General features: G+C 72.3%; 387 protein-coding genes and 2 pseudogenes (1 of these 389 running past the window's edge). 234 read left to right on the forward strand and 155 right to left on the reverse strand.

Annotation, left to right across the window (positions count from 1 at the left end; translation table 11 throughout):
- A protein-coding gene (locus tag C2L58_RS19720) for a TetR/AcrR family transcriptional regulator (RefSeq protein ID WP_103339053.1) crosses the window boundary here: on the reverse strand, positions 1 to 543 show its 5' portion. Its footprint begins 102 nt before the window's first position; only the first 543 of its 645 coding nucleotides appear in the window; it begins with the start codon at positions 541 to 543; its stop codon lies beyond the left edge, outside the window.
- Between the two features lie 113 nt (positions 544 to 656).
- Between C2L58_RS19720 and C2L58_RS19725 the strand changes: the two genes are divergently transcribed.
- From C2L58_RS19725 to C2L58_RS19755, 7 genes are all read left to right on the forward strand, one after another.
- The gene (locus tag C2L58_RS19725; protein ID WP_103339054.1) at positions 657 to 1,505 is read left to right on the forward strand and encodes a shikimate dehydrogenase; all 849 of its coding nucleotides are present in this window, start codon (positions 657 to 659) and stop codon (positions 1,503 to 1,505) included.
- On the forward strand, positions 1,495 to 3,294 hold the full coding sequence (locus tag C2L58_RS19730; protein WP_103339055.1) for a sugar phosphate isomerase/epimerase and 4-hydroxyphenylpyruvate domain-containing protein: 1,800 nt from the start codon (positions 1,495 to 1,497) through the stop codon (positions 3,292 to 3,294). The genes C2L58_RS19725 and C2L58_RS19730 overlap by 11 nt, the downstream gene beginning before the upstream one ends.
- Before the next feature lie 302 nt (positions 3,295 to 3,596).
- Complete coding sequence (locus tag C2L58_RS19735; RefSeq protein WP_103339056.1) at positions 3,597 to 4,898, forward strand: sugar ABC transporter substrate-binding protein; 1,302 nt, start codon at positions 3,597 to 3,599, stop codon at positions 4,896 to 4,898.
- Positions 4,895 to 5,881: a carbohydrate ABC transporter permease gene (locus C2L58_RS19740; RefSeq protein WP_103339057.1), complete on the forward strand. Its 987-nt coding sequence runs from the start codon at positions 4,895 to 4,897 to the stop codon at positions 5,879 to 5,881. Before C2L58_RS19735 ends, C2L58_RS19740 begins: the two co-directional genes overlap by 4 nt.
- The gene (locus C2L58_RS19745; RefSeq protein WP_103339058.1) at positions 5,878 to 6,708 is read left to right on the forward strand and encodes a carbohydrate ABC transporter permease; all 831 of its coding nucleotides are present in this window, start codon (positions 5,878 to 5,880) and stop codon (positions 6,706 to 6,708) included. The genes C2L58_RS19740 and C2L58_RS19745 overlap by 4 nt, the downstream gene beginning before the upstream one ends.
- A gap of 5 nt (positions 6,709 to 6,713) precedes the next feature.
- Entirely contained in the window at positions 6,714 to 8,189 is a 1,476-nt protein-coding gene (locus tag C2L58_RS19750; protein WP_103339059.1) for a glycoside hydrolase family 3 protein, read from the forward strand.
- 113 nt (positions 8,190 to 8,302) lie between these two features.
- A complete protein-coding gene (locus C2L58_RS19755; RefSeq protein WP_103339060.1) occupies positions 8,303 to 9,061 on the forward strand; it encodes a hypothetical protein in 759 nt (252 codons plus the stop codon).
- Between the two features lie 82 nt (positions 9,062 to 9,143).
- Here C2L58_RS19755 and C2L58_RS19760 read toward each other — a convergent pair whose 3' ends face one another.
- The 4 genes from C2L58_RS19760 to C2L58_RS19775 all read right to left on the reverse strand — a co-directional run bounded on the left by C2L58_RS19760 (position 9,144) and on the right by C2L58_RS19775 (position 13,428).
- Entirely contained in the window at positions 9,144 to 10,211 is a 1,068-nt protein-coding gene (locus C2L58_RS19760; protein ID WP_103339061.1) for a DUF2235 domain-containing protein, read from the reverse strand.
- A gap of 64 nt (positions 10,212 to 10,275) precedes the next feature.
- The gene (locus tag C2L58_RS19765) at positions 10,276 to 10,626 is read right to left on the reverse strand and encodes an MmcQ/YjbR family DNA-binding protein (RefSeq protein ID WP_103339425.1); all 351 of its coding nucleotides are present in this window, start codon (positions 10,624 to 10,626) and stop codon (positions 10,276 to 10,278) included.
- Positions 10,627 to 10,689: 63 nt separating this feature from the next.
- On the reverse strand, positions 10,690 to 12,120 hold the full coding sequence (locus tag C2L58_RS19770) for a DUF1996 domain-containing protein (RefSeq protein ID WP_103339062.1): 1,431 nt from the start codon (positions 12,118 to 12,120) through the stop codon (positions 10,690 to 10,692).
- 528 nt (positions 12,121 to 12,648) lie between these two features.
- Positions 12,649 to 13,428: a glucose 1-dehydrogenase gene (locus C2L58_RS19775; RefSeq protein WP_103339063.1), complete on the reverse strand. Its 780-nt coding sequence runs from the start codon at positions 13,426 to 13,428 to the stop codon at positions 12,649 to 12,651.
- Between the two features lie 101 nt (positions 13,429 to 13,529).
- On the opposite strand from C2L58_RS19775, the gene C2L58_RS19780 reads away from it, so the two are divergent.
- Positions 13,530 to 14,174 carry a TetR/AcrR family transcriptional regulator gene (locus C2L58_RS19780; RefSeq protein ID WP_103339064.1) on the forward strand — a complete coding sequence of 215 codons (645 nt, stop codon included), beginning with the start codon at positions 13,530 to 13,532 and terminating at the stop codon, positions 14,172 to 14,174.
- A gap of 37 nt (positions 14,175 to 14,211) precedes the next feature.
- Here C2L58_RS19780 and C2L58_RS19785 read toward each other — a convergent pair whose 3' ends face one another.
- On the reverse strand, positions 14,212 to 14,829 hold the full coding sequence (locus tag C2L58_RS19785; RefSeq protein WP_103339065.1) for a sigma-70 family RNA polymerase sigma factor: 618 nt from the start codon (positions 14,827 to 14,829) through the stop codon (positions 14,212 to 14,214).
- A gap of 241 nt (positions 14,830 to 15,070) precedes the next feature.
- Between C2L58_RS19785 and C2L58_RS19790 the strand changes: the two genes are divergently transcribed.
- From C2L58_RS19790 to C2L58_RS19805, 4 genes are all read left to right on the forward strand, one after another.
- Complete coding sequence (locus tag C2L58_RS19790) at positions 15,071 to 15,478, forward strand: pyridoxamine 5'-phosphate oxidase family protein (protein ID WP_103339066.1); 408 nt, start codon at positions 15,071 to 15,073, stop codon at positions 15,476 to 15,478.
- A gap of 167 nt (positions 15,479 to 15,645) precedes the next feature.
- Positions 15,646 to 17,157 (forward strand): GAF domain-containing sensor histidine kinase, encoded by a 1,512-nt coding sequence (locus C2L58_RS19795; RefSeq protein WP_103339426.1) that lies wholly within the window; start codon positions 15,646 to 15,648, stop codon positions 17,155 to 17,157.
- Entirely contained in the window at positions 17,154 to 17,813 is a 660-nt protein-coding gene (locus C2L58_RS19800) for a response regulator (RefSeq protein WP_103339067.1), read from the forward strand. Before C2L58_RS19795 ends, C2L58_RS19800 begins: the two co-directional genes overlap by 4 nt.
- A gap of 109 nt (positions 17,814 to 17,922) precedes the next feature.
- Positions 17,923 to 18,357 carry a hypothetical protein gene (locus C2L58_RS19805; protein WP_103339068.1) on the forward strand — a complete coding sequence of 145 codons (435 nt, stop codon included), beginning with the start codon at positions 17,923 to 17,925 and terminating at the stop codon, positions 18,355 to 18,357.
- 140 nt (positions 18,358 to 18,497) lie between these two features.
- Here C2L58_RS19805 and C2L58_RS19810 read toward each other — a convergent pair whose 3' ends face one another.
- On the reverse strand, positions 18,498 to 18,950 hold the full coding sequence (locus C2L58_RS19810) for a DUF1772 domain-containing protein (RefSeq protein WP_103339069.1): 453 nt from the start codon (positions 18,948 to 18,950) through the stop codon (positions 18,498 to 18,500).
- 59 nt (positions 18,951 to 19,009) lie between these two features.
- On the opposite strand from C2L58_RS19810, the gene C2L58_RS19815 reads away from it, so the two are divergent.
- Complete coding sequence (locus tag C2L58_RS19815; protein WP_199191337.1) at positions 19,010 to 19,696, forward strand: TetR/AcrR family transcriptional regulator; 687 nt, start codon at positions 19,010 to 19,012, stop codon at positions 19,694 to 19,696.
- A gap of 7 nt (positions 19,697 to 19,703) precedes the next feature.
- Here C2L58_RS19815 and C2L58_RS19820 read toward each other — a convergent pair whose 3' ends face one another.
- Positions 19,704 to 20,909: an NAD(P)/FAD-dependent oxidoreductase gene (locus C2L58_RS19820; protein WP_199191338.1), complete on the reverse strand. Its 1,206-nt coding sequence runs from the start codon at positions 20,907 to 20,909 to the stop codon at positions 19,704 to 19,706.
- Positions 20,909 to 21,529 carry a GTP cyclohydrolase I FolE gene (gene folE / locus C2L58_RS19825; protein WP_103339072.1) on the reverse strand — a complete coding sequence of 207 codons (621 nt, stop codon included), beginning with the start codon at positions 21,527 to 21,529 and terminating at the stop codon, positions 20,909 to 20,911. The genes C2L58_RS19820 and folE overlap by 1 nt, the downstream gene beginning before the upstream one ends.
- An 88-nt stretch (positions 21,530 to 21,617) precedes the next feature.
- Here folE and C2L58_RS19830 point away from each other — a divergent pair, with 88 nt between their 5' ends.
- A complete protein-coding gene (locus tag C2L58_RS19830) occupies positions 21,618 to 22,268 on the forward strand; it encodes a helix-turn-helix transcriptional regulator (RefSeq protein ID WP_103339073.1) in 651 nt (216 codons plus the stop codon).
- A gap of 60 nt (positions 22,269 to 22,328) precedes the next feature.
- Here the strand turns inward: C2L58_RS19830 and C2L58_RS19835 are convergent, their stop codons facing one another.
- Positions 22,329 to 23,453 carry a CU044_5270 family protein gene (locus C2L58_RS19835; protein WP_199191339.1) on the reverse strand — a complete coding sequence of 375 codons (1,125 nt, stop codon included), beginning with the start codon at positions 23,451 to 23,453 and terminating at the stop codon, positions 22,329 to 22,331.
- Positions 23,450 to 24,019 carry an RNA polymerase sigma factor gene (locus C2L58_RS19840; RefSeq protein WP_103339074.1) on the reverse strand — a complete coding sequence of 190 codons (570 nt, stop codon included), beginning with the start codon at positions 24,017 to 24,019 and terminating at the stop codon, positions 23,450 to 23,452. The genes C2L58_RS19835 and C2L58_RS19840 overlap by 4 nt, the downstream gene beginning before the upstream one ends.
- A 105-nt stretch (positions 24,020 to 24,124) precedes the next feature.
- Between C2L58_RS19840 and C2L58_RS19845 the strand changes: the two genes are divergently transcribed.
- The 3 genes from C2L58_RS19845 to C2L58_RS19855 all read left to right on the forward strand — a co-directional run bounded on the left by C2L58_RS19845 (position 24,125) and on the right by C2L58_RS19855 (position 30,434).
- Positions 24,125 to 24,997, forward strand: coding sequence for a hypothetical protein (locus C2L58_RS19845; RefSeq protein WP_103339075.1), 873 nt, complete (start codon positions 24,125 to 24,127; stop codon positions 24,995 to 24,997).
- A gap of 83 nt (positions 24,998 to 25,080) precedes the next feature.
- On the forward strand, positions 25,081 to 26,124 hold the full coding sequence (locus C2L58_RS19850) for a LacI family DNA-binding transcriptional regulator (RefSeq protein ID WP_103339076.1): 1,044 nt from the start codon (positions 25,081 to 25,083) through the stop codon (positions 26,122 to 26,124).
- A 206-nt stretch (positions 26,125 to 26,330) separates the two neighbouring features.
- Positions 26,331 to 30,434: a beta-galactosidase gene (locus C2L58_RS19855; RefSeq protein WP_103339077.1), complete on the forward strand. Its 4,104-nt coding sequence runs from the start codon at positions 26,331 to 26,333 to the stop codon at positions 30,432 to 30,434.
- On the opposite strand, the gene C2L58_RS19860 is transcribed toward C2L58_RS19855, so the two are convergent.
- Both C2L58_RS19860 and C2L58_RS19865 read right to left on the reverse strand, forming a co-directional pair.
- Positions 30,415 to 31,119, reverse strand: coding sequence for a DUF6008 family protein (locus C2L58_RS19860; RefSeq protein WP_103339078.1), 705 nt, complete (start codon positions 31,117 to 31,119; stop codon positions 30,415 to 30,417). The genes C2L58_RS19855 and C2L58_RS19860 overlap by 20 nt on opposite strands.
- Before the next feature lie 111 nt (positions 31,120 to 31,230).
- The gene (locus tag C2L58_RS19865; protein ID WP_199191340.1) at positions 31,231 to 31,848 is read right to left on the reverse strand and encodes a LysE/ArgO family amino acid transporter; all 618 of its coding nucleotides are present in this window, start codon (positions 31,846 to 31,848) and stop codon (positions 31,231 to 31,233) included.
- Positions 31,849 to 32,066: 218 nt separating this feature from the next.
- On the opposite strand from C2L58_RS19865, the gene C2L58_RS19870 reads away from it, so the two are divergent.
- Entirely contained in the window at positions 32,067 to 32,861 is a 795-nt protein-coding gene (locus C2L58_RS19870; RefSeq protein WP_103339080.1) for an SDR family NAD(P)-dependent oxidoreductase, read from the forward strand.
- 31 nt (positions 32,862 to 32,892) lie between these two features.
- On the opposite strand, the gene C2L58_RS19875 is transcribed toward C2L58_RS19870, so the two are convergent.
- On the reverse strand, positions 32,893 to 34,371 hold the full coding sequence (locus C2L58_RS19875; RefSeq protein WP_103339081.1) for a cellulose binding domain-containing protein: 1,479 nt from the start codon (positions 34,369 to 34,371) through the stop codon (positions 32,893 to 32,895).
- A 173-nt stretch (positions 34,372 to 34,544) separates the two neighbouring features.
- Here C2L58_RS19875 and C2L58_RS49270 point away from each other — a divergent pair, with 173 nt between their 5' ends.
- From C2L58_RS49270 to mmsB, 15 genes are all read left to right on the forward strand, one after another.
- Positions 34,545 to 34,697, forward strand: a complete 153-nt coding sequence (locus tag C2L58_RS49270; RefSeq protein WP_158264142.1) for a hypothetical protein — start codon at positions 34,545 to 34,547, stop codon at positions 34,695 to 34,697.
- Between the two features lie 304 nt (positions 34,698 to 35,001).
- Positions 35,002 to 35,967: a D-alanyl-D-alanine carboxypeptidase family protein gene (locus tag C2L58_RS19880; RefSeq protein ID WP_233225805.1), complete on the forward strand. Its 966-nt coding sequence runs from the start codon at positions 35,002 to 35,004 to the stop codon at positions 35,965 to 35,967.
- The gene (locus tag C2L58_RS19885; RefSeq protein ID WP_103339083.1) at positions 35,964 to 36,935 is read left to right on the forward strand and encodes an endonuclease/exonuclease/phosphatase family protein; all 972 of its coding nucleotides are present in this window, start codon (positions 35,964 to 35,966) and stop codon (positions 36,933 to 36,935) included. Before C2L58_RS19880 ends, C2L58_RS19885 begins: the two co-directional genes overlap by 4 nt.
- A gap of 289 nt (positions 36,936 to 37,224) precedes the next feature.
- Positions 37,225 to 38,268: a LacI family DNA-binding transcriptional regulator gene (locus C2L58_RS19890; protein WP_103339084.1), complete on the forward strand. Its 1,044-nt coding sequence runs from the start codon at positions 37,225 to 37,227 to the stop codon at positions 38,266 to 38,268.
- 118 nt (positions 38,269 to 38,386) lie between these two features.
- The gene (locus C2L58_RS19895; protein ID WP_103339085.1) at positions 38,387 to 39,370 is read left to right on the forward strand and encodes an ABC transporter substrate-binding protein; all 984 of its coding nucleotides are present in this window, start codon (positions 38,387 to 38,389) and stop codon (positions 39,368 to 39,370) included.
- 104 nt (positions 39,371 to 39,474) lie between these two features.
- Complete coding sequence (locus C2L58_RS19900; RefSeq protein WP_199191358.1) at positions 39,475 to 40,977, forward strand: sugar ABC transporter ATP-binding protein; 1,503 nt, start codon at positions 39,475 to 39,477, stop codon at positions 40,975 to 40,977.
- Between the two features lie 5 nt (positions 40,978 to 40,982).
- Entirely contained in the window at positions 40,983 to 42,029 is a 1,047-nt protein-coding gene (locus C2L58_RS19905) for an ABC transporter permease (RefSeq protein ID WP_103339087.1), read from the forward strand.
- Positions 42,026 to 43,009, forward strand: coding sequence for a galactofuranose ABC transporter, permease protein YjfF (yjfF, locus tag C2L58_RS19910; protein ID WP_103339088.1), 984 nt, complete (start codon positions 42,026 to 42,028; stop codon positions 43,007 to 43,009). Before C2L58_RS19905 ends, yjfF begins: the two co-directional genes overlap by 4 nt.
- 55 nt (positions 43,010 to 43,064) lie before the next feature.
- Positions 43,065 to 46,889 (forward strand): LamG-like jellyroll fold domain-containing protein, encoded by a 3,825-nt coding sequence (locus C2L58_RS19915; protein WP_103339089.1) that lies wholly within the window; start codon positions 43,065 to 43,067, stop codon positions 46,887 to 46,889.
- Between the two features lie 70 nt (positions 46,890 to 46,959).
- Positions 46,960 to 48,600, forward strand: coding sequence for a ribulokinase (gene araB, locus C2L58_RS19920; protein WP_103339090.1), 1,641 nt, complete (start codon positions 46,960 to 46,962; stop codon positions 48,598 to 48,600).
- Positions 48,600 to 49,277, forward strand: a complete 678-nt coding sequence (locus C2L58_RS19925; RefSeq protein WP_103339091.1) for an L-ribulose-5-phosphate 4-epimerase — start codon at positions 48,600 to 48,602, stop codon at positions 49,275 to 49,277. Before araB ends, C2L58_RS19925 begins: the two co-directional genes overlap by 1 nt.
- A gap of 17 nt (positions 49,278 to 49,294) precedes the next feature.
- The gene (gene araA, locus C2L58_RS19930; RefSeq protein WP_103339092.1) at positions 49,295 to 50,794 is read left to right on the forward strand and encodes an L-arabinose isomerase; all 1,500 of its coding nucleotides are present in this window, start codon (positions 49,295 to 49,297) and stop codon (positions 50,792 to 50,794) included.
- A 32-nt stretch (positions 50,795 to 50,826) separates the two neighbouring features.
- Entirely contained in the window at positions 50,827 to 51,930 is a 1,104-nt protein-coding gene (gene chvE / locus C2L58_RS19935) for a multiple monosaccharide ABC transporter substrate-binding protein (RefSeq protein WP_103339093.1), read from the forward strand.
- Positions 51,927 to 53,447: a multiple monosaccharide ABC transporter ATP-binding protein gene (gene mmsA, locus C2L58_RS19940; protein ID WP_103339094.1), complete on the forward strand. Its 1,521-nt coding sequence runs from the start codon at positions 51,927 to 51,929 to the stop codon at positions 53,445 to 53,447. The genes chvE and mmsA overlap by 4 nt, the downstream gene beginning before the upstream one ends.
- Positions 53,444 to 54,664 carry a multiple monosaccharide ABC transporter permease gene (mmsB, locus tag C2L58_RS19945; RefSeq protein WP_103339095.1) on the forward strand — a complete coding sequence of 407 codons (1,221 nt, stop codon included), beginning with the start codon at positions 53,444 to 53,446 and terminating at the stop codon, positions 54,662 to 54,664. Before mmsA ends, mmsB begins: the two co-directional genes overlap by 4 nt.
- 132 nt (positions 54,665 to 54,796) lie before the next feature.
- On the opposite strand, the gene C2L58_RS19950 is transcribed toward mmsB, so the two are convergent.
- On the reverse strand, positions 54,797 to 56,242 hold the full coding sequence (locus C2L58_RS19950; protein ID WP_103339096.1) for a DUF1996 domain-containing protein: 1,446 nt from the start codon (positions 56,240 to 56,242) through the stop codon (positions 54,797 to 54,799).
- Between the two features lie 249 nt (positions 56,243 to 56,491).
- Here C2L58_RS19950 and C2L58_RS19955 point away from each other — a divergent pair, with 249 nt between their 5' ends.
- Positions 56,492 to 57,325, forward strand: coding sequence for a substrate-binding domain-containing protein (locus C2L58_RS19955; protein ID WP_103339097.1), 834 nt, complete (start codon positions 56,492 to 56,494; stop codon positions 57,323 to 57,325).
- Between the two features lie 247 nt (positions 57,326 to 57,572).
- The gene (locus C2L58_RS19960) at positions 57,573 to 57,983 is read left to right on the forward strand and encodes a VOC family protein (RefSeq protein WP_103339098.1); all 411 of its coding nucleotides are present in this window, start codon (positions 57,573 to 57,575) and stop codon (positions 57,981 to 57,983) included.
- Between the two features lie 39 nt (positions 57,984 to 58,022).
- Here the strand turns inward: C2L58_RS19960 and C2L58_RS19965 are convergent, their stop codons facing one another.
- The 3 genes from C2L58_RS19965 to C2L58_RS19975 all read right to left on the reverse strand — a co-directional run bounded on the left by C2L58_RS19965 (position 58,023) and on the right by C2L58_RS19975 (position 62,361).
- On the reverse strand, positions 58,023 to 59,246 hold the full coding sequence (locus tag C2L58_RS19965; RefSeq protein ID WP_103339099.1) for a cytochrome P450: 1,224 nt from the start codon (positions 59,244 to 59,246) through the stop codon (positions 58,023 to 58,025).
- Positions 59,247 to 59,342: 96 nt separating this feature from the next.
- Complete coding sequence (gene glpK, locus C2L58_RS19970) at positions 59,343 to 61,292, reverse strand: glycerol kinase GlpK (protein ID WP_103339100.1); 1,950 nt, start codon at positions 61,290 to 61,292, stop codon at positions 59,343 to 59,345.
- A gap of 301 nt (positions 61,293 to 61,593) precedes the next feature.
- Positions 61,594 to 62,361 (reverse strand): IclR family transcriptional regulator, encoded by a 768-nt coding sequence (locus tag C2L58_RS19975; protein ID WP_103339101.1) that lies wholly within the window; start codon positions 62,359 to 62,361, stop codon positions 61,594 to 61,596.
- Positions 62,362 to 62,514: 153 nt separating this feature from the next.
- Between C2L58_RS19975 and C2L58_RS19980 the strand changes: the two genes are divergently transcribed.
- Genes C2L58_RS19980 through glpD form a run of 3 tightly spaced genes read left to right on the forward strand, consistent with a single transcriptional unit; the run spans position 62,515 to position 66,571 of the window.
- Positions 62,515 to 63,336 carry an MIP/aquaporin family protein gene (locus C2L58_RS19980; protein WP_103339102.1) on the forward strand — a complete coding sequence of 274 codons (822 nt, stop codon included), beginning with the start codon at positions 62,515 to 62,517 and terminating at the stop codon, positions 63,334 to 63,336.
- Between the two features lie 14 nt (positions 63,337 to 63,350).
- Positions 63,351 to 64,865, forward strand: coding sequence for a glycerol kinase GlpK (gene glpK, locus C2L58_RS19985; RefSeq protein ID WP_103339103.1), 1,515 nt, complete (start codon positions 63,351 to 63,353; stop codon positions 64,863 to 64,865).
- Between the two features lie 17 nt (positions 64,866 to 64,882).
- Entirely contained in the window at positions 64,883 to 66,571 is a 1,689-nt protein-coding gene (gene glpD, locus C2L58_RS19990) for a glycerol-3-phosphate dehydrogenase (protein ID WP_103339104.1), read from the forward strand.
- A gap of 10 nt (positions 66,572 to 66,581) precedes the next feature.
- Here glpD and C2L58_RS19995 read toward each other — a convergent pair whose 3' ends face one another.
- Positions 66,582 to 67,454 carry an aminoglycoside phosphotransferase family protein gene (locus C2L58_RS19995; protein ID WP_103339105.1) on the reverse strand — a complete coding sequence of 291 codons (873 nt, stop codon included), beginning with the start codon at positions 67,452 to 67,454 and terminating at the stop codon, positions 66,582 to 66,584.
- Positions 67,455 to 67,545: 91 nt separating this feature from the next.
- Here C2L58_RS19995 and argG point away from each other — a divergent pair, with 91 nt between their 5' ends.
- On the forward strand, positions 67,546 to 68,991 hold the full coding sequence (gene argG / locus C2L58_RS20000; protein ID WP_103339106.1) for an argininosuccinate synthase: 1,446 nt from the start codon (positions 67,546 to 67,548) through the stop codon (positions 68,989 to 68,991).
- A 52-nt stretch (positions 68,992 to 69,043) separates the two neighbouring features.
- Here the strand turns inward: argG and C2L58_RS20005 are convergent, their stop codons facing one another.
- Entirely contained in the window at positions 69,044 to 70,051 is a 1,008-nt protein-coding gene (locus C2L58_RS20005; protein ID WP_103339107.1) for a medium chain dehydrogenase/reductase family protein, read from the reverse strand.
- Between the two features lie 78 nt (positions 70,052 to 70,129).
- Positions 70,130 to 70,699 (reverse strand): TetR/AcrR family transcriptional regulator, encoded by a 570-nt coding sequence (locus C2L58_RS20010; protein WP_103339108.1) that lies wholly within the window; start codon positions 70,697 to 70,699, stop codon positions 70,130 to 70,132.
- Positions 70,700 to 70,899: 200 nt separating this feature from the next.
- Here C2L58_RS20010 and C2L58_RS20015 point away from each other — a divergent pair, with 200 nt between their 5' ends.
- From C2L58_RS20015 to C2L58_RS20040, 6 genes are all read left to right on the forward strand, one after another.
- The gene (locus C2L58_RS20015; RefSeq protein WP_103339109.1) at positions 70,900 to 71,475 is read left to right on the forward strand and encodes a DUF6801 domain-containing protein; all 576 of its coding nucleotides are present in this window, start codon (positions 70,900 to 70,902) and stop codon (positions 71,473 to 71,475) included.
- Positions 71,476 to 71,673: 198 nt separating this feature from the next.
- On the forward strand, positions 71,674 to 72,252 hold the full coding sequence (locus C2L58_RS20020) for a papain-like cysteine protease family protein (RefSeq protein WP_103339110.1): 579 nt from the start codon (positions 71,674 to 71,676) through the stop codon (positions 72,250 to 72,252).
- Positions 72,249 to 73,016, forward strand: coding sequence for a hypothetical protein (locus tag C2L58_RS20025; protein WP_103339111.1), 768 nt, complete (start codon positions 72,249 to 72,251; stop codon positions 73,014 to 73,016). Before C2L58_RS20020 ends, C2L58_RS20025 begins: the two co-directional genes overlap by 4 nt.
- Before the next feature lie 71 nt (positions 73,017 to 73,087).
- Positions 73,088 to 74,125, forward strand: coding sequence for an Lrp/AsnC family transcriptional regulator (locus tag C2L58_RS20030; RefSeq protein ID WP_103339112.1), 1,038 nt, complete (start codon positions 73,088 to 73,090; stop codon positions 74,123 to 74,125).
- A 35-nt stretch (positions 74,126 to 74,160) separates the two neighbouring features.
- Positions 74,161 to 75,276 (forward strand): serine hydrolase domain-containing protein, encoded by a 1,116-nt coding sequence (locus C2L58_RS20035; protein ID WP_103339113.1) that lies wholly within the window; start codon positions 74,161 to 74,163, stop codon positions 75,274 to 75,276.
- Between the two features lie 35 nt (positions 75,277 to 75,311).
- Positions 75,312 to 76,556 carry an FAD-binding protein gene (locus tag C2L58_RS20040; protein WP_103339114.1) on the forward strand — a complete coding sequence of 415 codons (1,245 nt, stop codon included), beginning with the start codon at positions 75,312 to 75,314 and terminating at the stop codon, positions 76,554 to 76,556.
- Positions 76,557 to 76,585: 29 nt separating this feature from the next.
- On the opposite strand, the gene C2L58_RS20045 is transcribed toward C2L58_RS20040, so the two are convergent.
- Positions 76,586 to 77,569, reverse strand: a complete 984-nt coding sequence (locus C2L58_RS20045) for a LacI family DNA-binding transcriptional regulator (protein WP_103339115.1) — start codon at positions 77,567 to 77,569, stop codon at positions 76,586 to 76,588.
- A 297-nt stretch (positions 77,570 to 77,866) separates the two neighbouring features.
- On the opposite strand from C2L58_RS20045, the gene C2L58_RS20050 reads away from it, so the two are divergent.
- From C2L58_RS20050 to C2L58_RS20115, 14 genes are all read left to right on the forward strand, one after another.
- Positions 77,867 to 79,063: a Gfo/Idh/MocA family protein gene (locus C2L58_RS20050; protein WP_199191341.1), complete on the forward strand. Its 1,197-nt coding sequence runs from the start codon at positions 77,867 to 77,869 to the stop codon at positions 79,061 to 79,063.
- Positions 79,064 to 79,274: 211 nt separating this feature from the next.
- Positions 79,275 to 80,567 carry an ABC transporter substrate-binding protein gene (locus C2L58_RS20055; RefSeq protein WP_233225806.1) on the forward strand — a complete coding sequence of 431 codons (1,293 nt, stop codon included), beginning with the start codon at positions 79,275 to 79,277 and terminating at the stop codon, positions 80,565 to 80,567.
- A 3-nt stretch (positions 80,568 to 80,570) separates the two neighbouring features.
- On the forward strand, positions 80,571 to 81,545 hold the full coding sequence (locus tag C2L58_RS20060) for a carbohydrate ABC transporter permease (RefSeq protein ID WP_103339118.1): 975 nt from the start codon (positions 80,571 to 80,573) through the stop codon (positions 81,543 to 81,545).
- Positions 81,542 to 82,387: a carbohydrate ABC transporter permease gene (locus tag C2L58_RS20065; protein WP_103339119.1), complete on the forward strand. Its 846-nt coding sequence runs from the start codon at positions 81,542 to 81,544 to the stop codon at positions 82,385 to 82,387. Before C2L58_RS20060 ends, C2L58_RS20065 begins: the two co-directional genes overlap by 4 nt.
- A gap of 4 nt (positions 82,388 to 82,391) precedes the next feature.
- Positions 82,392 to 83,009 carry a hypothetical protein gene (locus C2L58_RS20070; RefSeq protein WP_103339120.1) on the forward strand — a complete coding sequence of 206 codons (618 nt, stop codon included), beginning with the start codon at positions 82,392 to 82,394 and terminating at the stop codon, positions 83,007 to 83,009.
- Positions 83,006 to 84,139 carry a Gfo/Idh/MocA family protein gene (locus C2L58_RS20075; RefSeq protein ID WP_103339121.1) on the forward strand — a complete coding sequence of 378 codons (1,134 nt, stop codon included), beginning with the start codon at positions 83,006 to 83,008 and terminating at the stop codon, positions 84,137 to 84,139. The genes C2L58_RS20070 and C2L58_RS20075 overlap by 4 nt, the downstream gene beginning before the upstream one ends.
- Complete coding sequence (locus C2L58_RS20080; protein WP_199191342.1) at positions 84,139 to 85,365, forward strand: Gfo/Idh/MocA family protein; 1,227 nt, start codon at positions 84,139 to 84,141, stop codon at positions 85,363 to 85,365. The genes C2L58_RS20075 and C2L58_RS20080 overlap by 1 nt, the downstream gene beginning before the upstream one ends.
- Complete coding sequence (locus C2L58_RS20085) at positions 85,362 to 86,303, forward strand: PmoA family protein (RefSeq protein ID WP_103339123.1); 942 nt, start codon at positions 85,362 to 85,364, stop codon at positions 86,301 to 86,303. Before C2L58_RS20080 ends, C2L58_RS20085 begins: the two co-directional genes overlap by 4 nt.
- A gap of 10 nt (positions 86,304 to 86,313) precedes the next feature.
- Positions 86,314 to 87,600, forward strand: a complete 1,287-nt coding sequence (locus C2L58_RS20090) for a pectate lyase family protein (RefSeq protein ID WP_103339124.1) — start codon at positions 86,314 to 86,316, stop codon at positions 87,598 to 87,600.
- A 237-nt stretch (positions 87,601 to 87,837) separates the two neighbouring features.
- Positions 87,838 to 88,608, forward strand: coding sequence for a pectate lyase (locus tag C2L58_RS20095; RefSeq protein ID WP_103339125.1), 771 nt, complete (start codon positions 87,838 to 87,840; stop codon positions 88,606 to 88,608).
- Positions 88,609 to 88,675: 67 nt separating this feature from the next.
- The gene (locus C2L58_RS20100; protein ID WP_103339126.1) at positions 88,676 to 89,704 is read left to right on the forward strand and encodes a pectinesterase family protein; all 1,029 of its coding nucleotides are present in this window, start codon (positions 88,676 to 88,678) and stop codon (positions 89,702 to 89,704) included.
- A 192-nt stretch (positions 89,705 to 89,896) separates the two neighbouring features.
- Positions 89,897 to 90,883, forward strand: a complete 987-nt coding sequence (locus C2L58_RS20105) for an arabinan endo-1,5-alpha-L-arabinosidase (RefSeq protein WP_103339127.1) — start codon at positions 89,897 to 89,899, stop codon at positions 90,881 to 90,883.
- A 45-nt stretch (positions 90,884 to 90,928) separates the two neighbouring features.
- Positions 90,929 to 93,823, forward strand: coding sequence for a beta-galactosidase (locus C2L58_RS20110; protein WP_103339128.1), 2,895 nt, complete (start codon positions 90,929 to 90,931; stop codon positions 93,821 to 93,823).
- Between the two features lie 74 nt (positions 93,824 to 93,897).
- Positions 93,898 to 94,260 carry an STAS domain-containing protein gene (locus tag C2L58_RS20115; RefSeq protein WP_103339129.1) on the forward strand — a complete coding sequence of 121 codons (363 nt, stop codon included), beginning with the start codon at positions 93,898 to 93,900 and terminating at the stop codon, positions 94,258 to 94,260.
- On the opposite strand, the gene C2L58_RS20120 is transcribed toward C2L58_RS20115, so the two are convergent.
- Positions 94,247 to 96,367: an AfsR/SARP family transcriptional regulator gene (locus tag C2L58_RS20120; RefSeq protein ID WP_103339130.1), complete on the reverse strand. Its 2,121-nt coding sequence runs from the start codon at positions 96,365 to 96,367 to the stop codon at positions 94,247 to 94,249. The two genes, C2L58_RS20115 and C2L58_RS20120, sit on opposite strands and share 14 nt — an antisense overlap.
- A 191-nt stretch (positions 96,368 to 96,558) precedes the next feature.
- Here C2L58_RS20120 and C2L58_RS20125 point away from each other — a divergent pair, with 191 nt between their 5' ends.
- Positions 96,559 to 97,002, forward strand: coding sequence for a DUF6294 family protein (locus C2L58_RS20125; protein ID WP_103339131.1), 444 nt, complete (start codon positions 96,559 to 96,561; stop codon positions 97,000 to 97,002).
- A gap of 24 nt (positions 97,003 to 97,026) precedes the next feature.
- Here C2L58_RS20125 and C2L58_RS20130 read toward each other — a convergent pair whose 3' ends face one another.
- On the reverse strand, positions 97,027 to 97,374 hold the full coding sequence (locus C2L58_RS20130; RefSeq protein WP_103339132.1) for a cytoplasmic protein: 348 nt from the start codon (positions 97,372 to 97,374) through the stop codon (positions 97,027 to 97,029).
- A 37-nt stretch (positions 97,375 to 97,411) separates the two neighbouring features.
- Between C2L58_RS20130 and C2L58_RS20135 the strand changes: the two genes are divergently transcribed.
- Complete coding sequence (locus C2L58_RS20135; protein WP_103339133.1) at positions 97,412 to 98,002, forward strand: TetR/AcrR family transcriptional regulator; 591 nt, start codon at positions 97,412 to 97,414, stop codon at positions 98,000 to 98,002.
- On the opposite strand, the gene C2L58_RS20140 is transcribed toward C2L58_RS20135, so the two are convergent.
- Together C2L58_RS20140 and C2L58_RS20145 are read right to left on the reverse strand one after the other, a co-directional pair.
- Positions 97,995 to 98,414, reverse strand: a complete 420-nt coding sequence (locus C2L58_RS20140) for a hypothetical protein (RefSeq protein ID WP_103339134.1) — start codon at positions 98,412 to 98,414, stop codon at positions 97,995 to 97,997. The two genes, C2L58_RS20135 and C2L58_RS20140, sit on opposite strands and share 8 nt — an antisense overlap.
- Before the next feature lie 60 nt (positions 98,415 to 98,474).
- Complete coding sequence (locus C2L58_RS20145) at positions 98,475 to 99,335, reverse strand: universal stress protein (protein ID WP_103339135.1); 861 nt, start codon at positions 99,333 to 99,335, stop codon at positions 98,475 to 98,477.
- Between the two features lie 317 nt (positions 99,336 to 99,652).
- On the opposite strand from C2L58_RS20145, the gene C2L58_RS20155 reads away from it, so the two are divergent.
- Complete coding sequence (locus C2L58_RS20155) at positions 99,653 to 100,432, forward strand: prepilin peptidase (RefSeq protein WP_103339137.1); 780 nt, start codon at positions 99,653 to 99,655, stop codon at positions 100,430 to 100,432.
- A gap of 357 nt (positions 100,433 to 100,789) precedes the next feature.
- Entirely contained in the window at positions 100,790 to 101,758 is a 969-nt protein-coding gene (locus tag C2L58_RS20165) for a TIGR01777 family oxidoreductase (RefSeq protein ID WP_103339139.1), read from the forward strand.
- A gap of 174 nt (positions 101,759 to 101,932) precedes the next feature.
- On the opposite strand, the gene C2L58_RS20170 is transcribed toward C2L58_RS20165, so the two are convergent.
- Positions 101,933 to 102,955, reverse strand: a complete 1,023-nt coding sequence (locus C2L58_RS20170) for a helix-turn-helix domain-containing protein (protein WP_103339140.1) — start codon at positions 102,953 to 102,955, stop codon at positions 101,933 to 101,935.
- A 164-nt stretch (positions 102,956 to 103,119) separates the two neighbouring features.
- Here C2L58_RS20170 and C2L58_RS20175 point away from each other — a divergent pair, with 164 nt between their 5' ends.
- Entirely contained in the window at positions 103,120 to 104,079 is a 960-nt protein-coding gene (locus C2L58_RS20175) for an alpha/beta hydrolase (RefSeq protein WP_103339141.1), read from the forward strand.
- Positions 104,080 to 104,139: 60 nt separating this feature from the next.
- Here the strand turns inward: C2L58_RS20175 and C2L58_RS20180 are convergent, their stop codons facing one another.
- Positions 104,140 to 105,177, reverse strand: a complete 1,038-nt coding sequence (locus tag C2L58_RS20180; protein ID WP_103339142.1) for an NADPH:quinone reductase — start codon at positions 105,175 to 105,177, stop codon at positions 104,140 to 104,142.
- Positions 105,178 to 105,249: 72 nt separating this feature from the next.
- Between C2L58_RS20180 and C2L58_RS48720 the strand changes: the two genes are divergently transcribed.
- Entirely contained in the window at positions 105,250 to 105,492 is a 243-nt protein-coding gene (locus C2L58_RS48720; protein ID WP_146073637.1) for a hypothetical protein, read from the forward strand.
- Between the two features lie 248 nt (positions 105,493 to 105,740).
- Here C2L58_RS48720 and glgC read toward each other — a convergent pair whose 3' ends face one another.
- The 4 genes from glgC to C2L58_RS49275 all read right to left on the reverse strand — a co-directional run bounded on the left by glgC (position 105,741) and on the right by C2L58_RS49275 (position 109,959).
- Complete coding sequence (gene glgC, locus C2L58_RS20190) at positions 105,741 to 106,958, reverse strand: glucose-1-phosphate adenylyltransferase (protein ID WP_199191343.1); 1,218 nt, start codon at positions 106,956 to 106,958, stop codon at positions 105,741 to 105,743.
- Positions 106,955 to 108,109 carry a glycogen synthase gene (gene glgA / locus C2L58_RS20195; RefSeq protein ID WP_103339145.1) on the reverse strand — a complete coding sequence of 385 codons (1,155 nt, stop codon included), beginning with the start codon at positions 108,107 to 108,109 and terminating at the stop codon, positions 106,955 to 106,957. Before glgA ends, glgC begins: the two co-directional genes overlap by 4 nt.
- A 215-nt stretch (positions 108,110 to 108,324) precedes the next feature.
- On the reverse strand, positions 108,325 to 109,704 hold the full coding sequence (locus tag C2L58_RS20200; RefSeq protein WP_233225808.1) for an MSCRAMM family protein: 1,380 nt from the start codon (positions 109,702 to 109,704) through the stop codon (positions 108,325 to 108,327).
- Positions 109,705 to 109,788: 84 nt separating this feature from the next.
- Entirely contained in the window at positions 109,789 to 109,959 is a 171-nt protein-coding gene (locus C2L58_RS49275) for a hypothetical protein (protein ID WP_158264143.1), read from the reverse strand.
- Between the two features lie 298 nt (positions 109,960 to 110,257).
- On the opposite strand from C2L58_RS49275, the gene C2L58_RS20205 reads away from it, so the two are divergent.
- Positions 110,258 to 111,130: a MerR family transcriptional regulator gene (locus tag C2L58_RS20205; RefSeq protein WP_103339147.1), complete on the forward strand. Its 873-nt coding sequence runs from the start codon at positions 110,258 to 110,260 to the stop codon at positions 111,128 to 111,130.
- Between the two features lie 253 nt (positions 111,131 to 111,383).
- Here C2L58_RS20205 and C2L58_RS20210 read toward each other — a convergent pair whose 3' ends face one another.
- Entirely contained in the window at positions 111,384 to 111,818 is a 435-nt protein-coding gene (locus tag C2L58_RS20210; protein WP_103339148.1) for an SRPBCC family protein, read from the reverse strand.
- A gap of 228 nt (positions 111,819 to 112,046) precedes the next feature.
- Here C2L58_RS20210 and C2L58_RS20215 point away from each other — a divergent pair, with 228 nt between their 5' ends.
- The 4 genes from C2L58_RS20215 to fusA all read left to right on the forward strand — a co-directional run bounded on the left by C2L58_RS20215 (position 112,047) and on the right by fusA (position 121,487).
- On the forward strand, positions 112,047 to 115,622 hold the full coding sequence (locus tag C2L58_RS20215; protein WP_103339149.1) for a discoidin domain-containing protein: 3,576 nt from the start codon (positions 112,047 to 112,049) through the stop codon (positions 115,620 to 115,622).
- A 216-nt stretch (positions 115,623 to 115,838) separates the two neighbouring features.
- Complete coding sequence (locus tag C2L58_RS20220) at positions 115,839 to 117,428, forward strand: hypothetical protein (RefSeq protein ID WP_103339150.1); 1,590 nt, start codon at positions 115,839 to 115,841, stop codon at positions 117,426 to 117,428.
- A gap of 52 nt (positions 117,429 to 117,480) precedes the next feature.
- The gene (locus C2L58_RS20225; RefSeq protein ID WP_233225809.1) at positions 117,481 to 119,121 is read left to right on the forward strand and encodes a PucR family transcriptional regulator; all 1,641 of its coding nucleotides are present in this window, start codon (positions 117,481 to 117,483) and stop codon (positions 119,119 to 119,121) included.
- Positions 119,122 to 119,531: 410 nt separating this feature from the next.
- Positions 119,532 to 121,487 carry an elongation factor G gene (fusA, locus tag C2L58_RS20230; RefSeq protein ID WP_103339151.1) on the forward strand — a complete coding sequence of 652 codons (1,956 nt, stop codon included), beginning with the start codon at positions 119,532 to 119,534 and terminating at the stop codon, positions 121,485 to 121,487.
- A 132-nt stretch (positions 121,488 to 121,619) separates the two neighbouring features.
- Here the strand turns inward: fusA and C2L58_RS20235 are convergent, their stop codons facing one another.
- Together C2L58_RS20235 and C2L58_RS20240 are read right to left on the reverse strand one after the other, a co-directional pair.
- Positions 121,620 to 122,819, reverse strand: coding sequence for a cysteine desulfurase-like protein (locus C2L58_RS20235; RefSeq protein WP_103339152.1), 1,200 nt, complete (start codon positions 122,817 to 122,819; stop codon positions 121,620 to 121,622).
- A 62-nt stretch (positions 122,820 to 122,881) separates the two neighbouring features.
- Positions 122,882 to 123,106 (reverse strand): hypothetical protein, encoded by a 225-nt coding sequence (locus C2L58_RS20240; protein ID WP_103339153.1) that lies wholly within the window; start codon positions 123,104 to 123,106, stop codon positions 122,882 to 122,884.
- Positions 123,107 to 123,224: 118 nt separating this feature from the next.
- Between C2L58_RS20240 and C2L58_RS20245 the strand changes: the two genes are divergently transcribed.
- Complete coding sequence (locus C2L58_RS20245; protein WP_103339154.1) at positions 123,225 to 124,454, forward strand: glycosyltransferase 87 family protein; 1,230 nt, start codon at positions 123,225 to 123,227, stop codon at positions 124,452 to 124,454.
- Here C2L58_RS20245 and C2L58_RS20250 read toward each other — a convergent pair.
- The gene (locus tag C2L58_RS20250) at positions 124,405 to 124,839 is read right to left on the reverse strand and encodes a DUF4383 domain-containing protein (RefSeq protein ID WP_103339155.1); all 435 of its coding nucleotides are present in this window, start codon (positions 124,837 to 124,839) and stop codon (positions 124,405 to 124,407) included. The two genes, C2L58_RS20245 and C2L58_RS20250, sit on opposite strands and share 50 nt — an antisense overlap.
- An 87-nt stretch (positions 124,840 to 124,926) precedes the next feature.
- Between C2L58_RS20250 and C2L58_RS20255 the strand changes: the two genes are divergently transcribed.
- On the forward strand, positions 124,927 to 125,388 hold the full coding sequence (locus C2L58_RS20255) for an SRPBCC family protein (RefSeq protein ID WP_103339156.1): 462 nt from the start codon (positions 124,927 to 124,929) through the stop codon (positions 125,386 to 125,388).
- Here the strand turns inward: C2L58_RS20255 and C2L58_RS20260 are convergent.
- The gene (locus tag C2L58_RS20260; RefSeq protein ID WP_103339157.1) at positions 125,358 to 126,557 is read right to left on the reverse strand and encodes an FAD-dependent oxidoreductase; all 1,200 of its coding nucleotides are present in this window, start codon (positions 126,555 to 126,557) and stop codon (positions 125,358 to 125,360) included. The genes C2L58_RS20255 and C2L58_RS20260 overlap by 31 nt on opposite strands.
- Complete coding sequence (locus C2L58_RS20265; protein ID WP_103339158.1) at positions 126,554 to 126,997, reverse strand: nitroreductase family deazaflavin-dependent oxidoreductase; 444 nt, start codon at positions 126,995 to 126,997, stop codon at positions 126,554 to 126,556. Before C2L58_RS20265 ends, C2L58_RS20260 begins: the two co-directional genes overlap by 4 nt.
- Before the next feature lie 53 nt (positions 126,998 to 127,050).
- On the opposite strand from C2L58_RS20265, the gene C2L58_RS20270 reads away from it, so the two are divergent.
- Positions 127,051 to 127,509 carry a MarR family winged helix-turn-helix transcriptional regulator gene (locus C2L58_RS20270; RefSeq protein ID WP_103339159.1) on the forward strand — a complete coding sequence of 153 codons (459 nt, stop codon included), beginning with the start codon at positions 127,051 to 127,053 and terminating at the stop codon, positions 127,507 to 127,509.
- A 25-nt stretch (positions 127,510 to 127,534) separates the two neighbouring features.
- Here C2L58_RS20270 and C2L58_RS20275 read toward each other — a convergent pair whose 3' ends face one another.
- From C2L58_RS20275 to C2L58_RS20290, 4 genes are read right to left on the reverse strand one after another with little or no spacing between them, the layout of a single operon-like run.
- On the reverse strand, positions 127,535 to 128,998 hold the full coding sequence (locus tag C2L58_RS20275) for an MFS transporter (RefSeq protein ID WP_233225810.1): 1,464 nt from the start codon (positions 128,996 to 128,998) through the stop codon (positions 127,535 to 127,537).
- Positions 128,989 to 133,320 (reverse strand): type I polyketide synthase, encoded by a 4,332-nt coding sequence (locus tag C2L58_RS20280; protein WP_103339160.1) that lies wholly within the window; start codon positions 133,318 to 133,320, stop codon positions 128,989 to 128,991. The genes C2L58_RS20275 and C2L58_RS20280 overlap by 10 nt, the downstream gene beginning before the upstream one ends.
- Positions 133,317 to 135,020 (reverse strand): fatty acyl-AMP ligase, encoded by a 1,704-nt coding sequence (locus C2L58_RS20285; protein ID WP_103339161.1) that lies wholly within the window; start codon positions 135,018 to 135,020, stop codon positions 133,317 to 133,319. The genes C2L58_RS20280 and C2L58_RS20285 overlap by 4 nt, the downstream gene beginning before the upstream one ends.
- Before the next feature lie 18 nt (positions 135,021 to 135,038).
- On the reverse strand, positions 135,039 to 135,719 hold the full coding sequence (locus C2L58_RS20290; protein WP_103339430.1) for a hypothetical protein: 681 nt from the start codon (positions 135,717 to 135,719) through the stop codon (positions 135,039 to 135,041).
- A 385-nt stretch (positions 135,720 to 136,104) separates the two neighbouring features.
- On the opposite strand from C2L58_RS20290, the gene C2L58_RS20295 reads away from it, so the two are divergent.
- The 3 genes from C2L58_RS20295 (at position 136,105) to C2L58_RS20305 (ending at position 139,392) form a co-directional block, all read left to right on the forward strand.
- Positions 136,105 to 137,109 carry an alpha/beta hydrolase gene (locus C2L58_RS20295; protein ID WP_369904226.1) on the forward strand — a complete coding sequence of 335 codons (1,005 nt, stop codon included), beginning with the start codon at positions 136,105 to 136,107 and terminating at the stop codon, positions 137,107 to 137,109.
- A complete protein-coding gene (locus C2L58_RS20300; RefSeq protein WP_103339163.1) occupies positions 137,106 to 137,936 on the forward strand; it encodes an SDR family NAD(P)-dependent oxidoreductase in 831 nt (276 codons plus the stop codon). Before C2L58_RS20295 ends, C2L58_RS20300 begins: the two co-directional genes overlap by 4 nt.
- A gap of 241 nt (positions 137,937 to 138,177) precedes the next feature.
- Positions 138,178 to 139,392 carry a glycosyltransferase gene (locus tag C2L58_RS20305; RefSeq protein WP_103339164.1) on the forward strand — a complete coding sequence of 405 codons (1,215 nt, stop codon included), beginning with the start codon at positions 138,178 to 138,180 and terminating at the stop codon, positions 139,390 to 139,392.
- A 12-nt stretch (positions 139,393 to 139,404) separates the two neighbouring features.
- On the opposite strand, the gene C2L58_RS20310 is transcribed toward C2L58_RS20305, so the two are convergent.
- Positions 139,405 to 140,394 (reverse strand): YdcF family protein, encoded by a 990-nt coding sequence (locus C2L58_RS20310; protein ID WP_103339165.1) that lies wholly within the window; start codon positions 140,392 to 140,394, stop codon positions 139,405 to 139,407.
- 79 nt (positions 140,395 to 140,473) lie between these two features.
- Between C2L58_RS20310 and C2L58_RS20315 the strand changes: the two genes are divergently transcribed.
- Positions 140,474 to 140,833: a DNA polymerase ligase N-terminal domain-containing protein gene (locus tag C2L58_RS20315; protein ID WP_233225811.1), complete on the forward strand. Its 360-nt coding sequence runs from the start codon at positions 140,474 to 140,476 to the stop codon at positions 140,831 to 140,833.
- Here the strand turns inward: C2L58_RS20315 and C2L58_RS20320 are convergent.
- The 6 genes from C2L58_RS20320 to C2L58_RS20345 form a co-directional block, all read right to left on the reverse strand.
- Positions 140,815 to 141,528, reverse strand: a complete 714-nt coding sequence (locus C2L58_RS20320) for a DUF998 domain-containing protein (protein WP_233225812.1) — start codon at positions 141,526 to 141,528, stop codon at positions 140,815 to 140,817. The two genes, C2L58_RS20315 and C2L58_RS20320, sit on opposite strands and share 19 nt — an antisense overlap.
- Before the next feature lie 98 nt (positions 141,529 to 141,626).
- A complete protein-coding gene (locus C2L58_RS20325) occupies positions 141,627 to 142,493 on the reverse strand; it encodes an NAD(+)/NADH kinase (RefSeq protein ID WP_103339168.1) in 867 nt (288 codons plus the stop codon).
- Between the two features lie 33 nt (positions 142,494 to 142,526).
- On the reverse strand, positions 142,527 to 144,002 hold the full coding sequence (locus tag C2L58_RS20330) for a flavin-containing monooxygenase (protein ID WP_103339169.1): 1,476 nt from the start codon (positions 144,000 to 144,002) through the stop codon (positions 142,527 to 142,529).
- Positions 143,999 to 144,844 (reverse strand): SDR family NAD(P)-dependent oxidoreductase, encoded by an 846-nt coding sequence (locus C2L58_RS20335; protein WP_103339170.1) that lies wholly within the window; start codon positions 144,842 to 144,844, stop codon positions 143,999 to 144,001. The genes C2L58_RS20330 and C2L58_RS20335 overlap by 4 nt, the downstream gene beginning before the upstream one ends.
- Complete coding sequence (locus tag C2L58_RS20340) at positions 144,828 to 145,718, reverse strand: alpha/beta fold hydrolase (RefSeq protein WP_103339171.1); 891 nt, start codon at positions 145,716 to 145,718, stop codon at positions 144,828 to 144,830. Before C2L58_RS20340 ends, C2L58_RS20335 begins: the two co-directional genes overlap by 17 nt.
- On the reverse strand, positions 145,715 to 147,010 hold the full coding sequence (locus C2L58_RS20345) for a cytochrome P450 (protein ID WP_103339172.1): 1,296 nt from the start codon (positions 147,008 to 147,010) through the stop codon (positions 145,715 to 145,717). Before C2L58_RS20345 ends, C2L58_RS20340 begins: the two co-directional genes overlap by 4 nt.
- 84 nt (positions 147,011 to 147,094) lie before the next feature.
- On the opposite strand from C2L58_RS20345, the gene C2L58_RS20350 reads away from it, so the two are divergent.
- A complete protein-coding gene (locus C2L58_RS20350; protein WP_103339173.1) occupies positions 147,095 to 147,682 on the forward strand; it encodes a TetR/AcrR family transcriptional regulator in 588 nt (195 codons plus the stop codon).
- Positions 147,683 to 147,750: 68 nt separating this feature from the next.
- Here the strand turns inward: C2L58_RS20350 and C2L58_RS20355 are convergent, their stop codons facing one another.
- Genes C2L58_RS20355 through C2L58_RS20375 form a run of 5 tightly spaced genes read right to left on the reverse strand, consistent with a single transcriptional unit; the run spans position 147,751 to position 151,646 of the window.
- Entirely contained in the window at positions 147,751 to 148,029 is a 279-nt protein-coding gene (locus C2L58_RS20355; protein ID WP_103339174.1) for an HPr family phosphocarrier protein, read from the reverse strand.
- A gap of 11 nt (positions 148,030 to 148,040) precedes the next feature.
- Positions 148,041 to 149,492 (reverse strand): PTS fructose transporter subunit IIC, encoded by a 1,452-nt coding sequence (locus tag C2L58_RS20360; protein ID WP_103339175.1) that lies wholly within the window; start codon positions 149,490 to 149,492, stop codon positions 148,041 to 148,043.
- Between the two features lie 2 nt (positions 149,493 to 149,494).
- Positions 149,495 to 149,947, reverse strand: coding sequence for a PTS sugar transporter subunit IIA (locus tag C2L58_RS20365; protein WP_103339176.1), 453 nt, complete (start codon positions 149,945 to 149,947; stop codon positions 149,495 to 149,497).
- Positions 149,944 to 150,888, reverse strand: a complete 945-nt coding sequence (pfkB, locus tag C2L58_RS20370) for a 1-phosphofructokinase (RefSeq protein WP_103339177.1) — start codon at positions 150,886 to 150,888, stop codon at positions 149,944 to 149,946. Before pfkB ends, C2L58_RS20365 begins: the two co-directional genes overlap by 4 nt.
- Positions 150,885 to 151,646: a DeoR/GlpR family DNA-binding transcription regulator gene (locus C2L58_RS20375; protein ID WP_103339178.1), complete on the reverse strand. Its 762-nt coding sequence runs from the start codon at positions 151,644 to 151,646 to the stop codon at positions 150,885 to 150,887. The genes pfkB and C2L58_RS20375 overlap by 4 nt, the downstream gene beginning before the upstream one ends.
- A gap of 103 nt (positions 151,647 to 151,749) precedes the next feature.
- Here C2L58_RS20375 and ptsP point away from each other — a divergent pair, with 103 nt between their 5' ends.
- The gene (gene ptsP, locus C2L58_RS20380; protein WP_103339179.1) at positions 151,750 to 153,360 is read left to right on the forward strand and encodes a phosphoenolpyruvate--protein phosphotransferase; all 1,611 of its coding nucleotides are present in this window, start codon (positions 151,750 to 151,752) and stop codon (positions 153,358 to 153,360) included.
- On the opposite strand, the gene C2L58_RS20385 is transcribed toward ptsP, so the two are convergent.
- Positions 153,302 to 154,276 (reverse strand): SEFIR domain-containing protein, encoded by a 975-nt coding sequence (locus C2L58_RS20385; RefSeq protein ID WP_103339180.1) that lies wholly within the window; start codon positions 154,274 to 154,276, stop codon positions 153,302 to 153,304. The genes ptsP and C2L58_RS20385 overlap by 59 nt on opposite strands.
- A gap of 262 nt (positions 154,277 to 154,538) precedes the next feature.
- On the opposite strand from C2L58_RS20385, the gene C2L58_RS20390 reads away from it, so the two are divergent.
- The 4 genes from C2L58_RS20390 to C2L58_RS20405 are packed head-to-tail and all read left to right on the forward strand — an operon-like array spanning position 154,539 to position 160,491.
- Positions 154,539 to 155,123, forward strand: coding sequence for a TIR domain-containing protein (locus C2L58_RS20390; RefSeq protein ID WP_103339181.1), 585 nt, complete (start codon positions 154,539 to 154,541; stop codon positions 155,121 to 155,123).
- A 3-nt stretch (positions 155,124 to 155,126) separates the two neighbouring features.
- Positions 155,127 to 156,743, forward strand: a complete 1,617-nt coding sequence (locus tag C2L58_RS20395; protein WP_103339182.1) for a CATRA system-associated protein — start codon at positions 155,127 to 155,129, stop codon at positions 156,741 to 156,743.
- Positions 156,740 to 157,384 (forward strand): hypothetical protein, encoded by a 645-nt coding sequence (locus tag C2L58_RS20400; RefSeq protein ID WP_103339183.1) that lies wholly within the window; start codon positions 156,740 to 156,742, stop codon positions 157,382 to 157,384. Before C2L58_RS20395 ends, C2L58_RS20400 begins: the two co-directional genes overlap by 4 nt.
- The gene (locus C2L58_RS20405) at positions 157,384 to 160,491 is read left to right on the forward strand and encodes an ATP-binding protein (protein ID WP_103339184.1); all 3,108 of its coding nucleotides are present in this window, start codon (positions 157,384 to 157,386) and stop codon (positions 160,489 to 160,491) included. Before C2L58_RS20400 ends, C2L58_RS20405 begins: the two co-directional genes overlap by 1 nt.
- Positions 160,492 to 160,524: 33 nt before the next feature.
- Here C2L58_RS20405 and C2L58_RS20410 read toward each other — a convergent pair whose 3' ends face one another.
- The 5 genes from C2L58_RS20410 to C2L58_RS20430 all read right to left on the reverse strand — a co-directional run bounded on the left by C2L58_RS20410 (position 160,525) and on the right by C2L58_RS20430 (position 167,938).
- Positions 160,525 to 162,228: a ubiquitin activation protein gene (locus C2L58_RS20410; RefSeq protein WP_103339185.1), complete on the reverse strand. Its 1,704-nt coding sequence runs from the start codon at positions 162,226 to 162,228 to the stop codon at positions 160,525 to 160,527.
- A 61-nt stretch (positions 162,229 to 162,289) separates the two neighbouring features.
- Positions 162,290 to 163,123, reverse strand: coding sequence for an Asp23/Gls24 family envelope stress response protein (locus tag C2L58_RS20415; RefSeq protein WP_103339186.1), 834 nt, complete (start codon positions 163,121 to 163,123; stop codon positions 162,290 to 162,292).
- 233 nt (positions 163,124 to 163,356) lie between these two features.
- Positions 163,357 to 164,586 carry an SGNH/GDSL hydrolase family protein gene (locus C2L58_RS20420; protein WP_233225813.1) on the reverse strand — a complete coding sequence of 410 codons (1,230 nt, stop codon included), beginning with the start codon at positions 164,584 to 164,586 and terminating at the stop codon, positions 163,357 to 163,359.
- Complete coding sequence (locus tag C2L58_RS20425; protein WP_103339188.1) at positions 164,583 to 166,880, reverse strand: glycoside hydrolase family 3 N-terminal domain-containing protein; 2,298 nt, start codon at positions 166,878 to 166,880, stop codon at positions 164,583 to 164,585. Before C2L58_RS20425 ends, C2L58_RS20420 begins: the two co-directional genes overlap by 4 nt.
- A gap of 47 nt (positions 166,881 to 166,927) precedes the next feature.
- Positions 166,928 to 167,938 (reverse strand): LacI family DNA-binding transcriptional regulator, encoded by a 1,011-nt coding sequence (locus C2L58_RS20430; RefSeq protein WP_233225814.1) that lies wholly within the window; start codon positions 167,936 to 167,938, stop codon positions 166,928 to 166,930.
- 134 nt (positions 167,939 to 168,072) lie between these two features.
- On the opposite strand from C2L58_RS20430, the gene C2L58_RS20435 reads away from it, so the two are divergent.
- The 4 genes from C2L58_RS20435 to C2L58_RS20450 are packed head-to-tail and all read left to right on the forward strand — an operon-like array spanning position 168,073 to position 174,217.
- Entirely contained in the window at positions 168,073 to 169,368 is a 1,296-nt protein-coding gene (locus C2L58_RS20435) for an extracellular solute-binding protein (RefSeq protein WP_103339190.1), read from the forward strand.
- A complete protein-coding gene (locus C2L58_RS20440) occupies positions 169,365 to 170,336 on the forward strand; it encodes a carbohydrate ABC transporter permease (RefSeq protein WP_103339191.1) in 972 nt (323 codons plus the stop codon). The genes C2L58_RS20435 and C2L58_RS20440 overlap by 4 nt, the downstream gene beginning before the upstream one ends.
- The gene (locus C2L58_RS20445; protein ID WP_103339192.1) at positions 170,336 to 171,160 is read left to right on the forward strand and encodes a carbohydrate ABC transporter permease; all 825 of its coding nucleotides are present in this window, start codon (positions 170,336 to 170,338) and stop codon (positions 171,158 to 171,160) included. The genes C2L58_RS20440 and C2L58_RS20445 overlap by 1 nt, the downstream gene beginning before the upstream one ends.
- Before the next feature lie 15 nt (positions 171,161 to 171,175).
- Complete coding sequence (locus C2L58_RS20450) at positions 171,176 to 174,217, forward strand: glycosyl hydrolase 115 family protein (protein WP_103339193.1); 3,042 nt, start codon at positions 171,176 to 171,178, stop codon at positions 174,215 to 174,217.
- Between the two features lie 176 nt (positions 174,218 to 174,393).
- Here the strand turns inward: C2L58_RS20450 and C2L58_RS20455 are convergent, their stop codons facing one another.
- Positions 174,394 to 175,455 (reverse strand): LacI family DNA-binding transcriptional regulator, encoded by a 1,062-nt coding sequence (locus C2L58_RS20455; protein ID WP_103339194.1) that lies wholly within the window; start codon positions 175,453 to 175,455, stop codon positions 174,394 to 174,396.
- Positions 175,456 to 175,568: 113 nt separating this feature from the next.
- On the opposite strand from C2L58_RS20455, the gene C2L58_RS20460 reads away from it, so the two are divergent.
- Positions 175,569 to 176,552: an endo-1,4-beta-xylanase gene (locus tag C2L58_RS20460; protein WP_233225815.1), complete on the forward strand. Its 984-nt coding sequence runs from the start codon at positions 175,569 to 175,571 to the stop codon at positions 176,550 to 176,552.
- Here C2L58_RS20460 and C2L58_RS20465 read toward each other — a convergent pair.
- The 7 genes from C2L58_RS20465 to C2L58_RS20495 form a co-directional block, all read right to left on the reverse strand.
- Positions 176,542 to 177,084 carry a polysaccharide deacetylase family protein gene (locus C2L58_RS20465; RefSeq protein WP_103339195.1) on the reverse strand — a complete coding sequence of 181 codons (543 nt, stop codon included), beginning with the start codon at positions 177,082 to 177,084 and terminating at the stop codon, positions 176,542 to 176,544. The genes C2L58_RS20460 and C2L58_RS20465 overlap by 11 nt on opposite strands.
- 64 nt (positions 177,085 to 177,148) lie before the next feature.
- Positions 177,149 to 178,081 carry an acyl-CoA desaturase gene (locus tag C2L58_RS20470; RefSeq protein ID WP_103339196.1) on the reverse strand — a complete coding sequence of 311 codons (933 nt, stop codon included), beginning with the start codon at positions 178,079 to 178,081 and terminating at the stop codon, positions 177,149 to 177,151.
- A gap of 289 nt (positions 178,082 to 178,370) precedes the next feature.
- Positions 178,371 to 178,574 carry a cold-shock protein gene (locus C2L58_RS20475; RefSeq protein WP_004558414.1) on the reverse strand — a complete coding sequence of 68 codons (204 nt, stop codon included), beginning with the start codon at positions 178,572 to 178,574 and terminating at the stop codon, positions 178,371 to 178,373.
- Between the two features lie 101 nt (positions 178,575 to 178,675).
- Positions 178,676 to 179,971: a class I SAM-dependent methyltransferase gene (locus C2L58_RS20480; RefSeq protein WP_199191344.1), complete on the reverse strand. Its 1,296-nt coding sequence runs from the start codon at positions 179,969 to 179,971 to the stop codon at positions 178,676 to 178,678.
- Positions 179,953 to 181,359, reverse strand: coding sequence for an FAD-binding oxidoreductase (locus tag C2L58_RS20485; protein WP_103339198.1), 1,407 nt, complete (start codon positions 181,357 to 181,359; stop codon positions 179,953 to 179,955). Before C2L58_RS20485 ends, C2L58_RS20480 begins: the two co-directional genes overlap by 19 nt.
- Positions 181,360 to 181,460: 101 nt before the next feature.
- A complete protein-coding gene (locus C2L58_RS20490; RefSeq protein ID WP_103339199.1) occupies positions 181,461 to 182,000 on the reverse strand; it encodes a hypothetical protein in 540 nt (179 codons plus the stop codon).
- Positions 181,997 to 182,434: a DUF6292 family protein gene (locus tag C2L58_RS20495; protein WP_103339200.1), complete on the reverse strand. Its 438-nt coding sequence runs from the start codon at positions 182,432 to 182,434 to the stop codon at positions 181,997 to 181,999. Before C2L58_RS20495 ends, C2L58_RS20490 begins: the two co-directional genes overlap by 4 nt.
- A 187-nt stretch (positions 182,435 to 182,621) precedes the next feature.
- Between C2L58_RS20495 and C2L58_RS20500 the strand changes: the two genes are divergently transcribed.
- Both C2L58_RS20500 and C2L58_RS20505 read left to right on the forward strand, forming a co-directional pair.
- Positions 182,622 to 183,056: a DUF6292 family protein gene (locus C2L58_RS20500; protein WP_103339201.1), complete on the forward strand. Its 435-nt coding sequence runs from the start codon at positions 182,622 to 182,624 to the stop codon at positions 183,054 to 183,056.
- Positions 183,057 to 183,079: 23 nt separating this feature from the next.
- Positions 183,080 to 184,933 carry a S9 family peptidase gene (locus C2L58_RS20505; protein ID WP_103339202.1) on the forward strand — a complete coding sequence of 618 codons (1,854 nt, stop codon included), beginning with the start codon at positions 183,080 to 183,082 and terminating at the stop codon, positions 184,931 to 184,933.
- On the opposite strand, the gene hpaD is transcribed toward C2L58_RS20505, so the two are convergent.
- Genes hpaD through C2L58_RS20525 form a run of 4 tightly spaced genes read right to left on the reverse strand, consistent with a single transcriptional unit; the run spans position 184,916 to position 189,842 of the window.
- Positions 184,916 to 185,956 (reverse strand): 3,4-dihydroxyphenylacetate 2,3-dioxygenase, encoded by a 1,041-nt coding sequence (gene hpaD / locus C2L58_RS20510; RefSeq protein WP_103339203.1) that lies wholly within the window; start codon positions 185,954 to 185,956, stop codon positions 184,916 to 184,918. The genes C2L58_RS20505 and hpaD overlap by 18 nt on opposite strands.
- On the reverse strand, positions 185,953 to 187,461 hold the full coding sequence (gene hpaE / locus C2L58_RS20515) for a 5-carboxymethyl-2-hydroxymuconate semialdehyde dehydrogenase (RefSeq protein ID WP_103339204.1): 1,509 nt from the start codon (positions 187,459 to 187,461) through the stop codon (positions 185,953 to 185,955). Before hpaE ends, hpaD begins: the two co-directional genes overlap by 4 nt.
- On the reverse strand, positions 187,458 to 188,405 hold the full coding sequence (gene dapA / locus C2L58_RS20520; RefSeq protein ID WP_103339205.1) for a 4-hydroxy-tetrahydrodipicolinate synthase: 948 nt from the start codon (positions 188,403 to 188,405) through the stop codon (positions 187,458 to 187,460). Before dapA ends, hpaE begins: the two co-directional genes overlap by 4 nt.
- Before the next feature lie 15 nt (positions 188,406 to 188,420).
- Positions 188,421 to 189,842 (reverse strand): fumarylacetoacetate hydrolase family protein, encoded by a 1,422-nt coding sequence (locus tag C2L58_RS20525; RefSeq protein WP_103339206.1) that lies wholly within the window; start codon positions 189,840 to 189,842, stop codon positions 188,421 to 188,423.
- A 91-nt stretch (positions 189,843 to 189,933) separates the two neighbouring features.
- Here C2L58_RS20525 and C2L58_RS20530 point away from each other — a divergent pair, with 91 nt between their 5' ends.
- The 3 genes from C2L58_RS20530 (at position 189,934) to C2L58_RS20540 (ending at position 198,232) form a co-directional block, all read left to right on the forward strand.
- Positions 189,934 to 190,905, forward strand: a complete 972-nt coding sequence (locus C2L58_RS20530; protein ID WP_233225816.1) for a magnesium transporter CorA family protein — start codon at positions 189,934 to 189,936, stop codon at positions 190,903 to 190,905.
- A 365-nt stretch (positions 190,906 to 191,270) separates the two neighbouring features.
- Positions 191,271 to 195,830 carry a HAMP domain-containing protein gene (locus C2L58_RS20535; RefSeq protein ID WP_103339208.1) on the forward strand — a complete coding sequence of 1,520 codons (4,560 nt, stop codon included), beginning with the start codon at positions 191,271 to 191,273 and terminating at the stop codon, positions 195,828 to 195,830.
- Positions 195,827 to 198,232: a SpoIIE family protein phosphatase gene (locus C2L58_RS20540; RefSeq protein WP_103339209.1), complete on the forward strand. Its 2,406-nt coding sequence runs from the start codon at positions 195,827 to 195,829 to the stop codon at positions 198,230 to 198,232. Before C2L58_RS20535 ends, C2L58_RS20540 begins: the two co-directional genes overlap by 4 nt.
- Here the strand turns inward: C2L58_RS20540 and C2L58_RS20545 are convergent.
- A complete protein-coding gene (locus tag C2L58_RS20545; RefSeq protein ID WP_103339210.1) occupies positions 198,222 to 199,319 on the reverse strand; it encodes a calcium:proton antiporter in 1,098 nt (365 codons plus the stop codon). The genes C2L58_RS20540 and C2L58_RS20545 overlap by 11 nt on opposite strands.
- A gap of 51 nt (positions 199,320 to 199,370) precedes the next feature.
- The gene (locus tag C2L58_RS20550; protein WP_103339211.1) at positions 199,371 to 200,273 is read right to left on the reverse strand and encodes a LysR family transcriptional regulator; all 903 of its coding nucleotides are present in this window, start codon (positions 200,271 to 200,273) and stop codon (positions 199,371 to 199,373) included.
- Positions 200,274 to 200,343: 70 nt separating this feature from the next.
- On the opposite strand from C2L58_RS20550, the gene C2L58_RS20555 reads away from it, so the two are divergent.
- From C2L58_RS20555 to C2L58_RS20565, 3 genes are all read left to right on the forward strand, one after another.
- A complete protein-coding gene (locus tag C2L58_RS20555; RefSeq protein WP_103339212.1) occupies positions 200,344 to 202,077 on the forward strand; it encodes a pyruvate dehydrogenase in 1,734 nt (577 codons plus the stop codon).
- Between the two features lie 530 nt (positions 202,078 to 202,607).
- Entirely contained in the window at positions 202,608 to 203,219 is a 612-nt protein-coding gene (locus C2L58_RS50485) for a hypothetical protein (RefSeq protein ID WP_233225817.1), read from the forward strand.
- Positions 203,220 to 203,313: 94 nt separating this feature from the next.
- Positions 203,314 to 203,979 carry an HNH endonuclease family protein gene (locus C2L58_RS20565; RefSeq protein ID WP_103339214.1) on the forward strand — a complete coding sequence of 222 codons (666 nt, stop codon included), beginning with the start codon at positions 203,314 to 203,316 and terminating at the stop codon, positions 203,977 to 203,979.
- On the opposite strand, the gene C2L58_RS20570 is transcribed toward C2L58_RS20565, so the two are convergent.
- Positions 203,976 to 204,728 (reverse strand): fructosamine kinase family protein, encoded by a 753-nt coding sequence (locus C2L58_RS20570; RefSeq protein WP_103339215.1) that lies wholly within the window; start codon positions 204,726 to 204,728, stop codon positions 203,976 to 203,978. The two genes, C2L58_RS20565 and C2L58_RS20570, sit on opposite strands and share 4 nt — an antisense overlap.
- A 55-nt stretch (positions 204,729 to 204,783) precedes the next feature.
- Here C2L58_RS20570 and C2L58_RS20575 point away from each other — a divergent pair, with 55 nt between their 5' ends.
- Positions 204,784 to 205,140: an MmcQ/YjbR family DNA-binding protein gene (locus tag C2L58_RS20575; protein ID WP_103339216.1), complete on the forward strand. Its 357-nt coding sequence runs from the start codon at positions 204,784 to 204,786 to the stop codon at positions 205,138 to 205,140.
- Here the strand turns inward: C2L58_RS20575 and C2L58_RS20580 are convergent.
- Both C2L58_RS20580 and C2L58_RS20585 read right to left on the reverse strand, forming a co-directional pair.
- Positions 205,065 to 205,928, reverse strand: a complete 864-nt coding sequence (locus C2L58_RS20580) for a GNAT family N-acetyltransferase (protein WP_103339217.1) — start codon at positions 205,926 to 205,928, stop codon at positions 205,065 to 205,067. The two genes, C2L58_RS20575 and C2L58_RS20580, sit on opposite strands and share 76 nt — an antisense overlap.
- Before the next feature lie 40 nt (positions 205,929 to 205,968).
- Complete coding sequence (locus C2L58_RS20585; RefSeq protein WP_103339218.1) at positions 205,969 to 208,041, reverse strand: putative Ig domain-containing protein; 2,073 nt, start codon at positions 208,039 to 208,041, stop codon at positions 205,969 to 205,971.
- Positions 208,042 to 208,500: 459 nt separating this feature from the next.
- Here C2L58_RS20585 and C2L58_RS20590 point away from each other — a divergent pair, with 459 nt between their 5' ends.
- Positions 208,501 to 208,863, forward strand: a complete 363-nt coding sequence (locus C2L58_RS20590; protein WP_103339219.1) for a DUF488 domain-containing protein — start codon at positions 208,501 to 208,503, stop codon at positions 208,861 to 208,863.
- Between the two features lie 12 nt (positions 208,864 to 208,875).
- Here C2L58_RS20590 and C2L58_RS20595 read toward each other — a convergent pair whose 3' ends face one another.
- The 3 genes from C2L58_RS20595 to C2L58_RS20605 form a co-directional block, all read right to left on the reverse strand.
- On the reverse strand, positions 208,876 to 211,209 hold the full coding sequence (locus tag C2L58_RS20595) for a glycoside hydrolase family 2 protein (RefSeq protein WP_103339220.1): 2,334 nt from the start codon (positions 211,207 to 211,209) through the stop codon (positions 208,876 to 208,878).
- A gap of 86 nt (positions 211,210 to 211,295) precedes the next feature.
- Positions 211,296 to 212,429, reverse strand: a complete 1,134-nt coding sequence (locus tag C2L58_RS20600) for a glycoside hydrolase family 3 N-terminal domain-containing protein (RefSeq protein WP_103339221.1) — start codon at positions 212,427 to 212,429, stop codon at positions 211,296 to 211,298.
- Positions 212,426 to 213,160 (reverse strand): hypothetical protein, encoded by a 735-nt coding sequence (locus C2L58_RS20605; protein WP_146073638.1) that lies wholly within the window; start codon positions 213,158 to 213,160, stop codon positions 212,426 to 212,428. The genes C2L58_RS20600 and C2L58_RS20605 overlap by 4 nt, the downstream gene beginning before the upstream one ends.
- A gap of 218 nt (positions 213,161 to 213,378) precedes the next feature.
- Here C2L58_RS20605 and C2L58_RS20610 point away from each other — a divergent pair, with 218 nt between their 5' ends.
- The 4 genes from C2L58_RS20610 to C2L58_RS20625 are packed head-to-tail and all read left to right on the forward strand — an operon-like array spanning position 213,379 to position 218,391.
- Entirely contained in the window at positions 213,379 to 216,972 is a 3,594-nt protein-coding gene (locus tag C2L58_RS20610; protein WP_103339223.1) for an FtsK/SpoIIIE domain-containing protein, read from the forward strand.
- Positions 216,969 to 217,232, forward strand: a complete 264-nt coding sequence (locus C2L58_RS20615) for a WXG100 family type VII secretion target (protein WP_146073639.1) — start codon at positions 216,969 to 216,971, stop codon at positions 217,230 to 217,232. The genes C2L58_RS20610 and C2L58_RS20615 overlap by 4 nt, the downstream gene beginning before the upstream one ends.
- The gene (locus C2L58_RS20620; RefSeq protein WP_103339225.1) at positions 217,229 to 218,155 is read left to right on the forward strand and encodes a hypothetical protein; all 927 of its coding nucleotides are present in this window, start codon (positions 217,229 to 217,231) and stop codon (positions 218,153 to 218,155) included. The genes C2L58_RS20615 and C2L58_RS20620 overlap by 4 nt, the downstream gene beginning before the upstream one ends.
- On the forward strand, positions 218,152 to 218,391 hold the full coding sequence (locus C2L58_RS20625) for a hypothetical protein (RefSeq protein ID WP_103339226.1): 240 nt from the start codon (positions 218,152 to 218,154) through the stop codon (positions 218,389 to 218,391). Before C2L58_RS20620 ends, C2L58_RS20625 begins: the two co-directional genes overlap by 4 nt.
- Before the next feature lie 13 nt (positions 218,392 to 218,404).
- Here the strand turns inward: C2L58_RS20625 and C2L58_RS20630 are convergent, their stop codons facing one another.
- Positions 218,405 to 219,451, reverse strand: a complete 1,047-nt coding sequence (locus C2L58_RS20630; protein WP_103339227.1) for a LacI family DNA-binding transcriptional regulator — start codon at positions 219,449 to 219,451, stop codon at positions 218,405 to 218,407.
- 164 nt (positions 219,452 to 219,615) lie between these two features.
- Between C2L58_RS20630 and C2L58_RS20635 the strand changes: the two genes are divergently transcribed.
- From C2L58_RS20635 to C2L58_RS20675, 9 genes are read left to right on the forward strand one after another with little or no spacing between them, the layout of a single operon-like run.
- The gene (locus C2L58_RS20635; protein ID WP_103339228.1) at positions 219,616 to 221,133 is read left to right on the forward strand and encodes a sugar ABC transporter ATP-binding protein; all 1,518 of its coding nucleotides are present in this window, start codon (positions 219,616 to 219,618) and stop codon (positions 221,131 to 221,133) included.
- On the forward strand, positions 221,130 to 222,170 hold the full coding sequence (locus C2L58_RS20640) for an ABC transporter permease (protein WP_103339229.1): 1,041 nt from the start codon (positions 221,130 to 221,132) through the stop codon (positions 222,168 to 222,170). The genes C2L58_RS20635 and C2L58_RS20640 overlap by 4 nt, the downstream gene beginning before the upstream one ends.
- Positions 222,163 to 223,161, forward strand: a complete 999-nt coding sequence (locus C2L58_RS20645) for an ABC transporter permease (protein WP_103339230.1) — start codon at positions 222,163 to 222,165, stop codon at positions 223,159 to 223,161. The genes C2L58_RS20640 and C2L58_RS20645 overlap by 8 nt, the downstream gene beginning before the upstream one ends.
- A 5-nt stretch (positions 223,162 to 223,166) precedes the next feature.
- On the forward strand, positions 223,167 to 224,228 hold the full coding sequence (gene rhaS, locus C2L58_RS20650; RefSeq protein WP_103339432.1) for a rhamnose ABC transporter substrate-binding protein: 1,062 nt from the start codon (positions 223,167 to 223,169) through the stop codon (positions 224,226 to 224,228).
- Positions 224,228 to 224,563: an L-rhamnose mutarotase gene (locus tag C2L58_RS20655; RefSeq protein ID WP_103339231.1), complete on the forward strand. Its 336-nt coding sequence runs from the start codon at positions 224,228 to 224,230 to the stop codon at positions 224,561 to 224,563. Before rhaS ends, C2L58_RS20655 begins: the two co-directional genes overlap by 1 nt.
- A gap of 5 nt (positions 224,564 to 224,568) precedes the next feature.
- A complete protein-coding gene (gene rhaI / locus C2L58_RS20660) occupies positions 224,569 to 225,735 on the forward strand; it encodes an L-rhamnose isomerase (protein ID WP_199191345.1) in 1,167 nt (388 codons plus the stop codon).
- 2 nt (positions 225,736 to 225,737) lie between these two features.
- A complete protein-coding gene (locus C2L58_RS20665) occupies positions 225,738 to 227,756 on the forward strand; it encodes a bifunctional aldolase/short-chain dehydrogenase (protein ID WP_199191346.1) in 2,019 nt (672 codons plus the stop codon).
- A 16-nt stretch (positions 227,757 to 227,772) separates the two neighbouring features.
- Positions 227,773 to 229,194, forward strand: a complete 1,422-nt coding sequence (locus C2L58_RS20670) for an L-fucose/L-arabinose isomerase family protein (protein WP_103339234.1) — start codon at positions 227,773 to 227,775, stop codon at positions 229,192 to 229,194.
- A gap of 44 nt (positions 229,195 to 229,238) precedes the next feature.
- The gene (locus C2L58_RS20675) at positions 229,239 to 230,600 is read left to right on the forward strand and encodes a rhamnulokinase (protein WP_103339433.1); all 1,362 of its coding nucleotides are present in this window, start codon (positions 229,239 to 229,241) and stop codon (positions 230,598 to 230,600) included.
- Positions 230,601 to 230,631: 31 nt separating this feature from the next.
- Here C2L58_RS20675 and C2L58_RS20680 read toward each other — a convergent pair whose 3' ends face one another.
- From C2L58_RS20680 to C2L58_RS20690, 4 genes are read right to left on the reverse strand one after another with little or no spacing between them, the layout of a single operon-like run.
- Positions 230,632 to 231,240, reverse strand: a complete 609-nt coding sequence (locus C2L58_RS20680; protein WP_103339235.1) for a response regulator transcription factor — start codon at positions 231,238 to 231,240, stop codon at positions 230,632 to 230,634.
- Positions 231,237 to 231,800: a sensor histidine kinase gene (locus C2L58_RS50490; protein WP_233225818.1), complete on the reverse strand. Its 564-nt coding sequence runs from the start codon at positions 231,798 to 231,800 to the stop codon at positions 231,237 to 231,239. The genes C2L58_RS20680 and C2L58_RS50490 overlap by 4 nt, the downstream gene beginning before the upstream one ends.
- Positions 231,725 to 232,279, reverse strand: a complete 555-nt coding sequence (locus tag C2L58_RS50495; RefSeq protein ID WP_233225819.1) for a hypothetical protein — start codon at positions 232,277 to 232,279, stop codon at positions 231,725 to 231,727. The genes C2L58_RS50490 and C2L58_RS50495 overlap by 76 nt, the downstream gene beginning before the upstream one ends.
- A gap of 28 nt (positions 232,280 to 232,307) precedes the next feature.
- The gene (locus C2L58_RS20690; RefSeq protein ID WP_103339236.1) at positions 232,308 to 232,691 is read right to left on the reverse strand and encodes a hypothetical protein; all 384 of its coding nucleotides are present in this window, start codon (positions 232,689 to 232,691) and stop codon (positions 232,308 to 232,310) included.
- 129 nt (positions 232,692 to 232,820) lie between these two features.
- Here C2L58_RS20690 and C2L58_RS20695 point away from each other — a divergent pair, with 129 nt between their 5' ends.
- The 3 genes from C2L58_RS20695 to C2L58_RS20705 all read left to right on the forward strand — a co-directional run bounded on the left by C2L58_RS20695 (position 232,821) and on the right by C2L58_RS20705 (position 237,688).
- Positions 232,821 to 233,852: a LacI family DNA-binding transcriptional regulator gene (locus tag C2L58_RS20695; protein WP_103339237.1), complete on the forward strand. Its 1,032-nt coding sequence runs from the start codon at positions 232,821 to 232,823 to the stop codon at positions 233,850 to 233,852.
- A gap of 17 nt (positions 233,853 to 233,869) precedes the next feature.
- The gene (locus C2L58_RS20700; RefSeq protein ID WP_103339238.1) at positions 233,870 to 234,358 is read left to right on the forward strand and encodes a DinB family protein; all 489 of its coding nucleotides are present in this window, start codon (positions 233,870 to 233,872) and stop codon (positions 234,356 to 234,358) included.
- A 111-nt stretch (positions 234,359 to 234,469) separates the two neighbouring features.
- Complete coding sequence (locus C2L58_RS20705; RefSeq protein WP_103339239.1) at positions 234,470 to 237,688, forward strand: TIM-barrel domain-containing protein; 3,219 nt, start codon at positions 234,470 to 234,472, stop codon at positions 237,686 to 237,688.
- Between the two features lie 59 nt (positions 237,689 to 237,747).
- On the opposite strand, the gene C2L58_RS20710 is transcribed toward C2L58_RS20705, so the two are convergent.
- A complete protein-coding gene (locus tag C2L58_RS20710) occupies positions 237,748 to 238,308 on the reverse strand; it encodes a DUF305 domain-containing protein (protein ID WP_103339240.1) in 561 nt (186 codons plus the stop codon).
- Positions 238,305 to 239,237 (reverse strand): DUF1996 domain-containing protein, encoded by a 933-nt coding sequence (locus C2L58_RS20715; RefSeq protein WP_103339241.1) that lies wholly within the window; start codon positions 239,235 to 239,237, stop codon positions 238,305 to 238,307. The genes C2L58_RS20710 and C2L58_RS20715 overlap by 4 nt, the downstream gene beginning before the upstream one ends.
- A gap of 215 nt (positions 239,238 to 239,452) precedes the next feature.
- Here C2L58_RS20715 and C2L58_RS20720 point away from each other — a divergent pair, with 215 nt between their 5' ends.
- Entirely contained in the window at positions 239,453 to 241,177 is a 1,725-nt protein-coding gene (locus C2L58_RS20720; RefSeq protein WP_103339242.1) for a discoidin domain-containing protein, read from the forward strand.
- Between the two features lie 81 nt (positions 241,178 to 241,258).
- On the opposite strand, the gene C2L58_RS20725 is transcribed toward C2L58_RS20720, so the two are convergent.
- Positions 241,259 to 241,609, reverse strand: coding sequence for a VOC family protein (locus tag C2L58_RS20725; RefSeq protein ID WP_103339243.1), 351 nt, complete (start codon positions 241,607 to 241,609; stop codon positions 241,259 to 241,261).
- An 88-nt stretch (positions 241,610 to 241,697) separates the two neighbouring features.
- Between C2L58_RS20725 and C2L58_RS20730 the strand changes: the two genes are divergently transcribed.
- The 4 genes from C2L58_RS20730 (at position 241,698) to C2L58_RS20745 (ending at position 245,026) form a co-directional block, all read left to right on the forward strand.
- Complete coding sequence (locus C2L58_RS20730; RefSeq protein ID WP_103339244.1) at positions 241,698 to 242,522, forward strand: helix-turn-helix domain-containing protein; 825 nt, start codon at positions 241,698 to 241,700, stop codon at positions 242,520 to 242,522.
- A gap of 369 nt (positions 242,523 to 242,891) precedes the next feature.
- Positions 242,892 to 243,326: a transcriptional regulator gene (locus tag C2L58_RS20735; protein ID WP_103339245.1), complete on the forward strand. Its 435-nt coding sequence runs from the start codon at positions 242,892 to 242,894 to the stop codon at positions 243,324 to 243,326.
- 32 nt (positions 243,327 to 243,358) lie between these two features.
- Positions 243,359 to 243,937 (forward strand): hypothetical protein, encoded by a 579-nt coding sequence (locus C2L58_RS20740; RefSeq protein WP_233225821.1) that lies wholly within the window; start codon positions 243,359 to 243,361, stop codon positions 243,935 to 243,937.
- A 9-nt stretch (positions 243,938 to 243,946) separates the two neighbouring features.
- Positions 243,947 to 245,026, forward strand: a complete 1,080-nt coding sequence (locus C2L58_RS20745; RefSeq protein ID WP_103339247.1) for a hypothetical protein — start codon at positions 243,947 to 243,949, stop codon at positions 245,024 to 245,026.
- Between the two features lie 12 nt (positions 245,027 to 245,038).
- Here the strand turns inward: C2L58_RS20745 and C2L58_RS20750 are convergent, their stop codons facing one another.
- Together C2L58_RS20750 and C2L58_RS20755 are read right to left on the reverse strand one after the other, a co-directional pair.
- Entirely contained in the window at positions 245,039 to 245,551 is a 513-nt protein-coding gene (locus C2L58_RS20750) for a 2'-5' RNA ligase family protein (RefSeq protein ID WP_233225822.1), read from the reverse strand.
- Positions 245,552 to 245,567: 16 nt separating this feature from the next.
- On the reverse strand, positions 245,568 to 245,987 hold the full coding sequence (locus C2L58_RS20755) for a hypothetical protein (RefSeq protein WP_103339248.1): 420 nt from the start codon (positions 245,985 to 245,987) through the stop codon (positions 245,568 to 245,570).
- A gap of 155 nt (positions 245,988 to 246,142) precedes the next feature.
- Between C2L58_RS20755 and dinB the strand changes: the two genes are divergently transcribed.
- The 5 genes from dinB to fdhD all read left to right on the forward strand — a co-directional run bounded on the left by dinB (position 246,143) and on the right by fdhD (position 251,306).
- Entirely contained in the window at positions 246,143 to 247,333 is a 1,191-nt protein-coding gene (gene dinB, locus C2L58_RS20760) for a DNA polymerase IV (protein ID WP_103339249.1), read from the forward strand.
- Between the two features lie 239 nt (positions 247,334 to 247,572).
- The gene (locus tag C2L58_RS49280) at positions 247,573 to 248,202 is read left to right on the forward strand and encodes a hypothetical protein (protein WP_158264144.1); all 630 of its coding nucleotides are present in this window, start codon (positions 247,573 to 247,575) and stop codon (positions 248,200 to 248,202) included.
- 57 nt (positions 248,203 to 248,259) lie between these two features.
- Positions 248,260 to 248,670, forward strand: a complete 411-nt coding sequence (locus C2L58_RS20770; RefSeq protein WP_103339250.1) for a histone-like nucleoid-structuring protein Lsr2 — start codon at positions 248,260 to 248,262, stop codon at positions 248,668 to 248,670.
- A 490-nt stretch (positions 248,671 to 249,160) separates the two neighbouring features.
- Positions 249,161 to 250,471, forward strand: coding sequence for an OFA family MFS transporter (locus tag C2L58_RS20775; protein WP_103339251.1), 1,311 nt, complete (start codon positions 249,161 to 249,163; stop codon positions 250,469 to 250,471).
- Position 250,472: 1 nt separating this feature from the next.
- Positions 250,473 to 251,306 carry a formate dehydrogenase accessory sulfurtransferase FdhD gene (gene fdhD / locus C2L58_RS20780; RefSeq protein WP_199191347.1) on the forward strand — a complete coding sequence of 278 codons (834 nt, stop codon included), beginning with the start codon at positions 250,473 to 250,475 and terminating at the stop codon, positions 251,304 to 251,306.
- Here fdhD and C2L58_RS20785 read toward each other — a convergent pair.
- From C2L58_RS20785 to sucC, 3 genes are read right to left on the reverse strand one after another with little or no spacing between them, the layout of a single operon-like run.
- Positions 251,294 to 252,169 carry a LysR family transcriptional regulator gene (locus C2L58_RS20785; protein WP_199191361.1) on the reverse strand — a complete coding sequence of 292 codons (876 nt, stop codon included), beginning with the start codon at positions 252,167 to 252,169 and terminating at the stop codon, positions 251,294 to 251,296. The two genes, fdhD and C2L58_RS20785, sit on opposite strands and share 13 nt — an antisense overlap.
- On the reverse strand, positions 252,169 to 253,053 hold the full coding sequence (gene sucD, locus C2L58_RS20790) for a succinate--CoA ligase subunit alpha (protein WP_103339254.1): 885 nt from the start codon (positions 253,051 to 253,053) through the stop codon (positions 252,169 to 252,171). Before sucD ends, C2L58_RS20785 begins: the two co-directional genes overlap by 1 nt.
- 3 nt (positions 253,054 to 253,056) lie before the next feature.
- Positions 253,057 to 254,202, reverse strand: a complete 1,146-nt coding sequence (gene sucC / locus C2L58_RS20795) for an ADP-forming succinate--CoA ligase subunit beta (RefSeq protein WP_103339255.1) — start codon at positions 254,200 to 254,202, stop codon at positions 253,057 to 253,059.
- 262 nt (positions 254,203 to 254,464) lie between these two features.
- Between sucC and C2L58_RS20800 the strand changes: the two genes are divergently transcribed.
- From C2L58_RS20800 to C2L58_RS20815, 4 genes are read left to right on the forward strand one after another with little or no spacing between them, the layout of a single operon-like run.
- Positions 254,465 to 256,201: a thiamine pyrophosphate-binding protein gene (locus C2L58_RS20800; protein ID WP_199191348.1), complete on the forward strand. Its 1,737-nt coding sequence runs from the start codon at positions 254,465 to 254,467 to the stop codon at positions 256,199 to 256,201.
- Positions 256,202 to 256,215: 14 nt separating this feature from the next.
- Positions 256,216 to 257,445 carry a formyl-CoA transferase gene (gene frc, locus C2L58_RS20805; RefSeq protein ID WP_103339256.1) on the forward strand — a complete coding sequence of 410 codons (1,230 nt, stop codon included), beginning with the start codon at positions 256,216 to 256,218 and terminating at the stop codon, positions 257,443 to 257,445.
- Position 257,446: 1 nt separating this feature from the next.
- Positions 257,447 to 259,591 carry an acetate--CoA ligase family protein gene (locus tag C2L58_RS20810; RefSeq protein ID WP_103339257.1) on the forward strand — a complete coding sequence of 715 codons (2,145 nt, stop codon included), beginning with the start codon at positions 257,447 to 257,449 and terminating at the stop codon, positions 259,589 to 259,591.
- A 15-nt stretch (positions 259,592 to 259,606) separates the two neighbouring features.
- Positions 259,607 to 260,983: an OFA family MFS transporter gene (locus tag C2L58_RS20815; RefSeq protein WP_103339258.1), complete on the forward strand. Its 1,377-nt coding sequence runs from the start codon at positions 259,607 to 259,609 to the stop codon at positions 260,981 to 260,983.
- 31 nt (positions 260,984 to 261,014) lie between these two features.
- Here C2L58_RS20815 and C2L58_RS20820 read toward each other — a convergent pair whose 3' ends face one another.
- Positions 261,015 to 261,752: a GntR family transcriptional regulator gene (locus C2L58_RS20820; protein WP_103339259.1), complete on the reverse strand. Its 738-nt coding sequence runs from the start codon at positions 261,750 to 261,752 to the stop codon at positions 261,015 to 261,017.
- Between the two features lie 254 nt (positions 261,753 to 262,006).
- On the opposite strand from C2L58_RS20820, the gene C2L58_RS20825 reads away from it, so the two are divergent.
- From C2L58_RS20825 to C2L58_RS20900, 16 genes are all read left to right on the forward strand, one after another.
- A complete protein-coding gene (locus C2L58_RS20825) occupies positions 262,007 to 262,996 on the forward strand; it encodes a 2-dehydropantoate 2-reductase (protein WP_103339260.1) in 990 nt (329 codons plus the stop codon).
- A 12-nt stretch (positions 262,997 to 263,008) separates the two neighbouring features.
- Complete coding sequence (locus tag C2L58_RS20830; RefSeq protein ID WP_103339261.1) at positions 263,009 to 264,928, forward strand: molybdopterin oxidoreductase family protein; 1,920 nt, start codon at positions 263,009 to 263,011, stop codon at positions 264,926 to 264,928.
- Position 264,929: 1 nt separating this feature from the next.
- Positions 264,930 to 266,675: an NAD(P)H-dependent oxidoreductase subunit E gene (locus tag C2L58_RS20835; RefSeq protein ID WP_103339262.1), complete on the forward strand. Its 1,746-nt coding sequence runs from the start codon at positions 264,930 to 264,932 to the stop codon at positions 266,673 to 266,675.
- 34 nt (positions 266,676 to 266,709) lie between these two features.
- Complete coding sequence (locus tag C2L58_RS20840; protein WP_103339263.1) at positions 266,710 to 267,567, forward strand: 2Fe-2S iron-sulfur cluster-binding protein; 858 nt, start codon at positions 266,710 to 266,712, stop codon at positions 267,565 to 267,567.
- A 143-nt stretch (positions 267,568 to 267,710) separates the two neighbouring features.
- Positions 267,711 to 268,523: a hydroxypyruvate isomerase family protein gene (locus C2L58_RS20845; protein WP_103339264.1), complete on the forward strand. Its 813-nt coding sequence runs from the start codon at positions 267,711 to 267,713 to the stop codon at positions 268,521 to 268,523.
- Positions 268,520 to 269,407 carry an NAD(P)-dependent oxidoreductase gene (locus C2L58_RS20850; protein WP_103339265.1) on the forward strand — a complete coding sequence of 296 codons (888 nt, stop codon included), beginning with the start codon at positions 268,520 to 268,522 and terminating at the stop codon, positions 269,405 to 269,407. Before C2L58_RS20845 ends, C2L58_RS20850 begins: the two co-directional genes overlap by 4 nt.
- 1 nt (position 269,408) lies before the next feature.
- Positions 269,409 to 271,097, forward strand: a complete 1,689-nt coding sequence (gene gcl, locus C2L58_RS20855; RefSeq protein ID WP_103339266.1) for a glyoxylate carboligase — start codon at positions 269,409 to 269,411, stop codon at positions 271,095 to 271,097.
- 242 nt (positions 271,098 to 271,339) lie between these two features.
- On the forward strand, positions 271,340 to 272,209 hold the full coding sequence (locus C2L58_RS20860; protein ID WP_103339267.1) for an FAD binding domain-containing protein: 870 nt from the start codon (positions 271,340 to 271,342) through the stop codon (positions 272,207 to 272,209).
- Entirely contained in the window at positions 272,200 to 272,670 is a 471-nt protein-coding gene (locus C2L58_RS20865) for a (2Fe-2S)-binding protein (protein WP_103339268.1), read from the forward strand. Before C2L58_RS20860 ends, C2L58_RS20865 begins: the two co-directional genes overlap by 10 nt.
- Entirely contained in the window at positions 272,667 to 274,964 is a 2,298-nt protein-coding gene (pucD, locus tag C2L58_RS20870) for a xanthine dehydrogenase subunit D (RefSeq protein ID WP_103339269.1), read from the forward strand. The genes C2L58_RS20865 and pucD overlap by 4 nt, the downstream gene beginning before the upstream one ends.
- Positions 274,961 to 275,443 (forward strand): nucleoside deaminase, encoded by a 483-nt coding sequence (locus C2L58_RS20875; protein ID WP_103339270.1) that lies wholly within the window; start codon positions 274,961 to 274,963, stop codon positions 275,441 to 275,443. Before pucD ends, C2L58_RS20875 begins: the two co-directional genes overlap by 4 nt.
- A 139-nt stretch (positions 275,444 to 275,582) precedes the next feature.
- Complete coding sequence (locus C2L58_RS20880; RefSeq protein WP_103339271.1) at positions 275,583 to 277,028, forward strand: NCS2 family permease; 1,446 nt, start codon at positions 275,583 to 275,585, stop codon at positions 277,026 to 277,028.
- 9 nt (positions 277,029 to 277,037) lie between these two features.
- Positions 277,038 to 277,415, forward strand: a complete 378-nt coding sequence (locus C2L58_RS20885) for an allophanate hydrolase-related protein (protein WP_103339272.1) — start codon at positions 277,038 to 277,040, stop codon at positions 277,413 to 277,415.
- Positions 277,412 to 278,521, forward strand: a complete 1,110-nt coding sequence (locus tag C2L58_RS20890) for a glycerate kinase (RefSeq protein WP_103339273.1) — start codon at positions 277,412 to 277,414, stop codon at positions 278,519 to 278,521. Before C2L58_RS20885 ends, C2L58_RS20890 begins: the two co-directional genes overlap by 4 nt.
- 27 nt (positions 278,522 to 278,548) lie before the next feature.
- Positions 278,549 to 279,244, forward strand: a complete 696-nt coding sequence (locus tag C2L58_RS20895) for a TetR/AcrR family transcriptional regulator (protein ID WP_103339274.1) — start codon at positions 278,549 to 278,551, stop codon at positions 279,242 to 279,244.
- Between the two features lie 299 nt (positions 279,245 to 279,543).
- Positions 279,544 to 281,769, forward strand: a complete 2,226-nt coding sequence (locus C2L58_RS20900; RefSeq protein WP_103339275.1) for a glycoside hydrolase family 15 protein — start codon at positions 279,544 to 279,546, stop codon at positions 281,767 to 281,769.
- A 70-nt stretch (positions 281,770 to 281,839) separates the two neighbouring features.
- On the opposite strand, the gene C2L58_RS20905 is transcribed toward C2L58_RS20900, so the two are convergent.
- On the reverse strand, positions 281,840 to 282,709 hold the full coding sequence (locus tag C2L58_RS20905; RefSeq protein ID WP_103339276.1) for an NAD(+)/NADH kinase: 870 nt from the start codon (positions 282,707 to 282,709) through the stop codon (positions 281,840 to 281,842).
- The gene (locus tag C2L58_RS20910) at positions 282,706 to 283,707 is read right to left on the reverse strand and encodes an SPFH domain-containing protein (RefSeq protein ID WP_103339277.1); all 1,002 of its coding nucleotides are present in this window, start codon (positions 283,705 to 283,707) and stop codon (positions 282,706 to 282,708) included. The genes C2L58_RS20905 and C2L58_RS20910 overlap by 4 nt, the downstream gene beginning before the upstream one ends.
- Positions 283,708 to 283,785: 78 nt before the next feature.
- Here C2L58_RS20910 and C2L58_RS20915 point away from each other — a divergent pair, with 78 nt between their 5' ends.
- A complete protein-coding gene (locus C2L58_RS20915; protein WP_103339278.1) occupies positions 283,786 to 284,463 on the forward strand; it encodes an NUDIX hydrolase in 678 nt (225 codons plus the stop codon).
- Positions 284,464 to 284,499: 36 nt separating this feature from the next.
- Here C2L58_RS20915 and C2L58_RS20920 read toward each other — a convergent pair whose 3' ends face one another.
- The 3 genes from C2L58_RS20920 to C2L58_RS20930 form a co-directional block, all read right to left on the reverse strand.
- On the reverse strand, positions 284,500 to 287,337 hold the full coding sequence (locus tag C2L58_RS20920; protein WP_103339279.1) for a glycoside hydrolase family 2 TIM barrel-domain containing protein: 2,838 nt from the start codon (positions 287,335 to 287,337) through the stop codon (positions 284,500 to 284,502).
- Positions 287,338 to 287,436: 99 nt separating this feature from the next.
- Positions 287,437 to 288,438, reverse strand: coding sequence for a LacI family DNA-binding transcriptional regulator (locus C2L58_RS20925; RefSeq protein ID WP_233225824.1), 1,002 nt, complete (start codon positions 288,436 to 288,438; stop codon positions 287,437 to 287,439).
- Positions 288,439 to 288,469: 31 nt separating this feature from the next.
- The gene (locus C2L58_RS20930; protein WP_103339281.1) at positions 288,470 to 289,858 is read right to left on the reverse strand and encodes an amino acid permease; all 1,389 of its coding nucleotides are present in this window, start codon (positions 289,856 to 289,858) and stop codon (positions 288,470 to 288,472) included.
- A gap of 148 nt (positions 289,859 to 290,006) precedes the next feature.
- Between C2L58_RS20930 and C2L58_RS20935 the strand changes: the two genes are divergently transcribed.
- Positions 290,007 to 290,912: a glutaminase gene (locus C2L58_RS20935; RefSeq protein WP_103339282.1), complete on the forward strand. Its 906-nt coding sequence runs from the start codon at positions 290,007 to 290,009 to the stop codon at positions 290,910 to 290,912.
- A gap of 2 nt (positions 290,913 to 290,914) precedes the next feature.
- Here the strand turns inward: C2L58_RS20935 and C2L58_RS20940 are convergent, their stop codons facing one another.
- The 3 genes from C2L58_RS20940 to C2L58_RS20950 form a co-directional block, all read right to left on the reverse strand.
- A complete protein-coding gene (locus C2L58_RS20940; RefSeq protein ID WP_233225825.1) occupies positions 290,915 to 294,307 on the reverse strand; it encodes a DEAD/DEAH box helicase in 3,393 nt (1,130 codons plus the stop codon).
- Between the two features lie 117 nt (positions 294,308 to 294,424).
- Positions 294,425 to 295,042: a helix-turn-helix transcriptional regulator gene (locus C2L58_RS20945; protein ID WP_103339284.1), complete on the reverse strand. Its 618-nt coding sequence runs from the start codon at positions 295,040 to 295,042 to the stop codon at positions 294,425 to 294,427.
- Positions 295,039 to 296,148 (reverse strand): threonine synthase, encoded by a 1,110-nt coding sequence (locus tag C2L58_RS20950; RefSeq protein WP_103339285.1) that lies wholly within the window; start codon positions 296,146 to 296,148, stop codon positions 295,039 to 295,041. Before C2L58_RS20950 ends, C2L58_RS20945 begins: the two co-directional genes overlap by 4 nt.
- A gap of 747 nt (positions 296,149 to 296,895) precedes the next feature.
- Here C2L58_RS20950 and C2L58_RS20955 point away from each other — a divergent pair.
- The 7 genes and pseudogenes from C2L58_RS20955 (at position 296,896) to C2L58_RS20985 (ending at position 313,309) form a co-directional block, all read left to right on the forward strand.
- The gene (locus C2L58_RS20955) at positions 296,896 to 303,681 is read left to right on the forward strand and encodes a type I polyketide synthase (RefSeq protein ID WP_103339286.1); all 6,786 of its coding nucleotides are present in this window, start codon (positions 296,896 to 296,898) and stop codon (positions 303,679 to 303,681) included.
- Positions 303,675 to 307,964 carry a beta-ketoacyl synthase N-terminal-like domain-containing protein gene (locus C2L58_RS20960; RefSeq protein WP_369904227.1) on the forward strand — a complete coding sequence of 1,430 codons (4,290 nt, stop codon included), beginning with the start codon at positions 303,675 to 303,677 and terminating at the stop codon, positions 307,962 to 307,964. Before C2L58_RS20955 ends, C2L58_RS20960 begins: the two co-directional genes overlap by 7 nt.
- Entirely contained in the window at positions 307,961 to 308,266 is a 306-nt protein-coding gene (locus tag C2L58_RS20965) for an acyl carrier protein (protein ID WP_103339288.1), read from the forward strand. Before C2L58_RS20960 ends, C2L58_RS20965 begins: the two co-directional genes overlap by 4 nt.
- Positions 308,263 to 309,069, forward strand: a complete 807-nt coding sequence (locus C2L58_RS20970; RefSeq protein WP_103339289.1) for an alpha/beta fold hydrolase — start codon at positions 308,263 to 308,265, stop codon at positions 309,067 to 309,069. The genes C2L58_RS20965 and C2L58_RS20970 overlap by 4 nt, the downstream gene beginning before the upstream one ends.
- Positions 309,069 to 310,238 (forward strand): glycosyltransferase, encoded by a 1,170-nt coding sequence (locus C2L58_RS20975; RefSeq protein WP_103339290.1) that lies wholly within the window; start codon positions 309,069 to 309,071, stop codon positions 310,236 to 310,238. Before C2L58_RS20970 ends, C2L58_RS20975 begins: the two co-directional genes overlap by 1 nt.
- Before the next feature lie 122 nt (positions 310,239 to 310,360).
- Positions 310,361 to 311,197, forward strand: a complete 837-nt coding sequence (locus C2L58_RS20980; protein ID WP_103339291.1) for an SDR family NAD(P)-dependent oxidoreductase — start codon at positions 310,361 to 310,363, stop codon at positions 311,195 to 311,197.
- Positions 311,198 to 311,277: 80 nt separating this feature from the next.
- Positions 311,278 to 313,309, forward strand: a pseudogene (locus C2L58_RS20985) (DHA2 family efflux MFS transporter permease subunit).
- Between the two features lie 63 nt (positions 313,310 to 313,372).
- Here C2L58_RS20985 and C2L58_RS20990 read toward each other — a convergent pair.
- On the reverse strand, positions 313,373 to 314,209 hold the full coding sequence (locus C2L58_RS20990; RefSeq protein ID WP_103339292.1) for a PHP domain-containing protein: 837 nt from the start codon (positions 314,207 to 314,209) through the stop codon (positions 313,373 to 313,375).
- A gap of 40 nt (positions 314,210 to 314,249) precedes the next feature.
- Between C2L58_RS20990 and ligD the strand changes: the two genes are divergently transcribed.
- A complete protein-coding gene (ligD, locus tag C2L58_RS20995) occupies positions 314,250 to 315,200 on the forward strand; it encodes a non-homologous end-joining DNA ligase (RefSeq protein WP_103339293.1) in 951 nt (316 codons plus the stop codon).
- A gap of 202 nt (positions 315,201 to 315,402) precedes the next feature.
- On the opposite strand, the gene C2L58_RS21000 is transcribed toward ligD, so the two are convergent.
- The gene (locus tag C2L58_RS21000) at positions 315,403 to 316,599 is read right to left on the reverse strand and encodes a thiolase family protein (RefSeq protein WP_103339294.1); all 1,197 of its coding nucleotides are present in this window, start codon (positions 316,597 to 316,599) and stop codon (positions 315,403 to 315,405) included.
- Between the two features lie 131 nt (positions 316,600 to 316,730).
- Here C2L58_RS21000 and C2L58_RS21005 point away from each other — a divergent pair, with 131 nt between their 5' ends.
- The 7 genes from C2L58_RS21005 to C2L58_RS21035 all read left to right on the forward strand — a co-directional run bounded on the left by C2L58_RS21005 (position 316,731) and on the right by C2L58_RS21035 (position 326,180).
- Positions 316,731 to 317,171 carry a winged helix-turn-helix transcriptional regulator gene (locus C2L58_RS21005; protein ID WP_103339295.1) on the forward strand — a complete coding sequence of 147 codons (441 nt, stop codon included), beginning with the start codon at positions 316,731 to 316,733 and terminating at the stop codon, positions 317,169 to 317,171.
- 203 nt (positions 317,172 to 317,374) lie between these two features.
- Positions 317,375 to 320,956 (forward strand): discoidin domain-containing protein, encoded by a 3,582-nt coding sequence (locus tag C2L58_RS21010; RefSeq protein WP_103339296.1) that lies wholly within the window; start codon positions 317,375 to 317,377, stop codon positions 320,954 to 320,956.
- 57 nt (positions 320,957 to 321,013) lie between these two features.
- Positions 321,014 to 321,778, forward strand: coding sequence for an SDR family oxidoreductase (locus C2L58_RS21015; protein ID WP_233225826.1), 765 nt, complete (start codon positions 321,014 to 321,016; stop codon positions 321,776 to 321,778).
- A 96-nt stretch (positions 321,779 to 321,874) separates the two neighbouring features.
- Positions 321,875 to 324,190, forward strand: a complete 2,316-nt coding sequence (locus C2L58_RS21020; RefSeq protein ID WP_103339297.1) for a glycosyl hydrolase family 95 catalytic domain-containing protein — start codon at positions 321,875 to 321,877, stop codon at positions 324,188 to 324,190.
- A gap of 60 nt (positions 324,191 to 324,250) precedes the next feature.
- A complete protein-coding gene (locus tag C2L58_RS21025) occupies positions 324,251 to 324,619 on the forward strand; it encodes a DoxX family protein (RefSeq protein ID WP_103339298.1) in 369 nt (122 codons plus the stop codon).
- A gap of 14 nt (positions 324,620 to 324,633) precedes the next feature.
- Entirely contained in the window at positions 324,634 to 325,515 is an 882-nt protein-coding gene (locus C2L58_RS21030; RefSeq protein WP_103339299.1) for a LysR family transcriptional regulator, read from the forward strand.
- A complete protein-coding gene (locus tag C2L58_RS21035) occupies positions 325,512 to 326,180 on the forward strand; it encodes an HAD family hydrolase (RefSeq protein ID WP_103339300.1) in 669 nt (222 codons plus the stop codon). The genes C2L58_RS21030 and C2L58_RS21035 overlap by 4 nt, the downstream gene beginning before the upstream one ends.
- 6 nt (positions 326,181 to 326,186) lie before the next feature.
- Here C2L58_RS21035 and C2L58_RS21040 read toward each other — a convergent pair whose 3' ends face one another.
- Entirely contained in the window at positions 326,187 to 326,357 is a 171-nt protein-coding gene (locus C2L58_RS21040) for a hypothetical protein (protein ID WP_233225827.1), read from the reverse strand.
- Positions 326,358 to 326,466: 109 nt separating this feature from the next.
- Here C2L58_RS21040 and C2L58_RS21045 point away from each other — a divergent pair, with 109 nt between their 5' ends.
- The gene (locus C2L58_RS21045) at positions 326,467 to 327,222 is read left to right on the forward strand and encodes an HpcH/HpaI aldolase/citrate lyase family protein (protein WP_233225828.1); all 756 of its coding nucleotides are present in this window, start codon (positions 326,467 to 326,469) and stop codon (positions 327,220 to 327,222) included.
- A 258-nt stretch (positions 327,223 to 327,480) separates the two neighbouring features.
- Here C2L58_RS21045 and C2L58_RS21050 read toward each other — a convergent pair whose 3' ends face one another.
- The gene (locus C2L58_RS21050) at positions 327,481 to 328,656 is read right to left on the reverse strand and encodes a CaiB/BaiF CoA transferase family protein (RefSeq protein WP_103339302.1); all 1,176 of its coding nucleotides are present in this window, start codon (positions 328,654 to 328,656) and stop codon (positions 327,481 to 327,483) included.
- A gap of 175 nt (positions 328,657 to 328,831) precedes the next feature.
- On the opposite strand from C2L58_RS21050, the gene C2L58_RS21055 reads away from it, so the two are divergent.
- Positions 328,832 to 329,770, forward strand: a complete 939-nt coding sequence (locus tag C2L58_RS21055; RefSeq protein ID WP_103339303.1) for a LacI family DNA-binding transcriptional regulator — start codon at positions 328,832 to 328,834, stop codon at positions 329,768 to 329,770.
- 7 nt (positions 329,771 to 329,777) lie between these two features.
- Here C2L58_RS21055 and C2L58_RS21060 read toward each other — a convergent pair whose 3' ends face one another.
- Entirely contained in the window at positions 329,778 to 330,389 is a 612-nt protein-coding gene (locus C2L58_RS21060; RefSeq protein ID WP_103339304.1) for an HAD family acid phosphatase, read from the reverse strand.
- 124 nt (positions 330,390 to 330,513) lie between these two features.
- Entirely contained in the window at positions 330,514 to 331,095 is a 582-nt protein-coding gene (locus tag C2L58_RS21065; RefSeq protein WP_103339305.1) for a dihydrofolate reductase family protein, read from the reverse strand.
- A gap of 102 nt (positions 331,096 to 331,197) precedes the next feature.
- On the opposite strand from C2L58_RS21065, the gene C2L58_RS21070 reads away from it, so the two are divergent.
- The 4 genes from C2L58_RS21070 to C2L58_RS21085 all read left to right on the forward strand — a co-directional run bounded on the left by C2L58_RS21070 (position 331,198) and on the right by C2L58_RS21085 (position 336,108).
- Positions 331,198 to 332,205, forward strand: a complete 1,008-nt coding sequence (locus C2L58_RS21070; protein ID WP_103339306.1) for a sigma-70 family RNA polymerase sigma factor — start codon at positions 331,198 to 331,200, stop codon at positions 332,203 to 332,205.
- 240 nt (positions 332,206 to 332,445) lie between these two features.
- A complete protein-coding gene (locus tag C2L58_RS51510) occupies positions 332,446 to 333,807 on the forward strand; it encodes a beta-1,3-glucanase family protein (protein WP_103339307.1) in 1,362 nt (453 codons plus the stop codon).
- Between the two features lie 97 nt (positions 333,808 to 333,904).
- On the forward strand, positions 333,905 to 335,227 hold the full coding sequence (locus C2L58_RS21080; protein WP_103339308.1) for a M20/M25/M40 family metallo-hydrolase: 1,323 nt from the start codon (positions 333,905 to 333,907) through the stop codon (positions 335,225 to 335,227).
- Positions 335,227 to 336,108, forward strand: coding sequence for an alpha/beta fold hydrolase (locus C2L58_RS21085; RefSeq protein ID WP_103339309.1), 882 nt, complete (start codon positions 335,227 to 335,229; stop codon positions 336,106 to 336,108). Before C2L58_RS21080 ends, C2L58_RS21085 begins: the two co-directional genes overlap by 1 nt.
- Before the next feature lie 2 nt (positions 336,109 to 336,110).
- Here C2L58_RS21085 and C2L58_RS21090 read toward each other — a convergent pair whose 3' ends face one another.
- Entirely contained in the window at positions 336,111 to 336,800 is a 690-nt protein-coding gene (locus C2L58_RS21090; RefSeq protein ID WP_103339310.1) for a methyltransferase domain-containing protein, read from the reverse strand.
- Between C2L58_RS21090 and C2L58_RS21095 the strand changes: the two genes are divergently transcribed.
- The 3 genes from C2L58_RS21095 to C2L58_RS21105 are packed head-to-tail and all read left to right on the forward strand — an operon-like array spanning position 336,784 to position 338,577.
- Positions 336,784 to 337,218 (forward strand): MerR family transcriptional regulator, encoded by a 435-nt coding sequence (locus C2L58_RS21095; protein WP_233225829.1) that lies wholly within the window; start codon positions 336,784 to 336,786, stop codon positions 337,216 to 337,218. The genes C2L58_RS21090 and C2L58_RS21095 overlap by 17 nt on opposite strands.
- A 32-nt stretch (positions 337,219 to 337,250) precedes the next feature.
- Complete coding sequence (locus tag C2L58_RS21100) at positions 337,251 to 337,838, forward strand: ArsR/SmtB family transcription factor (RefSeq protein ID WP_199191349.1); 588 nt, start codon at positions 337,251 to 337,253, stop codon at positions 337,836 to 337,838.
- A 1-nt stretch (position 337,839) separates the two neighbouring features.
- Positions 337,840 to 338,577 (forward strand): SRPBCC family protein, encoded by a 738-nt coding sequence (locus tag C2L58_RS21105; protein ID WP_103339311.1) that lies wholly within the window; start codon positions 337,840 to 337,842, stop codon positions 338,575 to 338,577.
- Here the strand turns inward: C2L58_RS21105 and C2L58_RS21110 are convergent.
- From C2L58_RS21110 to C2L58_RS21120, 3 genes are all read right to left on the reverse strand, one after another.
- The gene (locus tag C2L58_RS21110) at positions 338,574 to 338,798 is read right to left on the reverse strand and encodes a DUF5703 family protein (protein ID WP_004561940.1); all 225 of its coding nucleotides are present in this window, start codon (positions 338,796 to 338,798) and stop codon (positions 338,574 to 338,576) included. The two genes, C2L58_RS21105 and C2L58_RS21110, sit on opposite strands and share 4 nt — an antisense overlap.
- Positions 338,795 to 339,808, reverse strand: coding sequence for a YncE family protein (locus C2L58_RS21115; RefSeq protein WP_103339312.1), 1,014 nt, complete (start codon positions 339,806 to 339,808; stop codon positions 338,795 to 338,797). The genes C2L58_RS21110 and C2L58_RS21115 overlap by 4 nt, the downstream gene beginning before the upstream one ends.
- Before the next feature lie 98 nt (positions 339,809 to 339,906).
- A complete protein-coding gene (locus tag C2L58_RS21120; RefSeq protein WP_199191350.1) occupies positions 339,907 to 340,875 on the reverse strand; it encodes an aldo/keto reductase in 969 nt (322 codons plus the stop codon).
- 86 nt (positions 340,876 to 340,961) lie between these two features.
- On the opposite strand from C2L58_RS21120, the gene C2L58_RS21125 reads away from it, so the two are divergent.
- The 4 genes from C2L58_RS21125 (at position 340,962) to C2L58_RS21140 (ending at position 345,815) form a co-directional block, all read left to right on the forward strand.
- The gene (locus C2L58_RS21125) at positions 340,962 to 341,999 is read left to right on the forward strand and encodes an LLM class F420-dependent oxidoreductase (RefSeq protein ID WP_103339314.1); all 1,038 of its coding nucleotides are present in this window, start codon (positions 340,962 to 340,964) and stop codon (positions 341,997 to 341,999) included.
- Position 342,000: 1 nt separating this feature from the next.
- Positions 342,001 to 342,843 (forward strand): undecaprenyl-diphosphate phosphatase, encoded by an 843-nt coding sequence (locus C2L58_RS21130; protein ID WP_103339315.1) that lies wholly within the window; start codon positions 342,001 to 342,003, stop codon positions 342,841 to 342,843.
- Positions 342,844 to 342,959: 116 nt separating this feature from the next.
- A complete protein-coding gene (locus tag C2L58_RS21135; RefSeq protein ID WP_103339316.1) occupies positions 342,960 to 343,667 on the forward strand; it encodes a histidine phosphatase family protein in 708 nt (235 codons plus the stop codon).
- A gap of 93 nt (positions 343,668 to 343,760) precedes the next feature.
- A complete protein-coding gene (locus C2L58_RS21140; protein ID WP_103339317.1) occupies positions 343,761 to 345,815 on the forward strand; it encodes a M3 family metallopeptidase in 2,055 nt (684 codons plus the stop codon).
- A gap of 225 nt (positions 345,816 to 346,040) precedes the next feature.
- On the opposite strand, the gene C2L58_RS21145 is transcribed toward C2L58_RS21140, so the two are convergent.
- Positions 346,041 to 347,027, reverse strand: coding sequence for a malate dehydrogenase (locus C2L58_RS21145; protein ID WP_103339318.1), 987 nt, complete (start codon positions 347,025 to 347,027; stop codon positions 346,041 to 346,043).
- Between the two features lie 125 nt (positions 347,028 to 347,152).
- Positions 347,153 to 347,587, reverse strand: coding sequence for a MarR family winged helix-turn-helix transcriptional regulator (locus tag C2L58_RS21150; RefSeq protein ID WP_103339319.1), 435 nt, complete (start codon positions 347,585 to 347,587; stop codon positions 347,153 to 347,155).
- Between the two features lie 94 nt (positions 347,588 to 347,681).
- Between C2L58_RS21150 and C2L58_RS21155 the strand changes: the two genes are divergently transcribed.
- The 4 genes from C2L58_RS21155 to C2L58_RS21170 all read left to right on the forward strand — a co-directional run bounded on the left by C2L58_RS21155 (position 347,682) and on the right by C2L58_RS21170 (position 350,430).
- Positions 347,682 to 348,080: a nuclear transport factor 2 family protein gene (locus C2L58_RS21155; RefSeq protein ID WP_103339320.1), complete on the forward strand. Its 399-nt coding sequence runs from the start codon at positions 347,682 to 347,684 to the stop codon at positions 348,078 to 348,080.
- Positions 348,077 to 348,442 carry a VOC family protein gene (locus C2L58_RS21160; protein WP_103339321.1) on the forward strand — a complete coding sequence of 122 codons (366 nt, stop codon included), beginning with the start codon at positions 348,077 to 348,079 and terminating at the stop codon, positions 348,440 to 348,442. Before C2L58_RS21155 ends, C2L58_RS21160 begins: the two co-directional genes overlap by 4 nt.
- A 2-nt stretch (positions 348,443 to 348,444) precedes the next feature.
- A complete protein-coding gene (locus C2L58_RS21165) occupies positions 348,445 to 349,296 on the forward strand; it encodes a TIGR03560 family F420-dependent LLM class oxidoreductase (protein ID WP_103339322.1) in 852 nt (283 codons plus the stop codon).
- Between the two features lie 504 nt (positions 349,297 to 349,800).
- Positions 349,801 to 350,430, forward strand: a complete 630-nt coding sequence (locus C2L58_RS21170) for a DUF4360 domain-containing protein (RefSeq protein ID WP_199191363.1) — start codon at positions 349,801 to 349,803, stop codon at positions 350,428 to 350,430.
- Between the two features lie 66 nt (positions 350,431 to 350,496).
- On the opposite strand, the gene C2L58_RS21175 is transcribed toward C2L58_RS21170, so the two are convergent.
- From C2L58_RS21175 to C2L58_RS21185, 3 genes are all read right to left on the reverse strand, one after another.
- Entirely contained in the window at positions 350,497 to 352,581 is a 2,085-nt protein-coding gene (locus C2L58_RS21175) for an FUSC family protein (protein ID WP_103339324.1), read from the reverse strand.
- Positions 352,578 to 355,706, reverse strand: coding sequence for a GH92 family glycosyl hydrolase (locus tag C2L58_RS21180; RefSeq protein WP_103339325.1), 3,129 nt, complete (start codon positions 355,704 to 355,706; stop codon positions 352,578 to 352,580). Before C2L58_RS21180 ends, C2L58_RS21175 begins: the two co-directional genes overlap by 4 nt.
- A gap of 80 nt (positions 355,707 to 355,786) precedes the next feature.
- Positions 355,787 to 356,050 (reverse strand): hypothetical protein, encoded by a 264-nt coding sequence (locus tag C2L58_RS21185; protein ID WP_103339440.1) that lies wholly within the window; start codon positions 356,048 to 356,050, stop codon positions 355,787 to 355,789.
- A gap of 77 nt (positions 356,051 to 356,127) precedes the next feature.
- On the opposite strand from C2L58_RS21185, the pseudogene C2L58_RS21190 reads away from it, so the two are divergent.
- Positions 356,128 to 356,717 (forward strand): annotated as a pseudogene (locus tag C2L58_RS21190) (helix-turn-helix transcriptional regulator); the annotation flags it as partial.
- A 62-nt stretch (positions 356,718 to 356,779) separates the two neighbouring features.
- Here C2L58_RS21190 and C2L58_RS21195 read toward each other — a convergent pair.
- Entirely contained in the window at positions 356,780 to 361,105 is a 4,326-nt protein-coding gene (locus C2L58_RS21195; RefSeq protein ID WP_103339326.1) for a GH92 family glycosyl hydrolase, read from the reverse strand.
- Positions 361,106 to 361,255: 150 nt separating this feature from the next.
- On the opposite strand from C2L58_RS21195, the gene C2L58_RS21200 reads away from it, so the two are divergent.
- Together C2L58_RS21200 and C2L58_RS21205 are read left to right on the forward strand one after the other, a co-directional pair.
- Positions 361,256 to 362,911, forward strand: coding sequence for a tannase/feruloyl esterase family alpha/beta hydrolase (locus tag C2L58_RS21200; protein WP_103339327.1), 1,656 nt, complete (start codon positions 361,256 to 361,258; stop codon positions 362,909 to 362,911).
- 43 nt (positions 362,912 to 362,954) lie between these two features.
- The gene (locus tag C2L58_RS21205; protein ID WP_233225830.1) at positions 362,955 to 363,650 is read left to right on the forward strand and encodes a class I SAM-dependent methyltransferase; all 696 of its coding nucleotides are present in this window, start codon (positions 362,955 to 362,957) and stop codon (positions 363,648 to 363,650) included.
- Here the strand turns inward: C2L58_RS21205 and C2L58_RS21210 are convergent.
- Positions 363,584 to 364,345: a helix-turn-helix domain-containing protein gene (locus C2L58_RS21210; protein ID WP_233225831.1), complete on the reverse strand. Its 762-nt coding sequence runs from the start codon at positions 364,343 to 364,345 to the stop codon at positions 363,584 to 363,586. The genes C2L58_RS21205 and C2L58_RS21210 overlap by 67 nt on opposite strands.
- A 55-nt stretch (positions 364,346 to 364,400) precedes the next feature.
- Here C2L58_RS21210 and C2L58_RS21215 point away from each other — a divergent pair, with 55 nt between their 5' ends.
- Both C2L58_RS21215 and C2L58_RS21220 read left to right on the forward strand, forming a co-directional pair.
- Entirely contained in the window at positions 364,401 to 365,369 is a 969-nt protein-coding gene (locus tag C2L58_RS21215) for a zinc-binding dehydrogenase (protein WP_103339329.1), read from the forward strand.
- Between the two features lie 24 nt (positions 365,370 to 365,393).
- The gene (locus C2L58_RS21220) at positions 365,394 to 366,119 is read left to right on the forward strand and encodes a dienelactone hydrolase family protein (protein WP_103339330.1); all 726 of its coding nucleotides are present in this window, start codon (positions 365,394 to 365,396) and stop codon (positions 366,117 to 366,119) included.
- Here C2L58_RS21220 and C2L58_RS21225 read toward each other — a convergent pair.
- Positions 366,116 to 367,423 carry a M20/M25/M40 family metallo-hydrolase gene (locus C2L58_RS21225; RefSeq protein ID WP_103339331.1) on the reverse strand — a complete coding sequence of 436 codons (1,308 nt, stop codon included), beginning with the start codon at positions 367,421 to 367,423 and terminating at the stop codon, positions 366,116 to 366,118. The two genes, C2L58_RS21220 and C2L58_RS21225, sit on opposite strands and share 4 nt — an antisense overlap.
- Positions 367,416 to 368,243 (reverse strand): M55 family metallopeptidase, encoded by an 828-nt coding sequence (locus C2L58_RS21230; protein WP_103339332.1) that lies wholly within the window; start codon positions 368,241 to 368,243, stop codon positions 367,416 to 367,418. Before C2L58_RS21230 ends, C2L58_RS21225 begins: the two co-directional genes overlap by 8 nt.
- 181 nt (positions 368,244 to 368,424) lie before the next feature.
- On the opposite strand from C2L58_RS21230, the gene C2L58_RS21235 reads away from it, so the two are divergent.
- The 5 genes from C2L58_RS21235 to mptB are packed head-to-tail and all read left to right on the forward strand — an operon-like array spanning position 368,425 to position 375,411.
- On the forward strand, positions 368,425 to 370,257 hold the full coding sequence (locus C2L58_RS21235; protein WP_103339441.1) for an ABC transporter substrate-binding protein: 1,833 nt from the start codon (positions 368,425 to 368,427) through the stop codon (positions 370,255 to 370,257).
- 3 nt (positions 370,258 to 370,260) lie between these two features.
- The gene (locus C2L58_RS21240) at positions 370,261 to 371,286 is read left to right on the forward strand and encodes an ABC transporter permease (protein ID WP_103339333.1); all 1,026 of its coding nucleotides are present in this window, start codon (positions 370,261 to 370,263) and stop codon (positions 371,284 to 371,286) included.
- Positions 371,283 to 372,179 (forward strand): ABC transporter permease, encoded by an 897-nt coding sequence (locus C2L58_RS21245; protein ID WP_103339334.1) that lies wholly within the window; start codon positions 371,283 to 371,285, stop codon positions 372,177 to 372,179. The genes C2L58_RS21240 and C2L58_RS21245 overlap by 4 nt, the downstream gene beginning before the upstream one ends.
- Positions 372,176 to 373,828, forward strand: a complete 1,653-nt coding sequence (nikE, locus tag C2L58_RS21250; protein ID WP_103339335.1) for a nickel ABC transporter ATP-binding protein NikE — start codon at positions 372,176 to 372,178, stop codon at positions 373,826 to 373,828. Before C2L58_RS21245 ends, nikE begins: the two co-directional genes overlap by 4 nt.
- A 47-nt stretch (positions 373,829 to 373,875) precedes the next feature.
- Positions 373,876 to 375,411, forward strand: coding sequence for a polyprenol phosphomannose-dependent alpha 1,6 mannosyltransferase MptB (mptB, locus tag C2L58_RS21255; protein ID WP_103339336.1), 1,536 nt, complete (start codon positions 373,876 to 373,878; stop codon positions 375,409 to 375,411).
- Positions 375,412 to 375,452: 41 nt separating this feature from the next.
- On the opposite strand, the gene C2L58_RS21260 is transcribed toward mptB, so the two are convergent.
- From C2L58_RS21260 to C2L58_RS21270, 3 genes are read right to left on the reverse strand one after another with little or no spacing between them, the layout of a single operon-like run.
- Positions 375,453 to 375,860 carry a TIGR03668 family PPOX class F420-dependent oxidoreductase gene (locus C2L58_RS21260; protein ID WP_103339337.1) on the reverse strand — a complete coding sequence of 136 codons (408 nt, stop codon included), beginning with the start codon at positions 375,858 to 375,860 and terminating at the stop codon, positions 375,453 to 375,455.
- Positions 375,857 to 376,756, reverse strand: a complete 900-nt coding sequence (locus C2L58_RS21265) for a S66 peptidase family protein (RefSeq protein WP_103339338.1) — start codon at positions 376,754 to 376,756, stop codon at positions 375,857 to 375,859. The genes C2L58_RS21260 and C2L58_RS21265 overlap by 4 nt, the downstream gene beginning before the upstream one ends.
- Positions 376,753 to 378,672 (reverse strand): prolyl oligopeptidase family serine peptidase, encoded by a 1,920-nt coding sequence (locus tag C2L58_RS21270; protein WP_103339339.1) that lies wholly within the window; start codon positions 378,670 to 378,672, stop codon positions 376,753 to 376,755. Before C2L58_RS21270 ends, C2L58_RS21265 begins: the two co-directional genes overlap by 4 nt.
- Before the next feature lie 77 nt (positions 378,673 to 378,749).
- On the opposite strand from C2L58_RS21270, the gene C2L58_RS21275 reads away from it, so the two are divergent.
- The 7 genes from C2L58_RS21275 (at position 378,750) to C2L58_RS21305 (ending at position 384,353) form a co-directional block, all read left to right on the forward strand.
- Entirely contained in the window at positions 378,750 to 379,328 is a 579-nt protein-coding gene (locus C2L58_RS21275) for a DUF3090 domain-containing protein (RefSeq protein WP_103339340.1), read from the forward strand.
- Between the two features lie 2 nt (positions 379,329 to 379,330).
- The gene (locus tag C2L58_RS21280; RefSeq protein ID WP_103339341.1) at positions 379,331 to 380,128 is read left to right on the forward strand and encodes an SCO1664 family protein; all 798 of its coding nucleotides are present in this window, start codon (positions 379,331 to 379,333) and stop codon (positions 380,126 to 380,128) included.
- On the forward strand, positions 380,113 to 381,045 hold the full coding sequence (locus tag C2L58_RS21285; RefSeq protein ID WP_103339342.1) for an aminoglycoside phosphotransferase family protein: 933 nt from the start codon (positions 380,113 to 380,115) through the stop codon (positions 381,043 to 381,045). The genes C2L58_RS21280 and C2L58_RS21285 overlap by 16 nt, the downstream gene beginning before the upstream one ends.
- Before the next feature lie 50 nt (positions 381,046 to 381,095).
- A complete protein-coding gene (locus C2L58_RS21290; protein WP_103339343.1) occupies positions 381,096 to 381,908 on the forward strand; it encodes a DUF3097 domain-containing protein in 813 nt (270 codons plus the stop codon).
- Between the two features lie 84 nt (positions 381,909 to 381,992).
- Positions 381,993 to 382,427, forward strand: coding sequence for an NfeD family protein (locus C2L58_RS21295; RefSeq protein ID WP_103339344.1), 435 nt, complete (start codon positions 381,993 to 381,995; stop codon positions 382,425 to 382,427).
- A complete protein-coding gene (locus tag C2L58_RS21300; RefSeq protein ID WP_103339345.1) occupies positions 382,424 to 382,912 on the forward strand; it encodes an SPFH domain-containing protein in 489 nt (162 codons plus the stop codon). Before C2L58_RS21295 ends, C2L58_RS21300 begins: the two co-directional genes overlap by 4 nt.
- 88 nt (positions 382,913 to 383,000) lie before the next feature.
- Positions 383,001 to 384,353, forward strand: a complete 1,353-nt coding sequence (locus C2L58_RS21305; protein ID WP_369904229.1) for an SPFH domain-containing protein — start codon at positions 383,001 to 383,003, stop codon at positions 384,351 to 384,353.
- A 62-nt stretch (positions 384,354 to 384,415) separates the two neighbouring features.
- On the opposite strand, the gene C2L58_RS21310 is transcribed toward C2L58_RS21305, so the two are convergent.
- Positions 384,416 to 385,753 carry an MFS transporter gene (locus tag C2L58_RS21310; protein WP_103339347.1) on the reverse strand — a complete coding sequence of 446 codons (1,338 nt, stop codon included), beginning with the start codon at positions 385,751 to 385,753 and terminating at the stop codon, positions 384,416 to 384,418.
- A 147-nt stretch (positions 385,754 to 385,900) separates the two neighbouring features.
- Here C2L58_RS21310 and C2L58_RS21315 point away from each other — a divergent pair, with 147 nt between their 5' ends.
- The 7 genes from C2L58_RS21315 to C2L58_RS21345 all read left to right on the forward strand — a co-directional run bounded on the left by C2L58_RS21315 (position 385,901) and on the right by C2L58_RS21345 (position 390,286).
- Complete coding sequence (locus C2L58_RS21315) at positions 385,901 to 386,218, forward strand: hypothetical protein (RefSeq protein ID WP_103339348.1); 318 nt, start codon at positions 385,901 to 385,903, stop codon at positions 386,216 to 386,218.
- A gap of 40 nt (positions 386,219 to 386,258) precedes the next feature.
- Positions 386,259 to 386,882 (forward strand): acyl-CoA-like ligand-binding transcription factor, encoded by a 624-nt coding sequence (locus C2L58_RS21320; RefSeq protein WP_103339349.1) that lies wholly within the window; start codon positions 386,259 to 386,261, stop codon positions 386,880 to 386,882.
- Between the two features lie 88 nt (positions 386,883 to 386,970).
- Positions 386,971 to 388,494, forward strand: coding sequence for an FAD-dependent monooxygenase (locus tag C2L58_RS21325; RefSeq protein ID WP_103339350.1), 1,524 nt, complete (start codon positions 386,971 to 386,973; stop codon positions 388,492 to 388,494).
- Between the two features lie 26 nt (positions 388,495 to 388,520).
- The gene (locus C2L58_RS21330) at positions 388,521 to 388,907 is read left to right on the forward strand and encodes a VOC family protein (protein WP_103339351.1); all 387 of its coding nucleotides are present in this window, start codon (positions 388,521 to 388,523) and stop codon (positions 388,905 to 388,907) included.
- Positions 388,907 to 389,227 (forward strand): metalloregulator ArsR/SmtB family transcription factor, encoded by a 321-nt coding sequence (locus C2L58_RS21335; RefSeq protein ID WP_103339352.1) that lies wholly within the window; start codon positions 388,907 to 388,909, stop codon positions 389,225 to 389,227. The genes C2L58_RS21330 and C2L58_RS21335 overlap by 1 nt, the downstream gene beginning before the upstream one ends.
- Positions 389,224 to 389,697, forward strand: a complete 474-nt coding sequence (locus tag C2L58_RS21340; protein ID WP_103339353.1) for an SRPBCC family protein — start codon at positions 389,224 to 389,226, stop codon at positions 389,695 to 389,697. The genes C2L58_RS21335 and C2L58_RS21340 overlap by 4 nt, the downstream gene beginning before the upstream one ends.
- Positions 389,681 to 390,286, forward strand: coding sequence for a TetR/AcrR family transcriptional regulator (locus C2L58_RS21345; RefSeq protein ID WP_103339354.1), 606 nt, complete (start codon positions 389,681 to 389,683; stop codon positions 390,284 to 390,286). Before C2L58_RS21340 ends, C2L58_RS21345 begins: the two co-directional genes overlap by 17 nt.
- On the opposite strand, the gene C2L58_RS21350 is transcribed toward C2L58_RS21345, so the two are convergent.
- Complete coding sequence (locus tag C2L58_RS21350; protein WP_199191351.1) at positions 390,266 to 391,042, reverse strand: SGNH/GDSL hydrolase family protein; 777 nt, start codon at positions 391,040 to 391,042, stop codon at positions 390,266 to 390,268. The two genes, C2L58_RS21345 and C2L58_RS21350, sit on opposite strands and share 21 nt — an antisense overlap.
- 110 nt (positions 391,043 to 391,152) lie before the next feature.
- On the opposite strand from C2L58_RS21350, the gene C2L58_RS21355 reads away from it, so the two are divergent.
- A complete protein-coding gene (locus C2L58_RS21355) occupies positions 391,153 to 391,728 on the forward strand; it encodes a dihydrofolate reductase family protein (RefSeq protein ID WP_103339356.1) in 576 nt (191 codons plus the stop codon).
- 71 nt (positions 391,729 to 391,799) lie between these two features.
- Entirely contained in the window at positions 391,800 to 392,474 is a 675-nt protein-coding gene (locus tag C2L58_RS21360; RefSeq protein ID WP_103339357.1) for a class I SAM-dependent DNA methyltransferase, read from the forward strand.
- A 298-nt stretch (positions 392,475 to 392,772) separates the two neighbouring features.
- On the opposite strand, the gene C2L58_RS21365 is transcribed toward C2L58_RS21360, so the two are convergent.
- Entirely contained in the window at positions 392,773 to 393,282 is a 510-nt protein-coding gene (locus C2L58_RS21365) for a CGNR zinc finger domain-containing protein (protein ID WP_103339358.1), read from the reverse strand.
- Positions 393,283 to 393,307: 25 nt separating this feature from the next.
- Between C2L58_RS21365 and C2L58_RS49855 the strand changes: the two genes are divergently transcribed.
- Entirely contained in the window at positions 393,308 to 393,472 is a 165-nt protein-coding gene (locus tag C2L58_RS49855; RefSeq protein ID WP_014467145.1) for a hypothetical protein, read from the forward strand.
- A gap of 12 nt (positions 393,473 to 393,484) precedes the next feature.
- Here C2L58_RS49855 and C2L58_RS21370 read toward each other — a convergent pair whose 3' ends face one another.
- On the reverse strand, positions 393,485 to 394,519 hold the full coding sequence (locus tag C2L58_RS21370; protein ID WP_103339359.1) for a site-specific integrase: 1,035 nt from the start codon (positions 394,517 to 394,519) through the stop codon (positions 393,485 to 393,487).
- Between the two features lie 9 nt (positions 394,520 to 394,528).
- Positions 394,529 to 395,323, reverse strand: coding sequence for an alpha/beta fold hydrolase (locus tag C2L58_RS21375; RefSeq protein ID WP_103339360.1), 795 nt, complete (start codon positions 395,321 to 395,323; stop codon positions 394,529 to 394,531).
- A gap of 108 nt (positions 395,324 to 395,431) precedes the next feature.
- Between C2L58_RS21375 and C2L58_RS21380 the strand changes: the two genes are divergently transcribed.
- Entirely contained in the window at positions 395,432 to 395,776 is a 345-nt protein-coding gene (locus C2L58_RS21380) for a YciI family protein (RefSeq protein WP_103339361.1), read from the forward strand.
- Positions 395,773 to 396,999 carry an RNA polymerase sigma factor gene (locus tag C2L58_RS21385; RefSeq protein WP_103339362.1) on the forward strand — a complete coding sequence of 409 codons (1,227 nt, stop codon included), beginning with the start codon at positions 395,773 to 395,775 and terminating at the stop codon, positions 396,997 to 396,999. Before C2L58_RS21380 ends, C2L58_RS21385 begins: the two co-directional genes overlap by 4 nt.
- Here C2L58_RS21385 and C2L58_RS21390 read toward each other — a convergent pair.
- Together C2L58_RS21390 and C2L58_RS21395 are read right to left on the reverse strand one after the other, a co-directional pair.
- Positions 396,972 to 398,636, reverse strand: a complete 1,665-nt coding sequence (locus tag C2L58_RS21390) for a P-loop NTPase fold protein (protein ID WP_103339363.1) — start codon at positions 398,634 to 398,636, stop codon at positions 396,972 to 396,974. The genes C2L58_RS21385 and C2L58_RS21390 overlap by 28 nt on opposite strands.
- Before the next feature lie 75 nt (positions 398,637 to 398,711).
- Complete coding sequence (locus C2L58_RS21395) at positions 398,712 to 399,650, reverse strand: P-loop NTPase fold protein (RefSeq protein ID WP_158264145.1); 939 nt, start codon at positions 399,648 to 399,650, stop codon at positions 398,712 to 398,714.
- A 192-nt stretch (positions 399,651 to 399,842) separates the two neighbouring features.
- Here C2L58_RS21395 and C2L58_RS21400 point away from each other — a divergent pair, with 192 nt between their 5' ends.
- From C2L58_RS21400 to C2L58_RS21410, 3 genes are read left to right on the forward strand one after another with little or no spacing between them, the layout of a single operon-like run.
- Complete coding sequence (locus tag C2L58_RS21400; protein WP_233225832.1) at positions 399,843 to 400,910, forward strand: hypothetical protein; 1,068 nt, start codon at positions 399,843 to 399,845, stop codon at positions 400,908 to 400,910.
- Positions 400,911 to 400,914: 4 nt separating this feature from the next.
- Positions 400,915 to 401,262, forward strand: coding sequence for an ArsR/SmtB family transcription factor (locus C2L58_RS21405; protein ID WP_103339365.1), 348 nt, complete (start codon positions 400,915 to 400,917; stop codon positions 401,260 to 401,262).
- Complete coding sequence (locus tag C2L58_RS21410; protein WP_103339366.1) at positions 401,259 to 401,693, forward strand: SRPBCC family protein; 435 nt, start codon at positions 401,259 to 401,261, stop codon at positions 401,691 to 401,693. Before C2L58_RS21405 ends, C2L58_RS21410 begins: the two co-directional genes overlap by 4 nt.
- A 4-nt stretch (positions 401,694 to 401,697) precedes the next feature.
- Here C2L58_RS21410 and C2L58_RS21415 read toward each other — a convergent pair whose 3' ends face one another.
- Genes C2L58_RS21415 through C2L58_RS21435 form a run of 4 tightly spaced genes read right to left on the reverse strand, consistent with a single transcriptional unit; the run spans position 401,698 to position 404,633 of the window.
- Positions 401,698 to 402,426: an SDR family NAD(P)-dependent oxidoreductase gene (locus C2L58_RS21415; RefSeq protein ID WP_103339367.1), complete on the reverse strand. Its 729-nt coding sequence runs from the start codon at positions 402,424 to 402,426 to the stop codon at positions 401,698 to 401,700.
- On the reverse strand, positions 402,423 to 403,061 hold the full coding sequence (locus C2L58_RS21420; protein ID WP_233225833.1) for a VC0807 family protein: 639 nt from the start codon (positions 403,059 to 403,061) through the stop codon (positions 402,423 to 402,425). Before C2L58_RS21420 ends, C2L58_RS21415 begins: the two co-directional genes overlap by 4 nt.
- Positions 403,058 to 403,651: a TetR/AcrR family transcriptional regulator gene (locus tag C2L58_RS21430; protein ID WP_103339369.1), complete on the reverse strand. Its 594-nt coding sequence runs from the start codon at positions 403,649 to 403,651 to the stop codon at positions 403,058 to 403,060. Before C2L58_RS21430 ends, C2L58_RS21420 begins: the two co-directional genes overlap by 4 nt.
- A 46-nt stretch (positions 403,652 to 403,697) precedes the next feature.
- On the reverse strand, positions 403,698 to 404,633 hold the full coding sequence (locus C2L58_RS21435; RefSeq protein ID WP_103339370.1) for an AraC family transcriptional regulator: 936 nt from the start codon (positions 404,631 to 404,633) through the stop codon (positions 403,698 to 403,700).
- A gap of 81 nt (positions 404,634 to 404,714) precedes the next feature.
- Between C2L58_RS21435 and C2L58_RS21440 the strand changes: the two genes are divergently transcribed.
- Both C2L58_RS21440 and C2L58_RS21445 read left to right on the forward strand, forming a co-directional pair.
- A complete protein-coding gene (locus C2L58_RS21440) occupies positions 404,715 to 405,536 on the forward strand; it encodes an NAD(P)H-binding protein (protein WP_103339371.1) in 822 nt (273 codons plus the stop codon).
- Positions 405,537 to 405,553: 17 nt separating this feature from the next.
- Positions 405,554 to 406,006, forward strand: a complete 453-nt coding sequence (locus C2L58_RS21445; protein ID WP_103339372.1) for an anthrone oxygenase family protein — start codon at positions 405,554 to 405,556, stop codon at positions 406,004 to 406,006.
- Here C2L58_RS21445 and C2L58_RS21450 read toward each other — a convergent pair.
- The 5 genes from C2L58_RS21450 to C2L58_RS21470 are packed head-to-tail and all read right to left on the reverse strand — an operon-like array spanning position 406,003 to position 409,962.
- On the reverse strand, positions 406,003 to 406,488 hold the full coding sequence (locus C2L58_RS21450) for a GyrI-like domain-containing protein (protein ID WP_103339373.1): 486 nt from the start codon (positions 406,486 to 406,488) through the stop codon (positions 406,003 to 406,005). The genes C2L58_RS21445 and C2L58_RS21450 overlap by 4 nt on opposite strands.
- Positions 406,488 to 406,823: a YciI family protein gene (locus C2L58_RS21455; protein WP_103339374.1), complete on the reverse strand. Its 336-nt coding sequence runs from the start codon at positions 406,821 to 406,823 to the stop codon at positions 406,488 to 406,490. Before C2L58_RS21455 ends, C2L58_RS21450 begins: the two co-directional genes overlap by 1 nt.
- A gap of 1 nt (position 406,824) precedes the next feature.
- Positions 406,825 to 407,589 carry an alpha/beta fold hydrolase gene (locus C2L58_RS21460; RefSeq protein WP_103339375.1) on the reverse strand — a complete coding sequence of 255 codons (765 nt, stop codon included), beginning with the start codon at positions 407,587 to 407,589 and terminating at the stop codon, positions 406,825 to 406,827.
- Positions 407,586 to 408,869 (reverse strand): RNA polymerase sigma factor, encoded by a 1,284-nt coding sequence (locus C2L58_RS21465; RefSeq protein WP_103339376.1) that lies wholly within the window; start codon positions 408,867 to 408,869, stop codon positions 407,586 to 407,588. Before C2L58_RS21465 ends, C2L58_RS21460 begins: the two co-directional genes overlap by 4 nt.
- Before the next feature lie 28 nt (positions 408,870 to 408,897).
- The gene (locus C2L58_RS21470) at positions 408,898 to 409,962 is read right to left on the reverse strand and encodes a TetR/AcrR family transcriptional regulator (protein ID WP_103339377.1); all 1,065 of its coding nucleotides are present in this window, start codon (positions 409,960 to 409,962) and stop codon (positions 408,898 to 408,900) included.
- Positions 409,963 to 410,048: 86 nt separating this feature from the next.
- Between C2L58_RS21470 and C2L58_RS21475 the strand changes: the two genes are divergently transcribed.
- Positions 410,049 to 411,224 carry a cytochrome P450 family protein gene (locus tag C2L58_RS21475; protein WP_103339378.1) on the forward strand — a complete coding sequence of 392 codons (1,176 nt, stop codon included), beginning with the start codon at positions 410,049 to 410,051 and terminating at the stop codon, positions 411,222 to 411,224.
- Here the strand turns inward: C2L58_RS21475 and C2L58_RS21480 are convergent.
- Positions 411,207 to 411,983 (reverse strand): TetR/AcrR family transcriptional regulator, encoded by a 777-nt coding sequence (locus C2L58_RS21480; protein WP_103339379.1) that lies wholly within the window; start codon positions 411,981 to 411,983, stop codon positions 411,207 to 411,209. The genes C2L58_RS21475 and C2L58_RS21480 overlap by 18 nt on opposite strands.
- A 79-nt stretch (positions 411,984 to 412,062) precedes the next feature.
- Here C2L58_RS21480 and C2L58_RS21485 point away from each other — a divergent pair, with 79 nt between their 5' ends.
- The 4 genes from C2L58_RS21485 to C2L58_RS21500 are packed head-to-tail and all read left to right on the forward strand — an operon-like array spanning position 412,063 to position 417,417.
- Positions 412,063 to 412,989 (forward strand): ATP-binding cassette domain-containing protein, encoded by a 927-nt coding sequence (locus C2L58_RS21485; RefSeq protein ID WP_103339380.1) that lies wholly within the window; start codon positions 412,063 to 412,065, stop codon positions 412,987 to 412,989.
- Complete coding sequence (locus C2L58_RS21490) at positions 412,986 to 413,768, forward strand: ABC transporter permease (RefSeq protein ID WP_103339381.1); 783 nt, start codon at positions 412,986 to 412,988, stop codon at positions 413,766 to 413,768. The genes C2L58_RS21485 and C2L58_RS21490 overlap by 4 nt, the downstream gene beginning before the upstream one ends.
- A 44-nt stretch (positions 413,769 to 413,812) precedes the next feature.
- Positions 413,813 to 416,332, forward strand: coding sequence for a DEAD/DEAH box helicase (locus C2L58_RS21495; RefSeq protein WP_103339382.1), 2,520 nt, complete (start codon positions 413,813 to 413,815; stop codon positions 416,330 to 416,332).
- Positions 416,329 to 417,417, forward strand: coding sequence for an SWIM zinc finger family protein (locus tag C2L58_RS21500; protein ID WP_103339383.1), 1,089 nt, complete (start codon positions 416,329 to 416,331; stop codon positions 417,415 to 417,417). The genes C2L58_RS21495 and C2L58_RS21500 overlap by 4 nt, the downstream gene beginning before the upstream one ends.
- Positions 417,418 to 417,700: 283 nt before the next feature.
- Here the strand turns inward: C2L58_RS21500 and C2L58_RS21505 are convergent, their stop codons facing one another.
- Positions 417,701 to 418,912, reverse strand: coding sequence for an FAD-dependent monooxygenase (locus tag C2L58_RS21505; RefSeq protein WP_103339384.1), 1,212 nt, complete (start codon positions 418,910 to 418,912; stop codon positions 417,701 to 417,703).
- Positions 418,913 to 418,989: 77 nt separating this feature from the next.
- On the opposite strand from C2L58_RS21505, the gene C2L58_RS21510 reads away from it, so the two are divergent.
- Positions 418,990 to 419,523 (forward strand): TetR/AcrR family transcriptional regulator, encoded by a 534-nt coding sequence (locus C2L58_RS21510; protein ID WP_103339385.1) that lies wholly within the window; start codon positions 418,990 to 418,992, stop codon positions 419,521 to 419,523.
- 83 nt (positions 419,524 to 419,606) lie between these two features.
- The gene (locus tag C2L58_RS21515; RefSeq protein ID WP_103339386.1) at positions 419,607 to 420,101 is read left to right on the forward strand and encodes a pyridoxamine 5'-phosphate oxidase family protein; all 495 of its coding nucleotides are present in this window, start codon (positions 419,607 to 419,609) and stop codon (positions 420,099 to 420,101) included.
- On the opposite strand, the gene C2L58_RS21520 is transcribed toward C2L58_RS21515, so the two are convergent.
- Genes C2L58_RS21520 through C2L58_RS21530 form a run of 3 tightly spaced genes read right to left on the reverse strand, consistent with a single transcriptional unit; the run spans position 420,098 to position 422,903 of the window.
- Positions 420,098 to 421,720 (reverse strand): acyl-CoA dehydrogenase family protein, encoded by a 1,623-nt coding sequence (locus tag C2L58_RS21520; RefSeq protein ID WP_103339387.1) that lies wholly within the window; start codon positions 421,718 to 421,720, stop codon positions 420,098 to 420,100. The two genes, C2L58_RS21515 and C2L58_RS21520, sit on opposite strands and share 4 nt — an antisense overlap.
- Entirely contained in the window at positions 421,704 to 422,309 is a 606-nt protein-coding gene (locus C2L58_RS21525; protein ID WP_103339388.1) for a TetR/AcrR family transcriptional regulator, read from the reverse strand. Before C2L58_RS21525 ends, C2L58_RS21520 begins: the two co-directional genes overlap by 17 nt.
- 33 nt (positions 422,310 to 422,342) lie before the next feature.
- Positions 422,343 to 422,903 (reverse strand): helix-turn-helix domain-containing protein, encoded by a 561-nt coding sequence (locus tag C2L58_RS21530; protein WP_103339389.1) that lies wholly within the window; start codon positions 422,901 to 422,903, stop codon positions 422,343 to 422,345.
- A 43-nt stretch (positions 422,904 to 422,946) separates the two neighbouring features.
- Here C2L58_RS21530 and C2L58_RS21535 point away from each other — a divergent pair, with 43 nt between their 5' ends.
- From C2L58_RS21535 to C2L58_RS21555, 5 genes are all read left to right on the forward strand, one after another.
- Entirely contained in the window at positions 422,947 to 423,462 is a 516-nt protein-coding gene (locus tag C2L58_RS21535) for a GNAT family N-acetyltransferase (RefSeq protein WP_103339390.1), read from the forward strand.
- A 31-nt stretch (positions 423,463 to 423,493) separates the two neighbouring features.
- On the forward strand, positions 423,494 to 423,940 hold the full coding sequence (locus C2L58_RS21540; RefSeq protein WP_103339391.1) for an SRPBCC domain-containing protein: 447 nt from the start codon (positions 423,494 to 423,496) through the stop codon (positions 423,938 to 423,940).
- Positions 423,937 to 424,281: an ArsR/SmtB family transcription factor gene (locus C2L58_RS21545; RefSeq protein ID WP_103339392.1), complete on the forward strand. Its 345-nt coding sequence runs from the start codon at positions 423,937 to 423,939 to the stop codon at positions 424,279 to 424,281. Before C2L58_RS21540 ends, C2L58_RS21545 begins: the two co-directional genes overlap by 4 nt.
- A 2-nt stretch (positions 424,282 to 424,283) precedes the next feature.
- Positions 424,284 to 424,724, forward strand: a complete 441-nt coding sequence (locus tag C2L58_RS21550; RefSeq protein WP_103339393.1) for an SRPBCC family protein — start codon at positions 424,284 to 424,286, stop codon at positions 424,722 to 424,724.
- Between the two features lie 546 nt (positions 424,725 to 425,270).
- Positions 425,271 to 426,251 (forward strand): tyrosine-type recombinase/integrase, encoded by a 981-nt coding sequence (locus C2L58_RS21555; RefSeq protein WP_103339394.1) that lies wholly within the window; start codon positions 425,271 to 425,273, stop codon positions 426,249 to 426,251.
- A gap of 101 nt (positions 426,252 to 426,352) precedes the next feature.
- Here C2L58_RS21555 and C2L58_RS21560 read toward each other — a convergent pair whose 3' ends face one another.
- Positions 426,353 to 426,733 (reverse strand): hypothetical protein, encoded by a 381-nt coding sequence (locus tag C2L58_RS21560; RefSeq protein ID WP_103339395.1) that lies wholly within the window; start codon positions 426,731 to 426,733, stop codon positions 426,353 to 426,355.
- 66 nt (positions 426,734 to 426,799) lie between these two features.
- Here C2L58_RS21560 and C2L58_RS21565 point away from each other — a divergent pair, with 66 nt between their 5' ends.
- Complete coding sequence (locus C2L58_RS21565) at positions 426,800 to 427,591, forward strand: glycerophosphodiester phosphodiesterase (protein WP_103339396.1); 792 nt, start codon at positions 426,800 to 426,802, stop codon at positions 427,589 to 427,591.
- Positions 427,592 to 427,634: 43 nt separating this feature from the next.
- Here C2L58_RS21565 and C2L58_RS21570 read toward each other — a convergent pair whose 3' ends face one another.
- A complete protein-coding gene (locus C2L58_RS21570) occupies positions 427,635 to 428,303 on the reverse strand; it encodes a transglycosylase family protein (RefSeq protein WP_103339397.1) in 669 nt (222 codons plus the stop codon).
- Between the two features lie 245 nt (positions 428,304 to 428,548).
- On the opposite strand from C2L58_RS21570, the gene C2L58_RS21575 reads away from it, so the two are divergent.
- From C2L58_RS21575 to C2L58_RS21585, 3 genes are all read left to right on the forward strand, one after another.
- Positions 428,549 to 429,949 carry an MFS transporter gene (locus C2L58_RS21575; RefSeq protein ID WP_103339398.1) on the forward strand — a complete coding sequence of 467 codons (1,401 nt, stop codon included), beginning with the start codon at positions 428,549 to 428,551 and terminating at the stop codon, positions 429,947 to 429,949.
- Positions 429,950 to 429,970: 21 nt separating this feature from the next.
- The gene (locus tag C2L58_RS21580; RefSeq protein ID WP_034285024.1) at positions 429,971 to 430,732 is read left to right on the forward strand and encodes a thymidine kinase; all 762 of its coding nucleotides are present in this window, start codon (positions 429,971 to 429,973) and stop codon (positions 430,730 to 430,732) included.
- A gap of 227 nt (positions 430,733 to 430,959) precedes the next feature.
- Positions 430,960 to 431,307, forward strand: coding sequence for an RNA polymerase-binding protein RbpA (locus C2L58_RS21585; protein WP_003081521.1), 348 nt, complete (start codon positions 430,960 to 430,962; stop codon positions 431,305 to 431,307).
- 249 nt (positions 431,308 to 431,556) lie between these two features.
- On the opposite strand, the gene C2L58_RS21590 is transcribed toward C2L58_RS21585, so the two are convergent.
- The gene (locus C2L58_RS21590) at positions 431,557 to 432,165 is read right to left on the reverse strand and encodes an NUDIX domain-containing protein (protein WP_199191352.1); all 609 of its coding nucleotides are present in this window, start codon (positions 432,163 to 432,165) and stop codon (positions 431,557 to 431,559) included.
- A 48-nt stretch (positions 432,166 to 432,213) separates the two neighbouring features.
- On the opposite strand from C2L58_RS21590, the gene C2L58_RS21595 reads away from it, so the two are divergent.
- Positions 432,214 to 432,963 (forward strand): DeoR/GlpR family DNA-binding transcription regulator, encoded by a 750-nt coding sequence (locus tag C2L58_RS21595; protein WP_103339399.1) that lies wholly within the window; start codon positions 432,214 to 432,216, stop codon positions 432,961 to 432,963.
- On the opposite strand, the gene C2L58_RS21600 is transcribed toward C2L58_RS21595, so the two are convergent.
- Genes C2L58_RS21600 through C2L58_RS21615 form a run of 4 tightly spaced genes read right to left on the reverse strand, consistent with a single transcriptional unit; the run spans position 432,896 to position 437,737 of the window.
- A complete protein-coding gene (locus C2L58_RS21600) occupies positions 432,896 to 433,699 on the reverse strand; it encodes a PIG-L deacetylase family protein (protein WP_199191353.1) in 804 nt (267 codons plus the stop codon). The two genes, C2L58_RS21595 and C2L58_RS21600, sit on opposite strands and share 68 nt — an antisense overlap.
- A gap of 26 nt (positions 433,700 to 433,725) precedes the next feature.
- Positions 433,726 to 434,493 carry a polyprenol monophosphomannose synthase gene (locus C2L58_RS21605; protein ID WP_103339400.1) on the reverse strand — a complete coding sequence of 256 codons (768 nt, stop codon included), beginning with the start codon at positions 434,491 to 434,493 and terminating at the stop codon, positions 433,726 to 433,728.
- Between the two features lie 26 nt (positions 434,494 to 434,519).
- Positions 434,520 to 436,130, reverse strand: coding sequence for an apolipoprotein N-acyltransferase (gene lnt, locus C2L58_RS21610; protein WP_103339401.1), 1,611 nt, complete (start codon positions 436,128 to 436,130; stop codon positions 434,520 to 434,522).
- An 11-nt stretch (positions 436,131 to 436,141) separates the two neighbouring features.
- Positions 436,142 to 437,737, reverse strand: a complete 1,596-nt coding sequence (locus C2L58_RS21615; protein ID WP_103339402.1) for an amidohydrolase — start codon at positions 437,735 to 437,737, stop codon at positions 436,142 to 436,144.
- A gap of 120 nt (positions 437,738 to 437,857) precedes the next feature.
- Between C2L58_RS21615 and C2L58_RS21620 the strand changes: the two genes are divergently transcribed.
- The 3 genes from C2L58_RS21620 (at position 437,858) to C2L58_RS21630 (ending at position 440,961) form a co-directional block, all read left to right on the forward strand.
- Positions 437,858 to 439,240, forward strand: a complete 1,383-nt coding sequence (locus C2L58_RS21620) for a KamA family radical SAM protein (RefSeq protein WP_199191354.1) — start codon at positions 437,858 to 437,860, stop codon at positions 439,238 to 439,240.
- A 513-nt stretch (positions 439,241 to 439,753) separates the two neighbouring features.
- A complete protein-coding gene (locus tag C2L58_RS21625; protein ID WP_103339404.1) occupies positions 439,754 to 439,957 on the forward strand; it encodes a hypothetical protein in 204 nt (67 codons plus the stop codon).
- A gap of 179 nt (positions 439,958 to 440,136) precedes the next feature.
- Complete coding sequence (locus C2L58_RS21630) at positions 440,137 to 440,961, forward strand: alpha/beta fold hydrolase (protein ID WP_103339405.1); 825 nt, start codon at positions 440,137 to 440,139, stop codon at positions 440,959 to 440,961.
- A gap of 7 nt (positions 440,962 to 440,968) precedes the next feature.
- On the opposite strand, the gene C2L58_RS50515 is transcribed toward C2L58_RS21630, so the two are convergent.
- Entirely contained in the window at positions 440,969 to 441,253 is a 285-nt protein-coding gene (locus tag C2L58_RS50515; RefSeq protein WP_233225834.1) for a hypothetical protein, read from the reverse strand.
- The gene (locus C2L58_RS50520) at positions 441,250 to 441,618 is read right to left on the reverse strand and encodes an Lrp/AsnC family transcriptional regulator (RefSeq protein WP_233225835.1); all 369 of its coding nucleotides are present in this window, start codon (positions 441,616 to 441,618) and stop codon (positions 441,250 to 441,252) included. The genes C2L58_RS50515 and C2L58_RS50520 overlap by 4 nt, the downstream gene beginning before the upstream one ends.
- A gap of 104 nt (positions 441,619 to 441,722) precedes the next feature.
- Here C2L58_RS50520 and C2L58_RS21640 point away from each other — a divergent pair, with 104 nt between their 5' ends.
- Both C2L58_RS21640 and C2L58_RS21645 read left to right on the forward strand, forming a co-directional pair.
- Positions 441,723 to 444,407 carry a M20/M25/M40 family metallo-hydrolase gene (locus C2L58_RS21640; protein WP_233225849.1) on the forward strand — a complete coding sequence of 895 codons (2,685 nt, stop codon included), beginning with the start codon at positions 441,723 to 441,725 and terminating at the stop codon, positions 444,405 to 444,407.
- A gap of 238 nt (positions 444,408 to 444,645) precedes the next feature.
- A complete protein-coding gene (locus tag C2L58_RS21645; RefSeq protein WP_146073640.1) occupies positions 444,646 to 445,830 on the forward strand; it encodes a cytochrome P450 in 1,185 nt (394 codons plus the stop codon).
- A 104-nt stretch (positions 445,831 to 445,934) separates the two neighbouring features.
- On the opposite strand, the gene C2L58_RS21650 is transcribed toward C2L58_RS21645, so the two are convergent.
- Positions 445,935 to 446,318 carry a hypothetical protein gene (locus C2L58_RS21650; protein ID WP_233225836.1) on the reverse strand — a complete coding sequence of 128 codons (384 nt, stop codon included), beginning with the start codon at positions 446,316 to 446,318 and terminating at the stop codon, positions 445,935 to 445,937.
- Between the last annotated feature and the right edge of the window lie 199 nt (positions 446,319 to 446,517).

A 446,517-nucleotide genomic window follows, 5' to 3' on the forward strand; every position in this document is an offset into this window, starting at 1 on the left:
CGTGTGGCGGTTCGCCAGGCGGAACACGCAGAACGAGCTGATGACCATGTGCACGTCGAGGGCGTCGACGTCGTCCCGGAACAAGCCGGCCTTCCGGCCGCGCTCGAGGAGCCGGGAGATCCCGCCGAGGGCCGGGTCGGCCAATCCGGCGAGGATCTCCGACCGCGACAGGTGTTCCGCTCGGTGGATGTTCTCGATGCTCACCAGGCGGATGAAATCGGGGTGTGCCTCGTGGTGGTCGAAGGTCAGCGCCGCCAGCTGCCGCAGGGCGTCCTCGGGGGCCAGGTGCTCGACATCGAGCTGCTGCTCCGAGGCCCGGAGTGCGGAGTACGCCTGCTCCAGCACGGCGAGGTAGAGCTGTTCCTTGCCGCCGAAGTAGTAGTAGATCATCCGCTTGGTGGTGCTGGTGCGGGCGGCGATCTCGTCGACCCGGGCGCCGGTGTAGCCCTTGTCCGCGAACTCCCGCGTGGCCACCGCGAGGATGTCGGCGCGCGTCCGTTCCTTGTCGCGCTGGCGCTCGGCCTCCGACGATGGTGCGGCCACCGGGCTCCCTCCGCTGCAGGTGAACACCCACTCTAGTCCAGCCCTTCCGCCGGGGCGGACGCCGCGCTACCGTGAACGTACTAGTTCGTACATTAGCGGCCGGAGGGTGACGCGTGACCAGCTACCTGATCGGGCTCGTCGGCACGGGCATCGGGCCGTCCGCCAGCCCGGCCCTGCACGAACGCGAGGCCGACGAGCTGGGCCTGCGTTACGTCTACCGCCTGCTGGACCTCGACGTGCTGCGGCGCCCGGTCGCCGAGGTGCTCGCGGCGGCCCGGCTCGCCGGGTTCGACGGCCTCAACGTCACCCACCCCGCCAAGCAGGCGGTCGTGGCGCACCTCGACGAGCTCTCGCCCGAGGCCGCCGCGCTCGGCGCGGTCAACACCGTCGTCTTCGACCGGGGCCGCGCGATCGGCCACAACACCGACGCGACCGGGTTCGCCCGCAGCCTCACCCGCGGCCTGCCGGACGTCCGGCTGGACGACGTCGTCCTGCTCGGCGCCGGGGGAGCGGGGGCGGCGGTCGCCCACGCGCTCCTCTCGCTGGGCACCGGCCGCCTCGCCGTCCACGACGTCGACGGCGACCGCGGCGCCCACCTCGTCGAGGGGCTCGAGCGGAGGTTCGGCCCGGGCCGGGCGGCGACCGGGGACCTGAGCGCGATCCACCACGCGGACGGCCTGGTGCACGCCACCCCGACCGGGATGGCCGCCCACCCCGGCTTGCCGGTCCCGGCCGAGCTGCTGCACGGAGACTTGTGGGTCGCCGACATCGTCTACCGCCCCCTGGAGACCGCGCTGCTGGCCGCCGCCCGCGCCCGCGGCTGCCGGGTGCTGCACGGCGGCGGCATGGTCGTGTTCCAGGCCGCCGAATCGTTCCGGCTGTTCACCGGCGCCGAGCCCGACCCGGCGCGGATGCTGCGCCACTTCGACGCCCTGGAAGGGGAGGCCGCCCGTGTCGCCTGAACCGCGCACCGCCATCGCCACCGTCTGCCTGTCCGGCACGCTGGAGGACAAGCTGGCCGCGGCCGCCGCGGCCGGGTTCGACGGCGTCGAGCTGTTCGAGAACGACCTGGTGGTCTCCCCGTCGAGCCCGGCGGAGATCCGCCGCCGCTGCGCCGACCTCGGCCTGTCCATCGACCTCTACCAGCCGTTCCGCGACTTCGAAGCCGTCCCGCCGGAGCGGCACGCGGCCAACCTGCGCCGCGCGGCGCACAAGTTCGACGTCATGGCCGAACTCGGGACCGACACGGTCCTGGTCTGCTCCTCGGTGTCGCCGGAGGCGATCGACGACGACGAACTGGCCGCCGGACAACTGCACGCGCTGGCCGAGCTGGCCGCGGCGCGGGGGATGCGGATCGCCTACGAAGCCCTGGCCTGGGGCCGGCACGTCAGCGGGTACGAGCACGCCTGGCGCATCGTCCGCCGCGCCGCGCACCCCGCCCTCGGCGTCTGCCTGGACAGCTTCCACATCCTTTCGAAGGGCCACGACCCGGCGCCGATCCGCGCGATCCCCGGCGAAAAGATCTTCTTCCTGCAGCTTGCCGACGCGCCCACGCTGCCGATGGACGTGCTGCCGTGGAGCCGCCACCACCGGCTCTTCCCCGGCCAGGGCGACTTCGACCTGACCGCGTTCACCGGGCACGTGCTCGCCGCGGGCTACCGCGGGCCGCTGTCGCTGGAAGTCTTCAACGACGTGTTCCGCCAAGCCGACCCGCGCCCGGCCGCGGTCGACGCGCTGCGGTCGCTGCTGGCGCTCAAGGAATCCCTGGGCGTGCTCGCGCTGCCGGCCGCGCCGGCGCTGACCGGCCACGCGTTCGCCGAGGTCGTGACCGATCCGGGGGCGGGCAGGGTGCTGGCTTCGCTCGGGTTCGCCCGCACCGGCGTCCACCGGACCAAGCCGGTCGAGCTGTGGGAACAGGGCGAGGCCCGGGTGGTGGTCAACGAAGGCGGCGCGGCCCACGGCGCCGTGGGGGCGGTCGCGCTGGTGAGCGCCGACCCGGCCCGCTCCGCCGCCCGTGCCGAAGCCCTGCTCGCGCCGGTCCTGCCGCGCGTGCGCGGCCCGCGCGAGGCCGACCTGGCGTCGGTCGCGGCGCCGGACGGCACCCAGGTGTTCCTCTGCGGCGACGACTGGCGGGACGACTTCGCGCCCACCGGCGAAACGGCGGCCGGCGCGGGGATCTTCGGAATCGATCACGTGGCCCTCACCCAGCCGTTCGACCACTTCGAGGAGGCGGCGCTGTTCTACCGCTCGGTCTTCGGGTTGACGCCGTCCCCGGTGGCCGAGTTCGCGGCGCCGTTCGGGCTCGTGCGCAGTCGCTCGGTGGCGGCGGGGGAGGTCCGGCTGACGCTGGAGGCGGCCGTGGTCCGCCGCGGCGAATGGGCGCCGGCGGTCCCCGAACCGCAGCACGTGGCGTTCGCCTGCGCGGACGCGCTCGCCGCGGCCGCGGCGATGCGGGCGGCCGGGGCGCCGCTGCTGGACATCCCCGGCAACTACTACGACGACCTCGAAGCCCGGCTGGACCTGCCGCCGGGACGACTCGCCGCGCTGCGGGAGCATGCGGTGCTCTACGACCGGGACGCGCAAGGCGAGTTCCTGCACTTCTACACCGCGCTCGCCGGGGCGCGGGTGTTCTTCGAGGTGGTGCAGCGGATCGGCGGGTACCGCGGGTTCGGCGTGGCCAACGCGCCGGTGCGGATGGCCGCCCACCGCGCGCGGCGACACGCGGCCCCGCCGGTGAAAACGCCGGCCTGATCGCCTTCACCGCCCCGGGAAGTCTTTCCCGGGGCGGTTTTCGTCGTGGCCCGCCACCGCGGGCGCGCGGATTTCCGGTGCCCCAGCGGTGAAAAAGGTCCGGGACACCACCCTATCCGGACGACTTCTGGCGCGCCTCTCCGAACGCGGGTAATCGCCCGGCTACTCGCCGCAGGCGTTTACAACGTTCCGGCAACCGCCTTGACAGGGCCTGTGGTACGTACCACTCTAACCCCAACATTGGTCTACACCATTTGGGGCGCTCGGCCGCGGTTGGCCGGGCATGGAAAGGACGGCATCGAGTGAAACGCTGGCTCAAGCTGGCGGCGGGCGCCGCCGCACTCACGCTCGCGACCGCAGGCTGCGCGGGCTCCAGCGGCTCGGACACCGCGGCCTCGTCGAGCGGCAATGCACCGCTGAGCGGGACCGTCACGGTCTGGCTGATGACCGGCTCCGCGCCGGCCACCCTGACCGACGCGCTCCACAAGGAGTTCGAGGCCGCGCACCCCGGGGTCAAGGTCAAGTACGAAGTCCAGCAGTGGGACGGCATCCAGCAGAAGCTGACCACCGCCCTGGCCAGCGGCGCGCCGCCGGACGTCATCGAGATCGGCAACACGCAGACCGCCGCGTTCGCCGCGCAGGACGGCGTGCTGACCGACCTGACCGCCGACAAGGACAGCTTCAACGGCTCGCAGTGGCTCAAGGGTCTCGCCGATTCCGGCAGCTACGACGGCAAGACCTACGGCGTCCCGTTCTACGCGGCCAACCGTGAGGTCATCTACCGCAAGGACATGTTCGAGCAGGCGGGCATCGCCAAGCCGCCGGCGTCGAACGACGAGTGGATCGACGCGATCGGCAAGCTGAAGGCCAAGTTCGGCTCCGACCCCGACTTCCAGGCGCTCTACATGCCCGGTCAGAACTGGTACGCGCTGCTGTCCTTCATCTGGGACAACGGCGGCGACATCGCCAAGGCCGACGGCAAGAACTACAAGGCGACCCTCGACACCCCCGAGGCCAAGGCCGGCCTGGACTTCTACAAGAAGCTCGTCGACACCTCCGGCACCAAGGCGCCGAAGGACGCCGACGAGGCCAAGCCGCAGCAGGCGACCGTCTACGGCGCCGGCAAGGTGGCCATGATGATCGGCCTCCCGTGGGAGCTGGCCACCGCGGCCAAGACCGACGCGAGCCTGACCGACAAGACCAGCGCCTTCGCCATCCCGAGCAAGACCGCCGGCCAGAGCGCCCCGGTCTTCCTCGGCGGCTCCAACCTGGCCATCCCGGCCAACAGCAAGAACGTGGCCGCGGCCAAGGAGTACATCAAGCTGATCTCCAGCCAGAAGTACCAGAGCCAGTTCGCCGCGGCCGGCGTCGTGCCCGGCACGTCGACCGACCTCGCCGGTCTGGACAAGGACCCGCTGGGCAGCGTGATGGCCAAGGCTTCGGCCAACGGCAAGGCCGTGCCGGCCAGCCCGAAGTGGGGTGACGTGGAGTCCGGCCAGAACCCGGTCAAGGACATGCTGACCGCGTACCTGACCGGCAAGAAGACGCTCGACCAGGCGACCGCCGACGCCAACGCAGCGCTGAACAAGCTCATCGGCGGATGACAGCGACCGCCAATGTGACGATGCCGGCGGGGGCGACCCCGCCGGCATCGCCGCGCGACACGCGGGTCAAGAGGCGCAGGCGGGGCCGGTTCGGCGACCGGGTGCTCCCGTACGTGCTCCTGCTCCCCGCACTCGCCGCGATCCTCGTCCTGCTCGCGTGGCCGCTGGTCCAGGTGCTCGCGATCAGCTTCCGCAAGCTCGACATCGGCCAGCTCGTCTCCGGCAAGACCGTCTGGATCGGGTTCGACAACTACACGAACACGCTGGCCGACTCCGAGTTCTGGACGATCACCGTCCGGACCCTGGTCTTCACCGCCGCCATCGTGGCCGCCACCATCCTCGGCGGCCTGCTGCTGGCGATCCTGATGCGCCACCTCGGCCCGGTCGTGCGGATCATGGTCCAGGTGACGCTGGTGCTGGCGTGGGCCACCCCGGTGATCGCCACGACCACGGTGTTCCAGTGGATCTTCGACGAGCAGTACGGCATCCTCAACAAGACGCTGGACCGGCTCGGCTTCCCCGGCTTCATCGGCTTCTCGTGGTTCTCCAGCGGCGCCAGCACGCTGACCGTGATCGGGCTGCTCATCGTGTGGCAGGCCGTGCCGTTCGTGACGTTCTCGCTGTACGCGGGCATCATCGGTGTCCCGCGCGAGCAGTACGAAGCCGCGGGCATCGACGGCGCCAGCGCGTGGCAGACGTTCCGCGCGGTCACCTGGCCCGCCATCCGGCCGATCACCACCATGGTCACGTTCCTGTCGGTGCTGTGGGACTTCAACGCCTTCGCGCAGATCTGGGCGATCCGGGAAGGCGGCCCGGACGGCGGGAGCACCACGCTGGCCGTCGTGCTCTACCTCAAGGGCATCGCGGGTAACCACTTCGGCGCGGCGGGGGCGATCGCGACCCTGATGCTGATCGTGCTCGCGCTCATCACCGGGCGGTACATCCAGCTGCTGGTCCGGACCCCGGAAGGTGATCTCAAGTGAGGAAGTCGCTGCCGCAGCGGATCGCGCTCTCGGTCGTCGGCGTGGTCGTGGCGCTGCTGATCCTCTTCCCGACGTACTGGATGTTCGTCACGTCGCTGCGGACGCCCGGCGAGATCCTGTCGCCGAAGTACGACCTGATCCCGACGTCGTTCTCGTTCGGCAACTTCGCCACCGCGCTGGGCAAGGACAACTTCCCGACCTACCTGATGAACAGCCTGATCGTCACGGTCGGTTCGGTGCTGTGCGCGCTGGTCGCCGGGACGCTGGCGGCGATCCCGCTGTCGCGGCTGCGGTTCACCGGCCGCAAGGGGTTCCTGGTCCTGGTCATGGTGGCGCAGCTGGCGCCGGTGTCGGCGCTGTTCATCCCGCTGTTCCTGCTGATGAAGGACGCCGGGCTGCTCAACACGCTGCCGTCGCTGCTGCTGATCTACTTCGCCACCACGCTGCCGTTCACGGTGTGGATGCTCTACGGCTTCGTCAACGGGATCCCGTACGAGCTGGAAGAGGCCGCGATGATCGACGGCTGCAGCCAGACCGGCGCCTTCCGGCGCGTCACGCTGCCGTTGCTCGGCCCGGGCCTGGTCACCACGTCGGTGTTCAGCTTCATCACCGCCTGGAACGAGTACCTGTTCGCGCTGGTCTTCATCCGGGACAAGCCGAAGGAGACGCTGCCGGTGTGGCTCGCGTCGTTCCGCACCGCGTTCGCCACCGACTGGGGCGGCGTCATGGCCGCGTCGGTCATCTACGCGATCCCGGCGCTGATCTTCTTCCTGCTCGTGCAACGCAAGCTGGTGTCCGGCGCGACCGCCGGCGCTGTGAAGGGGTAGCCCCGTTGTCCACGCCCGAGACGCAGTCCTCGCCCGAGAAGCTCGCCGAAGCCGTCCTCCTGCCCGGGTTCGCCGGGACGACCGCGCCCGACTGGCTGCGCCGCCGGGTCGCCGGCGGCCTGGGCGGGGTGGTGCTGTTCGGCCGCAACGTCGTCGACGACGAGCAGGTCGCCGCGTTGACCGCGCAGCTGCGAAGCGAGCGGGACGGCGACAGTGGTGTTGTCGTCGGCATCGACGAAGAGGGGGGTGACGTCACCCGCCTCGACGTGAACACCGGGTCGTTCGTGCCGGGCCCGCTCGCCCTCGGCGCGGCCGACGACCCGGAGCTGACCACGGCCGTCGCGGCCGCGCTCGGCGAACGGCTCGCGGCCTGCGGGGTCACGCTCAACCTGGCGCCCTGCGCGGACCTGACCCTGGCCGCCGAGGACCCGATCATCGGCGTCCGGGCGTTCGGGTCCGACCCGGCGAAGGCGTCACCGCACGTCGCGGCGTACGTGACCGGCCTGCAGAAGTACGGCGTCGCGGCGTGCGCGAAGCACTTCCCGGGCCACGGCGCGGCGACCGAGGACTCGCACGTGGCGCTGCCGGTGCTGCCGCGCACGGTCGAGGAGCTGCACGCGATCGAGCTGGTCCCGTTCGCCGCGGCGATCCGGGCCGGCGTCCGCTCGGTGATGTCGGGCCACCTGGTCGTGCGCGCCTGGGGCGACGAGCCGGCCACGCTCAACCGGACCGCGCTCACCGACGTCCTGCGCGGCGAGCTCGGCTTCACCGGCGCGGTGATCACCGACGCCCTCGAGATGGGCGCGGTGTCCGGCGCGTACGGGCGCCACGACGGCTTGGGCCGCTCGGCCGTGCGGGCCCTGGCCGCGGGCGCGGACGCGCTGTGCCTCGGCGGTGCGGCGTTCGAGGCCGAGCACCTGGACGCCTGCGTCACGGCGATCGTGGCCGCGGTCGCGGCGGGCGAGCTGCCGCTGGAGCGGCTGGCGGAGGCGGCTTCGCGGACGGCGGGGCTGGGCACCGACCCGGCGCCGGCGCGGGTGGGCCCGGTCGACCGGCGGCTGGGCCTGGAAGCGGCCCGCAAGGCGCTGCGGGTCCACGGCGAGCCCCGGCTGGCCGGCCCGCCGCTGGTCGTCGACGTCCAGACCGACCCGACGATCGCGGCCGGGCCGATGCCGTGGGGCCTCGGCGCGCACTTGGCCGAGCTCGTGCCGGGCACCCGGGCGCTCACCGTCACCCCCGACGACGCCGACGTGGTGCTCGAGGCGGCGCCGGGGTTCCGCAGCGTCGTCGTGGTGACGCGGGAAGCGCACCGGCACCCGCGGGTGCGCGCGCTGCTCACCGCGCTGTCCGGACTGGACTTCATCCGGGTGGAAACGGGTGTGCCCGGACCGGGCGGCGGCGGTGACGGCGACGGGCCGCGGATCGACACGTTCAGCGGCTCGTACGTCAGCCTGCGTGCCGCGGCGGAATACCTGGCCTGAACCCGAGATTTCGTCCGGTTTGCCGCAACTCCAGAACGGCGTCCGCGATTTGTACGGGCCTTGTACCGGCGGTCTTCATTCTGTCCTCACACCGAAAACTGGAGGACGGAAGAATGAACATGGGCATCGTGAAGCGGATGGCGGGGGTCGCCGGGATCGCCGCGGCGATCGTGGTCGTCGGGGCGGGCCCGGCGTTCGCCGCAGCGGGCACCGTGCACACCGATTCGGGCGCACCGCTGACCGTGCGGTCGAGCCCGAGCGCCAGTGCGGGCTCGGTCGGCAGCATCGCCGACGGCACCGCGGTGACCATCAGCTGCCAGACCAACGGATCCACCGTCGACGGCAAGTACGGCACCTCGGACATCTGGGACAAGGTGGGCGACGGCTACGTCAGCGACGCCTACGTCTACACCGGCTCCGACGGGCGGGTCGCCCCGGACTGCGCGGGCTCGACGCTGGCCTGCTCGACCGCGGGCACCGGCGACCCGAACACCTGCGCCGAGGCGGTCGCCAAGGCGAAGACCCGCATCCACACGAACGACCTCGACGCCTACGAGGGCTGGTGCGACCGGATCAACGCGCAGAACTACGGGTTCAGCGCCAGCGGCTCGAACACGGCCTACGTCCACTGGACCCAGATCCCGTCGTCGTTCAAGCACCCGGGTGACTACCAGGTCCCGGCCGGTGGCCTGGCCTTCTTCAAGAGCAGCGGCGCCGGGCACACGATGATCTCCATCGGCGGCGGCAAGTTCCTGTCGAACGACATCAACGGCTACGGCAGCTACACCGAGACGACGATCGCGCAGATCAAGAGCAAGTGGGGCCAGACCTACCTCGGCTGGTCGCAGCCGTGGTTCCAGGTCAACCACTGACCCGCTGAACGTGCTCGAGCCCCTGTCCACCTCTCCCGGACAGGGGCTCGTCCGCGTGCGGTGCACAGTCCGGTTCGGACAGTCAGATCTTCATGATGCGGTGCTCCGGATCCGCGAGGTAGGCCAGCAGGTTCGCGGGCCGGTACGGCGGCCGCATCTGCTCACTGCGGTGCAGCGCGCACGACCCGGCGAACTCCGTCGCCGGATCCACCCCGCCGATGGCGCGGTCGGCCGAGCCGAACCAGCGGAAGAACGCGTTGAGCGAATTGTGCAGCGCGCCCAGTTCGTCGGGCTTGGCCAGATACCCGAACGCGTTTTCCTTGAACGCGAGACCGCACTGCTCGGCGCGGTCGGTCATCCACCGCAGGGCCAGATCCGACAGGGCCGACGGCCGATAGCCGCCGCCGACATCGGAATGGGCCCCGGCGAACCAGACCTGTTCCCGGATCCGGTCGTCGGCCGCTTTCGACGCCTTCGCTGCTTTCGCGGGCGCCCAGACGGCCGGGCTGAACGACTTGCGGTGCTCGTCGACGGCGAGGGCCTGGAACGCCGCCTGCACGATCGACGTCAGCTCCATGTCGTGGAACTGCCAGCGCTTGTTCAGCAGGTGGATCAGCCGGCCGCCGCTGAGGGGGATGCCCAGCGCGCCGACGGTGTCCCAGACACCGACGAACCGGATGGGCGTCCGGTCTTCGCGGGCGTACTTGGCGCGGAACTCGCGGGCGCGCGGGCTGTCCGGGCCGGAGGTGTCCCGATCGCGGTCGCGGTAGAGCCGGTAGGCCTCGTCGAGCCGGCCGAGTTCGCCGGGGAGAAGGACGCCGCAGTTGCGGATGAAGCCCACGGTGCTGCGCGCGGTGTAGGCACCGCGGCTGAAGCCGAAGAAGAACAGTTCGTCGCCGGGTTCGTAGTTTTCGGCGACGAAGCGGTAAGCGTCCTGGACGTGCGCGGAGAGTCCCATGCCGAAAGCGCCGCCGATGAGGTGGTCCCACAGCTTGCCGGTGCCGACGCCTTCGCGGTAGTAGACCCGCTGTTCCGTGCCGGCCGGGTCGGCGGGCGCGACGGCCTTTTGGAGCTGGCCCACGTTGGTCGGCGCCGGTTGGCGGAGGCTGTTCCAGGTGCCGTCGCAGCAGATCACCAGGCGTTTCGCCATGCTTCCTCCCCGGGCCGGACCCTCGTGAGTCGCAGCGGCGGGGTGTTGCGTTACGCGGTGGCCGTCAGAGCGGGTGGGTGTCCAGGTAGGCCGTCCAGACCTTCTTCGGCACGCACATCCGCCACGCCTCCACGACCAGCTCGCGCATCTCGACGGCGTCGATCGCGGCGAGGCGGCAGCGCACCCAGCGGAAGCGCAGGTCCGACGGTTCGGGCAGGAGGAACTTGGCGGGTTCCGCCGCGATCAGCGCGTCCCGCTGCTCGCGAGGAAAGGCGAAACCCATCAAAGTCTCGTCCGCCGAAAGCGCCACGAACACGATCTGGCCCACCCGGAACTTGATCCGGTCGCGCACGAGTGCCTCGTAGGCGCGGGGGAGGGTGGGAGCGAACGCGCGCACTTCGTCGCCGGTGACCATGGCGGGCATTGTCGCGCGCGGAACCGGCGGCGCACCATCCCCGGGTGCGCCGCCGGTCCCGGGTCACGCCCGGCAGGTCCGGCCGCGGTTCACGCAGTTCACCAGCCCGTTCATGATCCGCTGCGACATCACGTTGGCGAAGTCGTCGTGGTCGGAACCCGGGTTGTGCTTCTCCTGCGGGAAAGCGTCCACTTTGTACTGCTTCTTGGCCTGGATGTCGTGCGGGATGTCGTAGGTCAGCGAGATCTGCAGCTGCGGCACCGCCTTGAACCCGTTGCCGCACCGGCCGAACTGGTCCGGGAACACGATGTGGGTGCGGTGGTTGGTGCTGTCGGTGTTCTTGCCGTCCCAGCAGCTCGGGAACGTGTGGATCCGCTTGACCTTGCTGCCGTCGGGGCAGATCGGGTACTTGTCGGTGACGCGGTTCTCGAACCCGGTGCACGTCCAGCTCGCCCTGGCGTTGGCGGGCCCGTTGGTCGAGACCTTCGCGTCGCCGTAGAGCACGCGGAGGAAGCGCGGCATCGCCACCACCTTGCCGACCGGGCTGCCGCGGAAGGTGATCTGCACGCGCTGCGGCCGCAGGATCTTGCCGTCGTTGCCGGGCAGCTCGTTGTTCTCGTCCTGCCCGGGCAGCGCCCCGCCGGCCGTGGTGCTCGGCGGCGGTGTCGGCGTTCCGGTGTCCTTGCCCGGCTTCGTCGCGCACGGCGCGAGCTCGCCGAGGTCGCCCGGCTTCTGCGTGAACCGGCCGATCGCGATGGCGATCCGGTCGATGATGGCGCTGCGCCGGTCCTTGAGCGGGTTCAGGATCGCGTTGCGCACGAAGTCCTGGCCGCCCTGGCCCTGCGTCGCGGCGATGCGCTGGTTGGCCTCGTCGGCCTGCGTGTCGAGCTGGTCGAGGTTGCTGTCCACTTCGGCCATGGCCTGGTCCGGGATGTCGGTCAGCTTGCTGGCGACGTCCGGGCACGCGACCTGGACGGTCTTCGCCTCGCGGTCGGCCTGCGCCCGGTCGCCGTCGGGCACCTTGGCGGGCTCGTTCTTCTCCTCTTCGCCGGTGTCGATGCGGACCACGGGCCAGAAGTAGGCGGACTTGTCGCCGTTGCGGCAGGTGGTTCCGGACTTGACCAGGCTCTTGTTGTTCGAGTCGGCGTTCGTCGACAGGTTGCCGACGTAGTCGTGCAGGTGCTGGGCGCCGTTGCGGACGCCGGGCTGGGCGATGAAGTTGTCCGGGTTGAAGTGCTGGTTTTCGTTGCGGCCACAGTCGACGGTGAACGTGCCGGTCGCGGCGCCGCTGACCGGGCGCGGGTCGAACTGGTTCGGCTTCACCTTCAGGATGTCGACGAAGAACGCGGGGTTCGCTTCGTCGGCGCTGGCTTCACCGGTGTTGCCGGTGGTCGTCGCTACGACGATGCCGCCGACCGCGATCGCGAGGGCGAGGCCGCCGGTCGCGATCTTCGTCCGGCGGGAAAGGCGATGCCGTCCTTGGGTGCGGGACATGGGAAAAATCCTCCGGGGTGTCGGGCTGGCGGGAACGCGCGACACTGAGCCGGGACGAGCCCAGGCTCGACCCGATCAGGCGGGGTTCTTGCGGGATGTGTCGGCAGGAACGAAGCCCGGCTGGTCCACTGACCCGACATCAGTGGGTGTGCGGTCACCTGCCCGTGGCCGCGCCGTCAACCGGCTGGTTATCGTTCCGTTATGGAACCTACACGGGCGTTTGACACCGGGCAAGAAGTTCTTTTCGCCGTTACGAACCGTCAGGCCGGGGTCGCGTTTCCGTAGCGGAAGAGGGGTCTGACCTGGGGATCTTTGCGGCGTGTGGAACTCGCGGAAAAAACTTTGAACCGAAGTGAACCGGCGTCCGTATCCCTCGGTGAGGCCTGGGGAATGCGCGCGGCCGGGCTGATACCCGGGAATTGCCGTGAAATGGCTGAATGGCGCCGTGAATCACCGGTTGGCTGGTGGGGTTGCGGAACGCGAGTGTTCGAGGCCAGGGAATCCGCGATCACGGCCGACGGCGGAAGCTCATGCGGTCTCGGCCTGAAGGGCGGGGCCGAGCAGCAGCCCACCGTCGATGACGTACTCCGACCCCGTGATGAACGCGGCCTCCGATGACGTCAGGAACAGGAGCAGCCGGGTGACGTCGGCCGGTTCGCCGAGCCGGGGGATGGCGAACGGCTCGGGTGAGTAGAAGTCGGCGATCGCCGCGGCCGCACCCGCTGCGGGTTCGTGGATGAACGGGGTCGAGATCACTCCGGGGTGGATGCTGTTGACCCGGATGTGGTCTCGGCCGAGCTCGAGGGCTGCCGTTCGGGTAAGGCCTCGCAGCGCCCACTTGCTGGCGACGTAAGGCGCGTAGTGCGCCGTACCGCCCAACGCCATGGTCGAGGCGATGTTGACGATGGCTCCTCCTGCCGCACGGCGCAGGGCGGGGGCTGCGGCCTTGATGCCGAGGAAGGTCCCGGTGAGGTTGACGTCGAGGATGCGCGACCACGTGGCCTGGTCCGTGTTTTCGATGGCCGCGGGCGGGTTCTGCACGCCCGCGTTGTTGACGAGCACGTTCAAGGCGCCGAAGGCGCTCTCGGCGGCCGGCACGGCGGCAGCCCACGAGCTCTCGTCGGTGACGTCGAGGCGGGCGAAGCGAGCGCGGGTCCCGAGTTCGTCGGCAAGAGCCGCGCCGCGTTCCGCGTCGAGGCCGCCGATCACCACGTTCGCTCCCTCCGCGTGGAAGGCGCGCACGTGGCTCGAGCCCTGGCCGCCGGTCCCGCCGGTCACGAGCACGGTCTGGTTGTCGAAGCGGAGCATGGGATGGTCCTTTCCAGTGGTGAGCCGGTCGACTCACCATGCCCTCGACACTAGGTCGGCGGGAGTGGCGAGTCAAGCCACTCACCTCGTATGCTCGGTCCATGAGCAAGGTCGTGACGACGTATCACCAGCGCGTCGCCGAGGAGAAACGCGCGCTGATCGTGACGGCCGCGACCGCCCTGTTCCTCGAGCTGGGCTACGACCGGACGTCGCTGGCGCGGATCGCCGAGCGCTCGGGCGTTTCGCGGGCCACCTTGTTCAAGCAGTTCCCGACCAAAGCCGCCCTGTTCGACGCCATCGTGACCGAGTCCTGGTCGACCGCCGGCGAGCAGGAACCGCCGCCGGCCGGCAACGTCGTCGACGGACTCGGCACCATCGGCCGCCGGTACGCCGAGCTGCTGGGCCGGGCCCGGATGACCGACCTGTTCAGGATCGTCATCGCCGAGCTGCCGCGGTTCCCCGAGCTGGCCCATGCGCAGTTCTCGCAGGGGAAGATGCCCTACTTCGAGTCCGTGCGCAGCTACCTCCTGGCCGAACAGGAGGCGGGCACGGTGCGGATCGAGGACGTGGACCTCGCGGCCACCCAGTTCCTGGGCATGATCTCCAACTACGTGTTCTGGCCGACACTCCTGGTGCCGGGCTGGGAGGTCGGTGCCGAACGCGTCGCCGAGGTGGTCGACGAGGCCGTCCGCACCATCGCCGCCCGGTACGCCGTGACCGGACCAGAGGCGTCCACCCACGACTGACGACCGCGATCAGCGGCGGGGACACCGGGCACGCGCGTCAGGAAGCGGCTTCCCGGTGGTCGACCAGGCTGCGCCGAAGGGTCGCCAGGGCGCGGTGTTGGGCGACGCGGACCGCGCCGGCGCTGCCGAGGCCGACCGCGGCGGCCGTCTCCTCCGCCGTCATGCCGAGGATGATGCGCAGGACCAGGATTTCGCGCTGGCGTGGCGGGAGCGTGTCGAGCAGCCCGGAGGACCAGTCGAGCGCCGCGGCGCGCTGGACCTCCTCGCCCGTCGGGTCCGCGCCGCCCGACAGGCCGGCCGGGAGTTCGGCGACCGGGCTGGTGCGGTCGCGTGCCCGCCGGCGGTGGAAGTCGGACACCTTGTGCGCGGCGATGCCGAAGACGAACGGCAGAAAGCCGTCGGGCGGGTGCCGGTAATCCGGCAGCGCGCGCACGATCGCGAGCAGCACGTCCTGGGCGCAGTCCTCGGCGTCCGACGAACCGCCCTGCCACGTGCGCAGCCGGCCCAGGCAGTAGCGGAAGACGATCGGCCGCAGCGCGCGCAGCAGCCCGGCCACCGCGGCGCGGTTGCCCTGCACCGCCGACCGGACGAGCGCCGGGTCGAGGGAGAACGTCGCCGTGGGCGTGGGACCACCCTCGGCGGAGTGCGGCGGCATCGGTCCTCACCCCCTTTTCCGGCGTTTCCGGCAACGGACGGTCACGACGCTAGGTCACTCCGCGTGGCCGCCACACCGGCCGCCCGGCCGTTCCGGACCAGGTCTTCCGGCCCTGGCCGGAAGCCGTCCGATGTGCGTGGCCGCCGCGTCGGGGGAGCCGGGCCGAACGGCCCTATCGGCGGACCGGGCGAACCGATCACGCTGGTGGCCAGGGATTTCACAGGAGAAACACAGGGACGCGATGGTGGACGACGTGGGCTTCGGGCTGCTGCTCGACCGGCAGCAGTGCCTCGCCTTGCTCCGGACGGCGAGCCTCGGACGGGTGATCTACACCCACCGGGCCATGCCGGCGGTGCGTCCGGTGCGCTTCACGGTCGTCGACGACGCCGTGGTGTTCGCCGTCCCGCCCGGCAGTCCGATGTACGCGGGCGCGCGTGACGCCGTCGTCGCGTTCGAAGCCGACGAGTTCGCCGCCGACCTCGGCGCCGGCTGGTACGTCAGCCTGCTGGGCCGCGCCACCGAGTCCGGTGCCGTCGACCTCGGCGAGCGCACCTGCCCGTGCCCGGCGCCCGCCCGCACGAGCCACCGGTTCCTGCGCATCCCGGCGGAGACCATCAGCGGTCACCGCGTCGCCTGCCACGCGGAGTGATTCCCCGAACGCCGTAACGGACCGGCTCCCGGCATCGACCCACCGGATGGACGAACCGGATTGGGCCGACACGGGCAGTGACCTGTGGGACCCTTGACCGCCCGGGGGCAAGCCCGGGATATCGGCGGAACCAGCGGGGTCGACGGGAAGTGGCGGACGAAATCAGCATGCCGGCGATCCTGGCCGCGGTGGGTGGCATCGCCCGCGAGCTGGAGCTGCCCGCGTTGCTGGACCGCGCGGTGACGGCGGCGGGCGAGCTGCTGGGCGCCCGGCGCGCTCGCTTGGCCCTGACCGACGGCGGGATCGCCGAGTACGGCCGGGGCGCGCTCGGCGCCGGCGCGGTCGAGCTGCCGGTCCGCGCCGGAACGCAGCTGTTCGGGACCTTGACCGTCGAACCCGGCCGTGGCGGCGAATTCGGCCGGCGCGAACGCGAGGTGCTCGGCGCGCTCACCGCGGCCACCGGGATGGCCGTCGAGAAAGCCCTGCTCGTCGACCAGATGCGCCGCCGCGAACGCTGGCTCGAGGCGTCCTACGACGTCACCCGCGCCCTGCTCGCCGCCCAGAACCTGCGGGACACGCTGCGGCTGGTCGCCGAACGCGCCCGGGTCGTCGCCGGCGGGACGGCCGGGGCGATCGCGCGGCCCGACGGCCCCGGCCGGCTCGTGTTCGACGTCGTCGAGCCGCCGGGCGAGGACGCCGACCGCCTGACCGGCCTGACCGTGCCGACCGAGGGCACCGCCACCGGGATGGCGTTCACCACCCGGCGCCCGGTCGTGGTGCGCGACTACGGCGAACGCGTGCAGGAGCAGCAGCGCGACCACGACGGGCCGATGCCGGCGATGATCAAGGACCTGGACTCGGCGATCTCGGTGCCGCTGATCGTCGGCGAGGAGACCCTCGGGGTGCTGGTGGTCGCGAAGTTCCGCGACCGCTCGCCGTTCACCGACTCCGACGTCCAGCTGGCCGAGACCTTCGCCGGGCACGCCGCGCTCGCCGTCGAGTTCTCCCGCGCGCAGGAGGCGCGCCAGCAGCTGGCGGTGTTCTCCGACCGCGACCGGATCGCCCGCGACCTGCACGACCTGGTGATCCAGCGGCTGTTCGCGACCGGGCTCGGGCTGGAGGGCGTGAGCAGGCTGATCGCCGACGCCGGGGTCGCCGCGCGCGTGGCCGGGTTCGCCCAGGACCTCGACGGCACGATCCGGGAGATCCGCAACAGCATCTTTTCCTTGCAGGCGCCCGCACAGGCCCAGGGCAGCCTCCGCGCCGAACTGCTGCGGGTGGCCGTGGACGCCCGGGACGCGCTCGGCTTCGAGCCGCGCGTCGGCTTCGACGGGCCGCTGGATGCCGCGGTGCCGGACGCGGTCCGCTCCGACCTGATCGCGTCGCTGCGCGAAGCGCTGACGAACGTCGCCCGGCACGCCGGCGCGAAGTCGTCGTCGGTCGAGGTCACCGTCAACCAGCACGGCCGGCGCGGCCGGCAGCTGACGCTGGTGGTGCGCGACGACGGGAGCGGCCCGCCGCCGGAGGCGGGCCGGATCAGCGGCCTGGCCAACCTCGCTTCCCGGGCGGCCCGGTGGGGCGGCCACTGCGTGCTGGCGGCGGGCAAGGACGGCGGGTCGCGGCTGGAATGGACGGCAGAGCTACCGGCGATGACCGGCGAGCAGGGGAGAGCACGATGACGATCGCGGTGTTCCTGCTGGACGACCACGAGCTGGTCCGGACCGGGCTGAAGACCGTTTTCGAGCCCGAAGCCGACATCGAGGTGGTCGGGGAGGCGGGGACGGCGGCCGAGGCGCTGGTGCGGATTCCGCAGGCGCGCCCGGACGTGGCCGTCCTCGACGTCCGGCTGCCCGACGGCGAGGGCGTGGCGGTGTGCCGCGAGATCCGGTCCACCGTGGACCCGCCGCCGGCCTGCCTGATGCTGACGTCCTATTCGGACGACGAAGCGCTGTTCGGCGCGATCATGGCGGGCGCGGCCGGGTACATGCTCAAGCAGGTGTCCGGCCGGTCGCTGATCGAGGCCGTCCGCACGGTCGCCGCCGGCGGCTCGCTGCTGGACGCCACGCTCACCGCGTCGGTGATGAACAAGCTGCGCGGCGAGAACGTCGCGGCGCCGGACCCGCGGTACGAGCAGCTGAGCCCGCAGGAGCGCCGGGTCCTGGACCTGGTGGCGGAGGGCCTGACCAACCGGCAGATCGCCGAGCGGCTGTTCCTGGCCGAGAAGACCGTGAAGAACTACGTGTCGTCGGTGCTGCACAAGCTCGGCGTCGAGCGGCGCACCTCGGCGGCGGTCTACATGTCCCACCGGCGGGCGGAACCGGGACGATCGGGCTGAATTCCCGACCGTTCGGTCGAAACCGGTGGGGCGTTCGACGTATCCAGCCCCGGATGGAGTACACCTGTCGGGTGACGCACGAATGGGCGTGCGCGGCAGAGGGGACGACATGGCGGGGTTGTCGGGCGGGGACTATGTCACGCGGCAGATCCGGGCACTCGCGGACGCGGTGCGCCGCGAGGGGGCCGGGGGCGTCGGCACGCGCAGCTTCCAGCTGGCGGAGCACTTGGCGGCGGAGGGTGGCGTCCACCGCGGCGACATCATGACGGCCACGGCGACGCTGCTGGCGATGACGGCGTGGTGCGACGGAGAGGTGGAGGCGGCCGGCCGGTTCGCGGAGCGCGCGAGCGAGCACGACGAGGAGTCGCGCGAGCTGGTGACCCACCTGCTCCGCCTGGAGGCGGGCGCGGACCGCGGCTGGCTGCCGCGGGATCAAGCGCAGGCGCTGCTGGAGTACGCCCGCCGGGAACGCCGCGACGACCTGGCGACCCGCGTCGCCGCGATCGCGGCTCCGAGGCGCGGCCGGCACCGGCGGGACAACTAGGGCGTGGAGGCGGGTGGGCGGCCGCCGCGGGAACCGCGGCGTTCGCGTGCCCGGCCTGATCGGCTGGTTCGGGGATTACCGCGGTGATGCCGGGCGAGTGCTGATGCGCCCGGGCGGTCCTGGAAACGACCGACAGCGGGTCAGTTCGCCTGCGCGACAGCGAGGACGGCGAACAGGAACGCGGCGGTCGCCGCCGTCGAGCGGAGGACGTCGATGCGGGCCCAGCGGGCGATCACCGCCTGCCAGCCCGGCGGCGGCGCGTCCGCCTGCCAGCCGTCGACCTTGATGTTGATCGGCACCGTCCCGAGGAACGACAGCAGCAGGAACGTCACCATCGCGATGAGCGTCGCCCACCTCAGCGCCAGGCCGGGGCCGGTGGCCACCACGAGGACCGCCGCGGCGAGGGCGACCGCCGGGAGCATCACGATCGGCACCAAAACCCGCAGGCGGCGCACCAGGGCCTGGCGGGCCAGCAGGTGCGCGTGATCGTCCAACCGGGACAGTGCCGGATGCAGGCCATAGCGGACGATCAGCTCTTCGCCGGCGAGGACGCCGATCAGGAACAGGCCGGCGTATTGCAGTGGGTTGCTCACACGGAAAGATTACAGTCACTGAACTTATCGGCGCAACGTCCGGTCATTACAGTGGGCGGATGAGCTTGCCCACGGTGGACTGGGAGACGTCCGGCACGGAGGGACTGCGGGAGCGCAAGAAGCGGCTGCTGCGCAGGCGGCTGACCGACACCGCCACCGCCATGTTCCTCGAGCGCGGGTTCGACGCGGTTCGCGTCGCCGAGATCGCCGCGGCCTGCGACGTGTCGGAGAAGACCGTCTTCAACTACTTCCCCAGCAAGGAAGCCCTGATCCTCGACCGGCCCGAAGCCACGATGGCCGCGCTGCGCGACGGGCTGGCCGGGACCGGCCGCACCCCCGTCGAAGCCGTGCTGGAGATCCTGGCCGGCGAACTGGACGCGCTGCTGTCCTGGCTGGAGACCCAGCCGGACCGGGCCGGGGCGAGCGCCCGGATCCAGGCGTTCACCGAGCTGGTGCGCTCGACGCCCGCGCTGCGGGCGCACCACCGGGACATGACCGAACAGCTGGAGGCGGTGGCCGCCGAGGTGCTGGCCGCCCGGACCGGCCGCGCCGCCGACGACCCGCGGTGCCAGATCGCGGCGACCGCCCTGCTCGGGCTCTGGCGCGTCCAGTCCACGGCGCTGCGCCGGAGCCTCGACGGCGAACGCAGTCCCGACCAGGTCCGCCGGGCGGTCACCGCCGACGTGCGCAGCGCGGCCCGGCTCATCGACACCGGCCTGGCGGAGTTCGCCGCCGGAGCGCGCTGAATGGACCTCAGTCCGTCAGCGGCCGGGCCGGGTCGGCGAGCCGGTCCGCGTCCACGGTCCGTCCACTGAGGATCAGCTCGCGCACCGCGTCCAGGCCCTCGTCCCACCGGTTCACGTGCAGTCCCGCGACCACCCGGCCACCGGTGAGCCAGAACGCGTGGAACGCCTCGGCGTCGCCGCGGGTGACGACGCGGTCGTAACCGCCCGGCGGGAACCAGCCGGTGAACTCCATGCCCGCGTCGTACTGGTCCGAGAAGAAGTACGGCAGGTCGTCGTGGACCACCTCGCGGCCGAGCATCGCCAACGCCGCCGCCGGGCCGCCGCTCGTCGCCGCGGCCCAGTGCTCGACGCGGACGCGACGCCCGTAGCGCTCCTGCCACACGCTCGCGACGTCGCCCGCCGCGAAGACGTCCGGGTCGTCCGTGCGCAGGCCCGCGTCCACGAGAACACCGTCGTCGACGGCCAAGCCCGCCTCGGCGGCCAGCTGCGTCTCGGGCCGGGCGCCGATGCCGACGACGACCACGTCGGCCGGGATCTCGCCGTCGTCCGTCAGCACCGCCGAGACCGCGGTGTCTCCCGCGAAGCCCGTCACGCCGGTGCCGAACCGCAGCTCGACGCCGTGGCGGCGGTGCAGGTCGGCGAAGAACCCGCCCACCTCCGGCCCGAGCGTGGCGTGCAGCGGGGCCGGCCCGGGCTCGACGATGGTGACCGGGCAGCCGTGGTGGCGTGCGGCGGCAGCCGTCTCCAGGCCGACCCAGCCCGCGCCCGCCACGACGACCCGGCCGCCCGCCTCCAGCGCGTCGCGCAACCGGTCGGCGTGCGCGAGCCGGTGCAGGTAGTGGACGCCGTCGAGGTCGTTGCCGGGCACCCGCAGACGCCGCGGCGACGCCCCGGTGGCCAGCAGCAGCTTCGTGTACCCGAGGCGTTCGCCGCCGGCCAGTTCCACCTCGTGCGCCGCCCGGTCCAGCGCGGTCACGCGGCGGCCGGTCAGCACCTCGATCCGCTGGTCGACGTACCACTTCTCGTCGTGGACGAAGACCGAGGCGCGGTCCTCCTGGCCGAGCAGGTACCCCTTCGACAGCGGCGGCCGCTCGTAGGGCAGGTCCGGTTCGGCGCCGACGATGACGACGCGCCCGTCGAACCCCTCGGCCCGCAGGGTTTCCGCGGCCTTCGCGCCGGTCAGCCCGCCGCCGGCGATGACGAAGGTGGCCATCACGCGCTCACCCCGCTCAGGGCGAAGAACTCCTGCCGCGTCTTGGGTTCTTCCCGCAGCAGGCCGTGCAGCGACGACGTCACGGTCGGCGCGCCGGTCGCCCGCACCCCGCGCAGGGACATGCACAGGTGCTCGGCCTCGATCACGACGCCGACGCCCTTGGGCGCCAGGTGCTCCTGCAGCCAGTCCGCGACCTGCTTGGTCAGCCGCTCCTGCACCTGCAGGTCGCGCGCGAACATCTCGACGACGCGGGCGAGCTTGGACAGCCCCAGGATCCGCTCGCCGGGCAGGTAGCCGACGTGCGCGACGCCGCGGAAGGGCAGCAGGTGGTGCTCGCACAGCGACTGCACCGGGATGCTCTTCGCCAGCACGAGCTCGTCGTAGCCCTCGTCGTTGGGGAAGGTCGTCAGCTGGAAGTCGCGCGGCTGCAGCATTTCCGCGTAGGCGTGGGCCACCCGACGCGGCGTGTCGCCGAGGTGCTCCGACGACGGGTCCTTCCCGAGGGCTCGCAACAGGTCGGCGACCGCGCGTTCGGCCGCGTCCAGGTCGACGGTGTCGCGGTCGTGGACGACACCGAGGTGCCGCAGCGGGACCGGGGCGCTGACGGGATCGACGCTCACGAGGGTGCCTCCTTCTAAAAACAAGTCGGACCGACGTTAGAAGCTCCCGGGGGTTTTCGTCAACACGTCTTTGTTTTAGAATCCGGCGATGCAGGAGACCCAGGCGCTGGCCGCGGCCGCAGCGCTCGACGAGCCGACCCGGCGCCGGTTGTACGAGTACGTCGTCCGCCGCCGGGAGCCGGTGAGCCGCGACGACGTCGCCGCTGCCCTCGGCGTGCCCCGGGCGACGGTCGCGTTCCACCTCGACCGCCTGGTGCAGGAGCGGCTGCTGGCGGTCGGCCACGAGCGCCGGACCGGCCGCAGCGGCCCGGGGGCGGGCCGCCCGGCGAAGCTGTACCGGCGGTCGGACCGCCAGGTGAGCATTTCCCTGCCCGAGCGCCAGTACGAGCTGGCGGGCGGGCTGCTGGCCACCGCGCTGGAGGAGGCCGACGAAACCGGCGGTTCCCCGCGGGAGATCCTGACCCGCTGCGCGCGCGAGCGCGGGACGGAGCTGGCCGCCGGCGGCCGCGACATCCTGGGCACGCTGGAGGAGAACGGCTTCGAGCCGCGCCTCGACGACGGCGAGGTGACGCTCGTCAACTGCCCGTTCCACCGGCTGGCCCAGGTCCACACGCGCCTGGTGTGCGAGATGAACCTGGGGCTGGTCGAGGGCATGCTGGCGGGCGCGGGGGAGAGCGGGTTGCGGGCCCGGCTGGACCCGCAACCGGGCGCGTGCTGCGTGCGCCTCGCCCACGACTGACGCCCCCAGCGCCCCAAGGCCACCCTGGGCGCTGGGAGCCGGGTTGTTACGCCGGGTTCGTCACTTCGGCGGGACCTCGCCGAGCCGCCCGGTCACCGCCGTCCGGATCGCGCTGGCCCCGAGCTGGGTGCCCGGCTTGATCCACGGCTCGTCGGGCTCTGCTCCGGCGATCGTGCGCTCGCCGATGAACCCGCCGGTCGCCGGGTCGATGATCAGCTGCCGGATTTCGTGCCGGTCGTCCAGCCCGAGCGCGATGCCCGTGCGGCCGTCGAGGTTCGCCTCCGCCGCCTGCACCGTGATGCCCGGGATCTTCGCCAGCGCCCGGTACCACTGCGCCCGCAGCTGTGCCGGCATCTGGCCCGCGCGGAGGATCTCGATGCCGAAGTGGAACATCACCGACGGCGTCGAGCCGCGGGCCTTCGTCAGCTGCTGCAGCTTCGCGTACAGCGCTGCCGGGTCGTGCGGCAAGGTCGCGTAGAACGCCGGGCTGTCCCAGTCGCTCGCGTCGCCGCACTTCTTCGGCGGCTTGGCCTTCGGGAAGAAGTCGCCGCAGCGGCCCTGCCACTGGCCCTGGTCGGTGTCCTCGATCGCCGGCTCCGGGGCCTGCGACTGCGGTACCGAACCGCCCAGGAACTTCCCGGTGCTGAGGATCTTGCGGGTCTCCTGCCAGACGTCGTGCTCGTCGGCCGGGATCCACCGGTCGACCTCCTGCTCCCACAGGTAGGTGTAGCCGGCGCCGCCATTGATCTGGACGCCGCGCTGCACCCACGTGTGCTCGCCGACGTAGCGGAACTGGCCCGGGCCGACGGGCTGGTCGGCCGCGCCGACGGTCAGGTCCGCGGCCCGGGTCAGCACCTGGACCGCCGACATCAGCCGGACGTCCGGGGCGGCCGACGTCGGGACCGCGGTCGTGGTCCGGACCGGTGGCGCGGCGATCGGGCCGGGTGCCGGAGCCGGCGGGCGCTGCTGCGCGACGACCACGGCGGTCACCGCCACCACGCCGGCCACCGAGGCCGCGGCCGGCAGCGCGAACCGGCGAAGGCGCTTCGGGCGCAGCGGGACGACGTCGGCGACGGGACCGGCGTCGAGCTCGGCCAGCAGCCGGGCGCGGGCCGCGGACAGGTCGGCCGGCGCGGTGCGGGCGTCGCGGTGGAGCAGCTCGAGGGTCTCGTCGAGCTCGTTCATGACTGGTTCTCCTCGGTGGGGACGAGCAGGGCCTGGAGCCGGTGACGCACGCGGTGCAGGCGCGAGCGCACGGTGCTCGCGGGCACGCCGAGCGCCTCGGCGACTTCGGCCGGTTCGAGACCGGCCCAGGAGGTGAGCAACAGGACGTCACGGTCCTGTTCGGACAGTCCGGCGAGTTCGGAGGCGAGCACGCGCAGCCGCGCCGCCGCGTCGACCCGGCCGGCGACCGCGGTGTCGTGGTTTTCGGCCGGGCGGTCCCCGGCACCGGCCTTCGCGGTCAGCTGGAACCCGCGGACCTCCTGGCGCAGGTGGTTGCGCAGCAGGTTGGTGGCGATGCCGTAGAGCCAGCCGCGGATCGGCGCCTTCTTCGGGTCGTAGCTCGCCCGTCTTCGCAGCGCGACGACGAACGTCTCCGCCACGAGGTCGTCGGCGACGTGCACGCCCACCCGGCCCGCGAGGTAGCCGCGCAGGGGAGGGGCGTACTCGTCGAAGAGCCGCGCGAAGATCTCTCTCGGATCCCGTGCGGCGAGGTCGGGCCGGTCCAGCCGATCGACGATTCTGGTCACGGTACTGGTTGTCCCGGCCCGCCGCCTGCGTCCCCGCCCGCCCGTCCGGATGAGACGCAGGCCACATTCGTGGAACAGCCGGGCCCGCCGCGGACAACAGCCGGTATGCACCGACGGAACGCGACGCTGCTCGCCGGGACCTGCGCCGGCGCGGTGGTGGCGGTCCTCGTGGTGGCCGCCGCGGTGCGGCCGCCGGGCCCCGCCGAGGCGCCGCCCTTGCCCGCGCCGCCCGCCCTGACGACGAGCGCGGCCACCACGGCGACCGCGGCGCCGCCCGAGACACCCGTGACCGGCCTGCCCGACGGCGCGGCGCTCGCGCGCCTGGTGCCCGGGAAGCTCAGCGTGCTCGTGCACGACCGCCGGACCGGCCGCGATCTCGTCGCCCACCAGCCGGATGTCACCTACCCGGCCGCGTCGCTGGTCAAGCTGCTCATCGCGCTCGAAGCGCTGCGCCAGGGGGAGCCGGCGGGCGTGGTCGCGGGGATGCTTTCGCGCAGCGACGACGAGGTCGCCGGCCGGCTGTGGGCCCAGCTGGGCGGCCCCGCGATCGTCACCGGCTGGGCCGCGCGGATCGGCCTGACCTCGACCCGCCCGCCCGCCGAGCCCGGTCGCTGGGGCAGCACGCTCGTCTCCGCCGCCGACTTCGCGCGGTGCTACCGGTACCTCCTCGACGCCGCGCCCGCCGCCACCCGGCAGATCGTCCTGCGGGCCCTCGAAAGCGCGGCCCGCCGCGGCGCGGACGGCTTCGAGCAGCTCTTCGGCGTCCCGGCCGCGGTCACCGCCACCGGCTGGGCCGTGGACCAGGGCTGGTCCTGCTGCGACCCCGGCCGCGACCTGCACACCAGCGGCGTGGTCGGCGACCGGCGGTACGTCGTGGTCGTGCTGACCGCCCAGCCGGCCACCACGAGCTGGGCGATCGCCACCCAGCGCGTCACCGCGGTCGTGAAAGCGCTTGCTGGTCCGCTCGGGTGGGCCTGACCCGGCGCGGGACGTCCGGAACGCGCCGATTCGGCGGTACCGTCTCGTGGGTGGGGACACGGTACGAGATTCAGGGGGCCAGGGTGGTGGACCGGGCGAAGCCGGGGGAGCAGACGAGAACGTCTCCGCCGGGGCCGCGGCAGCCGAGCCTCGCCGACGTCGCCGGCATGGCCGGCGTGTCGCACATGACCGTTTCGCGCGTGGTCAACGAGAGCGGGCCGGTGCGCCCGGAGACCCGCGAGCGGGTGCTCGCCGCCGTGCAGAAGCTCGGGTACCGGCCCAACACCGCGGCGCGGGCGCTGGTCACCGGCCGGTCCGGCACCCTCGGCGTGGTCGCGCTCGAGTCCAATCTCTACGGACCGGCGAGCACGCTCTACGGCATCGAGAACGCGGCCCGCGAGGCCGGGTACGGCGTCGCGATCTGCAGCGTGACGCGGCCGGGCCGGACGTCGATCGGCGACGCGGTGGAGAGCCTGCGGCGCCAGGCGGTGGAGGGGATCGTCGTGATCGCCCCGCACGTCACGGCCGGGCGGGCGCTCGACGCGGCGCCGGCGGACATCCCCCTGGTCGCGGTCGGCGGCGGCGATTCGGCACCGGTGCCGGTGCTCTCGGTCGACCAGTACGACGGGGCCCGCCGCGTCACCGAGCACCTGCTGTCCCTCGGGCACCGGACGGTCTGGCACCTGGCCGGGCCGGAGGACTGGCTGGAGGCCCGCGACCGCGAACGCGGCTGGCGCGAGACCCTGGAGGGGCGCGGCCTGCGCGTGCCGGCGGTGGTGCGCGGCGACTGGAGCCCGCGGTCGGGGTACGAGGCCGGCCGGGCGCTGGTCGGCAAGCGGGGGCTCAAGGCCGTGTTTTCGGCCAACGACCAGATGGCGCTGGGCCTGCTGCGGGCGTTCACCGAGGCGGGGATCCGGGTGCCGGAGGATGTTCACGTCGCCGGGTTCGACGATGTTCCCGAGGCCGAGTACTTCACGCCGCCGCTGACTACGGTGCGGCAGGACTTCATCGAGGTCGGGCGGCGGACGTTCGGGCTGCTCGAGGAGCGGATGGCGGGTGGGGATGCCGGGGCTCGGCATCTGGTGCCCGCGGAGCTGGTCGTTCGGGAGAGCACCCGGCCTCGGTGATCGGGTCTCACGCTTGGGGGTGGAGAGGTGGGCCGGGGTTGCGGGGGGTCTGGGCTGCGTGTGCTCTGGTTTGGCGGCGGCCTACTGTTAGCGCTAACAATACCTCGGCATTGATCCATCCTGGTGTTGTATCTTGACGGGTTCTGTGGGGTCGGCAAGTGTTCGTGTTCGATTGTGGTCCCCGCCGCCGCCCTGGAGGCCCCCGCATGCGTGCCGCCCAACGTTGCCGGACGCTGTTCACCGTCCTTCTTTCCGTCCTGTTCGCCTTCGCCGGTGTGGCCGTTCCCTCGGCGACAGCGGCCCTGCCGGTGGCTCGGCCCACCCACACCGTCACCTACGACGGGTACTCCTTCCTCGTCGACGGCAGTCGCACCTACCTTTGGTCCGGCGAGTTCCACTCCTACCGGCTGCCCAGCCCCGACCTTTGGCTCGACATCTTCCAGAAGATGAAGGCGGCCGGCTTCAACGCCACGTCGCTCTACTTCGACTGGGGCTACCACTCGCCGAAGCAGGGGGTCTACGACTTCAGCGGGGTCCGGGACCTCGACAAGCTTCTCGACATGGCGCAGCAGGCCGGGCTCTACGTCATCGCGCGGCCGGGGCCGTACATCAACGCCGAGGTCGATGGCGGGGGGTTTCCGACCTGGCTGTCCACCACGCCCGGGCACACCCGCAGTGCCGACCCCGTCTACCTGAAGTACTCCGACGAGTGGCAGACGCAGATCGACCGCATCATCGCGCGCCACCAGCTCACGAACGGCACCGGCAGCGTGCTCGCCTACCAGGTCGAAAACGAGTACTACAACGGCAACGCCGACGGCCGCGCCTACATGCAGCACCTGGAGGACAAGGCTCGCGCCGACGGGATCACCGTTCCGCTGGTCGGCAACAACAACGGCACCTTCAACGCCGGTGCCGCCGCGCTCGACGTCGATGCCGCCGACTCCTATCCGCAGGGCTTCGACTGCTCGAACCCCACCCGCTGGAACGGCGTGCCGGACATCAGCTACGACCACGTCCCCGGCAAGCCGCTGATCACCGCCGAATTCCAAGGTGGTGCCTTCGACCCGTGGGGCGGCCCGGGCTACGAAAAGTGCGCCCAGCTGATCAACGACCAGTTCGCGAACGTCTTCTACAAGCAGAACATCGCCGTCGGCGCCACCGGGCAGAGCTTCTACATGCTGCACGGCGGGACGTCCTGGGGCTGGAGCGCGATCCCGCAGAACTACACCTCCTACGACTACGGCGCCGCGATCACCGAGGCACGCCAGTTCGATCCGAAGTACGCCGAGGACAAGCTGATCGGCTACTTCACCCAGTCCGTCGCCCCGCTGACCAAGACCGACGGGCTCGCGGCCGCGCCGCTGAGCGATCCGGCGCTCACCGACACCGCCCGGATCAACCCGGACACCCGCACGCAGTTCCACACCCTGCGGCACAGCGACTCGACGTCGACCGCCACGAACACCACCAGCGTCGCGCTCGACCTCGCCGCGCACGCCGGCTACACCTACGACGACCGCGCGGCCGAGGTCGGCTACACCGGCACCTGGAGCCACGTCGGCCCGGAGGTCAACTACACCGGCGGCGACTACCAGCACACCGAGTCGTTCTCCAACGTGACCGGGGACAGCGTGAGCATTCCCTTCACCGGTACCGGAATCCGCTGGGTGACGTCGAAGGACCCGAGCCACGGCATCGCCGACGTCTACCTCGACGACGCCAAGGTCTCCTCGGTCGACCTCTACGCGGCCGGCAAGCAGAACCAGATCACCGGCTACGAGGTCCGTGACCTGGCCGCCGGCCCGCACACGCTGAAGATCGTCGTCACCGGGCAGAAGAACGCGCAGGCCACCTCGCCGTTCGTCGTGGTGGACGCGATCGACCTGCTGTCCGGCAGCACCGACTACTACCCGGTCGTGCCGCAGCAGCCCGGCACCGGCGTCACGCTGAACGGGCGGCAGTCGAAGATCCTCGTCGCCGGCTACGACCTCGGCGCCACGCGGATGCAGTACTCGACGTCGGAGCTCATGACGAGCGCCGCCATCGGCGACCGTGATGTCGCGGTGCTCTACGGCGACAAGGGTGGCCCGGGGGAGACCGTGCTCCGGTTCGCGAAGCAGCCGACTGTGCAGGTGCTCGGCGGCGCGGCGACGTCCACATGGGACGCCGCCCGCGGCGACCTGCGGCTCAACTACACCCACGACGGCCTGACCCGCGTGCTCGTCACCGCGCCGGGCGCGCGGCCGCTGCTCCTGCTGCTCGCCGACAAGGCCACGGCGGCGACGTTCTGGCGCCAGGACACCGCGAGCGGCCCGATCCTGGTCCGCGGCACCCACCTGGTCCGGACCGCGGCCGAGCAGTACGGGCTGCTGTCGCTGACCGGCGACACCGGCACCGACGGCGCGTTCGAGGTCTTCAGCGCGGCGAAGGCGGTGCTGTGGAACGGTTCCTGGGTCCCGGCGAAGCCGACCTCGAGCGGCAGCCTCACCGGGACCGCCCCGGCTGCCAGCGCCGTGACGCTGCCCGCATTGACCGGCTGGAAGCACCAGCAGGAGTCCCCGGAGAGCCAGCCCGGCTTCGACGACTCGGCGTGGCCGGTGGCGGACAAGGAAACCACCAACAGCTCGACGGCGCTCGGCACGAAACCCGTTCTCTTCGCCGACGACTACGGCTTCCACACCGGCAACACCTGGTACCGCGGGCACTTCACCGGTGACGGCAAACAGACCGGGATCACCCTGGCGAGCCAGAGCGGCGGCCCGGCCGGGGCGTTCTCGGCGTGGCTCAACGGGGTCTTCCTCGGCAGCTCGACCAGCCCGCAGCACACGTTCACCTTCCCCGCCGGGTCGCTGCACCAGGGCGACAACGAGATCTCCGTGCTGACCGTGAACATGGGGCACGAGGAGGACTACGGGGCCAGCAACGGCAACAAGGCTGCCCGCGGGCTGACCGCGGCGCGGCTGACCGGCGCCGCGCTGACGTCGGTGACCTGGCGCCTGCAGGGCGTCCGCGGCGGGGAAACCGGGCTCGACCCGGTGCGCGGCCCGCTCAACACCGGCGGCCTCTACGGCGAGCGCGCGGGCTGGTCGCTGCCCGGGTTCCCGGACCGCGGCTGGGCACCGGCTTCGCTCCCGGCGAAGGACACGACCCCCGGCGTCTCGTGGTACCGGACCACGGCGGATCTCGACCTGCCGCGCGGGCAGGACACATCGCTCGGCCTGACCATCACCGACGACCCGGCGCGGCAGTACCGCGCGCTGATCTTCGTCAACGGCTGGCAGCTCGGCCAGTACGTCAACTACCTGGGGCCGCAGCACAGCTTCCCGATCCCGAACGGGATCCTCAACCCGAACGGCCGCAACACGATCGCCGTCGCGGTGTGGAACCTCGACGGCAGCACCGGCGGCCTCGGCTCGATCGCCTGGACGAACTACGGCAGCTACCGCTCGCCGCTGACCGTCCGGCCGAACTCCTCGCCCGGCTACGACCCGGTGCGGTACGCGATGCCGCCGGCGCCGACGGCCGGGGTGTCGCTGACCGCGCCGGACACGGCGTCGGGCGGGCAGCCGTTCACCGCGTCGGCGACCGTGCGGGTGCCGGCGGGCGCGCCGCCGGCGTTCGACGTCAAGCCGGCGCTGACCGCGCCGGCCGGGTGGACCGTCGGCGCCGCCTCACCGCCCTCGGTCGCGCGGATCGACGGCGGCAAGTCGGCCACGTTCACCTGGACCGTGACCCCACCCGCCACTGTGGACACCGCCGCGCTGAAGGTCGCGGTGGCCTACCGGCAGGCGGGCCGAGCGGGCTCGGTGTCCGGCGAACGGATCGTGGGCGCGGTGCCCGCGGCGCCGCCCGCCGGGCAGGTGCCGGTCGGCTCCCTGCCCTTCCTCACCGCCACGAACGGCTGGGGCCCGGTCGAGCGTGACACCAGCAACGGCGAAGCGAGCGCGGGTGACGGCAAGCCGATGACCATCGGCGGGGTGGCCTACGCCAAGGGGCTCGGCGTCCACGCGGCGAGCGACGTCCAGCTCTACCTGGCGGGCGCGTGCACCCGGCTGACGGCTTCGGTGGGCGTCGACGGCGAAACCGGCACCGGTGGCAGCGTGCGCTTCAGCGTCTCGGCCGACGGCGTCACCAAGGTGACGACGCCGGTGGTCCGCGGCGGGCAGGCCGCGGTGCCGGTCGACGTCGACGTCACCGGGGCCCAGGTGCTCGACCTGCTGGTGGACGACGGCGGTGACGGCAACGGGCAGGACCACGCGGACTGGGCGGTGCCGACGCTGACCTGCACTACGCCGCCCGCTCGGTGAGCGCGGGCACCGGCCGCAGGAAGAAGGTGGCGCGGACCTCGCGGCGTTCGCGCCACAGGTGGTACAGCGCGAGGCCGAAGATGATCGAGCCGACGACGTTCGCGATGAAGTGCCACCAGACGCGGTAGGTGGCCAGCCCCGGGCCCGGGTCGATGAGCCCGAAGAACGTCGACAGCCCGATCGCCCGGGGCGCGCCGAACCCGATCGACAGCGTCAGGACCAGGTGCTCCAGGCCGTGCAGGCCCTGCATCCAGACGCCCATCTTCGCCCAGCGGCGGGCGCGGGTGCCCAGCGCCCGCCGCGTGATCACCATGACCCCGGCCAGGCCGGCCAGGAAGAGGAAGTTGCCGGTCAGGTGCAGCAGCTCCATCCCGAACGTCGGCCGGTCCGGGAGCACCTGCTGCAGGCCGTTCGCCAGGCCGGTGCCCCACGGCGTCATCCAGGCCGGGGCGTTCGGGTGGCCGAGCCAGTACCCGACCTGGGCGACGTGCTCCTGGACGTGGCCGAGCTGACCGAGGACGCCGAAGCCGATCACCCCGACCGCACCGCGATACACCCAGGGCCGCACCGGCCCGCGGTTGGCGTAGGCGAGGACGCCGACCGCCGTCCACATCGCCAGTGCCCAGAGCACCAGCAGCACCGCACCCGCGGTGTCCCATCCCGACATCGACATCGGCATCGCCATGGCCACCTCCCGTGTCCGTCCCCTGGACGCTAACCGGGTGCCGGGCCGGCGGACGTCTTCCGGAGTGCGCCCGGAAACCGGGCAAACCGGTGCAGGCTCCTGGTTTTCCCCTCAGGTGAGGACAAGCCGGACGGCGAGGGCGGTGATCACGGCGCTCGAGACGAGCGCCGTCGCCAGCCGGCCGCGCCGCCCGGTGAGGACGCGCCCGAGCAATGCGCCGCCGCCGGCGAGCGCGGCTTGCCAGCTCGCTGACGCGGCGAACGCGGCGAGCACGAACACCGCCTGGTCGAGCAGCGGGACGGCGGCCCCGGCGCGGCCGCCGACCACCAGCGCGGTGAAGTAGACGACCGTGGCCGGGTTGACGAGCGTGACGCCCAGCAGGCTGACGTAGGCGCGGCCGGGGCCGAGCGGGGACACCGGCCGGGTGGCAGGGGCGCGGTGGGACCGCAGTGCCCGCAGGGCGCCGTGCGCCGCGAGGACGACCAGAACCGCCGCCGAGACCAGCCGCAGCGGTTCGGCGAACGGGGCGATGACGCCCGCGATCGCGGCCCCGCCGAGCACGGCGACCAGCGCGTACACCCCGTCCGCCGTCGCGACGCCGAGAGCCGCGGCCAGGCCGGTCCGGAGCGACGTGCGGGCGGTGAGGGCCACCAGGTACGTCCCGACGGCCCCGACCGGGATCGCGATGCCGTAGCCGGCGACCAGGCCGGCGACCAGCGCGGCGCTCACGGCACCGGCGTGATCGACCTCCGCGGGCGGCACGGCTGCTGCTCGACCGGCGCGGTGGTGGCGGCGGTCGGCAGGAGCGGGGTGCGAGGCGTGGTCATGGCGCAGATCGTGGCCGCCGCCCGCCGGCGGGGGCAACCGGATTTTCCAGCCGGTGCGCTCCGGCGAGCTGTGCTTGAATCGCCCGGGGGGAGGCACTCGAGCGAGAGAGGGCTTTCACGATGCGGGTCGACCTGAGCGGGAAGACGGCACTGGTCACCGGATCCACCCAGGGCATCGGTGCGGCGATCGCGACGGGCCTCGCGGCGGCGGGCGCGCGCGTCGCGATCAACGGCCGGAGCGAGACGGGTGTCCACAAGGCCATCGCGCGGCTGCGCGAGGAGGTCCCGGACGCGGACTTCCTGCCGGCGCCGGGCGACGTCTCCGAGGAGGCCGGCGCGGCCCAGGTGGTCGAAGAGGTGCCGGACGCCGACATCCTGGTCAACAACCTCGGCATCTTCGGCGCCCAGGAGCCCCTCGAGATCACCGACGCCGACTGGCGGCGCTACTTCGAGGTCAACGTCCTGGCCGCGGTCCGGCTCACCCGCGCCTACCTGCCGGGCATGACCGACCGCGGCTGGGGCCGCATCCAGTACATCGCCAGCGATTCCGCGATCGTCATCCCGGCCGAGATGATCCACTATGGAGTGTCGAAGACGGCGTTGCTCGGGGTGTCCCGCGGGTTCGCCAAGCACGCGGCCGGCACCGGCGTCACGGTCAACGCGGTGATCGCGGGCCCGACCCACACCGGCGGCGTCGAGGACTTCGTCTACGAGCTCGTCGACAAGGACCTGCCGTGGGAGGAGGCGCAGCGCGAGTTCATGAAGCGGCACCGCCCGCAATCGCTGCTGCAGCGGCTGATCGAGCCCGAGGAGATCGCCCACCTGGTGGTGTACCTGAGTTCCCCGTTCGCGTCGGCGACCACCGGCGCGGCGGTGCGGGTGGACGGCGGGTACGTCGACGCGATCGTGCCGTGAGGCCGCCGAGCCTCACGGCACGACGAGTCGCTCAGGGGGTGATGGGGACGTTCGTCAGTCCCGAGCGGGCGTTCGTGACCGTGTTCGACGCGTACACCACGTTCGGGTTCGCCGCGCACTTGGACACCGAACTGATCTTGATCGCGTAGTCGCCCACCCCGCCGAGGTCGGACTTGTTGTTGCGCCACACGTTGCCGCAGCCGTTGTCGAACGACGGGCTCGTGCTCGTGTTGTGGTTCTCGTAGCCGTTGGCGAACGTGCCGGGCGGGGCGAACGTGCCGGTGTTGCCTTCGATCGTGTAGCCGATGCCCTTGACGTCGATCCAGGAGTCCGCCGAGTTCTGGCCGGAGATCCCGCGGCCGTCGAAGGTGTTGCCCCGGATCACGCCGTCGAACGTGCCTTCCTTGACGTCGATCGGCTCGGCGGCGATGAACGGGCCGATGTGGTTGTCCAGCACCTGGATCCGGTCGCCGCGGTCGACACCGCCGGAGTTGCCGTGGCAGCCCCAGTTCGAGTTGGCCGAGCCGAGGTAGACGCCCTCGCCGTAGCCGGGCTGCACCAGGCCGGTGTAGGTGATCGTGGAGTTCTTCAGCACGCTGTCGGCCGACGAGCGGCGGAAGTGCACGCCCTCTTCGTCGATGTGGTGGACGGTGACACCGTCGATGGTGGTGTGCGGCGAGTTGTCCGCGACGATGCCCTTCTTCGAGTCCTGCACGGTGAACCCGCGCAGCGTCCAGTACGGCGCGTTCGCGAGCCAGAGGCCGTAGCCGGAGTCCCAGCCGGCGGTCGGTACCGGGCAGTCGGGGGCTTCGCCGGCGGGGCCGTCGTTGATCAGGACGGCGTTCGCCGGGCCGGAGAGGGTGATCGGCCTGGCCGCGGTGCCGGCCTTGGTGGTGACGAACGAGCCGCGGTAGGTGCCGGCCGCGAGCCGGATCGCCTGCCCGGGAGCGGCGTTCGCCAGGGCGGCCTGCAGCTGGGCGGCCGTCGAGACGTCGACGACGTCGCCGGTGGGCGGGGTCGTCGTGGTCGGTGTGGTCGTCGTCGGGGTGGTCGGGGTGGTCGTGGTCGGGGTCGTGGTCACCTGGCTGCCGCCGTCGCACGGGAGGCCGTTGACGGTGCAGCCGGCGGGGAGGCCGGTGCCGGCGACGTTGAAGCCGAAGTTCTCGGTGCCGCCGGGTGGGATCGTGGCGTTGAAGCCGGCGTTGGTGAACCGGTAGTGCCGGCCGGTCTGCGTGCGCACGGAGCTCCAGGAGCTGCTCACGGCCGAACCGGCGGGCAGGTCGAACTCGACGGTCCAGCCGGTGGCGGCGGTGTCCCCGCGGTTGGTGACGGTGTAGCCGCCGCCGTAACCACTGGTCCAGACCGATGTCTGCGCGAAGGCGGCGGCGAGGTTCACCCCCGCCGCGCGGGCGGGCGCCGGGCCGCCGAGCGCGGCGATGACCGCGACGGCGGCGGAAATGCTGACGGCGCCGAGGAAAACGGCGCGACGGGACGAGGGGAGTGGGGACACCGATGGCCTCCGGAAAGCGGAACTGCGGAGGTGTTGCGGCGGACACCCGGACTTTTCCTTTATAGGTCACCGGCCCGACATCGGTCAACAGGATGAACAATGATCACGTATGTGAACGTGACACTTTACGGTGACGCACCGCTGAAGAGGCGTTCGACGGGGAATTCTGCCCGGTGAAACAGTTCTCCGCGTACTGCTCGGTGGACCTGCTCGGAGTGCCGGTCGCCTGCACGCAGACGGACCAGGCGCACTCGTCGCACATCTGCCAGTACCTGGCGACCCCGCTCGGCGTGGGCCTCGACTGCATCCAGCGCACGGCCCGGTGACCCCGCCCGCCGGGTCACCGGTTGGCGGCGGCTGAAGGGGGCTTTCCTCGCGGGTGGTTCGGGGGAAGCTCCCTTCGGCGCGCGGGCCGGTGGGACGGCCCAGACTCGGCCCGCCTTGCGTTGCGCCCGCCGCGCCCGGCCCAGCCTGGATCGTGCCCGCCTGCTCCGGGCCCACCCGGGCCCGGCCCATGCCCGGCCCGCACGGCTTCCTCTTTCCCCCTGATACAAGATCGGGACATTCCTGGTTCAAACCTGTCGAACATCCCCGACAAAGCGGCGATCTTCTCCGGCCAAAGTGACCGGTGTGCGCTTCACCGAGCGCACCCAGCGCACCCGGAGGAAACCGATGGCCCGTCCCCGCATCCCACCCGTCGCCGCGGGGGTGGCCGCCGCTGTGGCCGTGGGGCTGGCCGCCGGTCTCTGGGTTGTCTTCCCGCCCGAGACCGCCGGGCGCGCTCTGGCCGCCCGGCCCGTTGTCGACCTTCCGCTCCCGTGGCCCGCCGAGGGGCAGTCGAGTGCCGAGGTGCAGAACCTCGGGTCGCTCGGCAGCCGCGGTGAGCAGGGGCCCGTGCCGATCGCCAGCGTCACCAAGGTCATGACCGCCTACGTCGTGCTCAAGGACCATCCCCTCGGCCCCGGCGAGGCCGGCCCCCGGATCACCGTCGACGAGCAGGCCGAAACCGAGTCCACCTCGGCCGAGGAATCGAGTGCGCCGGTCCGGGCGGGGCGCCTCTTCAGCGAACGCGACCTGCTCGCCCTGATGCTCGTGCCCTCCGGCAACAACGTCGCCCGCCTGCTCGCGCGGTGGGACGCCGGCAGCCAGGACGCCTTCGTCGCGAAGATGAACCGCGAGGCCGCCACCCTCGGCATGACCAGCACCAGCTACACCGGCGCCAGCGGCGTCGAAGACTCGACCACGAGCACCGCCACCGACCAGCTCCGGCTGGCCCGCGAAGTGATGAAGAACCCGGTCATCCGCGCGATCGCCGCCACCCCGAGCCTGCGGATCGACGGCGTGCCGGGAACAGTCGTCAACACGAACACCCTCCTCGGCCGGGACGGCGTCATCGGGCTCAAGACCGGCTCGTCGACCGCCGCCGGCGGGGCGCTGATGTGGGCCGCGCGGGCTCGCGATGGTGCCCTGATCCTCGGTGTCGTCCTCCACCAAAACCCCGGGGGGAGCCCGGCGGCCGGGCTGCGGGCCGCGCTCGAGAACAGCGAGAAGCTCGTCGCCGCGATCCAGCGGGAGCTGCCGGCGGCCACCCGATGACCGCGACGACCGAGCCGATCCGGCTGCCGGCCGTCCCCGCGCGCCGGGCCGGGGCGTGGCGCCGCGGCCGCGTCATCGCCGCCTTCGCCGTCCTGACGGCGCTGCTGCTGCTCGCGCACCCGCTGGTGCCCAACTGGCTGGGCAACGCCGGCAGCCTGCTGGAGACGTTCCTGCCCTGGACCGGCCTGCTCGTCGTGCCGCTGCTGGCCGCGGCGCTCCTCCGGCGCTCGGCGCTCGCCCTCGTGGCCCTCCTGCTGCCGTCGCTGGTCTGGGGCGGGTTCTTCGGCGGACGGCTCTTCGACAAGCGCGAGCCGGGCGGGGACCTCACGATCGTCTCGCACAACGTGAACGACGAGAACCCGGACCCGGCGGGGACCGCGCGCGCCCTCGCCGCCGCCGGCGCCCAGGTGATCGCGCTCGAAGAACTGAAGAAGTCCGAGGTCCGGAAGTACGAGGACGCTCTCGCCGCGGGCTACCCGTACCACTCCGTCCAGGGCACCGTCGGGGTGTGGAGCACCTTCCCGCTGCGCGGCACGCGGCCGGTCGAGATCATGCCGTGGACCCGCGCGCTGCAGACCACTGTGGACACTCCGAAGGGCCCGGTGGCGGTCTTCGTGGCGCACCTGCCTTCGGTGCGCGTGCGCCTCGACGCCGGGTTCACCGCGAACGGCCGTGACGCCGCGATGGGCCTGCTCGCCGACGCCGTCGCCGCGGAATCCGCGCCGCGGACCGTGCTCGTCGGCGATTTCAACGGCACCGCCGACGACCGCGCGCTCGCGCCGATCACCGGGCGGATTCGCTCGGCGCAGGACGAAGCCGGCGACGGTTTCGGCTTCAGCTGGCCGGCGGGCCTGCCGCTGGCCCGGATCGACCAGATCTTCGTCGACGGCGTGCGGCCGGTGGCGGCCTGGACGTTGCCCGCGACCGGCAGCGATCACCTGCCCGTCGCCGCCACCGTGGCCTTCTGACTCGCGGCCCGGAGCCCTCGAATCGCCCGTTGGCGGCGTGTGGTAAACGCCCCGCGAGACCGGCGAACATGGGCTTGAACACCGGGCGGCGCTGACGGGCGGTGAATTTCAAACGACGCTCCGCGCAGGTCGCGCCGTCGAATTCGTCGTCGGGGCCGTGTGAAGGGCATGTGACTAGACCGTTACGCGACCCGGTCTTGACCCCGTGGGTGTTATCGCTAACACTAACTCCTCGTCGTCACCCGAACAGTGACGCAGACCATGTCGGAGCGGACGGAAGGGGACGCCGGTGGCCGAACGACCCCGCTCCGGCGGCCCCCTGAAGGCGACCAACGCCGGGACGCGCCAGCCGAGCCTGACCGACGTCGCGGGGGTGGCGGGCGTGTCCCACATGACCGTGTCGCGGGTGATCAACGGAACCGGCCCGGTGCGCCCGGAAACCCGGGCCCGGGTGCTCGCGGCGATCGAGGAACTGGGCTACCGGCCCAATTCCGCGGCCCGCGCGCTGGTCACCGGGCGGACCGGCACGCTCGGCGTGGTCGCGCTCGAATCCAATTTGTACGGTCCGGCCAGCACGCTGTACGGCATCGAGAACGCCGCCCGGGAAGCCGGGTACGCGATCACGATCTCCAGTGTCAGCCGTCCTGGCCGGTCGTCGATCGCCGACGCGGTGGAGAACCTGCGCCGCCAGGCGGTCGAGGGCGTCATCGTGATCGCCCCGCACGTCAGTGCGGGCCGGGCGCTGGAAGCGGCACCCGCGGACTTCCCGGTCGTCGCGGTCGGCGGCGGGGAGACGGCACCGGTGCCGGTCATCTCGGTCGACCAGCGCGACGGCGCCCGCCGCGCCACCGAACACCTCCTGGCGCTGGGCCACCGCACGGTGTGGCACATCGCCGGGCCGGAGGACTGGCTGGAGGCCCGCGATCGCGAGCTCGGCTGGCGGGAAACCCTGGAACGCCACGGAGTCGGGGCCCCGCAGGTGATCCGCGGCGACTGGAGCTCGCGGTCCGGCTACGAGGCGGGGCGATCTCTCGCCAAGGAAAAAGATCTGGACGCCGTCTTCGCCGGCAACGACCAGATGGCACTGGGCCTGCTGCGCGCGTTCGCCGAAGCGGGCATCTCGGTGCCGCGGGACGTGCGCGTGGCGGGCTTTGACGATGTCCCCGAGGCGGCGTACTTCACGCCGCCGCTGACGACGGTGCGCCAGGACTTCATCGAAGTCGGACGGCGTACGTTCGGCCTGCTGGCCGGGCGGATGGACGGAGGCGACCGGCACGCGCGCGCCCTGGTCGTCCCCGAGTTGATCGTGCGCGAGAGCACCGGACCGCGCTAGCGCGGCGGCCGGCGGGGACCGGTGGTTCCCGAGGGATTGTTAGCGCTAACACGCATCACCAGGTTTCACCCCGAATAGTCCCCACAAGGTTTTCCCACTGATCATCGTCGATCGAGGAGTGAACGTGCTGAATAAGCGATGGGCCGCCGCGGCGGCCGCGGCGGCCGGACTCGTGCTGCTCACCGCCTGCGGGAGTGGCGGTTCGTCCGGCGGCAGCTCGGGCGGGGCGACCACGCTCGGGTTCGCCCAGGTGGGCGCCGAGAGCGGCTGGCGGACGGCGAACACGAAGTCGATCCAGGAATCGGCGAAGACCGCCGGGATCGAGCTCAAGTTCTCCGACGCGCAGCAGAAGCAGGAGAACCAGATCTCCGCGATCCGCTCGTACATCCAGCAGAAGGTCAAGGTCATCGCCTTCTCGCCGGTCGTCGAGTCCGGCTGGGACACCGTCCTCAAGGAGGCCAAGACGGCCAACATCCCGGTCATCCTCACCGACCGGGCGATCGACTCGCCGGACAAGTCCCTCTACAAGACCTTCCTCGGCTCCGACTTCGTCGCCGAGGGCAAGAAGGCGGGGGAGTGGCTGACCAAGGAGTACGGCAGCGCCACCGGCGACGTGAACATCGTCGAGCTGCAGGGCACCACCGGCTCGGCGCCGGCGAACGACCGCAAGAAGGGCTTCGCGGACGTCATCGCGGCGGACCCGAAGTACAAGATCGTCGCCTCGCAGACCGGTGAGTTCACCCGCGCCAAGGGCAAGGAGGTCATGGAGGCCTTCCTGAAGTCCCAGCCCAAGATCGACGTCCTCTACGCCCACAACGACGACATGGCCCTCGGCGCCATCGAGGCCATCGAAGCCGCGGGCAAGGTCCCGGGCAAGGACATCAAGATCGTGTCCGTGGACGCCGTGAAGGACGGCATGCAGGCGCTGGCCGACGGCAAGATCAACCACATCGTCGAATGCAACCCGCTGCTCGGCCCGCAGCTGATGGACCTGGTGAAGAAGGTCGCCGCCGGCGAGCAGGTGCCCGCCCGCATCGAGACCAAGGAAACCGAGTTCGACCAGGCGGCGGCCAAGGCCGCGCTGCCGCAGCGCCAGTACTGACACTCGCCCGCCGGTCGTGAGTGGTAAGGCGGGTTAGAACCCGCCTTACCACTCACGACCCCCGCCTCCTCCCCGGAGCACACCAAATGCCTGAACCGCAACCCATGGTGCGGATGAGCGGTATCCGCAAAGAGTTCCCCGGCGTCCTCGCCCTCGACGGGGTCGACTTCCGGATGTACCCCGGCGAAGTCCACGCCCTGATGGGCGAGAACGGCGCCGGCAAGTCCACCCTCATCAAGGTGCTGACCGGGGTGTACGGGGTGGACGCGGGCACCATCGAACTCAGCGGCGACGAGGTCGCCTTCACCGGGCCCGGCGAGGCCCAGCAGGCCGGCATCAGCACGGTCTACCAGGAAGTCAACCTCTGCCCGAACCTGTCCGTGGCGGAGAACGTCTGCCTCGGCCGGGAACCCCGCCGCTTCGGCCGCATCCAGTGGGGCCCGATGCGGCGGCGGGCCGAGGAACTCCTGGCCCGGCTCGACGTCCACGTGGACGTCTCGGCCGAACTGTCCACCTGTTCCATCGCGGTACAGCAGCTGGTCGCGATCGCCCGCGCGCTCGACGTCGACGCGCGGGTGCTCGTCCTCGACGAGCCGACGTCCAGTTTGGACGCCGGCGAGGTCGAGCAGCTGCTGAAGGTCGTCCGGTCCCTGCGCGCAAGCGGCATGGCGATCCTGTTCGTGTCCCACTTCATCGACCAGGTCTTCGCCATCGCCGACCGGATGACCGTGCTGCGCAACGGAAAGCTGATCGGCGAGTACCCCACCGCGGAGATCACGCCGGTCGAGCTGGTCACCAAGATGATCGGCAAGGAACTCCAGGTCCTCGAGGACCTGGAGGACTCCGGCCCCAGCCGGGCCGAGGTCGCCGGCGCGCCGGTGCTGCTGGCTGCCGAAGGCCTCGGCCGCAAGGGCGGGGTGGCACCCTTCGACCTCGCCATCCACGCCGGCGAGGTCGTCGGGCTGGCCGGCCTGCTCGGCTCCGGGCGCACCGAACTCGCCCGCCTGCTGTTCGGCGCCGACCACGCCGACAGCGGCTCGGTGCAGGTCGACGGCACCGCGACCTCGCTGCGCACCCCGCGGGCCGGGCTCGACCACAAGATCGCGTTCCTTTCGGAGAACCGCAAGGCCGAGGGACTCGTCGAAGAGCTCACCGTCCGGGAGAACATCGTCCTCGCGCTCCAGGCCTCCCGCGGCTGGGCGCGGCCGCTGTCGCGCCGCCGCCAGGACGAAATCGCCGAGAAGTACATCAAGGCGCTCGACATCCGGCCCACCAACCCCGAAGCGCTGGTGGGCAACCTTTCCGGTGGCAACCAGCAGAAGGTGCTGCTGGCCCGCTGGCTCATCACCGAACCGCGGCTGCTGATCCTCGACGAGCCCACGCGCGGCATCGACATCGGCGCCAAGACGGAGATCCAGCGGCTGGTCACCCAGCTCTCGGGCGACGGGATGGCCGTCGTGTACATCTCCGCCGAACTCGAAGAGGTCCTGCGGCTCAGCCACCGGATCGTGGTGCTGCGGGACCGCAAGGTCGTGGCCGAGCGGGAAAACCAGGCGCTCACCGCGGACGACATCATGGCCACGATGGCCGAGGGGGTGCAGGCGTGACTGCCTTGAAGGGATTGACGAAACACCGGCTGTTCTGGCCCGTGGTGGCCCTGCTGGTGCTGCTGGTGGGCGACCTGATCGCGAGCCCGTCGTTCTTCAAGATCGAGCTGCGCGACGGGCACCTCTACGGCAACCTCGTCGACATCCTCAAGAACGGCGCCCCGCTGATCCTCATCGCGATCGGCATGACGCTGGTGATCGCCACCCGCGGCATCGACCTCTCGGTCGGCTCGGTCGTGGCGATCAGCGGCGCGCTCGCCTGCCTCTGGGTCAGCGACAACCCCGACGGCGCCGGCACCACGCTGATCGCGTTCGGCCTGGCGCTGGGCCTGTCCCTGGTGCTCGGGGTGTGGAACGGCTGGCTCGTCGCGGCACTGGGCATCCAGCCGATCATCGCCACGCTGATCCTGATGGTCGCCGGCCGGGGCATCGCGCAGCTGATCACCGACGGCCAGATCATCACCGTCAACTCCCACTCCTTCGAGTGGATCGGCAGCGGGTTCCTGTTCACCCTGCCCGGCGCCATCCTCATCGCGCTGGCGGTGTTCGTGCTGGCGTCGGTGCTCGTCCGCCGGTCCGCGCTCGGCCTGCTGGTCGAGGCCGTCGGCGGCAACCCCGAAGCCAGCCGGCTGGCCGGGCTCCGCTCCGCGCGGCTGACCTGGCTCGTCTACGTCTTCTGCGCGCTGTGCGCGGGCATCGCCGGGCTGATGATCAGCGCGAACGTGCACAGCGCCGACGGCAACCACGCCGGCCTGTTCATCGAGCTCGACGCGATCCTCGCCGTCGTGGTCGGCGGCACCCAGCTGACCGGTGGCCGGTTCTCCCTCGGCGGCTCGGTGATCGGCGCGCTGTTCATCCAGACGCTCACCACCACCGTCTACGCCCTCGGCATCCCGCCCGAGGCGATCATGCTGTTCAAGGCCCTGGTCGTGCTGGCGGTGTGCCTCCTGCAGTCGCCGGCCTTCCGCCGGAAGCTCCGGCGCCGCCGGACGCACCGGCCGGGCCAGCCGGCCGCCACGCCCGCTCCCGAGAAGGTGGAGGTCACGGCATGACCACGCTCGCCCGCGTCAAGGGCTACCGGCCGCAGCAGCGGCACCTGCCGATCCTCGCGACGATGGCGCTGCTCATCGGGGCGTACATCTTCGGCGCGTCGAGCTACGAGGCGTTCGGCTCGGGGCAGGTCATCCTCGACCTGTTCATCAACAACGCCTTCCTGCTCGTGGTCGCCGTCGGCATGACGTTCGTGATCCTCACCGGCGGCATCGACCTGTCCGTCGGGTCGGTGGTGGCGCTGTCCACCGTGATCTCCGGCGACCTGATGCAGAAGCACGGCTGGTCGGCGTACGCGGCGATCGCCGTGGTGCTGGTGGTCGGTGCGGTGCTGGGCGCCGGGATGGGCGCGCTGATCCACTTCTTCGAGATCCAGCCGTTCATCGCGACGCTGATCGGGATGTTCTTCGCGCGCGGCCTCTGCTACACGATCACCACCGAGGCCTACTCGATCGACAACGCGACGATCGCCACGCTGGCCCAGACGCAGCTCCCGCTCGGCGGCGAGCTGCACATCTCGATCAGCGTGGTGGTCTCCCTGCTGGTCGTCGCCGCCGCGGCCTACGTCCTGGCGTTCACCCGGTTCGGGCGCACGGTCTACTCGATCGGGGGCAACGCGCAGTCCGCGATGCTGATGGGGCTCAAGACCGGCCGCACGAAGATCGCGGTGTACACGATCAGCGGGGTCTGCTCGGCGCTCGGCGGGCTGCTGCTGGTGCTCTACAAGTCCTCGGGCGACCCGCTCAACGGCGTCGGCCTGGAGCTGACGGCGATCGCCGCGGTCGTCATCGGCGGCACCATCCTCACCGGCGGATCCGGGTACGTGCTCGGGACGGTGCTCGGGATCATGGTGCTCGGCATCATCCAGACGCTGATCACCTTCGACGGCACGCTCAACTCGTGGTGGACCTCGATCATCACCGGGGCCCTGCTGTTCGTCTTCATCGTCCTGCAACGCCTCGTCACCCGACGGACCCGCTGACACCCGGTCCGCCACCGGGGTGGACCATGTGAGCGCTCACACTCAAGGGAGAGTCATGCTCCGCAGACTGCGGCGGCCCATGGCCGTGCTCGCCGCCCTGGCGCTGTGCGCCGGCGTTCCGGTGGCGGTGGCCCCGGCCGCGTCGGCGGACGCCGACCCGGCGCTGGCCGGGCACTGGGCGTTCGACGACGGCAGCGGCACGACCGCGGCCGACACGGCGGGCAGCCACCCGGCGACGCTGGCCGGGGGAGCGGGCTGGGGGCCGGGCATCCGCGGCGGCGCCCTGACGACCGATGGCGCGAACGGCTTCGCCGACGCCGGGGCGCCGGTGCTCGACACGACCAAGAGCTTCTCCGTGAGCAGCTGGGTGAAGCTGGACAAGACGTCCGGCTTCCAGACGTTCGTCAGCGTCGACGGCTCCCAGGTGAGCAACTTCTTCCTGCAGTTCCGCGACGACTCCCGCCGGTTCGCCTTCACCCGCCTGGCCGGGGACGCCCCGGCCGACGGCGTCGTCGCCTCGGCGAACTTCGACCCGGTCGCCGGCCAGTGGTACCAGCTGACCGGCGTGTACGACTCGGCCGCGTCGACGCTGTCGCTCTACGTCGACGGCACCCGCCAGGCCACCGTCGCCGCGCCCACCGCGTGGGCGGGCACCGGGCACCTGGTGATCGGCCGCGGCAAGTACGGCGGCAACCCGGTGGACTTCGTCGACGGCACGATCGACGACGTCCGCGCCTACTCGGGCGCCCTCGCCGCGGCCGCCGCGGCGCGCCTGACCATCGCCGGGCACTGGGGCCTCGACGAGGGCACCGGGACGACCACGGCGGACGACTCCCTCGACACGCGCACCGCCACCCTGACCGGCGGCGCGGCCTGGGGTGACGGCGTCGTCGGCCCGCACGGCGTCGCGCTGAACGGCACCGACGCCGCGGTCGACGTCCCGGCTCCGGTCGTGGACACCGCGCAGAGCTTCTCGGTGTCGGCGTGGGTCAAGCCCACCGCGGCCGCCGGCTTCCGGACCGCCGTGAGCGTCGACGGCTCGACGATCAGCGGCTTCTACCTCCAGCGCGCCGCGGACGGCCGGTTCGCCTTCGCCCGCCGCGCGGCCGACGGTGACTCCGCCGCGTCCTCGGCGGTGTCCACGCTGCCCGCGCAGGCCGACCAGTGGCAGCACCTCGTGGGTGTCTACAACCGGGCGGCGAACACGCTTTCCCTTTACGTCAACGGAACCCTCCAGCAGAGCGTCCCGTTCACGACGCCGTGGACCGCGGCCGGGCACCTGGAGATCGGCCGCGGCAAGTGGGCCGGGAACCCGGTCGACTGGTTCGCCGGTGGCGTCGACGACGTGCGCGCGTACCCGACGCCGCTGACCGCGGCCGCCGTCGCCGCACTGGCCGCGAGCGGCTCGTGGCACTTCGACGAGGGCACCGGCACGGTCGCCCGCGACGCCTCGGCGAACGCCGCCGACGGCACGCTCGAGGGCGCCACCTGGACCGCGGGAGCGGCCGGCAAGGCCGTCCAGCTCGACGGCAAGTCCACTGTGGACATGGGCACCTCGCCCGCGTTCGACACCGGCACCGGCTCGCTGTCGCTGGCCGCCTGGTTCCGCACCACCGCGGCGGGCACGCTCGTCGACCACGGCGACGGCTACGCGCTCGGCGTCACCGGCGGCAAGCTCACCGCCCGCGTCGGCTCGATCCAGGTGACCACGAACGGCGGCGGGCTCGCCGACGGGAACTGGCACCACGCCGCTCTCGTCCTCGACCGCGCCTCCCAGCGGCTCACCGTCTACGCCGACGGTGACGCGGCCGCGGTCACCAGCACGTGCGGTACGCCCACCGGCACGACCCTCGACGTCTCCGCCTGCCCGGCTTCGGGCACCGCGGCGGCGCCGTTCACCGTCGGCCCCGGCTTCACCGGTGCCGTCGACGAGGTCGAGCTGCGCCGCTTCCCGCTCACCGCGGCCCAAATCGGCACTCTCGCCGGCGCGAACCAGCTCGCCGTCGACGCCAACGTCGTCCGCGCCAACACCCGGCCGACCACCTACGGCTCGATCCTCGAAGACATCAGCCACTCGGTCGAAGGCGGCCTCTACGCCGAGCTCGTCCGCAACCGCACGTTCAAGGAGGGTTACCAGCCCGGCAGCGGCGCGGGCGACACGCCGGTGCCGTACTGGTCGCTGGTCACCTCGGCGGGCGCGACCGGTGCCTACTCGGTCGACGCAGCGAACCCTCTGAACACCGCGCTCGACCGCTCGCTCAAGCTGCACGCCGACGCGGTCCCGGCCGCGGGCCGGGTGGCCGCCGCGAACGTCGGCTTCTACGGCGTCGCCGCTAAGCCGTCCACCAAGTACACCGGCAGCCTCTTCGCCAAGGGGACGTGGACCGGCGGTGTCCGGGTCAGCCTGGAGAAGCCCGACGGCACCGTGCTGGCGAGCAAGGACCTCCAGCCGGTCGGCCCGGCCTGGGCGCAGCAGAGCTTCAGCTTCACCACGCCGTCGACGATCACCGCGTCCACCGACAACCGGATCGTCGTGTCCCTGGTCAACAAGGGCAAGAAGGCACTGAGCGGTGACGCCTGGTTCCAGCAGGTGTCGGTGTTCCCGCCGACCTTCAAGAACCGGCCCAACGGCGTCCGCGCCGACCTCGGGCAGAAGCTCGCGGCGATGAAGCTCGGCCTGTTCCGCGTCCCCGGCGGCAACTACCTCGAGGGCAACACGCTCGACACCCGGTTCGCGTGGAAGAACACCATCGGCCCCCTGGAACAGCGGCCCGGCCACCAGAACACCGCGTGGGGCTACTGGTCCACCGACGGCTTCGGCATCCTCGACTACCTCAAGCTCGCCGAGGACGTCGGCGCCCAGCCGCTGCTCGCGCTGTTCGCCGGCTACACCCTCAACGGCCAGCACGTCAGCCAGGCCGACTACCCGCAGTACGTCCAGGAAGCCCTCGACGAGATCGAGTACGCCATCGGCGACAGCTCGACCACCTGGGGCGCCCAGCGGATCGCCGACGGGCACGCGGCGCCGTTCGACCTGCACTACGTCGAGGTGGGCAACGAGGACTGGTTCGACACCTCCGGCAGCTACGCCTGGCGCTTCACCGACCTGAACAACGCCATCAAGGCGAAGTACCCGCAGCTGACCGTCATCGCCACCACCGGCGGCCTGCAGGGCGGGGCGGCGTCGAGCACGTCGACCGGGGTGCGCCCGGACGCCGCGGACGACCACTACTACCAGTCGCCGCAGTGGTTCACCGACAACTCGACCCGCTACGACACCGCCGACCGCAGCGGCCCGGACATCCTCGTCGGCGAGTACGGCGCCCAGGACGGCCGGCCCACCGGCACCCTGGCCGCCGCCATCGGCGAGGCAGCGTTCCTCACCGGGCTCGAACGCAACAGCGACGTCGTCATCGGCTCGATGTACGCGCCGGTGCTGGTGCACGAGAACCAGGCGAATTGGCCGGTCAACCTGATCGGGCTCGACGCCGGCAGCAGCTACGGTTCGCCGTCGTACTGGGTGCAGCAGATGTTCTCCAGCACCCTCGGCAAGCAGATCGTCACCAGCCGCCTCAACCAGGGCAGCCCCCTGCGGCAGGTGGTCAACGTGACCACGAAGAGCGGAAGGAAGACCTTCACGGTCAAACTCGTCAACCCGACTCCGCAGGTGCAGACCGCACGGCTGGCGCTCACCGGCGTCACCGCCGTCGACGGCACCGGCACGCTCACCACGCTCACCGGCGACCCGGCGGGGCGCAACAGCCTCGCCGCGCCGACCGCCATCGTGCCGCAGACCAGGGAGATCACCGGCCTGGCCGCGACGTCGAAGCTGACGTTGCCGGCCAACTCCGTGACGACGCTGGTCCTCACCGGCCGCTAAGACCCCGGGACGCGGCGCGTTCACCGCCGCCCGCGCCGCGTCCCGGTCACCAACCAGGAGGGAAGACACCGTGGGAGAACCACTCACCGTCGGCGTCGACTTCGGCACGCTGTCGGGCCGCGCGGTGGTCGTGCGCGTGGCTGACGGGGCCGAACTCGGCTCCGGCGTCTTCGAGTACCCGCACGGGGTGCTCGACGAGACGCTGCCCGCCACGGGCCGCGCGCTGCCACCGGAATGGGCGCTGCAGGTCCCGGCGGACTACGTCGGCGTGCTGCGCAACGCCGTCCCGGCGGCACTGCGGGACGCCGGCGTCGACGCGGCGGACGTCGTCGGGATCGCCACCGACTTCACCGCGTGCACGATGGTGCCGACGACCGCGGACGGGACGCCGCTGTGCGAACTGCCCGAGTTCGAGGGCAACCCGCACGCGTACGTGAAGCTCTGGAAGCACCACTCGGCGCAGCCGCAGGCCGTGCGGATCAACGACCTGGCCCGCGCCCGCGGCGAGAAGTGGCTCCCGCGCTACGGCGGGCTGATCTCCTCGGAGTGGGAGTTCGCCAAGGCCCTGGAGCTGTTCGAAGAGGCGCCCGAGGTCTACGCCGCGATGCGGCACTGGGTGGAGGCGGCCGACTGGATCGTCTGGCAGCTCGCCGGCACCTACGTCCGCAACGCCTGCACGGCCGGCTACAAGGGCATCCTGCAGGACGGCCAGTACCCCAGCCGCGACTTCCTCCACGAGCTCGCCCCCGGCTTCGAGTCCTTCGTGGCCGACAAGCTGGAGCACCCGCTGGGCCAGCTGGGCTCCCGCGCCGGGTCGCTGACCGCGGAAGCCGCGGCCTGGACCGGGCTGCCCGAGGGCATCGCGGTCGCCGTCGGCAACGTCGACGCGCACGTCACCGCGCCCGCCGCCCAGGCCGTCGAGCCCGGGCAGATGGTGGCGATCATGGGCACCTCGACCTGCCACGTGATGAACGGCGCCGAGCTGCGCGAGGTCCCCGGCATGTGCGGGGTCGTCGAAGGTGGCATCGTGGCCGGGCTCTGGGGGTACGAGGCCGGCCAGAGCGGCGTCGGCGACATCTTCGGCTGGTTCGTCGAGCACTTCGCCGACGCCTCGCACGAGGAGCTCACCCGGCTCGCCGCGCAGCAGGAGATCGGCGAACACGGCCTGATCGCGCTGGACTGGCACAGCGGCAACCGGTCGGTGCTGGTCGACCACGAGCTGTCCGGCGTCATCGTCGGGCAGACGCTCGCCACTCGTCCCCAGGACACCTACCGCGCCCTGCTGGAGGCCACCGCCTTCGGCACCCGGAAGATCATCGAGACGTTCAACGCCGCCGGCGTCCCGGTCACCGAGCTGATCATCGCGGGCGGGCTGACGAAGAACGCGCTGCTGATGCAGATCTACGCCGACGTCACCAACCTGCCGCTGTCGGTCATCGGCTCGGCGCAGGGGCCCGCGCTCGGCTCGGCCATCCACGCGGCCGTCGCCGCCGGGGCCCACGCGGACATCCGCGAGGCCGCCGCCGCGATGGGCTCGGTCGAGCGCGCGGTGTACCGGCCGGTGCCCGCGCACGTCGTCGCCTACGACGAGCTGTACGCCGAATACACGCAGCTGCACGACTACTTCGGCCGGGGCGGCAACGATGTCATGCACCGCCTGGCCGCCCGCCGCCGGGCCGTTTCGAAGGCCGTCGCGAAAGGACAGTCCTGATGTCGCTGACCGGTGAAGTGCTCGACACCGTCACCGAACTCCGGGAGACGGTCGCGAAGCTGCACGGCGAGCTGACCCGCAACGAGCTGGTCGTCTGGACCGCGGGCAACGTCTCGGCGCGCGTCCCGGACCGGGACCTGCTGGTCATCAAGCCGTCGGGGGTGTCCTACGACGACCTGTCCGCCGACACCATGGTCGTCACCGACCTGCACGGCGAGCTCGTCGAAGGCGAGCTCGCGCCCTCGTCGGACACCGCCGCGCACGCCTACGTCTACCGGCACATGCCGGAGATCGGCGGCGTCGTGCACACCCACTCGACCTACGCCACGGCGTGGGCGGCCCGCGGCGAGCCGATCCCGTGCGTGCTGACGATGATCGCCGACGAGTTCGGCGGGGAGATCCCGGTCGGGCCGTTCGCCCTGATCGGCGACGACTCCATCGGCCGCGGCATCGTCGAAACGCTTCGCTCGAGCCGCTCGCGCGCGGTGCTGATGCGCAACCACGGCCCGTTCACCGTCGGCCGCACCGCCCGCGCCGCGGTCAAGGCCGCGGTGCTGGTCGAAGAGGTGGCCCGCACCGTCCACAAGGCCTTCGAGCTCGGCACGCCCGAACCCCTCCCGCCCGAGGACGTCGACCGGCTCTACGCCCGGTACCAGAACGTCTACGGCCAGCACTGATCTTCCCAAGGAGAACGATGACTTCGGCATCGAAACCCCAGCTCTGGTTCCTCACCGGCAGCCAGGCTCTCTACGGCGAGGAGACCCTCGAGCAGGTCGCCGGCCAGTCGCTGCGCATCCAGCAGCTGCTTGCCTCCGCCGGCTCGCTCCCGGCCGAGATCGTCGGCAAGCCGGTGCTGACCGAGGCCTCCTCGATCCGCCGCGTGCTGCAGGAGGCCAACGCCGACGCCGCCTGCGTCGGCGTGATCGCCTGGATGCACACCTTCTCGCCCGCGAAGATGTGGATCACCGGCCTCGACGCGCTGCGCAAGCCGCTGCTGCACCTGCACACGCAGCTCAACGAGGCGCTCCCGTGGTCCACCATCGACATGGACTTCATGAACCTCAACCAGGCCGCGCACGGCGACCGGGAGTTCGGGTTCATCCAGACCCGCCTCGGCGTGCCGCGCAAGACCGTCGCCGGGCACGTGTCCGACCCGGCCGTCGTCGCGCGGATCGACGCGTGGGCGCGCGCCGCGATCGGCGCCGACCACCTGCGGAACCTGCGGCTGGCCCGGTTCGGCGACAACATGCGCGACGTCGCCGTCACCGAAGGCGACAAGGTCGAGGCCGAGCTGCGGTTCGGCGTCTCGGTCAACACCTACGGCGTCAACGAGCTGGTGGAGCAGGTCGACGCGGTTTCGGATGTGGACTCGCTGGTGCGGCGGTACGCCGAGGATTACAACGTTGTGCCGGAGCTGGCGGCCGGGGGAGCGCGGCACGAGTCGCTGCAGTACGCCGCCCGCATCGAGGCCGGGCTGCGGAAGTTCCTGACCGACGGCGGGTTCGGCGCGTTCACCACGAACTTCGAGGACCTCGGCGGGCTGCGGCAGCTGCCCGGCCTCGCGGTGCAGCGCCTGATGGCCGACGGCTACGGCTTCGGCGGCGAGGGCGACTGGAAGACCTCGGCGCTGCTGGCCGCGGTCAAGGCGATGGGCGTGGGCAAGACCCTCGGCACGTCGTTCATGGAGGACTACACCTACCACTTCGGGCCGGGCAAGCCGAAGATCCTCGGCGCCCACATGCTGGAGGTCTGCCCGACCATCGCCGCCGCCAAGCCGTCCTGCGAGATCCACGCGCTGGGCATCGGCGGCCGCGAGGACCCGGTCCGGCTCGTGTTCGACGCCGCGCCCGGTCCTGGTGTCGTCCTCGGCCTGGTCGACCTCGGCGACCGGTTCCGGCTGGTGGCCAACGAGATCGACGTCGTCGCGCCGGACGAGCCGCTGCCCAACCTGCCGGTCGCCCGGGCCGTCTGGGAGCCGGCGCCGTCGCTGGCGACGTCCGCGGAGTCGTGGATCACCGCGGGCGGCCCGCACCACACCGTGCTCACCCAGGCCGTGGGCACCGAGACCCTGCGCGACTTCGCGAACCTGCTCGGCGTCGAGCTCCTGGTCATCGACAAGGACACGACCCCGCACGACTTCGCCGACCGCATCCGGTGGAACCAGGCCTACCACCGGCTCGCCCAGGGTTTCTGAGGCACAAGCTTCTGAGAAAGGAAGAAAGAACGATGAAGTTCACCAGAGGAATCGCGGCGATCGCTGTCGCGGGGCTCACGCTCACGCTGTCGGCGTGCGGCTCGAGCCAGAAGACCGCGGACCAGACGGCCGCGCCCGGCGCCGGCGCCGAGGGCAGCCTGGTCGGCGTCACCATGCCGACGAAGTCGTCGGAGCGCTGGATCCACGACGGCGACAACATCAAGTCGGCGCTGGAGAAGCTCGGCTACAAGGTCGACCTGCAGTACGCCGAGAACGACATCCCCACCCAGGTGAACCAGATCGAGAACCAGATCACCAAGGGCGCCAAGCTCCTGGTCATCGCCTCGATCGACGGCACCGCCATCACCACCCAGCTGCAGGAAGCGGCCGACAAGAAGATCCCGGTCATCGCCTACGACCGGCTGATCCGCAATTCACCGAACGTCGACTACTACGCCACCTTCGACAACTTCAAGGTCGGCGTCGAGCAGGCGAACTCGCTGGTCAAGGGCCTGGGTGACGGTGCCGGTCCGTTCAACGTCGAGCTGTTCGCCGGTTCCCCGGACGACAACAACGCGACCTTCTTCTTCAACGGCGCGATGTCCGTCCTCAAGCCCCTGATGGACAGCGGCAAGCTGGTCGTCAAGAGCGGCCAGACCGACTTCGCCCGCGCGGCCATCCTGCGCTGGGACCCGGCCACCGCCCAGCGGCGCATGGAGGACCTGCTCACCAAGACCTACACCGGTGGCGCGAAGGTCCAGGGCGTGCTCTCGCCGTACGACGGCCTGTCGATCGGCATCCTTTCGGCGCTGAAGAGCAACGGCTACGGCACCGGCGGCCAGGCTTACCCGATCGTGACCGGGCAGGACGCCGAGGTCGCCTCGGTCAAGTCCATCATCGCCGGTGAGCAGTACTCGACGATCTTCAAGGACACCCGCAAGCTCGCCGACACCACCGTCAAGATGGCCGACGCGGTGCTCAAGGGCGGCAAGCCCGAGGTCAACAACACCAAGGACTACGACAACGGCAAGAAGGTCGTCCCGTCCTACCTGCTGCAGCCGGTCACCGTGGACAAGGCCAACTACGAGAAGGAACTCGTCGAGTCGGGCTACTACACGGCAGGTCAGCTGAAATGACCGAACTGCTCGGCATGCGCGGGATCACCAAGACCTTCCCCGGGGTCAAGGCGCTGTCGGACGTCACTCTTTCCGTGCGCCGCGGGGAAATCCACGCGATCTGCGGGGAGAACGGCGCCGGGAAGTCCACCCTGATGAAGGTGCTCTCGGGCGTCTACCCCCACGGGACGTACGACGGCGAGATCACCTTCGACGGGCAGCGGTGCGAGTTCGGGTCGGTGCGCGACAGCGAACGGCGCGGGATCGTGATCATCCACCAGGAACTCGCGCTGTGCGGCCAGTTGTCGATCGCGGAGAACATCTTCCTCGGCAACGAACAGCAGAAGCGGGGCTGGATCGACTGGAACCGCACCAACCACGAGGCCGGCGCGCTGCTCAAGCGCGTCGGCCTCGCCGAAAACGCCACGCGGGCGGTGCAGGAACTCGGTGTCGGCAAGCAGCAGCTCGTCGAGATCGCCAAGGCACTGTCCAAAGAGGTCAAGCTGCTGATCCTCGACGAGCCCACCGCGGCGCTCAACGACGACGACTCGGCCCACCTGCTCGAGCTGCTGCGCGGGCTGCGGGACGAGGGCGTCACGTGCGTGATCATTTCGCACAAGCTCGGCGAGGTGACGGCGATCGCCGACACCGTCACGATCCTGCGTGACGGCAAGACGATCGAAACGCTCGACGCGGCGGGGCTGACGGAAGAGCGCATCATCACCGGGATGGTCGGCCGCGACCTCGAGCACCGGTTCCCGCCCCGGGAGCCGGAGATCGGCGAAGAGGTGCTGCGGATCGAGGACTGGACCGTGCACAGCCCCACCCAGGCCGGGCGGGTCGTCGTCGACCACGCGTCGCTTTCGCTGCGGCGCGGGGAGATCGTCGGCCTCGCCGGGCTGATGGGCGCGGGCCGGACCGAACTCGCGATGAGCGTGTTCGGCCGGTCCTGGGGCAAGGACATCTCCGGCCGGATCCTCAAGCACGGCCAGGAGATCGAGGTCCGGTCGGTGCAGGAAGCCGTCCGCCACGGCATCGCCTACGCCACCGAGGACCGGAAGCGCTACGGGCTCAACCTGATCGAGGACATCCAGCGCAACGTGTCCGCGGCCGGGCTGGGCAAGCTGGCCAAGCGCGGCTGGGTCAACGAGCACGCCGAGCACGACACCGCCAACCGATACCGCCGAGACCTGCGGATCAAGGCGCCGAGCGTGCAGAGCGTGACCGGGAAGCTCTCCGGCGGCAACCAGCAGAAGGTCGTGCTGGCGAAGTGGATCTTCACCGATCCGGACGTGCTGATCCTGGACGAGCCGACCCGCGGCATCGACGTGGGCGCGAAGTTCGAGATCTACACGATCATCAACGAGCTGGCCGCCCAGGGGAAGGCCGTCCTGGTCATCTCCTCCGAGCTGCCGGAGCTGCTCGGGCTCTGCGACCGGATCTACGCGCTGTCGGCGGGCCGGATCACCGGCGAGGCCAGGCGCGAAGAAGCCACTCAGGAACTGCTGATGCAGTACATGACTAAGGAACGGGAATGACCACGACCGAAGCGCGGCCCGCCGTGCCCCCGGTTGAGCGCTCCAAGCGGAGGATCTCGATCAACCCGCGCCAGAGCGGCATCTACGTCGCGTTCGCGCTGATCGTGGTGCTGTTCGAGGTGCTCACCGGTGGCGCGCTGCTGGAACCGCAGAACATCTCCAACATCATCGTGCAGAACAGCTACGTGCTGATCCTCGCGATCGGGATGATCCTGGTGATCATCTCCGGGCACATCGACCTGTCCGCCGGGTCGGTCGTCGCGATGACCGGCGCGGTGTCGGCGGTGCTGATGGTGAACTCGCACGTGCCGTGGTTCCTGGCCGTGCTGATCACCCTCGTCGTCGGCGCGGCGATCGGCGCGTGGCAGGGCTACTGGGTCGCCTACTTCGGCATCCCGGCGTTCATCGTGACGCTCGCCGGCATGCTGGCGTTCCGGGCCCTGACCCTGACGGTGCTGGGCAACCAGGGCATCGGCCCGTTCCCGGACGCGATCCGCACGCTGTCCAACGGCTTCACCTCCGGCTACCTGGGCAACATCGGCCTCGGCCCGCTCGGCGGCGCCGATCTGGTGTCGGTGCTCGCCGGCGTCGCCGCGGTGGCCGGGATCGTGTTCACGCAGTGGCGGAAGCGGGCGGGACGGATGGGCTACGGCCAGGACGTCGACCCGTTCGGAGTGTTCGTGCTCAAGATCGCCGGGATCGCGGTGCTGGTGCTCGCGCTGGTCGTGCAGCTGGCGCGGTTCAAGAACCTGCCGTGGGTGCTCATCCTGCTGGCGGTGCTGGTGCTCGGCTACTCGCTGGTGGCCGGGAAGTCGGTGTTCGGCCGGCACATCTACGCCGTGGGCGGCAACCTGCAGGCCGCGACGCTCTCGGGCGTCAAGGTCAAGCAGGTGACGTTCTGGATCTTCGTCAACATGGGCGTGCTGGCCGCGCTGGCCGGCATCATCTTCGCCGGCCGGCTCAACCAGGCGGGCCCGACGGCGGGCGTCAACTTCGAGCTCGACGCGATCGCGGCGGCGTTCATCGGCGGCGCGGCCGTCCAGGGCGGCGTCGGCAAGGTGGTCGGCGCGATCACCGGTGGCCTGATCATGGCGGTGATCAACAACGGCATGTCCCTGATCGGCGCCCCGAGCGAGCGCGTGATGCTGGTCAAGGGTGTCGTGCTGCTGGCCGCGGTGGCCTACGACATCTGGACGAAGCGCCGCGCGGCTTCCTGAGCCGGGTGTCGTTCGAGGGGGCCTTTCCCGGGTGCGGGGGAGGCCCCCTCTTCGTTGGGTGAACACCTTCGCCGTGAAGGTCGTGAGTGGTAAGGCGGGTTCTAACCCGCCTTACCACTCACGACCGCCGGGTCACTGGTTGCAGCGCTTGCCGGTGTTGATGCAGTTGACGACCTGGTTCATCAGGCGCTGGCCCATGACGTTGGCGAAGTCGTCGTGGTCCGAGCGGGGGTTGTGCTTTTCCTGCGCGAAGGCGTCCACTTTGTACTGGCCCTTGACCTGGATGTCGTGCGGGATGTTGTAGACCAGCTTGATCACCAGCTGCGGCACGTTCTGGAAACCCTTGGGGCACTTGCCCTGCTGGTCGGCGAACACGATGTGCGTGCGGTGGTTGGCGCTGTCGATGTTCTTGCCGTCCCAGCAGTTCGGGAAGGCGTGGATGCGCTCGACCTTGCTGTTCTGCGGGCAGATCGGGTAGTGGTCGGTGAGCCGGTCCTCGAAGCCGGTGCAGGTCCAGCTGGGCCGGGCGTTGGCCGGGCCGTTGGTGCTCTGCTTGGCGTCGCCGTAGAGGATGCGGAGGAACTGCGGCATCGCGACGACCTTGCTCGCGCCGCCGCTGGTGAACGTGATCGTCGCCGACTGGACGCGCTGGATCTCGCCGTCGTTGTCGCCGACCTCGTTCTTGTCGTTGACGCCGGGCAGTTCCGCCGGCTGGCCATTGCTGTTCTGGCCGCCGTTGTCGATCCCGCCCTGGCCGTTCTGCTTGAGCGCGCACTGCGCGAGCCCGCCCAGGTTGGTCGGCTTCGCGGCCCGGCGGCCGATCGCGATGGCGATCCGGTCGATGGTGGCCGCGCGCTTGTCCTTGAGCGGCCCGACCACGGCGTTCTGGATGTCCTGCGGCGTCTTGAGATCGCCGTTCGCGATCCGCTTGTTGGCCTCGTCGATCTGCGAGTCGAGCAGGTCGAGGTTGCGGTCGACCTCGTCCATCGCCTGGTCCGGGACGTCGGGCAGCTTGCTCGCGACGTCGGGGCAGTCGACCTGGGCGCTCGCCTTGTCCTTGGCGCTGCCGGCCCGGTCGGGCTGCGTGGCGGGCGGGTTCTTCTCGGCGTCGCCGGTGTCGATGCGGACGACGGGCCAGAAGTAGGCCGACTTGTCACCGTTCTTGCAGGTGGTGCCCGCCTTCACCAGGCTCTTGTTGTTCGAGTCGGCGTTGGTGGAGAGGTTGCCGACGTAGTCGTGCAGGTGCTGGGCGCCGTTCTTGATGCCGGGCTGGGCGATGAAGTTGTCGGGGTTGAAGTGCTGGTTCTCGTTGCGGCCACAGTTCACGGTGAACGTGCCGCGGGCGCCCTTCTGCTGAAGCGCTTTGTTCACGTTGTTCCCCGAAGGGACCTTCGCGATGTCGAGGAAGAACGACGGGTCGGCCTCGTCGGCGCTGGCCTCGCCGGTGCGGCCGGCGGTGGTCGCGACGACGATGCCGCCGACGGCCAGCGCGAGCGCCAGGCCACCGGTCGCGATCTTCGTGCGGCGGGTGATGCGATGTCTGCCCGTGGCGGGGGTGCGGGAAGTATTCCGGGCCATGTTCACCTCGTTCGGTTTTCCGGGCACGCTGAAGAGAGCCTGCGTGCCCGGGCTGGAGACGCGCGGAACCCGGGGAGCGGCACCGGGTCGCGGGTATCGGGGGACCCGCCCGGTGTCACTGGTTCCGGCATTGGGGGGAACGGCCGCGGAACGGGGCCGGTTCAAGCCACGATTCCGCCGTTATCTTTTCGTTATTTATGGAAGGTGAACAAAGTTCACGTCTATCGGTGTGATCGCTAACATCGACGCATGCCCGTGGACGACGCAGGTCCCGACGGCCCGCTCCGCGCGCGGGCCCTCCAGCGGCGGGGCACGCTCGGGGTGATCGCGACCGGGGCGTCGGCGTCGGGCCCGGTGTTGCACGGCCTGCGCGCGGCCGCCCGCGAGCAGGCCTACGTGCTGAGCGTCTTCAGCGTCTCGATCAACAGCGGCGCGGCGGTGCTGGCCGCGGTGGCCGGCCTGCAGCTGCAGGGGGTGGCCGGGATCGTGGTGCTCGACGGGCACCTCCTCGCCGAGCTGGCCCCGGTCGCCGGCATCCCGCTGGTGCCCGCGGCGTCCACCGACCAGTACGCGGGGGCGCGCCAGGCCACCGAGCACCTCCTGCAACTCGGCCACCCGACGGTCTGGCACCTCGGCGGCCCGGAGGAAGGACCGGTGGCCCGCGCCCGCGAACGCGGCTGGCGCGAGACCCTCGAACGCCACGGAGCGGAGGTCCCCCCGGTGGTCCGCGGCGACTGGTCCGCCCGCTCGGGTTTCCGCGCCGGCCAGTCCCTGGCGGTCGAATCCGGGGTGGGCGCGGTGTTTTCGGCGAACGACCACATGGCACTGGGGCTGGTGGCGGCGTTCGCGCAGGCGGGCATGCGAGTCCCGCGCGACGCCCACGTCGTCGGCTTCGACGACGTCCCCGAGGCGGCGTACTTCGCCCCGCCGTTGACGACGGTCCGCCAGGACCACCTGGCGGCGGGCCGTCACACGCTGGCCACCCTGGCGGCCCGCATCGACGGCGTGGCGGTACCGGCGTGGGGAACGGTCGAGGCCGAGCTGGTGGTGCGGGAGAGCAGCCGCTGCCTCAAGGGCGTTTAGCCCGTGTGCTCAGCTGGGACGACGCTTCGAGCTGCGGCCGGGAAACGATGTTGCCCTCGCCCGCGGTGATCACTAAGGTCGGTCGCGTGACTGCCGGGTCGGCCTTGAGCCATGCACGAGTGAGTTTCCCGGCCTCGGCGTGAGCCCGAGGCGGGCCAGGGGCCCGCCGCCTTCTCCGCGTCTTCAGCTCCCGGCGCCCGCCTAGGGTGTCTTTCCCACGGATCCCAAGACCGGAGACACCCCACTCATGTCCTACCACCAGCCATACCCCCCTGCCGGCGTCCAGCTGAACCACACGGCTGTCTACGCGAGCGACCGTTCCCTCTCCGCCGAGTTCATCGCCGCGATCCTGGGCCTGGAAGTCGGCGCTCCGTTCGGGCCGTTCCTGCCGGTCGACCTCGGCAACGGCGTGACGCTCGACTACTACGAGAAGAGGGACGAGCCGATCCAGGCGCAGCACTACGCCTTCCTCGTGCCCGACGAGCAGTTCGACGCCGTGATCGCCCGTCTGGAGGCGGTCGGGGTCACCTACTACGCGGACCCTCGCCACACCGAACCCGGCCGGGTGAACGACCTGTTCGGTGGGCGCGGCGCCTATTTCGACGACCCGGACGGTCACAACATGGAGGTCATGACCCGGCCTTACGTCCGTCCGTAGCGCATGACAGGGCGGTGATCACCGGGCGCCTCCCACGGCTCACCGGGTCAGCGGCAGGGCGGCCATCCCGCGCAGCGCCGGGTTGGGGCGGCGCTGCACCTCGCCGCCGATCCGCAGCGACGGAAACCGCTTTCCCAGCTGTTCGAGCAGCACGGTCATCTCGAGGCGCGCCAAGGCCGCGCCGAGGCAGAGGTGCAGGCCGTGCCCGAAGAACAGCCCGCGGCCACCGTCGCGGGTGATCTCGAAGCGGTCCGGGTCCGCGAAGCGGGCGGGATCCCGGTTCGCCGCGCCGGTGAGGATCACGACCACGTCGTCCGCCGGGATCTCCCGGCCGTCGAGCACCGCCGGGCGGGCGGCCACGCGCTGGCTCATCTGGGCGGCGCCGTCCCACCGCAGCACCTCCTCGGCCGCGCCGGCCGCCAGCCCCGGATCGCCGGCGAGCAGGGCGAACTGCTCCGGGTGGGTCAGCAGCGCGTGAATCCCGTTGCCCAGCGCGCCGGCGGTGGTCTCGTAGCCGCCGCCGAACAACACGATGAGGGCGTTGAGGACCTCCTCCTCCGACATCAGCTCCACCTCGGCGGTGGGCCGGGCCAGCAGCGCGGACGTCAGGTCGGCACGCGGCTCCGCCCGCCGCAGGGCGATCAGCTCCGTGAAGTAGGCCCGGAATTCGACGGCGGCCGCGTCGACCTCGGCGCGGAGCTCGGCCGGCATCGCGGGGTTGACCTGCCGGCCGATCAGGTCGGTGAGGCGGCGAAGCCGGTCGTGGTCGGCTTCGGGCACGCCGACCAGGTCACCGATCACGGCCATCCCGAGCGGGTAGAGGACCGTGCCGACGAACTCCGCCGCGGCCCCGTCCGCCGTGGCGTCGGCGAAGCCGTCCAGCACCCGGTCGGTGGCCCGGCGGACGGCGGGCTCCAGTTCCTGGACGCGCCGGACGGTGAAGTCGCGGACGAGCAGGCGGCGCTCGCGCGTGTGCTCCGGCGGGTTCTTCCACGGCAGGAGCGCGGCCAGCAACGTCATCGCGGGATTGTCGCGCCAGCCCGGCTGGTGCTGGTCGCGCCACTGGGCGTCGAGCACCCGGAAGGTCTCGCCGTCGGCGAGCACCTGCTGGCAGTCCGCGAACCGGCTGAGCACCCAGCCGCCGAAGACTTCGCTGCGGAAGACCGGTGTCTCCGCGCGGAGCCGCGCGTAGACCGGGTACGGATCGGCGAGCCCGGCCGGGGTGGACAGGGACAGCAAGGCCTGGTCGGCGGCTGCGGACACGAGTGCTCCCTCCAGTGGCGAATCGGTGCCCGCAGTCTTCTCCCGGGCGCCGGTGCCGGAGGAGGGTTCGGGCCCGGCTTCACCCGGATGGCAGTGTCAGAGCTTCAGCCGGTCGCCCAGGCCGCGGATGTGCTCCGCCGCACCGCAGTCCAGGTCGAGCTGGCGGCGGCGCTCGGCGACGAACGCCCGGCCCAGTCCCGTCCGGTCCGAAGTGGACATACTCCGCCGCAGCTCGTTCAGCAGCCCGCGTTCCTCGCCGCGGACGTGCGCGTCCACGGCGTTCTCCAGGCGCAGCAACGCCTTTTCGAAGTCGTCGCCCTCCAGGACGGCGAGCAGGTCGTCGGCGAACGGTTCGCCCGGCGCGCCCGGGCGGACGATCCGCTCGGTCGCCGTCGTGTGGGCGACCAGCAACGCCGCCAGCTCCGCCACCAGCGCGGGCCGGTCGGCTTCGGCGTTGCGCAGGTCGCGCAGCAGCTGCTCGAACCGGCGGTGGTCGGCCAGCAGCACCTCGACCAGGTCCGAACCGGGCGCCGCCGCGGCCGGGGCCGGGCGCATCCAGCCGAACGTGAGCTCCACCGCCTGCCGCCAGTGCGCGTACTCGGAGTCGCGGCGGGCCGGGTCCATCGCCGGCAGCCACTGGCCGGCCCGGTGCCAGTTGCGCCGCAACCCTTCCAGGTCCGGCCAGTACCCGACGGACAGCCCCGCCGCGTAAGCCGCGCCGAGCGAGACCGTCTCCGCCACCATCGGACGCACCACCGGCACGTCGAGGACGTCGGCGATGCACTGCATCAGCAGGTTGTCCGCGGTCATCCCGCCGTCGACCTTCAACGTCGAAAGCGCCAGCCCGGAGTCGGCGTTCATCGCGTCGACGACTTCGCGGGTCTGCCAGCCGGTCGCCTCCAGCACCGCCCGCGCCAGGTGGCCCTTCGTGATGTACGACGTCAGCCCGGCGATCACGCCGCGCGCCTCGCTGTGCCAGTGCGGCGCGAACAGGCCGGAGAACGCGGGCACGATGTAGCAGCCGCCGTTGTCCTCGACCGTCCTGGCCAGCGTCTCGATCTCGGGCGCGCTGCCGATCAGCTCGAGGCCGTCCCGGAACCACTGCACCAGCGACCCGGTGACGGCGATCGAGCCTTCGAGGGCGTACACCGCGGGCTCGTCGCCGATCTTGAACCCGACGGTGGTGAGCATGCCGTGGGTCGACAGCACCGGCGTCGGGCCGGTGTTGAGCAGCAGGAAGCTGCCGGTGCCGTAGGTGCACTTGGCCTCGCCGGGCGCGAAGCAGGTCTGGCCGAACAGCGCCGCCTGCTGGTCGCCGAGCGCCGCGGCGATCCGGATGCCGGGGACGACCCGCGAAGTGGTGCCGTAGACCTCGGTCGAGGACCGGATCTCCGGCAGCATCGCGCGCGGGACGTCGAAGAACTCGAGGAGCTCGTCGTCCCAGTTGAGCGTGCGCAGGTTCATCAGCATGGTGCGCGAGGCGTTGGTGACGTCGGTGACGTGCACGCCGCCCTCGGCGCCGCCGGTGAGGTTCCAGATCAGCCAGCTCTCGATGGTGCCGAAGAGGACGTCCCCGCGTTCGGCGCGCTCGCGCAGCCCGGGGGTGCGTTCGAGCAGCCAGCGGATGCGCGGCGCGGAGAAGTACGTGGCCAGGGGCAGGCCGCACAGCTGCCGCACGCGGTCGGCGCCCGGTTCGCGGGCGAGCTGTTCGAGCATGGCGTCGGTGCGGGTGTCCTGCCAGACGATCGCCCGCCCGACCGGGTTGCCGGTCCGCCGGTCCCACAGGACGGTGGTTTCCCGCTGGTTGGCGATCCCGAGCCCGACGACCTGCTCGGCGCTCGCCCCGGCGTCCGCGAGCGCCTGCGGGACGATCCGGGAGAGGTTCCGCCAGATCTCGGTGGCGTCGTGCTCGACCCAGCCGGGCCGGGGGAAGTGCTGCTGGTGTTCCCGCTGGACGACCGAGACGAGCCGGCCGCGGGCGTCGAACAGGATGCACCGGGTGGAGGTGGTGCCCTGGTCGATGGACATCACGTACCGCTGGACCACGTGCTCACCTCCATCGGATCGGGAACGCCTGGTACCAGCTCGCGGTGGTGCGCGGGGGAGCCGGGCTGGGCGGCGCGGCCGGAAACCGGGCCGGTGGTGGCCGGGTGGGGCATGGGTGGCGGGAGCTGAGGGCGGGCGGTGAGGCCCGGCGAGGGAAGCTGTCCGGCCGGGTCGGCCATGGGCCGAGGAAGCGGCGGCCGAGCGGCGCCGGCCCAAAAGGGCACCGGCGGCCGGAGCCGGACACCGGCCGGGCTCACGGGGTGCCGGGTGTGCCGTGGGCGGGCCACGCTCGCCACCTCCCTCACCATCGGGACGCTCCCAGGTCCCGCGAAACCGCGCGCGCCGCGTCGCGGACGTGGCCCAGCAGCCGGGTGCTCGGGCTGCCGTCCGGCTCGCAGATCCGCTCCACCGCGCCGGACACGCCGAGCGCGCCGACCACGATGCCGCCGTGGCCGCGGATCGGGGCCGCGATGCCGGCCTCGCCCGAGATCATCTCGCCGTTCTCCGCGGCCCAGCCCGCCTCGCGGACCTTGGCGCACGCCCGCTTGATCGCGGTCTGGGTGACCAGGGTCCGGCGGGTGTAGGCCTCCGGTTCGCCGGTGCGCAACGATGCCACGAGCGTCGTGTCGTAGGCCAGCAGGACCTTGCCCAGCGCGGTCGCGTGCAGCGGCAGCAGCGTGCCGACGTCGAGGGTCTGCAGGCTGTCGTCCGGCCGGAACACGTGGTGCACGACCAGCACCCGGCCCTCCAGGGGCGCGCCGATCCGGACCGCCTCGCCGCTGCGCGCGGCCAGGGCGTCGGCCCAGTTGATCGCCCGGGAACGCAGCTCGTTGACGTCGAGGTAGCTCGTGCCCAGGTGCAGCAGCGCGGCGCCCAGCTGGTACTTGCCCGTGTCGCGGTCCTGCTCGACGAACCCGACGCCCTGCAACGTGCGCAGGATCCCGTGCGCGGTGCCCTTCGCCAGTTCGAGCGCGTCGGCGATCTCGCCGACGCCCAGACGCCCCGAGCCGCGCGCCAGCAACCGCAGGATCGCGGCGGCGCGCTCGATGGACTGGATCGGACCGGGCACGGCGCACCCTAACCTGACCGGCCCCGATTCGACAATGTCGAACATCCACTCCGGCCGTTCGACAATGCCGACCGCTGTCCGTTGACCGCCCTGAAATGCGAACTTAACTTCACTCCACCAGTAGGGGGACAAGGTCCTTTGTGGAGGAAAGCAATGGTGCGAAGCCTCAAGGCCCGCGGACTCGGCGGCGAGATGGCCGCCGAGTTCGTGGGAACGATGATCCTCATCCTGTTCGGGTGTGGCGTGGTGGCGCAGGTCGTCGCCGCGGGCATCGGGGACCACGACAGCATCGCCTGGGCCTGGGGCCTCGGCGTGACGCTCGGTGTTTACGTCGCTTCGCGGATCAGCGGCGCGCACCTGAACCCGGCCGTGACCATCGCCCTGGCGGTGTTCAAGGGCTTCGAGTGGCGCAAGGTCGCCCCCTACGCCCTGGCCCAGACGGCCGGCGCGTTCCTGGCCGCGATGCTGGTGCGGTGGAACTACACCGAGGTCCTCAACGCCAAGGACCCGGGCCTGACGATCAAGACCCAGGGCGTGTTTTCCACCCTTCCGGGTAACGGCACGCTCCCGGTGGGTGACTGGGGAGCCTTCCGCGACCAGATCATCGGCACCGCGATCCTCGTCCTGGTGATCTTCGCCATCACCGACCTCCGCAACACCTCGCCGGGCGCGAACCTGGCCCCGGTCGTCGTCGGCTTCCTCGTCGTCGCCATCGGCATGGCCTGGGGCACGAACGCCGGGTACGCGATCAACCCCGCCCGCGACTTCGGCCCCCGCCTGGCCTCCTGGCTGACCGGCTACGACACGGCGTTCACCGACCAATACGGCTTCCCGTACTGGTGGATCCCGATCGTGGCGCCGGTCATCGGCGCGGTCGTCGGCGGCGCGATCTACAAGTACCTGATCGAGCGGCACCTGCCCGCCGGGGACCCGCTGGACGCCATGCCCGCCAAGGACTTCGAGCCCGCCAACTGAGTAGGAGCACGACCATGCCGGACTTCGTCGGCGCCGTAGACCAGGGCACCACCAGCACCCGCTTCATGATCTTCGACCACGGCGGCAACGAGATCGCCCGCCACCAGCTCGAGCACGAGCAGATCCTGCCCCGGCCGGGCTGGGTCGAGCACGACGCCACCGAGATCTGGGAACGCACCCGCTCGGTCATCGCGACCGCGCTGAACAAGGCGAACCTGACCGTGGGCGACCTGGCCGCGCTCGGCATCACCAACCAGCGCGAGACCACCGTCGTGTGGAACCGCCGCACCGGCCGGCCGTACCACAACGCCATCGTCTGGCAGGACACCCGCACCGACCGGATCGCCTCCGCGCTCGAACGCGAGGGCAAGGGCGACGTCATCCGCCGCAAGGCCGGCCTGCCGCCCGCCACCTACTTCTCCGGCGGCAAGCTGCAGTGGATCCTCGAGAACGTCGAAGGCGTGCGCGAGGACGCCGAGAAGGGTGACGCGCTCTTCGGCACCACCGACTCGTGGCTGATCTGGAACCTCACCGGCGGCCCGGACGGCGGCGTCCACGTCACCGACCCGACCAACGCCTCCCGCACCATGCTGATGGACCTCGAAACCCTGGACTGGGACGACGAGCTGTTGTCGTTCTTCAACGTCCCGCGGCAGATGCTCCCGGCGATCCGGCCGTCGTCGAACCCGGGCTTCGGCACCACCCGCACCGGCGGCCCGCTCGGCGGCGAGGTCGCCATCACCGGCGTCCTCGGCGACCAGCAGGCGGCCACCGTCGGCCAGGTGTGCTTCCGGCCCGGCGAGGCCAAGAACACCTACGGCACCGGCAACTTCCTGCTGCTCAACACCGGCCAGGAGCTGGTGCGCTCCCAGCACGGCCTGCTGACGACGCTGTGCTACCAGTTCGGGGACGAGAAGCCCGTCTACGCGCTGGAAGGCTCGATCGCCGTCACCGGGTCCGCGGTGCAGTGGCTGCGCGACCAGCTGGGCATCATCAGCGGCGCGGCGCAGAGCGAGAGCCTGGCCCGCCAGGTCGAGGACAACGGCGGCGTCTACTTCGTCCCGGCGTTCTCCGGCCTGTTCGCCCCGTACTGGCGCTCCGACGCCCGCGGCGCGATCGTCGGCCTCACCCGCGCCACGACCAACGCCCACATCGCGCGGGCGACCCTGGAGGCGATCTGCTACCAGACCCGCGACGTCGTCGAGGCGATGCAGAACGACTCCGGCGTCACGCTCGACGTGCTGCGGGTGGACGGCGGCGTCACGGCCAACGAGCTGTGCATGCAGCTGCAGGCGGACATCCTCGGCGTGCCGGTGTCGAAGCCGGTCGTCGCCGAGACCACCGCGCTCGGCGCCGCCTACGCGGCCGGGCTGGCCGTCGGGTTCTGGAAGTCGACCGACGAGCTCGAGCAGAACTGGAACGAGGACAAGCGCTGGACGCCGTCCTGGAGCGACGAACAGCGCGCCGAGGGCTACGCGGGCTGGCAGAAAGCCGTCGGCCGCACGCTCGACTGGGTCGACGTGCAGTGAGCAAGAGGAGGAACACCGTGACCCCGCTTTCCCCGCAGTACCGCGCGGAAACGTTGCGGAAGCTGGTGAACGAAGAGGTCGACGTGCTCGTCGTCGGCGGGGGCGTGACCGGGGCCGGCGTCGCGCTCGACGCCGCGTCCCGGGGGCTGTCGACCGCGCTGGTCGAGGCCCGCGACTTCGCCGCCGGCACGTCCAGCCGGTCGTCCAAGCTGATCCACGGCGGCCTGCGCTACCTGGAGCAGCTGGACTTCAAGCTGGTGCGCGAAGCCCTGAAGGAGCGTGGCCTGCTGCTGCAGACGCTGGCCCCGCACCTGGTGCGGCCGGTCAAGTTCCTGGTCCCGCTGCAGCACCGGGTGTGGGAGCGCGGCTACATCGGCGCCGGCGTCACGCTGTACGACACCCTCGGCGGCGCCCGCGCGCTGCCGCGGCATCGGCACCTGTCCAAGCGGGGCGCCTTCAAGGTGGCCCCGGCGCTCGCGGACGACGCGCTGGTCGGGGCGATCCAGTACTACGACGCCCAGGTCGACGACGCCCGCCACACGATGACGATCGCGCGGACGGCCGCCGAGCAGGGCGCCTCGGTGCTCACCCGGGCTCGCGTCACTTCGCTGCTTCGCGACGGCGAGCGGGTCGTCGGGGCGAAAGTCGTGGACCGCGAGAGCGGGATCGAATTCGAGATCCGCGCTCGCACCGTGGTCGCCGCGACGGGCGTGTGGAGCGACGACATGGCGGAGGCGGCCGGGATCCCCGCGCCGTTCACCGTCCGCGCGTCGAAGGGCATCCACCTCGTGGTGCCGCGCGAAAAGATCGACCTGGACACCGGGCTGATCCTGCGCACCGAGAAGAGCGTGCTGTTCGTCATCCCGTGGGGACGGCACTGGATCGTCGGCACCACCGACACCGAGTGGGACCTCGACCGCGAGCACCCGGCGGCGAGCCGCGCGGACGTCGACTACGTGCTCGAGCACCTCAACGCCGTCCTGCGCACCCCCGTGACGCACGACGACATCGAAGGCGTCTACGCCGGGCTCCGCCCGCTGCTGGCGGCGAAGGCGGCCGCGACGACGAAGCTGTCGCGGGAGCACGCGGTGGCGCACCCGGTGCCGGGCCTGGTCATCGTGGCCGGCGGCAAGTACACGACGTACCGGGTGATGGCCGCGGACGCGGTCGACGTCGCGGTCGAGGAGCTCGGCCGCCCGGCCCCGCCGTCGTGGACCGACCGGCTCCCGATCGCCGGTGCCGAGGGCTACCACGAGCTGTGGGCGGACCGGTTCGGCGTGGCCGCGAAGGCGGGACTGCCGCTGACCCGCGTCGAGCACCTGCTGCAGCGGTACGGCACGCGGATCTGGAACCTCCTGGAGCTGATCGAGGAGGAGCCTTCGCTCGGGGAGCCGATCACGGAGACCTCGGAGTACCTCCGCGTGGAGGCCGTCTACGCGGTCTCCCACGAGGGCGCGTTGCACCTGGAGGACGTGCTCACGCGGCGGACGCGCATCTCGATCGAGGAGCGCGACCGCGGTGTCGCGGCGGCGCCCGTCGTGGCGGGGCTGATCGCCCCGCTGCTGGGCTGGGACGCGCACCGGACCGACCGCGAGGTGGCCAACTACCTGGCCCGGGTGGAGGCGGAGCGGTCGGCCCAGGAAGCCCCGGACGACGCGGCGGCGAACGCCACCCGCCTCGCGGCGCCGGCGCTGCTGCCGAGCTGAACCGGCGTGCTCACGGGGCTGGGACACACTCCAGCTCCGTGAGCACGTAACGGGCGTTGGCCGAGATGACCGCGTTCGTGTGCCGGTAGTACGGCAGCTGGATCACCGCCATCGACAACGCCCGGCCCCGGCCGCGGGCCCAGGTGGCGTCGTCGGGGGCCACGGCGTCGCGGAAAGTGCGCCGGGTGTCCGCGGTCAGCAGGTTCCACGCGGGGATCAGGTCGGCCGCCGGGTCGCCGAGGCCCGCGGTCGCCCAGTCGAGGACCCCGGTCAGCCGGCCGTCGCGCAGCAGGAGGTTGCTCGGCATCAGGTCGCCGTGCACCCAGCACGGCGGCCCCGTCCACTGTGGAGCGTCGAGCGCCTCGGTCCAGGCGGCGAGGGCAGCGTCCGGGGCGAACGGCTCGCCGGTGCGCGCCAGCTCGTCGATCGCCTCGCGAGTGGCGGTATCCACCGTGGACAGCGGCCGCCCGCGGCGCGCCGGCGGACCGGCCGCCTGGTTCGCCCGGAGCGCGAGGACGAACTCCGCCAGGCCCCGGGCCGCGTGGCCCTCGAGGGCCGGTGCGCCGTCGAGCCACCGATGCACCGCCCACGGCCACGGGTACCCCTCGGCGGGTTCGCCGACCGCGACGACGGCCGGGACCGCCACCGGCAGCCCGCCGAGCGCGGGGAGGACCCGTGCTTCCTTCGCGATGTCACCGGCGCCGCCCGCCGTCAGGGGGAGCCGGACCGTCAGGCCGTCACCGAGGCGGTACACCGCGTTGACCGTGCCGCCGGAGGCCAGGGGAGTGACCGGCAGGTGCGCCCACTCCGGGAACTGCCGGCGCACCAGCCGCGCCACGAGCGTGGTGTCGATGGCGTGCTCGTCGGCGTGCATGCGGCCCATGTGAGCACCGAACCACGCACGTCAACGGGGTTTTCGTGCGCCGGAGCACCCCGGATTGCACGACGATGCATCACCGTGCATAATCATTCGCATGTCCAAGGTGCTCACTTCCCTGCCCGTCGGCGAGCGTGTCGGTATCGCCTTCTCCGGTGGCCTCGACACTTCCGTAGCGGTCGCGTGGATGCGCGACAAAGGCGCGGTCCCCTGCACCTACACCGCCGACATCGGCCAGTACGACGAGCCCGACATCGATTCGGTGCCCGGGCGCGCCGGCCAGTACGGCGCCGAGATCGCCCGGCTGGTCGACTGCAGGGAAGCCCTGGTCGAGGAGGGGCTCGCGGCGCTGACGTGCGGCGCGTTCCACATCCGCACCGGCGGCCGCAGCTACTTCAACACCACCCCGCTCGGCCGCGCGGTCACCGGCACGCTGCTGGTGCGCGCGATGCTCGAGGACGACGTCCAGATCTGGGGCGACGGCTCCACCTACAAGGGCAACGACATCGAGCGGTTCTACCGGTACGGCCTGCTGGCCAACCCCTCCCTGCGCATCTACAAGCCGTGGCTCGACGCGGACTTCGTGACCGAGCTCGGCGGCCGCAAGGAGATGTCCGAGTGGCTGCTCGCGCACGACCTGCCCTACCGCGACAGCACCGAAAAGGCCTACTCGACCGACGCCAACATCTGGGGCGCCACGCACGAGGCCAAGTCGCTGGAGCACCTGGACACCGGCATCGAGATCGTCAAGCCGATCATGGGCGTGGCGTTCTGGGACCCCGAGGTCGAGATCCCGGCCGAGGACGTCACGGTCGGCTTCGAGCAGGGCCGGCCGGTGACGATCAACGGCAAGGAGTTCGCCACCGCCGTCGACCTCGTCCTCGAGGCCAACGCCATCGGCGGCCGGCACGGGCTCGGCATGTCCGACCAGATCGAGAACCGGATCATCGAGGCCAAGAGCCGCGGCATCTACGAAGCGCCGGGCATGGCGCTGCTGCACGCGGCCTACGAGCGGCTCGTCAACGCCATCCACAACGAAGACACCCTCGCCAGCTACCACAACCACGGGCGGCAGCTCGGCCGGCTGATGTACGAGGGCCGCTGGCTGGACCCGCAGGCGATGATGCTGCGCGAGTCGCTGCAGCGCTGGGTCGGCACCGCGATCACCGGCGAGGTCACCCTGCGGCTGCGCCGCGGCGAGGACTACTCGATCATCGACACGACCGGCCCGGCGTTCAGCTACCACCCGGACAAGCTGTCGATGGAGCGGACCGAGGACTCGGCGTTCGGCCCGGTCGACCGGATCGGCCAGCTGACCATGCGCAACCTGGACATCGCCGACTCGCGGGCGAAGCTGGAGCAGTACGCGAGCCTCGGCATGGTCGGCGGCTCGAACCCGAAGCTGATCGGCGCCGCCCAAGCCGCGTCGACCGGCCTGATCGGCGCGATGCCCGAGGGCGGCGCCGAGGTGATCGCCTCGCGCGGCAAGACCGACGACGTCGAGCTGCTCGACAACGCCGCGATGGAGTTCGGCACGGACTGATCGCGCACGACCCGAAGGCCACCACGCTCGCCGTGGTGGCCTTCGGCGCGTTTCAGGGGACGAGCACGACCTTGCCGGTCACCGTGCCGGATTCGGCCAACGCCAGGGCTTTCGCGGCTTCGGTCAGCGGAATCCGCGCGGCCACCTGCGCCTTGAGCTGTCCCTTCACGGCCAGCTCGAAGACCGCGGTCAGGTCTTCGGCCAGGCGGGCGCGGAACCGCTTGAGGTTCCGCTTGCCGCCCCAGACGTTGTAGAAGTGCGCCCGGCGGCGGTTCGGCAGCGCGTTCCACCACAGCAGCCGCACGAGGAGTTTCAGCACGGCGGGCTTCGGGTTGCCGCCGGCGTTCACGGTCGACGCGCTGCCGTAGGCGAGCAGGGCGCCGCCCGGGGCCAGCAGGCGGAACGAATCGACGATGCCGGGCCCGCCGACGTGGTCGAAGACGGCGTCGACGCCGCCGGGTGCCAGCGCGCGCACCCGGGCCGGGACGTCGCCGCGGTAGTCCACGGCGGTGGCGCCGAGCGCGGTCACGACGTCCAGGTTGCGGGCGGACGCCGTGCCGATCACCCGGATCCCGGCCGCGCGGGCGAGCTGCACGAGGGTGGTGCCGACGCCGCCGCTCGCGCCGTGGACCAGGATCGTGCCGCCGGGGCGCACCTTCGCCCACCGGTGCAGCATCTGGTACGCCGTGATGCCGTTGACGACGAAGGTCTCCGCCTCGGCGGCGTCCAGGCCGTCGGGCACCGGCACCAGGTCGGCGGCGGGAAGGGCGAGGTGGCTGCGCCACCCGCCGATCTTGGTCATGGCGGCCACGCGGCGGCCGATCAGGGCGGGGTCCGCGGCTTCGAGCACCGTGCCGACGACGTCGTAGCCCGGGACGAACGGGAACGGGGGCTGGTCGTAGTACTTGCCGCGCCGCATCTGCTGTTCGGCGAACGAGATCCCGGTGGCCTCGACGCGGATCAGGGCTTCGCCGGCGCCCAGGGGCGGCAGCTCGCGGTGTTCGACGCGCAGGCCGTCCGGTTCGACGAGGCCGGGGAGGACGATTTCGGTGACGTTCACGGTGGTTCCTTCCAACGGTGTGAGTGACTGATCAATCACTCGACGGGCGAGAAAAACGGCCCGGGTGGGCCGGGGTTTTCAGTTCTTGCCGGGGTGGCGGATACCGGCGGACAGCACGGCGGCCCATTCGCCGGCGCGCTCGTCCAGGTCGAGGGTGACGATCAGGTGGCAGAGCTGCCCGTAGGCGATGAATCGCTGCACCTCGTCGTCGGCCGCCCCGGAGCGCGAGCGGGCGAATTCGGTCACCTTGGCCAGGCCGCGGCGGACGGCGTCGGCGATCTCGGGCGTGTCGGCGGCCGACTGGGCGTGCACCTGCAGCATCAGCAGGTTGCGGTCGGCGATCAGCTCCGCGTAGGCGTCGCCCATCTCGTACAGGATCTTCCCCGGGTCGGCGTCCTCGACGCGGGCGGCGCCGTTCGAGAGCGCGTGGACGACGAGTTCGTAGCATCGGTCCAGCGCGGCGACGAACAGGGAAACCTTGCCGGGGAACAACTTGAAGACGTACGCGGGGGAGATGTCGGCCCGGGCGGCCACCGCGCTGATCGGCGTGCTGTGGTAGCCGCCACCGGCGAACTCGGCGATGGCCGCCTCGATGACGGCGTCCCGCCGGGCGTCGGAGGTGGAGAGCGTGGCACCGCGTCTGGTCAAGTGAGTGACTGTACACTCACTCTGGCCGTGAGGCAACCGCGCCGCCGCTGCACCGCTGCCCTCGCGGGTCGATGACAAAAACCGGAACGGTGCGGCCGGACGCGCGTGACAAATTCCCGGGAAACGAGAAAAGCGAATAGCCGGTTGGGAAGTTTTCCACCTAGGATCCGAACCGCCGTTCGACGAGGAAAGGACCGGACATGAGGAATACCCGACGCCGCGGAATCGGCCTTGCCGCGCTGCTGGCCGGCGCGCTCGCCATTGTTTCCGCGGGACCCGCCGCGGCCGCCGAAAAGACGCTCACCTACCGGGGCGGGTTCCCGCTCATCGGCGACCAGGCGGTCACCGTCGTGGTCGGGGCCGACATTCCCGCCACCGCCGCCGCGGGCAGCACGGTTTCGGTGCCCTTCAGCCTCGACGTCGACGCCGGCCAAGCCGCCGGGGACGGCCTGCGCCTGGTCGGCGCCACCCAGCTGTCCGGCACGATCAAGTCCCAGGTGAACGTGGCCGTCGGCGGGCAGTCCGTGGCCATCCCGGTCGCGCTGCCGATCCCCGCGACGCCGGTACCCGCCGAAGGCAGCCTCGAGTTCACCGCGCGCGGCCAGGTCGACTTCACCGTGCCGGCCGGTACCCCGGCCGGCGAGGCGGTCAGCAGCGTCGACCCGGCCGCGAGCACGCACGTCGTCACCGACAGCAGCCTCGGCGAGTTCGACGTCACGCTGACGCTCGACCCGCCGGACCAGGACGCCGTCCTCGGCACGACGACCGTTTCCTGACCCGGCCGCCGCGGGGCCGCCGGAATCCGTCCGGCGGCCCCGGGGCGATGCCGGAATCCGGCGGCCCGGAACTGCCGGGATCCGCCGGAATCGTTTCCCGCCAACGCAATCCTCCCTTGGTAGGTACCGGATCACGGTGCCGGGAGCGGAGTATTCCCAGCCACCACGTCGAATCATCACCGGCTGGAGGAGTACTTCGTGAAAACCATTTCAGGAGTCCTGTGTGGACTCGCCGCGCTCTCGGTCGCGGTCGTCGGGCTGCAGGCCCCGGCCGCCGCGGCCGCGGCGCGGACCGATCTCGGAATCACCATGCAGGCGCAGCAGAAGGACCAGTGGTGCTGGGACGCCAGCGGCAACACGATCGCCGGCTATTGGGGATACTCCCTGACCCAGACCCGGTTCTGCCAGATCGCGCACAACGAATCCGGTAGCGACTGCGCCAACAACCAGGGCTACCTGTCCGACCAGCAGCGCGTGTTCCGCTACCTCGGCTTCACGAACGTCGGCACGTACAACTCGGGCGGCCAGACGCTTTCCTTCACCGGCGTCAAAACCCAGATCGACGCCGGACAGCCGGTCGGCACCCGCATCGGCTGGCGCTCCGGTGGCGGCCACATGCACGTGCTCTACGGATATGACAATTCGAGCGGCACCACCCGGGTCGAATACGGCGACCCGTGGCCGAACAACAGCCGCTACAACTCGATGAACTACGACACCTACCGCTCGAACAGCCAGTTCCAGTGGACCCACACGCTGTACGGGATCGAGGGATGAGCATGCTGCGGAAAGTGCTGGGCGTGGCCGTGCTGGCCGGTGCCGTGATGCTCACCACGGACGGCGCCGCGAGCGCCGCGGACGGGCCCACCGGCGCGCCGACCGCCGCCGACACCGCCGCCATCGGCCAGGTCACGGGCGGCGCGGCCACCCTCGGCCGGCTCGCGACGACGAAGTTCCCGGGCAGCCACGCGGCGGCCGCGGCGGCGCAGCAGGCCGCCGACCCGCGGACGCAGGTGCCGGTCTACGAGCCGACGGCGGCGTTCGTCGCCGGGAAGTCGGACGTCCCCGCCGCCCTCGCCTACGTCGCGGTCCCGGCGCGGACCGGCGACGGCACCGCCGCGACCGTCTGGGCGGAGCGCCAGGGCGCGGCGTGGACCGTCGTCAACGTCGCGTCCGGCGACTACGAGCGGCAGTACGGCCAGGCCGCCGCCGGCGGCTACCTCCTGCACGAGCCCCAGGTCAACGCCTGGTACGCGGTGCACGGCGACGTCGTGACGGTCCTGGACGGCTCGGTCACCGGCCTGGCCGCGGGCACGAAGGTGTCCCTCCAGGACTACCGCACGGCGCTGCACGGGCGGTACGCGGACAAGCTGCCGGGCTCGGCCTACGACCGCGAAGGCGCGGGCGGCGGGTACGGCGGCCGCGAACGCGCGGTGCCCGCGGCGGACCCCGGCGACGGGCCGGCGCTGCCGATCGCGCTCGGCGGTGTCCTCGTGCTGATGGCGGGCGCGGCCGTGGTGCCGCGGCTGCGGCGCCGGTAGGACGGCGAGGGGCACGCCGGCGCGTCCGGCGTGCCCCTTGGCAGCCGATCATGACCGGGTCACAATGCGCCATGCCCGTTTCGCCCGGTGCGCCGCCGGAAGCGGCGCGCCCGGGGTTGAGCGCGTCGGACCTCGCGCTGGTGGAAGCGCTCCAGCGCGACCCGCGGGCGCCGTGGACGCGCATCGCCGCCGCCGTCGGCACCGACGCGACCACGGCGGCCCGCCGCTGGGAGCGGCTGCAGGCCGCCGGGCTGGCCTGGCTCACCGCCTACTGCACCCCGCCGACGACCACGGTCGGCTACGTCGACCTCGCCTGCCGGCCGGACTCGCTGAGCGCACTGACCCGCGAGCTGTGCGGCTGGCCGTCGGTGTTCAGCGTCGAGCGCACGACGAGCCGGTTCTCGCTGTTCCTCGGCTTGTCCGCCCGCGATCTCGACGCGCTGGACGCGCTGGTCACCGGCCGCATCGGCGCCCTGCCCGGGGTGCGGGAGGTCCGCTTGGCCGTCGCGACCCGCGTCTACCGGGAGGGCAGCGGCTGGCTGGTGGACGCGCTCGCCCCCGAACAACGCGCGGTGCTGGACGACACCGCGGTGCAGGCCCGGCTGGTCGTGCCGCAGCAGTGGAACGACCGGGGCCTGCGCGCGCTGGTGGAGTCGCTGGGCGAGGACGGGCGGCGCAGCTACGCGGTGCTGGCCCGGGACTGCGGGATGAGCGAGTCGGCGGTGCGGCGCACGCTGGCGCGGATGCTGCGCAACCACGAACTCGACTTCCGGTGCGACATCGCGCACGTCCCGGCCGGCTGGCCGGTGATCGCGGGCTACCGCCTCGACACCCGCGCGACGGACCTCGACCGCGCCGGGACGGCGATCGCGCAGCTGCCGGAGACCCGGCTCGCCGCGGCGGTGGTCGGGGAGGGCAACCTCGTCGTGTCGGCGTGGCTGCGGGTACCGGCCGACTGCCCGGCCTACGAGACGCGGCTGGCGGAAGCCGCCCCCGGTGCGCGGGTCCTCGACCGCGCGATCACGCTGCGGATGCCGAAGCGGATGGGCCGGTTGCTCAGCCCGCACGGCCTCGGCGGCCCGCACCAGGCGATCATCCCGGCCCGCTGAAGTATCGTCGGCCGGGCCGGCCCCGGGGGAGGATCATGAACCTGCGCGACACCCTGCACCGCTACGTCGACGACGGCACGCTGCCCGGGGCGGTGGCGATCGTGGACCGGGGCGGCCGGCGGGAGGTCGTCGCCGCCGGCTCGGTCGACGCCGAGGGCAGCCGCCCGATGGCCGAAGACACGCTGTTCCGGTTCGCGTCCATCACCAAGCCCATCACCGCGGCCGCGGTGCTGGTGCTGGTGGACGACGGCCGGCTCGCCCTCGACGACCCGATCGGCCGCTGGCTGCCCGAGCTGGCCGAGCCGAAGGTCGTGCGGACGCCGTCGGGCCCGCTCGACGACGTCGTCCCGGCGAAGCGGCCGATCACGGTGTTCGACGTCCTCACCGGCCAGGCCGGCTGGGGCTTCCCGTCGGACTTCACGCTCCCGGCCGTGCAGGCGCTGCTCCCCGTGCAAGGCGACGGCCGGGAGGTGCAGAGCTTCCCCGAGCCCGACGTCTGGCTCGCGCGGCTCGCCCGGGTGCCCCTCGTCCACCAGCCCGGGGAAGCCTGGCTGTACGACACCTGTTCCACGATCCAGGGCCTGCTCGTCGCCCGCGCGTCCGGACAGTCCTTCCCCGAGTTCCTCGCCGAACGGATCTTCGCCCCGCTGGGCATGACCGACACCGGTTTCGTGGCCGCACCCGGCCGGTCTACGGCCTTCTACAAGAAGACCGCCGGTGGCCTGGTGCTCGCCGATCCGCCGGACGGCCAGTGGCGCACGATGCCGGCGCTGCCGCTCGGCAACGGCGGCCTCGCCGGGACGGCGGGCGACTGGGTCGCGTTCGGCCGCATGCTGCTGGCCGGTGGCGCCGGCGTGCTCACCCCCGAGGCCGTCCGGCTGATGACCACCGACCACACCACCGCGGCGCACCGCGAGATCGGCGCGCTCTTCCTCGAAGGCCAGGGGTGGGGGATGGGCGGCGCGGTGGACATCGCCGTCACCGAGCCTTGGCACGTCCCGGGCCGGTACGGCTGGGTCGGCGGCACCGGCACCACCGCCCACGTCGTCCCGGCCACCGGCACGGTGGCCGTCCTGCTCACCCAGGTCGGCGAGGACAACCCCGTGCCGCCGCGCTGGATGCGGGACTTCTGGCACGCGGCGGCCGCGTAGGGTTCGAGACGAAGATCGGGCGCGCGGAAGGACACATGCGGGTGGGCGAGTCGAACTGGGCCGGGAACCTCACGTACGGCGCGGACGCGGTGACGACCCCGCGGACGGTCGACGAGGTGCGGGCCGCCGTCGCGGCCGCGACGCACGTCAAAGCCCTCGGGAGCCGGCACTGCTTCAACGACATCGCCGACTCCCCGGGCGGGCTCCTGCTGGACCTGAGCGCCCTCGACGCCGGAGTCGAGATCGGCGACGGCACGGTGACGGTCGGCGGGTCGGCCCGCTACGGCGACTTCGCGCAGCAGCTGCACAACGCGGGGTTCGCGCTGTCGAACCTGGCGTCGCTGCCGCACATCACGGTGGCGGGCAGCGTCGCGACCGGCACCCACGGCTCCGGGCGGCGGCAGCCGGGTCTCGCCGCGGCCGTCTCCGGCCTCGAGCTGGTCACCGCCGACGGTGAGCTGCGGACCTTCACCCGAGAAGACGCCGAGTTCCCCGGGCTGGTCGTCGGGCTCGGCGCGTTCGGCGTCGTCACCCGGCTGACCCTCGACGTGGTGCCGGCGTTCGACGTCCGCCAAGACGTCTTCGACGACCTGCCGTGGGAAGTCGCGGACGAGCACTTCGACGAAATCGAAGACGCCGGCTACAGCGTCAGCATGTTCACGAACTGGGCGAACGACGCGATCGACCAGGTGTGGATCAAGAGCCGCGCCGACGAGTTCACCGAACGCGCCGGCCTGTTCGGCGCGGTGCCCGCCGACGGGCCGCGCCACCCGGCGCACGCCGCCGGCATCCCGGCGGACAACTGCACGCCCCAGCAGGGGGTGCCGGGCCCGTGGCACGAAAGGCTCCCGCACTTCGCGCTGGCGTTCACCCCGAGCGTCGGGGACGAGCTGCAGTCGGAGTACTTCGTGCCCCACAGCGCGGCGACCGCCGCGATCCGGGCGGTCCGCGAAATCAGCGACCTCGTCGCGCCGCTGCTGCTGGTCTCGGAAATCCGCGCGATCGCGGGCGACGACCGCTGGCTGAGCCCCTGCCACGGCGGCGACCGGGTCGCCCTGCACTTCACCTGGCAGCCGCGGCAGCCCGAGGTGGAGGCGGTGCTGCCGGTCCTCGAGGAGCGCCTGGCCCCGTTCGGTGCGCGTCCGCACTGGGGCAAGCTCTTCCACGGCATCCCGGCGGAGTACCCGCGGCTGGGCGAATTCCGGGCGCTGGCGGAGAGGCTGGATCCGCGGGGCAAGTTCCGCAATCCCTTCCTGAGCCGCAACGTTTTCGGCGGCTAGCCCGCCGGAGTGAGCTGGTCGCCCGTCGGTCAGGCCGACGGCGGGGCCGTGGTGGCGCGGACGATGAGGTGGGTGTCCAGCACCTGGGTCGTGTGCTCGTCGGCCTCGCCGTCGAGCAGGCCCAGCAGGATCGTCACCGCCGCGCGGCCTGCCGCCTCCGTGGGCATCGCGATCGTCGTCAGCGGGGGTGCCGAGATCGCCGCGAAGACCAGGTCGTCGAAGCCCACCAGGCTGACCTCGTCCGGCACCGGCACCCCGCGGGCGTTCAGCCGCGCCAGCGCGCCGAAGGCGACCAGGTCGTTGTAGGCGACGATCGCCGTCACGTCCGCCGCCAGCGCCAGGTCCGCGCCTTGCAGGCCGCCCTCGAACACCGGCGGGAACGGGCCGAACTCGACCACGTCGGTGCCGTGCTTCTGCGCGGTCTCCGCCAGGCCCAGCCTGCGGGTCTGGTTCGCCCACGACGCCCGCGGACCGCCGAGGTAGGCGCACCGGCGGTGGCCCAGCGCGGCCAGGTGCTCGATCGCCTGGCGCATCCCGTCCGCGGCGTCCATCACGATCGACGGGATGCCGGGGACCTCCCGGTTGAGCAGCACCAGGGTGGTCTGCCCGGCGAGCGCGCGCAGCTGGTCGTCGGTCATGCTCGGGCTGCACAGCACGACGCCGTCGACCTGCTTGGCCATCCGGCGGACGAGGTTCTGCTCCATCGCCGGGTCCTCGTCGCTGTTGGCGAACAGCACCGCGATGTCGTCTTGGCGCGCGCGGGCCTGCACGCCGTTGAGCACCCCGGTGAAGAACGGGTTGCCCAGGTCGGAGACCACGATCCCGATGTGCCCGGTGCGGACCGCGGGCCCCGGCTGCGGCGTGCCGGCCGCGTGGTAGCCCAGCTCGTGCGCCGCGGCCAGCACCCGGGTGCGGGTCTGCTGCCGGACCAGGTCGGGGGACGTGAACGCCCGCGAGACGGTCGAGATCGACACGTTGGCCCGGCGGGCGACGTCGTGAATCGTCACGGTCACGGCTACTCCTCGGCAGGCTCCGACAACATCATGGAAACTCCCCGAGTGCGTTGTCAACAAATCCTGCAAACGGTCTTCAGGACTTGCAGACGGAAGTGGTCTATTCCAGTAAGCGCTATCTCGAAACACGGGCAGCCGTTCGGACCATCGGCGATTCGACTATTTCGACGCCACCGTCCTGATGATTGACACGTTTGTCGCGCACGCCCTACGGTGGCGACCGGAAGTTTCTCCCAAAGCCTGACCCATTCGTCAGTTCCGCGCGGGCGCCCCATCGGGCCCGCCGATCGGAGATCCATGTCGGGGAGCCGGAGCCGCACCGTGGCGGACCCGCCGAGGGTGGCGGTCGTCGGCACGTCCGGCTACGCCTTCAGCTACCTGCACCGGGCGCGGATCCTGCACGACGAAGGGCTGGTCCGGTTCGCCGGCATGGCCGACATCCGGCCCCCGTCGGCCGCCGCCGGCGCGCTGCTGCCCCCGGGCGGCACCGCGCACGCGAGCGTCGACGACCTGCTCCGCCGCTGCCGCCCCGACATCACCGTGGTCGCCACGCCGCCGCACGCGCACGTCCAGACCGGCGCCGCGGTGCTGCGGGCGGGCAGCGACCTGCTGCTGGAGACCCCGCCGGTGCTCGACCTCGACGGCTTCACCACGCTGTCGCGGCTGGCCGCGGAGACCGGCGCGGCCTGCCAGACCGGGTTCCAGAGCTTCGGCTCCCCGGTGCTGCCCGTCCTCCGGGCGGCGATCGCGGCCGGCCGGCTCGGCCAAGTCACCGGGGTCGGCGCGGCCGGGGCGTGGATCCGCACCGACGCCTACTACCGCCGCAACCCGTGGGCCGGGCGCCGCTGGCTCGACGGCGAGGCCGTCGTCGACGGCGCCCTGACCAACCCGTTCTCGCACGCCGTGGCCACCGCGCTGCTGGTCGGCGGGGTCGCCGGGCGCGACCCGGCGGAGATCGCGCTCGAGCTCTACGGCACCCGCGACATCGAGGCCGACGACACCGCGTGCCTGCGGATCCGGTTCGGCGACGGACCCGAGATCGTCGTCGCCGCTTCGCTGTGCGCCGAGCAGGACCACGAGCCCTACGTCGTGGTGCACGGCGAGCGCGGCCGCGCCAAGTTCTGGTACAAGAGCCACCGCCTCGAACTCGACGACGAGCGGTTCCACCTCGGCGAACCGGCGGACCTGCTGCGCAACCTGATCGCCCACCGGCTCGACCCGGACGGCGTGCCGTTGCTCGCGCCGCTGGCCGGCACCCGGGCGTTCGCCTCGGTGGTCGAAGCGGTGCGGGACGCGCCGTCGCCGTCGCGGATCCCGGCGGGCTGGATCCGCACCGTGGGCGAAGGAGCGAGCCGGCACCCGGTCGTGCGGGGGATCGGCGAAGAGGTCGCCGTCGCCGCGGACCGGCTGGCGTTGTTCTCCGAAATCGGCGTCCCGTGGGCGAGTGCCGCGCGACGACCGTCGGGCGGCGCGGCCGCCGAACGCACCGGATAACGCGCACCGGTGCGCACCAGCGCTGGCAGCCCGGTCGTCGCCGCCGTTGCTGTAAGCGCTTTCTCGGCGTGTCCGCTGAACAGCGAAGACGTTGGTACGCAAGGGGTATTGCCGCCGTTTGCCCGTTGACACCGGTGTGGCGCACTGCCTACCGTGAGCGCGCTGACAGCGTTTTCAGAAAAGTGCTGACCGGCTGAGGACGGAGAGTTCGATGGGGCGGACAACTGAGCGTAGGACCAAGGGGCGAGGTGTCGCCGCGCTGGCCGTGGTGGTCCCGCTGCTGCTGACCGGGGTGGCCGCCTGCGGCCCGGACTCCGGTGGCGGCGGCGACGTGACCATCAACTTCGTCTGGTGGGGCAGCGACGGGCGAGCGAATCTCACGAAGAAGGCCGTCGAGCTCTTCCAGCAGAAGAACCCGAACATCAAGGTGCAGACGTCGTTCTCGGCGTACGCGGCCTACTGGGAGAAGCTGGCGACGCAGACGGCCGGGGGCAAGCCGCCGGACGTGCTCAACGTCGACAGCCGCTACCTGGCCGAATACGGCGGCCGCAACGTCCTGGCCGACCTGAACTCCGGCGCGGGCAAGGCGATCTCCCTCGCCGACGTCAACCCGGAGCTGGCGGCCACCGGCGTCTACCAGGGCAAGCGCTACGCCGTGCCGTGGGCGCAGAACACCCCGGCGATGATCTACGACCCGGCGGCGTTCACGGCGGCCGGCGGCGACCCGGCGAAGGGGATGACCTGGGACCGGTTCGCCGAGGTGGCCCAGAAGGTCGGCACGGCGGGCTCGGTGCGCGGGGTCACCGACTTCGGCATCCTCGACACGACGCTCGAGATCTGGCTGCGCCAGCAGGGCAAGCAGTTCTACACCCCCGAGGGCAAGCTCGGCTTCACCGCCGGCGACCTGCGCAGCTACTGGCAGCTGGCGAGCAAGTTCCGCGAGACCAAGGCCGCTTCGCCCGCCGACGTCACGGCGTCCTACAACACCTCGCCCGAGCAGGCCCCGCTGGGCAAGAAGCTGACCAGCTCGGAGTTCGCCTATGACAACCTGCTGCCGGCGTACCAGAAGGCGAACGGCAAGCCGCTGAACGTGGCGCCGTACCCGACCGGCGCGAACGGCGACACCGGCCAGTACCGGCGGCCGTCGATGTTCCTGTCCGTGTCCGCGCGCAGCCAGCAGCAGGAGGCGGCGGCGAAGCTGGTGGACTTCCTGGTCAACGACCCCGAGGTCGGCAAGATCGTCGGCACCGACCGCGGCCTCGCCCCGAACCTGAAGGTCCGCGCGCAGCTGGCGTCGTCGGCGAAGGGCAACGACAAGACCCTCTACGAGTACGAAGCCGCGCTCGAACCGAAGCTCGGGGCCGCGCCGCCGGTGCCGCCGAAGGGCGCCGGCGCCATCCAGAAGCTGCTGCAGCGCACGTACGAAGAAGTCGCGTTCGGCCGGATGAGCATCGACGACGCGGTCAACCGGTTCATGACCGAAGCCCAGAAGGGACTGTCCTAGCCGATGACGACCCTGCGCACGCCGGACCCCCCGGTCGCGCCCCCGGCGCCCGCCGCGCGCGGCCGCCGGGGCCGGCCGGCCGGGCACCGCCGCAAGAGCCAGCCGGAGGCGTTCGCCTTCCTGACCCCGTGGCTGCTCGGCGCGGTGGCGCTGACCGTCGGCCCGATGGTGGTCTCGCTGTACCTGTCGTTCACCGACTACGACATGTTCACCGCGCCGAAGTGGGTCGGCTTCGGCAACTTCGCGCACATGTTCACCGGCGACGACCGCTACCTGCAGTCGGTGAAGGTGACGCTGATCTACGTGCTGGTCTCGGTGCCGCTGAAGCTGACGGTGTCGCTGCTGGTGGCGATGCTGCTGAACACCCGCCGCGGCGCCAACGGCTTCTACCGGGCGGCGTTCTACGCGCCTTCGCTCCTTGGCGCGAGTGTCGCGGCAGCCCTGGTGTGGCGGGCGCTGTTCATGGGCGGCGGCCCGGTGAACGAGGTGCTCGCGTCCTTCGGCTGGCACACCCCGAGCTGGGTCGACGACCCGCGGTTCAGCCTCGCCTCGATCGTGCTGCTGGGCGTCTGGCAGTTCGGCGCGCCGATGGTGATCTTCCTGGCCGGGCTCAAGCAGATCCCGGCGGAGCTGCACGAGGCGGCCGCGATCGACGGCGCGGGCGCGTTCCGCCGCTTCCGCCACATCACGCTGCCGATGCTGTCGCCGGTGATCTTCTTCAACCTGGTGATGGAGGCGATCCACGCCTTCCAGGCGTTCACCCCGGCGTTCGTCATCGGCGGCGGCCGCGGCGGCCCGGCCGACGCGGACCTGTTCTACACGCTCTACCTGTTCGAGGTCGGCTTCCAGGACTTCCGGATGGGCTACGCGTCCGCGATGGCGTGGGTGCTGCTGGTGGTCATCGCGATCGTGACGGCGATCGTGTTCCGCACCGCGAAGCTCTGGGTGTTCTACGACGATGCGGAGGAGAAGAAATGACCGCGCTGCCGCGCACGGCGCGGTCGTTCGGCTGGCACGTGCTGTGCCTGGTCATCGTCGCCGTGGTGCTCTACCCGCTGGTGTGGCTGGCGTTCGCGTCGGTCAAGCCCCCGGACGAGATCCTCTCCCGGCTGGCGCTGCTGCCCAGCAGGTTCGTCTTCGACGGCTACACGAAGGGCTGGGAAGGCGCGGCGGACGTCGGGTTCGGCCGCTTCTTCCTCAACTCGTTCCTGGTGGCCGGCCTCTCGGTGGCGGCGAACGTGCTGTCGTGCTCGCTGGCCGCGTTCGCGTTCGCCCGGCTGAAGTTCCGGTTCCGGGGCGCGCTGTTCGCGTTCATGATCACCACGCTGATGCTGCCCTACCACGTCACGCTGATCCCGCAGTACGTGATCTTCCAGCAGGCCGGGCTGGTCAACACCTTCGTCCCGCTGATCCTGCCGAAGCTGCTGGCCACCGAGGCGTTCTTCGTGTTCCTGATCGTGCAGTTCATGCGGGGCATCCCGCGCGAGCTCGACGAAGCGGCCCTCATCGACGGCTGTTCGGTCTACCGGACGTTCTGGCACGTCGTGCTGCCGCTGTCGAAACCGGCGCTGGTCACCACGTCGATCTTCACGTTCATCTGGACGTGGAACGACTTCTTCACGCAGATGGTGTACCTGAACGACACGGAGAAGTTCACCGTGCCGCTGGGCTTGCGGCTGTTCGTCGACACCAGCAGCGAGTCGAACTTCGGCGCGATGTTCGCGATGTCGGCGCTCGCGCTCGTCCCGATCGTGCTGTTCTTCCTCGCCTTCCAGCGCCTGCTGGTCGAAGGCGTCAGCACCAGCGGCCTGAAGGGGTGAACCGATGCGGACGCTGAAGCGATCGACAGAGTGGCGAACCGGGCTCGGTGACTTTTCGGACTGCCTGCTGGCGGGGTTGCTCGTCGCGCTCGCGTCGGTCCCGGTGGTGACCGCGGTCCCGGCGTTCGTCGCGGGCTGCCGCCTGCTCGACCGGACCCGCCGCGACATCGGCGGTCCACTGTGGACGACGTTCTGGGCGGACTTCCGCGAGGCGGCCGGGGGAGGGGTGCCCTTCGGACTGGGGTGCGTCGCCGCGGTGGTGCTGTTCGGGGTGGATCTGGCGGTGGTGGCTTCGATGCCGGGCTCCGGGGCGCTGCGGGTGGCGTTGTGGCTGCTGGCGGTGGCGGGCACGGTGGTGGCGCTGCGCACCTGCGAGCTGGTGGCCACCGGCGGCGGTTCGGCCGGGCGCCGGGAGACCGGGGCGCCGCTGCCGGGCGGGCGCGCCTGGCTCCGGGCCGCGGTGGCCGCGGCGCGGGAAACCGCCGCCGCGCCGGCGAGAGGCCTGCTGCTCGCCGTCGCCGCCGGTCTCGCCGTCCTGCTCGTCTGGATGCTGCCGATCCTCGCCCTCGTGGTGGCCGGGCCCCTCGCCTTGGCCGCGGTCGCGACCGGCGGCCGCCGATGACGCCGGAGGTGGTCGTCTTCGGCATGGCCGGCTACGCGGGCCAGCACCTGCGCCGCGCCCGCGCCCTGCACGACCGCGGCGAGCTGGTGCTGGCCGGCGCCTGCGACATCCGCGAACCCTCTCAAGAAGCTCGCGCCTTGCTGCCCGAAGGGGCGGTGATCACCCGGGACGCGGCCGAGTTGCTCGCTCGCACGACCCCGGACATCGCCGTGGTGGCCACCCCGCCGCACACTCACCTGCCGCTGGCGAAACTCGCGCTCGCCGCCGGCTGCCACCTGCTCGTCGAGAAACCGCCGGTGCTCGACCTCGCGGCCTTCGGCGAACTCGCCGACCTGACCCGCGGCCGCGCCTGCCAGACCGGGTTCCAGAGCTTCGGCTCCGCCGCGGTCCCGGTCGTGCGGGCGGCGATCGAGGCCGGGGAGATCGGCACGGTCACCGGGGTCGCCGCCGCGGGGGCGTGGATCCGGCGGGACCGGTACTTCGCGCGTGCCGAGTGGGCCGGCCGCCGCCGGGTCGGCGGGCAGCCCGTCGTGGACGGGGCGCTGACCAACCCCTTCGCGCACGCCGTCGCGACCGCTCTGCTGGTCAACGGCACCGCCGAGGTCCTGCCGGACCGGACCGCCGTCGAGCTGTACCGGGCCCGGGACATCGAGTCCGACGACACCGCCTGCGCACGGCTGAGCTTCGCCGGGGCGCCGGACGTCGTCGTCGCGGCCACGCTCGACGCCGAGGCCGACCACGACCCGTACGTGCTGGTCCACGGCACCGAAGGCCGGATCCGCTGGCACTACAAGACCGACCTCGTGGTCGTGGGGGACGCGAAAACGCCGGTCGGGCCGCCGCGGGACCTGCTGGCCAACCTCGTCGCGCACCTCCGCGACGGCGAGCCGCTGCTGGCCCCGCTGGCCGCCACCCGCGCGTTCACCGCGCTGGTCGAGGCGGTCCGCGACGCCCCCGAACCGCTGCCGCTGCCCACCGAGTGGGTCCACGCCGTGGACACCGGTCCCGATCGGCACTTCGTCGTGCCGGGCGTCGACCGTGCCGTCGACACCGCGGCCGAGCGGCTCGCGCTCTTCTCCGAACTCGCCCTGCCCTGGACCGGCGCCGCTTTACCGGAACGAGAGAGGTGATGGCGGTGCGACGCCACGCGATCGTCGGCCTGGGCTCCCGGGCCCAGCTGTTCGCCCGGGCCCTGGCCACGTCGCCGCGGGCCGAGCTCGCGGCTTTCTGCGACCACAACGAGACCCGCATGCGGGTCCACAACGACTGGCTGGGCACGGAAATCCCCGGCTACCGGCCGGCCGACTTCGCCGCGATGCTGGCGAAGGAACGCATCGACGTCGTCGTGGTGTGCACGCCGGACCACACGCACGCGGACTACGTCGTCGCCGCGCTGGAGGCCGGCTGCGACGTCGTCACGGAAAAGCCGATGACCACCGACGTCGAGGGGGCACGGCGGATCCTGGCGGCCCGGCGCGAGACGGGCCGCTCGGTGCGGGTCGCCTTCAACTACCGGTACAACCCGGTGCACCGCCGGGTGCGGGAGCTGCTGGCCGGCGGCGCGATCGGGGCGGTCGGCTCGGTCGAGTTCAGCTGGCTGCTCGACACCGCGCACGGCGCCGACTACTTCCGCCGCTGGCACCGGGACAAGGCGAACTCCGGCGGCCTGCTCGTGCACAAGTCCGGCCACCACTTCGACCTCGTCAACTGGTGGCTCGGTAGTGGCCCCGAGACGGTCTTCGCGCTGGGCCGGTTGTTCTTCTACGGCGACGAAAGCGGCCACCGTACGGCCGGCGACCGGTTCGCGCTGGACCTCGAAGCCTCGCCCAAGCTGCGCGCGCTCTACCTCGACGCGGAGCGGGAAGACGGCTATGTCCGGAACCAGGACGTGTTCGCGCCCGGCGTCACCATCGAAGACGACCTGTCGGTGCTCGTGCGCCACCGCGGCGGGGCGGTGCTGAACTACCACCTGCACGCGTATTCGCCGCGGGAGGGCTACCGCGTCGCGTTCTCCGGGAGCGAAGGGCGGCTGGAACTGGACGTCCGGGAGAACGAGCACGCGTCCGGCGCCGAGCCGGTGCCGAAGCGGGGGCGTGCCCGGCTGACCGTGCAACGACTCTGGGAGCCGCCCGAGGTCGTGCTCGACCAGGAGCTGGGCGACGGGCACGGCGGCGGCGACGAACGGATGCTCGCCGAGCTGCTCGGGGACGCCGAACCGGACGCGCTCGGCTGCGCGGCCGATCACGACGCCGGCCTGCAGGCGCTGCTCACCGGGCTGGCCGCGAACCGGTCCCTGGAAACCGGCCGGTCCGTGTCCGTCGAGGAGCTGCTGGGGGAGATCGGGGACCCGGCGTGAGCCGGGCCGCGGTGGGGGACGGCACGCCGGCGGTGACCGAGGAGGGTGACGGCCGGGTGTGCGTGCGCCTCGGTGACGTCGTGCTGGCCGAGTACGTCGTCGAGCCGCCGACGCCGGCCGGGGATTCGCCCAAGCCGTACCTGCACCCGCTGCGCACCACCGCGGGGGAGATCGTCACGGCGGTCCGGCCGCACGACCACACCTGGCACAACGGCCTGCAGTTCACCATGGCCCACCTCTCGGGCGAGAACTTCTGGGGCGGGCGCACCTACGTGCGCGGCCGCGGCTACACCCCGCTCGACAACAACGGCACCATCGGCCACGTCCGCTGGGAAAGCATCGACGAGGCCGGCGGGCACTGCGAACTGCGGCACGAGCTGGCCTGGCGCACCGCGGCCGGCCGGCGCTGGCTCACCGAACACCGGACGCTGCACTTCGGCGACGTCTCGCTGCGCGGCGGGCACTGGACGCTCACCTGGTCCAGCCGGCTGCGCAACACCAGCGGCCACGAGCTGCGGTGGGGGAGCCCGGTCACCGAAGGGCGGGACACCGCCGGCTACGGCGGGCTGTTCTGGCGCGGGCCGCGCTCGTTCGTCGGCGGCACGGTCCGGACGTCGGACGGGAAGGCCGCGGCCGAGGCGATGGGGCACCGGGCGCCGTGGCTCGCCTTCACCGGCCAGCACGACGAAAGCCTGCGGACCTCGACGCTGCTGTTCGCCGACAGCCCGGGGAACGCGGCCCACCCGACGGCCTGGTACGTCCGCGCCGAGCCGTTCCCCGTGGTCAGCTTCGCCGCGACCTACCACCGGCCGTGGCTGCTCGAACCGGGCGAGGAACTGACCCTGACCCACCACGTCGTCGTCATCGACGGCACCCCGGACGCCGCCGGGCTCGCCCGGCTCGCGAAGCGGGTGCTCACGAGACAGGACACCGACTAGAGGAGCCGACATGCGCTGGAAAGCTTTCGCGGGGTGCCTCGCCCTGCTCGGATTGACGCTCACCGCCGCACCCGCCCAGGCCCACGGCCGCGATCCCGGCCGGGTGGTGCTCGGTGCGCACGACGGCTGGGCCGCGGCGACCACCGGGACCACCGGCGGCTCGGCCGCCGCCCCCGGCGACATCCACACGGTGACCAAGCGCTCCGAACTCGCGGCCGCACTGGCGGCGAACCCGGGCGCCCCGAAGATCATCTACGTCCGCGGCACCGTCGAGGGCAATGTGGACGCCGCCGACCGGCCGGCGAGCTGTGAAAGCTTCGCCGACCCGGCCTACAGCCTCCCGGCGTACCTGGCGGCGTACGACCCGGCGACCTGGGGGAGAGTGCCGCCGTCGGGACCGCTTGAGGAAGCCCGCGCTCGGTCGCAGGCCAACCAGGCGAAGCAGGTCGTCCTCGACGTCGGCCCGAACACCACGATCGCCGGGCTCGGCGGGCACGCCGTGCTGCACGGGCTCACCCTGCGCGTCACCGGGGACAACGTCATCCTGCGGAACCTGCACTTCGCCGACGCCCACGACTGCTTCCCGCAGTGGGATCCCCTCGACACCGCCGACGGGAACTGGAACTCCGAGTACGACAACCTCGACCTGGTCGGCGCGACGCACGTCTGGGTGGACCACAACGAGTTCAGCGACGGCGGCAACGACCAGCAGCCGTCCTACTACGGGCGCAAGTACGAGGTCCACGACGGGCTGCTCGACATCGTGAACGGCTCGGACCTGGTCACGGTGTCCTACAACCGGCTGCACGACCACGACAAGACCATGCTGATCGGCAACACCGACAAGCCCACCTACGACGTCGGCAAGCTGCGGGTGACGTTGCACCACAACCTGTTCTCCGAGATCGGGCAGCGCGCGCCCCGGGTGCGGTACGGCCAGGTGCACGTCTACGACAACCTCTACCTGGTGCAGGATCCGGCCGCCTACACGTATTCCCTCGGCGTGGGCGTGCAGTCCCGGATCTACGCGGAGAACAACTTCTTCCGCGTCCCGGCCGGGCTGTCCCTGGGGCAGCTGGTGCACTACTGGAAGGGAACCGTCCTGCACGCGACCGGCACGCTGGTGGCGCAGGGCAACCAGTGGCCGCGGCCGGTCGACCTGCTGGCCGAATACAACGCGGCCAACGACCCGGACCTCGGGGCGGACGTCGGCTGGACGCCGAGCCTCGTCGAACGCCTCGACCCCGCCTGGGCGGTTCCGGCGCTGGTGCTCGCCGGTGCCGGTCCCGGCCGCTGAAACCTTCGACAGTTTCGGCGTTTCTGGCGGTGGTTTCTGGCCGTGTTTTCTGAAAACGCGCTGCCGGCGGCGACCATCCGGGCGACATGCGCGGCGCTGCGGCGAACGACATTGACACGGCCTGGCCGCAACCCGAAACTCGGGGGCGAGAAAGCGCTTTCACAACCCGGTCGGACGTTTTCCATCAGCGCCGATTGAAGCTCAAGACCAGGGAGTGACGAAATGATTCCCCCAGCAATGTCCCGGATCGTCCGGGTGGCGGCGGTCGCCGCGCTCGTGGTTTCGGCGGCGGTCGGCACCGGCGCCACCGCGTCGGCCGCCTCGTGGCCGAACCCGGGCACCAGCGTGCCGGTACCGAAGACGATCAAGGTCACCAGCGGCACCTACGACGGCGGCCTCAAGCGGTTCTACGGCACCGGCGACCTCGGCACCGGCGGCCAGAGCGAGGACCAGGGCCCGATCTTCGAGCTCGCCAACGGCACCACGCTGAAGAACGTCGTGCTGGGCAACCCCGCCGCCGACGGCGTGCACTGCCTCGGCACCTGCACGCTGCTCAACGTCTGGTGGGAGGACGTCGGCGAAGACGCCGCGACGTTCAAGGGCACCTCCGCTTCCCAGACGATGACCATCGACGGCGGCGGCGCGCGCAAGGCGTCGGACAAGGTGTTCCAGCACAACGGCCCCGGCACGATGTACATCCGCAACTTCCAGGTCAACGACTTCGGCAAGCTGTACCGCTCCTGCGGCAACTGCAAGACGCAGTACAAGCGCAACGTCGTCGTGGACAACGTCACCGCCACCGTGCCCGGCAAGGCGCTGGTCGGCATCAACACCAACTACGGTGACACCGCGAAGCTGACGAGGATCACCATCGTCGGCGACTCCAGCCGCAAGATCGAGCCCTGCACGAAGTACAAGGGCGTGACCAGCGGCGAGCCGACGAAGATCGGCAGCGGCCCGGACTCGGCGAACTGCCTCTACACCGCGGCGAACATCGCCTACCAGTAACCGACCCGCGCCGGGGGTGCCGGCCGCCGTCCGGTACCCCCGGCGCGTTCCACTCCGTGGAGGCGTCATGTTCAAGACCCTGCTCGTCGCGTCGGTGCTCGCCGGGGCGTCGCTGGCGGCCACTGCGCCGACGTCAGCGGCCGCGGCGGCGAACGTCGTCGTGGCCAAGGACGGATCCGGCAACTACACCACCGTGCAGGCCGGGATCAACGCGGTCTCGGCGGGCGGCACGATCTCGGTCAAACCCGGGACCTACCGCGAAGTGATCACCGTGCCGTCGGGCAAGACCGGGATCACGCTGCGCGGGACCACCGGAAACGCCGCCGACGTCGTCATCGACTACAACAACGCCAGCGGGACGAAGAAGCCCGACGGCTCGACGTACGGCACCTCCGGCAGCGCGACCGCGACGATCGCCGCGAACGGCTTCACCGCCACCGCGCTGACCTTCCGCAACTCCTTCGACCGCAAGGCGCACCCGGAGATCACCGACACCCAGGCGGTCGCGGTCAAGACCACCGGCGACCGGATGGTCTTCGACAACGTCACCTTCCTCGGCCACCAGGACACCCTGTACGCCGACACCGCGGCCGTCGGCACGGCCGGCCGCCAGTACTACCGCAACTGCGCGATCAGCGGTGACGTCGACTTCATGTTCGGCCGCGCCACCGCGGTGTTCGACCGGGCGACGATCACCGCGCTCGACCGCGGTTCGAGCAGCAACAACGGGTTCCTGACCGCGGCCAGCACCCGGCGGTCGAACCCGTACGGCTTCCTGATCACCGGCAGCAAGGTGGTCAGCTCGGCGGCCGGCGCGAGCTTCTACCTCGGCCGGCCGTGGCACCCGAGCGGGGACGTGGACGCCATCGCCCAGGTCCTGATCCGCGAGACGGCCCTGCCCGCGGCGATCAAGCCGGCGCCGTGGACCGACATGTCGGGCTTCTCGTGGAAGGACGCGCGGTTCTCCGAGTACCGCAACACCGGCCCGGGCGCCGGGACCGGCGCCGACCGGCCGCAGCTGCCCGCCGCGCAGGCCGGGAACTACACCGCCCAGAAGTACCTCGCGGGCGGCGACGGCTGGAACCCCGTGCACTGACCCCCCTCTCCCCGCCGTCGTGAGTGGTAAGGCGGGTTAGAACCCGCTTTACCACTCACGACAAGCTGCGGCAGACCGGGAAACCCGACGTCCGGGTCTTGACGGCCGAAGCGGGAAGGTCAACCATTTCACCCGTCAGGTGCTGTTAGCGTTAACAGCGCCTCGGATCAGCGTCGACCCCGAGGACCTTTCATGAGCCTGCGCCGCCTCCCGGCCATCGTCGCCGTCGCCGCCGCCCTGCTGAGCGCCCCCGCCGCGCAGGCCGCGACCTACCCCGACCCCGGTTACGTGACCGGGGACATCGAGGCGGTGCACGACCCGTCCATGATCCGCGCCGCGGACGGCAGTTACCTGCTCTACTCCACCGACCAGTACCTGCAGATCCGCCGCTCGACCGACCGGATCCACTTCACGAAGATCGGCTCGGTCTGGCCGAACGGCGCCCCGTGGACCACGCCCTTCACCGACCCGGCCAAGCCGGAGTACCTCTGGGCGCCGGACATTTCGTTCCACAACGGCAAGTACTACCTCTACTACGCGGCTTCGTCGCTCGGCTCCCGCAACTCGGCGATCTTCCTCGCCACCAGCACCACCGGCCTGCCCGGCAGCTGGACCAACCAGGGGATCGTCGTGCAGACGAGCACGAGCAACGACTACAACGCGATCGACCCGAACCTGTTCGTCGACTCCTCCGGCCGCTGGTGGCTCACCTTCGGCTCCTGGTGGACCGGGATCAAGATGATCCGGCTCGACCCGGCGACCGGCAAGCGCAGCACCACCGACACCGCGCTGCGCGCCATCGCCCAGCGCACCGGCAGCACGTCGGCCGAAGAAGCGCCCTACATCATCCAGCACGGCGGCTACTACTACCTGTTCGTCTCGTGGGACCTCTGCTGCCAGGGCACGAAGAGCACCTACCGCGTGATGGTCGGCCGTTCGACGTCGATCACCGGCCCGTACACCGACCGCAACGGCGTCCGGATGACCGCCGGCGGCGGCACGCAGATCCTCGCGAGCCACGGCGCCGTCCACGGCCCCGGCCACGTGGCCGTGCTGCACGACACGGACGCCGACGTGCTGATCTACCACTACTACTACTCGGACGCGACGCCGCTGACGGGCAAGCTCGGCATCAACCTCATCGGCTACGACAGCGCCGGCTGGCCCTACGTGTACTGACCCGCGGATCAAACGACCTGTACCCCGCCGATCGGAAGTCCGTCCATGCACCGGTTCCTGTCGTTCCTCCTCGCTCTGCTCGTCGCGACCGGGCTTTGTGCCGCACCGGCGCCGGCGTCGGCCGCTCCCGCTCCGAGGCCGAAGCACCAGGTCACCTTCGACAAGTACTCGCTCATGCTGGACGGCCGCCGCCAGGTGGTCTGGTCGGGCGAGTTCCACCCGTTCCGGCTGCCGAGCCCGGACCTGTGGCGCGACGTCCTGCAGAAGATGAAGGCCACCGGGTACACGGCGGTCTCGATCTACTTCGACTGGAACTACCACTCGCCGGCGCCCGGGGTGTACGACTTCACCGGCGTCCGCGACATGGACCGCGTGCTCGACCTCGCCGCCGAAGCCGGGCTGTACGTCATCGCGCGGCCCGGCCCGTACATCAACGCCGAGGTCACCGGCGGCGGATTCCCGGCGTGGCTGAGCACCCAGGCCGGCCGGGCCCGCAGCGACGCGCCGGACTACCTCGCCGCGGCCGACGAGTGGCTGTCGCGGATCGACGCGATCATCGGCCGCCACCAGTACACCGACGGCCGGGGCCCGGTGATCCTCTACCAGATCGAGAACGAGCTTTCCGCCACCGGGACCGCGCAGCGCAACTACATCGCCCACCTCCACGACAAGGTGCGGGCCGACGGGATCACCGTCCCGGTCTTCCACAACGACAAGGGCCGCAACGGGATCTGGGTGCCGCCCGGCTCCGGCGTGCCCGGCACCGTCGAAGGCAAGGTCGACCTCTACGCCTTCGACGGCTACCCCGGCGGCACCTGCCGGACCGACGCGACCCCGGGCAACCCGAACACCGCCCCGGACTGGGGGACGTACGGGCCCGGCGGGGCGAAGGGCGGCGCGAGCGCGTCGCCGAACACGCCCGGGTTCGTCGCCGAGTTCGGCGGCGGCTGGTTCGACTACTGGGGCAGCAACGGCACCTACCCGTGCACCGCGGTGCGGCAGGGACCGGGCTACGAGCGCGTCTTCTACGGCACCAACCTGGCGAACGGCCTGACCCTCCAGAACTTCTACATGACCTTCGGCGGCACGTCGTGGGGCGGGCTCCCGGCGCCGGTGGTCTACAGCTCCTACGACTACGGCGCGGCGATCGACGAAGGACGTCAGCTCCGGCCGAAGGCGTTGACGATGAAGGAGATCGGCGGGTTCCTGGCCACCGTCCCGGACTTGGCCAAACTGGACCGGGCGGCGCCGGTGACGCCGTCGTCGGCCGCGGTGAAGGTCTACCACAACGTCAACCCGGACACGGGCGTGCACTTCTACCTGCCGGTGCACTCGCCGTCGAACGCCACGACGGACGACGCGTTCACCTTCCCGCTGTCCACATCGGACGGTGACTACACCGTCCCGGTCCGGCTGACCGGGCAGGACGCGAAGTACCTGGTGGCGAACTTCGACGTCGCGGGTCAGCACCTCGTGTACTCGACGTCGGAGCTGATGGCCCAGGCCGCCGGGACCGTGCTGCTGCACGGACGGCCGGGCGAGGACGGCGAGACGGTGCTTCGGTACGCGACACGGCCGCGCGTGGACGTCCTTGCGGGGAACGTCACGACCACCTGGTCCGGCAACGACCTGCGCCTGAACTACCGCCACGACGGGCTCGCGCGCGTCCGGATCAGCGGCGGCGGCCGCCCGGCCGTCACGCTGCTGCTCGCCGACGACGCGACCGCGGACACCTTCTGGGCGGCCGGCGGCCTGCTCGTGCGCGGGCCGGACCTGGTGCGCACGGCCCAGGCCGGGTTCGTGCTGACCGGCGACACGAAGGCGCCGAGGGACCTCGAAGTGTGGGGCGCCCGCGGTCCGCTGCTGTGGTGGAACGGCGCCCCGGTGCCGGCGCGGCCGACGGCGTCGGGCAGCTTGCTGGCCTTCCGGCCGCTGCCCGGTCCCGCCGACCCGCGCCTGCCGGAGCTCACCGGCTGGCGCTCGGCGCCGGGGTCCCCGGAGGCCGGACCGGGGTACGACGACTCGGCCTGGCCGTCCGCGGACCGGACCACCACGAACAGCACCACCCCGCCGCCGGCCGGGCAGCCGGTGCTGACCGCGGACGACTACGGCTTCGGCGTCGGCGACGTCTGGTACCGCGGCCGGTTCACCGGGGCGCCGGGGGAGCAGGTCAGCCTCCGCTACGGCGGCGGGGGTGCGGGCATGCTGCAGGCGTGGCTGGACGGGCAGTACCTCGGCCAGCACGTCGTGCCGTCGGCGCTGCCCGCCCCGCCGACGACCGGCACGGCGGCGTTCACCGTCCCCGAAGGCCTGCGCGGCGACGGCCCGCACGTGCTGTCGGTGATGGTCCGGAACAACGGCCACAACGAGGACGGCGGCGTCAACGACGCCCACAAGGAAGGCCGGGGGCTCATCTCGTCGTCCCTGACCGGGGTGGCGTGGAAGCTCGAGGGCGGCACGGCGGACCCGGTGCGCGGCCCGCTGAACAACGGCGGTCTCGCGGGCGAACGCGCGGGCTGGCACCTGCCGGGCTTCCCGGACCGCGCCTGGACACCGTCGCCGGTCCCCGCTCCGGCGGCCGACCCCGGGACGACGTGGTACCGCACGACGTTCTCGCTGCGGGTCCCGCGCGACCAGGACACATCGGTGGGCCTGACGATCGGCGATCCCGCAAAGCCCCGCTCCGGCGGCCGGTACCGGGTGCTGGTGTTCCTCAACGGCTGGAACGTCGGCCAGTACATCGGGGACGTCGGGCCGCAGCACACGTTCGTGCTGCCGAACGGAATCCTCGACCCCCACGGCCGCAACAGCCTGGCCCTGGCGGTGACCAGCGACGGCGGCCCGGGCAACGGCCTGGAGAAGGTCGCACTGACGGACTTGGGCACCGCCCGCGGCGGCGTCCCGGTCCGGCCGGTGTTCTCACCGGGGTGGCGGCGCTGAGGACGTTTCGTGTCTTCGGCGACGGGGTAGAAGGGTGATCACTCGACGCTGATTTCCGTGGAAGGAGCCCCTCGATGAGCGCCGCCGACCTGTCCGCGCTGCTGCTGTCTGCGAAGACCGCGGAGCCCCGTCCGGGAACGCTGCGGGTCACGGTCACCGGCGAGATCGACATGGTGACGCGCTCACGGCTCGACGAGGAACTCGACCGCGCGGTCGCGGCGGCCCCGCGGCGGCTGGTGGTCGACCTGCTGGGCGTGGGTTTCTGCGGCGTGACGGGCATTGCGTCGCTGGGCCGCCTGCGGGCTCGCTGTGCCGATGCGGGGATCGACCTGGCGCTGAAGCCGTCCGGTGTGGTGCGGCGGGCCTTGGACCTCGCCGCGGTCGCCCCGCTGTTCCGGCTGGAAGGACGGCCGGAGCCGCAGCTCATCGCCCGGTGACGGCCGGCCCGGTGAACGTGCGCGCTTCTTCGTCCGCGGCGGCCCGCTCGCGGTCCGCGGCCGCCGGGTCGCCCGGACCCCCGCGGCGGAGCAGCGCCTCGGCGTGCCGGCGGCGCGAAAACACCACCGCGGGCCAGTGGGCCAGCGCGAGGTTGTGCCGTACCGCGGCCCGCAGGTGCGTCACCGCCCGGTCCGGGTCGCCGGCCGTGAGGGCCGTGGTCCCGAGCGGGTGGTGGACCGAGCCGAAACACGCGATGCCCAAGCTCGCCATCGCCGGCAGCTGCGCGAACGGCGCCAGCAGCTCGTGGATCCGCGCCGCCGTCGGCCGATCGTCGAGCAGGTAGGCCGTTTCCGCGGCGCCGCACAGCGAAGTCAGCCAGGTGCTCGACCGCGGCAACGCACCCAGGTCCTCGCCGCACAGCCGCGCCAGCGCGCCCGCGGCCGTGCGGCGGTCCCCGGCCGAGGCCGCGGCCACGGCGAGCGCCGCGTAGTACGAGTTGTCGATCGGGCTGAGCGTCGGTGAGTGCATCAGGCCGTCCAGCACCGGCACCAGCTCGCCGAGCCGGCCCTGGAACCACCGGATCGCCACCAGCTGCGCGCCGTACCAGCCGAGTGCGTCGAAGTCGCCGGCCGCCTGGCCGACCTCGGCGCAGGCCTGCGCCCCGGCCTCGGCCTCGCCGAACCGGCCGGCGCGGATGGCCAGCATGACCTTGAGCGCGTCGGCCACGAAGCCCGCCGCCAGGTGCTTGCGCTCGGCCAGCAGGTCGTCGAGCTCGCCGAGCCGCCGCTCGGCGTGCCGGTCGCCGGCCAGGAACAGGTCGACGGTGTCCCACAGCACGCCCATCACCAGGTCGGTGCGCCGTCCCGTGCGGCCGCTCACCCCGACCAGCTCCGTCGCGAGGGTGTACCGCAGCCGCGTGTGGTCCGGGCCGAGCAGGCAGTGGTGGGCCAGGCTCAGCGCCTCGGCGTGCGCGACCGGGTCGCCCGCCGCCCGCGTCCGCTCGGCCGCCGCGAGGACGCGGTCGTGGGTGCCCGCTTCGTAGTCCAGTTCGGCCGCGAGCCGGACCTGGAGCCGGTGACCCAGCGTGGAGCCGGGATCGACCTGCTCCAGCGCGTGCCGCAGCCGCGTCAGCAGCGACGCCGCCGCGACGGCCGTCCGGTGCTCGTGCACCCACACCCCGCCCAGGCCGAGGGCGGCGCGGGCGAGCGCGACGGCGTCCCCGGCCCGCTCGGCCCGGACGTAGGCGCTTTCGAAGTGTTCCCGGCCGGTCCGGAGGTCGCCGTCCTCGAGCAGCGCGTGTTCGCCCGCGGCGAGGGCGTCGTCGGGGGCGGTCACCACCGCCGTCGCGCGGGTGGCGAGCAGGGCCGGGTCCTGGGCGAGCACCTGACGGTGCACCTGCGCCAGCACCGGCGACGGCTCCACCCCGGCCGCGGTGATCAAGCCGTGCCGGGCCCGGCGGAACGCCTCCAGCGCGTCACTCTGCCGCCCGGCCCGGTAGAACGCCGTCATCAGCTGCGCCCACAGCCGTTCGTGGCCGGGGAACGCGGCGGTCAGCGCCTCCAGTTCGGCGATCAGCCCGGTGTCCTCGCCGATCGCGAGGTCGGCGTCGATCCGGTCCTGAACGGCGTTGTGGCGCAGCCGGTCGAGCCGCATCCCCTCCGCGGCCAGGGTTTCCACGTCGCCGAACTCCTCGTAGGCGGCGTGGCCGCGCCACAGGGCCAGCGCGGCGGTCAGCCGTTCCCGGGCGGCGGCGGGCTCCCCGGCGGCCAGCACCCGCCGTCCGTCGGTGGCGAGCCCTTCGAACCGCGCGGCGTCGAGGGCGTCGGCCGCCAGGTGCAGGACGTAGCCCGGCGGCCGGGTCACGATCGCGCCGGAACCCACCGTGCCGCGCAGCCGGGAGAGGTACGTCCGCACGGTCCGGCCGGCGTGCGCGGGCGCCTCCTCACCCCACAGCGCGCGGCCCAGCGCGGCGACGCTGACCACCCGGCCCGCCTCCGCCGCCAGCACCGCCAGCAGGGTCCGCAGGCGCGGCCCCCCGACGTCGCGCGGCTCGCCGTCCAGCCGCACTTCGAACGGTCCCAGCACCCCGAGGTCCACCCCGCCCATGCCCGCCCCTCCGCGACGCGGGTATCCCGCGCGCTTCGGCGTACAGGAGCGGGCCGCGCCGCCCGGGATACGTCCGACGCCCAAGTAAACCTCCGTCGACGAACTGTCGATCGACTGTCGACGGGCGCTGCGAGGCTCGCCCGGCGCGGACCGGGAGCGTCCGCGGCCACCGGTTCTTCGGGAGGAAGTCCATGAAACGCATGATTCGGGGTCTCGCACCGGTTTTCGCCCTCGCGGCGACGGGGGCGGCGGTGCTGGCGGGCGCGCCGGCGGCGACCGCGGCGCCGGCGCACAGCGCAGCGGTCCTCGAGGTGAAAAGCGCCACGTGGGGCCAGTTGCACGCCGGCGACTGCGAGCAGGACAACGGCACCATGGTGATCCGGTCGGACGGCACGGGTGACTGGAGCGCGACGACGCTGACGTTCCAGACGCACTCCGGCGACGTCTGGCACTCCAGCTTCGACTTCAAGACCACGGCCGGGACGCAGCTGTTCTCCGCGGGCACGTTCGACAGCCCGCGGATGAACGACGGCAACCCGCCGCCGCGCTACTTCTGGACGAAGCACTTCACTTACGACGCGTCGCTCTTCGGCGCTGTCAACATCTTCAAGACCATTCAGCACTCGAGCTGCTGACGGCGGGGTGAGAGCCGCCCCGGGTCACGGTGCGCCGGGACCCAGGGCGGTGCCCGCCACGGCCCCGCCGGGGCGGGGTTCCTTGAGTTCGACGAACATCGCGTGCGACGGCGTGCCGCCGACGTTCTCGCCCGAGTGCTCCTGGGCCGCGACCCAGCGCACCGCGCCGGCGGGCAGCTCCACGCCGACCTCACGGTCGCCGGCGGAGATCCGGCGGCTGAACGCGCTCAGCGTGACCATCACCGTGTCGGGGTGCCGGTGCGGCGCGGTCCGATCGCCGGGGACGTCCTGGTACTCCAGGACCCGCACCCGCTCGTTTTCGAAGACCACCCGGTACAGCTCGGGATTCGTTTCGGCCGGGTCACCGGTCATGGCGGCCTCCTTCGTGGGATTTGAGTACCATGATGGCATGGATGTCCCGTACGAGTCCACGGGCCGGAGCCGGCAGAAGGGGCGGACGCGGGCGGCCCTGGTCGCCGCGGCGCACGAACTGCTCGCGAACGGCGTCTCACCGACGGTCGAGGACGCCGCCGAGGCGGCCGGGATCTCCCGCACCACGTCCTACCGCTACTTCCCGAACCAGCGCGAGTTGCTGCTGGCGGCGTACCCGGAGATCCAGGACGACGCGGGCCTGCTGCCCGCGGACGCGCCCGCCGACCCGGTCGCGCGCCTCGACCTGGTGATGCGGGCGTTCATCGAATTCACGCTGCGCTGGGAGCCTCAGCTGCGCGCGCAGCTGAGGCTGTCGCTGGAGCCCGGCGCGCCGCAGCCGGTGCTGCGGCGCGGCCGGGCGATCCGCTGGATCGAGGAGGCACTGGCCCCGCTCGCGGACACGCTCGACGTCCACGCCCTGGCGGTGGCGATCCGCTCGGCGACGGGCATCGAGTCCCTGGTCTGGCTGACCGACATCGGCGGCCTCGACCGCGCCCGGGCGGCCGAGGTCCTGGCCGGTTCGGCCCGCGCGATCCTGCGCGCGGCCCTCGACCCGGCGGCTAGCTGATCGGCACCGTCGCGGTGCAGGACGCCGAGCCGTTGTCGAACGTCGCCGCCGCGGTGCCCATGGCCGTGGCCGGCAAGGTGGTGGTCGTCGGCATGGCGAAGTTCGTGTTCCCGGTCGTCGACGACGACTGCGAGTACACCGTGTGCGTCGTCGATCCGGTGCGGTACGAAATCCGCAGGGAGACCTTGCCCGCGACGTCGCCGATGTACGGCCCCGACGTGGTGTACCCGCCGACCACGCGGTAGTCGAAGCCGACGGCCTCGTAGCGCAGGGTCAACCTGCCGCTGAAGTCGCCGGCGTGGCAGAGGGCCGTCCGCTGGATGGTCGCCGCCGCCTCGGCCGTGGCCGGAACCGTCGTGCCGGCCAGCAGCGCCCCCAGCGCCACCAGCCCGGCCTGTACCGCAGTCTTCATTTCTTCCTCCCGCTGGCTTCGCCGGCATCCTGCCCGGTTCCGCTTCCGTTCCGCTTCCCTTCACGCGGTCGTGCGCACCAGCAGGACCGGGCAGGCGGCGTGGTGCAGGAGGGCCTGCCCGGTGGAGCCGAGCAGCAGCCCGGGGAACCCGCCGCGGCCGCGGTCGCCGAGAACGACCAGCTGGGCGGTGGCGCTGCGCTCGACCAGTTCCTTCCGCGGGTGCGCGTGCACGACGATCTGCTCGACCGCGACATCGCCGGTGTCGTGGGCGTCCACCCGCTCGCCGAGGAGCCGGCGCCCCGCCTCGGTGACGCACCGGGGGTCCCGGTGCGGCGGCGGGCTGTCCGCCCACGCGTGCAGGACCACCAGCGGCGCGCGGCGGGCGCGGGCTTCGGTGAGCGCGGTCGCCAGGACCCGGGCACCGGCTTCGCTGCCGTCGACGCCGGTGACCACCGGCCGGTCGGCCGCGCCGGGTTCGTCCCAGCTGTCCCCGCGGACGACGACGGTGTCGCAGCGGGCGTGGGTGCCGACCGCCGCGGCGACCGACCCCGCGAGCAGGCTGGTGAGCCGGCCGTGCCCGGTGGACCCGACGACGAGCAGCGCGGCCGACCGCGACGCCTCGATCAGGGCTTGGGCGGCGCGGTCGGGATCGAGCCGGGTGGCCGCGCCGGGGACCCCCTGCGCGGCGGCGAGCTCCTGCGCGGTCCGCAGCGCCCGCCGCCCCCGGGCGCGCAGGGCGTCGACCATCTCTTCGGGCGGCGGCACGACTCCGCCGGTGAGCAGGGCCGGCACGTCGAGGGCGTGCACGACCTCCAGCGGCGCGGCCCGCAGCCGGGCGGTCCGCGCGGCCCAGCGGACGGCATCGAGCGACTCGGCCGACCCGTCCACCCCGGCAACGATCGGCAATCCGGCGGCGGTCACCTCCAGACTGTAGGCCCGCCGCCCACCCCGGGACCGGAATTCCCCGGGCAACTCACGTACCCAGCCGGTCGGCTCGCGTACCCCGACGGTCGGCCCGCGTACCCGGAGAGTCGGCCCGCGTACCCGGAGAGTCGGCTGGACATTCACCTCGGTTCCGATCGGGCCGACCCCTCAGGACGCAGGCCGACCGTCCAGGTACGCGAGCCGACCGTCCAGGTACGCGAGTCGTCCGGCTGGGTACGCATGTTGTCCGGTCGCGGGGCGGGGCCGGGTCGGGCAAGATCTGCGGCGGTCGTTCCCCCTGACGAAGGAGCCCGATGGCGGTGCTGGCGGTGGCCGCGGCGGTGCTCGGCCTGCTCGTCGGGTCGTTCCTCAACGTCGTGATCCACCGCGTGCCGCGCGGCGAGTCGGTCGTCCGCCCGCCGTCGCACTGCCCGGGCTGCGGGCAGACGATCAAAGCCCGGCACAACGTCCCCGTCTTCGGCTGGCTCGTCCTGCGCGGCCGGTGCGCGGGCTGCGGTGCCCGGATCAGCGTCCGGTACCCGCTGGTCGAGCTCGGCACCGCCGTGCTGTTCGCGCTGCTGGCCCTGCGGCTCGACCCGCCGGACCTGCCCGCGTTCCTCTACTTCGGCGCGATCGGGATCGCCCTCGCCCTGATCGACCTCGACTGCCGCCGCCTGCCGGACGCCATCGTGCTGCCGTCGTACCCGGTCCTCGTCCTCCTGCTGACGGCGTCGGCCTGGTGGCGCGGCGACTGGTGGTCCCTGGCCCGCGCCGGGATCGGCGGCGCCGCGCTGTTCGGCTTCTACCTCGTCCTCGCCCTGGCGTACCCGGCGGGCATGGGCTTCGGTGACGTCAAGCTCGCGGGCCTCCTCGGCGGGATCCTCGCCTACCTGTCCTGGCCGGCCCTGCTCATCGGGGCGTTCGGCGGGTTCCTGCTCGGCGCGGTCGCCGGCGTCGTCGTGCTGGCGAGCGGCCGGGGCGGCCGCAAGACGGCGCTGCCGTTCGGGCCGTTCATGATCGCCGCCGCGCTGCTGGCGATCTTCGCGGCCGGCCCGCTCGGCCAGGCCTACCAGCGGCTGACCGGCCTGGCCTGAGCGGTCACCGGTTCCCCGACCAGCTCAGCACCGACACCTGACGCGCTCCCGCCGCCGGATTCGTCGGGTCACCGTCCACATAGGCCACCCGCGCCCGGGCCGACGGCGTCCCGGACGGCGCGCGACGAAGCCCTGCACGCAGAACCGGTTGCCGGAGTCGTCGCGCCGTGAGGCGTCGTTCGGGGTGGACAGGCTCAGCGGGATCAACGCGCTCCCCGCCGGACCGAGTCCGCCCGGAACCATCCACCTTGGACAGAGTGGTGGCCGTGTCGGTGAGGCCAACGGTCGTTGCGCCTTATTTGAACACGTTCAACTCTTGGGGTACCGTGAGAGCCAGCGAAGTGCGAAGGGGGATGCATGAAGATCGTGATTCCGGGCGGCACCGGGCACCTCGGCCGAGTGCTGGGCCGCGCGATGGCCGGTCAGGGGCACGAGGTCGTGGTGCTGACCAGGCGGGAGTCGCGCGCGGAGCCGGGGGTGCGCCACGTCCGCTGGGACGGCCGCGGCCCGGGCCCGTGGACGGCGGAGGTCGACGGCAGCGACGTCGTGCTCAACCTGGCCGGACGGTCGGTGAACTGCCGGTACACCCCGGCGAACCTGCGCGAGATGCTGAACTCCCGCGTCGACTCGGCGAGGGTGGTCGGCGGCGCGATCGCCCACGCGGCCCGCCCGCCGAAGGTGTGGCTGCAGATGAGCACGGCGACGATCTACGCGCACAGGTTCGACGCCCCGAACGACGAAACCACCGGAATTCTCGGCGGCGACGAGCCGGACGTGCCGGCCTACTGGTCCTACAGCGTCGACATCGCCAAGGCCTGGGAGCGCGAGCAGCGCCTGGCGGCCACCCCGGACACGCGCAAGGTGGCGCTGCGCGCGGCGATGGTGATGAGCCCGGAACCCGGCGGAGCGCTGGCGATGCTCCTGCGCTTGACGCGCCTGGGCCTGGCCGGCCCGGTCGCGGGCGGCGGCCAGTACATGTCGTGGATCCACGAGGAGGACATGATCCGGGCGATCGAGTTCCTCATCGAGCACGACGAGCTGAGCGGGCCGGTGAACCTGGCGGCCCCGGAGCCATTGCCGTACGCCGAATTCCTCCGCGCTCTGCGCTCGGCGGCGGGGGTGCCGGTGGGTCTGCCCGCGACGAAGTGGATGGCGGAGATCGGTGCGTTCGTGCTGCGCAGCGACACGGAGCTGCTGTTGAAGAGCCGCCGCGTGGTCCCGGGCAGGTTGCGCGAGGCGGGGTTCGAGTTCAGGTACCCGGAGTGGCCGGCCGCGGCCGAGGAGTTGGTGCGGCGGTCGCGGGAGCCGGTGAAGACGGTCAGCTGAGCCCGGCACCCGTTGGTTCGCGGGCCCGGGCGGTCGGTTCGCGTGCCTGGAGGGTCGGCTTGCGTACCTGGGCGGTCGGCTTGCGTGCCTGGAGGGTCGGGCGGCTCGGGGGAGCGGCGGGGCGGGGTCATGGTGGCCGCGGGGGAGAGGCGGTGCCGGGTCCACTCAGGACGGTCAGCCCGGGTCGGCGTTGTCTCGCAGCCGCCGCAGGACCAAGGCCAGGTGGAGGCGGAAGCGGCCGGCCGGTGAGTCGACCTCGAAACCCAGCACCGCCTCCGCGCGGGCCAGCCTGGCCGGCATCGTGCTGTGGTGGCGGTGCAGCGCCGCGGCCGCTTTGCGGGCCGAGCCCGTTGCGCACAGCGCGTCGAGGGCCGCCACCGTGTCCGCGCCGTGGGGTTCGGCGGCCAAGTGGTCGAGCGCCTGGACGTCGGCCAGTTCCGCGAGTTCCGCCGGCGCCAGTTTGCCCGCGAGCGCGGCCAGGCCGCCCAGCCGCTCCCACCACACCACCGGCTCCGCCGCCGAGGTGAACCGCAGGGCCGTCCGGGCCGCCGCCCAGGATCGGGCCACCTCGATCGCCGGTCCCTCCGGGCCGATGCCCGCGCGGGCGCCGTCCGGCAGCGAGGCCACCTCACCCGGCAGCAGGACCGCCCGCACCCCGCCCAGCCGCGCCGAACGGCCGGCGAGCGCCTCGACGCCCGTGCCCGCGAGCACGCGCAGCCGCGCCGCCGGGCCGAAGCCGAGCAGGTGCAGGGCCCGGGACCGCTCGGCCGTGCCCGCGTCCTCCGACAGCACCAGCTCCACCAGAGCGGGATCCCCGAGCTCGGGCAGCGGTACCCCGGAGTGCTCCAGCAGGATCGCGGCGGCGATCGCGAACCGTTCGAGCAGCATGTCGTCGAGCGGGACGGCCGCGCCCGCCCGGGCCACCCACACGACCACGCCGCCCTCGAGCGTCCGCGTGGCGGCCCCCGCGGGCGCCGCGGCCGGAGTGGCGACGCCGGCGCCCGGCGAAGCACGCAGCGACAGACCCTGGCCGGGAGCGTGCACGCCGACCGGGCAGCCGGCCAGGTCCGCCGTGCTGCGCACGAGAACGTCCAGACCCGCGCGGCCGGCGATCAGGCGGTCGAAAAACCCGATCACCCGCACGGCGTTCTCGGCGTCGGCGTCGAGCCCGGACAGCCGCAGCAGCAGCCCTTTCATGTCGCCACGATAGAGGCGCCCGCCACCGGATGGCGAGCACCGGGCCGGCAGCGCCGCCGCCGGCCCGGCGACGACCGGCCTGCCGCCGGGTGGCGTGGATTCGGGCCGCAACAGCCGCCGCGTGGCGGTGGCCCACGTCGCCTCATGCGGCCGATCATCAAACCATGACCTACGCGATCGATCCCGAGCTGCTGCCCTGGCTGGACATGCTCCCGGCCGTGACCCTCACCGACCACGAGTCCCTGCTGGCCGCGCGCTCCTCGATGGCCCAACTCCGCGAAGTCCTGCCGGCTTACGAACCGACCCGGCCGATCGACGTCCGGGACCTCACCGTGCCCGGGCCGTCCGATGCCCCCGATGTCCCGGTCCGCGTCTACGCCCCGGCGAACCGCGCCACCGCGGTGCCCGGCCTGCTCTACATCCACGGCGGCGGGTTCGTCCTGGGCGATCTCGACACCTTCGACACGCACGTGCTGCGCCTGGTCGACGAACTGGGCGTCGTGATCGTCTCGGTCGACTACCGGCTCGCCCCCGAGCACCCGTTCCCGGCGCCGGTCGAGGACTGCTACGCCGCCCTGACCTGGGTGGCGGCCAAGGCCGACGAGCTCGGCATCGACCCGGCCCGCCTCGGCGTGGCCGGCGAAAGCGCCGGTGGTGGCCTCTCGGCCGCGGTGGCGCTGCTGGCCCGCGACCGCGGCGGCCCGCAGCTGTGCTTCCAGTACCTCGGCATCCCGGAACTCGACGACCGCCTGGACACCCCGTCGATGCGGGCCTACACCGACACGCCGATCTGGAACCGGCCGAACGCGGTGCACAGCTGGACGAGCTACCTCGGCGCGGAACCGGGCGGCCCGGACGTCTCGCCCTACGCCGCCCCGGCGCGCGCCGCCGACCTGGCCGGGCTGCCGCCCGCGTTCGTGACGACCTGCCAGTTCGACCCCCTGCGTGACGAGGGGATCACCTACGCCCAGCGCCTGGCCCACGCCGGCGTCCTGACCGAGCTGCGCCACTACCCGGGGACGTTCCACGGCTCCAGCTTGGTCGAGGCGGCGGAGATCTCCCGCCGCATGTTCGCCGACGAGCTGGACGCGTTGCGACGCGGCCTCCGCATCACCGCCGGCTGACCAAAAGCGGCCGGCTTTCCTGTCGTGTGACAGGAAAAGCCGGCCGCCGCGAAGCCGAAATCAGTCCGCCGGATTGACGTCGATCAGCACCTTCCCCGTGATCCCGTCCTCCGACGCCGCGTGCGCCTTCGCCGTTTCCGCCAGCGCGAACCGGTGGACGGGCACCCCGCGATCCTCGCCGACCCCCAACGCGCCGTCCGCCAGCGCGGCCGTGATGTCCTCGGCGCCCGCGCGGAGCTTGTCTTCGCCCACCGTGTACAGCACCAGGAACTGGTACCGCGAGTTGAGCATCAGGTTCGGCCCGAACTCCAAGGTCACCGTCCCGGTGCCCCGGTCGTCGCCGTACGTGGCGACCGTGCCGCGGGGGCGCAGCACCTCCGTGTGCAGCTTCGCGTTGACCCCCATCGCGACCTCGACCACCAGGTCGACGCCGTCGGGGGCGACCTCACGGATGCGGGCGCCGAGCTCCGGATCGGGGTAGCGCAGCACGTGCTGAGCGCCGGCCGCCTGCGCGAGGGCGGCCTTTTCCGCGCTGCTGACCGTCGCGATCACCGTCGCCCCGGCCCACCGGCCGAGCTGGATCGCCGCGTTGCCGACCGCGCCCGCCCCGCCGCTGACGAGCACCGTGCGGCCGGCGAGCGCGCCGGGGGAGAGCCGGGTCGGGCCGTCCTCGGCGACCGTGAGCGCCCGGTGCGCGGTCAGTGCCGGGACGCCGAGGCCGGCGCCGGCGTCGAACCCGGCGCCGTCGGGCAACCGGACCAGCTTCGAGGCCGGCAGCACGGTGTACTCCTGCGCCGTGCCGGACTCGGGCCCGTACGCGCCGGCGAGGATCAGCCACACGCGGTCGCCGGGTGCGAAGCCGGTGACGTCCGGGCCGACCGCGTCGACCACGCCCGCGCCGTCCTGGTTGGGCACCGTTTCCGGGACCTCGGCCCCGGGTTCGGCGCGCAGGCCGCCGCGCGCTTTCCAGTCCGTGGGGTTGACCGCGGACACCACGATCCGGACACGGACTTCGCCCGGCCCCGGGTCCGCGACGGCTCGCTCCGACAGCTCCAGTACCTCGGGTCCGCCGTGCCGGCGGTAGACGACTGCCTTCATGCCGGGTGCAATCCGCGGACGGGCCGGGATATTCCCGGGACCCGCGGAAATGCGCCGGGAAATCGTTTTTCGGTGCCGGGAAAGCGCGAAAACGAGATCCCCCGGGTGGGCGATCTTCGGCGCTCGCGTCAGCGAAATCGGGGGCCGTCGCAGAAACTGGGGCGCGTGGGAGAGGAAAAGAGCACGCCGGGGGATGAGCGGCCGAAGCGCGACGACGGTGAGCCGACGCCGATCTTCGACGCCGTGTTCAGCGCGACGCGCGCGCAGGCGAAAGTGCCGAATCCGGCGCGGGAACCGGACGAATCCGGGCGGTGACCGAGCAGCCGGCCGGCGAGCGGACCGCCGACGTACAGCACGTTGTTCGACGTCCGCGACGAACATGTAGCATCTCGGGTGCCCGAACACCCGTGGCCGAGGAGTGAGCCGGTGGCCGGCGTTGTCAACAGCCTGATCGCTGCCGAGTACGCGGCGGGAGCGTCCATCTCGGAGCTGGCCGAGCGCTGGGGGATCGACCCCCGGCAGGTCGTCGAGCGGATCTCGGGGCCACCCGCTCCTGAGGCGGGTCAGATCGCGCGTTCCCCCTTGCCCAGCACGACGATGCCGCCCTCGCTGACGTGGTAGTGCCCGCGGTCGCGGGCCAGGTCGACACCGATGTGCGCGCCGGGCGGGACCACGACGTTCTTGTCCAGGATCGCCCGCCGCACCACCGCGCCGCGGCCCACGCGAGCGCCGTCGAGCAGGACCGAACCCTGCACCACCGCGCCCTGCTCGACGAGGACGTCGGGGGAGAGCACCGAGTCGACGACCTGGGCGCCGGAGATGATGCAGCCGTTGCTGACGATCGACTGGTTCGCCGAGCCACCTTCGACGAACTTCGCCGCCGCGCGCTGGCCCGGGTGGGCGAGGATCGGCCACTTCCGGTTGTAGAGGTTGAAGATCGGGTGCGTCGAAATCAGGTCGGTGTGCGCGTCGTAGTAGCTGTCGATGGTCCCGACATCGCGCCAGTAACCGTGGTCGCGTTCGGTTTCCCCGGGCACGACATTGGTGTTGAAGTCGTAGACGGCGGCTTCACCCGATTTGACCAGCGCCGGGATGATGTCGCGGCCCATGTCGTGGTGCGAAGCGGAGTTTTCGGCGTCGGCGTGCAGCGCCTCCAGCATCACCTTCGTCGTGAAGATGTAGTTGCCCATCGACACGAACGACTCCTCGGGGGAGTCCGGCAGGCCCGGCGGGTCGGCCGGCTTCTCCATGAACGCGTCGATCATCAGCCCGTCGGTGGTCCGGATGACGCCGAACGAACTCGCCTCCGCCCGCGGGACGCGGATCCCGGCCACCGTGACGCCGGCCCCGGACGAGATGTGGGCGTCCAGCATCTGCCGGGGGTCCATCCGGTAGATGTTGTCCGCGCCGAACACCGCGATGTAGTCGGGGTCCTCGTCGTAGACCAGGTTGAGGCTCTGGTGGATGGCGTCGGCGCTGCCCTGGTACCAGCGCGGGCCCAGCCGCTGCTGCGCCGGCACCGGCGTGACGTACTCGCCGGTCAGCGCCGAGAGGCGCCACGTCGTCGAAATGTGCCGGTCGAGCGAGTGCGACTTGTACTGCGTCAGCACGCACAGCCGCCGGAACCCGCCGTGCACCAGGTTCGACAGCACGAAGTCGACCAGCCGGTGCACGCCGCCGAACGGCACGGCGGGTTTCGCGCGGTCGGCCGTGAGCGGCATCAGGCGCTTGCCCTCGCCGCCCGCGAGGACGATGCCCAGCACGTCGGCTCCAGTTGTCACGACGACCTCCCGCACGCTTCGTAGAGGGCGACCGTCCGCTCGGCGATCGCCTTCCAGCCGAACTCGCCGACCGCGCGCTCGCGGCCGGCGGTGCCCATCGCGGCGGCCCGGTCCGGGGAGCCGACCACTTCGTTCAGCGCGGCGGCCAGGCCCGCCTCGAACCCCTGCGGGTCCTGTTCGTCGTAGTGCACCAGCAGCCCGGTGCGCCCGTCGTCGACGACCTCCGGGATGCCGCCGACGTCGCTGGCCACCACCGGGGTGCCGCACGCCATCGCCTCGAGGTTCACGATGCCGAGCGGCTCGTAGACCGACGGGCAGGCGAACACCGCGGCGTGGGTGAGCAGCTGCACGACCTCGTCGCGCGGCAGCATCTCCGGGATCCACCGGACGCCGGTGCGGGTCTTCTCCAGCTCGGCGACCAGCCCCCGGAACTCGGCGTCCAGTTCCGGGGTGTCGGCGCCGCCCGCGCACAGCACCAGCTGGACGCCCGGGTCGAGCTTCGCGGCCGCGCGGACCAGGTGCGGGACGCCCTTCTGCCGGGTGATCCGGCCGACGAACAGGACGTACGGCCGGTCCGGGTCGATCCCGTGCTTGACCAGCGCGTCGATGCCCGGGTCGGGCCGGTAGAGCGTGGTGTCGATGCCGTTGTGGATCACGTGCACGCGCTCCGGCGGCACCGCGGGGTAGGCGGCGAGGACGTCCCGGCGCATGCCGCCGCTGACCGCGACGATCGCGTCCGCGGCCTCGTAGGCCTCCCGCTCGATCCACGACGAGACGCGGTAGCCGCCGCCCAGCTGCTCGGCCTTCCACGGCCGCAGCGGTTCGAGCGAGTGCGCGGTGACGACGTGCGGGATGCCGTGCGTCATCTTCGCCAGGTGCCCGGCCAGGTTCGCGTACCAGGTGTGGCTGTGCGCGAGGTCGTGACCTTCGAGCGCGTTGGCCATCGAGACGGCGATGTCCATGGTCGTGAACGCGGGCTGCCGGTAGCCGTGCGGGTCGGTGTGCCCGGTGGCGCCGGGCCGGTCCGCGCCCCAGCAGTGCACGTCGAGGTCGACCAGCGGTCGCAACTCCCGGGCGAGGAACTCCACGTGGACCCCGGCGCCGCCGTAGACCTCCGGCGGGTATTCGCGGGTGAGCAGACCGACCTTCATGATGCGAACCCTAGGGCCTCACCCGCCCGTGGCGCAGTCTGGCGGACCGGGGAATTCCGCGAGTTTTCCGTCACTGCCGGGGTGATCGGGGCGTGTCCACGCCGGCGCGGAGCGGACCAGCCGGCCGTCCGGTCCGCTCAGCTGCGGGTTCGCCGGCCGGCCTGCTCCACTGTGGACGACCCGTGGCCCGGCGCGCGGCCGGGCCACGAGCCCGCTCAGCGCCGGTACGGGATGGCCCAGTCCTCCCCGCAGTACCAGCAGGTGCCGACCGAGACGTCCGCGGCGCCTTCGACCGGGTGCCAGCCGTCGACGCGCACGCTGTATTGGCCGGCTGGGACGTTCGCGAACGCCACGTGCCCTTCGGCGTCCGACACGGCCGACGCGGCGACCGAGCCGTCGGCCCGGTCGAGCAGGTCGACCGCCGTCCCGGTGATCGGCTCGCCCGCGTCGACCGTGTAGTTGCCGTTGTCGTCGTGGTAGATCACGCCCGCGGTGGCGCCCGGCGGAGCCGGCACGTGGGCAATGAGGTCGACCTCGGGCCGCCCGTTCCCCGGGCCGGGTTCGACCCCGAAGTCGCAGGCCAGGTGGACGGCGCCGTAGGGGGTCGCGCCCGCGGGGACGGTGCCGGTTTCGGTGAACGTCCGCGTCCGGCCCGCGGCCAGGTCGATCGCGGCCGGGGCGGTGATGTCCCAGTCGGTCCAGCCCAGCAGGTGCGCGGCGGAGCCGAAGCGGTCGCACCCCGCGGTGATCCCGTGCAGGTCGCCGCCGCTGACGTTGGTCAGCGTGAAGGTGACCTGCGCGGTTTCGCCGATCTCGTACCGCGTCCGGTCGAACGAGCCGGTCACCTGCAGCTTCTCGGTGAACGGCCGGAGCGCGCGCAGTGGCACTGCCGGCCCGGGATCACTGCCGTCGACATCGACGTTCTGCTGCGCCGAGTCGTACACCCAGCCGTCCGGCAGGTTCCGGACGGAGATCCCGTAGCGCTGGGCGGGCAGGCCGGTGAAGGCGAACCGGCCGTCGGCGTCCGTGGTGACCTCGATCGTGTTGCCGGAACCCGTGCCGTACAGGTAGGCGACGGCACCGGGCAGGCCCTCGCCCGCGTCGAAGGCGCCGTTTTCGTTGCGGTCGCCGTAGAGGACACCGGACGCCGGCCCCTGGGTCGTCGTCGGGTCCACCATCGGGACGGCCAGGTCGCCGCCGGGGGTCCAGTCGGCGCGGAACCGGTCGTGCGGCGCGCCGTTCCAGGTCCAGACGACGGCGGTGATCGTGAACGTCCGGGTGGCGCCCGGGTCGAGCGTCACGCCGGCCTGCGGGCTGCCGCCGAGGTTCGCCCAGTCCTGGATCGACAGCCAGGAGCCGGAGAGGTGCTCGTCCCAGAGCGTGACCTTCGTCAGCGGCTGGTCGGTCGTGTTGGTGAGCGTCAGCGTGATCGGGAACGGTTTGGCGACCAGGTTCGGCCCGGCGCCGGCCGAGGCGGTGATGATCAGCGACGGGTCGTCGGCGTGGGCGGCCGGCACGGTGAGGGCGCCGGTGGTGAGCACGGCGGCGAGGACGGCGAAGAGCCGTCTCACCCCGCGCAGGGGTGTTCTGGACACGGTGGATCCCCCCGGAACGGCCGGGCCGGCGGCTCCCCGCGGCGCCGCCCGGCGATGGCGCAGAAGACTGCGATCATCGTCAAGCTAGCGAACGCGGAGCCGCCGGACCAGGGCCGACGGGGTGATCCGGCCCTGGGTGCGGCACCGGCCGCTGCCCGTCTCGGGGCCGGTGGGCAGCCGGTCCAGGCCGGGGGTCCACACCGGTCGGGCCGCCGCCGGTCCCCGGATCGCGATCCCGCCGCGGCGCGTGGTCACTCGCGGGCCCCGCTGCGGCATCCGAGGGAAGCCGATGCACAAGCGTTGCGTCGCGGTATAGCGTGGTTCGGGAACGAGTTCCCCGGTACGTCACCGGCCGCGGCGGTTGCCACACCGCGCGGCCGGCGCGATCCGGCTGACGCGGGCCGGATCGCCGGCGCCGGGCGGCGCCGGAGGGGACGCGGCCGGCCATCCCCCGCCGCCGCGTCCCCGCCGCGGCCTGCGTGTCTTCGCCGTTCGGCCGCCGGGAACATCGCTAAACTCCGTCCGTTCACGGTCAGCGAGGCGAAGGGGCACGGTGGAACCCGACAACGAGGCGCTCCCCGCCGCCGGGGCCTGGGCGCCCGGCAAGGTGGCCGAGCTGCTCGGGGTGTCGCCGGTGACGTTGCGCAGCTGGAGCGCGCGCTACGGGATCGGCCCGCCCGCCGGCGCCGGCCACCACCGCCGCTATTCCGACGCCGACGTCCGCCGCCTGCAGCACATGCAGCGGCTGGTCGCGCGGGGGATGCCGGTGCGGGAGGCGGCGGAGGCGGCGTTCGGCCGCGCGCCCGCCGGGCTCGAGGTGCCGGCGTCCCGCCGCGCGCACGAGCTCACGGACGCGGCGGAGGAGCTGCGGTACGCCTCGATGGCGGGCCTGCTGGACGAAACGCTGAGCACCCTGGGCCCGGCCGCGGCGTGGACCGAGGTGCTGGCGCCGGTCCTGCGCGGACTGGGCGACCGATGGCAGCGCGGCGATGTGTGTTTCGCGTCGGAGTGGGCGCTGACGTCGGAGATCTCCCTGGCGTTCGAGCGCTTCAGCCGCCGGTTCCCGGCGGCGGTGCCGGGCCGCCCGGTGCTGCTGGCCTGCTGCCCGGCGGAGCGGCACTCGCTGCCGATCGAGGCGCTGCGGGCCACCCTGGCCGAAGCGGCGGTCCCGGTGGCCTACCTGGGCCAGCTGGTCCCGGCGGAAACGGTGGCGGACCTGGCCGCCCGGCTGGACCCGGTGCTGGTGCTGCTGTGGTCGATGGCCCCGACCACGGCCGACGACCTCCTGGCGGACCGGATCCGCACCTCGGGCCGCGAAGTGGGCACGGCGGGCCCGGGCTGGGCGCACCTGGGCGATCGCGGGTTCCGGTGGGTGAATGATCTGGCTTCGGCGGTGGAACTGGCGCTGGACCACTCGCAGGTCTGACGGCCCAGCGCGGCGCCTGGCTCCGGGCGGTGCGATGCGGCCCGCGAACCGCACCACCGCGGCCGCGAACCGCGCCAATGCGGCGGCGGCCGCGAACCGCGTCACCCGCGGCGGCGGACGGAAACCACACCACTGCGGCGGCGGCCGCGAACCGCGCCACCACAGCCGCGAACCGCGGCGGCCCGCGGGGCCCGCCGCGGGCCCGGCTTGTGCCGGAGACCGGCTCGGACGAACCTCGCCCGGCCGCGGGCGGTCAGCCCAGCTCGGCCAGAACCCCGCGCAGTTTCGGCACCACCTCGTCGCCCAGCCGCTCGAACTCGCGCTTCAGCAGCGGGCTCGCGAGCTTCGCCCAGCCGTTGAACACGATCGTCGCGCGGTACCGGATCGTCGTGCCGTCCGGGCCGGACGTGAGCGTGAAGTCGTCGGTCGAGGTGGCGGTCTTGTTCTCGCCGACGAAGGTCACCTTGCCCGGTTCGCGGCGGGTCAGGCGGTAGTCCAGCTCCGTCTTCCGGCCGCGGAACTCCGACACGTTGTGCCACCGCGCACCCACCACGATCGGGCCCGGGTCGGTCCGGGTGCACGAGATCGTGCCCGGGTCCCAGTCCTCCGTGTGCGCGAAGTCGGCCAGGTACTGCGCCACGGCGCCGATCGGCGCCGCCACCTGGACCGTGCGTTCGACCTGGACCACTCCGGCCTCCCGAGTTCGTTGCAAGTTCGTTGCAACCTTACCGCGTCCCGCTCATCGGGGCTGACTGACGACATCGATGTCAGCGAGCCGGATTCTTGTCCTCCTTGTCTTCTTGACGGTGTCGGCGATCGCGGCAGAAGCTTCCTGGCAACGTTGTCAGTCCTCGGTGCCACACCCCGCCAGGTCCGGTCGCCGCTGGAAGAACCCGCTTGAAGAAACGGAGTCCGCATGGCGGAGGAGAACGAGCGCGCGGAGGTGGCCGCCCTGTCCCGTCGGCACGTCCTGACCGCGGGAACCGGGTTGCTGGCCGGATTCGGGCTGGCGGCCGTCCTGCCCGGCGTCGCCTCGGCCGTGCCGGCCGCGCCCGAGAGCCGCCGGAGCGATCTCGCCCTGTTCCGGCCGGTCCAGGTTTCCTCGACCGACTACGCCGCCACGCCCGCCGAGTTCGCCGTCGACGGCCTCGCCCAGACCGGTGTCCGCGGCTCCGGCTGGCGCGCCGCCCGCGGCGACGACCAGTGGATCGTCGTCGACCTGCAGGCCCCGTGCGCCATCGATTCCGTGGTCCTCACCTTCGAGGCCCGGCCCGGCGACCCGGCCTTCGACGCCGCCGCCTCCCGCTCCCGCACCAGCGGCTTCGAGATCCAGTCCAGCTACGCGACGGCGTTCGACCTCGACGCCTCCGGCGACGGCAAGGCGTGGCGCACCGTGCACCACACCGACGCGGGCACCGGCGGCGTCGTCACGATCCCCCTGGCCGTCACCGCGCGGTGGGTCCGCTTCACCGCGAGCCGCCGCTCGACGACGAACCCGCTGGGCCTCAACGGCTTCCAGGTCTTCGGGACCAGCCGCGAGGCCCGGCCCGCCGTCCGCGGCTGGACGAGCTTCCCGGTGCAGCCGGACGACGAGCCGCCCGCACTGGCCGTGGCGGCCGACGGCACCGTGCCGCTCGAATCCGGCTGGGTGCTCACCATGGACGACTGGGCACCCACCGGCGACGGCAAGGTGCTCTCCGATTCCACTGTGGACACCCGCGGCTGGCTCCCGGCGACCGTGCCCGGCACGGTGCTGGCCTCGCTCGTCGAGCAGGGCCGGCTGCCCGACCCGGTGTCCGGGATGAACAACCTGCACGTCCCGGAAGCGCTTTCGCGTCACGCCTGGTGGTACCGCCGCCGCTTCGCCCTGCCGCGCGGCCTAGACACCTCCCCGGGCCGCCACGTCTGGCTCGAGTTCGACGGTGTCAACCACGAAGCGCGGATCTGGCTCAACGGGGCCGAAATCGCCACGCAGAGTCACCCTTTCGGCCGCGGCGTCCACGACGTCACCGCCGCCCTCCGCCGCACCGGCGAGCAGGTCCTGGCCGTGCGGATCGCGCCGATGCCGCGGCCCGGCAGTCCCGGCGACAAGGGCGCCGCCGGCAGCTCCTGGGTCGACGCCGGCGGCACGATGTTCGACAACTCGCCGACCTACCTCGCCGTCTCCGGCTGGGACTGGATGCCCGCGGTGCGCGACCGCGCGGCGGGCCTCTGGGACCACGTCCGCCTGCGCTCGACCGGCGCCGCCGTGCTCGGGGACGTCCGGGTCGACACGAAGGTGCCCGACGGCAAGACCGCCGAGGTCACGCTCACCGTCCCGGTGCGCAACGCCGCCGCGACCGCCCAGCGCGTCAAGGTCACCGCCGCCTTCGGCCCGGTGAACCTGGCGACCACGGTCACCGTCCCGGCCGGGCAGAGCACCGACGTCGTGTTCCCGAAGCAGCGGGTCGAGAACGCGAAGCTCTGGTGGCCCAACGGCTACGGCGACCCGGACCGCTACGACCTGACGCTGACCGCGTCGATCGGCGCCGCCACGAGCGACCGCCGGACGGTCAAGATCGGCCTGCGCGAAATCGGCTACGGCTACGACCTGCCGATCGTCATCGCCGACGGCCGGGCCACCCAGACCGTCGACCTCGGGCCGCAGAACGCCCGGTTCGTCCGCATGCAGGGGCTCAAGCGCGCCACCGGCTGGGGTTTCTCGCTCTGGACGATGTCCGTGCCGGACAGCTCGGGCACCGACCTGGCGCAGGGCAAGCCGTCGGCGGCCCAGTCGGTGGCCGACGGCAACCCGCCCGAGCGCGCCTTCGACGGCGACCCGAACACGCGCTGGACGTCGGCCTACGAAGACAACCAGTGGCTGCAGGTCGACCTCGGCACCGCGACGGCGTTCGACCGCGTCGTGCTGACCTGGGAAACCGCCTACGCGGCGACGTTCAAGATCCAGGTGTCGCAGGACGGCGACACCTGGACCGACGCGGCCACGGTCGTCAACAGCCCGAAGCCGCTGACGTTCCTCGTCAACGGCGTCAAGATCTTCGCCCGCGGCGGCAGCTGGGGCTGGGACGAGCTGCTGCGCCGGATGCCGGCCGAGCGGGCCGACGCCGTCGTCGCGATGCACCGCGACATGAACTTCACGCTGATCCGCAACTGGGTCGGCTCGTCGTACCGGCCGGAGCTGTTCGACGCCTGCGACAAGTACGGCATCCTGCTGTGGAACGAGTTCTGGGACGGCTGGTCGACCGACCCGGCCAACCACGACGTCTTCCTGGCGCAGGCGAAGGACACGGTGCTGCGCTACCGCCACCACCCGTGCGCGATCGTCTGGTTCGGCTGCAACGAAGGCACCCCGCCGCCGGCCATCGACAACGCGCTGCGCGACCTCGTCCACGCGCACACCGACCTGCTCTACCAGGGCAATTCGGCGGGCGGCGTGATCACCGGCGACGGGCCCTACTACTGGCAGGACCCGAAGCGGTACTTCTCGGGCGAGGCGACCGGCGGGAAGTACGGGTTCTGGAGCGAGATCGGGCTGCCGACGGTGTCGGTCGTCGAAAGCATGCGCAACCTGGTCGGTGCCGGGGATCCCGGCTGGCCGATCGGCGCGCCCTGGTTCCTGCACGACTGGTCGACGGGCGGCAACCAGTCGCCGCAGAGCTACCTCGCGGCGATCGACGCCCGGCTCGCGCCGTCGACGAGCCTGGCCGAGTTCTGCCGCAAGGCGCAGTTCGTCAACTACGAGAGCATGCGCGCGATCTTCGAGGCGTGGAACGCGAAGCTGTGGGCCGACGCCACCGGCGTGCTGCTGTGGATGTCGCACCCGGCGTGGCACAGCACGGTGTGGCAGACCTACGACTACGACCTCGACGTCAACGGCAGTTACTACGGCGCGCGCAAGGGCTGCGAGGCCCGGCACGTCCAAGCCGACCTGACGACGTGGCAGGTGCGCGTGGTCAACCACACCCCGGCCGCGCTGACCGGCGTGACCGCCACCGCGCGGCTCCACGGCCTCGACGGCGTGACGCTCGGCAAGGCCCAGGAGCAGAAGCTCGACGTGGCACCGGTTTCGGCGGCGGCCGCGTTCGCCGTCCCGTTCGCCGACGGCCTGCCGGACCTGCACCTGCTCCGGCTGACCCTGACCGACGGCCGCGGCACGGTGCTGTCGGAGAACACGTACTGGCGCTACCGGACGGACGCGGCGATGCGGGCGCTCAACCAGCTCCCGGGCGCACGCCTGACCACGTCGCTGCGGCCGGACGGCGACGCCTACACCGCGACGATCCGCAACGACGGGCGCACGGTCGCGGCGATGATCCGGCTCTCCCTGCGCGAACGCAACGGCACCGACCGCGTGCTGCCGACCCGCTACGGCGACAACTACTTCTGGCTGCTGCCGGGGGAGAGCCGCACGATCCGCGTCGAGCCGCGACGGCGGGTGCCGAACGCGAAATTGCTGGTGGAGGCGTACAACGTGGCTGCGAAGCTGATCTAGCCGCGGTTTTGTCGGACCCCGTCGCTACGCTGGCGAGGCTCGCGAGCGGGGAGTGCCGGTGCGTGGCTGTGGGTCGCGATCCGGGACGAGTGGAGGGGTGCACGTGTCCCCTCACCGCCCGCCGACGACCAGCCCGGAGCCGATCCGGGTCTCGGTTCTCCTCGCTCGCGGGCGCTACGTGGGGGAGGGGCGGTCATCGAGGAGCTGTACCGCACGGTGCTGGCCAGAGCGGCGTACCAGGACGCGTTCTTCGCTTGGCCACGCCCGGAGAGGGAGCGGTACGTCTCGCTGCTGCGGGCGGCGGATCCGGCGTGGGCGCCGGGTTTTCTGCGCTGGCTGCGAGCCGAGACCCCGATGCGCTATCCGGCGTTGATCGGGGCGGCGGCGTTCGTGGCCGGGCGGCTGGAGCGGGGTGAGCACGGGACCTCGCGGCAGGTGATCGCATCGGTGCTGCGCCGCGCCGACGACCCGGGGCACCTGCTGGCGTACTGGGCTTCGGTGTACGGGCCTTCGCTGCCGAAGCCGGTGAAGCGTGGCGTGGCCGACGCGGTGACGCGCCTGTACGACGAGCGGGCCCTGCTGGCGTTCGACGACGGCGGACACCACTTCGAGCTGGGGTTCATTCGCGCCGATTTGTCGCGGCTGGGCGGCATCGGCACACCCCGGCCGCTGCGGTTCGGCGAGGTGATCAGGCGCGTTCATCCCAGGGCCCGTGACGGCGCCCAGGGTGACTTGTTCCGGCACGCACTGGCGCGGCGGCACGGGAAGGTCCGGACGATTCCGGAAACGTTGCCGCTGGTGCGGAGCTGGGCGGGGATCTCTGGTCCGGGGGATTCCGGTGGGCGGGGTGCTTCGGCGCTTCCGCCGGCCGGGCCGCTGCGGCGGGTTCCGGCGGCTGCGCTTCTCAGGCGGGGCGGTGTGGCGGCCGGGCCGCAAGAACCGTCGGCTGCTCACCACGCGCTGACCGGCCCGCTGCACCTGCTCGCCCGGCTCCACTCCGGCACCGGCCACCCATTGCCCGGCCAGTGGCTCGCCCAGCTGCGGCGGGCCACCACCCCGGCGCACACCGAAACCCTCCTCGCGGCCCTACCCATCACCGACCTGCTGTCCCGGCCCGGCGGCCTCGCCCGGCTGGAACCGCTGATCCCGCACCTGCCCCTCTCCACCCTGCTCGCCCACCTCCGCCGCTTCGATGCCGCCGGGATCGGGTTCGAAACCGCCATGGCCGTCGCCAAGCGGATCGGGGATCCCGGCGAAGTCCGCGCGTCCGGGGTGGGGCCGCTGCGGTTCGCGAAGGCCTGGGGCGGGGTGGCCGGCCGCCGGTGGGAAGCTGCCCTCGCCGCCGGGGCGCGGCACAGCCTCGGCGCCGTCCCGCGGCTGCCGGGGCGGACCCTCGTCGTGATCGAGCCGCGCAGTGACACCCGGATCGTCTTCGGCGTCGCCCTGGCGCAGCGGTGTGACGACGCCGATGTCGTCCTCCTCGGCGGCGGGCGCTTCCCGCTCGAGCCGGGTGAGTCACCGCTGCACGCCCTGATCCGCTGGCACGCCACGGACCTGCGCTCCGACCCACCCGCCGCCGGGCACGACCGGGTCGTCCTCGTCACCGAGCAGTCGCGGGAGGAGCCGGACGTCCCCGCCGGGGTCCCGGTCTACGTCTGGGAGAGCCGGCGGTACAGCCGGTACGAACGCGAGCCCGAGTTCGCGCCCGGTTCGCCGCGCGGGTTCTTCCGCGGGCTCGGCGACGCGTCCTTCCTGCTCATCCCCTGGTGGGAGGAATTCGTCGGCGAGCACCAGAACGAAAGCTGATTTCGTCGTCGGCGACGAACTAGGCTGGCGGTGTCGCGCCTAGCTTCGGGAGGTGCTCGTTTCCGTGAAACTGCGCCCGCACGCCGGCCTCGCCCGCGTCCTCGACGACCTCGGCGGCACGCTCCTGGACCTCGTGCTCGGCGACGGCGACCGCCCGGGCAGCATCGGCGGCGTCGCCATCCACGATCCGCTCGACGAGCCCGCGCTGCCGCAGAACGCCCTGGTGCTGGGGGTCGGCCTCGCCGATCCGGACGAGGTCGTGCGGCAGCTGCGGACGCTGGCCCGCCACGACGCGGCCGGGCTCGTGCTGCGCGCCCCGGTCACGGTGACCCCGGCGATCACCGCCGCCGTCGAGGAGACCGGCGTCGCCCTGCTGAGCCTGGCCCGGGGCGCGTCCTGGACCCAGCTCGCCGCGATGCTGCGGTCGCTGCTGGCCGAGGGCGACGTCGGCGACGCGCAGCCGGAGACCCTGGCCGGGCTGCCCTCGGGTGACCTGTTCGCCGTGGCCAACGCGATCGCCGCGTTGATCGACGCGCCCGTCACCATCGAGGACCGGCGGTCCCGCGTGCTGGCGTTCTCCGGACGGCAGGACGAAGCCGACCCTTCGCGCGTCGAGACCATCCTGGGCCGGCAGGTCCCCGAGCGGTTCGCCCGCATGCTGGCCGAGCGCGGGGTGTTCCGCGAGCTCTACCGCACCGATCAGCCGGTCTACGTCGACCGGCCGGCGGGAAGCCCGGCCGGGTTCATGCTGCCGCGCGTGGCCGTCGCGGTACGGGCGGGCGACGAGATCCTCGGCTCGATCTGGGCTGCGGTGAGCGAGCCGCTGACGCCCGACCGCGCTCAGGCGCTGCGTGACGCCGCCCGCCTGGTGGCCCTGCACCTGCTGCGCGTCCGGGCGGGCGCCGACGTCGAACGGCGGCTGCGCGCGGACCTGCTGAGCACGGCCCTCGAAGGCGGCCCCGCCGCGCGCGAGGCGCTGAGCCGGCTCGGCCTCGCCGATCAGCCGGTCGTCGTGCTGGCCCTCGCGGTCCTCGAAACCGGGGCCGCCGACGCCGAGCTCGCGGCCGGCCGCCAGCGCCTCAGCGACGGGCTGGCGATGCACCTGAGCGCGGTGCACCCGCGCTGCGCCGCGGCGCTCGTCGGCGACACGGCCTACGGGCTGGTGCCGGTGACCCGCGACACCGACGCCGAGCAGCGCGCCCTGCGGATCGCCCAGGATTTCCTGGACCGGGTCGGCGACCGCGTCCGCGCGGTGGTCGGCATCGGCCCGGTGGCGCGCAGCGCGGCCGAGCTGCCGGAAGCCCGCGGCAGCGCGGACCGGGCGTTGCGCGTGCTCCGGTCGGGCAGCGGTGCCGGCCGCCGGGTCGCCCTGCTGGCCGACGTGCACGTCGAGGCCCTGCTGCTGGAGCTGCAGGACCTGGTCGCGGCCCGCGGCGACCGCCCGACCGGCGCGGTCGCCCGCCTGCTCGACTACGACGCCCAGCACCAAGCCCACCTGGTGGAGACGCTGCGAGCCTGGCTGGACGCGTTCGGCGACGTCATCGCGGCCTCCGCGGCGGTCCACGTCCACCCGAACACCTTCCGCTACCGCCTGCGCCGCCTCGCCGAAGTCGGCGGCTTCGACCTCACGGACCCGGAAGCGAGGTTCGCGGCCATGCTCCAGCTCCGCGTGGTCGCCCCACCACCTTCCTGACGGCGTGATCGGAGAGCCGACACGCGTGATTGAAAGGTCGACACGCGTGATTGAAGGGACGACACGACGGAACTCGGGGCGTCCGGCGTGTCGACCCCCAAATCACGCGTGTCGACCCTTGGATCACGCGAGTTGACCCTTGAATCACGCGGATGGCCGCGAAAATGCGTTGGCGGGTGGGCCGGGTGTCGCTACTCTTCGCCGGAACCTGTCCGCCGCGTCGAACGAAGGGAGCCGGCCGTGCGTCACCGCATTGCTGTTGCTTCCCGTCCGCGGTCCGAGGTGATCCTGGTGTCTTCGCGTCCCCGGTGCCGGCCGCGCGGCTCGCACCGGACTCCGTGACGCGTTCCTGAACCACCGCCGCGGGGAATCGCGCCGTCCCGATCACTTCGTCCACAAAGGACTGTGTCGTGCGCAACCAACCCCTGGCCACCGTCCGCAACCTGGGCATCCTCGCCCACGTCGACGCGGGCAAGACCACCGTCACCGAACGGATCCTGCGCCACACCGGCGCCACCCACAAGACCGGCGAGGTCCACGACGGCACCACCGTCACCGACTTCGACCCGCAGGAACGCGACCGCGGCATCACCATCTTCGCCGCGGCCGTCAGCTGCTCGTGGAACGGCCACCGGCTCACCCTCATCGACACCCCCGGCCACGCCGACTTCACCGCCGAGGTCGAGCGGTCGCTGCGGGTGCTCGACGGCGCCGTCGCCGTGTTCGACGCCGTCGCCGGGGTCGAGCCGCAGAGCGAGGCCGTGTGGCGGCAGGCCGACCGGCACGGCGTGCCGCGGATCGCGTTCGTCAACAAGCTCGACCGCGCGGGCGCCGACCTCGACGCCGCCGTCGCTTCGATCCGGGCGCGGCTGCACCCGGCGCCGCTGGTCGTGCAGCTGCCGATCGGGCGCGAGGACGGCTTCACCGGCGTCGTCGACCTGCTGCGCCTGCGGAACGAAGACGTGCCGGACGAGCTCGTCGCCGAAGCCCGCCGCCGGCGCCACGCGCTGGAGGAGGCGGTCGCCGAGCTGCACCCGGTGGCCCTCGACGAGTTCTGCGCCACCGGCACGGTCTCGGCGGAGACGCTGGAGAAGGCGCTGCGGGAGCTGACCCTCAGCGGCGACGGGCTCGTCGTGCTGTGCGGGGCGGCCTACCGCGACCGCGGGATCGAGCCGCTGCTCGACGCCGTCGTCGCGTACCTGCCGTCGCCGGCGGACGTCCCGCCGGTGCGGCCCGACCGGCCCGCCGACCCGGCGGCGCCGCCGGCGGCGCTGGTGTTCAAGGTCGTCTCGACGGCGACGGGACGGCTGACGTACCTGCGGGTGTATTCGGGAACGCTGCGGAAGGGGGACCAGGTGACGGACGCGGGACGCACCGAGCGCATCGCGCGCGTCCTGCGCGTGCAGGCCGACCGCCAGTCCGAAGTAGACAGTGCGGTGGCCGGTGACATCGTCGCGGTGGCCGGACCGAAGGCGGCGCGGGTCGGCGCCACCTTCGCCGCGCCCGGCGACCCGGTGCTGCTGGAACCGCCGGTGTCGGCGGACCCGGTGGTCTCGGTGGCGGTCGAACCCCGGCGGGCGGGCGACGGCGAGCGGCTGACGGCGGCCTTGGCCCGGCTGGCCGAGGAGGACCCGTCGCTGGTCGTGCGGGTCGATCCGGAGACCGGGCAGACGGTGCTGTCCGGGCTGGGTGAGCTGCACCTGGAGGTGGCGGTGGAAAGACTACGCCGCGACCGTGGCCTGGAGGTCGCCGTGGGCCGTCCTTCGGTGGCGTACCGGGAGACGGTGGTCAGCGGCGTGACGGGGCTGGTGTACCGCCACGTCAAGCAGGACGGCGGGGCGGGCCAGTTCGCCCACGTGGTGCTGGACGTCTCGCCGGCGCCGGAGGGCTTCGAGTTCGCCTCGGCGGTCGTCGGCGGCCGCGTGCCGCGCGAGTACGTCCGCGCGGTCGAGGCCGGCTGCCGGGACGCGCTGGCCGAGGGGCCGCTGGGCGGCCACCCGGTGACGGGCCTGCGGGTGACGCTGGTCGACGGGGCGACGCACCCGAAGGATTCGTCGGACCTGGCGTTCCGCACGGCGGGCCGGCTCGGGTTGCGGCTGGCGCTGCGCTCGTCGGTCCTGCGCCTGCTCGAGCCGGTGGCCGAGGTGGCGGTGACGGTCCCGCCCGACGTGGTCGGCGGCGTGCTCGGCGACCTCGCCGCCCGCCGGGGCCGGGTGGCCGGCTCGGCGGTCCGGCCGGGTTCGGCGGTGGTGACGGCCACGGTGCCGGTGGCGGAGCTGTTCGGCTACGCGAACCGGCTGCAGAGCCGCACGCAGGGCCGCGGCACGTTCACCGCCCGCCCGGCGGGGTTCGCGCCGGTGCCGTGAGGCCGAGGGTGGTGAGCCGGGCGAACCCCGGCTCACCACCCGCACCGCGTGTCGACCTCCTGATCACGCGTGTCGACCCGCTGATCACGCGTGTCGGCCGTCCCGTCACGCAGGGACCGGCGCGAGCTGCCCTCAGCCGCGCGGCAGCGACTCGATCCCGGCCAGCAGCCGGTCCACGTCGTCCTCGGTGGTGTACGGCGCGATCCCCGCGCGGACCGCGCCCGTGTCGCCCAGCCCCAGCTGCCGGGAACACTCGATCGCGTAGAAACTCCCCGCCGGTGCGTTCACCCCCTGCGCCCCGAGGTGTTCGTACACCGCCTGCGAGGAAACCCCCGCCACGGAGAACAACTCCGTCGGGGTCCGGTGCCGCTCCGGCGCCCCGTACCGCGTCACCCCCGGCAACGCGGCCAGGCCGGCGCCGAGCCGGGCCAGCAGCGCGTTCTCGTGCCCCTCCAGCTCGGCCATCGACTCCGGCAACCGCGACCGGCGCGACCCCGTCCCCGGCACCAGACCCGCGAGAAAGTCGATCGCCGCGGTCGTGCCCGCCAGCAGCTCGTACGGCAGCGTGCCCAGCTCGAACCGCTCCGGCACCGCGTTGGCCGACGGCAGCAGCTTGTCCGGGTGCAGCGTCTCGAGCAACGCCGGCGCCGCCGCGACCACGCCGAGGTGCGGCCCGAGGAACTTGTACGGCGAGCACGCGTAGAAGTCGGCCCCGAGCGCCGTGACGTCGACCGCCGCGTGCGGGGTCAGGTGGACGCCGTCGACGTAGAGCAGCGCGCCCGCGTCGTGCACCTCCGCCGCGATCGCCGGGATGTCGGGGCGGGTGCCGAGCAGGTTGGAGGCCGCCGTCACCGCGACCAGCCGCGTCCGCTCCGACAGCAGCCCGCCGATCGGCGCGAGTTCGCCCGTGGCCGGGTCGAAGTCCGCCCAGCGCACGGTCGCGCCGGCCGCCGCCGCGGCCTGGACCCACGGGCGGATGTTGGCGTCGTGGTCGAGGCGGGTCACCACGACTTCGTCGCCGGGACCCCACTTCTGGGCCAGCGTCCGGGAGAAGTCGTAGGTCAGCTGCGTCATGCTGCGGCCGAAGACGACGCCGGCCGGGTCGGCGGCGAGCAGGTCGGCGGCGGCTTGGCGGGCTTCGGCGACGACCGCGCTCGCCCGGCGCTCGGCCGCGGTGACGACGCCGCGGTTGGCGATCGCCGCGCACAGCGTGCTCGCCACCGCCTCCCCGACGACATCGGGGACCTGCGAGCCGCCCGGTCCGTCGAAGTGGGCGGCACCGCCGTCGAGGGCGGGGAAGTGCGCTCGGATCGTCTGAACGTCGTAGGTCACGCCGCCAGCATGCCGAACCGCGGCCACCGGCCTCAAGATCCCCGCCGCGATGGTCCCGGACGTCAGCGGCCGCGATTGCGGGGGTGCTCCCGGGCCCGGCGCTCGTTGCCGTGCTTGTAGTTGCCGGTCACCCGGGCCATCAGCTGCTGCTGGTCGTCACCCCGCGCCACCGCGGCCAGGAACCGGGCGGCGGCCGCCCCGCGCAGCGTGCCCGCCGGGCGGTCGTGGTGGGTGATCGTCACGGTGCCGCCCTCGTCGCGGTAGGCGAAGCCCTCCGGTGTCCCCATCCGCCCAGGGTGGCACGGGCGGCAACCGGTTTTCCCGGGGTCGGCTTCGGGGGTTTCCCGGATGGTGCCCGCCCCGGGACCCGACAGAATGCGTGGGGTGACCGGAGGGGGAGCAGGGGTGCGAGCCAGGCTGGGGAACAAGTACGTGCTGCTGGGGGCCCAGCTGCTCGTGCTGGTGGCGGTGCTCGTGTCGTACAACGGCGGCCGGTGGCGGTTCCCGGCCTACCGCGTCGACCTCGACGTCTACCGGCTCGGCTCGGCGGCGCTGCTGCACGGCCAGGCGCTCTACGGCACGCTGCCGCCCACCGGCGACGGCCAGTCCCTGCTCTTCACCTACCCGCCGTTCGCGGCCATCGTGCTGGCCCCGCTGGCGCTCCTGCCGTACTGGGCGGCCTGCCTCGCGCTCACCCTGCTCACGCTCGGCGTGCTGGCGGTGGTCCTGGTGACGGTGCTGCGCGCCCTCGGTGCCCGGTGCGACTGGCGGCGGGTGGCGGCGCTGCTGCTGGCCGCCGAGGTGCTGGAACCGGTGCTGCGCACGCTGTACGCGGGGCAGATCGACCTGCTGCTGCTCGTTCTGGTCGTCTTGGACGTCCTGGTGGAGACCCCGCGCCGGCCGCGTGGCCTGCTGATCGGTCTCGCCGCCGCGGTGAAGCTGACGCCGGCGGTGTTCCTGCTGTACTTCCTGCTCCGGCGGGACGGCCGGGCCGCGGTGACCGCCGTCGTGACGTTCCTGGCCGCGACGGCGGTGGGTTTCCTGCTCGCCGGCGCGGACTCGGTGCGGTACTGGACGGGCGCGCTGTGGGACACCGGCCGCGTCGGCGAGCCGACCTACGCCGGCGACCAGTCGCTGCTCGGGCTGCTGGCCAGGGCCGGGGTGCCGCCGGAGGCGCGGACGGCGTGGTGGCTGCCGCTGGTGGCGGTGGTGCTCGTGCTGACGGCGCTGGGCGTGCGGCGCGCGCTGGCCGCGGGGGAGAAGATCGTCGCGCTCGGCCTCAACGCGATCGGGGGGCTGCTGGTCTCGCCGATCTCCTGGACCCACCACTGGGCCTGGGCCGTGGTCGTCCTGCTCGGCTGGGCTGAGCTGGCGCGCCGCACGCGGCGGCGGGGATATGCGCTCCTGGCCGGGGCGGGCGCGGTGCTCTTCGTCGCGGGGCCGCAGTGGTGGTGGCCGCGCGGCGGAGAGGTCGAACGGCAGTGGACCTTCCTCCAGCAGCTCACCGGGAACGGCTATGTCCTTTTCGGACTCGCGGTGCTGCTGACGGCGGTGCTGGTGCGGTTCCCGCGGCGGGCGGAACCGGTCAGCGCCGTCGTGCCGGCCCGAGCCGGAGCCAGCCCGCTCCCAGGATGAGCATCGCCGTGCCGAGCGCCAGGTCGAAGCAGATCCCCGCGGTGTTCAGCGGCAGCGCGTCGGTGATCACGTGCGGCAACGGGAGCAGCCCGGCCAGCCCCACCACGGCGTAGCAGGCACCGGCGACCAGGAGGAACCGGGCGGCCCAGCGCGACGAGCGGGTGCAAAACACCGCGGTGGCGCCGGTCAGCAGGTGCACCAGCGTCCACACGCCGGAGACGGCGAGGACGCCGAAGAGCACGCGCGGGCCACCGCCGGCCGGCACCCCGGCCATCAGCTCCAGCGCGGCGAGGACGAGGAACAGCAGGCCGATCAACATGCCCATGCCCTGGACGGGGGCGGGACCCCGCCGAGGCGCCCGGGTCTCGGGTTCAGTGGCCGTCATGCCTTCGGGGTTCCCCGCCTGAACCCTTTTAAAGCACCACTTCACGGGTATCCGGGCACGATCCGGACCCCGACGAGGAGCGACCCGATGACCGAGTACCGCCACAGCGCGACCGCCGACATCCCCGCGGACGAGCTGTTCGCGTTCCTGAGCCACCCGGAGAACCTGCCCCGGTACTTCCCGCAGATGAAGGTCGCCGAGCCGACGGGCGGGGACAGCGTCCACGTCGAGGCCGAGGTGCACGGCAACCGCGTCGCGAGCGAGGCGTGGCTGCACACCGACGCGGCGACCCGGTCGCTGACGTGGGGTGCGGAGGGCCCGGACGACTACCACGGCGAGCTGCGCATCCGCGACGACGGCCCGGCGTCCTCGGAAATCACCGTCACGCTGCACAGCGTCCGGGAAGCGGACGGGGACGAGGTCCAGCAGGGCCTCGAACAGACGGTCGCCGCGATGACGCACGCCGCGTCCGCCGACGCCGACGTCGAGGCGGCCGAAGGCCAGGGCGGCTGGACCTCCTACGACGGAAAGAGGGACTCGTCGAGCTGAGGCGGGAACGGCCCGTAGGCGTTGCCGCGGGCGCCCCGGGTGCGCACCGCCGGCACGGCGAACAGGTACTTGAGCAGCTTCGGAGGTGCGGCGCCGCGGCCGCGGGCCCGGGCGGCGGCCGCCCGCCGTTCGACCCGCACCTGGTCGGCCTGCACCCGCTCGATCGCGCGGATCCGGCCGGCCTGCACGCCCGCCAGGTCCGCGGGGGTGACGCCGCCGCGGCGGAAGGCGGGGACCAGCCGGTTCGCCGCGGCGACGGCGTCCTGGATCGCCATCAGGATGCCGTTGCCGCCGACCGGGGAAATGACGTGCGCCGCGTCGCCGAGCAGCAGCAGGCCCGGCCGGGACCAGCGGTCCACGCGCGAGATGTCGACCGACAGGAGCGTGGTCTGCGAGAAGTCCGTGAGCAGGTGGGCCCGGTCGGCCAGCCACGGCACGCGTTCGCGCACGAACGCGCGGATCGGCTCCACCCCGCGCTCGCGCAGTGCGGGGTAAGCGCCTTTTTCGATGCTGTAGCCGACCTGCCAGTCGCGGACGCCGCCGAGGACGCCGATGTAGGCGTCGCGCCCGAAGTAGAGGTCGAGGTCCGCGTCCGGCGGGTCGGCGGGGGAGCGGGGCAGCCGGAACCAGAGCAGGTCGGTGGTCGCGCCGAGCGACCGGGCTTGGAGCCCGGCCAGCCGCCGCACGGTGGAGAACCGGCCGTCGGCGCCGACGACGACGGACGCGGCGAGTTCGCCGCCGCGGTGGCGCACGCCGGTCACCGTGCCGTCGCCCGCTTCGAGCAGCCCGGTGACCTTGGCGTTGGTCCGCAGCGTGAACGACGGCAGGGCGCTCGCCCGCTCGGCGAGGAAGTCGAGGAACCGCACCTGGGGCATCAGGGCGACGTAGCCGTACGGCGTGCGGAGGCGGTCGTAGTCGGCGGCGCGGTAGACGCCGTCCGGGGTGTGGAAGCGGAACGAGCGCGCCTTGAAGTGGTCGAGCTCGAGCAGGTCTTCGGCCAAGCCCAGCCGGTCGAGCAGTTCGAGGGTGTACGGGTGCAGCGAGTCGCCGCGGAAGTCGCGGTCGAAGCCGGACCGCGACTCGAGCACGGTGACCTCGATGCCGGCGCGGGCGAGCAGGTAGCCGAGCAGCAGCCCGCCCGGGCCGCCGCCCGCGATCGCGACGCTCACGGCTCGTCCACTGTGGACAGCCGGAACACCGCCATGCCCGGCAGGTGCTCGAGGATCTGCGCGGGGGTCGCGTCCTGGGGGACCGGGAACGCCCTGATCGCCCACGGCACCGACATCGCGGCCAGGTAGGAGGCGACCACCGCGGCCGCCTCCTCGCCGCCGACCGAGTCGGCCCGGCGGCCCTCGCGGCGGCCGCCGGACAGCAGCGCGCACTCCGGCGTGGCCTGGAGGTTCTCCACCCAGTCGCGGTCGCGGACCGGGGAGACGAGGTACTCGCCGCCGTCGCGGGCGACCACGGCCAGTGGCACCCGCCGCGGCTCGCCGGTGCGGCGGCCGCGCGTCTCGACGACGCGCAGGGCGTACCCGCCGTCCGTTGGCGGCTCGGCGGGGGCATCGATCAGCTTCGCGGTCATTTCGGCGTTCATCGCTCGGACGTCCACGCTTCCACGGTAGCAAAACTAGCTAGATTGTCTAGCTAACCTAGAATGACCGGGTGGAAGACAGTCCCGTGGCGCTCCGGGTGAACCTCGCCCTGCGGGAGCTCCTCGCCCTCGCGCACGACGTCCAGATCGCCCTGGCCCGGCGCCTCGGCCTCGGGGCGACCGACGTGCAGGCGCTGCAGCACCTGGCGACCGGCACGCCGATGGGCACCGTCGACCTCGCGCACGCGCTGAAGATCCGGTCCGCGTCGGCCACGGTGCTCGTCGACCGCCTGGAGGCCGCCGGGCACGTCCGCCGCGACCCGCACCCGCGCGACGGGCGGCGGGTGACCCTCGTCGTCAGCGAGGCGGCCCGCACCGAGGTCCGGGCCGCGCTGGCCCCGCTCGTCGACGCCATCACCCGGTTGACCGACGGCTTGGCGCCGGGGCAAGCGGAAGTGGTGGCGCGGTTCCTGGGCGACACCACGGAGATCCTCCGCGCCTACGCCGCCGAGCCGCCGGGCGCGAGTTAGCCGGCAGTCTTGCTCGTATAACGACCTATACGTCGGCTTTTCGAAAAGCCGAAAGCAGAGCCGCAACAGCGAAAAGCCCGCAAGCGACGGACGCGGCCACCTGGACGCTCACCGTGCAGGCCGCCCGGGCGGCGGTGAGCAGCTCGGTGGCCGCCGCGAAGTCGTGGGCCGCGGCTTCGGCCTGTGCCGGTCCGGCCGAAGCCAGCCGTGCCGCCGCGTCGGGCACGCCGGGCGGCACCGCCAGGTGGGCCGCGTAAACGGCCGCCGCCAGCGAGCCGAACGCCGTCGTGCCCAGGCCCGCCCCGAGCTCGTAGCCGGTCTTCTCGACCGCGGCCGCGCCGCCCGCCCGGTCGGCGGGGGCGGCCGCCAGCAGCGTGTCCGTGCTCGACGTCAGCGCGAGCGCCATGCCGAGGCCCGAACCGGCCAGTGCTCCGCCCAGCCACCACGGCGACCCGAGCCCGCCCGTCGCCGGGATGCCGAGGGCCGCCGCCGCGAGCGCGAACCCCGCCGTGCGGACGCGGGTGTTGCCGAACCGCTCCAGCAGCGCCGGCGCCACCACGCTGCCGGCCGCGGACGCGCCGAGCACGAGCAGCAGCCGGGCGGCCGCGGCGGTCGGGGACAGGCCGAGCACCACCTGGAGGTACTGGGCGAGCAGCAGCCCGAGCCCGACCAGGGTGCTCATCACCAGCAGGATCCCGCCGGCCGCGGCCGGCACCCCCGGCCGCCGGAACAAGGCCAGGTCCAGCAGGGGTGTTTCGGCCCGCCGCTGGCGGCGCACGAAGAGCGCGAGGAGGACGCACCCGGCGGCCCCCGCCGCGAAGCCGCCCCCCGACGGCCCGACGGCGGCGGCGATCCCGAGCACCCCACCGGCGGCGAGCACGGCGCTGAGCGCGTCCCACGGCGCACGTCCGGGCGGGCTCCGCGGCAGCCACCGCAGCGCCGCCACGACCGCGGCCAGGATCACCGGCGGGTTGACCAGGAACGTCGCCCGCCAGCCCCACGCCTGCACGAGCAGGCCGCCGAGGACCGGCCCGAACACCGAGCCGGTCCCGGCGATGCCGCTGCACACCGCGATGGCGGTGCGCCGCCGCCGCCGGTCCGGGAACAGCTCCCGCAGCAGCGCCATCGTGACCGGCATGATGAGGGCGCCGCCGACGCCGAGAGCCGCCCGCGCGGCGAGCAGCGCGGGGACGTCGGGGGCGAGCGCGCAGCCGAGCGACGCCACCCCGAACACCACGTAGCCGGTGACGAGCACGCGCCGCCGTCCGAAGCGGTCGCCGAGCGTGGCGGACGGCAGGAGCAGCGGCGCCGCGGCGAGCGGGTAGCTCGCCACGATCCACACCTGCGCGGCCGCACTCGGCCGCAGCTGCCGGACGAGGTCGGGCAGCGCGACGTGAAGCACGGTCGCGTCTACCGCGACCAGGAAAAGGCCGGCGCCGAGCACGGTAAGCAGCGGCCACGCGCGGACGCTCGCGTGCGTCACGGCCACAGCAGGTCCGCGAGGTGCCGCGCGACGACGTCGACGTGGGGCGGGTCGACGACCGACAGGTGGTGCGCCGCCACCGGGACGATCTCCAGCCGCGGGCACAGCCGGTCCCACCCCGCCGCGGGGTCGGTGCGGGAGTAGCGCGGTTCCATCGCGAGCCCGGCGGCGTACGGTTCGGTGGCCCGGTACAGCACCACGCGGCCGTGGTAGGGCCGGGGTGTCCCGCGTTCCGCGGCCAGGGTGTCCAAAAAGGACTGGTGCTGGTGCCGCAGCACGCCGGGGCTGAGCAACCCGGCTTCGGCGACCCGGCGCATGGTGAGCTCGATCTGTTCTTCTTCGGGCAGCGGCGCGAGTTCGTCGTGGCCGAGGCGGACGGTCCGGCCGTAGGTGCCTTCGACGTAGCCGGTGAAGCGCAGGAACCGCCGGGCCGACGACGCGCGCGGATCGAGGTCCGGTTCGGGCAGCGGCAGCATGGTGTCGATGAGCGCGACGAGCTCGACCGGCTCGCCCTCGTCGGCGAGCCGCGCGGCGACGCCGTAGGCGAGGGCACCGCCGAACGACCAGCCGGCGAGGCGGTAGGGGCCGTGGGGCACGCGGGCCCGGACGAGCGGCAGGAGCCGTTCGACGCGGTCCTCGATGCCGGCGCCGGGCACGCGTTCGAAGCCGACGCAGGGCACGCCGGCGGGCAGCCGGTCCAGCAGCGGGCGGTAGACGGTGCAGGTGCTGCCGCCGGGGTGGAACAGCAGCAGGGGCGGGGTGCCGGCGTCGCCGGGTGCGAGCAGGTGCACGGGCCCGCGTGCCTCCCGGGTGTCGAGAAGAGCCCGCGCGACATCGGCGACGGCGGCGAGCGAGTCGTGGCGCAGGAGGTCCGCCGGGTCGACGGGGGTGTCGAGTTCGGTGGCGAGGCCGTCGGCGAGCAGCCGGGCCAGCTGCTCGGGTTGCGGGGTGCCGGTCAGGCGGACGTGCGGGCCGGCGGCCTCGGTGCCGGTGTGCTGCCGCCAGAGCCGGAGCACGAGGCGATCGGCGGCGTCCCAGGCCCGGCCCCGGGCCGGAGGTTCGTCCCCGCGGGGGGCGAGATCGCGGTTGAGGTCGGCGAGGGTGGCTCCTCGGAGAACGGCGGCGGCATCGGGTTCGGCGCCGAGTTCCCGACGGACGGTTTCGCGGATCCGGTTGGCCATGAGCGAGTCGAGTCCGAGGTCGACGAGGGGGACATCGGGGTCCAGGCGGTCGGGGGATAAGCCCATTACGGCGGCGACGATGGCGGCGAGGCGATCGCCGGCGGTGGGTGTTGCGGTGGGGTGGCTTGCGGAGTGACCCGGAGTGGCGTGGGGTCCGGCGGCTGCGGCTGCGGCCGGGGCGGTCGCGGTGGTTGGTGCGGCGAGCCGCTCACCGGCGGTGGCCGGGCGGTGCCCGACGTGGTCCGTGTCTGTGCGCGTGTCCGTGTACCAGTGCCGCTCGTGGCGCCATGGCATCGGGGGCACGTCCGTGAGCTGGGCGCCGTCGTCCGGGGTGGTTGCCGTGATGCGGGTGCCCGCGCAGTACAGCGTGCCCGCCGCCGCCGCGAAGGCGCGGACCTCGTCCTGGCCGCGGCGCAGGGTGCCCGTCACCACCGCGTCCGTGATCCCGGCCGCTTCGAGGGTGCGGGCCAGCGATCCCCGCAGGATCGGGTGCGGAGACACCTCCACGAACACGCGGTGGCCGTCCGCGGCCGCCGCGGTGACCGCCTGGCGGAACCGGACCGGGCGGCGCAGGTGCGCGGCCCAGTAACCGGCGTCGAAGTCCGGGAGCTCGCGCGGGTCGGTCAGCACCGTGTCGTACCAGGGCACCAGCGGCCGCCGCCCGCCCAGCTCGGCGAGTGCGTCACGCAAGGCGCCGAGCACCGGCTCGACCCCGGCCGAATGCCCGGCGACCCCGACGGGCAGCCGCCGCGCGCTCCGCCCGGTGGCCTCGAGCTCGGCGACGAGCCGGTCGAGCACCTGGGCGTCCCCGGCGACGGTCACCTGCCCCGGCGCCGAGTCGACCGCGAGCTCGACGCCGGGGTGCTCGGCGAGCTCGTCGGGAGTCAGCTCGACCGCGGCCATCGCGCCGCCCGGACCGGCCGACTCCAGCAGCCGGGCGCGGGTGGCAACCAGGTGGACGGCCTCGTCGGCGGTCAGCACCCCGGCCACGACGGCCGCGGCCGCGGACCCGAGCGAGTGCCCGAGGACGGCCGCGGGCCGGACGCCGAACGCCTCCCACCGCGCGGCCAGCGCGACCTGCGTCCCGAAGATCGCCGGCTGGGTTTCCGCCAGCGTCCGGGGATTGGGGCCGGTGAGCAGTGAGCGCAACGACCGTCCGGTGTGCTCGGTGAAGGCATCGCCGAGCTTGTCGACCTGCGCGGCGAAGGCGGGCTCGACGGCCAGGAGGTGCCGGCCCATCCCGGCCCATTGGGACCCGTGCCCGGAGAAGACGAAAACGGGCCCTTCCCCGGCGACGGTGGCCCCGGTGACGGCCCCGGCGGGCAGGGGATCGACGCGATCCCCGACGGCTCGCAGCAGCGCGGCGAGTTCACGGTGGTCCGCGGCGGCGAGGGCAGCCCGGTGCGGGCCGGAGTTGTCGCGCCGGAACAGGGTGTGGGTGACGTCGGCGAGCGAACTCCGGCGCCCGGCGGGGGAGTCGAGCCAGTCCGCCAGCTGGGTGGCCCGCTCGGTGAGACGGTCGCGGGTCCGGGCGGACAGCAGCCCGATCCGGACGCCGCCGCCGGAGCCGGTCGGCTGGGCACGGCTCCGCCCCGAAGCACCACTGCCGGACCGGCCGCTCTCCCGACCCACGCCCGGCGCCGCGGCCTCCTCCAGCACCACGTGCGCGTTCGTCCCGCCGAACCCGAACGCGGACACCCCGGCCGTCGCGCGGCCGGTGTGGCGGGGCCAGGGCGTCGGCTCGGCCACCACCCGCAGCCCCAGCGAACCGAACGCGATGTGCGGGTTCGGCGCCGCGAAGTGCAGCTGCGGTGGCAGGATCCCGTGCTGCATCGCGAGCACCACCTTGATCAGCCCGGCGACCCCCGCGGCCGCCTCGGCGTGGGCGATGTTGGTCTTCACCGAACCGATCAGCAACGGCGCCGCGGCCGCACGGCGCGCGCCCAGCACCGCGCCCAGCGCGCGTGCCTCGATCGGGTCGCCCAGCAACGTGCCGGTCCCGTGCGCTTCCACGTAGTCCACAGTGGACGGATCGACGGCCCGGTACGCCTCCCGCAGCATCGCCTGCTGCGCCAGCGGGTTCGGCGCGGCCAAGCCGTTCGAACGGCCGTCGGAATTGACCGCCGAAGCCCGGATCACCGCGAGCACCCGATCGCCGTCGATTTCGGCGTCGGCCAGGCGTTTGAGCACCACGACGCCGCAGCCCTCGGCGCGCGCGATGCCGTCCGCGGCCGCCGAGAACGTCTTGCAGCGGCCGTCGCCCGCCAGCAGGCCCGCGGCCGCGAACGCCGCCGTCGGGCCCGGCAGCAGCATGAGGTTGACCCCCGCCGCCAGCGCCAGGTCCGCGTCGCCGTCACGCAGCGCGCGCACCGCGTGGTGCACCGCGACCAGCGACGACGAGCACGCCGTGTCCACCGCCATGCTCGGCCCGCGCAGGTCGTAGACGTACGACAGCCGGTTGGCCGCGATGCTGGCCGCCGCACCGGTCGCGGTCCACAGGTCCGGCGAGCCGCCGGCCATCGTGAGGTGGCCGTAGTCGTGGGTGGCGATGCCGGTGAACACGCCGGTCCGGCTGCCGCGCAGCGACGCCGGCGCGATGCCGGCGTGCTCGAGCGCCGCCCAGGTGACCTCCAGGAGCATCCGCTGCTGCGGGTCCATCGTCGCCGCTTCGCGTGGCGTGATGCCGAAGTGCTCGGCGTCGAACCCGGCGACGTCGTCGAGGAACCCGCCCAGCACCGGGGCGGCCTCGGCGCTCCAGCGGCCTGGCGGCGCGGTCCGGACGGCGTCGCGTCCGCCGCGCAGCAGGTCCCAGAACTCGCCGGGCCCGTCCGCGCCGGGGAACCGGCAGCCCAGGCCGACGACGGCGACGGGGTCGGTCCGGCGGCGATCCGTGGCGGGCGGGACGTCCGGCTCTTCGGTGCCGGCCAGGCTGCGGACGAGGTGGTCGATGGTCGGGCTTTCCCACAGCAGGGTGGCCGGCAGCCGCCGGCCGAGCCGGTCCTCGAGGTCGGCGGCGATGCCGACGGCCTGGCGGGAGGACAGGCCGTAGTCGCCGAGCGGCCGGTCGGGCTCGGCGGTGACGCCGGTGTGCTCGGCGACGGTGTCCAGGAGCCAGCGGCGCAGGGTGTCGGTCGTCGGCTCGCTCATCGCGCCAGTACCTTTCCGTAGTCGCCGGCGAGGTAGCGGTCGCGGCAGGCGGCGCGCGCGATCTTGCCGCTGGACGTGCGCGGGACCCGCCCGGGCGGCACGAGCAGCACGTCTCGTAGCGCGAGCCCGTGCGCGTCGGAGATCAGCCGCCGGATCGCGGCGGCGAGCGCCCGCTCGGCGGGTTCGGTCAGCTCCGCGTGGCCGCGGTGTTCGGCGACCACGACGACGGCTTCGGTGTCGGTGCCCGCGACCGCGAAGGCGGCGACGCTGCCGGGGCGGATCGCGGGGTCGGCCGACGCGGCGGTCGCTTCGACGTCCTGCGGGTAGTGGTTGCGCCCGTCGACGATGATCAGGTCCTTGATCCGGCCCGCGATGTACAGCTCGCCGTCGTGGCGGACGCCGAGGTCGCCGGTCCGCAGCCAGGACCGGGTGTCGCCGGCCAGCCGGGCGCCGAAGGTTTCGGTGCTCTCCAGGGGTTTCCGCCAGTACCCGGCGCCGACGTTGGGCCCGTGCACCCAGATTTCGCCGACCGAGCCGTCGGGGCGCGCGACCCCGGTGTCCGGGTCGACGAGGGCGACGAGCTGCCCGGCCGGGGCACCGCAGGCGACGAGCCGGATGCCGTCCCCGGCCGGCCGCGCGGTGCCCGTGGCGAGGGCGTCGCGGTCGAACGTGGTGACGCGCGGGGTCGCGGCGGGGCCGGTGGTGACGAAGACGGTGGCCTCGGCCAGCCCGTACGCCGGGCGGGTCAGCTCCGGCCGGTACCCGGCGGCGGCGAAGGCGGTGTGGAACCGGTCGAGGACGTCGGGGTTGATCGGCTCGGCGCCGTTGACGATCGCGGCGACGCGGCCGAGCCGCAGCCGCGCGCGGTCGGCCTCGCGGATCCGGCTCGCGCAGTAGTGGAAGGCGAAGTTCGGGGCCGCGCTCCAGCTGCCCGCGTGGTCGCCGAGCAGCTCCAGCCAGCGGACCGGCCGCTCGATGAAGGCCAGCGGGTCCATCAGCACCGAGCGCAGGCCCAGCGCCAGGGGCGTGATCAGGCCGAGGACGAGCCCCATGTCGTGGAACAGCGGCAGCCACGAGACCGTGGTGGCCGCGGCCGGGTCGAGGCCGAGGCCGCGCACGACCTGGGTGACGTTGGCGAGCACGTTCGCGTGGGTCAGCACCACGCCGGCCGGGCTGCGCGTCGAACCGGAGGTGTACTGCAGGTACGCGACGTCGTCCGGGGCCGCGGCGGGCGCCGGCCACGTTCGCGCCGGTTCCGGCCGGTCCACCGCGACGACGGCGGTGTCCCGGCCGAGGAATTCCTCGACACCCGGCCGGGCGCCGGCCGTGGTGACGACGGCCGACGGCGCGCAGTCGGCGAGGACCGCGGCGAGCCGTCCCGCGTGGCCGGGCAGGCCCGGATCGAACAGGGGCACGGCGATCGCGCCCGCGGTGATCGCGGCGAGGAACCCGATGACGTAGTCCGGGCCCTGCGGGCAGAGCACGGCGACCCGGTCGCCCGGCGACACCGGCAGCGCGCCCGCGGCGGCGTCGACGCGCTCGGCCAGCTGCCGCCAGGACAGCGTGCGCCGCCGCCCCGAGGGGTCCTCGGCGAAGTCGGCGAAGGTCAGGGCGGGGGCGTCGGGCGTGGTCGCCGCCCAGTGGCGCAGGCACGCGGTCAGGGTGTCGCCGCCCACCGCCGGGAAGTTCTCCTGGGACATGGGTTCTCCTTGCGGGTGCTAGCGGCCCAGCCGCGGGGCCGCGTGCTGCCACGCGGCGACGGCCAGGGTGTCGAGGTCGAGGTCGGTCGCTCCGGCGTCGCGGAGCAGGACGAGCACGCCGTCGGCGGCGATGGCGACGGTGCGCAGGCGCAGTCCGGGCAGCTCGGCCGGCTGCCCGGGCAGGGTCAGCACCTGCTGGTAGGACAGGGTTTGCGCGCCGGGCACGGTGGGCCCGGCCGCGACGGTCGTGGTCGAGATCGTGGGCAGGTCCTGGTCGTCGGCGGCGACGCGGGTGCAGCGGCGCGCCTGCGCGGCCCAGGCGGTGAGGTCGGTCGGCTGCGGGGTGCGGGCGACGAGTTCGGACAGCTGCCCGCCGGGGACCGCCGTCTGGAAGCCCTGGCCGCTGACCGCGCCGGGGCCCAGCAGCCGGCCGTGGACGACGTCGGCGCACTCCCCGCCGGCCTTCCGGTCCGAAGTGGACAGTGCGGTCGCGACGTCGAAGACGTCGCGCGCCGCGGGCGGCCCGGGGACGGCCTCGGCGGGCAGCAGTGCGGCCGGCGGCACCGGTGGCGGCCCGGCGGGCGGCCCGGAAACCGGGACCGCGGTGGCCGGTTTTGCGGGTGAAATGGTGGCCACGGCGGCCGCGGCGATCAGGAGGACGGCGAAGCGGGCCGGAGGAAAACGAATTCGGGCAGCCATGAAGAACCCTTCCGGGAGCATTCTCGGGGGAGGTGCGGCCCCTGCGCTGGAACCCTTCGCCGGGACGCCTCGAGCGACGTCCGATCCGGCGGCACGGCGAAGGCTACGCGGGGAAATCGGTTACCGGAAGCACCTCAAGACCGCGTAAACATCTTCGGGCACAGCGCGTGAGCTGCCGGATTGCAGGTTACTGGCGAGTTCGGTACCGGGTTGTGGCACGGCCGTCCGAGATTGGTCACCCTGCGCGACCACCGCCTCACCCGTGCGGGGGAGTTCGTTTCCCTGGCATTCACATTGTCCGCTCACATCGTGGACAGGACAATTGCTTTTCCTGTCCTCTTTCCTTTAGCTTGGCCGCACCTTCGAGGATCGGGAAAGGAAACGCATGCGCCCTTTTGTGAGGTGGTTCACGGCGCTGGCGACAGCGGTGTGCGCGCTGCCCGGCACTCCCGCCTCGGCCGCGGCCGGCGTCCCGGACGCCCGGGCCGACGACGGCTCGCACGTCGTCGCCCAGACCACTGTGGACGGTGACGCGCGGGTGCTCGACCTGACCGTGCGCTCGGCGGGGGTCGGGGCGTACATGATGGTCCGGCTGATCCTGCCGCGGACCTGGGCGGCCGAGCCGGACCGGCGCTGGGCGGCGGTCTACCTGCTGGCCGGCGAGACCCGGCTGCAGGACTACCGCGGCTGGAGCGCGAACACCGACGTCCGGCGGCTCGCCGACGACGCCGACGTCCTGGTGGTCATGCCCGGTGCGGGATCCGCGGGCTTCTTCAGCGACTGGTGGAACTACGGCAAGGACCTCGCGCTCAACCAGTGGGAGACCTTCACCGCCGTCGAACTGCCGCAGCTGATCGACCGCGGCTACCGCGGCAACGGCCGGCGCGCGGCCGCGGGCCTGTCCCTCGGCGGGTACGGCGCGCTCGAACTCGCCGCGCGGCGGCCGGGCGTGTTCCGCTACGCGGCCTCCTTCAGCGGCAACGTCAACCCGGCCGGCGCGGGCGGCGACCTGCTGACGAGCGCGATCGTCACGTCGGCCCACCTCGACCCCGAGGCCCTGTGGGGCGACCGCCGCCGCGAGGCCGCGCGCTGGGAAGCGCACGACCCGCTGGTGAACGCGGACCGCCTGCGCGGCACCGAGCTGTACCTCTCGGCGGGCAACGGGCTGCCGGGCCCGCTCGACGCCAAGCTCCCGATCGACATCCTGCCCGGGGCAATGCTCCTGGAGTTCCTCTGCGGGGCCCAGACGACGGCGATGGCCGGCCGGCTGCGTGACCTCGGCGTCCCGGTGACGGCGGATCTTTACGGCCCGGGCACGCACCAGTGGGCGTACTGGCAGGACCAGCTGCACAAGACGTGGCCGCGGATGCTGCGGGTGCTGGCGTCGTGAAGCCGTCCTACGTGGTCACCGGGGCGGCGGGCGGGATCGGGCGCGCCTGCGTGGCGGAGCTGGTCCGGCGGGGCGCGCACGTGTGGGCGAGCGTACGCACCGACGCGGACGAAGCGGACATCGAGCGCGCGTACGGCGACGCGGTCACGGTGCTGCGGATGGACCTGCGTGACGCGGAGTCGGTCGCCCGGTGCGGAAAGCGCGTCGCGGCGGCGGGACCGTTGCGAGGCCTGGTGAACAACGCCGGAGTGGCGCGGCCGGGGCCGCTCGAGCACGTGCCGCTGGCGGCGTTCCGGGAACAGCTGGAGGTGAACGTCACGGGCCAGCTGGCGGTGACGTGCGCGATGCTGCCGGCGTTGCGGCGCGCGGAATCGCCGCGCGTGGTGACGATCGGCTCGATCGGCGGCCGGATCGCGGGCCCGATGGTCGGGCCGTACCACACGTCTAAGTTCGCCCTGGTCGGCTTGACCGACAGCCTGCGCGCGGAACTCGCCCCGGAAGGGATCCGGGTGGTGCTGGTCGAGCCGGGAGCGGTGGCCACACCGATCTGGCCCCGAGCCCGCGCGGCGGCGGAGGAGGTCCGCGAACGGTTGCCCCCGGCGGCCTTGGAGAGGTACGCCGAGCAACTGGCGACGGCGGAACGCAGCGCGGCCCGCTCCGCCCGGACGGGGGTGCCGCCACGCCGCGCGGCGGAGACGGTAGTCCGGGCGCTGACGGCTCGGCGGCCGGCGCCGCGTTATCTGGTCGGCCGGGACGCCCGGCTGGCGGCGGTGCTGGCGAGCTTGCCGTTCCGGGTGCGGTACCACCTGACGGCGGCAAAGCGATGAGGTGTGGCCGGGGAGTTGGCGGTGGTGCGGCGGAGGGCCGGCTGAGTCTGCCTGGCCACACCCGGCGCCAGAGCGGGGCGGCGAGGTGGTGGCGGCTGTGGCTGTCCGGCGGACGGCCAGCCGAGTCTGCTTCACCGCTCCCCGGGCCTGGGCGGAGCGGTGGGGTGGTGGCTGGGCTGCGCGACGGTGGTGCGGCGGCTGGCCGGCCGAGTCCGCCCCACCGCCGGGCCGGAGCGAAGCGATGAGCCGCCTGGTCGTGATCGTCGCGCCGGGCTCGCGCGGCGATGTCCAGCCGTGCGTGGCTCTCGGACGTGGCCTGGCCGCCGATGGCGATCGCGTCCGCCTGCTCGCCGCGCCCGGCTTCCAGGCGCTCGCCGAAGCCCACGGGCTCGGCTTCGCGCCCCTGTCGGCCGATCCCGCCGCCATCCTCGGTTCGGCCGCCGGGCGGGCGTGGACCACCGGGAGCCGCCGGAGCTTTCTCTCCGGGCTGAGGGCCGTTCTGCGGCCCGTCCTCGACCGGCTCCTCGCCGACGTCCACGCCGGCGCCGCCGGGGCCGATCTCGTGCTCGCCCCCTCCCTCGGCTTCCTCGGCACGCACCTGGGCGCCCACCTCGGCGTCCCCGACGTCGAGCTGCACTACCAGCCCAGCGTCCCGACGCGCGCCTTCGCCCATCCGCTCCTGCCACAGGCCGCCCGGCTCGGCCCGTGGGGACGGCACCTCAGCTTCACCGCCGTCGACGCCGTCGCCTGGCAGGTCCTGCGGCCCGAAGTCGACCGCTGGCGCGTCGAGACGCTCGGCCTGCCGAAAGCCGGACGACGCGGGCCGCGGCGCTCTTCGCCCGTGCTGTGCGGATTTTCCGACGCCGTCGTGCCGCGGCCGGCCGACTGGCCCGCCCGGGTGCACGTCACCGGCTACTGGTTCCTCGACACCGCGCACCCGCGCCCGGACCCGCGGCTGCGCGACTTCCTCGCCGCGGGACCGCCGCCGGTGTACGCCGGCTTCGGCAGCATGCAGCCCGCCGACGCCGAGCGGACGTACGAGATCGTCACCACGGCGTTGCGCCGGGCCGGGCTGCGCGGTGTCCTCAGCACCGGGGCCGGCGGGGACGACCTGCTGATCGCCGGGGACGTCCCGCACGACTGGCTGTTCCCGCGCACCGCCGCCGTCGTCCACCACGGCGGTGCCGGGACCACCGCCGCCGGGCTGCGCGCCGGGGTGCCGGCGCTGGTCTGCCCCGTCTTCTCCGACCAGCCCTACTGGGGCGACCGGGTGTCGCGGCTGAGCGCCGGTCCGAAACCGTTGCCGCTCGAGGAACTCGACGTCGGCTCGCTGACCGCCCGGCTGCGGGAGCTGACGGAGAACCCGCTGTTCCGCCGGGGCGCGCAGTACGTCGGCGCGCGCCTGCGGGCCGAGGACGGCGTGGCCCGCGCGTGCTCGGTCCTGCGTGCGGGCTAGGTGGTCCGCGGCTCAGGCGAAGATGGCCAGCAGGAGGCCCGCGCCGACGATCACCACGCACGCCGCGATCGTCGTCCGGCGGTAGTGCAGGATCAGCGCTGCGAACTCGCGCAGCAGCGCGCTCGGCAGGAAGTAGCGGGCCGTCGGCGCGCCCGTCGCGTGGAACGGCAGGCCGAGCCGGCGGCACTCCACCGCCGCCCGGAACACGTGGTAGCTGCTGGTCACCGCGACCACCCGCCGCGCGCCGGCGGGGAGCAGCGCGGCCGAGAACCGGAGGTTCTCCTCGGTCGTGCGGGCCTGGTCCTCGCGCCGGATGCGGTCGTCCGGGATGCCGCGGTCCCGCAGGTAGGCGTGCATCGCTTCGGCTTCGGAGATCGTCTCGCCGGGACCCCGCCCGCCCGAAACGACCAGCAGCGGCGGTGCCTGCTCCCGGTCGTGGAGGCGGATCGCGCGTTCGAGCCGCCCGGCCAGCAGCGGCGGCACGCGCTCGCCGTCGAGGCCGCAGCCGAGCACGATGATCGCGTCGAACCCGCCGCGGCGGCCGATCCGGCTGTACACCACCGAATAGACCAGCAGGGACAGGAAGAGGAACCCGAAGTAGCCGGTCAGCACGACGGCGATGGCCACCAGAGCCGAACCCCACCGGCCGAGCGGCGCGAAGGTCAGCGCCTCCAGCGTGACCAGGCCGGCGCCGAGGCCGAGCGACAGCAGGTTCCCGGCGCTGCGGCCTTCCCGCCGCCACATCCGCACGCCGTTGACGATCAGCGCGGCCGGCAGCCCCAGGGCGACGAGCACCGCCACGACGCCCAGCAGCCCGAGCAGCACCGGCGTCAGCCACTCGAGGTGCAGCGCCGCGCGCAGCAGCCACAGCGCGGTCAGCAGGAGCGCCACGCCGAGCCAGACGGCGTTGCCCAGCCGCCGCGGTTCGCGCGCCAGCCTCGCTGCGAACACGACGAGGGCCACGCCGGCGGCGACCGGCAGCACCCCACCGGCGACGGTCACCCCGGCCTCCCTGGAATCCCCTGTGGGTCCCCAACCTAGCCGGGCTTACCCGGACGGGTGATCTGGCATGGTGAACGCCGTGAGCGATGAGCGACCGGCGTTCGTGCTGCACGAGCACTTCCGCCCGCGGCACCATTTCGACCTGCGGCTGGAGGAGGACGGCGTGCTGCGCTCCTGGGCGGTGCCGCGCGGCCTCCCGCCGGACTCCGGCGCCGACCGGCTCGCCGTCGCCGTGCCCGACCACGCACTCGACCACCTCGGCTACGAGGACGAGACGAAGAAGATCGCCGACACCGGCTGGTGGGAGGAGCACGACCGGACGGCCAAGCGCCTCCTGTTCACCCTGCACGGCCGGGCGGGCGCGGTGCGGTACGCGCTGATCCGCACCGCCCGCGACTGGCTCCTGCACCGCACCCGCGATCAGCCGGGCGACACCTGAGCACGCGGCCGGAACCGGACCCCGGCCGGCATCGCGCGGTGCGCCCAGTGCCCCAGGACGCCCAGCAGGGCGATCTCCAGGACCATCATCAGCCGCTCGACCAGGCCGGTCGCCACAGTGGGCAGGTGGCCGCCGAGGACGACGTTCACCGCGAACGGGACGATGAACGGCAGGTAGAACGGGATCGCCGCCAGCGCCAGCCGCCGCGACCAGGTCGCGAAGCGCCGCCAGCGCGGGTCGTCGCGGTGCCGCCGCCCCAGCGCCCAGCCGACGACCGGCAGGCTCAGGCACGTCACCGCCGAGGCGTACAGGTGGATCTTGCCCGTCGCGGTGACCGCGCCACCCTGCGGATCCTTCGCGAACACCGCGACCGCCAGGAGACTCACGCACCACAGGGCCTTCGCCGCCACCAGTGCCGGGTTGGCCAGCAGGCCACGGCGGTAGAGCGCGACCAGCAGCAGCGCCGAGCCCGTGCTGGTGAGCAGCAGCGCGCCGTCCCACAGCCAGCGGCCCGCGCTCAGCGCGTAGTCGCTGAGCATCGTGCTGACCGGGTCGAGGGGCGCGAGCCGGCGGTCGACGTGCAGCACGGCGAGCAGGACGACGGCGCCGGCGAAGGCGGCGAGGGCTCCCGGCACGAGCAGGCGGGCGCGCAGGCGGGGACGGACGGGTGCGGGACACAGCATGTGGGAAAACACTCCGGGACGGTTCGGCTGGTTCAGGCGCAGGCGCGGACGCTACCCGTGACCTTTCCGTGACCATTGCCGACGCATCCCCGCTGTGACGCAGGACACCGTCAGTGGTCGCCGTCCTGCGGGATCTCGGCCGAATCCGTGAGCCGCAGCTTGCGCCGCGCCCGCTGGTAGAACGTCGTCATCCCGAGCCGGACCACCCGCGCCGCGCTCGGCCGGCCGCGCAGGTCGAGCCGTTCGCCGGGGGAGATGTACCCCTCGACCTGGCCGTCGACCTCCACCGCCAGCCGGCCGCTGGTCGGCAGCAGTTCCAGGGTCACCTCGTCGTGCACCGAGAGCACCACGCCCCGGCTGTACGCCGAATGCGGCGCCGCCGGCGTCACCAGCAGGGCCTCCACCGCCGGGCTGGTGATCGGGCCGCCCGCGGAGAAGCTGTACGCCGTCGAGCCGGTCGGGGTCGCGACGACCACCGCGTCGGCCGAGTAGCTCACGAACGGCTGGCCGCCGACGCGGACGGCGACCACCGCACTGCCGTCACCGGGCACCCGCACCACGGCGATGTCGTTGAACGCCGTGATCTTCCGCCCCTGCAGCACCGCGTCCACGGCCAGCCGCGGCTCGACCGTGAACTCGTGGCCGTCGATGGCCGAGAGCGCGCCGGGCAGGTCCGGGACGTCGACCTCGGCCAGGAAGCCGAGCTTGCCGAGGTTCACCCCCAGCACCGGCGCGCGCTGGCCGTCGGCCAGCCGCATGGCCCGCAGCATCGTGCCGTCGCCGCCGAGGCTGACCACCAGGTCGGAGCGGCGGCCGAGCTCCTCGGGCGTCACCCCGATCGCGGCGCAGTTGAGCCGGACGATCTCGTCGGCGATGCCGAGGACTTCGATGTTCCGGTTGCTCGCCCAGCCGAGGACGGCTTCGACGGCGGCCGCGGAGTCGCGGCGGGGGTGCAGCACGAGGCCCGCTGAGTGCATGTCAGCGGCCCTGGGCGGGGGAGGTACCGAGCGTCATGCGCTCAGTCTGCCCGCTCCCGCTCGCCGCCGCGAGAACCGCAGCGCGCCGTCGTCGATCCGGCCGTGCCGGAGCTTGACGACGTCGTGCGCGTAGCTCATGCCCAGCTGCCACGGCGCCCGCGAACCCGCCTTGGGGAACTCGTCGATCGACCGCTGCACGTATCCGGCGTCGAAGTCCAGCAGCGGCCGCTCGGTGACCGCCGGGTCGTCGTTGACCGGCACGCACTGGTCGTAGCCGTGCCGGTCGAGGTGGCGCAGCAGCCGGACGACGTACTCGCCGACCAGGTCGGCCTTGAGCGTCCACGACGCGTTGGTGTAGCCGATCGTGAAGGCGAAGTTCGGTACGCCGCTGAGCATCATGCCCTTGTAGGCCAGGGTTTCCGGCAGCTTCACCGGGGCGCCGTCCACCGCCAGCTCGATGCCGCCGAAGGCGAGCAGCCGCAGTCCGGTCGCGGTGACGACGACGTCCGCCTCGAGCTCGTCGCCCGATTCGAGCTTGATACCCCGCTCGGTGAACTCCGCGATCCGGTCGGTGACGATCGAGGCGTCGCCGCGGCGGATCGACCGGAACAGGTCGCCGTCCGGGACCAGGCACAGCCGCTGGTCCCAGGGCTGGTACCGCGGCTTGAAGTGGGTGTCGACGGCGAACCCGGGTGGCAGCTGCTTCGCGGTCGCCTTGCGGATCATCGCCTTCACCACGGCCGGGCGGCGCCGGCTGAGCTGGTAGATCAGCGTGCTCACCGCGACGTTCTTCCAGCGCGCGATCGGGTACGCCAGCTTCGGGCCGAGCACCTTGCGCAGCCGGTTGGCCAGCGCGTCCTCCGACGGCAGCGAGAGGATGTAGGTGGGGGAGCGCTGCAGCATCGTCACGTGCGCGGCGCGGTCGGTCATCGCCGGGACGAGGGTGACCGCGGTGGCGCCGCTGCCGATGACGACGACCTTCTTGCCGGTGTAGTCGAGGTCCTCCGGCCAGTGCTGCGGGTGGACGACGGTGCCGCCGAAGTTCTCGAGACCCGGGAACTCCGGCGTGTGCCCGGCCGCGTAGTCGTAGTAGCCGCTGCACAGGTACAGGAACTTCGCGGTGAACTCGACTCGCTGCCCGTCGTGCTCGGCTTCGACGGTCCACCGTGCGTCCTCTGTGGACCACTCGGCGCGGACCACCCGGTGCCCGAACCGGATGTGCCGATCGATGCCCGCGTCGGCGGCGGTGTCGCGGACGTACCGCAGGATCGACGGCCCGTCCGCGATGGCCTTCGCGTCGGTCCACGGCCGGAACCGGTACCCGAGGGTCTGCATGTCCGAGTCGGACCGCACGCCGGGGTAGCGGAACAGGTCCCACGTGCCGCCGATCGCGTCGCGAGCCTCGAGGATCGCGTAGCTCTTGCGCGGGAACGCCGTGCGCAGGTGGTGGGCCGCGCCGACGCCGGACAGCGCGGCGCCGACGATCAGCACGTCGAGGTGTTCGGTCATGACACGGTCTCCGTCCGCCGGGCGCGCCGCATGACGCGCGTCAGCACGGCGTTGTAGTGGGTGGGGGTGATCCGGGCAAGCGCGTCGAACAGGTAGGCGTCCGGGCCGACCAGGATGCGGGCCTTCCCGCGGTCGACGCCGGCGTGGATGATCGCCGCGGCTTTCTCCGGCGACGTCATCGTCATCGCCTCGAACTGGGCGGCCATCTGCTCGTGGGTGCGGCCCCGGCCCTCGGGGTCGCGCCGCACCCGGGCGTTGCGCGCGATGTTCGTCGTGATGCCACCCGGGTGCACGGTGATCGCGCGGACGTCGGTCCCGTGCAGTTCCTGCCGCAGCGAGTCGGTGAAGCCGCGGACGGCGAACTTCGCCGCGCAGTAGGCGCTCTGGTACGGCATCCCGAGCAGGCCGAACACGCTGGAGGTGTTCACGATCGCGTCCTCGCCCTGCTCGACGAGGATGGGGAGGAACGCCCGCGTCCCGTGCACGACACCGCGGAAGTCGATGTCGTGCAGCCAGTCGTCGTCCTCGGGCACCGCGTCGAGCACGGTCGAGGTCACCGCGACGCCGGCGTTGTTGAACACCGCGGCCAGCGGGGCCGGGAGCCACTCGCGGACCTCGTCGGCGAACCGCAGCTGGTCTTCCGCGTCGCGGACGTCGAGCACGCGGGTCAGCACCCGGCCGGACAGCGCGGCCGCGGTGGCTTTCAGGCCGTCCTCGTCGACGTCGGCGAGGGCGACCGGCGAGCCGAGCCGGGAGAGCCGGGTGGCCAGCGCCCGGCCGATGCCGGACGCCGCGCCGGTGATGACCACCGGACGGCCGCTGAGGCTACGGGGCCGGGACATCGCTGCTCCTCGCGTGCTGGTCGATGAGGTCGAGCACCGTGGCCCACGCGCCTTCGGGCAGGTCGTGGCCCATCCCGCGGACGGTTTCGAGGCGGGCGCCCCGGATGGCGCGCGCGGTGGCCGCACCGCCGGTGGGGTGGACCATCCGGTCGCGGTCGCCGTGGATCACCAGCGTCGGCGCGGTGATCTTGCGCAGCAGCGGCGTCCGGTTGCCGGACTTCATGATGGCGGCGAGCTGACGGCCCACGCCGCCGGCCGTCGGGTCGCGGTCCCAGCCCGTCCCGGCCAGCTCGCGGACCCGGGCCTCGTCGAACGGGAAGCCGTGCGAGCCGATGTGGCGGAACATCCGGACGGCGCTTTCGACCGCCTCCTCGCGGGACTTCGGCGGCTTCGCGCCCATCATCCGCAACGTCGAAAGCGCGGGCCGGCCGAGCACGCGCGACCCGGTCGTCGACATGATCGACGTCAGGGTGCGGATCCGCTCCGGGTACAAAGCGGCCGTGGTCTGGGAGATCATGCCGCCCATGGAGACGCCCGCGATGTGCGCGGTCTCGAGGTCGAGGGCGTCGAACAGGCCGATGGTGTCGGCGGCCATGTCCGTGAGGTCGTACTGCTGCGCGGGGAACCGGCCCGCGAGCATGCCGAGCAGGCTCGGCGGCCGGAAGCGCGGGTGCGTGGAGCGGCCGGCGTCGCGGTTGTCGAACCGGATGACCTCGTACCCGCGTTCGGCGAGGTGCGCGCAGAAGGCGTCCGGCCAGCTGTGCAGCTGCTGGCCCAGGCCGGCGACGAGGACCAGCGGCTCGGCGCCGGTGTCCCCGATCCGCTCGTAGGCCAGGGAAACACCCCGGCCGGCGTCGGCGATCTGGTCGGTCACGAATCTCCTCCGGTGGTCCGGCGGCGCACGATCACGCGGCCGCCCTTGGCCGGGGCGTAAGCCACGCCCCGCGAGTGCCAGCGTTCGCCCGGCTCGCTCGTCGGAACCAGCGTGAAGTCCCGCAGCAGGGTCCGCAGCACGACGGTCATTTCCATGGTCGCGAAGGCGGCGCCGAGGCAGCGGCGGGTGCCGCCGCCGAACGGGATCCACTGGGAGAGATCCGGGCGCGCGCCGGCGAAGCGGTGCGGGTCGAAGGCGGCGGCGTGGGGGAAGACGGCGTCGTCGTCGTGGATCAGCGCGATGCTGACGAGCACCGCGTACCCCTTCGGCAGCGTCCACCGGCCGAGCCGGAAGCCGTCCTGCTTGACCTGCCGGGCGGTGAGGTCGATGACCGGCCGGGTGCGCTGGACCTCGAGGATCGTGGCGTCGAGCAGTTTTCCGTCGTCGTCCTGCAGTTCCGCCAGCAGCGCGGGGTGGCGGCGGAGGCGCTCGACGGCCCAGGCCAGGGTGGTCGCCGTGGTCTCGTGCCCGGCGGTGAGCAGGGTGAGGAGCTGGTCGGAGATCTCTTCGCGGCTCAGTCCCGACCCGTCGTCGTAGCGGGTCTGCAGCAGCATCGAGAGGACGTCGTCTTTGGGTTCGTCGCGGGCCTTGATGATCAGCCGGTCGACGATGGCGTCGTACTCGCGGCGCATCCGTTCGAAGCGGCGCCACGGGTTGAAGCGGCCCTTCTTGGGGATGGGCAGCACGGCCAGCCGGGAGCCGAGGGTGACGAACGGCGGGAGCAGCTCGCGCAGCTCGGCGAACTCGGCCCCCTCGGCGCCGAAGACCGCGCGGAGGATGGCGTTGAGGGTGATCCGCATCATCGACGGCAGCGTGGCGAACGCTTTGCCTTCGGGCCAGCTCGCCAGTTCTCGCGCGGTTTCTTCCTCGACGATCTTCTCGTACGCGGCGAGGCGGCGGCCGTGGAACGGCGGGACCAGGAGCTTGCGCTGCCGTTTGTGCTCGTCGCCGGAGAGCGCGAACATCGACCGGGAGCCGAGCACCCGCCCGAGGTTGACCTCGAGGTTGTCGACGAGCTCGGGCCCGGAGGTGAACAGCTGCTTGATCTCGGCGGCGCCGCTGATCACCACGGCGTTGCCGAAGATCGGCACGTTCACCGTGAAGGCGTCCCCATAGCGTTCTTTGAGCCGCCGCATGCCGCGCAGGGGCTGCGTCAGCGCGTAGGCGCCCTGGACGGCGCGGGGCGCGGTGGGCCCCGGCGGCAGCACTGCGGGGCGTGTCATGGTCGTCATCGACCCTCCCGGAAGGTGGTACGCGAGCGTACCGTCGGTACGGTACGCCGGTGTACCATCCAGTTTCAAGAGGAGGGGTATAGCGTGACTTCCGTGGACGTCGACACCCGCCGATTCCGCCAGCGCCTCCTGGACGGGCTGGCCGAATCGATCACCGAGGCCGGCTTCCGCGACACGACGGTGGCCGACGTCGTCCGCCGCGCCCGCACGTCCCGGCGGACGTTCTACGAGCACTTCTCCAGCCGCGAAGAGTGCTTGATCGCGCTCCTGGCGGAGGCGAACCGGTCGATGATCCGGCAGATTTCCGAGGCGGTGGACCCGCGCGCGCCGTGGGCCGTCCAGGTGCGTCAGGCGATCGAGGCGTGGATCGGCTGCGCGGAATCGGAGCCGGCGATCACGCTGAGCTGGATCCGGGACGTCCCCGCGCTGGGCGCGCCGGCCCGTGAACTGCAGCGTGACGCGATGGAGGGGTTCATCGCGATGACACAGCGCTTGACGGACACCCCGGAGATGCGCGCGGCGGGCATCAGCCCCCCTTCGCGGCAGCTGTCGATCATGCTGCTGGGCGGATTGCGCGAGCTGATCGCGACGACGGTGGAGGACGGCGGCCGGGCCGGTGATGTCACCGAGCTCGCGGTGCGGGCGTCGATCGCGTTGCTCGGCCCGGCCTGACGGCTCCGGGCTGTGAGTGATGCCGGCCGCCGCGGCTCCGGTCGTGGCGATCGGAGCCGCGGCGGCGCTCAGGCGTCCAGGTCCTGGGCGATCAGTTCGGCCAGCGCGTCGACGGACTCTCGGGCCGAGTCACCATCGGCGGTCAGCTCGACCTCGTCTCCATGACCCGCGCCCAGGGTCATCAACCCCAGGACGCTGGCCGCGTCGACCGGGTCGCCTGCGACCCCGGCGCTGACCTTCGCGATCGTCACCTTCGCGGACTGGCCGGCCGCCATGCGAGCGACCAGGCCCGCCGGGCGGGCGTGGAGCCCGACGCTGCTGGCGACGAGCGTGCGGCGTTGGTACACAGTGGACTCCTTCACGCGTTGACCGGCTGGCTGGAAACGGCGGCGGAACGCTCGGCCGCCCGGAAGCGCACCTGCTTGAGCGCGATCACCGACCCGGCGGCGACCAGCGTCCCGGCGATCAGCGCCACCAGGAACAGCAGCGGGTTGCCGATCAGCGGGAGCACGAAGATCCCGCCGTGCGGGGCGCGCAGCGTCGTGCCGAACGCCATCGACAGCGAGCCGGTGACCGCCGAGCCGAGCATGATCGACGGGATCACGCGGAACGGGTCCGCCGCGGCGAACGGGATCGCGCCCTCGGTGATGAACGACGCGCCGAGCAGCCAGGCCGCGCGGCCGTTCTCGCGTTCGGCCTCGGTGAACAGCTTCTTGCGGACCGTGGACGCCAGCGCCAGGGCCAGCGGCGGCACCATCCCGGCCGCCATCACCGCGGCCATGATCTGCAGCGACGCCGTCGCGCCGGTGGTCAGGCCGCCGACGGCGAAGGCGTACGCGGCCTTGTTGACCGGGCCGCCCATGTCGAAGGCCATCATCAGGCCGAGCAGCGCGCCCAGCAGCAGCGCGCTGACACCGCTGAGGCTGTTGAGCCAGTTGGTCAGGCCCATTGTTACCGTGGCCATCGGCTTGCCGACCACGACGTACATCAGCACACCGACCACAATGGACCCGAGCAGCGGGTACACCACCACCGGCATGATGCCCCGCATCGCCTTCGGCACCTGGATCTTCTTCAGCGCCAGCACGACGCCACCGGCCAGCAGACCGGCGACGAGGCCGCCGAGGAAACCGGCCCCGACGGTGACGGCGATCGCGCCACCCACGAAACCGGGGGCGATCGCCGGGCGGTCGGCCATCGCGAAGGCGATGAACCCGGCCAGCACCGGCACCAGGAAGGCGAACGCCGCGCTGCCGATCTGGAACATCAGCGCGGCCCAGCCGGCGACCGAACCCGCGTCGAAGTGCTCGGTGACCTTCGGCGCGTCGACGATCTTGTAGCCGCCGAGGGCGAAACTCAGCGCGATGAGCAGGCCGCCCGCGGCGACGAACGGGATGAGGTAGCTGACGCCGGTCATCAGCCACTGGCGGATCTTGGTCCCGGCGTTGTCGTTCGCGCCGACCTTCGAGGTGAGTTCCGGGGTGGCGGGCGCGGCGTCGACGGGCTCGCGGGCGGCGGCCTTGGCGCGTTCGAACAGCCCGGCCGCGTCGTTGATCGCGGCCTTGACCGGCGCTTCGACGATCGGCTTCCCGGCGAAGCGGTCCCGGCCCTGCACCGCGAGGTCCGCGGCGAAGATGACGGCGTCCGCGCTCGCGATGTCCTCGGCGGACAGCGGTTCGGACCCGGCCGAACCCTGGGTCTCGACGACGATCTCGTCGCCGTTGGCCTTGGCGGTCTGCTCCAGCGACTCGGCCGCCATGTAGGTGTGGGCGATCCCGGTGGGGCAGGCGGTGATGGCGACGAACTTCATGATCAGGCCACCTCCTGGCGGATGTACTCGGCGAGGGCGGCGGCGTCGGTGGCGTCCAGCAGGTTCCGCTTGAACTCCGCCCGGACCAGCCGCCGGGCGAGGGCGGCGAGGACCTTGAGGTGGTCGCTGCCCCCGCCTTCCGGCGCGGCGATGAGGAAGATCAGCTTCGCCGGTCCGTCCGGCGCGCCGAAGTCGATGCCCGCGTCGCTGCGGCCGAACGCCAGCGTCGGCGTGGTCACCGCGGCCGAGCGGCAGTGCGGGATGCCGATGCCGCCTTCGAGCCCGGTGGCCATCTGCTCTTCGCGGGCGGCGACGTCCTTCAGGAACAGGTCGAGGTCGGTCACCCGCCCGGCGTCGACGAGCCGCTGCGCGAGGCCGCGGATGGCGGTCTGCTTGCCGGCGGCGTCGAGGCCGAGGTCGACCAGGTCGGCGGTGATCAGGTCTGGGGTGGTCATGCGGCGGCTCCGCTGAGGGTGAAGGTGGGGTCGGCGTCGAGCACGCGCACCTGGTCGGGGTGCACGTCCTGCGGGGTGGGCATGCGGCTGCCCTCCTGCGTGACCGCGGCGGTGCCGTAGGCGACCGCGGCGCGCAGGGCTTGGGGGCCGGTTCCTCCCGCGTGGAGGAACCCGGCGAGTGCGGCGTCTCCGGCGCCGACGGTGCTGCGCACGGCCACGAGCGGGCCCAGCGCGTGGCAGGTTCCGGTCTCCTCGACGAGCACCGCGCCGCGAGCGCCCAGGCTGACCAGCACGCGGCCGACGCCACCGGAGATCAGCTCCCGGCAGAACGCGACGACGTCGCCGAGCAGCGGGAGCGGGCGGCCGGCGAGCTCGATCAGCTCGTCGAGGTTGGGCTTGAGCAGGTCGGGGCCGGCCGTGCAGGCGGCGGCGAGCGGCGCGCCGGACGAGTCGACGGCGACCTTCGCCCCGGCTTCGCGGGCGAGCTTCGTCAGCCGGGCGTAGAAGTCGTCGGGCAGGCCCGTGGGGAGGCTGCCGCAGCACACCAGCCATTCGCCGCGCACGGCCAGTTCGACGGCGCGGCGTTCGAGGGTGGCGAGTTCGGCGGGGGAGATCTCGGGGCCCGGCTCGTTGATCTTCGTCGTGGTCCCGTCGGCTTCGACGAGCGTGATGTTGCTGCGGGTCGACCCGGCGATCGGCACGGCGACGACCGGGACGCCTTCGGGCGCGAGCAGGTCGGCCAGCCGCTCGCCGACCGGGCCGCCCGCGGGCAGCAGCGCGACGGTCGGGGTTCCGGCGGCGGCCAGCGCGCGGGCGACGTTCACGCCCTTGCCGCCGGGGTCGAGCCGGACGGCTTCGGCCCGGTTCACCTCGCCGCGGCGCAGTTCGGCCAGCCGCGCGGTCCGGTCGAGGCTCGGGTTGGGGGTCACGGTGACGATCACGCCAGCACCACCTCCGGGCCCGCTTCTTCGAGTTCGGCGACCGCGCCCGCGTCGATGCCGCTGTCGGTGATCAGGACGTCGATCTCCGCCAGCCGCGCGAAGCGGCTGAGCTGGTCGGTGCCGTACTTGCTGTGGTCGGCCAGCAGCACCCGCTTGCGGGCGGCGGCGACCACGGCGGCCTTCACCGCGGACTCGGCCATGTCCGGCGTCGTGCAGCCGTGCTCGGCCGAAAAGCCGTTGGCGCCGAGGAAAGCGACGTCGACGAGCAGGCCTTCGAGCGCGCGCAGCGTCCAGGCCTCGACCGCGGCGAGCGTCGTCCCGCGGACGCGGCCGCCCAGGATGTGCAGCGTGATGCCCGGCCGGGTGGCGAGGATCGAGGCGACCGGGATCGAGTTGGTGATCACCGTCAGCTCGCGGTCGGCGGGCAGCAGCGTCGCGACCCTGCTGGTCGTGGTGCCGGCGTCGAGCAGGATCGAGCCGCGGTCGGGCACCAGGTCCAGCGCGGCCCGGGCGATGGCGTCCTTTTCGGCGGCGTTGGTCTGGTCCCGCTGGGCGACCTCGGGTTCGAAGTCGAGTCGTTCGACGGCGACCGCGCCGCCGTAGACGCGGCGGACCACGCCTTGGCGTTCGAGGACGCCGAGGTCGCGTCGGATGGTCTCGGGGGCGACACCGAGTTCGGCGGCGACGTCACCGACGTCGACACGGCCGTCACGTCGTGCGCGTTGCGCCAGGAGCTGGTGCCGTTCGGCGGCGTACATGCCCGTTCCTCTCCGATGTTTGCCCGTTGCCGTTTGATTGTGCCCGTTGTTACCGTAGTGTCAATCCCCAGTTACGAGATCCTTTGCTCCCGGAGGTCCCGAAATGCAGCTGTCCGGCGTCGGAGTCAGCCCCGGCCGGGTCGACGGCCCGCGTGTCCTCGTGGCCGCTGACCTGCCCGAACCCGCTTCTACGCCCGCTCCGGCGGACCTCGAGGCCGAAGCGGGCAAGATCGGGCAAGCGGCGGCCTCAGTGGCGGCCGCGTTGTCCGATCGTGCCCGTTCCGTGTCCGGAGATGCCCGGTCGGTCCTGGAGACGACGGCCGCCATGGCCTCCGACCCGACGTTGACCGCGTCCGCGGAGAAGCTCGTCCACGCGCGTTCGCTCCCGGCGCCGCGGGCGGTGTGGGAAGCGGCGGGGGAGTTCATGACGGCCCTGCGGGCGGCCGGCGGCTACCTGGCCGAACGCGCCCGGGACGTCGCCGACGTCCGCGACCGGATCGTCGCGGCCTTGCTGGGCGTGGCCCCGCCGGGCGTGCCGGAGCTGACGTCGCCGAGCGTGCTGGTGGCGCGCGACCTCGCCCCGGCTGACACCGCCGGGCTCGACCCGGAGCTGGTCCTGGCGCTGGTGACGGCGGAGGGTGGCCCGACGAGCCACACCGCGATCCTGGCGCGGGCGCTGAGCATTCCCGCCGTGGTCGCGTGCGCCGGGGTGCTGGACCTGGACAGCCCGGGGCTCGCGGTCGACGGTTCGGCGGGCACGGTGACCCCCTCCGACGGCACGGTGCGGGCGCCGGCCCGGACGTCCCGCCCGACGTGGGACGGCGTCGGCCGCCTCGCCGACGGCCACCGCGTGAAGCTGCTGGGCAACGTCGGCTCCGCGGCGGACGCATCGGCCGCGGCGGCGGCCGGAGCGGAAGGCGTCGGGCTGTTCCGCACCGAATTCTGTTACCTCTCAGCGGCTTCCGAGCCGACGGAGGCCGAGCAACGGGCCGCGTACGCGGCGGTGCTGGCCCCGTTCGCGGGCAAGCCGGTCGTCGTCCGGACGCTGGACGCGGGGTCGGACAAGCCCCTGGCGTTCCTGCCGATGGGCGAAGAACCCAATCCGGCCTTGGGTGTCCGCGGCCTCCGGGTGGCGTTCGACCGCCCGGACCTGCTGGACCGCCAGCTGTCGGCGATCGCGGCGGCGGCCGCGGACACGGGCGTGGAACTGTCGGTGATGGCCCCGATGGTGGCCACGGCGGCGGAAGCGGCCTGGTTCGCGTCCCGCGCCCGCGCGGCGGGCATCGAGCGGGTGGGCGTGATGATCGAGATCCCGGCGGCGGCGTTGTGCGCCGATGAGATCCTCGCGGAGGTGGACTTCGTGTCGCTGGGGACGAACGACCTGGCCCAGTACGTGTTCGCGGCGGACCGCCAGCTGGGCGCGGTGGCGGCGTTGAACGACCCGCACCAGCCGGCGTTGCTGAAGCTGGTGGGCATGGTCGCGCAAGCCGGCGCGGCGGCGGGAAAGCCGGTCGGCGTGTGCGGCGAGGCGGCGGCGGACCCGGCGTTGGCGCCGGTGCTGGTGGGCCTGGGTGTGACGTCGTTGTCGATGAACGCGGCGGCATTGGCGGGCGTGGGCGCGGCACTGCACGAGGTGGACCTGGACGGCTGCCGCGCTAGGTCACGGTCGGATCGCCCAGCGCCAGTTCGGGCGGCCGGGCGTTCCGCGGGGTGACGACGAACGCCGCGGAACGCAGCGGTGACGCCGGTGTGCCCGGACGGGACAGTTCCAGCCGCAGCAGGCGGGCGCCGGTCACGTCCAGGTCGATGGCGGCCGGTTTCCCGGCCGAGACGTCGTGCTCGGAGCGCGGGGTGCCGTCGAGCACCACGCGGACCCGGCCGACCTGGAACGCGTCCGCGGCGTCGTCGAGAACCCCGGCGACGGTGGTGAACCGCCGGTAGTTGCCGCCCAGTTCCAGCTCGACGAACCCCGGTCCGGTGACCGCCGGCGAGGCCGGCCGCAGGACGATGCTCTGCTCGTAGCTCCGGCCGTCGATCGACGCCGCTCCGCGTTTGACGCCGTTGCTGGCGCACACCCAGGGCAGTTCGCCGGCCGGCACCCGCTGATCGCCGGCGGCGCCGCCGCGCCAGGTTCCGCGCCGGGGCATCGGGTACTGGCCCCGCCCGGTGATCGCGGCGAGGAGGTCGGTCACGCCCGCTTCGGTGAACTCGCGGACTTCGTACCGGGTCGTCGAGTGGGCGTTGAGGAAGGCCGGGATCTCGTCGATCGACCGGCCGGGCAACACGACCGGCAGCACCCGCTCGGTCTCGCGGCGCAGGTCCCGGGTCAGGTTGTTCCGGATGATCGCCGCTTCGAACTGGGCGCCCCGCCCCTCGTGGGGCAGCGCGGTGCCGTCGGCGCGGCGCTTGTAGTCGGGCGAAGCGATGACCAGGATGAAGTCCGCCCTCTCGAGGTTCTCGGTGGCCCACAGCGACCAGTCGCGGCGCGTGTTGTCGTACCAGGCGTCGAGGTGCACGTCCAAGCCGATCCCGGCGCGCAGGAACGACGCGAAGCCGTGCACGAGTTCTTTGTGTTCCGGGGTGTCGTGCGAGTAGGTCACGAACACCCGGGGCGCGGCACGGTCGGGCATCGCGCCCCTCCCCGTCGAGTCGGTGATTCACCGATCTTGCGAATCGGCCTGCGGAAAAGAATTCAGCGCGCCGGGCGCACTGACCACTCATCTATCCGCCTTCTTCGCGTATGTCAAGCTTTTCCGGCCGGGCCGTGAGAGCGCCGTCAAATGGCCAGGTATTGGCATCATTCTGTCCGGTTTCCCGCCTTCTCCCGCCGTGCGGGCCGGGCCTAGGATGGGCCGTTGCCTGGTGGGGAGCGGCGAAGGAGCGAGGGCACGCGTGTACGAGTACGACGTGTTCATCAGCTACCAACGCGCCGGCCGGGACATTTCGGCGTGGGTGAAAAACCATTTCCACCCCCGGCTGACCGAAGTGCTCGACCAGAACTTCTACCGGGACGTCCGGATCTTCTGCGACGACCAGGTGCGCACCGGGGCGAGCTGGGCGGGGGAAGTGCGTACCGCGCTGCTGCGCACCCGGGTGCTGGTGCCGGTGTGTTCGCCGAAGTACTTCCGGGACGAATGGTGCCTGGCGGAGTGGCATTCCATGGCGAAGCGGGAGGAACTGACCATGCGCCCGGCGCCGGACCACCCGTGGCCGCTGATCTACCCGGTGATCTTCTGCGACTCACGGAACTTCCCGGCGTGGGCGCACGAGCGGCGCATGCGTGACCTGCAGCAGTGGAACCACCCCTTCGAGCACTTCCAGGCCGCGCCGGCGTACCTCGACTTCAACCACAAGATCGCGGAGATCGCCGACGAACTCGAGGATCTCATCGAACGAGCGCCGGACTGGCGGGCGGACTGGCCGGTGCACACGCCGGCCCCCGAACCGCCGAAGCCGGCGCGGATGCCGAGGTTCTGACCGATGCCGGGGTCGGTGTTCACCTTCTACTCCTACAAGGGCGGGGTCGGCCGCAGCTTCACGCTGGCCAACGTCGCCGTGCTCCTCGCCCGCTGGGGACACCGGGTGCTGTGCCTGGACTGGGATCTCGAGGCACCCGGACTCGGCGACTACTTCCGGCTGCGGCTGCCGGGCAAGCCGCGGGGCGGCGTGGTGGACCTCGTCGCCGACTTCCGGGCCGGCCGGTTCGCGCCGGAGGCGCACGTGATGCGGCTGCGGAAGGCCGGCGCACTCGACTTCGTCGCGGCCGGGCGCGAGGAGCCGGGCTACGTCCGGCAGGTCCAGGAGATCGACTGGGAAGGCCTGTACGACGAAGGGTTCGGCGAATACCTCGAGAAGTGCCGCGAGCAGTGGACGAACGACTACGACTTCGTCCTCATCGACAGCCGCACCGGCATCTCCGACATCGGCAGCATCTGCACCGCGCACCTGCCGGACCACCTCGTGGTGCTGTTCACGGCGAACCAGCAGAGCATCCGCGGAGCGACCGAGCTCGCCGGGCGCGCGGACGCGGCGCGGAACCTGCTGCCGTTCGACCGGTCGCGGCTGACCGTCCTGCCGATCCTCTCGCGGTTCGACAACCGGGAGGAGTACGGCCGGTCGGAGGAATGGCGGAAGACCGTCGTCGCGGCGACGGCCGAGCTGTACCGGGCGTGGCTCGACCAAGGCGTCGCCCCGGAGACGATGTCCCGGCACCTGACGCTGCCGTACGTCTCGTACTGGAGCTTCGGCGAGCAGCTGCCCGTCCTGCTGGAAAAGACGCCGAGCGCGGACCAGATCGGCTTCGCCCTCGAAACGGTCGCGGCGGTGATCGCGTGCCGCCTCGACCGCACCGACCTGCTGGCGGAGAACCGCGACGCGTACGTGGCGGCCGTGCGCACGAGCCGGCAGGAGTTCCGGCACGAACTGCGGGTCAGCATCCCGCGGGGGGCCGTCGGACCGGCCGGCGAGCTGGTCGCGGAGCTGAAGAAGCTGAACGTCGGGGTGGTGAAGTCGCTTTCGGGCGACCGTTCCCTGCTCGCCAGGGCCGAGGACGACGCCCGGCACCTGTGCCTGGTCGTCGACGGCAAGGTGAGCCGCTGGCAGGCCGCCGAGGTCGAGCTGTTCCTGCACCGCACGCTCGGTCAGGACCGCCGGGTGATCCCGATCCTGACCGCGGGCACGGAGGCGGCCGGGCTCCCGGGGTACGTGGGCAACCTCCGGTACCTGCGGTTCGGCGTCCGTGGCCCGGCCGGCGTGGCCCGCGACCTGGTCGCCCAGCTGAGGGGCGGTACCCCGCCGGCCGGCGACGAGTCCGACCTCACCGCGCTGCTCGCACAGGTCCGGGCGTCCCGGCTGCGACCGCCCCGCTGGGAGCTGGTCGGCGAGCTGCTGACGGACCTGCAGGCGGCGGTCGAGGCGGGCGACGATCCCCGCGCGAACGAGCTGGCGGCGGACCTGGCGGTGGCGGCCAAGGCCCGCTCTCCGCACGGCGACGGACACCAGCCGGCTCTCCCGGAAACGCGCCGGTCGATCGACCGGCTCCTGCGCACTCTCGCCCGGAGCACGACGAAGCCGAACCACCGGAAGGATCTCGGATGACCGACCGCTTGGGACACAAGCAGACCGCGGCGATGTTCACGCTGATGGTGCTGGGCCGTGAAGTGCCCAACCAGGAGCTGGCGGAGCTGGTCGGCTTCACGCTCACCGGCACCGAACGCACGGGGCTGAACAAGCTCGGTTACGTGGACAGCGAACGGACCGGGCCGAAGCGGAGCTACGTGCACGTGCTGAGCGACAGCGGCTGGGCCTGGTGCGAGAAGGAGCTGGCGGAGGACGGGCCGCCGCCGCAACGCGGTCAGAGCCCGCTGGCGACGGCGCTGTACGTCATCCTCGGTGGCTTGGGGGAGTACCTGCGGCGCGAGAACAAGCGGCTGTTCGAAGTCTTCGGTGCGGGCCAGAGCGCGAACGGGGGCCCGCCGGCCGATCTGGAGGAGCGCATCCGGATCGCCTACCGCGAACTGGTGAAGGAACCGCGTGGCTGGGTCGGATTGGTGGACCTGCGGCCGAAACTCGGCGCGCCGGCCGCGGAAGTCGATGCCGTGCTCAAGGGACTGAGCCGCGCCGGGAAGGTCCACCTCGTCCCGGAGGACAACCGCAAGGCGCTCACCGCCGCCGATCACGAGGCGGCGATCCGCATCGGCGGAGAGGACAACCACCTGCTCTCGATCGAGGCCTTGTGATGGAGGAGCTCAAGGCCCTGGCGACGTTGAGCTTCGATTGGGCGGACACCCCCGACCACGTCTGGCGAGACTCGCCCTACCACGTCGACGGCTTGCACACCGAGGCGCTGGCGGCGATCGACGCGGGCATCCGCGACGCCACGACCAGCGACGGACCCAGCCCGATCGGGCTCGTCCTGCAAGGGTTGAAGGGGGTCGGCAAGACCCACCTGCTGGGCTTGGTCCGGCGCCAGGTGCACCGCGCGAGGGGCTACTTCTTCCTCGACGAGGTCACCGCGGCCGAAGCGTTCTGGGAGAACACGGCCGAGGCGTTGCGCCGAGGGCTGGCCCGGTCGGACGACTCCGGCGAGTCACAACTGCGGAGATTCCTGCTCCGGGTGTGCCTGCGGGCCCACGTCGATGCGCAGGTCGAGGCGAGGATCCGGCGCGGCCGCGGGCTGACCGTGGACGATGTCGAGGCGTTCGTCGGCGGAGTGGCGTCGCTCGACGAGATGGTCGCCGACGAATGCGGCGACACCGCGCGGGCCCTCGTGCTCATCGCGAGCCGGGACCGCGGCGTCAAGTACATCGGTGAGGACTACCTCGACGGCGATACCGAGCTGACGTCCGAAGCTCGCCAGTGGAACATCTACGCGCGGCCGAAACCCTCCCGGGTCCTCGTGCGGGAGATCACGCGGCTGCTCGCCCTCACCGGCCCGGTCGTGGTCGCTGTCGACCAGCTCGACACCCTTGTCGCGCGATCGGTGAAGCGCACCCAGGAGTTCGGGGACAGCACCGAAGAAGACCTGCTCGTGGCCCAGATCGCCGACGGGCTCATGGGGCTGCGGGAGGTCACCCACAAGACCCTCACCGTGCTGGCCTGCTTGCCGAGTACCTGGGAGCAGATCAAGACGAAGGCGGCGGGCACCGTGCCCGACCGGTTCCACGAATGGGTTGCGCTCGGACGGATCATCGATGCCCAGGTCGGCCGGGCGCTGGTGGAGAAGCGGCTCGGGGTGGCCTACGAGGCCATGGACTTCACCCCGCCGCATCCGACCTGGCCGGTGGCGCCGGAGGCGTTCGCGGAACCGTGGGAACAGTGGACTCCGCGGCAGCTGCTGAAGCGGATCGGCGCGCACATCGAACTGTGCCTGCGGTCGGGCCAGGTCAAGGAACTCACCTCCTTCGACGAGAAGGCTCCGGTCCCGGTCGCGCCGGTGCGGACCGAGGTGGAGAACGACCGGTTCGTCGAACTCGACGCCGAGTTCGAGAAGCTGCAGGCGGACGTCGATCCCGGGAAGCTGCTGGCCGAGTCGATCGTGGACCGGATGATGCCCGGGCTGCTCTCCGCCGCCCTGCGGTGCTGGGTCACCGAAGTCGGCGACGACGACATGGAATGGTCGTGCGAGCGTCAGGCCGGGCTGAGCGAGGTGCACGCCTGGCTGACCCGGACGCTCGACGAAACCGCGGACCTGCAGGAGCATTGGGTTTTCCGGGCGATCGCGGCCCGCGATCCGCGGGCCGCGCTGAGCCGGTTTCGCAAGGCCCGGTCCGAGGCGGGACAGCGGCAGGGCGTGGACAACCGGCACCTGGTCATCCTCCGGGACGCCTGGGGCCGCGGGGCCAAGACGCGCGAAGAGGTCGAGAAGTTCACGGCCGCGGGCGGCCGGACGATCCGGCTTTCGGAAGCCGACGCACGCACCTTCCGGGCGTTGCAGAAGATGCTCGACAACGGCGGCCGCGAGCTGCACGAGTGGCTGATCGACCGCCGGCCCGCCAGCCGGTCGGATCTGCTGTCCGCCGTACTGCCCGAGAAGCTGTCCGAGACGCCGGCGGAGAAGCTGTCCGAACAGCCGCCGGGGTCGCTCGCCGCGGCAACGCACCCTCCGCTCGCCGAAGGCGAAATCACCCTGGGAACCGTCGTCGGCTCCGGGGAGCCGGTGCGGATTGAACTCTCGGCGCTTCGCAAGCACGCCGCCGTGTTCGCCGGTTCCGGGTCGGGGAAGACCGTGCTGCTCCGGCGGATCATCGAGGAATGCGCCCTCCTCGGGGTCTCCGCGATCGTCCTCGACCCCAACAACGACCTCGCCCGCCTCGGGGACGCCTGGCCCGAGCCGCCGGGTGGCTGGACGAACGGTGACGCCGAGCTGGCCGAGCGGTACCTCGCCGACACCGACGTCGTCGTCTGGACGCCCGGGCGCGCGACCGGGCGGCCGCTGGCCTTCCGGCCACTGCCCGACTTCGCCGGGGTGCTCGACGACGTCGACGAATTCACCGCCGCCGTCGAGGTGGCCGTGGCGACGCTCGCCCCGCAGGCCCGGCTCACCGGCAGCACCGCGAAGGCCAACATCGGGCTCGCGGTGCTCCGGCAGGCGGTCGTCCACCACGCGCGGACCGGGTCACGCAGCCTGCCGGACCTCGTCGAGCTCCTGGCCGACCTGCCCGAGGACGTCAGCAACCTCAACGACGCCAAGCGCGTCGCCGCCGACCTGGCCGAGGTTCTCAAGGCCGCGATGGTCAACGACCCGCTCTTCGCCGGCGGTGGTGAGCCGGTCGATCCCGGCGCCTTGCTCGTGCCGGCCGCGGGGAAACGCGCCCGCGTCTCGGTGATCAGCTTCGTCGGGCTGCCCGCCGAGGAACAGCGGCAGAACTTCGTCAACCAGCTGCAGATGGAACTGTTCGCCTGGATCAAACGCCACCCCGCGGGCGACCGGCCGCTGGGTGCGTTGTTCGTGATGGACGAAGCCCAGACGCTGGCGTCCTCGGGGAGCCTGACGGCGAGCACGCGCAGCACGATCGTGCTCGCTTCCCAGGCCCGCAAGTACGGCCTGGGCCTGTTGTTCGCGACGCAGGCGCCCAAGGGGCTGCACAACCAGGTGGTCGGCAACGCGATGACGCAGTTCTTCGGCCGCCTCAACAGCCCGGCGCAGATCGCGGCCGCCAACGAACTGGCCCGGGCGAAGGGCAGCCCGGTCGCGGACATCTCCCGGCTCGAACGAGCGCAGTTCTACGTGGCGGGGGAGGCCTTCGGCTTCCGCCGGGTGGCGACGCCGCTGTGCCTGTCCCACCACCCGGCCAGCCCGCTGCGGCTGGAAGAGGTGATCACGCGGGCGAGAGCCGGGCGGTGAAGACGGTGGCTCCCGCCCGGAGCCACCGTCAGCTCAGCCGGGGCGGCTGCCCGACAGGTGCGGCCGCGGCTCGAGGTCGGTGTGGAAGCGGCCGGACTCGCACGGCCGGCCCAGCAGGATGCGGCGTGCCGCCTCCGCGCACCACGCGCCGCCGAGTGCCACGCCGGACGCCGGGTGCGGCCGGCTGTCCAGCCCGCCGAACGCCGCCGTCCGCTCCTGCGGGGTCAGCTCCAGCAGGTCGACCGACTTCACGTCGCCGAGGAGCCCGTGCAGCAGCGGCCGCTCGGGTTCGCGGTCGAAGCGCTCGACGTCGAGGAGGCCGCGGCCGGGGCACGCCGTCACGACCGGGATGCCGAGGTCGCGCGCGTACTCGCGGGCCGCGATCTTCACCCACGGCGTGTCGCACTCCTCGACGAGCAGGTCGAGACCACCCGCGAAGAACCGTTCGATGGTCTCCGGCGTCAGCCCGGCCCGCTCGACCTCGATGTCGAGGTACGGGTCGATCTCGGCCATCCGCCGCGCCGACAGCACCGCCTTGTCGACGCCGAGGTCGTGCAGCCCGCCGCGCAGCCGGCCCAGGTCGGACAGCCCGAAGCCGCCGGAGCCGGCCAGCTTGAACGCGCCGCCGATGCCTTCGAGCGCGAACGTCAGCGCCGCGCCGGTGCCGGCCGGCGGGCCGATGACGCCGATCTTCTTGTCGAACAGCCGCCGTTCGCCGGGCCGTTCGATGCGGCCCCGGTCCCCGTCGGTGCGGACCAGCCGGAACTCTTCGCGCGGCAGCACGTGCACGAGCCGGCCCGACCACGGGTACCACGCCCACGTGCCGTGCTCGCGCGGCCGCGCGCCGGCCGGCTTCTCGGGCCCGTCTTCGTCATGGCCCGCCGGCTCGCGGCTGCGGGCCAGCTCGGCGAGCTGGTCGTCGATCGTGTCGTGCACTTCGCGGACGTTCCCGGACGCGAGCAGCGCGTCGGCGTCGGCGGCCGTGCAGAGCACCGGCCGCCAGGTCTCGCGGTCCGGCGCACCGGTGCCGGACGGCGTCGGCGGCGTGGCGCCCGCCGCCGCGATGAAGGGGAATTCGTCGCGCAGCCGCGTGACCAGTTCGTGGTGCCGCCCGCCGCCGTCGGCGACGCGGTGCAGCATGATCACGATGTCTTCGGTGTCCTGCGGGACGTACCGGCGGGTGCCGGGGACCGGCCGGAAGCCGAACCGCTCGTGGAACCGGTCCTGGCCGTCCTTCGTGCCCGACGCGCCGATCACCGCCCGCGCGCCGAGGTGGTGGGCCGCGCCGATCGCCAGCGCGTTGAGGTGGATCCCCAGTCCGAGTTCGCGGGTGCGGTGCTCGACGATCGGCCTGCCGTGCTCGAACACCTCCGCGGCGGCGAAGCCTTCGGCCGCCAGGAGCTCTTCGTAGCGCTCGTCGCCGAGGAAGCCGCGGGTCCGGAACCGGGCGCCCGTGTCCGGTGTGGACAGCCGGATGTACCCGAGCGGCGGGCCGCCGGGACTGCGTCGCGCGATGAAGTGCCAGGCACCGAAGTCGAGGTCCTGGTCTTCGGCGTGGCCGCCGTCCTCGCGCAGCCGCGCCGGACGGCGGCCGTGGTCGACCGGGATGCGGGCGCGCAGGGCGCGGACGGCGTCGAGCCTCGCGCGGTCTTCGCCGGACCGCGCTCCGAGGAACGCGGTTACGTGCCAGTCGGGTGTTTCCGGCGCGGGTGCGCCGGGGTGCTCCAGCAGGGTCAAGTGCCGCCTTTTCTCCGGAAGGGCCGATGCCCGGTCCCGTTGCGGGACCGGGCATGGAAGGTCAGTCCGCTTCCGGGAAGTGGATGTCGGTGACGTGCACGTCGACGACCTCGACGTCCAGGCCCAGGTACTGCTCGACGGCGTCGATCACCGCGACGCGGATCTGCTCGCCCACCGCCTTGACCGCGTGGCCGAACTCGAGCACGACGGGGACGGTGACCCAGGCGACCTCGTCCGCGAGCTCGACCTTGATGCCGTCTTCGGCGACGCTGTGCACGCCCTCGGTCTGGCCGGCGATGCGCACGACGATCTTCCCGACCACCCCGTCGGCGATCGTGGTGCTGCCGCGGCTGCCCGCGGCGGGCCGCGCCGCGGCCGGCTCGGTCTCCGCGGCCGGCTCGGTCTCCGCGACCGGTTCGGCTTCGGGGACGACCGGCTCGGCGTCCGCGATCGGCTCTGCCTCAACAGCTTCGTCGACGACCGGCTCAGCTTCCACGGCTTCGGCAACCGGCTCGTCCTCCGCCACTTCGGCGACCGGCTCGGTCTCGGCAGCGTCCTCGGTGTCCTCTTCGGTGTCCTCGGCGACCGCCTCCTCGTCGGTCCCGGTGACGTCCTCGCCGGCTTCGGCCGTGTCGCCGACGAACTCTTCGGTGGGCTCTTCGGCGTCCGCTTCGGCGGAGTCGGCCTCGACCTGGTCGCTGTCGACCGCTTCGGCTTCGGCGGTTTCCGTGGCGGCCTCCGCCTCGGGTGCGGAATCCGCTTCCTCGATGACGGCCGCCTCGGCGGCTGAGGGAGCGGCCGCGGGGGCGGGCTCGACGGCGCCGTAGGCGTACTCGCCCGAGCCGGTGCTTTCGTTCTTGGGGCGGCCGAAGATGCTGTTGATGACGTCGGACATGGGTTCCCTTTCCGGGAGCGACGACTACCTGTGGGGACAGCAGACGGCGACATGTTAGGGGACGGCCCGTGACGTGCGTCACGGGCCCCCTGTCATCGAGACTCGCTTGTGTCCCAACAGATATCCGGCGCTCGCCGGGCTGATCACCGTCCGTCAGGCCGGGTTCGGCGATCAGTGACTACCCGGCGGAAATCACGTCCGGGAATTGTCGTCTTTTTGGCGCTTGACCATTTCTAGCCGTCGTTCCGGAAAAGGCCGGGAGGAACGCTCGAGCCGAGTGCCCGGTACCCCGCCGGGTTCAGGTGCAGGTGGTCGCCGACGTCGTAGGCGGGCAGCAGCCGCGCCGGGGCCGCCGGGTCGCGGGCCACCTTGTCGAAGTCCAGCAGCGCGTCGAAGTGGCCCGGCTGGCGGATCCACGCGTTCACCCGCTGCCGGGCTTCTTCCCGGGCCGGGTCGTCGTAGGCGGTGTTGCCGCCGAACGGGGTGATCGTCGCGCCGTACACCCGGATGTCCTGCGCGTGGGCGCGGACCAGGATCTGGTCGTACGCGTCGATCAGCTGCGCCGCCACGTCCGGCGCGGCCGCCGGGGTGGCCGTGCCGATGTCGTTGACGCCCTCGAACACGATCGCCCACGAAACCCCGCTGGTGGACAGCAAATCGCGGTCCAAGCGGGCCAGCACGTTCGGACCGAGGCCGTCCTGCAGGACGCGGTTGCCGCCCGCCGCCTCGTTCACCACCGCCACGCCGTGCAGGCGCGAAGCCAGCACGTTCGGCCAGCGGTCGTTCCCGTTCGTCGTCGAGCCGCGGCCGTCGGAGATGGAGTCGCCGATCACCGCCACCGCGGACGCCGGGGACAGCACCTCGATGCCGCTGAGGAAGTACCAGTGGTCGACCGGGGTCGCGCCGGGCAGTTCGAGGTCGGAGGCGTGGTTGCCGGACAGCAGGTACGACGTCGTGCGCGAGCCCGGGTGCGAGGTGATCGACGTCGAGGCCTGGCCGTGCGCCAGGTACGCCGTCACCGCGATGTTCTCCAGCGAGCGCACCGGGAAGGGCAGCGGGTCGGAGACGACCTGGGCGCCCTGCGGGACCGTCGCCGACGGCTTGCCGTGGAAGGTCACCGGAAGAACGCTGCCCGGAACCACGGCGGAGACGCCGGCGGCTCCGGCGGCCGGGCGCGCCACCGACACCGCGGTCAGCGGCAGCGGTGCCCCGCCGAAGGCGTTGGAGAACCGGAGCCGGATCCGCGGGCCGCCGACGGTCACCTGCGCCGTCTCGCGCAGGGACGCGTCGTCGAGCACCCGGTCGGTGCCGGTGAAGGGGGCCGGCGGCAGGTTGCCGGGCTCGGTCAGCTGGGGCATCGACGTCCACGTCGCCACCCAGTGCGAGGGCGCGGGACGGCCGGACGCGCCCACGAAGAGCACGGTCAGCACGGCCAGGAAGAAGATCACCAGAGGACGTCTCATAACGAGAACTCCGGGGTCAGGACCCGGTCGGCGCCGACGACGCGGCGGGGCCCGGTCAGCGTGCAGTGCAGGGTCGCGACGATCTGTTCACTCGAAGTGCCCACCCGCAGCTCGACGTCGCCGGGGTCGACCTGGCGGTGCCGCGCGCGGCCGGTGTAGGAGGTCAGGTCCGCGTGCAGGCCGATCTCCAGGACGCAGGTTTCGCCCGGCGGCAGGGAAACCCGGCGGGCCGCGATGAGCTGGCGCTCCGGCCGGGCCACCTCGGCCACCGGGTCGTGCAGGTAGACCTGCACGACCTCCGACGTCTCGCGATCGTGGTCGTTGCGCAGGGTCACCCGCACCCGGCAGACGCCGTCGGTCGGCCAGAGCGAGCCCGTCGCGCTGACGTCCAGCCAGGTCGCCGGCGCGTAGGACAGCCCGTGCCCGAACGGGAACAGCGGCGAAGGATCCACTGTGGACACCTCGCTGCGCCGGCCGAGCGGCGCGGCCAGGTACGTCGACGGCTGGCTCGCCCCAGCCGCCGGGAAGCTCACCGGCAGCCGGCCGGCCGGGTTGATCCGTCCGCTGAGGACGCCGGCCAGCGCCGCGGCCCCCTCTTCGCCGGGGTAGAACCCGGCGACGACCGCGGCCAGCCGCGGGAGCTGGCGGGACAGCTCGTACGGCCGTCCCGAGAGCAGGACGAGCACCACGGGCTTGCCCGTGTCCAGCAGCGCGTCGAGGAGTTCCTCCTGGCGGCCCGGCAGCCGCAGGTCGGCCGCGTCGCAACCTTCACCGGACGTGCCGCCGCCGAACAGCCCCGCCCGGTCACCCAGCACGGCCACGCACACCGACGCCTCCTCGCACGCCGCCACGGCCTGCGCGATCCCGTCGTCGTCCCCGCCCGTGACCGGGCAGCCCAGGGCGTAGGTCGTGTCGTAGGTCGAGCCCAGCGCCTCGAGCAGGGTCGGCACCGAGACGCCGAACGGGACGTCGGGGTGGTGGACGCCGACGTGCAGCGGGAAGGAGTAGCAGCCGAGCATCGCGCCGGGTGTGTCCGCGCGCGGTCCCACCACGGCGACGCGGGTACCGGGGGAGAGCGGGAGCGCGCCGTCGTTGTGCAGCAGCACGATCGAGCGTTCGGCCACCTCGCGCGCCAGGGCCCGCGACTCGGCGTCGTCGAGGTCGATCTCCTCGGGGACCTCGGGCGCCCAGTCCGCGTCGAGCAGCCCCAGCTCGCACTTCTGGCGCAGCACGCGTTCGAGGGCGCGGTCGACGGCGGCGACCTCGACCGCGCCCTCTTCCACCGCGGCGAGCAACGGCTCGCCGTAGCAGTCCATGGTCGGCAGCTCGACGTCGATGCCCGCGGTGAGCGCCTGCGCGGCGGCTTCGGCGCGGTCGCCCGCGACCCCGTGCAGGCGGTGCAGGAACGCCACCGAGAAGTAGTCGGCGACCACCGTGCCGTCGAACCCGTAGGTGCCCCGCAGCAGGTCGGTCAGCAGGGCCGGGTCGGCGGCGGACGGCAGGCCGTCGGTGTCGGTGTAGGCGTTCATCACCGACCGGGCGCCGGCGCGCAGCGCCTGCTCGAACGGCGGGAGCAGGACGTCGGCGATTTCGCGCGGGCCCGCCGAAACCGGCGCCAGGTTGCGCCCGGCGCGGGAGGCGGAGTAGCCGACGAAGTGCTTGAGGGTGGCGACCACGCCCGCCGACTCGAGGCCGGCGACGTACGCGCTGCCGATCGTCCCGACGAGGTAGGGGTCTTCGCCGATCGTTTCCTCGACGCGTCCCCAGCGCAGGTCGCGGGCCACGTCGAGGACGGGCGCGAGACCCTGGTGCACGCCCAGGTCGCGCATGGTCCGCCCGATCCGCGCCGCCATCCGGTGCACCAGGTCCGGGTCGAAGGTGGCGCCCCACGACAGCGGCGCCGGGTAGATCGTCGCCTGCCAAGCGGCCAGCCCGGTCAGGCACTCTTCGTGCACCACCGCGGGAATCCCGAACCGGCCGCTGGCGACGATCTGCCGCTGGGTGCGCGCGAGGCTGTGCGCTCCGATCACCGGGTCGACCGGCCGGGTGCCGAACGCGCGGGTCAGCTGCCCGATGCCGTGGCGGACCAGTTCGTCGAAGTCGACCGCCGCGTCGACGAATTCGTGCTGGTGCGGCGCCATTTCGCCGCCGGAGTCGATGCCGACCCAGACCCCGTAGAGCTGGGCGAGCTTCTCGCGCAGGGTCATCCGGGCCATCAGGGCCCGGACGCGTTCGCCCGGGTCGGCCGCGGGGTCGCGCCACGGCTCTCCGGCCGTGGTGGGCTGCGTGGTCAAGGCTGTTCCGCCCTTCGTCTGGGGAGGAGTGAGGAAGTGGAACCGGTTCAGGGGAGGGCGCGGGTCGAGCGCCGCACGACCAGGCCGGTGTCGAGCGTGACGTGGGTGCGGTCGACGTCGTCGCCGTTGATCAGCGCGATGAGCATGCGGATGGCCCGGTGGCCCATCTCGCGGATCGGCTGGTCCACTGTGGTCAGTGGCGGGCTGCAGAGCGCCGACTCGGGCACGTTGTCGAAGCCCACCACGGAAAGGTCGTCGGGCACGGCGAGCCCGAGCTCGCGGGCCGCGCCCACGGTGGCGATGGCCGAGATGTCGTTCGCGGCGAACACCGCGGTCGGCCGGTCCGGCCCGGTCAGCAGCGCGTGCGCCGAGGCCGCGGAAACCTCCGGGTCGTAGGCGCCGATCCGGATCAGGTCTTCGTCCGGCGTGATGCCCGCGGCGGTCAACGCCCGCAGGTACCCCGTCTTCCGCAGCTCGGCCGACTGCAGGTCCGGCCGGCCGGCGAGGAACGCGATCCGCCGGTGCCCCAGGTCGAGGAGGTGCTCGGTGGCCAGTTGCGCGCCGCGCAGGTTGTCGGAGTCGATCGTCGGCAGGTGCGACGGCCCGGTGTGCGGGTCGACGGCGACGACCGGCGTGCCCGGCACGACGTCCAGGGAAACGGTGGGGGTGACCAGCACGGCGCCGTCGACGAGGGTGCCGCTCAGCCGGGAGAGGTAGCGCTTCTCCCAGCCCAGCGGATCTCCGGTGCGCCCGCCCGCGGAGTAGACGACGAGTTCGAAGCCACTGCCGCGGATGGCGTCCGCCGCACCCTTGAGCAGCTCGGTCGAGAACGGTTCGAGGTCGGCGACCAGGATGCCGATGACGTTCGTCCGGTGGTTTCTCAGGCTCTGCGCCACCAGGCTCGCTTCGTAGCCGAGCTCGTCGATCACGGCGCGGACTCGCGCGAGCGTCGCGGCGGAGACGCCGTAGCGCTCGTTGATGACCTTCGAAACCGTGGCCACCGAGACGCCGGCCCGGGCGGCGACGTCACGGATGGTCACCCTGGAACTGGGCTGCATCGGCTCAGACTAGCTTTAGAAAACGTTATCGACAACGATTGACATCGCATTTGTCCCGGGAGCAGACTCTTCGCCAACCCGGGCGCAGTGCCGCCCCGTCCAACTCGGCCGAAGTCGTCAGGAGTGGACCCACAATGTTTGTGAAACGCCGGATCACCGTTCTCGCCGCCTTGGCGGCCGTCGTCCCGCTTGCGCTCGCCGCGTGCAGCGGGGGGAGCGAAACCCCCGCGCAGCCGAGCGGCCCGGTCACCTTGACCTGGTGGCACAACGGCACCACCGACCCGATCAAGACGATCTGGGAGAAGGTCGTCGCCGACTACCACCAGGCGCACGGCGACGTCACGATCAAGGCCCAGCCGCTGCAGAACGAGGACTTCGGCACGAAGGTGCCCCTCGCCCTGCAGTCGGCCACACCGCCGGACATCTACCAGTCGTGGGGCGCCGGTGACCTGGCTTCCCAGCTGACCTCGGGCAAGGTGGCCGACATCACCGACTTCACGAAGTCGTGGATCACCCAGACCACCGGCACGTTCGGCCAGAACTGGCAGGTGGACGGCAAGCAGTACGGCGTGCCGTTCGAACAGCACTTCGTCGGCTTCTGGTACCGCAAGGACCTGTTCCAGCAGGCCGGGATCACGACCCCGCCGAAGACCATGGACGAGCTGAACACCGCTGTCACGCAGCTGAAGGCCAAGGGCATCGCCCCGATCTCCGTCGGCGGCAAGGACCGCTGGCCGGATGCCTTCTACTTCAACTACTTCGCCGTCCGCGAATGCTCGGCCGACGTGCTCAAGAAGTCGGTGAAGGCGGTCAAGCTCGAGGACCCGTGCTGGACGAAGGCCGGGCAGGACCTCAAGAACTTCCTGGCCACCGAGCCGTTCCAGACCGGGTTCGCCGGCACGCCCGCCCAGCAGGGCGCGGGCAGCTCGGCCGGCCTGGTCGCCAACGGCAAGGCCGCGATGGAGCTGCAGGGCGACTGGGAGCCCGGCACGATGTCGTCGCTGACCGACGACAAGGACCTCGACTCGAAGGTCGGCTGGTTCGCGTTCCCCTCCGTCGCGGGTGGTCAGGGCGACCCGAACGCGGTGCTCGGCGGCGGTGACGGGTTCGCCTGCACCACCCGCGCGTCGAAGGCGTGCGCGGACTTCCTGCAGTACCTCGGCAGCGAGCCGGTGCAGACGCAGCTCGCCGCGCAGGGGGCGGGCCTGCCGGTCAACACCGTGGCCGCGAAGGCGTTGAAGACCGACACGCTCCGCCAGGTCTACGACTACGGCACGAAGGCGCCGTACCTGCAGATGTACTTCGACCGGGCGTTCCCGACGGCGGTCGGCGCCGCGCTGAACGACGCGGTGGCCAACATGTTCGCCGGCCAGGGCACCCCCGAAGGCATCGTGACGGCCGTCAACCAGGCCGCGGCGGGCAACAAGTGACCACGGCCACGACCCCGGTGCGGACGGCCGCGAAGCCGTCCGCACCGGCGGTCACCGCCCGCAAGCACCGGCCCGGCGCGCGCAAGCGGCTCGAGCTGGCCCTGCTGCTCGGGCCCGCCCTGCTGCTGTTCACCGGGTTCGTCCTGGTGCCGATCGGGATCGCGGGGTTCTACAGCGTCTTCAACTGGAACGGGTTCGGCCCGCTCGACGACTTCGTCGGGTTCAAGAACTACGCCGACGCCCTCGGTGGCAAGGTGTTCCAGAGCGCCATCGTGCACAACCTGATCATCGCCGGGCTGTCGATCGCGGTGCAGCTGCCGCTGTCGATCGGGCTGGCGCTGCTGCTCAACCGGAAGCTGCGGGGCCGCGTGGTGCTGCGGGCCCTGGTGTTCGCCCCCTACGTCCTGTCCGAGGCGATCACCGCGGTCATCTGGTCGCTCATGCTGCAGCCGAACGGCTTCGCCGACCAGGTGCTGAAGAGCGCCGGGCTCGGCGGGCTGATCCACAACTGGCTGGCCGACCCGGGCATCGTGCTCTACACGCTGTTCGCGGTGATCACCTGGAAGTACATCGGCTTCGGCATCATCCTGCTGCTCGCCGGCCTGCAGGGCGTACCCGCCGAGCTGCGCGAGGCCGCCGCGCTCGACGGTGCCTCGGCGTGGCAGACCACCTGGCACGTGGTGCTGCCGCTGCTCGGGCCGACCATCCGGATCTGGATCTTCCTGTCGGTGATCGGCTCGCTCCAGCTGTTCGACGTCGTCTGGATCATGACCACCGGCGGCCCGGCGAACGCGTCGACGACGATGGCGACCTACCTGATCGACCACGGCTTCAAGCGCTACGAGTTCGGGTTCGGTTCCGCGGTCGCGGTGGTCCTGTTCGTCATCTGCTTCGTGTTCGCCCTGCTGTACCAGCGGTTCGCGCTCCGCCGCGACACCCAGGGGGCCCTGACCAGGATGGTGGGCTGATGCGCTCCGGCAAGTTCGGCCTGTCGATGGGCTACCTGGCGGCGATCGTGGTGGTCGGCTTGACCGTCGTGCCGCTGCTGTTCGTGGCGCTCGGCGGGTTCCGCACCAACGGCCAGCTCAACACCGACCCGGCCGGGCTGCCGGGGCCGTGGGTGTTCGACAACTACGCCTCGGTGCTCGGTTCGAGCGCGTTCTGGACGTTCCTCGGCAACAGCGCGCTGATCGCGGTGATCGCCACCGCGCTCGCCGTCGGGCTCGGGTCGATGGCCGGGTACGCGCTTTCGCGGTACCAGTTCAAGGGCCGCGAGGCGTTCTACACGCTGTTCACGCTCGGCCTGCTGTTCCCGATCGGCGTGGCGACGCTGCCGCTGTACCTGTGGCTGCGCCAGCTGGGCCTGCTCGAAAGCTTCTGGGGCGTGGCGATCCCGGAGGCGGCGTTCTCGCTTCCGGTGACGATCGTGATCCTCCGGCCGTTCATGCACGCGATCCCCGGCGAGATCGAGGACGCGGCGGTGCTCGACGGCGCCACCCGGCTCGGGTTCTTCTGGCGCATCCTGCTGCCGCTCTCGACGCCGGCGCTGACCACGGTCGCCGTGCTCGCCTTCGTCACCAGCTGGAACACCTACCTGCTGCCCCTGCTGGTGTTCAACGACTCCGGGCACTTCACGCTCCCGCTCGGCGTCGCGCTGTTCCAGTCCGCGTACTCCCAGGACACCGCCCGGGTCCTCGCGTTCACCGCGTTGTCGGCGATCCCCGCGCTCGCGTTCTTCGTGCTCGCCGAACGGCGCATCGTCGGCGGGCTGACCGGATCCGTGAAGGGCTGACTCAGGAGGTCTGCCGTGCCGTCCGAGGTACACCGTCGTGCCTTCCTGCACCTGCTCGCGCTGGCCGGGGCGGGGTCCGTGGCCCTCCCGGGACTCGCCGAAGCCGGGACCGGATTTCCGCTGGTGTCGCGGGGAAAGGCCGCGACGATCGTGGTCGGCTCGGGTGACCTGCCCGGCGTCCGCCGGGTCGTCGGCGACCTGGCCGCCGACGTCGAACGCGTCACCGGGGTGCGGCCCGCGGTGTCGTTCGACGTAGTCCCCGCGCACGGCCCGGTCGTCGTGGTCGGCACCCTGGGTCACAGCCCCCTGGTGGACGGGCTGGTCGCGGCCGGCAAGCTCGACGTCACCGGGATCGCGGGGAAGTGGGAGACGTCGCTGAGCCAGGTCGTCGACGGCCGCCTGGTGCTCACCGGCAGTGACCAGCGCGGCGTGATCTACGGCGTCTACGAGGTCTCCCGGCGCATCGGCGTCTCGCCCTGGTACTGGTGGGCGGACGTGCCGCCGCTCCGGCAAGCGGAGCTGCACCTGCCGCGCGAGCGGTTCAGCCTCGGTACCCCGCACGTGAAGTACCGCGGGTTCTTCATCAACGACGAGAACCCGGCGCTCGGCACCTGGGCCCCGGCCTTCTTCGGCCCGGGCCAGGCGCCCGGCTTCCCGAACGGCTTCAACCACCTGTTCTTCGCGAAGGTCTTCGAAACCATGCTCCGGCTGCGGGCCAACTACCTCTGGCCGGCGGTGTGGGGACGCGCGTTCGCCGAGGACGACCCGCTCAACCACGCGACGGCCAAGGAGTACGGCGTCGTCATGGGCACCTCGCACGAGGCGCCCATGATGCGCGGGATCGAGGAGTGGAACCGGCACGCGGTCCCCGCGGTCCGCGACGCGGCCGGGAACATCACGACGCCGGGGCACGACCCGTACGGCGGCACGGGGGAGTGGAGCTTCCGCCGCAACGGCGAGGCGATCAAGGCCTACTGGACCGACGGGATCCGCCGGATGGTCCGCGAGGACTTCGAAGGCGTCGTCACGCTCGGCATGCGCGGCAACGGCGACGTCGGCCTGCCCGACGGCGACGGCATCGAGCTGATGCGCGAGATCATCGCCACCGAACGGGAGATCCTCGCCCGCGAGACCGGCCGGGACCTGACCACGGTGCCGCAGGTCTGGACGCTGTACAAGGAGGTCCAGCGGTACTGGGCGAAGGGCCTGCGCCCGCCGGACGACGTCATCGTGGTGTTCACCGACGACAACTGGGGCAACATCCGCAAGATGCCCGACCTGTCCCTGCCCCCGCACCCCGGTGGTTACGGGCTCTACTACCACTTCGACTACGTCGGCGGCGGCCGCAACTACAAGTGGGTCGACACCGCGCTGCTCGCGAACACGTGGGAGCAGCTGCACCAGGCCTTCGCCTACGGCAACGACCGGCTGTGGGTCGCCAACGTCGGGGACATGAAGGGCAACGAGCTGCCGCTGCAGTTCTTCCTCGACTACGCCTGGGACCCCGCGGCCCTGCCGGTCGAGAAACTGTCCACTTGGGAGCGTCAGTTCGCCGGGACGAACTTCGGGGCGGCCCTGGCGGCGGACATCGCCGGGGTGCTCCACGACTACGGGCGCCTGCAGTCCCGCCGCAAGCCGGAGCTGCTCAACCGGCGGATCACCGTCGACGCCGCCGGGACGATCACCTATGACGACCAGATGACGCCGTTCAGCCTGGTCAACTACGGCGAGCTGGACCGGGTCACCGGCGAGTGGCACGACCTCGCGGCGCGGGCGTCGAAGATCGGCGCGCGGCTGCCGAAGGTCTTCCAAGACGCCTTCTACGAGCTGGTCCAGTACGCGACCCAGGCGACGGCGAACCTGTACGCGCTGCGGCGCGCCGAGTTCACGAACCTGCTGTACGCGGCGCAGGGCCGGGCTTCGGCGAACGCGCTCGCCGCCGTCACCGAGGCCCGGTTCGCCGACGACCTGGCGCTGGCGGAGAAGTACAACACCGGCATCGCCGGCGGCAAGTGGAAGGGCTTCCAGACCCAGCCGCACATCGACTACGGCGACGTCGCCCGCTACGGCCCGAACGCGCCCTGGCAGCAGCCGGAGAAGGACAACGTCGCACTGCCGGACGTGATCTTCCCGGCGGTGAAGCGTCTCGAGCTGCCGGCCGCGGCTTCGCTGGGTGTCGCCGTCGACGGCTCCTCGGACGCGTGGCCCGGCGCCGCGGGCCGGCCGGTGCTGCCGGAGTTCAGTCCCCAGCAGAGCGCGCCGCCGCAGTACGTCGACGTCTTCAACCGCGGCCGGGAACCGTTCCGCTGCACGGTCTCCGCCGGAGCGCCGTGGGTGCTCGTCGAGCCGCGGGGCGGCCGGGTGACCGAGGAGCTGCGGATGACCGTCCGGATCGACTGGTCCCGGGCCCCGAAGGGCACCACGACGGTCCCGATCACGGTGTCGGGCGCGGGTGCTTCGGTGGCGGTGGACGCGGTGGTCCGCCACCCGGAGCTGCCGCCGCCGTGGCGACGCGGTTTCGTCGAAGCCGGCGGGTACGTGTCGGTGGAAGCCGAGCACTGCAGCGCGAACGTCGGCACCGTGGACGCCGGGTGGCGGCGCATCCCGGACATCGGACGGACCGGGGCGGGGATGACCCCGTTCCCGGTGACGGCGGCGAGCCGCGCACCGGGAACGGGGCCGCGCCTGGAGTACCGGATGACGCTGTTCACCACCGGGCCGGTGACCGTGTGGGCGTACTTGTCCCCGCGCAGCAACGTTTTGGCCGGCGACGGGTTGCGGTACGCGGTGTCGTTCGACGACGCGGAGCCGCAGGTCGTGAACACCACGACGGCGACGGGAGCGGACGACACGTCCATGAACCGCCAGTGGGAGCGGACGACGTCGGACAACGTGAACCTGACGGCGACTCACCACGTGATCGGGGCGGCGGGGCCGCACGTGCTGAAGTTCTGGATGGTCGACCCGGCGGTGATCGTGCAGAAGCTGGTGATCGACACCGGGGGGCTGCGGGCGAGTTACCTGGGGCCGCCGGAGAGCACCCGGTGGCCGTGGTGAGAGAGGCGAAGGGTCCAGGCCGACCGGAAAAGCTGCGGAAGAGCCGCCCGCCGGGGGCGCCCCCCGTTTTCCACTCTACCGGTGGGCACCGACAATTCCGGGGCACGAAAGCCGCCGATCGACCGCCGGCGCCGCGCCCGCCGGCCGTTGATCAGCTCCGATCGGTCCTTGCTCGCTCAGCCGGTCAGCACCCGGTAGCCCCGGTGAGCCGGGGCCGCCGTGCTGTGGCGGACCACCAGGCTCGTCGCCAGCTCCAGGCGGTGGCTCTCCGGATCGACCCCGCGGGCCAGCGAAATCGCCAGCCGGGCGCCGGCCGCCGCCATCTCCTGCAGCGGCTGGCGGACCGTGGTCAGCTCCGGGGTCAGCCAGCGGGCGATCGGCAGGTCGTCGAAGCCCACCACCGAAAGGTCGTCCGGGATGCGCAGTCCCGCGTCGCGGGCCGCTTCGTACACGCCGAGTGCCTGCAGGTCACTGCCGGCGAAGACCGCCGTCGGCCGGTCGGGGAGGGTGAGCAGTGAAGCCAGTTCCCGGTAGCCGGCCCGGACGTGGAAGTCGCCGCGGCGCACCAGGGCCGGGTCGAACGCCAGCCCGGCCGTCTCCAGCGCCGTGCGGTACCCGTCGATCCGGGCCCGGCTGCACAGCACTCCTTCCGGCCCGCCGATCATCGCGATCCGGCGGTGGCCCAGCTCGATCAGGTGCCGGGTGGCCGTCAGGCCGCCCTGCCAGTTCGTGGCCCCGATCGAGGGCGTCTCCGGTCCCGGCGCACCGGCCGGGTCGACGACGACCAGCGGGATGTCCCGGGCCCGGAGCTTCGCCAGCTGCCCGCCGGTGAAGTCCGAGCACACCGAAACGATGCCGACCGGCCGCCGGGCGAGGACGCTCTCCAGCCAGCTCTGCCCCGGTGTGTGCCGGCCGGAAGATTCCGCCAGCACCACCGCCATTCCGTTTTCGCGGGCGACGCACTCGACGCCGCGGATGATTTCCAGTGCCCACGTGCTTTCGAGTTCGTGGAACATCAGTTCCAGGAGCCGGGAACGGCGGGAACGTTCGTCCGCGCGGCGCCGGTACCCGTATTTCCCGATGACCGCTTCGACGCGGGCGCGGGTACTTTCCGCGACGTCGGGACGGCCGTTCAGCACTTTCGAAACTGTCGGGACGGAGACACCGGTCTCGGCGGCGATCCGGGCGATGGTCACCCGGGACTCGGTCGGCTCGAGCTCGTCAGACTTCGTTGTCATGAAGGAGATTCTAGGTCATCGAAACCTGATTTGAAACTGTTGGAAAGTTTCGGAGAACCATTGCCTCGCGGAGGATGAAGATGTCGGGAAGAATTCCTAAGAAACGCGTCCTGATGGCGGTCGTGGCCACGCTGGGTATTGCCGTGTGGCAGGCGCCTGCGGCATCCGCGTCGGTTCCACTGCAATACACCACGAACCGTTACGTCGGCAGTGCGGTGGCGGCGGCGTACCTGGCTTCGGAAACCGATTACCGGGCGGTGCTCACGCGGGAATTCGACAACGTGACGCCCGAGAACGAGATGAAGTGGGGCACGGTCGAAGCCGTGCGCGGTACCTACGACTGGTCGGGTGCGGACGCGATCGTCGCCTACGCCCGGCAACACCACAAGACCGTCCGCGGCCACACCCTGGTCTGGCACTCCCAGCTCCCGGACTGGGTCGGCGCGCTGCCCGCCGACGAGCTCCGCCGGGTCCTGCGCGACCACATCACCACGGAAGTCAAGCGGTACAAGGGAAAGATCCGCGCCTGGGACGTCGTCAACGAGCTCTTCAACGAGGACGGCACCCGGCGTGACACGGTTTTCCGGCAGAAGCTCGGCGACGGCTTCGTCGCCGACGTCTTCCGCTGGGCGCACGCGGCCGACCCGCACGCGAAGCTGTACATCAACGACTACAACGTCGAAGGGATCAACCCGAAGAGCGACGCGGTGTACGACCTGGTGAAGACGCTGCGGCGGCAGGGCGTGCCGATCGACGGGGTCGGCATCCAGGGGCACCTGTCGATCCAGTACGGCTTCCCGGGTCAGTACCGCGAGAACCTGGCGCGCTTCGCCAAGATCGGCGTGGAGACCGCCGTCACCGAGGCGGACGTCCGGATTCCGACCCCGCCGGACGCGGCCAAGCTCGCCACCCAGGCGAGCTACTTCGGGCAGCTGTGGGACGGCTGCCACGCCGTCCGCAAGTGTGTCGAGTTCACGACCTGGGGTTTCACGGACCGGCACTCGTGGGTCCCGGACGTCTTCCCGGGCGAAGGGGCGGCTTGCCTCTTCGACGAGAACCTGCGTCCGAAGCCGGCGTACTTCGCCCTCAACCCCTGACCGGACCGGGACGCAGGCCGCGGGCGGTGAGCGCGGCGAGGATGCGGGGGACCGCGTCGAGGGTGGCCGGGCGGCCTTCGTGCATCAGCACGACACCGCCCGGCTGCACCTTCCTGGCCGCGGTGACGATCTCGTCCGCGGAACAGCCCGCCCAGTCGCGGGTGTCGACGCTCCACAGCACCTCGGTGAGCCCGTGGGCCGCCAGCACCCGGGCGACCGAGGCGTCCGTGTCGCCGTAGGGCGGCCGGAACAGGGCGGGCCGGAGCCCGGTCAGCCGGGTCAGGAGGTCCTGCGTGCGCCGGACCTCCTGGTCGCGGGCGGCCGGGGACAACGTGGTCAGCTGCGGGTGGGTCCACGTGTGGTTGCCGATCGCGTGGCCCGCCGCGGCGATCGCCCGGACGAGGTCCGGGTGCGCCGCGGCGTGCTCGCCCCACAGGAAGAACGTCGCCCGCGTGCCGCCGAGCGCGGCCAGCAGCGCCGGCGTCGTCTCGGGGTACGGGCCGTCGTCGAAGGTCAGCGCGACCGTGTCCATCGCTCCAAGATCACCCGGCGCGACGGCGGCAGGCAAGGACTTTCGACCCGGTTTCGTCAGCGAGTCAGCGGGCCAGGGCCGCGAGCCGCTTCGCCGTCGGCCAGCGGACGTTCCACGCCCAGCCGAGCTTCTCGAACACCCAGATCACCCGCGCGGAGATGTCGATCTGCCCGCGCTGCGCGCCGTGGCGGGCCGAGGTCGGGTCCGCGTGGTGGGTGTTGTGCCAGGACTCGCCCATCGACAGGATGGCCAGCGGCCAGAAGTTCGCCGAGCGGTCGCGGCTGGTGAACGGGCGTTCGCCGATCATGTGGCAGATCGAGTTCACCGACCACGTCACGTGGTGCTGGAAGGAGATCCGGGCCAGGCCGGCCCAGAGGAACGCGGTCAGCGCGCCCCACCACGACAGCGTGATCAACCCGCCGAGCAGCGGCGGGAGCAGCAGGCTCACCACCACCCACAGCGGAAAGAGCCGGTCGACGACGCGCAGGTCACGGTCGGCGGCCAGGTCCGGGGCGAACCGCTCGACGTTGGTCTTGTCGCGGCCGAAGAGCCAGCCCATGTGCGCGTGCCAGAAGCCGCGGGCCAGCGCCACCGGGGACGTCCCGAACAGCCACGGCGAGTGCGGGTCGCCCTCGCGGTCGGAGAAGGCGTGGTGCCGGCGGTGGTCGGCGACCCAGCCGATCACCGGGCCCTGGGCCGCGAGGCCGCCGGCGACGGCCAGCGCAATGCGCAGGGCTCGCTTCGCGCGGAACGAGCCGTGGGTGAAGTACCGGTGGTAGCCGACGGTGACCCCGAGTGTCGAGACCACGAAGAACGCGCCGCCGATCGTGAGGTCGAGCCAGCTGACGCCCCACCCCCAGAACACCGGGACGGCGACGGCCAGGGCGAGGAACGGGACCAGCAGGAACGTGCGGATGGTGATGAGCTCGGGGATCGTCTGCTTGCCGGAAAGCACGGGTTTCGGGGCCGGCGGGGCAGCCTTCACAGAGGCGGTCATGCACTACTCGATTCGAGGTCTACGCCGCGCCGGACCTGGCCGGGCGCGGAAGGCCGGGGGCGGGAACACCCGGCGGTCAGCGGTCTTGGGGTGCCCGGGCGGGTCGCCGCTCCTGCCGGCGATCGGCCTCGAGGCCACGGTGCGAGAGTGAGGCCGGCCGGACGCCGGCGTGTGGGGGTGCTCTCGACCGCTCCCACGTTACCGGAACGTTGTGAATCCGCAGTGTGGCCGCGCACGAGTAAGGCCCTCGCCCCTGGTCGGGGCGAGGGCCTTCAGGATGCCTCGTGGCTCAGATGACGCTGACGCGCTGGGCCTGCGGGCCCTTCTGGCCCTGGCCGATTTCGAACTCCACGCGCTGACCCTCGTCGAGCGACTTGAAGCCGCTGCCCTGGATCTCGGAGTAGTGGACGAACACGTCCGGGCCCCCGCCGTCCTGCGCGATGAAGCCGAAGCCCTTTTCGCCGTTGAACCACTTGACACTGCCCTGAGCCATGCTAATACCTACTCTTTGTTAGTGAGCCTGGATGCCCCGTTCGGACATCCGGTCTCAAGACCATTATCCCATCACTGGGCCGAAGAGGCCACCCCCGGTAGTCAAACTCCCCAATCGGGGCGCAGCGGCATGCTCATCCCGCCCTCGCGGTCGGTCCGGACGCCCAGGATGTGGTGCAGTTCGATCTCGCGGCGTTCGAAGGCCAGCCGGCAGGCCGCCAGGTAGAGCGCCCACACCCGGCTGCGCCCGGCACCGGCTTCGGCGACGGCTTCGTCCCAGTGTTCGTCGAGGTTGGCGCACCACCCGGCGAGCGTCGTGGCGTAGTGCTCGCGCAGGTTTTCCGAGTGCCGCACCTCCAGCCCGGCGTCGTGCATGGCCGTCATGAGCTCGCCCGGCGCCTCGAGTTCGCCGTCCGGGAAGACGTAGCGGTCGATGAAGCCCCGCGACCGGTGGGCGACGCTGGTGTCCGGGTTGGTGATGCAGTGGTTGAGCAGGCGTCCGTGCGGCTTGAGCTTTCCGGCCAGGAAGCGGAAGTACCCCGGCACGTTGCGCGCGCCGATGTGCTCGGTCAGGCCGATCGACGAGATCGCGTCGAACCCGGTTTCGGTGACGTCCCGGTAGTCGAGGTGCCGGATCTCGGCGCGGTCGGCGATCCCGAGCGCGACGATGTTCTTCTGCCCCCACTGGGCCTGCTCGCGGGAGAGGGTGACGCCGATGGCCTCGACGCCGTAGTGGCGGACGGCGTGCGCGACCATGCCGCCCCAGCCGCAGCCGACGTCGAGCAGCCGCATCCCCGGCTTGAGGCCGAGCTTCCGGCAGATCAGGTCGAACTTGTTCGCCTGCGCCTCCTCCAGGGTGGCGCCCTCGTGCGGGAACACCGCGCACGTGTAGGCCATCGACGGGCCGAGGACCAGCTCGTAGAACCGGTTGGACACGTCGTAGTGGCTGGCGATGGCCTCGCTGTCCCGCGCTTTCGAGTGCCGCAGCGCGGTCATCCCGCGCCGGAACCGGCTCGGGTGCTCCTCGGCCGGCGGCTTGACCACCCGCAGGTGCCGCGGGCCGAGCTTGCGCAGCAGCCACAGCCGGTCGGCCGGGGTGAGCTGGTCGACCTGCGTGGCCAGCGCGCGCAGCGCCGTGTAGAGGTCGCCTTTGACGTCGAGCGCGCCGGCGACGTACGCGCGGGCGAGGCCGAGGTCACCGGGGGAGGACATCAGGTAGTCCAGCGCCAGCGGCGAGCGCACTTCGATGCCCACCGGCGCGTCGGCCGGGCCGCTGCGGCTGCCGTCGTAGGCGGTGATCGAGACCTCGGCGCGCGGTCCGAGCAGCCGCTCGAAGACGGCGCCGACGGTGATGGTTTCCTGGGTCACGTTCGTTCCTTTCACCGGCGGCGGACGCATTTTTCGTAGAGGCCGAGCAGCCGCTCGCGCGGGTCGTAGGTCCGCTTGAGCTCCCGGTAGGCGTCGCCGTTGTAGAGCCGCCAGAACTCGTCCTCGGTGTAGAAGCTGTCCGAGTACAGCGACTTGTGGCCGCCGAGCCGGGTGACCTCGGCTTCGACCATCCGGTTGTGCACGCCGTCGCGCTCGCCGGGGTCGAGGGGCACCGACGACCAGAACCCGAAGTTGACGTACAGCTCTTCGGGGTCCAGTTCGTACAGCGGCCAGCGGACCCCGCCGGGCCGCTGGCGCAGCGGGCAGATCCAGACCGGGCTGATCGGGATCTCCCGCTCGAAGAACTCGAGGAACTCCGCGGCCCGGCCGAGCGGGACCTCGATGTCCTGCACGATCGTCTCTTCCGGCGGCAGCCGCCGGAGCTTCAGCAGCCGCTCGGCGATCCGGAACCGGCGGTCGAGCGCGACGGCCTTCCAGTACACCGAGGACCGCAGGAGCCGGCGGCCGAGCAGCAGCCGGGGCAGCCGGTGCTGGACGCCGAACGCCCGCGAGCACCAGAACCAGTCGGTGTCCCAGCGCCAGAGGTAGTCCCGGATGGTGAGATGGTCGGTCTCGCGGCGCTGGATCGAGCGGTAGTAGATGTCGAGCCAGGTGTAGTCGCTCGTCGCGGGCGCGGTGTCGGTGAACGTCCCGAGCGTCAGGTACAGCTCGTCCGGGCCGAAGACCGTGCCGTCGACGAAGTCGACGTGCTCGCCGTCGTGTTCGCTCTTCGCGCAGATCTCGCCCAGGGCCTCGAAGAACTTCCCGCGGTCGTGGTGGCGGACGTGCCGCAGCCGCACGAACGGCTTCACCGGCTCCAGGAGGATCCGCAGCCGCAGCGCGTAGCCGAGGGTGCCGTAGGAGTTGGGGAAGCCGTGGAAGAGGGCGCGGTGCTCGTTGTCCGGCGTGGCGACGACGATCTTGCCGTCGCCGGTGAGCACCACGAGCTCCAGCACCGATTCGTGCGGCATGCCGTTGCGGAACGACGAGGACTCGATGCCGAGCCCGGTCACCGCGCCGCCGAGGGTGATCGTCTTCAGCTGCGGCACGACCAGCGGCATCAGGCCGTGCGGCAGCGTGGCGTCGACGAGCTGCTCGTAGGTGACCATGCCCTCGACGTCGGCGGTGCGGGTCTCCGGGTCGACGCGCAGGACGTGGCCGAAGCCGGAGACGTCGAGCCCCGGGTGGTTCGCCGCCGTGCGGGAGCGGAAGAGGTTCGAGGTCCGTTTCGCCAGGCGGATCGTGGTTTCGCCGCTGATCGCGCTGAGCTGCTGTCTCAGGGCGTCGACGCGGGCTTCGTGCTCCGGGAATGCCGGGCCCGGACGGGCCTCGGGCACCCCGGCCTGATCGATGGTCACACCCCTGATCCTGCCTCACCGCGGGCCCGGGTGGCTCGTCGAGAGCCTGAATGCCGCAATCGGTGTCTCGTGAATCGGGAAAACGAGTCAACCGCGGCCCGTCAGGCGACGGCGCGCAGCGGGGTTTGCTCGTCGAGGAGCGATTCGGCATCGGCGAGGAAGGCGTCGATCCGCCGCAGCCGGTCGGCGGTGCGCCGCTCGATCGCGGCCGGCCGGCCGGCCCGGCGCCGGGCGTCGTCGACGATCCGGTAAGCCCGCGCGCGGGCGTCCGCGGTGCGCCGGTCGGCGGCCTCTTCCGCGTCCCGGACGATCGCGGCGGCGCGCTCCCGGGCCGTCGCGACGATGCCGTCGGCTTCGGCGTGCGCCAGGTCGAGCAGGTGCCGGACGCGGTCGCCGACCGCGGCCGGGTCGGCGGGCGTGCGGCACAGCCGGTCGGCGCGAGCACTCAGCTCGGCATTGTCGGCCCGGGCCCGTTCGAGCTGCCGGGCGAGGTGGCCGGCCTCGGCGACGGCCGCGTCGCGGTCGACGGTGAGCAGGCGGAGTTCGGCGAGGAGCTCGTCGATCCGCTCGTCGACCTGCGCGCGGTCGTAGCCGCGGAACGTCAGCGCGAAGCTCTCCGGCAGGGGCAGCGGCGCCGTCATCGGGCCACGGCCGGCCGGGCCAGCAGCGCGGCGAGCGCGGCGGCGTCGCCCGCGGCCCGGAGGCGCACCGGGTCGGGCCGTCCCACGGTGTGGTCGTCTTCGTGCAGGGCGGTGACGAACCGCGCGACCCGCCGCGGCGGCGGGGCCACGGTGGGTCCGCCCAGGTAGCGGAGGACGATCAGGTCCTCGCCGGAGTGCGTCTCGATCGCCGCCGCCCAGCCGCGCTCCTCGTCCCACAGCAGGGCGACGTCACGGTCGGGGTAGTGCGGCAGCCGGGTGTCGAGGGCGACATAGGCCGAAACCGGGCTGTCGTGGTCGAGGGTGCAGGACTCGAGGCCGATCCCGAGCTCGGCGGTGACTTCGCGGAGGTAGCCGAGCAGGGCGGGGACGGCGGGGTGCTGGTAACCGGTCGGGAGTTCGATCGATGCGGTCACGGGGGTGGCTCGCCTTTCTCTTCGGATACCCCGGTTCTAACATGTCATCGGAACGATGACAAGCGAATTGTCGCCGGATGGACGACGTCGGCTGCCCGGTACGCCGGGATGAGCAGCGCGTGACCGGGGTACCCGATCGGGCGACCGCGGAGGATCCCGCGGCGGGGGACGGGAAAGCGAGGCAGCGTTGAGCATTCTGATCGACTTCGAGCGCGACACGGAGTTCTCGTTCGAGCGGGGGTTGCAGGGGTACGTAGGAGCGGTGGCCCGGGCCGTGGGCGTGGGCTGGGAGTCCTGCACGCTCGACGCGGGAACGCCCGCGGCGGCCTACATCGCCCTCGACTGGCGCTTGTCCCGCTTCCCCGGCCACGACCTGGCCCTGGTCTGGGACGAGGTGCACGGCTGGGCGGCGGCGATCGAAGACGCCACCGGCGAGGCGGCGACGGTGCTGGCCTACCTGGGGCGCGAAGTCCTCCCGGACCCCCGCGCGGTGGTCCGCTTCCTGGCGGCGGTCCGCGCGGGCGACCCCGACGCCGGCACGCTGGAAGCCCCGGTCCTGCGCAAGGCGGGCGATCACGAGCGGTTACTGGCGATGGTCCCGGCAGTGCCTGGCCGTGGGTGACTTTCCTACGGCAGACTGGCCGGATGGGGGAGCTGACGGCGGAGGCCGTGGTCGACCGGATGGTGCCGCAGACACCCCGGATCTCGCCGGACGGCCGGTGGGTGGTGTTCGCGAGTTCGCCGGTGGGCCGGGTGGGCACGCCCCCGGTGAGCGGCCTGTGGGTCGCCGCCGCGGACGGGAGTGAGGCGGCTCGGCGGCTCGCGGCCGGTGACACCGAGGACCAGGAGCCGCGGTGGTCGGCGGATTCCGGGTCGGTGTACTTCCTTTCGGACCGGGCGGAACGCGGGACGGCGCAGCTGTACCGGGCCGGCCGGGAGGGCGGCGAGCCGGAGCAGCTGACCGACTGGGGCGCGGGCCTCGAGAACTACGTGCTGATGCCGGACGGCGATGCGGTGGTGTTCGTCGCGCCGGAAGAGAAGGCGGCGGCGGCCGATCCCCGCGTCCGGGTGGTGCGGCGAACCGATGCCGGACCGCCCACGTGGGACACCGCCGACCGGCCCGGGCGGCTCTGGTTCCTCGACCTCCGGACCCGCGCGGTCCGCCCCCTCGGCGACTTCGGCCCGCGGCACGTCGTCGAAGCCGCCGTGCGGCCGGACGGCCGCACGCTCGCCGTGGTCACCTGGTCCGTCGCCGACCGGGAGCCCGGCATCTTCGAACCCGGCCTGCACCTGGTCGATCCCGCCACCGGTGCCCGGCAGGATCTCGGCGTCCCGGCGCTGGAGGCCGAGTCGCTCACCTGGTGGCACGATGAAACCGGCTGGCGCCTGGCCTACCTCGGCATCACCCCGCCCGGTCTGGTCGGCGGCGACGCCGTCTTCGAAGCCGGTGACCACCGCAACCTCACCGCCGGGATGACCGTCTGCCCGATCGGCCTGGCCGAGTCCGGTGACGGCGGACTGCTGGCCTTGTTCGCCGAAGGGCTCGACACGACGATCCGGCGCCTCGACCCCGCGACCGGCACCTTCACCGAACTCCACGGCGCGGCCGGCGCCCTGCAGCACCTGGACGCGAGCGGCGCCCGGATCGCCTTCGTCGCGAGCACCGCCACCGAGCCCGAGGCCGTCTACTGCGGACCGCCCGGCGGCCCGTTCGCCCGGCTGAGCGAGCCGCAGCTGAGCGGGATCCGGTGGGGCACCCAGGAACGGCTGTCCTACCGCGCCGAAGACGGCCTGGAGCTCGACGGCCTGCTGGTCCTCCCGCCCGGGCGGACCCGCGCCGACGGGCCGTTCCCGCTGGTCACCGTCGTCCACGGCGGCCCGAAGGACCGCTACGCCGACCAAGCCCAGGTCGGCTGGTTCCGGTGGGGCCAGTTCCTGGCCGCGGCCGGGTTCGCGGTGTTCCTCCCGAACCCGCGCGGCGGCCTCGGCCACGGTCACGCCTTCGCGGCGAGCGTCGCCGGGGCCGTCGGCGGCGCGGAGTTCACCGACCTGCTCACCGGGATCGACCTGCTCGTCGAGGCGGGCGTCGCCGACGGGAACCGGCTCGGGATCGGCGGCGGGAGCCACGGCGGGTTCATGGCCGCCTGGGCCGTCACCCAGACGGACCGCTTCCAGGCGGCCGTCGTCTCCGCGGGCGTGATCGACTGGCCCCTGCTCGCCGCGACCGGGGAGTGGGGCCGGTTCGATCTCGCCCTCGGTGGCCGGGAAAGCAGCCCGATCACCCATGCGGACCGGATCGCGACCCCCGTCCTCATCGTGCACGGCGAATGCGACACGAACGTCCCGCTGTCGCAGGGCGAGCTCCTGCACCACGCCCTGGGCGACCGCGAGCACGAATTCGTCGTGTACCCGCGGGAGGGTCACTCGTTCCGCGAACGCGGCCACCAGCTCGACCTCCTGCACCGCACCCGCGCGTGGTTTTCACACCTGCTCGCCTAGCTTGAACTCCGCCCCGCCGGTGAACGAGAAGCCGTCCGCCCCGATCGTGACGCCTGCTTCGCGCGGCTCGGCCCGGGCGACCACCGGCTGGACCCGGCCGGAGAGGTCCAGCACGAGCGACGCGTCGGTGTACCAGCTCGGCACCACCGGGTTGCCCCACCAGTCGCGGCGCTGGTTGTCGTGGACGTCCCAGGTGATCACCGGGTTGTCCGGATCGCCGGTGTAGTAGTCGTGGGTGTAGATCTCGACGCGGTGCCCGTCGGGGTCGCGGAGGTACAGGTAGAACGCGTTCGACACCCCGTGCCGGCCGGGTCCGCGTTCGATCGCGCCGGGCTGCCGCAGCGCGCCGAGGTGGTCGCAGAGGTGCAGGATCTGGTGCCGCTCGTGCGAGGCGAACGCGATGTGGTGCAGCCGCGGGCCGTCGCCGCCGGTCAGGGCGACGTCGTGGACCGTCGGCTTGCGGAACATCCAGGCCGCGTACACCGTGCCCTCGGCGTCCCGGATGTCCTCCGAGACGCGGAAACCCAGGCCCTCGTAGTACTTCCGGGCCGCCCCGACGTCCGGGGTGTCCAGGTTGAAGTGGTCCAAACGCGACAGTGCGCCGGCGCCGTGGAGGTCGTAGCGCTGGGTGAACCGCTCGACGTGCTCGGCTTCGTGGAAGAACTCCACCGGGAAGCCCAGCGGGTCGAGCACCCGCACCGCTTCGCCGACGCCCCGCGTTGTGCCCGCCGCCCTCCGCTCGACCCGGCAGCCGAGCGCGCGGTAGTATGCCTCCGCCAGGTCGAGGTCGGCCGAACTCCGCACCCGGTAGGCCAGCACGCCCAGCGCCGGCGTCGATCCCTTCCGCAGCACCAGCGAGTGGTGCAGGTACTCCTCGAAGGCCCGGAGGTACAGCGCGCCGGCGTCTTCGTGGGTGACGACGAGCCCGAGCACGTCGACGTAGAACGCCCTCGACGCCACCAGATCGGTCACCACGAGCTCGGCGTACGCGCAGCGGAGGACGTCCGGCGGGGCGGTGGTCACGACTGTCCTTTCCGGACGGCGCCGAAGCGGGGCGTGGGCACCGGCCCGAGCGAGACGTGGATGGCCTGCTGGTGGGTGTAGAAGTCGAGGGAGCGGTAGCCGCCTTCCTGGCCGAGGCCGGACGCCTTGACCCCGCCGAACGGCGTGCGCAGGTCGCGGACGTTGTGCGAGTTGAGCCAGACCATCCCGGCTTCGACCGAATGCGCAAAGGTGTGCGCCCGCCGCAGATCGGCCGTCCACAGGTAGGCGGCGAGCCCGTACTGGACGTCGTTGGCCAGTGCCAGTGCTTCCTCGTCGGTGTCGAACGGGGTGAGCGCGACGACCGGCCCGAAGATCTCCTCCTGGAAGATCCGGGCGGTGGGGGGCACATCGGCGAACACGGTGGGCGCCACGTAGTTCCCGCGGTCCGCTCCGGGCGGACGGCCGCCGCCGGCGAGCAGGCGGCCTTCGGTCTTGCCCAGCTCGATGTACCGCAGCACCTTGGCGTGGTGCTCGGGGTGGACCAGCGCCCCGACCTCGGTGGCCGGGTCGTGCGGGTCGCCGACGACGATGTTCGCCGCGCGTTCCGCGTACCGCGCGCAGAACTCGGCGTAGATCGGCCGCTCGACCAGGATCCGGCTGCCCGCGGTGCACCGCTCGCCGTTGAGCGAGAACACGCCGAAGAGCGTCGAGTCGAGGGCGGCGTCGAGGTCGGCGTCGGCGAAGACGATCGCCGGGGACTTGCCGCCCAGCTCCATCGACATGCCCTTGAGGTGCGCCGCGCAGTGGCGGTAGATCGTCCGGCCGGTCGTGGTCTCGCCGGTGAACGAGATCAGCGGGACTCCCCGGTGCTTGACCAGCGCGTCGCCCGCTTCCTCGCCGTAGCCGTTGACCAGGTTGAACACCCCCGGAGGCAGCCCCGCGCCGGCGAAGATGCCGGCCCACAGGCTCGCCGACAGCGGGGTGAACTCGGCCGGCTTGAGCACCACCGTGCACCCCGAGGCCAGCGCCGGCGCGAGCTTCCAGCTCTCCAGCATGAACGGCGTGTTCCAGGGCGTGATCAGCCCGGCGACGCCGACCGGCTTGCGGTGCACGTAGTTCACCTGCCGCCCGGGTACCTGGTAGGTGTCGTCGGCCTGCGCGACGACGAGGTCGGCGAAGAACCGGAAGTTCTCGGCCGCGCGCTGCGCCTGCCCGAGCGCCTGGGTGATCGGCAGCCCGGTGTCGAAGGTCTCCAGCTCGGCCAGCCGCGCGTCCTGGGCCTCGACCGCGTCGGCGATCTTGTTCAGGACCCGTGCCCGTGCCCGCGGCGGCATCCGCGGCCACGGTCCGCCGGTGAACGCCGTGCGCGCCGCCGCGACCGCGCGATCGACGTCTTCGGCCTGGCCCGCGGCCGCGGTGGCGTACGGGGTGTTCGAGACCGGGTCGAGCACGTCGAACGTCTTGCCCGAGACGCTGTCGGCCGGCTCGCCGCCGATGTAGTGCTTCAGCTCGCTCGGCAGCCCGTCCGGGACGTAATGGGTCATCGCTTTCCTCCCACGACGAAGCCATCGGCGGGCGAAAGGTACTTCGCGCCTTCGGCCATCAACTCGGTGATCCGGGCGATGCCGCGCGCGGCCGGAGGGATCAGCGGCGGCCGCACGTGCCCGGACGCGATGAGCCCGCGCTGTTCGAGGACCCACTTCGCGGGCGCCGGGTTGGTCTCGACGAACAGCAGGTCGACCAGCGGGTGCAGGCCGTAGTGGAGCTCGCGCGCCCGTTCGTGGTCGCCGGACTGCCAGGCCGTGTACATTTCGGCGCACGCGGCGGGCGCGATGTTCGCCGTCGCGTTGACGAACCCGGCGCCGCCGAGGGCCAGCAGCGGCAGGCCGAGCAGCTCGATCCCGGACCACACCAGCAGCTCCCGCCCGCACAGGTGCAACACACGGGAAAAGTGCTCGAAGTCCTTCGTCGTCTCCTTGATCCCGACGAAGTTGCCGCACGAGCGGAACAGCCGCGCGACGGTCTCCGGCGCGAGGTCGACCGCGGTCCGGCTCGGCACGTTGTAGGCGACGATCGGCAGGTCGGGGACCTCCCGGCAGACCGTCCGGTACCAGACGAACAGCGCGTCCTGCGTCGGCCGCGCGTAGTACGGCGTGATGACGAGCGCGGCGTCGACCCCGGCGTCCCGCGCCAGCGCCGTCAGCTCCAGGGTCTCGTCGAGCTTCGCCGAACCGGTGCCCGGGACGAAGGGGACGCGGTCGCCGGCCTCCGCGGCCACCGTGCGGATGGCCGCCGCGCGCTCGGCGATCGTCTGCGAGCCCGGCTCGCCGGTGGACCCGCCGATGGAGATGCCGTGCGTGCCCGAAGCGAGCTGCCAGCGCACGAGGTTCGCCAGGCCGTCGTGGTCGACGGCGCCCTCGGCGGTGAACGGCGTCACCAGCGGCGCGATCGACCCGCGGATGGCCTGGGGGTCGGAGCGGAATCGCATGGCTTCCTCCCTGCGTCAGTGGTGGCGGTTCGCGAGCCAGGCGGCGTACCGCTCGCGCCAGTGCTCGTCCATCGGGTACAGCCCCTCGACGCGCTCGCCCGCGGCGACCTGCTCGGCGATGAACGTCTCCTGCCGCTCCTGCTCGACCGCCGCGTCGACGACCTCCTCGACCAGCTCCGGCGGGATGACGAGCACGCCGTCGCCGTCACCGGCGATGACGTCGCCGGGGCAGACCGCCGCGCCGCCGCAGGCGATCGCGACGCCGGTGTCCCACGGCACGTGCCGCCGGCCGAGCACCGCCGGGTGCGCCCCGGCGTGGTAGGTGGGGATGTCCAAAGCGGACACCGCGGCCAGGTCGCGGACCCCGCCGTCGGTGACGATCCCGGCCGCGCCGCGCACCTGCGCCCGCAGCGCGAGGATGTCGCCGATCGTGCCGGCGCCGCGTTCGCCGCGGGCTTCCACGACGAGGACATCGCCGGGGCCGAGGGCGTCGATCGCGCGCTTCTGCGCGTTGTGGCCGCCGCCGCGGGACTCGAACAGGTCTTCGCGGTACGGCAGGAACCGCAACGTCCGCGCGCGGCCGGTCAGCCGGGTGCCCGGCCGGGTCGGGGTCAGCCCGTCGATCGACACCGCGTCGTACCCGCGGTTGCGCAGCTGGGCGGACAGCGTCGCGGTGCCGACGGACTCGATCCGGTCCTTGAGGGACGCGGTCAGTTCGAACGCCGGTCCGGTCGTCCCGTAGGCGTCCGCGCGCTGCTTCTCGTCGACCCGGGGCAGCGCGCCAAACGGTCCGAACGGGACGGTCCCGCCGGCGATCGTGGTCACCAGCCGGCCGGTGGTCTGCCCGCCCGCGTCGACCTCGACCTCGACGACGTCGCCGGGGACGACGACGGACGCGCCCGCGGGCGTGCCGGTCAGGACGACGTCGCCGGGTTCGAGGGTGATCAGCTGCGAGAGGTCGGCCACCAGCCGTCCGAAGCCGAAGAGCAGCTCACCGCTGGAGTCCTCCTGGACCAGTTCGCCGTTGACCCAGGTGCGCAGGCGCAGGGCGGCCGGATCGAGGCCGGCGGCCGGCAGCACCACCGGGCCGAGCGGGGTGAAGCCGTCGCCGCCCTTGGAGCGCAGGTTGCTGCCCCGGTCGGCGTAGCGGAGGTCGTGGACGCCGAAGTCGTTGGCCGCGGTGACGCCGCCGACGTACGACCAGCCGTCTTCGGGGGCGACGCGGCGGGCGGTGCGGCCGATGACCAGCGCGATCTCGCCTTCGAAGCCGAGCAGCTCGGTGCCCGCCGGCCGCTCGAGCACGGCACCGCTCGCCGCGACCGAGGTCGGCGGCTTGAGGAAGTACGACGGCTGCTCCGGCACCCGGCCGCGCTGGGCGGCGCGGGAGCGGTAGTTGAGGTGGAGCGCGATGATCTTGCCGGGCCGCTCGAGAACCATATCGCAAATAATATATGATTTGCGCCGCAGGGGAAGACCTGCAGGCTCGCGGCCTCGTGTGAGCCCGCGTCGCGCCGGGTGCCCCGGGAGGATGACCAGAACCCGGGTGTACCGCGACGGCGCGCTGCAGAAGGAAGACTTCCCCGTCGAGGACGTGCCGGAGTTCCTGGCCCAGCCGGGCACCACGGTGTGGGTCGACCTCTGCGAGCCGGCCGAAGCGGATCTGACCCGGCTCGCCGGCGAACTCGGCCTGCACCAGCTCGCCGTCGAGGACGCGGTGGCCGAGCACCAGCGGCCGAAGCTCGACCGCTACGACGGCCACGCCTTCCTGTCCGCCTACGCGGTGCGGTTCGATGCGGGCAGTGGCGAGGTCGCCACCGCCGAGCTCGGCGCGTTCGTCACGCCGCGGGCGCTGGTGACCGTGCGCAAGGACGGCGGCTTCGACATCGAGCCGGTCGTGCGCCGGTGGGATGAGAATCTCCGGCTGGCGAAGTCCGGCGTGTCCTTCCTGCTGCACGGCCTGCTCGACCACGTCGTCGACGGGCAGTACCAAGCCGTGCAGGCGCTCGACGACGAAGTCGAAGACCTGGAGGACCTGGTCTTCGACGATCGCCCGGACGCTTCGGAACTGCAGCGCCGCTCGTTCCGGCTGCGCAAGAGCCTCACCGCGCTGCGCCGGGTGGTGCTGCCGATGCGGGAGGTGATCAGCGCCCTGATGCGGCCGGACCTGGGGCTGGCCGACGAGCTGACCCGCCCGTACTTCGAGGACGTCCACGACCACGCCCGCCAGGCGGCCGAGCAGACCGAGGCCATGCGGGAGCTGATCGCGACGGTCCGGGAGACCCAGCTGAACCTGCAGGGCAACCGGCTGAACCTGATCATGAAGAAGGTCACCGGCTGGGCCGCGGTGATCGCGGTGCCCACCGCGGTGACCGGGTTCTACGGCCAGAACGTGCCGTTCCCGGGCAATGACGCGCCGAGCGGGTTCTGGACCTCGACGGTCCTCTTGGCGGTGTCTTCGGTGGGGTTGTACGCGTTGTTCAAGAAAAAGGACTGGCTCTGACGTCGAAGCTCACCGTGACACTCCACTGTGGAGCTCCATTGTGGAGTGTCACGATGGAGTGTCCACTCCGGACGCGAGAGCAGGGCGCGACGAAGTCTCGCGACGCCCTGGAGTGAGCGTCGACGCGGCCCGTACCGCCATTCAGCCGAACGGGTCAATGTGGCCGGATGGCCTGGGAGAGAAGGAAAGGCTCTCGAGCACCGCCGGGGGAGCGCGCGTGGACACGGGCGCGGCTGGTTGCTCAACCGTTGCCGTTCACTGTAGTGCAGCTGCACTATGCTGAGCCATCCGGTGTGCAGGCAGCGGGACGGCGCCGGGCGCCGGGCGCCGACGAACGAAGAAACGGGTGGCGGATGAGCGGGGCAATGGTCGACGGTGTGCGCCCGGGGGCGGGGGCGGATGCCTCGGGCGTGGGCGAGGCCGGGGAGCAGGAGCTGCGCCGCCTGCTGGCCGGCTTGACCGCCGTCCGCGACGGTGACTTCGGCATCCGGCTGCCGGGCGGGGCCGACGGCCTGCTCGGCGAGATCGCCACGGTGTTCAACGGCATGGCCGACCAGCTCTCGCTGTTCACCTCCGAGGTCACCCGCGTCGCCCGCGAGGTCGGCAGCGAGGGGCAGCTGGGCGGCCAGGCGAAGGTCCCCGGCGTGTCCGGCACGTGGAAGGACCTCACCGACTCGGTGAACGCCATGGCCGGCAACCTCACCACCCAGGTGCGTGACATCGCCCAGGTGGCGACCGCGGTGGCGAAGGGCGACCTGTCGCAGAAGATCGACGTCGACGCCCGCGGCGAGATCCTCGAGCTGAAGGACACCGTCAACACGATGGTGGACCAGCTGTCGTCGTTCGCGGACGAGGTCACCCGGGTGGCGCGCGAGGTGGGCAGCGAAGGCCGCCTCGGCGGCCAGGCGCAGGTGCCCGGCGTCGGCGGCGTGTGGCGGGACCTCACCGACTCGGTGAACTTCATGGCGGGCAACCTGACCGACCAGGTCCGCAACATCGCCCAGGTCACCACGGCGGTCGCGAAGGGCGATCTCTCGCAGAAGATCACCGTCGACGCCCGCGGCGAAATCCTCGAACTCAAGAACACCATCAACACGATGGTCGACCAGCTGTCGTCCTTCGCCGACGAGGTCACCCGCGTCGCCCGGGAAGTCGGCACCGAAGGCCGGCTGGGCGGCCAGGCCGACGTCAAGGGCGTCTCGGGCACCTGGCGCGACCTCACCGACTCGGTGAATTTCATGGCCGGCAACCTGACCGACCAGGTCCGCAACATCGCCCAGGTCGCCACCGCGGTGGCGAGCGGCGATCTCTCGCAGAAGATCAACGTCACCGCCCGCGGCGAGGTCCTGGAGCTCAAGGACACGCTGAACACGATGGTGGATCAGCTGTCCGCGTTCGCGGACGAGGTCACCCGGGTGGCGCGCGAGGTCGGCACCGAGGGCCGGCTGGGCGGCCAGGCCGACGTCAAGGGCGTCTCCGGCACCTGGAAGGACCTCACCGAGTCGGTCAACGTCATGGCCGACAACCTCACCGCGCAGGTCCGCTCGATCGCGCAGGTCACCACCGCGGTCGCCCGCGGCGACCTGTCCCAGAAGATCCGCGTCGACGCCCGCGGCGAGATCCTCGAGCTGAAGGACACCATCAACACGATGGTGGATCAGCTGTCCGCGTTCGCGGACGAGGTCACCCGGGTGGCGCGCGAGGTGGGCACCGAGGGCAACCTGGGCGGCCAGGCCACCGTCCGCGGGGTGTCCGGGACGTGGAAGAACCTCACCGACAACGTCAACGTGATGGCGTCCAACCTGACCGGCCAGGTCCGCTCGATCGCGCAGGTCGCCACGGCCGTCGCCCGCGGCGACCTGTCGGGCAAGATCACCGTCGAGGCCAAGGGCGAGGTCGCGGCCCTGGCCGACGTCATCAACACGATGGTCGACACGCTGTCCGCGTTCGCGGACGAGGTCACCCGGGTGGCGCGCGAGGTGGGCACCGAGGGCATGCTCGGCGGCCAGGCGCGGGTGCCGAACGTGGCCGGCACGTGGAAGGACCTCACCGACAACGTCAACTCGATGGCGAACAACCTCACCGGGCAGGTCCGCAACATCGCCCAGGTGACCACCGCCGTCGCGCAGGGCGACCTGACCCGCAAGATCGACGTCGACGCCCGCGGCGAGATCCTCGAGCTCAAGACCACGATCAACACGATGGTCGACCAGCTCTCGGCGTTCGCCGCGGAGGTCACGCGCGTGGCGCGCGAGGTCGGCAGCGAGGGCCGCCTCGGCGGCCAGGCCGAGGTCGAAGGCGTCTCGGGCACGTGGAAGCGGCTGACGGAGAACGTCAACGAGCTGGCCGGGAACCTCACCCGGCAGGTCCGCGCGATCGCCGAGGTCACCAGCGCCGTCGCCGAGGGCGACCTGACCCGCTCGATCACCGTCGACGCCTCCGGCGAGGTCGCCGAGCTCAAGGACAACATCAACTCGATGGTGGAGTCGCTGCGCGAGACGACGCGGGCGAACCAGGAGCAGGACTGGCTGAAGTCCAACCTGGCCACGATCACCGGGCTGATGCAGGGCCGCCGCGACCTCGCCGTCGTCGCGGCCGCGGTGATGGACGAGCTCGTCCCGCTGGTCAACGCGCAGTACGGGGCCTTCTACCTGGCCGATGACACCGCCGAAGTGCCCGAACTGCGGCTCGTCGGCGCGTACGGCCACCCCGAGTCCGGCGCGGTCGGGGACGGCCCCACGGTGCGGTTCCGGGTCGGCCAGTCGCTGGTCGGCCAGGCCGCCCGCAGCCGCCGCGCGATCGCCGTCGACGACGTGCCGCCGGGCTACGCCACCATCTCCTCCGGCCTCGGCAGCACCACGCCGGCCAGCCTGATCGTGCTGCCGATCGTGGTCGAGGACCAGGTGCTCGGCGTGATCGAGCTGGCGTCGGTGCACGGCTTCACGCTGGTGCACCGGGCGTTCCTGGAGCTGCTGATGGAGCAGATCGGCGTCAACGTCAACAGCATCGTCGCCAACGCCCGCACCGACGAGCTGCTCGGCGAGTCGCAGCGGCTGACCGCCGAACTGCAGGCCCGCTCGGAGGAACTGCAGGCGCGGCAGGAGGAGCTCCAGTCCTCCAACGCCGAGCTGGAGGAGAAGGCGGCGCTGCTGGTCACGCAGAACCGCGACATCGAGACGAAGAACCTGGAGATCGAGCAGGCCCGCCAGGAGCTGGAGGCCCGTGCCCAGCAGCTGACGCTGGCGTCGAAGTACAAGTCCGAGTTCCTGGCCAACATGAGCCACGAGCTGCGCACCCCGCTCAACAGCCTGCTGATCCTCGCCCAGCTGCTCGCGCAGAACCCGACCCGCAACCTCACCGCCAAGCAGGTCGAGTACGCGGGCATCATCCACTCCGCCGGTTCGGACCTGCTGCAGCTGATCAACGACATCCTCGACCTGTCGAAGGTCGAGGCCGGCAAGATGGACGTCACGCCGGAGCAGGTGTCGCTGCGCCAGCTGATCGACTACGTCGAGGCGACCTTCCGGCCGATGACGTCGCAACGCAACCTGGACTTCCGGATCACCGTGGCGCCCGGCTCGCCCGCCGAGCTGCTCACCGACGACTCCCGGCTGCGGCAGGTGCTGCGCAACCTGCTGTCCAACGCGGTCAAGTTCACCGAGGTCGGCGGGATCGAGCTGCACATCGAGGCGGTCGACCCGGAGCAGCTGCCGCGGCCGTTGCGCGTGCACGGGCCCGCCGTCGCCTTCCGGGTCACCGACACCGGCATCGGGATCGCCGAGCACCAGCTGGAATCGATCTTCGGCGCGTTCCAGCAGGCGGACGGCACGACCAGCCGCAAGTACGGCGGCACCGGGCTCGGCCTGTCGATCAGCCGCGAGATCGCGCAGCTGCTCGGCGGCGTCATCACCGCCGAAAGCACGCTGGGCGAGGGCAGCACGTTCACCTTCTCGCTGCCGGTCGCGCGGCCGGACTTCGCGCCGCTGCCGGCGGGTGAGCACCCCGGTACCGCCCTCGTCACGACCGATTCCGGGACGGCCGTCGCGGCCTCGGGCCCGCGGGCGTACCGGCGGCTGCTGGTCGTCGAGGAGCGCCAGCACGGGCTGCTGACGCTCGTCGCCGAAAGCGCGGCGGCGGACCTGGCCGACAGCCGGGACATCGGCCTTTCGCCCGCCGACGTCGAAGTCGTGACGGCGGTCGGCACCCAGGAGGCCGCGGCCGCGCTGGCCACCGACGCCTACCACTGCGTGGTGCTCGACCTGGACCTGCCCGACCGGACGGCGTTCACGTTCCTCGACGCGATGCAGGGCGACAGCGCGCTGCGGCTGGTGCCGGTGCTCGCGCACAACAGCCGCCGGCTCGACAGCGAGCTCGAACAGCTGGTGCAGTCCCGCGCGGACGTGCAGTCGCTGGAGGTGCTGTCCGGGCTCGACGAGCTGCGCGAGCGGATCGCCCTGCACCTGTCGGCCGAGGAGCCCGGCGCGGTGCTGCCGCTGGTCCGCCCGGACGAGCCGGCCACGCCGGTGCGGGCGGCCGACGTCGACACCACCCTGGCCGGGCGGACGGTGCTGATCGTCGACGACGACCCGCGCAACGTCTACGCGCTCACCGGGATCCTGGAACTGCACGGCATGCAGGTGCTGCACGCGGAAGACGGCCGCAAGGGCGTCGAGACGGTCGCGTCGCACGCCGGCATCGACCTGATCCTGATGGACGTGATGATGCCGGAGATGGACGGCTACACCGCGACGGCGAAGATCCGGGCGATGCCCGAGCACGCCCGCATCCCGATCGTCGCCGTGACGGCCAAGGCGATGCCGGGCGACCGGGAGAAGAGCCTCGCCTCGGGCGCCACCGACTACGTCACGAAACCCGTCGATGCGGACGACCTGATCGCCCGCATCAAGCGGCACGTGACGGCGTGATCGGGGAAGAGCGGTTGCCCGCCGACGACCAAGCCGTACCCGTGCTGCCCTCGCCGGCCGAGGTGTCGGCCAACCTCGCCCGGCTCGCCGACACCGTCGCCCGCCTGCGCGGCGAGGTCGACCACGCGCACGCCGTCGCGGACGGGCGCGGGCTGATCGAGCTGGCCAAGGGCGTCCTGATGGAACGCCTGCACTGCACGCCGCCGGACGCGGCGAAGCAGCTCGAGTCGCTGGCCGAGCGGTCCGGGCTGACGCCGCTGGAGTTCGCCGCGGAGGTCGTCGGCGAGGCGGCCGAGGACCGCATCACCGAGGTGACGCAGGAGTTCCTGGCCCGGGCCGAAGGCGAGGAGTCCGTCGCGGTGCGGCTGCGGACCGCCGAGAGCGGCGTGCTCGCGGCCGGGGACACCCAGCGCGTCGCGGAGTCCATTTTGGAGCACGCGCTGCGGCCGCTCGGTGCGACCGCGGTCGCGGTGTGGCTCGCCGGGCCGGACGGGTCGCTGACGCTGGCCGGCTCGGCCGGGTTCTCCGCCGAGGAAGCGGCGCGCTGGTGCTACGTCCCGCCCGGCGTGGCGACGCCCGCGCGCAGCGCGCTGCTCGAGCGCGACACCGTCTGGTTCCCCACGCTTTCGGGCGGCGGGCTGCCCTCGATCGGGCAGCACACGCTCTCCGGCGGCGGCCGGGTGACGGTGCCGACCGGCACCGGCGGCCGGATCATCGGCGTCGTCGAGATGTGCTGGCCGGAGCCGCTGCCCGCGGAGCCCGGACGCCAGCTCCGCCAGCTGGAGGCCTTGGCCGAGCTGTGCGCGCACACCCTCGACACCTGGGACGGCGTGGTCGCGCCGGTGGCCGCGGGCGGCTCCGGCGACTTCCTCGGCGAGCTGGTCGACTTCATCGACGGCCTGCACGACCCGGCGGTGCTGCTGTCGCCGTGCGTCGACGGCGGCAACCGGCTCAGCGACTTCCGGATCCACCACGCGAACGTCCGGTTCGCGGACCCGGGTGGCCGGCCGCGCAGCCGGATCGTCGGCACGCGGCTGCTGGAGGCGTACCCGATGGCGGCCGAGGAGAGCGGCCTGCTCGACAAGATCCAGCGCGTCTACGCGACCGGCGAGCCGTTCCGGGCCGACAGCATGGCGATCACCACCCTGGTCGACCAGGTGCCGCTGACCGTGCTCACCGACGTCAGCGTGACGCGCTTCGCCGGGAACGTGCTGCTGATCCTGCGCATCCAGGACGACGCGGCGAAGCTCGCGGTGCTGCTGCAGCACGCGCAGCGGCTCGGGCGCATCGGCGGCTTCGAGGAGAACGTGGTCACCGGGGTGATCACCTGGAACACCGAGCTGTTCGCGCTGTACGGCCTGCCGCCGAACGCGACGCCGCTCTCGCTGCACGAACTGGCCGCGCACGCGCACCCCGACGACGCGCAGGCCATCGGCCGGTTCCTGCGGGCGGTGCTGCACCACAAGCGGCCGTCGTCGACGGCGTTCCGGCTGCAGCGCTCCGACGGCGTCGCCCGGCACATCCGGGTGGTCGCCGAGCCGGTCGTCGACGTCCGGGGCGAGCTGGTCGCGGTCCGCGGCGCCTACCAGGACGTCTCGTCGCAGCACTGGACCGAGGTGGCGCTGGCCGCGACGCGGGACAGGCTGGCCGAGACCGAGCAGGAGGCGATCGAGCGCAACCGGCTCGCGCTGCAGCTGCAGCACGCGATCATGCCGCCGGCCAAGGGCCCGATCGACATGCCGGGCCTGCGCGCGGCGGTCCGGTACCGCCCGGCGGAGAAGGAGCACCTGGTCGGCGGCGACTGGTACGACGCGGTCGCGTTGCCGACCGGTGAGGTCCTGCTGTGCGTCGGCGACGTCGCCGGCCACGGCATCGACGCGGCGACCGGGATGGTGAGCCTGCGCAACGCCCTGCGCGGTCTCGCGGCGACCGGCGCCGGGCCGGCCCAGCTGCTGACGTGGCTGAACCTGGTGGCCTACCACCTCACCGACCACGTCACGGCCACGGCGGTCGCGGCGGTCTACGACCCGGCGCACCGGAAGCTGCGCTGGGCGCGGGCCGGGCACCTGCCCCCGATCGTCCGCCACCGCGACGGCACGGCGACGACGTTGCCCCTGATCCGCGGCTCCCTCCTCGGCGCGGTCCGCGATGTCGTCTACCAGGAGGAAGAGGTCCAGCTCGCCGAGGGCGACATCCTGCTGATCTACACCGACGGCCTGATCGAGCGCCGCGACCGCCCGGTCCAGGATTCGGTGTCCCGCCTGGTCACCCTGGTCGACGGCCACGACGGCGGCCTCGAGCACCAGCTGGACCGGCTGCTGACCTACAGCACGGCGGACACCGACGACGACACCTGCGTGGTCGGCATCGAGGTCACCACGACGAGCCCCGTCAGGGGTTGATGGCCAGCACCAGGAAGCCCGCCAGCAGCACCAGGTGCACGCCGCCCTGGAGGCGGGTCGCGCGGCCGGGGACCACCGTCAGGACGCTCACCACCACCGTGAGCGCGAGCAGCACGATCTGCGTCGAGCCCAGGCCGAGCAGCAGCCCACCCGGCAGCCACAGCGACGCCAGGGCGATCGCCGGGATCGTCAGGCCGATGCTGGCGATCGCGGAGCCGTACGCGAGGTTGAGGCTGATCTGCATCCGGTCGCGCTGGGCCGCGCGCACCGCCGCCAGGGTCTCCGGCAGCAGCACCAGCAGCGCGATCACCACACCGACGAACGACTGCGGGAACCCGGCGGCGCGCACCCCGGCTTCGATCGCCGGCGACTCCACCTTCGCCAGCCCGACCACCGCGACCAGCGCCACCAGCAGCAGCGCCAGGCTGCCCAGCGCCGCCCGGTTCGACGGCGGGTCGGCGTGGTCGTCCTCCTTGACCGCGCCGTCGGCCGCCACCGGGAGGAAGAAGTCGCGGTGGCGCACCGTCTGCGTCAGCACGAACGTCCCGTACAGCACCAGGGACGCCAGCGCCGCGAACGTCAGCTGCGTGGGGGAGAACGCCGGTCCGGGCGTGGTGGTGGTGAACGCCGGGAGCACCAGGCTCAGCGTGGCCAGCGTCGCGACCGTCGCCAGCGCGGCGCCGCTGCCTTCGGAGTTGAACAGCGTCGAGCCGTAGCGGCGGGCGCCGACCAGCAGGGAGATGCCGACGATGCCGTTGGTCGTGATCATGACGGCGGCGAACACCGTGTCCCGCGCGAGCGAACCGGCGTCCGGGCCGCCGGAAACCATCATCGTGACGATCAGCGCGACCTCGATGACGGTGACCGCCACCGCGAGCACCAGCGAGCCGAACGGTTCCCCGACGCGGTGGGCGACGACCTCCGCTTGGTGCACCGCGGCCAGCACGGTCGCCCCCAGCGCGACGGCCACGACGGCGACGAAGACCGGGCCGAGGTCGCGGCCCCAGGCGAGCGCCAGCACGAGGATGCCGAGCACCGGGGTGACGGAGGTCCAGGACAGCAGGAAGGATCTCAGCGCGGCGACCATGCCTCCACCCTCGCACACCGGCCGCGGTTTCGCGGGCCCGTACGGCCCTTCTCACACCGTCCCTTGTGGACGATCGAACGCGGTGGGCACGGTGGCGAGGACGTGCCGGCGGAAGGTTTCGCTGGGCGGCGGGAGGTTCCGCCCGGCCGCCCAGGCGAGCCCGATGTCGCGCGCAGCGTCCACATCGGTCAGTTCCAGGTGCGGTGCCGGGAACGCGGCCGTGTGCGGCAACGGAAGCACGGACACGCCGAGCCCGGCGGTGACGAGCCCGCGCAGCGTCTCGACTTCGTCGCCTTCGAACCCGATGTGCGGGGCGAACCCGGCCTCGGCGCACAGCTGCTCGGTCGTCTCCCGCAGGGCGTAACCGGGCCGCAGGAGGATGAACGTCTCGGCCGCGACGTCGGCGAGGCGGACCCGGCGGCGCCCGGCGAGCCGGTGGTGCGGCGGCACGGCCAGCCGCAGCGGCTCGACGAGCAGCCGGGACCAGTGCAGCTGGAGGTGCCCGGGGTCGCCGCTGGTGATGACGAGGTCGGCGGTGCCGTCGAGCAGTTCCGCCTCGAGCCCGGCCTCGCCGTGCTGCCGCAGTTCGAACCGGGTGCCGGGGTGCTCGCGCAGGAAGCCGCTCAGCACGGCGGGGACCAGCCAGGTGCCGAAGGTGTGCAGGAACGCCAGCGGGACGACGCCGGTGTCCGGCGCGACGATCTCGCCGACCTCCCGCAGGCCCTGGTCGAGCTCGTCGAGCGCGAGGTCGACGTGCCGTTTGAAGGCGTGCCCGGCCGGCGTCAGCCGCAGCACCCGCCCGGACCGCCGGAAGAGCTCCGCGCCGGCGTCGTGCTCGAGCCGCCGGAGGGCCCGCGACAGCGCGGGCTGGGTGACGTGCGCCCGCGCGGCGGTCTCCGTGACGGTGGCGCCGGCCGCGACCTCCCGGAAGAGCCGCAGCGTCTGGACGTCCATGTCCCCAGTGTATGGAATTTCAGCCAATCAGGCATTGGACGCATCGATCATCCGGGGCCAGGCTGGAGGTATGGCTACCGTGGCGGAACAACTGGTCAGGACCCTGCGCGACGCGGGGGTCGAGCGCATCTACGGCATCGTCGGGGACAGCTTGAACCCGATCGTCGACGCGGTCCGCCGCACCGACGGCATCGAGTGGGTGCACGTCCGCCACGAGGAGACCGCCGCCTTCGCCGCCGCGGCCGAGGCGCAGGTCACCGGCAAGCTCGCCGTCTGCGCGGGCAGCTGCGGCCCGGGCAACCTGCACCTGATCAACGGCCTGTTCGACGCCCACCGCTCGGGCGCGGCGGTGCTGGCGATCGCGTCGCACATCCCGTCGAACCAGATCGGCACCGGGTTCTTCCAGGAGACCCACCCGGACCGGCTCTTCGCCGAGTGCAGCCACTTCAGCGAGGTCGTGGCGGACCCGGCCCAGCTGCCGCGGCTGCTCCGGATCGCCACCCAGGCCGCCGTCGGCAAGGGCGGCGTCGCGGTGCTGACCATCCCGGGCGACCTCGCCGACCGCAAGGCCACCGGCCCGCTCACCGAGCGTCTCCCGCTGGTGACGCCGTCGCCCGCCGTGCCTTCCTCGGAAACCGTCCAGGAGCTGGCGGACCTGCTGAACTCCGGCGAGAAGGTGATGCTGTTCGCCGGCGCGGGCGTGCGCGGCGCGCACGACGAAGTGATGGCGCTGGCGGAGAAGCTCGCCGCGCCGGTCGGGCACTCGCTCGGCGGCAAGGAGTGGATCCAGTACGACAACCCGTTCGACGTCGGCATGAGCGGCCTGCTCGGCTACGGCGCCTGCTACGACGCGATGCACGAAGCCGACCGGATCGTGCTGCTGGGCACGGATTTCCCGTACGACAACTTCCTCCCGCAGGCCCGGACGATCCAGCTCGACCACGACGCCTCGCGCCTCGGCCGCCGCACGCCACTGGACCTGGCCGTGCACGGCGACGTGCGTGAGACGTTGCGCGCGCTGCTCCCGCTGCTGCGGCCCCGCACCGAACGCGGATTCCTCGACCGCATGCTGCGCGAGCACGTGCGGAAGCTGGAGAAGGTCGTCGGCGCGTACACGACGAAGATCGAGCACCGCCGCCCGATCCACCCGGAGTACGTCGCCTCGGTGCTCGACGAGGTCGCCGCCGACGACGCGGTGTTCACCGTCGACACGGGCATGGGCAACGTGTGGGCCGCGCGGTACCTGACCCCGAACGGCCGCCGCCGCGTGCTGGGTTCGTTCCGGCACGGCAGCATGGCGAACGCGCTGCCGCACGCGATCGGCGCCCAGCTGTCCCAGCCGGGGCGGCAGGTGGTGTCGCTGTCGGGCGACGGCGGGCTCGCGATGCTGATGGGCGACCTGCTGACGCTGCCGGCGTACGACGTGCCGGTGAAGGTGGTGGTGTTCAACAACGCCACGCTGGGCATGGTGAAGCTGGAGATGCTGGTCGACGGCCTCCCGGACTTCGGCACCGACCACGCCCCGGTGAACTTCGCGGCGATCGCGGCGGCCTGCGGCGTGTTCTCCGAGCGCGTCGAGGACCCGGCCGACGTCCGCGGCGCGCTGGAGAAGGCGTTCGCCCACCCCGGCCCGGCGGTGGTCGAGGTGGTGACCGACCCGAACGCGCTGTCGATCCCGCCGCGGATCACCGGGGACATGGTGCGCGGGTTCGCGCTGGGCGCCACGAAGACGGTGCTCAACGGCGGGGTCGGCAAGATGGCCGACCTGGCGCGGGCCAACCTCCGCAACACCCCGCGGCCGTAGCCGGAGCGCCCCGCTTCCCGCAGTGATCAACCTTCCGGAGGCGCGCCGTCACACACGGTGGTGATCGACCACTCGTTCGGCTGCTGGGTGGCGGCGGGTCTTCCTCCTACCGTCGAAGGACTGCTCGCGGTTCCTTCGACGGAGGTGTGACCGGCGTGCTCGTGGCCCTCCAGCGAACCGGTGAAGACCGGCCGCTCCTACCGGCGGCGGAGCACGTGGTGGCGTTGCTGCGATCGTGGGGGCCGGGCCCGGATCACCTGACGGGGCTGGCACTGGCGGGCATCACGCTGCCGACCCGCCTCGGTCTCCGATCCGTGGACGCGCTGGTGTTCACGAGGTGCGGAGTGGTGGTGATAGCGGCCCACGAGCCGGGCCCGGTGTCCTGGCCGGGCCCGGGCGACCGAACGGGAGCGGCAGTGGCGGCGGCGAGGGGCGCCCTCGCGGGTCATGAAGGGAGGCGGCACGTGACTGGTCTGGTCGCGGTTGTCCCGTCGGCCGAAGCGCGAAACGGGTCGGGGCCGAGTAGTTCGGTGGGGGACGCGCCCGCAAGTGACCCGGGGGCGTCCCGGCATGCGCGCGACCCCGAAGCGGACCCGCGGCAGAACGAGACCCGCGACCAGGGGCCGTCGGTCGAAGCGGGCCATGCGCAGCAAGCCCTCCGGACCGCTCCGCCGCCCGGGCACTGGCCCGACCCGCCGCCGGTGCCCGGGGTCGCCGTCGTCCTCGCCGAACGCCGTGGCCTGCGGCGGATCATCGCGCAGCACAACCGGTGGCGGACCGTCTGGTCGGCCGATGACGTCCTCGACGCCTGCTATGCCCTTTCCCTCGCCCACCTCGCCCCGCCCCGCGCGGCCCTGATCGCCGACGGGTTCCCGGCGCGGCTTCCGGTGCTCGACCGGCTGCCGGAACTGCCGGCCGTGCTCCCGGTGCTGCCGGAACCGCCGCCGCCGCCCGCGCCGCCGCCGACACCACCACCGGCGGACGATCCCCTCCCGTGGACCCCGAGCGGGCGGGGGCTCGTCTTCCCGCGCCAGCGGCCGATCCGGCAAGTCCCGTGGGGCCTGCTCTTCGTGCTGATCGTGCTCGTCACCGCCGGGGTGGTGGCCGCCGTGTTCGTCAACCAGGTCTTTCACGGCTCCTGATCTGCCACGGTTATTTCGCGTCAGCTACGCCATCTGCACCGTTTCCCCGGCGCGTCGGCTGGGCACCTCCCGGTAGACGTGAAAGGGGTTCACGATGCCGCGCACCCGAGCGCTTGTCCTTCTCGCCGTCCTCGTGGGTTCGTCGGTCACCGGCTGCAAGCTCGCCGACGGACTCGCCTCCGGCGGCTCCCTGACCCAAGCGCCCGGGACGGTCGCCGCCCCGCCGATCGCGCCCGCCGAGGCGCGCAACGAGCTCGGGGCGCTGCAGATCGCCGTGCGCGGCACGATGGACGGCTACAGCCGCGACGAGTTCCCGCACTGGGACAAGGTCGACGCGAACTGCGACGTCCGCGAGCAGGTGCTCAAGCGCGACGGCCAGGACGTCCAGACCGATGCGCAGTGCGCCGCGAAGTCGGGTACCTGGGTCAGCCCGTACGACGGCGAGACCTGGCACAAGGCGTCCGATGTGGACATCGACCACATGGTGCCGCTCGGGCAGGCCTGGATCAGCGGCGCCAAGAGCTGGACGCGGGAACGGCGCGAGGAGTTCGCGAACGACCTCGTCCGCCCGCAGCTGCGGGCGGTCACCGACAACCTCAACGAACAGAAGAGCGACAAGGCCCCGGACGCGTGGAAGCCGCCGCTGGTGTCGTTCTGGTGCGTCTACGCCACCGACTGGATCGTCGTGAAGCGCAACTACGGCCTGACGATCACCGTGCCGGAGAAGAAGGCCCTGGAAACCATGCTCGACCACTGCTAGAACGAGCGGGCCGCCGCCACCGCCCGGCCGGCGTAGGACTGTCCGAACAGGACGGTGTGCACCAGCAGCGGGAACAGCTGGTGCAGCCCGATCCGGTCGCGCCAGCCCTCCGCCAGTGGCGACGCCTCTTCGTAGGCCGCGACGACGTGCTCGAGGTGCGGGCAGCCGAACAGGTGCAGCATGGCCAGGTCCGTCTCGCGGTGCCCGCCGTGGGCGGCCGGGTCGATCAGCCACGCCTGGCGCCCGTCCCACAGGACGTTGCCGTTCCAGAGGTCGCCGTGCAGCCGCGCGGGCGGCTCGGCCGAGGCCGGGATCCGCGTACATGCCTGCTCGAACAGCGCCGCTTCGGACGCGCCGAACGTGCCCGCGTCCACCGCCAGCCGGACGTAGGGCAGCACGCGGTCGGCCGCGTACCAGGAGGCCCAGTCGTCCGCCGGCACGTTCGTCATCGGCGCCCGGCCGATCCACGCCTCCGCCGGTCCGTCCGGCGGCGGTGCCCCGAACGCCGGGGCGCCCGCGGCGTGCAACCCGGCCAGCCCGCGGCCGAAACGCTCCGCCGCGGAGGCCGACGGGTGACCGGCGGGGACGCGGTCGATCACCAGCCGGTCCCGGTCGTGGCTGCGCACGGTGGGTATCGGGACCGTGCCCGCCGCGGCCAGCCAGCGCAGGCCCGCCACTTCGGCGGCCGTCGCGCCGGGCGCGTGGCCCCGCTTGACCACCACCTCGCGGCCGTCTCCGGACTCGGTCATGTTCCGCACGGTACCGGCGCGCTACGGTGGGCGCCGGAGAACGAGGGGGACGACGGTGACGGTCCAGGTCCGGGAACTCGACCAGCTGCTCGGCAAGCTGGCGGAGGTCCAGCGCTCGGAGGCGCGCGACTACTCCTCGTTCAGCGTGCGCGGCAAGCGGTTCGGTTACTTCTGGCCGCGGACGCGGACCGTCGGCCTCAAGCAGACCGTGTCCGAGCAGCTGGCCTTGGTCTCGGAACGGCCGGACGTGTTCGAGGTCCAGTTCACCGCCGGCGGCTTCGGCTGGGTGGTCGTGTACCTCGACGGCATCGACGCCGACGAACTCGCGGAGCTCCTCTACGAAGCCTGGCGGCTGTCGGCGCCGGAGGAGCTCGTCGCCGAGGTGCCCTTCACCAGGATCGCCCGGGCGTAGAGCAGGTCGAACCCCTGCCGCTGGGCGTTCTGCTGCGACTTCGACCCCGGTAGCGTGGTGACGATGGCGACGTCGCACCCCGCCGCGGTGGCCGCGGCGAGCCGGGTGCGCAGCAGGGCCGTCTGGATACCGCGGCGGCGGTGGGCGGGCACGGTCGCGGCGCCGGCGAACTGCGCGATCCCATCGGTGACCCGGAAACTCGCGCCGCCGGCGAACTCGCCGTTCCGTTCCGCGGTGTACCGCCGGACCCCGGCCATGTCCCGCAGCGCGTTCACGATGATCTCGGGGGTGAAGTCTTCGTGGGACGGCAGGCCTTCGGTGTCGATCACCATGGAGGCGCCGGCGACGGCGGCCAGCCAGGTTTCCAGCTCGTCCTCCCGGCACGGCCGGACCTCGCCGCCGGCGGCTTCCACCGGGCCGCCGAGGCGGCGGCCGAGCACGTTCTCGTACGACTCCAGCCGGTAGCCGCGCGCGGTCAGGAACGTCCCGACGGCGGGATCGGCCAGGTGGCACAGCTCGACCTGCACCGGCGCGCCCAGCTCGGCGAAGGCCTCTTCGACCTCGTCGAGGTCTTCGGGCGGGCCGGCGAAGCCGAGGCCGGCGACCTTGTTGAACGGCGAGTCCGCTTCGGCGAAGCTGGCGACGCCCCCTCCGAGCGGGCGCGTGAAGCCGAGGTCGTCCCCGAGCCGCACCCGGGCGGCCGCACTGCACGCGGCGACGAACCGCGCTTCGGCCTGTTCGATCCTGGCCGCCAGCGCGGTGTCGCAAAAGAGCCGTTCCCCGTCCACGCCCCCACAGTGGCGGACGCGGACGGGGAACTCCACCGGTTTAGCCCTCCACGCGGTGCGAAGCCCAGAACGACGTCAGGTCGGTCGAGCCGGCCGCCGCCTGCGCCGCGGCCTTGAACTCCGCCGTGGTCGACACGCCGTACCAGTGCGACTGGGCGTAGGACTTCAGCAGGTTCGCCATCGCCGTGTCGCCGATCAGCCGCCGCAGGTCGTGCAGGGTGCACTTGCCGTAGTTGTAGACCACCGTGGAGTACCGGGACGAATGCGCGTCCCAGTAGGCCATCGAGTTGGTCAGCTTCTCCGCGCTGGACTGCCACGTGATGCCGCAGCCGCTGCCGGTGATGCCGCGGTAGAGGTCGGTGGCGTAGTCGGTGAAGCTCTCGTCGAGCCACGGCGAGTTGTACTCGTCGTCGCCGACGATCCCGTAGAACCACTGGTGCGCCAGCTCGTGCGGGAGCGCCGTGGTGGACACGAGGTCCATCACGAAGCCCGGGTACTCCATGCCGCCGAACCAGAAGTTGTTGTCCAGCACCACGTCCACTTCACCGTACGGGTAGTCGCCGAAGCGGCCCGAGTGGACGTCGATCGAGTCGGCGGCCAGGCTCAGCATCTGGTTGGCGCTGCTGGTGGAAATCCCGCTCGCCGAGTAGACGTTGACCCGCACGCCCTTGCCGGACGTCGTGCTGATCTTCGCGAACGGCCCGGCGCCCCAGGCGAAGTCCCGCACCTTCGGAGCCACGGCGTGCGTGGTGGTCGTGGTGCCGCTGGTCGTCTCGGTCGAGGTGCCGGTGGCCGGGGTCAGCAGCGCCGTCGGGTGCACGAGCGTGACGTCGAAGTCGCTGATCACCGTGTAGAACGACTCGCCGTTGTTCGTGTACGGGTCGAGGTGCCAGCCCGCGCCGTCGCGGACGGCGAGCACCGGCAGCGCGTTGCCGATCATGTTGTACGCGCCGTCGTGGCCGAACCGGTCGGCGCCGCTGGGCACGACGATCTTCAGGTCGAACCCGATGGTCGCCGACTGGCCCTGGGCGAGCGGCGTGGGCAGCGTGATCTTCATGGCCGTGCAGTTCACGCTCAGCGCGGACGGCGTGCCGCCGGTGACGTTCGTGACGGTGATCGGTGTCGTCGGGCAGCTGCCGTGGTAGTTGTCCCAGAGCCGCAGGTACACCTCGGGCAGCGCGGTCGCCGAGCCGTTGGTGAAGCTGACGCTCTGGTGGCCGGTCCAGGTGTCGCCGGCGGTGTTCGAAGTCAGGTTCACCGTGTAGGCCGGGTTGATCGGCGTGCGCGTCGAGTCGGCGGGCGCGGCCGAGATCGTCCAGGTGAAGGTGGCGCTGCCGCTGTTGCCGGCCGGGTCCTGCGCTGTCACGGTCACCGAAGAAGTCCCGGCGGTCGTCGGGGTGCCGGTGATCTTGCCCGTGATCGCGCTGATCGCGAGGCCGGCGGGCAGGCCGGTGGCGCTGTAGGTGAGTGCGTCGCCCTGCGGGTCGCTCGCTTGGATCTGCAGCGACGCGGCCTGGCCGACGGCGCCGCTTTGGGCGCCGGGCGAGGTGACGACCGGCGACTGCGGGTTGCTCGTCCCGGTCGTGGTCAGCGAGATGTCGTCGAGGACGAAGTTGGTGGCCAGGCTGGAATCCTCGGTGCCGGTGATCTTCAGCGTCACGGTCTGGCCGAGGTAGCGGGAGACGTCCACGGTGCGCTGGACGTAGCCGGTGTTCTTGTCGAGGTTCGAGTAGCTGGCCAGGGTGTCCGTGCCCGCCTGGACCACCAGCTTGTCGTACTTGGTGCTGGTCGTCGTCTCCTTGGTGTCGATGTGCGACCACCACGAAAGCGTCGCCGACGCGCAGCCGGCGGGCAGCGTCAGCGACTGGGACAGGGTGTCGGTGTGCGTGCTGCCGGTGCCGTCCAGCCAGGCGATCATCGTCCCGCCGTGCGCGGGTTCCGCCGTGGTGGCGGCGGAGATGACGCCGCTGGTCTGGGTCCACGGCGTGGTGCCGCTCTCGAACCCGCCGTTGCCGACGATCTGGTCGCCGCAGCTTGCGGCGGCCTCGGCCGGCGCGGCGACGGCGACTGTGCCCAGCAGGCCGATGGCCACGCCGAGCGCAGCAGAAAGCACCCTCGATCTCATGGAGGTCGTCCTTTCCCGGCTCCGCCCGTGGGAGCCAGGAGAAGCGTCCTCTGCGGCCCGGATGGGCGGAACCCGCCAAGAGTCGGGTTCCGCGGGCTGCGCGCCCCTTTCGCCGGGTATGCGCGGAAACGTCCGGCTGTACGGATTTGGTGCAGCGCCCAGCGAGGTTTTGCGTCTCTGACAGGAGGAAGACTTGGCCCCTCAAGCTCAAGGTGGCCGCCGGCGAACTCGAGGTTGGCCGGCGCCATCGTGATGACCGGCGTCGCCGTCTCGTGCCGGGGTAGCTGCCCAGGGCAGCTTCCGCCTGGCGCGTTCGACCGGCTTCGGTCCGAGCGCGGCGGCCGCCGGCGGAGCGCCCGGCCCATCCTCCCGAGTGCTGCGGTCGCGGACAGTGACCGCCGCGGCGCTCCGGTGGCGGCCCGACCCGGCTCGACGCAGAATGCGCGCATGCAGCCGACGGTCGTCCGGGTGGCGCGCCTGGCCGACCCGGCCGGGGCCGCCGACGGCGTCCGCGTGCTCGTCGAACGGCGCTGGCCTCGCGGCACCGCCCGAACGGCGCCGGTCCTCGACGGCTGGTACCGCGGCCTGGCCCCCTCCGACGACCTGCGCACCTGGTACGGCCACGACCCCGAGCGGTTCGCGGAGTTCGCCGAGCGTTATCGAGCGGAGCTGCGTGAGCCGGATCGCGTGGCGGCCCTGGCCCGGCTGCGCGAGCTGGCCGGAGACGGCCCGGTGACCCTGCTGACGGCGAGCGGATCCCCCTCGATCAGCCAGGCGGCCGTGCTGGCGGCGGTGCTCACGGGGGAGTGAGACGGCCGCCGCTCAGGGGCGTGCCGCATTAGCTGTCACCCGGACCGTGGCCGTGGCCGAGCCCAGCGTCTCGTGCCGGGCCGTCAGCGTCAGGGTCGACGGCGACCCCGCGAACGGCCGCAGCCACACCGCGGCCGCGCCGCCGGTCGCCCCGAAGTCCAGCGCCGGGTCCCCGATCAGCTCGGCCGGCCCGGTCAGCGTCAGCCGCACCTCGCCCGCCGTGGCCGCGCGCACCGTCCCGAAGCGGTCGACCGCCGCCACCACCACCCGGGTTGCGTCGGTGCCGTCCGCGCGCAGCTGCGGGTCGTCGGGCACGCAGCTGAGCACGTCCGTCGCCCGGTCGCCGCTGAACCGCCGGCTGACCACCAGCCGGTCGCCCACGTAGCCGTCGATGCGCAGCTCCGGGCGCCGCCCCTTCGGCACGGCCAGGTCCGCCGCGAACGGCGGGTACCGCAGGTGCGGGAAGTCCGGGCGCCGGCTGCGGGCCTCGCCCGCCGGACGGTCGTCGAGGAACAGCAGCAGGCGGTCGCAGTTGGACCAGATCGTCGCCCCCGGCCCGGGGCCGGCCGGCTGGGCCGTGAAATCCCAGGCGAAGCCGGGCTCCACGACCGCCCGGACCCACGGGTCGGCCTGCGACGCGTAGAAGGCCGCGGCGGGCTTGGGGATCCGGAAGATGTCCGACACCCCGGCGTACTTGGACCCGTCGATCGCCCGCTGCCAGCCCGACGGGTAGTCGAACGCGCACCAGGCGAGCAGCCCGCAGTAGCGGTCGTCGGCGGCGGCCAGGTCGTGGGCCTTGGCGTGCAGTTCCGCCTGCTGCTGCCGGACGTCCGGGGCGTCGGTCCGGCGGTACGCGCGGGCGCCGGCGAGCGTGCCGATCGTCTCGGTCACCAGGTACGGCACCCCCGGCCGCGGCGGGCGCAGCCGGAAGGGCGTCCCGCGCCGGGCGGTGTAGTCGTTGTAGGCCACGATTTCGACGTCGCTGCCGGCGAACCGCCCGAGCGTCGGACTGGCCAGCGCCCCACTGGTCGGCCGGGACGGGTCGAGCTGCCGGGCCAGCCGCCCGGTCCGCTGGTACATCGCCGTCGTGCCGTTGGCCTCGTTCACCCGGGTGCCCCAGACGACGATGCTCGGGTGGTTGCGGTCGCGCACCACCATCCCCTCGACGTCGGCCAGGTTCCGCCGCTGCCAGGCGTCGTCCCCGACGTGGCCCCAGCCCGGGATCTCCTCCCACACCAGCAGGCCCAGCTCGTCGCAGGCGTCGAGGAACGCGCTCGACTGCGGGTAGTGCGAACAGCGGACCATGGTGCAGTTCAGCTCGCGGCGCAGGATTTCCGCGTCACGCCGCTGCACGCGGTCCGGCAGCGCGCCGCCGGCGAACGGGTACCACTGGTGGCGGTTGAGCCCGAACAGCTTGAGCCGCCGTCCGTTGAGGAAGAAGCCGTCGGTGGTGAACCGCGCGTCGCGGAACCCGGTCCGCACCACCCGCTGGTCGAGGGTGTGCTTTCCGGACTGGACGGTCACCACGACATCGCAGAGCGCGGGGTCGTCGACGTCCCAGAGCCGCACCCCGCCGAGCCCGCCGACGTCGAATTCGACCGTCGTGCCGCGCACCGGCGCGCCGCCGCGGGCGAGTTCGCGGCCCGCTTGGAGCACCGACGCCGTCACCTCGCCCACGACGGGCACGTCGAGCGTGCACGTCAGGTGCAGCGACCGGCCGGGGGAGAGGACGTCGGCGGGCCGCGCGAAGACGTCGGCCAGCCGGATCCGGGGCACCGCGCCGACCGTGGCGGGGCGGTAGATCCCGGCCGGCTGGTAGAAGTCGATCAGCGCCGGCCCGCCGCGCGGCAGGTTGGGCGGCACGTCGAGCGCCCACCGCCCGTCGACGACCACGGCCAGCACGTTGTCGCCCGCCACGACGTCCGGCAGCGCCACCTCGAAGGGCAGGTAGCCGCCCTCGTGGGTGGCGACGAGCCGGCCGTTGAGGTGCACCTCGGCGTTCGTCATGACGCCGTCGAAGCGGGCGGTGTGGCGTTCGGTCGTCGTCGCGGTGAAGTGCTTGCGGTAGATCCACCGGTCCTGCCAGGACGCCGGGTCCCACCCGGTCCACGAAAGCGGCGTGACGCAGTGGGGCAGCTGCACCGGCGAGAGGTCGATCTCGTCGAAGCCGAGCTCGGTGCAGCCGTCGTCGTACCGCCCGAACAGCCAGAAATCGCCCAGCCGCGGCGTTTCCGCCCCGGGTGCGGCGTGCCCGGCCGAACCGGCGACGACGCCGAGCAGCGCGGCCCCGCCGGCGGCCAGGAACCCGCGCCGGGACATGCCCGGACCGCTGTGCGAGTCGGCCATCCACGACCTCCGTGCTCGGGCTCCACCGGGGTTATCGCTCGTGACCGGTAGGACGTCACAAACGATCAGCGGGTTGCCCCGGGTGCTCAGGCGCGGCAAGCGCTCTTCGCCACGAGGACCCGGTGCACCGCCTCCCGCACCCGCTCCGGAGGCAGCTCGCCGGCCGCCACGGCGGCTTGCAGGCGGTCGAGGACGGCGTGCACGTGTCCGCCGGACGACCACAGTGCCTGATCGGCGCCGGCCCGCAGGGCGAGCAGGGCCGCCTCGGGGAGCGGATGGGCCGCCGTGATCGCGCGCATGGCGCCGAGGTCGTCGGTGACGGCGACGCCGCCGAAGTGGTACCTGTCCCGCAGCAGGCGGTACGCCGCCGCGCTCAGCGAGGCGGGCTGCCCATCCGTCAGGCCGGGCACCGCGAGATGGCCGACCATGACCCCGGCGGCGCCGAACTCCGCCAATCGCTCATAGGGGAGCAGATCGGTCGCCGCCAGGCGGGCCAGCGGCGGGGTCTCCGGCAAGACGCGGTGGGAGTCGCCGCGGGCGTGACCATGACCCGGGAAGTGCTTGAACACGGGCGTCACCCCGCTCTCGCGCAGTCCGGTGGCGAACGCGTACGCGTAGGCGGCCACCGCGGCCGGGGCCGAACCGTAGGACCGGTCGCCGATGACCGCGCCCGCGGGCTGGTCGCTGACGTCGAGAACCGGCGCATAATCGGTCGTCACGCCCCGCGCTCGCAGCGCGCGTCCGCGCCGGACGCCGAGCTCGCGCACCTGGTCCGGGTGCATCGCCGACGCGACCGTGCGAGCGCTCGGCAGGGGTCCGTCGAGCGCGTCGATGCGCTGGACACGCCCTCCCTCGTCGTCGACGGCCACCGAGACCGGCACCCCGGCGACCGCCTGGACCTGGGCCAACGCGCGGTCGCGCAGGACCGCCGTCGCGGTGCCGCCGACGAAGATCCCGCCGACCTGTTCGGTGCGCACCAGCCGGACGTTGCCCGTGACGTCGCCGGCGTCCACGCCCACGACGATCAGCTGGGCGAGCTGACGACGCAGGGACAGGCCCGCCATCACGGCGGCGCAGCTCTCGGCCGGCTCTCTGGCGGCGCCAGCCGGGAGCGGGGGAATGCCGTTCTCCGGAAGGGCATCGGGCGATGGCCGGGAGACGGCCGCCACGAGCAGCGCGCCCACGACCGCCGCCGCGAGCAGGAACCTCGTCCGGCTCATCGGACCTTGGTGTTTCCTTCGTACCCGCCGGTGGACCGCAACCGCTTCGCGTAGCAGTCGTCCTTGGGCAGGTCATTGCGGTCGCACCAGGCGTTCGCTTCGTCGGCCGTCCGGAACGGTTCGTCGTGCACCGTGACCCAGAAGTCCGGGTACTTGAAGCTGCTCCAGTCCGCGGTCCGGATCAGGCGGACGGAGGTGAATCGGCTCCGGAGGCCGAGGTGGTCCTGGAGGATCGCGGGCGCGTCGTAGATGATCCCGTCCGCGGGCAGGCCGACCTTTTTGGAGCTCAGCTGGGCCACCCAGTGGTCTTCGAGCGTGGCGCGGACGGCGGGCAGATCCGAATTCGCGTACTGACGGAGTTGGTCGAGGGCGTCGCCCGAGTACGCCGGAGCCGCCGAGGTTTCCGTCGTCGGTGTGTCCGGGTAGGTCTGGTAGGTCGGCTGGTAACCGCCGGACCCGGAACCCACGCCGTTCACGCCGGCGGCGCTGTAGCCCGAAGACGACGAACCGCTCCCCGATTTGCCCGGGATCGCCAGGGCGACCACGAACCCGACGACCGCCACGACGGCGGTGAACACCAAGGCGACCGACCGGTTGGCCCGCCGGGCGGCGAGCCGCCCCGTCACGTCCGTGGCCCGGCGCGGCACCGGCGGAGCGACGGACTCCGCCGAATCCGCGCAGGGGCACGAGCCGCCGGAAATCCGGCGGCGGCAACGGGAACAGAACGGCATGGCACACCTCGCCCTCACCGCGACCGGCACCGGCCGCGTGGGGTCACTATCGCTTTCTCTTCCGGAAATGTTGCAGCGATTTGCCGGGTTAATTGTTTTCCGACGATCTTTCGTTCGGGGCGACAAATATCTTTTTCCGGATTCGTAACATCGGCCGGTAATCGTGCGAACTGTGGTGGGCAGAGTGATTCGCCGCCGAGTACCGAGGGGTTCTGCCCGTGGAAAACAGCACCATGTCCCGCGCCGGAACCGCCCTGGCGGGCGACGGCGGGTCCCCGTCGCCGCCGGGAAGCCGGTCCGAGCCGATGGCCGAGCCGGTGCTGGACGAACTGGCGGCCGCGGTGTGCCGGCTGCGCGCGGTCGCGGACCACGACGAAGAACAGCTCGCCGGCCGGTTTCGCGGCAGCTTGGCGCAGCAGGAGATCGGCCTGCTCGAGGATCCGGATTCTTTTCTGCTTCTCGCGCGGTGCTGCTTGATCCGGTTGAGCCCGCGCTTGCGGTCCACGCCGACGGCGGACCTGCCGGGTGAGCTCCGGCGTGCGCTGGCGGGCGCCGGCGACGCGAAGCCCGCGGTGCTCGCCGTGGCCGACCGGCTCGGCGTCTTCGTCGCCGCGGTCACCGACGACCTCCGGTCCGGTACGTACGAGGGCGACCCGCAGTCGGTCGTGCTCTCGGCGCTGGCGTTCAACGCACCGGAGTCACTGTGGCCGCTGATCGAGCGCCGGTCCGGCAATCCCGCGAGGAAGGTGGACGGCACCGATCCCAACGCCGTCGTCACGGCGATCGCCCAGGCACAGGACGAGCTCGCCGCGGAAGCCACCCGGGCCGCGAACGCCTACGCCGGGCTGCGTGACGGTGCGGAGACGTTGCGGGCCGAACTGCCGGAGGGTGAGCTCGGCCGCAGCGCGGGCCTCCTGGCCTCGCTCGACATCGATGCGGACGGAATGCGCGAGCTCATCGCCGTCCGCGCGGAGTACGCACGCAGTCCACTGTGGAAGAAGTTCATCATCGGCAATCCGGCGGCCTTGATCGCGGAGGAAGCCGCGGAACTGCTGGCGCACTGGCAGAAGCACGTCGTCGCGGCGCGTGAGGCCGCGAAGCGGGCGAGAAAGGCACGTGCCGAGGAAGTCGGCTCGCTGCGGCCCCTCGCGCGCACGTTCACCGAGCCGGTGTCTCCGTATTCCGCCTTCTGGCCCGAGTCCGTGCGGCAGCTCGACGGCTACCGGCGGACGGACCCGCCGGTCGCCGCCGAGCTGGGGAACCTGCGTGCCCCGCACCACCTCTGGACGTTCGACCCGCTGCCCGGTGAGCGCTGGGCCCGGTTGCCGTACCTGGACTACGTCTACCAAAGCATCGCCTTCCTGACCGACCAGCGGAACCTGCCGTACGAGAACGCCTGCCGCGCCGTCACGGGGATCGTGCTCGACCAGATGTCCCGCGCTCTGCCCGGCCGGCTGACGCTGACCTGGATCGACCCCCGGGGCCGGGGGCAGAGCGCGGGCCCGCTGCTGTCGCTGCTCGAACTCGGCAAGCAGCTGATCGGGGACGCCGTCTGGGCCGAGCCCGACGACATCGCCTCGGCGCTGCGGCGGGTGAGCGACCGGATGGCGCAGCTCGAACAACGGGCGCTCAAGGACACCTTCCCGAACCTCGACGCCTACAACGCCGCCGCCGGTCAGCTCGCCGAGCCGAACCACGTCGTGGTGGTGACCGGCTACCCGCACGGCTTCTCCGAAGACTCGGCCCAGCGGCTGCGGCAGATCATCGAGGGCGGCGCCCGCCTCGGCATTGCGGTGCTCGTGGTCGCGGACGAGGCGCTCTCGCACGCCTACTGGCTCGACGACGGGCCGGGGCACTACCCGGTCATGCGGGTCCGCGGCACCGCGCCGGCGTCGGCACCGTGGTGGAACACCCAGTTGCTGCGACCGCACACGTTCGTGCTGGGAGCCGAGGAGCGCATGCACGCGTCGCTGCCGCTCGGCCAGGAGCTGCGGTGGGTGCCGTGCGATCCGCTGGTGTTCACGCCGGAAGCGGCCAACGCGATCGTCGCCGGATATGCGGCGGCGACCGAATCGGCGGCGGAGGTCAAGATCGACGCGGCCACCCTGGTCGAGCCGGGCACCGGCGCCGACACCACGAAGAGCGTCGACATCCCCCTCGGCCTGCAGGGCCGCCGTGAGGTCCTGAACCTGCGGCTCGGGCACAAGCTGTCCCAGAACGTGCTGGTGGGCGGTCTTCCCGGGTCGGGCAAGTCGACGTTGTTCCACACGCTGATCGTCAACGCCGTCCGCCGGTACGACCCCGGAGAGCTGGAGTTGTACCTGCTCGACTTCAAGCAGGGGGTCGAGTTCCAGCCCTACGCCGACGGCGCGCTCCCGCACGCCCGGGTGGTCGCGGTCCAGAGTGAGCGCGACTTCGGCCTCTCGGTGCTGCGCGACCTGCGCGCCGAAATCGACCGGCGGGCCGAGCTGCTCCGGGGTCCGGAGGGAGCGGGCGCCGACGGGCTCACCGAATACCGCGAGCGGACCGGCAAGAAGCTGCCGCGCATCGTCGTCGTGGTCGACGAGTTCCAGGTGCTCTTCGCCGAGGACGACCGGATCGCGCACGAGTGCGCCCAGCTGCTGGACCACGTCGTGCGGCAGGGTCGCGCGTTCGGCGTGCACACGGTCCTGGGCACCCAGACCCTGCGGGGGCACGGCGCGATGGGCCTGCTGCGCGGGACGCTCGACCAGGTCGCCGTCCGGATCGTGCTCAAGACCAGCGAGACGGACTCGCGCCTGTTCCTCAGCGACGAGAACGCCGCCGGGGCGAGGCTGACGCGGCCGGGCCAGGCGATCTTCAACGACGGCGGCGGCCGCCCGGAGAGCAACGTCGAGTTCCAGGTCGCCCACACCGAGGACGCCGCACGCGACGCCGTCATCGCCGAAGCCCGCGAGTCCGCCGACCGGGCCGGGTTCACCCGGGCCCCGCGGGTCTTCGACGGCACCAAGCCGGTCGAGGTCGGCCAGGACGACCGCGTCACCGCACTCGTCGAAGGGACGGCGCGGGTCGACGGCAAGCGGCTCTGGCTGCACCTCGGCCTCCCGGTGGCGATCAAGGGGTCCGGCGGAGTCGGGCTGCGCCGCGCGGGCGGGGCGAACCTGCTGATCGTGCACCGGGACCCGGGGCAGGCGGTCGGCGCGCTGGCCGTGGCGCTGGCCACCGCCCGCTTGTCCACTGGGGAGCCGCTGCGGATCGTCGGGCTGGAAAGCCTCGGGCAGGACGACGAGGAGCACGAGAAGCTCCAGCACGTCCTGGAGATCGGAGACAACGCCACTTGCGTCGGCCACGGCAAGATCGGCGCGGCCCTCGCCGAACTCGCGGCCGAGGTGCGGCGGCGGCTGGACGAGGAACGCAGCGGCGAGCGGACCATCGTCGTCCTGAACGCGCTCCAGCGGGCCCGTGTCCTCGGCGACGAGAACAGCTACGGCGAAGAGGGCTCACCTCGCGCCGACCTGCTGACGATTCTCGCCGAAGGACCCGACTACGGCATCCACACCGTGGTGCTGACGGAGTCGGTGGAAGCGGTCGACCGGCGGCTCGGCCACGGCGGTCTCGGCCAGTTCGGGGCGCGGGTCGTCGGGCAGTGCTCGGTGGATGCCTCGCAGCGCGTCATCGGTAACGGGGCGGCCGGGAAGCTCGGCGAGCACTACGTGATCCTGCACGAACCGGACGACGACCGGACGGAGACGCTGCGGCTGTTCCCGCGGCCGGACGACTCGTGGCGTGCGGCGGCCGCCGACGCGGCGGCCCGGCGGACGGTGGCCCGATGAGCTACCAGGGGTTCGATCCGGACGAAGTCGACCGCGCGGCGCACTCGCTCGGCCAGTCGCGGGACCAGATCCAGCAGCAGGCCAGGCAGGTCCGGTCCTGCCTGCGGAACATCAACCGGTTCCAGGGGAGTGCGGCCGACAAGTCGCGGGCGGCCGCCGACCAGGTGGCGAAGCGGCTGGACCAGGACGTTCGCGAACTGGACCAGCTGATCCAGGCGCTGAAGTCGCTGGCGGCCCAGGCCCGCCTGCTGAACCGGTGAGCCGGTTCGCCGGCGATCCCGACCAGCTGCCGCCGGTCGGGGCCGCGTTGCTGCGCTACGGCGAGCAGCTGGCCCGGCACCGGCTCGCCGTGGAGCGGGGGTGTGCGGACGTCTCACGCGCCGCCGACGCGGTGGTGGTGCGGCTCGAAGGCAGGCTGCGGGCGGCCGAGGCCCGGCTCGCCGCGGTCGATCCCGAAGACGACGGTGCCTTGGCGGCGGCCCGGCGCGAGGTCGAGCTCGCGACGACGAATCGCGACACCGGCCTGGAGCAGCGCCGGCGGATCGAGCGGACGGTCGCCGATCTGCGGGCCCGGACCGGACCCCGGCTGCTCGGCGCGATCCGGACCGCCGAGCAGGGGCGGGTGCGGATCCTGGCCCTGTGGCGGCAGGTGGATCGTGCGGTGGCCGCGTTCGAGGCGGCGGTGTCGCGCTGTCTCGGCCGGACCACGTCCCCGGTGGGCGGGGTGCCCGCACCGGCCGCCCCTTCCGGGGCCGCGATGCCCGGCACCACCGGAGCGGCCGCGGGCGCGCCCTTGCCGTCGATCGGGCCGGGCCGGCACCGGCTCGTCCCCGTCGAGTTCATCGACGACTCCGACTCGGGCGTGCGGAGCGCGGCCGACTTCCGGAAGGTGGAAATGCGGGTGGTCCGGGAAGGGCTCCGGAAACTGCAAGCCGAGATCATCCCCGCCGTGCGCTCCGGAGCCGGGCTCGCGGAGATGCGTGAGCTCGATGCGCGCGCCGGACTCACCGGTGCGCCGGCGTCGTACGAGAGAACCTACGAAGCCTTCTTCGGTGACACCGCGGTGAAACTGAGCCGGGGCGCCGACGGGCGGTACACCGTGCGCAACGGCTACCACCGCATCTGGCTGGCCAAGCAGGCGGGCTTCGACACGTTGCCCGCGGACGTGGGGGAGGACCGGTGAACGTCCTGGCCGGGCTGATGACCGCGGTGCAGCGGGACCACCAGGTGTTCCGGGCCGCGACCCGCTCGCTCATGGCGACCTGGCGCGACCCGCACGCCGAGCGCTTCGAACGCGAAGTCCTGGCCGCGCTGGACCAGGACAGCGCCTCGACGCTGGATGCGCTGCATGAAGCGGAGAGCGAACTGGCCCGGGCCGAGCAGGCGCTGCGCGGGGCCGGGGAGTCCCTGCTGCGCTGACGGCGCCGGCCGGTCAGCGCAGGGTCGAGGCGCGGACCACCAGCTCCGGGGTGAACACGACCTTCCGGTGTTCATGACCGGCTTCGGTCGCTTCCGCCAGCAGCAGCTCGACGGCCGTGCGGCCCAGGCGCCGCCGTGGCTGGCGGACCGAGGTCAGCGGGACCGCGGCCGCCGCGGCGAACTCGATGTCGTCGTAGCCGACGATCGCCAGGTCGTCCGGGACGCTCATGCGCAGGTTCGCGCAGGTCTGCAGCAGGCCGAGGGCGACCAGGTCGTTGGCGCAGAACGCGGCGGTCGGGCGGGCCGACGCCGGCCGCCCCGCCAGCCGCTCGCCCGCGCCGCGGCCGTCGGCCACCGTCAGCGCCGTCGTCGTCAGGTCGACGAGGTGGTCCGGGCCGAGCCCGGCGGCCGCCAGGGCCCGCAGGGCGCCGAGCCGGCGGTCGCGGACCTGGCCGACCGTCGTGTGGTTGCCGATGAAGGCGATCCGCTCGTGGCCCTGTTCGAGCAGGTGCCGCACGGCGATCTCGCCGCCGTAGACGTCGTCGACCGCGACCGAACAGTGCGTGGTGCCTTCCGGTGTGCGGTCGACGACGACCACCGGCGTGCCGCGGCGGGCGATCTCGCCCAGCAGCGGGGCGTCCGGGTCGACCGGCGTGATGAGGACGCCCTGGACGCGCTGCTGTTCGAGGCGCCCGAGGTAGGCGGCCTCGCGCGAGGGCTGGTGCGCGCTGTTGCAGAGGAAGAGGGAAAGGCCGCCCTCCCCGGCGGCGTCCGCGGCGTCCTCCATGCCGGCCGCGACGTCGGTGAAGAACGGGTTGCTGCCGTCGAGCATGACGTAGGCCAGCACCCGGCTGCGCCCGGCCCGCAGCTGCCGCGCGGATTCGTTGCGCACGAAGCGGAGTTCGGCCATCGCGGCTTCGACCTTGGCGCGGGTCGCCGGGCTGACCCGATCGGGCCGGTTGAGCACGTTGGACACCGTGCCGAGGGAGACGCCGGCGACCGCCGCGACCTCCTTGATGCCCGCCGCGCGCGGCTCGGCACCCGGCTCCCTGACCACCATCCGTACCCCCTCTTCGTGCTGACTGTTGAAACGTAACATCACCGCGAAGTACCCGGTGGAGAAAGCCGTTTGGCCACGGCTGAGCCGATGCATTGACTTCTCGTTCCGCCGCATAGTAGCTTCACCGCACCAGATTTGTGAAACCTTTCAATCCGGAGGTCGCGATGACGCGGCAGGACCCGGGCCGGGCCCCTCTGCTGGAGGTGCGCGGCGTGACGAAGTCGTTCGGAGCGGTCGCGGCCGTCGCCGGCGTGAGCTTCGGTTTGCACGCCGGAGAAGCCCACGCGCTGGTCGGGGAGAACGGCGCCGGCAAGTCCACGATCGTCAAGATGCTGGCCGGGGTGCACAAACCCGACGACGGCACGCTGCTGCTCGACGGCGAGGCGAGAGAATTCGGCTCGCCCGCCGACGCGAAGGCGGCCGGCATCGCGGTCATCTACCAGGAGCCCACGTTGTTCCCCGACCTCAGCGTCGCGGAGAACATCGTGATGGGCCGTCACCCGCGCAAGAGCCTCGGCCGGATCGACCGCGCGGCGATCCGCGCCGAGGCCGAGCGGCTCTTCGCCCGTCTCGGCGTCCGGATCGACCCCGCCCGGCCCGCCAGGGGGTTGTCGATCGCCGACCAGCAGATCGTCGAGATCGCCAAGGCGCTCAGCGCCGACGCCCGGGTGCTGGTGATGGACGAGCCGACCGCCGCGCTGACCCGGATCGAAGTCGAGCGGCTGTTCACGGTCGCGCGGGCGCTGCGCCAGGAAGGCGCGGCGATCATGTTCATCTCCCACCGCTTCGAGGAGATCACCGAGCTGTGCCAGCGCGTGACGATCATGCGCGACGGCAAGCACGTCTCCACCGACGCGCTCGAGGACGTAACCGTAGACGAGATGGTGAAGCGCATGGTCGGCCGCGACCTCGACGCGCTGTTCCCCAAGCAGGACGTCGAACCCGGCGCGGTCGTGCTGGAGGTCGAGGGCCTCGCCCGGGAAGGCGTGTTCCGCGACATCTCCTTCTCCGTGCGCGCCGGGGAGATCGTCGCGTTCGCCGGGCTGGTCGGCTCCGGCCGCTCGGAGGTCGTCCAGGCCGTCTTCGGCGTCGACGAGCGGGACGCGGGAGTGGTGAAGGTGAGCGGCAAGAAGCTCAAGCCGCACTCGTCGCGGGCCGCGATGGCCGCCGGGATGGCTCTCGTCCCCGAGGACCGGCGCCAGCAGGGCCTGATCATGGACCTCTCGATCGAGCGGAACGTGACGCTGCCGCGTTCGCGCGCGCTCGCGAAGTTCGGTTTCCTGACCGGCGCGAACGAGCGCCGGGAAGCCCGGCGCTGGACGGAACGGCTGCGCACGAAGTACCGCCGCCTCGGCGACCCCGTCGGCACGCTCTCGGGCGGCAACCAGCAGAAGGTCGTGCTGGCCAAGTGGCTGGCGATGGCGCCGAAGGTGCTGATCGTGGACGAGCCGACGCGCGGCATCGACGTCGGCACGAAGGCCGAGGTGCACCGGCTGATGTCGTCGCTGGCCGCCGAAGGCGTCGCGATCGTCATGGTGTCCTCGGAGCTGCCGGAGGTGCTGGGCATGGCCGACCGCGTGCTGGTGATGCGGGAGGGCCGGATCGTGGCCGAGCTCCCGCGCGCCGAGGCGACCGAGGACTCGGTGATGTTCGCCGCGATGGGCCAGGGGGCCGCCGCATGACCGTGACCGAGAAGGCCCGCGTGACGAAGGAACCGGCCGTCCACACGCGACGGTCGTGGACCGCGAACGTGCTGAAGGCCCGTGAATCCGGCATCGCGGGAGCCCTGATCGTCCTGGTCGCGTTCACCGCGACGCAGAACTCCCGGTTCCTGTCCGGGCAGAGCATCCGCGACATCCTGCTGGGCACGGCGATCCTGGCCGTGCTCGCCGTCGGGCAGGCGATCGTGATGATCACCCGCAACATCGACCTCTCGGTCGGTTCGGTGCTCGGCCTTTCGGCGTTTGCCGTGGGCACGCTGATGAAGGACCACCCGGGCCTGCCGGTGCTCGCCGCCATCCTGGTGGGGCTCGTCGTCGGCGCGGTCTGCGGGCTGCTCAACGGCGTCCTGGTGCGCTTCGGCCAGGTGCCCGCGCTGGTCGTCACCCTCGGCACGCTCTACGCCTACCGCGGCGTCAGCTACTTCTGGGCCGGCGGCCAGCAGATCAACGCCGACAAGCTGCCGGCGTCCTTCCTGGACTTCGGCACCGCATCGCTGCTCGGTGTGCCGTGGCTGGTCCTCATCGCGGTGCTGGTCCTGGTCGCCGCCGGGATCGTGCTGCGCAGCTACCGCGCCGGGCGCGAGCTGTACGCGATGGGGTCGAGTCCGCAGGCCGCGCAGCTGGCCGGCATCCGGGTCGGCCGCAACACCATCGCCGCGTTCCTGGTGAGCGGCGCCCTCGCGGGCCTGGCCGGTGTCCTGTTCGCCGCCCGGTTCGGCACGGTGGACGCGGCCGCCGGGACCGGCTACGAGCTCAACGTCGTCGCCGCGGCCGTCGTCGGCGGGGTGGCGGTGTTCGGCGGCAGCGGTTCGGTCTGGGGCGCGGGCCTCGGCGCGCTGCTGCTGACCGTCATCGGCAGCGCCCTGGCCGTGCTCGACATCAACCAGTTCTGGCAGCAGGCGATCGTCGGCGCGCTGATCCTGCTCGCCATCGGCGCCGACCGGCTCGTCGCGGTGCGCGTCGCCAAGGCACTGAAGAAGCGGGATTCCCATGTCTGACCACGGAAACCGGCTCGGCCGGCTGCTCAGCTGGGACGCCGCCGTCGTGCTCGTGACGGTCGTGGTCCTGATCGTCGCCTCCGGCGCCGTCGAAAACTTCGGCACCAGCCGCAACTTCACCTTCCTGCTGCTCGACCTGCTCCCGATCGCGCTGGTCGCGCTGCCGATGACCTTCATCATCGTCACCGGCGAGATCGACCTGTCGGTGGCGAGCACGCTCGGCCTCACTTCGGCGGTGATGGGCTCGCTGTGGAACGCCGGCTTAACGATCGAGGCGATCATCCCGCTCTGCATCGTGCTCGGCGCGGTCCTCGGCGCGCTGAACGGCTTCTTCGTCACCGTGCTGAAGCTGCCGTCCCTCGCCGTCACGATCGGCACGCTCGCCCTTTATCGCGGCCTGGCCTTCGTGGTGCTGGGCGACAGCGCGGTCGCCGACTTCCCGCGGGCTTACACGAGCTGGGTCACCGGGACCATCGGCGACGGCCCGATCCCGAACGTCCTGGTCCCGCTGATCGTCGCCGCGCTGGTCTTCGGCGTCGTGTTGCACGCGACCCCGATCGGCCGCGGAGTGTTCGCCGCGGGCGCGGGGGAGCAGGCGGCCCGGTTCGCCGGCATCCGCACCGGGCGGCTCAAGTTCTGGCTGTACGTCGTGAGCGGCGCGGTCGCGGGCCTGGCCGGGGTGCTGTGGACGCTGCGGTACTCCAGCGCCCGAGCCGACAACGGCTTCGGCCTCGAGCTGGCCGTCGTGGCCGCCGTCCTGCTCGGCGGCGTGTCCATCTTCGGCGGCAAGGGCACGCTGCCCGGCGTGCTCGCCGGGGTGGTTCTGCTGGCTTCGCTGCAGAACGCGCTGCGCCTGCAGGACGTGTCCAACGAGGCACTCAACATCGTGACCGGCGTGCTCCTGATCGTGTCGGTCCTGCTCCCCAACATCGTGACTTCGGCCCGCACGGCAGTGCGACGCCGTAGGCAAGCGGTAACTCCGGAAAGGTGACGAAGATGTCCCGACGGTTCCTCACCGGCGCAGTGGCGGCCGGGCTGGTGCTGGTCCTGGCCGCGTGCAGCGGTACGACCAAGAACGACAACGCCGGCTCCGGCGGGCAGCAGTCCACCGCCGCGGCGAACCCGAACGCCGCGGCGAAGGAGGGCGTCAAGATGGCGTTCCTGCCCAAGCAGCTCAACAACCCCTACAGCGACATCGAGGTCAGCGGCGGCAAGGCGGCCCTCGGTGAGCTGAAGGGCGAGTACAAGCTGGTCGGGCCGAACGACGCCAGCGCGTCGTCGCAGGTCAGCTACATCAACACGCTGATCCAGCAGCAGCAGGACGTCATCGGCATCGCCGCGAACGACCCGAACGCCGTGTGCCCGTCGCTGAACCAGGCCCGTGGCGCCGGCATCAAGGTCGTCGCGTTCGACTCCGACGCGGCCAAGGACTGCCGCGACGTCTTCATCAACCAGGCCACCACCCAGGGCATCGGCGAGGCGCTGGCCAAGCAGGCCAAGGACCTCTCCGGCGGCTCGGGCGAGATCGCGGTGCTGTCCGCGACGCCGAACGCCACCAACCAGAACGCCTGGATCGACGTCCTGAAGAAGGAACTGGCCAAGCCGGAGTACGCGAACCTGAAGCTGGACAAGATCGCCTACGGCAACGATGACGACCAGAAGTCGTTCCAGGAGGCCCAGGGCCTGCTGCAGTCGTTCCCGAACCTCAAGGTGATCGTCTCGCCGACCACCGTGGGCATCGCGGCCGCCGCGCGGTACGTCAGCTCGTCGAGCTACAAGGGCAAGGTCGCGGTGACCGGCCTCGGCACGCCGAACCAGATGCGCGCGTTCGTCAAGGACGGCACGGTCAAGCAGTTCGCGCTGTGGAACCCGGCCGACATCGGCTACCTCGCCGCGTACGCGGGTGTCGCGCTCAAGTCGGGTCAGATCACCGGCAAGCAGGGTGAGAAGTTCAAGGCGGGCAAGCTCGGCGACTACACGATCGGCGAGAACGGCGAGATCGTCCTCGGCCCGCCGACGACGTTCGACGCGAACAACATCGACAAGTTCAACTTCTGATGCCTCGGTACTGCTTCTGCCTCCAGGTCGAGCCCGACCGGAAAGCCGAGTACGCCGAACGGCACCGGGCGGTGTGGCCCGAAATGCGGCAGGCCCTGCACGACACCGGCTGGCGCAACTATTCGCTGTTCCTCCGCGACGACGGCCTGCTGATCGGGTACGTCGAGGCGGACGACCTCGAAGCCGCCCAGGCCGCCATGGCGGAGACCGACGTCAACACCCGCTGGCAGGCGGAAATGGCGGAGTTCTTCACCGGGCTCGACGGCGGCCCGCCGGATGAAGGGTTCCAGTTGCTCGACGAGGTCTTCCACCTCGACGTCCGGGAAGGACAGTGATCGCCATGGGTGATCGGACCGCGGTCAAAGCGGCTTTGCGGGCCCAGCGCATCGAAACACCGTCGTGGGCGTACGCGAATTCGGGCACCCGGTTCAAGGTGTTCCCGCAGCCCGGTGTCCCGCGGACGCCGGAGGAGAAGATCGCCGACGCGGCGACCGTGCACCGGTTCACCGGGGTCGCGCCGAGCGTGGCGCTGCACATCCCGTGGGACAAGGTCGGCGACTACACCGCCTTGACCGCGTACGCGCGGGATCTCGGTGTCGAGATCGGCGCGATCAACACCAACGTCTTCCAGGACGAGGACTACAAGCTCGGCTCGGTGACCAACCCCGACCCGGGCATCCGCCGCAAGGCGACCGACCACCTCCTGGAAGCCATCGACATCATGGACGCGACGGGCTCGCGCGATCTGAAGCTGTGGTTCTCCGACGGCATCAACTACCCCGGCCAGGACGACATCCGGGACCGGCAGGACAGGCTGGCGGCGGCGCTTCGCGAGACGTACGAGCGGCTCGGGGACCACCAGCGGATGCTGCTGGAGTACAAGCTGTTCGAGCCGGCCTTCTACGCCACCGACGTCCCGGACTGGGGCACGTCCTACGCCCACTGCATCGAGCTGGGGGAGCGGGCGACGGTGTGCATCGACACCGGTCACCACGCGCCCGGGACGAACATCGAGTTCATCGTCGCGTTCCTGCTGCGGGCCGGGAAGCTCGGCGCGTTCGACTTCAACTCCCGGTTCTACGCCGACGACGACCTGATGGTCGGGGCGGCGGACCCGTTCCAGCTGTTCCGGATCATGTACGAGATCGTGCGGGCGGACGCGTTGGACCCGGCGTACGGGATCGCGTTCATGCTCGACCAGTGCCACAACATCGAGGCGAAGATCCCGGCGATCATCCGCTCGGTGATGAACGTCCAAGAGGCCACGGCCAAGGCGCTGCTGGTGGATCGCCCGGCGTTGCGGGCCGCGCAGCAGTCGGGCGACGTGCTCGCCGCGAACGCGGTGCTGATGGACGCCTACAACACCGACGTCCGGCCGCTGCTGGCCGAACTGCGCGAGGACGCCGGGCTCGACCCGGACCCGGTCGCGGCGTATGCCCGCAGCGGGTACCAGGAGAAGATCGTGGCCGAGCGGGCCGGCGGCACGCAGGCCGGATGGGGAGCATGAGGATGACCGTGCCGGAGCAGCTCATCGCGCGCAGCAACGCGCTCGGGGCCGACCCGCGCAACACCAACTACGCCGGCGGCAACACCTCCGCCAAGGGTGCGGTGACCGACCCGGTCACCGGCTCGCCCACCGACGTCCTGTGGGTCAAGGGTTCCGGCGGCGACCTCGGCACGCTCAAGGAGTCCGGGCTGGCGGTGCTGCGGCTGGACCGGCTGCGCGCCCTGGTGGACGTCTACCCGGGGGTCGAGCGCGAGGACGAGATGGTCGCCGCGTTCGACTACTGCCTGCACGGCCGCGGCGGTGCCGCGCCGTCGATCGACACCGCGATGCACGGCCTGGTCGAGGCCTCGCACGTCGATCACCTGCACCCCGACTCGGGCATCGCGCTGGCCACGGCGGCCGACGGCCCGGCGCTGACCAAGGAGTGCTTCGGCGACCGGGTCGCCTGGGTGGACTGGCGGCGACCGGGGTTCCAGCTGGGCCTGGACATCGCCGCGGTGAAGGCCGCCAACCCCCAGGCGATCGGCGTGATCCTCGGCGGCCACGGCATCACGGCCTGGGGCGCCACCTCGGAGGAGTGCGAGCGGAACTCCCTGGAGATCATCCGGACGGCGGAGAAGTTCCTCGCCGACCGCGGCAAGGCCGAGCCCTTCGGCCCGGTCGTTCCCGGCTTCGAAGCCCTGCCCGAAGCCGAACGCCGGGCGCGCGCCGCGGCCCTGGCGCCGGTGGTCCGCGGGCTGGCGTCGACCGATCAGCGGGTGGTGGGGCACTACACCGACAGCGAGGTCGTGCTCGAGTTCCTCTCCCGCGAAAAGCTCGCGCCTCTGGCCGCACTGGGCACCTCGTGCCCGGACCACTTCCTGCGCACCAAGGTCCGCCCGCTCGTGGTGGACCTGCCGGCCTCCGCACCTGTGGAAGATGTCGTCGCGCGGCTCAAGGAACTGCACGCGGAGTATCGCGACGAGTACCGCGCCTACTACGAGCGCTACGCGACCCCGGATTCGCCCGCGATGCGGGGCGCCGACCCGGCGATCGTGCTGGTCCCCGGGGTCGGCATGTTCTCCTTCGGCAAGGACAAGCAGACCGCGCGCGTGGCCGGGGAGTTCTACGTCAACGCGATCAACGTGATGCGCGGCGCCGAAGCCGTTTCGACCTACGCGCCGATCCCGGAGAGCGAGAAGTTCCGGATCGAGTACTGGGCGCTGGAAGAGGCGAAACTCCAGCGGATGCCGGAGCCGAAGCCCCTGGCCGGGCGGATCGCCCTGGTCACGGGCGCGGGTTCGGGCATCGGCAAGGCCATCGCGCAGCGGCTCGCGGCCGAGGGCGCCTGCGTGGCCATCGCCGACCTGAACGGGGACGCGGCCGCGGAGGTCGCCGCGGAGATCGGCGGGACGGCGGTCACCGCCGACGTCACCGACGCGGCGGCGGTCCAGGCCGCGGTGGACGCCACCGTGCTGGCGTTCGGGGGCATCGACCTGGTGGTCAACAACGCCGGGCTGTCCATCTCGAAGCCGCTGCTGGAGACCACCGAACGCGACTGGGACCTGCAGCACGACGTGATGGCGAAGGGCTCGTTCCTGGTCGCGCAGGCCGCGGCGAAGGCCATGGTCGCGCAGGGCATCGGCGGGGACATCGTCTACATCTCGTCCAAGAACTCGGTGTTCGCGGGCCCGAACAACGTCGCTTACGGCGCCGCGAAAGCCGACCAGGCGCACCAGGTGCGGCTGCTGGCGGCCGAGCTCGGCGCCCACGGCATCCGGGTCAACGGCGTCAACCCCGACGGCGTCGTCCAGGGCTCGGGCATCTTCGCCGGAGGCTGGGGTGCCCAGCGCGCCGCCGTCTACGGCGTGCCGGAGGAGAAGCTGGGCGAGTTCTACGCCCAGCGGACCATCCTCAAGCGCGAGGTGCTGCCCGAGCACGTCGCGGCGGCGGTGTTCGCCCTCACCGGCGGCGACCTCACCCACACCACCGGCCTGCACGTGCCGGTGGACGCCGGGGTGGCCGCCGCGTTCCTGCGCTGACTCCCGGAGGAGACCGATGACCCTGGACCGCATCACGCCGCGCAAGACCCGCGTCGGACTCGTCTCCGGCGGGCTCGGCGCCTACTGGCCGCAGTTCCCCGCGCTGCTGCCCCAGCTGGCGGCGTCCGCGCGGCGAGTCTCTTCGCGACTGTCCGAACTGGACTGCGAGGTGATCGACGCCGGGTTCGTCTCGGACGCGGCCGAAGGCGCGGCCGCGGCGGAGCGGCTGCGGGTGGCCGGCTGCGACCTGATCGTCGGCTTCCTCACGACGTACCTGACCTCCAGCATGCTGGCCCCGGTCGCGCAGCGGTCGGGGGCGCCGGTGCTGCTGCTGAACCTGCAGCCCACCGAGGCGATGGACCACGATTCCTTCGACACCGGCGCGTGGCTGGCCTACTGCGGCGCCTGCCCGCTGCCCGAGATGGCCAACGCGTTCCGGCGCCTCGGCGTCGAATTCCGCTCGGTGTCCGGGTACCTGGAGGATCCGCGGGCGTGGACGCGGATCGAGCGGTGGATCAAGGCCGCGGGCGTCCGGGCGGCCCTGCGGCACGGCCGCCACGGCCTGCTCGGGCACCTCTACCCGGGCATGATGGACGTCTCGACGGACCCGACCCTGGTGTCGGCCCAGCTCGGCGGGCACGTCGAGATCCTGGAGGTCGACGACCTGCGGGTGCGCGTGGAAAAGGTCACCGACGACGAGACCGCCGCCCGCGTCGCGCTGGCCCGTGACGTGTTCACTGTGGACGAGTCCGTCGTGGACGAAGACTTCGCCTGGGGCGCCCGGGTTTCGGTGGCCCTCGACCGGCTCGTCGACGACTTCTCGCTGGACTCCCTGGCCTACTACCACCGCGGCCTCGACGGGGAGACGCACGAACGCGTCGGCGCCGGGTTCATCCTCGGCGCGTCCCTGCTCACCGCGCGCGGCATCCCGGCCGTCGGCGAGTACGAGCTGCGGACGTCCCTGGCCATGCTGGTCATGGACCGCCTCGGCGCCGGCGGCTCGTTCACCGAGCTGCAGGCGCTGAACTTCCGCGACGGCGTGGTCGAGATGGGGCACGACGGCCCGGCGCACCTCGGGATCAGCGCCCGCAAGCCGCTGCTGCGCGGCCTGGGCGTCTACCACGGCAAGCGCGGCTGGGGCGTGTCGGTGGAGTTCGACGTCAAGCACGGGCCGGTGACGCTGTGCGGGCTCGGCCAGCGCCGCGACGGGACGTTCACGCTGATCGCGTCCGAAGGCACCGTGGTGCCCGGCCCGCTGCTGCGGATCGGCAACACGACCTCCCGCGTCGACTTCGGCTGCGACCCGGGGGAGTGGACCGACGCGTGGTCGGCCGGCGGCATCGCGCACCACTGGGCGCTCGGCACCGGCCACCGCGTCGCCGAGCTGACGGCCGTCGCGGACCTGCTCGGCCTGGAGCTGACGGTGGTCCGCCCGTGAAGCGAGTCGCGGCCGTCGATCTCGGCGCGTCCAGCGGGCGCGTGATGGCCGGGACGGCCGGTCCGTCGCTGCTGACGGTCGAGGAGGTGCGGCGCTTCCCGAACGGCGGCGTCCGCGCGGGGCCGGCGCTGTACTGGGACATCCTGGGCCTGTACCGCGAGACCCTGGCCGGGATCCGCGAAGCCGGGCGCCTGGACGGCATCGGCATCGACTCCTGGGCGGTCGACTACGGGCTCCTGGACGAGCGCGGCGCGCTGCTCGGCAACCCCGTCCACTACCGCGACTCGCGCACCGACGGCGTGCCTTCCCGGGTGGCCGGATCGGTCTTCCCCCGCGAGCTCTACGACATCACCGGTGTCCAGCAGCTGCCGTTCAACACCCTTTACCAGCTGGTGTCGGAAGGCGACCGGCTCGAGGCCGCGTCGGCGATGCTGCTGATCCCGGACCTGCTCGGCTACTGGCTCACAGGCTCGATCGGCGCCGAGCGGACGAACGCGTCGACGACCCAGCTGTACGACGTCCGCGCGCGGACCTGGGCCACTTCGCTGGCTTCGCGCGTCGGCATCCCCCCGCGGCTGCTCCCGCCGCTGCGCGACCCGGGGACGGTGGTGGGCACGGCGGACGACCTGTCCGGCCTGCCGGTGGTGGCGGTCGGCTCGCATGACACGGCGTCGGCGGTGGTCGCGGTCCCGGCGGCCCCGGGGACGAACTTCGGGTACATCTCGTCGGGCACGTGGTCGCTGGCCGGGCTGGAACTGCCGGCTCCGGAGCTGAGCGACGCGGCCCTGGAAGCGAACTTCACGAACGAGGGCGGCGTCGACGGTACGATCAGGTTCCTGCGCAACGTGATGGGCCTGTGGGTGCTGTCGGAGACGCTGCGCACGTGGTCGTGCCCGGAGGACCTCCCGGCGCTGCTGACCGCCGCGGCTTCGGCACCCGCGCTGGCCGCGGTGGTGGACATCGACGACCCGGCCTTCCTTCCCCCGGGCGACATGCCGTCCCGCATCGAAGCGGCCTGCCGGGCGACGGGCCAGCAGCCACCCGCCACCCGGGCGGCGGTGGTCCGCTGCATCGTGGACAGCCTGGCGCTGGCCCACCGCCGGGCCATCCAGGCCGCGGCCCGCGTTTCCGGCCAGCAGGTCGACGTGATCCACCTGGTGGGCGGCGGAGCCCGCAACGAGCTGCTCTGCCAGTCGACGGCGGACGCGTGCGGCGTACCGGTCCTGGCCGGCCCGGTCGAGGCGGCGGCGCTGGGGAACGTGCTGGTCCAGGCCCGAGCGTTGGGGGAGGACCTGCCGGATCTGGCGGCGATGCGGGCTTTGGTGCGCGAGACGCAGGAAATCCGCCGTTACGAGCCATCGGGCCGCGCGAACTGGGCGGCGGCGGAAGCCCGGCTGCCCGGCTGAGGTCGCCTGAGTCCGGTGCGTGCCTTGCTTCCTACAGCCAGCCGCGCTCGTCCGCCATCCGCACGGCTTCCACCCGGTTCCGCGCCCCGGTCTTGGCGATCGCCGCCGACACGTAATTGCGTACGGTTCCCTCGGACAGGTACAACCGCGAGGCGATCTCCGCGATCGTCGCCCCGCTTCGCGCCGTGATGAGGACGTCGCGCTCGCGGGCCGTCAGGGGTGACTCGCCCGCCGCCAGCGTGGCCACCGCCAGGGCCGGGTCCACCACCCGCTCGCCGCCGCGGACCCGGCGGATCGCGTCGGCGAGCACGTCGGCCGGGGCGTCCTTCACCACGAACCCGGCCGCGCCCGCCTCGATCGCGCGCCTGAGGTACCCGGCCCGCCCGAACGTCGTCAGCATGACGATCCGGCAGTCCGGTACCTGCGCCGTCAGCACCGCCGCGGCCGCCAGCCCGTCCAGGCCGGGCATCTCGATGTCGAGCAGGGCGACGTCGGGCCGGTGCTCGCGTGCCGCCGCGACGACCTCGTCCCCGCGGCCCACCGAGGCGACCACCTCGAAGTCGTCCTCGAGGGCGAGCAGCGCGCACAACGCCTCCCGGACCAGCGCCTGGTCGTCGGCCAGCAGCAACCGGATCGTCATACCGCCACCCGCAGCCGCCACCCGTGCGGGTGCAGCGGACCCGCCGAGAAGTGCCCACCGGCCGCGAGGACGCGCTCGCGCAGCCCGGCGAGCCCGGAACCCCCGCTCGCGATCCCGCCCACGCCGTCGTCGACGACTTCCACTGTGGACGGCGAGAGCGTCACCGAGCACCGCGTCGCCCGCGCGTGCCGGGCCACGTTGGTGAGGCCCTCCCGCACCACCCAGCCGAAGAGTTCCTGGTGCGCCGGGCCGACGGCGTCGGTGGCCGTCGGCAGGTCCGCGGCGACCCCGCACGCGCGCAGCAGCTCACGCCCGCGGGCCAGCTCACCGGCCAACGTGACCTCCCGGTAGCCCGACACCGCGGCGCGCACGTCGGTCAGCGCCTGCCGTGCCAGCGTCTCGACGGCCGCCATCTCCTCGCCCGCGCGGGCGGCCTCGGCCGTGACCAGCCGCCGGGCCAGGGTGCTCTTCACCGTGATCGCGGTCAGCGAGTGGCCGAGCAGGTCGTGCAGGTCCCGCGCGATCCGGGTGCGTTCGGCCTCGGAGGCCAGCCGCGCCACCTCGGCGCGGGCCTCGACGAGCGCGGTGTTGGCCCGATCGCCTCGGCGAACACCGTCACCACCAGCACGGTGAACACGAGCGCGACCGCCTGCGTCCACCCCGGCCCGCCCGGCCACGGCCCGGCGACGGCCGCGAGCGCGGAGACGGCCACCAGCGCGATCCCGGCGCGCCGCGGGAGCCTCGGCACGGCGAGGGAAAGAACGACGGCGGCGAGGAAGAAGGCGTCGGCGTGGGCGAACGGGATCGCGGCGACGAACAGCACGGCGCATCCGCCGACCAGGAGCCAGAACGGCCGCACGGCCCGGCGTGCCGCCGCGGCCGCGGCAAGGAGGTACCCGACGGCGAACGCGGCCACGACCAGGCACCCGGCCAAAGCTTTCGAGGAATGCTGCACCACGGCCGCCGCGGTGACGGCCGGGTAGACGAGCATGCCGGCGTCGAGCAGCCGCAGCCGCCAGCCGCGCACCCAGCGCTGCACATCCCTCGTCCCGTCCACCACCGGCACGCTACCGGGCCCGCAGTCGCCGGCCGTTGACCAGCACGGTCACCCCGAGCAGCAGGAGCCCGCACGCGGCCTGCTCGATCCGCAGCCACAGCGGGAACAACCCGGGCCACGCGACGATGACGGCGATGGCCACCAGCATCACCGCCGAGACGATCCGCAGCCGCAGCAGTCCCTTGCGCGAGCCCCGGGCGGCGCTGCGAGCGAACGCGAACGTCAGCAGCGAACTGGCGACGACGAGGGTGGCGCGCACCCAGACCGCGTCGGTCACCATCGCGGGGTGGTCCCGGAACAGGACGATCACGCCGAAGGTGAGGACGGAGAGCGCGGCGTACGCGCCGGTCAGCAGCAGTACCGGCCGGAAGCCGGCGGTTTCGGTTCTGGTCATGCCGGAAATGCTCGCCGCGCGGATCCCCGGCCGGCAGTGCCGTCCCGCACCGGCCGCCCGTGACATTTGTCAGCGCACATTTGTCAGCAGCACAGGGAGAGCGCTCTCACAGCGTGCTAGAAAGGACTGGTGACGACGCAGCCGCCCACCCTGGAGGACGTCGCGCGGGTCGCCGGCGTCTCCCGCGCCACGGTGTCCCGCGTGGTGAACAGCGTGCGCAACGTCGACCCGAAGCTGCGCGAGACGGTCGAGCGCGCCATCGCCGACACCGGGTACGTCCCGAACCGCGCGGCCCGCTCGCTGGTCACCCGGCGCACCGGCGGGATCGCGCTCGTCGTGTCCGAACCGGAGCGGCACGTCGAGGCCTTCACCGGCGGCGTGTTCGGCGACCCGTTCTTCGGCCGGGTCGTCGAAGGCGTGCTCGCGCACCTGCGCCCGCAGGGGCTGCACCCGCTGCTGATGCTCGTCGACAACGACGAAGAGCGCGAGAAGCTGGTGCCGAAGCTGCGTCAGGAGCAGGTCAGCGGCGTGCTGCTGATCTCGCTGCACCCGGCGGAAGACCCGCTCCCGCGCACGCTGACCGGCGCCGGCGTGCCGACGGCGTTGTTCGCGCGCCCGGGCCGTCCCGCGCCGGTCTGCTACGTCGACGTCGCCCACCAGGACGGCGCCCGGCTCGCGGCCGGCCGGCTCGTCTCGCGCGGCTGCCGTCGCGTCGCCACGATCGCGGGCCCGGCGGGCACCCCGGCGGGGCAGGACAGGCTGGCCGGCTTCCGCGACGCGATGGCCCGCCACGGTCACGCGTTCGTGGCGGTCGCCGAGGGCGACTTCACCGAGCAGGGCGGCGAACGGGCGATGGAGCGCCTGCTCGCCGAGGACCCCGAGCTCGACGGGCTCTTCGTGGCCAACGACCTGATGGCGTACGGCGCACTGACGGTGTTGCGCGAGGCCGGCAAGCGGGTCCCGGACGACGTGGCGGTGGTCGGCTTCGACGACAGCCGGGTCGCGCTCAGCTGCCGGCCCCGGCTCACGACGGTCCGGCAGCCGGTCGAGGCGATGGGCGCGACGATGGCCCGGATGGTGCTCGACCGCATGGCCGACCCGTCCCTGCGCGCCGAGTCGGTGATCTTCGACCCGGAACTGGTGGTCCGGGACTCGGCCTGACCGCTAGGTTCGGCGGCATGCTCGAAACCCAGCGGAAACCCGTGCCGCGCAACGACGGCGGCGAGCTCGACACCGCGACGGCGTTCCTGGCGTTCGCCCGCGAGAGCGTGCTCAAGAAGACCGACGGACTGACCGAGGAGCAGCTGCGCCGGGTCCTGGTCGGCTCGGGCACCACGCTGCTCGGCCTCGTCCACCACCTGACCTTGGCCGAACGGGTCTGGTTCGGGCACCACATCGCGGGCGGCCCGGACCCCGGGGACGTCGGGATGGTCGTGCCGGAGGGACGCACCGTGGCCGAGGTCCTGGCCGGCTACCGCGAGGCGATCGAGGAGAGCGACGCGGCGATCCGGGCCGCCGGGCACCCGGACGCACCCTCGGCGGTGTCGATCGACGGCAAGTTCCACACCCTGCGCTGGGTGCTGACCCACATGACGAGTGAGACCGCCCGCCACGCGGGCCACGCCGACATCCTGCGGGAGCAGCTCGACGGGGTGACCGGCCGCTGATCTGTCCGGGACAGGTTCCGCTCATTGGTCTGGACATCGGCCGATTTCCTGTGCTCAGCTTTCCAACGTTGTAACGCCGCCGAGTCCCCTTCACCGGAACGGAGTTCCGCCGTGCGGAGCAGAACAGCGAGAACCATCCGGCGGGCCTGCGCGCTCGCCGTCGCCGGGAGCGCCGTCGCGGCGGTGGCCGTCGCGACGCCCGCCGTGGCCGGGCCCGCGAGCCAGACCGTCACCGCCGGGAACGCCCGCTTCCAGGTGCTGTCGCCGACCCTGATCCGCACCGAGTACGCGGGCGACGGCCGCTTCACCGACGCCGCCACCTTCAACGCCGTCGGCCGCGGCGCCTTCCCGTCCACGCCGTACACCAGCACGGTTTCGGGCGGCGTCCTCACGATCAAGACCAGCGCGACGACGTTGACCTACCGGCTGAACTCCGGGCCGTTCGACGGCGGCAACCTCGAGTTCCGCACGACCGCCGGCGCGACCCCGGTGCTGGCGGCCCCCTGGCACCACCTGACCTGCGCGGCCGGCGCCCGGTGCGAGGCCGAAGACCTCACCACCGACGGGCTCGGCGTCGCGACCGACCACACCGGCTACACCGGCGAAGGCTTCCTCGCCGGCTTCGAAAGCACCGGGAACTCGGTGACGGCGGACGTCCTGGCGCCCACCGCGGGGACGTACTCGGTGACCGCCCGCTACGCCAACGGCCAGGGCGGCGACGGCCAGCACGTCACGCGCACCCTGACCGTCTCGGTCGACGGCGGCGCGGCGCAGAAGCTCACCCTGCCCGTGACGGCCGACTGGAACGCCTGGGCCCTGGCCTCGGTCCCGGTCACCCTCGCCGCCGGGCACCACAGCGTCCGCCTCGAGCGGACCGCGGCCGACTCCGGCAACGTCAACCTCGACGGCCTGGCCGTGCTGACCGCCGGTGCGGCCTTCCCGCCGGCCTCGGCGCGCGCGTTCACCGGCTGCCCGGCCGGGACGAGCTGCGAGGCCGAAGCCGGCCTGCGCTCGGGGTCCGCCGTCGTGGCGACCGACCACACCGGCTACGCCGGGCGCGGGTTCGTCGCCGAGCTCAACCGCGGCTCGGCGCTGACCCACCGCGTCTCGGACGTCCCGGCCGACGGCACGTACCTGCTGCACGTCCGCTACGCCAACGGCACCGGCGGCGACGGCCGGCACGAGACGAGGACCGCGCCGGTCACCGCGAACGGCGTCACCCGCACGCTGACGCTGCCGATCACCGACAACTGGGACGCCTGGAAGAGCGCGTCCGTGCCGGTGGACCTGAAGGCGGGCACGAACGACGTCGTCCTCGGCTGCCCCGAGGACACCAGCTGCCACGTCAACGTCGACACCGTCGCCGTCACCCCGGCCGGGGGCACGGCGCCGCCGCCGCACCTCGCGCTCGGTGGCTACCGGCGCGGTCTCGACGGCGTCAACGGCGACAACGGCGCGCCGTCGACCACCGAAGGCCTCCTGCACCAGGACGGCTGGTACCTGCTCGACGACACCGTCTCCGCGCTGTACGACACGCGGACCCGCGCGGTGACGCAGCGGCCGGCCCACGGCGGAAACCCCTACCAGGACGGGTACCTCTTCGCGTTCGGCCACGACTACAAGGCCGGGCTGCGTGACCTCGCGACCCTGACCGGGCCGCCGCAGCTGCTGCCGCGCTGGGCCTACGGCGTCTGGTACTCCGAGTACATCGACCGCACCGCGGCCGACTACCGCGACACGATCCTGCCCCGGTTCCGCAGCGAAGGCGTCCCGCTGGACGTCCTGGTGACCGACACGGACTTCAAGGCGCCGGACACGTGGAACGGCTGGCAGTTCGACACCGCGAAGTTCCCCGACCCGGCCGGCTTCTTCGCCTGGTCGAAGGCCCAGGGCCTGCACAACAACCTCAACATCCACCCCAGCATCATGGGCTCGGACCCGCAGTTCGCCCGCGCCCAGGCGACGGCGAAGGGCAAGCTGGTCAAGTCGGGCTGCGGTACCGACTGCTACGTCTTCGACTGGGGCGACCCGGACCAGCTCAAGGCCTACCTCGACCTGCACGCCGGGATGATGAAGCAGGGCAACGACTTCTGGTGGCTCGACTGGTGCTGTGACGCCTCGCGCTCGAGCCTGCCCGGCGTGACCCCGGACGCGTGGATCAACCAGCAGTACGCCGATCTCGCCGCGCCGGCGACCGGCCGCGGGTTCGTCATCTCGCGGGCGTACGGCTCGCTGCAGGCGGGCGGCTACGGCGGCCCGACGGGGCTGGCGACGGGGCCGTGGGCGGACAAGCGCAGCACGCTGCACTTCACCGGCGACACGTCCTCGACGTGGGGAACGCTGCGGATGGAGGTCGGCATCACGCCGGCGGAGTCGGCGGCGACCGGCATGTCGGCGATCAGCCACGACATCGGCGGCCACAACGACACGACGGGCCTGCGCGGCAGCGAGACCTACACCTCCGGCGGCCAGCAGCACCAGACGGCCAAGCTGCCGGACGACATGTACGCGCGGTGGGTGCAGCTGGGCACGTTCCAGCCGATCGACCGCCTGCACAGCAACCACAGCGACCGCCTGCCGTGGCAGTACGGCGACGCGGCCAAGGCGTCGGCGACGAAGTTCCTGAACCTGCGCGAAAACCTGGTGCCCACCACCTACACGCTGGCGCAGGAAGCGGCGACGACGGGTGTCCCGGTGGTGCGCCCGACGTACCTGGAGTACCCGGACGAGCCGGCCGCGTACACGGCGGCCCAAAGCGAGTACTTCTACGGGCCGGACATGCTGGTCGCCCCGGTGACCACCCCGGGCACGTCGGCGACGACGTCGGTGTGGTTCCCGCCGGGGCAGTGGACGGACTACTTCACCGGCAAGACCTACGCGGGTGGCACGACCCAGCAGGTGACGTCCGACCTGGGCACGATGCCGGTGTTCCTCCGCGCGGGTGGCATCACGGCCACGCGGACGGCCGACGTCGCGAACGACGTCCAGAACCCGCTGGACCGGGTGACGGTGACGGTGGCGCCGGGTGGCTCCGGGAAGTTCTCGCTGTATGAAGACAACGGCGTGTCGTCGTCGCGTTCGTCGTCGACGAAGATCGCCTACAGCGAGTGCTACGGGACGCACACGGTGACGGTTTCGCCCGCACAGGGCTCGTTCCGGGCGGCACCCCGCGAGTGGACGGTGAAGTTCCTCGGCGTGTCGTCGGCCCCGAGCCGGGTGAAGGTCGGCAACGGCTGGGCGCCGTCGACGGCGTGGAAGTGGGACGCGGCGACGAAGACGCTGACCGTGACCGCCCCGGCCCACCCGGGCCCGGTGACGGTCATGTACTGAGCCTTCCGGAGCCGGAACTGCCGTCGAGGCCACGGATCCCGTGGCCTCGACGGCTCGTCTCATGCGGTCTTCGGGAGCAGCTCGCCTTGCCGGGTGCCCTCGGCGCCGACCTCCCGGGCCAGCTCACGGGTCTCCGCGTCCGCGCCCGAGGCCTGTTCACCTCCGGCCAGTACGACGAGCTGCGCGGCGTGCGCCCGCAGCAGCGCGACCAGCCGCCGGTCGAACCCGGCATCCCGATCGCCGCGCAACGCGACCAGATCGGCCGCCGTGACCATGCCCGGCATCCGGTGTCCGCTGTGGACGTCGCTCGCCGGCAGCCCCGCCCGGTCGCGGACGGCTCGCACCCGGGCCAGCAGCCGTTCCTGAGATCCCGCGCAGGCGTCGGCCGCCGAGCGGACCGCCGCACTCGCTGTGTGCTCCGGCGCCAGCCGGGCGGCGGTCACGGCGTTCTCCGTCATCGGCACCACCAGCTGCAGCCAGGCCACGTCCGTCGGGTTGAACGCCGCCCGGTTGACGGCGGCCTGGGTGATGGCCGCCGGGGGACCGGCCGGGGCGGTGGTGGCGCATCCGCCCATGGTCAGCGCCACCACCGCCACGGCCCCCAGGGCCCGCCGTCTCACGGACGGCCGGGCAGCCGGTAGTTCGGCCCGAGCACGCTGCCGCGATCCGGCTTGTACAGGTCGAACCCGCGCGGGTCGCACTGCAGGCCGCCGTTGATGCAGTGCTTCACCAGCGCGGCCAGCGTCTCGGGGTCCCACGCGTTGAAGAAGTCGTAGTGCCACGAGTACCCGCGCCCGCTGGCCAGGTGCACGCCGGACATGTCGCCGCTGACCGGGAACGCCATCTTGAACTCCAGCATCGGCACGGCCACCGGGTGGTCGGCCGGGCACGTCAGCGTCGCCCGGTCCGGGTACGCCACGTGGCTCTTGTGGTCGGCCGAGTCCAGGTGGACGCCGTCCCAGCAGCTCGGCGCCTGGTAGCGGATGTTGAGCTGGCTGCCCTCCACGCAGTGCACGGGGACGTCCCAGTTGTGGAAGCTGTCCCCGCACTCCCAGCCCTCGATCGCGCCGGGCGCGTGCTGGAACTCGTCCTGCGTCGCCGTGACGCTCCCGGCGACGTACCGCAGGCCGGGCGGGAACGGCACCACCTTGGTGTAGTCGAGGATGCCGGACTTGTAGTAGACGACCTGCGCGAAGTTCGGCAGCACCACCTGGTTCCCGTTGTAGACCGTCGGGAACCAGTACGCCGACAGGTCGTCCGGCGCGATGCAGGTCGTGTTGCCGACGCCCGCGCCCTGCAGCGACTGCAGGGTCGTGGCCGCGTTGGTGGTCTTGTTGCCGAGGAACGTGTGGTCGTGCGAGGCGCCGGGCAGCCCGGGGAAGACGATCGGGTCGTCCGGCTGGTGGTGACTGGGGGAGCAGTTGACCTGGAACTCGTGGTGGGTCACCAGGTCGTCGGCCCCGGCGGGCGACCAGGTGGCCGCGGTCAGGAAGGCGCCTGCCAGCACGGTGGCGGCGGTGCAGGCGAGGAGCGCGGCTTTTGTTGCCAAGGGTCCTCCACGGTGAGGGTGCCAAGGATGGGAGAGCGCTCTCCCACAGCATGCGCAGCTGGGTGCGAACCTGTCAAGGAGTACCCGATTCGCCGTCCGGACAGTCATTGTCGGGTTTTCGGGCGATCCTTGACAGCGCGGGGCCGCGTGCCCAACCATCGAGCGCACTGGAGAGCGCTCTCCGAGCGCCGTCCCCTTGTCGTACGGGAGTCATCGTGGACCGACCGTCGCTCCTCCGTGCCGTCCCGGCGCTGGTGGCCCTGCTGGTGCTGGGCCTGCTCGCCGCCCCGTTCCCGGCGCACGCCGCCACGCTGCTTTCCCAGGGCAGACCCGCGACCGCGTCGAGCAGCGAGGGGGCGGGCACACCGGCGTCGGCGGCCGTCGACGGCGACCCCGGCACCCGCTGGTCGAGCGCCTGGAGCGACCCGCAGTGGCTTCAGGTCGACCTCGGCGCTCCCGCCGACATCAGCCAGGTCAGCTTGAACTGGGAAGCCGCCTACGCCACCGCCTACGAAATCCAGGTTTCCGACGATGCCGGTACTTGGCGGACTGTATACAGCACGACGACAGCGGTCGGCGGTATACAGAATCTCGTCGTTACCGGCCATGGCCGTTACGTGCGTTTCTACGGCACCCACCGGGTCGGCGGCTACGGCTACTCGCTGTGGGAGTTCCAGGTCAGCGGAACGCCGGGGACGCAGGGCGGTCCCGGCGTCACCAGGGTGACCGGCACGCAGGGCAGCTGGCAGCTGACGGTCGACGGGATACCGTGGACCGTCAAAGGACTCACCTGGGGCCCGCCGGTGAGCGAAGCGGCCGCGCGGATGCCCGAACTGCACGCGATCGGCGTCAACACGGTCCGCACCTGGGGCACCGACGGCACCACCCAGCCCCTGCTCGACGCGGCCGCGGCCAACGGCCTCAAGGTCATCAGCGGCTTCTGGCTGCAACCCGGCGGCGGCCCGGGCAGCGGCGGCTGCGTCGACTACACCACGGATACCGCATACAAGAACACGATGCTCGCCGAGATCCAGAAATGGGTTAATGCCTACAAAACCCACCCCGGCGTGCTGCTGTGGAACGTGGGCAACGAGTCGATCCTCGGGATGCAGAACTGCTACTCCGGCACGCAGCTGGAGCAGAACCGGATCGCCTACACGCGTTTCGTCGACCAAGCCGCGCAGGCGATCCACGCGATCGACGCGAACCACCCGGTCACCTCGACCGACGCCTGGACCGGCGCGTGGCCGTACTACAAGGCGTACGCACCGACCCTCGACCTCTACGCGGTCAACTCCTACGCCCACGTCTGCCAGGTGAAGCAGGACTGGCTCGCGGGCGGCTACTCGAAGCCGTACGTCATCACCGAAACCGGCCCGGCCGGTGAGTGGGAGGTGCCGGACGACGTCAACGGCGTGCCCGCCGAACCGGCCGATCAGCAGAAGCGCGACGGTTACGTCAGCGCCTGGAACTGCGTGCTGGCCCACCCGGGAGTGGCGCTCGGCGCGACGCTCTTCCACTACGGCACCGAGGGCGACTTCGGCGGCGTCTGGTTCAACATCACCACGGGCAACGAGAAGCGGCTCGCCTGGTACGCCGTCCGCAAGCTCTACAGTGGACAGACCGGCGGCAACACCCCGCCGGTGATCGCGTCGATGAACCTCAGCCGCGTCACCGACGTGCCGGCCGGCAGCACGTTCACGATGACGGCCGGAGTGTCCGATCCGGACGGTGATCCGATCACCTACACGATGGGCTACAACAGCAAGTACATCAACAACGCCGGCGGCCTGATCCCGGCCTCGTTCACCGGGACCGGGACGTTCACCGTCACCGCGCCGCAGCAGCCGGGTGTCTGGAAGCTCTACCTCTACGCCCGGGACGGCCACGGCAACGTCGGCATCGAGACGCGCTCGCTGCGCGTGGTGGCCTCGCGGTGACTGCCGGTGGGTCTCGGCGAGGCTTCTCATGACGGGCGTGGTGGTCCCTCGGTCTCTCGGTGCCGGAGGACCACCACGCTGTCAGCCCTCGGCGAGGCAGAAGAGGTGTCCTTCCGGGTCTTGCAGGACGGTCCAGTCGCCGCCGCCCGGCTGGAAGTCCGGCTTGGTGGCGCCGAGGGTCAGGAATTCCTCGACGGCGCCGGCGAGATCGCCGACGCGCAGGTCGAGGTGGGCGTGCTTGGCGGCGTCCGGCCAGGCGGGGCCGCGGTAGCCCGCGACGCGCTGGAAGCCGAGACCGACCGGGCCGCCGCCGAGCTGGACGGTGTCGTCGTCGGTGTAGGTGACTTCCCAGCCGAGTGCCTTGGCGTAGAAGGCGGCGAGCGCGGCCGGGTCGGCGCAGTCGAGGACGACGGTGGTGAGTTCAGCGGGCACGGAGGGTTCCTTTCGCCGGGCTTTTCGTCGGGTGGCAGCCTGCTCGCGGTCCCGGGGCGCGGTCTTGAAGATCCTTGCGGGCCGGAAAGTGTCGTACCCCCGGCGTACCGTCCGGGTCGTGCTTGAGGCAGTCGAAGTGGTGGCCCGCCCCGGGTTTTCGGTGAGCGTGGTCCGGTGCGCCGACGACCACACCGGCTGGTCGCCGGCGGAGGTGTCGGCCGGCCACCGGATGGTGCTCGTGCGCCGGGGCCGGTTCCGCAGGAAGGTCCGCGGCGTGATCGCGGACGCCGACCCGACGTCGGCGTACCTGGCGGGCCCGGGCGACGAAGAACGCTTCGCGCACCCGGCGGGCGGAGACATCTGCACGTCGGTGGAGTTCGGCGCGCGGTTGTGGCGCCGCCTCGCGGGCGACCGACCGGGCCTACCGACGGTGTACGTCGACGGCGCGCTCGAACTCGCCCACCGCCACGTGGTGGCGTCGGCGGCCGACCCGGACTACGCACTGGCGGAACAGTTGCTGACACTGGTGCGCGGCGCGATCACCCAGGCGACGCAGGCCCCGACACCGGCATCGCCGGCTCGTGGCGACGACCGCGCAGTGGTGGCCCGGGCCCGGGAAGCGATCGTGGCGGACGACCCGGCGGCGGCCGGGCTGTTCCCGCTGGCGGAGGCGCTGGGGGTGTCGCCGTATCGGTTGAGCCGCGCGTTCCCGCGTGAGGTGGGTGTTTCGCTGACGCGTTACCGCAACCGGGTCCGGGTGAGCCGAGCCCTCGAGCGGCTGGAGGCGGGGGAGCGGGAGCTGGGAGTGCTGGCGGCGGACCTCGGCTTCGCCGACCAAGCCCATTTGACCCGCACGGTCCGCGAGTACACGGGGGCACCACCGGGAGCAATCCGGCGGCTGCTGGCGCGCTGAGGTGAGTGGTCGGCGGCGGGGCGTGGGCGCCGGCGGCGGCACAGTCCGCGCGGAGGAGCCGCAAGTGTCGAGCAGCAGCGACATCACGCAGAGTGGCCGGATGGGGGAGACCGGACGAGGCGCAGTCGCGAGAAAGGCTGCGCAGGAGGCGAAATGGCAAGGAGGGGCGGCGCAGGCGGTGGGGCTAGGCGCGTGGTCACCCCCAGCGGCCACGTGAGTCACCCGCGGGCCGCTGCGCCACCCCGGGCCGGTGTCACGTTTGCGAAACACCGGTCCGGAGTATCGTAGTCTTTCCGGCACAGGCTGTGTCAAGTTTTCGGAACAGCTACCCTGTCCGGTGTCACGTTTCATGGCTGCAGGTGGTGTGTGGTGAGCGAAGAGCGCAGTTTCGCCGAACGGCTGGCGCACCTGATCGCGACCGTGCACCCGCCGGACCGCAAGCCCTACTCCTACCGGGAGATCGCGCACGGTGTCGCCGAGCAGACCGGTGTCACCATGTCCGCGACCCATGTCCAGCAGCTGGCCGTCGGCGCGCGCAAGGATCCGAAGCGCTCGCACATCCAGGCGCTCGCCCAGTTCTTCGGTGTCCCGGTGACGTACTTCTTCGACGACGAGGTCGCCGGGCAGGTCGACCAGCAGGTCGAGGACGTCGTGGCGTGGCGGGACAGCGAAGCCCGGAACCTGGCGCAGCGAGCCATGCGGCTCTCGCCGCGCGATCGCGAAACCGTCACCGCGCTGCTGGATCAGCTCGGCAGCTACGACGAGACCCGGCGTCGCACCGGCCGGCGGCGGAAGCCGGAGTGACTGCGGCCGGCTCGGCTACGATGACCTCGTCCGTGTTCGCGCCCCGGTGCACCCGGCTGGCGCCCGGTGACCGGGGAGGACCCATCGACGAGCGCGGCCTGCCGGCCCTCCGCGACCGGGCACGCGAGCGCGTGCGGACGGTGCTCGCCGCCGTCCCGCTCCCGCGGCCGTGGTCGATGAACGCCTGGGTCGACGGCCTCGAAGCGTGGCGGGGCCGCGAGATCGACCTCGTCCCGATCGCGTACCGGCCTGGTCAGCCGTCCGGTGCGTGGCAGGCCCGCCCCGGCTACGACCTGATCGCTTACACCGAACGAACGTCGGCGCTGCACCAGGACCACATCATCGCCCACGAGCTGGCCCACATGCTGTGCGCGCACACCGGGACCTGCCTGATGTCGGAGGCCGAGGCCGCCGAGCTCGCGCCGGACCTGGCGCCGCGGGCGTTGTCGCACCTGCTCACGCGCGTCACCACCGGGACCGAAGAGTACGAGGCCGAGCTGATCGCCGTCCTGCTGATGAGCGCGGCGACGAGCGAGCCACCCGCCGTTCAGCCGGGCGCGTCCGGCCGAGCGGCGGATCAGGCTAGGCGGCTGGCCGCACTCCTGGGATAGTCGCGTCCCGTGATCGACATACTTTTCGTCGGAGTGGGGCTCTTCGCCCTGTTCGCCGGAATCTGGCGAGCGGCCCGCGCGCGACGGACCGGCGCGGGCGCGGGCCTGGCCGTCTCGCTCATCGCGCTCGGCGCAGCGTTCTGCTTCCTGTCGAACCGGGCGCAGCAGTTCGAAAGCGAGCTCTACCCGAGCCTCGGCCGGCTGCTGTCGAACCTGGCGACGATGGTCGCGGCCTACGGCATCGGCCTGACGGTGGCGGAGATCAGCGGCACCCGCGACCGGGGGCGCCGCACCCGGCTGGTCGCGCTCGGCGTGGCGTTGACGGTGCTGGTGGTGACGTTCTTCAGCACTCCGGGCCTGCCGCGCGGCATCGGCCTGTTCGACGAGCTGTACCGCACGCACCCGACGCTCGTGGTCTACGTCTTCACCTACACCGTGTACCTGGGTTTCGCGGTGCTCGACATCGGTTTCGTGGCGGCGGTGACGATCCGGGCGAGCGGGGGAGCGCTGCGCGCCGGTCTCGCGCTGTTGCTGCTGGCGTCGGCGTTCGCGGTGGCGTATCTGGGCGGCAAGGTGGCCGGGACGATCCGCGCCCTGCAGGCCGAGCACCCGGTCAAGGCGTTGTGCCGCGGACCGTTCTCGACGTTGCCGTGCGCGCTGGACGTCGGATTCCCGGCGGTCTCGGTGCTGCTCATCGTCGTGGGCCTGACGATTCCGGCGGTCCCGGGCCTGGCGGCATCGCGCCGTGACGCGCGAACGCTCCGCCTGCTCCGGCCGCTGCGCGCCCACCTGACGCGCCGGTTCCCGGAGATCGCGCGCCTCGATCCGGCGGGGTCGTCCCGCCGGGAGCGTCTGCTGACGGCGATGAGCGAGACCAATGACGGCTTGATCCTGGCGGGCGCGACTCCGGACCTGGCCCCGGCGACGGTGGCGAGGCTGGTGCGGGACCTGCCGGACGAGCCGTCCGAGACGGAGCCGTCCACCGCGGCAGCGGAACCGTTCGCCGCGGACGTCGCCCGGCTGCGCGCGATCGCCCGCGCGTACCGGAAGCTCGCGGGAACGACGGCGGCCGAGACCACCCGTCCGTGACGGTGGCGCCGCTCACCCGGCGAAGGGTGCCTCCAGCCGCGGCTCCCAGCCGCGGTCCGTGAGCGCCACCAGCTGCAGCGCCTCCGCACGATCGGCCAGCGGCAGCAGCGGCCGCACTTCCCCGGCCACTCGTTCGAGAGCGTCCTCGGAACCGCCCATCGCGACCGTCAGGTGCGGGGCCGGGCGCGGACCGAACCGCCCGCCGTACGGCCGGACCTCCGGCCACCGGGCACAAACCGCATCGGTGATCGCCTGCAGGGCCGGGGCCGCGAGAGCCACGAACCCCGGCGTCACCACCAGCTCCGTCAACCGGACTTCCGGCGGGGGCGCGGTGGCCGCCACGGCGCGAACGTCCGCCAAGACCTCGTCGGTCAGCGAAGCATCCGGCAAGAAGGGGTACAGCGCCGTCACGTGGGCAGGCACGCCCGGACGGACCAAGGCGGGATCGACCCGCCGGGCCGCGGCCAGCGCGGGCTCGGCGGCGGGCAGCAGGATGAGCAACGCGGTGGTTCCGGGTGCGGGCACCTCCGCATCATGGCAGTCAGGCGGCGGCGACCGCCGGGAACCGGGCGGACCGGGCCAGCGCCAGGCTCCGCCGGCACAGCTCCACCAGCTCCTGGTTGGCCCGGCTGTGCGGGATCGCCCCGCACAGCCCGCACCGGATGGTGACCTCGCCGGCCAGCTCGTCCACCGCGACCAGCGCCTGGTGGTCGCAGCGACGGCACCACCGGTACCCGATGGCGGGGTTCGTGTGCACCGGCGACGCCACGCAGTCGTGCAGCCAGCGGTGGTGCGTCCGGCACGTCACGCGGTCGGTCGGATCCAAGCCACCGGCGTCCTCCACGTGGTCTTCGTGCGCCAGGGTCGCCGCCAGCAGTGGGTGCCGCGGTGCTGACGGCCGGTCTTCCGGATCCGGGCCGCCCTCCGCGTGGTGGTCGCCGCATCGGCACTTCTCGGTCATGTCGCCCCCAGTGGTCGGGTTGTGCGTTGCCTCGAGTGTGAGCGGGGCAACAGCGTGCCGACAACCGGAAAAAAGCGCAGTTTCGACCGGCGGCACGTCACCCGCGGTAGGCGGATGAGCGGACTTCGGCGCGCGGGTATGCGAACATATGTTCTATGACCGACGAGGGGCCCATCCTGCACGCCGACCTCGACTCGTTCTACGCGTCGGTCGAACAGCGCGACGACCCCGCGCTGAAGGGCCGGCCGGTGATCGTCGGCGGCGGGGTCGTGCTCGCCGCGAGTTACGAGGCCAAGGCCTACGGCGTGCGCACCGCGATGGGGGGCGCGCAGGCCCGCCGGCTGTGCCCGCACGCGGTCGTCGTGCGGCCGCGGATGTCGGCGTACCTGGCGGCCAGCCGGGCGGTCTTCGAGGTCTTCCACGACACCACGCCGTGGGTGGAAGGCATCTCGATCGACGAAGCGTTCCTGGACGTCGGAGGGCTGGCCAGGATCGGCGGGCGGCCGAGCCACGTCGCCGAACGGCTGCGCACCGCCGTCGCCGAGCGGGCGGGGCTGCCGATCACCGTCGGGGTGGCGCGGACGAAGTTCCTCGCCAAGGTGGCCAGCCGCGTCGCCAAGCCCGACGGCCTGCTCGTCGTCCCGCACGACGGCGAGCTGGCCTTCCTGCACCCGCTGCCGGTTTCGGCGCTCTGGGGCGTCGGCAAGGTCACCGCCGAGAAGCTGCGGGCGCGCGGCATCACGACCGTCGGCCAGCTGGCCGCGTCCGAACACGTGGACCTCGTCGGCCTGCTCGGCCGGGCCGCCGGATCGCACCTGCACCACCTGGCGCTCAACGACGACCCGCGCCGCGTCGAGCTCGGCACGCGGCGGCGCTCGATCGGCGCCCAGCGGGCCCTCGGGCGTGGCCGGCGGACCCCGGCCGAGCTCGACGTCGTCCTGGTCGCGCTGATCGACCGGATCGCCCGCCGGTTGCGCGCGGCCCGCCGCGTCTGCCGGACGGTGACGATCCGCCTGCGCTTCGCCGACTTCTCCCGCGCCACCCGTTCGCACACGCTGACCGACCCGACCGCCGGCACCGGCGTGCTGCTCGCCGCGGCGCGGGAGTTGCTCGTCGCCGCGCTGCCGCTGATCGCCGACCGCGGGATCACCTTGCTGGGCGCGGCGCTGTCCAACTTGGCCGACGACAACCCGTTCCAGCCTGCTCTGCCGTTCGAACGGCAGCGGGCGACCGAGCTGGATACCGCGCTCGACGCTGTGCGGGACCGGTTCGGGAAGGCGGCGGTCACCCGTGCGGTGTTGCTCGGGCGGCCGGACGATCTCGAAGTGCCGATGTTGCCTGACTGAGGTTTCCCGGCAGCCTCCGCGGAGTTCGTGGCGGGTGATGACGAGGGCCGCTCGGCGGATGCGGTACCGCGTGGCGCAGTTCCGCCGCCGATGGGTGGCCGGCCACGATTTGCGATCCGGCGCGAATCCGCCGAGCGCTGGCAAAGGCGCGGCAATCGACGGCCGCGCCGGGGAGCCCGTGACACCGAGCCAGCCCGCGAACACGGGGCGAAACGGTCCAGTCCACTCTGGACGGGCCGTTGCCGGGGCGGGCCGGCTTCGAAGTCGGCCGGGACGAACGTCGCCGAAGCCGGTTCGGCGGGGCCGGCGCCGGGCGGCAGTTCCTGTTCGGCGACCTGAGTCGGCGGATGGTCGACCTCGAACCCCCGGAATCGTCGCGACGGGGCGCGGGACGCGAACGATTCGTGTCCGGCGTCGAAAATCGGATACTGGTCTATACCGGAATTGCCGCGCATCGGGCACGCTTCGCCGAACCGGCTCCGGTGCACCGCTTCGGCGCGGGCACGGGCAGGATCGGACGGTGGGTACCGTGGAGCCGGTGGTGGGTCAGGAGTTCCTCGGCGTGGTCGCCGAGCGGGCGTGCCGCGAGGGTATCGGAGAAGATGAGCGGCACGGCGGCGGGGCGCAAATGTACCGCTCGCGCGGCGGTGGCCGTGAAGGCGGTGTGGCCGGGGCGAGGCGCATTAGCGGGAAAACCGGCGAGGTTCGCGCGGTCGTGGTACCGATTCGATTTCGAGCATATCACGAAATTGAATCGGCGCCAAAACGACGAGCATTTCGGCGCCGTTGCGGTCACTCTGGACGCGGGCGAGCCGCTCGCCCGGGCGGCCATTGTGGACGCTTCAGGGTGTCGCGCGTGCCGGGCATGATTCGACAGGTTAGGGTCAGTCCGACCGTGTTCTGGAGAAGATGAGGAACGACGAATCATGGCGCAACGGGTGCAGGTCCAGATGGTGGACGACCTCGACGGCAGCGAGGCTTCGCAGACCGTCCCCTTCAGCCTCGACGGGGTGACGTACGAGATCGACCTGTCCGAGGAGAACGCCTCCGCGCTGCGGGACGAACTGGGTCGCTACGTCGCCGCCGCGCGGCGCATCGGCGGCCGCAAGGTCCGACTCGCGACCGGCCAGTCGCTGTCCGGCCCGTCCGGCTCGGGCACCGACCGCGAGCGCAACCGGCAGATCCGCGAGTGGGCGCAGGCGAACGGCTACGAGGTCGCCGAGCGTGGCCGCCTGTCCAGCGAGATCATCGCCGGCTTCGAGGCCGACCAGGCCGCGGCGGCCGAACCGGCCGAAGCCAAGCCGGCGCGCAAGCGAGCGACCCGCAAGAAGTCTTGAAAGCCGTGCCCGTGCCGGCGAAGCGGTGCCGGTAGGCGCAGCTTCGCCGGCCGGTCGCCGCTTGACCGTGCTCAGGTGGCGTTCGGTGTTCCCTTCGTGTCTCGCTGTCACGCAAGCGGTTCGATGTGGACCGGCTGTGCCGGTTCTCGGTGCCGCAAACCGGGCATCGCGCCATCCGGTGGCGGCGAAAGCTTGTCGGAAAGCGGTTTCGGTGGCCAGACTGTCAGTGCTCCGTGCGGCCGGTACCGCGGCGGAGCACCGGTCCGGTGGCCGCCTCCTCCCTCGATGGCCACCGGGCCGCCTCCCGTTTGCGGCGTGACAGCCGTCAACGACGCCGCGGCGTAACCGCCGCCCGGCCCCGGTTCGCGGCTCTTCGCTCCGCCATCCGGGCGCCGACACCTTCTTCCGGTAGACATCCACCGCCTCAAGAGCGCACACTCGGCCTACTCCATACTGCATACAATCTTCAGTTTGCTGGGAGGCGGTCGGCATGGCCGAGGTGCGCGAGCTTCGGGACGTCTACGGACGGCGGTACCGCGTCGGGGAGTCCGACCGGGAACTGCTCGGCCGCCCGCGGGCGTGGATCACCGCGCTTGCCGCCGCGGCCATGCTCGCCGCCGGGGTGCAGCAATACGGCTTCGGCGCGATCGTGCCGTCGCTGAGCCGGCTGCCCGGCTGGACGTCCGGCGGAATCGCCCTCACCCTCGCGGTGTGGGCGGTCTGCCAGGCCGGGGCCGCGTTCCCGGTGGCGTGGCTCCGCGACCGCGGCCTGCTCCCCGCCCCCGTGGCGATGGCGGCCGGTGCGGTTCTGTGCGCCGCCGGGCTCGTGACGCTCGGCCATGCGACCAGCCTGTCCGCCGTGTTCCTCGGCTACTCCGTGCTCGGCGGCCTCGGCACCGGGCTGGTGTACGCCACGTGCATCGGCGCGGTGCTGGCCTGGTTCCCGGACGGCACCGGCCCCCGCGCCGGCATCGTGAGCGGGGCGTTCGCCTACGGCAGCGTTCCCTTCGTCGTGCTCGCCGCCGCCCTGCCGGCCGCTCGCCCGGCGCTCTTGGACGTCACCGCCGCCGTCGTGCTCGTCGTCATCGCCGGGTGCGCCGCGCTGCTGCGGTACCCGCCGCGGCACTGGTGGCCCGCCACACCCGAACCCCGGGCCTGGGCGCTCGACCGGGCGCACAACCGGCGTCCCGCGGTCCGGCACTACCGGCCGGCGGAACTGTTCCGCTGCCGGACGACGCTCTCGCTGTACCTCGTCGTCGTGCTCGCGGCCGCCGTCCTGCTGTTCGACCTCGCCTACCTGGCGACGTTCACCGCCTCGCGCAGCGGGCCCGGGCTCGCCGCGGCCGCGCTGGCGTTGCTCGCCGCGGCGACCGGCAGCGGCCGTGTCCTCATCGGACGGCTCGCCGACCGGCTCGGCCGGCACCGGATCCTGCGGTTCGCCCTGCTCGCGGGCGGTGTCGCCCAGTTCGTGCTGTTCTACTCCGGGGCTCACCGGCACGCCGCCGGCCTGCTGCTGGGCGTCGCGCTGGCCGGCCTCGGCAACGGCTGCTGTTACACGCTGCTCGTCGGCCTGGTGCGCGAGTACTTCGGCGAGGAGTCGGCGGCGCAGAACTTCGGGATCCTCTACAGCGCGAAGGCCGTCGGTGCCGTGGTGGGGATCGCCCCGGCCACGCTCGTCGTGACGGCGCACGGGTTCGTCGGCGCCTTCACCGCGGCCGGCGTGCTGAGCCTGGCCGCGGCGGTGCTGTCCGGGCGGCTGACCCAGCCGGGCCGGCCCAAGTCGCTGCTGCCGGTGGCCTGACGTGGGGCGGATGACCAGCCGGCGGCGGGTGCTGCGCGTCCACGACGGCGAGCACACCACGCGGCCGGACACGCTGACCGTCGAGGAGCCCCTGGAGATCCGGGTCGCCGGGAAGCCGCTGACCATCACGATGCGGACGCCCGGCGACGACTTCGACCTCGCCGCCGGCTTCCTGGCCGGCGAAGGCGTGGTCCGCGCGGCGGCCGACATCCGGTCGATCCGCTACTGCGCGGGCGCCACGGCGGACGGCGGCAACACCTACAACGTCCTCGACGTCGTGCTCGCCGACGGCGTCGCCCCGCCGGACGCCTCGCTGGAGCGCAACTTCTACACGACGTCCTCGTGCGGCCTGTGCGGCAAGGCGAGCCTGGACGCCGTGCGCACGTCGGTCACCTGGCCGGTCGCCGGCGACCCGTTCGCGACCGACCCGGCGACCCTGGCCGGGCTGCCGGACGAACTCCGTGCGGCGCAACGGGTCTTCGACCGCACCGGCGGTCTCCACGCGGCGGGGCTGTTCGACGCCGACGGGAAGCTGCGGTGCCTGCGCGAGGACGTCGGCCGGCACAACGCGGTGGACAAGGTCGTCGGCTCGGCGACCCGCGACGGCGAGCTCCCGCTGTCCGGGACGGCGCTGATGGTGAGCGGCCGGGCGTCGTTCGAGCTGGTGCAGAAGGCGGCGATGGCCGGGATCCCGCTGCTGGCCGCGGTGTCGGCGCCGTCGTCGCTGGCGGTGGACCTGGCCGCCGAGCTGGGGCTGACGCTGGTCGGGTTCCTGCGCGGGACGTCGATGAACGTCTACACGCGACCGGACCGCCTGGGCCTTCAGCCGAGCTGAGCGAGCACGGCGGCGACGGCGGCGCCGGAGCCGGCCCGGTGCACGGCGGCGAGCCGCCAGGGTGCGGGCTGCTCGAACCGCCGCACGGTGAGGTCCGGAAACCGCGCGGCGGCGGCGGAGGGCAGAACGCAGGCGGCGAGTCCGGCCCGCACGAGCCCGGCGGCCACGGCGAGATCATCGACTTCCAGGGAAACTCGCCGCCGCGGAAAGGCGCGGTCGACGGCTTCGCGGATCGCCCAGCCCACCGGGAAGTCCACGAGGGACAGTTCGGAGAGATCGGCGGGGGCGGAGCGTGAACCGCCGGGCGCGGTGACGAGGACCAGTTCGCCGGCGGGGAGCGGGGTGGCGACCGGTTCGGCGGAGGCGGAGTTGCGGGGAGCGGGGAGATCGGCGGCTGTGGGGCAGCTTTCCGGGTCTGCCGCACCGCCGCCGGGGAGCAGCGTCAGCGCCACGTCCACAGTGGACTCCATTACTTCGCACCGCACCAGCTTCGGCCGCAGCTGGCGGACCTCCAGCGTCAGTCCCGGGTGCGTGTGCCGCAGCCGGGCCAGCGTCCGGTGCAGGTCCGCCAGCAAGCCCGGGCACACCCCGAGCCGGACCCGGCCGGTCACCGGGGACACCGCCGCCCGGGCGCGCTCGGCCGCCTCGAGGGCCGCCCGTGCCGCCGGGACGAACGCCTCGCCCGCCGGCGTCAGGACCACCCGGTGCGTCGTGCGGTGGAACAGCGGTGTGCCCAGGTCACGCTCCAGCGCCCGGACCACCGTGGACACCGTCGACTGCACCGTCCGCAGTCGCTGCGCGGCCGCCGTGAAGCCACCTTCCTCGGCGACCGCCACCACCACCGCCAGCTGGCGCAGCTCCATCACCGGGCGAGGACCTCGCGGGCCAGCGCCGCCGTCTCGCTCGGCGTGCGCCCGACCCGGATTCCCGCCGCTTCCAGAGCCGCCTTCTTCGCCGCGGCCGTTCCCGCCGAGCCCGACACGATCGCGCCCGCGTGGCCCATCGTCTTGCCTTCCGGGGCCGTGAAGCCCGCCACGTACCCGACGACCGGCTTCGACACGTTGGCGCGCACGAACTCCGCGGCCCGCTCTTCGGCGTCGCCCCCGATCTCGCCGATCAGCACGATCAGGTCGGTCTCCGGGTCCTTTTCGAACGCCTCGACCGCGTCGATGTGCGTGGTCCCGATGATCGGGTCGCCGCCGATGCCCACGCAGGTCGAGAACCCGATGTCCCGCAGCTCGTGCATGAGCTGGTAGGTCAGCGTGCCGGACTTCGACACCAGGCCGATCCGCCCCGGCCCGGTGATGTCGGCCGGGATGATCCCGGCGTTCGCCCGGCCGGGGGAGATGAGGCCCGGGCAGTTCGGGCCGATGATCCGGGTCCGCCCGCCGGCCGCGACGGCGTGCGCCCACAGCCGCGCGCTGTCGTGCACCGGGACGCCTTCGGTGATCACCACCGCGAGCCCGATCCCCGCGTCCACCGCCTCGACCACGGCGTCGGCGACGAACGGCGGCGGCACGAACAGCACGCAGACGTCGGCGCCGGCCGCCGCCATCGAGTCCGCGACACTGCCGAACACCGGCAGCGAACGACCGGAAAGCTCCACCTGCTGCCCGGCTTTGCGGGGGTTGACGCCGCCGACGACGTTCGTCCCGGCGGCCAGCATCCGCCGCGTGTGCTTGGCGCCTTCGGAGCCGGTGATGCCCGAAACGACGATCCGGCTGTTCTCGTCCAGGAAGATGGCCACGGCTCAGACCTCCGCGATCGCGAGCTTCGCCGCCTCGCGGGCGGCGTCGTCCATGGTGGCCACCACGGTGACCAGGGGATGGGCGGCTTCGGCGAGGATCCGCCGGCCTTCGGTGACGTTGTTCCCGTCGAGCCGGACCACCAGCGGCTTGGTGGCTCGCGCTCCCAGAACCTCGAGTGACCGCACGATCCCGGCCGCCACGGCGTCGCACGCGGTGATGCCGCCGAAGACGTTGACGAACACGCTGCGCACCTGCGGGTCGCCGAGGATCACGGTCAGCCCGTCGACCATCACCTGCGCCGACGCCCCGCCGCCGATGTCGAGGAAGTTCGCCGGCCCCCGCGCGCCCGCCTCGGCCGCGGCCGCCGCCACCACGTCCAAAGTGGACATCACCAGCCCGGCGCCGTTGCCGATCACGCCGACGTCGCCGTCGAGCTTGACGTAGTTGAGGCCCTTCGCGCGGGCCTCGCGCTCGACCGGATCGCCGTCCGGAGTGTCGTCGAAAGCCGCGGAACGGCGGAAGGAGGCGTTGTCGTCCAGGGTGATCTTGCCGTCCAGCGCGACGATTCCGGTCGCGGTGAGCGCCAGCGGATTGACCTCGACGAGCGTGCAGTCCTCGGCGGCGAACACCTCCCACAGCTTCTCCACGACTCCGGCGACTTCGGCCCGGACGTCGGCGGGGAACGCGGCCGCGACGGCCGTCGCGTCGACCCCGGCCAGCGGATCCACCGGCACCCGGACCAGGGCGTCCGGCCGGGTCGCCGCGACTTCTTCGATGTCCATGCCGCCTTCGGCCGACGCCATGGCGAGGAAGGTCCGCCCGGCGCGGTCGAGCAGGAACGAGAGGTAGTACTCGTCCGCGATCTCGCTCGCTTCGGTCACCAGGATGCGGTGCACGGTGTGGCCCTTGATGTCCATGCCGAGGATGTCGTCGGCGGCCTGCTCGGCGTCGTCGGCCGAGTGCACCACGCGGACGCCGCCTGCCTTGCCGCGACCGCCCGTCTTCACCTGGGCCTTGACCACCACCGGCCCGCCGAGGGCGGCCGCGGCGGACCGGGCCGCGGCCGGATCGGCGGCGACCCGGCCGCGGGGGACCGGTACGCCGTGCTTCTCGAAGAGATCGCGAGCTTCGTGTTCGAACAGGTCCATGGGGGAGCGTCCTTTCCGCGACGGGGCCGGGCGAAGGGCGTGGAGTGGTGGTCCGCGGGGCGGAGTTTCGAGTCCGGAAAAACCCTGCGGATGGCCCTGGACACGGGCTGCTTGAAGAGTGACTATATGCCTACCCCATACGGTATGCAATCTACAGTCTGCCGTGGAGGGGCCGCTGACCTCGGAACTCAGCCGATGGAAGAAGAGGCGACACGCACCGCCGGACCAGAGAAATCCGGTGGCCGACCAGAGGAGTTGAGCCATGGCGCTGACCACGACCGGCACCACCAAGGGGGAGAGTGCCGCAGCGACGAACGGCGCCGAGCCCGCGCCCGCGGAGATTTCCGGCGGCCACCTGGTGGCCAAGGCGCTGAAGGCCGAAGGGGTCGACACGATCTTCACCCTGTGCGGCGGCCACATCATCGACATCTACGACGGTTGCGTCGACGAAGGCATCGAGGTCATCGACGTCCGCCACGAGCAGGTCGCGGCGCACGCGGCCGACGGCTACGCGCGGATCACCGGCAAGCCCGGCTGCGCGGTGGTCACCGCCGGGCCGGGCACCACCGACGCCGTCACCGGGGTCGCGAACGCGCTGCGCGCCGAGAGCCCGATGCTGCTGATCGGCGGCCAGGGCGCGCTGACCCAGCACAAGATGGGGTCCCTGCAGGACCTCCCCCACGTGGACATGATGACGCCGATCACCAAATTCGCCGCCACCGTGCCGCACACCGCCCGCGTCGCCGACCTCGTCTCGATGGCCTTCCGCGAGGCCTACGCCGGCGCGCCCGGACCGTCCTTCCTGGAGATCCCGCGTGACGTCCTCGACGCACGCGTGCCGCTGGACCAGGCCCGCATTCCCGAAGCCGGCCGCTACCGGGCGTCGACGAAGAACGCGGGCGACCCCGCCGACGTCGAGAAGCTCGCCGACCTGCTGGTGCACGCCAAGAAGCCGGCCATCCTGCTCGGCAGCCAGGTCTGGACCACCCGGGCGACCGGGCCGGCGACCGAGCTCGTCCGGACGCTGAACATCCCGGCGTACATGAACGGCGCCGGCCGCGGCACGCTGCCGCCGGGCGACCCGCACCACTTCCAGCTCTCGCGCCGGTACGCGTTCGACAACGCCGACGTCATCGTCATCGTCGGCACCCCGTTCGACTTCCGGATGGGCTACGGCAAGCGGCTGTCGAAGGACGCCGCCGTCGTCCAGATCGACCTCGACTACCGCACGGTCGGCAAGAACCGCGACATCGACCTCGGCATCGTCGGCGACGCGGGCCAGGTTCTCGCCGCCGTCGCCGAGGCCGCGTCCGGCCGCACCGACAACGGCGCCGTCGGCCGCAAGGCGTGGCTCGAAGAACTCCAGGCCGTGGAGGAAAAGGCGAAGCAGAAGCGGCTGCCGCTGCAGCTCTCCGACGCGCGCCCGATCCACCCGTACCGGCTGGTCCACGAGATCAACGAGTTCCTCACCGAGGACTCGATCTACATCGGCGACGGCGGCGACATCGTCACCTTCTCCGGCCAGGTCGTGCAGCCCAAGTCGCCCGGCCACTGGATGGACCCCGGTCCACTCGGGACACTCGGCGTCGGCATCCCGTTCGTCCTGGCCGCGAAGCACGCGCGCCCGGACAAGGAAGTCGTGGCGCTCTTCGGCGACGGCGCCTTCAGCCTCACCGGCTGGGACTTCGAGACGCTCGTGCGGTTCGACCTGCCGTTCGTCGGGATCGTCGGCAACAACTCGTCGATGAACCAGATCCGCTACGGCCAGGCCGCGAAGTACGGCCTGCCGCGCGAGCGCGTCGGCAACACCCTCGGCGACGTCCGCTACGACGAGTTCGCGCGGATGCTCGGCGGCCACGGCGAGGAGGTCCGCGACCCGGCCGACATCGGGCCGGCGCTGCTGCGGGCGCGGGAGTCCGGCAAGCCGTCGCTGATCAACGTCTGGGTCGATCCCGACGTGTACGCCCCCGGAACCATGAACCAGACCATGTACAAGTGAGCGGAGGCCAAGGCATGGGCAAGGCACTGGAGGGCGTCCGCGTCCTCGACATGACGCACGTGCAATCCGGTCCGTCGTCGACGCAGCTGCTCGCCTGGCTCGGCGCGGACGTGATCAAGCTGGAAACCCCGGGCCGCGGCGATATCACCCGCGGGCAGCTGCGCGACCTGCCCGGCGTGGACAGTCTCTATTTCACGATGCTGAACGCCAACAAGCGCAGCATCACGCTCAACATGAAGAGCGCCGAGGGCAAGGAGGTCTTCGAGAAGCTCGTGTCCGGGGTGGACGTCCTGGTGGAGAACTTCGGCCCGGGCGTGGTCGACCGGTTCGGCTACCCGTGGGAGAAGCTGGCCGCGCTCAACCCGCGGCTGGTCTACGCCTCGATCAAGGGGTTCGGCCCCGGCCGCTACGCCGACTTCAAGGCCTACGAAGTGGTCGCGCAGGCCATGGGCGGCGCGATGAGCACCACCGGCTTCGAGGACGGCCCGCCGACGGCGACCGGTGCGCAGATCGGCGACTCCGGCACCGGCATCCACCTGGTGGCCGCCATCCTCGCCGCGCTGTACCAGCGGACCTCCACCGGCCGCGGCCAGCGCGTCCAGGTCGCCATGCAGGACGCCGTGCTCAACCTGTGCCGGGTCAAGCTGCGCGACCAGCAGCGACTGGCGCACGGTCCGCTGGGGGAGTACCCGAACGACCAGTTCGGCGACGAAGTCCCGCGCTCGGGCAACGCCTCCGGGGGTGGCCAGCCCGGCTGGGCGGTCAAGTGCGCGCCCGGCGGGCCGAACGACTACATCTACGTGATCGTCCAGCCACCCGGCTGGGCGCCGCTCGCGCGGCTGATCGGCAAGGCCGAGCTGGCCGACGACCCCGCGTGGGCCACGCCCGAGGTCCGGCTGTCCAAACTGGACAAGATGTTCGCGCTGGTCGAGGAGTGGACCGAAAAGCACACCAAGTGGGAAGTGATGGAAAAGCTCAACGCCTGCAACATCCCGTGCGGCCCGATCCTGTCCACGAAGGAACTGATCGAAGACGAGACCCTCGCCGAGCTCGGCTCGGTCGTCGAGGTCCCGCACCCCGAGCGCGGCACCTTCAAGACCGTCGGCTGCCCGCTCAAGCTGTCCGACTCGCCGGTGGAGATCGAACGGCCGCCGCTGCTCGGGGAGCACAACGACGAGGTACTGGCCGAGCTCGGCTACGGTGAGGCGGACCTCGACAAGTTCCGTGCGGCGGGGGTGATCTGACGTGGCGGATCGTGCGGCGGTCGAACAGATCCTCGAGCACGCGGCGGCCGAAGGCCGGTCGTCACTGACCGCGCCCGAGGGGCGTGCGGTGTGTGAGGCCTACGGTATCCCGACTCCCGCCGAACGGCTGGCCACCACGGCCGGCGAAGCAGTCACGCACGCCGAAGCCATCGGGCTACCCGTCGTGCTCAAGATCGTCTCGCCGGACATCCTGCACAAGACCGAGGCCGGCGGCGTCCTCGTCGGGGTGAAGGACGCCGAAGCGGTGAAGGCGGGCTTCGAGAAGATCGTCGAGAACGCGGAGGCGTACGACGCCGGCGCGAAGATCCTCGGCGTCCAGGTGCAGCAGATGCTCACCGAGGGCCAGGAGGTGATCATCGGCTCGGTCACCGACCCGACGTTCGGCAAGATCGTCGCGTTCGGGCTGGGCGGCATCCTGGTCGAGGTGCTCAAGGACGTCACGTTCCGGCTCGCGCCGGCGAGCACGGCGGAAGCGCTGTCGATGATCGACGGTATCCAGGCCGCCGAAGTCCTCCGCGGCGTCCGCGGTGCGGATCCGGTCGACCGCGACGCGCTGGCGGCCGTGATCACCGGGCTCGGGCAGCTGGTCGCGGACTTCCCGCAGCTGTCCGAAGTGGACCTCAACCCGGTGCTGGCCACGGCGGGCGGGGCCACCGCGGTCGACGTCCGGATCCTGGTCGACCCGGAGGCGGCGAAGGAGCCGGTGCGGTTCACCCAGGAGGAGATCCTCGCCTCGATGAACCGGATCATGAAACCGGCGTCGGTCGCGGTCATCGGCGCGTCGGCCGAAGCCGGGAAGATCGGCAACTCGGTGCTGAAGAACCTGGTCGACGGCGGTTACGCGGGGGAGATCCACCCGATCAACCCCAAGACAGCCGAGATCCTCGACCGCAAGGCCTACGCGAGCATCACCGACGTACCCGGCGACGTCGACGTCGCGGTCTTCGCCATCCCGGCGAAGTTCGTGCCCGCGGCCCTCGAAGAGGCCGGCCGGAAGGGCGTGGCCGGCGCGATCCTCATCCCGTCCGGCTTCGGCGAAACCGGCAACATCGAGCTGCAGGACGAGGTCGTCGCGATCGCCCGCAAGCACGGCGTACGCATCCTCGGACCCAACATCTACGGCTACTACTACACGCCGGAAAACCTGTCGGCGACCTTTTGCACACCGTATGACGTCAAAGGCGGTGTCGCCCTCTCGTCGCAGAGCGGTGGCATCGGGATGGCGATCCTCGGCTTCAGCCGGTCGGCGAAGATGGGGGTCTCCTCGATCGTCGGCGTCGGCAACAAGGCCGACATCGACGAAGACGACCTGCTCACCTTCTTCGAGCACGACGAGCACACCGAGCTCATCGCCATGCACCTCGAGGACCTCAAGGACGGGCGGGCGTTCGCGGAGACGGCGAAGCGGGTCTCGCGGCGGAAGCCGGTCGTGGTGCTCAAGGCCGGCCGGACGTCCCAGGGCGCCAAGGCGGCGAGCTCGCACACCGGCGCGCTGGCCGGCGACGACAAGGTCTACGACGACATCCTGCGCCAGAGCGGCGTGATCCGGGCGCCCGGGCTGAACGACATGCTCGAATACGCCCGCGGTATCCCGCTGCTGCCCACGCCGCGGGGCGAGAACGTCGTCATCATCACCGGCGCGGGTGGCTCGGGCGTGCTGCTGTCGGACGCCTGCGTCGACAACGGGCTCGACCTGATGGCGATCCCGCCGGACCTCGACACCGCGTTCCGGAAGTTCATCCCGCCCTTCGGCGCGGCCGGCAACCCCGTCGACATCACCGGCGGCGAGCCACCCTCGACCTACCGCAACACGATCGCGCTGGGCCTCGAGGACGATCGCATCCACGCCCTGATCCTGGGCTACTGGCACACCATCGTCACCCCGCCGATGGTGTTCGCGGAACTGGTCGCCGAGGTGGTCGCGGAGTACCGCGCCAAGGGGATCCACAAGCCTGTTGTCGCGTCCCTGTCCGGTGACGTCGAAGTCGAGGAGGCGAGCGACTACTTGTACGACCGCGGCGTCGTCGCGTACCCGTACACGACCGAGAAGCCCGTGGCGGTGCTCGGCGCGAAGTACCGCTGGGCGCGGGCCGCGGGCCTGCTTCCGAACCTGAGTCGACGCTGACGAAGGAGAACTCTCATGACCGCAGCTACGTACCAGGAGATCACTGACGAGAACGGACGGGTGTACCGGATAGGGGAGTCACCGCACGACATCATGGGGCGCTCCCGCAGTTTCATGGTCTGGCTGCCCTGGATCGCCATGATGGCGGTCAGCGTGTTCGAGTACGGCTGGGGCGCCGTCGAAGGCACCCTCGAGGAGAAGTACGGCTGGACGCTGTCCGACGCGTTCTGGCTGGCGAGCGTCTGGGCGGTGTTCCAGGCCGGGGTGGCGTTCCCGGCCGGCCGGCTCAGAGAGCGCAACGTCGTCTCGGCGAAGACGGCGATGCTGGCCGGCGCCGTGTGCAGCGGCATCGGCTACTTCACCATCGCGCACAGCGGGAACCTCACGCTGGCGTTCATCGGGTACTCGGTCCTCGGCGGCACCGGCGCCGGGCTCGTGTACGCGACCTGCATCAACATGGTCGGCAAGTGGTACCCGGAGAAGCGCGGCGCGCGCACCGGGTTCGTGAACGGCGGCTTCGCCTACGGCTCGGTGCCGTTCATCTACCTGTTCAGCGCGTTCCTCGGGCACGAGAACGTCACCGGGGTGCTGGACGGCATCGGCCTGTACATGCTGGTCGTCGTCGGCGTCTGCGGGTTCCTGTTCAAGGACCCGCCGAAGAGCTGGTGGCCGAAGGAGGTCGACCCGCTCACCTGGGCGAAGGGCAAGGTCGGCGTGCAGACCCTGGCCAAGAACCCGCCCGCGGTCCGCCAGTTCACGCCGGTGGAGGCGATCCGGACCGGCATGCTCCCGCTGATGTGGGTCTGCCTGGTGATCATCGGCGGGGTTTCCCTGTTCGGCATCAACTTCCAGGTGCCCTTCGCCAAGGAAAGTCACTTCGGCGCGTTCGTGGCGGCTTCGTCGGCCGGCGTGCTGGCGATCGTCAACGGCACGGGCCGCGCGGTCGTCGGCTGGGCGTCGGACAAGCTCGGCCGGCGCCAGACGCTGACGATCGTGCTCCTGATCGCCGCCGGCGCGCAGTTCGGCGTGCTGTACGCGGGGAACACGCACAACCTGGTGCTGTTCATGGTGTTCGCGTTCCTGACCGGCTTCGGCGGCGGCGCGTTCTACCCGCTGTTCGCCGCGCTCGTGCCGGACTACTTCGGCGAGAACAACAACGCGTCGAACTACGGCCTGGTCTACAGCGCGAAGCTGGTCGGCGGCGTCGGCGGCGGCGGGCTCGCCGCCGGGGTCATCAGCGCGTGGGGCTACACCGGCGCGTACGTCCTGGCCGGGTGCATCGCGGTGCTTTCGGCGGTGCTGACGCTGTTCCTGCGCCAGCCGGGCCGGCCGCGCCACCAGCTCGCCGAAACCGAGCTGGTGGCACGCCCGTCCGCCGCGGCGGGCGGCTGATCCGGTTACCTGCTCCCCGGTCCTGCCTCAATCAGGATCGGGGAGCCTCCGGACGTTCGTGGTAGGCCTGGCGGGTCCGTTCGGTGTGCTTGCCCATGATCTTCTCGGCCAGCTCCCCGTCCTCCATGGCGATCGCGGTGATCAGCTCCTCGTGCTCGTTCCACGCGTCCCGCCCGCGGGGCCGGGCGATCGGCGTGTAATACCACCGGACCCGGCGATCGACCAGGCCGATCAGCTCCGCCAGCACGGCGTTCCCCGACAGGTGGGTGATAAACGCGTGCAGGGCGGCGTTGGCGGCGACGAGACCTTCGGTGTCCTCGGCTTTGAGCGCCGTGAGCCCGGCTTTCTGCAGTTCCCAAAGCCGGTCGACGTCTTCCGCGGTCGCGTTGCCGGCGGCGAGCTTCGCGGAGTGCGTCTCCAGCACGCTGCGGACGCTCAGCAGCTGATCGGCCTCCTCATCGGTGGGCAGGTGCACGAAGGCGCCCTGCGCGGGGCGGAGGTCGACCCAGCCTTCGCTCTGCAGCCGCTGCAGCGCCTCCCGGACCGGCTGCCTGCTCACGCCGAGGTATTCGGCGAGGTCCGCCTCCACCAGGTGCTGCCCGGGTTCGAGGGTGCGGTTGATGATCAGCTCGGCGAGGGCCTCGTAGACGACCTGGCGCAGCGGGGCGGGCCGCTCGACCCGCTTGGCGGCGGTCGAGCTGAGCGAGCCCTTGGCCGTGCGGCGGCCGGTCGGGCCGCGGTCGGGCAGCGGGGAAGCGGGCTGGCTCACGGGACACCTCGAGTCGGAGAGGAAAGCGGTGATCTGCCTCCAGGATACAGGTTTTGGTATGCAAAATCCCACGACTCACCCGCTGGGGCCGGTTTTGGGTCGATGTGGCTCAGTCGCGGCCGATGGACGTGACCCGTGGTGCCTGAATTGTCGCTTTCAACTGCGCCGGCCGTGTGATCGCGGGGCCAAGACTGGTTTCGATAGTGGATCCAGGATACTGTATGCAATCACGCGCAGGACCAGGGAGGGACATCATGAAGGTGGCTGTTCTCGGGGCCGGGGCGATCGGCGCCTACGTCGGGGCCGCGCTGCACCGCGGCGGGACCGAGGTGCACCTGATCGCCCGCCGGGCCCACCTCGCGGCGATGCGCGAGCACGGCGTCCGCGTGCTGAGCCCCCGCGGTGACTTCACGGCCCGTCCCCACGTCACGGACGACCCCGCCGAGGTGGGCGAAGCCGACTTCGTGTTCCTCGGCCTGAAGGCCAACTCCTACGCTTCGTGCGGCGAGCTGCTCGCGCCGCTGCTCGGCCCGGAGACGGCGATCGTGGCCGCGCAGAACGGCATCCCGTGGTGGTACTTCCACGGCCTGCGGGGGCATCCGCTCGAAGGGCGGCGGGTCGAGACCGTCGACCCCGGCGGCTCGGTGACCGCGGTGCTGGAGCTGCACCGGGCGATCGGCTGCGTCGTCTACTGCTCGACGGTCATCGAGGAGCCGGGCGTCGTCCGGCACCTGGAGGGCACCCGGTTCTCCCTCGGCGAGCCCGGCGGCGAGATCTCGGCGCGCGCCAAGGTGCTCAGCGCGGCGATGATCGCCGGCGGGCTCAAGGCGCCGGTCGAACCCGACCTGCGCAACGACATCTGGATCAAGCTCATGGGCAACGTCGCCTTCAACCCGCTCTCGGCGCTGACCCGGGCCACCATGGCCCAGATGTGCGAGCACGAGGACACCCGCGAGCTCGTCGCCACGATGATGAGCGAGACCCTGGCCATCGCCCGGGCGGCCGGCGCCGACCCGGAGATCTCGGTCGAGAAGCGCATCGACGGCGCCCGGCGCGTCGGCCACCACAAGACGTCGATGCTGCAGGACCTGGAAGCGGGCAAGCCCCTCGAGATCGACGCGATCATCGGCGCGGTCGTCGAGCTGGCCGGCCTCACCGGCGTGCCCGCGCCGGCCCTGCGGTACGTCCACGCCGCCGTTTCCCTGCTCGACCACACCAGCAAAGTCCCCGTCGGGTCGCACTGACCGGAGGTCACCGTGAAGCGCAGGAACACCGAGCCGTACGTCCGGCTCACCCAGCCCCTGGTCCGCGATTCCGGCGTGCTGCGGCCGGCCACCTGGGCCGAAGCCCTCGACCGGGCCGCCGCCGGGATCCGCCGCACCCTGGCCGGAAAGGGGCCCGAGGCGTTCGGGATGTTCTCGTGCGCCCGCGCCACCAACGAGATGAACTTCGTCGCCCAGAAGTTCACCCGCGCGGTGATCGGCACGAACAACGTCGACTCGTGCAACCGCACCTGCCACGCACCGAGCGTCGCCGGCCTGGCGAGGGTGTTCGGCAGCGGCGGCGGCACGTCGTCCTACCAGGAGGTCGAGGACGCCGACGTCATCGTGATCTGGGGCGGCAACCCGCGCGAGGCGCACCCGATCTTCTTCCACCACGTGCTCAAGGCCGTCCACAAGGGAGCGAAGCTCTTCGTCGTCGACCCGCGACGGACCAGCACCGGGAGCTGGGCGCACCGGCAGCTGCAGCTCGAGGTCGGCACCGACATTCCCGTGGCCCACGCCATCGCGCGGGAAATCATCCACGCCGGACTCGTGAACACCACGTTCGTCGAGCGGGCCACCGAGGGGTTCGCCGAGTTCGCCGCGTCGGTCGAGCCGTGGACGCTCGAAGTCGCGGAGAAGACCACCGGTGTCCCGGCCGGGCTGATCCGCGAACTCGCCCACACCTACGCCCGCGCCGACCGCGCCCAGCTCTCGTGGACCCTCGGCATCACCGAGCACCACAACGGCACCGACAACGTGCTCGCGCTGATCAACCTGGCCCTGCTGGCCGGGCAGGTCGGCCGCTACGGCGCCGGGCTGAACCCGCTGCGCGGGCAGAACAACGTCCAGGGCGGCGGCGACATGGGTGCCATCCCGGACCGGCTCCCCGGCTTCCAGGACGTCCTCGACGCCGGCGTCCGCGCGAAGTTCGACAGCGCGTGGAGCTCGTCGATCCCGCCGCACCAGGGCCTCAACCTCACCCAGATGCTCGACGCGATGGACCGCGGCGAGCTGACCTGCGTGTACATCATCGGCGAAAACCCCGTGCAGTCCGAAGCGGACTGCGAGCACACGATCAAGCGGCTGGCCAACGTCGACCACCTGGTCGTCCAGGACATCTTCCTCACCAAGACCGCCCAGCTGGCCGACGTCGTGCTGCCGGCGACGGCGGCCTGGTGCGAGAGCGACGGCACCTTCACCAACTCCGAACGGCGGGTCCAGCGCGTCCGCAAGGCCCTCGAGCCGCCGGACGGCGCGCGGGACGACATCGAACTGCTGTCGGAGCTGGCCCGCCGGCTCGGCCACGACTGGCACTACACCGGCGGCGAAGAGGTCTGGGACGAGCTGCGGTCGCTGTCGCCGATGCACGCCGGGATGTCGTACGCGCGCCTGGAAGAGCTCGGCGGCATTCAATGGCCGTGCTACGCCGAGGACACCCTCGAGCCGACGTTCCTGCACGCCCGGCTGTGGGCCGGGGACCCGGCCGAACGCGGCCGGCCGGCGCCGTTCACGGTCATCGAGCACAGCCCGCCGGTCGACCTGCTCACCGAGGAGTTCCCGATCCGGCTCACCACCGGCCGGCGGCTGGACTCCTACAACACCGGCGTCCAGTCCGGCGGGTTCCCGTCCCCGCTGCGGCAGGGGGAGACCCTCGACCTCTGCCCCGAGGACGCCCGAGCGCTCGGCGTCGAGCCGGACGAGCTGGTCCGGATTTCGTCCCGGCGCGGCGAGATCGTCGCGCCCGTACGGCTGGACAAGGGGCTGAAGCCGGGGCTGGCGTTCATGACCTTCCACTTCCCGGACGAGGTCGACGTCAACGTCATCACCATCGAGGCGACCTGCCCGATCGCCGGGACCGCGGAGTACAAGGCGGCCGCCATCCGCGTCGCCAAGATCCCGGCCGAGGTCTGAAGTGGACCTCAAACTGCTGGACGCGATCGCGTCGCACGAAGAACGGGCGGCGGTCGCCGGATTCGCCGGCGGCGGCCGTGACCAGCTGCTGCCCGCCCTGCACGCTGTCAACGACCGGGTCGGCTGGATCAGCCAGGGCGCGCTGAACCTCATTTGCGAGACGCTGCACGTGCCGCCCGCCGACGCGTACGGCGTCGCGAGCTTCTACTCGCTGTTCGCCCTGGAGGAGCGCCCGGAGCGGGTGGTGCACGTGTGCACCGACCTGGCCTGCCGGCTCATCGGCGCGGAGACGGTGTGCGACGTCCTCACCGAGCACGTCGGCGCCGCGGGGAAGGCACGCGGCGGGGTCACGTGGCTGCGCAGCCCGTGCCTCGGCGTCTGCGAACGAGCCCCCGCGGCGCTGACGTTCCAGGCCGGCGACCCGGCGACGACCGAGCTGCTCGCGCCGGCGACCGGCGCCTCGGCCGTCCTCGCCGCGGGCCGGGCACCGGCGGCCGCCGAGGGCGCACCGCCGGTGATCCACCAAAAGGACGGGCTGCGGCTGCTGCGCCGGGTCGGCGTCGTCGATCCGTCCAGTTTGGACGATTATCGCGCGTCCGGCGGCTACACAGCCCTGCGGAACGCCCTGCGCGTGGGGCAGGCCGCGGTGATCCGCGAGGTCAGCGATTCCGGGCTGCTCGGCCGCGGCGGGGCGGCGTTCCCGACCGGGCGCAAGTGGGCGGCCGCGGCCGCCCAGCCCGCCGCGCCGCACTACCTGGTGTGCAACGCCGACGAGAGCGAACCCGGCACGTTCAAGGACCGGGTGCTGCTCGAAGGCGACCCGTTCGCCCTCGTCGAAGCGATGACGATCGCCGCGTTCGCGATCGGTGCCCGCCAGGGGTACGTCTACCTGCGTGGCGAGTACCCGCGGGCGCTGCGGCTGTTGCGGAACGCGCTGGACGTCTGCCGCGAGCGCGGGTTCCTCGGCGTGGACGTCATGGGGCACGAGGGTTTCTCGTTCGACATCGAGATCCGGCGCGGCGCGGGTGCGTACATCTGCGGCGAGGAGACCGCGATCTTCAACTCGATCGAGGGCTTCCGCGGCGAACCCCGGACGAAGCCGCCGTTCCCGGTCGAACAGGGCCTGTTCGGCAAGCCGACCGTGGTGAACAACGTCGAGACGCTGGTCAACGTGCCGCTGATCCTCACCGAAGGCGCGGCCGCGTACCGGGCCATCGGCACGGAGGCGTCGGCCGGGCCGAAGCTGTTCTGCCTGTCCGGCAACGTCGCACGGCCCGGTGTCTACGAGGTGCCGTTCGGGGCGACGCTGCGGGAGGTGCTCGCGCTGGCCGGGGGAGTGCCCGAGGGCCGATCGCTGCGCGCGGTGCTGCTGGGCGGGGCTGCCGGCGGGTTCGTCCGGCCGGACGAACTGGATCTGCCGCTGACGTTCGAGGACGCGCGGGCGGCGAAGACGACGCTCGGCTCGGGTGTCGTCCTGGTCTTGGACGACCTGGCCGACCTCGGCGGGTTCCTGCTGCGGATCGCGGAGTTCTTCCGCGACGAGTCGTGCGGCCAGTGCGTCCCCTGCCGGATCGGGACCGTACGGCAGGAGGAGGCGATCCGGCGGGTCCTCGCGGCCGGTTCGGAGGAGCGGCCGCTGCTGCGCGAGGTGGGCGGAGTCATGCGGGACTCGTCGATCTGCGGCCTCGGCCAGACCGCGTGGAACGCCATCGAATCGGCCATCGACCGGTTGGGAGCACTGCAATGACCAGCGACGACAGACGTTTTCCCGTGGAGGAGCCATGACCACTGTGGACATCGGGATTCCCAAGCGGCTGGTCGAGTTCACTGTGGACGGACAGGCGGTTCGGGTCCCGGAGGGCTCGACGATCCTCGACGCGTGTACGGCTGCGGACAAGGACATCCCGACGCTCTGCTACGGCGACACGCTCGAACCGGCGAACGCCTGCCGCGTCTGCATGGTCGAGGTGGCGGGCTCGCGGACGCTCGTGCCGTCGTGTTCGCGCAAGGCCGAGCCGGGGATGGTGGTCCACACCGATTCCGAGCGGACCCGGACCAGCCGCAAAGTGGTGCTGGAACTCCTGGCGTCGGCCACGGACCTGTCGACCACGCCGGGCGTCGCGGAGTGGATGGCTGAGACCGGCGCTGACCCGGACCGCTTCGGCCCCGACGCGGCGACGGTCGCCCAGCCGGCCCTGGTCGACAACGAGCTCTACGTCCGGGACTACGGGAAGTGCATCCTCTGCTACAAGTGCGTCGACGCGTGCGGTGAGCAGTGGCAGAACTCGTTCGCGATCACCGTGGCCGGCCGCGGCTTCGACGCCCGGATCTCGACGGAGTTCTCGAACCCGCTGCCGGACAGCGCGTGCGTGTACTGCGGCAACTGCGTCGAGGTCTGCCCGACCGGAGCGCTGAGCTTCAAGCGCGAGTACGACAAGCGCGAAGACGGCACGTGGGACGAGTCCCGCCAGACGGCGACGTCCACGATCTGCACGTTCTGCGGGGTCGGCTGCACCCTGACGCTGCACGTCCAGGACAACGAGATCGTGAAGGTGACCTCCCCGCACGAGAGCTCGGTGACGCACGGGAACCTCTGCATCAAGGGCCGCTTCGGCTGGCAGCACGTGCAGAACCGGTAGCGGCACCCGTTCACCCGGCCCGAAGGCGCCGCGGCTCGACGAGTCGCGGCGCCTTCGTCGTCCGGGCGTTGACCCCGGCGCAGGTCAGCGGTTATTCTCGATATGCGAAAGAAAAATTCCGGATAGCGAAATTCGAGGTCGCGATGCCTGAAGAGGGGCACTCCCTGCCGTACGTCGCCAACCTGTCGATCCTGTTCAAGGAGGTTCCGCTCCTCGAGCGCGCGGCCGCCGCGCGGGAGGCCGGGTTCACCGACGTCGAGTACTGGTGGCCGTTCGACACCGCGGTCCCCGCGCGCGACGAGGTGGACGCGTTCGTGCGGAGCCTCGACGGGGTTCGCCTGCGCGGGCTGAACTTCTACGCCGGGGACATGGCGGCGGGGGAGCGCGGCCTGGTCTCGTGGATCGGCCGCGAGGCCGAGTTCGCCGACAGCCTCGTCGTCGCCCTCGGGATCGCCGAACGCACCGGCTGCCGCAGCTTCAACGCGCTCTACGGCAACCGGCTCGACGGCGAAGACCCGGCCAAGCAGGACGACCTGGCCCGCGTGCACCTGGACAAGGCCGCCGGCGCCGCCGCGCGGATCGGGGCGCAGCTGGTCCTGGAGCCCCTCTCCGGGGCCGACCGCTATCCGCTCAAGACCGCCGCGGACGCCGTGGCCGTGCTCGACGACCTCGGGCGCGAAAACGTGCGGCTGCTGGCCGACCTCTACCACCTGGCAGTCAACGGAGACGACCTGGACACCCTGGTCACGGTGCACACACCGCGGATCGGGCACGTCCAGATCGCCGACGCGCCCGGCCGCCACCAGCCCGGCACCGGCGAGCTGGACCTCGACGGGTACCTCGCGAGGCTCCAGAACGCGGGTTACGCCGGGTTCGTCGGGATCGAGTACGTCCCGGAACCCGACACCGTCACGTCGCTGAGCTGGCTGCCGAAAACCCGAAGGGGACGAGCATGAAACTGGGATTCATCGGACTGGGCGTGATGGGCGCCCCGATGGCCGCGCACCTGGTCGCGGCCGGCCACGACGTCAGCGGCTACGACGTCGCCGCGGCCGCGGGGGAGAAGCTCGAAGCCGCGGGTGGGCGGGCGGCCCGCGACGTGGCCGACGCCGTGGCCGGCGCGGACGTCGTGATCACGATGCTGCCGAACCACCCGCAGGTCGAGGAGGTGGTGCTGGCCGCCGGTGGCGTCCTCGACACCGCCGGGCCCGGGACGCTCCTGATCGACATGAGCACCATCCGGCCGGAGACGTCGATCGCGATCGCCGAAGCCGCGCGGGGCAGGAAGATCCGCGTGCTCGACGCCCCCGTCTCGGGCGGGCAGGCCGGCGCCGAACAGGCGTCGCTGTCCATCATGGTCGGTGGCTCCGAAGAAGACTTCGCGGCAGCCAAGCCGGTGCTCGACGCGGTCGGCAAGACCGTCGTGCACGTCGGGCCGCACGGTGCCGGCCAGGTCGTCAAGGCCGCGAACCAGCTCGTCGTGGGCGGGATCTACGGGCTCGTGGCGGAGGCGATCGTGCTGCTCGAAGCGTCCGGAGTGGACGCGGCCACCGGTCTCGACGTGCTCGCCGGTGGCCTCGCCGGCAGCCGGATCCTCGAGCTCAAGCGGCAGTCCATGGTGGACCGCCGGTTCGCTCCCGGCTTCCGGATCGACCTGCACCACAAGGACATGGGGATCGCGCTGGCCGCCGCCCGGCAGGCCGACGTCGCGCTCCCGCTCACCGGGCTGGTCGCCCAGCTCGTCGCCGCCGGCCGTGCCATGGGGTACGGCTCCCTGGACCACTCGGCCTTGCTGAAGGTCGTCGAACAGTTGTCGGGCCGCGTCCCGGCGGAGGTGTGACATGCCCAGAATCCCCGCGATGCAGGCGGTCGTCGACGTCCTGGAAAGCGAAGGCGTCGACACCGTCTTCGGCTGCCCCGGCGCCGCGATCCTCCCGCTGTATAACGCCCTTCAAGGCCGGGCGATCGAGCACCTGATCGTCCGGCACGAAGAGGGCGCGACACACATGGCCGACGGCTGGGCGAGGACGAACGGCAACGTCGGCGTCGCCATCGGCACGTCCGGGCCGGCCGGGACGAACATGATCACCGGGCTCTACACCGCGCACGCGGACTCGATCCCGATGATCTGCATCACCGGCCAGGCGGCGACCACCAAACTGCACCAGGAGGCCTTCCAGGCCGTCGACATCGTCGAGATCGCCAAGCCGGTGACGAAGTGGGCGGTGCAGGTCAAGGAGGCTGCGCAGCTGCCGTGGATCTTCCGCGAGGCGTTCCGGATCGCGCGTTCCGGCCGCCCGGGTCCGGTGCTCATCGACCTGCCGATCGACGTCCAGAGACAGGACATCGAGTGGGACTCCTCGATCGACTCGCCGCTGCCGGTCACGGCCGTCAAGCCCGCGCCCGCGCGGGTCGAGCGGGCCCTCGAGATGCTCCTCCAAGCCGAGCGCCCGCTGATCCTGGCCGGTGGCGGGGTGGTCCTCGGCGAGGCCGGCGAGCAGCTGCGGGCCGCGGCCGAGCGGCTGGACGTCCCGGTGCAGGTGACGCTGATGGGCAAGGGCAGCTTCCCCGAGGACCACGAGCTGTTCGCCGGAATGGCCGGCATCCAGACCTCCCAGCGCTGGGCGAACGCGGCCTTCCTCGAGGCCGACCTCGTGCTCGCGCTGGGCGCCCGGTTCGGCGACCGGCACACCGGCGAGCTGTCGGTCTACCGCGGCGAGCGGAAGTTCATCCACGTCGACATCGAGCCCACCCAGCTGGGCAAGGTGTTCGGCCCCGACCTCGGGATCGTCTCGGACACGCGGGAGTTCCTCGACGCGCTGCTGACGGCCCTGGAGAAGCGCGAGGTTCCGGAGAGGCGGGACTGGGTCGTCCGGATCGCGGAGCTGAAGGAGGCGCTGCCCCGGCGGGACGACTTCGACAGCCTGCCGATCAAGGCGCCGCGGGTGTTCAAGGAGATCAACGAAACCTTCGGCGAAGACACCTACTTCGTCACCGCGATCGGGCTCTACCAGATCTGGTCGGGCCAGTTCCAGCAGGTGCACAAGCCGCGCCACTACCAGGTGTGCGGCCAGGCCGGCCCGCTCGGCTGGGAGATCCCGGCGGCGATCGGCGTCAAGAAGGCGCGTCCCGGAGCCGAGGTCGTCGGCGTGGTCGGCGACTACTCGTTCCAGTTCCTGGTCGAGGAGCTGGCCGTGGCCGCCCAGTACGACGTCGGGTTCGTGCTGATCATGCTGAACAACGAGTACCTCGGGCTCATCCGGCAGGCCGAGACCGGCTACGACATGAACTTCGAGGTCGACATCCACTACGACTCGATCGGCACGGACAACGTGAAGATCATGGAGGCCTACGGCTGCTCCGGCACCCGCGTGCACGAGCCGGGGGAGATCCGCACGTCCCTGGAATGGGCGCGCAAGGAAGCCGAGCGGACCAGCCGCCCGGTCCTGGTCGAGATCATGATCGAGCGCGAGGGCAACGCCGCCATGGGCGCCGCCCTCGACGCCGTGAAGGAGTTCGAGCTCGCCTGACGCTCGTGAGTGGTAAGGCGGGTTCTAACCCGCCTTACCACTCACGACCCTCCTGCGTGACCACGGCCGCCGTACGAGAGCTGACCTCTTACGGCGGCCTTTTCGCGCGCCTGGCCGGGCGGTTGTCGGAAAGTACAAACCGGGGCCGTAAATTCACCCGTCTTTCAGGGATTCAGCCGTGGTCGGAGCCACACCCGAGCGTGTGTACTTCTTCACGAAGCACCCCCGAAAGGACGTCCACAGTGGAATTCCTCCGACCCGCCTCGCTGGCCGACGCGCTCGCCGCGAAGGCCGCGAACCCCGGTGCGGTCCCGATCGCCGGCGGCACGGACGTGATGGTCGAGCTCAACTTCGACCACCGCCGCCCGGAGTCGCTCCTCGACCTCGGCCGCGTCGCCGAGCTGCACGAGCACGGCACCGACGGCGGCCGGATCCGGATCGGCGCGGCCGTGCCCTACGCCCGGATCATCACCGAGCTGGGCACGCAGCTGCCCGGTCTGGCGATGGCCGCGCGGACCGTCGGCTCTCCGCAGATCCGCAACCGCGGCTCGGTGGGCGGCAACCTCGGCGCCGCCTCGCCCGCGGGGGACTCGCACCCGGCCCTGCTGGCCGCGGACGCCGACGTCGAGATCGCGTCGATCCGCGGCACCCGGGTGGTCGCGGCGAAGGACTTCTACACCGGCGTCAAGCGGAACGTCCTGAAGCCGGACGAGCTGATCACGGCGGTGCTGCTGGCCCCGGCCACCGGGCCGCAGCAGTTCAGCAAGATCGGCACCCGCAACGCCATGGTCATCGCCGTGGCCGCCTTCGGCCTGGCCCTGCACCCCTCGGAAAAGCGGGTCGGCACCGGCGTCGGCTCGGCCGCGCCGACCCCGCGCCGGGCCCTCGACGCCGAGGAGTTCCTGGCCGGCGAGCTGGACTGGGACTCGCCCCGGGCGCTGACCGACTCCGTGAAACGCCGCTTCGGCGAACTGGTCGCGTCGGCCGCCTCGCCGATCGACGACGTCCGGGGGAGTGCGGCCTACCGGCGTCACGCGTTGAGCGTGATGGCGCGGCGCACGTTGACCTGGGCCTGGAGCGAATACTGCGAAGGGAGCGCGAAGTGCGCGTGAACGTCACCGTCAACGGCGAGCGCCGCCGGGCGGACAACGTCTGGGAAGGCGAAAGCCTCCTCTACGTGCTGCGCGAGCGGCTCGGCTTGCCGGGCGCCAAGAACGCCTGCGAGCAGGGCGAATGCGGCTCGTGCACGGTCTACGTCGACGGCGTCCCGGTCTGCGCGTGCCTGGTCGCGGCCGGCCAGGCCGAGGGCCGCGAGGTCGTCACGGTCGAGGGGCTGGCCGACGGGGACGCCCTCGACCCGGTGCAGGAGGCGTTCGTCGAGCGCGGCGCCGTCCAGTGCGGCTTCTGCACGCCCGGCCTGCTGGTCGCCGCGCACGACCTGATCGAGCGCGTCCCCGACCCCAGCGACGTCGAGATCCGCGAGGCCCTCGCCGGCAACCTCTGCCGGTGCACCGGGTACGAGAAGATCCTCGACGCCGTCCGTGACGCGGCCGCGAAGAAGGCCGTCCGATGAGCGCCCCGGCCCGCTCCCCGCAGGCGCTGCACGACACGATCGCCGGCGGCATCGGCGAGAGCCCGCTGCGCCCGGACGGCACGCTCAAGGTCCGCGGCGAGTTCGCCTACTCCTCGGACCTGTGGCACGAGGACATGCTGTGGGGCGCGACCCTGCGCAGCCCGCACCCGCACGCCCGGATCGTCCGCCTCGACGTCTCCCGCGCACTCGCCCAGCCCGGCGTGCACGCGGTCCTGACCCACGAGGACGTACCGGGCGAGAACGTCTACGGCCTGAAGTACCAGGACACCCCGGCGCTGGCCGAGGACCTGGTCCGCTACCAGGGCGAGCCGATCGCGATCCTGGCCGCCGACCACCCGGAGATCGCGCGGCAGGCGCTCAAGGAGATCGTCGTCGAGTACGACGTCCTCGAGCCGATCACCGACCCGGAGCGGGCCGCACACGACGACACCCTGCCGAAGCTGCACCCGGGCGGGAACCTCGTCCGCCACCAGCGGATCGTCAAGGGCGACCCGACGGCGACCGCGGAGGTGGTCGTGTCCGGCGTGTACGAGATCGGCATGCAGGACCAGGCGTTCCTCGGCCCCGAGTCCGGGCTCGCGGTGCCGGCCGAGGACGGCGGCGTCGACCTCTACCTGGCCACCCAGTGGCTGCACGTCGACCAGCGCCAGACGGCCAAGGCCCTCGGCCTGCCCCTCGACAAGGTCCGGCTGACCCTCTCGGGGGTCGGCGGGGCGTTCGGCGGCCGCGAAGACCTGTCCATGCAGATCCACTCGTGCATGCTGGCCCTGCGCACCGGCCGCCCGGTGAAGATGAGCTACAACCGCCTGGAGTCGTTCTTCGGGCACGTCCACCGCCACCCGGCCAAGATGTACTACGAGCACGGCGCCACCCGCGACGGCAAGCTCGTCTACGTCCGCGCGAAGCTGTACTTCGACGGCGGCGCGTATGCCTCCAAGACGCCGGTCGTGGTCGGCAACGGCACCACGCTGAGCGTCGGCCCCTACGACGTCCCGAACGCGCACATCGAGGGCTGGGGCGTCTACACCAACAACCCGACCTGCGGCGCGATGCGTGGCCTCGGCGCGGTCCAGCCGACCTACGCGTACGAGTCCCAAATGGACAAGCTCGCGGCCGCTTTGGGCATGGACCCGGCGGAGCTGCGGATCCGCAACGCGCTGAGCGAAGGGTCCACGGTGGTCACCGGCCAGGTGGTCGACTTCCCGGCGCCGGTGGCGGAGCTGGTGCAGCGGGTGCGCGACCTGCCCCTCCCGCCGGAGCCCACCGGTGACCGGGACATCCGCGAGCTGCCGGGCGGCGCGTCCAACACCACCCACGGCGAAGGCGTCGTCCGCGGGGTCGGCTACGGCGTGACGATCAAGAACATCTCCTACGCCGAAGGCCTCGACGACTACTCGACCGCCCGGGTCCGCCTGGAGGTGCTCGGGGGCGAGCCGGTGGCGATGGTCCACACCGCGGCGGCCGAGGTCGGCCAGGGCCTGGTGACGCTGCAGCAGCAGATCGCCCGCACCGAGCTGGGCGTGACGCGGGTCAGCGTGCACCCGGCCGACACGAGCGTCGGCGACGCCGGCTCCAGTTCGGCGTCGCGGCAGACCTACGTCACCGGCGGTGCGGTCCGCAACGCCTGCCGCGCGGTCGCCGACGCGGTCTGCGCCCGGCTCGGTGTCTCCTCCGAGGGCATGTCCCTCACCGGCGGGAAGGTGGTCGCGGCCGACGGTGAAGTCGTCGCCGACCTGGCCGAGCTGCTCGGCGACACGGCGATCGAGGAGACCCGCGAGTTCCACCACCGCCCGACCTACCCGCTCGACCCCGAAACCGGCCAGGGCGACGCCCACGTGCAGTACGGCTTCTCGGCCCACCGCGCGGTGGTCGACGTCGACCTCGACCTCGGCCTGGTCAAGGTGGTGCAGCTCGACTGCGCCCAGGACGTCGGCAAGGCGATGAACCCCGACGCCGTCGTCGCCCAGATCCAGGGCGGCTCCGCGCAGGGCCTCGGCCTCGCCGTGATGGAGGAGATCCTGGTCGAGGACGGGAAGGTGCGGAACCCGTCGTTCACCGACTACCTCATCCCGACCATCCTCGACATGCCGCCGATGCGCGTCGACGTCCTCGAACGACCCGACCCGCACGCGCCCTACGGCGTCCGCGGCGTCGGCGAACCGCCCACGATCTCCGCGACGCCCGCGATCGCCAACGCCATCCGCGCGGCCACCGGCCTCGAGCTGCCGCGCGTCCCCATCCGCCCCGAGCACATCACCGGAGTTCGACCATGACCACATCGCTGTCCGTCGAGCAGGAATGGCTCGACCAGGCCATCCGGATCGCCACGCGCAACGTCGCGAGCGGCGGCGGCCCCTTCGGCGCGCTGATCGTGCAGGACGGCGAGGTCGTCTCGACCGGCGTCAACCGCGTCACCGCGAACCTCGACCCGACCGCGCACGCAGAGGTGGTCGCGATCCGCGCGGCCTGCCAGGAGCTGGGCACGTTCAAGCTGGACGGCTGCGTGCTCGTCTCCAGCTGCGAGCCGTGCCCGATGTGCCTGTCCTCGGCGCTGTGGGCCCGGGTGGACAAGGTCCTCTTCGCCGCCGACCGCGACGACGCGGCCAAGGCCGGCTTCGACGACCGCGCCTTCTACGAACTCTTCGACCGTCCTCGTGACACGTGGACCGTTCCCGTGACGCGACTGTCCGCAAAGGACGGTTTCGCGCCGTTCGCGGCTTGGCTCGACAAGAGCGACCGCACCGACTACTGACCCACCGCTTACTGACCCACCGCTTACTGACCCACAAGGCCAGCTGACCGGAGCACAACCGAATCGAACGTCCCGCTCGCCCAGGCACGGCGTTGTGCCTCGGCCTGGCCGAGCACACCCACCGGCAAGGGCAGGACGCATGACCCAGACCGAGATCGAAGCCCCCGCAGTACCCGAAGCACCTCCGCAACGCCGTTCGCTGCTCGAGAAGCTCTTCGAGCTGCGGGCCCGGCAGAGCACGATCGGCCGCGAAGTCCGCGGCGGCGTCACGACGTTCGTCGCGATGGCCTACATCGTGCTGTTGAACCCGCTCATCCTCGGCGCCTCCGCCGACATCACCGGCGCCCGGCTCTCGGCCGCCCAGGTGACGACGGCGACCGCGCTGGCCGCCGCGGTGATGACCGTCCTCATGGGACTGATCGGCAACGCGCCCCTCGCGCTCGCCGCCGGCCTGGGCATCAACGGCATCGTCGCCTTCCAGATGGCGCCGTCGATGACCTGGGCGCAGGCGTTCGGGCTGGTCGTGCTCGAAGGCGTGTGCATCGTGCTGATGGCGGTCAGCGGCGTCCGCGAGCGGATCATGAACGCCATCCCCAGGCCGCTCAAAATGGCGATCACCGTCGGGATCGGGCTCTACATCGCCCTGGTCGGCCTGGTCAGCGCCGGGTTCGTGACCCGGATGCCGGACGCGGCGCAGACCACGGTCCCGGTGCGCCTCGGGGCGAGCGGGCACCTGCACGGCTGGCCGATCGTCGTGTTCTGCTTCGGCCTGCTGCTGATGGTCGTGCTGATGGCCCGCAAGGTCCCGGGCGCGGTGCTGATCAGCATCGGGGTGGCGACCGTGTTCGCCGTGGTGCTGCACCAGGGGTTCGGCGTCGGCGGCTGGGGTCTCACCACCCCCGCCTTGCCCGACCACGTCGTCGCGGCACCCGACTTCGGGCTCTTCGGCCACATCGACCTGTTCGGCGGCTTCGCGTCGGCCGGGGCGCTCGCGGCCACGGTCTTCCTGTTCACGCTGGTGCTCTCCGGGTTCTTCGACGCCATGGGCACGATCACCAGCGTCTCGGACGAAGCCGGGTTGTCGAAAAACGGCAAAGTCCCGCGGATGGGCCGGATCCTGCTGGTCGACGGCGCGGGCGCGATCGCGGGCGGCGTCACGGGTTCGTCGCCGAACACGGTGTTCCTGGAATCGGCGGCCGGCGTCGGGGAGGGCGCGCGGACCGGGCTGGCGAGCGTCGTCACCGGACTGCTGTTCGCCGGGACGCTGCTGTTCACACCGCTCGCCGGGGTGGTCCCCGCCCAGGCGGCGGCGCCCGCGCTGGTGGTCATCGGCGGCATGATGGTCGCGCAGTGCCGGAACATCCCGTGGCACGACCCGGACTACACGATCCCGGTGTTCTTGACGGCCGCGCTGATCCCGTTCACCTACTCGATCACCAACGGCGTCGGCGCCGGCCTGATCGCGTTCGTGCTGATCAAGATCGGCCGCGGCAAGTGGCGCGAGGCCGGTTGGCTGCTGTCCCTGCTGGCGCTGGTGTTCGCGGTGTACTTCGCCGTCGACGGCGTCGAAGCCCTCTTCCGCTAAGGAGTTCTCGTGGCCTTGATGTTCTTCAACGGCGGCGCCATGCGCGGCGAGCCACTGCACCACCTCTTGGCGGGTTCGCCGTTCGTGACGACGGCGAAGACCGCGCCGAAGTACCGGTTCTACGCGGTCGGCGACCAGTGCCCGGCGCTGTACCCGGTGTCGCACGGCGGCGCGCCGGTCACCGGCGAGGTCTACGACGTCTCGCTGGACGCCTTGCGCGACAAGGTGCTCCCGTCCGAGCCGCACGAGCTGGAGCTGGGGGTAGTGGAGCTGGCCGACGGAAGTTCGGCGTTCGCGATGCTGCTGCGGCGGCCGTACACCTCGCACGTGGCCCTGCGCGACATCACCGAAATCGGCGACTGGCGGGCGTTCAAGGCGAGCGCGTGAAGGTCCTGGTCGCCCCGGACAAGTTCAAGGGGTCGCTGACCGCGGCCGAGGTGGCGTCGGCGGTGGCCGCGGGCCTGGCCGACGTCCACCCGGCGGCGCTGGTCCGCACCCTCCCGGTGGCCGACGGCGGCGAGGGCACGGTCGACGCAGCCGTCGCCGCCGGGTACGAGCGGGTGCGGGTCCCGGCGCGAGGGCCGACGGGGGCGCCGGTGACGGCGTCCTACGCGGTGCGCGGGGACACCGCGGTGGTCGAGCTGGCGGAGGCATCCGGCCTGCACTTGCTGCCCGGCCCACCCCAGCCGCTCACGGCGACCAGCGCGGGAACCGGCGACGTCATCGCGGCGGCCATCCAGGCCGGCTGCCGCCGGATTGTCCTGGGCGTCGGCGGCAGCGCCTGCACCGACGGCGGCGCGGGCATGCTGACGGCGCTCGGCGCCCGCCTCCTCGACGAGGGCGGACGCGACCTCCCACCAGGCGGTGCGGCCCTGTCCCGCCTCGCCTCACTGGAGGTGCCCCGCCTGTCCGAAGTGGACATCGAACTGGCGAGCGACGTGGACAACCCCCTGTACGGACCGCGCGGCGCCGCGGCGGTGTACGGCCCGCAGAAGGGCGCATCCCCCGCCGACGTCGCAGCCCTGGACGCGGCGCTGCGGCACTGGGCATCGATCGCAGGTCCGGAGTTCGCATCCCACCCGGGTGCCGGAGCGGCCGGGGGAGTGGGCTATGCGGCAATGGCCCTGCTGGGAGCCCGCATGCGGCCCGGCATCGAGCTGCTCCTCGACCTCCTCGGCTTCGACGCGGCCCTGGCCGGCACCGCACTGGTGATCACGGGCGAGGGATCGCTGGACAACCAGACGCTCTCCGGCAAGGCCCCGGCGGGAGTGGCCCGGGCCGCGGCAGCCCGGGGCATCCCCTGCATCGCGGTATCCGGCCGCTGCCGGCTGTCTGCGGTCCAGCTCGGGAACGCGGGCATCTCGGCCGCGTACGCGCTGACGGACCTGGAGCCGGACCCGGCACGCTGCATGGCGGAGGCGGCACCGCTGTTGCGTCGTCTCGCCCACCGAGTGGCGCTCGACCACTGCCCGCCACCCGGAGCGAACAACTGATACCCAAGATTTGTTACCATCGTAACCATGGCAACGAAGACGGCGCTGGACACCCGCATCCGCATCCTCGAAGCGGCGGCGGCCCTCCTGGCGGCGGAGGGCCGCGACGGTCTGTCAACCCGAGCGGTCAGCGCGGCGGCGGGCGTCCAGCCCCCAGCGTTGTACCGGTTGTTCGGAGACAAGGACGGCCTGCTCGACGCGGTCGCGGCGTACGGCTTCGACGAGTACTCGAAGAGCAAGCGCGCAATGGGCTCAACGGGCGACCCGGTGGAGGACCTCCGCCGAGGCTGGGACTTGCACCAGGAATTCGGGCTGTCCCGCCCGGAGTTCTACGTGCTGATGTACGGAGACGCCCGCCCGGGCCGCACATCGCCGGCCGCCCGCGAAGCGGAGGCGATGTTGCGAGCCATCATCGAGAGGGTAGCGGCGGCGGGCCGCCTCCGGGTGAGTGTCGAGCGAGCGGCAAGGTTGACGCACGCGGCGGGGATGGGCGTCGTCCTGACCCAGATAGCAACACCAGAGGACCAGCGCGACCCCGACCTGTCGGAAACGGCCCGCGAGACGGTGCTATCCCGCATCCTGACCGGAACACCAGAGCCACAGGGCTCAGACCTACCGGAGCGAGCAATCGCCCTACGAGCAGGCCTCGAAGGCACAACGGCCCTGACCAAGGCAGAGCGCACCCTCCTGGCAGAGTGGCTGGACCGCATAGCGGACGCGTAGGCAACCCCCAGGCCTGAACCAGCCCCCGCCCCAGCAAAACTCGCCCCTCCGACGCACCTCACCCCCCTCGGAACCCAGGCCCCCCGCAACCCCGATCCGAAGGCCGTAGTCACAATCCGGCTTCGGGGTTGCGAAGAGCGGCAGCCTCGGCCCGCAGACATCAGCGGCGGCGACCAGCAACCGCAAGAGCACTCAACAGAATCGATCCAGTCCGATCAGACATTGCCCCCACCTCAAAACCAGCCCAATATGTTGCCGCCCACAACATATTAACCCGACAGAGCCGTCAAAGGGGCCCGATGATCAGCTGGAAAGCACTCCTGGCCGCCACCGGAACAGCAATCCTCCTAGCCGGAGCCCTCCCCACCCCAGCCCAGGCGACGGGCACCGCAACAGACTGCTGCGGCAGCGGAGCCTCCTGGTCAACGGGCAACAAATCCGCCCTGGGCACCGCCACAAGCCCGAACAGCCCAGTCTGGTTCACCGTCGCCGACGGCATAACATCCGAAGTCTTCTACCCCCGAGCCGACATCCCCAACACCCAGGACCGCCAGTTCGTCGTCACCGACGGTGCAACATTCGTAGACCTGGAGCGCGACGCCACCGACCACGTCGTGACCATGCCCGACGAGAAGGCCCTCCAGTACACGATCACGAACACGGCCAAGAGCGGCAAGTACCGCATCACGACGGACTACATCACCGACCCGGCCCGCGCAACGCTCCTCACGAACACCCGCTTCCAGTCCCTCGACGGCGGCAGCTACCGCCTCTACCTGCTGGCCAACCCGTCAATGGCGGGCGGCGGAGCGAACGACAACGCCTGGTGGGACTCGTCCGGTGCCCTCATGGCCGCCGGAACCGAGACGCTCTTCGGCGGTACAGCAACGACGGTCGTCTCCGCCCTCCGCGTCTCGACCGGCTTCACCGCACACGACAACGGCTACAGCGGCGCGGCCAGCGACTGCCTGGTCGACCTGCGCGCCGACAAAACCTTGAACAACCAGTTCGACACGATCTCCGGCACCGGCAACGTCGTCCAGTGTGGACAGATCCCGGTAGGCACCGACACGACCTTCACCGTCGCACAAGGCTACGGCGACACGGCGGCGGCCGCCACGTCCACCGCGAGTGCCTCGCTGAGCACCGGCTTCACGGCCGTGGCCAGTTCCTACCGCAGCGGCTGGAACTCCTACGTGAACTCCCTCAAGCCCGCCCCGGCCAGCGTCTCCGGAGACACGCAACGGCGTCGCGCCTACTACGTCGCGGCCATGGCCCTGAAGACCGCCGAAGACAAACAGCACCCGGGTGCGAGCGTCGCGGGGCTCGCCACCCCCTGGGGCAACTTCACGAACGGCGACCAGCTCAACGACGGCTACCACCGCGTCTGGGGCCGTGACCTCTACCAGCAGGCCACCGGGCTCCTGGCCGCGGGCGACGCCGCGCAGGCCAAGCGGATGGCCCAGTTCCTCTGGAACGCGCAGTGGATCGGCAGCCCCACGGCCGGCGACGGCACGACGTACCCGGCAGGGTCTTTTCCGCGCTACAGCCCGGTCTCCGGCGTTGCGGGGGCGAGCGCCCAGCAGCTCGGCTGCTGCGAACAGCTGGACCAGGACGCCGACGCGATCCTGCTGGCCTGGCTGACCGGCCTCACCGACGCCCCGACCTACGCCAAGGTCAAGACGACCGCGAACCACATCGTCTCCACCGGCCCGGACACCACCGAGCGGTGGGAGGAGCAGTACGGCAAGTCGCCGTCCTCGGTGGCCGCGGAGATCGCCGGGCTGATCGCGGCCGGGGCCATCGCGCGGGCGAACGGTGACACGGCGAGCGCGTCGACGTGGGAGTCCACCGCGGACTCGTGGCGGAACTCCCTGGCCGGCTGGACCGTCACGACGTCCGGCTACTGGGGTGGCCACACCTACTACGAGCGCCTCGACCGCGCCGGCAACCCGAACGACACCGCGACCATCTGCTTCGACGAAGGCTGCTTCTACGAACACGACGTCACCGACTTCGGCTTCCTCGACCTGGTGCGGCTCGGCATCCGCCCGGCCGGGGACGCGACGATCGCGAACTCGGTGGCGCCGACGGCCGCCGCCTCGGACGGCAACTCGGCGATGCAGGTGACACTGCCGAACGGCGACGTCTACTTCCACCGCTACCCGCACGACAACTACGGCGAGAGCACGGCGAACTGCGGGGGCTGGCCGGCCGGCGGCGCCCAGCGGTTCGGGCGGCTGTGGCCGGTGCTGTCGGGGGAGCGCGGGCAGTACGAACTCGCCAACGGCCGCTCGGCCGCCGTGTACCTGAAGTCGATGGCGGACTCGGCCAACGGCGGCTACTTCGTGCCCGAGCAGGTCTGGGACCGCGCGGACGTCGCCTGCTTCGGCCTCGGCCGGCCGACCGGCAGCGCGGGCCCGCTGATGTGGGCCGAGGGCCAGTACCTGCGGCTGGCACAAAGCATGGACGCGGGCCACAACCTCGACACGCCCTCGATCGTCAAAACCCGCTACGGCACCTGACCCGCCCCTCGCCGTGTCGTCCCTCCAGACACGCGTGTCGTCCGTTCAAGCACGCGTGTCGTCCGTTCCGTCACCGCACCAGGCGGACGGTCTTCGCCGCGGGGGCGAAGGTCGCCGTCTGGCCGCGGGTGAGGGCGACCGTGTCGGCTTCGAGCCCGTCGCCGAACGCGACCAGGCGGTCGGATTCGACCTCGACCGTCAACGGCGCCTGCGTCAAGTCGCCTTCGGTGCAGGTGGTCCCGGTCGACGGCGACGGCCACGCCTCCCGCACGAACCAGACCAGCCGGGCCTCCCCGGGGGCCGGCAGGGGCAGCCCGCTGCGGCGTTCCCGCCACACCGAGCCGCACCAGCCGGTCGCCCCGGTGCCCGTCCCGACCAGGATGCCCGACGACGCCTGGCGTTCCGCCCGCCCGCCACCGACCCCCAGCCGGTAGCGGGCGGTCTGGTGCCCGGCGTGCCCGAGGTAGATCTCGTTGAGGGCGAGCAGCCGCTGGCCGTCGTCCGCGGTGAGCTCGGCCATCGTCCGGTGTTCGACGTCGTTCGCCGACCGCACCAGGTCCGCGACCGCCTCGACCGGGTGCTTGACCAGGACACCGGGCTCGCCGGGCGCGACGCCGATCACCGGCTGGCCGTCGAGGTACTTGGCCACGTTGGCGATCAGGCCGTCCTGCCCGACCACCACGACGACGTCCTCCGGGGTGAACAGGAACCGGTCGAGGTCCGCGCGTTCGACCTCGCCGCGGCGCCAGTCCAGCGGGATGGCCGCCGACGCCGCGGCGAGGGCGGCGCGCACGGCCGCATCCGCCGCGGTGACCTCGGACAGGTCGCGGCCGCGGGTGCGCAGGAAGAACTCGGCCTGGCCGCGGGTGCCGTGGCGGGCGACGAGCTCGGCCAGCTCGGTGCGGCGGTGGACGAGCACGACCCGCGGGGCGAGGCTCACGAGCGGACCCCCAGCTTCGTCAGCAGGGGCGTGAGCAGGTCCGGGGTGAGCACCAAGCTGTCGATCCGCGGCAGGTTCCCGGCCAGTTCCTTCAACGCCAGCCCGGTCAGCACGCCCTCGGGCAGGTCGCGGTACGCCGCCAGCCGGGCCGCCTCGCCCGCCGCTTCCGCCTCGCCGAGCGCCCGCTTGCCGTCGGCCTTGACCTGCGTGAGCCGCTGTTCGCGCGAAGCCTGCGCCTCCGTCTCGATCCGGTTCGCCGCCGAGGCTTCTTCGGCCTGGCGCCGGGCGTTCGCGCCGCGCTGGGCGAGCAGCTGCTCCTCCCGGCGGGCCAGCTCGATCTGGCTCTGCAGCTCGTTTTCGCTGATCGCGCGTTCGCGTTCGACGGCGAGCGCGCGCCGCTCGAAGGTCGCGCGGTCGGCCTCCTGCTGCACCTTCTCCCGCGCGGTCGTCTGGAGCGCCTTCTCGACCTCGGGCTCGGCCCGGATCGCGACGACGCGGACGTCGAGCACCGCCGAACCGGTCTGCGCGAGCCGGGTGTCCTCTTCGGCCAGGCCCGCGCGGATCCGGTCGCGGACCGCGCGGACGCCGTCGGCGAGGGCTTGTTCGAGCGGCGTGCGGGTCAGCACCTCGACCGCGTACTGCTGGACGTTCTCGGTGAGCAGCCCGCTGATCTGCCCCAGGGGATCACTTCGCCAGCGGCCGGTGTCCGGGTCGATGGAGAAGTCGATGCGCTGCGCGGCGAGCGCCGGGTCCTCGATCCGGAAGGTGAGGGCGAGCTGGACGGTGACGTCCTGGAAGTCGGCCGTGCGGGCGTGGAACAGCAGCGGCAGTTCGCGGTCGTCGACCGGCACTTCCGAGACCACCGCCGTCAGCGGCCGGTACCAGAACGACAGCCCGACGCCGTCGTGCGCGAGCTTGCCGCGGCGGTAGTGCCGGATGTGGACGGTGGGCGCACCGCGCAGGTGCCGGAACCCGAACCGGCGGTTGATGTCGGCCATGAAGTCCTCCTCTTATCGTCGTGGTGACGATATGGGGTGGACTCGCTAATCGTCAAGCTGACGATTAGGGTGGGTGGCATGGGTCACCCACCGTTCGCCGTCACCGTGGACCTCGTCGTGCTCACCCTGACCGGGGACGAGCTGTGCGCGCTGCTGGTGCGCCGGGGCGTGGAGCCGTACCTCGGCGAGTGGGCGCTGCCCGGCGGGTTCGTCCGGGAGGACGAGGACCTGGCGGACGCGGCCCGGCGCGAGCTGGCGGAGGAGACGGGACTGGCCCCGGGGACCGTCCACATCGAACAGCTGGCGGGCTACGGCGCACCGGACCGCGACCCGCGGATGCGGGTGGTGACCGTGGCGTACCTGGCGCTGGCGCCGGACCTGCCGGTGCCGCGCGCGGGCACGGACGCGGCGGAGGCCCGCTGGGCACCGGTGCGCGCACTCCGCACCGAGCGCTTGGCGTTCGACCACGACCGCATCCTGGCCGACGGCGTCGAGCGCGCCCGCGCGAAACTGGAGTACTCCCCGCTGGCGACGGCGTTCTGCGCGCCGGAGTTCACCGTCGCGGAGCTGCGCCGGGTGTACGAACTGGTCTGGGACACCCGGCTCGACCCCCGCAACTTCCACCGCAAGGTGACGGGAGCGGAGGGCCTCCTGAAACCGACGGGCCGAACGACCACCCGCGACGGCGGCCGCCCGGCCCGGCTTTACCGGCGGGGGCAGGCGGACGTGCTGTACCCGCCGATGTTGCGGAACTGAGCCGGGCTCGTCGAGGTGGGCCGGCCGAACCGGACGCTACCGGCCCGGCACCGCCCGGAACCACAGCGTGAACTCCGTCTTCTGCGGCACCAGCCGGTACCCCGGCAGCACCCCCGGCCCGCACGACGCCGTCCCGAGCCCGTGCTGCGCCACGTCCAGCGTCAGGTGCACCTGCTCGCCCGGCACCAGGTCGTCGGTGTGCCGGGCCGCCTCCAGCGCGGCCGCGGTCCAGCGGCGGGCCGTGAAGTCGAAGACCGGCTCGCCGTCCACCCGGATGCCCGTGCCGTCCGGGGCCGTCAGACACGCCCAGCGGACCGCCGTCCGGTTGCCGTTCTCCTGCGGGAAGACGTACGGCGTCTGGAGACCGTCGACGCTGCTGGAAAACCGGCCGATCCGCGCCGCCTGGCGGCTGTCCGGGTACGCCTCGCCCGGGCCGCCGCCGAACCACTCCGCCGAGCCGAGCGCGCCCGGGATCGCCATCGCCAGCCCGAGCCGGGGGAGCGTGCCGGGGAACTCGCCGTCCGGGGTCACCTCGACGCGCAGCCGCAGGCGGTCGCCGAACGCCGTCCACGTGTAGTCGGCGAACAGCCCGAACGGCTGGGCCGGCGGGGCGACCCGGGTGCGCACCACCAGTTCCTCGCCGTCGGCGTCGACCGTGATCACCCGGTGCTGCATCCGGTGCAGCCCGGCTTCACGCCACTGGTCGGCGACCGGCCGCCCGGCGAACGCGCCGCGGTCGTTGTCGGTCGTCGCGCGCCACACGTCGAGCCGCGGCCCGGCCACGACGTGCCCGCCGAGGGCCGCCAAGCCGCCCGTCACCGGGTCGAACTCGCCGGCGCCCAGCACCAGCCGTCCGCCGGTGCGGAACACCGGCCCGCGCGAGGGGAGCGGCGCCGCCGCGGGGGCCGCCGACACCGCCAGCTGCCCCCAGCCGACCACGTGCCCGGCCGGCGCCCACGCCGTCGCCGACGTCAGCGACGCCGACACGGTCAACCACGACTCGCCGCTCGTCGCGGGCAGCCCGGGCAGCGGGACCGAAGCGCTCTGTCCGGATTGGACGGCCGGCACGTCGAGGACGCCTTGGGCGACCACGGTTCCTTCGTCCTCCAGCGTCCAGGTGAACGTGAGGTGCCCGGTGCCGACGAAGTCGTAGTGGTTGCGCACCCGGATCCCGGTCGCGTCCGCTTCGATCCGGACCGGCTCGACGACCTTCGCGAACTCGGCCAGCCCCGGTGACGGCGTCCGATCGGGGAAGACCAGGCCGTCGATGACGAAGTTGCCGTCGTGGATCGGCTCGCCGAAGTCCCCGCCGTAGGCGAAGTGCCCCTCGGCGGCGAGCCCGTGGTCGATCCACTCCCAGAGGAAGCCGCCCTGGCAGTTCGGGTACCGCTCGAACAGCTCGCGGTACTCGAGCAGGCCGCCCGGGCCGTTGCCCATCGCGTGCCCGTATTCGCACTGCAGGAACGGCAGGTCCCGGCGACGCCCGTTGGCGTCTTCCCGGCGGCCGATCCGCTCGACGTCCTCGTGCGTGGCGTACATCCGGCTGTGCACGTCGACGTAGGCGCAGTCGTGGTCGCCTTCGTAGTGCACCGGCCGCGTCGGGTCGCGGTGGCGCACCCATTCGGCCATCCGCGCGAGGTTCTCGCCGGTGTGGCTTTCGTTGCCCAGCGACCAGAGGATCACGCTGGGCCGGTTCTTGTCCCGCTCCACCGTGCGCCGCATCCGGTCGAGGTACGCCTCGGCCCAGCTCGGGTCGGCGCTGGGGTTGCCCGCCCAGCCCAGCGGCTCGAAGCCGTGGGTCTCCAGGTCGCACTCGTCGATCACCCAGAGGCCATAGGTGTCGCACAGCTCGAGGAACGCCGGGTCGGGCGGGTAGTGGCTGGTCCGGACCGCGTTGACGTTGTGCCGCTTCATCAGCAGCACGTCGGCCAGCGCCGTCTCCGGCGACACGACGCGCCCGGTGCGCGGGTCGTGCTCGTGGCGGTTCACCCCGCGCAGCATCAGCGGGCGGCCGTTGACCTTGAGCTGCCCGTCCTCGATGTGCACGGTCCGGAACCCGATCCGCACCGGCACCCGCTCGGCCGCGGTGGCCAGCGTGCCCTCGTACAGCCGCGGGGTCTCGGCGCTCCACGGCTCGACCGGCAGCTCCAGCGCGTCCCCCGCCGGGTGCCCGGAGACGCCCAGCTCGGGGATGTCCAGCATGACGTCCGGGCCGGTTTCGACCCGGACCGTGCCCAGGCCGGTGGTGTGGTCGTAGTCCGCGCGGACCCAGTAGTCGCCGATGCCGCCGGCCGGCCGGGCGATCAGGGTGACGGCGCGGAAGATGCCGGAGAGCCACCACATGTCCTGGTCTTCGAGGTAGCTGCCCGCCGACCACTGGTGCACGCGCACCACGAGGACGTTCCCGGCCGGCCGCAGCAGCGGCCCGACCTCGAACTCCGACGGCAGCCTGCTGCCCTGCGTGACGCCGAGCTCGGTGCCGTTGAGCCAGATCCGGCCGCACGAGTCGATGCCGTCGAAGCGCAGCACCGCGGCCCCGGCGGGCCAGCCGGCGGGCAGGTCGAACCGCAGCCGGTGGTCGCCGGTCGGGTTGTCCGACGGCACGTGCGGCGGGTCGACCGGGAACGGGTAGGGCACGTTCGTGTAGGCCGGGCGGCCGTGGCCGTGCAGCTGCCACAGCGACGGCACCGGCAGCTCGTCCCACGCCGAGTCGTCGAAGTCCCCGGCTTCGATCCCCGCCGGCGCGGCCGCGAGGCTCGGCGACAGCCGGAACCGCCACGTGCCGTTCAGCGACAGCGCGGGCGCGTCGGAGGTGAAGGCCGCGCGCGGCGGAAGCGAACCGCGGCCGGGGCCGGGGTCTTCGAGGTACGACATGGGGTCCTTTCCGCGTCCGGCAGGCGCCCGAGAACGTTCCCGTGAACGTTCACGGACCGCATCGAAGTGTGCTTCGGGGTGGGACCGGGTGTCAAGGGATCAGGCGGATTCGCGCAGGTGGAGGCGGGCGTGGACGACCAGCTCGGCGGGTGCCAGCGGCGTCGCGCCGGTGACCAGGCGGGCCGCCTGCTCGACGGCCAGCGCGCCGACCGCGCGCGTGTCGATGGCGACGCTGGAGAGCTCCGGTTCGACCAGGGTGCCGAGGGCGAGCCCGTCGAACCCGATCACGGCGAGGTCGGCGGGCACGCGCAGGCCGAACCGGCGGGCCTCGCGCAGGGCGCCGATGGCCATCACGTCGTTGAAGGCGAACAGCGCGGTGACGTCGGGATGGGTGGCGAGCAGGCCGGCGAGCGCGGCGCCGCCGCCGTCGACGGTCTGGGCGCCGGCGGCGATCCAGCCCGGACGCACCGAGATCCCGCACCCGGCGGCGGCGCGCAGGAACCACTGGCGGCGGACGCTCGGGGCCGGGTTGCCGTCGAGCATGCCGATCCGCCGGTGCCCGCGCGAGACGAGGTGGGCGACGGCCTCGCGGACGCCGTCCTCCCCGTCGATCCCGATGCCGCTGAACCGCGGCGTGTGCGGCTCGCGGCCGATCAGGACGACCGGGATCCCGGCGGTGAGGCGGTCGAGGTCCTCGTCGGACCGGCCGAAGTACCCGGTGACCGCGTCGACCTGGGTGCCGATCACCCGCAGCGTGGCCAGTTCCTGCTCGGGGTCGTCGGCGGTGTCGTGGACGACGACGTGCCAGCCCCGGGCCCGGGCCGCCTCCAGCGCGCCGGAGGCGACCTCGGTGAAGAAGGGGTTGAGCAGGTCCGGCACGACGAGGCCGATCGTGGTGGTGTCCGGCCGGACCAGGCCGCGGGCGAAGCGGCTGGGGCGGTACCCGAGCTCGCGGACGGCGTCGAGGACGCGCTGCTTGGTCGAGCCGTCGATCTCGCCCTTGTCGTTCAGCGCCCGCGACACCGTCTGCCGGGAAACCCCGGCCGAGCGGGCGACGTCGTGGATCGTCACCCGCCGGGGTTCCGTGCTGCTCGAAGACACCCGTCGAGTATGCCCGCCCACGGCCCGGCCGCTACCCCAGCGGGGTGCGTTCGCGGCGCTTCACGAAGCGCCAGCCCACCGCCAGGACCACCGCGAGCACCGGGATCGAACAAAACGCGATCTTCTCGGCGCCGTCCGAAAAGCCCATCAGCACCACGACCAGGGCCAGGAACGCGAGCGTCGCCCAGCCGCTGTAGGGCGCCCACGGCATCCGGTACGACGGGCGCTCCAGCTCGCCCCGCAGGGCGGCCTGGCGCAGCCGCAGCTGGCAGAAGATCAGCGTCGCCCAGGTGCTGATCACGCCGAGGGACGCGATCGCGATGGCGATGTCGAACGCCTCCTTCGGCACCAGGTAGTTCAGCACCACGCCGAGCACGTACGCCACCGACGTGAAGAGGATGCCGCCGTAGGGCACCTGACGGCTGCTCATCCGGCTGACGAACGACGGCGCTTCGCCCTTTTCGGCCAGCGAACGCAGGATCCGGCCGGTCGAGTAGAGGCCGGAGTTGACGCTGGACAGCGCCGCGGTCAGCACCACCGCGTTCATCACGTCGCCGATGCCCGGGATGCCGAGCCGGCTGAACACGGTGACGAACGGGCTCTCGTCGCCGCTGTAGAACGGCCACGGCAGCAGCATCGCCAGCAGCAGCACCGAGCCGACGTAGAACACGCCGATCCGCCAGACCACGCCGTTGATCGCCTTCGGCAGCACCTTGCGCGCGTCCTTCGTTTCGCCGGCCGCGATGCCGACGACCTCGATGGCCGAGTAGGCGAAGATGACCGCCTGCAACGTCATCAGCGCGATGCCGATGCCGGCCGGGAACAGTCCACTGTGTCCGGTCAGGTTGGACACGCCGGCGGGCGTGCCGCCGATGCCGGTGCTCGTCAGGACCAGACCGACGCCGACGACGAGGAAGACGACGATGGCCAGCACTTTCACCACCGAGAACCAGAACTCCAGCTCGCCGAACACCTTGACCGACAGCAGATTCACCGCCAGCAGGACACCCAGGGCGATCAGCGCGGTGATCCACTGCGGCACGTCCGGCAGCCACTTGTGGACGTAGATGGCGACCGCGGTGATCTCGGCGATCCCGGTCATCGCCCAGTTCACCCAGTACATCCAGCCGGAGGCGAAGCCGGCCCACGGCCCGATGAACTTCCGCGCGTAGGTGACGAAGCTGCCGGAGCTGGGCTCGTGCAGGACGAGTTCGCCGAGCGCGCGCATCACGAAGTAGGCGGCCACCCCGCAGATCGCGTAGGAGAAGATCAGCGACGGGCCGACCTGGTGGAGCTTGCCGCCGGCGCCGAGGAACAGCCCGACGCCGATCGCGCCGCCGATGGCGATCATCTGCACTTGGCGGTTGCCCAGCGCTTTCGAGTAGCTTTCACCGTTTTCGGTGAGCAGCGAGGAATCCATAATTATCGGACGCTAGAGCGGTGTGCGGCGGGTCACCAAGCCGGCTAAGGAAGACTTAAGGTGTGCGAGAGATCACCGTGGGATCTGCCGGTCCGGTTTGACCCGGGGTGCGTGCCGCCCGGCCGGGCGTGCCTTCTACGCTACGGCCGTGGACCTCGCGGCGCTGCTGGACCGGATAGCCGACGACGTCGCGCCCGAGGTCGGCCGCGGCGCCGTCGCGGACTACATTCCCGCGCTGGCCAGGGTGGATCCGAGGCGGTTCGGCATGGCGGTGGCCGAAGTGGACGGTGCGGTGCACGGCGTCGGCGACTGGGAGCACCCGTTCTCCGTGCAGAGCATGTCCAAAGTGTTCACCCTCGCGCTGACGCTTTCCCGCGGCGACGGCGTGTGGGCGCGGGTGGGCCGCGAACCGTCCGGGGATCCGTTCAATTCGCTGGTGCAGCTCGAACACGAGGACGGTATTCCGCGCAACCCGTTCATCAATGCCGGCGCGCTGGTGGTGACCGACGAACTCGCCCGCCGGGGTGACGCGGTGGACGCGCTGCTCGCCTTCCTGCGGCAGGAGAGCGGCCGGGCGGAGATCGCGGTGGACCCCGAGGTCGCGGCGTCTGAGGCCGGACACGCCGACCGCAACCGCGCCCTCGCGTACTTCATGGCCTCCTACGGCAACATGCGCCACCCGGTGCCGTCGGTGCTGGACCAGTACGTCCGCCAGTGTTCGATCGCGATGAGCTGCGCCGACGTCGCCCGGTCGGCGTTGTTCCTGGCCCGCCACGGCGTCCGCAACGACGGCTCGCGGTTGCTCGAGCTGAGCGCGGCGAAGCGCATCAACGCGGTAATGCTGACGTGCGGCACGTACGACGCGGCGGGCGAGTTCGCCTACCGCGTCGGCCTGCCGGGCAAGAGCGGCGTGGGCGGCGGCATCCTCGCGATCGTCCCGGGCCGGTGCGCGGTCTGCGTGTGGAGCCCGGGACTGGACGCGCGCGGCAACTCCGTCGCCGGCGTCGCCGCCCTGGACCGGTTCACGACGCTGACCGGCTGGTCGATCTTCTGAAGTCAGCGCAGTCCGTCCTCCGGACGGGAGACGGAGGCCATTCCGTTCCGGACGGGCAGGGCCGCGGCCAGCGTGTCGAAGTACCGCTGATCCTGCCAGCGGCGCCGGTCACCGATCACGTAGAGCCGGCGCTTCGCCCGTGACACCGCGACGTTGAGCAGGTTGGGCTTGGCCGCGGCCCACCGGCGCGCGCCGTCCTTGGCCGGGTCACTGCCGAGCACGATCACGACCACGTCGGCTTCCTGCCCCTGCACGGTGTGGACCGTGCCCACCTCGACCGCGGCCGGCCCGCGGCCGGCTTTCTGCCGGACGACGCGCTGAGCACCTCGGACCACGTTCACGAACGGGCTGACCACCCGGATGGCGCCGGGTTCGATGCCGAGGGCGGCGAGCTCGTCGAGCAGCAGCCCGAGTTCGTGTCCTTCGGCCGGTACCCAATTCCCTTCGGAGCGGGTCGCCGGGACGTCGATCCACTCGTCACGGCCGAGGTAGGGAGGACGTTCGGCCGTGCCGTAGACCATGAGCTCGCCGCCGTAGGCGATGCGGTTGGAGATCTCGAACATCAGCCGGTCGCACCGGCGGTGTACGCGAAGCGGTGCACCCACCCAGGTCGATCCGTCACCGATCGGATCGGGCAGGGCGGTGCCGAACCGGTTGAGCCGGTCGGCCACCCGCTGCGCCGAAGTCGCGTCCGGCAACCATTCCTCGGCGACCCGGTAGCGCTTGAGCAGGGCTGCCTGCGCGGTGGACGGCAGCGTCACGATCGGTTCCAGCTGCTGTGGATCGCCGACGAGCACGGATCGCCGGGCCCGCCAGATACCGCCGGCCGTCTGCTGGGGCGTGGCCTGCCCCGCTTCGTCGATGAACAGCCACCCCAGCGCTTCGGGATCGAGCCGGCCGAACAACCGCGGAAGGGATGCGAAGGTCGTCGAAATGACCGGCACGACGAGAAACAGCGTCTGCCAGACCGTGCGCAACGTTTCGCCCCGGAGCTTCGGATTTCCGCTGAGCACCGCTGCGGCGGTGGTGAGGTTGTCGCGCATCGGCGCGCCCGCCCCCAGCACGAAGGCCTTGTGCAGCCGGAGCGCTTCGAGCGTGACCCGGTTGCGGGCGGCGGTGAACTCCGGGTCGGCCCAGGGCGCGCACAGCTGGAAGGCGTCGTCGCCGGCGAATGCCGCGGGATCGGGGACGTGGCCGGGCCAGCGGCTGTGCGCGGTGGCGATGAACGAGGTGACTTTGCCCAGCTCGAACCGGGCCCGATCCAGCCGGCCGGCCCCCTCACGGAGCCGCGCGTCGAGGGCCGAACCCTCCGCGGCCAGCTTGCCCAGCGCGGCCGACCACTGATCCAGCGCCTGCGCCGCGTGGTCACGCTGACGGCGGAGCCGATCGTGTTCGGCGTGCCACGCGCGTCCGGCCCGGAACAGCGTCGAGACCGAGACCCAGAACCCGGGCTTGTCCGCGCGGTGGTCCCGGTGGACCGCCGTGGCGTGCTGCAGCGCGGCCGCGGCGGCGGCGTGTCCGCGCCGCGCTTCCGCGACACGCTGACCCAAGGCCGCCTGCTGGTGCTGTACCTTCGCCAACCCCGCTTCGGCATCGCGCAGGCCGCTTTCCAGGACAGGGCGATCCATCAGGGCCCGCGCGACCTGCTCGCGTTCGGCGGCCAGGCGCGTGCTCGTCGCCTCGGCGTCGCGGAAACGCCGGACGGCCGTCGCCCAGTCGTCCACCGAGCCGGGCTCGTCGCGGGCCGCTCGCAAGATCCGCTGCATGCCCGGGATGCCCGGCTCGCCCGGGCGCGCGGGTTCCTGGCCCCACCAGAAGCGCTGGGCGAACTGGCCGCAGTTCTTGCGGTTGCCCAGCGTGGCGGCGAGCAGGCCCCACGCCGGCTTGTCGAGTACGTGCGTGGCCAGCCCGCGGAAGTAGTCGACGGCGACCGCGGCGTCTTCGGCGCCGCTGACCGCCGCGACGCCGGGAATCTCCGCCGTGACGTTCGCGGCCGCCTTGTTCCCGGAGGTGGCCACCAGGATCTCCGCGCCGGTCACGGCGGGCGAAAGGGCCCGGACGGGCGCCGAGAACCGTTCGGTGATCTTGACCCGCTCGAGCTCGTCGGAAAACGCATCAGCGGGCGCGGACAGCCCCGCGAGCGCCTGGGCACGCTGGACCAGGACGGCGGCGATCACGTCCCGCAGCAAGGTGGTCTTGCCGGTGCCGGGCGGGCCGTTGACGGCGAACAGCCCATCGGCGGGGCCGAGCTCGGCCATGATCCGGTCGACCGCGAACTGCTGGCTCAGCACCAGTGGCCGCGCCGGGTCGCCGGGCCAGCGGCCGAGTGGCAGCCGGGCGGGTTCGACCCCGGCGAGCACGGCCCGGGGTGTGGTGCGGACGTCGACCCGGTTGCCGACCGGCACCGCGCCGGCATCGGAAAGGAATCCGCGAAGGCCGGCGCCCACTTCGCCGGCCCGCACGGCCTTCGCGATCCTGGCGAGGTCGGCTCCGTGGAAGCTGTTGAGGAACGTGCTGTCACCGGCGTCGGCGGTGTCCCTCACCCGCACCTTCGTACAGTGGACGCGGATGCCGCGGGGAGCGAGCGCGTCGGTGACGCCCAGTGCCTCGGCCAGCTCCGCGGTGAACTCGTGCAGCGCATCCGCGGTGAGCTCGAAACGCGGCGTGCGGGCACCGGGAGCGACCCCCGGCTCGGCCGTCTTCTTCTTCGGGGTCAGCAGCTTCTCGGCGAAGGTTCCGGCCACCGCGCCGGCGATGCCGCCGACGAGGGGGCCGGCCAGCGAGGTGACCGCGGTGGCCGCGGCCGTGGTGACCGCCGCACCCGTCGCCTTGGCCCCGGCTCCGGCCGCTTCGCGCGCCGCGTCCTTCGCGTGTTCACCCAGGGCGTGCGCGATCTTGCCCGCCGTGGCCCCGCCGCGGGTTTCGCGGGAGGGCGGTGCGAGCCGGTCCAAGCCGTCGGCGAAGCCGCGCTCTTCGGCTTCGAACCCGCCCAGCCAGTCGGCGTCCGGACCCTCCCGGTTCAGCCGGCCCAGCGCGAAGGCGCAGGCGGAGAGGACGGCGGAGCCCTCGACCAGGAAGCCGGCGGCGTCCACCGTGAACGCGAACAGGGCCGCCTGGCCGGAACTGCGTCCGTCGGGAGGGGTGGCGTCGTGGCCGAACGCCCGCGCCAGCGTGTCGTGGATCGCCGTCAGTTCGTACAGGCCGCCGTAGACCGTGAACTGCCACGCCAGGGTCGCCGGCAGCGGACGTGCCGTGAGTGGGTGGCCTTCGGACCACGGAGTCTGCTCCCGCGGGTCGAGGTCGAACACGAGCTGGTCGGCGCCGGGGCCACCGCGCCGGTCGAGCTTGGGCGCGGTGGCCGGGCTGAGTGTTTCGACGGCACGCCAGAACTCCACCGTTTGCGCCCGATTGTCCCCCTGCATGAGCCCCCTCAGTTCTGTGGCGGGAGTCACTGTACGCCATAACCGTCACAGCGGGTCACCAACCGGGTGACGCCTGTCGGTGTGCTCAGTTCAGCGCAGGTAGTTGTAGACGCTGGCCCGCGAGATCCCGAGCAGGTCGGTCAGCGCCGCCACCGCGTTCTTCAGCTCCAGGAACCCCCGCTCCTTCAGCGACCGCGCCAAGTCCTTCTTCGCGCTCGCGGGCAGGCTGCGCGGGGTGTGGCCGCGCGCGGTGGCGTAGTCCTCGACCAGGGCGCGCAGCTCGTCCACCGTCCGGGCGCGCAGGGACTTGGCGAGCGGGGCCGGCTCGTCGGTGGCGGCCAGGCGGGTCAGGGCGTGGGCGGCCGAGCCGAGGAGGGAGACGTCGAGGTTGAGGCACAGGGCCGCGACGTACTCGCCCGCCGCATTGCGGATGCCGATCGACGTGCTCTTCGCGGGCCTGCCGTCCGGGAAGCGGTTGGGGTAGTTCTGCAGCACGTCCGGGAACGCCGGGTCGGCGATGCGGGCCAGCCCCAGCTCGGTCGCCGGGTCGCCGGCCGCGCGGCCGGACAGGCCGCCTTCGATCGCGCGCACCGCGTGGGCCGGGTCGCGCAGGTCGTGCAGCACCACCTCGCACAGGCCGGGGAACATCCGGCCGACGGCGTGGGCGATCTTCTCGGCCTCGCGCAGCAGCAGCTCGTCCTCGGTCATCCGATCAGCTCCCGCAGCTTGTCCGCCGCCTTCAGGCCGGAACCGGTGAGCACGACCACCGTGGTCTCGCCGGGCCGGATGGCACCCCGCGCGCGGAAGACGTCGATCGCCGCCGCGGCCGTCGCGCTGGTCGGCTCCGCGTAGAGGCCGAGGGAAGCCAGGCGGCGGGCCGCCGTGGCGATGGCGTCTTCGGGGATCGCCGCGGTGTCGCCGCCCGAGCGCCGGATCGCCGCGACGACTTCGGGCAGCCGGACCGGACGGCGGATCGCCGTCCCCTCGGCGACGGTCGGGGCGAACCCCGGCGGCTCCCGGTCGTGGAAGGCCGCGTCGACAGGGGAACAGTTCCGCGGCTGCGCGACGAGCAGGCGCGGGCGCCGCGCGATGGACCCCGCGGCCAGCAGCTCCCCGAACCCGAGGTCGCAGCCCAGCACGATGCTGCCCGCGCCGGCCACCGTGACGACGGCGTCCGGCGCGCGGAAGCCGAGGTCCTCCCACAGCTCGTAGGCGAGGGTCTTGGTGCCCTGCAGGAAGAACGGGTGCCAGTTGTGGCTGGCGTAGGTGGTGCGGTCGGAGCGGCGGACGGCTTCGGCGGCCGTGTCGTCGCGGGTGCCCGGCACCAGCTCGACGGCCGCGCCGTACGCGCGGGTCTGCAGCACCTTCGCCGGCGACGTCCCCGCCGGGGCCAGGACGGTGGCCGCGATCCCGGCCGCGGCGCTGTAGGCCGCCACCGACGAGCCGCCGTTGCCGGAGCTGTCCTCCAGCAGCTCGCGCACCCCGGCCCCGGCCAGCGCGGAGACCATGACGCTGGTGCCGCGGTCCTTGAAGCTGCCGGTCGGGCTGAACCACTCGAGCTTGAACCGGACCTCGGCGCCGTCCCACCGCTGCGGGACGAGCGGGGTGCAGCCTTCCCCGAGCGACACCGGGCGGAGATCGCCGGGCAGCGCGGCCCGGTAGCGCCAGAGCGAGCGGACGCCGGTGTCGACGTCTTCCGGGCGCAGACCGGGCCCGGCGGCGACGGTGAGCGGGGCGCCGTCGTCGCCACGCCAGCGCAGCGGATCCCCCGGGTAGCGCGCCCCCGACCGATCGTCGGTGTACCAGTACGCCACCGCTACCTCCTCATCTGGACGAATAGTCCAAGTCTAGACGTACTGTCTAGACCTACTCCCGAGTATGCGAAATGTCTTCAGCTTCTTCTCAGGAAAAGCTTGTAACGCGGTGGTGGAAAATTTCGATCACGCGCGCCCGGCGGCGTACCGCTGGTGGCCGCCCGAATACCGCCGGTCGTGCCCGGTGGGGCGCGGCCGCCCGCCGGCGTCCCCCGTTCGTGGTCTTGTGAGCACCGAGAATCCCGTCGCGCGACCAATCCACAATGGACGTCGTGGGTGGGGACGCGCCCGGCTGCGCATTCTTCGACGCATTGTTTCGGGCCTCCGGGAAAGGGGGATTAATGGGTGTTCGTCACCGATGGCGAGTGGCGTTGCCGAATCCGTGAACCGATCGTTTCCGCACGCCTGCTTTACCCGCGGGATAAGCGGGCGGGGTTGCGGGGACCCGGGGACCCTCCGGTCGACGTGGTCTGGATCGCGCAACCGCGCCGCCGCCACCCGGCGGCATGGCTTGCATCGTCCGGCCGCGCAAGCCGGGCGGACCACGCCGAGGAACCGGTCCGCGCAGCTCGGCGGGGGGTTGGGGGAACGTGACGGCGACGTTAAATTCTTGCGCCGCGGGCCTGGTCGATCGCGAATTTTCTGAACCTCGGCTATGAAATCGCGGTGGGTTGTTGACGGCTTGGAAGGAACCCGCTTAAGTACTCCCCGTTACCCTTCACCCTTTCGTGCGTAGCGGGAGTTCCCATGCGTCTCTCGAAAGACGACTCCGTGCCGGCCGGGCTGGTCGTCGCCGTGTCGCCGCTGCGATGGCCGTCGGCGCGCGGGGTCGCCGCCGCGGCGCGCGGGGGCGGGCTCGGCGTGCTCGACCTGACGGCCCGGCCCGCCGCCGCCACGGACGAGCTCGCGCTGCTGGGGGAATGGGGTGTCCCGGCGTTCGGGGTCCGGCTGGCGCGGCCGGTGGACCTGCCCGATGCGGTGACCACCGTGCTGCTGACCGAAGACGCCGTGGGCACGCCGCGGGACTTCCCGGGCCGGCGGGTGCTGGCCGAGGTCACCTCCCGCGCGGCGGCCGTCCGGGCCGTCGCCGCCGGAGCCGACGGCCTGATCGCGCGCGGACACGAATGCGGCGGCCGGATCGGCGAACTGAGCACTTTCGTGCTGCTGCAGGCCCTGCTCGACGACGACGGCATCGGCGTCCCGGTGTGGGCGGCGGGCGGCATCGGGCCGCACACCGCCGCGGCCGCCGTCGCCGGTGGTGCGGCCGGCGTCGTCGTCGACACCCAGCTCGCCCTGCTGCCGGAAACCGAACTGCCGTCGGCCCTGACCACCGCCGTCACCGGTCTCGACGGCTCGGAAACGACCGTCGCCGACGGCGTCCGCGTGCTGGCCCGGCGGGGGATCGAGCCTCTCGAAGCGGGCCAGGACGTCTTCCTCGCCACCCGGTTCCGGGACCGCTGGGGCACGGTGACCGCGGCGGTGCGCGGCCTGGCCGGCGCGATCGGCGCGGCCCTGCGCCTGCCGGACGCGGTGCTCGGCCCCGGCAGCGCGGGCAGCCGCGCGCTCGGCACGGCGCTGCCGGTCGCCCAGGGCCCGATGACCCGGGTCAGCGACCAGCCCGCCTTCGCGGCCGAGGTCGCCGCGGGCGGCGCGCTGCCGTTCATCGCGCTGGCCCTGTCCGGCCCGGAGCAGACCCGCGAAGTGCTGGAACGGACCCGCGCGGCCGTGGGCGACGCGCCGTGGGGCGTCGGCGTCCTCGGCTTCGCCGCCGACGACGTCAAGGCCGCGCAGCTGGCGGTCATCCGCGAACTGCGGCCCACGCACGCGATCATCGCCGGCGGCCGCCCCGCCCAGGCCGCGGCCCTCGAAGACGCCGGTATCGCCACCTTCCTCCACGTGCCGTCGCCGGGACTGCTGAAGCAGTTCCTCGAGGCGGGCGCGCGCAAGTTCGTCTTCGAAGGCTCCGAGTGCGGCGGCCACGTCGGCCCGCGGACCAGCTTCCCGTTGTGGGAGGCCCAGCTCGGCGTGCTCGCCGACTTCCTCGCGGCCACCCCGGCCGCGGCCGCGGACCTGCGGCTGCTGTTCGCCGGCGGCATCCACGACGAACGCTCGGCCGCGATGGTGGCCGCCCTCGCCGCCCCGGTGGCCGCGCGCGGGGCGGCGATCGGGGTGCTGATGGGCACCGCCTACCTCTTCACCCGCGAGGCCGTCGACGCGGGCGCCGTCCTCCCGCTGTTCCAGCGCCGGCTCCTCGAAGCCGAGCGGACCGACCTCCTCGAAACCGCGCCGGGCCACGCCACCCGCTGCGTGCGCAGCCCGTTCACCGAGGAGTACGCCGCGATCAAGGCGGACCTCGCCGAACGCGGCGTGCCGAGCCGCGACGCCTGGGAGCACCTGGAAACGCTCAACGTCGGCCGGCTCCGCCTGGCGAGCAAGGGTATCGAGCGCGTCGGTGCCGAGCTGCGGGACGTCGCCGAAGACCGCCAGCTGGCCGAAGGCATGTTCATGGCGGGCGAGGTCGCCGTGCTGCGCTCGGCCGTCACCACGATCGCCGAGCTGCACCACTCGGTGGGCGAAGGCGCGAACGCGTTCCTGCGCGCGCGGGCCGCCGCCTTCGGTGTCGCCGAGGCCGAGCCGCCCGCGCCCGAGCCGCTCGAGATCGCGATCGTCGGCATGGCCTGCATGTTCCCGCAGGCTCCCGACCTGGCCGCGTTCTGGGCGAACGTCCTGGCCGGCGCCGACGCGGTGACCGAGGTGCCCCCGCAGCGCTGGGACACCGCCCTGTACTATGACCCCGAAGGGCAAGGCGAGCGGACGCCGTCGCGCTGGGGCGGGTTCCTCCCGGAAATCGGCTTCGACCCGCTGAAGTACGGCATCCCGCCGTCGTCACTGGCCAGCATCGAGCCCGTGCAGCTGCTGGCCTTGGAGGCCGCGCACCGCGCGCTGGCCGACGCGGGCTACGCCGACCGCGCCTTCGACCGGACCCGGACGTCGGTCGTCTTCGGCGCCGAAGCCGGCAGCGACCTGTCGAACGCGATGACGCTGCGCTCGGTGCTGCCGTCCTACGTGGGCGAACTCCCGGCCGAACTGGACGAACGGCTGCCGCGGATCACCGAGGACTCCTTCCCGGGCGTGCTCGCCAACGTGATCGCCGGCCGGATCGCCAACCGGCTCGACCTGGGCGGGGCCAACTACACCGTCGACGCCGCGTGCGCCTCCTCGCTGACCGCGGTCGACGTCGCCTGCAAGGAACTGACCGCGGGCACCAGCGACCTCGTCCTCTGCGGCGGCGCCGACCTGCACAACGGTATCAACGACTACCTCCTGTTCGCTTCGGCGCACGCGCTCTCGCCGACCGGGCGGTCGGCGACGTTCGACAGCGCGGCCGACGGCATCGCGCTCGGCGAAGGCGTCGCATGCATCGCCCTCAAGCGCCTCGCCGACGCCGAACGCGACGGCGACCGGGTGTACGCCGTGATCAAGGGCGTCGGCGCGGCTTCCGACGGCCGCGCGCTCGGCCTGACCGCGCCCCGGCCCGAGGGCCAGCACACCGCGCTGACCCGCGCCTACCGCAACGCCGGCGTCTCGCCCGCGCGCGTCGGGCTCGTCGAGGCGCACGGCACCGGCACCGTCGTCGGCGACCGGACCGAGCTCGGCACGCTGACGAAGGTGTTCACCGAGGCCGGCGCCGCGCCGGGCGCGTGCACGATCGGCTCGGTGAAGTCGCAGATCGGGCACACCAAGTGCGCCGCGGGCCTGGCCGGGCTGATCAAGGCCGCGCTGGCGGTGCACACCGGCGTCAAACCGCCGACGCTGCACCTTTCGGCACCGAACCCGGCGTGGGATGCCGAGACCAGCCCGTTCGTGTTCCAGTCGGCCGCGCAGCCGTGGACCGCGCCACCGGCCGAGCGGCTCGCCGGGGTGAGCGCGTTCGGCTTCGGTGGCACCAACTTCCACGTGGTGCTGGGCGCGCACGACGGCGTGCCGCCCGCGCAGGCCGCGGACGAGTGGCCCGCCGAGCTGTTCACCTTCGCGACGGAGCCGGCGGCGCGGGAGCTGCTGGCCATGGCTTCGGAAGCCGCTTCGCCGTGGCGGCTGCGGGATTTGGCGCTGGCGGCGGCCCAGCGGGCGCACGGGCGGCCGGCGCGGCTCGCCGTCGTCGCGTCCACTGTGGACGAGCTGACCGAACTGCTGCGGCAGGCACTGGCCGGGCACGACGCACGCGGTGTGTTCCGCGCGGACGACGCGGTGGCGGGCGAGGTCGCGGTGCTGTTCCCCGGGCAGGGCAGCCAGCAGCCGGGCATGTTCGCCGAGCTGTTCGTCACCTTCCCCGAGCTGCAGCGGTACCTGCGGCTCGACCCGGCGACGGCCGAGGTCGTCTTCGGCCCGGCGGTGTTCGGGGAGACGGCGCGGCGGGACTTCGTCGATCGGGTCACCGACACGCGCGTCGCCCAGCCCGCTCTCGGGATGGCCGGGCTGGCCGCGTTCCGGCTGCTGACCCGCGCCGGCGTGCGGCCCGCGATGCTGGGCGGGCACAGCTACGGCGAGCTGACGGCGCTGGCCGCGGCCGGTGCGCTGACCCCGGATGCCCTGCTCCACGCCAGCCACGCCCGGGCCGGCGCGATCGTCGACGCGGTACCGGCGGACGACCCGGGCGCGATGGCCGCGGTTTCGGCGGGCGCCGCGGAAACCGGGAAGGTCCTCGCCGACGCGGGACTCGGCGCCGTCGTCCTGGCCAACCACAACTCGCCCCAGCAGACGGTCATCTCCGGGCCCACCGCCGACGTCGAGACCGCCGTCGGCCACCTGCGCGCCGCCGGGCTCGGCGCGAAGCGGATCCAGGTCGCGTGCGCGTTCCACAGCTCGCTGGTGGCACCGGCGGGGGAGGCGTTCGGCCGGGCGCTGGACGCGATCGGCGTCGTGCGGCCCGCGGTCCCGGTGTACGGCAACCGGACGGCCGCGCCCTACCCGGCGGACCCGGACGCGATCCGCGGCGAACTGGCCGCCCAGCTGGGCGCGCCGGTCCGGTTCGTCGAGCAGGTCGAGGCGATGTACGCGGCCGGCGCGCGGGTGTTCGTCGAGGCCGGGCCCGGGGCCGTGCTGGCGAAGCAGGTCGCCGCCATCCTCGGCGACCGGCCGCACCGGACGGTCGGGTTCGAACAGCCGGGCCGCCGCGGCCTGCCGGGCTTGCTCGGCGCGCTGGCGCAGCTGGCGGTGTCCGGGGTGACCATCGAGACGAGCTGGCTGTTCCGCGGCCGCGACGCGGTCGACGCCTTCACCGCGCCCCGTCCGAAGCGTCCGGGGTGGACGGTCGACGGCCACCTGGTCCGCACGGCGGACGGCACGATCCCGGCCGGCGCCCTCCGCCCGGCGGAACGGGTCTCGTTCGGCGTGGCGGCCGCGGCCCCGCAGGCGGCCACGTCGGAGGCGATGGTCGCCGACTTCCTGCGCACGAGCCGCGAGATGATCGCCGCCCAGCGTGACGTGCTCCTGGGCTTCCTCGGCACCGAGGTTTCGCTGCCGGTCGCGGCCCCGATCCCGGTGCCGGTCATCGAGCCGCCCGTGGTCGTTCCGGTCGCGACGCCCAGGACGGCCTCGGTGCTGGAGACGGTCGTCGCGGTGATCGGGGAGCGGACGGGCTATCCGGTGGAGATGATCGAGCCGGACCTCGATCTGGAAGCCGACCTGAGCGTGGACTCGATCAAGCGGGCCGAGATCGCGGGCGAGCTGGCGTCCCGCTTGGGGCTCGCCGGCGGGGACGTGGAGGAGTTCGCGAAGGCCCGCACGGCCGCGGCGATCGCCGGGCTGATCGGCGATGAACGTCCCCCTGCGGAGCCGGAAGCGGCTTCGGTGCTGGAGACCGTGGTCGCGGTGATCGGGGAGCGGACGGGCTATCCGGTGGAGATGATCGAGCCGGACCTCGATCTGGAGGCCGACCTGAGCGTGGACTCGATCAAGCGGGCCGAGATCGCCGGCGAACTGGCCACCCGCCTGAACCTCGACACCGGAGGCGACGTCGAGGAGCTGGCCAAGGCCCGAACCGCCGCAGCGATCGCCGAGCTGATCGACGGCACGGCACCGGCCGAATCCGCGCCGCGCGACTCGGCCGAACCGCAGTCCCCGGCCGAGCCCGCCCCGCTCGTCATCGCACCGAAACGCCTGGTCATGGCCGAGACCGAGCTCGCGTCGGCGGGAGCTCCCGAGGTTGCCGGGCGGAAGTTCCTCCTGCTCGGCGGGGGTCCGCTCGCCGAGGCCGTCCGGACCCACCTCACCGGGCTGGGCGCGACCGCCGAGGTCGCCGACGAGGTGCGGGCCGGGTTCGACGGGGTCCTGTTCCTTCCCGGCGACGCGCCGGCGCTGCCCGCCGCCTTCCCGCGGTACCAGGCCGCCCTGGCCACGGAGCCCGCCTGGCTGCTGACCGCCGGGCCCGGCGAAGGTCTGCGCGGCTTCCACCGCAGCCTCGCCCGCGAGTATCCGGACACCCGTACCCGCGTGGTGGAGCTGTCCCCGGCCGAAACGCCCGAGGAACAGGCCGCGGCCTTCGTGCAAGAGCTGTCCACAATAGACCGCGAGCCGGTCGTCGTCCGCGAAGGCCCGGACCGCCGGGGCTTCCGGATGACCGAACAGGACCTCGGCCCGCTCGGCAGCAGCGGCGCGGGCCCGGCGGGCGACGGCGCCGCCGAAGCCGCCGCGATCGGGCTGGACCGCGACTCGGTCGTCCTGCTCGTCGGGGGCGCCAAAGGCATCACCGCCCGGTTCGCCGCGACCCTCGCCGCAACCGCCCGCTGCCGGATCGAACTGCTCGGGCGGACGCCGGTCCCGGCGGCGGAAGACGAACACCCCCAGGCCAAGACCACCGAGGACCTCCGCGCCGCGCTCATCGCCGCCGGGCTGAAGCGCCCCGCCGAAATCGAACGGACGGTCCGCCGGATCCGGGGCGAACGCGAAGTCCGGCAGACCCTGGCGAAGCTCGAAGCCCTCGGCAGCCCGGTGCGCTACCAGTCGGTCGACATGCTCGACGCCGAAGCCGTGCACCGCGCGGTCAAGGAGATCCACGCCGAACACGGCCGCCTCGACGGCATCGTCTACGCGGCCGGCGTGATCGAGGACAAGCTCGTCGCCGAGAAGACGCCGGAGTCGTTCGAGCGCGTGTACGGCACCAAGGTCGACGGTGCCCGCACCCTCCTGGAGGCGACCGCCGACCTGCCCGACGAGCCGGCGTTCGTGGTCCTGTTCGGCAGCATCGCCGCCGCCCTCGGCAACCGGGGCCAGTCCGACTACGCCGCCGCCAACGACGCCCTCGAGGCACTGGGCGACCGGTGGCCCGCCGGGCGCGCGGTGACCGTCCACTGGGGACCGTGGGCGCCGACCGGCGAGCACGACGGCATGGTGACGCCCGAGCTGATGCGCGACTACGCCCGCCGCGGCATCGCGCTGATCGATCCCGAGGAGGGCACCCTCGGCCTGCTGCGCGAGCTGGCGTGGGGCCGCGCCGGCACCGGCGCCGTCGTCCACACCGCGTCCGGGTGGTGACGGACGTGCGCGTGGCGATCGTCGGGATGTCGGTGCTGCTCCCGGGCGCCCCCGACCTGGCGAGCTACTGGCGCAACCTGGCCGGCGGCGTCGACGCGATCACCGAGGTGCCGCCCGGGAAGTGGGACCTCGCGCACTACGCGCCGGACGAGCAGCGCCGGGCCGACCGGCTCTACTGCCGGCGCGGCGGGTTCGTCGACGAACTGGCCGAAGTGGACGTCACCGGCTTCGGGATCATGCCGAACTCCGTGCCCGCCACCGAGCCCGACCAGCTGATCGCGCTGCGCGTCGCGGCCCAGGCCGTCGCGGACGCGGGTGGCCCGGACCGCCTGCCCGCCGACCGCGCGAAGGTCGGTGTCGTCCTCGGCCGCGGCGGCTACCTGACCCCCGGCCTGGTCCGGCTCGACCAGCGCGTCCGCACCGCGACCCAGCTCGTCCGGACCCTCGGCGAGCTGCTGCCGGACCTGGACCCGGACCGGCTCGACGCCGTCCGGCAGGCCTTCACCGACCAGCTGGGCCCGGAGGCGCCCGAGTCGGCGATCGGGCTGGTGCCGAACCTGGCCGCGTCGCGGCTGGCCAACCGGCTCGACCTGCGCGGTCCGGCGTACACGGTGGACGCGGCGTGCGCGTCCTCGCTGATCGCCGTCGACCACGCCGTGCGGGAGCTGGCCACCGGCCGGTGCGACGTCGTCCTCGCCGGCGGCGTGCACCACTGCCACGACATCACCTTCTGGAGCGTGTTCACCCAGCTCGGCGCGCTGTCGCCGTCCGAGCGGATCCGGCCGTTCCACCGCGACGCCGACGGCGTGCTGATCGGCGAAGGCACCGGCATCGTCGTCCTGAAGCGCCTCGCCGACGCCCAGCGCGACGGCGACCGCGTCTACGCCGTGATCACCGGCACCGGCGTCGCCTCCGACGGGCGGACCGCGAGCCTGGCCAGCCCCGACTCCGGCGGCCAGGTCCGGGCCGTCCGGCAGGCGTGGGCCGCGGCGGGCCTCGACCCGGCCGCGCCGGACTCGATCGGCCTGCTCGAGGCCCACGGCACCGCCACCCCGGCCGGCGACGCGGCGGAACTCACCACCCTCGCGGAGGTGTTCGGCAGCGCGGGCGCCGCCGTGCTGGGCTCGGTCAAGTCGATGATCGGCCACACGATGCCCGCGGCCGGTATCGCCGGGCTCGTCAAGGCCGCCTTGGCGGTCCACCACGGCGTCCTGCTGCCCACCCTGCACTGCGACGACCCGCACCCGGGTCTCGCGAGCACGCGTTTCTCCACTTTGGACACCGCCGAGCCGTGGGACGCGGCGGTGCGCCGGGCGGGGGTCAACGCGTTCGGCTTCGGCGGGATCAACGCCCACGTCGTCCTGGAACAGGCGCCGGGCCGCGCGACGCCGGTCGTGGTGCGCGAGCCGGAACGGGTGCTGCGGCTCGCCGCACCCACGCTCGACGCGCTGCGCGAGGCGTTCGACCGGCCCGGCCGGCCGGAAACCGGCGACGGGCCGGTCCGCCTCGGCGTCGTCGACCCGACGGAGAAGCGGCTCGCCCTGGCCCGGAAGGTCCTGACGCGGGGCCGGCCCTGGCGCGGCCGCAACGACGTGTGGTTCGCCGACCGCCCCCTGCTCGGCCCGGGCGGCGGCAAGATCGCGTTCCTCTTCCCCGGCCTGGAATCGGAACTCGCGCTCAACTGCGGCGATGTCGCCCGCCACTTCGGCCTGCCCTGGAAGCACGCGGACGTCGAGGTCGGCGACGTCGGCCGGCAGGGTGCCGCGGTGTTCGAGCTGGGCCGGCTGCTGCACGCGGCGCTCGGCCGGATCGGCGTCACGCCGGACGCCGTCGCCGGGCACAGCCTGGGCGAGTGGACGGCGATGGCCGTGGCCGGTGTCCACGCCGAAGAAGAGGTCGACGCCTTCCTCGCCGGGTTCGACCCGGACGCGCTCGTCGTCCCCGGGCTCGCCTTCGCCGCGATCGGCGCGCCCGCGCCACGCGTGCTCGAGGAGCTGGCCGGGCGCGCCGACGTCGTCCTCTCCCACGACAACTCCCCGAACCAGGCCATGATCTGCGGCCCGGAGGCGGCGGTCGGCGCGCTCGTGCAGCGGTTCCGGGACGCGGGCGTCGTGGCGCAGGTGCTGCCGTTCCGGTCCGGCTTCCACACCCCGATGCTGCGGCCCTACCTGGGGCCGATCCGCGAAGCGGCCGAGCGCTTCACGCTGCACCCGCCCTCCCTGCCGCTCTGGTCCGCGACCACGGTCTCCGAATACCCGGCGGCCGAGGCCGAGGTCCGGGAACTGTTCGTGCGGCACCTCCTGCGGCCGGTGCGGTTCCGCCCGCTCGTGCAGGCGATGCACGCCGCCGGGTTCCGCGCGTTCGTCCAGGTCGGCGCCGGGCAGCTCGGCTCCCTGGTCGGGGACACCCTGCACGGCGAGGAGCACCTCGTCGTGGCGGCCCACTCGGCGCAGCGCCCCGGCCTCGCGCAGCTGCGCCGGGTCGCGACCGCGCTGTGGGCCGACGGCCTCGACGTCGACCTCGCCCGGCTGCCGGGCGAGCGCGCGGCGACGCCGAAGGCGGTCAAGCTCGACCTCGGCGGCCGCCTGATCTCCCTCGACGAGCAGGTCCGCGCGCGCATCGCGCTGCCGGCCACCCGCCGGTCCACTGTGGACGACCTGGCGGCGAAGGGCCCGCTCGCCGCGGAGTTCGCCGCCCTGCTGGCCGACACCGCCGAGCTGGCGTCCACCGTGCTCGCCGGGCCGGCCCGCCGTCTCCCGGCGCCGCGGGAACTGGACACCACGCTCACGGTGTCGCTCGAGGCGATGCCGTACCTGCTCGACCACTGCTTCTTCAAACAGCCACCGCAGGCCGACCCGGGCGACCGCTGGCCGGTCGTCCCGGCCACCACGGTGATCGACCACCTGATGCGGTTCGCCGAGCAGGCCGCGCCCGGCCGCCACGCGGTCGCCGTGCACGACGTCCGGCTGAGCCAGTGGATCACCGCGGTCCCGGCGGTCACCGTGCCGGTGCGCGTCCGGCCGCAGGGTGCCGACCGGGTCCACGCGGCCATCGCCGGCTACTCACAGGCCGTCGTGGAGCTCGCGCCGGACCACCCGGCCGGTGCGCCGGCGCCGTGGCGGTTCCCGGCGTCGGCCGAGCAGGTCCCCGAGACCACCGCGGCGCAGCTCTACGACGAGCGCTGGATGTTCCACGGCCCGCGGTTCCAGGGCGTCACCGAGCTGACCGCCGTCGGCGAACGGCACATCCGCGCCGTGCTGACGACGCCGGCCGCGCCCGGCGCGCTGCTCGACAACGTCGGCCAGGTGCTCGGCTACTGGATCATGTCGCGGCTGCCCGAGCGGACCACCGTCTTCCCGGTCGCCATGCGCGAAATCCGGTTCCACGGCCCGCACCCGGCCCCCGGGGAACGCCTGGAGTGCCTGGTCCGGATCACCGGGCTGACGGACGAGTTCCTCGAAGCGGACATGCAGCTCGTCCGCCGCGGCGAAGTCTGGGCCGAGTTCACCGGCTGGCGCGACCGGCGGTTCGACAGCACCGCGCACATCCGCCAGGCCGACCGCACGCCCGAGCGCTCGACGCTGTCGCACGAGCAGCCGGGCGGCTGGGCACTGGTGCACGAGCAGTGGCCGGACCTCGCGACCCGCGAGCTGATCATGCGCAACTACCTCGCCGGCCCCGAGCGCGACGCCTACGAACGCCGTCCCCCGCGCGGGCGGCGGCAGTGGCTGCTCGGCCGGATCGCGGCCAAGGACGCGGTCCGCCAGTTCCTCTGGGCCCGCGGTGAACCCGAGATGTTCCCCGCCGAGCTGCGCATCGGCAACGACGAGGCGGGCCGGCCGTTCGCGACCGGCGCCTACGGCCGGGAGCTGCCGCCGGTGACGATTTCCGTGGCGCACCGCGCGGAAGCCGGCGTGGCGATCGCCCGCCACGGGCGCTGCGGCATCGACGTCGAAGCGGTCGTGCCGCGCGCGGAGTCCACTGTGGAGGCCGCGCTCGGCGCGGGCGAGCTGGCGTTGTTCGCGAGCCTGCCCGGCGACCCGGAGCAGTGGTTCGCCCGGTTCTGGACGGCGAAGGAGGCCGTGGCGAAGCTGCGCGGCACCGGCCTGCGCGGCGAACCCCGGGACTTCGAGGTCGTCGCGGCGGCCCCGGACGAACTGACCGTTCGCGTCGCGGGCGGCGAGTACCGCGTGTGCTGCGCCGACATCGAGAACCCCCCTGGTGCGCCGCCGCGCCGCTACGTCGTCGCCTGGACCGAAGAGACGAAGGAGAGTGCCGGATGAGCATCGAGACCACGGCCGCGAACGAGGTGACCGTGCTCGCCCAGCTCAGCGAGATGCTGCGGGAGCTGCTCGAAGAGTACGGCCTCGACGACACCGAGATCACCATGGACACGACGTTCCACGACGACCTCGAACTGGAGAGCGTCGACCTCGTGGCGTTGTCCGGGCAGCTGCGCGAGCGCTACGGCGACCGCGTCAACTTCGCCACCTTCATCGCCGAGCGCGACCTGGACGAGATCATCGCGCTGACCGTCGGCGAGCTCGTGCGGTACATCGTCGCCTCCCTGCGGGCGACGGCGTGAGCCGGATCCGCGCCGGCGAGCTGGACGTGCACGTCCAGCGGCTCACCCCGGACGAGCCGCTGGACGGCGACGCGCCGATCGTGGTCTGCGTCCACGGCCTGCTCACCGACAGCCTGGCCAGCTACTACTTCACCCTCGGCCCGGACTTCGCCGCGCGCGGGCTCGACGTGCTGATGTACGACCTGCGCGGGCACGGCCGCACGACGCGCCCGGCGTCCGGGTACCACCTCGAGCGGTTCGTCGACGACCTCGTCGCGGTGCTCGACGCGTGTGCCATCACCCGGCCGGTGCACGTCGTCGGCAACTCCTTCGGTGCTTCGGTGGCGTTCGGGCTGGCCGCCGCGCGGCCCGACCGGGTGGCCAGCGTCGTCGTGCTCGAGGGCGAACCCCCGACCGAAGAGTGGACCCGGCACATGGCCGACGGGCTCGCCGACGCCAAGACCCGGCTGGCGATCGACGAGGTGATCGGCTGGATCGCCGACAACCACGGCGCGCACACCGCCCGGCTGTCCAAGGCCGCCAACAAGATCCTGCAGACCACCACGATCGCCGAGGACATCCCGCGCAGCGCGACGATCGCGGCGGACCTGTCGCCGGTCCGCTGCCCGGTGTTCGCCATCTTCGGCGGCGACTCCGGGCTGTCCGCCCAGGTGCCGCACTTCGAGACGCACCTGGAGCGGTGCCGCTGCGTCGTACTGCCCGACCAGGGGCACTCGGTGCTGGTCGAGCGGACCGCGGAGGTCACCGAGCTGATCTTCGGGTGGGTCCGCGACACCGCGCGCACGCGGACGCGGGTGCGGTAGTGGCCCGGTTCCTCTTCGTCGTGCCGCCCCTGGTCGGGCACGTCAACCCGGCGGTCGGCGTGGCGGGCGAGCTCACCGCGCGCGGCCACGAGGTCGCCTGGGCGGGCCACGACGAACTGCTGTGGCAGCTGGCCGGCCCCGAGGCGCTCGTGTTCTCGTGCGCCGTGCCGCGGGATCTGCCGGTGCGCCCGGCCGAGCTGAAAGGCCCGGCGGCGCTGCGCTTCCTCTGGCAGGACTTCCTCGTTCCCCTGGCCGACGCGATGGCCCCCGGCGTGGCCGCGGCGCTCGAGGCCTTCGAGCCGCACGTCGTGGTGGCCGACCAGCAGGCACTGACCGGCGGCCTGCTCGCCGAAGCCGCCGGCCTGCCGTGGGTCACGTCGGCGACGACGTCGGCCGAACTCGTCGACCCCCTGGCCGCGATGCCGAAGGTCGGGGAGTGGGTCGGCTCGCTGCTCGACGGGCTGCGCGCGCGGATCGCCGGCGGCCGGGGTACGGCGGACCCGCGGTTCTCACCCCACGGCGTCCTCGCCTTCACCACCCGCGAGCTGCTCGGCCCGGCCGACCTGCCGCCGTCGGTCCGGCTCGTCGGGCCCGCCCTCGGCGCGCGGCCGTCCACGACGGACTTCCCGTGGGAGTGGCTCGACCCGCTCCGGCCGACGGTGCTGGTCTCCCTCGGCACGGCGAACACCGCCGCGGGCGCCGGATTCCTGGCCGCGACGGCCGAGGCCTTCGCCGGCTCGCCCGCGCGCGCGGTGATCGCCGACCCGGGCGGCGTGCTCGGCGAGGTCCCGCCGAACGTCCTGGTGCGGCCGCGGGTCCCGCAGCTGCCGCTGCTGTCGCGGGTCGACGCGGTGCTGTGCCACGCGGGCCACAACACGGTCTGCGAAACGCTGTGGCACGGCCTGCCGCTGGTGGTGGCCCCGATCCGGGACGACCAGCCGATCGTCGCGGCCCAGGTGGTCGCGGCGGGCGCGGGGATCCGCCTGCGGTTCGGCCGCGCGGACGCCCCCCGCATCGGGGCGGCGGTCGAGGAGGTCCTGACGGAACCGGCATACCGGCGCGCGGCCGAGGCGGTGGCGGCTTCGTTCCACGCGGCGGGCGGAAGCCCGGCGGCGGCGGGGCACCTGGAGCAGCTGGCGTTGGAGAGCTTGGCGCACCTGAGAACCTGAACCTCGGACCGCCCGTGCAGGCGTACGCGCAGAACGCCGGTGCAGTCTCTTTTCCGTCGTGCACAGCCGTTTCCGGTGGCCTTACCGCGCACCCGGACCGGTCGCGGGTCACACTGGACGCCATGGGTTTCCTGGACGGGCGGGCCGTCGTGATCACCGGTGCCGGACGCGGGCTGGGCCGGGCGTTCGCCCGGCACACGGCCGAGAACGGGGCCGCCGTCGTCGTCAACGACGTCGACGCGGAACCGGCCCACGAGACGGTGGCGGCGATCGTGGCGGACGGCGGGACCGCCGTGGCGAGCGTCGGGTCGGTGGCCGACGCCGCCTACGCCCGGTCGCTGATCAGCCGGTGCTGCACGCAGTTCGGGACGCTGGACGGGCTCGTCAACAACGCCGCGATCGGCTACCACGCGCCGCCGTGGGAGGACGACGACGCCGAGCTGGCCCGCGCACTGGTCGAGACCAACGTGCTCGGTCCGCTCCACTGTGGCACCGCGGCCGCGAAGGTCATGTGCGCCCGGGGCCGCGGGGTCATCGTCAACGTGACGTCGGGGTCGATGATCGGGCAGCGCCGGGCCGCCGCGTACTCGGCGTCGAAGGGCGCGGTGGCCTCGATGACCTACTCGTGGGCCGCGGACCTGGCCGAGCACGGCGTGCGGGTCAACGCCGTCAGCCCGATCGCCTGGACCCGGCTGATGGCCGCCGACCCGAACGGGAACCGCGACGCGCCGCCACCCGAACGGGTGGCACCGCTGGTGACCTACCTGCTCAGCGACCTCTCGGCCGGGGTCACCGGGCAGGTGCTGCGGCTCGCCGACGGGCACCTGCACGCCGTCCGGCAGCCGGCCATCATCCGGCCGGTCCGGCACCGGGAGCACTGGACGGTGGAGGAGATCGCCGCGGCCGTCGCCGGGGAGCTCGTCCTCGAATCGCCGCCGCGGGACCGCTGGACCCTTTGAGCGGCCCGGACCACCGGAACGGGTGGCTATCCACAGTGGACCTCGCGCACTAGCTTGGAGGCCGAGCGAGGAGGGCGGAGATGACGGCCACCGCGGAGGTCACAGCCGGCGCCGCGGCGCCGCCCGCCCTGAGCCGCGGCCGGGTCAACGCGGTGTTCGGCGCCGTGCTGCTCGGGATGCTGCTGGCGGCACTGGACCAGACCATCGTCGGCACGGCGCTGCCCACCATCGTCGGCGACCTCGGCGGCGCCGGGCACCTGTCCTGGGTGGTCACCTCCTACCTGCTGGCCGAGACGATCATGACCGTGGTCGCCCGAGCTGCTCGGCGACCTCTTCGGCCGCAAGCTGATGTTCCAGCTGTCGGTGGTCGTGTTCGGCATCGGCTCGTTCTGCGCCGGGTTCGCCGACAGCATGATCTGGCTGATCGTCTGGCGCGCGGTGCAGGGCCTGGGTGGCGGCGGGCTGATGGTCACCTCGACCGCGCTCATCGCCGACGTCGTCCCGCTGCGCGAGCGCGGCAAGTACCAGGGCGTGCTCGGCTCGGTGTTCGGCGTGGTCACCGTGGCGGGCCCGATGCTCGGCGGGTTCTTCGTCGACCACCTGTCGTGGCGGTGGGCGTTCTACGTCAACATCCCGCTGGTCGTGGTGGTGCTGGTGGTGGCCTCCTCGGCGATGCCGAACGCCCGCGCCGCGGTCAAGCCGGTGATCGACTACCTCGGCATCCTGCTCATCGGCCTCGCCGCGACCGGCCTGACCCTGGTCACCAGCTGGGGCGGCACGCAGTACGCGTGGGGTTCGCCGGTGATCATCGGGATGGCGCTCGGCTCGGTGGTGCTGCTCGCGGCGTTCGTCTTCGTGGAGCTGCGGGCGCAGGAGCCGATGCTGCCGATGCGGCTCTTCCGCAACCCGGTGTTCACCGTCGGCGGCATCATGAGTTTCGTCGTGGGCTTCGCGATGCTCGGCGCGCTGTCCTACCTGCCGACGTACATGCAGTACGTCCAGGGCACGTCCGCGACGACGTCCGGGGTCCGGCTGCTGCCGATGGTGCTGGCGCTGCTCGTCGCGTCGATCGCGGCGGGCAACGCGGTGAGCCGCACCGGGCGGTACAAGATCTTCCCCCTGGCCGGCGCGGCGGGCATGACAATCGGGTTGTACCTGCTGTCCCGGCTGGACACCGGCACCGGGTTCTGGGAGGCCTCGGCGTACATGGCCGTGCTGGGGCTCGGCATCGGGCTCGGCATGCAGGTGCTGACCATCGCGGTGCAGAACACCGTCGACTACGCCGACCTCGGCGTCGCGACCTCGGGCGTGACGTTCCTGCGTTCGATCGGCAGCTCGTTCGGCGCGGCGATCTTCGGCACGGTGTACGCCAACCAGCTGACACCCAGGCTGGCCGCCCTGCCGGTGCCGCCGGGGGTCGACCCGCGGGCGCTGCAGGTGCCCACGGCGTTGCACGCGCTGCCGGAGCCGGTGTCGGCCCCGGTGATCCAGGCGTACAGCGACTCCCTGCACGTCGTGTTCCTCGCGGCGGCCCCGGTCGGCCTGGTGGCGTTCGCGTTGGCGTTCTTCCTCAAGGAGGTCCCGCTGCGCGACACGGCCCGCGCGGCCGCCCCCGACCTCGGTGACGGCTTCGCGATGCCGGAGGCGCGCACCGACGACCGCGAGCTGGAGCGCGCGGTCGCCACGCTGTTCTTCCGCGAGCGCCGGAAGGTGGCCCCCGCGATCGTCGAGCGGGCCGGGGGAGACCTCGACGAGGGCGGCATCTGGTGCCTGCTGCAGGTCCACCTGCGGGAACGCCGTGGTTCGCCGGCCACGCTGCGGGCGATCGGCGACGACTTCGGCGTGCCGGCGCCGGTGCTGGAGCCGGCGTTCAACCGCCTGGAGCTGACCGGCCACCTGCGCTACACCCGCGACGGCTGGGAGCTGACGTCCGCGGGCCGCGAGGAGTTCGGAACGGTGGTCCAGGCCTGGCACGACTGGCTGGCCGACCGGCTTGGCGACTGGGGAGCGAACAACCGAGCCGAACTGGACGCGGCCATCGGCCGGGTCGCGGCCCGGCTGATGGACCAGAGCGCCGAGTCGCGCACCTCCGGCCGCCACGCCCTGGCCTGACGCTCGCCGCGCCCGGGCGGTGCGTGTGTGCGGGTCAAGCGCCTGAGGCGAGCCGTGGCGGGGTCAGCGGCGCCAGAAGTCGTGCGGGGTTCGGCCTCGCCGGAAGCCGCACGACTCGACCAGGGCCGCCGCCTCCGTGAAGCCGTGGCCGACCAGCCCGGGCTCGTGGGCGTCGCTGCCGAACGCCACGGCCTCACCACCCACCTCGAACCACCACCGCACCACCTCGCCCGGCAGCGGCACCTTCGTGTTCACCTCCAGCGCGCGGCCGCTCGCCTTCAGAGCCCGCAGCACCGTCCGGAACTCCTCCTCGAAGTCCGCCGCCACGAACGGCGGGCCCTCGCCCGGCCACGACCTCAGTGCGTAGTCGATGTGGGCGAGCACCGCGAAGTCCGCCGTGGACTCGACCAGGCCCAGCACCTCGCCCAGGTAGGCGCGCAGCAGCTCGCCCGGCGGCCGGTCCGACACGACCGTCAGCTCGCGGTGGTGCTCGCCGTCCGGAAGGGAGTGCACCGAGCCGAGGACGCGGTCGAAGGCGTGGGCCGCCAGCAGCGCGTCCGCCTGCGGGCGGTGCCAGTGCGGCTCGCTGAGCTCCACTCCGGACAGGACTCGCAGCCCCGGAAACCGCGAGCGGCACTCCTCGACGCACGCCAAGTACCCCTCGACGTCCAGCTCCGGCGGCTCCAGGACGCCGTCCGGACGCAGCCGCACCCGGAAGTGGTCCGGCAGCAACGGCCGGATCGGCTCCGGCATCAGCCACGGCGTCAGGTCCGCGTGCTCGGTGAACGCCACCGACGGCAGCCCCAGCTCGAGCGCCCGCTCGCAGGAGCCGATCATCGAGCCGGTAACCGTGTCCCAGGACCATTCGGTGTGGACGTGACCGTCCGTCGGCAGGCTCACCAGCCCACCGTAACCCGGGTTTTGGGCTACCTTCTGAGGCATGGCGCAGAAGTCGGCGGCGGTGGAGCTGGAGGTCGGCCCGCACACCGTGCGGATCTCGAACCCGGACAGGGTCTACTTCCCGGCCCGCGGCGAGACGAAGCTCGACCTGGTCAACTACTACCTCTCGGTGGGCGACGGCATCGTCAACGCCCTCCGCGAACGCCCCTGCATGCTGCACCGGTTCCCGTCCGGTGTGGCGGGGGAGAAGGTGCACCAGAAGCGCGTGCCCAACGGCGCGCCGCCGTGGCTGGAAACCGTCCGGGTGACGTTTCCGCGCTACAACCGGCACGCGGATGAACTGTGCGTCACCGAGCTCGCGCACGTCGCCTGGGCCGTGCAGATGTCCACTGTGGAGTTCCATCCGTGGAATTCACGCCGGGCGGACACCGAGAAGCCTGATGAGTGGCGGATCGATCTCGACCCGATGCCTGACTGCGGCTATGACCGGGTTCGCCGGGTTGCGCATGTGGCCCATGAGATCCTCGACGAGCTTGGTGCTGTCGGGTGGCCGAAGACTTCTGGAGGCCGTGGGCTGCACATTTATGTCCGGATTGAACCTCGTTGGGGCTTTGCTGATGTGCGCCGGGCTGCGCTGGCTTTTGCTCATGAGGTTGAACGACGGGCTCCGGATGATGTGACCACGACCTGGTGGCGGAAGGATCGGGATCCGCGGTTGCTCTTCGTCGACTACAACCAGAATGCTCGCGATCACACGATCGCCAGTGCATATTCGGTTCGTGGGAATCCTGAAGGTACGGTGTCTACGCCGATCCGGTGGACGGAGATCGATGATGCCGAGCCGGGGGACTTCACCATTGCCACGGTTCCCGCTCGGTTTGCCGAGGTGGGTGATCTTCATGCCGGGATCGATGGCGCGGTGTTCTCGCTTGAGCCGCTGCTGGAGTGGGCTGATCGGGATGGGGTTGAGGAGCCGCCTGATCCTGGGTGATGTTCTCTTTCCGGGGGTCCTGTTCGCAACCCCGAAGCCTGATTGTGACTACGGCCGGCGGTACCGCGTCAAGGCGGGAAAGCGTGCCTTGACCCGGCACCGCCGGCCGTGTACTGGCTTCGGATCGGGGTTGCAGGAGGTCTGGGTTCCGTGCGGGGGACGCCTTGCGCTGTCTGCCGTCCGCGGGCTGGTTGGAAGTGGGTCAGTTCAGGCGTTCGATGATCGTTGCGTTGGCCAGGCCGCCCGCCTCGCACATTGTCTGCAGGCCGTAGCGGCCGCCCGTCTGCTCCAGGACCGACAGCAGTGTTGTCGCCAAGCGGGCGCCGCTGCCGCCCAGGGGGTGGCCCAGCGCTATTGCGCCGCCGTTGATGTTGACCTTGGCCGGGTTCGCTCCGATCTCGCGCTGCCAGGCCAGCACCACGCTGGCGAATGCCTCGTTGACCTCGAATGCGTCGATGTCCGCCACGTCGAGCCCGGCGCGTGCCAGGACCTTGCGGGTGGCCGGGATGACGCCCGTCAGCATGAACAGCGGGTCGTCGCCGGCGACCGCGAAGCTGTGGATGCGGGCTCGGGGCTTCAGGCCCAGTGCCGCGGCCGTCTCGCTGCTGGTGATGAGCAGCGCTGCCGCGCCGTCGTTGATCGGTGAAGAGTTGCCCGCCGTGATGTGCCAGCCCAGGTCCGGGAAGCGCTGCTCCCAGACGTCGGCGCGGAACGCGGGCTTCAAGCCGGCGAGGATCTCCGGTGTGGTGCCGGGCCGGACGGTCTCGTCGGTCGTGATCTCGCGCAGCGTGCCGTCGGGGGCGGGTGCCTTCAGCGGTGCCACTTCGCCGGTGAACTTGCCGTCCGCCCACGCCTTTGCCGCGCGCTGGTGGCTTTCGGCGGAAAACTCGTCCAGCTCGGCGCGGGTGAAGCCCCACTTCGCGGCGATGAGCTCCGCGCTGATGCCCTGCGGTACCAAGCCGTCCGGGTAGCGGGCGGCGATCTGCGGGCCGAACGGGTCTCGGCCGGCCACCTGGCTGCCCATCGGCACCCGGCTCATCGACTCGACGCCGGAGGCGATCACGACGTCGTACGCGCCGGCGATGACGCCCTGTGCGGCGAAGTGGATCGCCTGCTGGCTGCTGCCGCACTGGCGGTCGACGGTCACGGCGGGCACCGACTCCGGCAGTCCGGCGGCGAGCGCGGCCCAGCGGGCGGTGTTCATGCTCTGCTCGCCGATCTGGCCGACCGCGCCGCTGATCACGTCGTCGATCCGGGCCGGGTCGAGGCCGGTGCGGTCGACGAGCGAGCGCAGGGCGTGGGCGTGCAGGTCGACCGGGTGCACCCCGGCGAGTGTGCCGTTCGGCTTGCCCTTGCCGATCGGGGTTCGTACCGCGTCGACGATCACCGCGTCCGTCATGGCGTCTGCCTCCTCGCAGATCGGGGATGCCTTCGGTATACGCCTGGTCGGTTGGGATTCACAACTCAGCTGTTCGCCACGTCACAGGAGGCTGACGTGCTAGGTTGGATTTTCAACCCCTTGGAGGTGGCATGGTCCGGCGTGGTCGCGAGTGCTCGGTCGCAGAGGCGCTGGAGGTCGTCGGCGAACGGTGGAGCCTGCTCGCGCTGCGGGAGATCATGCTGGGCGAGCGGCGGTTCAACCAGATCGCCGAGAACACCGGCGCCAGCCGCGACATCCTGGCCGCCCGGCTGCGCAAGCTCGTCGACGCCGGCGTGCTCGAGAAGGTCCAGTACGAAGCCCACCCGCCACGTCACGAGTACCACCCGACCGAAGCCGGCCGCGCGCTCCAGCCGGTCCTGCTCGGGCTGATGGCTTGGGGTGACAAGTACGTCCACCGGGGTGAGCCGCCGACGCTCTGGCGCCACGCCTGCGGTGAGGTGCTGGAACCGGCCACCGTCTGCGCCCACTGCGGTGACCCGGTGAACGCCCCGGGCACCCACGCGATCCGCCTCGGTGCCGTGCACGCCTGACCCCCGTTCCCGCAAAAGGCCTCCTCGCATCCCGCGAGGGGGCCTTTTCCGCGTCCCGCCGTTGACTTGAGACCCACGTCACTGTAACTCTTGAACGAATCGACGCAAGAACCTGACAGCACGCCGGTAAATCACGGCAGATGCCAGGAAGCACCCGGTCTCCGCCCGAGTCGTCTCCCTCCTCCCCGGATCAGAGGAACCCCATGAGAACGAAGCGGCTTCTGTCGCGCGCGGCCACCTACGCCGCCCTGTCCCTGCTCCTCGCGGCTCCCGCCGTGGCCGCGAGCGCTGCTCCGGCCGCACCCACCACCACCCAAGCCGCCGTCCAGGCCGCCGCGGCGACCTACACCGCGAGCAGCCAGCTCGCCGGCTACCCCGTTGCGAACGTCGGCGACGGCAACCAGGCCACCTACTGGGAGAGCGCGAACAACCAGTTCCCGCAGTGGGTCCAGGCCGACCTGGGTACCGCCACCAACGTCGCCCAGCTCGTGCTGAAGCTGCCCGCGAACTGGGAGGCCCGCACCGAGACACTCAGCGTGCAGGGCAGCACGAACGGCACGGGTTTCAGCGACCTGGTCCCGTCGGCGGGCTACCGCTTCGATCCCGCGACGGCCAACACCGTCACCCTGAACCTGGCCGCGAACACCCGGTACGTCCGCCTGAACGTCACGGCGAACTCCGGCTGGCCCGCCGCGCAGCTGGCGGAGTTCGAGGTGCACGGGCCCGCCGGCGGTGACACCCAGCCGCCGTCGGCGCCCGCCGACCTCGCCTACACCCAGCCGGCGAGTGGCCAGATCCGCCTCACCTGGTCGGCGTCGACCGACAACACCGGTGTCGCCGGCTACGACGTCTACGCGAACGACCAGCTGCGTGGCAGCGTCGCCGGGAACGTCCTGACCTACACCGACACCCAGCCGGACGGCACCACCGTGTCGTACTTCGTCCGCGCGAAGGACGCCGCGGGCAACCAGTCGGCGAACAGCGCCACCGTGACGCGCACCGGCACCCAGGCCGGCACGAACCTGGCGCTGGGCAAGCCGATCACGGCGTCGTCGACGGAGTGGACGTACGTGGCGGCCAACGCCAACGACGACTCCGCGGCCACGTACTGGGAAGGCGGCGGCGGGACCTACCCGAACCTGCTGACCGTCGCGCTCGGTGCGAACGCCGACCTGAACCAGGTGGTGGTGAAGCTCAACCCCGACCCGGCGTGGGGTCCGCGGACCCAGACGATCGCCGTCGAAGGCCGTGAGCAGAGCGCGTCCGCGTTCACCACCCTCGCCGCCGCGCAGACCTACAGCTTCAGCCCCGCGAGCGGCAACTCCGTGACGATCCCGCTCGGCGGCCGCGCTGCCGACGTCCGCCTGCGCGTCACCGCCAACTCCGGCGCGGGCGGCGGGCAGGCGGCGGAGTTCCAGGTCTTCGGCGTCCCCGCGCCCAACCCTGACCTGACGATCTCGGGCGTGACGTGGTCGCCGCAGAACCCCGTGGAGACCGATGCGATCACCGCGTCGGCGACCGTCCGCAACGCCGGGACGGCGGCCTCCGGCGCGACGAACGTCAACCTCTACCTGGGCACGGCCAAGGTCGGCACGGCGAACGTCGGCGCGCTCGCGGCCGGCGCGTCGGCGACGGTGTCGGCGAACCTCGGCACCCGGGACGCCGGCAGCTACCAGCTGACCGCGAAGGTCGACGAGGCCAACGCCGTCATCGAACAGAACGAGGCCAACAACTCCTACACCGCCGCCACGGCGCTCGTCGTCAGCCCGGTGCAGAGCTCCGACCTCGTCGCGGCGACGGCGTGGTCGCCGGGCAACCCCGCGGCCGGGAACACGGTCACCTTCACCACGACCCTGCGCAACCAGGGCACGATCGCGTCCGCGGGTGGCGCCCACGGCGTCACGGTGACGATCACCGATCAGAACGGGACCGTCGTCAGGACGCTGACCGGCAGCTACACCGGGGCGATCGCCGCCGGCGCCACCGCGCCGCCGGTGACGGCCGGTACCTGGACCGCGGCCAACGGCCGGTACACCGTGAAGACGGTCGTCGCGAACGACGCCAACGAGCTGCCCGTCAAGCAGGGCAACAACACCAGCACGCAGCAGCTGTTCGTCGGCCGGGGCGCGAACATGCCCTACGACATGTACGAGGCCGAAGACGGCGTCGTCGCCGGCGGTGCGGCCGTGGTCGGCCCCAACCGCACGATCGGCGACCTCGCCGGCGAGGCCTCGGGCCGCAAGGCCGTCACGCTGAACTCGACCGGCTCCTCGGTCGAGTTCACCACCCGCGCGGCGACCAACACCCTGGTCACCCGGTTCTCCATCCCGGACAGTGCGGGCGGCGGAGGCATCGACTCGACGCTGAACGTGTACGTGAACGGCACCTTCCTCAAGGCGATCGACCTGACCTCGCACTACGCGTGGCTCTACGGTGCCGAAACCGGCCCGGGCAACTCACCGGGCGCCGGGCCGCGTCACGTCTACGACGAGGCGAGCACGCTGCTCGGCACCACCGTGCCCGCCGGCAGCCGGATCAAGCTGCAGAAGGACGCGGCGAACACGACGAACTACGCGATCGACTTCGTCAGCTTGGAGCAGGCGACCGCGAAGGCGAACCCCGACCCGGCGCACTTCGCGGTGCCCACCGGGTTCACCCAGCAGGACGTCCAGAGCGCGCTCGACAAGGTCCGGCAGGACACCACCCTCACCGGGGTCTACCTGCCGGCCGGGAGCTACACCCTGTCGAGCAAGCTCAACGTCTACGGGAAGGCCGTCACGGTCACCGGCGCCGGGCCGTGGTTCACGAAGTTCTCCGCGCCTTCGGGCCAGGAGAACACCGACATCGGCATCGACGTGCAGTCGAGCGCCGACGGGTCGACGTTCAGCGGGTTCGCCGTGTTCGGGAACTACACCTCCCGCATCGACGGTCCCGGCAAGGTGTTCAACCTGACGAACGTCGCGAACCTGACGATCGACGACATCTGGGTGGAACACCAGGTGGTCATGGTCTGGGGCACCAATGTGGACGACACCACGATCAAGAACTCCCGGATCCGCGACACCTTCGCCGACGGCGTCAACCTCACCAACGGCAGCACGGGCAACCAAGTCACCAACAACGAAGCCCGGTCCACCGGTGACGACAGCTTCGCGCTGTTCGCCGCCACGGACCTCAACCCGGGCAACCAGTACGGCAACGTGTTCGAGAACCTGACCGCGCTCACCCCGTGGCGCGCGGCCGGGCTCGCGGTGTACGGCGGGTACGACAACACCTTCCGGAACCTCTACATCGCGGACACGCTGACCTATTCGGCGATCACGATCAGCTCGCTCGACTTCGGCTACCCGTTCCTCGGGTTCGGGCCGCAGCCGACGACGGTCCAGAACGCCTCCCTGGTCCGCGACGGCGGCCACTTCTGGGGCCAGCAGACGTTCCCGGCGATCTGGCTGTTCTCCGCCTCCAAGGAGTTCCGGGGGATCCGGGTGTCCGATGTGGACATCCAGAGCCCGACCTACAGCGGCATCATGTTCCAGACCAAGTACAACGGCGGTCCGGAGCACCCGGTCGAGGACACCGTGCTGACGAACGTGTCGATCACCGGCGCCCACCGCAGCGGGGACGCCTTCGACGCCAAGTCCGGGATCGGCATCTGGGCCAACGAGCTGCCGGAACCGGGCCAGGGCCCGGCCGTCGGCTCGGCGACCTTCACCGGGCTCACCCTGGCCGACAACGCCGAGGACATCCGCAACCGCACCACCACGTTCACCATCAACCGCAACTGATCAAAGCCGCGCGGGCCCGCCGGGAAGCCGTTCCCGGCGGGCCTTCGCCGTGCCAGGATGGCGCCGGAGGTGGTCGACGTGCGGATCCTGGTCACCGGCGGCACCGGACAGCTGGGCAGTGCGGTGGTGGCGCGGCTGCGGGCGGCGGGCGAGGAGGTCCGCGTGCTGAGCCGCCGGGTCGCCCCGGACGTCGTCCGCGGCGACCTGCGGACCGGCCGCGGCGTCGACAGCGCCGTCGCCGGCGTGGATGTGGTCGTGCACTGCGCCACCGACTACCTCGGGCGGGAAGCGCAGCTCGCGCGCACGCTGGTCGAGGCGGCGCGGTGGGCCGGGGGCCCGCACCTGGTGTACGTCTCGGTCGTCGGTGTCGATCGGGTCCCGCTCGGCTACTACCGGGCCAAGCACGAGACCGAGCAGCTGATCGCCGCCTCGGGCCTGCCGCACACGATCCAGCGGGCCACCCAGTTCCACGGCCTGGTCCGCACCCTGCTCGCGGGCGCGTTCCGGCTGCCGGTGGTGCCGGTGCCGCGCATCTCGTTCCAGCCGGTCGACGTCCGGGACGTCGCCCGCCGCCTCGCCGGCCAGGCCCTGGAGGACCCGGCCGGCCGGGCGCCCGACTTCGGCGGCCCGGAGATCCTCTCGGCGGCCGAGCTGGCCCAGGCGGTCGCCGAGGCGAGCGCGCGGCGCCGGCGGATCGTGCCGCTCAAGGTGCCGGGGGAGACGTTCCGGGCCTACGCCGACGGCGGCCATCTGGCTCCCGCGCACCGCGAAGGCGAGATCACGTTCCGCGAGTACCTGGCCGAGCGAGCCGATCACGGGTAATCGGTCCATCCCGAAGATTCTTGACCACCGGACCGGATAGATCATATGTTTGGCGGGCTCCGCAGCCGTTTTCCGCCCACGCCGAACGGATGACCCATGCCGGAACTGCCTCTTCCGCCGTCGCGGCGGTCCTTCCTCAAGCTCGGTGGCGCGGTCGGCGCCGGTGTTGCGCTGGGTGGCCTACGTCCCTTTGCTGCCAACGCCGATGTGGTCCGACCGGCCGGGGAAGACCTCGCCCCGCCGTCGCCGGCCGGCACCCTGTGGTACCCGGCGCCCGCGAGCGAGCCGAAAATCATCGAACAGGGCCTGCCGATCGGCAATGGTCGGATCGGTGCGCTCGTCGGGGGCGACCCGGCCGCCGACTTCCTGTACCTCGCCGACGCGTCGCTGTGGACCGGCGGCCCCAACGACGTCCTCCAGGACGACGGCCAGTTCCCCTACGAGACCGAGAAGTTCGGCACGCTCGGCCTGCTCGCGAAGCTGCGGATCGCGGTCCCGGCCCACACCGGCGTCACGGACTACCGGCGCACGCTCGACCTCGGCAACGGCCTGGTCGTGATCACCTACCGGCACCAGGGCGTGCAGTACCGCCGCGAGTACTTCGCGAGCCACCCCGACGACGTCGTGGTGGTCCGGCTCAGCGGCGGGCCCGTCACCGGGTCGGTGTCGCTGGAGCCCACCCGCGGCGAACCGGCGGCCGGTGCCGGAGCGTTCACCGGCGCGTTCGCCAACGGCTTGAAGTACGCCTGCACGGTGACGACGTCGGGCGGGCTGACCTTCAGCGGGAGCGGCGAGGTCGTCGTCGTGCTCAGCGGCGGCACGAACTACGTCCCGGACGCGGCGCGGAAGTTCCTCGACACCTCGCTCGACCCCCTGGTCCTGGCGAAGCGGAAGGCCGCCGCGGCGCTGACCGTGGGTGGCGGGGCCCTGCGGGCGACCCACGTCGCCGACTACCGGCGGCTGTACGACCGGATGAGCGTGGACCTCGGGCAGTCGCCGCCGGCGAAGCGGGCCCTGGACACGTGGTCGCGGCTGGTCGCCCGCCACGACCAGCCGGGCGTGCCCGATCCGGAGCTGGAGGCGAGCTACCTGCAGTTCGGGCGCTACCTGACGATCACCGGCTCGCGCGACGGCCTGCCGATGGGCCTGCAGGGCCTGTGGCAGAACACCAACACGCCGGACTGGATGAGCGACTACCACACCGACATCAACCTCCAGATGAACTACTGGCTGGCCGACCGCGCGGCGCTGCCCGGGAGCTTCACTGCCCTGGCCGATTACTGCCTCGCGCAGCTTCCCGTGTGGACGGACAGCACGAACCGGCTGTTCAACGACCCGAGGAACCGCTTCCGCAACACCAGCGGCAAGGTGGCCGGCTGGGCGGTCGCGTTCTCCACGAACATCTACGGCGGCTCCGGCTGGTGGTGGCACCCCGGCGGCAACGCGTGGCTGTGCAACTCGCTCTGGGACCACTACGCCTTCACCCAGGACAAGGCGTACCTCGCGCGGATCTACCCGCTGCTGAAGGGGGCGGCCGAGTTCTGGGACGCCCGGTTGATCCCGATGACGGTCGACGGCCGCGAGGTGCTCGTCGACGATCACGACTGGTCGCCCGAACACGGCCCGCAGGACGCCCGCGGGATCACCTACGCGCAGGAGATCGTCTGGGACCTGTTCGAGCACTACCGCGAGGCCACCGCGGTGCTGGGCCGGGACCGCGCGTACGGCGACCGGATCGCCGGGCTGCAGAAGAAGCTCTACCTGCCGAAGGTGAGCCCGTCGACCGGCTGGCTCGAGGAGTGGATGTCGCCGGAGAACCTCGGCGAGACCACGCACCGGCACCTGTCCCCGCTGATCGGCTTCTTCCCGGGCGACCGCATCGCGGCCGACACGGCCCCGCGCGAGCTGCTCGACGGCGTCCGGGCGTTGCTGATCGCGCGCGGGACGGACAGCTTCGGCTGGGCGACCGCGTGGCGATCGGCGTGCTGGGCGCGGCTCAAGGACGCCGATCGCGCGTACCGGCTGCTGCTCACCGTGCTTCGGCCGTCGGTGGCGAACGGCAACGGCACCGCGTCCAACTTCTTCGACATGTACAGCCAGGGCAGCTACACGATCTTCCAGATCGACGCGAACCTCGGCGCGCCCACCGCGATGCTCGAAATGCTCGTCCACTCGCGCCCGGGGGTGCTGGAGCTGCTCCCGGCGCTGCCTTCGGCGTGGGCGGCTTCGGGGCGGGTGACCGGGATCGGCGCGCGCGGCGGGTTCGAGGTGGACCTCGAATGGCGGGCCGGGAAGGTCACCCGGGCGGTGATCCGCAGCGTCGGCGGCACCCGGCTCGAGGTGCGGGCCGGGACCTGGCGGCGGACCGTCACCCTGCGGCCGGGGGCGTCGGTCACGGTCCGGCCAAGTTGAGGCGGCCCCTCCGGAAAGAGGTGTAGTGTTCAACTACTTTCTTCTGACCGGAGGTTCATCGTGAACGTCGTCCTGTGGGTCGCGGCGGGTCTGCTCGCCGCGCTGTACCTCGCCGCCGGGGGCATGAAGCTCGCGACCCCGCGCGAGAAACTGCTGGAAAACCCCAACATGGGCTGGACGGCGGACTTCTCCGAGGCGGCGGTGAAGGGCATCGGCGCGGTGGAGATCCTCGGCGCGATCGGCTTGATCCTGCCTTGGGCGCTCGACATCGCCCCGGTGCTGACGCCACTGGCCGCGACCGGGCTGGCGCTCGTCCAGGTGGGGGCGATCGTCGTGCACGCGCGCCGGAAGGAGACCAAGGCGCTGCCGATGAACGTCGTGCTGCTCCTGCTGGCGGCGTTCGTGGCGGCGGGCCGCTTCGCGGGCTAATACCCTGGAGCCCGATGGACGTCGATCTGCGCAAGCTCCGTTACTTCGTGGCGGTCGCCGAAGAACTGCACTTCGGGCGCGCCGCCGCGCGGCTGCTCATCGCGCAGCCGGTGCTTTCGCGGCAGATCCGGGCCCTGGAAGGCGAGCTGCGGGCGCAGCTGTTCCGGCGCGACAGGCGGTCGACCGAGTTCACCGCGGCCGGGCGCCAGCTGCTGGAGGACACGCGGCCGCTGCTGGCCTCGGCCGATGCCCTCCGCCGCCGGGTCGCGACGGCCGCGCGCGGTACCTCGGCGTTCACCGTGGCGTTCATGCCGGGCATCACGGTCACCGGCGCGGTCCGCGAGCTCTCGGCGCGGCAGCCGGGCCTGGCGGTGGAGCTCCTGCGCACGACGTGGGACGACCAGACCGAAGTCCTCCACGACGGCCGCGCCGACGTCAGCGTGATCCGGCTGCCGGTGGACCGGCGCGGGCTTACCGTCCGGCCGCTGTTCCGCGAGCCGCGCGTGGCCGTGCTGCACGCCGGCCACCGGCTGGCCGGCAAGGAATCGGTGCGGGTCGGCGACCTCGTGGACGAGCACCTGCTCAACGACCCGGACGCGGTGCCGGAGTGGCGTGACATCGCGGTCGAGCTGCGCGAAGGCGCCGCGCCGGCGCGGCGGGCGTTCCGGAGCGTGGCGGAGAAGCTCGAGCACGTGGCCGCCGGGCGGGGGATCGCGGTCGTCCCGCGGTCGACGTCGGAGTACTACACCCGGCCCGACGTGGTGCGCGTGCCGGTCGAGGACCTGCCGCCGAATGAGGTGTGCCTGGCGTGGGTATCCGGCCGGCGGTCGCGGGTGATCTTCGAGTTCGCGGAGATCATCGCGGGCCTGGCCGACGCAGGGGAGAGGACACGATGATCCGCTGGGCGACGTTCGACTGCTTCGGCACGCTGGTGGACTGGCGCCACGGCATCGCCACCGGGCTCGAGCTGCTCTACCCCGGCCGCGGCGCGGAGCTGCTCGAGGTCTACAACCGGTTCGAGCCGCAGGTGCAGGCCGAGGTGCCGGTGCGGCGGTACCGGGAGGTGCTCGCCGAGTCCCTGCGCCGGACCGCGGCCGAAGCCGGGCTGGAGCTGGTGGCGGACGACGCTTCGGTGCTCGGGACCGGGCTGCCGTACTGGCCGGTCTTCCCGGACACCCGGCCGGCGCTGGCCGCGCTGCGGGAAGCGGGCTGGCGGCTCGCGCTGCTGACGAACTGCGACCGCGACCTCATCGGCGAGACCCAGCGGCGGCTCGCGGTGCCGATCGACGCGATCGTGACCGCGGAGGACGTCGGCGGGTACAAGCCGGGGCACGGTCACTTCCGGCGGTTCGCCGCGTCCTTCGACGCGACCGCCGCGAACTGGGTGCACGTGGCGCAGAGCCACTTCCACGACATGGTGCCGGCCCAGGCGCTGGGCATCCCGCGCGTGTGGGTCAACCGGCACGCCGGCCCGCAGGACCCGGCGGTGGCGGACGCGGTCCTGCCCGATCTCGGCGATCTGGCCGAGACGGTCGAGCGGGTGCACGCCGGAGCCCGCTGACCGCCGTCACGGGTGGCGCACCCCGGCCGGGCGGTGCGGGAACACTGCGGCCCACAACGCCTTCCACGGCTTCGCGGGCTGCCGTTCCCTCGGCGTCTGCAACGCCGGCTCCGGGCGCGCCCCGGCCCGGTAGTCCATTTCCACCCGCACCCAGTCGTGGATCCAGTCGCCTCGCATGGTGGCTCCTTTCGTCGTGGAGCCCACGATCGTCCTGAGGGTTCCGCGCCCGCATCGGGTGAACACGCAGTCCGGCGCCGGCCGGCCCCTTACCCGCTATCGTGACCGGGTGGCCGCGACGACGTTCCTGTTCGTGCCCGGCGACCGGCCCGACCGCTTCGGCAAGGCGCTCGCCGGCGGCGCCGGCGTGGTGATCCTCGACCTCGAGGACGCCGTCGCCCCCGCGGCCAAGGAGGCGGCCCGCGCTTCGGCGGGCGAATGGCTGGAGGGCCACCGGGCGATGGTCCGGATCAACGCGCCGGGCACGCCGTGGTTCGACGCGGACGCCGAGCTGGTGGCCGCGCTCGGCGTGCCGGTGATGGTGCCGAAGGCCGAGACACCGGGGGTGCTCGCCGGGTTCGGTGCGGTGGTCGCCCTCGTCGAAACCGCGCTCGGGGTGGAACGCGCCGGTGAGCTGGCGGCGGTGCCGTCGGTGACGCGGCTGGCGTTCGGCAGCGTGGACCTGGCGGCCCAGCTCGGGGTGGCGCCGGAAGACCGGGAGCCGTTCGCGTACGCCCGTTCGCGGCTGGTGATCGCCTCGGCGGCGGCCGGCCTCGCGCCGCCGGTGGACGGCGTCACCACGGATCTGGGCGCCGGCTCGCCGCTGGAGGAGGACGTCCGCTACGCGCGCCGCCTGGGTTTCGGCGGCAAGCTCTGCATCCACCCGAAGCAGGTGGCCGTGGCCCGGGCCGGCTTCACACCGACGGAAGCCGAACGCGCCTGGGCTCGCCGGGTAGTGGCGGCGGGAGACGGGGTGTCCGTTGTGGACGGCCGGATGGTGGACAAGCCGGTGCTCGCCCGGGCCCGGCACATCCTCGACGGGTGAGGCGGACCCGCAGGCCGCCTTGCGCCGGCTTCGCTCGGGCAACGACGCGTTCCGCTTCCGGCTGCACCACAGCGCGTTGGGCGAGAATTGCTCTGCACCAAGCCGCCGCCACCCTCCACTGCGGCTGCGCGCACCCAGTGCGGGCCGGAGCCGGACCGCATCGAGCTTCGCCGAGGTCGATTCGCGCGCGGTTTCGGCAACGTCACCGGCCGAGCATGTCGTGCGGTCCAGGATCGCGGACACGAGATCGGCCCTGCGCTACACCGCGCCCTGGCGTCGCAACGCTTCCGCGTCGAAGCCGAACTCCGTCAGCACCGCGTTCGTGTGCTCGCCCAGTGCCGGTACCGGGTCCATCCGCGGGGCCCGGCCCGGGACCGTGATCGGCGGCAGTGTCGCCCGGATCGGCCCGGCCGGCGTGGCGACCTCGGCGAACCGGTCGCGCGCCGTGAGCTGGGGGTGGGCCAGGACGTCCGGCAGGTCCCGGCGGCGGGCGTGGGCGATGCGGCCCGCCCGCAGCCGGGTCTCCAGCTCGGCGCCGGTGAGCTCGGCGAAGATCGCGTCGATCCCGGCTTCCAGAGCGGCCCGGTTCGCCACTCGCGCGCTGCCCGTGGCGAACCGGGCGTCGGTGATCCAGTCCGGGCGGGCGACCGCGTGCTCGCAGAACGCCGCCCACTCGCGGTCGTTCTGGACCGCCAGCACCAGTTCGGTGCCGTCGCCCGCGGCGAACGTGCCGTAGGGGGCGATCGCGGGGTGGCTGGTGCCCGTCCGCGGCGGTGGTGTCCCGCCGTACCCGGCGTAGTACAGCGGAAAGCCCATCCATTCGACGAGCGAGTCGAACAGGCTGACCTCGAGTTCGGTGCCCAGCCCGGTCCGCTCGCGGTCGTACAGCGCGGACAGGATGCCGGAGAAGGCGTACATGCCGGCGCCGATGTCCGCGGCCGGGATGCCGCTCTTGGCCGGTTCCGCCGCGGATCCGGTGACCGACACCAGCCCGGCTTCGGACTGGATGAGCAGGTCGTAGGCCTTCGCGTCGCGGTAGGGCACGGTCGAGCCGTAGCCCGACACCGAGCACGTGATCAGCCGCGGCCGGGTCGCGCGCAGGGTGGCCGCGCCCAGCCCGAGCCGCTCCGCGACGCCGGGTGCGAAGTTCTGCACGAACACGTCGGCGCGGTCCAGCAGCGCGGCCATGACGTCGGCCGCCGCGTCGCTCTTGAGGTCCAGCGTGACGCTTTCCTTCGACCGGTTCAGCCAGACGAAGTGGCTGGAGAGGCCGTGCACGGTCTCGTCGTAGGCGCGGGCGAAGTCGCCGGTGCCGGGCCGTTCGATCTTGAGCACGCGGGCCCCGAGGTCGGCCAGGTGCCGGGTGGCGAGCGGTGCGGCCACGGCCTGTTCGCACGACACGACGGTGACGCCGTCGAGGGGCAAGGAACGCATGGCCGCATCCTGCCACCCGAGCCGGACCGCACCGGCTATGACAGGGAGTGATACGTATCAGTATGGGCGGGTCGGATCTGCTGGAGTTTCGGGCAAAACCGTTGACGGCCCCTGGGCGGGCTTGCACTCTGAATCGGATCAGCTGATCAGCGGCGACCGGCGAGCGAGGTGCCCGATGGGCAGGGTGCGGCAGGCCGACATCGCGCGCGTGGCGGGGGTTTCCCAGGCGACGGTGTCGGTGGTGCTCGGCGGCAACCGCACGGGCGTCCGGCTGGCGGAGTCGACGCGGCTGCGGGTGCTGGAAACCGCCCGGCGGCTGGGTTACGCCGATCCGCTGGCGAAGCGGCCGGCGTGCCAGGACCTCATCGGGATCTGCGCCGCCACCCCGGTGTTCGAGGCGCACCAGGCGGTCCTGGCCGGTATCGCGGCGGAGGCGGCCGCGCTCGGCAAGGACCTGATCATGTTCGCCGCGGCGGGTCCCGCGCTCGTCCGCCGCACCCGGCTCGCCGACGGCTGCCTGTTCCTCGGGGGTCCCGTTCCCGAAGAGCTGCTCACCGCCGGCTTTCCGATCGTCCACATCGGACGTTGCGCCGAGCTCGGCGGCCGCGTCCCGTGTGTCGACGCCGACTACGCGCCGGCCTCGGCCGAGGTGGTCGCCCGGCTGGTGCGGGCGGGTCACCGGCGGATCCGCTACCTGCGCGAGCCGGCCGACACCCCGGCCGCGCGCGAACGCGAACGCGGGATCCGCGCCGAGGCCGGCGCGGTCGGCTTGGTGATCGCCGCCGACGGCACCGGCCTCGGCGCGGCGGCGATCCGCGGCTGGCTCGCCGAGGGCGTCACCGCGCTGGTGGTGGACGAGGCCGTCCTCGCCCCGGCGCAGCGGGCCTTGCGGGCGGCCGGAGTGACGGTGCCCGGCGACCTCTCCCTGGCGGTCCTGGGCCGCCCGCCGTCCGGGACGGCCGGCCCGGAGATCAGCGGCTTCGAGGTGCCACGGCGCGCGCTCGGGCGCGAGGCGGTGCGGCTGCTCGCGTCGGTGGTGGGCACGGGGGCAGGCGGGCATCGGCTGCTCGCCTGCCCGCCGGTGGCCGGGGAGACGATCGCTCCCGTCGCCTGAGCCGGGGTCAGGACAGGACGCCGTTGTAGTCGGGCAGCTTGAAGGTCCGCTCGGCGTGCCCGCCGTCGAGGTCGGTGCGGTTGTTGCCGATGTTCGCGACGATGGCGTACCCGGCCTGTTCGATGGCGGTCCGGGCCTGGGTCTTGTTGGCCTGGACCGGGTCGAAGTTGAACAGGGGTCGCAGGTACAGCCCGTCGATCGGGTAGCCGACCGCCTTCAGGTTGCCTTCCGTGGGCCACCGGAGGAGTTCGGTGCGGTCGCTGACGAAGAAGACCGCGGCCCCCTTGGACTGGGCGAGCTTGGCGAGCGCGAGGACCGGCTGCACCGCCGGGGTGGTGATCCCGCCGGAGTAGTAGGTCTCCAGGCTGGTGTTGTCGATGTCGAGCACGATCGCGGTCCGGCCGCCCGGGACGGCGAGCCGCTGGTCGAGGTAGCCGGCGGCCGGGGTGGTGACCGCGGTGACGTCCGCGATCCAGGTGGCGTAGGCGGGAGCGGCGGCCGAGACGGCGGCCGGCGCGGCCGCGGAACGGGCGTCGGCGGTGCCGGCGCTGCCGAGCAGCAGCAGGACGGAGGAGGCGACGCCGGCGACGGCGAGCCGCGCCTTCGAAGTGGACGACATGGCTGACAGTCCACCAGCCGGCCGCGGCGGAGCGTACCGGCAAGTAGCCGAATTTGTTTCATGTTCGGTTCGGGGCCGCCCGCGGTTCCCTCCTTGGTCCCGCGGCCGGCCCTTGCGCGGCGCGTCAGGGCCGGCCGAGTCCGTACGTCAGCAGGGTCAAGGCGGTCCCGACGGTGCGCGTGCCGATCAGCCGCGCCGGCTTGGCGCCGCTCGTCGCCGGGAAGAGCCGTTCGCCCGCGCCGGCCACGAACGGGTACGTCATCAGCCGCAGCTCGTCCGCGAGGTCGTGCTCGATCAGCGTGTGGACGAGCCGGCTGCTGCCGTACACGACGATTTCCCCGCTCACCTCCTCCTTCAGCTTCGCGACTTCTTTGACGACATCGCCGGCCAAGACGGTCGGCTCGCCCCAGCCCGCGTCTTCGACGGCGGACGAGGAGACGACGTACTTCGGCAGGCTCCGCAACCGGTCCGCCCACTCACCGGTGCGGGTCGCCCACCCCCGCCCGAGGAAGTACGCGTGCGTACGGCGGCCCATGAGCAGGGCGTCGGCGCCCAGGGCTTCCTCGTGTTCGACCCGGGCCCACGCGGTGCGGTCCGCATCGCTGATCCAGGTGAACCAGCTGCCGCGGCCGGACAACTCCTCGCCGGTGGGATCCTGGACGACTCCGTCGAGGGTTACGTTTTCGCTGATGATGAGTTTTCCCATGCCGGGGTCGACGCCGGGACACCGGGGAAGGGGGCGGCCGCCCCCTTCGCGCCGCCGCCGGCGTCCGTACCGGAGGGAACCGCGACCGGGGAAAGGCGGCGGATGGGAAACGAACTGATCGGCAGGGCGCGGGCGGGGGACGGCGAAGCGTTCCGGGCGCTGACCGAGCCGCACCGCCGCGAGCTGCAGGTGCACTGCTACCGGCTGCTCGGGTCGTTCCAGGACGCCGAGGACGCCCTGCAGGACACGCTGCTGTCCGCGTGGCGGGGCCTCGGCGGGTTCGACGGTCGCGCGTCGATCCGCACCTGGCTCTACCGGATCGCCACCAACCGGTGCCTCAGTGCGCTGCGCTCGGCGGCCCGGCGCCCGGTCAAGGCGTGGGACATCCCCGGCGTCGAACCACCCGAGCCGACGCGGCTCGGTGAAGTCGTGTGGCTCGAGCCGTTCCCCGACGCGCTCCTCGAAGGGGCCTTCGCCGCGCCGCTGGGTCCGGAGGCGCGGTACGAGCAGAGCGAATCCGTGTCGCTGGCGTTCGTGACCGCCCTTCAGGCGCTGCCGCCCCGCCAGCTGGCGGTCCTGGTGCTGCGCGACGTCCTGGGATTCCCGGCGGCCGAGGTCGCCGCGATGCTGGACACGACGGTCGATGCGGTCAAGAGCGCCCTCAAGCGGGCCCGGACCGGGCTGCGGCACCGCTCGCCCGGAGAACCGGCGCCCCCGCCCGGTTCACCCGCCGAGCAGGCGATCGTGGCGAACTTCGTGCGGGCTTGGGAAACCGCCGACATCGACGCGCTGGTGGCCCTTCTGACCGACGACGTGTTCGTGTCGATGCCGCCGCTGCCGCTCGAGTACGAGGGCCGGGACGTGGTGGGCCGGTTGTGCGCCGGCCTGTTCGGCGCCGGCCGCCGCTTCGACCTGGTCCCGACGCGGGCCAACGGCCAGCCGGCGTTCGGCGCCTACCTGCGCGGCCCCGCGGGCACCAGCCACGGAACCGGCCTGTACGTCCTCGCGGTGGCCGGTGACCGGATCTCGGCCATGACGAGGTTCGAAAACAGTGTGCTCCCGGTGTTCGGCCTGCCGCGGTCGCTGCCAAACCGGACCAGTTGCGTATAACGCCATATTCAGGTGAGCGGAGGTTGGTGCCACTGAGGCGTTCGGGGCGGAACCGGTTCCGAGGATCGCCCCATGGCCCCGGACTGTCAAGGGTTGACAGTCCGGGGGCGGTGGTATGAACCTTTTCATCGATCGTTCCAGCCGGCCCGCGAGGGCATCCGCCCGGCGCTCAGGGACGAGCCGGACCGCGCCGTCTCCCGACTGCGGTGGGTCCGTCCGTTTCCCGGCCAGGGAGGAACCATGCTCACCCACGCCCTGCCGCGGCGCAGCCGCCGCGGACCCGGCACCCGCTTGGCGACGTTGGCGGCGGCCCTCGCGGTCGCCGCGCTCGGCTTCGCCGTCCCCTCGGCGGCCGCCGCCGACGCGCTGATCTCGCAAGGGAAAGCCGTCACCGCGTCGTCGGTCGAGAACGCCGGCACCCCCGCGGCCGCCGCGGTGGACGGCAACACCGGCACCCGGTGGTCGTCGCAGTTCAGCGATCCACAGTGGATCCAGATCGACCTCGGCGGCGCGGCGACCGTCAGCCAGGTCGTGCTGCGCTGGGAGGCCGCTTACGCCACGGCCTACCAGATCCAGCTGTCGGACAACGGATCCAGCTGGTCCACTGTGTACCAGACGACTACGGGAACCGGCGGTACGCAGACGCTGAACGTGGCCGGCTCCGGGCGGTACGTGCGGTTGTCCGCGACCGCGCGGGCCACCCCCTACGGCGTCTCGCTGTGGGAGTTCCAGGTCTTCGGCACCGGCGGCGGGACCACACAGCCCGGAGCGGGTACGCCGCCCGACTCCTTCTGGGGCGACACCGCCACCATCCCGGCCGCGCGGAACGTGCTGACGGTCAAGGTGCTCAACCGGACGAACGGCAAGTACCCGGACAGCCAGGTGTACTGGAACTTCGGCGGCCAGACCCACTCGATCGCCGAGCAGCCCTACCTCGACATGCCGGCCAACTCGGCCGGGCGGATGTACTTCTACCTGGGTACGCCGAACGGCCAGTACGCCGACTTCATCGAGTTCACCGTCGGCCCGGACGTGTTCAACGGCAACACCACCCGGGTGGACGCGTTCGCGCTGAAGCTGGCCATGCGCCTGCACGCGCACGACGGCTACGACGTGCAGGTCGGCGACGCCTACGAGCTGTTCCAGGAGGACCGCTCGGCCACGTTCGCCCGGTTCCAGAGCGAGGTGCCGACCGAGTTCAAGGGCCTGGCGACGGTGAACGCTCCGTACCGGATCCCGGCCCCGGGCAGCGCCCCGGACTTCCGCACCGGCGGCAAGTACGCGAACTACTTCACCTCCTACGCTCAGTCGGTAGGGGTCAACGAGCCCACGTCGAACATCACCGGCTGCGCCGGATCGCTGGCCGGCAACCCCGACATGTGCGCGGCGCTGAACCGGCACACGGCCCACCTGCCGCAGTCGCAGTGGCAGGACCCCTCGCGGTACTACCAGGCGGCGCCGGCGAACTACTACGCGAAGTTCTGGCACGACCACGGCATCAACCACCTCGCCTACGGCTTCCCGTACGACGACGTGGCCGCCCAGTCCTCGTTCGTTTCGCACGGAGACCCGCAGTGGCTGGTGGTCGCCGTCGGCTGGTGACCAGGGCGAGGCCCGGCGGCGGCTCCGGTCAGGCCCGCAACGGTCCCAGCAGGCGCGCAGCCAGCACACCCGGCCATCCGGGTGATAGGAATGGCCGGTGACCGAACCGAACCTGATCGAAGCCGCCGCGGCCGAGGCCGTCACGCTGACCAGTGAGCTCATCCGCATCGACACGACCAACACCGGCGATCCCGACACGCTGGCCGGCGAGCGGGTGGCGGCGGAGTACGTGGCGGAGAAGCTGACCGACGCCGGCTACGAGATCACCTACGTCGAGTCGGGCGGGAAGAACCGGCACAACGTGATCGTCCGGCTCGAAGGCGCCGACCGGTCGCGGGGCGCGCTGCTCATCCACGGCCACCTCGACGCCGTGCCCGCCGATCCGTCGGAGTGGTCGGTCCACCCCTTCTCCGGGGCGATCCAGGACGACTACGTCTGGGGCCGCGGCGCGGTCGACATGAAGGACATGTGCGGGATGGCGCTCGCGCTGGCCCGGCACTACAAGCTGAACAACGTGGTGCCCCCGCGTGACCTGGTCTTCGCCTTCCTGGCCGACGAGGAGGCCGGGGGCAAGTACGGCGCCCAGTGGCTGGTGGAGAACCGGCCCGAGCTGTTCGAGGGCGTCACCGAGGCGATCAGCGAGGTCGGCGGCTTCTCCATCACGCTCAAGGACGACGTCCGGGCGTACCTCATCGAGACGGCGGAGAAGGGCATCCGCTGGATGAAGCTGCGCGTGCGCGGCACCGCCGGGCACGGGTCGATGATCCACCGCGACAACGCGGTCACGAAGCTGGCCGAAGCCGTGGCGAAGCTCGGCAACCACCGGTTCCCGCTCGTGCTGACCGACTCGGTGAAGGAGTTCCTCGCCGGTGTCACCGAGATCACCGGCTGGGACTTCCCCGAGGACGACCTGGAGGGCTCGGTCGCCAAGCTGGGCAACATCTCCCGGATGATCGGCGCGACCCTGCGCGACACCGCCAACCCGACCATGCTCACCGCCGGGTACAAGTCGAACGTCATCCCGTCGGTCGCCGAGGCGGCGGTCGACTGCCGGATCCTGCCCGGCCGCCTGGAGGCCTTCGACCGCGAGCTCGACGAGCTGCTCGGCCCGGACATCGAGAAGGAGTGGATGGAGCTCCCGCCGGTCGAGACGACCTTCGACGGCGCGCTCGTGGACGCCATGACCGCCGCGGTCCTGGCCGAAGACCCGGGCGCGAAGACGCTGCCCTACATGCTGTCCGGCGGCACCGACGCGAAGTCGTTCCAGGAGCTGGGCATCCGCAACTTCGGCTTCGCGCCGCTCAAGCTGCCCGCGGACCTCGACTTCTCGGCGCTGTTCCACGGCGTCGACGAGCGGGTCCCGGTCGAGGCGCTGAAGTTCGGCACCCGCGTGCTGGACCGGTTCCTGCGCACGTCCTGATGACCGGGTTCGCGCTCGCCGACGGCACGCCCCTGCAGGTGATCCGCAGGGGCGACCCGGCCGCGCCGGTGACCGTGGTGTTCGTCCACGGCTACGCGCTCGACCAGCGCAGCTGGGGCCGGATCGCGCCGCTGGTGCCGGACGCCGCCGGCGGGCCGGTGGCGGTGCTGACCTACGACCAGCGCGGGCACGGCGGCTCGGGGCGGGCGCGGCGCGGGACGGCGACCATGGCGCAGCTCGGCGACGACCTCGCCGAGCTGCTGGCGCGCGAGGTCCCCGAGGGCCGGGTCGTGCTGGTCGGCCACGACATGGGCGGCCTGGCCGTCATGTCGCTGTCGCAGCGGCACCCCGACCTGTTCGCCGCGCGGGTGGCGGGGCTGGTGCTGCTGGCGACGTCGTCGGGCACGCTCGCCGCGGAGGTGTCGGCGACCTGGCCGAACGCGCTGGGGAAGCTGGCCCGCGACCTCGAGGCGGTGCTCGGCTCGAAGCTGTTCGGCGTCGTGCGGGAGCACACCAGCCGGGCGGTCAGCGCCGGGCTGCGCTGGTGGCTGTTCGGCGACGACCCGGACCCGGACCTGGTCGAACTGACCGTGAAGATGATCCGCGGCAACTGGCCCCACACCGTGTCCGTGTTCCGCCCCGCCATGGACGCCTACGCGCGCGAAGCGGCGTTGGCCCAGGTCGCCGACCTGCCGGTGACGGCGATCGTGGGGGAGCGGGACCGGATCGTCCGCGCGTCCGATGTGGAGCAGTGGGTCCGCGGCCTCGGCAACGGCACCGCCGTGGTGCTGCCCGGGGTGGGGCACGTCGTGCCGCTGGAGGCCGCGGCCCAGGTGCTGCCGCGGATCGTTGCGCTGGTCAACGCGAGCCAGCGGAGCTGAGCTCACCCGGCGCGGGTGCCCGCGGCGAGGAAGATCGGCACGGCGACGAACAGCCGGTCGTCGCGGGCCCGGGCGGCCTGCTCGGCCAGCCAGGTCCCGTCGCCGCCGAGGTTGGCGAGCACCGGCAAGGCCCCGGCGTCGGTCCACACGAGCGCGTGGACCTCGACGGTGACGTCGGTGAACCCGTGGTCCAGCAAGAGGTTCCGGTACCGCCGCGCGATCCGGGGGTGGGGCATGCCGTCCGCGCGCGTGTGGACGATCGAGCGGGTGCGTACGGGATCGTCGGAGTCGATCACGATGGTGTCCCAGTCCTGGCCGGTGAGCACCGCGCGCCCGCCCGGGGCCAGGACGCGCCGGGCCTCGGCGACGGCGAGCGCGGGTTCGGGCAGGACGTGCAGGACCTTGTCGGCGCGGTAGCCGGTGACCGAGCCGTCGCCGAGGGGTAAGGCGGCAGCGTCGGCGACGTGGAACTCGCCGGCGGGCCAGCGGGCGGTGGCCGTCTCGATCATGGCCGGGTCGGCGTCGACGCCGATGGCCCGCGCCCCGCGGGCGGCCAGCTCGCCGACGGCCCGGCCGCTGCCGCAGCCGACGTCGACCACGGCGTCGCCGAGGCCTCGGTAGGTGCGTTCCCGCAGGGCCACGGCTCGCGGGCGGTCGTCGAGGGCGTCGAGGAGCGTGAGCAACGTGGACATGGGGCTCATCCTGCGACTTAATGCCGGGATGAAGTCAATCGGCGAAGTGGCGGCCCGGTTCGGGCTGCCCGCTCACGTGCTGCGCTACTGGGAGGCGGAAGGGCTGCTGGCCCCAGCCCGGGTGGGGCCTCGGCGTCGCTACAGCGAGGCGGATCTGCACCGGGTGGCCGCCATTCTGGTCGCGAAGGAGGCCGGGTTCGAGCTCGCGGCCATCCGGACGATGCTGACCGCGCGGTCCGCGGCGGACCGCGCGGCGATGGCGGCCCGGCAGCGCGAGCGGCTGCGGACCCGGATCGCCCGGGCGCAGGCCGCGCTCGAGCTCCTGGACGGCGATTGCCCGCACGACGACCTGATGACGTGCCCGCACTTCCAGGATCTGCTTACCGAACGGCTCGACCGACAAGAAGCGAGTTCTTGACAACTTCTCTGTTCGGCCGGGATGCTGGGCCCATGTTTCCCGTGGCGGTGATCGAAGACGCGGCGGCGGCCGAGGTGTCGCTGGACCCGGTCCGCGCGCGGCTGCTGGCCGAACTGGCCGAGCCGGCATCGGCGACGATGCTCTCCTCCCGCGTCGGCCTGCCGCGCCAGAAGGTCAACTACCACCTACGGGCGCTGGAGAAGCACGGCCTGGTGGAGCTGGTCGAAGAACGCCGCAAGGGCAACGTCACCGAGCGGATGATGCGGGCGACGGCGGCCTCGTACGTCATCTCGCCGACGGCGCTGGCCGCGGTCCAGCCGGACCCGGCCCGCTCACCCGACCGGCTCTCGGCGCGGTGGCTGCTCGCCGTCGCCGGCCGGCTGGTGCGTGACGTCGGCCTGCTGATCACCGGCGCGGCGAAGGCCCAGCAGCGCGTCGCGACCTTCGCGCTCGACGGCGAGGTGCGGTTCGCCTCCGCCGCCGACCGGGCCGCGTTCGCCGAGGAGCTCACGACCGCGGTCACGACGCTGGTGGGCAAGTACCACGACGAGACGGCCGAGAAGGGCCGCCCGCACCGGGTGGTCGTCGCCGTGCACCCGAGCGTCCCCGAGGAGTCCTGAGGTGGGACCCGAATTCGAACTGACCGACACCGCCGAGGTCGGCGCCACGCCCGAGCAGGTGTGGGCCGCCATCGCGACCGGTCCCGGCATCGACTCGTGGTTCATGGGCCGCAACGAGGTCCACGGCGGCCCCGGCGGCACGGTCCGCGGCGCCTTCGGCGGGTACGAGCCGGAGTACCGGATCCACGAGTGGGAGCCGCCCGCCAAGCTCGCCTACGGCAGCGGGACGGCGCCGGACGGACGGCGGATCGCCTACGAGTTCCTCGTCGAGGGCCGGGCCGGCGGCAGCTCGGTGATCCGGTGCGTCACCAGCGGTTTCCTGCCCGGCGACGATTGGGAGGACGAGTTCGAGGCGATGACCGCGGGCGGCGCGCTGTTCTTCCGCACCCTGGTCGAGTACGTCACGCGCTTCACCGGCCGCACGGCGGTGCCGGTGACGGCGTTCGGCCCGCCGGTGGGGGACTGGGACCAGGCGTGGGCGCGGCTGGGCACGGCCCTCGGCCTGCCGGCGCGACCCGCCGAAGGCGACCGCGTCCGGATCGAGCCGGGCGGCCGGGAGGGCGTCGTCTACCTCGTGAACGACCAGGCCGTCGGCGTGCGCACCGCGGAAGCGATGTACCGCTTCCTGCGCGGCTTCCACGGGCCGATGGTCGCCTCCCACCACGTCTTCACGCCGGGCACCGACCCCGGCTCCGAGGAGAAGGCCTGGGGCGAGTGGCTGAACCGGGTGTCCGGCTAGGTCGGCAGGGCGCCGGGCAGGCTCTGGGCCGTCTTCTTGCGGCGCAGCCAGACCCGGCGCGTCCCGTCGGCGTAGAGCCGCACGGTGCGCAGTTCCCAGCCCGCGAACTCCGCGTGGATGGAGAGCTGGATCGCCGCCGCACGCCGGGACACGCCCGGGGGGAGGTGCAGACGGCGATACTCCCAATCCCCTTCGACCACCGCCTCGCTGACCGCTGTCATGGCTGGATCACCTGGGTCCCTTCTCCGGCGGCCGAGCCGACGATCACCCGGCCGCTCTTCTCGTCCACCCCGACCGAGTCCGGCTGGCGCACGGTGGGGAACCGGTACTTCTCCACGGGCTCGCCCCCGCGGACGTCGAAGCCGGCCACTTCGTTGCGTTCGGTGAGCGTCACCCACGCCAGGCTGCGCGTCGCGTCGTACGCGATCCCGTACGCCCCGCCCGGCACCGGGAACCGCTGCTTCAGGATCAGCGGGCCCGCCGAGAACGCCAGCAGCGCCCCCGCCCGCGCGTCGGTCACCAGCACCCGCCCGTAGGAGTCCGCCACGGCGTTCGCGGCGCCATCGCCCGCCCGCAGGCCCTCGTCGACCTTCCCGCCCGCGACGTCGACCGAGAACACCGCCGTCCGCAGCCGGTCCAGCACCACCACGCCGTTCCCGGTGTCGACCACGTCGTCGGCGCTGTAGAGCTGCCCGCCGATCGTCCGCGCCGGACCCGCCGCCGGCAGCACCCGGATGTCCTTGCCCGCCCCCATCGCGACCAGCCGATCCGCCCCGAACGCGATGCTCGACGCCGGCTGCCCGCCCGTCTTCGTCCCGGTCAGCTTCCGGTCCGGCAACGTCAGCTGCTGCACCACACCCTGATCGGGCTCGGCGATCTCGACCCGCCCCGGCGCCACCGTCAGCCGCGAGACCTTGCCGTATAACGGCATATTCACCGGGGGTGACGCGAGCGCGTTCAAGTCGTACAGCTGCAACGCCGGCGGCGAGGAAACCGCGACGACGAGGGTCGAGTTCTTCGCGTCCACGGCGACGGCCGACACCGCGCCCGTCCCGAGCACCTGACCGGCGGGTTTCACGGTCACGGCGGGGGAGACGGCCGGGCGGGCGGCGGTCGGGTTCGCCACGATCTGCAGGTCGTCGGAGGTCGACTTGACCGACGAACAGCCCGAGAGCACGAGGGCACCGGCGAGCGGGAGCGCGATCCACGACACGGCGGCGAGCCGACGCACGTTGCGGCCTCCAGTTGTCCCTCGGCGGGCGGTCTTCACCAGCATGCTCCCTGATCGACGTGTCGTCACGTGCGTGTCACCGAACAGACACCTGGCGCTCACCGCGGCCAGCGTTCGGGGTAGCCGACCTCGATCGCGCTGACGTCGTCGAGCGCGGATCGGATGGCGGGCGGGAGGGTGATGCCCTCCGCCGTCAGCGAGCCGGTGAGCTGGCCGGTGTCGCGCGCGCCGACGACCGGGGCGACGACGCCGGGCCGGTCGCGGACCCAGGCCAGGGCGACGGCCAGCGGGGACGTGCCGAGCCCGTCGGCGGCGGTCGCGACGGCCTGCACGATCCGGGCGGCGCGGTCGGTGCGGTGGTGCTCGACGTAGCCGGCGTAGGCGCTGTTCGCGCCGCGCGAGTCGGCGGGCGTGCCGGTGCGGTACTTGCCGGTCAGCACGCCCCGGCCGAGCGGCGCCCAGGGCAGCAGCCCGATGCCGTGGTGCGCGGCCGCGGGCACGACCTCGCGGTCCACGCCGCGTTCCAGCAGCGAGTACTCGACCTGGGTGGAGACGATCGGCGCGAGGGCCGAGGCGCCCGCGGCGGCGGTGGCCAGCTGCCAGCCCGCGTAGTTCGAGACGCCGACGTAGCGAACCTTTCCGCTGGTCACGGCGTATTCGAGGGCGGCCAGCGTCTCGGCGAGCGGCGCGCAGTCGTCCCAGGCGTGCAGCTGCCACAGGTCGATGTGGTCGGTGCCGAGCCGCTTGAGCGAGCCGTCGAGCGCGGTGAGCAGCGCGCCGCGCGAGGCGCCGCCGCCGAACGGGCCGTCGTCGCGCCGGGCGACCGCCTTCGTGGCCAGGACGACGTCGTCGCGGGGCACGAGGTCGCCGAGCAGCGAGCCGAGCACTCGCTCGCTCTCGCCCTCGCCGTAGATGTCGGCCGTGTCCACCAGGGTGCCGCCGGCGTCGACGAAGGCGACCAGTTGGCTGGCCGCCTCCTCCGCGTCCGTGTCGCCACCCCAGGTCATGGTGCCGAGCGCCATACGGGAGACGCGCAGTCCCGAGCGGCCGAGCAGTCGCTTTTCCACGACCGCCGAGCCTAGTGGGCTGCCCCGTCCGGAGGAGACCAAGGTGAGTCGTGTCGCGATCATGGCCCCCGTTAGGGTCTGGCCCCGTGCGACTCGGACTGAACCTCGGCTACTGGGGATCGGGGAACGACCCCGCGAACCTGGCCCTGGCGAAACACGCGGAGGACCTCGGGTACGCGGTCGTGTGGGCCGCGGAGGCCTACGGCTCGGACGCGGTGACCGTGCTCTCGTGGATCGCGGCGCGGACGTCGCGGATCGACGTCGGGGCCGCCGTGCTGCAGATCCCGGCCCGCACCCCGGCGATGACGGCGATGACCGCCGAGACCCTCGACACGCTCTCGGGCGGCCGGTTCCGGCTCGGGCTGGGCGTGTCCGGCCCGCAGGTGTCCGAGGGCTGGCACGGCGTCCGCTTCACCTCGCCGGTGGGCCGCACCCGGGAGTACGCCGGGATCGTGCGGACGGCGCTGCGGCGGGAGCGCCTGAGGTTCGAGGGGGAGCACTTCACGCTGCCGCTGCCGGACGGGCCGGGGAAGGCCCTGCGGCTGACCGTCCGCCCGGCCCGCAAGCACATCCCGCTCTACCTGGCCGCGATCGGCCCGAAGAACCTGGAGCTGGCCGGGGAGATCGCCGACGGCTGGCTGCCGGTGTTCTTCTCGCCGGCGCACGCGGGGGAGCAGCTGGCCCACGTCCGCGCCGGGGCCGAGCGGGCCGGGCGGACCCTGGACGGCTTCGACGTCGTGCCGTCGGTGCCGCTGGTGCCCGGCGACGACTGGCGGACCTGCGCGGACGCCGTGCGCGGCTACGCGGCCCTTTACCTCGGCGGGATGGGGAGCAAGGAGAAGAACTTCTACAACCGGCTGGCGTGCCGGATGGGATTCGCGGCCGAGGCCGCCGAAGTGCAGGAGAAGTACCTGGCGGGCGACCGGGCCGGGGCGATGGCGGCGGTGCCGCCGGAGTTCCTCGACGCGACGTCGCTGCTGGGTCCGAAGGAACGGATCGCGGAGAAGATGACGGAATACGCCGAAGCCGGCGTGACGACCCTGTCGGTGTCGCCCTACACGCCGGAGCCGGCCGAGGCGCTGCGCACCGCCGCCGAGGCGCTCGAGCTGGCGGGGGTGGCCTGACGTGGGGTGGTTCGAAGCACTCGTCCTGGGCCTGGTCCAGGGCCTGACGGAGTTCCTGCCGATCTCGTCGAGCGCGCACCTGCGGATCGTCGCGGCGCTGGCGGGCTGGGACGACCCGGGCGCGGCGTTCACCGCGGTCACCCAGATCGGCACCGAGCTGGCGGTGATCATCTACTTCGGGCCGAAGATCGGGAAGATCCTGCGGGCCTGGTTCTTCTCGCTGTACAAGGCGGAGTGGCGCCGCGACCCGGACGCCCGGCTGGGCTGGCTGATCATCGTCGGCTCGCTGCCGATCGTGGTGCTCGGGCTGCTGCTGCAGGACCAGATCGACAGCGCGTTCCGCGACCTGCGGATCACCGCGACCGTGCTGATCGTGTTCGGCGTGATCCTGCTGATCGCCGACCGGATCGGGAAGCAGGACCGCACGCTGGACGACCTGACCGTGCCGCACGGCCTGGGCTTCGGCTTCGCGCAGGCGCTGGCCCTCATCCCGGGCGTGTCCCGCTCGGGCGGCACGACGAGCGCGGGCCTGCTGCTGGGCTACACGCGGGCGGAGGCGGCGGAGTACTCGTTCCTGCTGGCGCTGCCGGCGGTGTTCGGCTCGGGGGTGTACAAGCTCAAGGACATCGGCTCGGGCGACGTGCCGGCCCAGTGGGGCCCGACGATCCTGGCCACGCTGGTCGCCTTCGGCGTCGGTTACCTCGTGATCGCCTGGCTGATGGCCTACATCAAGAAGCGCAGCTTCGTGCCGTTCGTGGTCTACCGGCTGGTGCTCGGCGTGCTGCTGTACGTGCTGATCTTCAGCGGCGTCCTGGACCCGAACGCCGGGCCCGTCGGGCACTGATCCGAGGGCTGCCGCAGCTTGTCGTGAGTGGTAATGAGGGTTAGAACCCTCGTTACCACTCACGACCCGTGCGGTAGGGCGGGACCGGGTGATCGCGTCCACGTAGGGTGGGTCCCGTGAGTACGGTCATTCTGCTCCGGCACGGCAAGTCCACCGCCAACGGCGCCGGCATCCTGGCCGGGCGGTCTCCGAAGGTCAGCCTCGACGACACCGGACGTGCCCAGGCGGAGAAGCTCGTCGAACGCCTCGGCGGCGTGCCGCTGGCCGGGCTCGTGGTTTCGCCCCTGCTGCGGTGCAAGCAGACGGTCGGCCCGCTCGCGGCCGCCCGGGACCTCGAGAAGACCGTCGAGCCCGGGCTGTCCGAAGTGGACTACGGCGACTGGACCGGCAAGGAGCTCAAGCACCTCGCGAAGGAGCCGCTCTGGCGGGTCGTGCAGGCCCACCCCTCGGCGGCGGTGTTCCCCGGCGGCGAGGGCCTCGCCCAGATGCAGGCGCGGTCGGTGGCCGCCGTCCGCGCCCACGACCGGCGGATCGCCGCCGAGCACGGCGACCACGCGGTCTGGCTGCTGTGCAGCCACGGCGACGTGATCAAGGCCGTCCTGGCCGATGCGCTCGGCCAGCACCTCGACGCCTTCCAGCGGATCGTCGTCGACCCGGCGTCGATCTCCGTCGTGCGCTACACCGAGACGCGGCCGTTCGTCATGCGGGTCAACGACCACGGCGGCGACCTGCGCGGCATCGTGCCGCCGGAACCGAAGCCGAAACGGGGCAAGAAAGCCGCGTCGAGCAGCGATGCCGTGGTGGGCGGTACCACGGGCCGGTGACCCCGGCCACCTCCGGAAAGCGCTGACATCGGTACCGGGGGACCCCGTAGGGTGGCGGGACCGAGTGTTCGTCCCCGACCAGGAGCCTGCCCGATGATTTCGCCGGACAATCCGTTCGCCGCACCCAGCGAGCTGCCCTACGCCCTGCCGCCCTTCGACCGGATTTCCGACGAGCACTACCGGCCCGCGTTCGAGGCCGGGCTGGCCGAGCACGCGGCGGAGATCGAGCAGATCGCGGCCCAGGACGCCGAGCCGACGTTCGAGAACACCGTCTTGGCCCTCGAGCACGCCGGTGAACTGCTGGGCCGCGTGGCGAGCGTGTTCTACAACCTGTCCGGCTCCAACAGCACCGACGAGATCCAGGCCATCCAGGCGGAGTTCGCGCCCAAGCTGGCCGCCCACCACGACGCGATCCACCTGAACCCGCAGCTGTTCGCCCGGATCGACGCGCTCCACACCCGTCGTGACGAGCTCGGCCTCGACGAAGAGTCGCTGCGGCTGCTGGAACGGCGGCACACCGACTTCAGCCGGGCGGGTGCCGGCCTCGGCCCGGCCGAGCAGGCCCGGCTGCGCGAGCTCAACGAGCAGCTGTCCACCCTGCAGACGACGTTCCAGCAGAACCTGCTCAAGGACACCAACGAGCTGGCCGTCGTCATCGCCGACCGCGCCGAGCTCGACGGCTTCGGCGAAGGCGCGATCGCCACGGCGGCCGAAGCGGCGTCCGCGCGCGGCGAAGAGGGCAAGTACGTGCTCACGCTGAGCCTGCCCACCAGCCAGGCGTCACCGCTGGAAACCCTGCGCAACCGCGACGTCCGCGAGCGCATCCACAGCGCGTCGATGGCACGCGGCAACCGCGGCAACGCCTGCGACAACAACGCGGTCGTCGCCGAAATCGTCCGCCTGCGCGCGGAACGGGCCGTACTGCTCGGCTACCCGGACCACGCCGCGTACGTCATCGCGGACGAGACGGCGAAGACGGCCGAAGCCGCGGCGGGGCTGCTGGAGCGGCTGGCACCCGCGGCGGTCGCGAACGCCCGCGCCGAAGCCGCCGAGCTCCAGCAGCTGCTGGAAGCCGATGTGCCCGGCGCGAAACTGCGGCCGTCGGACTGGCCGTTCTACGCCGCCCAGGTCCGCCGCGAGCGCTTCGAGGTCGACACCGAGGCACTCCGGCCGTACTTCGAGGCCGACCGCGTGTACCTCGACGGCGTCTTCCACGCCGCGACCCAGCTGTACGGCCTGACCTTCACCGAGCGGGACGACCTGCCCAAGTACCACCCGGAGGTCCGGACCTTCGAGGTCTTCGACGCCGACGGCACCCCGCTCGGCCTGTACCTGCTCGACCTGTACACCCGCGACGCCAAGCGCGGCGGCGCCTGGATGAACACCTTCGTCGACCAGTCCGAGCTGCTCGGCCGCAAAACCGTCGTGGTCAACGTCCTCAACGTGAACAAGCCGCCCGCGGGGGAGCCGACCCTACTCACCTTCGACGAGGTCGTCACCGCGTTCCACGAGTTCGGCCACGCCCTCCACGCGCTGGTCTCCGCGGTCCGCTACCCGACCTTCTCCGGCACCAACGTGCCCCGCGACTTCGTCGAATACCCCTCCCAGGTCAACGAGATGTGGATGCTGTGGCCGGAAGTGCTGGCCCACTACGCGAAGCACCACGAGACGGGGGAGGCCCTCCCGCAGGAGCAGGTCGAGAAGCTGCTCGCCGCCCAGCAGTACGGCGAAGGGTTCTCCACCACCGAGTACCTCGCGGCCTCCCTGCTCGACCAGGCGTGGCACGGACTCGGCGTCGACGACCACGTCGGGGAGGTGCAGTCGTTCGAAGCGGAGGCGCTCGTGAAAGCCGGCGTGGCCGTCGACGCGATCCCGCCGCGCTACCGCACCACCTACTTCGCCCACATCTTCAGCGGCGGCTACAGCGCCGGGTACTACTCCTACATCTGGAGCGAAGTCCTCGACGCCGACACCGTCCAATGGTTCCGCGAAAACGGGGGACTGACCCGCGAGAACGGCGACCACTTCCGCCGCACCCTCCTCGGCCGGGGCGGCAGCATCGACCCGATGGACGCGTTCCGCGCCTTCCGAGGCCGCGACCCCGAGATCGAGCCGCTCCTGGCCCGCCGAGGTCTCGGTGGCGTCTGATCTCTCTCCTGTATAACGACCTATACGGCGGGGTTGGTTGGAAAACCAACCCCGCCGTACGCAAAAAATACGGCAAAGACGGGGCGAGCTAGGCCGTGACGGCTCGCGCGCCCGCGACGATGCGGTCGCGCAGGAGCTGTTGGCAGCCGACGTTAGGGTGCGGTGTTCGCGGACGCGAAAGGGCCGCCGTCCACTGCGGACGGCGGCCCTTCGTGGTGGGTGGGCTCAGATGAGGCCGAGCTTGGCCACGGTGTCGCGTTCCTCGACGAGTTCCGCGACGGAGGCGTCGATGCGGGCGCGGGAGAAGTCGTCGATCTCGAGGCCCTGGACGATCTTGTACTGGCCGTTCTCGGCGGTGACCGGGAAGGACGAGATGAGGCCCTCGGGGACGCCGTAGGAGCCGTCGGAGGCGACGGCGGCGGAGGTCCAGTCGCCGGCGGGGGTGCCGTTGACCCAGGTGTGGACGTGGTCGATGGCGGCCGAGGCGGCGGAGGCGGCGGAGGAGAGGCCGCGGGCTTCGATGATCGCCGCGCCGCGCTTGGCGACGGTGGGGATGAAGTCGTTCTCCAGCCAGGCCTGGTCGACGGCGTCGGCGATGCTCTTGCCGCCGAATTCGGCGTGCTGGACCGAGGGGTACTGGGTGGCGGAGTGGTTGCCCCAGATGGCGACCTTCTGGAGTTCGGTCACCGGGACGCCGAGCTTCTTGGCGAGCTGGGCGAGGGCGCGGTTGTGGTCGAGGCGGGTCATCGCGGTGAAGCGCTCGGCGGGTACGTCGGGGGCGTGCGAGCGGGCGATGAGGGCGTTGGTGTTGGCGGGGTTGCCGACGACGAGGACCTTGATGTCGTCGGCGGCGCCGGCGTTGATGGCTTCGCCCTGGGGCTTGAAGATGCCGCCGTTGGCTTCGAGGAGGTCGCCGCGCTCCATGCCCTTGCTGCGGGGGCGGGCGCCGACGAGGAGGGCGATGTTGGTGCCTTCGAAGGCCTGCTTGGGGTCGTCGAAGATGTCGGTGCCGGCGAGGAGGGGGAACGCGCCGTCTTCGAGTTCCATCGCGGTGCCCTCGGCCGCCTTGACCGCCTGCGGGATTTCGAGCAGCCGCAGCTTCACCGGGACGTCCTGGCCGAGGAGCTGACCGGACGCGATGCGGAAGAGCAGCGCGTAGCCGATCTGGCCGGCGGCGCCGGTGACGGTCACGTTGACTGGGGCTTGGGTCATTGCGGTTCTCCAGCTTGAGACGACTTTGGCTAGTGCTGTGGAGCCTATCCCTCCCAGGCGTTGCCGGTCGGGTGCGTCCGGTCACGCTCGTGAGTGGTAAGGCGGGTTCTAACCCGCTTTACCACTCACGAGGCGTCGGTGACGTTGTGGGCGAGGCGGGTGAGGAGGTCGGCGAGCTGGGCGATTTCGGTGTCGGTGAGGCCTTTTCGCATGCGTTCGTCGTGGGCGATCGCCGCTGAGGCGAGCCGCAGGAAGAGCTGTTCGCCCTCTGCGGTGAGCGTCACCAGGTGGACGCGGCGGTTTTCGGGGTCGCGGCGGCGGGTGACGAGGCCGGCGGTTTCCATGCCGTTGAGGTGGTGGGTGAGGGTGGCGCCTTGGATGCCGACGGCGTCGGCGAGTTCGCGCTGGTTGGCGGCGGGGGTGGTTTTGAGGGAGATGAGGATCTGCCAGATGGGCTGGGAGCCGCCGGCGGCGGCGAGGGCGTGGTCGAAGGCGCGGGCGGCGGTTTTGGCGGTGCGGGCGAGGACGACGCCGATGGGGGCGGTGGCGGGTTTGGGCACGGCGGAACCCTAGCGCAGATGCCGAGAAGTCTAAGCGTTTGACATCTAATGGTTAGACTTCTAACGTTGAGGCATCGAACGGAAGGGGAACGCGATGAGCACCGAAGAGCAGGTCCGCGAGTTCGGCCGGGTATGGGCCACCGCGGAGGAACGCGGCGACACCGAGGCACTGGCCGCGTTGGCCACCGACGGGTTCCGCCTGGTCGGGCCGCTGGGGTTCGTGCTGGACCGGGACCAGTGGCTGGCGCGCTACGACGGCGGCGAGCTGGTCACCGAGAAGCTGGGGTGGACCGAGGTCGAGGTCCGCGACTTCGGCGGCACCGCGATCGCGATCGGCGTGCACGAGCAGGTCGCCACGCACCGGGGGAACCCGGTGAACGGCCGCTTCCGCGCCACGCACGTGCTGGTCCGCGAGGACGACCGCTGGCGGCTGGCGGGAATCCACCTGAGCCCGATCGGTGCGCCGTTCGTCCCCGGCGGTGACCGGCGATGAGCGTCGAGCTGAACCACACCATCGTGTGTGCCACCGATCGCGAGAGGTCGGCAGAGTTCCTGGCCGGGATCCTGGGCCTGCGGACCGATCCGGTGGCCGGGCCCTTCGTGCCGGTGCGGCTGGCGAACGGCGTCACGCTGGACTATCTGCAGGTGGACCGCGTCACGAGCCAGCACTACGCGTTCCTGGTCGGCGAAGACGACTTCGACGCGGCGATGGCGCGGATCGCAGCGTCGGGCGTCGGCTATTGGGCGGACCCGTTCCACGAACGGCCCGGAGAGGTCAACGGTCTGAACGGCGGACGCGGGGTCTACTTCGACGATCCCGACGGCCACAACCTGGAACTGCTGACGAGGGGGTAGCCGTGCGCTTGAGCATCGGGGTCACCGACTTCTCGTGGCCGGACAAGTCGACCGAGGAGCTCGCCGCGGTCGCGGTGGCGGCCGAGGACGCCGGGCTGGACACGGTGTGGGTCGCCGACCACCTGCTGCAGGCCGACCCGCACAGCACCGCGGACTCGCCCATGCTGGAGGCCTACACGACGCTGGGTTTCCTCGCCGGGCGGACCGCCCGGATCGGGCTCGGGACGATGGTTTCGGCGGTCACGTTCCGGCCGCCGGCGCTGCTGGTCAAGGCCGTCACCACGCTGGACGTGCTGTCCGGTGGGCGCGCCCGGTTCGGCATCGGTGCCGGGCACCACGACGGCGAGGCGCGGGCGATGGGCCTGCCGTTCCCGCCGGCGGGCGAGCGGCTGGCGCGGGTGGAGGAGACCGTGCGGCTGGCGCTGCGGATGTGGGCGGGCGACGAGTCGCCGTTCGAAGGCGAGCACTACCGGCTCGAGCGTCCGATCGGGAGTCCGCGGCCGGTGCGGCGGCCGCCGATCCTCGTCGGTGGCGCGGGTGAGCGGCGGACGCTGCGGCTGGTCGCCCGGTACGCCGACGCGTGCAACGTGTTCGACATCCCGGACGGTGGGCGGACGGTGCGCCACAAGCTCGGCGTCCTGGCGCGGCACTGCGAAGAGGTGGGGCGGCCGTACGACGCCATCGAGAAGACGATCAGCACCCGGCTGGCCCCCGGGGAGCCGGCGGAGTCGTTCGCGCGGCGGTGCGAGGAGTTTGCCGGGTGGGGTATCGACCACGCGGTGGTGATCACGGCCGGTCCGTGGCCGGTGGCGGGGGTCGAGACGCTGGGGCGGGTGGCCGCCCTGCTCGGCTGAGCCGGGCGGCGGCCGTAGCGCGGACCGCTCGATCGCGGGTGGCGATTCGCGGCGCGGGGCGGGAATGTGCTCGTGGACGGCGCTGCCGGCCGGTCGATCGTGCGACTGGTCCGCAACCGGCTTCAGGTCCGGCACCCACGCCCGCTGTGAAGAGGTTCCCGCCGTCGGCGGCGGAGGCTCGACGATCGCCCGGATCCTCCGGTCCGCGGCCGGTGGCGGGCGTCGAAACGCCGGGCGGGCGGCGGCGTTGATCGGCCGAGCCGGACGTCACGCGGGTGATCGTGGGCGGCGGCCGGGGGAGCGGGGGCGCGAAATCGTTTTCTCCGTGCATTTATTCGCGGCGGCCGGAATGGGCTTTGCGAAAATTGTCGAAACGTGAGCAATGCCGCTTGGCGGGACGAGACGTGCAGCGTTGCTCCGTTCAGCGGGGTTTGCTTCCATGATCCTTTCGATACCATGGTCGGCGCCCCCGTCCCCAATTTGAATGTATTGGGAAGGATTCCGATGCTGTCTGCGGTCGTTGCTGCCGTAATGGCGCTGTCCTCAGTGGTCACCCCGCATTCGTGGAACACCCCTCCGCCGCCCGACAAAATCGTCATCGACGTCGTCAACGCCATCGGCACCGGCTGCCCGACCGGCACGTCCGCGGTGGCCGTCTCGCAGGACAATACGGCGTTCACCGTGACCTACAGCGCCTACACGGCGTTGGTCGGGGTCGGCGCCGGGCCGCTGGACGCCCGGAAGAACTGCCAGATCGGCCTGCGGGTGCACGTGCCGCAGGGGTTCACCTACGGAATCGCGCAGGCCGACTACCGCGGATTCGCGCACCTGGAACGTGGTGCGACGGGCCTGGAAAGAGCGAACTACTATTTCCAGGGCAATTCTCCGACGGCGTACGTTCAGCACCCGCTGACCGGGCCTTTCGAGGACGACTGGCATTTCACCGATTCCACGGAGGTGGGCGCGATCGTGTTCAAGCCGTGTGGTGAGGAACGCAACCTGAACATCAACACAGAATTGCGGTCCGCGGTCGGCACGTCGGATCCGAAGAAGACGACGAGCTACGTCACGATGGACTCGACCGACGGCAGCATCACCACCACCTACCACTTCGCGTGGCTGACCTGCCCGTGATCGGCTCCGGGTGACCGGAGGTGGAGAGGGGCGGCGCGGCCGGAAAGCTGCGCCGCCCCGGTGCGGTCAGGGCTTCGCCGGGGCCCGGGGATCGGTGGCTTCGACGCCGAAGACGCGGCCGAGGGAGACGAGGGCCTCGTCGAGGTGGCTGAGGCTGGAGAGGACGGCGCGGGTTTCGGCCGCTTCGACGCGGTCGGAGACGGGGGTGCCGTCGTCGCGCACGAGCGTGCCGGGTGTGGGGCCACCCGGGGCGCTCAGCGCTTTGCGGAGGACGTCGATGTTGGCCAGCAGCCGGCCGGTGAACTGCCGGAGCCGGTCGGCGTCGGGGCCGGTGAGCTGGCCGGGCTGGGCGCGCGCGGCGACGTGGCGGGCGCGGAAGGCGATGGTTTCCAGGGTGGTCAGCACGTGCCAGCCGTAGTCGCGGCGGGCGCTGCGGAGGTTCACCGGGTGGGTCAGCGGTTCGATGGTGGTGCGGACCCGGTCGACGCTGCGGTCGAGGTCGCGGGAAAGCTCGATGATGTTGACGTTCTCGTCGCCGGCCAGCAGGCCGCGGGTGTGCTCGAGGAACTCTTCGAGGTCGTCGAGCACCGCGGCGATGTCGTCGAGCATGACCGAGCGGGTGCGGACCGGGACGATGACGACCGCGGCGAGGATGCCGGCGGCGGCGCCGACGGCGGTCTCGGCGACGCGGATCCAGAGCACTTCGAGGCTGAACGTGCCGAGCAGGCTGTAGAGCAGGCCGAGCATGCTCGTGACGAAGAAGGCCATCACCACCTGGGAGACCCGGGCGGTGTAGACCATCCCGAACACGCACACGAGGATGAGGCCGAGGGTGGCGGCGGTGTTGCCGCCGACCAGCAGCGCCAGCAGGACGCCGCCGACGATGCCGATCAGGGTGCCGCCGAGGCGGCGGACGCCCTTGACGAAGGTGGCGCCGGCGCTGGAGGCGCCGATGAACACGACGAAGACGGTGAGCACGGCCCAGTACCAGCGCTGGTGGGAGACGAGTTCACCGCCGACCACGGCCAGGCCGCCGCCGACGGCGGCCTGGATGGCGCTGCGGGTCCGGTTGTCGTAGGCGAGCCGTGGTTCCGGTTCCTCGTCTTCGTCTTCGAGCGGGTCGGCGGTGGTTTCCGGTGCGGCGGCGCGCTGGGCCCGGTCGTCGGCGAGGGCCAGCTCGGCCAGTGCTTTGCGGACGCCGTCGCCGGGGGCGGCGTGTTCGTCGATGCGGCTGCCTTCGACGAGCATGCGGCTGTATTCGCCGGTCTGGCTGATCAGCGGGAGCTCGCGCGGGTCGCGTTCCATGAGGGCGCGGAAGCGAGCGAGCCGGGCGATGAGGTCGTCGCGGACCTCGGCGGTGAGTTCGCCGGAGCAGGTGCGCTGGACGGTGATGGCCAGCCACTGCACCGCGAGCTCGACTTCGATGGCGCGGCGGCGCAGCCGGTCGGCGGCGCGGTCCTCGAGGACGTCGGGGGCGGCGTCCTCGATGAGCAACACGCACTCGTGCAGCCGCGCCAGCGCCGAACGCAGTTGCTTGCGGGTGCGCTCGCTACCGTTGACCCCCAGGTGGGCCTCGGCGGCGCGGACGACGGCGCCGAGGCGGGCGCGGAAGGCGCGGCGCACGCGCAGGAATTCGGCCGCGGCGTTGCGCCGCAGCAGGACGAACCGGACGACGGCGTTGGCCAGGACGCCGACGCCGAGCGCCATCACCAGCTGCGGGACCTGCGTGACGTGGGCCTGCAGGAACATCGGGAAGAAGAACAGGAAGAAGGCGATCGAGCCGAGCGCGGTGCCGCGGGCGCCGAAGCGCTGGGCGTAGACCGCGACGAAGATCAGCAGCACGAACACGATGCTGTCAGTCGGTGGCAGGGCCGAGCCGAGGCTGGCGACGGTGATCGACGCGGCCCCGGTGAGGAAGGCCAGGACGAGGGTGACGGCCTGGCCGCCCGGGGTGGGGTCGTTGACGGTGAACGCCGTCATCATCGCGGCGATGGCGCCGACGAGGGTGACGGTGAGCGGGACGTGCACGGGCAGCAGCGCGGCCACGGCGAGCACGATGCCGAGCACGGCGGAGCCGGCCAGCCGCAACCGGACCAGGCCGGGGTCGGCCGCCACGAGCCGGTCGAGAGCGGCGGTGCGGAGGTGGTTCATCGGGCGAGGAGCTCCCATTGGGCGAGGGTGGCGCGCCGGCCGCGGGTGGCGGTGATCCGCAGCCGGTAACGGGCGTGCGCGGCCGGGGTGGCGAGGGCGAACGGGCGGGTCTGACGGCGCCAGCGGAACAGCTCGTCGTCGCGTTCGTCCAGGGTGACCCAGCCGGCGCCGTCAGCGTTTTCGGAGCCTTCCAGCACCCACGCGCTCGGGTCGCCCCGGCGATCCCCGGACGTCAGCGTGTACAGGGTGACTTCGCGGGGTTCGCCGGTGACGGTGAACTCGATCGCCGGGGTGGCGCTCGAGAAGGTGACCTGGGTACGGGTGGTGTCGTCGAACAGCGCACCGACCTTGGTGCCGTCGGAACTGGTGGCGGTGCCGGTGAGGTCGGTGACGGGGGCCGGGTGCTCGGCCGGTGGCGGCGGGGCGCCCCAGCCGGTGGGTTCGGTCGTCAGGTCGAAGACGAGTTCGGCGCCGGCGGCGAGGGTGGCGTGGCCGATCGAGGTGGTGTCGTGTGGTTCGCCGTCGACGGTGAGCCCGCGGACGTAGACGGTCTCGTCGGTGTTGCCGGGGGCGTGGACGACCAGTTTCTTGCCCTCGCCCAGGTGCACGGTCGCCTTTTCGAACAGGGGCGAACCGATCGCGTAGCGCGGGCTGCCGACGGCGAGGGGGTAGAAGCCGAGGGCGCTGAAGACGTACCAGGCGGACATCTCGCCGTTGTCCTCGTCGCCGGGGTAGCCCTGGCCGAGGTCGCTGCCGAGGTAGAGCCGCCGCAGCACCTCCCGCACGACGGCTTGGGTCTTCGCGGGCGCGCCGGCGAGGTTGTAGACGTAGGGGATGTGGTGCGAGGGCTGGTTGGAATGGCCGTACTGGCCCATCCGGACGTCGCGGGCTTCGGTCATCTCGTGGATGAGGCCGCCGTACGCGCCGGGACGGCGGCCGGTCTCCGGGGTGGCGAAGAAGGTGTCCAGCTTGGCTTCGAGCGCTTCGGTGCCGCCGTGGAGGGCGGCGAGGCCGGGGCCGTCGTGCGGTGCGGTGAAGGCGGTGTTCCAGGCGTTGGTTTCGACGAAGTCGCCGCCCCAGGCGGCCGGGTCGTAGCCGTGCGCGGCGAACTTGCGGCGGCCGTCGCGGTGGCGGCCCTGGAAGAACCCGATCGCCGGGTCGAAGTGGTGGACGTAGTCCTTCGCGCGTTCGCGGAAGTAGGCCGCGTAGTCGGCGTACATCCGGGCTCGCGGCCCGTCGCTTTCCCGCGACAGTGCCTCGGCGAGGTTGGCCAGGCCGAAGTCGTTGATGCACCCCTCCAGCGCCCAGGACAGTCCTTCGCGGACCGACGCCGGGGTGTAGTGGAGGAAGATCGACTCTTCGAGACCCTTGCGGCCGACCGCGCGGCGCGGCGGACTGACGGTGGCGTTCTTCAGCCCGGCGTCGAAGGCGGCCTCGACGTCGAAGTCACGGACGCCCTTGAGGTAGGCGTCGGCGAAGGCGACGTCCGAGCTGGTGCCGGTCATCAGGTCCGCGTAGCCGGGGGAGGACCAGCGGGCGATCCAGCCGCCTTCGCGGTACTGCTGGACGAAGCCGTCGATCAGCCGGCCGCAGCGGTCCGGCGCGAGCAGCGCGTAGGCGGGCCAGGTGGTGCGGTAGGTGTCCCAGAAGCCGTTGTTGACGTACAGCTCGCCGTCGACGACCTTCGCGCCGGTGCGCCGGCGGGTGCTCGGCCACCGCCGGCGCACCACCGGGCTGGCGTGCCGGATCCCGTCGGGGGTGTTCTCGTGCGCGACGTTCGGGTACAGGAACAGCCGGTAGAGGCCGGAGTACAGCGTGGTCCGCTGGTCCTCGGTGGCGCCTTCGACCTCGACGCGGCCGAGCTCCTCCTGCCACAGCCGCCTGGCCTGGGCCTTGACCTGCTCGAACGTCGTCCCGGCCGGGATTTCCAGCTCCAGGTTGCGCCGGGCCTGGGCGAGGCTGATCAGCGACGTCGCGATCCGCAGCGTGACGTCGGGTCCGTCGAACTCGAAGTAGCCCGAGACCCGCCGCCACGGCGGGAAGCGGACCTTGGCGCCGCGGGTGGCCGGGGCGTCGGTCACGGCGTAGACGAACATCCGGCGCGCCCCGGCCGACAGCCGGGAGCGGACTCCTGTGTACCCGCTGATCACCCCGGTGTCGGGGTTCAGGCGGAGGCGGCCGCGGTTGCGGGCGTTGTCGAACAGCAGCCAGCCGTGCTTGTCCGGGAAGGTGAACTGCATGATCGCCGCGTGCGAGGTGGGCGCGAGGTCGGCGGTCATCCCGTTGGCGAACCGGACGCCGTAGTGGTGCGGTGCGTCGGTCTCGTCGTCGTGGCTGAAGGCCAGGGCGCGGTTGCGGCGGTCGCGCTCGACCGGGCCGGTGCCGGGCATGACGTGGAAGGTGTGCCGGTCGCCCATCCACGGGCTCGGCTGGTGCGACAGCGCGAACGCCTGCAGCGCGGGCCGGTTCCGGTCGTCGTTGTGGCGGTGGTAGGAGTAGAGCCAGTTGGTGACGCCGGCGTCGGTGACCGGGGTCCAGAAGTTGAACCCGTGCGGCACGGCCGTGGCCGGGAAGGTGTTGCCCCGGGAGAAGTCGCCGCTGGAGTGCGTGCCGCGGGTGGTGCGGACGCAGTCGACCGGGTCGCGCGGCGGCTCGGGGCGGTCGGCGACGCGGACGTCGTCGAGCCAGCCGGTGATCTCTCCGGGCGCGTCGGTGCGCAGCACGATCCGGCTGATCCGGCGCCCGGCGAAGGCCCCCAGCGGGCGGCGGACGAGGTTCCACTGGTCCACCCACAGCGTCTTGTCGTCCACCGGTTCGAAGCCGGCGGAGGTGCCGTCGGCGAACTCGACGTCGAGGCTGACCCGGGTGGCGTGGTAGGCGGGGATCTCACCGTCGGCCACCGGGAAGACCACATAGGACAGCTCGGTGCGCCCGGTGACGGGTACGTCGAGTTCGAACAGGACGGCGCGGGGCCGGGCGGTGTAGCGCAGAGCGCGGGTGCCGGTGAAGCCCACGCCGGTCTTGGCCGTGGGGGAGCGGTCCGGGCCGTCGCCGACGGGCAAGCCGGCGTCCGCCGGCTGCGGGTCACCGCTTTCGAAGGACGAGAAGAACACGGCGTCGGACATGCGCCCACCGTAACGGCCGCCGAACGGCGCAGCGTGCTGAAACACTGCTGCCCGCACCGGCGCGGGCAGCAGTGTCCGTTTCAGGCGACGGCGGTGCCCTCCAACTCGGCCGGCTGACCCGGGATCGCCAGCCGGCTCACCCCGAGCATCGTGGTGGCCGGGGCCACCCCGGCGGCACCCAGCCGGGCCGCGGCCATGTCCCCCTCGTGCCGCGGCTTGCCTTCGGCGTCCGTCGACGTCTGCCCGGAGCAGTACAGGGTGCGGGTCTGCCCGGAGACCACCTCCCCCTGGTTGAAGCCCAGCGCTTGAGACCACGTCACCGGGTTGACCGCCGTTCGTTCCAGTGCCACATCAGCTCCGTTCGTTGCGAGTACTGCGCCGAGGAGCTTTCCGGCGAATCACGACATCCTCTGTCGTGTAGCTCTCGGCGGCGGGCGTCCCGGTCTACGCCGAACGCGGCCGGTACGGCGGGTTCGCGCTGCTGCCCGGTTTCCGGACCGAGCTCACCGGACTGAACCACGACGAGGCTCTGGCCCTGCTGACCACCGGGCGGGCGTTCGGCCTCGGCCCGGCGCCGGCGTCGGCGGTGCGCAAGGTGGCCGACGCGCTGCCCGAAACCCACGTGGTCACGGCCGGGCGCTTCCTCGTCGAGCCCGAGACGGACCTGCTCTCCCGCCGTCCCGAGCCCGAGGAGGTGGACCCCGCGACGATGCTCGAGGTCCGCCGCGCGGTCCTCACCGGCCACCGTCTGCGCCTGCACTACACGGCCACGGGCCAGGAGCCGCGGTGGCGCACGGTGGACCCGATCGGCCTGGTCACCGTCCGCGACCGCGGCTACCTGCTGGCGACGACAGCGGGCGCGGACCGGACGTACCGGCTGTCGCGGATCCTGGCCGCCGAATCGCTGGACGAACCGGCCGACCGGCCCGGCGGGACGACCTGCTGAACGCGGCGGTCGCGGTCCGCGCGGAAGAACCCGAGACGTCCGGCTGGCTGCGGTTCGAGGTGACGCTACCGGTCGTGAGTGGTAAGGCGGGTTAGAACCCGCCTTACCACTCACGACCTTCACGCACCTACATCTTCGTGCACTGCCCAGCGATCGGGCCGCGCACGACGTTCGGCAGGTCGTGGTCGGTCGGTGCCGGGTTGTTCACCGCGCACGCCAGCGGGCCGCCGACCGTGCTCGACGTCAGCACCGGCCCGTGGTTGCCGGTCAACGCCACCGGGCCGCCGATGTCGGTCAGCTCGATCGACACCTGACCGGTCACCCCGGTGATCGCCACCGGACCGCCCACCTTCGTGCGGTTCAGCACCACCTGAGCCGCCCCCGTCGCCGCGAGCGGGCCCTTGACCTGACCGCCGCGGACGATCAGGGACGCTCCAGGACCGACCGTGACCGGGCCCGAGATGGTCGCGTCCTGCAGGCACACCGTGCCCGAGGTGATCGACAGCGGACCGGACTGGACACCCGTCACCGTGCGAGTGCAGGAAGCGTCCGGCTTGCCCAGCAGCTCGAACTCGGCCAGCTGCGCCGGGGCGCCGGTGCTGGTCGCGGTCACCTCGAGCCGGTAGTACGCGTAGTGCGCCGGGTCGGCCACCTTGAACGCGCGGGTCTGCTGCCGCCAGCTGAACGCCTGGTTCTCCTGCCGGTCGGCCACCGCCCACGTCTTGCCGTCGTAGGAGCCCTTCAGCACCCAGCTCTTCGGGTCGCCCGCACCGGTCTGGGACGTCAGCGTGTAGTTCGTGACGGCCTCGTCGGTCGAGTTCAGCTGGTACTGCACGGCGCCGGTGACCGCGGCCTGGGTGCGCGAGGTGTTGTCCACCAGCGCGGCCGCGTCCGAGCCGTCCGAAGTGGACAGCGTGCCCCTGCCGGGACCGGTCTCGTCGTGCAGCGGCGCCGGCGCGCCGTCGCCCTGGGTGATCGACTTCGGCGCGTCGTTCGGGCCGGTGCCCCACGCCGAGGGGTTCGGGCCCATGTCGAAGTCGATCTTCCCGCCGCGGGCGATCAGCTCGTGCGGCAGCGACGTCGAGGAGTACGCCTTGCCGTTGACCTTCACACCCTGGACGTAGACGTTCTTCGCGCTGTTCTTCGGCGCGTTGATCACCAGGTCCTTGCCGCCGGCCAGGTGGATCGTCGCCTTCTTGAACAGCGGCGACCCGATCGCGTAGTCCGGGCTGCCCATCTGCAGCGGGTAGAAGCCCAGCGCGCTGAAGGTCCACCACGCCGACTGCTCGCCGTTGTCCTCGTCACCGCCGTAGCCCTGGCCGATCTCGCTGCCGGTGTAGAGCCGCGAGAGCGCCTCGCGGACCTTCTCCTGCGTCTTGGCCGGCTGGCCCGCGTAGTCGTACATGTAGAGCGTGTGGTGCGAGGCCTGGTTGGAGTGCCCGAGCTGCCCCATCCGGACGTCGCGGGCCTCCCGCATCTCGTGGATCACCCCACCGTAGGAGCCCGGGAAGTTCGCGGTCTCCTGGTCGGCGAAGAAGGCGTCCAGCTTCTTCGCCAGGCCCGCCTTGCCGCCGTAGAGGTTCGCCAGGCCCTGACCGTCCTGCGGCACGGAGAACGCCATGCCCCAGCCGTCGGTCTCGGTGTAGTCGATGCCCCACACCCGCGGGTCGTAGTCCTGCGTCGACCGGCTGAACTTGCCCGCCGCGTCCCGGCCCTGGAAGAACCCGACACTCGGGTCGAACAGGTTCACGTACTGCTGCGCCCGGCTGGTGAAGTACTCGTAGTTCGACAGGTACTCCTGCTTGCGCGGGTCACTCGCCGGGGCTTCGTCGTAGAGCTTCTTCGACAGGTTCGCGATGCCGAAGTCGTTGACGTACCCCTCGATCGACCACGAGAACCCGTGGTCGGCCGTGTTGGGCGAGTAGCCGAGGAAGATGCCCTCGTCGATGCCCTTGCGGCCGACCGCGTTGTTCGGCGGGGTCACCGTCGCGTTCTTCAGCGCCGCGTCGTAGGACGCCTTGACGTCGAAGTTGCGCACGCCCTTGAGGTAGGCGTCGGCGAACGCCACGTCCGAGCTGGTGCCGGTCATCAGGTCCGCGTAGCCCGGCGAGGACCACCGCGAGATCCAGCCGCCGTCGCGGTACTGCTGCACGAACCCGTCGACCATCTTCCCGGCCATCTCCGGGGTGAGCAGCGAGTACGCCGGCCAGGTCGTGCGGTAGGTGTCCCAGAACCCGTTGTTGACGTAGGTCTGGCCGTCGACGATCTTCGCCCCGGTCCGGGTCGGGGTGTCCGCCCCGGCCTTCGGCGAGACGAAGCTCGCGTACTGGTACTTCGGCTTCTCGTTCGTGCCGGTGTTCTCGAACGCCGAGTTCGGGTAGAGGAACAGCCGGTACAGGTTCGAGTACAGCGTCGTGAGCTGGTCCTTCGACGCGCCCTCGACCTCGATCACCTTCAGCTGGTCGTCCCAGGCCCGCTGCGCGGCGTCGCGGACGGAGTCGAAGGTCGCGGCCGGCGCGATCTCCTGCGCCAGGTTCTTCTTCGCCTGGTCCACGCTGATCAGCGACGTCGCGATCCGCATCGTCACGGTCTTGTCGGCGCCGGCGGCGAACCGCAGGTAGCCGGCCACGTCGTCGTGGCCCTGCCCGGTGAGCTTGGCGCCCGCGGTGACCGGCTTGTCGAAGGTGGCGTAGACGAACATCCGGCCCGCCCCGGCCGACAGGCCGCTCTTGACGTCGGTGTAGCCCGACAGCGTGCCGCCCGCGGTGTCGAGCGTCAGCCCGCCCTGGTTCTTGTAGTTGTCGAAGATCAGGCTGGAGTCGCTGCCCGGGAAGGAGAACCGGAACACCGCCGCGTGGTCGGTCGGGGCGATCTCGGTCTTGATCCCGTTCTCGAACTGCACGCCGTAGTAGTGCGCGCGAGCGGTCTCGTTGTCGTGCTTGAACGCCAGCGCCCGGGCGTCGCGGTTCGCGTCCGGCACCCCGGTGGCCGCGGACGGCATCACCTGGAAGGTCTGCCGGTCGCCCATCCACGGGCTCGGCTCGTGGCTGACGCTGAACGCCTGCAGCTCCGGCAGGTTCTGCTCGTTGTTCTGGCTGTGGTAGTTGTACATCCACCGGACGTCGCCGTCGTCGGCGTTCGCGTCGGTCACCGGGGTCCAGAAGTTGAACCCGTGCGGCACGGCCGTGGCCGGGAAGTTGTTGCCGCGGGAGAAGGTGCCGTTGGCCATCGTGCCGCGCGTGGTGAGGACGTTGTCGCTCGGGCGGGTGCTGGCCGGCGGGGTCGGCGTCGCCGAGATCTTCACGTCGTCGAGCCAGCCCTGCAGCGAGCCGGGGCCGTCGGGGTTGTCGAAGCCGACCAGGATCCGGTCGACGGTCTTGCCCTTGGCCACCGTGCCGATCGCCGAGCGCACCAGGTTCCACTGGTTGGTGTAGAGGACCTTGCTCTTGCCCTGGCCCTCCGGGGTGAGCGGGAACCCGTACTGGTCGGTCGCGCCCAGGTCGCGCAGCCGGGTGCCGTCGGTGAAGACCAGGTCGATCGCCACGTTCGTGCTCTGGTACTTCAGGTCACCGGTGATGAACTGCGGCTGCACCTTGTAGGTCAGCTCGGTCGAGGGCACGACGGGGATGTCGACGTCGAAGACCTTGTTGTAGGACCAGCCGTGGCCTTGGGTCTGGCTCCCGGAGTAGCGGAACGCCTTGAGCCCGGTGAAGCCGACGCGGTTCTTGTTCGTGTAACCGCTGGTCGGCCCGGAGTCGGTGAAGCTGCGCATGTTCGGCAGCGGCGGCGGCGCCGGCTCGTCGTTGGCCAGCAGCAGCTCCGACAGCTGCAGGATCGGGCCGCCGTTGTTGCGGGTGATGTCCAGCCGGAAGTACTTGAACGCCGGGGTCGGCGCGGCCAGCTTGTAGTCCTTCTGCTGGAACCGCGCGGTGAACGCCTGATCGGCTTGCTTGTCCAGGTCGGTCCAGGTCGAAGCGTCGTTCGAGCCCTGCAGCGTCCAGTCCTTGGGGTCGCGGTTGTCGAAGTCGTTGGCCGAGGAGATCGCGTAGTGCGTGATCGACGTCGGCTCCGCCAGCGTGATCTGGGCCCACGCCGTCGGGTCCCATGACAGCCACTTGGTGTCGGTCGTCCCGTCGACGAGGTTCGACACCACTTCGCCGCCACCGCTGTTTTCGCTGCTGGCGCTGGTTTCGGTCACCTTGCCGCGGATGTCACCGGGGATCGCGGTACCGTTCGCGCCGTTGATCCCGGACGCACGCGGCTTGCCCGCCGCGTCGGTGTCGACCGTGTCGGTCCACGTCGGCTGGACGTCACCGGCCTCGAACGAGGACGAAAAGTCGGCGGGCAGGGCGTCTTCGGCGGCGGACGAGGCCGCGGGGAGGGCGACCAGGCCGGCGGCGACCACGGCGGCGGTCACCAGGAAAGCGACCGGGGGTCTGGCGCTTCGGGGCATCGTTGCTCCAAGCTCGGAGGGCGGATTTCAGCAGCGCCGCGCAGGCGGGGACCGGCGGCGCCAAGGAAGGGAAACGCGCGGGTGACATCGATGTCAAGACCGGTCGCCAAACCTGGCCGGAATCAGACAACGCGGAAAAACGGGGGACGGATGAGACCGCTGAAGATCGTCACCGCCATCACCGCGCTGACCCTCGCCACCGCCGCGTTCGCCCCCGCTCCCGCGGCCACGTTCGTCCCCGCCATCGCCGTCGCGGCCCCGGAATCGATCCTCCGGCCGGTGACCGCCTGCACCGACCTCGCCCGCGGGTTCGCCCTCCCGGGGGCCGCCACGCACGTCACGGTGGCCACCGTCGTCGCGGCCACCGGCACCGACCCCGAATACTGCGGTGTGCAGGGCTACGTCGAACCCGCCGTCCGGTTCGAACTGCGCCTGCCCACCAGGACCTACGCCGGGCGCTACCTGCAGTACGGCTGCGGCGGCTTCTGCGGCCTGGTCAACCCGCCCGCCTTCGCCGACTGCGGCCTGCACCACGGCGGCGACGTCGCCGTGGCCGCCACCGACGACGGGCACATCGGCAAGACCCCCGCCGTCGTCGACGACGGCAGCTGGGGCGCCCACGACCAGGCGGCCCGCAACGACCTCGAATTCCGCGCACCCCACGTCGTCTCCCGCGCCTCGAAGGCGATCATCCAAGCCTTCTACGGCGCCCCGCCGCGCAAGTCCTACTTCAGCGGCTGCTCCGACGGCGGCCGCGAAGGCCTCCAGCTCGCCCAGCGCTACCCCGCGGACTTCGACGGCATCGACGCCGGCGCACCCGCGAACTCCTGGAGCCCGCTGCTCGGGGTCTACCAGACCTGGCTCGCGCGGGCGAACACCGCCACCGACGGCAGCCCCATCCTCACCGCCGCCAAACTGCCCGCCCTGCACAACGCCGTCCTCGCTGCCTGCGACCACCTCGACGGGCTCGCCGACGGCCAGCTCGACGACCCCCGCGCCTGCCACTTCGACCCCGCGGCACTGACCTGCCCCGACGGCGACAGCCCGGCCTGCCTCACCCCGGACCAGGTCGCCGCGACCCGCCGGCTGTACTCGCCACCCACCGACGCCTACGGCACGCTGCTCTACCCCGGCGGCCAGCTGCCCGGCTCCGAGCTGTCCTGGGCCGGGTGGATCATCGCCACCCCCGAGACCGGCGGTTTCGCCTTCGCCCGCAACCTCGCCGACAACTACCTGCGCTACCTCGGCTACCCGATCGGCGCCCCGGCCGCCACCGTCGACACCTTCGCCTTCACGCAGGCGGAGTTCGACCGGCTCACCCGGGTCGGCGTCCGCTACAACGCGATGAGCCCCGACCTGTCGGCGTTCCACCGGCGCGGCGGCAAGCTGCTGCTCTGGCACGGCTGGGCCGACGAAGCCATCCCGCCGGCCGGCACCCTCGACTACTACCAGCGGCTCACCCACGGCCGCCCGCAGGACTGGGCCCGGCTGTTCATGGTCCCGTCGCTCTACCACTGCGGCGGCGGCACCACGCTCACCGAGTTCGACCCGCTGCGCGAACTGGTCGCCTGGGTCGAACGCGGCACCACACCCACCCGGGTCACCGCGACCGGCCGCGACGCCGCGGGCACCGTCACCCGCACCCGGCCGGTGTTCGCCTACCCGCAGCGAGCGGTCTACGACGGCACCGGCAGCATCGACGACGCCGCCAACTTCCGCCCCGCACCGCCGTCCTCGCCGGTCCGGGACGTCGTCCACTGGGCGGGGGAGAAGCTGTACGACCTCCCGGGGCCGGTCGCGCCGTAAAACGCCTCCCGCGGGTCCCGGCGTCGCCGCTAGGGTCACGATCATGACGACGCCGGAACCCGCCGACCGCGTACTCGCCCGCGCCTCCCTCGCCGACGGCAGCCCCACCCGGTGGTTCGACCAGCTCTACACCGCCGCCGCGCGCGGCGAGGCCGAAGTCCCGTGGACCCGCGGCGAACCGAACGCGGACCTGGCCGCCTGGGTCCGCCCGGGCGAGGGCCGCCGCGCCCTGGTGGTGGGCAGCGCCCTCGGCGACGACGCCGAACTGCTGTCCGCGGCCGGCTGGGCCGTCACGGCCTTCGACGTCGCCCCGGCCGCGGTCGAAGCGGCCCGCGCGCGGTTCCCGCGGTCCGAAGTGGACTACGTCGTGGCGGACCTGCTGAACCCACCGGGAAACTGGCGCCACGCGTTCGACCTGGTCGTGGAGATCATCAACATCCAGGCCATGCCGCGCGAATTCCGCCCCGCCGCGGTGGCCTCCCTCGCCGGCTTCCTCGCGCCGGGCGGCACGGCGCTGGTCAGCGAGGTCGCGGAGGAGAGCACCGACGTCGCGACCTGGGAAGGCCCGCCGTGGCCGTTCAGCCGCGCCGAGATCGAATCCGTCGCCCAGGACGGTGTCCGGGCTGGTCAGCCTGGAAACCATCCGCGACGGCGCCCGCTACTGGGCCACCTTCACCCGCTGGCCCGGTGCCGGCCGGGCGTCGTTCCCACGACGGCCGTGAACGCCGCGATGAAGTGACTCGGGTTCGCCCAGCCGCACGCCCGGGCCGTGTACGCGGTGTCGTGGCCGTCGGCGAGCAGGATCAGCGCGTGGCCGACGCGCACCTGGGTGCGCCACTCGTGGAACGTCATGCCCAGCTCGTCGCGGAACAACCGGCTCAGCGTGCGCGCACTGGCGCCGATCCGCGACCCGAGTTCCGCCAGCGGGGTGTTGTCCCCGGGTTCCTCGTACAGCCTCCGCGCGATCGCCCGCAACCGGTCGTCGCGCGGCTCGGGCAGGTGCAGCGGCTGCTCGGGCGCTTCGCGCAGCTCGTCGACCAGGACCCGGCGCAGGCGGGCACCGGCGGCCCGGTCGTACTCGCGCGGGCCGGTGAGGGCGAGCAGCACCTCGCGGGCGAGACCCGACGCGGTGAACACCGCGGGCCGATCGGGCACGAGCCGGGCCGGCGACGCGGGCAGGAACACGATCCGCATGTCGGTGTGGCCGTGCGCGCGGTGCCGGTGGGTGAAGCCGGCCGGCGTCCAGGCCACCCGGTTCGCCGGGACGATCGACGTCCCCCGCTCGGTGTGCACCGACAGGACACCCCGGGCGGCGTAGACCAGGTGCCCGCGCTCGTGGACGTCCGCCGCGCTGGTTCCGCCCGGCGGCCACAGGTGCACCCCGCCGGACGGCCAGATCCGCGAGACCGGCGAGACTTGGCGGCCAATGGGCATGACTTGGCATTCTACCGGTGGTCGGCCACGCCCGCGCCCGACGACAGTGGAACGCATGAAGACGATGCGAGCGGCGGTTTGCGTCCGCGCCGGCGGCCCGGACGTGCTGGAGATCCACGAGCTGCCGGTCCCGGCGGTCCGCGACGGCTGGAGCCTGGTGCGGGTCCGGGGCACCGGCCTGAACCGATCGGAGCTCAGGACCCGGCAAGGGCACTCCCCGGACGTGGTCTTCCCGCGGGTGCTCGGGATCGAATGCGTGGGGACCGTCGCCACCTCGACCGACCCGCGGCTCCCGGACGGCACCACGGTCGCGGCGGTGATGGGGGAGATGGGCCGCGCCTTCGACGGCGGCTACGCCGAGTACGCCCTGCTCCCGAACCCCCTGCTGATGCCGGTCACCACCACCCTGCCCTGGGACGTGCTGGCCGCCCTCCCCGAGACCTACCTGACCGCGCAGGGCGCACTCGACGCGCTCGGCATCGGCCCGGGCAGCCGCGGCCGGCTGCTGATCCGTGGCGGCACGTCGTCCGTCGGGCTGGCCGCCGCCTCGATCGCGGCCGGCCACGGCCTGGAAGTCGCCGCCACCACCCGCCGGCCGGACAAGGCGGCCGCCCTGACCGCCGGCCACGTGCTCATCGACGACGGCGGCCCGCTGGCCGGCCTGCCGGAACTGTGGGCCGAAGGCCCGGACTGGGTCCTCGACCTCGTCGGCGCCCGCACGGCCGTGGACTCCCTGCGCCTGGTCCGCCGGGGTGGCACGGTGTGCGTGGCCGGTTCGCTCAGCGGCTGGATCGTCCCGGACTTCGAGCCGATCGCGAAGATCCCGTCCGGCACCAAGCTCACCGCGTTCCACAGCAACGACCGCAAGGGCAGCACGGCCCTGCTGCAGCGGATCGTCGCCGAAGTCGAAGCGGGCACCTACCACCCGCACGTCGACCGGGTCTTCCCCTTGGGCGAGATCGCCGCCGCCCACCGGTACATGGAGGACGACCGCGCCGCCGGGAAACTCGTGGTGGTGCCCTGATCCGGTGGCCTAGGCTCGGCGATCATGCCCACCCAGTCACTGCAGATCCCCACCGCGGACGGCCAGGCCGACGCCTTCGCCGCGTTCCCCGGCGAAGGCGACCGCCACCCCGGAGTGCTGATGTACCCGGACGGCTTCGGCATCCGGCCCGTCCTGCGGGAAATGGCCGAAGAACTGGCCGGTCACGGGTACTCCGTGCTCGTCCCCAACATCTTCTACCGCCACGGCCCGGCGCCGGTGCTCGAACTCCCCGGCCACATCGGGGAAGAAGCCCGGCCCGCGATCTTCGCCGAGCTCACGCCCATGATCGAGGCGCACACCACCGACCGGATCCTGCGGGACGCCGACGCCTACCTCGACTTCCTCACCACCCGGCCCGAGGTCGCCCCCGGGCCGGTCGCGGTGACCGGGTACTGCATCGGCGGTCTCCTGGCGACGCACACCGCCGCGGCCCACCCCGGCCGGGTGGCCGCCCTCGCCGGGTTCCACGCTCCCGTGGGCGCCGCCGGAGACGGCAGCCTGCAGCGGATCACCGCCCGAACCCACTTCGGCCACGCCGAATCCGATCTGACACCCGAGGCGCTCGGCGAGCTCAACAAGACCCTGGACGCCGCCGGGCTCGAATACACCTCCGAGATCTACCCCGGCTCCGTCCACGGCTTCACCATGGCCGACACCGACGCCTTCGACCCCGCCGGCCTGCGCCGCCACTGGGACAGCCTGCTGGCGCTGCTCGACCGGGCCCTCTAGCAGTTCTCCAGGAACCGGGTCAGGACGCGGGTGCCGAAGTGCAGGCCCGCCACCGGCACCCGCTCGTCCACCCCGTGCGCCATCGCCCGGTACGGGAACCCCTTCGGCAGCCACAACGGCGCGAAGCCGTAGCAGTCGATCCCCAGCTGCGCGAACGCCTTCGCGTCCGTCCCGCCGCCCAGGCAGTACGGCACCACCACGGCGTCGGGATCTTCCGCCTGCAAGGCACGAGCCATCGCGGAGAACCAGGGGGAGTCCACCGGTGCCTGCACCGGCGGCTGGTGCGCGACGAACTCCCGCGTCACGCCTTCGCCGAGCAGCTCGTCCAGCGCGGCGAACAACGACTCCTCGGTCCCCGGCAGCACCCGCACGTCGACCTGGGCGGTCGCCGTCGACGGGATCACGTTCACCTTGTACCCCGCGTCCAGCATCGTCGGGGTCGTGCTGTTGCGGATCGTGGGCAGCACCAGCCCACCGGCCGGGCCGAGCGCCGCCACCGCCGCGTCCACCCCGTCCGAAGAGGACAGCTCGACCGGGACACCCAGCGCCGCGCCGGTCCGCTCCAGGAACGCCCGCACCGCCGGGGTCAGCGACACCGGCCAGCGGTGCGCGGCGATCCGGTGCAGCGCACCCACCAGCCGGGTGACGGCGTTCTCGTCGTTCGGCCGCGACCCGTGCCCGGCCCGGCCCCGCGCGGTCAGCCGCAGGTGCGCGGTCCCGCGCTCGGCCGTCCCGACCGGGTACAGGTGCACGTCACGGCCGTCGGCGGCCGGCACGTGGTAGGTGTAGCCGCCCGACTCGCTGATCGCCGCGACGCAGCCCTCGAACAGCTCCCGGTGCCGGGCGACCAGCCAGTGCGCACCCCAGTCGCCGCGGTCCTCCTCGTCGGCGACGAACGCCAGCACTAGCTCACGCCGCGGCCGCGCCCCGCCGGCCAGCGCCGCGAGCACCATGGCCACGAAGTCCTTCATGTCGGTCGCGCCGCGGCCCCACAGGTACCCGTCGCGCACCTCGCCGGCGAACGGCGGCACCGACCAGTCCGCCGCGTCCGCCGGAACGACGTCCAGGTGGCCCTGCACCAGCAGCGCGGGCAGCGACGGATCGGTGCCCGGCACCCGCGCGATCACGCTGGCCCGCCCCGGCGCGGCCTCGAGGATCCGCGACGGGATGCCCAGGCCGTCCAGGAACGCGGCCACGTACTCCGCCGCCGGCCGCTCCGGCTCGGCGTCGTTGTTCCCGCGGTTGGTCGTGTCGAACCGGATCAGGTCCGCGCACAGCTGGACAGCGTCGGCCGAGTCAGCCATAGATACCCTGCACCGCCCCCGCCGCGATCGCCGTGACGACCTTGAAACACTTCATCGCCTCGGTCATGGTCGGCGCGTCGAACCCGACCCGCCGCGTCCCGATCTGCTCCACCGTGGGGATCACCGCCGTCGACTGCGCCAGGTGACTCGCGTCGAACTCCACCTCGATCCGGTGCGCGCTCACCCGCCGCTCCTCCCGGCCGGCGCGGGCCAGGGCGTCGGCCGCGGCGCCGGTCAGCAGCTCCGCCGTGCGCGCGGGCGGCAGGCAGATCGCCGCGTACCGGCTCACGCATTCCTTCACCTGGACCAGCTCCGCCTCCGGAGCGTAATCACGGGCGTCGTCACACGTTTTGTCGTCACCCGAAACGAGCAGGACAGGGACGCCGTACTCCGCGGCCATGCCCGCGTTCAGCCGGCCCTCGCTCGCCGGGACGTCGTCCAGCCACACCCCGGTGATCTGGTTCTCGAGGTAGGTGTGGGAGAGCACCCCGTCGAAGCCCGCGCCGGCGTGGTAGCCGAGGAACACCACACCGTCCACACCGGAATCGATGCCCTGCATCATCGACAGCGGCTTGTGCCGCCCGGTGAGCATCCGCGCCCGCGGGTCGAGCTCCTCCAGCAGCAGGTTCCGTTGCGACGAATGGGCTTCGTTGACCAGCACATCGCTCGCCCCGGCCTCGTACAGGCCGGCCAGCACCGCGTTGACGTCGCCGGTGAACAACCGCCGGAAGCGGTCCCACTGCGGCGACCCGGGCACGACGTCGTCGGTCCAGGTGACGCCGGTGGCGCCCTCCATGTCCGCCGAGATCAGGATGCGCATGCCGGGCACTCTAGCCAGCACGCCCGCCCTCCGGACGCGAAACGCCCCCCGAGCCGAATGTCACTCAGTGTGACGACCAGCGGGTCGATAACGATCGGGCACCTGCCGAGGCGGCAACATATTGCGCGGTTGTCCCGGTATGTGGTTACTTCTCGTCCTTGGGGAGGCTCGCCAGCGAATGATGGGGTGGTTTTCGGTGCAGTTCCAACGCAGGTGCGGGCGGTTCGCCCGCGTGGGCGCGGTCGTCGCGGCCGCGACATTGGCGGCGATCCCGCTCGCCGTTCCCGCGCAGGCCCAGCAGGGCAAGGTGCTGCGGGTCGCGCTCACCACCGGCATCGACCACCTGAACCCCTTCACCGCCGCGCTGTCGGCGTCCACGCAGATCGGCCGGTTCACCTTCGAGTTCCTGACCATCCCGAACGCGGAAAAGGCCGAAGCCTCGCCCGCGCTCGCCGAGTCGTGGACCCCGTCGCCGGACAAGCTCACCTGGACGTTCAAGATCCGCAGCGGCGTCAAGTGGAGCGACGGGCAGCCGGTGACCGCCAAGGACGCGGCCTTCACCTTCAACCGCATGCTCGACGACGAGAACGCCCGCACCGCCAACGGCAACTACGTGGCCAACTTCGAGACGGTCACCACCCCCGACGACACCACCCTCGTCATCAAGACCAAGACCGTGCAGGTCAACATGAACCTGCTCGACGTGCCGATCGTGCCCCAGCACATCTGGGAGCCGATCAAGGACCTCAAGGCCCCCTCGACCGACACCCTCGCCGTCGCCGGCGTCTCCGACGGCCCGTACCAGCTCACCGAGTACAAGCCGAACGAGTACGTCAAGTTCAAGGCCAACAAGGACTACTGGCGCGGCGCGCCCAAGGTCGACGAACTGCAGCTGCTGCAGTTCAAGGACAGCGAGGCCGCGGTCAACGCGCTCAAGCAGGGCGAAGTCGACGTCATCAACCGGCTCAACCCCAACCAGTTCGACGCGCTGAAGGGCCAGCAGGGCATCACCACCAACGCCGCCCCCGGCCGCCGCTACGACGAGCTGTCGATCAACTTCGGCGTCACCGACAGCGCCAACAACCCCATCGGGGACGGCAACCCGGTCCTCAAGGACATCAACCTCCGCAAGGCGATCACCCAGGCCGTGGACACCCAGGCCCTCGTCGACAAGGTCCTCAAGGGCCTCGGCCAGGTCGGCGGCGGCGTCGTGCCCCCCGTCTACGCCGCCTACCACTGGGACCCCAGCGCCGCCGAGAAGGTCAAGTTCGACCTCGCCGCCGCCAACGCGACCCTCGACCAGGCCGGCTACCAGAAGGGCCCCGACGGCGTCCGCACCGCTCCCGGCGGCGCCAAGCTGGAACTGCGCCTCACCGGCCACGCCAACCGCAGCTACGACCAGGGCGTCGCCCAGTACGTCACCGGCTGGCTCAAGGACATCGGCGTCACCGTCAAGCAGGACCTCGTCTCCGACGACGAGCTGTCCGACCGCACCCAGGCCGGCAAGTACGACCTCGCCATCGGCGGCTACGGCACCAACCCCGACCCGGACTACGCGCTGTCGCTGCACACCTGCGGCGCACGGCCCAGCCCGGACGGCAAGGGCGGCAGCACCGACACGTTCTTCTGCGACGCCGCCTACGACGACCTGTACAAGAAGCAACTCACCGAAACCGACGACGCCAAGCGCGCCGGGTACGTCAAGCAGGCCCAGGCCCGGCTCTACAGCCAGTTCCCGACCATCGTGCTCGACTACCAGAACGCCCTCGAGGCCTACCGCTCCGACAAGTTCTCCGGCTTCACCACCCAGCCGCAGCCCAGGGGCGCCATCCTCGAACAGACCGGCTACTGGGGCGTCTACGGCGCCACCCCGGCAGGCACCACGAACGCCGCCGACTCCGGCAGCGGCAACACGGTGCTGTGGATCGTCCTCGGCGCGGTCGTCGTGGTGGTCCTCGTCGGCGGCGGCATCATGCTCGGCCGCCGCGGCAAGACCGCAGAGGACCGCGAGTAAGACATGACCACCCCCGACCAGGCCGCGGTGCTCGTCGACCCCGACGAGCACCGCGGCGGCACCGGCACGGCCCGGTTCGTGCTCAAGAAGCTCCTCGAAGCGCTGATCAGCGTCGTGCTGGTGATCGTGCTGTTCTTCTTCCTCTTCCGGATGCTGCCCGGCGACGCGGTCGCCGCCATGACCCGCGACCACCCCACCAGCCCCCAGATGATCGCCGAACTGCGCGAAAAGATGGGCGTCGACAAGCCCGTGCTCGTCCAGTTCGGCAACTACTTCCGGGACCTGCTGCACGGCGACCTCGGCGAGTCCCGGCTGCTCAACAACGGCCGCCCGGTCGCCGACATGATCGGCGAACGGCTCTGGCCGACCATCCTGCTCGTCGGCAGCGCCACCCTGCTCGCCATCCTGCTCGGGCTGTGGCTGGGCATCCGCGCCGGCTGGCGCCGCGACAGCCTCTTCGACCGGACCCAGACCGGGCTCGCGCTGACCCTCTGGTCGGTCCCGCAGTTCTGGCTCGGCCTGATGCTGCTCGTGGTGACCAACGGCCTGTTCCCCAGCCGCGGCATGCACTCGCCGGACGCGGCCCCGGACTTCCTCTCCCAGACCCTCGACGTCCTGCACCACCTGGTGCTGCCGTGCGTGACGCTGGTGGCGGTGTTCTACGCCCAGTACATGCTGATCATGCGGTCGTCGCTGCTGGGGGAGATGAACGCCGACTACCTCACCACCGCGCGCGCCAAAGGCCTGCGCGACGACCTCGTCCGCCGCCGCCACGCCGTCCCCAACGCCCTGCTGCCCACCACCACGCTGGTGTTCATGCAGTTCGGTTCGGTGCTGGCCGGCGCGGTCACCGTCGAAGCCGTGTTCAGCTGGCCCGGCCTGGGCCAGCTGATCTACGACGCCCTGCACGGGCCCGACCTGCCGGTGCTGCAGGGCGTGTTCACCGTGCTGACCGGCGCGGTGGTGCTGATGAACCTGCTCGCGGAACTGCTCTACCGCGTGCTCGACCCCAGGGTGCGTACCTCATGACCACCGCCGAGACGCCCCGGCAGATCGCCTGGGCCCGTCGCCGCGCGTCGCTGGCCAGGTCCTGGCGGGAGTTCGCCGGCCAGCGCGGCGCGCTCGCCGGGCTCGTCCTGCTCGGGGTCACCGTGCTCGTCGCCCTGCTCCTGCCGCTGATCAGCGACGAGAGCGGCCTCGAGGTCACCAAGGCCACCGGGCAGCCGCTGTCCCCGCCGAGCGGCGAGTTCTGGCTCGGCACCGAAAACTTCGGCCGCTCGGTGCTGCTGATGACCGTGTGGGGCACCCGGATCTCCCTGCTCGTCGGCTTCTCCGCCGCGCTGCTGTCGGTGGTCATCGGCACCCTGATCGGCGTCGCCGCCGCCCACTTCGGCGGCTGGGTGTCGGCGACCCTGCTGCGGTTCACCGACTTCTTCCTGGTCCTGCCCTCGCTGATCCTCGCCATCGCGCTCTCGGCGGTGCTGCCCAAGGGCGTCGGCACGATCATTCTCGCCATCGGCCTCACCGCCTGGCCCGGTACCGCCCGGCTCGTCCGCTCCCAGACCCTCACCATCGAGAGCCGGTCCTACATCGAGCGGGCCCACGCCCTCGGCGGCGGCCACCTGCACATCATCGGCCGGCACGTCCTGCCCGGCGTGATGCCGCTGGTGCTGGCCAACACCACCCTCGTCGTCGGCAACGCCGTCATCGCCGACGCGACCCTGTCCTTCCTCGGCGTCGGCGACCCCAACTCCATCACCTGGGGCCTGGTGCTGGAAACCGCGCTCAACAACGGCGCCATCAGCCGGGGCGCCTGGTGGAACGTGCTCCCGCCGGGCATCGCCATCGTCCTTGTCGTCCTCTGCTTCACCCTGGTCGGCCGGGGCCTGGAGACCGTGTTCAACCCGAGGTTGAAGAAGTGACCACCCCGCTGCTGCAGCTCACCGACCTGAACGTCACCTACGCGGTGGGGGACACCGACGTGCCCGCCGTCCGCGGCGTCGGCCTCACCCTCGACCCCGGCGGCACCCTCGGCGTCGCCGGCGAGTCCGGCTCGGGCAAGTCCACCGTCGCGATGAGCGTGCTGCGGCTCCTGCCGCGCACGGCCAAGATCACCGGCGAAATCCTCCTCGACGGCGAAGACGTCACCACCATGAAGTGGGGACGCCTGCGCGCGGTCCGCTGGGCCGAGGCGTCGGTGGTGTTCCAGGGCGCCATGCACGCGCTCAACCCCGTCCGCAAGATCGGCGAGCAGATCGCCGAACCGCTCCGGCTGCACGCACCGGCCGGCAAGGCCCTCACCGACGCCGAGGCCGACAACCGCGTCGCCGAGCTGCTCACCCAGGTCGACCTGCCCCCGAGCCGGGCCGGCGCCTACCCCCACGAGCTGTCCGGCGGGCAGAAGCAGCGCGTCATGATCGCCATGGCCCTGGCCTGCTCGCCCCGGCTGATCATCGCCGACGAGCCGACTACCGCCCTCGACGTCATCGTCCAGGCCCAGGTCCTCGCCCTGCTCACCAAGCTGGTCGCCGAACAGCGCATCGGCCTGATCATGATCAGCCATGACCTGTCCGTGCTCGCCGCCACCTGCGAACGCATCGCCGTCATGTACGACGGGCAGATCGTCGAAGAAGGCCCCAGCGCCCAGGTGATGGGCTCGCCCCGCCACGACCACACGCGAGCGCTCGCCGCGGCGTTCCCCACGGTCGGCGACCCGGTGTCCCGCTTCGCGCCGGCCACCAGCAGCCCCCTCCCACCCGAACCCGCGGACCGCGCCCCCGCCGGCGAGCCGCTGCTGGCCGCCGAGAACCTGCGCGTGTCCTTCCGCGACCGCACCGGCAAGCGCATCGACGCCGTCGCCGGGGTGGACCTGACCGTGTCCCGCGACGAGATCGTCGCCCTCGTCGGCCAGTCCGGCTCCGGCAAGACCACCCTCGCCCGCACCCTGCTGGGCCTGCAGAAGCCCGACTCCGGCGTCGTCCGCTACGCCGGGAAACCCGTGCCCACCGGCGGGGCCGGGCTCAAGGCCTACCGCCGTCGGGTCCAGCTCGTCCTGCAGGACCCGACAAGTGCGCTCAACCCGGCCCACACCGTGTACGAGGCCGTCGCCGAAGGCCCGCGGATCCACCGGCTCGCCGACGAGCGGGCCGTCGTCCACCGGGCACTGGAAGCCGCCGAGCTGCGGCCCGCCGCCAAGTACGCCGACCGGCTCCCGCACCAGCTCTCCGGCGGCCAGCGCCAGCGCGTCGTCATCGCCGGGGCGCTGGCGCTCGAACCGTCGGTGGTGGTGGCCGACGAACCGGTCGCCTCCCTCGACGCCTCCGTCCGCGGCGAAATCCTGGCCCTGCTGCTGCGGCTGCGCCGTGAACTCGGCCTCGCCGCCCTGGTGATCACCCACGACCTGGGCCTGGCCTGGAACATCGCCGACCGCGTCGCCGTGATGTACCGCGGCGAGCTCGTCGAAACCGGGACCGTCGAGCAGGTCCTGCTCGACCCGCGGCACGAGTACACGAAGTCCCTCCTGGCCGCCCTCCCCGGCGGCACCCTCCAGCACCGCACCGTCGAAACCTGACACTGCGGGAACTCCGCAGGAGCGCAGTGTGTAATCTCCGAACGGAAATGGCGACCACCACCGACCCCGCACAGACGCCCTCGACCGGCCTGGCCGAGCGGCTCCGCGTGCCCTCGCGATTCCCCTACCGCACGATCGCGATGGGCACCGTCGGCAGCACCCTGCTGATGGTCGCCGCCCTCGGCGCCGGCGGCATCCTGATCTCCGACCCCGTGCTCGGCCACGGCCCGCTCTCGTGGGTCCGCTACGGCCACGGGCGCATGCTCGCCAACGCCGTCCTCTACACCGGCTTCGGCATGGTCGTCTGGGCGTGGGTCCGGCTCGGCCGCTACGTGCTGGCCGGCCGCATCGGCAGCCGCCCGATCCTGGTCGCCGCCGGCTGCTGGATGGCGCCGCTGCTGGTGTCGCCGCCGCTGTTCACCCGCGACGTCTTCTCCTACCTCGGCCAGGGCGCCCAGCTGCTCTACGGGCTCGACCCGTACGCCAACGGCCCCGCCGAGCTCGACGTGCTGCCGAACGTCGTGCAGAACGTCCACCCGCTCTGGCAGACCACCCCGGCCCCGTACGGGCCGCTGTTCCTGCTGATCTCCAAGGGCGTGGTCGCCACCACCGGCGACAACATGATCCTCGGCGTCATCCTGATGCGCGTCGTGCTGCTGGCCGGCCTGGCCGGGACGCTGTGGGCGCTGCCGCGGCTGGTCAAGCACCTCGGCGGCAAGCTCCCGGTCGCGCTGTGGCTCGCGGTGGCCAGCCCGATGATGGTCATCCACCTCTTCGGCGGCCCGCACAACGACCTGATGATGCTGGCGTTCCTCACCATCGGCGTCCTCGCCGCCCTCGAGCGCAAGCACGTGCTCGCGGTCGTCCTGGTCACGATCGGCATGCTGATCAAGCCCACCGCGGCGATCGCGCTGCCGTTCATCGTCTGGATGTGGGCCAACCACCTCACCGGCGAGTCGAAGGTCCGCAACTTCCTGCGCGCCGGCGCGGCCTCGGTCGGCCTGTTCCTGCCGGTGTTCGTCGCGGGCACGTGGATCTCGCTGGGTTCGCTCAACCTCGGCTGGTGGTCCGGGCTCAAGGCCCCGCAGCTCATCGCGAACTGGCTCAACATCCCCACCGGCATCGGCGAGGTGTTCTACAACCTGGTCCACCTGATCGTGGACGTCCAGGTCTCCCCGTTCGTGACGGTCGCCCGCGCGGCGGGCATGCTCCTGCTGATCGCCATCGGCGCCCGCCAGTGGTGGCTCGCCCGCGGCGGCGGCACGGAGGCGGTCTACCGCGCCGGGATCTCCCTCCTGGCGGTCGCGATCCTCATGCCGCCGACCCTGCCGTGGTACCTGACCTGGGGTTTCGTCCTGCTGTCGGCGTTCAAGTGGCAGCCGCGCCACTTGGCGCTCGTGGTGGCGGTGTCGGTGTTCGTGACCCTCGTCTACTACCCGACAGGCGAGCAGGCGCTCTACGACTGGTGGTTCATCGCCGGAGTAATCCTGGCGAGCCTGTACGCGGCGGCGTCGCTGCTGCGCCCGGACCCGCTGGGCATCATCGACGCCTGGCGCCGCCCGGAGAAGTTCCTCCGCGACTGACCCTCGTGAGTGGTAAGGCGGGTTAGAACCCGCCTTACCACTCACGACCCGGCCCACCCGCGCCATGTGTGGACGTCCGTCACCACCACCGCGTGCTCCGGCGGCCGCTCCGCGTACTGCTCGTACTTGGCCACCAGCCACGACACCGGCTCCGCATCCGGCGGCAGCACCCGCGCGGTGCCGTCCGCGCGGGCCCACCACAGCCGGGACCAGTCCTCCGAATAGCCGTCGGCCAGGAAGCACACCGCGGGATTCGACTCGATGTTGCGCAGCCGCCGCAACGCCACCGAAGACTTCGGCTTGTGGTCCACCGCGAACACGACGACGTCGTCCCGCACCGCGAACGTCACGGGCACCAGGTGCGGCACCCCGTCGGCTGACACCGTCGCCAGCCGGGCCACCCGGGCCGCGGCGAACCGGTCGCGGGCCTCCGCCGAAGAAAGTTTCACGTCAGCGCGGGGGAGTCGAACGTCAGCGTCCCCAGGTCCGCGTCCAGCGTCACCGGCACCCCCAGCGGCAACGTCGGTGACGACGCCACGTGCCCGAACCCGAACTCCTCCACCAGCGGCACCCCCAGCGGCCCCAGCCGGTCCAGTACCAGCGCCCGCACGTCCGCCGGAGCCCCGCACGCCGCCCACGAACCCAGGACGATCCCGCGCACCCCGGCGAACCAGCCGCTGCGCAGCAGCTGCGTCAGCATCCGGTCCAGCCGGTACACGCTCTCCGTCACGTCCTCCAGCAGCACGATCGCGTCCCGCGCCGACCCGTGCTCCGGCGTCCCGATCCCCGCCGCCAGCAGCGACAGGTTCCCGCCCGTCAACACCCCCGACGCCCGGCCCGGCACCAGCGCCGACCCGCCGCGCACCACCAGCGTCCGTTCCGGCTCGAACAGCGAACGCCGCAGGTGCTCGACCGCGAAGTCGTCGAACAGCACGCTCGCCGGCATCGGGGAGAACAAACTGGACAGTCCCAAGTGGACGTTCACCGCCCGGTGCAGCGCGGTGATGTCCGACGACCCGGCCAGCACCTTCGGGCCTGCCGCCCGCAGCGCCGCCCAGTCCACCAGGTCCAGCATCCGCTGCACGCCGTAGCCGCCCCGCGCCGCCAGCACGCACCGCACCCCGGGGTCCAGCCACGCCTCGGTGAACTCCGCCGCCCGCGCGGCGTCGGCACCGGAGAGGTACGGCGGCGAGCCCGGCTCCGCCCGCACGCACGGCCCGACCCGCACCTCCAAGCCCCAGCCGCGCAGCACCGGCAGCGCCTTCTCCAGCAGGTCCGCCGGCACCGGCCCGGCCGGCGCCACCAGCGCCAGCGTGTCGCCGGCCCGCAACCGAGGCGGCCTCACCGGGACAGCTCCAGCCGCGCCACAGCCGGCGTCTCGAAGCCGAACACCTGGCCGTAGAAGGACAATTCCGCCTCCAGTGCCGCCACGATCGTCGCCGCCTGCCGGAACCCGTGCTGCTCCCCGGCGAACCGCTGGTAGGCGTACGGGATCCCGCGCCCGGCCAGTTCGGCCACGAACCGGTCCGCCTGCTCCGGCGGGCAGATCCGGTCCTCCAGCCCCTGCTGGAACAGCACCGGCCCGGCCAGCCGCCCGACGTTCGCCAGCGGCGAGCGCTCCACGTACCGCTGCCGCGTTTCCGGCAACGGCCCGACCAAACCGTCCAGGTACCGCGACTCGAAGTCGTGCGTGTCGCCCTCGGTCCCGGTCCACCCGGCCAGGTCCAGCACCGGGTACATCACCGTGCCCGCCCGGTAGGTCTTCGTCGTCGTCAGCGACGCCGCCGCGGTGAACCCGCCCGCGCTGCCGCCACGGATCCCCAGCCGGTCACCGTCGGCCAGTCCGGCCGCCACCAGCGCCTCGGCCACCGCTACGCAGTCGGCGACGTCCACCACGCCCCACTGCTCCCGCAGCCGCTCCCGGTAGGCGCGCCCGGACCCCGTCGACCCGCCGTAGTTCACCGCCGCCACGCCGATGCCGCGGCTGGTGAAGTACGCGATCTCCAGGTCGAGCACGGGGAAGCGCTGCCCGGTCGGCCCGCCGTGGACGTCCACCAGCAGCGGCGGTAGCTCACCCTCGGGCGCGGCGAAGTCGGGGTTCCGCGGCGGGTACAGCACCACCGGCACGGTCTCGCCGTCGGCCGTGCTGAACACCCGCTCCTGCGGCACCGGCAGGAACGCCGAAGGCAGCTCCGGCTGCGGCGTCAGGTCCGTCACCGCGCCGTCGAGGGAAACGCGCACCACGGCGGACTCCCGGGCCGGCCCGCCCGCGACGCCCACGACCGTGTCGCCGGCCACCGCGAGCCCCGTCGAAGACCAGGCCGTCAGCTCGCCGGCCACCGGCGCCACGGTGCCGTCCTGCTCGTCGAGCACCGCCAGCCGGCCCGAGGACAGCACCGCGTGCCGCCCGCCGCCCAGCGGCGCGAACCACCGCGAGCCCGTCTTCCACAGCGGCCCGCCCAGTTCCTGCTCGACCGGCGCCAGGTTCACCACCGAGCCGTCCAGGCCGACGCGGTGCAGGTTCCACCAGCCGCCGGGGTCCATCAGCGCCAGCAGCGTCGCCGGCGTCTCCCACTCGACCTGGCACACCGAGACGTCCACGCCACCGGCCAGCACCCGGTGCGGCCCGAACGAGCCGTCGGCGGCGACCTCGGCCACGCACAGGTCGGTGCCGTCCCACGGCATCAGCGGGTGGTCCCAGCCGAACCAGGCCGCGTGCCGCCCGTCCGGCGACAGCTTCGCCACGGTCAGGAACCGGTGGCTCGCGCCCAGTACCCGCTCGCCGCCGCCGTCCACGGCGATCGCCACCAGTTCACGCTCGATGTCGGTCGGACGCGGCCCGGTGCCGCGCTCGCGGACCGCCCACACCTCACCCGGCCGCCCGGCCCGCAGATCGCCGTAGCGGACCCCCTGCGGCTCCGCGGGCGACGGCGTGAGCGCCACCACGCCGATTTCGCTCTGCGCGTACACGCGCTGATCAGCCCAGTGCGTGAACACCACGGAACCCCCGGCGGCCGCCCACGGCCGCCCGCCGTACTCGTGCAGCCGGTTGCGGACGTTCCACGGGGCCGGCAGCACGTCCTCGGTACCGCCCGGCACCGCCCGGACCAGCGCGACCCGGCCCTGCTCAGCCGGTCGCGCCTCGGCCCACCACACCTCGTTCCCGACGACGTCGAGCCACTGCGGGCCGCCACCGGCGGCGGCGACTTCGGCGGCGGTGATGGGCGAGGACCACGTTCCGTACAGGGAGATCCGAGACACCCCCCGAGGCTAGCGGCCCGCGAACGGTGGGGCGGCGGATGCCGATCATGCGCCGGTGGCCTAGGGTCGTCAGTGCTATGTCTCGCGTAATCCACGTCTTCCGCCAGCCGGATCGGTTCGTCGCCGGCACCGTCGGCGAGCCCGGCGATCGCACGTTCTACCTCCAGGCGTCGGAGGACGTGCGCACCATCAGCGTCACCATCGAAAAACAGCAGGTCGTCGTCCTCGCGGAACGGCTGAGCTCGCTGCTGGAGGAGGTGGCCAGCCGGTTCGGCGCCGACGTCCCCGACGACGCCCCCGACGACCTCGTCGACCTCGACCCGCTCACGGTGCCGGTCGAGGAGGAGTTCCGCGTCGGCACCATGGGCCTGGGCTGGGACGCCGACAGCAGCGCCGTCGTCATCGAGCTGCTCGCCATCACCGAGGGCGAGGTCGACGAGACGGTCGTGCTCGACGACACCGAAGAGGGCCCGGACGCCGTCCGCGTCTTCCTCACCCCGGCCGCCGCCCGCGCCTTCGCCGAGCGGGCCGACCGCGTCGTCAACGCCGGCCGCAAGCCGTGCCCGCTCTGCGCCGAGCCGCTCGACCCCGCCGGGCACATCTGCCCCCGGCAGAACGGCTACCGGCGCGAAACCGACGCGGGCGAAGAAGACTGACCATGGCGACCGACCCCGCCGACCCCGCGTCCCGCGAACTCGTCACCCACGGCCGCATCGACGTCGAAGGCCGGCTGGTCGACGCCTCCAACGTCACGCTCTTCTGCGCGATCGAGCTCGACGGCGTCACCGGCCGGGTCGTCTACAAGCCGGTGTCGGGGGAGCGGCCGCTGTGGGACTTCCCCGACGGCACCCTGGCCGGGCGCGAGGTCGCCACGGCGCTCATCGCCGACGCCGCCGGCCTCGGCGCGATCCCGCCGACCGTGCTGCGCGACGGCCCGTTCGGCCCCGGCATGGTCCAGCTGTGGGTCGAAACCACCGAAGACGACCTGGTGGAAGTCCTGCCGCCCGACGACGTCCCCGACGGCTGGCGGTCGGTGCTGCACGCCCACGACCGGCTCGGCGAGCCCGCGGTCCTCGCCCACGCGAACCACCCCGGGCTCCGCGACCTCGCCGTGCTTGACATCGTGGTGAACAACACCGACCGCAAGGGCGGGCACCTCCTGCCCGGCGTCGACGGTCGCGTCTACGGCGTCGACCACGGCATCTGCCTGCACACCGACCCCAAGCTGCGGACCGTCCTGTGGGGCTGGATCGGCGAGCCGCTGCCGCCGGACACCGTCGAGAAGCTGCGTAAGCTGCGCTCGGAGCTCGACGGCGGCCTCGGCCAGACCCTCGCCGGGCACATCACCAAGTTCGAGATCCGGGCCCTGGCCGACCGCACCGACGTCCTGCTCGCCGAGGGCATCTTCCCCGAACCGGGCGACGACTGGCGCGCCATCCCGTGGCCCCTCTTCTGATCGACGACGCCGCCCGGGCCCGGCTCGTCGACCGCTTCGGCGCGGAACTCGCCGAGCCGTGGTGCGACGCCCTCCCGGACCTCGTCGCCCGCCTGACCGCCAGGTGGGGGCTGACCGTCCGCGAGGCCCTGCCCGGCAACACCGGCCGCACCCTGCTGTGCACCGGCCCCGGCGGCGACCTGCGGGTCCTCAAGCTCACCCCGGACCCGGAAGTCGCGCGGCTGGAGCTCACCGGGCTGCGCGCCTGGGCCGGCCGCTCCCGCGTCGTCCAGGTCCTCGACGCCGACCTCGACGCCCACGCGATCCTGCTCGAAGGCCTGGTCCCGGGCACCGAGCTGACGGGGCGCGCGATCCCGTGGGCGCAGCTCGGCGAGCTGCTCGACCAGCTGCACTCTGTTGTTCCAAGCGGGGTTGTTCCAAGCGGGGGTGATCCAAGCGGGGCCGGGCCCCGTGGCGAGTTCCGGCGGCTGGCCGAGGGCATCGAGTTCATCTTCGACCTCTCCGAACGCCGTCGCCTTGAGTCCGCGGCCGCCGCGCACATGAGCGCCGACGTGCTGGCCAAGGGGCGCGAGCGGGCGCTGGCGCTGGCCACCAGCGGGCCGGTCACGCTCATCCACGGCGACCTCCACCCGGCCAACGTCCTCGACGCCGGGCCGGACCGCGGCATCGTGGCCATCGACCCGCGGCCGGGGCTCGGCGACCCGTCCCTCGACGCCGTCGACTTCGTCTTCGTCCCGATGGCCGCCGGCGGCACCATCGACGACGGCATCGCCGCCCTCGCCCCGCACGTGACCGGCTTCGACGCCGAACGCGTGCGCGCCTGGTGCGTCGCGATGGCCCCGCTGGTCGCGCTCGCGCCGTTGCGCCGCGGCGAGCCGACGCCGTTCACCGACGCGGTCCTGGAACTGGCCCGCTGACGGCGTGGCATGCCCCGCCCGGGCCGCTGCCGCCGCTAAGTTCCCAGGTCGTGCGCTCCCACTCCTATGACGACGTACTCGCCGGCCGCCGCCGCAAGAAGGTGCCGGAGGTTCCCGCCGAGCGCGGTCTCGTGGTCGAAGACCCGGCCAGCGGCTACTGCGGCGCCGTGGTGAAGATCGAGTACGGCAATGTCGTGCTCGAGGACGCCAAGGGCCGCCACCGCGTCTTCCCGCTCGTCCCCGCCGGGTTCCTCCTCGAAGGCAAGCCGGTCACGCTGGTGCCGGTCAAGACGGTGAAAGCGCCGGTCAAGCAGGTGTCGGCGTCCGGGTCGGTGAAGGTGCAGGGCCTGCAGGCCCGCGTGGCCCGCGACTCGCGCATCTGGGTCGAAGGCAAGCACGACGCCGAGCTCGTCGAACGCGTCTGGGGGCACGACCTGCGCGTCGAAGGCGTCGTCGTCGAACCGCTCGACGGCGTCGACGTGCTCGCCGACCGGATCGCCGAGTTCGGCACCGGCCGCGGCCGCCGCCTCGGCGTCCTGGTCGACCACCTCGTGCCCGGCAGCAAGGAGTCGCGGCTGGTCGAGGCCGTCCACGACGAGAACGTGCTGGTCACCGGCCACCCCTACATCGACGTCTGGGAAGCCGTCCGCCCGGCGGCCGTCGGCATCGAGGCGTGGCCCAAGATCCCGCGCGGCATCGAGTGGAAGCAGGGGATCTGCGACGCGCTCGGCTGGGGGCAACCTTTCGAAGGCTGGCAGCGTGTCCTGAGCGGGGTGAGCAGTTTCCGCGACCTCGAGACCCCGCTCATCGGGGCGGTCGAACGGCTCATCGACTTCGTCACCGAACCGGCGGAAGAGGGCTGAATGTCTGAATTGTCCAAGGTCACGCGAAGGTTACGTCCCGTCACCGCGCCGGTGCGAACCGGCGCGATCTGAGAGCATGAAGCCATGTCTTGGGCTCTGGTCTGGTTGATCGTCGGGATCGCCCTGGTGATCGCCGAAGTCGTCTCCGGCGACTTCGTGCTGGTCATGCTGGGCGTCGCCGCGCTGTTCGGCGCCGGTGCCGAGGTCCTCACCGGGAACCTGGTCATCGACGTCGCCGTGTTCGCCGTCGCCTCGGTCGGCATGCTCCTGCTGGTCCGCCCCGCGCTCAAGCGGCGCCTGCTCTCCGGCCCGGCCCACCACACCGGCATCGACGCGCTGATCGGCGCCCGCGCGGTGGTCGTGTCCACAGTAGACTCCGAAACGGGTCAGGTGAAGCTGGCCGGCGACGTCTGGTCGGCGCGCAGCATGTCGGCGCACCTCCCGCCCATCGCGCCCGGCACCTCGGTCACGGTCGTCGAGATCTCCGGCGCCACCGCCGTCGTGTCGGACGAACCGTGAGCCTCGGGCTCGTCATCGTCGGCGAGGGCCACGCCGCGGTGCTCGAACGCGGCGGGCAGTTCCGCGGCGTGCTCGGCCCCGGCCGCCACTTCGTGCTCCCGTTCGCCGACCGGGTCCGCGCCCGCCTCGACCTCCGTGACCAGATCCTCTCGGCCCCGCCCCGCCCGGTCGAAGCCGGCGACGGGCGCGAGGTCCTCATCGGCTTCGAGGTCGTCTTCGCGATCACCGACCCGCGCCTGGCCACCTACGAAATCTCCGCCCCGGCACTCGCGATCGAGCAGCTGGCCCGCACCGCGCTGCGGCAGGAAGCCGGCCTGACCACAGCCGAGCGCGCCGTCACCGCGCCCGGGGACCTGCACCGTACAGTGTGGACAGTCCTGCACGACACCACCGGCCGCTGGGGCATCACCACCAAGGAACTGCAGCTCGCGGTGAGCCCGCCCGCTGCACCCACAACGCCGTCAACCGCGCAAGAATGGTACTAGGTAAGGGGAAATTCTCTTGACCGGATTTGTGATCGGCCTGGTCATCGCCTTGGCCTTGCTCGTGATCATCACGATCGCCAAGGCGGTCATGGTGGTGCCGCAGGCGCAGTCGGCCGTGATCGAGCGGCTCGGCCGGTTCCGCACGGTCGCCTCGCCCGGCCTCAACATCCTCGTGCCGTTCCTGGACAAGGTGCGCGCCCGGATCGACCTGCGCGAGCAGGTCGTCTCGTTCCCGCCCCAGCCGGTGATCACCGAGGACAACCTGACGGTGTCGATCGACACGGTCGTGTACTTCCAGGTCACCGACTCGCGCGCCGCGGTGTACGAGATCTCCAACTACATCGTCGGTGTCGAGCAGCTGGCCACCACCACGCTCCGCAACGTGGTCGGTGGCATGAGCCTCGAGCAGACCCTGACCTCCCGCGACTCCATCAACACCCAGCTGCGCGGCGTGCTGGACGAGGCGACCGGCCGGTGGGGCATCCGCGTGGGCCGCGTCGAGCTCAAGGCGATCGACCCGCCGCCCTCCATCCAGGACTCGATGGAGAAGCAGATGCGCGCCGACCGGGAAAAGCGCGCCATGATCCTCACCGCGGAAGGTCAGCGGGAGTCCGCCATCAAGACCGCGGAAGGCCAGAAGCAGAGCCAGATCCTCTCCGCCGAAGGTGCCCGCCAGGCGACCATCCTCGCGGCCGAGGCCGAGCGGCAGTCCCGCATCCTGCGCGCCCAGGGTGAACGGGCCGCGCGCTACCTGCAGGCGCAGGGCCAGGCGAAGGCGATCGAGAAGGTGTTCGCCGCGATCAAGGCCGGCCGCCCGACCCCCGAGGTGCTGGCCTACCAGTACCTGCAGACGCTGCCGCAGATGGCGCAGGGCGACGCGAACAAGGTCTGGATGATCCCCAGCGACTACGGCAAGGCCCTCGAAGGCTTCGCCCGCGCGCTCGGCGCCCCCGGCGACGACGGCGTCTTCCGCTACGAGCCGCCGAAGGACGACGACGTCCCGGCCAAGCCCGACCTCGAGGACGAAGAAGTCTCCAGCTGGTTCGAGACCAAGAGCGACCCGAAGGTCGCCGAAGCCGTCGCGGCCGCGGAAGCGGTGGCGCGCAAGGAGGTCCCGGCCATCGGGTCGCCCTCCTCGCCGCCCGCGCGGCCGTCGATCCCGCGCCCGGCCCAGCAGCAGCCCGAACCGCCGGCCGACGAGGACCGCGGCACCGAGGTCACGCCCGCGCCGCAGCAGCCGCCGACACCCCAGGGCGGCCAGCCCGCGCTGCCCCAGCCGCAGGCCCCGGCCGGTCCGCCGCCAGGCGGCCAGTACCAGGGCCCGCCGCCGCAGGCTCCGCCCCCGGGCCAGTTCGGCGGCCCGCAGCAGCAGAACCCCGGCACCGGCCCGTTCCCGCAGCAGCCCCCGTTCGGCGGCCCCCAGGGCGGCCCGCGCCGCTGACCTTCACCCGATAAGGGGCCTCCCACCGATGCGGTGGGAGGCCCCTCGTCCCGTGTGTCGTCTCAGGTGCGCTGGTAGATGCTCGCGTCGTCGATGTCGGCCTTCGAGCGGTCCTTCAGGAAGATCACGCACAGCACGGTGACCACCGCGGACAGGATGATGTAGCCGGAGATCGCGTACGGCGTCCCGGTCTGGTGCAGCAGCCACGTCGCCAGCAGCGGCGCCGGGCCGCCCGCGAACACCGAGGCCAGCTGGTAGCCGAGCCCCGCACCGCCGTAGCGCAGGTGCGTCGGGAAGCTTTCGCCGATCAAGGCCGCCTGCGGTCCGTATTGGAGCGCGTGCGGGACGAAGGACACGACGACCGCGACGAACACCAGCGCGTGGCTGCCGTGCGCCAGGATGGTGAAGTACGGGAACGCGATCAACCCGGTCAGCACCGCCCCGCACAGGTAGACCCGTTTGCGGCCGAAGGTGTCCGAAAGGGACGAGAACAGCGGGATCAGCGCCAGCTCGCACGCGGCCCCGACGAGAACCGCGTTGAGCACGAAGGTCTTGCTGAACTCGTGCCGCGACACGACGTAGATCAGCACGTAGCTGGTGAACAGGTAGAAGGGCATCTGCTCGCTGAACCGGACGCCGGCCGAGAGCAGGATTTCCCGCCAGTGGTGCCGGATCGCGTCGAGCACGGGTGTCCGCGCGGTCTGCCGGTTCTCGACGAGCTTCGCGAACATCGGCGTCTCGAGGATCTTCAGCCGGATCACCAGGCCGACCCCGACGAGCACCAGGCTGAGCAGGAACGGGATCCGCCAGCCCCAGGAGTCGAACGCGTCGGGGGAGAGCGTCGCCGACAGCAGCGTCATCCCGCCGGTGCCCAGCACCAGCCCGACCGGGACGCCGATCTGCGCGAAACTGCCGAGCAGCCCGCGTTTGCGCTGGTCGCCCCATTCCATGGCGAGCAGCACCGAGCCGCTCCACTCACCGCCGATGGCGATGCCCTGCACCAGCCGCAGCAGCACCAGGATCAGCGGGGCGGCGACCCCGATCGCCGACGTCCCGGGCAGCATCCCGACGACGCCGGAGGAGATGCCCATCAGCAGCAGCGTGACGATCAACGTCGCCTTCCGCCCGATCCGGTCACCCCAGTGCCCGAAGATGGCCGCCCCGACCGGCCGCGCGGCGAACCCGACCGCGTAGGTGGCGAACGACTGCATGGCGCCGGCGTAGGCGCTCGACGCGGGGAAGAACAGGTGCGGGAAGACCAAGGCCGCCGCGGTGTTGTAGAGGAAGAAGTCGTACCACTCGATGGTCGTGCCGACCGCGCTCGCCAGCGCCGCCCGCCGTACCTGCACCTTGCTGCTCGGTGCCACCTTGTGAGTGACGCTGTTGTCGCCCAGAACCATCTCGCAACACCTCCGGTGACCGATGTCACACAACAGTGTGACGCCCGTGGACGGTTTCGGCGATCGATGACACGTTTCTCGTCCGGTCGGTGACGGAGCGCCGGAAAATCGGGGGCGCGCGGGGATCGCCATCTTTACGCTCGAGCCATGCCACGCCGGATCATGTACCTCCAGCTCAAGACGGGCTACAACACCGACCGGGGCCCGTCGTGGATCGCCTGGGTGCGGTTCTCCAGGACCTGGCGGACCGCGTACGTGCACGGCCGCGAGCTGCGCCGGTGGCCCGGCCTGTTCGACGCCAATTTCCTCGACGTCGAGACCGGCGAGCGGTTCTGGCTGTCCGGGCCGAAGCGGGACCGGACCGACGGCCGCTACAGCAACGCCCGCCCTCTCGTCGAGAGCGACGCCGCCGCCCGCTACGACGCCTTCCTCGCCGGCGCGCCCGCCATCAAACTTGCTGACTAGGCAACTTTGCAGATTCGGCAAACTTCGGTACCTTGAGGTCATGGACACCGACCGAGCCGGCCTTCGTGATCGCAAGAAGCAGCAAACGCGTATCGCGCTGAGCTGGGCGGCGATCCGGCTGACCGTCGAACGCGGCTTCGACAACGTCCGGATCGAAGACATCGCCGCCGAAGCCGGGGTGTCCACCCGGACCTTCAGCAACTACTTCGGCAGCAAGGGCGAAGCCATCGTCGCCCGTCACCACGAGCGGGCGCGGGCCATCGCCGCCGCGCTGCGCGAACAGCCGGCCGGGGTGCCGATCTGGGACGCCATCACCCAGGCCGCGCTCGACGGGTTCGCGCTCGGCGAACCGGTGCCCGATGGGCGAGGCGCGACCCCGGAGTGGATCGAAGGGCTGCGGCTGATGGTCGCCGAGCCCACCCTGCAAGGCGAGTTCCAGAAAGCCGGCGCCGCGGGCGAAGCCGAGTTCGCGCTCGCCGTCGCCGAACGCACCGGCACCGACGCCACCCGGGACGTCTACCCGCGGCTCTTCGCGGGCGTCATCGGCGCCGCGCTCAACGTCGTCACCCAGCAGTGGCTCGCCGCCGAACCGCAGACGTCGCTCGAAGAGGTCCTGCGGGACGTCTTCGGCCGGCTCGCCGCCGGCCTGCCCGAACCCCGCTGAATCCCGTCCGAAGAGCGCCCGCACGCCGGGCTGCTTCGCCCTGCCCGAAAACAGCTTCGCCCTGCCCGAAAACAAAAGGAGTCCCGCCATGGAAGACGTCGTCATCGCCGGAGCCGGCCCCAACGGCCTCATGCTCGCCTGCGAACTCGCCCTCGCCGGCATCCGCCCGCTGGTGCTGGAACGGCTGCCCGAACCGACCGCCGAAAACCGCGCCAACGGACTCGTCGGGCAGGTCGTCCGTCTCCTCGACCGCCGCGGGCTGCACGAGCGGCTGGCCGGTCCGATCGGGCCGCCCTCGCCGGCGTTCGTCTTCGGCGCGCTGCGCCTGGACCTCACCCTCGCCGAGCACAACCCGCTGAACATCCTCGGCGTGCCGCAGCGCCGCATCGAAGCGGTGCTCAACGAGCGCGCCGCCGAACTCGGCGTCGAGGTCCGGCGCGGGCACGAGCTCACCGGCATGACCCAGGACGCCGACGCGGTCACCGCCGACGTCACCGGTCCCGAGGGCGGCTACCGGCTCACGACGCGGTACCTCGTCGGCGCGGACGGCGGCCGCAGCGCCGCGCGCAAGCTCGCCGGCATCGGCTTTCCCGGCGTCACCGAAGACCGCACCGTGTCCCGCACCGCCAACGCCACCGTGCCGGCGGAATTCGTCGACGCGGCATCCGGCGGCTTGCGCGTGCCGGGCCACGACGTCATCCCGCCGTTCTTCCACTACCGCACCGAAACCGGCCTGTTCGTTTACGCGCCGTTCCCGACCGGCACGCTCGTCACCACGATCGAGTGGACCGACGAGGAGGAAACCGGCGACGAGCCCCCGATGACCCTCGACGAGCAGCGCGCGAGCATCGAGCGGGTCCTCGGCTTCGTCCTGCCCATCGGGCCGCCGGAAGGCGACGGGCCCCACCTGCTGCGGCGGCTGCGCGGCCGCAACACCCGGCTGGCCGAGAAGTTCCGCGAAGGGCGGGTCCTGCTGGTCGGCGACGCCGCCCACGTCCACTCCGCCATCGGCGGTCCCGGGCTCAACCTCGGCCTGCAGGACGCTGTCGGGCTCGGCTGGAAGCTCGCCGCCACCCTGCACGGCTGGGCGCCCGAAGGCCTGCTGGACACCTACGAGAGCGAACGCCGCCCGGTCGCCGAGCGCGTGGTCATGCACACCCAGGCCCAGTCCGCGCTGATCACGCCGGGCGGCGACGTCACCGCGCTGCGCGAGCTGTTCGGCGAGCTGCTGCGGCTCCCGTCCACGGTGCAGCACATCGCGGACCTGATGACCGGCGCGGACATCCGGTACGCCCCGGCCACCGACCACCCGCTCGACGGCCGCTGGGCCCCCGACCTCGTCCTGGCCGACGGGACCCGGCTCGCCGAGCTGACCCCGACCGCCCGGCCACTGCTGCTGGACTTCACCGGTTCGCTCGGCGACGAGCTGCGCGGCTGGACCGACCGCGTCGACCTCGTTCCCGGGCACGCCGCGGGCGACGCGACCGCGCTGCTCATCCGGCCCGACGGCTACCTCGCCTGGGCGACCAGTGCGACGGAGCCGGACGACACCGAACGGAAGGCCCTGCGCTCCGCCCTCGAACGGTGGTTCGGCCAGCCCCTTGACGTGTAGGAGATCTCCTACGTATTGTCGGCGGCATGACGATCACCCACGTGCAGTTCCTGACCCTGCCGGTAGCCGACCACGCCCGAGCGCGGGACTTCTACGTGGGCAAGCTCGGCTTCGAAGCGCTCGTCGACCGTCGCACACCCGAGAGCGGCCGGTTCGTGATGGTCGCGCCGAAGGGGGCGAAGACCGGCGTGGTCCTGACCGATCAGCAGGTGACCGGCATCGAACCGGGTCCGCGGCACTTCCAGCTGCAGAGCACCGACGTCGACTCCGACGTCGCCGCGCTGCGGGCGGCGGGGGTCGAGGTCGCCGAGCCGCAGGCGCAGCCGTGGGGCCGGGCGACGTCGTTCACCGACCTCGACGGCCACACGATCGGCCTGCTCGAGCCGTCGGACTTCGGCGCCGTGCCGCGCTGATGCCGGTCAACGACGACGTCTTCGCCGCGCTGGCCAGCCCGGCCCGGCGCGAAGTGCTGCGGCTGCTGCTCGACGGCCCGATGGCCGCCGGTTCGATCGCGGAACGGTTCGACATGGCCCGGCCCAGCCTCTCGGAACACCTGCGGGTGCTGCGCGAGGCGGGCCTGGTCACCGAGCAGCGCCAGGGCCGCAACCGCGTCTACCGGCTCGACGCGGCCCCGCTGGAAGAAGTCGCGGACTGGCTGACGCCGTACGAGCGCTTCTGGCGCACCAAGCTCGCCAACCTGCGCGATCTGCTGGACGAGGAGGAAGACGGGTGACCGACGACGACCCGAGGGCGGTCCACGTCGACCAGTTCCTCGCCCACCCGGCCCGCAAGGTGTGGCGCGCACTGACCGAGCCGGAGCTGCTCGAGCGCTGGCTGAACATGCCCAACGACATCAAGCCCGTGGTGGGCCACCGCTTCGAGCTGCTGGCCGAGCCGGTGCCCGCGGCCGGGTTCGCCGGCGGCCCGGTGGCGTGCGAGGTCCTGGAGGTCGAGCCCGAGCGCAGGCTCAGCATCCGCTGGGGTCCGCAGTGGACGGTCACCTGGCGGCTCGAACCGGAGGGCACCGGCACCCGGCTGTTCCTCAGCCACGAAGGCTTCGACCCGGACGACGAGTTCCAGCGCGTCTCCCGCCGGATCATGGGCGGCGGCTGGCGCTCGCACGTCCCGCGGGCGCTGGCGCGGTTGCTGGACGTGCTGCCCGATCCGGCCCCGTTACGATCGGCTGGTGAACGCCGCCGCTGACCCCGCCGAGTCGAAACCGCTGCGTGCCGACGCCCGGCGCAACCGGGCCCGCGTGCTGGAGGCGGCCGAGAGCGTGTTCGCGGCCAAGGGCACCGGAGCGCCGACCGAGGAGGTCGCGCGCGTCGCCGGCGTCGGCATCGGCACGGTGTTCCGGCACTTCCCGACGAAGGAGGCGCTGCTCGAAGCGGTGCTCTTCGCGCGGCTGAGCCGGTTCGTCGAGGAGGTCGAGACGGCGGTGGCCGCGGAGTCCGCCGATCCGGGCAGCGCGTTCTTCACGTTCCTCACCAGCTGGGTCGAGATGTCGAGCGCGAAGAACGCCTACTTCCAGGCCCTCACCGCGGCCGGGGTCACGGTCCCGGTGGCGAAGTCCGACATCGGCGCGCGGCTGCTGACGTCGCTCGGCGTGCTGCTTTCGCGGGCGCAGCAGGCGGGCGCGGTCCGGGAGGACCTCGTCGTCGGCGAGCTGATCCCGGTGATCATCGGCGTCGCGCGGGCCGCCGAGTACGCCGGCCCGGACGCGACCCTGCGCGACCGGGCCAGGGAAATCCTCTTCGACGGTCTCCGCCCGTCAGCGGGGGATCGGCGCTGACTCCACCAGCGCGAGCACCGGGCGCTTCGCGGTGAGCGTGTCGCCGGAGGACTCGCCCCTCACCCGGCGCCGCACCCACGGCAGCGCGTGTTCCCGCGCCCACTGCAGGTTCTGGGTCCGGCGCGCGGCCGGGCTCAGCACCACACGCGGCGCCGGTTCCGGGTTGACCAGCGGATGCTCCACGTCGAGGACCCGCAGCACCTCGATGGCGACCTCGGTGTGCCCGAGCGCGTTGAGGTGCAGGCGGTCCGGCGCCCAGAACCGGCGGTCGCACAGCTGCCGCATCGACCACAGGTCGACCAGCAGCGCGTCGTGGCGGGCCGCGATGCCGCGCACGAGCTCGTTGTAGATGGCCACCCGGCCGCGGATCGCGCGGAACAGCGGGTCCTCGACGCCGTCGACCCCGGTGAACAGGATGAGGCGGGCGCCCGTCGCCCGGATCCGGGCGACGGCGGTTTCGTAGCCGGCGAGCATCGCGTCGATGTCGACCTTGGGCCGCATCAGGTCGTTGCCGCCGGCGTAGAGGGTGACGAGATCGGGGTCCATGGCCAGCGCGGGCTCGAGCTGCTCGCCCAGGATCTGCGGCAGCAGCTTGCCGCGGATGGCGAGGTTGGCGTACCGGAACTCGGGCTCGCGCGCGGCGAGCTGCTCGGCGACGCGGTCGGCCCAGCCGCGCACCCCGTTCGGGGCGGCGGGGTCGTCGTCACCGACGCCTTCGGTGAACGAGTCCCCCAAAGTCACTAAGCGCTTGCTCATGTGTCCAGTGTAGGCAAGCCGCGGAAGCAAATTCCGGAGGCCTGTCGGATCCAGCCGATGGTGTTCGTAGCAGGGGTGACAGGCCACCCGCTTCCTCGAGGAGACACACCATGACCGCCACCTACACCTTCGACGTCTTCTCCACGCTGGACGGCTTCGCCAACCACAGCGGCGACTGGGGTGGCTACTGGGGCAAGCAGGGCCCCGGGTTCCTCGCCCACCGCGCCGCCGCCTACCGCGATCCCCTGCGCATGGTGCTGGGCGCCAAGACCTACGCGTCGAACGCGCCCTTCCTGGCCCCGGGCTTCGACCGTGCCCGGTTCGACGAGTGGATCACGCGCATGTTCGCCGCCCCGGTGACGGTGCTCTCCGGCCGGCTGACCCAGCCGCTCGACTGGCCGGGCACGACGATCGAGCCCGGCGACCCGGTCGAGGCGGTCAGGCGCCTCAAGGCGGGGTCCGATGTGCCCTTGCGCTCCCACGGGAGCCTGACCCTCAACCGGGCGCTGCTGAACGCCGGCCTGGTCGACACGATCGAGGTGACGGTGTTCCCGGTGCTCTCCGGCAAGACCGGCGTGGACCGGGTCTTCGACGGCGTGGCCGACTTCGACCTCGAGCTGCTCGAAGCCCGCACCTTCGACGGCCACACGCAGGTGCTGACCTACCGGCCGGCCCGGCACGGCTGACCGGCACCGGTCAGTTCCGCCGGGCGCGGAATCCGTGGACCGTGGCACCCGGGGCCCGGTACACGGGAAGGGTGACCGACTACGACGCGATCGCCGACTGGTACGAAACCACGCTCGTCCCCAGCTGGCGGGCGGACCCGTTGGAGTTCGAGCCCACGCTGCGGGAGCTGCTCGGGCCGGGCACGGGACCGTGCCTCGAGCTGGGCTGCGGCACCGGCGCCCACGCCGGGCGGATCCGGGAGCTCGGCCGCACCCCGCTCGGCGTCGACGTCTCCGCCGGGATGCTGCGGCACGCGGCCGCGCGGTTGCCGGTCGCGCGAGGTGACGCCACGGCGCTGCCGGTCGCCACCGGGACGCTGCCCGCCGTCGTCGCGATCATGGTCCACACCGACATGCCCGCCTACCCCGCGGTGCTGCGCGAAGCGGCCCGCGTGCTGGTCCCGGGCGGGGTGTTCGTGCACGTCGGCGTGCACCCGTGCTTCTGCGGCGGCTTCGCCGACCGCACCGACGGCCACGCCGTCGTCATCCGGCCCGGCTACCGGGAACCCGGCTGGACCATGGAGTCGTGGACCGACCAGGGCCTGCGGGACAAGGTCGGGGCCACCCACCTGCCGTTGCCCGCGCTGCTGGGCGCGGTCCTCGACGCGGGGCTTATGTTCGAGCGGTTCGCCGAAGGCGGCGCACCCACACCGACGGTCTTCGCCTGGCGCGCGAGAAAGCCTTACGCCGAACGAACCAACGGCTGACCTGGCGATCCGGCTCGCTATGCTCCCGCGATGACAGGCACGGCCCGCCCGCCCGCCCGGCAGCCACCCGCACATCGGATGCGGCGTTGCGCGACGGCCGGCTCGATCTGGCCGAGTACGCCGCGCACGCTGGGCCGGCACAGAGGCGGCCTCAAGTCGATCACCACCTTGACGCTGCCCCACGGCAAGCACCGGCGGCCGGGACAACAAGGCCCGGGTGCGGGATCCGCGGGACGGTTCGCCGCGGTACCCCGCCGGGACTGGCCCGGACGCGGCGGCAGTACGTGGGACCACCGTCCTAGGCGCTGATCTGCCGCGCCCGGTGCTCGGCGACGTGCACCCGAGTCGCACACCGCGTCGAGCAGAACCGGCGACGGCCGTTGCGCGAAGTATCGACGTACGCCGTTTCGCAGCTTTCGCGGCCGCAGATGCCCAGGCGGTCCGGGGCCTCGCACACCAGGTGGGCCAGCCCGCCCGAGGTGTACGCGCGGACCCGGCCGACCGGACCCGCGTCCTCGGCCGAGTAGTGCAGGTGGGGTGGCTTGCCGTCGTGGGTGGTGATGTACGGGCGGCAGGCCGCTTCGGCCAGCAGCTCGTTGACCAGCTCGGGGCGCGCGCCGGGGTCCGCGGCGAACACCGGCCGCAGCCGGGCGGCCCACGCGCCGATCAGGGCCGCTTCGGTGTCGGTCAGGGCCGGGATGGCCATGCCGTTGCGGACCATTCCGGCGAGGAGCTCGCTCGCGGAGCCGGCGTTGACCAGGTCGGCGGCCACCAGCGCGGCCGGGCCGCCGTAAGGGTTGAAGTGCACTGAGTCATTACAGCAGGATCGAGGCATGGACCGGAACCGTTGCCCCCGCTGCGGCTGGCCGCTCGCCGAACTCCCGGCGGCCGCGTCCCAGCCCGTCACCCGCCGCCTCGACTACGTGCGCTGCGTCTGCGGCAGCTGGCTCGCCCGCTGGGACGGCGAAGTCGTCGGCGCCACCCGATCCGCGCCGTGACGCGGCCGTGGCTCAGAGGTCGAGCGCGCCCGCCGCGTTGTCGTTCCACTGGTCGACACGGCGGATGTACTCGTACAGCGCCCGGCTGCCGCGCACCCAGCGGCCCTGGTCGGCGATCGCCAGGTCGTCGGCTCCGGCGCGACGCGCCTCGGTGGCGAACCCGGACCGCAGGGAGTGCCCGGTCACCGGGTACGGCAGGCCCGCCCGGACCCCGGCCCGGGTGAGGATCTGGTTGACGCCGGTCGTGGTCAGCGCGGGCTCGCCGACGTTGCCGTGCCGGTCGACGCGGCGGAACGCCGGCCCTTCGGCGATCCCCGCGCCCGACCGCCACGCGTGCCACGCCCGCACCGGGTCGGTGTCGGGGCTCGCGCGTCGCGGGACGACCATGTCGCCGGTGCTCTTGCCGTGCCGGACCGTCACCGCCAGGCCCCGGTTGTCGACCGGCTGCACGTCGGTGACCAGCAGGTTCGCCAGGTCGGAGCAGCGCGCGGCGATCGGGAAGCCGATCAGCAGCATCGCCCGGTCGCGGGCGCCGGCCAGGGTGTCCGGGCACGCTCGGGACATTGCCCGCAGGTCGGCGAGGGTGACCATGGTGGCCTTGCCGCGGCCGCGCTGGACGCCTTCCCGGGCGAGGCGCTGCCGGTACCCCTTCAACGCCCGCCACGCCGCGCGGCTCGCTTCCGGATCGACGACGACCTGGTGGTGCCGCAGCCCGGCCAGCGCCCCGGTGAGCCGCCGTTCGATCGTCGACGGTGCCGCCGGGGCGGCCCGTTCGGGCACCTCGGGCACGGCTCGTTCGCCGGGCCGCAGCGTACGTCCCCGTTCCAGCCACACGACGAACCCGGTCAGCGCCCCGATCGACGCCGACAGCGGCGGGATCCCGGCTTCGGCGGTGTAGTCCTGCCACACCTGCCAGTCCTGGGCGTAGGCCTTGAGCGTGTTCGGCGGCCGCTGCTCGTCGACGTGCCGGGCGGCCGCGGCGTCCAGCAGCGCCAGCCGCTCCTGCGGGCCGAGCGCGGCGTCGATCACCGGTTCCAGGTCGGGCACGCGCCGAGGTTACGGGATGTCGATCTCCGCGGGCAGGAACCGGGCCAGAGCGTCGGCCACCGCGTCGGGACGTTCCAGCGTCTGGATGTGCGGCGCGCCGCCGACGACCTCGAACTTCGCGCCCCCGCCGCCGATCCGGCCGGCAATGGCGGCCATCCCGTCGACCGGGATCGACGCGTCCGCCTCGCCGGCGAGCGCCAGCGCCGGTGCGGGGAAGTCGCGAAGGCGTTCGTAGACGTCCAAACCGCCGTACCCGCGCCAGATCGACGCCCACGTCCGCGGATCGAACGACGCCAGGCACTCGCGGGCGTACCGCACGCCGCCGGTGCCGGCGGCCAGGGCGCCGGGGCTGAACCAGCGTTCCAGCGTCGGCTCGATCAGCGGGGTCATCCCGGCGGTCTCGGCGAGCCGCGCGCGCTCCTCGAAGGCTTCGGGCGCCGGCTGGTCGGGCGCGGCCAGCACGGTCAGCGACGCGAAGCGGCCGGGCGCGGCCACGGCGGCGGTCTGCGCGATCGCCCCGCCCAGGGACAACCCGGCGACGTGGGCGGTGTCCAGCTCGAGCGCGTCCAGCACGGCCAGCAGATCGGCGGCGGTGGCCGTCATCGTGAACGGCAGCGGGGCACCGGCGGCGGAACCGTGGCCCCGGACGTCGTAGGCGAACACGCGCCGGCCTTCGGCGAGGCGGTCGAGCACCGGGTCCCACATCCGCCGGTCCAGGCCGAGGGAGTGGACGAGCACCACGGCGGGTCCGCGGGTGCCGCGGGCGGTCACCGTCGTCTCGTGGTCGGAGGCGGCGATCTTCATGCCTTGATCTTCTCAGCGGCGTCCAGGGAAAATCCCGGCCGGAACACTGTCGATCCGCCCCCGGCGCGTTCGTCTGAGCGGTGACGGCACGACCTCGAGGAGGACGACGTGAAACAGTACCTGCTCAGCATCTACCAGCCCGACGGCCCGGCCCCGCCGCCGGAGGTGCTCGACGGCATCGCCGATAAGCTCGACACCCTCAACGCCGACCTCAAAGCCGCCGGGGCCTGGGTGTTCGCCGGCGGGCTGCACCCGCCGTCGACCGCGACCGTGCTGCGGGCCGCCGACGGCGGCACCCTGGTCACCGACGGCCCCTACGCCGAGGGCAAGGAGCACCTCGGCGGGTTCACGATCATCACCGCGCCCGACCTCGACGCCGCCCTCGCCTGGGGCGGCCGGCTCGCCGACGCCGTCGCCCCGCTGCCGGTCGAGGTGCGGCCGTTCCGCGGATGAGCGTCGAGGCGGTCTTCGCCGCCGAGTACGGCCGGGCGGTGTCGGTCCTCGTGCGGGTCTTCGGCGACATCGACATCGCCGAGGAAGCCGTGCAGGACGCGTTCGCCGAGGCGGTCCGGCGGTGGCCCTCGGCCGGGCCGCCGCCGAGCCCGGCGGGCTGGATCATCACCACCGCCCGCAACCGGGCCATCGACCGCCTGCGCCGCGAGGCCGCGCGGGCGGACAAACACGCCCAAGCGGCGCTGCTGCAAGCCGATCTTTCGCACGTCACAGCCGAGCCCGTGGAGGAGGACGCCGTGCCCGACGAACGGCTCCGGCTGATCTTCACCTGCTGCCACCCCGCGCTGGCCCTTCCGGCGCAGGTCGCGCTGACGCTGCGGCTGCTCGGCGGCCTGACCACCACGGAGATCGCGGCCGCCTTCCTGGTCGCCGAGCCGACCATGGCGCAGCGGATCGTCCGGGCGAAGAACAAGATCCGCGACGCCGGCATCCCGTACCGCGTCCCGCGCGACGCCGACCTGCCCGCGCGGCTGGCCGCGGTGCTCGGCGTGCTGTACCTGATCTTCAACGAGGGCTACACGGCCGGCGCGGGGGAGGACCTGGTCCGCGACGACCTGTGCCGCGAGGCGATCCGGCTCACCCGGGTCCTGGCCGGGCTGATGCCCGACGAGCCCGAGGTGCAGGGCTTGCTGGCGCTGATGCTGCTCATCCAGTCGCGACGCGCCGCCCGCACCACGTCCGAGGGTGCGCTGGTGCTGCTGGCCGAGCAGGACCGGGCCCTCTGGGACGCGGACCTGATCGCCGAAGGGCAGGACATCGTCCGCCGCTGCCTGCGCCGCAACCAGCCGGGCCCGTACCAGATCCAGGCGGCGATCCAGGCGGTCCACAGTGACGCGCCCACGGACTGGTCGCAGGTCAAGGCGCTCTACGACCAGCTGCTGGCCGCGATGCCGACGCCGGTGGTGGCGCTCAACCGGGCGGTCGCGGTCGCCGAGGTCGACGGCCCGGGCGCGGCGCTGGCCCTCGTCGAGGACCTCGGCCTCGACCGGTTCCCGCTGTTCCACGCGATCCGCGCGGACCTGCTGGCGCGCCTGGACCGGCGCGGCGAGGCGGCCGCGGCGTACACGACGGCGATCGAGCTCACCGGCAACCGCGCCGAGCGGGATCTGCTGCGCGGAAAACTGGCCGCCTGCGGTCAGAACGCGCCGGGCGAGAGGGCGTAGGAGAACCGGCGGACGCGCGGGACCCAGGTCTGGAAGACGCGGAGGTCGGGCAGCGTGATCGACGGCGCGAGTTCGGTCAGGCTGCGGTGCAGGTGCGCCCAGTGTGCGACCTCGCCGGCGGGAATCGGGCCGACGGCCTGGCTCCGCCACGGCGCGTCGCCCTCCACCGGCTGCAGGTCCGCCACGAAGTCGGTCCACGGCGTCTGCGGCGCCCGGCGCAGCAGCGCGTCGGCGAACCGGCCGAACAGGCGCCCGTGCGCGGTGCACGTCCCGAGCAGCACGACCACGGCTTCGAACTCGCCGTCGAGGAAGGCGGACGCCTCCGAGAGGTCCCGCGTCGCGCGCAGCATCCGGTAGAGGTTGATCAGGCGCTTCGCGTCCCGGGGCGTGTCGACCAGCTGGTCCAAGCGCGCGAGCAGAGCGATCTCCGGCTCGGTCAGGGGACGCGGTTTCGCGGGCGGCTCGGCCGGATCCAGCTGCGCGGCCACCTGCGAGCCGGGCTCCACGGGCAGGTCGGTGACCGGGCGGTCCCAGGTGGCCGCCGGTGCCGGTGCCGGTTCCACCACCGGGATCGGCGTGGGAGCCGGGGGTTCGACCATCCCGTCCAGCAGCTGCCGGAGACTGCCGGCGGGCATCCGGGGCAGGACCAGCGGGATGTTGAGGATCTTCTCCAGGTAGTCCTCGGGTGTCACGTGCCACCCGTCGCCCCGCAGGACGGGGTCCGCTTCGATCAGCCGGTCGTAGTGCGAGCTCAGCGACCGCAGCAGCCAGCGCGGATCCACGCCGACGACCACCACGAACAGGTCGAACGCCAGCAGCAGGTGCACCGCCTGCAGCACGTCGACGACCTGGCGGGGACTGCAGCGGTCGAGGTCGTCGATGTAGAGCACGATCCGGTCCAGCGGCCGGTTCCCGTCGTCGCCATCGGTGGTCATCAGCGCGACAAGCTTCTCGAAGTCCTTGCGGATGGTGGAGATGAGGCCCAGGTTGCCCTGGTAGTCGTCGGTGCGGGAGCGTTCGGCGAGGAAGGCGTACAGCCGCCGTCCCGGCGTCAGCTCGGTGAGCTGCCGGCCCAGCTCGCCGATCCGGGCGACGACCTCTTCCAGCTGCCGTTCGGCGATCTGCTGCTCGGCGTCGGCCTGCCGCAGGGCGGCGACCTCCCGGCGTGCGACGTCGTCGAGGCCGGTCTGCAGGTCTTCCGCGAGGGTTCGCAGCCGCCGCAGCCCGCCGCGCGCGGCCCGCACCAGCGTGAGCCCGGCGGTGGTGAGGGCGCCGGCCACCGCACCGACGCCGATCAGCCAGCTGCGGACGTCCGGGACGAACGCCGTGAGACCCGCCCCGGCCAGCAGCACGATCCCCGCGGCGACGAGGGCGGTCCGGCCCCGGCGGTAGCGCGAGATCCGGCTCAGCTCTCCGGTTTCCTCCCGGGTTTCCCGCAGTTCACCGGCCAGCAGCCGGCCTTGCTCGGCCACGTCGCCGACGCCGAGCTTCCGCCACACGTCGGCGCACTGCTCCCGGAACGCCGGTGACTTCCCCAGCGCCCGGACCAGGTCGAGGGCCCGCGTCCGGCGGCTGTGGCGGGCTTCGCCGATCTTGCGCTTGAGGGCGGCGGCCTCGGCCTGGGCGCGCTCGGTCACCGCGGTCAGCTGTTTGCGCTGCTCGAGTTCGCCGGCGAGCCGGTCGCGCAGCCGGGCGCCTTCGCGCAGCCGGGCCTAGTGCTCGACGTCGGGCTCGCCCGGCTGCCGGACGGGTTCGGCGAGCTGGCGGAAGATCTCGTCGCCGAGGCTGGCCCACAGGTTGGCGTCGGCGTAGTGCCAGGCGTTGAACCCGACCTGCGCGATCTTCCGGCACTGGCCGGGGGCGCCCTCCAGCTCCTTGACCTGGCCGCGCAGCAGGCCCATGAAGAAGCTCTTCCCGGCGCCCCACTCGCCGAACACCCCGATCGACAGCGGCAACGGCGTGTCCTTCGCGGCGATCACCGTGGCCAGCATGGAGACGTAGGGCTTGACGCCGAGGTGGTCGCGCGTCAGCGGGATGCATTCGTTGGGGTCGACGAGGTCCTTCGTCAGGCCGCCGGCGAGCTGGTCGGGGGAGAATCCGGCGACGGTGGCGTGCCGGGGGATCTGGGCGCCCTTCCACTGCTCGGCGATGATGCTCGCCTGGTCTTCCCGGCGGGAGAAGAAGATCACCCGCGATACCGCCGTGTGCGCGGCGAGCGCCCCGTCGATCAAGGCGTCGGCCGCGACCTGCGGGGCCATCCCCAGCTGCCCGGTGGCGAACAGCGGCAGGGCGATGGACCTGGCCCCGGCCCGGGCCGCGGCGATGATCGCGGTCATCGCGGCCATGGCGACCGCCGTCTCGGTCGGCGCCTTGCGCTGGTCGGAGGCGTGCGGCGTCGCCAGCAGGACCCAGCGCAGCTGGAGTTCACCGCTCTGCCCCTCCAGGGAGAGCACGCCCGGCGCGTCGGGCTCGACCTTGCCGAGGGGGATCGAGGCCCAGTCCGCGTCGGGGAACTCCTGCACCACGGCTTCGGCGACTTGCCCCAGCGTCGCGCCGACGGAGACGACCAGGGCGTCCACCGGCAGCGCCCAGGGCCGGTGGGTCAGCGCGACGCTGTAGGTGACGCCGTCGATGGTCCGTAGCTGAGTCATCACCGGGGGGTCCTGAGAGGGGTGCACAGTTCCAGACTCGCCCATCCGTCCCCCGTCGTTACTCCCGGGGCTCCGCGGCTGTTCTGAGTTTCGATATGTGACCTTATCCAAACTCATACCCGGGCTGACTAATCTTCTGATTTTGAACAGCTCTTCCTAGTTCTAATCAGAAGCTGTTGTAGAGTTCTGATCATGACGGAAGACGCAGGTCAGGTGCGCGTGTGCGAGTACCGGAGGTGTGGGGCCGCGCTGCCGCCCGCGGTGGGCCGGGGCAGCCGCGCGCGGTTCTGCCAGGACGGCAAAACCTGGGGGCGGCGCAACCTCAGCTGCCGTGACGCCGAGGCGGTGCTGTCGGACGCCGAGTCGCTGCGGGAGAGCGACACGGAGCTGGACGACACGGCCGTCACGGCGCTGGCCGGTCAGGTCGACCGGGTGCTCGACCCGGCTCGCGGGCTTGTCGAGACGCTCACGACGCTGCGCCACCAGCTCGAGGCGACGACGGCGACCGCGCTGGCCGAACGGGATGCGGCCGTGGGCGAGGCCGACGAGCACCGTCTGCACCGGGGCCGCGCGGAGGCCGAAGCCGCCCAGGCGCGGGAAACGGCCGAGACGGCCGTCGCCGCGGCTACCGCGGCGGAGAAAGACCGGGCGGTCGCGCTGCGGGAGCGGGACGAGGAGCTTGCCGCCCGGCGAGCCGCGGTCCAGGAGCAGCAGCGGGCCGAAGGACAGCTGGCCGCGGTGCGGGACGAACTCGCCCGCGTCGCCGATCGGGCCGATGCCTCCGCGGCGCTGGCCGGCGAACGGGCCGCGGTGATCGCCACGCTGACCGCCGAACTGGCCGCCGCCCGGACGGCACTGGAGGAGGAGCGCGGCCGCGGTCAGGTCGCCGTGGCGCGGGCGGAGGCGGCCGAAACCCGCGCCGAGGCCGTCCGGGACCGGTTCGACGCCGCCCGCGAAGAACACGCCCGGGCCGTCGCGGCCCAGGAAGCCGCGCTCGACCGGGCCCGCGCCGAGACCGAGCGCCTGCGGGCCGGCTTCGACCAGCGGCTGGCCGAACTGCAGGCGGCGCACGAACAGACGGTCCGGTCGATGCGCGAAACCACGACGAACCTCGGCGCCGAGTTGCGGGCCACGCTGAGCCGGACGGATACCGCCGAACGGGAACTGGCCGGGGTGCTCGCGATCTTGCGTGATCTCCCCGACCCACCCGAGATACTTAAGCAGTTACTTGACCGATTGGAACCGCCGGAGTTAACTTAAGTACATGCTTAACCATGAGGAGGCGCTCGACCTGGTGTTCCGCGCTCTGGGTGACCGGACGCGGCGCACCTTGGTGGAACGGCTCGTGCGCGGTCCGGCGTCGGTCAGCGAGCTGGCCGAGCCGCTGACCATGTCGCTCGCCGCCGTCGTGCAGCACCTGCAGGTGCTCGAGACCGCCGGGATCGTGCGGTCGGAGAAGGTCGGCCGCGTCCGCACCTGCCGGATCGAACCGGAGGCGCTGCGGGCGGCCGAGCACTGGCTGGGCCACCAGCGCACCGCGTGGGAGAGCAAGCTCGACCGGCTCGGCGACTTCCTCACCGGCCCGGAGACCACGGAAGGGAACCCGTCATGACCGTCCTGCACAACACGTTCAGCCTCGAACGCACCTACCCGGTGTCTCCGGAGCGGGTGTTCGCCGCCTGGGCGGATCCGGTGGCGAAGCAACGCTGGTTCGTCTCCGCGGGTGCGCACGAACTGGACTTCCGCGTCGGCGGCCGGGAAACCATCGAGGGCCGGACCCCCGGCGGCGGCCCGCTGCACTTCGCCGCGACCTACCACGACATCGTGCCCCAGCGGCGGATCGTCTTCACCGGCACGCTCACCGGCGACGGCTCGCTCGCGACCGTCTCGACCACGACGGTGGAGCTGTTCCAGGAAGGTGACGGCACCCGGCTGGTGCTCACCGAGCAGGACACCTTCCTCGACGGCGCCGAGCAGCCGGAGTGGCGGGAGCAGGGCACGAGCGACTGGCTGGCGAAGCTGGGCAAGGAACTGGAGTCGTAACGGCTCACTCCGCCGCGAGCGACACCTCGGGGGCCGCGACGACGGCCGCGGGCTGTCCGGCTTGGACCGTCCACACCTGTCCGGTGGCGGGGCCGGCGAGCACGGTTTCGATCGCGGCGGCAACGGCTTCGGGGTCGGCCAGGCGCAGGCCGTGGTCTCGTAAGGCCTGCCGGTACGGGGCGAGGGCGGGGGTGTCGACCAGCCCCGGGCACAGCGCGTTGACCCGGATCCCGTCGGCGGCCAGCGCCGGGGCGGCCGACCGGGTCAGGCCGACCAGCGCGTGCTTGCTGGTCGCGTAGAACAGGTCCGGTGATCCGCTCAGCCCGGCGATGCTGGCGATGACGGCGATGGATCCGTGTCCTTGCCGCCGCAGCGGGGGCAGGCAGGCGTGCAGGCCGTAGACCACGCCGTCGAGGTTGGTGCGCAAGGTGTCGCGATAGCGCTTCACGGTGAAGTCGTGCAGGCCGCAGCGGCCGGGGACGGCGGCGTTGAGCACGACGTTGTCGAGCCGGCCGAAGGCTTCGACGGTGGCGGTCACCGCGCGGGTGTTGTCCGCCGGTTCGCCGACGTCCACGGGGACGAAGAGGCCGCCGACCTCGGCGGCGACCGCCTCTCCCGCGGCCGTGTCGCGGTCGGCGATCACGACGCGGCCGCCGGCGAGGTGGAACCGGTGGGCGGTCGCCGCGCCGATCCCGCTCGCGCCGCCGGTGATCAGCGTGACCGCGCCGGTCACCCGGCCACCGCCACGGGGGTGACTTCCACGCCGTCCAGCCGCAGCCCGTGGCGGCGCAGGAAGGCGCGGCCGAAGACGCGTTGGACGATGACGATCGCGGCGAGCGTCACCACCAGCAGGGCCAGTTCGGCGAGGGGCACCGTGTCGACCGGCAGGACCAGCACGATCACCGCCCGCAGTGCCGCGTCGAGCAGGCACGCCGCGGCCCAGAGGGCGCTGCACAGGCGCAGCAGGCGGCGAAACGGCGGGTGGTCGTCCCAGTTGCGGCGCCAGGTGCGCTGTTTGTCCTCGTCGAAGACCGTCCTCGCCGCCTCGTACAGGAACGGGCGCCGGGCCCACACCGTGACCAGGAGGAATCCGCCGAGCGCCGCCATCAGCACCACGCCGCGCAGCAACAGCGCGCGGGGGCTGCCGCTGATGAAGGACCCGGCCACGGTCACCGCCATGGCCCCGAGCACGAACCAGCGCACGCCGCCGATCCGCTTTCCCGCCACGAGGTCGCGCAGTCCGGTGACGACCGGGATGGCCGCGCCGGCGAGGAGGGCGAGCAGCTGGTTCACGCCCGCGGCGCGCAGCCCGTAGAACAGCGCCAGCGGCGCGAGCACCTCGATCAGGGCGCCGTTGAGCCGCTTCACCGGGTCACCGCCAGGGTGAACGTCGTGACGGCTTCGGTGGTGTAGGCGTCGAAATCGAAGTCGGCTTCGTCGCGCAGCCGCCGGGCGGCGCCGTCGACGGCTCCCCGGATCAGCACCGCCATCGACCGCAGGTCGAAGTCGCGGAATTCGCCGCTCGTCTGGCCCTGGGCGAGGAGCTTCTCGAGACTCTGCACGCTGACTTCCTGCGCGCTGACGGAGGTGTACGGCCGGCCGGTCGCGGTGCGCAGGTGCGGGCCGATCTCGGTCAGGGCCGCCATGTCGTTGGGGTGTTCCCGCAGGAACTGCAGGTTGGCCTCGAGGTAGGCCCGCACCTTGCCGGTCGCGGTGTCTTCGGCCTCCACCCGCTCGTTGATGAACACCGCCCCGGCGGTGAGGACGTGCATCAGGATCTCGTGGATCAGTTCGTCCTTGTCGGCGAAGTGGTAGGAGATCATCCGCGGGCCGCTCAGCCCGGCCTTCTCCGTGATCCGCGCGAAGGACGCTTTCGCGTACCCCACCTCCGCGATCGTGTCGATCGCCGCCCGCATGATCTGTGCCCGCCGCGCCTCGTTGGTGAACGTCCGCCCCATGACCCCTCCGCACTTTTATCTGGTCAGATAAAAGTTACCACAGTCATTACGTCCGCGTCCGGTGGTTCTGCGGGCTGACGCCGAACTCGCGCTTGAAGGCCGTGCTCAGGGCGAAAGCGCTGCCGTAGCCGACCTGGCGGGCAATCGACGCGATCGTCGTTTCCGGGTGCTGGCGCAGCAGGTCGGCGGCCAGGGCGAGCCGCCAGCCGGTGAGGTACGCCATCGGTGTCTCGCCGACCGTGGCGGCGAACCGCCGGGCCAGGGCGGCGCGGGACACGCCGACGTCGGCGGCGAGCTTGGCGACCGTCCACGGCTCGGCCGGCTGGTGCTGCAGCAGCCGCAGCGCCTGTCCGACGATGGGGTCGTCGTGGGCCCGGTACCAGGCCGGTGCGCTGGTGTCCGGCCGGTCGAACCAGGCTCGCAGCGCGGCGATGAGCAGCAGGTCGAGCAGCCGGTCGAGGACGGCTTCCTGGCCGGGTACGTCCCGGCCGATCTCGGCGGCGAGCAGCCCGGCGACCGGGTTGGGCCAGTCGGCCGCGCGCAGGACGAGCACCGTCGGCAGCGCGGCCAGCAGCCGGTTGCTCAGCTCGCCCTCCATGCCGTAGGTGCCGGTGAGCAGCACGACCGGGCCGTCGGTCCCGTGGCCCCACGTGCGGACGCCGAGGTTGGCGAGTTCGGTCAGGTGACCGCCGTCGGGGGTGCGGCACTCCTGGCCGGGCAGGATGAGCGCCTGCGGTGGTGTCGACGGGTGGTCGGCGACCAGGTAGGAATCGGGGCCGCGGACGATCGCGATGTCACCTTCGCCCAGCAGGACGCCGTCGGCGGTGTCGGGCACGATCCACGCTTCGCCGCGCACCACCGACACCACGGTCAGGGGTGCCCGGTCTTCGATGCGCAACGACCACGGCGGGGTCAGCACCGAACGCAGCAGGAACGCGCCGTGGGCGCGGGGGCCGTCGAGGAGCGCGGCGAGCGGATCCATGCCGCAACTGTAGACGCTGGAACATGCGATCGAGGCTTTCAGCTATGGAGAGTCTCACCGGTGGCGGGTTGACTGAGCTTCATGACAACGAACTTCCTGGTGGTGGGCGGCACCGGCAAGACCGGGCGCCGGGTGGCGGACCGGCTGCGCGAGCGGGGCCTGCCGGTGCGGAGCGCGTCGCGGCGCGGGGTGCCGCCGTTCGACTGGGGTGACCGCGGCACGTGGGCGCCGGCGCTCGACGGGGCCGGCGCGGTCTACCTGACCTACTACCCCGATCTGGTGGTGCCGGACGCCGCCGGTGACATCCGGGCCTTCGCCGAACTGGCGGTGGCGGCCGGGGTGCGGCACCTGGTGCTGCTGTCCGGCCGCGGCGAAGAGGAAGCCGAGGCCTGCGAAGGGATCGTCCGGGCGGCCGGGACGGGCTGGACGATCCTGCGGTGCAGCTGGTTCGCGCAGAACTTCAGCGAGCACTTCCTGCTGGACGCGGTGCGGGCCGGGGAGATCGCGCTGCCGGCGGGGACGGTGACCGAGCCGTTCGTCGACGTCCGCGACCTCGCCGACGTCGCGGTGAAGGTGCTGACCGAGCCCGGGCACACCGGCGAGCTGTACGAGCTGACCGGGCCGCGGCTGCTGAGTTTCGCCGACGCCGCAACGGCGATTGCCGCCGCCTCCGGGCGGGATGTCCGCTATGTTCCGGTTTCGGCCGGGGAGTTCGCCGCCGCGGCGGCGACGCAGGGCATGCCGGAGGCGGAGGCCGGCGCGCTGGCCGAGCTGTTCGCGCGGGTGCTGGACGGCCGCAACTCGTCGGTGACCTCCGACGTCGAGCGGGTGCTGGGCCGGCCGGCGACGGAGTTCGCCGATTTCGCACGGGATGCCGCGGCGACCGGGGTCTGGGCGCGGTGAAGGGGACGGGGAAACCGATGTCGACGGTGGTACTGGTGGCCGCGCTGGTCGCGGCGGGGTTGATCGCGGGGTTGTTCTACGCCTACGCCTGCTCGGTCATGCCGGGCCTGGCCCGCGGGGACGACAAGACGTTCGTGGAGGGCATGCGCGGGATCAACGGGGCGATCGTGAACCCGGTGTTCATGCTGACGTTCCTGGGCGCGCCGCTGCTGGCCGGGGTGGCGGTGTTCCTGAACCCGGGGCCGCGGCCGTGGGTGATCGCCGGATTCGTGCTGCTGGTGGCGGTGGTGGTGATCACCGGGGTGGTCAACATCCCGCTGAACAACGCGCTCGACAGCGGGGGCGACGACTACGCGGCGGTGCGGGCGGCGTTCGAGACGACGTGGGTCCGCTGGAACGTGCTGCGCGCGCTGGTGAGCACGGCGGGCTTCGGCTGCCTGGTCGCGGCCGTGCTCACCCGGCGCGGTTAGCCCGCGAGGCGGAACAGCAGGTCGGTGACCCACTGGGCGGGGTCCGGGACCTCGCGGGGGTCGCTGCGCAGCACTTCCAGGCGGCAGCCCCATTCCTCGCCGTCCGGTCCCGGGGTGCGGTCCCAGGTGAGGCCTTCGGCGGCGCCCCAGACGAGCACGGCCTCGGTCGCGGCGGCGAGGCCGCCGGGTGGGCCGACGTAGGTGTCGAGGACGTACCGGCCCGCCGGGAGCTCGCCGGGGAAGGCGGGCTCGGCCGGGGTGTGGTCGCCGTCGATCGGGACGCCGGCTTCGACGGTGAACCGGGGGCCGGGGTGGAGCACGCGGTAGCGGAAGAACGGTGCTCCGGCCAGGGACACGCCCCCGGCGGCGAGGGTGCCGATCAGCGGTGGCAGCCGGTCGGCGATCCGCGGGAAGTCCGCGATGCCGACGGTGGCGCGTTCGGCGACGTACCGCTGGGCGGGCCGCTCGACGACGGCGGGCATCAGGCGAAGTCCTCCGGTCCGAGCATCGGGCGCACCTCGATGCTGCCGTAGGTGGCGGCGGGGTGGCGGGCGGCGAGTTCGAGGGCTTCGTCGAGGTCGGCGCAGTCGAGGATGACGAAGCCGCCGATCTGTTCCTTGGCTTCGGTGAACGGCCCGTCGGTGAGCAGCACTTCGCCGTCGCGGACCCGGATCGTGGTGGCCTCCGACGGCGGGCGCAGGCCGCCACCGCCGCGGACCTTGCCGCGGCGTTCCATGTCCTCGCTCCAGCCGCCGCAGCCGTCGTTGGCGTGTTCTTCGGCGGTTTCGTCGCCGCAGATCATCAGCAGGTACTGCATGTCAGCATCCTTTCAGGACTTCGCGCAGGCGCGCGGCGAAAGCTTCGGCGTCGGTGTCGAACCCGCCGTGGCCGCCGGGGAACACTTCGGTGGCGGCGCCGAGGGCTTCGGCCAGCCCGAGGGCGGCCTGGTGGACCGGCAGTTCGGCGGACTGCTCGCCGACGGCGACCACCAGCCGCGCCGGCGTGGCCCTCAGTGTGTCGAGGTCGGGCTCGTAGGCGCCGGTCGCGGGCATGAGGTGGCCGAAGAAGTAGGCGAAGTTGCCTTCCGCGCGCGGGTCGAGTGGCGGCGCGGGGTCTACGCCCACGACTTTCATGAACGCGGCGAAGGCGGCCGCGACGCCGTGCTCGCGGAACAGGGCGGGGATGTCGGGGCCGTCGAGAGCACCGGCGGGCAGGTAACGGGTGACCGGCGGTTCGTGCAGCACGGCCGTGCGGACGTCGGCGGGGTGGTGGCGCAGGTGTTCGAGCAGGGTGATCGCGCCGCCGCTGCTGGCCAGGACGTCGGCGGGGCCGACCTCGGTGAGCAGCCGGTGCACGTCTTCGGCGTGGTCGCGGACCGGATCCGGCCCCGGGGTGCCGTCGAGGGGGCTGCGGGACAGGCCGCGCGGGTCGTAGGTGACGACGGTGTGGTCTTCGGCCAGCAGCGGCCGGAGGTGGGTGAACACCGCGGCGTCGGCGGGGCCGCCGGGGATCAGCAGCAGCACCGGCCCGCGGCCGTGGACGTCGTAGGTGAGGGTGGCGCCGGGGACGGCGAGGGTGGTCATCGGTGTTCCTCCGGTGGTCGGGTTTCACCGGCCCGACGAACGGCGTCGCCCGGGACCGACACCGTTTCGGAGATTCTTCGCGTGAGGTAGCTGCGTTCGGCGTCGGTGCCGGCGAGGTCGCGGGCTTGCTCGTACCAGTGCCGGGCTTCGGCGTGGCGGCCGAGGCGGCGGAGGAAGTCGGCGCGGGTGGCGGCCAGCAGGTGGTAGCCCGGCAGCGGCAGGGCGTCGAGGAGGGCGAGCCCGGCCGCCGGGCCGTCGGCCATGCCGACCGCGATGGCGCGGTTGAGTTCGACGACGGCGCTGGGGAGGTGCTTGCGTAGCTGGTCGTAGAGGCCGGCGATCTGGGGCCAGTCGGTCTCGGCGGCGCGGGTGGCGGTGGCGTGGCAGGCGGCGATGGCGGCCTGGATCTGGTAGGGCCCGGGACGGCGGCGGCGTAGCGCGGTCTCCAGGACGGCGGTGCCTTCGGTGATCGCGGCGGTGTCCCAGCGGGTGCGGTCCTGCTCTTCGAGCGGGACGAGGACACCGTCGTCGTCGACGCGGGTGGCGCGGCGGGCGTGCTGGAGCAGCATCAGGGCGAGCAGGCCGAGGGCTTCGGGTTCGTCGGGCATCAGCCGCGCGAGGACGCGGGCGAGCCGGAGCGCTTCGGCGGCGAGGTCGGGGCGGAGCAGGTCGGGGCCGGCGCTGGCGGAGTAGCCCTCGTTGAACGTCAGGTAGAGCACGCCGAGCACGGCGTTGGTGCGTTCGGGCAGCAGGTGCGCGGGCGGGACGCGGTAGGGGATGCGGGCGTGGCGGATCTTGCGCTTCACCCGCACGAGCCGCTGGGACATGGTCGCTTCCGGGACGAGGAAGGCGCGGGCGATCTCGGCGGTGGACAGCCCGGCGAGGGTGCGCAGGGCGAGCGCGACCTGCGCTTCGGTGGCCAGCGCGGGGTGGCAGCAGGTGAAGATGAGCCGCAGCCGGTCGTCGGTGACGCCGCTGTCGTCGGGTTCGGGGACCGGGTCGGGGCTGGGGACGGGCATGCGCGCGGCCTCCCGGAGCTTGGCGGCGCCGAGGGCGTCGCGGCGGAGCCGGTCGGTGGCGCGGTGGCGGGCGGCGGTGGTCAGCCAGGCTCCCGGCCGATCGGGGACGCCGTCGCGGGGCCAGGTGCGCAGGGCGAGGGCGAAGGCTTCCTGGGCGCACTCCTCGGCGAGGTCCCAGTCGCCGGTGATCCGGATGAGCGTGGCCACGACCTGGCCCCACTCTTCGCGGAATGCCTCGGCGACCGCGGTCTCGACGTCCACCACGCGCTCCTTTCCGCCGGTTTCACCCTCACGACGAACGGGACGGCCCGGGACCGACAGCCGCGGCGTGGCTCGCGCCGTACCCGTCGGCGCGTACGACGATCCGGCCGTCTTCGACGCGGATGGCCGTCTCGGTGGCGTCGCTGACGGCGGTGACGCCGGCGGCGGCCGCGAGTGCGCCGGTCGCGTCGCAGACGAGCCGGAGCCGGGGCCGGTCCGGGGGTGCGATCGCCTGGTCGAGGCAGCCGCGCAGGTCGGCGACGGCGAGCCGGGCCAGCGGCGCGAGTTCGCCGGGGTCGCTGGTCACGAGCACGGCGGTGACGTCGGCGCCGGCGCGGACGGCCTCTTCGAAGGCGGCGGCGCGGTGCAGGCCGAGGACGGTGACGACGCCGTCGCCGGGCCGGAAGGCTTCGCCGGTCAGCAGGTCGGTCGCCGCCGGCGGGTTCCACGGCTGCCCGGCGGGCCGGGCCTGGGTGGTGATCGGCGGCTCGGCCGGCCAGTCGTCGCCCAGGTCCAGCTCGAGCAGGGCGGCGCAGGCGGTGACCAGGTGGAACGGCTCGCCGAAGCCGGGCGCGGCGGCGGCGAGCTGGCTCGCGCCGTGCAGCGTGGTGAGCGCGGCTTCGGCGACCCGCACGAGACGGCGTCCCGGCCGGACGCGTTCGAGGGCGAGCCCGAGCAGGATCGCGTCGACGTGCATGAGCTGGGCGAAGGGGCGCCGGGTGTGCTCGTCGGCGAGGACTTCGGGCAGCAGGTCGCGGGCGAGGCGGGCGTCTTCGGTGTCGGTGTCGGTGGCCAGCGGGAGCCGGGCGATCCAGGCGCGGGCGAAGGCGGCCAGGACGTCGGCCGCGGCCGGGTCCGGCGGCGGGACGGCGGGCCGGGGTGCACGTTCGGCGAGGTCGGCCAGGACGGCGAAGTACAGGGCGCGTTTGCCGGGGAAGTTGGAGTAGACCGCGCCGCGGGTGAGTTCGGCGCGTTCGGCGATGACGTCGATCTTCGCCTCGCGGAAGCCGCGGCGGGCGAACTCGTCGCGGGCGGCGGTGAGCACCTTGGCGCGGTTGCGCTCCTGGGTCTCCGCCCTGCTGAGCCTGGCCATCGTCCTCCTTGCCGTGGGATCGCCCGTCAAGATACCGTGACCACTGAAATGATAAGAGCATCTGATTTGAACATCTGGAGTGGTGGATGACCCCCGAGATCGACCTGACCGACCCGAAGGTGCTCACCGACCCGTTCACCGCCTACGACCGGGCACGGGAAGTGAGCGCGGTGGCCAAGCTGGTCATCCCCGGTTTCGGCCCGTTCTGGGCCCTGACCCGCTACGCCGAAGCGCGCGCGATGCTGACCGACGCGCGGTTCGAGGTGAACTCCGGCAGCTTCCTGCGGCCACCCGGGATCCCCGAGCACTGCCGGGCGTACCTGGAGACGATGTCGGAGAAGGACGGGCCGGAGCACCTGCGGCTGCGGCGGCTGGTGGCGCCGGCGTTCACGCCGAAGCGGGCCGCGCAGCTGCGGCCACGCCTGGCCGCGATCACCGAGCGGCTGCTCGACGAGCTGCCCGGGCACGCCGAAGACGGCGTCGTCGATCTGGTGCCGCACTTCGCGCGGCCGCTGCCGATCGACGTCATCTGCGAGCTGGTCGGCATTCCCGCGGCCGATCGGCCGCGCTGGCGCGAGTACGGGGCCGCGGTCGCGAGCGGGATGGGGCCGGACTTCGCCGCGGCGATCCCGGCGATCATCGAGGGCGCGCGGGACGCCGTGGCGCGCAGCCGAGCCGAGCCGGGCGACGACCTCATCGGCGACCTGGTGCGGGTCCAGGCCGAGGACGGTGACCGGCTGACCGACACCGAGCTGGTCACCCTGGTGTGGCACCTGGTCCTGGCCGGGCAGACGCCGGTGAACCTCATCGCCAACGCCGTCGAAGCGCTGCTGCGGCACCCGGACCAGCTGGCTCTCCTGCGCACGGACCCCGGGTTGTGGCCGGGGGCGGTGGAGGAGCTGATGCGCTGGTGCAGCCCGCAGCTGCTGACCACGCCGCGATTCGCGCGCGAGGACGTCGAAATCGACGGCGAGCTGATCCGCCGGGGTGAGCGGGTGACGGCGGCGATGGTGGCCGCCGACCGCGATCCGCGGGCGTTCGCCGACCCGGACCGCTTCGACATCACCCGCTCGGGGCCGGCGCAGCTGGGCTTCTCGCACGGCCCGCACTTCTGCCTGGGCGCCTCGATCTCGCGAGTGCAGACCGAAGTGGCGCTGTCGTCGCTGTTCGCGCGCTTCCCGGACCTGGCGCTGGTGGAGGACGTCCCGCGGGCGCCCGACGGCGGGACCTGGCGCCCGGCGCGGCTACTGCTGACGTTCTGACACGAGCGCTTCGATGCCGTCGAGGACCCGGGCGAGGCCGAAGCGGAAGGTGTAGGCCGGGTTCTCGGCGGCGTTGTGGGCCTCGCCGGCGGCCTGGCCGACGCGGGACGAGATCGGGTAGTGCGCCGCGTCGGCGGCCGGGATGCCGGCCAGCACCGGCCAGGCGCGCTCCCACCACTGCGCGTCGGTCAGGCCGGTGGCGCGGACCAGGCGGGCGTTGTCGAGCGAGCTGCGCGCGGTGCTCCGGACCAGGCCGGTGACGAGGCCGACCACGGCGTCCATCTCGACGTCGCCGAGGCCGATGCCTTCGATCGCGCGCAGCTCGTGCTCGTACTTGGCGAAGCTGTGCGGGCCCAGCGCCGAGCGGCTGGTGGTCACGTGCAGCAGCCACGGGTGGCGGTGGAACAGCGCCCACTGCGCTTCGGCGATCGCGGTCAGTGCCGCTCGCCAGCCGAGGCCTTCCTCCGGGGCGGTCAGCTCGCCGTGGGCGTGGTCGATCATCAGGTCCAGCAGCTCGGCCCGGCCCGGCACGTAGGTGTAGAGCGACATGGGGGAGACGCCGAGCTGCTCGGCGACCCGGCGGATGGTGACGGCTTCGATGCCGTCGGCGTCGGCGAGCGCGATCGCGGCGCGGACGACGTCGGCCGTGGCCAGCTTGGGTTTCGGGCCGCGGCGCGGGGGTGCCAAAACGCCCCAGAGCAGCTCGATCGCCCGCCGCGGGTCGCCGTCACCGTTTTCCTGCGTGCGCACGCCGGCCATTCTGCCCACCTGATTCCCGTACAACGTACAGAGTTGTGCTAACCTCTTCTTCGTACACTGTACAGAATTAAGGGGCAGGATGACTCCGCACATTCACGCCGAGGGACTGCGCAAGCGCTACGGCGACGCGTACGCCCTCGAGGGGTTCGATCTCTCCGTCCCGGCCGGCACCCTGTGCGGCCTGCTGGGACCCAACGGCGCGGGCAAGACCACCGCGGTCCGCGTGCTCTCGACGCTGCTGCGCCACGACGGCGGCGTCGCCCGGGTGGCCGGGTTCGACGTCGCCACCGAACCGGCGAAGGTGCGGGCGTCGATCGGGCTGGTCGGCCAGCAGGCCGCCGTCGACGAGATCCTGTCCGGGCGGCAGAACCTGATCCTCTTCGGCCGGCTGCACCACCTGGGCCGGCGGGAGGCCGCCCGGCGCGCCGACGACCTGCTCGAGCGGTTCGGCCTCGCCGGCACCGGTCCGAAGCCGGTGTCGGCCTACTCCGGCGGGATGCGGCGGCGGCTCGACCTCGCCGCGTCGCTGCTGGCGGCCCCGCGGGTGCTCTTCCTCGACGAGCCGACGACCGGGCTGGACCCGCGCAGCCGCGCCGAGGTCTGGCGGGCGGTGCGGTCGCTGGTCGCGGACGGGACGACGGTGCTGCTCACGACGCAGTACCTGGAGGAGGCCGACCGGCTGGCCGACCGGATTTCCCTCGTCGAGCACGGCCGGGTGATCGCCGAAGGGTCCCCGGCCGAGCTGAAGGGCTCGCTCGGGGCGACCCGGATCGAGCTGGTGCTCACCGACCCGGACGCGCTCGGCGCGGCGGCGGGCCTGCTGGCGCGGGTCACCGGGGCCGAGCCGGTCACCGAGGAGCTGCGGGTGAGCGCCGCCGCCGAGCCGTCGATGCTGACCGACGTCGTGCGTGAGCTGGCGGCGACCGAGCTGTCGTTCGCCGACGTGGCGCTGCGGCAGCCGACGCTCGACGAAGTGTTCCTGCAGCTGACGGGGGTGCCGGGATGAGGTGGGCGATCGAAGACGGCTGGACGCTGACCCAGCGCTACCTGGCCCAGCTGGCACGGCGCCCGGCGCGCCTCGCCGGGGTGGTGGCGTTCCCGATCCTGATGGTGCTGATCTTCGCCTACCTGCTCGGCGGCGGGATGAGCGTGCCCGGCGGGGGCTCCTACCGGGAGTTCCTGATGCCGGGCATGTTCGCGATGACCATGGCCTTCGGGCTCTCGGGGACGATGATCGCGGTGCTGGACGACACCGGCAAGGGCGTCACCGACCGGTTCCGGTCGCTGCCGATGGCGCCGTCGGCGGTGTTCACCGGGCGGGTGGCGGCGGACCTGGTGAACGCCGTCCTCGCGCTGGCCGTGCTGGTGGGCTGCGGGTTCGCCGTCGGCTGGCGCCCGCACGGGAGCCTGGGCGAGACCCTCGCGGCGCTGGGCCTGCTGCTCCTGCTGCGGACGGCGCTGGTGTGGGCCGGGATCTACCTGGGCCTGCTGACCGCCGATCCGTCGATGGTGACCGTGGCGCAGACGCTGGAATTCCCGTTCGGGTTCCTCTCCGGCGCGTTCGTGGCGACTTCGACGATGCCGGCGTGGCTGGGAACCGTGGCGGAGTGGAACCCGTTGTCCTCCACGGTGACCGCGGCGCGGGTGCTGTTCGGCAACCCGGGCGCGGCGGGGACGTCCTGGGTGAGTGCGCACGCGGTGCCGATGGCCGTGGGGTGGCCGCTGGTGCTGCTGGCGGTGTTCGTGCCGTTGTCGGTGCGCAGGTACGGGAGGCTGGGGAACTGAACGTCCACTTCGAACCGGGCGAACCACCGCGGACGGGCCGCCTGGTGGTCGACGGCCGTGAACTGTCCATTGCGGACGGCCTGCCGCAGCTGCTGGCCGGCGCCGACGCCTTCTGGGCGACGGCGGCGAAGGCCGCGCTGCGGCTTGTGGCCGCGGGACGGCTGCTGCCCGGCGTCACCGCGGCCGGACACGACGCCTGGCGCGTCGGGCCGCTGGAACCGGCGGAAGCCGCGTGGCTGCGGGACCTCGCCGCCGCGATGCCCCCGGACGAGCGCGCGCCGGGACCGCTGCTGCGGGCCTTCCTCGACGCCGTCGCCGACACGCTGCCCCGCACCCCCGCCGCGGCCAAAGCGGCCAAAGCGGCCGGGACGCGGTTGTTCGCCGCCGTCGCACCGCAGCGCGCGGATGCCCTGCGCGACTGGGCCGGCGAGCTGGCCGCGGGCCTGGATTCGGGGATCCGCGTGTCGCTGCGGGTGACCGCACCCGGCGGGTTCGAGAGCGGGCGGTTCCACGCCGTGGTCCAGGTGCACAGCCTGGCCGACCCCGGGCAGGTCGCCGACGCGGCGCAGCTGTGGGAGACCGGGCGCTTCGGGCCCCGGGCCCGCATCGACGTCCTGCTGGCGTTGCGCCGCGGCGCGCAGGTGTGGCCGGCGCTGAGCCCGCTGCTGACCTCGGCGGTGCCGGCCGAGGTGGCGCTGGGCGAGGACGACGTGACCGAACTGGTCGCGGCCGCGGCACCACGGCTGGCGGCGGCGGGGATCGACGTGCACTGGCCGGCCGAGCTGGCGGGAGCGCTGACCGCGCGGGCCGTCGTCCGCGCCGGGGACACCCCGGGCGACCTGCGGTCGTTCTTCGGCGGCGGACGCGCGCTGGCGTTCGACTGGCAGCTCGCGCTGGGCGGTGAGGTGCTGACCGAGACGGAACTGGACGCGCTCGCCGAGGCGCGCCGCCCGGTGGTGCGGCTGCGCGACCGCTGGGTGCTGGTCGATCCGGCGCTCGCGGCGAAGGCGCGGGACCGGGCGCTGAAGCCGCTGACCCCGGTCGACGCGCTGGGGGCGGTGCTGTCGGGGACCACCGAGGTCGACGGCGAGGTGGTCGAGGTCGTCACCGACGGCTGGCTGGCGCGGCTGCGGGAGCGGCTGTCCGAGCCGCCGCACCCGCAGGCCCCGCCGGCCGGACTGGCCGCGACGCTGCGGGACTACCAGCTGCGGGGGCTGCAGTGGCTGGCCACCGTGACCGGGCTCGGGCTCGGCGGCTGCCTCGCCGACGACATGGGCCTGGGCAAGACGGTCACGCTGATCGCGCTGCACCTCCACCGCGCCGCCGGGGCGACCTTGGTCGTGTGCCCGGCTTCGCTGCTGGGCAACTGGGAGCGCGAGATCCGCCGGTTCGCCCCCGGCGTGCCGGTGCGCCGCTTCCACGGCAGCGCCCGTTCGCTCGAGGACGTCGAGGACACCGCCGGGTTCGTCCTCACGACCTACGGCACGCTGCGCACCGATCCCGCGCCGCCGGCCGGGGTGCGGTGGGGGCTGCTGGTGGCCGACGAGGCCCAGCACGTCAAGAACCACCGCTCGGGCACGGCGAAGGCGCTGCGGCTGGTGCCGGCGGCGGCGCGGGTGGCGCTGACCGGCACGCCGGTGGAGAACACGCTCTCGGAGCTGTGGGCGATCCTCGACTGGACCGCGCCCGGCCTGCTGGGGTCGCTGAGCGAGTTCCGGACGCGGTGGGCGAAGCCGATCGAAGCCGGGGACTCCGCGGCGGCCGAACGGCTTTCGCGGTTGCTGCGGCCGTTCCTGCTGCGGCGTCGCAAGTCCGATCCGGGGATCGCGCCCGAGCTGCCGGCCAAGACCGAGACGGACCGGCCGGTGGCGCTCAGCGCGGACCAGGTGGCGCTGTACGAGGCGGTGGTGCGGGAGATGATGGCCGAGATCGCCGGGAGCGACGGGATGGCCCGGCGCGGCCGGATCGTCAAGCTGCTGACCGCGCTCAAGCAGATCTGCAACCACCCGGCGCAGTACCTCAAAGAACCCGGCGGCCGTTCGGGCAAGGTGGAGCTGCTCGACGAGCTGCTGGACACGATCCTCGCCACCGGCGGCGCGGTGCTGGTGTTCACCCAGTACGTCGCCATGGCGCGGCTGCTGGAGAAGCACCTGGCCGGCCGCGGGATCGCGACGCAGCTGCTGCACGGCGGCACCCCGGTGCCCCGGCGCGAGGAGCTGGTGGCCCGGTTCCAGGCCGGTGCGGTGCCGGTGTTCCTGCTGTCGTTGAAGGCCGCCGGGACGGGGCTGAACCTCACGCGCGCCGACCACGTCGTGCACTTCGACCGCTGGTGGAACCCGGCGGTGGAGGACCAGGCGACCGACCGGGCGTACCGGATCGGGCAGACCCGGCCGGTCCAGGTGCACCGGCTCGTCGCCGAAGGCACGGTCGAGGACCGGATCGCGGCGATGCTGCGGGAGAAGCGGGCGCTGGCCGAGGCGGTGCTGGCCGGCGGCGAGGCCGCGTTGACGGAACTGTCGGACACCGAGCTGGCCGAGCTCGTCGAACTGAGGAGCCGCGGATGACCGACGACCGGGTGCGCGGGTTTCCCGCGTTCGGGGCTGCCGGGCACCTCGCCCGCTCGTGGTGGGGCCGGGCGTGGGTGCGGGCGATGGAGGACACCGCGCTGGACCTGCGTCAGCTGAAGAAGGGCCGCAAGTACGCCGCGGCCGGCCTGGTCGGCCCGATCACGGTCAGCCCGGGCCGCATCGCGGCGGTGGTCGAGGACGCCGACGGCGGCCCGTACCGCACGCAGCTGCGGCTGGCGGAACTCTCGGAGCCGGACTGGACGCGCTTGCTCGACCGCGTCGCCTCCCGTGCGGGGCACCTGGCGGCGCTGCTGGACCGGGACCTGCCACCCGACCTGGTCGAGGCGGCCGGCGTCGACCTGCTGCCGGGGATCGGCGACCTCGACCCGGAGTGCGACTGCCCGGGCTGGGAGCTGCCGTGCCGGCACGCGGCGGCGTTGTCGTTCCAGGCGTCGTGGCTGCTCGACGCGGACCCGTTCCTGTTGTTGCTGATGCGGGGCAAGGGCGAGCGGGAGATCCGCGAGGAGCTGGAGAGCCGCACCGCACCGGTGCCGGCCGTGGAGCCGGCGGCGGACCGGGTTCCGGGGGAGCTGCCCGACCTGGCCGGGTTCCGGCCGTCGGGCGCCCCGTCGATCCCGGCGGCGCCGGGGGTGCCGGCCGAGGCGTTCGCGCTGCTGGCGGCGAACGGGGCCGGGCGGGCGCGGGCGTTGGCGGAGGGGCGGCCGTGGCCGGGGCGGCGGCAGGACGCGGTCCGCTTGGCCGCCGAGTTCCCCTCGGTGGCCGGGCGGCTGGGTGAGGGTGCGGGCTTCGCGCGGGCGGTCGCGGCGTGGCGGTACGGCGGGCCGGACGGGCTGGAGGTGCTGGAAACGCCGTGGACCCCGCCGAAAGCGGCCGTGGCGGCCGCGCGGGCGGCGCTCGCGGACGTGGCGGGGGAGCCGGTGTTCGAGCGCAACCACTGCACGGTCGGTGAGGTGCAGCTGAGGCTGGATCGCCGGGGCCGGTGGCACCCGTACCGGCGCGAAGGACGGACGTGGTGGCCCGCGGGGGTGCCGGAGAACGATCCGGGGCTGCTGGTGGGCTGAAAACGCGGAGTTTCCGGTGTCCGGCGACCGCGCGGCCGACCCGGTTCGGCGGGGTCGCGGCTTGGCGCGCTCCGGGGCTGAAATCCGCCAACTTTCCCGGTATCCAGCGCGGGACTCGTTGTCTCCTGTGCACTGACGGCGGGTTCCGCCGGGCCACTGGGGGTGCGGGCGCGCGGGTTCTCTCGCGCGCCCGCCCGGCTTCTGCCGGTGACCGACGGTGTTCGAGGCAGACCCGCTGTCGAAGCTGGAGGGGGCTCCCGCCACCACGGGGTCCCCTCCAGCGTCAGGCGGCCGCCTTCGCCGGGTAGTCCTTGACCCGCATCGAATCGTGCATGCGGACGCCGCCGGTGTTGAGCTTCGCGAGCGCCCGCGTCACCCCGGCCGGCAGCGCCGAGACCAGCTGGCCGCCCCGGGCCAGCGCCCACACCCCGGCCCGTGAGGCGGGGACCAGGCTTCGGGCCGCGCCGATCGCGAAGGCGCGGCTGCGGCGCACCAGCTCGTCCATCTCCCGCTCGTAGGCGGCGAAGGCACGCTCGTGGTCGCCGTTCGCCGCGGCCAGTTCGCCGGCCAGGACGTACGCGCCGAGCACCGCGAGGCTCGTGCTGCCGCCGACGGCCGGGCCGGGGCAGTAACCGGCGTCGCCGACGAGCGTCACGCGACCGCGTGACCACGTGTCCAGCCGCAGCTGGGTGATCGAGTCGAAGTAGAACGGGCCCGGGCCGTCGAGACCGGCCAGCCAGCCGTCGACCTGCGGATGCATCCCGGAGAACGCTGCCCGGAGCAGCTGCTGCTGGCGGGAGACGTCTCGGTGGTGGTAGTCGAGCGGCTCGTCGCGGCGGAACAGGAACACCGCGCGCGCCTCGCCCAGGTGCCGGGCGCTGTAGAGGGAGGCGGTGCGGCCGGGGCCGAGGTGGGTGATGGCCTCCCCGTCCAGGCCGAGGCTGTCCGGCAGCGACAGCACCGCGAGATAGGCGCCGATGAACGTCGTCAGCCCGGCCTCTTCCCCGAACACCAGGCGCCGGACGTTCGAGTGCAGCCCGTCGGCCCCGACGACGACGTCGAACCGGCGCGCCCGCGCGTGCTCGAAGGTGACTTCGCCGTCGGGGGAGATGCCGGTTATCGAGTCGCCGAAGAGGTACTCGACGTCTTCGCGGCCGGCGTCGTAGTAGATCTCGCTGAGGTCGTCGCGCATGACCTCGACGTGCCGGTCGGAGGTGGCCTGGAAGACCTTCGCCAGGTCCACCCGGATGGGCCGGTGGCCGCCTTCGCGGTGCACGGTCATCCGGGTCGTGCCGGTGGCGAGGGCTTCGACGCGGGGCAGCACCCCCATCCGTTCGGTGATGTCCATGGCCGGGCGGAAGAGGTCGACGGCGTGGCCGCCGGTCTTGCGCAGGGCGGGCGCGCGCTCGACCACGGTGACGTCGAAGCCGTGGCGGGTGAGCCAGTACGCCAGGACCGGGCCGGCGATGCTGGCGCCGGAGATGAGAATCCGCATGAGTACCTCCCTGACTTAACGGTAGGTAAGTTGTACCACAGTTCCTTACCTATCGTTAAGTCAGTTATGCTGGGGCCGTGCCGAAGCCTTCCGACACCAAGCAGCGCATCCTCGACGTCGCCCGCGAGCTGTTCACCAGCCAAGGCGTCCAGCGCACCAGCCTGCAGGACATCGCCGACCGGCTCGGCATCACCAAACCCGCGCTCTACTACCACTTCCCGTCCCGCGAAGACCTGGTCCGCAGCATCGTCCAGCCCCTGCTCGACGACGGCGAGAAATTCCTCCTCGACCAGGAAGCCCGCGGCGACGCGCCGGTGCGCGAGCTGATCGAAGGCTTCTTCGACTTCAACTACCGCCACCGCGCCGACGTCGTCATGCTGCTGGCCGAAATGCCGACCCTGGCCGACCTCGGGCTCATCGACCGCGTCCTGGGCTGGCGGACCCGGCTCACCGAGCTGATCTGCGGCCCGGCACCCACCCTCGAACAGCAGGCCAGAGCCATCCTGGCCCTCGGCGGCCTGCAGGACGTCTGCATGCAGTTCCCCGACGTCCCGGTCGCCGACCTCAGAGCCGCCGCGGTCGCCGGCGCGCTCGACGCCCTCGGCCGCTGAAGTTTTTTCGCCGGCGCGTGTCGAGAACGCGCCGGCAGCTCCGTCCCCGGGGCATCAAGCCACCCCCGGAGAAGGAGACCACCATGCAGCCGAACGAAGTCGCCGAGGTCCTCGACAAGCCGCTCAGCCGCGAACTGCTCGACCGCGACGTCGCCCGGCTGGCCTACGTCGCCAAGGACGGCACCCCGCGCTCGATCCCCATCGCCTTCACCTGGAACGGCACGGAGATCGTCCTGTGCACGACGAAGAACGCCCCCAAGCTGCCGTCACTGCGCGCCAACCCCGCCGTCGCCCTGACCATCGACACCGAAGTGCACCCGCCCAAGATCCTCCTCATCCGCGGCCGCGCCGAACTCGACGTCGTCGAAGGCATCCCGGAGGAGTACCTGCAGATGAACGGCAGCTACGAGATGACCCCCGAGCAGCGGACCGAATGGGAACGCGAGGTGCGCTCCCTCTACGACGGCATGGTCCGGATCGTCATCACCCCGACGTGGGCCAAGCTGATCGACTTCGAGACCACCCTGCCCAGCGCGGTCGAGGAACTGGCGCGGCAGCGGGCCGAGCGGGTCGGCTAGCGAACCGCGGCGCGCTCGATGATCGCTCCCGTGTCGACGCCGGCCGGGAGCGTCCCGAACGCGATGCCCCAGTCACCGCCGAACCGCGACGCGCAGAAGGCGTCCGCGACCGCCGGGTGGCCGTGGCGCACCAGCAGCGATCCCTGCAGCACCAGCGCCATCGCCTCGACCAGCCGGCGCGCCCGGTACTCGATGCCGTCCAGGTCGGTCAGCTCCTTGCGGACGCGGTCCACCGCGTCGTCCAGCCGGGCGTCACCGCCGGCGGCCTGTTCGACCTCGGCGAAGAACGCCGCGACCGACTCCGGCTGCCGGCCCATCGCGCGCAACGCGTCCAGCGCGGCGACGTTGCCCGAGCCCTCCCAGATCGACGACAGCGGCGCCTCCCGGTAGAGCCGCGGCATCCCCGACTCCTCGACGTACCCGTTGCCACCGAAGCACTCCAGGGCCTCGGCCGCGTGCACCGGCGCCCGCTTGCACACCCAGTACTTCGACACCGCCAGCCCCAGCCGGCGGAACGCCTGCTCCTGCGCGTCACCACGCCGGTCGCCCGCCGCGGCCAGCCGCATCGCCACCGTCGTCGCCGCCTCGGACTCGATCACCAGGTCGGCCAGGACGTTCGCCATCAGCGGCTGGTCCACCAGCGCCTGGCCGAACGCACGCCGGTGCGTCGCGTGGTGCACCGCGCGGACCGCACCCAGCCGCATGCCCGACGCACTGCCCAGCGTGCAGTCCAGCCGGGTGTTGTTGACCATCTCGATGATCGTGCGGACCCCGCGGCCCTCCTCGCCGACCAGCCAGCCCACGGCGTGGTCGTACTCGATCTCCGACGAGGCGTTCGACCGGTTGCCCAGCTTGTCCTTCAGCCGCTGCAGGAGGATCCGGTTGCGCGAGCCGTCCGGCAGGACGCGGGGGAGCAGGAAGCAGGAGAGCCCGCCCGGCGCCTGCGCCAGCGTCAGGAACATGTCGCACATCGGCGCCGAGGTGAACCACTTGTGCCCGACCAGGGTGTAGCTGCCGTCCCCGGCGGGGGACGCGGTCGTCGTGTTCGCCCGGACGTCCGAGCCACCCTGCTTCTCGGTCATCGACATGCCCGCGAGCAGGCCGCGCTTGGTGGCCGGGTCCCGCAGCCCGAAGTCGTACTCGGTCGCCGCCAGCAGCGGCTCGTACCGCGCCGCGAGCTCCGCGTTCGCGCGCAACGCCGGAACCGCCGCGTACGTCATCGAAATCGGGCAGCTGTGCCCGGCTTCGACCTGGCCCCAGACGTAGAACTTCGCCGCCCGCGCCGCGTGCGCGCCCTCCCGCGGGTCCCGCCACGGCGTGCCGTGCAGGCCGTGCGCCGTCGCGACCCGCATCAGGTCGTGCCAGTGCGGGTGGAACTCGACCTCGTCGATCCGGTTTCCGTACCGGTCGTGGGTGCGCAGCACCGGCTCGTTCTCGTTGACCAGCCGGCCCCACTCCTGCGCCTGCTCCGTCCCGGCCAGCCGGCCCAGCTCGTGCAGCTCCGCCGCCGCCCAGCCCGCACCGGCGCGCTCGAGCCCGGCCAGCAGGGCCGGATCGTCGGCGACGTCGTGCCCGGCCAACGGCGGGACCTGGTTGGTGACCTCATGCGTGGCGGGCATCGGAACCTCCTAGAGCGCGAAGGATGAACGTGCGAAGCTCGGCGACGTCACCGGCGTTTCCGCTGGTCAACGGACCGATCAGGACTTCCGCGGCGGCCCCGACCAGCGCGGCGGCGGTGAGCCGGCCGTCCTGCGGCGGCAGCACGCCGTCCCGGACCCCGGCGGCAACGTGCTCGGCGATGACCTCGGTGTAGGCCCGCCGGAACTCCAGCCGCTCGACGTCGATCAGCGGGTCGACCGGCTCGATGAGCAGGGCATACGCCTGCTTCGGGGCCTTGAGAGCACGCTGGGCGAAGGTGTCGACGGCCGCCAGGACCCGCTCGGCCGGTGCCCCCGCCTCCGCCGACGCCGCCCGGACCGCCTCGACCTCCCGCGTCACGACCTGCCGGAACACGTGCACGACGAGGTCGGCCTTGGTGGGGAAATGCCGGTAGACACTGCCGACGGCCACCCCGGCCCGGTCGGCGACCGCGGCGACGGAGCAGCCGCTGTAGCCGTGTTCGGCCAGCTGGCGCGTCGCGGCGGCGACGATCGTCTCCCGCTGGGCGTCGAGGCGTTCCTGCACCTTCGGGGTGCGGCGGTAGGGCACGTCAAGAAGTGAAGCACTGATTCATTGCTTCAGTCAACGCTGCTTCACCAGCGCCACCAGATACCGGCACGGCACCGGACCCGGGTTCGCGAACACGCAGTCCGCCGCCGGCCCCAGCTGCAAGCAGTCCCCGGCGGCCAGCTCGTGCACCTGCGCACCCTCGTGGAACCGCAACCGCCCGGCCAGCACCCAGATCTGCTGGTGCAGGAACGCATACGTCCCCGACACCAGCGGCACCTCGACCCCCGGCGGCAGCTCCACCTCCACCAACTCCAGCGGACGGCCCGCCGCGGGGGAGACCGACCGCCGCCGATACCCCGTGTCCGGATCCACCCACACCGGCTGCTCCGCCGCCCGCACCAGCCGGCGCTCGTCACCCTCGGCCCGCGCGATCAGCTCCGACAGCGTCAGGCCCAGCGCGGCCGACAGCTTCGCCAGCAACGCCGCCGTCGGCTGCACGTCACCCCGCTCGATCTTGCCGATCATCGCCCGCGACACCCCCGACCGGTCAGCGAGCGACGCGGCCGAGAGACCTTGCGATGTCCGGGCGGCGTGCACCGTGGCGGCCAGGCGCGCAGAGAGAGGATCGGTCATAACTGTGGATACTATACGAGCCATCACGGCTACCATACGAGCCATGATCCGACCCGCCACCGCCGAGGACGCCACCGCCTGCGCCGCCCTCTACGCGCCCTACGTCACCGACACCGCCGTCTCATTCGAGATCGAACCACCCACCGCCGCCGAAATGGCCCGCCGCATCGACGGCGCCCACGCCTGGCTCGTCCTCGAAGACGACGGCCGCGTCGCCGGATACGCCTACGCCACCCGCTTCGCCGAACGCGCCGCCTACCGCTGGTCCTGCGAAACGAGCATCTACCTCGAACACGGCCGCCGCCGCACCGGCGCGGGCCGCGCCCTCTACGAAGCACTGTTCGAGCGACTGCGTGAACGCGGCTTCTGCCGCGCCTTCGCCGGCATGACCCTGCCGAACGACGCCAGCGCGGGGCTCCACCGCGCCGTCGGCTTCGAGCCGGCGGGCGTCTACCGCCGGGTCGGCTGGAAACGCGGCGCCTGGCGCGATGTCGCCTGGGTCCAGAAGGACCTTCGCGCAACCGAAGGTTGCACATCTGCTCCCCGCGAGCTAACGTGAAACGCAACCGAACGTTGCACAAGGAGACCGCATGGAACACGGCACCATCGAACGGGAAATCCACATCGACGCCCGCCCCGACGTCGTCTTCGACGTCGTCAGCAGCCCCGAACACCTCCGCGGATGGTGGCCCGACGAAGCCGAATACCCCGCCGAACCCGGGGGAGCGGGCCGCATCGGCTTCGGCGGCTCCTGGGTCCAGTTCACCGTCGTCGACGCCATCCCCCCGAAACACTTCTCCTTCCGCTGGGCCCACACCGAAGGGGAGACCGCCGCGCCCGGCAACTCGTTCCTCGTCGTCTTCGAACTCGAACCCGCCGGCACCGGCACCCGCCTCCGGATGACCGAAACCGGCTTCCGCGAACGCGGCTGGGACGAAGCCAAGATCGCCGCCGAACACGCCGACCACACCACCGGCTGGGACCACTTCCTGTCCCGCCTGCCCGCCTACGCCGCCGAAGTCGGAGCCACCCGGTGACCACCGCCGTCGACGACGACCTCTGGTCCGCCATCGGCGACCCCACCCGCCGCCGGATGCTCGACCTGCTCCTGAACCAGGGGAGCGGCACCGCGACCAGCCTCAGCGAACACCTCCCGGTCACCCGCCAGGCCGTCGCCAAGCACCTCACCGTCCTCGACCGCGCCGGCCTCGTCCACGCCCACAACGCCGGCCGCGAAAAACAGTTCCGCGTCGACGAAGACCAGCTCGCGCGCGCCGTCGCCCAGCTCACCGACGTCGGCAACGCCTGGGACGCCCGGCTCCGCCGCATCAAGCACATCGCCGAAACCATCGAGAAGACCATCGAAAGGAAACAGTAGAAATGGACATCCTGCACCGTATCGGCGTCCACGACGCCACCCCGGACCAGGTCTACGAGGCACTCACCACGCTCGACGGCCTGGCCGGCTGGTGGACCGAGAAGACCGTGGGGGACACCGAACCCGGCGGCGTCATCGCCTTCCGCTTCATCCCGGGCGGCTTCGACATGAAGGTCCTCGAACTCGAGCCGGGCCGGCTCGTCCGCTGGGAGGTCGTCGACGGGCCACCGGAGTGGATCGGCACGACGATCCGCTGGGAGCTCGAGCGGCGCAACGACTACACGATCGTCCTGTTCAAGCACGAAGGCTGGCGCGAGGCGGGCGAGTTCATGCACCACTGCAGCACGAAGTGGGCGATCTACCTGATGAGCCTCAAGCAGCTCGTCGAGACCGGGGAGGGCGCCCCTTCGCCGAAGGACGTCATGATCAGCGACTGGCACTGACGTTACTTGACATAATGTACATTATCGGCACTTGGTGACACGCTGGCCGGAAGGCCGGGAGGGGCGCCGAGATCCAGGGTCGGACCTGTCGGGCTTGCGAGAGCGTTCGCTTCGTCAGGACGGCTCCTGTGAGGGTTTCGTGGGCCTGCCCAACCCGCAGTGGCCCGATCCGAGCCTCAGAAGGTCCGAGAGCATCCCCTGAGAGGCGCGAGCCCGAGGTCCGGTCACCCGACCTCAAAACGTCACGGTGACGAAATTGACTGGGGTTCGGGCTCGCTGAAGTTGTCGTACAGCGCAGTTGGCGACGCTCGATTCCGCGCCCACAGGCCTTGGCGGCTGCCCTCAGCTCCCCATGAGTCGGTGTCGAACATGTGTGCGCATGCCCCGCAGCTGGGCACCCGAGGGCGCCCGAAGGCCCGGTACGGCAATCCGGAGAAGTCCGTGTCCCCCAGGGGGAAGATCCTGGGTCACCCCGGCATTTCATGCATAATGGCAATTATGCATGAAATGCCGGGTTCGGGCCCGGCCACGGAAACTGTCGGTGGGATGCGGTACAAGATCCACATGAAGGTTTCCGAGGCCCAGCAAGCCTTCTTCGCCGCCCGCCGTCCCCGCAAGGACTCCCCGCACACCACCGACGCCTACCGCCGGGATCTCGCCGGCATCACCACTCTCCTGGTTTTGGAGCTCGGGCGTCCGGCCGAGGACCTGGAGGTCGCCGACCTCACCGGGCCGGCGCTGCGGTCGGCGTTCGGCGTGTTCGCGGACGGGCACGCGAAGAGCTCGGTGCTGCGGGCGTGGTCGACGTGGAACCAGTTCCTCACGTTCTGCGTGGCCGACGGTCTGCTGGCGGGCAATCCGATGGGGGCGGTGGCGCGGCCGCGGCCGCCGGCGTTGACGCCGAAGCCGTTGCGGGGCGAGGAAACCCCGGAGCAGCTGCTGTCGGCGGCGGCCGCGGGTTCGCGGCGCGCGCGGGACCCGTGGCCGGAGCGGGACGTGCTGGTGATCGCGCTGGGGCTGGTGGCGGGGTTGCGGGCGGCGGAGATGCGGGCGTTGTCGGCGCGGTCGCTGGTGGGGCGCGCCGGTGAGCTGCGGTTGCACGTGAAGGGCAAGGGCAGCCGGGATCGGTCGATTCCGGTGCAGCCGGTGCTGGCGGAGCTGATCGACCGGTACCGGGAGTCGTGCCGGGTGCGGTTCCCGAACGTGCGGTTCTCCCCTGGTTCGCCGTTGTTGCTGGATCGGGCGGGTGAGCCGATCGGGCGGGGTGCGCTGGAGTACCTGGTGAAGTCGTGTTACCGGGGTGCGGGGTTGCACGACCGGGTGCCGGTGGGGGCGAATCTGCACGCGTTGCGGCACACGTTCGCGACGCGGCTGGCGGAGGACGGGGCGACGGCGTCGGAGATCATGGCGTTGCTGGGGCACGCGAGTTTGGCGACGAGCCAGAACTACATCGAGGCGACGGGCCGGGAGCAGCGGGCGGCGGCGGCGAGCAATCGGACATATCGGGCGTTGGACGGGCTGGGTTGAGTGCCGCGGTGGACGACACGCGTGCTTGAACCGACGACACGCGTGTTTAGCGGGTCGACACGCGTGTCTGGAGGGTCGACACGGCGGTGGGCCCCGCCGGGTCAGCGGAGTTGTTCGAGGTCCTTTGCCGCGCGGGCGATTTCCTCGGCGAGTCCGCGGAGTTCGCGGGCGTCGGCGCCGTCGTCGGCGGCGGTGACGATGTCTTCGGCGGCGCAGCGGAGCTGGAAGAGCCGGTCCTGCAGGGCGGCGATTTCGGTGTCGGAGAGGACGACGGCGTCTTCGGGGAGTCCGCTTCGCTGGAGGGCGGTGCGGCGTTCGTAGGCGCGCTGGCGGCAGGATTGGCCGCAGTAGCGGCGGCGGCGGCCGACGTTGCCGCCTTCGGGGAGGCGTCGTCCGCACCAGCCGCAGTGCTTGGGGGCGCCTCGGCGGGCCGGGGCGAGTTCGATCGTGGTCGGCTGGGTCAGTTCGGCGGCGTCCCTCACCCGGGAGACCCTAGCTGGCCATCGGTTGCTCATGCCGGGGTCATGGCGGAAGTGCACACTTGAGGGATGCACGTGTCGTTCCCGTACCTGGCCGATCCGCTCCCCCGTGCCTTCGCTCACCGGGGGTGGCACCTCGGTGAGCTGGAGGGGTTGGAGAACTCGTTGCCGGCGTTCCAGCGGGCGTGCGCGGAGGGGTACCGGTACCTCGAGACGGATGTGCACGCGACGGCGGACGGGGTCGTGGTGGTGCACCACGACCCGAATCTGGACCGGACCACGGATGGCTCCGGGCCGATCGCGGGGCAGACGTGGGAGCAGCTGAAGCGGGTCAAGGTGGCCGGGAAGGCGCCGTTGTCGCGGCTGGAGGACGTGCTGGAGGAGCTGCCGGACGCGCGGTTCAACGTGGACGTGAAGGACGATCGGGCGGTGGAGCCGTTCGTGCGGGTGCTGGAGCGGACGCAGGCGTTCGACCGGGTGGCGGGGGCGGCGTTTTCGGACGCGCGGCTGGTGCGGTTGCGGAAGCTGGCGGGGCCGCGGCTGGTGACGGCGATGGGGCCGCGGTCGGCGTTCGCGTTGTGGGTGCGGGGCCGGTTGCCGTTGCTGCCGCTGGGGCGGCTGGTGCTGGGGGCGATGGCGCAGGTGCCGGTGCGGCAGGGGGCGTTGCGGGTGGTGGACAAGGCGTTCTTGTCGATCGCCGGGCGTTCGGGGATCGAGGTGCACACGTGGACGATCGACGATCCGGCGGAGATGCGGATGCTGCTGGACCTGGGGGTGCACGGGATCGTGACGGATCGGCCGGATCTGCTGCGTGAGGTGCTGATCGAGCGGGGTAAGTGGCGGCAGTCCCAGGACTCGTGAGTGGTAAGGCGGGTTAGAACGCGCCTTACCACTCACGAGGGGGTCAGCGGGGTGGTTTGCCGGTCCAGGCGGCTTCCCAGGTCTTGGGGCCGAGGAGGCCGCTGTCGTTGATGCCGTTGGCGCGCTGGAGGTCGAGGACGGCGGTGCGGGTCTTGTCGAGGTAGCAGCCGGTGCCGGTGAAGCCGTAGCCGAAGGCGTTCATGCGGAGCTGGAAGGTCTTGAGGGGGTCGGCGCAGTCGCCGTAGCGGTAGACGACGCCGGGCCACGCGGGCCGGGGACCGCCCGGTCCCGGGGGTGGGGCGGGCTGGCCTCCCCCGCCGATGTAGGCGGATTCGGTATAGGTGGGGACGCGTTTGCTGCGGGCGTCGGCGTCGGGGGCGAGCTTGAGCATGCCGGCGCACTGCCAGGGTTGCCAGCCGCGCATGCGGTAGAGGTAGAGGGCGCGGTAGTCCTGTTCGGCCGCGGCGGCTTGATCGGGGCGGCCTTGGCCGCCGACGCTGCGCCAGGTGGGCAGGTCGAACTGGTAGGCGCCGTAGTAGCCGTTGCCGGTGTTGGTGGCGTAGCGGCCGCTCGATTCGCACATGCGGAGCTTGGCCCAGGCGCTCGACGCGGGGTCCGCGGCGGCGACGGCCGGAGTGACCAACGGCAGACCCATGGCGGCGATGGCGAGGAGCAGGGTTCTCACCACGGTGCGTCGGCGCTTCTGGATCATGGGTGCACAGTAGGAGCGTGTCCCACTGACCACAACAGACACGATCGGCGCACCAGTCTCACATGAAACACTGTTCACTTTTGGCGGCGACACGCCGTGAGAGGTCGACGGCGGCGGTGCGGCGGGCCGGTGGATGATCACGAAGCGACAAACCGGACACGGTTTCGGTGGTGCGTTCTCGGGGGTCGCGGTGTCCCCGTAGTCTCCGCGCTGACCTGGACGTTCTCGAGGTGAAGGAGCCGTGGATGACGCTGGCCGGGACGCGCTCGACCAAGCGCGAGCGCTGGGGCTGGTATTTCTACGACTGGGCGAATTCGCCGTTCTATTCGTCGACGACGACGGTCTTCGGGGCGCTGTCGATGAGCCCGATCGCGGCGGCGGACGCGAAGGCGAACATCACCCTTAACGGGGACCGCGCGTGCCTGAACGCGGCGGGTGAGACGGACACGCTGCACAACTGCGACGTGACGTTGCTGGGGCTGCACTTCCCGGCCGGTTCGGTGTGGGGCTACCTGCTGTCGGTGGCGACGGTGGTGCAGGTGCTGGTGCTGCCGATCGCCGGTGCGGTGGCCGATCGCAGTCACAACAAGCGGCGGATCCTGGCCGGGTTCGCGTTCCTGGGTGCGGCGGCCGCGGCGGGGATGTTCTTCTTCTCGGGGTCGGACTGGCAGCTGGGTGCGGCGCTGTTCATCGTGGCCAACATCGGCTACGGGGGTTCGCTGGTCGTCTACTACTCGTTTCTGGTGGACATCGGCGGGCCGGACGAGCGGGACGGCATCTCGGCGAAGGGCTGGGCGTTCGGGTACCTGGGTGGCGGGCTGGCGCTGGCGTTGCAGCTGGGGTTCTATCTGAAGCACGACCTGTTCGGGGTGGACCAGGGGCTGGCGGTGCAGATCTGCTTCCTGACCTCGGGGTTGTGGTGGGCGGCATTCACCTTCCCCGCGGTGCGGGCGCTCCCCCGCCGGCACGTGCCGGTCGACGTCGCGCCGGGGCGTTCGGTGCTGCGGGCGGGGTTCACGGAGCTGCGGCAGACGCTGGTGGCGGCGAAGGCGTATCCGCTGACGCTGGCGTTCCTGGGCAGCTACCTGGTCTTCACCGACGGGATCAACACGGTGGTGACGGTGTCGGCGCAGTACGGCAAGGACGAGCTGAGGTTCGGCAACGAGGTGCTGATCGTCACGATCCTGGTGATCCAGTTCGTGGCGTACCTGGGTGGCACGCTGCACGGGCTGGTGGCGCGGCGGATCGGGGCGAAGCGGACGATCCTGAGCAGCCTGGTGGTGTGGATGGTGGTGCTGGCCGGGGCGTACTTCGTGCAGCCGAAGCAGCTGGGGCAGTTCCTGGCGGTGGCGGTGGGGATCGGGCTGGTGCTGGGCGGGACGAACGCGCTGTCGCGGTCGTTGTTCAGCCAGATGATCCCGGCGGGCAAGGACGCGCAGTACTACTCGCTCTACGTCGTGGGTGAGCGCGGGACGTCGTGGCTGGGGCCGCTGGTGTTCGCCGGGGTGGGGCAGGCGACGGGGTCGTTCCGGCTGGCCATCGTGGCGCTGGTGATCTTCTTCGCGGCCGGGCTGGTGCTGGTGTGGCTGGTGCCGGTGCGGCGGGCGATCGAGGCGGCGGGCAACCGTCCGCCGGAGGTTCTGTAGCCACCGATAGGGTCGGGCGTCGTGACCTTGCTCAACGACGCCGCCGGCCCTGATCCCACCGACGCCCTGTCGTCGGTCCCCGCGGCCGGTTCGCGCCGCGGGACGCCGCCGGTGGGCAGGCTGAAGTTCTGCTACGGGCCGATGGACTGCGGGAAGTCGACCTTGGCGCTGCAGATCGACCACAACCACGCGCGGCAGGGCCGCCGGGGGCTGGTGCTGGTGCGCCACGACCGCTCGGGCGCGCCGCAGATCTCGAGCCGGATCGGGCTGACCCGGCAGGCGGTGGAGGTCGGCGAGGACACCGACGTGCGTGACCTGGTCCGGCAGGAGTGGGCGCAGGGCCGGCACGTGGACTACGTGGTGGTGGACGAGGCGCAGTTCCTCTCCCCCGGCCAGGTCGACCAGCTGGCGGAGCTGGCCGACGAGGTCGAGATCGACGTCTACTGCTTCGGGATCGCGACGGACTTCCGGAGCCGGTTGTTCCCGGGAGCCGCTCGTCTGTTCGAACTGGCGGACGAGTTGCAGCCGGTTCAGGTGGAGGTGTTGTGCTGGTGCGGGCTGTCCGGGCGGTTCAACGCGCGGGTGGTGGACGGCGAGGTCGTGCGCGAGGGCGATACCGTCGTGGTGGCAGATACCGAACAATCCGTAGTTGAAACTTCAGCTTCAGCACGATTTGAGGCCGAATTCGCTACTGTGCGTTATCAGGTATTGTGTCGCCGCCACTTTCGATCGGGTGACTTGGGCCCGGTTACCGCCCATCACGGTCAGTTACGGTTGACCTGAGCGAGACCCGGGTAGCCCATCCGGGGGATATCAGCACTAAGAAGGCCGTATTGACGTCACGCCGGAGCGCGAAATGCCTCCTACTAGTGGAAGCTGTTGCAGGCGGGTGACGCAGCTCATCGTGAGCAACGACATGGTGTACCGGGAATCCTCCGGGCCCCCGGGTCGTTGCATAGGGTGAGCAACACCCTGGCTCCACCCCGGAGCTGACTGAAAGGACCCCCATCATGGCCGACCGTGTTCTTCGTGGAAGCCGGCTGGGAGCGGTCAGCTACGAGACCGACCGCAACCACGACCTCGCCCCACGCCGCACCGTGCGCTACGCCTGCCCGAAGAACCACGAGTTCGAGGTGCCGTTCTCCGACGACGCCGAGATCCCGACGGTCTGGGAGTGCCGCCTGCACGGGAGCGAATCGGAGATCGTCGATGGCGGGCAGCCCGAGCAGAAGAAGGTCAAGCCGCCGCGCACGCATTGGGACATGCTGCTCGAGCGGCGCACGATCCCCGAGCTCGAGGACCTGCTCAACGAACGTCTCGCCGAGCTGAAGGGCCGCCGCACCTCCCGGTCGGCGTGACCCTCCCGGCTTCGGCCTCGTAGCCAAGCTCCCACCACAACGGAAAGGCCCCCGCGACCTCCCCCCGCGGGGGCCTTTCGCATGCCCACGGAGTCGGCCCGCGTACCGGGACGGTCGGTTCGCGTACCCAGAGGGTCGGTTGGCGTACCTGGACGGTCGGCCGCCCGCTCGATCCCCCGGCGCCCGGGCCGACCCCTCGGGTACGCAAGCCGACCGTCCAGGTACGCGAGTCGACCCTCCGGGTACGGGCTAGGCCGTGCGGAAGGGGCCGTGCAGGGCCGCCCACTGCAGGAGCATGATCGTCTTGGCATCCGCGATCTCGCCGGTTTCGATCATGGCCAGGGCCTTGGGGAACGGGAGCTCGAGGACCTCGATGTCTTCGCCCTCCTCCGCGATGCCGCCGCCTTCGCCGCGGTCGGCGGGGTCGTAGGGCGCCGCGTAGCAGTGCAGGCGCTCGGTGACCGAGCCCGGGCTCGTGTAGACGTCGAACACGTGCTCCAGTGCGCCGATCCGCACGCCCGCCTCCTCCTGGGCCTCGCGGCGGATCGCCGTTTCCGGATCGTCGGCGTCCAGCAGGCCGGCCGCGGTCTCGACGAACATGCCGTCCGGGTGGTCGTTGACGTAGACCGGGTAGCGGAACTGGCGGGTCAGCAGGACCGTGCCGCCCTCGAGGTCGTAGAGCAGCACCGTGGCGCCGTTGCCGCGGTCGTAGGTCTCGCGCTGCTCGGTCGTCCAGCGGCCGTCGGCGTGCTGGTAGTCGAAGGTGGTGCGGCGCAGCACGTACCAGGCCGACGAGAGCAGCTCCACGTTGGTGACCCGGACCCGCGGGTTGCGGGACAGGGTTGTCGAAGAGGTCATGCCCCGACCATAATGTGCACGACTCGGAAGAAACAAGGAGGAACGTGCATGCTGGTCGGGGAACGCCGTGAACTGCTGCTCGCCCGGCTCGCCGCCGACGGCAAGGTGCTGGCCAAGGACGTCGCGGCCGAGCTCGGGGTCTCCGAGGACAGCATCCGCCGGGACCTGCGCGACCTCGCGGCGGCCGGGCTCTGCCAGCGCGTCTACGGCGGCGCGCTGCCCGTCTCCCCCGCCGTCGCCGACTACGCGAGCCGCACGGCCATAGCCGTCGGCGGCAAGGACCGGATCGCCGCGGTGGCCGCCGCGCTGGTCGGGCCCGGCTCCACGGTCATCCTGGACGGCGGCACGACCACGCTGGCCGTCGCGAAAGCCTTCCCCGAAGACCTCGAGGCCACCGTCGTCACCCACAGCCCGACCGTCGCGGTCGCCCTGCTCGACCACCCCGGCATCGAGGTGTTCCTGCTGGGTGGCCGGTTGTTCCGGCACTCCGCGGTCACCTGCGGGGCGGCCGCGGCCGAGGCCGCCCAGTCGATCAGCGCCGACGTCTTCCTGCTCGGCGTCACCGGCGTCCACCCCGAGGCCGGGCTGACCACCGGCGACGCCGACGAAGCCGCGATGAAGCGCACCCTGGCCCGGCGCGCGGCCGACACCTACGTGCTGGCCAGCGCCGAGAAGCTGGGTGCGGCGTCGCGGTTCGGCGTGCTGCCCTTCGGGGACGTCGCCGGGATCATCACCGACGCCGACGACCAGAACGTGCAGGAACTTGCAGCGCGCGGGGTGCCGATCCTGCGGGCGTGACCTCGGCGTACCACTCGCGGCCGGCGACCAGCCCGAACAGCGGTGCCGGCAGCCACACGAGCAGCCGCAGCACCGCCGAAAGCCGCCCGGTGCCGCGCACGTCGGACACGTGCGCGGCCAGCGCCGCCTGCTTGCGCCCGGCGAACCGCCGCACGTCGAACCGGTGGGTGACGGCCGAGGCCGGGCTGTAGACGTGCTCGAGCGCATCGACGTCGTAGTCGAACGGGATCCGCAGCGCCCGGACCACCCGCGCGAACCGCAGCGCGAAGTCCCGCGGCAGGGTCGCTTCCAGCAGCCGCGTCCCGGTCAGCCGGGCCGCCCGGCGGGCGACTTCGTGCACCTTCACGTGGTCGCGGTGCCCGTAGCCGCCGTTGCCGTCGTAGCCGAGCAGCAGGTCGGCGCGTTCCTCCTGCAGCAGGGCCGCGAGCCGGTGCGCGGCTTCCTCGGTGTCCGCGCGGGCGAACCGCTGCCGTCCGGGCGGGTCCGCGTACAGCACCGGACCGTGGCCGCTGTCGGCGTAGCCCAGGTGCACGACGCGCCGGACGCCGAGGATGGCCGCCGCGGCCTCCAGCTCGGCCCACCGCGGTGTCGGGTGCTCGGCGACCATGCCGTCGGTGGCCACCACGACCACCACCCGGTGCCCGTCGGCCGCGGCGCGGGCGAGCGTGCCGCCGCTGAGCAGAACGGGGTCGTCGGCGTGGGCGTGGAAGGCCACGATGGTCGTCACCCGGCCCATGATGGCCCAGAACCGGGGAAAACGGCTCAGGCGCGCTTGACGAGCTTGCGCAGCTGGTGCCAGCGGCGCTCGACGCCCCACAAGGCGACCCGCAGGAACGCCTCGCGGATGATCGAGCCGCTCATCTTCGACTCGCCGATCTCGCGCTCGGTGAAGGTGATCGGGACCTCGACGATCTCGAACCCGGCGTCGGCCGTGCGGATCGTCAGGTCGATCTGGAAGCAGTAGCCGTGCGAGTTGACCTCGTCCAGGGCCAGCTTCTCCAGCACCGGACGGCGGTAGGCGCGGAAGCCGGCGGTGATGTCGCGGGTGCGCATGCCCAAAGCGAACTGCGAATAGATGTTGGCGCCGCGGGAGAGGATCTGGCGGTTCACCGGCCAGTTCACCACGCTGCCGCCCGGCACGTACCGCGAGCCGATCGCCAGGTCGGCGTCGCCGACGGCGTCCAGCAGGCGGGGCAGGTCCTCGGGGGCGTGCGAGCCGTCGGCGTCCATCTCGACGATCGTGTTGTACTCGCGCGCCAGGCCCCAGCGGAACCCGGCGATGTAGGCGGCGCCGAGGCCGGCCTTCTCGGTGCGGTGCAGCACCTGGATGTGGTCGTCGGCGGCCGCGCGCTCGTCGGCGAGCTCGCCGGTGCCGTCCGGGCTGCCGTCGTCCACCACGAGCACGTGCACGTCCGGAAGTGCCTTGCGCAGGCGATCCAGGATCGGGCCGAGGTTCTCCCGCTCGTTGTACGTCGGGATCACCACCAGCACCGGCTCGATTTCCCGGGCCCCCCGCGGCGCCTGCGACATCCGTGCTCCTCCGATATCCGCGGCGGTCAGTCCGCCGCTTCCCCTGCCGTGCCGGCGCTGGTGCGCCGGGTGCGAAAACGGAGTACGAGCCCACCGGTCACCCCGGCGATCGCCAGAGCCAGCAGCCCGTACTCCGTCCACGCACCTAGTTGATCCGACAGCGTAGTCTGCGTCCGCAGCGGGACGCGCCCGACCAGGGAATCCGCGGTGAAAAGGCCGGTTGAGCTGGTCACCGTCCCGTCGGGCGCGACGATCGCGCTGACCCCGGAGACGGCGGACACCACGACGGCCCGGCCGTGCTCCACCGCCCGCAGCCGGGACATGGCCAGCTGCTGCACGCTCATCTCGCTTTCGCCGTACCAGGCGTTGTTCGTCGGCACCACGAGCAGCTCGGCGCCCTCGCGCACGGCGTCACGAGCCGGGTAGTCGAACGCGGTCTCGTAGCAGATGAACACGCCGACCTTCGTGCCCGCGGCGGCCATGGTCTGGTTCGCGCCGTCGCCGGGGACCATGTCGACGGTCTCGGAGTCGAGGAAGGGCGTGACGAGCTGGGCGACCTTGCGAGCGGGGACGTACTCGCCGAAGGGCACCAGCTGCTGCTTGGCGTAGCGCACGCCGGGGCCGGTGCGCGGGTCCCAGGCGAGGACCGAATTCTGCAGGTGCCCGTCCGGCAGCCGGTAGATCGCCCCGATCAGCGCCGGGACGCCGAAGTTCGCGACGAGCTGGTCGACCTCCAGGTCCGGACCGGTGACGGTGGTGGCGCTCTCCGGCCACACCACCAGGTCCGGCTTGGGCACCTTCCCGGCCCGGATGTCGGCGAGCAGCCGCCGGCTCTCGGCGAGGGTGTTGTCGCGCAGCACGGTCCGCTGTCCCTGCAGCGCGAGCCCGATGTCCGGGGCGTTGCCCTGGACGGTCGCGACGGTGCGCTCGCCGTCCTGCGCGCCGGTGCCGATCGCCGGCCACAGCGCCAGGCCCGCGACGAGGGGCAGGAGCGTGGCGAGGGCGGCGAAGACCACCGGCCGCGTGACCTTGCGCACGTCCCGGAGCCGGGCGGCGAGGGTGGCCAAGCCGAAACCGGTGAGGACGACGGCCAGGCCGACCAGCGGGGCGCCGCCGATCGAGGCGAGCGGCAGGAACGCGCCTTCGGGCTGGCTGAAGGCGACGCGGCCCCACGGGAAGCCGCCGAAGGGGAACCACGCGCGCGGCGTCTCCAGCGCGATGAACACCAGCGCGCCCCACAGCGGCGCGGCCGGCAGCCGGGAAACCAGCGTGACCAGGCCACCCGCCAGGCCGTGGTAGAGCGCCAGCGCGAACGACAGGCCCAGCCACGGCCACGGGCCGAAGTCGGGGCCCAGGAAGTCCAGCAGCCAGGTCAGCAGCGGCAGGAAGAACACGAACCCGAACGCGAAGCCGTAGCCGAAGCCGGCCCGGAAGCGGCGTCCGCGCAGCACGAGGGCCAGCCCGGCGAAGGCCAGCGGCGCGAGCCACCACAGCGGGCGGGGCGCGAAGCTCAGGTAATAGGCGAATCCGGACGCCAGCGCGGCGGCCGTGCGCAGCAGCCAGGACGGGGGGAACCGCCGCGTGCGGGCGGGCTGGTGCTGGGCGCCCGGTTCGGGGTCCGCCACGGTGACTGCCACAACCGAGAACTCTAGGTGATGGTGTCGTGGAGGACGTCACCCGCGCGGACCGTGCGCAGGCACGTCGGGAGGGCGGCGTCCGGTTCGAGCCGGGGCAGCGGCGGCACCCCGGCCCGCGGATCGGTGGACCAGCGCTGCACGCGGCTGTCGGGGGTGGCCACGACGAGGTCGGTGGCGTCCCAGATCGCGTAGTGCGCCGGCGCGCCCGGGACGAGGCTGCCGGTGACGCCGTCGTTGACGCCGGCCGCGCGGTGCCCGGCCCGGGTGTGGGCGGTGAACGCCGCCCGCGGCGACAGGCCGGCGCCCGGGGTCCGGTGGTAGGCGGCGGCGCGGACGCTCGCCCACGGGTCGAGCGGGGTCACCGGTGCGTCGGAGCCGAAGGCGAGCAGGACGCCTTCGGCGGCCAGGGCCGAGAAGGGGTTGAGCCCGGCAGCGCGGTCCGCGCCGAGGCGTTCGGCGTACATGCCTTCGGGGCCGCCCCAGAGCGCGTCGAACAGCGGCTGCGCCGAGGCGACCACGCCCCAGCCGGCCAGCTGCTTGGCCTGCTCGGCGGTGACCATCTCCAGGTGCTCGAGCCGGTGGTGGCGGGCGGCCAGTGCGCGCTGCCCGACCTCCTTCTCCGCCAGCCGGAAGCCTTCGACGACCTCGGCGACCGCGGCGTCGCCGATGACGTGGAAGCCGGCCTGCAGCCCGGCTTCGGTGCAGGCGGTGAGGTGCCCGGCGATCCGGTGGGCGTCGAGGTAGAGGGTGCCCGCGCCGGGGTGGTCGGCGTAGGGCCGGGTCAGGGCGGCGGTGTGGGAGCCGAGGGCGCCGTCGACGAACAGGTCGCCGGCCAGGCCCCGGGCGCCGAGTTCGCGCGCCGTGCCGACGGCGCCGAGCTCGCCCCAGTACCCGACGACCTCGGGTGTGTCCGGTCCGGTGAGGGCGAGCAGGGCGGCGAGGTCGTCGCGGCCGGAGATGTCGGGGCCGGCGCATTCGTGGACGCTCGCGATGCCTTGTTGCGCGGCCTCGGCGAGGAACGCCCGCTGGGCGCGTTCGCGCTGCTCGGGGGTGATGGCGGCGCGCACGGCCGCGCGGACGGCGTGGTGGGCGGCGCGGGTCAGCGGGCCGTCGGGCGACCAGCCGTCGGCGGCGCGGGCGGCCGGGGCCAGCTCGACCAGGGCGGTGGAGACGAGCGCGGAGTGGACGTCGACGCGGCTGAGGTAGACGGGCGCGCCCCCGGCGGCGGCGTCGAGCTCGGCGCGGCTGGGCAGGCGCGGGTCGGTCCAGGTGGTCTCGTCCCAGCCGTGGGCGAGCAGCACCTGCCCGGGCACGGCGGCGTCGCGCACCTGGGCCAGCAGGTCGGCGCCGCCGCGGACGCCGGTGAGGTCGAGGCCGGTCAGGTGCAGGCCGGTGGCGGTGGCGTGGACGTGCGCGTCGACGAACGCGGGGGCGACGAAGGCACCGTGGAGGTCGACGATCTCGGCGTCCGGGTGCAGGGTGCGGGCCGGGGCGTCCTGCCCGACCCAGACCACGGTGCCGCCGGTGACCGCCATCGCCGTGGCGTCGGGACCGGCGGGGGTGTAGATGCGCCCGCCGAGCAGGAGCGTGGTGTGTTCGTCCGTCACAGCCCTGAGTCTGCCTCCTGCGTCCACGTGGGGGACGGCGACCCGGCACGCAGGAAGATTTACTCCGTGAGAACGTTGTGACAGGATATTTTAACGCGTTCCCGACGACTAGGAGTACAAGTGACTGCGATCCAGGAACCTGTGACGCCTGCCGCCGCCTTTGACCAGCCCTACGAGTACGCCCGCGCCGAGCTGGTGGAACCCGACTGGCGCCGCTTCCCCGGCTGGCACGACGTGACCGACGCCGAGTGGCGTGACGCGCAGTGGCAGCGGGTGCACTGCGTCCGCAACGTCAAGCAGCTGCGCGCCCTGATGGGCGACCTGCTGGAGGAACGCTTCTACGACGACCTGCTCGCCGACCAGCGCGAGCTGGCGACGATGTCGATGCTGCTGCCCCCGCAGATGCTCAACACGATGGCCCCGACCGCGGGCACCGACCCGGCCAAGGTGACCGAGGCGTTCTACGCCGACCCGATCCGCCGCTACATGCTCCCGGTGCGCAGCGATCGCGACGCCACCTGGCCGAGCCACCCGCACTCCGAGCGCGACTCGCTGCACGAGGCCGAGATGTGGGTCGTGGAGGGCCTGACCCACCGCTACCCGACGAAGGTGCTGGCCGAGATGATCTCGACCTGCCCCCAGTACTGCGGCCACTGCACCCGCATGGACCTGGTCGGCAATTCGACGGAGACGGTCGAGAAGCACAAGCTGACGCTCAAGCCGGTCGACCGCCAGGACGCGATGATCGCGTACCTGAAGAAGACCCCGGGCGTCCGCGACGTGGTGGTGTCCGGCGGTGACGTGGCCAACGTGCCGTGGCCGCAGCTGGAGTCGTTCCTGATGCGCCTGATGGACATCGAAACGGTCCGCGACATCCGCCTGGCGACGAAGGCCCTGGCGGCCTTGCCGCAGCACTGGCTCCAGCCGAAGGTCGTCGAAGGCCTCGAGCGAGTGGCGGTCACCGCCCAGCGGCGCGGCGTCAACCTGGCGATCCACACGCACGTCAACCACGCCCAGTCGGTCACCCCACTGGTGGCGGAGGCGGCCCAGACGGCGCTGAACGTCGGGGTGCGGGACGTGCGCAACCAGGGCGTGCTGATGCGCGGCGTCAACGCGACGCCGGCGGCTCTGCTGGACCTTTGCTTTGCGCTGCAAGGGGAAGCGAACATCCTGCCGTACTACTTTTATATGTGTGACATGATCCCGAACGCCGAGCACTGGCGGGTTTCGGTGTGGGAGGCGCAGGAACTGCAGCACTCGATCATGGGGTACCTGCCGGGGTATGCGACGCCACGGATCGTGTGTGATGTGCCTTATGTCGGGAAGCGTTGGGTGCACCAGCTGGCCGACTACGACCGGGAGCTGGGGATCTCGTACTGGACGAAGAACTACCGGACCGGTATTGAGCTCGACGACCCGGAAGCCTTGCAGCGGCGGTACCCGTACTACGACCCGATCTCCACACTGCCCGAAGCCGGCCAGACCTGGTGGGCGAACCGCTGACGCATCACTGTTCAAGAGGTGCGCCGAGGGGTGCCAAGGAGCCCGATCGGGCCGCGGGCACCCCTTCGGCCATCTCGGGCTTTTGACTGGTCAGGACCGGTGCGTACCGGTTGTGACCGATCCTCATACGGCCCAGAAACGGCCCAGAAATTCCACTGTGGACAGACGTGCACGCCAGGCGGTCACCTCAACCTGCGAGGTCGAGCAAATGCTCGAGCGTCATCTTGTGGCCTGATTGAATCAGTATTAGCGCCGGTTACGCCGCGACACCGCCAGGCGGCTCGCGAAGTAGTCATCCGGGCGGGTGGTGGACCGGGGTGACGTCCGCACCGCCTTCGCCGCGCCGCCGTCGGGGCTACGATGGAGAGTCCGGCCGCGCTGACGCCGCGTCAGCTGCTGGCGTGCGTCCGCCCGGCCCCCGGCGGTGCCACCGGAAGCGGCCGATACCGGCGGAGGATCGATGACCACCGCGACTTCTCGAAGCCCCCGTGACCTACGCCCGTTCCCGCGCCGATGAGGCGCCACACGGCCTTACGACCACTCGCGGAGACCGGGTTCGACCTCACCGACGAGCAGCGCTATCACGGTGCCCGGGTGGTGGCGTCGGCGGCGAACGACGCCGACGACTGCGCCTTGCTGCTCGCCGTTCTCGGGCTCGAACCCGCCGACGGGATCGCGGATCCACCGCCGCCGCGGCCCGGGCACCCGGACGGGTGAGCACCGGAGTCAGGGCACCGGGACCGGCCACATCCAGCCGGGTGCCGCCGCCGGCCGGGCGCTCGGCCCGGAAGTGCCCGGCGAGTACCGGAACCGCATCCCCGGCCCTCCCGGCGGCGTAGGGTCGTGGCTGTCGCCGGCGGCGGCGGGAACACCTCGTTCGAACGACGGAGGCACACATGCCGACGATCACCACCGATGACGGTACCGAGATCTTCTACAAGGACTGGGGCACCGGGCAGCCGATCGTGTTCAGCCACGGCTGGCCGCTGTCCGCGGACGACTGGGACACCCAGCTGCTGTTCTTCCTCGGGCACGGCTACCGCGTCATCGCCCACGACCGGCGGGGCCACGGCCGATCCGCCCAGGTCGGCGACGGTCACGACATGGACCACTACGCCGACGACCTCGCCGCGCTGACCGCGCACCTCGACCTGCACGAAGCCGTCCACATCGGACACTCGACCGGCGGCGGGGAGGTCGTGCATCACCTCGCCCGGCACGGCGAATCGCGAGCCGCCAAAGCGGTGCTCGTCAGCGCGGTCCCGCCGCTGATGCTGCGGACCGACGCCAACCCCGGCGGCCTGCCCCAGAGCGTCTTCGACGACCTCCGGGCCCAGCTCGCGAAGAACCGCTCCGAGTTCTACCGGGCACTGCCGTCCGGCCCGTTCTACGGCTTCAACCGAGCCGGCACCGAGCCGTCCGAAGCCATCATCCAGAACTGGTGGCGCCAGGGCATGATGGGCGGCGCCAAGACCCACTACGACGGTATCGCCGCGTTCTCCGAGACCGACTTCACCGAAGACCTCAAGAAGATCACCGTCCCGACACTGGTCATGCACGGCGACGACGACCAGATCGTCCCCTACGCCGACTCCGCACCGTTGTCGGCCGAACTACTGCAGAACGGCACACTGAAGACGTACGCGGGCTTCCCCCACGGCATGCCCACGACCGAAGCCGACACGATCAACGCCGACCTGCTGGAGTTCATCCGGTCCTGACCGACCGCTACGACGACGCCCACGGATCGATGGGCACCACGTCGGTGATCCGGCCCGTGTCGTCGAGCAGGCAGCCCATCTGTCTGGCGGCGTGGAGGGTGACGGCCCGGTCGGTGAGGGTGAGCGCGGGAAGTTTTCCGGCGAGTTCCGCTTCCAGGCGCTGAACGTCGCCGAGGGAGCGCAGCCACAGGGTCATCACCAGGTTGTCCGCTCCGGTGGTCGCGGCGACGGGCCATCCGGTGCTGGGCTGGGCGACCTCGCAGCGCAGGGACAGCAGGCCGCCGCCGATCATCTCGCATCGAGCCGCCAGTGGTTGCCCTCGCCGTAGACGGTGGTGACCACGTGGGTCCGCGTCCCGCGTAGCCCGGGAAGTCGCTGAAGCTTCTCGAAGACGAGCCGGGACAGCGTCGACAGATCGGGAGTCAGCACGGTCAGGAACAGATCCCGGCCACTGCTGACGATCGAGATCGAGGCGATCTGCGGGACACGGCACAGCACCTCCACCGCGTGCGCGCGGGCGGTCGGCCGGAGATCCAGTTCGATGAACGCGTTGCAGTGGTCCTGCGCCCACAGCCTGACTTCGGGATAGGCGGTGACCCGGGCGAATCCGGCCTCGACGAGTCCTGCCGCGCACCCAGGAAAAAGTGCGCACCGCACTCGACGGCCTGCCACTTGAGGTGTCACTCGGGCAAACGCTGAGCTCCGTGACCGCGGTGCTGCGAGCGAACCGGCCGGGTCCGGTTGTGCTGCTGCGCGGGGACATGGACGCCCTGTCCGTGCAAGAGCGCACCGGACTCGGCTATGCGTCCCGGGTCGACGGTGTCGTGCACGCGTGCGGACACGACCTGCACACCGCGATGCTGGTCGGCGCCGCGCACGTGCTCACGGCGAGGCAACACGCGTTGCCCGGGGACGTGATCTTCATGTTCCAGCCCGGCGAGGAGGGCTGGAACGGCTCGGCCGCGATGATCGCCGAGGGCGTGCTGGACGCCGCGGGAAGCGACCGGAGGCAGCCTATGCGCTGCACGTGTTCAGTGCCGCCGTGCCGCACGGGGTGTTCACGGCCCGCCCCGGCACGACGATGGGGGCGGGGGCACCACGGACAACCATTCGCCGCTGGCCGAGTTCGACGACGCGGTCCTGCCGGACGGCGCCGCCGTCCTCGCCGAACTGGCCTTGTGCCGCGGACGGAGCACACTGCCGTGATCGTCCTCGTGCTAGCACTTCGGGGCGGCAGCCGGATCATCCCCGGCTATCGCGACATGGCCCAGGTCTCCGGCTGCGACCGCGAGTCACCGGGAGCCGCCGCGTCCGCGATCGTCCGCGAAGGACCAGTCCGGTGCCGGCGGCTCGTGCGGCGGTGGCAGCGCAAGCAGGGCGGCGATCACCGACAGAGTGCCACCGCGGTGGCTCCACACGGCCTCCTCGGCCGAATCGGCCCTCGTCCGGACCGCCGATGCCTCGTGTTCACCGTGGATCTCGATGCGGTCGCTGAACGCCGGCCACCCATAGGTGCCCACGAGGATCGCCAGCTCGCCACGCTGGTCGTCGAGGTACTGGAACCGGAACCCGCGGGCGATGAGCGCGTGCAACCCCTCTTCGACGGTGGTCACCGGCGATCCCGCTCGTCCGCGGCTCGCCGGGCGGCCTCGGCGGGCCGGTCGGCCGGGGCGGCCGGGGCGGCCGCGCGGACGGGCGCGGCCTGCGCCGACCGGACGCGATCATCCGGTGTCCCGCGGGCGCTTTCGACCCAGCGCACGGTCATGACCGCCTCCGCGGGCCGGTACCAGCGTTGTCGCGAAGACGGGACACAGGTTCTCCACTCTGTTCGGTGCAGCGGACCAGCGTTCCCGATCGACCCGGCCGAGCGGATTCCCGCCGGATGGGACTTTTCGCCGGAGTTTCCGCGTGATCCGGCGGTGCTGTGGCGGAAGCGGAGATGCGCTACGGTGATCGACCGTCGGCGGTGGTGTGGGTCACTTGGGCGGTCTCGGAGCGGCGTCATGGGAACGAGCGGGTCGAAGCCCGGGAGCAAGCCGGAGCGCGAGCGGCTCCGGCACCAGCTGCTCGCCGGCGGCTTCAGCCCGGCCCGGATCGCGGCCGAGATGACCGGTCGCTGGCGGTTCAACCCGCGCCAGGCTTGGCGGTACACCCACGGCCTGTCCCAGACAGCCGTCGCGGACCGGTGCAACGACCAGCTCGGCGACGGCCGGGCGCCGATGACCGGCAAACGGATCAGCGAATACGAGGCATGGCCGCAGCGGGGCATCCGCCCCACGGTGCACGTCCTCGCCCTGCTCGCCCAGGTCTACGGCACGGTGCCCCGCGCCCTCCTCGGCGAGGACGAACTGCCCTTGCTGCCGGAGCCGGAACGGCTCGTGCTCGAGCAGCTCTCGCCGTCCGAAGCGGTGGCCGCTCCCCCAGCAACCGATTCCGGACAGCTCACCGCCGCCGCGGTCCGCGCCGCCGCCCACGCCTCCGGCGCGCACGCCGAACGCGCCGAGGTCACCGAGGTCGGCGCGATCACGCTCGAGCAGCTGGACCACGACGTCGTCGAACTCGCGCGCACCTCCATCCTCACCCAACCCGCCGAGATCTTCGGCGAGCTCGTCCGTGTGCGCGATCGCGTCTTCCAGCTGCTGCAGCGGCGCGCCCACCCGGCTCAGCAGTCGCACCTTTACCTGCTCGCCGGCCAGACGTGCGGGCTGCTGGCGAACGCCAGCATGGAGCTGGGCTGCTACGGTGCCGCCGCCGAACAGTCGCGCGCAGCCTGGGTCTACGCCGAAGTCATCGGCCACGACGGGCTCAAAGCGTGGTTGCGCGGCACCCAGGCGCTCATCGCGTTCTGGTCGGGAAACCCGCGGGAGGCGGCACACCTGGCGAAGGCCGGCCGCGAACACCTGCGGCACGGCACCGGCTTCGTGCGGCTGTGCAACATCGAGAGCCGCGCCTGGGCCCACCTCGGCGACGTCCGCGAGACCCGGAAAGTGATCGGCATGGGACACCACGCGCGTGACCACGTCACCGAGCCCGACGACCTGCACGACCTCGTCGGCGGCGAATTCGGGTTCGACGAGGCCCGGCAGTCCTTCTGCAACGCCGGCGCCTGGGTGCAGGTGGGCCAGCCGGTGCTGGCGATCGAAGCCGCCGAGCGCGCACTGCACCTGTACTCGACGGACGCCGAACGCAGCCGCCGCTACGGCGGCGAAGCATCCACCCGGCTGGAGATGACCGACGGGTACCTGGCCACGCGGGAACTGGACGCCGCCGACGTCGCGCTCGACCCGGTGATCAGCACGTCCGCCACCGCCGGCGTCGCCCACCTGGCCACGCGCCTGTCCGACATCTGCGCCACGCTGGACACCCCGCCCTACCAGAACTCCCGCGAAGCCAAGGAACTCGCCGAACGGATCCGCGCCCATCCGGCCCTGTCCGCCGGCCGGTAAAGCCAGTCTTGCCCGGGGCGGCTGCTGCACCCCAGCCCCGGGTCGCGCAGCTCGCCGCCGAGGGGCGTTCGGAAGCCGGGATCGCGCACAAGACGGTGCCGAACCTCGACACCGTCCGGAACTCGAGCTCATCGCCCGCGACCACGCCTGTCCGGCTACGAGGCCGGATGAGGCGGACTTGCGCCGATCAGCGGTTTTCCGGTCCGGGATCGCCCGATACACCCGGAGGATGAGCGGTATGACGCAGCTCGAACCCGTCGCCTACCCGTTCGGCTCCGCGGCGGGGCTGGATGTCGACCCGGCCTACGCGAAGGCGCGCGACACACCCGGGATGATCCGGATCAGGCTGCCTTACGGTGAGCCCGCGTGGCTGGCCGTCCGCTACGACGACGTCCGGCTCGTGCTGGGTGACCAGCGGTTCAGCCGCGCCATGGCCGTCGAGGCCGACGTCCCGAGAATGGGGCCGGTCAAGCTGGACGCCGGGATCATCGTGAAGGATCCCCCCGACCACACCCGGCTGCGCAAGCTGGTGGCCAAGGCGTTCACCGTGCGCCGGGTGGCGCAACTGCGGCCGCGGATCCGTGAGCTGGCCGAAGAGCTCGTGGACGCGATGACGGCCCGAGGTGCGCCGGTCGACCTGGTGGAGCACTTCGCGTTGTCGCTGCCGGTTGCGGTGATCTGTGAGCTGATCGGGGTGCCGGTGACCGACCGGCCGAAGTTCCGGGCGTGGAGCGACGCGTTCCTGTCCACCAACCGGACCACCGCAGAACAGTTCGCGGCCAACCGGGAAGAGTTCCGCGAGTACACGAGCGGGCTCATCGCCGCCCGGCGCGCGGCCCCCGCCGACGACCTGATGACCGCGTTGATCGAGGCCCGTGACGAACACGACCGGCTCTCCGAGCTCGAACTGATCGACATGTGCCTCGGGCTGCTGGTCGCCGGGCACGAAACCACCGCGTCGCACATCCCCAACTTCGTCGTCGTGCTGCTGGCGCACCCCGAGCGGCTGGCCGAACTGCGTGCCGACCTCGACCTGGTGCCCGCCGCCGTCGAGGAGCTGCTGCGGTTCACGCCACTGAGCTACGGGCCCGGTTTCCCGCGCTACGCCACGGAGGACATCGAAGTGGGCGGCGTGCTGGTGCGGGCGGGAGAACCCGTCGTGGTCAACTTCGCTTCGGCCAACCGGGATCCCCGGCAGTTCCCCGATCCCGGCGAACTGCACTTCGACCGGGAAGAGAACCAGCACCTCGGCTTCGGACACGGCGTGCATCACTGCCTCGGCGCGCCGCTGGCCCGGGTCGAGCTGCAGGAAGGACTGCGGGCGCTGCTGGCCAAGCTGCCCGGCCTTCACATCGCCGGGGACATCGTGTGGAAGATCGAGATGCCGGTACGCGGCGCGCAGCGGATGCCGATCGGGTGGTGACCCGCCGGCTGCCGGGAGGCGGCGATGGACGTTGCGGAGCTTCGCCGGCAGGGAAAGGGCACCCGTAGGCCGCTCTCCTGGCCCGGACGGCCCACGGGTCGCACTCAGATGGTCATCCGCAGGAGGAAAGAGCCGAACTTCTCGTTGATTCGCTTGAGCGCCTCCGAGTTCAGCAAGTCCTTGTCGATCATGCTGTAGTCCCGCAGACCGGACAGGTGCGCGTGGATCCGGCCACCGAAGGCCTCCGGCCGCAACCGGCGGTGCACGAACCACTTCTGGAACCACACCGCCTTCAGTGCCCGGGTGGCCACCTCCGTCACCAGCGACAGCAGGTGCGGCCCGCCGTAGGTGCCGAAGCCGTTCTGGTTGGCCGAATGCACGTACGGGTTGCCGTTGTCCAGCGGCACGCCCAAGGCCGGGTCCAGCAGGATCAGCGCGGCGTCGAGGTAGGCCTCGTACAGCGCGTCGAAGTGCACGTAGCTGGCCACGTCGCGGGGCGCCTGCAGAGCAAAGCCGGGCCCGCGACAGCGGTCCGCGCGGTGGCGACCTCGGTGGCCGCCCGGCCGATGTAGTCGCAGTACAGCGCACCGCCGGACACCTGGTCGAGCGGCCCCGCACCCACCACCTGATCCCGGGCCCGTCCCGGTCGTGCGTGACTACGCCGGGTTCTCCGCGACGGCGAGGTAG

The sequence above is a fragment of the Amycolatopsis sp. CA-126428 genome (assembly GCF_002904335.1).
Classification (GTDB): domain Bacteria; phylum Actinomycetota; class Actinomycetes; order Mycobacteriales; family Pseudonocardiaceae; genus Amycolatopsis.

Bases quoted from the DNA above. Each gene is read 5' to 3' on its own strand.
- C2L58_RS19740 (WP_103339057.1), top strand. From the start codon at position 4,895: ATGACAGCGACCGCCAATGTGACGATGCCGGCGGGGGCGACCCCGCCG.
- C2L58_RS19755 (WP_103339060.1), top strand. From the start codon at position 8,303: ATGAACATGGGCATCGTGAAGCGGATGGCGGGGGTCGCCGGGATCGCC.
- C2L58_RS19760 (WP_103339061.1), bottom strand. From the start codon at position 10,211: ATGGCGAAACGCCTGGTGATCTGCTGCGACGGCACCTGGAACAGCCTC.
- C2L58_RS19765 (WP_103339425.1), bottom strand. From the start codon at position 10,626: ATGGTCACCGGCGACGAAGTGCGCGCGTTCGCTCCCACCCTCCCCCGC.
- C2L58_RS19770 (WP_103339062.1), bottom strand. From the start codon at position 12,120: ATGTCCCGCACCCAAGGACGGCATCGCCTTTCCCGCCGGACGAAGATC.
- C2L58_RS19775 (WP_103339063.1), bottom strand. From the start codon at position 13,428: ATGCTCCGCTTCGACAACCAGACCGTGCTCGTGACCGGCGGGACCGGC.
- C2L58_RS19780 (WP_103339064.1), top strand. From the start codon at position 13,530: ATGAGCAAGGTCGTGACGACGTATCACCAGCGCGTCGCCGAGGAGAAA.
- C2L58_RS19785 (WP_103339065.1), bottom strand. From the start codon at position 14,829: ATGCCGCCGCACTCCGCCGAGGGTGGTCCCACGCCCACGGCGACGTTC.
- C2L58_RS19790 (WP_103339066.1), top strand. From the start codon at position 15,071: ATGGTGGACGACGTGGGCTTCGGGCTGCTGCTCGACCGGCAGCAGTGC.
- C2L58_RS19795 (WP_103339426.1), top strand. From the start codon at position 15,646: ATGCCGGCGATCCTGGCCGCGGTGGGTGGCATCGCCCGCGAGCTGGAG.
- C2L58_RS19800 (WP_103339067.1), top strand. From the start codon at position 17,154: ATGACGATCGCGGTGTTCCTGCTGGACGACCACGAGCTGGTCCGGACC.
- C2L58_RS19805 (WP_103339068.1), top strand. From the start codon at position 17,923: ATGGCGGGGTTGTCGGGCGGGGACTATGTCACGCGGCAGATCCGGGCA.
- C2L58_RS19815 (WP_199191337.1), top strand. From the start codon at position 19,010: ATGAGCTTGCCCACGGTGGACTGGGAGACGTCCGGCACGGAGGGACTG.
- C2L58_RS19820 (WP_199191338.1), bottom strand. From the start codon at position 20,909: ATGGCCACCTTCGTCATCGCCGGCGGCGGGCTGACCGGCGCGAAGGCC.
- C2L58_RS19830 (WP_103339073.1), top strand. From the start codon at position 21,618: ATGCAGGAGACCCAGGCGCTGGCCGCGGCCGCAGCGCTCGACGAGCCG.
- C2L58_RS19835 (WP_199191339.1), bottom strand. From the start codon at position 23,453: ATGAACGAGCTCGACGAGACCCTCGAGCTGCTCCACCGCGACGCCCGC.
- C2L58_RS19845 (WP_103339075.1), top strand. From the start codon at position 24,125: ATGCACCGACGGAACGCGACGCTGCTCGCCGGGACCTGCGCCGGCGCG.
- C2L58_RS19855 (WP_103339077.1), top strand. From the start codon at position 26,331: ATGCGTGCCGCCCAACGTTGCCGGACGCTGTTCACCGTCCTTCTTTCC.
- C2L58_RS19860 (WP_103339078.1), bottom strand. From the start codon at position 31,119: ATGGCGATGCCGATGTCGATGTCGGGATGGGACACCGCGGGTGCGGTG.
- C2L58_RS19870 (WP_103339080.1), top strand. From the start codon at position 32,067: ATGCGGGTCGACCTGAGCGGGAAGACGGCACTGGTCACCGGATCCACC.
- C2L58_RS19885 (WP_103339083.1), top strand. From the start codon at position 35,964: ATGACCGCGACGACCGAGCCGATCCGGCTGCCGGCCGTCCCCGCGCGC.
- C2L58_RS19900 (WP_199191358.1), top strand. From the start codon at position 39,475: ATGGTGCGGATGAGCGGTATCCGCAAAGAGTTCCCCGGCGTCCTCGCC.
- yjfF (WP_103339088.1), top strand. From the start codon at position 42,026: ATGACCACGCTCGCCCGCGTCAAGGGCTACCGGCCGCAGCAGCGGCAC.
- C2L58_RS19915 (WP_103339089.1), top strand. From the start codon at position 43,065: ATGCTCCGCAGACTGCGGCGGCCCATGGCCGTGCTCGCCGCCCTGGCG.
- C2L58_RS19925 (WP_103339091.1), top strand. From the start codon at position 48,600: ATGTCGCTGACCGGTGAAGTGCTCGACACCGTCACCGAACTCCGGGAG.
- araA (WP_103339092.1), top strand. From the start codon at position 49,295: ATGACTTCGGCATCGAAACCCCAGCTCTGGTTCCTCACCGGCAGCCAG.
- chvE (WP_103339093.1), top strand. From the start codon at position 50,827: ATGAAGTTCACCAGAGGAATCGCGGCGATCGCTGTCGCGGGGCTCACG.
- mmsA (WP_103339094.1), top strand. From the start codon at position 51,927: ATGACCGAACTGCTCGGCATGCGCGGGATCACCAAGACCTTCCCCGGG.
- mmsB (WP_103339095.1), top strand. From the start codon at position 53,444: ATGACCACGACCGAAGCGCGGCCCGCCGTGCCCCCGGTTGAGCGCTCC.
- C2L58_RS19950 (WP_103339096.1), bottom strand. From the start codon at position 56,242: ATGGCCCGGAATACTTCCCGCACCCCCGCCACGGGCAGACATCGCATC.
- C2L58_RS19955 (WP_103339097.1), top strand. From the start codon at position 56,492: ATGCCCGTGGACGACGCAGGTCCCGACGGCCCGCTCCGCGCGCGGGCC.
- C2L58_RS19960 (WP_103339098.1), top strand. From the start codon at position 57,573: ATGTCCTACCACCAGCCATACCCCCCTGCCGGCGTCCAGCTGAACCAC.
- C2L58_RS19980 (WP_103339102.1), top strand. From the start codon at position 62,515: ATGGTGCGAAGCCTCAAGGCCCGCGGACTCGGCGGCGAGATGGCCGCC.
- glpK (WP_103339103.1), top strand. From the start codon at position 63,351: ATGCCGGACTTCGTCGGCGCCGTAGACCAGGGCACCACCAGCACCCGC.
- C2L58_RS19995 (WP_103339105.1), bottom strand. From the start codon at position 67,454: ATGGGCCGCATGCACGCCGACGAGCACGCCATCGACACCACGCTCGTG.
- argG (WP_103339106.1), top strand. From the start codon at position 67,546: ATGTCCAAGGTGCTCACTTCCCTGCCCGTCGGCGAGCGTGTCGGTATC.
- C2L58_RS20015 (WP_103339109.1), top strand. From the start codon at position 70,900: ATGAGGAATACCCGACGCCGCGGAATCGGCCTTGCCGCGCTGCTGGCC.
- C2L58_RS20025 (WP_103339111.1), top strand. From the start codon at position 72,249: ATGAGCATGCTGCGGAAAGTGCTGGGCGTGGCCGTGCTGGCCGGTGCC.
- C2L58_RS20030 (WP_103339112.1), top strand. From the start codon at position 73,088: ATGCCCGTTTCGCCCGGTGCGCCGCCGGAAGCGGCGCGCCCGGGGTTG.
- C2L58_RS20035 (WP_103339113.1), top strand. From the start codon at position 74,161: ATGAACCTGCGCGACACCCTGCACCGCTACGTCGACGACGGCACGCTG.
- C2L58_RS20040 (WP_103339114.1), top strand. From the start codon at position 75,312: ATGCGGGTGGGCGAGTCGAACTGGGCCGGGAACCTCACGTACGGCGCG.
- C2L58_RS20050 (WP_199191341.1), top strand. From the start codon at position 77,867: ATGTCGGGGAGCCGGAGCCGCACCGTGGCGGACCCGCCGAGGGTGGCG.
- C2L58_RS20055 (WP_233225806.1), top strand. From the start codon at position 79,275: ATGGGGCGGACAACTGAGCGTAGGACCAAGGGGCGAGGTGTCGCCGCG.
- C2L58_RS20060 (WP_103339118.1), top strand. From the start codon at position 80,571: ATGACGACCCTGCGCACGCCGGACCCCCCGGTCGCGCCCCCGGCGCCC.
- C2L58_RS20065 (WP_103339119.1), top strand. From the start codon at position 81,542: ATGACCGCGCTGCCGCGCACGGCGCGGTCGTTCGGCTGGCACGTGCTG.
- C2L58_RS20070 (WP_103339120.1), top strand. From the start codon at position 82,392: ATGCGGACGCTGAAGCGATCGACAGAGTGGCGAACCGGGCTCGGTGAC.
- C2L58_RS20075 (WP_103339121.1), top strand. From the start codon at position 83,006: ATGACGCCGGAGGTGGTCGTCTTCGGCATGGCCGGCTACGCGGGCCAG.
- C2L58_RS20080 (WP_199191342.1), top strand. From the start codon at position 84,139: ATGGCGGTGCGACGCCACGCGATCGTCGGCCTGGGCTCCCGGGCCCAG.
- C2L58_RS20090 (WP_103339124.1), top strand. From the start codon at position 86,314: ATGCGCTGGAAAGCTTTCGCGGGGTGCCTCGCCCTGCTCGGATTGACG.
- C2L58_RS20095 (WP_103339125.1), top strand. From the start codon at position 87,838: ATGTCCCGGATCGTCCGGGTGGCGGCGGTCGCCGCGCTCGTGGTTTCG.
- C2L58_RS20100 (WP_103339126.1), top strand. From the start codon at position 88,676: ATGTTCAAGACCCTGCTCGTCGCGTCGGTGCTCGCCGGGGCGTCGCTG.
- C2L58_RS20105 (WP_103339127.1), top strand. From the start codon at position 89,897: ATGAGCCTGCGCCGCCTCCCGGCCATCGTCGCCGTCGCCGCCGCCCTG.
- C2L58_RS20110 (WP_103339128.1), top strand. From the start codon at position 90,929: ATGCACCGGTTCCTGTCGTTCCTCCTCGCTCTGCTCGTCGCGACCGGG.
- C2L58_RS20115 (WP_103339129.1), top strand. From the start codon at position 93,898: ATGAGCGCCGCCGACCTGTCCGCGCTGCTGCTGTCTGCGAAGACCGCG.
- C2L58_RS20120 (WP_103339130.1), bottom strand. From the start codon at position 96,367: ATGGGCGGGGTGGACCTCGGGGTGCTGGGACCGTTCGAAGTGCGGCTG.
- C2L58_RS20125 (WP_103339131.1), top strand. From the start codon at position 96,559: ATGAAACGCATGATTCGGGGTCTCGCACCGGTTTTCGCCCTCGCGGCG.
- C2L58_RS20130 (WP_103339132.1), bottom strand. From the start codon at position 97,374: ATGACCGGTGACCCGGCCGAAACGAATCCCGAGCTGTACCGGGTGGTC.
- C2L58_RS20135 (WP_103339133.1), top strand. From the start codon at position 97,412: ATGGATGTCCCGTACGAGTCCACGGGCCGGAGCCGGCAGAAGGGGCGG.
- C2L58_RS20140 (WP_103339134.1), bottom strand. From the start codon at position 98,414: ATGAAGACTGCGGTACAGGCCGGGCTGGTGGCGCTGGGGGCGCTGCTG.
- C2L58_RS20155 (WP_103339137.1), top strand. From the start codon at position 99,653: ATGGCGGTGCTGGCGGTGGCCGCGGCGGTGCTCGGCCTGCTCGTCGGG.
- C2L58_RS20165 (WP_103339139.1), top strand. From the start codon at position 100,790: ATGAAGATCGTGATTCCGGGCGGCACCGGGCACCTCGGCCGAGTGCTG.
- C2L58_RS20170 (WP_103339140.1), bottom strand. From the start codon at position 102,955: ATGAAAGGGCTGCTGCTGCGGCTGTCCGGGCTCGACGCCGACGCCGAG.
- C2L58_RS20175 (WP_103339141.1), top strand. From the start codon at position 103,120: ATGACCTACGCGATCGATCCCGAGCTGCTGCCCTGGCTGGACATGCTC.
- C2L58_RS20180 (WP_103339142.1), bottom strand. From the start codon at position 105,177: ATGAAGGCAGTCGTCTACCGCCGGCACGGCGGACCCGAGGTACTGGAG.
- glgA (WP_103339145.1), bottom strand. From the start codon at position 108,109: ATGAAGGTCGGTCTGCTCACCCGCGAATACCCGCCGGAGGTCTACGGC.
- C2L58_RS20215 (WP_103339149.1), top strand. From the start codon at position 112,047: ATGGCGGAGGAGAACGAGCGCGCGGAGGTGGCCGCCCTGTCCCGTCGG.
- C2L58_RS20240 (WP_103339153.1), bottom strand. From the start codon at position 123,106: ATGGGGACACCGGAGGGCTTCGCCTACCGCGACGAGGGCGGCACCGTG.
- C2L58_RS20250 (WP_103339155.1), bottom strand. From the start codon at position 124,839: ATGACGGCCACTGAACCCGAGACCCGGGCGCCTCGGCGGGGTCCCGCC.
- C2L58_RS20255 (WP_103339156.1), top strand. From the start codon at position 124,927: ATGACCGAGTACCGCCACAGCGCGACCGCCGACATCCCCGCGGACGAG.
- C2L58_RS20280 (WP_103339160.1), bottom strand. From the start codon at position 133,320: ATGAGCGAGCCGACGACCGACACCCTGCGCCGCTGGCTCCTGGACACC.
- C2L58_RS20285 (WP_103339161.1), bottom strand. From the start codon at position 135,020: ATGTCCCAGGAGAACTTCCCGGCGGTGGGCGGCGACACCCTGACCGCG.
- C2L58_RS20290 (WP_103339430.1), bottom strand. From the start codon at position 135,719: ATGGCTGCCCGAATTCGTTTTCCTCCGGCCCGCTTCGCCGTCCTCCTG.
- C2L58_RS20295 (WP_369904226.1), top strand. From the start codon at position 136,105: ATGCGCCCTTTTGTGAGGTGGTTCACGGCGCTGGCGACAGCGGTGTGC.
- C2L58_RS20305 (WP_103339164.1), top strand. From the start codon at position 138,178: ATGAGCCGCCTGGTCGTGATCGTCGCGCCGGGCTCGCGCGGCGATGTC.
- C2L58_RS20325 (WP_103339168.1), bottom strand. From the start codon at position 142,493: ATGCACTCAGCGGGCCTCGTGCTGCACCCCCGCCGCGACTCCGCGGCC.
- C2L58_RS20330 (WP_103339169.1), bottom strand. From the start codon at position 144,002: ATGACCGAACACCTCGACGTGCTGATCGTCGGCGCCGCGCTGTCCGGC.
- C2L58_RS20335 (WP_103339170.1), bottom strand. From the start codon at position 144,844: ATGTCCCGGCCCCGTAGCCTCAGCGGCCGTCCGGTGGTCATCACCGGC.
- C2L58_RS20345 (WP_103339172.1), bottom strand. From the start codon at position 147,010: ATGACGACCATGACACGCCCCGCAGTGCTGCCGCCGGGGCCCACCGCG.
- C2L58_RS20360 (WP_103339175.1), bottom strand. From the start codon at position 149,492: ATGAAGTTCGTCGCCATCACCGCCTGCCCCACCGGGATCGCCCACACC.
- C2L58_RS20365 (WP_103339176.1), bottom strand. From the start codon at position 149,947: ATGACCACCCCAGACCTGATCACCGCCGACCTGGTCGACCTCGGCCTC.
- C2L58_RS20375 (WP_103339178.1), bottom strand. From the start codon at position 151,646: ATGTACGCCGCCGAACGGCACCAGCTCCTGGCGCAACGCGCACGACGT.
- ptsP (WP_103339179.1), top strand. From the start codon at position 151,750: ATGCAGCTGTCCGGCGTCGGAGTCAGCCCCGGCCGGGTCGACGGCCCG.
- C2L58_RS20385 (WP_103339180.1), bottom strand. From the start codon at position 154,276: ATGCCCGACCGTGCCGCGCCCCGGGTGTTCGTGACCTACTCGCACGAC.
- C2L58_RS20395 (WP_103339182.1), top strand. From the start codon at position 155,127: ATGCCGGGGTCGGTGTTCACCTTCTACTCCTACAAGGGCGGGGTCGGC.
- C2L58_RS20400 (WP_103339183.1), top strand. From the start codon at position 156,740: ATGACCGACCGCTTGGGACACAAGCAGACCGCGGCGATGTTCACGCTG.
- C2L58_RS20405 (WP_103339184.1), top strand. From the start codon at position 157,384: ATGGAGGAGCTCAAGGCCCTGGCGACGTTGAGCTTCGATTGGGCGGAC.
- C2L58_RS20415 (WP_103339186.1), bottom strand. From the start codon at position 163,123: ATGTCCGACGTCATCAACAGCATCTTCGGCCGCCCCAAGAACGAAAGC.
- C2L58_RS20420 (WP_233225813.1), bottom strand. From the start codon at position 164,586: ATGAGACGTCCTCTGGTGATCTTCTTCCTGGCCGTGCTGACCGTGCTC.
- C2L58_RS20430 (WP_233225814.1), bottom strand. From the start codon at position 167,938: ATGCAGCCCAGTTCCAGGGTGACCATCCGTGACGTCGCCGCCCGGGCC.
- C2L58_RS20435 (WP_103339190.1), top strand. From the start codon at position 168,073: ATGTTTGTGAAACGCCGGATCACCGTTCTCGCCGCCTTGGCGGCCGTC.
- C2L58_RS20445 (WP_103339192.1), top strand. From the start codon at position 170,336: ATGCGCTCCGGCAAGTTCGGCCTGTCGATGGGCTACCTGGCGGCGATC.
- C2L58_RS20455 (WP_103339194.1), bottom strand. From the start codon at position 175,455: ATGACAACGAAGTCTGACGAGCTCGAGCCGACCGAGTCCCGGGTGACC.
- C2L58_RS20460 (WP_233225815.1), top strand. From the start codon at position 175,569: ATGGCGGTCGTGGCCACGCTGGGTATTGCCGTGTGGCAGGCGCCTGCG.
- C2L58_RS20465 (WP_103339195.1), bottom strand. From the start codon at position 177,084: ATGGACACGGTCGCGCTGACCTTCGACGACGGCCCGTACCCCGAGACG.
- C2L58_RS20470 (WP_103339196.1), bottom strand. From the start codon at position 178,081: ATGACCGCCTCTGTGAAGGCTGCCCCGCCGGCCCCGAAACCCGTGCTT.
- C2L58_RS20475 (WP_004558414.1), bottom strand. From the start codon at position 178,574: ATGGCTCAGGGCAGTGTCAAGTGGTTCAACGGCGAAAAGGGCTTCGGC.
- C2L58_RS20480 (WP_199191344.1), bottom strand. From the start codon at position 179,971: ATGCGTCCGCCGCCGGTGAAAGGAACGAACGTGACCCAGGAAACCATC.
- C2L58_RS20490 (WP_103339199.1), bottom strand. From the start codon at position 182,000: ATGACGGCGCCGCTGCCCCTGCCGGAGAGCTTCGCGCTGACGTTCCGC.
- C2L58_RS20505 (WP_103339202.1), top strand. From the start codon at position 183,080: ATGGGGGAGCTGACGGCGGAGGCCGTGGTCGACCGGATGGTGCCGCAG.
- hpaE (WP_103339204.1), bottom strand. From the start codon at position 187,461: ATGACCCATTACGTCCCGGACGGGCTGCCGAGCGAGCTGAAGCACTAC.
- dapA (WP_103339205.1), bottom strand. From the start codon at position 188,405: ATGCGATTCCGCTCCGACCCCCAGGCCATCCGCGGGTCGATCGCGCCG.
- C2L58_RS20525 (WP_103339206.1), bottom strand. From the start codon at position 189,842: ATGGTTCTCGAGCGGCCCGGCAAGATCATCGCGCTCCACCTCAACTAC.
- C2L58_RS20530 (WP_233225816.1), top strand. From the start codon at position 189,934: ATGACCAGAACCCGGGTGTACCGCGACGGCGCGCTGCAGAAGGAAGAC.
- C2L58_RS20535 (WP_103339208.1), top strand. From the start codon at position 191,271: ATGGTCGACGGTGTGCGCCCGGGGGCGGGGGCGGATGCCTCGGGCGTG.
- C2L58_RS20545 (WP_103339210.1), bottom strand. From the start codon at position 199,319: ATGGTCGCCGCGCTGAGATCCTTCCTGCTGTCCTGGACCTCCGTCACC.
- C2L58_RS20550 (WP_103339211.1), bottom strand. From the start codon at position 200,273: ATGGACGTCCAGACGCTGCGGCTCTTCCGGGAGGTCGCGGCCGGCGCC.
- C2L58_RS20555 (WP_103339212.1), top strand. From the start codon at position 200,344: ATGGCTACCGTGGCGGAACAACTGGTCAGGACCCTGCGCGACGCGGGG.
- C2L58_RS20565 (WP_103339214.1), top strand. From the start codon at position 203,314: ATGCCGCGCACCCGAGCGCTTGTCCTTCTCGCCGTCCTCGTGGGTTCG.
- C2L58_RS20570 (WP_103339215.1), bottom strand. From the start codon at position 204,728: ATGACCGAGTCCGGAGACGGCCGCGAGGTGGTGGTCAAGCGGGGCCAC.
- C2L58_RS20590 (WP_103339219.1), top strand. From the start codon at position 208,501: ATGCAGCCGACGGTCGTCCGGGTGGCGCGCCTGGCCGACCCGGCCGGG.
- C2L58_RS20595 (WP_103339220.1), bottom strand. From the start codon at position 211,209: ATGGCCGACTCGCACAGCGGTCCGGGCATGTCCCGGCGCGGGTTCCTG.
- C2L58_RS20600 (WP_103339221.1), bottom strand. From the start codon at position 212,429: ATGAGCCGGACGAGGTTCCTGCTCGCGGCGGCGGTCGTGGGCGCGCTG.
- C2L58_RS20605 (WP_146073638.1), bottom strand. From the start codon at position 213,160: ATGCCGTTCTGTTCCCGTTGCCGCCGCCGGATTTCCGGCGGCTCGTGC.
- C2L58_RS20615 (WP_146073639.1), top strand. From the start codon at position 216,969: ATGAGCTACCAGGGGTTCGATCCGGACGAAGTCGACCGCGCGGCGCAC.
- C2L58_RS20630 (WP_103339227.1), bottom strand. From the start codon at position 219,451: ATGGTGGTCAGGGAGCCGGGTGCCGAGCCGCGCGCGGCGGGCATCAAG.
- C2L58_RS20635 (WP_103339228.1), top strand. From the start codon at position 219,616: ATGACGCGGCAGGACCCGGGCCGGGCCCCTCTGCTGGAGGTGCGCGGC.
- C2L58_RS20640 (WP_103339229.1), top strand. From the start codon at position 221,130: ATGACCGTGACCGAGAAGGCCCGCGTGACGAAGGAACCGGCCGTCCAC.
- C2L58_RS20645 (WP_103339230.1), top strand. From the start codon at position 222,163: ATGTCTGACCACGGAAACCGGCTCGGCCGGCTGCTCAGCTGGGACGCC.
- rhaS (WP_103339432.1), top strand. From the start codon at position 223,167: ATGTCCCGACGGTTCCTCACCGGCGCAGTGGCGGCCGGGCTGGTGCTG.
- C2L58_RS20655 (WP_103339231.1), top strand. From the start codon at position 224,228: ATGCCTCGGTACTGCTTCTGCCTCCAGGTCGAGCCCGACCGGAAAGCC.
- rhaI (WP_199191345.1), top strand. From the start codon at position 224,569: ATGGGTGATCGGACCGCGGTCAAAGCGGCTTTGCGGGCCCAGCGCATC.
- C2L58_RS20665 (WP_199191346.1), top strand. From the start codon at position 225,738: ATGACCGTGCCGGAGCAGCTCATCGCGCGCAGCAACGCGCTCGGGGCC.
- C2L58_RS20670 (WP_103339234.1), top strand. From the start codon at position 227,773: ATGACCCTGGACCGCATCACGCCGCGCAAGACCCGCGTCGGACTCGTC.
- C2L58_RS20675 (WP_103339433.1), top strand. From the start codon at position 229,239: ATGGCCGGGACGGCCGGTCCGTCGCTGCTGACGGTCGAGGAGGTGCGG.
- C2L58_RS20680 (WP_103339235.1), bottom strand. From the start codon at position 231,240: ATGACGATCCGGTTGCTGCTGGCCGACGACCAGGCGCTGGTCCGGGAG.
- C2L58_RS20690 (WP_103339236.1), bottom strand. From the start codon at position 232,691: ATGACCAGAACCGAAACCGCCGGCTTCCGGCCGGTACTGCTGCTGACC.
- C2L58_RS20700 (WP_103339238.1), top strand. From the start codon at position 233,870: ATGCTCGAAACCCAGCGGAAACCCGTGCCGCGCAACGACGGCGGCGAG.
- C2L58_RS20755 (WP_103339248.1), bottom strand. From the start codon at position 245,987: ATGACCGAGAAGTGCCGATGCGGCGACCACCACGCGGAGGGCGGCCCG.
- dinB (WP_103339249.1), top strand. From the start codon at position 246,143: ATGACCGACGAGGGGCCCATCCTGCACGCCGACCTCGACTCGTTCTAC.
- C2L58_RS20770 (WP_103339250.1), top strand. From the start codon at position 248,260: ATGGCGCAACGGGTGCAGGTCCAGATGGTGGACGACCTCGACGGCAGC.
- C2L58_RS20775 (WP_103339251.1), top strand. From the start codon at position 249,161: ATGGCCGAGGTGCGCGAGCTTCGGGACGTCTACGGACGGCGGTACCGC.
- C2L58_RS20785 (WP_199191361.1), bottom strand. From the start codon at position 252,169: ATGGAGCTGCGCCAGCTGGCGGTGGTGGTGGCGGTCGCCGAGGAAGGT.
- sucC (WP_103339255.1), bottom strand. From the start codon at position 254,202: ATGGACCTGTTCGAACACGAAGCTCGCGATCTCTTCGAGAAGCACGGC.
- C2L58_RS20800 (WP_199191348.1), top strand. From the start codon at position 254,465: ATGGCGCTGACCACGACCGGCACCACCAAGGGGGAGAGTGCCGCAGCG.
- frc (WP_103339256.1), top strand. From the start codon at position 256,216: ATGGGCAAGGCACTGGAGGGCGTCCGCGTCCTCGACATGACGCACGTG.
- C2L58_RS20815 (WP_103339258.1), top strand. From the start codon at position 259,607: ATGACCGCAGCTACGTACCAGGAGATCACTGACGAGAACGGACGGGTG.
- C2L58_RS20825 (WP_103339260.1), top strand. From the start codon at position 262,007: ATGAAGGTGGCTGTTCTCGGGGCCGGGGCGATCGGCGCCTACGTCGGG.
- C2L58_RS20840 (WP_103339263.1), top strand. From the start codon at position 266,710: ATGACCACTGTGGACATCGGGATTCCCAAGCGGCTGGTCGAGTTCACT.
- C2L58_RS20845 (WP_103339264.1), top strand. From the start codon at position 267,711: ATGCCTGAAGAGGGGCACTCCCTGCCGTACGTCGCCAACCTGTCGATC.
- C2L58_RS20850 (WP_103339265.1), top strand. From the start codon at position 268,520: ATGAAACTGGGATTCATCGGACTGGGCGTGATGGGCGCCCCGATGGCC.
- gcl (WP_103339266.1), top strand. From the start codon at position 269,409: ATGCCCAGAATCCCCGCGATGCAGGCGGTCGTCGACGTCCTGGAAAGC.
- pucD (WP_103339269.1), top strand. From the start codon at position 272,667: ATGAGCGCCCCGGCCCGCTCCCCGCAGGCGCTGCACGACACGATCGCC.
- C2L58_RS20875 (WP_103339270.1), top strand. From the start codon at position 274,961: ATGACCACATCGCTGTCCGTCGAGCAGGAATGGCTCGACCAGGCCATC.
- C2L58_RS20880 (WP_103339271.1), top strand. From the start codon at position 275,583: ATGACCCAGACCGAGATCGAAGCCCCCGCAGTACCCGAAGCACCTCCG.
- C2L58_RS20895 (WP_103339274.1), top strand. From the start codon at position 278,549: ATGGCAACGAAGACGGCGCTGGACACCCGCATCCGCATCCTCGAAGCG.
- C2L58_RS20900 (WP_103339275.1), top strand. From the start codon at position 279,544: ATGATCAGCTGGAAAGCACTCCTGGCCGCCACCGGAACAGCAATCCTC.
- C2L58_RS20910 (WP_103339277.1), bottom strand. From the start codon at position 283,707: ATGGCCGACATCAACCGCCGGTTCGGGTTCCGGCACCTGCGCGGTGCG.
- C2L58_RS20915 (WP_103339278.1), top strand. From the start codon at position 283,786: ATGGGTCACCCACCGTTCGCCGTCACCGTGGACCTCGTCGTGCTCACC.
- C2L58_RS20920 (WP_103339279.1), bottom strand. From the start codon at position 287,337: ATGTCGTACCTCGAAGACCCCGGCCCCGGCCGCGGTTCGCTTCCGCCG.
- C2L58_RS20930 (WP_103339281.1), bottom strand. From the start codon at position 289,858: ATGGATTCCTCGCTGCTCACCGAAAACGGTGAAAGCTACTCGAAAGCG.
- C2L58_RS20945 (WP_103339284.1), bottom strand. From the start codon at position 295,042: ATGACCGAGGACGAGCTGCTGCTGCGCGAGGCCGAGAAGATCGCCCAC.
- C2L58_RS20955 (WP_103339286.1), top strand. From the start codon at position 296,896: ATGCGTCTCTCGAAAGACGACTCCGTGCCGGCCGGGCTGGTCGTCGCC.
- C2L58_RS20965 (WP_103339288.1), top strand. From the start codon at position 307,961: ATGAGCATCGAGACCACGGCCGCGAACGAGGTGACCGTGCTCGCCCAG.
- C2L58_RS20980 (WP_103339291.1), top strand. From the start codon at position 310,361: ATGGGTTTCCTGGACGGGCGGGCCGTCGTGATCACCGGTGCCGGACGC.
- ligD (WP_103339293.1), top strand. From the start codon at position 314,250: ATGGCGCAGAAGTCGGCGGCGGTGGAGCTGGAGGTCGGCCCGCACACC.
- C2L58_RS21000 (WP_103339294.1), bottom strand. From the start codon at position 316,599: ATGACGGACGCGGTGATCGTCGACGCGGTACGAACCCCGATCGGCAAG.
- C2L58_RS21005 (WP_103339295.1), top strand. From the start codon at position 316,731: ATGGTCCGGCGTGGTCGCGAGTGCTCGGTCGCAGAGGCGCTGGAGGTC.
- C2L58_RS21010 (WP_103339296.1), top strand. From the start codon at position 317,375: ATGAGAACGAAGCGGCTTCTGTCGCGCGCGGCCACCTACGCCGCCCTG.
- C2L58_RS21015 (WP_233225826.1), top strand. From the start codon at position 321,014: ATGGCGCCGGAGGTGGTCGACGTGCGGATCCTGGTCACCGGCGGCACC.
- C2L58_RS21020 (WP_103339297.1), top strand. From the start codon at position 321,875: ATGCCGGAACTGCCTCTTCCGCCGTCGCGGCGGTCCTTCCTCAAGCTC.
- C2L58_RS21030 (WP_103339299.1), top strand. From the start codon at position 324,634: ATGGACGTCGATCTGCGCAAGCTCCGTTACTTCGTGGCGGTCGCCGAA.
- C2L58_RS21035 (WP_103339300.1), top strand. From the start codon at position 325,512: ATGATCCGCTGGGCGACGTTCGACTGCTTCGGCACGCTGGTGGACTGG.
- C2L58_RS21040 (WP_233225827.1), bottom strand. From the start codon at position 326,357: ATGCGAGGCGACTGGATCCACGACTGGGTGCGGGTGGAAATGGACTAC.
- C2L58_RS21050 (WP_103339302.1), bottom strand. From the start codon at position 328,656: ATGCGTTCCTTGCCCCTCGACGGCGTCACCGTCGTGTCGTGCGAACAG.
- C2L58_RS21055 (WP_103339303.1), top strand. From the start codon at position 328,832: ATGGGCAGGGTGCGGCAGGCCGACATCGCGCGCGTGGCGGGGGTTTCC.
- C2L58_RS21060 (WP_103339304.1), bottom strand. From the start codon at position 330,389: ATGTCGTCCACTTCGAAGGCGCGGCTCGCCGTCGCCGGCGTCGCCTCC.
- C2L58_RS21065 (WP_103339305.1), bottom strand. From the start codon at position 331,095: ATGGGAAAACTCATCATCAGCGAAAACGTAACCCTCGACGGAGTCGTC.
- C2L58_RS21070 (WP_103339306.1), top strand. From the start codon at position 331,198: ATGGGAAACGAACTGATCGGCAGGGCGCGGGCGGGGGACGGCGAAGCG.
- C2L58_RS51510 (WP_103339307.1), top strand. From the start codon at position 332,446: ATGCTCACCCACGCCCTGCCGCGGCGCAGCCGCCGCGGACCCGGCACC.
- C2L58_RS21085 (WP_103339309.1), top strand. From the start codon at position 335,227: ATGACCGGGTTCGCGCTCGCCGACGGCACGCCCCTGCAGGTGATCCGC.
- C2L58_RS21090 (WP_103339310.1), bottom strand. From the start codon at position 336,800: ATGTCCACGTTGCTCACGCTCCTCGACGCCCTCGACGACCGCCCGCGA.
- C2L58_RS21100 (WP_199191349.1), top strand. From the start codon at position 337,251: ATGTTTCCCGTGGCGGTGATCGAAGACGCGGCGGCGGCCGAGGTGTCG.
- C2L58_RS21110 (WP_004561940.1), bottom strand. From the start codon at position 338,798: ATGACAGCGGTCAGCGAGGCGGTGGTCGAAGGGGATTGGGAGTATCGC.
- C2L58_RS21140 (WP_103339317.1), top strand. From the start codon at position 343,761: ATGATTTCGCCGGACAATCCGTTCGCCGCACCCAGCGAGCTGCCCTAC.
- C2L58_RS21145 (WP_103339318.1), bottom strand. From the start codon at position 347,027: ATGACCCAAGCCCCAGTCAACGTGACCGTCACCGGCGCCGCCGGCCAG.
- C2L58_RS21155 (WP_103339320.1), top strand. From the start codon at position 347,682: ATGAGCACCGAAGAGCAGGTCCGCGAGTTCGGCCGGGTATGGGCCACC.
- C2L58_RS21160 (WP_103339321.1), top strand. From the start codon at position 348,077: ATGAGCGTCGAGCTGAACCACACCATCGTGTGTGCCACCGATCGCGAG.
- C2L58_RS21170 (WP_199191363.1), top strand. From the start codon at position 349,801: ATGCTGTCTGCGGTCGTTGCTGCCGTAATGGCGCTGTCCTCAGTGGTC.
- C2L58_RS21175 (WP_103339324.1), bottom strand. From the start codon at position 352,581: ATGAACCACCTCCGCACCGCCGCTCTCGACCGGCTCGTGGCGGCCGAC.
- C2L58_RS21180 (WP_103339325.1), bottom strand. From the start codon at position 355,706: ATGTCCGACGCCGTGTTCTTCTCGTCCTTCGAAAGCGGTGACCCGCAG.
- C2L58_RS21195 (WP_103339326.1), bottom strand. From the start codon at position 361,105: ATGCCCCGAAGCGCCAGACCCCCGGTCGCTTTCCTGGTGACCGCCGCC.
- C2L58_RS21200 (WP_103339327.1), top strand. From the start codon at position 361,256: ATGAGACCGCTGAAGATCGTCACCGCCATCACCGCGCTGACCCTCGCC.
- C2L58_RS21205 (WP_233225830.1), top strand. From the start codon at position 362,955: ATGACGACGCCGGAACCCGCCGACCGCGTACTCGCCCGCGCCTCCCTC.
- C2L58_RS21210 (WP_233225831.1), bottom strand. From the start codon at position 364,345: ATGCCCATTGGCCGCCAAGTCTCGCCGGTCTCGCGGATCTGGCCGTCC.
- C2L58_RS21215 (WP_103339329.1), top strand. From the start codon at position 364,401: ATGAAGACGATGCGAGCGGCGGTTTGCGTCCGCGCCGGCGGCCCGGAC.
- C2L58_RS21220 (WP_103339330.1), top strand. From the start codon at position 365,394: ATGCCCACCCAGTCACTGCAGATCCCCACCGCGGACGGCCAGGCCGAC.
- C2L58_RS21225 (WP_103339331.1), bottom strand. From the start codon at position 367,423: ATGGCTGACTCGGCCGACGCTGTCCAGCTGTGCGCGGACCTGATCCGG.
- C2L58_RS21230 (WP_103339332.1), bottom strand. From the start codon at position 368,243: ATGCGCATCCTGATCTCGGCGGACATGGAGGGCGCCACCGGCGTCACC.
- C2L58_RS21235 (WP_103339441.1), top strand. From the start codon at position 368,425: ATGGGGTGGTTTTCGGTGCAGTTCCAACGCAGGTGCGGGCGGTTCGCC.
- C2L58_RS21240 (WP_103339333.1), top strand. From the start codon at position 370,261: ATGACCACCCCCGACCAGGCCGCGGTGCTCGTCGACCCCGACGAGCAC.
- C2L58_RS21245 (WP_103339334.1), top strand. From the start codon at position 371,283: ATGACCACCGCCGAGACGCCCCGGCAGATCGCCTGGGCCCGTCGCCGC.
- mptB (WP_103339336.1), top strand. From the start codon at position 373,876: ATGGCGACCACCACCGACCCCGCACAGACGCCCTCGACCGGCCTGGCC.
- C2L58_RS21275 (WP_103339340.1), top strand. From the start codon at position 378,750: ATGTCTCGCGTAATCCACGTCTTCCGCCAGCCGGATCGGTTCGTCGCC.
- C2L58_RS21280 (WP_103339341.1), top strand. From the start codon at position 379,331: ATGGCGACCGACCCCGCCGACCCCGCGTCCCGCGAACTCGTCACCCAC.
- C2L58_RS21295 (WP_103339344.1), top strand. From the start codon at position 381,993: ATGTCTTGGGCTCTGGTCTGGTTGATCGTCGGGATCGCCCTGGTGATC.
- C2L58_RS21305 (WP_369904229.1), top strand. From the start codon at position 383,001: ATGGTGGTGCCGCAGGCGCAGTCGGCCGTGATCGAGCGGCTCGGCCGG.
- C2L58_RS21310 (WP_103339347.1), bottom strand. From the start codon at position 385,753: ATGGTTCTGGGCGACAACAGCGTCACTCACAAGGTGGCACCGAGCAGC.
- C2L58_RS21315 (WP_103339348.1), top strand. From the start codon at position 385,901: ATGCCACGCCGGATCATGTACCTCCAGCTCAAGACGGGCTACAACACC.
- C2L58_RS21320 (WP_103339349.1), top strand. From the start codon at position 386,259: ATGGACACCGACCGAGCCGGCCTTCGTGATCGCAAGAAGCAGCAAACG.
- C2L58_RS21325 (WP_103339350.1), top strand. From the start codon at position 386,971: ATGGAAGACGTCGTCATCGCCGGAGCCGGCCCCAACGGCCTCATGCTC.
- C2L58_RS21330 (WP_103339351.1), top strand. From the start codon at position 388,521: ATGACGATCACCCACGTGCAGTTCCTGACCCTGCCGGTAGCCGACCAC.
- C2L58_RS21335 (WP_103339352.1), top strand. From the start codon at position 388,907: ATGCCGGTCAACGACGACGTCTTCGCCGCGCTGGCCAGCCCGGCCCGG.
- C2L58_RS21350 (WP_199191351.1), bottom strand. From the start codon at position 391,042: ATGAGCAAGCGCTTAGTGACTTTGGGGGACTCGTTCACCGAAGGCGTC.
- C2L58_RS21355 (WP_103339356.1), top strand. From the start codon at position 391,153: ATGACCGCCACCTACACCTTCGACGTCTTCTCCACGCTGGACGGCTTC.
- C2L58_RS49855 (WP_014467145.1), top strand. From the start codon at position 393,308: ATGGACCGGAACCGTTGCCCCCGCTGCGGCTGGCCGCTCGCCGAACTC.
- C2L58_RS21375 (WP_103339360.1), bottom strand. From the start codon at position 395,323: ATGAAGATCGCCGCCTCCGACCACGAGACGACGGTGACCGCCCGCGGC.
- C2L58_RS21385 (WP_103339362.1), top strand. From the start codon at position 395,773: ATGAGCGTCGAGGCGGTCTTCGCCGCCGAGTACGGCCGGGCGGTGTCG.
- C2L58_RS21395 (WP_158264145.1), bottom strand. From the start codon at position 399,650: ATGACTCAGCTACGGACCATCGACGGCGTCACCTACAGCGTCGCGCTG.
- C2L58_RS21400 (WP_233225832.1), top strand. From the start codon at position 399,843: ATGACGGAAGACGCAGGTCAGGTGCGCGTGTGCGAGTACCGGAGGTGT.
- C2L58_RS21405 (WP_103339365.1), top strand. From the start codon at position 400,915: ATGCTTAACCATGAGGAGGCGCTCGACCTGGTGTTCCGCGCTCTGGGT.
- C2L58_RS21410 (WP_103339366.1), top strand. From the start codon at position 401,259: ATGACCGTCCTGCACAACACGTTCAGCCTCGAACGCACCTACCCGGTG.
- C2L58_RS21430 (WP_103339369.1), bottom strand. From the start codon at position 403,651: ATGGGGCGGACGTTCACCAACGAGGCGCGGCGGGCACAGATCATGCGG.
- C2L58_RS21435 (WP_103339370.1), bottom strand. From the start codon at position 404,633: ATGGATCCGCTCGCCGCGCTCCTCGACGGCCCCCGCGCCCACGGCGCG.
- C2L58_RS21440 (WP_103339371.1), top strand. From the start codon at position 404,715: ATGACAACGAACTTCCTGGTGGTGGGCGGCACCGGCAAGACCGGGCGC.
- C2L58_RS21445 (WP_103339372.1), top strand. From the start codon at position 405,554: ATGTCGACGGTGGTACTGGTGGCCGCGCTGGTCGCGGCGGGGTTGATC.
- C2L58_RS21450 (WP_103339373.1), bottom strand. From the start codon at position 406,488: ATGCCCGCCGTCGTCGAGCGGCCCGCCCAGCGGTACGTCGCCGAACGC.
- C2L58_RS21455 (WP_103339374.1), bottom strand. From the start codon at position 406,823: ATGCAGTACCTGCTGATGATCTGCGGCGACGAAACCGCCGAAGAACAC.
- C2L58_RS21460 (WP_103339375.1), bottom strand. From the start codon at position 407,589: ATGACCACCCTCGCCGTCCCCGGCGCCACCCTCACCTACGACGTCCAC.
- C2L58_RS21470 (WP_103339377.1), bottom strand. From the start codon at position 409,962: ATGGCCAGGCTCAGCAGGGCGGAGACCCAGGAGCGCAACCGCGCCAAG.
- C2L58_RS21475 (WP_103339378.1), top strand. From the start codon at position 410,049: ATGACCCCCGAGATCGACCTGACCGACCCGAAGGTGCTCACCGACCCG.
- C2L58_RS21480 (WP_103339379.1), bottom strand. From the start codon at position 411,983: ATGGCCGGCGTGCGCACGCAGGAAAACGGTGACGGCGACCCGCGGCGG.
- C2L58_RS21485 (WP_103339380.1), top strand. From the start codon at position 412,063: ATGACTCCGCACATTCACGCCGAGGGACTGCGCAAGCGCTACGGCGAC.
- C2L58_RS21490 (WP_103339381.1), top strand. From the start codon at position 412,986: ATGAGGTGGGCGATCGAAGACGGCTGGACGCTGACCCAGCGCTACCTG.
- C2L58_RS21500 (WP_103339383.1), top strand. From the start codon at position 416,329: ATGACCGACGACCGGGTGCGCGGGTTTCCCGCGTTCGGGGCTGCCGGG.
- C2L58_RS21505 (WP_103339384.1), bottom strand. From the start codon at position 418,912: ATGCGGATTCTCATCTCCGGCGCCAGCATCGCCGGCCCGGTCCTGGCG.
- C2L58_RS21515 (WP_103339386.1), top strand. From the start codon at position 419,607: ATGCAGCCGAACGAAGTCGCCGAGGTCCTCGACAAGCCGCTCAGCCGC.
- C2L58_RS21520 (WP_103339387.1), bottom strand. From the start codon at position 421,720: ATGCCCGCCACGCATGAGGTCACCAACCAGGTCCCGCCGTTGGCCGGG.
- C2L58_RS21530 (WP_103339389.1), bottom strand. From the start codon at position 422,903: ATGACCGATCCTCTCTCTGCGCGCCTGGCCGCCACGGTGCACGCCGCC.
- C2L58_RS21535 (WP_103339390.1), top strand. From the start codon at position 422,947: ATGATCCGACCCGCCACCGCCGAGGACGCCACCGCCTGCGCCGCCCTC.
- C2L58_RS21540 (WP_103339391.1), top strand. From the start codon at position 423,494: ATGGAACACGGCACCATCGAACGGGAAATCCACATCGACGCCCGCCCC.
- C2L58_RS21550 (WP_103339393.1), top strand. From the start codon at position 424,284: ATGGACATCCTGCACCGTATCGGCGTCCACGACGCCACCCCGGACCAG.
- C2L58_RS21555 (WP_103339394.1), top strand. From the start codon at position 425,271: ATGCGGTACAAGATCCACATGAAGGTTTCCGAGGCCCAGCAAGCCTTC.
- C2L58_RS21565 (WP_103339396.1), top strand. From the start codon at position 426,800: ATGCACGTGTCGTTCCCGTACCTGGCCGATCCGCTCCCCCGTGCCTTC.
- C2L58_RS21570 (WP_103339397.1), bottom strand. From the start codon at position 428,303: ATGATCCAGAAGCGCCGACGCACCGTGGTGAGAACCCTGCTCCTCGCC.
- C2L58_RS21575 (WP_103339398.1), top strand. From the start codon at position 428,549: ATGACGCTGGCCGGGACGCGCTCGACCAAGCGCGAGCGCTGGGGCTGG.
- C2L58_RS21585 (WP_003081521.1), top strand. From the start codon at position 430,960: ATGGCCGACCGTGTTCTTCGTGGAAGCCGGCTGGGAGCGGTCAGCTAC.
- C2L58_RS21590 (WP_199191352.1), bottom strand. From the start codon at position 432,165: ATGACCTCTTCGACAACCCTGTCCCGCAACCCGCGGGTCCGGGTCACC.
- C2L58_RS21595 (WP_103339399.1), top strand. From the start codon at position 432,214: ATGCTGGTCGGGGAACGCCGTGAACTGCTGCTCGCCCGGCTCGCCGCC.
- C2L58_RS21600 (WP_199191353.1), bottom strand. From the start codon at position 433,699: ATGGGCCGGGTGACGACCATCGTGGCCTTCCACGCCCACGCCGACGAC.
- C2L58_RS21605 (WP_103339400.1), bottom strand. From the start codon at position 434,493: ATGTCGCAGGCGCCGCGGGGGGCCCGGGAAATCGAGCCGGTGCTGGTG.
- C2L58_RS21625 (WP_103339404.1), top strand. From the start codon at position 439,754: ATGAGGCGCCACACGGCCTTACGACCACTCGCGGAGACCGGGTTCGAC.
- C2L58_RS21630 (WP_103339405.1), top strand. From the start codon at position 440,137: ATGCCGACGATCACCACCGATGACGGTACCGAGATCTTCTACAAGGAC.
- C2L58_RS50515 (WP_233225834.1), bottom strand. From the start codon at position 441,253: ATGATCGGCGGCGGCCTGCTGTCCCTGCGCTGCGAGGTCGCCCAGCCC.
- C2L58_RS21640 (WP_233225849.1), top strand. From the start codon at position 441,723: ATGGACGCCCTGTCCGTGCAAGAGCGCACCGGACTCGGCTATGCGTCC.
- C2L58_RS21645 (WP_146073640.1), top strand. From the start codon at position 444,646: ATGACGCAGCTCGAACCCGTCGCCTACCCGTTCGGCTCCGCGGCGGGG.